This is a genomic window from Paraburkholderia susongensis, from assembly GCF_900177725.1.
In the GTDB taxonomy this organism is placed as follows: Bacteria; Pseudomonadota; Gammaproteobacteria; order Burkholderiales; family Burkholderiaceae; genus Paraburkholderia; species Paraburkholderia susongensis.
The window spans coordinates 228,083-689,455 of record NZ_FXAT01000004.1 but is presented as its reverse complement, the minus strand read 5'-3'; the positions used below and the strand labels follow the sequence as shown (position 1 = coordinate 689,455).

General features: G+C 64.3%; 399 protein-coding genes, 2 tRNA genes, 1 other RNA gene and 1 riboswitch (2 of these 403 only partly in view). Of the genes, 193 read left to right on the top strand and 209 right to left on the bottom strand.

Features of this window, described 5'->3' with window-relative positions; genetic code table 11:
* The 6 genes from B9Z01_RS15960 to B9Z01_RS15935 all read left to right on the top strand — a co-directional run.
* On the top strand, positions 1-158 hold the final stretch of the coding sequence (locus tag B9Z01_RS15960) for a glycosyltransferase family 4 protein (protein WP_085484630.1). It extends 874 nt beyond the left edge of the window; 158 of the gene's 1,032 nt are visible here — the last part of the coding sequence; its start codon lies beyond the left edge, outside the window; it ends in the stop codon at positions 156-158.
* 20 nt (positions 159-178) lie between these two features.
* Positions 179-958 (top strand): diacylglycerol kinase, encoded by a 780-nt coding sequence (locus B9Z01_RS15955; protein ID WP_085484808.1) that lies wholly within the window; start codon positions 179-181, stop codon positions 956-958.
* Between the two features lie 275 nt (positions 959-1,233).
* Positions 1,234-1,959, top strand: coding sequence for a TetR/AcrR family transcriptional regulator (locus tag B9Z01_RS15950; protein ID WP_085484628.1), 726 nt, complete (start codon positions 1,234-1,236; stop codon positions 1,957-1,959).
* A 2-nt stretch (positions 1,960-1,961) separates the two neighbouring features.
* Positions 1,962-2,546 (top strand): LOG family protein, encoded by a 585-nt coding sequence (locus B9Z01_RS15945; RefSeq protein ID WP_085484626.1) that lies wholly within the window; start codon positions 1,962-1,964, stop codon positions 2,544-2,546.
* Between the two features lie 154 nt (positions 2,547-2,700).
* Positions 2,701-3,447: an SDR family oxidoreductase gene (locus B9Z01_RS15940; protein ID WP_085484624.1), complete on the top strand. Its 747-nt coding sequence runs from the start codon at positions 2,701-2,703 to the stop codon at positions 3,445-3,447.
* Between the two features lie 252 nt (positions 3,448-3,699).
* A complete protein-coding gene (locus B9Z01_RS15935; RefSeq protein ID WP_208626017.1) occupies positions 3,700-5,814 on the top strand; it encodes an ArnT family glycosyltransferase in 2,115 nt (704 codons plus the stop codon).
* Positions 5,815-5,850: 36 nt separating this feature from the next.
* Here B9Z01_RS15935 and B9Z01_RS15930 read toward each other — a convergent pair whose 3' ends face one another.
* The 15 genes from B9Z01_RS15930 to B9Z01_RS15860 form a co-directional block, all read right to left on the bottom strand.
* A complete protein-coding gene (locus B9Z01_RS15930; protein ID WP_085484622.1) occupies positions 5,851-6,498 on the bottom strand; it encodes a DUF924 family protein in 648 nt (215 codons plus the stop codon).
* Positions 6,491-6,904: a group II truncated hemoglobin gene (locus tag B9Z01_RS15925; RefSeq protein WP_085484620.1), complete on the bottom strand. Its 414-nt coding sequence runs from the start codon at positions 6,902-6,904 to the stop codon at positions 6,491-6,493. The genes B9Z01_RS15930 and B9Z01_RS15925 overlap by 8 nt, the downstream gene beginning before the upstream one ends.
* A gap of 37 nt (positions 6,905-6,941) precedes the next feature.
* Complete coding sequence (locus B9Z01_RS15920) at positions 6,942-9,431, bottom strand: ABC transporter permease (protein WP_143808956.1); 2,490 nt, start codon at positions 9,429-9,431, stop codon at positions 6,942-6,944.
* Positions 9,432-9,520: 89 nt separating this feature from the next.
* The gene (locus B9Z01_RS15915; protein ID WP_085484616.1) at positions 9,521-10,132 is read right to left on the bottom strand and encodes a DUF4126 domain-containing protein; all 612 of its coding nucleotides are present in this window, start codon (positions 10,130-10,132) and stop codon (positions 9,521-9,523) included.
* Positions 10,133-10,367: 235 nt separating this feature from the next.
* On the bottom strand, positions 10,368-10,688 hold the full coding sequence (sugE, locus tag B9Z01_RS15910) for a quaternary ammonium compound efflux SMR transporter SugE (protein ID WP_085484614.1): 321 nt from the start codon (positions 10,686-10,688) through the stop codon (positions 10,368-10,370).
* 213 nt (positions 10,689-10,901) lie between these two features.
* Complete coding sequence (kdpE, locus tag B9Z01_RS15905) at positions 10,902-11,600, bottom strand: two-component system response regulator KdpE (RefSeq protein WP_085484612.1); 699 nt, start codon at positions 11,598-11,600, stop codon at positions 10,902-10,904.
* Positions 11,593-14,712: a DUF4118 domain-containing protein gene (locus tag B9Z01_RS15900; RefSeq protein WP_244196030.1), complete on the bottom strand. Its 3,120-nt coding sequence runs from the start codon at positions 14,710-14,712 to the stop codon at positions 11,593-11,595. Before B9Z01_RS15900 ends, kdpE begins: the two co-directional genes overlap by 8 nt.
* 253 nt (positions 14,713-14,965) lie before the next feature.
* Entirely contained in the window at positions 14,966-15,544 is a 579-nt protein-coding gene (kdpC, locus tag B9Z01_RS15895; RefSeq protein WP_085484610.1) for a potassium-transporting ATPase subunit KdpC, read from the bottom strand.
* 58 nt (positions 15,545-15,602) lie between these two features.
* On the bottom strand, positions 15,603-17,687 hold the full coding sequence (kdpB, locus tag B9Z01_RS15890) for a potassium-transporting ATPase subunit KdpB (protein ID WP_085484608.1): 2,085 nt from the start codon (positions 17,685-17,687) through the stop codon (positions 15,603-15,605).
* 110 nt (positions 17,688-17,797) lie between these two features.
* The gene (kdpA, locus tag B9Z01_RS15885) at positions 17,798-19,603 is read right to left on the bottom strand and encodes a potassium-transporting ATPase subunit KdpA (protein ID WP_085484606.1); all 1,806 of its coding nucleotides are present in this window, start codon (positions 19,601-19,603) and stop codon (positions 17,798-17,800) included.
* On the bottom strand, positions 19,600-19,692 hold the full coding sequence (gene kdpF / locus B9Z01_RS15880; protein WP_085484604.1) for a K(+)-transporting ATPase subunit F: 93 nt from the start codon (positions 19,690-19,692) through the stop codon (positions 19,600-19,602). The genes kdpA and kdpF overlap by 4 nt, the downstream gene beginning before the upstream one ends.
* On the bottom strand, positions 19,689-19,802 hold the full coding sequence (locus tag B9Z01_RS15875; RefSeq protein WP_085484602.1) for a potassium ABC transporter ATPase: 114 nt from the start codon (positions 19,800-19,802) through the stop codon (positions 19,689-19,691). Before B9Z01_RS15875 ends, kdpF begins: the two co-directional genes overlap by 4 nt.
* Positions 19,803-20,038: 236 nt before the next feature.
* The gene (locus tag B9Z01_RS15870; RefSeq protein WP_085484600.1) at positions 20,039-21,013 is read right to left on the bottom strand and encodes a quinone oxidoreductase family protein; all 975 of its coding nucleotides are present in this window, start codon (positions 21,011-21,013) and stop codon (positions 20,039-20,041) included.
* Positions 21,014-21,150: 137 nt separating this feature from the next.
* Positions 21,151-21,540: a methylglyoxal synthase gene (locus B9Z01_RS15865; RefSeq protein WP_085484598.1), complete on the bottom strand. Its 390-nt coding sequence runs from the start codon at positions 21,538-21,540 to the stop codon at positions 21,151-21,153.
* Positions 21,541-21,626: 86 nt separating this feature from the next.
* The gene (locus B9Z01_RS15860) at positions 21,627-22,406 is read right to left on the bottom strand and encodes an SDR family oxidoreductase (RefSeq protein ID WP_085484596.1); all 780 of its coding nucleotides are present in this window, start codon (positions 22,404-22,406) and stop codon (positions 21,627-21,629) included.
* 275 nt (positions 22,407-22,681) lie between these two features.
* Here B9Z01_RS15860 and upp point away from each other — a divergent pair, with 275 nt between their 5' ends.
* From upp to rng, 9 genes are all read left to right on the top strand, one after another.
* Positions 22,682-23,332, top strand: coding sequence for a uracil phosphoribosyltransferase (gene upp / locus B9Z01_RS15855; protein WP_085484594.1), 651 nt, complete (start codon positions 22,682-22,684; stop codon positions 23,330-23,332).
* Positions 23,333-23,811: 479 nt separating this feature from the next.
* Positions 23,812-24,540, top strand: a complete 729-nt coding sequence (locus B9Z01_RS15850) for a YebC/PmpR family DNA-binding transcriptional regulator (RefSeq protein WP_085484592.1) — start codon at positions 23,812-23,814, stop codon at positions 24,538-24,540.
* 283 nt (positions 24,541-24,823) lie between these two features.
* On the top strand, positions 24,824-26,134 hold the full coding sequence (purD, locus tag B9Z01_RS15845) for a phosphoribosylamine--glycine ligase (protein ID WP_085484804.1): 1,311 nt from the start codon (positions 24,824-24,826) through the stop codon (positions 26,132-26,134).
* A 295-nt stretch (positions 26,135-26,429) separates the two neighbouring features.
* A complete protein-coding gene (gene hemF, locus B9Z01_RS15840) occupies positions 26,430-27,353 on the top strand; it encodes an oxygen-dependent coproporphyrinogen oxidase (RefSeq protein WP_085484590.1) in 924 nt (307 codons plus the stop codon).
* A 66-nt stretch (positions 27,354-27,419) separates the two neighbouring features.
* A complete protein-coding gene (locus B9Z01_RS15835) occupies positions 27,420-28,184 on the top strand; it encodes a nicotinate-nucleotide adenylyltransferase (RefSeq protein WP_085484588.1) in 765 nt (254 codons plus the stop codon).
* Positions 28,185-28,188: 4 nt separating this feature from the next.
* Positions 28,189-28,638 (top strand): ribosome silencing factor, encoded by a 450-nt coding sequence (rsfS, locus tag B9Z01_RS15830; RefSeq protein ID WP_085484586.1) that lies wholly within the window; start codon positions 28,189-28,191, stop codon positions 28,636-28,638.
* A gap of 36 nt (positions 28,639-28,674) precedes the next feature.
* Positions 28,675-29,145, top strand: coding sequence for a 23S rRNA (pseudouridine(1915)-N(3))-methyltransferase RlmH (gene rlmH / locus B9Z01_RS15825; RefSeq protein WP_085484584.1), 471 nt, complete (start codon positions 28,675-28,677; stop codon positions 29,143-29,145).
* Positions 29,146-29,345: 200 nt separating this feature from the next.
* A complete protein-coding gene (locus tag B9Z01_RS15820) occupies positions 29,346-29,975 on the top strand; it encodes a Maf family protein (protein ID WP_085484582.1) in 630 nt (209 codons plus the stop codon).
* A 9-nt stretch (positions 29,976-29,984) separates the two neighbouring features.
* Positions 29,985-31,454, top strand: coding sequence for a ribonuclease G (gene rng / locus B9Z01_RS15815; RefSeq protein WP_085484580.1), 1,470 nt, complete (start codon positions 29,985-29,987; stop codon positions 31,452-31,454).
* A 72-nt stretch (positions 31,455-31,526) separates the two neighbouring features.
* On the opposite strand, the gene B9Z01_RS15810 is transcribed toward rng, so the two are convergent.
* Both B9Z01_RS15810 and B9Z01_RS15805 read right to left on the bottom strand, forming a co-directional pair.
* Positions 31,527-32,135: a fumarate hydratase C-terminal domain-containing protein gene (locus tag B9Z01_RS15810; RefSeq protein ID WP_085484578.1), complete on the bottom strand. Its 609-nt coding sequence runs from the start codon at positions 32,133-32,135 to the stop codon at positions 31,527-31,529.
* The gene (locus B9Z01_RS15805; protein ID WP_085484576.1) at positions 32,132-33,010 is read right to left on the bottom strand and encodes a fumarate hydratase; all 879 of its coding nucleotides are present in this window, start codon (positions 33,008-33,010) and stop codon (positions 32,132-32,134) included. The genes B9Z01_RS15810 and B9Z01_RS15805 overlap by 4 nt, the downstream gene beginning before the upstream one ends.
* Before the next feature lie 154 nt (positions 33,011-33,164).
* Here B9Z01_RS15805 and B9Z01_RS15800 point away from each other — a divergent pair, with 154 nt between their 5' ends.
* Positions 33,165-34,163, top strand: a complete 999-nt coding sequence (locus tag B9Z01_RS15800) for a ketopantoate reductase family protein (protein ID WP_085484574.1) — start codon at positions 33,165-33,167, stop codon at positions 34,161-34,163.
* Between the two features lie 27 nt (positions 34,164-34,190).
* On the opposite strand, the gene B9Z01_RS15795 is transcribed toward B9Z01_RS15800, so the two are convergent.
* From B9Z01_RS15795 to B9Z01_RS15780, 4 genes are read right to left on the bottom strand one after another with little or no spacing between them, the layout of a single operon-like run.
* On the bottom strand, positions 34,191-35,006 hold the full coding sequence (locus tag B9Z01_RS15795; protein ID WP_085484572.1) for a cupin domain-containing protein: 816 nt from the start codon (positions 35,004-35,006) through the stop codon (positions 34,191-34,193).
* Between the two features lie 24 nt (positions 35,007-35,030).
* Positions 35,031-35,657, bottom strand: a complete 627-nt coding sequence (locus B9Z01_RS15790) for a flavin reductase family protein (RefSeq protein ID WP_085484570.1) — start codon at positions 35,655-35,657, stop codon at positions 35,031-35,033.
* A 29-nt stretch (positions 35,658-35,686) separates the two neighbouring features.
* Positions 35,687-36,649 carry an amidohydrolase family protein gene (locus B9Z01_RS15785; RefSeq protein WP_085484568.1) on the bottom strand — a complete coding sequence of 321 codons (963 nt, stop codon included), beginning with the start codon at positions 36,647-36,649 and terminating at the stop codon, positions 35,687-35,689.
* Between the two features lie 53 nt (positions 36,650-36,702).
* Entirely contained in the window at positions 36,703-37,881 is a 1,179-nt protein-coding gene (locus B9Z01_RS15780; RefSeq protein ID WP_085484566.1) for a porin, read from the bottom strand.
* 386 nt (positions 37,882-38,267) lie between these two features.
* Between B9Z01_RS15780 and B9Z01_RS15775 the strand changes: the two genes are divergently transcribed.
* The 3 genes from B9Z01_RS15775 (at position 38,268) to B9Z01_RS15765 (ending at position 41,221) form a co-directional block, all read left to right on the top strand.
* Positions 38,268-39,587, top strand: a complete 1,320-nt coding sequence (locus tag B9Z01_RS15775; protein WP_085484564.1) for an MFS transporter — start codon at positions 38,268-38,270, stop codon at positions 39,585-39,587.
* A 39-nt stretch (positions 39,588-39,626) separates the two neighbouring features.
* Positions 39,627-40,343, top strand: a complete 717-nt coding sequence (locus tag B9Z01_RS15770) for an HpcH/HpaI aldolase family protein (protein ID WP_085484562.1) — start codon at positions 39,627-39,629, stop codon at positions 40,341-40,343.
* Positions 40,344-40,459: 116 nt separating this feature from the next.
* Complete coding sequence (locus B9Z01_RS15765) at positions 40,460-41,221, top strand: DNA-binding transcriptional regulator (RefSeq protein ID WP_085484560.1); 762 nt, start codon at positions 40,460-40,462, stop codon at positions 41,219-41,221.
* An 80-nt stretch (positions 41,222-41,301) separates the two neighbouring features.
* Here the strand turns inward: B9Z01_RS15765 and B9Z01_RS15760 are convergent, their stop codons facing one another.
* The 4 genes from B9Z01_RS15760 to B9Z01_RS15745 form a co-directional block, all read right to left on the bottom strand.
* On the bottom strand, positions 41,302-42,750 hold the full coding sequence (locus tag B9Z01_RS15760; RefSeq protein ID WP_085484558.1) for an aromatic amino acid ammonia-lyase: 1,449 nt from the start codon (positions 42,748-42,750) through the stop codon (positions 41,302-41,304).
* Between the two features lie 121 nt (positions 42,751-42,871).
* Positions 42,872-44,218 (bottom strand): MFS transporter, encoded by a 1,347-nt coding sequence (locus tag B9Z01_RS15755; protein WP_085484556.1) that lies wholly within the window; start codon positions 44,216-44,218, stop codon positions 42,872-42,874.
* 452 nt (positions 44,219-44,670) lie between these two features.
* Positions 44,671-45,480: a mechanosensitive ion channel family protein gene (locus B9Z01_RS15750; RefSeq protein WP_085484554.1), complete on the bottom strand. Its 810-nt coding sequence runs from the start codon at positions 45,478-45,480 to the stop codon at positions 44,671-44,673.
* Between the two features lie 243 nt (positions 45,481-45,723).
* Positions 45,724-46,224: a GAF domain-containing protein gene (locus B9Z01_RS15745; RefSeq protein WP_085484802.1), complete on the bottom strand. Its 501-nt coding sequence runs from the start codon at positions 46,222-46,224 to the stop codon at positions 45,724-45,726.
* A 372-nt stretch (positions 46,225-46,596) separates the two neighbouring features.
* Between B9Z01_RS15745 and B9Z01_RS15740 the strand changes: the two genes are divergently transcribed.
* On the top strand, positions 46,597-47,094 hold the full coding sequence (locus B9Z01_RS15740; protein ID WP_085484552.1) for a hypothetical protein: 498 nt from the start codon (positions 46,597-46,599) through the stop codon (positions 47,092-47,094).
* A 98-nt stretch (positions 47,095-47,192) separates the two neighbouring features.
* Entirely contained in the window at positions 47,193-47,600 is a 408-nt protein-coding gene (locus tag B9Z01_RS15735) for a hypothetical protein (RefSeq protein WP_244196029.1), read from the top strand.
* A 127-nt stretch (positions 47,601-47,727) separates the two neighbouring features.
* On the opposite strand, the gene B9Z01_RS15730 is transcribed toward B9Z01_RS15735, so the two are convergent.
* Positions 47,728-48,150, bottom strand: a complete 423-nt coding sequence (locus B9Z01_RS15730; protein ID WP_085484550.1) for a TOBE domain-containing protein — start codon at positions 48,148-48,150, stop codon at positions 47,728-47,730.
* Positions 48,151-48,431: 281 nt separating this feature from the next.
* Between B9Z01_RS15730 and B9Z01_RS15725 the strand changes: the two genes are divergently transcribed.
* From B9Z01_RS15725 to B9Z01_RS15710, 4 genes are all read left to right on the top strand, one after another.
* Positions 48,432-50,093, top strand: coding sequence for an SH3 domain-containing C40 family peptidase (locus tag B9Z01_RS15725; RefSeq protein WP_085484548.1), 1,662 nt, complete (start codon positions 48,432-48,434; stop codon positions 50,091-50,093).
* A gap of 171 nt (positions 50,094-50,264) precedes the next feature.
* Positions 50,265-50,732, top strand: coding sequence for a VOC family protein (locus B9Z01_RS15720; protein ID WP_085484546.1), 468 nt, complete (start codon positions 50,265-50,267; stop codon positions 50,730-50,732).
* Between the two features lie 184 nt (positions 50,733-50,916).
* Positions 50,917-51,390: a VOC family protein gene (locus tag B9Z01_RS15715; protein ID WP_085484544.1), complete on the top strand. Its 474-nt coding sequence runs from the start codon at positions 50,917-50,919 to the stop codon at positions 51,388-51,390.
* Between the two features lie 139 nt (positions 51,391-51,529).
* Positions 51,530-52,738 (top strand): MFS transporter, encoded by a 1,209-nt coding sequence (locus B9Z01_RS15710; protein ID WP_085484542.1) that lies wholly within the window; start codon positions 51,530-51,532, stop codon positions 52,736-52,738.
* A 134-nt stretch (positions 52,739-52,872) separates the two neighbouring features.
* On the opposite strand, the gene B9Z01_RS15705 is transcribed toward B9Z01_RS15710, so the two are convergent.
* Entirely contained in the window at positions 52,873-53,805 is a 933-nt protein-coding gene (locus tag B9Z01_RS15705) for a recombination-associated protein RdgC (protein WP_085484540.1), read from the bottom strand.
* A gap of 396 nt (positions 53,806-54,201) precedes the next feature.
* Here B9Z01_RS15705 and B9Z01_RS15700 point away from each other — a divergent pair, with 396 nt between their 5' ends.
* Complete coding sequence (locus B9Z01_RS15700) at positions 54,202-54,531, top strand: hypothetical protein (protein ID WP_085484538.1); 330 nt, start codon at positions 54,202-54,204, stop codon at positions 54,529-54,531.
* Positions 54,532-54,771: 240 nt separating this feature from the next.
* Here B9Z01_RS15700 and B9Z01_RS15695 read toward each other — a convergent pair whose 3' ends face one another.
* Positions 54,772-55,617 carry a glycosyltransferase family 2 protein gene (locus B9Z01_RS15695; protein ID WP_085484798.1) on the bottom strand — a complete coding sequence of 282 codons (846 nt, stop codon included), beginning with the start codon at positions 55,615-55,617 and terminating at the stop codon, positions 54,772-54,774.
* Between the two features lie 254 nt (positions 55,618-55,871).
* Between B9Z01_RS15695 and B9Z01_RS15690 the strand changes: the two genes are divergently transcribed.
* On the top strand, positions 55,872-57,155 hold the full coding sequence (locus B9Z01_RS15690; RefSeq protein ID WP_085484536.1) for an O-antigen ligase family protein: 1,284 nt from the start codon (positions 55,872-55,874) through the stop codon (positions 57,153-57,155).
* 99 nt (positions 57,156-57,254) lie between these two features.
* Here the strand turns inward: B9Z01_RS15690 and B9Z01_RS15685 are convergent, their stop codons facing one another.
* On the bottom strand, positions 57,255-58,346 hold the full coding sequence (locus tag B9Z01_RS15685; protein WP_085484534.1) for a glycosyltransferase family 4 protein: 1,092 nt from the start codon (positions 58,344-58,346) through the stop codon (positions 57,255-57,257).
* 356 nt (positions 58,347-58,702) lie between these two features.
* Between B9Z01_RS15685 and B9Z01_RS15680 the strand changes: the two genes are divergently transcribed.
* Positions 58,703-59,662: a glycosyltransferase family 2 protein gene (locus tag B9Z01_RS15680; protein WP_420814680.1), complete on the top strand. Its 960-nt coding sequence runs from the start codon at positions 58,703-58,705 to the stop codon at positions 59,660-59,662.
* Between the two features lie 68 nt (positions 59,663-59,730).
* Here the strand turns inward: B9Z01_RS15680 and msbA are convergent, their stop codons facing one another.
* Positions 59,731-61,524 (bottom strand): lipid A export permease/ATP-binding protein MsbA, encoded by a 1,794-nt coding sequence (msbA, locus tag B9Z01_RS15675; RefSeq protein WP_085484529.1) that lies wholly within the window; start codon positions 61,522-61,524, stop codon positions 59,731-59,733.
* 227 nt (positions 61,525-61,751) lie between these two features.
* On the opposite strand from msbA, the gene B9Z01_RS15670 reads away from it, so the two are divergent.
* The gene (locus B9Z01_RS15670; RefSeq protein WP_085484527.1) at positions 61,752-62,531 is read left to right on the top strand and encodes a glycosyltransferase family 2 protein; all 780 of its coding nucleotides are present in this window, start codon (positions 61,752-61,754) and stop codon (positions 62,529-62,531) included.
* 48 nt (positions 62,532-62,579) lie between these two features.
* Here B9Z01_RS15670 and dnaE read toward each other — a convergent pair whose 3' ends face one another.
* Positions 62,580-66,173: a DNA polymerase III subunit alpha gene (gene dnaE, locus B9Z01_RS15665; protein ID WP_085484525.1), complete on the bottom strand. Its 3,594-nt coding sequence runs from the start codon at positions 66,171-66,173 to the stop codon at positions 62,580-62,582.
* A gap of 320 nt (positions 66,174-66,493) precedes the next feature.
* Between dnaE and B9Z01_RS15660 the strand changes: the two genes are divergently transcribed.
* Positions 66,494-67,357 carry a sulfurtransferase gene (locus B9Z01_RS15660; RefSeq protein ID WP_085484523.1) on the top strand — a complete coding sequence of 288 codons (864 nt, stop codon included), beginning with the start codon at positions 66,494-66,496 and terminating at the stop codon, positions 67,355-67,357.
* 43 nt (positions 67,358-67,400) lie between these two features.
* Positions 67,401-68,291 carry a tRNA glutamyl-Q(34) synthetase GluQRS gene (gluQRS, locus tag B9Z01_RS15655; RefSeq protein WP_085484521.1) on the top strand — a complete coding sequence of 297 codons (891 nt, stop codon included), beginning with the start codon at positions 67,401-67,403 and terminating at the stop codon, positions 68,289-68,291.
* An 84-nt stretch (positions 68,292-68,375) separates the two neighbouring features.
* Here the strand turns inward: gluQRS and B9Z01_RS15650 are convergent, their stop codons facing one another.
* The 6 genes from B9Z01_RS15650 to purT all read right to left on the bottom strand — a co-directional run bounded on the left by B9Z01_RS15650 (position 68,376) and on the right by purT (position 75,646).
* Positions 68,376-69,839 carry a DEAD/DEAH box helicase gene (locus B9Z01_RS15650; RefSeq protein WP_085484519.1) on the bottom strand — a complete coding sequence of 488 codons (1,464 nt, stop codon included), beginning with the start codon at positions 69,837-69,839 and terminating at the stop codon, positions 68,376-68,378.
* 412 nt (positions 69,840-70,251) lie between these two features.
* Positions 70,252-71,688, bottom strand: coding sequence for an aldehyde dehydrogenase family protein (locus tag B9Z01_RS15645; RefSeq protein ID WP_085484517.1), 1,437 nt, complete (start codon positions 71,686-71,688; stop codon positions 70,252-70,254).
* Between the two features lie 86 nt (positions 71,689-71,774).
* The gene (locus B9Z01_RS15640) at positions 71,775-73,403 is read right to left on the bottom strand and encodes an acetolactate synthase large subunit (RefSeq protein WP_085484515.1); all 1,629 of its coding nucleotides are present in this window, start codon (positions 73,401-73,403) and stop codon (positions 71,775-71,777) included.
* A gap of 270 nt (positions 73,404-73,673) precedes the next feature.
* Positions 73,674-74,051, bottom strand: a complete 378-nt coding sequence (locus B9Z01_RS15635) for an MliC family protein (RefSeq protein ID WP_085484513.1) — start codon at positions 74,049-74,051, stop codon at positions 73,674-73,676.
* Positions 74,052-74,159: 108 nt separating this feature from the next.
* Positions 74,160-74,384, bottom strand: a complete 225-nt coding sequence (locus tag B9Z01_RS15630; RefSeq protein ID WP_085484511.1) for a DUF6726 family protein — start codon at positions 74,382-74,384, stop codon at positions 74,160-74,162.
* Positions 74,385-74,431: 47 nt separating this feature from the next.
* A complete protein-coding gene (purT, locus tag B9Z01_RS15625; protein WP_085484510.1) occupies positions 74,432-75,646 on the bottom strand; it encodes a formate-dependent phosphoribosylglycinamide formyltransferase in 1,215 nt (404 codons plus the stop codon).
* A gap of 168 nt (positions 75,647-75,814) precedes the next feature.
* Here purT and B9Z01_RS15620 point away from each other — a divergent pair, with 168 nt between their 5' ends.
* Both B9Z01_RS15620 and B9Z01_RS15615 read left to right on the top strand, forming a co-directional pair.
* On the top strand, positions 75,815-76,351 hold the full coding sequence (locus B9Z01_RS15620; protein WP_085484508.1) for an META domain-containing protein: 537 nt from the start codon (positions 75,815-75,817) through the stop codon (positions 76,349-76,351).
* A gap of 209 nt (positions 76,352-76,560) precedes the next feature.
* The gene (locus tag B9Z01_RS15615) at positions 76,561-80,832 is read left to right on the top strand and encodes a DNA translocase FtsK 4TM domain-containing protein (protein WP_085484506.1); all 4,272 of its coding nucleotides are present in this window, start codon (positions 76,561-76,563) and stop codon (positions 80,830-80,832) included.
* A gap of 40 nt (positions 80,833-80,872) precedes the next feature.
* On the opposite strand, the gene B9Z01_RS15610 is transcribed toward B9Z01_RS15615, so the two are convergent.
* Positions 80,873-82,033 (bottom strand): lactonase family protein, encoded by a 1,161-nt coding sequence (locus B9Z01_RS15610; RefSeq protein ID WP_085484504.1) that lies wholly within the window; start codon positions 82,031-82,033, stop codon positions 80,873-80,875.
* A gap of 489 nt (positions 82,034-82,522) precedes the next feature.
* Here B9Z01_RS15610 and B9Z01_RS15605 point away from each other — a divergent pair, with 489 nt between their 5' ends.
* Positions 82,523-82,675 (top strand): DUF3096 domain-containing protein, encoded by a 153-nt coding sequence (locus B9Z01_RS15605; RefSeq protein WP_082194614.1) that lies wholly within the window; start codon positions 82,523-82,525, stop codon positions 82,673-82,675.
* A 371-nt stretch (positions 82,676-83,046) separates the two neighbouring features.
* Here the strand turns inward: B9Z01_RS15605 and B9Z01_RS15600 are convergent, their stop codons facing one another.
* Positions 83,047-83,292, bottom strand: a complete 246-nt coding sequence (locus B9Z01_RS15600; RefSeq protein ID WP_085484796.1) for a hypothetical protein — start codon at positions 83,290-83,292, stop codon at positions 83,047-83,049.
* Between the two features lie 236 nt (positions 83,293-83,528).
* On the opposite strand from B9Z01_RS15600, the gene B9Z01_RS15595 reads away from it, so the two are divergent.
* Together B9Z01_RS15595 and B9Z01_RS15590 are read left to right on the top strand one after the other, a co-directional pair.
* Positions 83,529-85,418: a glycoside hydrolase family 15 protein gene (locus tag B9Z01_RS15595; RefSeq protein ID WP_085484502.1), complete on the top strand. Its 1,890-nt coding sequence runs from the start codon at positions 83,529-83,531 to the stop codon at positions 85,416-85,418.
* A 181-nt stretch (positions 85,419-85,599) separates the two neighbouring features.
* On the top strand, positions 85,600-86,880 hold the full coding sequence (locus B9Z01_RS15590; protein ID WP_085484500.1) for a polyhydroxyalkanoate depolymerase: 1,281 nt from the start codon (positions 85,600-85,602) through the stop codon (positions 86,878-86,880).
* A 197-nt stretch (positions 86,881-87,077) separates the two neighbouring features.
* Here the strand turns inward: B9Z01_RS15590 and B9Z01_RS15585 are convergent, their stop codons facing one another.
* Positions 87,078-87,710 carry a TetR/AcrR family transcriptional regulator gene (locus B9Z01_RS15585; protein ID WP_085484498.1) on the bottom strand — a complete coding sequence of 211 codons (633 nt, stop codon included), beginning with the start codon at positions 87,708-87,710 and terminating at the stop codon, positions 87,078-87,080.
* A gap of 238 nt (positions 87,711-87,948) precedes the next feature.
* Here B9Z01_RS15585 and rsxB point away from each other — a divergent pair, with 238 nt between their 5' ends.
* The 3 genes from rsxB to B9Z01_RS15570 all read left to right on the top strand — a co-directional run bounded on the left by rsxB (position 87,949) and on the right by B9Z01_RS15570 (position 90,178).
* The gene (rsxB, locus tag B9Z01_RS15580) at positions 87,949-88,821 is read left to right on the top strand and encodes an electron transport complex subunit RsxB (protein WP_085484496.1); all 873 of its coding nucleotides are present in this window, start codon (positions 87,949-87,951) and stop codon (positions 88,819-88,821) included.
* An 82-nt stretch (positions 88,822-88,903) separates the two neighbouring features.
* On the top strand, positions 88,904-89,548 hold the full coding sequence (gene nth / locus B9Z01_RS15575) for an endonuclease III (RefSeq protein WP_085484494.1): 645 nt from the start codon (positions 88,904-88,906) through the stop codon (positions 89,546-89,548).
* A gap of 195 nt (positions 89,549-89,743) precedes the next feature.
* Positions 89,744-90,178 (top strand): DUF1841 family protein, encoded by a 435-nt coding sequence (locus B9Z01_RS15570; protein WP_085484492.1) that lies wholly within the window; start codon positions 89,744-89,746, stop codon positions 90,176-90,178.
* Between the two features lie 236 nt (positions 90,179-90,414).
* Here the strand turns inward: B9Z01_RS15570 and B9Z01_RS15565 are convergent, their stop codons facing one another.
* Positions 90,415-90,798: a c-type cytochrome gene (locus tag B9Z01_RS15565; protein ID WP_085484491.1), complete on the bottom strand. Its 384-nt coding sequence runs from the start codon at positions 90,796-90,798 to the stop codon at positions 90,415-90,417.
* Between the two features lie 56 nt (positions 90,799-90,854).
* Positions 90,855-91,223, bottom strand: coding sequence for a c-type cytochrome (locus tag B9Z01_RS15560; protein ID WP_085484489.1), 369 nt, complete (start codon positions 91,221-91,223; stop codon positions 90,855-90,857).
* 319 nt (positions 91,224-91,542) lie between these two features.
* Between B9Z01_RS15560 and B9Z01_RS15555 the strand changes: the two genes are divergently transcribed.
* The 5 genes from B9Z01_RS15555 to B9Z01_RS15535 all read left to right on the top strand — a co-directional run bounded on the left by B9Z01_RS15555 (position 91,543) and on the right by B9Z01_RS15535 (position 96,871).
* Positions 91,543-92,385: an AAA family ATPase gene (locus tag B9Z01_RS15555; protein WP_085484487.1), complete on the top strand. Its 843-nt coding sequence runs from the start codon at positions 91,543-91,545 to the stop codon at positions 92,383-92,385.
* Between the two features lie 73 nt (positions 92,386-92,458).
* Entirely contained in the window at positions 92,459-93,634 is a 1,176-nt protein-coding gene (locus tag B9Z01_RS15550; protein WP_085484485.1) for a vWA domain-containing protein, read from the top strand.
* Positions 93,635-93,695: 61 nt separating this feature from the next.
* The gene (locus B9Z01_RS15545) at positions 93,696-94,916 is read left to right on the top strand and encodes a benzoate/H(+) symporter BenE family transporter (protein ID WP_085484483.1); all 1,221 of its coding nucleotides are present in this window, start codon (positions 93,696-93,698) and stop codon (positions 94,914-94,916) included.
* 250 nt (positions 94,917-95,166) lie between these two features.
* Entirely contained in the window at positions 95,167-96,120 is a 954-nt protein-coding gene (gene tal, locus B9Z01_RS15540) for a transaldolase (RefSeq protein WP_085484481.1), read from the top strand.
* Between the two features lie 331 nt (positions 96,121-96,451).
* The gene (locus B9Z01_RS15535) at positions 96,452-96,871 is read left to right on the top strand and encodes a VOC family protein (RefSeq protein WP_085484479.1); all 420 of its coding nucleotides are present in this window, start codon (positions 96,452-96,454) and stop codon (positions 96,869-96,871) included.
* Positions 96,872-96,926: 55 nt separating this feature from the next.
* Here the strand turns inward: B9Z01_RS15535 and B9Z01_RS15530 are convergent, their stop codons facing one another.
* The 4 genes from B9Z01_RS15530 to B9Z01_RS15515 form a co-directional block, all read right to left on the bottom strand.
* Entirely contained in the window at positions 96,927-98,051 is a 1,125-nt protein-coding gene (locus tag B9Z01_RS15530; RefSeq protein WP_208626014.1) for an FUSC family protein, read from the bottom strand.
* Between the two features lie 138 nt (positions 98,052-98,189).
* Complete coding sequence (gene mctP / locus B9Z01_RS15525; RefSeq protein ID WP_085484477.1) at positions 98,190-99,740, bottom strand: monocarboxylate uptake permease MctP; 1,551 nt, start codon at positions 99,738-99,740, stop codon at positions 98,190-98,192.
* Positions 99,737-99,979 carry a DUF3311 domain-containing protein gene (locus B9Z01_RS15520; protein WP_085484475.1) on the bottom strand — a complete coding sequence of 81 codons (243 nt, stop codon included), beginning with the start codon at positions 99,977-99,979 and terminating at the stop codon, positions 99,737-99,739. Before B9Z01_RS15520 ends, mctP begins: the two co-directional genes overlap by 4 nt.
* Before the next feature lie 182 nt (positions 99,980-100,161).
* Entirely contained in the window at positions 100,162-101,115 is a 954-nt protein-coding gene (locus B9Z01_RS15515; protein ID WP_085484473.1) for a class I SAM-dependent methyltransferase, read from the bottom strand.
* Positions 101,116-101,446: 331 nt separating this feature from the next.
* Here B9Z01_RS15515 and B9Z01_RS15510 point away from each other — a divergent pair, with 331 nt between their 5' ends.
* On the top strand, positions 101,447-102,499 hold the full coding sequence (locus B9Z01_RS15510) for a hypothetical protein (RefSeq protein ID WP_085484471.1): 1,053 nt from the start codon (positions 101,447-101,449) through the stop codon (positions 102,497-102,499).
* Between the two features lie 39 nt (positions 102,500-102,538).
* On the opposite strand, the gene B9Z01_RS15505 is transcribed toward B9Z01_RS15510, so the two are convergent.
* The 4 genes from B9Z01_RS15505 to B9Z01_RS15490 form a co-directional block, all read right to left on the bottom strand.
* Complete coding sequence (locus tag B9Z01_RS15505) at positions 102,539-103,036, bottom strand: DNA-deoxyinosine glycosylase (RefSeq protein ID WP_085484469.1); 498 nt, start codon at positions 103,034-103,036, stop codon at positions 102,539-102,541.
* Complete coding sequence (locus tag B9Z01_RS15500) at positions 103,033-103,731, bottom strand: chorismate--pyruvate lyase family protein (RefSeq protein ID WP_085484467.1); 699 nt, start codon at positions 103,729-103,731, stop codon at positions 103,033-103,035. The genes B9Z01_RS15505 and B9Z01_RS15500 overlap by 4 nt, the downstream gene beginning before the upstream one ends.
* A gap of 152 nt (positions 103,732-103,883) precedes the next feature.
* Complete coding sequence (gene htpG / locus B9Z01_RS15495; protein WP_085484465.1) at positions 103,884-105,782, bottom strand: molecular chaperone HtpG; 1,899 nt, start codon at positions 105,780-105,782, stop codon at positions 103,884-103,886.
* A 243-nt stretch (positions 105,783-106,025) separates the two neighbouring features.
* Complete coding sequence (locus tag B9Z01_RS15490; protein WP_085484463.1) at positions 106,026-107,480, bottom strand: aminotransferase-like domain-containing protein; 1,455 nt, start codon at positions 107,478-107,480, stop codon at positions 106,026-106,028.
* 90 nt (positions 107,481-107,570) lie between these two features.
* Between B9Z01_RS15490 and B9Z01_RS34875 the strand changes: the two genes are divergently transcribed.
* The 7 genes from B9Z01_RS34875 to B9Z01_RS15460 all read left to right on the top strand — a co-directional run bounded on the left by B9Z01_RS34875 (position 107,571) and on the right by B9Z01_RS15460 (position 115,371).
* A complete protein-coding gene (locus B9Z01_RS34875; RefSeq protein WP_208626011.1) occupies positions 107,571-107,771 on the top strand; it encodes a hypothetical protein in 201 nt (66 codons plus the stop codon).
* Entirely contained in the window at positions 107,768-108,490 is a 723-nt protein-coding gene (locus B9Z01_RS15485) for a VOC family protein (RefSeq protein ID WP_085484461.1), read from the top strand. Before B9Z01_RS34875 ends, B9Z01_RS15485 begins: the two co-directional genes overlap by 4 nt.
* 141 nt (positions 108,491-108,631) lie before the next feature.
* Entirely contained in the window at positions 108,632-109,828 is a 1,197-nt protein-coding gene (locus tag B9Z01_RS15480; protein WP_085484459.1) for an aminotransferase-like domain-containing protein, read from the top strand.
* Between the two features lie 94 nt (positions 109,829-109,922).
* Positions 109,923-110,387 (top strand): RidA family protein, encoded by a 465-nt coding sequence (locus tag B9Z01_RS15475; RefSeq protein WP_085484457.1) that lies wholly within the window; start codon positions 109,923-109,925, stop codon positions 110,385-110,387.
* A gap of 23 nt (positions 110,388-110,410) precedes the next feature.
* Positions 110,411-111,328: a PhzF family phenazine biosynthesis protein gene (locus tag B9Z01_RS15470; RefSeq protein ID WP_085484792.1), complete on the top strand. Its 918-nt coding sequence runs from the start codon at positions 110,411-110,413 to the stop codon at positions 111,326-111,328.
* 447 nt (positions 111,329-111,775) lie between these two features.
* Positions 111,776-114,127, top strand: coding sequence for a bifunctional diguanylate cyclase/phosphodiesterase (locus B9Z01_RS15465; protein ID WP_085484455.1), 2,352 nt, complete (start codon positions 111,776-111,778; stop codon positions 114,125-114,127).
* Positions 114,128-114,162: 35 nt separating this feature from the next.
* The gene (locus B9Z01_RS15460; protein WP_085484453.1) at positions 114,163-115,371 is read left to right on the top strand and encodes a chromate transporter; all 1,209 of its coding nucleotides are present in this window, start codon (positions 114,163-114,165) and stop codon (positions 115,369-115,371) included.
* A gap of 77 nt (positions 115,372-115,448) precedes the next feature.
* Here the strand turns inward: B9Z01_RS15460 and B9Z01_RS15455 are convergent, their stop codons facing one another.
* The 5 genes from B9Z01_RS15455 to B9Z01_RS15435 form a co-directional block, all read right to left on the bottom strand.
* Positions 115,449-115,907, bottom strand: coding sequence for a CopD family protein (locus B9Z01_RS15455; RefSeq protein ID WP_085484451.1), 459 nt, complete (start codon positions 115,905-115,907; stop codon positions 115,449-115,451).
* A gap of 302 nt (positions 115,908-116,209) precedes the next feature.
* A complete protein-coding gene (gene parC, locus B9Z01_RS15450; protein ID WP_085484449.1) occupies positions 116,210-118,534 on the bottom strand; it encodes a DNA topoisomerase IV subunit A in 2,325 nt (774 codons plus the stop codon).
* A gap of 72 nt (positions 118,535-118,606) precedes the next feature.
* Positions 118,607-120,592, bottom strand: coding sequence for a DNA topoisomerase IV subunit B (locus B9Z01_RS15445; RefSeq protein WP_085484447.1), 1,986 nt, complete (start codon positions 120,590-120,592; stop codon positions 118,607-118,609).
* A 442-nt stretch (positions 120,593-121,034) separates the two neighbouring features.
* Positions 121,035-122,969 carry an ATP-binding cassette domain-containing protein gene (locus B9Z01_RS15440; RefSeq protein WP_085484445.1) on the bottom strand — a complete coding sequence of 645 codons (1,935 nt, stop codon included), beginning with the start codon at positions 122,967-122,969 and terminating at the stop codon, positions 121,035-121,037.
* A 162-nt stretch (positions 122,970-123,131) separates the two neighbouring features.
* Positions 123,132-123,533, bottom strand: coding sequence for a DUF4399 domain-containing protein (locus B9Z01_RS15435; protein WP_085484443.1), 402 nt, complete (start codon positions 123,531-123,533; stop codon positions 123,132-123,134).
* A gap of 307 nt (positions 123,534-123,840) precedes the next feature.
* On the opposite strand from B9Z01_RS15435, the gene B9Z01_RS15430 reads away from it, so the two are divergent.
* The 3 genes from B9Z01_RS15430 to B9Z01_RS15420 all read left to right on the top strand — a co-directional run bounded on the left by B9Z01_RS15430 (position 123,841) and on the right by B9Z01_RS15420 (position 125,367).
* On the top strand, positions 123,841-124,032 hold the full coding sequence (locus B9Z01_RS15430; protein ID WP_085484441.1) for a rubredoxin: 192 nt from the start codon (positions 123,841-123,843) through the stop codon (positions 124,030-124,032).
* Positions 124,033-124,110: 78 nt separating this feature from the next.
* Positions 124,111-124,185, top strand: a tRNA-Arg gene (locus tag B9Z01_RS15425).
* Positions 124,186-124,428: 243 nt separating this feature from the next.
* Positions 124,429-125,367, top strand: coding sequence for a methyltransferase domain-containing protein (locus B9Z01_RS15420; RefSeq protein WP_085484439.1), 939 nt, complete (start codon positions 124,429-124,431; stop codon positions 125,365-125,367).
* A 123-nt stretch (positions 125,368-125,490) separates the two neighbouring features.
* On the opposite strand, the gene B9Z01_RS15415 is transcribed toward B9Z01_RS15420, so the two are convergent.
* The 4 genes from B9Z01_RS15415 to B9Z01_RS15400 all read right to left on the bottom strand — a co-directional run bounded on the left by B9Z01_RS15415 (position 125,491) and on the right by B9Z01_RS15400 (position 128,375).
* Entirely contained in the window at positions 125,491-126,582 is a 1,092-nt protein-coding gene (locus B9Z01_RS15415) for an acyltransferase family protein (RefSeq protein WP_085484437.1), read from the bottom strand.
* Between the two features lie 183 nt (positions 126,583-126,765).
* Entirely contained in the window at positions 126,766-127,473 is a 708-nt protein-coding gene (locus B9Z01_RS15410) for a glutathione S-transferase N-terminal domain-containing protein (RefSeq protein ID WP_085484435.1), read from the bottom strand.
* A gap of 250 nt (positions 127,474-127,723) precedes the next feature.
* Complete coding sequence (locus B9Z01_RS15405; protein WP_085484433.1) at positions 127,724-127,945, bottom strand: hypothetical protein; 222 nt, start codon at positions 127,943-127,945, stop codon at positions 127,724-127,726.
* Between the two features lie 238 nt (positions 127,946-128,183).
* On the bottom strand, positions 128,184-128,375 hold the full coding sequence (locus B9Z01_RS15400) for a CsbD family protein (protein ID WP_085484431.1): 192 nt from the start codon (positions 128,373-128,375) through the stop codon (positions 128,184-128,186).
* A 213-nt stretch (positions 128,376-128,588) separates the two neighbouring features.
* Here B9Z01_RS15400 and B9Z01_RS15395 point away from each other — a divergent pair, with 213 nt between their 5' ends.
* The 5 genes from B9Z01_RS15395 to B9Z01_RS15375 all read left to right on the top strand — a co-directional run bounded on the left by B9Z01_RS15395 (position 128,589) and on the right by B9Z01_RS15375 (position 133,427).
* The gene (locus B9Z01_RS15395) at positions 128,589-128,924 is read left to right on the top strand and encodes a hypothetical protein (RefSeq protein WP_085484429.1); all 336 of its coding nucleotides are present in this window, start codon (positions 128,589-128,591) and stop codon (positions 128,922-128,924) included.
* A 310-nt stretch (positions 128,925-129,234) separates the two neighbouring features.
* Complete coding sequence (gene dcm, locus B9Z01_RS15390) at positions 129,235-130,587, top strand: DNA (cytosine-5-)-methyltransferase (protein ID WP_085484427.1); 1,353 nt, start codon at positions 129,235-129,237, stop codon at positions 130,585-130,587.
* 52 nt (positions 130,588-130,639) lie between these two features.
* Positions 130,640-131,086: a very short patch repair endonuclease gene (locus tag B9Z01_RS15385; protein WP_085484425.1), complete on the top strand. Its 447-nt coding sequence runs from the start codon at positions 130,640-130,642 to the stop codon at positions 131,084-131,086.
* Between the two features lie 271 nt (positions 131,087-131,357).
* A complete protein-coding gene (locus B9Z01_RS15380) occupies positions 131,358-131,861 on the top strand; it encodes a YbhB/YbcL family Raf kinase inhibitor-like protein (protein WP_085484423.1) in 504 nt (167 codons plus the stop codon).
* Positions 131,862-132,005: 144 nt separating this feature from the next.
* Complete coding sequence (locus B9Z01_RS15375; RefSeq protein ID WP_085484421.1) at positions 132,006-133,427, top strand: MFS transporter; 1,422 nt, start codon at positions 132,006-132,008, stop codon at positions 133,425-133,427.
* A 200-nt stretch (positions 133,428-133,627) separates the two neighbouring features.
* On the opposite strand, the gene otsA is transcribed toward B9Z01_RS15375, so the two are convergent.
* From otsA to B9Z01_RS15345, 6 genes are all read right to left on the bottom strand, one after another.
* Positions 133,628-135,058, bottom strand: a complete 1,431-nt coding sequence (gene otsA, locus B9Z01_RS15370; RefSeq protein ID WP_085484419.1) for an alpha,alpha-trehalose-phosphate synthase (UDP-forming) — start codon at positions 135,056-135,058, stop codon at positions 133,628-133,630.
* Positions 135,059-135,280: 222 nt separating this feature from the next.
* On the bottom strand, positions 135,281-135,493 hold the full coding sequence (locus tag B9Z01_RS15365) for a hypothetical protein (RefSeq protein ID WP_085484417.1): 213 nt from the start codon (positions 135,491-135,493) through the stop codon (positions 135,281-135,283).
* Positions 135,494-135,703: 210 nt separating this feature from the next.
* On the bottom strand, positions 135,704-135,982 hold the full coding sequence (locus B9Z01_RS15360) for a hypothetical protein (protein ID WP_085484415.1): 279 nt from the start codon (positions 135,980-135,982) through the stop codon (positions 135,704-135,706).
* Positions 135,983-136,259: 277 nt separating this feature from the next.
* A complete protein-coding gene (locus tag B9Z01_RS15355; RefSeq protein WP_085484413.1) occupies positions 136,260-137,660 on the bottom strand; it encodes a sigma-54-dependent transcriptional regulator in 1,401 nt (466 codons plus the stop codon).
* 304 nt (positions 137,661-137,964) lie between these two features.
* A complete protein-coding gene (locus B9Z01_RS15350) occupies positions 137,965-138,219 on the bottom strand; it encodes a hypothetical protein (RefSeq protein WP_085484411.1) in 255 nt (84 codons plus the stop codon).
* 92 nt (positions 138,220-138,311) lie between these two features.
* Positions 138,312-138,629 (bottom strand): ElaB/YgaM/YqjD family protein, encoded by a 318-nt coding sequence (locus tag B9Z01_RS15345; RefSeq protein WP_085484409.1) that lies wholly within the window; start codon positions 138,627-138,629, stop codon positions 138,312-138,314.
* A 251-nt stretch (positions 138,630-138,880) separates the two neighbouring features.
* On the opposite strand from B9Z01_RS15345, the gene B9Z01_RS15340 reads away from it, so the two are divergent.
* From B9Z01_RS15340 to B9Z01_RS15330, 3 genes are all read left to right on the top strand, one after another.
* Positions 138,881-139,939, top strand: coding sequence for a sigma-54 interaction domain-containing protein (locus tag B9Z01_RS15340; RefSeq protein WP_085484407.1), 1,059 nt, complete (start codon positions 138,881-138,883; stop codon positions 139,937-139,939).
* A 261-nt stretch (positions 139,940-140,200) separates the two neighbouring features.
* Positions 140,201-140,779, top strand: a complete 579-nt coding sequence (locus B9Z01_RS15335; protein ID WP_085484406.1) for a hypothetical protein — start codon at positions 140,201-140,203, stop codon at positions 140,777-140,779.
* Positions 140,776-141,357 carry a hypothetical protein gene (locus B9Z01_RS15330; RefSeq protein WP_244196027.1) on the top strand — a complete coding sequence of 194 codons (582 nt, stop codon included), beginning with the start codon at positions 140,776-140,778 and terminating at the stop codon, positions 141,355-141,357. Before B9Z01_RS15335 ends, B9Z01_RS15330 begins: the two co-directional genes overlap by 4 nt.
* A gap of 69 nt (positions 141,358-141,426) precedes the next feature.
* On the opposite strand, the gene B9Z01_RS15325 is transcribed toward B9Z01_RS15330, so the two are convergent.
* Both B9Z01_RS15325 and B9Z01_RS15320 read right to left on the bottom strand, forming a co-directional pair.
* Positions 141,427-142,773: an ABC transporter ATP-binding protein gene (locus B9Z01_RS15325; RefSeq protein WP_085484404.1), complete on the bottom strand. Its 1,347-nt coding sequence runs from the start codon at positions 142,771-142,773 to the stop codon at positions 141,427-141,429.
* Positions 142,774-142,873: 100 nt separating this feature from the next.
* The gene (locus B9Z01_RS15320) at positions 142,874-144,625 is read right to left on the bottom strand and encodes an ABC transporter permease (protein ID WP_085484402.1); all 1,752 of its coding nucleotides are present in this window, start codon (positions 144,623-144,625) and stop codon (positions 142,874-142,876) included.
* 846 nt (positions 144,626-145,471) lie between these two features.
* Between B9Z01_RS15320 and B9Z01_RS15315 the strand changes: the two genes are divergently transcribed.
* The gene (locus B9Z01_RS15315) at positions 145,472-147,163 is read left to right on the top strand and encodes a sensor domain-containing diguanylate cyclase (protein ID WP_085484788.1); all 1,692 of its coding nucleotides are present in this window, start codon (positions 145,472-145,474) and stop codon (positions 147,161-147,163) included.
* Positions 147,164-147,407: 244 nt separating this feature from the next.
* A complete protein-coding gene (locus B9Z01_RS15310) occupies positions 147,408-147,674 on the top strand; it encodes a hypothetical protein (RefSeq protein WP_085484400.1) in 267 nt (88 codons plus the stop codon).
* A 245-nt stretch (positions 147,675-147,919) separates the two neighbouring features.
* On the opposite strand, the gene B9Z01_RS15305 is transcribed toward B9Z01_RS15310, so the two are convergent.
* Together B9Z01_RS15305 and B9Z01_RS15300 are read right to left on the bottom strand one after the other, a co-directional pair.
* Positions 147,920-149,236: an ATP-binding protein gene (locus B9Z01_RS15305; protein WP_085484398.1), complete on the bottom strand. Its 1,317-nt coding sequence runs from the start codon at positions 149,234-149,236 to the stop codon at positions 147,920-147,922.
* Positions 149,220-149,945 (bottom strand): response regulator, encoded by a 726-nt coding sequence (locus B9Z01_RS15300; protein ID WP_085484396.1) that lies wholly within the window; start codon positions 149,943-149,945, stop codon positions 149,220-149,222. Before B9Z01_RS15300 ends, B9Z01_RS15305 begins: the two co-directional genes overlap by 17 nt.
* A 219-nt stretch (positions 149,946-150,164) precedes the next feature.
* Between B9Z01_RS15300 and B9Z01_RS15295 the strand changes: the two genes are divergently transcribed.
* On the top strand, positions 150,165-150,698 hold the full coding sequence (locus B9Z01_RS15295; RefSeq protein ID WP_085484394.1) for a Spy/CpxP family protein refolding chaperone: 534 nt from the start codon (positions 150,165-150,167) through the stop codon (positions 150,696-150,698).
* A 281-nt stretch (positions 150,699-150,979) separates the two neighbouring features.
* Here B9Z01_RS15295 and B9Z01_RS15290 read toward each other — a convergent pair whose 3' ends face one another.
* Complete coding sequence (locus B9Z01_RS15290) at positions 150,980-151,690, bottom strand: pirin family protein (protein WP_085484392.1); 711 nt, start codon at positions 151,688-151,690, stop codon at positions 150,980-150,982.
* Between the two features lie 674 nt (positions 151,691-152,364).
* Here B9Z01_RS15290 and B9Z01_RS15285 point away from each other — a divergent pair.
* The 5 genes from B9Z01_RS15285 (at position 152,365) to B9Z01_RS15265 (ending at position 157,587) form a co-directional block, all read left to right on the top strand.
* Positions 152,365-153,141, top strand: a complete 777-nt coding sequence (locus tag B9Z01_RS15285) for an ABC transporter substrate-binding protein (RefSeq protein ID WP_085484390.1) — start codon at positions 152,365-152,367, stop codon at positions 153,139-153,141.
* Between the two features lie 463 nt (positions 153,142-153,604).
* On the top strand, positions 153,605-154,294 hold the full coding sequence (locus B9Z01_RS15280; protein WP_085484388.1) for an ABC transporter permease: 690 nt from the start codon (positions 153,605-153,607) through the stop codon (positions 154,292-154,294).
* Positions 154,291-155,004 (top strand): ABC transporter permease, encoded by a 714-nt coding sequence (locus B9Z01_RS15275; protein WP_085484386.1) that lies wholly within the window; start codon positions 154,291-154,293, stop codon positions 155,002-155,004. Before B9Z01_RS15280 ends, B9Z01_RS15275 begins: the two co-directional genes overlap by 4 nt.
* 46 nt (positions 155,005-155,050) lie before the next feature.
* Positions 155,051-155,830, top strand: coding sequence for an ABC transporter ATP-binding protein (locus B9Z01_RS15270; RefSeq protein WP_085484384.1), 780 nt, complete (start codon positions 155,051-155,053; stop codon positions 155,828-155,830).
* A gap of 599 nt (positions 155,831-156,429) precedes the next feature.
* On the top strand, positions 156,430-157,587 hold the full coding sequence (locus B9Z01_RS15265; protein WP_085484382.1) for a porin: 1,158 nt from the start codon (positions 156,430-156,432) through the stop codon (positions 157,585-157,587).
* A gap of 338 nt (positions 157,588-157,925) precedes the next feature.
* On the opposite strand, the gene glnK is transcribed toward B9Z01_RS15265, so the two are convergent.
* Together glnK and B9Z01_RS15255 are read right to left on the bottom strand one after the other, a co-directional pair.
* On the bottom strand, positions 157,926-158,264 hold the full coding sequence (gene glnK, locus B9Z01_RS15260) for a P-II family nitrogen regulator (RefSeq protein WP_006048444.1): 339 nt from the start codon (positions 158,262-158,264) through the stop codon (positions 157,926-157,928).
* A 66-nt stretch (positions 158,265-158,330) separates the two neighbouring features.
* On the bottom strand, positions 158,331-160,043 hold the full coding sequence (locus tag B9Z01_RS15255; RefSeq protein ID WP_085484380.1) for an NAD+ synthase: 1,713 nt from the start codon (positions 160,041-160,043) through the stop codon (positions 158,331-158,333).
* Positions 160,044-160,184: 141 nt separating this feature from the next.
* Here B9Z01_RS15255 and B9Z01_RS15250 point away from each other — a divergent pair, with 141 nt between their 5' ends.
* Positions 160,185-161,354, top strand: coding sequence for a GNAT family N-acetyltransferase (locus B9Z01_RS15250; protein WP_085484378.1), 1,170 nt, complete (start codon positions 160,185-160,187; stop codon positions 161,352-161,354).
* A 10-nt stretch (positions 161,355-161,364) separates the two neighbouring features.
* A complete protein-coding gene (locus B9Z01_RS15245) occupies positions 161,365-161,679 on the top strand; it encodes a GIY-YIG nuclease family protein (protein WP_085484376.1) in 315 nt (104 codons plus the stop codon).
* Between the two features lie 58 nt (positions 161,680-161,737).
* Here the strand turns inward: B9Z01_RS15245 and B9Z01_RS15240 are convergent, their stop codons facing one another.
* Positions 161,738-163,834 carry an FUSC family protein gene (locus B9Z01_RS15240; RefSeq protein ID WP_085484373.1) on the bottom strand — a complete coding sequence of 699 codons (2,097 nt, stop codon included), beginning with the start codon at positions 163,832-163,834 and terminating at the stop codon, positions 161,738-161,740.
* Positions 163,835-164,129: 295 nt separating this feature from the next.
* Between B9Z01_RS15240 and B9Z01_RS15235 the strand changes: the two genes are divergently transcribed.
* Genes B9Z01_RS15235 through B9Z01_RS15215 form a run of 5 tightly spaced genes read left to right on the top strand, consistent with a single transcriptional unit; the run spans position 164,130 to position 167,815 of the window.
* Positions 164,130-164,927: a transporter substrate-binding domain-containing protein gene (locus B9Z01_RS15235; protein ID WP_244196026.1), complete on the top strand. Its 798-nt coding sequence runs from the start codon at positions 164,130-164,132 to the stop codon at positions 164,925-164,927.
* Between the two features lie 12 nt (positions 164,928-164,939).
* Positions 164,940-165,617: an ABC transporter permease gene (locus tag B9Z01_RS15230; RefSeq protein ID WP_085484371.1), complete on the top strand. Its 678-nt coding sequence runs from the start codon at positions 164,940-164,942 to the stop codon at positions 165,615-165,617.
* Positions 165,618-165,620: 3 nt separating this feature from the next.
* Positions 165,621-166,394 (top strand): ABC transporter permease, encoded by a 774-nt coding sequence (locus B9Z01_RS15225; protein WP_085484369.1) that lies wholly within the window; start codon positions 165,621-165,623, stop codon positions 166,392-166,394.
* A 39-nt stretch (positions 166,395-166,433) separates the two neighbouring features.
* Positions 166,434-167,036 (top strand): hypothetical protein, encoded by a 603-nt coding sequence (locus tag B9Z01_RS15220; protein WP_085484367.1) that lies wholly within the window; start codon positions 166,434-166,436, stop codon positions 167,034-167,036.
* 23 nt (positions 167,037-167,059) lie between these two features.
* Entirely contained in the window at positions 167,060-167,815 is a 756-nt protein-coding gene (locus B9Z01_RS15215) for an amino acid ABC transporter ATP-binding protein (protein WP_085484365.1), read from the top strand.
* 70 nt (positions 167,816-167,885) lie between these two features.
* On the opposite strand, the gene B9Z01_RS15210 is transcribed toward B9Z01_RS15215, so the two are convergent.
* A complete protein-coding gene (locus tag B9Z01_RS15210) occupies positions 167,886-168,536 on the bottom strand; it encodes a helix-turn-helix domain-containing protein (protein ID WP_085484363.1) in 651 nt (216 codons plus the stop codon).
* 98 nt (positions 168,537-168,634) lie between these two features.
* Here B9Z01_RS15210 and B9Z01_RS15205 point away from each other — a divergent pair, with 98 nt between their 5' ends.
* Positions 168,635-169,108 (top strand): GNAT family N-acetyltransferase, encoded by a 474-nt coding sequence (locus B9Z01_RS15205; protein WP_085484361.1) that lies wholly within the window; start codon positions 168,635-168,637, stop codon positions 169,106-169,108.
* A 197-nt stretch (positions 169,109-169,305) separates the two neighbouring features.
* Positions 169,306-170,148 (top strand): prephenate dehydratase, encoded by an 843-nt coding sequence (locus tag B9Z01_RS15200; protein WP_085484359.1) that lies wholly within the window; start codon positions 169,306-169,308, stop codon positions 170,146-170,148.
* Positions 170,149-170,222: 74 nt separating this feature from the next.
* Here the strand turns inward: B9Z01_RS15200 and ppa are convergent, their stop codons facing one another.
* Positions 170,223-170,750, bottom strand: coding sequence for an inorganic diphosphatase (ppa, locus tag B9Z01_RS15195; protein ID WP_085484357.1), 528 nt, complete (start codon positions 170,748-170,750; stop codon positions 170,223-170,225).
* A gap of 236 nt (positions 170,751-170,986) precedes the next feature.
* On the opposite strand from ppa, the gene B9Z01_RS15190 reads away from it, so the two are divergent.
* From B9Z01_RS15190 to B9Z01_RS15170, 5 genes are all read left to right on the top strand, one after another.
* Positions 170,987-172,426: an aldehyde dehydrogenase family protein gene (locus B9Z01_RS15190; protein ID WP_085484355.1), complete on the top strand. Its 1,440-nt coding sequence runs from the start codon at positions 170,987-170,989 to the stop codon at positions 172,424-172,426.
* An 86-nt stretch (positions 172,427-172,512) separates the two neighbouring features.
* Positions 172,513-173,271, top strand: a complete 759-nt coding sequence (locus tag B9Z01_RS15185) for an SDR family oxidoreductase (RefSeq protein WP_085484354.1) — start codon at positions 172,513-172,515, stop codon at positions 173,269-173,271.
* A 174-nt stretch (positions 173,272-173,445) separates the two neighbouring features.
* A complete protein-coding gene (locus tag B9Z01_RS15180; protein WP_085484352.1) occupies positions 173,446-174,765 on the top strand; it encodes an MFS transporter in 1,320 nt (439 codons plus the stop codon).
* Between the two features lie 69 nt (positions 174,766-174,834).
* Positions 174,835-175,758: a DUF2167 domain-containing protein gene (locus B9Z01_RS15175; RefSeq protein ID WP_085484350.1), complete on the top strand. Its 924-nt coding sequence runs from the start codon at positions 174,835-174,837 to the stop codon at positions 175,756-175,758.
* 8 nt (positions 175,759-175,766) lie between these two features.
* Positions 175,767-176,489 carry a site-2 protease family protein gene (locus tag B9Z01_RS15170; protein ID WP_085484348.1) on the top strand — a complete coding sequence of 241 codons (723 nt, stop codon included), beginning with the start codon at positions 175,767-175,769 and terminating at the stop codon, positions 176,487-176,489.
* 39 nt (positions 176,490-176,528) lie between these two features.
* Here B9Z01_RS15170 and B9Z01_RS15165 read toward each other — a convergent pair whose 3' ends face one another.
* Complete coding sequence (locus B9Z01_RS15165; protein ID WP_085484346.1) at positions 176,529-177,404, bottom strand: lipid A biosynthesis lauroyl acyltransferase; 876 nt, start codon at positions 177,402-177,404, stop codon at positions 176,529-176,531.
* A gap of 193 nt (positions 177,405-177,597) precedes the next feature.
* On the opposite strand from B9Z01_RS15165, the gene B9Z01_RS35865 reads away from it, so the two are divergent.
* Entirely contained in the window at positions 177,598-177,801 is a 204-nt protein-coding gene (locus B9Z01_RS35865) for a hypothetical protein (protein WP_208626006.1), read from the top strand.
* Between the two features lie 106 nt (positions 177,802-177,907).
* Here the strand turns inward: B9Z01_RS35865 and B9Z01_RS15160 are convergent, their stop codons facing one another.
* The 4 genes from B9Z01_RS15160 to B9Z01_RS36230 form a co-directional block, all read right to left on the bottom strand.
* The gene (locus B9Z01_RS15160) at positions 177,908-179,098 is read right to left on the bottom strand and encodes a heme biosynthesis protein HemY (RefSeq protein ID WP_085484344.1); all 1,191 of its coding nucleotides are present in this window, start codon (positions 179,096-179,098) and stop codon (positions 177,908-177,910) included.
* 2 nt (positions 179,099-179,100) lie between these two features.
* Entirely contained in the window at positions 179,101-181,092 is a 1,992-nt protein-coding gene (gene hemDX, locus B9Z01_RS15155; RefSeq protein WP_085484342.1) for a fused uroporphyrinogen-III synthase HemD/membrane protein HemX, read from the bottom strand.
* Positions 181,092-182,102, bottom strand: coding sequence for a hydroxymethylbilane synthase (hemC, locus tag B9Z01_RS15150; RefSeq protein WP_085484340.1), 1,011 nt, complete (start codon positions 182,100-182,102; stop codon positions 181,092-181,094). Before hemC ends, hemDX begins: the two co-directional genes overlap by 1 nt.
* Positions 182,103-182,658: 556 nt before the next feature.
* Positions 182,659-182,871 carry a hypothetical protein gene (locus tag B9Z01_RS36230; protein WP_244196025.1) on the bottom strand — a complete coding sequence of 71 codons (213 nt, stop codon included), beginning with the start codon at positions 182,869-182,871 and terminating at the stop codon, positions 182,659-182,661.
* Between B9Z01_RS36230 and ppc the strand changes: the two genes are divergently transcribed.
* Positions 182,870-185,965: a phosphoenolpyruvate carboxylase gene (gene ppc / locus B9Z01_RS15145; RefSeq protein WP_244196024.1), complete on the top strand. Its 3,096-nt coding sequence runs from the start codon at positions 182,870-182,872 to the stop codon at positions 185,963-185,965. The genes B9Z01_RS36230 and ppc overlap by 2 nt on opposite strands.
* A 115-nt stretch (positions 185,966-186,080) precedes the next feature.
* Here ppc and B9Z01_RS15140 read toward each other — a convergent pair whose 3' ends face one another.
* Positions 186,081-186,833, bottom strand: a complete 753-nt coding sequence (locus B9Z01_RS15140; protein WP_085484335.1) for a class I SAM-dependent methyltransferase — start codon at positions 186,831-186,833, stop codon at positions 186,081-186,083.
* A 136-nt stretch (positions 186,834-186,969) separates the two neighbouring features.
* On the opposite strand from B9Z01_RS15140, the gene B9Z01_RS15135 reads away from it, so the two are divergent.
* From B9Z01_RS15135 to B9Z01_RS15115, 5 genes are all read left to right on the top strand, one after another.
* Positions 186,970-187,782 (top strand): helix-turn-helix transcriptional regulator, encoded by an 813-nt coding sequence (locus B9Z01_RS15135; protein ID WP_085484333.1) that lies wholly within the window; start codon positions 186,970-186,972, stop codon positions 187,780-187,782.
* A 214-nt stretch (positions 187,783-187,996) separates the two neighbouring features.
* Entirely contained in the window at positions 187,997-189,403 is a 1,407-nt protein-coding gene (gene argH, locus B9Z01_RS15130) for an argininosuccinate lyase (protein WP_085484331.1), read from the top strand.
* A gap of 478 nt (positions 189,404-189,881) precedes the next feature.
* Positions 189,882-190,421 (top strand): energy transducer TonB family protein, encoded by a 540-nt coding sequence (locus B9Z01_RS15125; protein WP_420814672.1) that lies wholly within the window; start codon positions 189,882-189,884, stop codon positions 190,419-190,421.
* 354 nt (positions 190,422-190,775) lie between these two features.
* Positions 190,776-192,083, top strand: a complete 1,308-nt coding sequence (locus tag B9Z01_RS15120) for an MFS transporter (RefSeq protein WP_085484327.1) — start codon at positions 190,776-190,778, stop codon at positions 192,081-192,083.
* 179 nt (positions 192,084-192,262) lie between these two features.
* Entirely contained in the window at positions 192,263-192,442 is a 180-nt protein-coding gene (locus B9Z01_RS15115; RefSeq protein ID WP_085484325.1) for a hypothetical protein, read from the top strand.
* A gap of 19 nt (positions 192,443-192,461) precedes the next feature.
* Here B9Z01_RS15115 and B9Z01_RS35575 read toward each other — a convergent pair whose 3' ends face one another.
* Together B9Z01_RS35575 and waaC (B9Z01_RS15110) are read right to left on the bottom strand one after the other, a co-directional pair.
* Positions 192,462-192,599 (bottom strand): hypothetical protein, encoded by a 138-nt coding sequence (locus B9Z01_RS35575; protein WP_167387493.1) that lies wholly within the window; start codon positions 192,597-192,599, stop codon positions 192,462-192,464.
* A gap of 565 nt (positions 192,600-193,164) precedes the next feature.
* Positions 193,165-194,169: a lipopolysaccharide heptosyltransferase I gene (waaC, locus tag B9Z01_RS15110; protein WP_085484323.1), complete on the bottom strand. Its 1,005-nt coding sequence runs from the start codon at positions 194,167-194,169 to the stop codon at positions 193,165-193,167.
* A 221-nt stretch (positions 194,170-194,390) separates the two neighbouring features.
* Here waaC (B9Z01_RS15110) and B9Z01_RS15105 point away from each other — a divergent pair, with 221 nt between their 5' ends.
* Entirely contained in the window at positions 194,391-196,007 is a 1,617-nt protein-coding gene (locus tag B9Z01_RS15105; RefSeq protein ID WP_085484321.1) for a chloride channel protein, read from the top strand.
* A 233-nt stretch (positions 196,008-196,240) separates the two neighbouring features.
* Here B9Z01_RS15105 and B9Z01_RS15095 read toward each other — a convergent pair whose 3' ends face one another.
* The 10 genes from B9Z01_RS15095 to B9Z01_RS15050 all read right to left on the bottom strand — a co-directional run bounded on the left by B9Z01_RS15095 (position 196,241) and on the right by B9Z01_RS15050 (position 206,539).
* On the bottom strand, positions 196,241-196,552 hold the full coding sequence (locus B9Z01_RS15095; protein WP_085484317.1) for a YXWGXW repeat-containing protein: 312 nt from the start codon (positions 196,550-196,552) through the stop codon (positions 196,241-196,243).
* 414 nt (positions 196,553-196,966) lie between these two features.
* Entirely contained in the window at positions 196,967-197,221 is a 255-nt protein-coding gene (minE, locus tag B9Z01_RS15090) for a cell division topological specificity factor MinE (protein WP_085484315.1), read from the bottom strand.
* A 14-nt stretch (positions 197,222-197,235) separates the two neighbouring features.
* Complete coding sequence (gene minD, locus B9Z01_RS15085) at positions 197,236-198,051, bottom strand: septum site-determining protein MinD (protein WP_085484313.1); 816 nt, start codon at positions 198,049-198,051, stop codon at positions 197,236-197,238.
* Between the two features lie 104 nt (positions 198,052-198,155).
* Positions 198,156-199,049 (bottom strand): septum site-determining protein MinC, encoded by an 894-nt coding sequence (gene minC / locus B9Z01_RS15080; RefSeq protein WP_085484311.1) that lies wholly within the window; start codon positions 199,047-199,049, stop codon positions 198,156-198,158.
* A gap of 281 nt (positions 199,050-199,330) precedes the next feature.
* Positions 199,331-199,864, bottom strand: a complete 534-nt coding sequence (locus B9Z01_RS15075; RefSeq protein WP_085484309.1) for a GNAT family N-acetyltransferase — start codon at positions 199,862-199,864, stop codon at positions 199,331-199,333.
* A gap of 178 nt (positions 199,865-200,042) precedes the next feature.
* A complete protein-coding gene (map, locus tag B9Z01_RS15070; protein ID WP_085484307.1) occupies positions 200,043-200,828 on the bottom strand; it encodes a type I methionyl aminopeptidase in 786 nt (261 codons plus the stop codon).
* A 364-nt stretch (positions 200,829-201,192) separates the two neighbouring features.
* Positions 201,193-202,797 carry a hypothetical protein gene (locus tag B9Z01_RS15065; RefSeq protein WP_085484305.1) on the bottom strand — a complete coding sequence of 535 codons (1,605 nt, stop codon included), beginning with the start codon at positions 202,795-202,797 and terminating at the stop codon, positions 201,193-201,195.
* 694 nt (positions 202,798-203,491) lie between these two features.
* Positions 203,492-203,582 (bottom strand) — tRNA-Ser (locus B9Z01_RS15060).
* A gap of 231 nt (positions 203,583-203,813) precedes the next feature.
* Positions 203,814-205,109: a serine--tRNA ligase gene (gene serS, locus B9Z01_RS15055; RefSeq protein WP_085484303.1), complete on the bottom strand. Its 1,296-nt coding sequence runs from the start codon at positions 205,107-205,109 to the stop codon at positions 203,814-203,816.
* Between the two features lie 116 nt (positions 205,110-205,225).
* Positions 205,226-206,539, bottom strand: a complete 1,314-nt coding sequence (locus tag B9Z01_RS15050) for a replication-associated recombination protein A (protein WP_085484301.1) — start codon at positions 206,537-206,539, stop codon at positions 205,226-205,228.
* A gap of 305 nt (positions 206,540-206,844) precedes the next feature.
* Between B9Z01_RS15050 and cytX the strand changes: the two genes are divergently transcribed.
* Positions 206,845-208,161: a putative hydroxymethylpyrimidine transporter CytX gene (gene cytX, locus B9Z01_RS15045; protein ID WP_085484299.1), complete on the top strand. Its 1,317-nt coding sequence runs from the start codon at positions 206,845-206,847 to the stop codon at positions 208,159-208,161.
* Positions 208,162-208,165: 4 nt separating this feature from the next.
* On the opposite strand, the gene speB is transcribed toward cytX, so the two are convergent.
* From speB to B9Z01_RS15025, 4 genes are all read right to left on the bottom strand, one after another.
* Positions 208,166-209,170, bottom strand: a complete 1,005-nt coding sequence (gene speB, locus B9Z01_RS15040; protein WP_085484297.1) for an agmatinase — start codon at positions 209,168-209,170, stop codon at positions 208,166-208,168.
* 478 nt (positions 209,171-209,648) lie between these two features.
* The gene (locus B9Z01_RS15035; protein ID WP_143808946.1) at positions 209,649-209,879 is read right to left on the bottom strand and encodes a hypothetical protein; all 231 of its coding nucleotides are present in this window, start codon (positions 209,877-209,879) and stop codon (positions 209,649-209,651) included.
* Positions 209,880-210,210: 331 nt separating this feature from the next.
* Positions 210,211-210,942, bottom strand: a complete 732-nt coding sequence (gene lolA, locus B9Z01_RS15030; protein WP_085484295.1) for an outer membrane lipoprotein chaperone LolA — start codon at positions 210,940-210,942, stop codon at positions 210,211-210,213.
* Between the two features lie 127 nt (positions 210,943-211,069).
* Complete coding sequence (locus tag B9Z01_RS15025) at positions 211,070-213,376, bottom strand: DNA translocase FtsK (RefSeq protein WP_085484293.1); 2,307 nt, start codon at positions 213,374-213,376, stop codon at positions 211,070-211,072.
* A 360-nt stretch (positions 213,377-213,736) separates the two neighbouring features.
* Here B9Z01_RS15025 and trxB point away from each other — a divergent pair, with 360 nt between their 5' ends.
* The 3 genes from trxB to B9Z01_RS15010 all read left to right on the top strand — a co-directional run bounded on the left by trxB (position 213,737) and on the right by B9Z01_RS15010 (position 216,616).
* A complete protein-coding gene (gene trxB, locus B9Z01_RS15020; RefSeq protein ID WP_085484782.1) occupies positions 213,737-214,738 on the top strand; it encodes a thioredoxin-disulfide reductase in 1,002 nt (333 codons plus the stop codon).
* 280 nt (positions 214,739-215,018) lie between these two features.
* Positions 215,019-215,777, top strand: coding sequence for a Smr/MutS family protein (locus B9Z01_RS15015; protein WP_085484291.1), 759 nt, complete (start codon positions 215,019-215,021; stop codon positions 215,775-215,777).
* Between the two features lie 179 nt (positions 215,778-215,956).
* Complete coding sequence (locus B9Z01_RS15010) at positions 215,957-216,616, top strand: glutathione S-transferase family protein (RefSeq protein WP_085484779.1); 660 nt, start codon at positions 215,957-215,959, stop codon at positions 216,614-216,616.
* 166 nt (positions 216,617-216,782) lie between these two features.
* On the opposite strand, the gene B9Z01_RS15005 is transcribed toward B9Z01_RS15010, so the two are convergent.
* Complete coding sequence (locus B9Z01_RS15005; RefSeq protein ID WP_085484289.1) at positions 216,783-217,901, bottom strand: hypothetical protein; 1,119 nt, start codon at positions 217,899-217,901, stop codon at positions 216,783-216,785.
* Between the two features lie 201 nt (positions 217,902-218,102).
* Between B9Z01_RS15005 and B9Z01_RS15000 the strand changes: the two genes are divergently transcribed.
* Positions 218,103-219,023 carry a LysR family transcriptional regulator gene (locus B9Z01_RS15000; RefSeq protein WP_085484287.1) on the top strand — a complete coding sequence of 307 codons (921 nt, stop codon included), beginning with the start codon at positions 218,103-218,105 and terminating at the stop codon, positions 219,021-219,023.
* A gap of 178 nt (positions 219,024-219,201) precedes the next feature.
* On the opposite strand, the gene B9Z01_RS14995 is transcribed toward B9Z01_RS15000, so the two are convergent.
* The 4 genes from B9Z01_RS14995 to B9Z01_RS14980 form a co-directional block, all read right to left on the bottom strand.
* Positions 219,202-220,317 (bottom strand): ABC transporter ATP-binding protein, encoded by a 1,116-nt coding sequence (locus B9Z01_RS14995; protein ID WP_085484285.1) that lies wholly within the window; start codon positions 220,315-220,317, stop codon positions 219,202-219,204.
* Between the two features lie 135 nt (positions 220,318-220,452).
* Entirely contained in the window at positions 220,453-221,310 is an 858-nt protein-coding gene (locus B9Z01_RS14990; protein ID WP_143808944.1) for a carbohydrate ABC transporter permease, read from the bottom strand.
* Complete coding sequence (locus B9Z01_RS14985) at positions 221,300-222,238, bottom strand: carbohydrate ABC transporter permease (protein ID WP_085484281.1); 939 nt, start codon at positions 222,236-222,238, stop codon at positions 221,300-221,302. Before B9Z01_RS14985 ends, B9Z01_RS14990 begins: the two co-directional genes overlap by 11 nt.
* Positions 222,239-222,453: 215 nt before the next feature.
* Complete coding sequence (locus tag B9Z01_RS14980; protein ID WP_085484279.1) at positions 222,454-223,701, bottom strand: ABC transporter substrate-binding protein; 1,248 nt, start codon at positions 223,699-223,701, stop codon at positions 222,454-222,456.
* Between the two features lie 572 nt (positions 223,702-224,273).
* On the opposite strand from B9Z01_RS14980, the gene zwf reads away from it, so the two are divergent.
* The 4 genes from zwf (at position 224,274) to B9Z01_RS14960 (ending at position 229,705) form a co-directional block, all read left to right on the top strand.
* On the top strand, positions 224,274-225,737 hold the full coding sequence (gene zwf / locus B9Z01_RS14975) for a glucose-6-phosphate dehydrogenase (RefSeq protein WP_085484277.1): 1,464 nt from the start codon (positions 224,274-224,276) through the stop codon (positions 225,735-225,737).
* A 213-nt stretch (positions 225,738-225,950) separates the two neighbouring features.
* On the top strand, positions 225,951-226,667 hold the full coding sequence (gene pgl, locus B9Z01_RS14970; protein WP_085484275.1) for a 6-phosphogluconolactonase: 717 nt from the start codon (positions 225,951-225,953) through the stop codon (positions 226,665-226,667).
* Positions 226,645-228,561: a bifunctional transcriptional regulator/glucokinase gene (locus B9Z01_RS14965; RefSeq protein WP_085484273.1), complete on the top strand. Its 1,917-nt coding sequence runs from the start codon at positions 226,645-226,647 to the stop codon at positions 228,559-228,561. The genes pgl and B9Z01_RS14965 overlap by 23 nt, the downstream gene beginning before the upstream one ends.
* A gap of 220 nt (positions 228,562-228,781) precedes the next feature.
* Positions 228,782-229,705: a bestrophin family protein gene (locus B9Z01_RS14960; protein ID WP_085484271.1), complete on the top strand. Its 924-nt coding sequence runs from the start codon at positions 228,782-228,784 to the stop codon at positions 229,703-229,705.
* A 22-nt stretch (positions 229,706-229,727) separates the two neighbouring features.
* Here the strand turns inward: B9Z01_RS14960 and B9Z01_RS14955 are convergent, their stop codons facing one another.
* From B9Z01_RS14955 to apbC, 5 genes are all read right to left on the bottom strand, one after another.
* On the bottom strand, positions 229,728-230,474 hold the full coding sequence (locus tag B9Z01_RS14955) for a lysozyme inhibitor LprI family protein (RefSeq protein WP_167387492.1): 747 nt from the start codon (positions 230,472-230,474) through the stop codon (positions 229,728-229,730).
* 2 nt (positions 230,475-230,476) lie between these two features.
* Entirely contained in the window at positions 230,477-232,762 is a 2,286-nt protein-coding gene (locus B9Z01_RS14950; protein WP_085484267.1) for an arginine/lysine/ornithine decarboxylase, read from the bottom strand.
* Positions 232,763-232,852: 90 nt separating this feature from the next.
* Positions 232,853-233,422, bottom strand: a complete 570-nt coding sequence (dcd, locus tag B9Z01_RS14945; RefSeq protein ID WP_008924193.1) for a dCTP deaminase — start codon at positions 233,420-233,422, stop codon at positions 232,853-232,855.
* A 243-nt stretch (positions 233,423-233,665) separates the two neighbouring features.
* On the bottom strand, positions 233,666-234,199 hold the full coding sequence (locus B9Z01_RS14940) for a superoxide dismutase family protein (RefSeq protein WP_085484265.1): 534 nt from the start codon (positions 234,197-234,199) through the stop codon (positions 233,666-233,668).
* A 152-nt stretch (positions 234,200-234,351) separates the two neighbouring features.
* Positions 234,352-235,440: an iron-sulfur cluster carrier protein ApbC gene (gene apbC, locus B9Z01_RS14935; protein WP_085484263.1), complete on the bottom strand. Its 1,089-nt coding sequence runs from the start codon at positions 235,438-235,440 to the stop codon at positions 234,352-234,354.
* Positions 235,441-235,803: 363 nt separating this feature from the next.
* Here apbC and B9Z01_RS14930 point away from each other — a divergent pair, with 363 nt between their 5' ends.
* A complete protein-coding gene (locus tag B9Z01_RS14930) occupies positions 235,804-236,457 on the top strand; it encodes a YiaD family glycine zipper/OmpA-like lipoprotein (RefSeq protein WP_085484261.1) in 654 nt (217 codons plus the stop codon).
* A gap of 442 nt (positions 236,458-236,899) precedes the next feature.
* Positions 236,900-239,032 carry a methionine--tRNA ligase gene (gene metG / locus B9Z01_RS14925; RefSeq protein WP_085484259.1) on the top strand — a complete coding sequence of 711 codons (2,133 nt, stop codon included), beginning with the start codon at positions 236,900-236,902 and terminating at the stop codon, positions 239,030-239,032.
* Between the two features lie 37 nt (positions 239,033-239,069).
* Here metG and B9Z01_RS14920 read toward each other — a convergent pair whose 3' ends face one another.
* The gene (locus B9Z01_RS14920) at positions 239,070-243,362 is read right to left on the bottom strand and encodes a translocation/assembly module TamB domain-containing protein (protein WP_085484257.1); all 4,293 of its coding nucleotides are present in this window, start codon (positions 243,360-243,362) and stop codon (positions 239,070-239,072) included.
* A 45-nt stretch (positions 243,363-243,407) separates the two neighbouring features.
* A complete protein-coding gene (locus tag B9Z01_RS14915) occupies positions 243,408-245,252 on the bottom strand; it encodes an autotransporter assembly complex protein TamA (RefSeq protein WP_085484255.1) in 1,845 nt (614 codons plus the stop codon).
* A gap of 223 nt (positions 245,253-245,475) precedes the next feature.
* On the opposite strand from B9Z01_RS14915, the gene B9Z01_RS14910 reads away from it, so the two are divergent.
* The 4 genes from B9Z01_RS14910 (at position 245,476) to panD (ending at position 248,104) form a co-directional block, all read left to right on the top strand.
* A complete protein-coding gene (locus B9Z01_RS14910) occupies positions 245,476-245,661 on the top strand; it encodes a DUF3460 family protein (protein ID WP_085484253.1) in 186 nt (61 codons plus the stop codon).
* 19 nt (positions 245,662-245,680) lie between these two features.
* Positions 245,681-246,598: a segregation and condensation protein A gene (locus B9Z01_RS14905; protein ID WP_085484251.1), complete on the top strand. Its 918-nt coding sequence runs from the start codon at positions 245,681-245,683 to the stop codon at positions 246,596-246,598.
* Positions 246,599-246,841: 243 nt separating this feature from the next.
* Entirely contained in the window at positions 246,842-247,675 is an 834-nt protein-coding gene (gene panC / locus B9Z01_RS14900) for a pantoate--beta-alanine ligase (protein WP_085484249.1), read from the top strand.
* A gap of 42 nt (positions 247,676-247,717) precedes the next feature.
* Positions 247,718-248,104, top strand: coding sequence for an aspartate 1-decarboxylase (panD, locus tag B9Z01_RS14895; protein ID WP_085484247.1), 387 nt, complete (start codon positions 247,718-247,720; stop codon positions 248,102-248,104).
* A gap of 139 nt (positions 248,105-248,243) precedes the next feature.
* Here the strand turns inward: panD and B9Z01_RS14890 are convergent, their stop codons facing one another.
* On the bottom strand, positions 248,244-248,882 hold the full coding sequence (locus tag B9Z01_RS14890; protein WP_085484245.1) for a ParA family protein: 639 nt from the start codon (positions 248,880-248,882) through the stop codon (positions 248,244-248,246).
* A gap of 231 nt (positions 248,883-249,113) precedes the next feature.
* Here B9Z01_RS14890 and B9Z01_RS14885 point away from each other — a divergent pair, with 231 nt between their 5' ends.
* Positions 249,114-249,533, top strand: a complete 420-nt coding sequence (locus B9Z01_RS14885) for a PaaI family thioesterase (protein WP_085484243.1) — start codon at positions 249,114-249,116, stop codon at positions 249,531-249,533.
* 106 nt (positions 249,534-249,639) lie between these two features.
* Here B9Z01_RS14885 and B9Z01_RS14880 read toward each other — a convergent pair whose 3' ends face one another.
* Positions 249,640-251,136: a cobyric acid synthase gene (locus tag B9Z01_RS14880; protein ID WP_244196035.1), complete on the bottom strand. Its 1,497-nt coding sequence runs from the start codon at positions 251,134-251,136 to the stop codon at positions 249,640-249,642.
* A 181-nt stretch (positions 251,137-251,317) separates the two neighbouring features.
* Here B9Z01_RS14880 and cobU point away from each other — a divergent pair, with 181 nt between their 5' ends.
* From cobU to B9Z01_RS14865, 3 genes are all read left to right on the top strand, one after another.
* Complete coding sequence (gene cobU / locus B9Z01_RS14875) at positions 251,318-251,872, top strand: bifunctional adenosylcobinamide kinase/adenosylcobinamide-phosphate guanylyltransferase (RefSeq protein ID WP_085484777.1); 555 nt, start codon at positions 251,318-251,320, stop codon at positions 251,870-251,872.
* Positions 251,872-252,807: a CobD/CbiB family cobalamin biosynthesis protein gene (locus tag B9Z01_RS14870; RefSeq protein ID WP_085484241.1), complete on the top strand. Its 936-nt coding sequence runs from the start codon at positions 251,872-251,874 to the stop codon at positions 252,805-252,807. The genes cobU and B9Z01_RS14870 overlap by 1 nt, the downstream gene beginning before the upstream one ends.
* Before the next feature lie 64 nt (positions 252,808-252,871).
* Positions 252,872-253,921: a cobalamin-binding protein gene (locus B9Z01_RS14865; protein ID WP_244196023.1), complete on the top strand. Its 1,050-nt coding sequence runs from the start codon at positions 252,872-252,874 to the stop codon at positions 253,919-253,921.
* Positions 253,922-253,975: 54 nt separating this feature from the next.
* On the opposite strand, the gene cobC is transcribed toward B9Z01_RS14865, so the two are convergent.
* The 6 genes from cobC to B9Z01_RS14835 all read right to left on the bottom strand — a co-directional run bounded on the left by cobC (position 253,976) and on the right by B9Z01_RS14835 (position 260,494).
* On the bottom strand, positions 253,976-254,590 hold the full coding sequence (gene cobC, locus B9Z01_RS14860; protein ID WP_085484238.1) for an alpha-ribazole phosphatase family protein: 615 nt from the start codon (positions 254,588-254,590) through the stop codon (positions 253,976-253,978).
* Positions 254,575-255,351 carry an adenosylcobinamide-GDP ribazoletransferase gene (locus B9Z01_RS14855; RefSeq protein ID WP_085484236.1) on the bottom strand — a complete coding sequence of 259 codons (777 nt, stop codon included), beginning with the start codon at positions 255,349-255,351 and terminating at the stop codon, positions 254,575-254,577. Before B9Z01_RS14855 ends, cobC begins: the two co-directional genes overlap by 16 nt.
* Position 255,352: 1 nt before the next feature.
* Positions 255,353-256,414, bottom strand: a complete 1,062-nt coding sequence (gene cobT, locus B9Z01_RS14850; protein ID WP_085484773.1) for a nicotinate-nucleotide--dimethylbenzimidazole phosphoribosyltransferase — start codon at positions 256,412-256,414, stop codon at positions 255,353-255,355.
* Positions 256,415-256,475: 61 nt separating this feature from the next.
* The gene (locus B9Z01_RS14845; protein WP_085484234.1) at positions 256,476-257,354 is read right to left on the bottom strand and encodes an ABC transporter ATP-binding protein; all 879 of its coding nucleotides are present in this window, start codon (positions 257,352-257,354) and stop codon (positions 256,476-256,478) included.
* The gene (locus tag B9Z01_RS14840; RefSeq protein WP_085484232.1) at positions 257,351-258,421 is read right to left on the bottom strand and encodes a FecCD family ABC transporter permease; all 1,071 of its coding nucleotides are present in this window, start codon (positions 258,419-258,421) and stop codon (positions 257,351-257,353) included. The genes B9Z01_RS14845 and B9Z01_RS14840 overlap by 4 nt, the downstream gene beginning before the upstream one ends.
* 39 nt (positions 258,422-258,460) lie before the next feature.
* Positions 258,461-260,494, bottom strand: coding sequence for a TonB-dependent receptor domain-containing protein (locus B9Z01_RS14835; RefSeq protein WP_085484230.1), 2,034 nt, complete (start codon positions 260,492-260,494; stop codon positions 258,461-258,463).
* A 91-nt stretch (positions 260,495-260,585) separates the two neighbouring features.
* Positions 260,586-260,845, bottom strand: a riboswitch (cobalamin riboswitch).
* A gap of 209 nt (positions 260,846-261,054) precedes the next feature.
* Between B9Z01_RS14835 and B9Z01_RS14830 the strand changes: the two genes are divergently transcribed.
* The 5 genes from B9Z01_RS14830 (at position 261,055) to B9Z01_RS14810 (ending at position 263,592) form a co-directional block, all read left to right on the top strand.
* On the top strand, positions 261,055-261,414 hold the full coding sequence (locus B9Z01_RS14830; protein ID WP_085484228.1) for an ATPase: 360 nt from the start codon (positions 261,055-261,057) through the stop codon (positions 261,412-261,414).
* Positions 261,411-261,725, top strand: a complete 315-nt coding sequence (locus B9Z01_RS14825) for a cell division protein ZapA (RefSeq protein WP_085484226.1) — start codon at positions 261,411-261,413, stop codon at positions 261,723-261,725. The genes B9Z01_RS14830 and B9Z01_RS14825 overlap by 4 nt, the downstream gene beginning before the upstream one ends.
* A gap of 183 nt (positions 261,726-261,908) precedes the next feature.
* Positions 261,909-262,090, top strand: a non-coding RNA gene (gene ssrS, locus B9Z01_RS14820) — 6S RNA.
* Between the two features lie 145 nt (positions 262,091-262,235).
* Entirely contained in the window at positions 262,236-262,694 is a 459-nt protein-coding gene (locus B9Z01_RS14815) for an EVE domain-containing protein (RefSeq protein WP_085484224.1), read from the top strand.
* Positions 262,695-262,860: 166 nt separating this feature from the next.
* A complete protein-coding gene (locus tag B9Z01_RS14810) occupies positions 262,861-263,592 on the top strand; it encodes an SIMPL domain-containing protein (RefSeq protein WP_085484222.1) in 732 nt (243 codons plus the stop codon).
* Between the two features lie 209 nt (positions 263,593-263,801).
* Here the strand turns inward: B9Z01_RS14810 and lgt are convergent, their stop codons facing one another.
* A complete protein-coding gene (gene lgt, locus B9Z01_RS14805; protein WP_085484220.1) occupies positions 263,802-264,707 on the bottom strand; it encodes a prolipoprotein diacylglyceryl transferase in 906 nt (301 codons plus the stop codon).
* Between the two features lie 225 nt (positions 264,708-264,932).
* Positions 264,933-265,964 carry a LysR family transcriptional regulator gene (locus B9Z01_RS14800; RefSeq protein WP_085484218.1) on the bottom strand — a complete coding sequence of 344 codons (1,032 nt, stop codon included), beginning with the start codon at positions 265,962-265,964 and terminating at the stop codon, positions 264,933-264,935.
* A 234-nt stretch (positions 265,965-266,198) separates the two neighbouring features.
* On the opposite strand from B9Z01_RS14800, the gene ilvD reads away from it, so the two are divergent.
* Complete coding sequence (gene ilvD / locus B9Z01_RS14795; protein ID WP_085484216.1) at positions 266,199-267,872, top strand: dihydroxy-acid dehydratase; 1,674 nt, start codon at positions 266,199-266,201, stop codon at positions 267,870-267,872.
* A gap of 201 nt (positions 267,873-268,073) precedes the next feature.
* Positions 268,074-268,418: a c-type cytochrome gene (locus tag B9Z01_RS14790; RefSeq protein WP_085484214.1), complete on the top strand. Its 345-nt coding sequence runs from the start codon at positions 268,074-268,076 to the stop codon at positions 268,416-268,418.
* 115 nt (positions 268,419-268,533) lie between these two features.
* Here the strand turns inward: B9Z01_RS14790 and B9Z01_RS14785 are convergent, their stop codons facing one another.
* The 3 genes from B9Z01_RS14785 to B9Z01_RS14775 form a co-directional block, all read right to left on the bottom strand.
* Positions 268,534-269,400, bottom strand: coding sequence for a DUF2486 family protein (locus tag B9Z01_RS14785; protein WP_085484212.1), 867 nt, complete (start codon positions 269,398-269,400; stop codon positions 268,534-268,536).
* Between the two features lie 226 nt (positions 269,401-269,626).
* A complete protein-coding gene (locus B9Z01_RS14780; protein WP_085484210.1) occupies positions 269,627-270,043 on the bottom strand; it encodes a DNA polymerase III subunit chi in 417 nt (138 codons plus the stop codon).
* A gap of 52 nt (positions 270,044-270,095) precedes the next feature.
* Positions 270,096-271,607, bottom strand: a complete 1,512-nt coding sequence (locus B9Z01_RS14775) for a leucyl aminopeptidase (RefSeq protein ID WP_085484208.1) — start codon at positions 271,605-271,607, stop codon at positions 270,096-270,098.
* Between the two features lie 137 nt (positions 271,608-271,744).
* On the opposite strand from B9Z01_RS14775, the gene lptF reads away from it, so the two are divergent.
* The 3 genes from lptF to B9Z01_RS14760 are packed head-to-tail and all read left to right on the top strand — an operon-like array spanning position 271,745 to position 274,423.
* Positions 271,745-272,842, top strand: coding sequence for an LPS export ABC transporter permease LptF (gene lptF, locus B9Z01_RS14770; RefSeq protein ID WP_085484206.1), 1,098 nt, complete (start codon positions 271,745-271,747; stop codon positions 272,840-272,842).
* Between the two features lie 3 nt (positions 272,843-272,845).
* A complete protein-coding gene (gene lptG, locus B9Z01_RS14765; RefSeq protein WP_085484204.1) occupies positions 272,846-273,994 on the top strand; it encodes an LPS export ABC transporter permease LptG in 1,149 nt (382 codons plus the stop codon).
* 48 nt (positions 273,995-274,042) lie between these two features.
* Positions 274,043-274,423 carry a sirohydrochlorin chelatase gene (locus B9Z01_RS14760; protein WP_085484202.1) on the top strand — a complete coding sequence of 127 codons (381 nt, stop codon included), beginning with the start codon at positions 274,043-274,045 and terminating at the stop codon, positions 274,421-274,423.
* 522 nt (positions 274,424-274,945) lie between these two features.
* Here B9Z01_RS14760 and B9Z01_RS14755 read toward each other — a convergent pair.
* Entirely contained in the window at positions 274,946-275,194 is a 249-nt protein-coding gene (locus B9Z01_RS14755) for a hypothetical protein (RefSeq protein ID WP_085484200.1), read from the bottom strand.
* On the opposite strand from B9Z01_RS14755, the gene B9Z01_RS14750 reads away from it, so the two are divergent.
* Positions 275,193-277,211: a hypothetical protein gene (locus B9Z01_RS14750; RefSeq protein ID WP_085484198.1), complete on the top strand. Its 2,019-nt coding sequence runs from the start codon at positions 275,193-275,195 to the stop codon at positions 277,209-277,211. The genes B9Z01_RS14755 and B9Z01_RS14750 overlap by 2 nt on opposite strands.
* A gap of 87 nt (positions 277,212-277,298) precedes the next feature.
* Here B9Z01_RS14750 and cobA read toward each other — a convergent pair whose 3' ends face one another.
* The 6 genes from cobA to B9Z01_RS14720 all read right to left on the bottom strand — a co-directional run bounded on the left by cobA (position 277,299) and on the right by B9Z01_RS14720 (position 283,549).
* Positions 277,299-278,054 (bottom strand): uroporphyrinogen-III C-methyltransferase, encoded by a 756-nt coding sequence (gene cobA, locus B9Z01_RS14745; RefSeq protein WP_085484196.1) that lies wholly within the window; start codon positions 278,052-278,054, stop codon positions 277,299-277,301.
* Positions 278,055-278,149: 95 nt separating this feature from the next.
* Positions 278,150-279,466, bottom strand: coding sequence for a sulfate adenylyltransferase subunit 1 (locus B9Z01_RS14740; protein ID WP_085484194.1), 1,317 nt, complete (start codon positions 279,464-279,466; stop codon positions 278,150-278,152).
* A 21-nt stretch (positions 279,467-279,487) separates the two neighbouring features.
* Positions 279,488-280,450: a sulfate adenylyltransferase subunit CysD gene (cysD, locus tag B9Z01_RS14735; protein ID WP_085484192.1), complete on the bottom strand. Its 963-nt coding sequence runs from the start codon at positions 280,448-280,450 to the stop codon at positions 279,488-279,490.
* A gap of 108 nt (positions 280,451-280,558) precedes the next feature.
* On the bottom strand, positions 280,559-281,308 hold the full coding sequence (locus tag B9Z01_RS14730) for a phosphoadenylyl-sulfate reductase (protein ID WP_085484190.1): 750 nt from the start codon (positions 281,306-281,308) through the stop codon (positions 280,559-280,561).
* Positions 281,305-281,847: a DUF934 domain-containing protein gene (locus B9Z01_RS14725; RefSeq protein ID WP_085484188.1), complete on the bottom strand. Its 543-nt coding sequence runs from the start codon at positions 281,845-281,847 to the stop codon at positions 281,305-281,307. Before B9Z01_RS14725 ends, B9Z01_RS14730 begins: the two co-directional genes overlap by 4 nt.
* 22 nt (positions 281,848-281,869) lie before the next feature.
* Positions 281,870-283,549, bottom strand: a complete 1,680-nt coding sequence (locus tag B9Z01_RS14720) for a nitrite/sulfite reductase (protein WP_085484186.1) — start codon at positions 283,547-283,549, stop codon at positions 281,870-281,872.
* Between the two features lie 227 nt (positions 283,550-283,776).
* Between B9Z01_RS14720 and B9Z01_RS14715 the strand changes: the two genes are divergently transcribed.
* The 3 genes from B9Z01_RS14715 to B9Z01_RS14705 all read left to right on the top strand — a co-directional run bounded on the left by B9Z01_RS14715 (position 283,777) and on the right by B9Z01_RS14705 (position 286,444).
* Complete coding sequence (locus tag B9Z01_RS14715; RefSeq protein WP_085484184.1) at positions 283,777-284,718, top strand: CysB family HTH-type transcriptional regulator; 942 nt, start codon at positions 283,777-283,779, stop codon at positions 284,716-284,718.
* Positions 284,719-284,797: 79 nt separating this feature from the next.
* Positions 284,798-285,973 (top strand): ABC transporter substrate-binding protein, encoded by a 1,176-nt coding sequence (locus B9Z01_RS14710; RefSeq protein WP_085484182.1) that lies wholly within the window; start codon positions 284,798-284,800, stop codon positions 285,971-285,973.
* Positions 285,974-286,033: 60 nt separating this feature from the next.
* Positions 286,034-286,444, top strand: coding sequence for a DUF302 domain-containing protein (locus B9Z01_RS14705; RefSeq protein ID WP_085484180.1), 411 nt, complete (start codon positions 286,034-286,036; stop codon positions 286,442-286,444).
* A 96-nt stretch (positions 286,445-286,540) separates the two neighbouring features.
* Here the strand turns inward: B9Z01_RS14705 and B9Z01_RS14700 are convergent, their stop codons facing one another.
* The 6 genes from B9Z01_RS14700 to B9Z01_RS14675 all read right to left on the bottom strand — a co-directional run bounded on the left by B9Z01_RS14700 (position 286,541) and on the right by B9Z01_RS14675 (position 294,414).
* A complete protein-coding gene (locus tag B9Z01_RS14700; RefSeq protein WP_208626003.1) occupies positions 286,541-287,221 on the bottom strand; it encodes a class I SAM-dependent methyltransferase in 681 nt (226 codons plus the stop codon).
* An 89-nt stretch (positions 287,222-287,310) separates the two neighbouring features.
* Positions 287,311-288,054, bottom strand: a complete 744-nt coding sequence (locus B9Z01_RS14695) for an amino acid ABC transporter ATP-binding protein (protein ID WP_085484178.1) — start codon at positions 288,052-288,054, stop codon at positions 287,311-287,313.
* Between the two features lie 16 nt (positions 288,055-288,070).
* Complete coding sequence (locus B9Z01_RS14690; RefSeq protein WP_085484176.1) at positions 288,071-289,210, bottom strand: amino acid ABC transporter permease; 1,140 nt, start codon at positions 289,208-289,210, stop codon at positions 288,071-288,073.
* A 25-nt stretch (positions 289,211-289,235) separates the two neighbouring features.
* Positions 289,236-290,111, bottom strand: coding sequence for an ABC transporter substrate-binding protein (locus B9Z01_RS14685; protein ID WP_244196022.1), 876 nt, complete (start codon positions 290,109-290,111; stop codon positions 289,236-289,238).
* Positions 290,112-290,213: 102 nt separating this feature from the next.
* Positions 290,214-291,440 (bottom strand): TauD/TfdA family dioxygenase, encoded by a 1,227-nt coding sequence (locus B9Z01_RS14680; RefSeq protein WP_244196021.1) that lies wholly within the window; start codon positions 291,438-291,440, stop codon positions 290,214-290,216.
* 760 nt (positions 291,441-292,200) lie between these two features.
* Complete coding sequence (locus B9Z01_RS14675; RefSeq protein WP_244196020.1) at positions 292,201-294,414, bottom strand: TonB-dependent siderophore receptor; 2,214 nt, start codon at positions 294,412-294,414, stop codon at positions 292,201-292,203.
* 380 nt (positions 294,415-294,794) lie between these two features.
* On the opposite strand from B9Z01_RS14675, the gene B9Z01_RS14670 reads away from it, so the two are divergent.
* Positions 294,795-295,055 carry a hypothetical protein gene (locus tag B9Z01_RS14670; protein ID WP_085484172.1) on the top strand — a complete coding sequence of 87 codons (261 nt, stop codon included), beginning with the start codon at positions 294,795-294,797 and terminating at the stop codon, positions 295,053-295,055.
* A gap of 132 nt (positions 295,056-295,187) precedes the next feature.
* Here the strand turns inward: B9Z01_RS14670 and B9Z01_RS14665 are convergent, their stop codons facing one another.
* The 6 genes from B9Z01_RS14665 to B9Z01_RS14640 all read right to left on the bottom strand — a co-directional run bounded on the left by B9Z01_RS14665 (position 295,188) and on the right by B9Z01_RS14640 (position 302,228).
* Positions 295,188-296,354: a Gfo/Idh/MocA family protein gene (locus B9Z01_RS14665; RefSeq protein WP_085484765.1), complete on the bottom strand. Its 1,167-nt coding sequence runs from the start codon at positions 296,352-296,354 to the stop codon at positions 295,188-295,190.
* A 97-nt stretch (positions 296,355-296,451) separates the two neighbouring features.
* On the bottom strand, positions 296,452-297,501 hold the full coding sequence (locus B9Z01_RS14660) for a sugar phosphate isomerase/epimerase family protein (protein WP_085484170.1): 1,050 nt from the start codon (positions 297,499-297,501) through the stop codon (positions 296,452-296,454).
* Between the two features lie 127 nt (positions 297,502-297,628).
* Entirely contained in the window at positions 297,629-298,591 is a 963-nt protein-coding gene (locus B9Z01_RS14655) for a substrate-binding domain-containing protein (RefSeq protein WP_085484168.1), read from the bottom strand.
* Between the two features lie 75 nt (positions 298,592-298,666).
* A complete protein-coding gene (locus B9Z01_RS14650) occupies positions 298,667-299,680 on the bottom strand; it encodes an ABC transporter permease (protein WP_085484166.1) in 1,014 nt (337 codons plus the stop codon).
* A complete protein-coding gene (locus tag B9Z01_RS14645; protein ID WP_085484164.1) occupies positions 299,661-301,148 on the bottom strand; it encodes a sugar ABC transporter ATP-binding protein in 1,488 nt (495 codons plus the stop codon). Before B9Z01_RS14645 ends, B9Z01_RS14650 begins: the two co-directional genes overlap by 20 nt.
* Positions 301,149-301,151: 3 nt before the next feature.
* Positions 301,152-302,228: a LacI family DNA-binding transcriptional regulator gene (locus B9Z01_RS14640; RefSeq protein WP_085484162.1), complete on the bottom strand. Its 1,077-nt coding sequence runs from the start codon at positions 302,226-302,228 to the stop codon at positions 301,152-301,154.
* A gap of 365 nt (positions 302,229-302,593) precedes the next feature.
* Between B9Z01_RS14640 and B9Z01_RS14635 the strand changes: the two genes are divergently transcribed.
* From B9Z01_RS14635 to B9Z01_RS14595, 9 genes are all read left to right on the top strand, one after another.
* On the top strand, positions 302,594-303,247 hold the full coding sequence (locus B9Z01_RS14635; RefSeq protein ID WP_085484160.1) for a protein-L-isoaspartate O-methyltransferase family protein: 654 nt from the start codon (positions 302,594-302,596) through the stop codon (positions 303,245-303,247).
* A gap of 75 nt (positions 303,248-303,322) precedes the next feature.
* A complete protein-coding gene (locus tag B9Z01_RS14630) occupies positions 303,323-303,646 on the top strand; it encodes a rhodanese-like domain-containing protein (RefSeq protein ID WP_018419659.1) in 324 nt (107 codons plus the stop codon).
* A 311-nt stretch (positions 303,647-303,957) separates the two neighbouring features.
* Positions 303,958-304,830 (top strand): hypothetical protein, encoded by an 873-nt coding sequence (locus tag B9Z01_RS14625; RefSeq protein ID WP_085484158.1) that lies wholly within the window; start codon positions 303,958-303,960, stop codon positions 304,828-304,830.
* A gap of 10 nt (positions 304,831-304,840) precedes the next feature.
* Positions 304,841-305,068, top strand: coding sequence for a hypothetical protein (locus tag B9Z01_RS14620; protein WP_085484156.1), 228 nt, complete (start codon positions 304,841-304,843; stop codon positions 305,066-305,068).
* A gap of 221 nt (positions 305,069-305,289) precedes the next feature.
* On the top strand, positions 305,290-305,586 hold the full coding sequence (locus B9Z01_RS14615; protein WP_085484154.1) for a hypothetical protein: 297 nt from the start codon (positions 305,290-305,292) through the stop codon (positions 305,584-305,586).
* A complete protein-coding gene (locus tag B9Z01_RS36225) occupies positions 305,556-306,230 on the top strand; it encodes a hypothetical protein (RefSeq protein WP_085484152.1) in 675 nt (224 codons plus the stop codon). Before B9Z01_RS14615 ends, B9Z01_RS36225 begins: the two co-directional genes overlap by 31 nt.
* Positions 306,231-306,238: 8 nt before the next feature.
* Positions 306,239-306,655 carry a DUF4279 domain-containing protein gene (locus tag B9Z01_RS14605; protein WP_085484150.1) on the top strand — a complete coding sequence of 139 codons (417 nt, stop codon included), beginning with the start codon at positions 306,239-306,241 and terminating at the stop codon, positions 306,653-306,655.
* Positions 306,656-307,114: 459 nt separating this feature from the next.
* On the top strand, positions 307,115-307,600 hold the full coding sequence (locus tag B9Z01_RS14600; protein ID WP_085484148.1) for a hypothetical protein: 486 nt from the start codon (positions 307,115-307,117) through the stop codon (positions 307,598-307,600).
* Positions 307,601-308,101: 501 nt separating this feature from the next.
* Positions 308,102-311,221 (top strand): autotransporter family protein, encoded by a 3,120-nt coding sequence (locus B9Z01_RS14595; protein ID WP_167387490.1) that lies wholly within the window; start codon positions 308,102-308,104, stop codon positions 311,219-311,221.
* Positions 311,222-311,332: 111 nt separating this feature from the next.
* Here B9Z01_RS14595 and aptA read toward each other — a convergent pair whose 3' ends face one another.
* Entirely contained in the window at positions 311,333-312,664 is a 1,332-nt protein-coding gene (gene aptA / locus B9Z01_RS14590; protein ID WP_085484144.1) for an omega-aminotransferase AptA, read from the bottom strand.
* A 418-nt stretch (positions 312,665-313,082) separates the two neighbouring features.
* Here aptA and urtA point away from each other — a divergent pair, with 418 nt between their 5' ends.
* From urtA to ureG, 12 genes are all read left to right on the top strand, one after another.
* Positions 313,083-314,381 (top strand): urea ABC transporter substrate-binding protein, encoded by a 1,299-nt coding sequence (gene urtA, locus B9Z01_RS14585; protein ID WP_085484142.1) that lies wholly within the window; start codon positions 313,083-313,085, stop codon positions 314,379-314,381.
* Between the two features lie 95 nt (positions 314,382-314,476).
* Complete coding sequence (gene urtB, locus B9Z01_RS14580; RefSeq protein ID WP_085484140.1) at positions 314,477-316,168, top strand: urea ABC transporter permease subunit UrtB; 1,692 nt, start codon at positions 314,477-314,479, stop codon at positions 316,166-316,168.
* A 1-nt stretch (position 316,169) separates the two neighbouring features.
* Positions 316,170-317,468, top strand: a complete 1,299-nt coding sequence (urtC, locus tag B9Z01_RS14575; protein WP_085484138.1) for an urea ABC transporter permease subunit UrtC — start codon at positions 316,170-316,172, stop codon at positions 317,466-317,468.
* On the top strand, positions 317,465-318,328 hold the full coding sequence (urtD, locus tag B9Z01_RS14570; RefSeq protein ID WP_085484136.1) for an urea ABC transporter ATP-binding protein UrtD: 864 nt from the start codon (positions 317,465-317,467) through the stop codon (positions 318,326-318,328). Before urtC ends, urtD begins: the two co-directional genes overlap by 4 nt.
* 130 nt (positions 318,329-318,458) lie before the next feature.
* On the top strand, positions 318,459-319,151 hold the full coding sequence (gene urtE / locus B9Z01_RS14565; protein ID WP_085484134.1) for an urea ABC transporter ATP-binding subunit UrtE: 693 nt from the start codon (positions 318,459-318,461) through the stop codon (positions 319,149-319,151).
* Positions 319,152-319,330: 179 nt separating this feature from the next.
* Positions 319,331-320,212 (top strand): urease accessory protein UreD, encoded by an 882-nt coding sequence (locus B9Z01_RS14560; protein WP_085484132.1) that lies wholly within the window; start codon positions 319,331-319,333, stop codon positions 320,210-320,212.
* A gap of 370 nt (positions 320,213-320,582) precedes the next feature.
* Entirely contained in the window at positions 320,583-320,885 is a 303-nt protein-coding gene (ureA, locus tag B9Z01_RS14555; protein ID WP_085484763.1) for an urease subunit gamma, read from the top strand.
* A 47-nt stretch (positions 320,886-320,932) separates the two neighbouring features.
* Complete coding sequence (locus B9Z01_RS14550; RefSeq protein ID WP_085484130.1) at positions 320,933-321,238, top strand: urease subunit beta; 306 nt, start codon at positions 320,933-320,935, stop codon at positions 321,236-321,238.
* 45 nt (positions 321,239-321,283) lie between these two features.
* Positions 321,284-322,999: an urease subunit alpha gene (gene ureC / locus B9Z01_RS14545; protein WP_085484128.1), complete on the top strand. Its 1,716-nt coding sequence runs from the start codon at positions 321,284-321,286 to the stop codon at positions 322,997-322,999.
* Positions 323,000-323,001: 2 nt separating this feature from the next.
* Positions 323,002-323,667 carry an urease accessory protein UreE gene (gene ureE, locus B9Z01_RS14540; protein WP_085484126.1) on the top strand — a complete coding sequence of 222 codons (666 nt, stop codon included), beginning with the start codon at positions 323,002-323,004 and terminating at the stop codon, positions 323,665-323,667.
* A complete protein-coding gene (locus B9Z01_RS14535) occupies positions 323,654-324,334 on the top strand; it encodes an urease accessory protein UreF (protein WP_085484761.1) in 681 nt (226 codons plus the stop codon). Before ureE ends, B9Z01_RS14535 begins: the two co-directional genes overlap by 14 nt.
* 11 nt (positions 324,335-324,345) lie before the next feature.
* Positions 324,346-325,011 carry an urease accessory protein UreG gene (gene ureG / locus B9Z01_RS14530; RefSeq protein WP_085484124.1) on the top strand — a complete coding sequence of 222 codons (666 nt, stop codon included), beginning with the start codon at positions 324,346-324,348 and terminating at the stop codon, positions 325,009-325,011.
* Between the two features lie 4 nt (positions 325,012-325,015).
* Here the strand turns inward: ureG and B9Z01_RS14525 are convergent, their stop codons facing one another.
* The 6 genes from B9Z01_RS14525 to B9Z01_RS14505 all read right to left on the bottom strand — a co-directional run bounded on the left by B9Z01_RS14525 (position 325,016) and on the right by B9Z01_RS14505 (position 331,015).
* Positions 325,016-325,765, bottom strand: a complete 750-nt coding sequence (locus B9Z01_RS14525; protein ID WP_085484122.1) for a Fic family protein — start codon at positions 325,763-325,765, stop codon at positions 325,016-325,018.
* 125 nt (positions 325,766-325,890) lie between these two features.
* Positions 325,891-327,204 (bottom strand): lipid IV(A) 3-deoxy-D-manno-octulosonic acid transferase, encoded by a 1,314-nt coding sequence (gene waaA / locus B9Z01_RS14520; RefSeq protein WP_085484120.1) that lies wholly within the window; start codon positions 327,202-327,204, stop codon positions 325,891-325,893.
* Positions 327,198-327,329 (bottom strand): hypothetical protein, encoded by a 132-nt coding sequence (locus B9Z01_RS36650; protein ID WP_275937505.1) that lies wholly within the window; start codon positions 327,327-327,329, stop codon positions 327,198-327,200. Before B9Z01_RS36650 ends, waaA begins: the two co-directional genes overlap by 7 nt.
* Before the next feature lie 59 nt (positions 327,330-327,388).
* A complete protein-coding gene (locus B9Z01_RS14515; RefSeq protein WP_085484118.1) occupies positions 327,389-328,273 on the bottom strand; it encodes a Kdo hydroxylase KdoO in 885 nt (294 codons plus the stop codon).
* Positions 328,274-328,373: 100 nt separating this feature from the next.
* Positions 328,374-329,375: a lipopolysaccharide heptosyltransferase I gene (gene waaC, locus B9Z01_RS14510; RefSeq protein WP_085484116.1), complete on the bottom strand. Its 1,002-nt coding sequence runs from the start codon at positions 329,373-329,375 to the stop codon at positions 328,374-328,376.
* Between the two features lie 245 nt (positions 329,376-329,620).
* Positions 329,621-331,015: a phosphomannomutase/phosphoglucomutase gene (locus B9Z01_RS14505; protein WP_085484115.1), complete on the bottom strand. Its 1,395-nt coding sequence runs from the start codon at positions 331,013-331,015 to the stop codon at positions 329,621-329,623.
* Between the two features lie 305 nt (positions 331,016-331,320).
* Here B9Z01_RS14505 and B9Z01_RS14500 point away from each other — a divergent pair, with 305 nt between their 5' ends.
* The 4 genes from B9Z01_RS14500 (at position 331,321) to galE (ending at position 335,718) form a co-directional block, all read left to right on the top strand.
* Positions 331,321-332,583, top strand: coding sequence for an oligosaccharide flippase family protein (locus B9Z01_RS14500; protein WP_085484759.1), 1,263 nt, complete (start codon positions 331,321-331,323; stop codon positions 332,581-332,583).
* Positions 332,580-333,410: a glycosyltransferase gene (locus B9Z01_RS14495; protein ID WP_085484113.1), complete on the top strand. Its 831-nt coding sequence runs from the start codon at positions 332,580-332,582 to the stop codon at positions 333,408-333,410. Before B9Z01_RS14500 ends, B9Z01_RS14495 begins: the two co-directional genes overlap by 4 nt.
* Before the next feature lie 124 nt (positions 333,411-333,534).
* Complete coding sequence (locus tag B9Z01_RS14490) at positions 333,535-334,683, top strand: glycosyltransferase family 4 protein (protein WP_085484111.1); 1,149 nt, start codon at positions 333,535-333,537, stop codon at positions 334,681-334,683.
* Between the two features lie 12 nt (positions 334,684-334,695).
* The gene (gene galE / locus B9Z01_RS14485) at positions 334,696-335,718 is read left to right on the top strand and encodes a UDP-glucose 4-epimerase GalE (protein WP_085484109.1); all 1,023 of its coding nucleotides are present in this window, start codon (positions 334,696-334,698) and stop codon (positions 335,716-335,718) included.
* Between the two features lie 25 nt (positions 335,719-335,743).
* Here the strand turns inward: galE and B9Z01_RS14480 are convergent, their stop codons facing one another.
* Positions 335,744-337,303 (bottom strand): methyl-accepting chemotaxis protein, encoded by a 1,560-nt coding sequence (locus tag B9Z01_RS14480; protein ID WP_085484107.1) that lies wholly within the window; start codon positions 337,301-337,303, stop codon positions 335,744-335,746.
* A gap of 319 nt (positions 337,304-337,622) precedes the next feature.
* On the opposite strand from B9Z01_RS14480, the gene B9Z01_RS14475 reads away from it, so the two are divergent.
* Positions 337,623-338,723 carry an MraY family glycosyltransferase gene (locus tag B9Z01_RS14475; protein WP_085484105.1) on the top strand — a complete coding sequence of 367 codons (1,101 nt, stop codon included), beginning with the start codon at positions 337,623-337,625 and terminating at the stop codon, positions 338,721-338,723.
* Between the two features lie 164 nt (positions 338,724-338,887).
* Here the strand turns inward: B9Z01_RS14475 and B9Z01_RS14470 are convergent, their stop codons facing one another.
* The 4 genes from B9Z01_RS14470 to B9Z01_RS14455 form a co-directional block, all read right to left on the bottom strand.
* Positions 338,888-339,328, bottom strand: a complete 441-nt coding sequence (locus B9Z01_RS14470) for a DUF4279 domain-containing protein (RefSeq protein WP_085484103.1) — start codon at positions 339,326-339,328, stop codon at positions 338,888-338,890.
* Between the two features lie 180 nt (positions 339,329-339,508).
* Positions 339,509-341,389: a polysaccharide biosynthesis protein gene (locus B9Z01_RS14465; RefSeq protein WP_085484101.1), complete on the bottom strand. Its 1,881-nt coding sequence runs from the start codon at positions 341,387-341,389 to the stop codon at positions 339,509-339,511.
* An 11-nt stretch (positions 341,390-341,400) separates the two neighbouring features.
* Positions 341,401-342,432 (bottom strand): MraY family glycosyltransferase, encoded by a 1,032-nt coding sequence (locus B9Z01_RS14460; protein WP_085484099.1) that lies wholly within the window; start codon positions 342,430-342,432, stop codon positions 341,401-341,403.
* A 37-nt stretch (positions 342,433-342,469) separates the two neighbouring features.
* Positions 342,470-343,429: a UDP-glucose 4-epimerase family protein gene (locus tag B9Z01_RS14455; protein ID WP_085484097.1), complete on the bottom strand. Its 960-nt coding sequence runs from the start codon at positions 343,427-343,429 to the stop codon at positions 342,470-342,472.
* A gap of 651 nt (positions 343,430-344,080) precedes the next feature.
* Here B9Z01_RS14455 and B9Z01_RS14450 point away from each other — a divergent pair.
* From B9Z01_RS14450 to B9Z01_RS14435, 4 genes are all read left to right on the top strand, one after another.
* Positions 344,081-345,052: a glycosyltransferase gene (locus B9Z01_RS14450; RefSeq protein WP_085484095.1), complete on the top strand. Its 972-nt coding sequence runs from the start codon at positions 344,081-344,083 to the stop codon at positions 345,050-345,052.
* A complete protein-coding gene (locus B9Z01_RS14445; protein WP_085484093.1) occupies positions 345,049-347,232 on the top strand; it encodes a glycosyltransferase family 2 protein in 2,184 nt (727 codons plus the stop codon). The genes B9Z01_RS14450 and B9Z01_RS14445 overlap by 4 nt, the downstream gene beginning before the upstream one ends.
* Positions 347,225-350,632 (top strand): glycosyltransferase family 4 protein, encoded by a 3,408-nt coding sequence (locus B9Z01_RS14440; RefSeq protein WP_244196019.1) that lies wholly within the window; start codon positions 347,225-347,227, stop codon positions 350,630-350,632. Before B9Z01_RS14445 ends, B9Z01_RS14440 begins: the two co-directional genes overlap by 8 nt.
* Before the next feature lie 71 nt (positions 350,633-350,703).
* The gene (locus B9Z01_RS14435) at positions 350,704-351,747 is read left to right on the top strand and encodes a glycosyltransferase family 4 protein (protein WP_244196018.1); all 1,044 of its coding nucleotides are present in this window, start codon (positions 350,704-350,706) and stop codon (positions 351,745-351,747) included.
* A 65-nt stretch (positions 351,748-351,812) separates the two neighbouring features.
* On the opposite strand, the gene B9Z01_RS14430 is transcribed toward B9Z01_RS14435, so the two are convergent.
* From B9Z01_RS14430 to B9Z01_RS14415, 4 genes are read right to left on the bottom strand one after another with little or no spacing between them, the layout of a single operon-like run.
* Positions 351,813-352,703 carry a hypothetical protein gene (locus B9Z01_RS14430; protein ID WP_085484089.1) on the bottom strand — a complete coding sequence of 297 codons (891 nt, stop codon included), beginning with the start codon at positions 352,701-352,703 and terminating at the stop codon, positions 351,813-351,815.
* Positions 352,700-353,290, bottom strand: coding sequence for a histidine phosphatase family protein (locus B9Z01_RS14425; protein WP_085484087.1), 591 nt, complete (start codon positions 353,288-353,290; stop codon positions 352,700-352,702). Before B9Z01_RS14425 ends, B9Z01_RS14430 begins: the two co-directional genes overlap by 4 nt.
* A 20-nt stretch (positions 353,291-353,310) precedes the next feature.
* A complete protein-coding gene (locus B9Z01_RS14420; RefSeq protein WP_244196017.1) occupies positions 353,311-354,330 on the bottom strand; it encodes a glycosyltransferase in 1,020 nt (339 codons plus the stop codon).
* Between the two features lie 49 nt (positions 354,331-354,379).
* Positions 354,380-355,369: a glycosyltransferase family 4 protein gene (locus B9Z01_RS14415; protein ID WP_085484083.1), complete on the bottom strand. Its 990-nt coding sequence runs from the start codon at positions 355,367-355,369 to the stop codon at positions 354,380-354,382.
* Between the two features lie 515 nt (positions 355,370-355,884).
* Here B9Z01_RS14415 and B9Z01_RS14410 point away from each other — a divergent pair.
* From B9Z01_RS14410 to B9Z01_RS14400, 3 genes are all read left to right on the top strand, one after another.
* Positions 355,885-356,841, top strand: a complete 957-nt coding sequence (locus B9Z01_RS14410) for a class I SAM-dependent methyltransferase (protein WP_085484081.1) — start codon at positions 355,885-355,887, stop codon at positions 356,839-356,841.
* A 47-nt stretch (positions 356,842-356,888) separates the two neighbouring features.
* Positions 356,889-357,962, top strand: coding sequence for a zinc-dependent alcohol dehydrogenase (locus B9Z01_RS14405; RefSeq protein ID WP_167387489.1), 1,074 nt, complete (start codon positions 356,889-356,891; stop codon positions 357,960-357,962).
* A 77-nt stretch (positions 357,963-358,039) separates the two neighbouring features.
* Positions 358,040-359,197, top strand: a complete 1,158-nt coding sequence (locus tag B9Z01_RS14400; RefSeq protein WP_085484079.1) for a methyltransferase domain-containing protein — start codon at positions 358,040-358,042, stop codon at positions 359,195-359,197.
* 43 nt (positions 359,198-359,240) lie between these two features.
* Here B9Z01_RS14400 and B9Z01_RS14395 read toward each other — a convergent pair whose 3' ends face one another.
* The 16 genes from B9Z01_RS14395 to B9Z01_RS14320 form a co-directional block, all read right to left on the bottom strand.
* Positions 359,241-360,551, bottom strand: coding sequence for a DUF2142 domain-containing protein (locus B9Z01_RS14395; RefSeq protein WP_167387488.1), 1,311 nt, complete (start codon positions 360,549-360,551; stop codon positions 359,241-359,243).
* Positions 360,552-360,729: 178 nt separating this feature from the next.
* On the bottom strand, positions 360,730-361,080 hold the full coding sequence (locus B9Z01_RS14390) for an EamA family transporter (RefSeq protein WP_085484075.1): 351 nt from the start codon (positions 361,078-361,080) through the stop codon (positions 360,730-360,732).
* 83 nt (positions 361,081-361,163) lie between these two features.
* Positions 361,164-362,207 (bottom strand): glycosyltransferase family 2 protein, encoded by a 1,044-nt coding sequence (locus tag B9Z01_RS14385; protein ID WP_085484755.1) that lies wholly within the window; start codon positions 362,205-362,207, stop codon positions 361,164-361,166.
* 255 nt (positions 362,208-362,462) lie between these two features.
* Positions 362,463-363,599, bottom strand: coding sequence for a glycosyltransferase (locus B9Z01_RS14380; protein WP_085484073.1), 1,137 nt, complete (start codon positions 363,597-363,599; stop codon positions 362,463-362,465).
* Entirely contained in the window at positions 363,596-364,861 is a 1,266-nt protein-coding gene (locus tag B9Z01_RS14375) for a glycosyltransferase (protein WP_085484071.1), read from the bottom strand. The genes B9Z01_RS14380 and B9Z01_RS14375 overlap by 4 nt, the downstream gene beginning before the upstream one ends.
* The gene (gene wecB / locus B9Z01_RS14370) at positions 364,854-365,975 is read right to left on the bottom strand and encodes a non-hydrolyzing UDP-N-acetylglucosamine 2-epimerase (protein ID WP_085484069.1); all 1,122 of its coding nucleotides are present in this window, start codon (positions 365,973-365,975) and stop codon (positions 364,854-364,856) included. Before wecB ends, B9Z01_RS14375 begins: the two co-directional genes overlap by 8 nt.
* The gene (locus tag B9Z01_RS14365; RefSeq protein WP_085484067.1) at positions 365,972-367,573 is read right to left on the bottom strand and encodes a polysaccharide deacetylase family protein; all 1,602 of its coding nucleotides are present in this window, start codon (positions 367,571-367,573) and stop codon (positions 365,972-365,974) included. The genes wecB and B9Z01_RS14365 overlap by 4 nt, the downstream gene beginning before the upstream one ends.
* Positions 367,570-368,952: a phenylacetate--CoA ligase family protein gene (locus tag B9Z01_RS14360; protein WP_085484065.1), complete on the bottom strand. Its 1,383-nt coding sequence runs from the start codon at positions 368,950-368,952 to the stop codon at positions 367,570-367,572. The genes B9Z01_RS14365 and B9Z01_RS14360 overlap by 4 nt, the downstream gene beginning before the upstream one ends.
* A 179-nt stretch (positions 368,953-369,131) precedes the next feature.
* Positions 369,132-369,908, bottom strand: coding sequence for an ABC transporter ATP-binding protein (locus B9Z01_RS14355; protein WP_085484063.1), 777 nt, complete (start codon positions 369,906-369,908; stop codon positions 369,132-369,134).
* A 4-nt stretch (positions 369,909-369,912) separates the two neighbouring features.
* Positions 369,913-370,731 (bottom strand): ABC transporter permease, encoded by an 819-nt coding sequence (locus tag B9Z01_RS14350; RefSeq protein ID WP_085484061.1) that lies wholly within the window; start codon positions 370,729-370,731, stop codon positions 369,913-369,915.
* 1 nt (position 370,732) lies between these two features.
* The gene (locus tag B9Z01_RS14345) at positions 370,733-372,148 is read right to left on the bottom strand and encodes a mannose-1-phosphate guanylyltransferase/mannose-6-phosphate isomerase (protein ID WP_085484059.1); all 1,416 of its coding nucleotides are present in this window, start codon (positions 372,146-372,148) and stop codon (positions 370,733-370,735) included.
* Positions 372,149-372,443: 295 nt separating this feature from the next.
* Positions 372,444-373,370: a dTDP-4-dehydrorhamnose reductase gene (gene rfbD, locus B9Z01_RS14340; RefSeq protein WP_085484057.1), complete on the bottom strand. Its 927-nt coding sequence runs from the start codon at positions 373,368-373,370 to the stop codon at positions 372,444-372,446.
* A 10-nt stretch (positions 373,371-373,380) separates the two neighbouring features.
* Complete coding sequence (gene rfbC / locus B9Z01_RS14335) at positions 373,381-373,932, bottom strand: dTDP-4-dehydrorhamnose 3,5-epimerase (protein ID WP_085484055.1); 552 nt, start codon at positions 373,930-373,932, stop codon at positions 373,381-373,383.
* The gene (rfbA, locus tag B9Z01_RS14330) at positions 373,917-374,810 is read right to left on the bottom strand and encodes a glucose-1-phosphate thymidylyltransferase RfbA (protein WP_085484053.1); all 894 of its coding nucleotides are present in this window, start codon (positions 374,808-374,810) and stop codon (positions 373,917-373,919) included. Before rfbA ends, rfbC begins: the two co-directional genes overlap by 16 nt.
* Before the next feature lie 10 nt (positions 374,811-374,820).
* Positions 374,821-375,882 carry a dTDP-glucose 4,6-dehydratase gene (gene rfbB, locus B9Z01_RS14325; RefSeq protein ID WP_085484051.1) on the bottom strand — a complete coding sequence of 354 codons (1,062 nt, stop codon included), beginning with the start codon at positions 375,880-375,882 and terminating at the stop codon, positions 374,821-374,823.
* A 458-nt stretch (positions 375,883-376,340) separates the two neighbouring features.
* A complete protein-coding gene (locus B9Z01_RS14320) occupies positions 376,341-377,276 on the bottom strand; it encodes a GDP-mannose 4,6-dehydratase (protein WP_143808943.1) in 936 nt (311 codons plus the stop codon).
* A gap of 192 nt (positions 377,277-377,468) precedes the next feature.
* Here B9Z01_RS14320 and B9Z01_RS14315 point away from each other — a divergent pair, with 192 nt between their 5' ends.
* Positions 377,469-378,341 carry a symmetrical bis(5'-nucleosyl)-tetraphosphatase gene (locus B9Z01_RS14315; RefSeq protein WP_085484049.1) on the top strand — a complete coding sequence of 291 codons (873 nt, stop codon included), beginning with the start codon at positions 377,469-377,471 and terminating at the stop codon, positions 378,339-378,341.
* Between the two features lie 31 nt (positions 378,342-378,372).
* Here B9Z01_RS14315 and B9Z01_RS14310 read toward each other — a convergent pair whose 3' ends face one another.
* The 8 genes from B9Z01_RS14310 to B9Z01_RS14275 all read right to left on the bottom strand — a co-directional run bounded on the left by B9Z01_RS14310 (position 378,373) and on the right by B9Z01_RS14275 (position 385,867).
* Positions 378,373-379,218 (bottom strand): lysophospholipid acyltransferase family protein, encoded by an 846-nt coding sequence (locus B9Z01_RS14310; RefSeq protein ID WP_085484047.1) that lies wholly within the window; start codon positions 379,216-379,218, stop codon positions 378,373-378,375.
* Between the two features lie 32 nt (positions 379,219-379,250).
* The gene (locus B9Z01_RS14305) at positions 379,251-380,531 is read right to left on the bottom strand and encodes a dihydroorotase (RefSeq protein ID WP_085484045.1); all 1,281 of its coding nucleotides are present in this window, start codon (positions 380,529-380,531) and stop codon (positions 379,251-379,253) included.
* A 90-nt stretch (positions 380,532-380,621) separates the two neighbouring features.
* Positions 380,622-381,644: an aspartate carbamoyltransferase catalytic subunit gene (locus B9Z01_RS14300; RefSeq protein WP_085484043.1), complete on the bottom strand. Its 1,023-nt coding sequence runs from the start codon at positions 381,642-381,644 to the stop codon at positions 380,622-380,624.
* A 280-nt stretch (positions 381,645-381,924) separates the two neighbouring features.
* Positions 381,925-382,464 carry a bifunctional pyr operon transcriptional regulator/uracil phosphoribosyltransferase PyrR gene (gene pyrR / locus B9Z01_RS14295; protein ID WP_085484041.1) on the bottom strand — a complete coding sequence of 180 codons (540 nt, stop codon included), beginning with the start codon at positions 382,462-382,464 and terminating at the stop codon, positions 381,925-381,927.
* Complete coding sequence (ruvX, locus tag B9Z01_RS14290; RefSeq protein WP_085484039.1) at positions 382,451-382,891, bottom strand: Holliday junction resolvase RuvX; 441 nt, start codon at positions 382,889-382,891, stop codon at positions 382,451-382,453. The genes pyrR and ruvX overlap by 14 nt, the downstream gene beginning before the upstream one ends.
* Before the next feature lie 10 nt (positions 382,892-382,901).
* Complete coding sequence (locus B9Z01_RS14285; protein ID WP_085484037.1) at positions 382,902-383,480, bottom strand: YqgE/AlgH family protein; 579 nt, start codon at positions 383,478-383,480, stop codon at positions 382,902-382,904.
* Positions 383,481-383,871: 391 nt separating this feature from the next.
* Positions 383,872-385,305, bottom strand: coding sequence for a FimL-related protein (locus tag B9Z01_RS14280; RefSeq protein ID WP_085484035.1), 1,434 nt, complete (start codon positions 385,303-385,305; stop codon positions 383,872-383,874).
* 391 nt (positions 385,306-385,696) lie between these two features.
* Positions 385,697-385,867, bottom strand: a complete 171-nt coding sequence (locus tag B9Z01_RS14275; protein ID WP_006047743.1) for a rubredoxin — start codon at positions 385,865-385,867, stop codon at positions 385,697-385,699.
* A gap of 359 nt (positions 385,868-386,226) precedes the next feature.
* Between B9Z01_RS14275 and B9Z01_RS14270 the strand changes: the two genes are divergently transcribed.
* The 3 genes from B9Z01_RS14270 to cysC all read left to right on the top strand — a co-directional run bounded on the left by B9Z01_RS14270 (position 386,227) and on the right by cysC (position 389,274).
* Entirely contained in the window at positions 386,227-387,087 is an 861-nt protein-coding gene (locus B9Z01_RS14270; RefSeq protein WP_085484033.1) for a hydroxymethylpyrimidine/phosphomethylpyrimidine kinase, read from the top strand.
* Between the two features lie 318 nt (positions 387,088-387,405).
* On the top strand, positions 387,406-388,617 hold the full coding sequence (locus B9Z01_RS14265; protein WP_085484751.1) for a chondroitin 4-O-sulfotransferase: 1,212 nt from the start codon (positions 387,406-387,408) through the stop codon (positions 388,615-388,617).
* Between the two features lie 18 nt (positions 388,618-388,635).
* Positions 388,636-389,274, top strand: a complete 639-nt coding sequence (gene cysC, locus B9Z01_RS14260) for an adenylyl-sulfate kinase (RefSeq protein ID WP_085484031.1) — start codon at positions 388,636-388,638, stop codon at positions 389,272-389,274.
* 151 nt (positions 389,275-389,425) lie between these two features.
* On the opposite strand, the gene groL is transcribed toward cysC, so the two are convergent.
* The 3 genes from groL to B9Z01_RS14245 form a co-directional block, all read right to left on the bottom strand.
* The gene (gene groL, locus B9Z01_RS14255) at positions 389,426-391,066 is read right to left on the bottom strand and encodes a chaperonin GroEL (protein WP_027210057.1); all 1,641 of its coding nucleotides are present in this window, start codon (positions 391,064-391,066) and stop codon (positions 389,426-389,428) included.
* A 53-nt stretch (positions 391,067-391,119) separates the two neighbouring features.
* On the bottom strand, positions 391,120-391,410 hold the full coding sequence (gene groES / locus B9Z01_RS14250) for a co-chaperone GroES (protein ID WP_007178996.1): 291 nt from the start codon (positions 391,408-391,410) through the stop codon (positions 391,120-391,122).
* A gap of 412 nt (positions 391,411-391,822) precedes the next feature.
* Complete coding sequence (locus tag B9Z01_RS14245) at positions 391,823-392,746, bottom strand: LysR family transcriptional regulator (RefSeq protein WP_085484029.1); 924 nt, start codon at positions 392,744-392,746, stop codon at positions 391,823-391,825.
* A gap of 113 nt (positions 392,747-392,859) precedes the next feature.
* Here B9Z01_RS14245 and B9Z01_RS14240 point away from each other — a divergent pair, with 113 nt between their 5' ends.
* From B9Z01_RS14240 to B9Z01_RS14210, 7 genes are all read left to right on the top strand, one after another.
* Positions 392,860-393,984 carry a mandelate racemase/muconate lactonizing enzyme family protein gene (locus B9Z01_RS14240; protein WP_085484027.1) on the top strand — a complete coding sequence of 375 codons (1,125 nt, stop codon included), beginning with the start codon at positions 392,860-392,862 and terminating at the stop codon, positions 393,982-393,984.
* Positions 393,981-394,925, top strand: a complete 945-nt coding sequence (locus B9Z01_RS14235; RefSeq protein WP_085484025.1) for a dihydrodipicolinate synthase family protein — start codon at positions 393,981-393,983, stop codon at positions 394,923-394,925. Before B9Z01_RS14240 ends, B9Z01_RS14235 begins: the two co-directional genes overlap by 4 nt.
* Positions 394,926-394,949: 24 nt before the next feature.
* Positions 394,950-395,951 (top strand): ADP-ribosylglycohydrolase family protein, encoded by a 1,002-nt coding sequence (locus B9Z01_RS14230; RefSeq protein ID WP_167387487.1) that lies wholly within the window; start codon positions 394,950-394,952, stop codon positions 395,949-395,951.
* The gene (locus tag B9Z01_RS14225; RefSeq protein ID WP_085484021.1) at positions 395,948-396,787 is read left to right on the top strand and encodes an NAD-dependent epimerase/dehydratase family protein; all 840 of its coding nucleotides are present in this window, start codon (positions 395,948-395,950) and stop codon (positions 396,785-396,787) included. The genes B9Z01_RS14230 and B9Z01_RS14225 overlap by 4 nt, the downstream gene beginning before the upstream one ends.
* The gene (locus tag B9Z01_RS14220; RefSeq protein WP_085484019.1) at positions 396,784-397,611 is read left to right on the top strand and encodes an amidohydrolase family protein; all 828 of its coding nucleotides are present in this window, start codon (positions 396,784-396,786) and stop codon (positions 397,609-397,611) included. The genes B9Z01_RS14225 and B9Z01_RS14220 overlap by 4 nt, the downstream gene beginning before the upstream one ends.
* A 122-nt stretch (positions 397,612-397,733) precedes the next feature.
* Positions 397,734-399,146, top strand: a complete 1,413-nt coding sequence (locus B9Z01_RS14215) for a spinster family MFS transporter (RefSeq protein WP_085484017.1) — start codon at positions 397,734-397,736, stop codon at positions 399,144-399,146.
* A 148-nt stretch (positions 399,147-399,294) separates the two neighbouring features.
* Complete coding sequence (locus tag B9Z01_RS14210) at positions 399,295-400,332, top strand: porin (protein ID WP_085484015.1); 1,038 nt, start codon at positions 399,295-399,297, stop codon at positions 400,330-400,332.
* A gap of 99 nt (positions 400,333-400,431) precedes the next feature.
* Here the strand turns inward: B9Z01_RS14210 and B9Z01_RS14205 are convergent, their stop codons facing one another.
* Positions 400,432-400,827: a hypothetical protein gene (locus tag B9Z01_RS14205; RefSeq protein WP_085484013.1), complete on the bottom strand. Its 396-nt coding sequence runs from the start codon at positions 400,825-400,827 to the stop codon at positions 400,432-400,434.
* 288 nt (positions 400,828-401,115) lie between these two features.
* Between B9Z01_RS14205 and B9Z01_RS14200 the strand changes: the two genes are divergently transcribed.
* Positions 401,116-401,763 (top strand): hypothetical protein, encoded by a 648-nt coding sequence (locus B9Z01_RS14200; protein ID WP_085484012.1) that lies wholly within the window; start codon positions 401,116-401,118, stop codon positions 401,761-401,763.
* A 536-nt stretch (positions 401,764-402,299) separates the two neighbouring features.
* On the opposite strand, the gene B9Z01_RS14195 is transcribed toward B9Z01_RS14200, so the two are convergent.
* Positions 402,300-403,262 (bottom strand): hypothetical protein, encoded by a 963-nt coding sequence (locus B9Z01_RS14195; protein ID WP_167387485.1) that lies wholly within the window; start codon positions 403,260-403,262, stop codon positions 402,300-402,302.
* Here B9Z01_RS14195 and B9Z01_RS14190 point away from each other — a divergent pair.
* Complete coding sequence (locus tag B9Z01_RS14190) at positions 403,261-403,515, top strand: hypothetical protein (RefSeq protein ID WP_085484008.1); 255 nt, start codon at positions 403,261-403,263, stop codon at positions 403,513-403,515. The two genes, B9Z01_RS14195 and B9Z01_RS14190, sit on opposite strands and share 2 nt — an antisense overlap.
* A gap of 40 nt (positions 403,516-403,555) precedes the next feature.
* Here the strand turns inward: B9Z01_RS14190 and B9Z01_RS14185 are convergent, their stop codons facing one another.
* Complete coding sequence (locus B9Z01_RS14185; RefSeq protein ID WP_085484006.1) at positions 403,556-404,629, bottom strand: glycosyltransferase; 1,074 nt, start codon at positions 404,627-404,629, stop codon at positions 403,556-403,558.
* Positions 404,629-405,882 (bottom strand): oligosaccharide flippase family protein, encoded by a 1,254-nt coding sequence (locus B9Z01_RS14180; protein ID WP_085484004.1) that lies wholly within the window; start codon positions 405,880-405,882, stop codon positions 404,629-404,631. Before B9Z01_RS14180 ends, B9Z01_RS14185 begins: the two co-directional genes overlap by 1 nt.
* Before the next feature lie 372 nt (positions 405,883-406,254).
* On the opposite strand from B9Z01_RS14180, the gene B9Z01_RS14175 reads away from it, so the two are divergent.
* Complete coding sequence (locus B9Z01_RS14175; protein ID WP_085484002.1) at positions 406,255-407,445, top strand: glycosyltransferase; 1,191 nt, start codon at positions 406,255-406,257, stop codon at positions 407,443-407,445.
* 47 nt (positions 407,446-407,492) lie between these two features.
* Here B9Z01_RS14175 and B9Z01_RS14170 read toward each other — a convergent pair whose 3' ends face one another.
* A complete protein-coding gene (locus tag B9Z01_RS14170) occupies positions 407,493-408,647 on the bottom strand; it encodes an acyltransferase family protein (RefSeq protein WP_085484000.1) in 1,155 nt (384 codons plus the stop codon).
* 289 nt (positions 408,648-408,936) lie between these two features.
* Here B9Z01_RS14170 and B9Z01_RS14165 point away from each other — a divergent pair, with 289 nt between their 5' ends.
* Together B9Z01_RS14165 and B9Z01_RS14160 are read left to right on the top strand one after the other, a co-directional pair.
* Positions 408,937-410,511, top strand: a complete 1,575-nt coding sequence (locus B9Z01_RS14165) for a hypothetical protein (RefSeq protein WP_085483998.1) — start codon at positions 408,937-408,939, stop codon at positions 410,509-410,511.
* Positions 410,508-411,722 (top strand): glycosyltransferase, encoded by a 1,215-nt coding sequence (locus tag B9Z01_RS14160; RefSeq protein WP_085483996.1) that lies wholly within the window; start codon positions 410,508-410,510, stop codon positions 411,720-411,722. Before B9Z01_RS14165 ends, B9Z01_RS14160 begins: the two co-directional genes overlap by 4 nt.
* A 121-nt stretch (positions 411,723-411,843) precedes the next feature.
* Here B9Z01_RS14160 and B9Z01_RS14155 read toward each other — a convergent pair whose 3' ends face one another.
* Positions 411,844-413,592: an FAD-dependent oxidoreductase gene (locus B9Z01_RS14155; RefSeq protein ID WP_085483994.1), complete on the bottom strand. Its 1,749-nt coding sequence runs from the start codon at positions 413,590-413,592 to the stop codon at positions 411,844-411,846.
* Between the two features lie 228 nt (positions 413,593-413,820).
* Positions 413,821-414,441 (bottom strand): LbetaH domain-containing protein, encoded by a 621-nt coding sequence (locus B9Z01_RS14150; RefSeq protein WP_085484749.1) that lies wholly within the window; start codon positions 414,439-414,441, stop codon positions 413,821-413,823.
* A 185-nt stretch (positions 414,442-414,626) separates the two neighbouring features.
* On the opposite strand from B9Z01_RS14150, the gene B9Z01_RS14145 reads away from it, so the two are divergent.
* Positions 414,627-415,181, top strand: coding sequence for a hypothetical protein (locus B9Z01_RS14145; RefSeq protein ID WP_085483992.1), 555 nt, complete (start codon positions 414,627-414,629; stop codon positions 415,179-415,181).
* Between the two features lie 31 nt (positions 415,182-415,212).
* Here the strand turns inward: B9Z01_RS14145 and B9Z01_RS14140 are convergent, their stop codons facing one another.
* The 9 genes from B9Z01_RS14140 to B9Z01_RS14100 all read right to left on the bottom strand — a co-directional run bounded on the left by B9Z01_RS14140 (position 415,213) and on the right by B9Z01_RS14100 (position 427,741).
* On the bottom strand, positions 415,213-416,532 hold the full coding sequence (locus B9Z01_RS14140; RefSeq protein ID WP_085483990.1) for a glycosyltransferase WbuB: 1,320 nt from the start codon (positions 416,530-416,532) through the stop codon (positions 415,213-415,215).
* Positions 416,533-416,607: 75 nt separating this feature from the next.
* On the bottom strand, positions 416,608-417,750 hold the full coding sequence (locus B9Z01_RS14135) for a glycosyltransferase family 4 protein (protein ID WP_085483988.1): 1,143 nt from the start codon (positions 417,748-417,750) through the stop codon (positions 416,608-416,610).
* 77 nt (positions 417,751-417,827) lie between these two features.
* Positions 417,828-418,784, bottom strand: a complete 957-nt coding sequence (locus B9Z01_RS14130) for a GDP-L-fucose synthase family protein (RefSeq protein ID WP_085483986.1) — start codon at positions 418,782-418,784, stop codon at positions 417,828-417,830.
* 4 nt (positions 418,785-418,788) lie between these two features.
* Entirely contained in the window at positions 418,789-419,904 is a 1,116-nt protein-coding gene (gene gmd / locus B9Z01_RS14125) for a GDP-mannose 4,6-dehydratase (RefSeq protein ID WP_085483984.1), read from the bottom strand.
* 185 nt (positions 419,905-420,089) lie between these two features.
* The gene (locus B9Z01_RS14120) at positions 420,090-422,324 is read right to left on the bottom strand and encodes a polysaccharide biosynthesis tyrosine autokinase (RefSeq protein ID WP_085483982.1); all 2,235 of its coding nucleotides are present in this window, start codon (positions 422,322-422,324) and stop codon (positions 420,090-420,092) included.
* A gap of 51 nt (positions 422,325-422,375) precedes the next feature.
* The gene (locus tag B9Z01_RS14115; RefSeq protein WP_167387484.1) at positions 422,376-423,515 is read right to left on the bottom strand and encodes a polysaccharide biosynthesis/export family protein; all 1,140 of its coding nucleotides are present in this window, start codon (positions 423,513-423,515) and stop codon (positions 422,376-422,378) included.
* A gap of 67 nt (positions 423,516-423,582) precedes the next feature.
* A complete protein-coding gene (locus tag B9Z01_RS14110; RefSeq protein WP_085483978.1) occupies positions 423,583-424,968 on the bottom strand; it encodes an undecaprenyl-phosphate glucose phosphotransferase in 1,386 nt (461 codons plus the stop codon).
* Positions 424,969-425,022: 54 nt separating this feature from the next.
* Positions 425,023-426,558, bottom strand: coding sequence for a mannose-1-phosphate guanylyltransferase/mannose-6-phosphate isomerase (locus B9Z01_RS14105; RefSeq protein ID WP_085483976.1), 1,536 nt, complete (start codon positions 426,556-426,558; stop codon positions 425,023-425,025).
* A 91-nt stretch (positions 426,559-426,649) separates the two neighbouring features.
* Positions 426,650-427,741, bottom strand: coding sequence for a helix-turn-helix domain-containing protein (locus tag B9Z01_RS14100; protein WP_244196016.1), 1,092 nt, complete (start codon positions 427,739-427,741; stop codon positions 426,650-426,652).
* Between the two features lie 862 nt (positions 427,742-428,603).
* Between B9Z01_RS14100 and B9Z01_RS14095 the strand changes: the two genes are divergently transcribed.
* The 4 genes from B9Z01_RS14095 (at position 428,604) to B9Z01_RS14085 (ending at position 434,157) form a co-directional block, all read left to right on the top strand.
* Positions 428,604-430,805 (top strand): hypothetical protein, encoded by a 2,202-nt coding sequence (locus B9Z01_RS14095; protein ID WP_244196015.1) that lies wholly within the window; start codon positions 428,604-428,606, stop codon positions 430,803-430,805.
* Between the two features lie 101 nt (positions 430,806-430,906).
* Positions 430,907-431,056, top strand: a complete 150-nt coding sequence (locus B9Z01_RS35570; RefSeq protein WP_167387483.1) for a hypothetical protein — start codon at positions 430,907-430,909, stop codon at positions 431,054-431,056.
* A 59-nt stretch (positions 431,057-431,115) separates the two neighbouring features.
* Positions 431,116-431,568: a GDP-mannose mannosyl hydrolase gene (locus tag B9Z01_RS14090; RefSeq protein ID WP_085483969.1), complete on the top strand. Its 453-nt coding sequence runs from the start codon at positions 431,116-431,118 to the stop codon at positions 431,566-431,568.
* Positions 431,569-431,748: 180 nt separating this feature from the next.
* A complete protein-coding gene (locus B9Z01_RS14085; protein WP_085483967.1) occupies positions 431,749-434,157 on the top strand; it encodes an RICIN domain-containing protein in 2,409 nt (802 codons plus the stop codon).
* A 76-nt stretch (positions 434,158-434,233) separates the two neighbouring features.
* On the opposite strand, the gene B9Z01_RS14080 is transcribed toward B9Z01_RS14085, so the two are convergent.
* Positions 434,234-435,319 carry a glycosyltransferase family 4 protein gene (locus tag B9Z01_RS14080; protein WP_085483965.1) on the bottom strand — a complete coding sequence of 362 codons (1,086 nt, stop codon included), beginning with the start codon at positions 435,317-435,319 and terminating at the stop codon, positions 434,234-434,236.
* A 702-nt stretch (positions 435,320-436,021) separates the two neighbouring features.
* On the opposite strand from B9Z01_RS14080, the gene B9Z01_RS14075 reads away from it, so the two are divergent.
* The 5 genes from B9Z01_RS14075 (at position 436,022) to B9Z01_RS14050 (ending at position 441,132) form a co-directional block, all read left to right on the top strand.
* Positions 436,022-437,992 carry a hypothetical protein gene (locus B9Z01_RS14075; RefSeq protein ID WP_085483963.1) on the top strand — a complete coding sequence of 657 codons (1,971 nt, stop codon included), beginning with the start codon at positions 436,022-436,024 and terminating at the stop codon, positions 437,990-437,992.
* Positions 437,993-438,380: 388 nt separating this feature from the next.
* Positions 438,381-438,899 (top strand): DUF2778 domain-containing protein, encoded by a 519-nt coding sequence (locus B9Z01_RS14065; RefSeq protein ID WP_085483961.1) that lies wholly within the window; start codon positions 438,381-438,383, stop codon positions 438,897-438,899.
* Positions 438,880-439,140, top strand: a complete 261-nt coding sequence (locus tag B9Z01_RS14060) for a hypothetical protein (RefSeq protein ID WP_085483959.1) — start codon at positions 438,880-438,882, stop codon at positions 439,138-439,140. The genes B9Z01_RS14065 and B9Z01_RS14060 overlap by 20 nt, the downstream gene beginning before the upstream one ends.
* Before the next feature lie 178 nt (positions 439,141-439,318).
* A complete protein-coding gene (locus B9Z01_RS14055; protein WP_085483957.1) occupies positions 439,319-439,960 on the top strand; it encodes a LysE family translocator in 642 nt (213 codons plus the stop codon).
* 383 nt (positions 439,961-440,343) lie between these two features.
* Positions 440,344-441,132, top strand: a complete 789-nt coding sequence (locus tag B9Z01_RS14050) for a sulfite exporter TauE/SafE family protein (protein ID WP_085483955.1) — start codon at positions 440,344-440,346, stop codon at positions 441,130-441,132.
* A 44-nt stretch (positions 441,133-441,176) separates the two neighbouring features.
* On the opposite strand, the gene B9Z01_RS14045 is transcribed toward B9Z01_RS14050, so the two are convergent.
* The 3 genes from B9Z01_RS14045 to B9Z01_RS34860 form a co-directional block, all read right to left on the bottom strand.
* Positions 441,177-441,425 (bottom strand): hypothetical protein, encoded by a 249-nt coding sequence (locus B9Z01_RS14045; RefSeq protein WP_085483953.1) that lies wholly within the window; start codon positions 441,423-441,425, stop codon positions 441,177-441,179.
* 295 nt (positions 441,426-441,720) lie between these two features.
* The gene (locus B9Z01_RS14040; protein WP_085483951.1) at positions 441,721-442,068 is read right to left on the bottom strand and encodes a BON domain-containing protein; all 348 of its coding nucleotides are present in this window, start codon (positions 442,066-442,068) and stop codon (positions 441,721-441,723) included.
* 538 nt (positions 442,069-442,606) lie between these two features.
* Positions 442,607-442,942, bottom strand: a complete 336-nt coding sequence (locus tag B9Z01_RS34860; RefSeq protein WP_143808941.1) for a hypothetical protein — start codon at positions 442,940-442,942, stop codon at positions 442,607-442,609.
* On the opposite strand from B9Z01_RS34860, the gene B9Z01_RS14035 reads away from it, so the two are divergent.
* The 3 genes from B9Z01_RS14035 (at position 442,929) to B9Z01_RS14025 (ending at position 446,486) form a co-directional block, all read left to right on the top strand.
* Positions 442,929-444,431 (top strand): TAXI family TRAP transporter solute-binding subunit, encoded by a 1,503-nt coding sequence (locus tag B9Z01_RS14035; RefSeq protein ID WP_085484747.1) that lies wholly within the window; start codon positions 442,929-442,931, stop codon positions 444,429-444,431. The genes B9Z01_RS34860 and B9Z01_RS14035 overlap by 14 nt on opposite strands.
* A gap of 238 nt (positions 444,432-444,669) precedes the next feature.
* A complete protein-coding gene (locus B9Z01_RS14030; RefSeq protein WP_085483949.1) occupies positions 444,670-445,320 on the top strand; it encodes a 2-hydroxychromene-2-carboxylate isomerase in 651 nt (216 codons plus the stop codon).
* Between the two features lie 173 nt (positions 445,321-445,493).
* On the top strand, positions 445,494-446,486 hold the full coding sequence (locus B9Z01_RS14025) for a LysR substrate-binding domain-containing protein (protein WP_085483947.1): 993 nt from the start codon (positions 445,494-445,496) through the stop codon (positions 446,484-446,486).
* A 75-nt stretch (positions 446,487-446,561) separates the two neighbouring features.
* Here B9Z01_RS14025 and xdhC read toward each other — a convergent pair whose 3' ends face one another.
* The 3 genes from xdhC to xdhA all read right to left on the bottom strand — a co-directional run bounded on the left by xdhC (position 446,562) and on the right by xdhA (position 451,231).
* Positions 446,562-447,170 (bottom strand): xanthine dehydrogenase accessory protein XdhC, encoded by a 609-nt coding sequence (gene xdhC / locus B9Z01_RS14020; RefSeq protein WP_085483945.1) that lies wholly within the window; start codon positions 447,168-447,170, stop codon positions 446,562-446,564.
* 72 nt (positions 447,171-447,242) lie between these two features.
* Positions 447,243-449,612 (bottom strand): xanthine dehydrogenase molybdopterin binding subunit, encoded by a 2,370-nt coding sequence (gene xdhB / locus B9Z01_RS14015; RefSeq protein ID WP_085483943.1) that lies wholly within the window; start codon positions 449,610-449,612, stop codon positions 447,243-447,245.
* A gap of 71 nt (positions 449,613-449,683) precedes the next feature.
* Entirely contained in the window at positions 449,684-451,231 is a 1,548-nt protein-coding gene (gene xdhA, locus B9Z01_RS14010) for a xanthine dehydrogenase small subunit (protein ID WP_085483941.1), read from the bottom strand.
* Positions 451,232-451,619: 388 nt separating this feature from the next.
* Here xdhA and B9Z01_RS14005 point away from each other — a divergent pair, with 388 nt between their 5' ends.
* Both B9Z01_RS14005 and B9Z01_RS14000 read left to right on the top strand, forming a co-directional pair.
* Positions 451,620-452,831 (top strand): MFS transporter, encoded by a 1,212-nt coding sequence (locus B9Z01_RS14005; protein ID WP_085483939.1) that lies wholly within the window; start codon positions 451,620-451,622, stop codon positions 452,829-452,831.
* Positions 452,832-453,716: 885 nt separating this feature from the next.
* A complete protein-coding gene (locus tag B9Z01_RS14000; protein ID WP_143808940.1) occupies positions 453,717-454,934 on the top strand; it encodes a lipopolysaccharide biosynthesis protein in 1,218 nt (405 codons plus the stop codon).
* A gap of 9 nt (positions 454,935-454,943) precedes the next feature.
* On the opposite strand, the gene B9Z01_RS13995 is transcribed toward B9Z01_RS14000, so the two are convergent.
* Positions 454,944-455,738 (bottom strand): hypothetical protein, encoded by a 795-nt coding sequence (locus tag B9Z01_RS13995; RefSeq protein WP_208626000.1) that lies wholly within the window; start codon positions 455,736-455,738, stop codon positions 454,944-454,946.
* Positions 455,739-456,188: 450 nt separating this feature from the next.
* Between B9Z01_RS13995 and B9Z01_RS13990 the strand changes: the two genes are divergently transcribed.
* Positions 456,189-457,271: a GNAT family N-acetyltransferase gene (locus B9Z01_RS13990; RefSeq protein ID WP_085483933.1), complete on the top strand. Its 1,083-nt coding sequence runs from the start codon at positions 456,189-456,191 to the stop codon at positions 457,269-457,271.
* A 192-nt stretch (positions 457,272-457,463) separates the two neighbouring features.
* Here B9Z01_RS13990 and B9Z01_RS13985 read toward each other — a convergent pair whose 3' ends face one another.
* Complete coding sequence (locus tag B9Z01_RS13985) at positions 457,464-458,621, bottom strand: DUF1972 domain-containing protein (RefSeq protein WP_085483931.1); 1,158 nt, start codon at positions 458,619-458,621, stop codon at positions 457,464-457,466.
* Between the two features lie 940 nt (positions 458,622-459,561).
* Here B9Z01_RS13985 and B9Z01_RS13980 point away from each other — a divergent pair.
* Positions 459,562-461,373, top strand: partial view of a polysaccharide biosynthesis tyrosine autokinase gene (locus B9Z01_RS13980; protein WP_167387482.1) — the 5' portion only. The gene runs 372 nt beyond the window's last position; the window shows 1,812 of its 2,184 coding nt (coding positions 1-1,812); the start codon lies at positions 459,562-459,564; its stop codon lies beyond the right edge, outside the window.

The window sequence follows — 461,373 nt, the reverse complement described above, 5'->3', positions numbered from 1 at the left end:
ATCTACGCGAGGCCTGTCTCGCCGCACTGAAGATCGATCGCCACGATGCGCGCGCATGGGCTGAGCGCTTCTCGTGGGCGGCGGCGTCCGCGCAGTTTGCCGCGCATCTGAAGCCGCTGCGACGCGAGGCGTATCATGAGGAAAGCGCCGCCGCATGACGCGGCGCGCGGAGCCGTCCATGCGAAGTAGCCGATCCCCGGCGGAGCGAGCGTCGAACAGCGCGCTGCGGGCCGTCGAGTCCACGCGCGAGGCGGCGAGCGTCGAGCCGTTCGACGACGTGTGCGAACCCGGCATGCCCGGGCATGCCGACAATACGCGGCATGGCGCAACTGGCGTGCATGGAATGAACGGTGCGGGTGGCACGGGTGGTGCAAGTGGCGCGGCTGACGTGAACACCACGCACGATGCGCAACACAACACCACGCACGACACCGGGCGCAACGTCAAACACCACACCGCACACAGCGCCACCCACAACGCGCAACACGCCACTATCCACGACGCAACCGACGACATCCCGCACGAGCCGCTCAGTCCCGACGACCCGCTCGCGCCATTGCCCTTCAATCCGTACAAAGGCAATCGCGGCCTCACCCGCGCATGGCACGCGATGAAAAACTCGCTGGCCGGATTTCGTGTCGCGATCCGCGAGGAAAGCGCGTTTCGCCAGGAGCTCACGCTCGCCGCGATCCTGATTCCGTGCGGCCTCGTCGTGCCGGTCGATCCCGTGTCGCGCGTACTGCTGCTCGGCTCGGTGCTGCTCGTGCTGATCGTCGAGCTGCTCAACTCGAGTGTCGAAGCGGCGATCGACCGGATTTCGCTTGAACGTCACGAGCTGTCGCGCCGCGCGAAAGATCTCGGCAGCGCGGCCGTGATGGTCGCGCTCGGCATGTGTCTGATGACGTGGATCGTGATCGTCGGGCCGCTCGTCGTAGGCTGGCTGCGCGCGTGGTTGTGAGGCGTACTGAATGGCGGCCGGAATGCGCCGCTACGCTCAAAAAAATGAAAATCCCGCCACGCGCCTGGGTATAAGAACGCTCGGTTTATAATCGTTCGATAGTCTCGCGGAAACGCACGGGGCAACACAGCGCCCAAGGCCTTTCCGCCCCTTCGGGGAACCTGCCGCGCAGCGGCAGGTTCGGGAGTGCTCAACATACCAACCGCATCCGGGTGGAACACGCAGCGGCGGCACGCCGCCGCGCGCCCAGCCCGGCATAACCAGGGCCGGACGACATGGAAGCCAAACCTCCCCGCCGCACGCGCGAACGGATTCTCGAACTCTCGTTGAAGCTCTTCAACGAAATCGGCGAGCCGAATGTCACGACGACGACGATCGCCGAGGAAATGGAAATCAGTCCAGGCAACCTGTACTACCACTTCCGCAACAAAGACGACATCATCAACAGCATCTTCAGCCAGTTCGAGCAGGAGATCGAGAAGCGTCTGCGTTTCCCCGACGACCATCGCGCGACGATCGACGAAATGTGGTCGTATCTGCAATACATGGTCGATTTCACGTGGCGCTACCGCTTCCTGTACCGCGACCTGAACGATCTGCTCGCGCGCAATCGCACGCTCGAAACCCACTTCAAGCAGATCATCAGCCACAAGGTGCGCTTCGCGAGCCAGTTCTGCGAGCAACTCGTCGCCGACGGCGAAATGGTCGCGACGCCGCAGGAGCTGCACGTGATCGCGACCAACGTCGGGGTGATCGGCACGTACTGGCTGTCGTACCAGTTCGTGATGAACCCGCGCAAATACAACGAACAGGAAACGATCCGCGAGGAGCTGCACCAGGTCAGCGTGCAGATCGTTTCGCTGATGGCGCCCTACCTGCGCGGCCGCTCGCGGCAAATTTTCGACGACCTCGTATCGGGCAAGCTGCCCAAGCGCGAGTTCTACGACTACCTGCCGCCGCGAGAAGGCGCCGCGCCTCGCAACGAATCGAAGGACGTTTGAGTATGAAGTCGGTGTGTGTGTATTGCGGCTCGTCGAGCGGCGCCAAACCGTTGTACGAGCAGGCCGCGCGCGCGTTCGGCCGCGCGCTGGTGCAGGCCGAGCTCTCGCTGGTCTACGGCGGAGGCAAGGTGGGACTGATGGGCGTGATCGCCGACACGGTGATGGCCGAAGGCGGCCGCGCGATCGGCGTGATTCCGGAGTTGCTCGTCGACAAGGAAGTCGGCCATAACGGCCTCACCGAACTGCACGTGGTGCCCGACATGCATCAGCGCAAGAAGATGATGGCCGAGCTGTCCGACGCGTTCGTCGCGATGCCGGGCGGCGCGGGCACGCTCGAGGAGCTGTTCGAGGTCTTCACGTGGGCGCAGCTCGGCTACCACGGCAAGGCCGTTGCGCTGCTCAACACCGGCAATTTCTACGATCCGCTGATCCAGCTGCTGCAGCATACGGTCGATGAAGGCTTCATGCGCCAGACCTATCTCGACATGCTGCAGGTCGACGCCGATCCCGTCGCGCTGATTGCCAAGCTGCAACGCTATCAGCCGCCCGCGCGCGACAAGTGGGCGGTGCAAAGCGACGCGCTTTGACGCTGGTTTGCCACTCTGGTTTGCCGGCGGCTTCGCTGGTTTGAGCGCGCGCTGGCTCGAACGCGACCTGAACGCGGCTTGAACGTAGTCTGAGCGCGGCTTGCGCGTTATTTTCGCGCGTTGCCCGCGGCCCCATCCGAACGACGAGGTTGCAATGACGAAAACTGTTCTGATCACCGGCGGCAGCCGTGGCATCGGCCGCGCAACGGCGCGTCTGCTCGGCGCGCGCGGCTGGCTCGTCGGCGTCAATTACGTGCGCGATCTGGCGGCCGCGCAGCAGACAGTCGGCGAGGTGGAGCGCGCAGGCGGCCGCGCGGTGCCGATTGCGGGCGACGTCGCGAACGAAGCCGACGTGATCGCGATGTTCGATACGCTGCAACAGAAGTTCGGCCGCGTCGACGCGCTCGTCAACAACGCGGGAATCGTCGCCCCGTCGAGCCAGCTTGCCGACATGGACCTCGCTCGTCTGAAACGCATGTTCGACGTCAACGTGCTCGGCGCGTACCTGTGCGCGCGCGAAGCCGCGCGGCGCATGTCGAAGGATCGCGGCGGCGCGGGCGGCGCGATCGTCAATATTTCGTCGGCGGCGGCGCGGCTTGGCTCGCCGAACGAATACGTCGATTACGCGGGCTCGAAAGGCGCAATCGACACCATGACGCTCGGCCTCGCCAAGGAACTCGGCCCGCAGGGCGTGCGCGTAAACGCGGTGCGCCCGGGCCTCATCGACACCGAGATTCACGCGAGCGGCGGCAAGCCCGAGCGCGCCGCGCAGCTCGGCGCGACCACACCGCTCGGCCGCCCCGGCAGCGCGGACGAAGTCGCCGAGGCCATCGTCTGGCTGCTGAGCGACGCAGCCTCCTATGTGACGGGCACGCTCTTCGACGTGACCGGCGGCCGCTGAGCCGCGTTGCGCCCAAAGCGCGGTCCATCCCGGCCGCGCCCTTGTTCCTCGGCCGTTCCCACTACGAATTCCCGTCGATCTGACGGGAAACACACACTCGCGCGTATAAAGCGCCACCTTCCCGCCCCCTTCTGTAATCTTCGGTAATAATCCGGCGCTACAATCGGCTCGAGTCGCGTGCAATGGCAGGCGACCCAAGCCAGAACAGAAGTACGAGGCCCACGCCGCCGCGTACGCCGATCAGAGACTTCCATGCAAGACAAGCAGTCCGCGCGGTGGCGCGCGGAAAACGCCACGACGGCAGCCTCGACATCGGCTGCGCTCGCCGGCGACACGCGCGAGACTGCGCATCCAGGCTCCCCTGCAGGCCAGTTGCGCGGCGCGCGCGCGAGGGCAGCACACGCGGCGCTGGGTGGCAACGGCCTATCCGGCAGCCATATGACCGGGGCGGCCGAAGCGGCTGCGCCCACGAACTCAGCCGCGTCAGCGCAAGCGGCAAACACGGCCAGCGCCGCCCCGGCCACCCTTCCCGCCGATCGCGCCGCACGCGGCCTGCAACGCTGGCGCGCGCTCGCGGCGATCCGTCCGCTGCTATGGCTCGTCGCGCTGGCGATCCTTTGCGCATGGCTGCTGCCGGGCACCCTGGGCCACGAGCCGTGGAAGCAGGACGAAACCTACACGTTCGGCATCATCCAGCACATGCTCGACACCGGCGACCTCGTCGTGCCGACCAATGCGGGCCAGCCCTTCGTCGAAAAACCGCCGATCTACGACTGGATCGCCGCCGGCCTTGCGTGGATGTTTGGCCGCTACCTGCCGCTGCACGACGCCGCGCGTCTTGCGAGCGCGCTGTTCGCGGGCCTGACGGTCTACTACACGGCCCGCGTCGCCCGCCGCGCGGTGGGTGCGTCGAGCTGGTTCGATCTGCGCGTGATCGGCACGCTCGCGCTGTTCGGCGGCACGCTCGCCGTCGTCAAGCACGTGCACGACATGATGACCGACGTCGCGCTGATGGCGGGCGCGGCACTCGGCTTCTGCGGCCTGTTCGAACTCGTGCTCGTACATCTGCGCGAGCCCGCGCAGCCTCAACCGCAAATGCCGCCGCATTTGCCACCACATGCACCGCTGTATGCCCAGTCGCTCGACGCGCGCAGCCGCCGCTACGCGATCCTGAGCGGCGCAACGATGTTCGGCGCGGGCGTCGGCGTCTCGCTGCTTGCCAAGGGCCTGTTCGTTCCGCTCGTATTCGGTGCGACCACCTGCGCGGTACTCGCGCTCTATCCCGCATGCCGCAGCCGCAGCTTCGCGGGCGCGCTCGGCATCGCCGCGCTGGTCTGCGCGCCGTTCGCCCTGATCTGGCCGGTCTGCTTCTACCTGCGCTCCGAAGCGCTGTTCAAGGTCTGGCTGTGGGACAACAACGTCGGGCGCTTCTTCGGCTTTTCGGTGCCCGAACTCGGCTCCGAAAACGAGAGCCGCCTGTTCGTGCTGCGCACCGTGCTGAGCGTCGGCTTTCCGGTGGTGCCGCTCGCGCTGGCTGCGCTCGCCAGCGGAGTGTGGCGGCGCTGGCGCGACCCGCGCGTCGCGTTGCCGGCGATCTTTGCGGGCATCGGCTTCGCCGTGCTGCAAAGTTCGGCGACGGTGCGCGAGCTGTACATCCTGCCGTTCATCGCGCCGCTCGCGCTGCTTGCGATGCAGGGCGTCGAGAGACTGCCGGCGCGCCTGCATACCGGCTGGGACATGACGAGCCGCGTGCTGTTCGGCAGCGCGGCCGCGCTCGTGTGGCTCGTCTGGTCGATCATGACGAGCCCCGCGAACACGCATGCGTCGCTGCATCGGCTCGGACGCTGGCTGCCGCTCGACTGGGTGCTGCCGGTCAAGCCCGTGCTGATCGCCGGTGGGCTGCTGCTCACGCTGGGCTGGCTGTGGCTGCTGCCGTCCTTCAAGCACGCCGGCAAATGGCGCGGCGCGCTCAGCTGGTGCGCGGGGGCGGTGCTCGTGTGGGGACTCATCAGCACGCTGCTGCTGCCGTGGCTCGACTACGCGAAGAGCTACCGCTCGGTGTTCCAGGATCTCGGCGCGAAAATGGATATTGAATGGAACGACGGCGATTGCATGGCGAGCACCGGACTCGGCGAATCCGAAGCGCCGATGCTCTACTACTACACCGGCATCGAGCATCAGCCGAACGAGAACCCGCGCACCACCGGCTGTACATGGCTGATCGAGGAAAGCCGCCGGGACAACGCGCGCCCGCCGGACGGCGAATGGCGTCTGTTCTGGTCCGGCGCGCGGCCCGGCGATTCGGATGAACTGCTGCGCGTGTTCGTGCGCACACCGGTTGCGGGCACGGTGCGTGGTGACGACTAGAACGCGTCGCGGTTACCGCAACGCGCGCGTCCGTATCTAGAACGATGAACCGGGTTCGCGCAGAAACGCGGCTTCTGCGTCGCTCGACTCGCGCCCGAGCAACGCATTGCGATGCGGAAAGCGCCCGAACCGCTCGATGACTTCCGCGTGCCGCACCGCATGGCGGTAATAGTCCTCGCCGCCCGGCTCCGCCGCGATCTGCCTGAAAAGGCGCAGCGACTCGTGCTGGCTCGCGGACGTTTCGTCGTGCTCGAACGGCAGATAAGCGAACGCGCGATGCTGCACACCCGGCAACAGACGGTCGGCGCCGCTCGCGACCATCCGTTGCGCGACATCCAGCGCCTTGCGGTCGGCGGCGAACGCGCGCGGCGTGTTGCGATGACAGTTGCGCGAGAACTGATCGAGCACGACGACGAGCGCGAGAGCGCCTAACGGCGTAGCCTGCCACGCGTCGAGCGCGCCCGCGTTCGCCGCATCGATCAGGTGACCGAAACGTTCGCGCAGCATCGTATCGAAGGCAGCGTTGCGCTTGAACCAGCGCTTGCGCTCGCGGCCGTAGTCCGGCGCATCGGGCGCGCCGAACCAGCAGTCGAGCACTTCGCGCGCTTGCGGCGCGAGCGCGGCGTAGTCGGCTTCAGCCGAATACGCCGCCGCAGGCGTGGCGTGCCGCGGCGTATCAGCCATTGCGGTTGCGCATCCAGTCCGCGGTTTCGAAAAACGAGCCGAGCAGCCGCTCGCGCAACGGCTCCGCCAGCCCGATGTCTTCCATCGCCCATGCCATGCAGCGCAGCCACTGGTCGCGCTCGCTCGATGCAATCGCAAACGGCAGATGCCGCGCGCGCAGACGCGGATGGCCGAAGCGGCTGATGTAGTGATCGGGGCCGCCGAGCCAGCCGCACAGGAACCAGAACAGCTTGTCGCGCGAACCATCGAGCGACGCCGGATGCAGCGCGCGAATCCCGGCGAAATCCGCTTCGAGATCCATGAGGTCGTAAAAGCGGTCGATCAGTTCACGCACGCGCGCTTCGCCGCCCACCAGTTCGAAGGCCGTCGGCTCGTGCGCGGACACTTCGTCGTTCAAATCGCTCATACCCTGCTCAACCGCCGGAAAAAACCATCAGAAAAAATCACGCGTCCCGCAGTGATTGCAGCGCGGGCCGCGCCAACACATGCCGCAGGCTCAGCCAGCCGCCCACGCCGGCGCAGGCGATGCCGCCGGCAACGCCCGCCGGCAGCAGCCACGGGTCGAAGTTCAGATAGAACTCGAACACGTGCGTGGCGAGCAGCGAGCCGACGATCTGCGCGCCCGCGGCCGCCATCAAGCCGGAGAGCGCGCCCACCGCGACGAATTCGGCCACCTGCACCGCGCGCACCTGGCGATGCGACGCCCCGAGCGCACGCAGCAGCGCGGATTCTCGCATACGCTCGTCGCGCGTGCCCGCAAGCGCCGCATACAGCACGAGCACGCCGGCCGCGAGCGTGAACGCGAACAGGAACTGCACCGCGCCGATCACCTGCTGCAGCACGCGCTGCACCTGCGCGAGAATCGGGCCGGTGTCGATCGCGGTGAGGTTCGGGTATGAGGCGATCAGGCCGTCGATCGTCGTCTGTTTGTCCTGCGGCAAATGGAAGCTCGTGATGAACGTGGCCGGAAAATCCTGCAGCGCGGCGGGCGGCATCAGCACGAAGAAGTTGACCTTGAATGAACCCCAGTCGAGCTTGCGCACGCTCGTGACCGGTGCGTCGACCGTGAGGCCCGTCACGTCGAAGCGCAGCACGTCGCCGGGTTTCACGTTGATGAGCTTCGCAAGCCCCTGCTCGATCGAAATCTGCGGCTTCGTCGTGTCGCCGTACCACTTGCCCGCGGCGATGCGGTTGTCGTCGGGCAGCTCGGTCGTATAGGAGAGGTTGAACTCGCGGTCCACGAGACGCCGCGCATCCGCGCCCTTGAACGAGTCCGGATCGACCGGCTTGCCGTTGATCGCGACGAGCCGCCCGCGCACCATCGGCGAGAGCTGCGTGCCGGGCAGGCCGTGCGCGTCGAGATACTGCGTGACCGCGTCGCGCTGGTCGGGCTGGATATCGATGATGAACTCGTTGGGCGCATCGGGCGGCGTCGATTTGCGCCAGCCTTGCACGAGGTCGTTGCGCGTCATCGCGATCAGCAGCAGACACATGAGGCCGATGCCGAGCGCGGTGATCTGCAGCGCGCTCGTACTGCTGCGCCGCTCGAGCGACGCGAGCGCATAGCGCCAGCCAATGCCTGCATTGACACGCTCGCTGCGCACGACGCGCGCGGCGCCCCACAGCGCGAGCCGCGCGATGCCGGCGAACACGAGCAAGCCGCCCGCGAAACCGCCCGCGACGATCCCGCCGAGCTTCAATTCACCGGCGGCGATGATCAACAGCCCACCGAACAGCACGATGCCGAGCGCGTACGCGGCCCACGCGGTGCGCCCCGCCTCGCCCCATTCACGGCGCAGCACGCGCACCGGCGGCACGCGCGTGAGCGGCAACAGCGGCGGCAGCGCGAAGCCGAGCAGCAGCACGAGGCCGGCCGCGATGCCTTCGAGCGCGGGCCACAGCGTCGGCTGCGGCAGCACCACGTCGATCAGGCCGCCGAGCCACGTCAACAGCGCGAGATGGCCGAGATAGCCGAGCGCGATCCCGAGCACGCCGCCGATCACACCCAGCCCGACGAATTCGAGCGTGAACAGCGCGCGCAGCGCGGCCTGGCTCACGCCGAGACAGCGCATCGCCGCGCAGCCGTCGAGATGGCGGCGCATATAGCGGTGCGCGGCCATCGCGATCGCCACGGCCGCGAGCAGCGCGGTCAGCAGCGACACGAGCGTCAGGAAATGCCCCGCGCGGTCGAGCGTCTGGCGCACCTGCGGCTGGCCGTCGTGCAGCGATTCGAGCGCGACGCCGCGCATCTTGCCGCCGTCCACGTGGTCCCGCGCGAACTGCGCGAAACGCGCCACCGCGTCGTCCGCGCCGGCCACGAGCAGCCGGTACGTGACGCGGCTGCCGTACGTGATGAGGCCGGTCGACTGGACTTCGTCGGCGCGCAGCATCAGGCGCGGCGAAAAGTTGACGAACGAAAAGCCGCGATCGAGTTCGCGCGTAATCACCGCGCCGATCGTGAAATCGCGGCTGCCGACCTTCACCGTGTCGCCCACCTTGAGCTTCAACGCATCGAGCAGTTCCTGATCGACCCACACGGTACCCGGCGCCGGAATCGACGTCGCCGGGTGATCGGCCGCGCCTGCTGCCTGCGCGATGCGCAATGCGCCGCGCAGCGGATAGCCCGGCGACACCGCCTTGACGGCGGCGAGGCGCGACACCGGCTGCGCGCCGGTCGAATTGATCATGCTCGGGAAAATCGCCGTGGTGGCGGTGCGCAGCCCGAGCGTCTGCGCCTCGGCCGCGAATTGCGGATCGACAGGATGATCGGCGCGCACGATGAAGTCGGCGGCGATCATGCGCCGCGCGTCGCGCTCGAGCCCCTGGTGCAGCCGGTCGGCGAGAAACCCGACGCTCGAAAGCGCCGCGACGGCCAGCACGAGCGCGAGCAGCAACATCGTCAGTTCGCCCGCGCGCCAGTCGCGCGCCGTCATGCGGATGGCCTGGCGCAACAGATCCGCGCGGCCGAAACGGCGCGCCGTCGTATGCTCAGCGCGCGCCCCGGAACCTCTCAACGTTTCGCTCAATCGTGCCTGCTCCTCGCAAATCGCGACACCATGTGCGTGGCCATGCCGCGAAAACCGCCCTGCACGCCGCGCCACAATCGCGGCAACGCCCACGCCGCGAGCAGCAGAAAGCCTACCATCAAGACCAGAAACACGAGCGGCACGAACAGCGCGAGCAGTACGCCGCCGAACACGAGGCCATCCTCGGCGGTCGAGGTCACGACGTTCGACACCGGTTCCGGCGACAGGTTGATGAGCGCGCGCGTGCCCGCCTTCGCGAGATGCGCGGTGCCCGCGAGCGTGCCGCCCGCGAGCGCGGCGACGGTCAGAAGCGCCGGATCGGCGTGGCCGAGCGCGCCGGCGGCGAGCACCGCGCCAGCCGGAATGCGGATGAAGGTGTGGATCGCGTCCCATAGCGAATCGAACGCGGGGATCTTGTCGGCGAAGAATTCGGCGAGCGTCAGCACGGCCGCCGCGCCGATCACCCATGGCGAGGACAGCGCGGACAGCGTGGCAGGCAGATGAATGAGGCCGAGACGTTCGAACACGCCGGCGAGGAGAACCGTCAGATAGAGGCGCAGACCGCTGCCCCATGACAGGCCAGCAGCAAGCGAAAGTGATTCAAGCATGGCCGCCTCCAAGCGCTTGGGGCGTGCCGAACGCAGCGGCGGGATGAAGCGCAAGCTCCGCGCCGGAGTCGTCAGACTCGCCTGGCCGGCCGCGCCGGGCAGGCCGCGGGCAATTTCAGGATCGTTTCTGTCTCATTATAGCTACGTTAATTCGCAGAACGTAGAGCGGCGAACGAAGTGCGGCGGGCGCGGCAGCGGTTTCCGGGTCAATCGCCCAGGATCAATGCCCGTTGGGTCAGTGCCCCGACGACAGCTTCAGCCCGACGAGGCCGACCACGATCAGCGCCGCGCTGGCGACCCGCGCGACGGAAAGCGCCTCGCCCATCATCACGACGCCGAACACGAAGGCGCCGACCGCGCCGATCCCGGTCCAGACCGCGTAGGCCGTGCCGAGCGGCAACTGGCGCATCGCGACGGCGAGCAGCGCGAAGCTGCCGAGAGCGGTCACGATCGTGAACACGGACGGCCAGAAACGGGTGAAACCTTCGGAAGTTTTGAGACCGGTGGCCCATGCGACTTCGAGCAAACCGGCGATGAGAAGAAGAAACCAGGACATCAGACAGCTCCATGAAAAAAAGGGGCCGTCCCCGATGATCGATGCAAGCGTAAGGTCGTCCTTACGTCAGGGGATTATAGCGAAACTCGGAAGTACGGCAGGGCGCGGGGACCTTCGCGAGCCCGCCACAGGCGTGCCAAGCCCCGCGCATCGAGGTACGCACAAAGCACGCACAAGCACCCACGATAAGGCGCCCGCCGCCGGCTCCCCGCCTCACACAGCCCCCACCAGTCGGTAGCCGACGCCCGTTTCCGTGACTATATGCTCCGGCTGCGCCGGGTCGCGCTCGAGCTTGCCGCGCAGATGCGCCATGTAGATGCGCAGATAGTGGTGGCTTTCGACGTGCGACGGCCCCCACACGTCACGCAGCAGTTGCCGGTGCGTGAGCACGCGGCCGGCGTGGCGCACGAGCGTCGCGAGCAGCCGGTATTCGATTGGCGTCAGATGAATCACGGCGCCCTCGCGCGTGACCTGGCGCAGCGCGAGATCGACGGTGACCGTGCCGAAACGCACCTGCGGCGATTCGCTCGCGCCACCCTGATTGCGCCGCCGCAGATGCGCCCTGATCCGCGCGAGCAACTCGGAGACGCCGAACGGCTTGGTCAGGTAGTCGTCCGCGCCGGCGTCGAGCGCGGCGACCTTCTCGCTTTCCTGGGTGCGCGCCGACAGCACGATCACCGGCAGCTCGCTCCAGCCGCGCAGCTCGCGGATCACTTCGAGGCCATCGGTATCGGGCAGGCCGAGATCGACGATCACGAGATCGGGCTTGCGCGTCGCCGCCTCGACGAGCCCCTGCTTGCCGGTCTCGGCATCATGCACGGCGATGCCCTCGTCTTCCAGCGCCGCGCGCACGAAACGGCGAATCTGCTTTTCATCTTCGATCAGGACGACGGTGATGCTCGGGTCACTCATGAGTGGGTCTGGCAAGCGGGTTGAGGGCGGCAGCGCCGGATTGGATGTCGGTGCGAGTTTCGGCGGGCGCTTCCAGATGCGCTTCGATGTGCGCATCCCTTGGCGACTCCCCGGGCGTTTCTGCGTACGTTTCTGAGTGCATTCCGGCGCGCATTCCGGCACGCGGCTCGGCGTGATGCAGCGGCTCGGCGGCGTCTTCGTCTTCGAGCGTATCAGGCACGTCGGGTGGCGTCTTGACCGGCAGCGTGAACCAGAAGCGCGCACCCTCGACGCGGCCGTCCGCCGCGATCCGGTTGAGCGCGCCGATTGTACCGCCGTGCGCCTCGACGATCGCGCGGCAGATCGCGAGCCCCAGGCCGATGCCGGGCTTGGCCGACTCCTTCTCGCCGCGCGTGAACTTCTCGAACACGCGCGCTTCCATGCCCGCGGGCAGCCCCGGGCCGTCGTCGTCGACGCTCACGCGCACGAACGGCGCGCCGTCCGCATCGATCTGCTGCGCGCCGATCGTGAGCGGCGTGCCGGGCGGGGTGTATTTGGCCGCGTTCTCGAACAGGTTCGAGAAGAGGCGCTCCATGAGCACCGCATCGAGATGCAGCAGCGGCAGATCGGCCGGCAGGGTGACCCGCACCGGATGCCCCGCGAGCACGCGCTTGCACGCGCGCAACGCGGCGCCCACGGTTTCCTCGAGCAGTGTCCATTGCTGGTTCAGCCGCAGACTGCCGGCCTGCAGACGCGCCATGTCGAGCAGATTCGTGACGATGCCGGTCATGCGCAGCGCCTCTTCGTGGATCGCCTCGACGAGTTCGTCGCTGCGCTGCGCGGCTGCTTGTGCTTCACGTTGTGCTTCGTGTTGTACTTCGTGTTGTGCGTCGGCCTGCGCGGCGGGCTCTGCTTGCGCGGTTCCTTCTGCCTGTGCGCCAGACTGTGCCTTCTGCGCTGCATCGGCGTGCACATCCGTCATCTGTGCTTGCTCCCGCCCTTGCCGCGTTTGCGCGAGCATCGACGAAAAACCGACGATCGTCGTCAACGGCGTGCGCAGATCGTGCGAGATCGCCGACAGCAGCGAATTGCGCAACCGCTCCGACTCCATGTTGACGAGCGCATCGCGCGCGATATCGACGTAATGCACGCGCTCGAGCGCGAGCGCGATCTGCGCGGCGAACGCGTCGAGCATGCGCCGCTGCTCGGGCACGTTCAGCTCGCGCTCGTCGCGCACCACAGCCGCTAGCACACCGCGCGTGCGCATCGGCGCCTTCAGCGGCAGATACAGCGCCGCCGCCGCGGGCAGCGTGTCGGTGCCGTGGCCGGCCGGCTTCTGCTGATCGTAGACCCACTGGCCGACGTCGAGATCGAGCTCGTCGCCTTCGAGCGTGATCGCCGCGTCGGGGTCCTCGATCTTCTGCCTGACCTGATCGGCGCTGTCCGGCAGCAGGATCGCGACGCGCGCGCCGAACACCTCGCTCACGTGCCGGCTGCCGACGCCGACGATCTGCTCGGTGGTCAGCGCCGCGGCCAGTTCGTGCGCCATCTCGTACATCGCGCCGGTGCGCTGCTCGCGGCGCCGCGCGACGCGTGCCTCGCGGCGCAAACTCGAAGTCAGATGGCTGATGACGAGCGAGGTCAGCAGCATGCCGAAGAAAGTCAGCAGGTACTGCGTATCGGACACCGACAGCGACATGCGCGGCGGCACGAAAAAGAAATCGAACGCGGCGACGCTCGCGAACGACAGCACGACGCCCGGCCCGCGCCCGAGCTTCACCGCCGTGAAGATCACGCCGAGCAGATACAGCATCACGAGGTTGGTCAGATCGATGTGGTCGATCAGCTGACTCGACAGCAGCGTGATCGCCGTGCCGATCGCGAGCGCAAGCGCGTACGCGCGCGGCGGCGAGCGGCGTTCGTGCGCCGCGCTCAGCGCCTCTCGCCAGGCATTGGCGGTCGTGTTCAGGAGACGCCGCTGTTCGCCGCCATCCCGTTCGGACGACACGCGAATCAGCGTGAGGTCGAGATCGCCGGTCTTCTCGGCGATGCGCTCACCGAACGGTCTGCGCAGCCAGCGCCTCACCCCCGTGCGCGACGACGCGCCCGCCACGAGCTTCGACACGTTGCGCGCCTGTGCGTAGCCGATCAGCGCGTCGAGCGCGTCGGCGGCGGCGAGCGTCGCGGTTTCGGCGCCGAGCTCGGCGGCAAGCTTCAACGCGTTCAGCGTGCGTTCGCGACGCGCGTCGGGCAGACGCTGCAACGCGGGCGTCTCGACATAAACGGCGAGCCAGTCGGCCTTCAGGCTCGCGGCGAGACGCGCCGCCGCGCGCACCAGCGCCGGCGCCTCAGGGCCCGGGCCAACGCACACGAGCAGCCGCTCACGCGCCTGCCAGATGCGCTGGATCGAACGGTCGGCGCGATACTCGCGCATCTGCGCATCGACGCGATCGGCGGTGCGGCGCAGCGCCAACTCGCGCAGCGCGATCAGGTTGCCCTTGCGAAAGAAGTTGCGCACCGCGCGCTCGGCCTGCTGCGCCATGTACACCTTGCCGTCGCGCATGCGGTCGAGCAGTTCCTCGGCCGGCAGATCGACGAGCGTGACTTCGTCGGCGTGATCGAACACGCGATCGGGCACCGTCTCCCAGACGCGGATGCCGGTGATCTGACCGACCACGTCATTGAGGCTTTCGAGGTGCTGCACGTTGACGGTCGTATAGACGTCGATGCCCGCATCGAGCAGTTCGTAGACGTCCTGCCAGCGCTTCAGGTGGCGCGCGCCCTGCACGTTCGAATGCGCGAGTTCGTCGACGAGAATCAGTTGCGGCTTGCGCGCGAGCGCGGCGTCGAGATCGAACTCACCGAGCTTGCGGCCGCGATACTCGATATGCGCGAGCGGCAGCACGTCGAGCCCCGCGAGCAGCGCGGCGGTTTCGCTGCGCCCATGCGTCTCGGCGATACCGACCAGCACCGCGACGCCCTCCTCCTTGCGGCGCCGCGCGGCCTGCAACATCGCATAAGTCTTGCCGACGCCGGCCGACGCGCCGAAGAAAATCTTCAGCTTGCCGCGCTGGCGCTTTTCTTCGGCGCGCTGCAGCTTGTCGAGCAGTTCGTCAGGATCGGGGCGGTTCATGCTCAGTGATTTTTCATGGTCGTGCGAGCGACGGTGTCTGCATGGTGGCACGGTCCACGCCGGCCCGCAAATAGCGGCGCGGCGCCACGCGGGCGCCGCTTCTCCGATGAACCGCAACGGCGCCGCGCCTCGTTTAGTCTCACGACGGGGCGCGGCTCGCTTCCGGCCCGATCTTCCCGCCTGATTCCTCGCGCGCGTGATTCTTCCGCGCCCGAATCTACCAGGCCATGCCCACGCTAATGACGGACTTGCCTTAGCCGCGTTTCATCTCATCGAGCGCGAGGTTCAGCTTCAGCACGTTCACGCGCGGCTCGCCGAGCACGCCGAACTGCCGCCCCGTCGTGTAGCGCTCGACGAGCGCCTGCACGTCGCCCGGCGCCAGATGGCGCGCCTGCGCGACGCGCCCGACCTGGTAGGCCGCCGCCGCAGGGCTGATCTCGGGATCGAGCCCGCTGCCCGACGAGGTAACCAGATCGACCGGCACCGGCTTCGACATATCGGTGCCGGCCGCCTTCAGCGCATCGAGACGGCCCTTGATCTCATCGAGCAGCGCCGGGTTGTTCGGCCCGAGATTCGAGCCGCCCGAGTTCTGGGCGTTGTACGGCATCGGCGTCGTCGCCGACAGACGGCCCCAGAAGTACTGTGGCGCATCGAACTGCTGGCCGATCAGCTGCGAGCCGACCACCTTGCCGTTCTGCTCGATCAGGCTGCCGTTGGCCTGATTGCGGAACGCGGTCTGACCGATCGCGGTCATCACCGCGGGATAAGCGAGTCCGGTGATCGCGGTGAGCACCGCGAAGATCACGATCAACGGACGGAACAGATTTTTCATGATGGGTCTCTTTCCCTTTTCATCACTTTTCATCACTTCGTAGCAGGGCGGCTCGCGCTCAAACCCAGCCGAATGCCGCAAGCACCATGTCGATCAGCTTGATGCCGATGAACGGCACGATGATCCCGCCGAGACCATAGATCAGCAGATTGCGGCGCAGCAGGATCGCGGCGCCGAGCGCGCGATAGCGCACGCCTTTGAGCGCCAGCGGAATCAGCATCACGATGATGAGCGCGTTGAAAATCACCGCCGACATGATCGCCGAGGCCGGCGTCGCGAGATGCATCACGTTCAGCGCATTCAATGCCGGATACGTCGAGGCGAACGCGGCCGGAATGATCGCGAAGTACTTGGCAACGTCGTTGGCGATCGAGAACGTCGTGAGCGAGCCGCGCGTCATCAGCATCTGCTTGCCGATCTCGACGATCTCGATGAGCTTGGTCGGGTTCGAATCGAGGTCGACCATGTTGCCCGCCTCTTTCGCGGCCTGCGTGCCGGTGTTCATCGCCACCGCGACGTCGGCCTGCGCGAGCGCCGGCGCGTCGTTGGTGCCGTCGCCGGTCATCGCGACGAGGCGGCCTTCGGCCTGGTGCGCGCGAATCGTCGCGAGCTTCGTTTCCGGCGTCGCCTCGGCGAGGAAATCGTCGACGCCCGCCTCGGCCGCGATCGCCGCTGCCGTGAGCCGGTTGTCGCCCGTCACCATCACGGTCTTGATGCCCATCCTGCGCAGCTCGGCGAAACGCTCCTTGATGCCGCCTTTCACGACGTCCTTCAGCTCGATCACGCCGAGCACGCGCGCGCCCTGCTCGCCTTTCTCGGCGACCACGAGCGGCGTGCTGCCGCGCCGGGCCACATCCGCCACCGCGCTGCTGACTTCGTTCGGGAAACGGCCGCCGTTCACTTCGACGTAGTGCTTGACCGCATCGGCCGCGCCCTTGCGGATTTCGCGCCCAGGCAGGTCGACGCCGCTCATGCGCGTCTGCGCGGTGAACGCGAGGAACACCGCGTGCAGCGAACTCATATCGCGCTGGCGGATATTGAAGCGCTGCTTCGCGAGCACGACGATGCTGCGGCCTTCCGGCGTTTCATCGGCGAGCGACGACAGCTGCGCGACATCGGCGAGCGCTTCCTCGGTGAGACCGGGCGCCGGCAGGAACTGCGATGCCTGACGGTTGCCGAGCGTGATCGTGCCGGTCTTGTCGAGCAGCAGCACGTCGACGTCGCCGGCGGCCTCCACGGCACGTCCTGACGTCGCGATCACGTTCGCCTGCATCATGCGGCTCATGCCTGCCACGCCGATCGCCGAGAGCAGCCCGCCGATCGTGGTCGGAATCAGGCACACGAGCAGCGCGACGAGCGCAGTAATCGTCACTACGTGCCCTGCCTTCGCGGCTTCGACGGAGAATATCGAGAACGGCAGCAGCGTCGCGGTGGCGAGCAGCATCACGATCGTCAGCGCGACGAGCAGGATGGTCAGCGCGATTTCGTTCGGCGTCTTCTGACGCTTGGCGCCTTCCACCATCGCGATCATGCGGTCGAGAAACGCCTCGCCCGGATTCGCGGTGACGCGCACGACGATCCAGTCCGACAGCACGCGCGTGCCGCCCGTCACCGAGGAAAAATCGCCGCCCGACTCGCGAATCACGGGCGCCGATTCGCCGGTGATCGCCGACTCGTCGACCGACGCGACGCCGTCGATTACTTCGCCGTCGGCCGGAATCACGTCGCCGGTCTCGACCAGCACGACGTCGCCCTTGCGCAGATCGGAAGCCGTCATGATGCGGATCGGCGACTTCGGATGCGGCTCGTTGAGCTTCTTGGCCATCACGTCTTTCTTCGCGCTGCGCAGCGACGCGGCCTGGGCCTTCGAACGGCCTTCGGCAAGCGCCTCAGCGAAGTTCGCGAACAACACCGTGAACCACAGCCACAGCGTGACCGCGAGAATGAAACCCGCGGGCGCCTCGGCCTGGCCACCGAGCGCGGCGATCCACAGAATGGTGGTCAGAATGCTGCCGACGTACACACAGAACATCACCGGGTTGCGGAACTGCGTGCGCGGCGTGAGCTTCCTGAAGGAATCCACGATCGCCGGGCGCAGCAGCGCCGGGTCGAACATGGATCTCGTAGCATTGTGTTCAGTCATTGAATCCTCGAATATCCCTTTGCGCTTGCCGGGGGTCTTGCCTGGCATTCACCGGCAAGCGCTTTCACTTGTTCAGCCGCGGGTTCCCATCGGCGCGTCACATAGGCCTGTCAGTGCGCGCCCATCATGATCAGATGTTCGACGCCGGGACCGAGCGCGAGCGCCGGCACGTAGGTCAGTGCGCCGACCAGCAGCACGGTGCCGAGCAGCAGCACGACGAAGAGTGGCCCATGCGTGGGCAGCGTGCCGCCGGTCACGCCGATGCGCTTCTTCGCGGCGAGCGAGCCCGCAATCGCGAGCACCGGGACGATCGTGCCGAAGCGGCCGAACCACATCGCGATCGCGGTGAGCCAGTTGTAGAACGGTGTGTTCACCGACAGGCCCGCGAACGCGCTGCCGTTGTTGTTCGCCGCCGAGCTGAACGCGTAGAGAATTTCGGAGAAGCCGTGCGCGCCGGGGTTCGCGATGCCGGCCTTGCCCGCGTCGCTAAGCACTGCGATCGAAGTGCCGACGAGCACGAGCAACGGTGTGAGCAGCACGACGATCGACACCATCTTCATCTCGTACGCCTCGATCTTCTTGCCGACGTACTCGGGCGTGCGGCCGATCATGAGTCCCGCGACGAACACCGCGAGCAGCGCGAACACGAGCATCCCGTACATGCCGGAGCCGACCCCGCCGAAGATCACTTCGCCGAGCTGCATCAGCAGCATCGGGTACAGGCCGCCGATCGGCGTGAGCGAGTCGTGCGTATTGACGACGGCGCCGCACGACGCCGCCGTGGTCGCGACCGTGAAGATGCCCGACTGCGCGATGCCGAAGCGCGTTTCCTTGCCTTCCGCGTTACCGCCCGGCTGCAGCGCGTTGGCCGACTGATCGATATGCAATGCGGCGAACGCCGGATTGCCGCTCTGCTCCGCGCTCATTTCGCCGAACACGCAGACGCCGAACGCAATCGTCATCGCCGCGAGCACGGCCACGCCCTGCCTGCGGTCGCCGATCACGCGGCCGAACACGAGCGTGAGCGCCGCCGGAATGATGAGGATCGAGAAAATCTGCACGAAGTTCGAGAACGGCGTCGGGTTTTCATACGGATGCGCCGAGTTGCCGTTGAAGAAACCGCCGCCGTTGGTGCCGAGCATCTTGATCGCTTCCTGCGAGGCGACCGGGCCCATCGCGAGGGTCTGCGTCTTCACCTGGGTGTCGACCGTGGCCGGATTGCCCTTCGCGTCCTTCACCGGATTGCCTTGCGCGTCGAGCTTCGGCGCGGCGTAAGTGGTGGTTTGCAGCGTCGGGACGTCCTGATACGCCTTGAAGTTCTGGATCACGCCTTGGCTCATCAGCAAGGCCGCGACGACCGCCGCCATCGGAATGAGCACGTACAGCGTCACGCGTGTGATGTCGACCCAGAAGTTGCCGATGGTCTGCGCGGTGTGGCGCGCGAAACCGCGAATCAACGCCATCACGACGACGATGGCGCTCGCCGCCGAGAGGAAGTTCTGCACGGTCAGCCCGAGCATCTGCGTCAGATAGCCGACGGTCTGCTCAGGCGTGTAGTCCTGCCAGTTCGTGTTGGTCACGAAGCTGACCGCCGTATTGAACGCGCTGTCGACCGACATCGCGCCGAACTGCTGCGGATTGCCCGGCAGCCAGCCCTGCACGCGCAACAGCACGTAAAGGAACCCCACGCCGAGGACGTTGAAAGCGACTGTCGCGATCGCGTAATGCTTCCAGCCCATCTCCGCGGATGGATCGACGCCCGCGATCCGGTAGAGCAGCCGCTCGAGCGGCGCGCCAAAGCGCACCACGCGCGAGCTGCCATCCATCACCGCGCCGAGATAGCTCGCCACCGGCACCGCGGCGGCCAGCAGCACGACGATGAAAATGCTCGCCTGCAGGACATTGTTCGCGTTCATTCAATGTCCTCCGCGCGCAGCAACGCATACACGAGATAAATGAACAGCAGCGCGGTCGACGCGCCCGCCAGCCAGAGCATCCAGGTCATGAGCGCGCTCCCTGCCCGCGGCGGAACTGCATCAGCTTCTCGCAGCCGCCAATCAGTCCAAAGGTCAGCACGGCAAACAGCGCGAGCCCCCCGACATACAGCACATCCATTCTTGTTCTCCATTAACGGACTTTGGATAGATAGAACGGTATGCCGATGCGCCTAAAGGGCTGGTCAAAGATGGCGGGGCACGCGTAAAAATCGCGTAAACGTGGAAGGGCCACGCCATCGGAAGATGGCGCGGCCCTGGGTGCGATGAACCGACGTGGAGTGTTGGCCGCGCTATTGGCCGCCGCGTCGATGCGGCGGCTTCTGCTTTTGCGGAGTTAGTCCGCTGCTTCGGCCTTTACGGCAGCAGAATCGTCGAGCCCGTCGTGCGGCGGCCTTCGAGATCCGCATGCGCCTGGCCGACGTCCGCCAGCGCGTAACGCTGATTGATGCTCGTCCTGACCTTGCCCGAGACGAGCACATCGAACAGCTCCGCCGACATCGCCTCGTAATCGCTGCGTTTGGCGATATAGGTAAAGAGCGTCGGGCGCGTAAAGAAGAGCGAACCGCGCCCGGCGAATTCCGACGAATCGATCGGCGGCAGCGGCCCCGACGCATTGCCGAAGCTCACGAAAAGACCTAGCGGCGCGAGGCAGTCGAGCGACTTCTCGAACGTGTCCTTGCCGATCGAGTCGTACACGACCGGCACGCCCGCGCCATTGGTGATCTCGCGCACGCGCTTCGTGAAGTTCTCGCGTGTGTAGACGATTGCATGATCGCAGCCGTGCGCTTTGGCGATCTCGGCCTTTTCGTCGGAGCCGACCGTGCCGATCACGGTCGCGCCGAGCGCCTTCGCCCACTGGCACACGAGCAGGCCGACGCCGCCCGCCGCGGCCTGGATCAGGATCGTGTCGCCGGCCTTCACGCGATACGTGCGGCGCAGCAGATACTGCGCGGTCAGCCCCTGCAGCATCACCGAGGCGGCCTGCTCGTCGCTCACCGCGTCGGGCAGCTTGACGACCTGCGCAGCCGGCAGCACGCGCTCCTGCGCATACGCCCCGGGCGGCCGCGCGACGTAGGCGACGCGATCGCCCACCTCGAGCCCGGCGACACCCGCGCCGACCGCGCTGATCTCGCCGGCCGCCTCCACGCCGAGGCCTCCCGGCAGCGGCAACGGATAGCGGCCGGTGCGGAAATACACGTCGATATAGTTGAGGCCGACCGCCGTCTGGCGGATGCGGATTTCGCCCGCGCCCGGCTCGCCCACCTCCACGTCGACCCATTTCATCACTTCCGGGCCGCCGGCTTTATCGAATCGGATTGCCTTGACCATCATGTCTCCTTGATCTGGATTGTCGTGTTGTTCGTGTCCTGCTTTTGCCAGACTCGTATCCGGCTCGCGCGTTGCTTATGAGTTGCTTGCGCTTCGCCGGTGCCTCGCTTGCGCCTCGCTGCAACCGCGGCCAGGCTTCAGGCCTGCCCCGTGAGACGCAGCGTCAGCACGTCGAGCACCATGCGCGCGGTCGAAATGTTCGTCGCGCACGGAATGTTGTGCACGTCGCAGGCGCGCACGAGCGCGTTGATGTCCGGTTCGTGCGGCTGCGGCGTCATCGGGTCGCGCAGGAAGATCACCATGTCCACCCGCCCTTCCGCGAGTTGCGCGCCGATCTGCAGGTCACCACCGTGCGGACCGGACAGCATGCGCTCGACCTTGAGCCCATGCGCGTCGCTGATGCGCCCGCCGGTCGTGCCGGTCGCGACGATCTCGCAGCGCGCGAGCGTGTCGGCGTATTCGCCGGCCAGTTTGACGATATCGTCCTTCTTGTGATCGTGTGCGATCAGCGCAATGCGGGTGGTCATGACGTAAGACTCCTCAAATCGTTGTGACTGTTGTTATGCGTTGGCACGTACCCGCCCAATCCTTTCCCTCCCGGTACGTACCGGGTTCAAAACGTCCCAGGATAAGCCCCGCCATCGATCAGCCAGTTCTGCCCGGTGATGTACCCGGCGTGCACGCTGCACAGGAACGCGCAGGCGCGGCCGAACTCGTCGCGATTGCCGAAGCGCGCGGCGGGAATCGTCTTCATGCGCTGCTTGCGCGCTTCGTCGATGGAAATGTTTTGCGCCTTCGCCTGCGCCTCGAACGTCACGGCGATGCGGTCCGTGTCGAACAGCCCCGGCAGCAGGTTGTTGATCGTCACGCCGGTGGGCGCGACCTTGCGCGCGAGTCCCGCGACGAAGCCGGTCAGGCCCGAGCGCGCGCCGTTCGAGAGGCCAAGCACGTCGATCGGCGCTTTCACCGCCGAACTCGTGATGTTGACGATGCGCCCGAAGCCGCGCGCGCTCATCGTGTCGATGGTCTGGCGGATCAGCTCGATCGGCGTGAGCATGTTGCCTTCCAACGCGCGAATCCAGTCCTCGTGCGTGAAGTTGCGGAAGTCGCCCGGCGGCGGGCCGCCCGCGTTGTTGACCAGAATGTCCGGCTGCGGACAGGCGGCGAGCGCCGCCGCGCGGCCTTCGGGCGTGGTGATGTCGCAGGCGACCGTCTTGACCTCGACGCCGCTCTGCTTGCGGATCTCGGCGGCGGTCGCCTCCAGCGTTTCGGCCGTGCGCGCGACAATCGTCAGATTGACGCCCTCGGCGGCGAGCGCTTCGGCGCAGCCACGTCCCAAACCCTTGCTGGCTGCGCAGACGAGCGCCGTACGTCCTGCGATTCCCATATCCATGTGTGTGTCCTCGTGACGTAGTCCCGGCGCGCGGCGCGCGGGCGTGGCAAAGTTTCCCCCGATTCTAGAAGAATCAGTGCCGGACTGTGCCGGACCACTGCAATCTCCGGTATCGTCGGGCGGCACTCTTTCGGTAAACTTGCGGCGTGGCGCGCCCATCCGTCTGCCGAGTTCTTCGCACCCGTCGCCTGTCTCCGTGAATCCGGGAGCCAGGCGACGCGCGCAGCGGCCGGCGCGCCGAACCGATCCACCTTGCCGCCGCGTGCGCCCCCGCCATGACCCAGGACAGCCGTTTTCCCAATCTTTTCATCCTCGATCACCCGCTGATCCAGCACAAGCTGTCGCACATGCGCGATCGGGACACGTCGACCCGCACGTTCCGCGAGTTGCTGCGCGAAATCACGCTGCTGATGGGCTACGAGATCACCCGCAACCTGCCGATGACCACGCGCCGCATCACCACGCCGCTCGTCGAGATCGACGCGCCGGTAATCGCCGGCAAGAAGCTCGCGATCGTGCCGGTGCTGCGCGCGGGCATCGGCATGTCGGACGGCCTGCTCGAGCTGGTGCCGTCGGCGCGCGTGGGCCACATCGGCGTGTATCGCGCCGACGACCATCGCCCGGTCGAATACCTCGTGCGGCTGCCGGACCTCGAAGACCGCGTGTTCATCCTGTGCGATCCGATGGTCGCGACCGGCTACTCGGCCGTGCACGCGGTCGACGTGCTCAAGCGCCGCAACGTGGCCGGCGAGAACATTCTGTTCCTCGCGCTCGTCGCCGCGCCCGAGGGCGTGCAGGTGTTCCAGGACGCGCATCCGGACGTGAAGCTGTTCGTCGCCTCGCTCGACTCGCATCTGAACGAGCATGCGTACATCGTGCCGGGCCTCGGCGACGCAGGGGACCGGTTGTTCGGGACCAAGAACTGAGAGCGGCGCGGGCCGGGTTTGCGCTTCATTTTCATTACATTTCCGCCCGGTTTCGCGCCTCAGCCCCCTCGGCCGCACCCTCGCGGCGTGATAAAATTCGAATCTGCTCACCGCACGGCTCGACTTGCAACTTCGCTGCAACTCCGGCCTGTCGCATCGGCTGGCGCACCGCGCTTTCACGTGGGAGCATGCGGCGCCTGTCCAGCGGCGCCACGTTTGCCGCGCGCACGCCGCCCTGCTCCCACTGCGCCGCCGGACTTCGCCCCCCTTCCCGGGCCCGCTCCGGCTCGAGCCGGAGCGAACGGGCACCAGCGCCGGCGGGCAAAGGCAGTCAGGCGCGGGCCAGGACAAGCAAACACAGGCAAAGGCAGCCGTGCTGCCGGACAGTTTGACATCGAGGCGCAACACGCGAGCGCCCGACATCGCAACGACAATTGCACAATGCGTGCGCCCCGCTGGCGCGCGCGACGGAGAAAAGTATGGCGGGTCATTCGAAATGGGCCAACATCAAGCATAAGAAAGCAGCGGCCGATGCCAAGCGCGGCAAGGTCTGGACGCGGCTCATCAAGGAAATCCAGGTCGCGGCGCGTATGGGCGGCGGCGAGATCGACTCGAACCCGCGCCTGCGGCTCGCCGTCGAAAAAGCGTACGACGCGAACATGCCGAAGGACAACATCAACCGCGCGATCCAGCGCGGCGTCGGCGGCGCGGACGGCGCGAACTACGAGGAAATCCGCTACGAAGGCTACGGCATCGGCGGCGCGGCGGTGATCGTCGACACGATGACCGACAACCGCACCCGCACGGTCGCGGAAGTGCGTCACGCGTTCTCGAAGAACGGCGGCAACATGGGCACGGACGGCTCGGTGTCGTTCATGTTCGATCACGTCGGCCAGTTCCTGTTCGCGCCCGGCACGCCGGAAGACAAGCTCATGGAAGCCGCGCTCGAAGCCGGCGCTGACGACGTCGTCACGAACGAAGACGGCAGTATCGAAGTGCTGTGCCCGCCGAACGATTTTTCGAAGGTGAAGGCTGCGCTCGAAGCGGCGGGCTTCAAGGCCGAACTGGCCGAAGTCACGATGAAGCCGCAGACCGAAGTCGAATTCACCGGTGACGACGCCGTGAAAATGCAGAAACTGCTCGACGCGCTGGAAAATCTGGACGACGTGCAGGAAGTCTATACAAACGCATCGATCGCCGACGAATAAGCGCGCCATCCGCGCGGGGCGCGCGTCATGAGTGCGGCTCATGGGTGCGGCTCATAAGGAGCCGCGGCGCGCCGCCGGGTCATTGCACCATTCGTCGAGCGTTCATTGGGAAGATGGCGGACAACGCCCGCGCGTTTCGCGCGCTGCGCCGCCGCTTCAGGCGGGTTCGCGCTGTAGTTGCCCGTTATGGCGTTGCTCGCTGTAGCCGCTCGCTGTTGATGGTTTATTGCACGGCTGGGCCAACCGCCCGGCCGTTTATGGTTTTCAAGTCTCGGGGATTCACATGAAGTTACTCGTCGTCGGTTCCGGCGGTCGCGAACATGCGCTCGCATGGAAGCTCGCGCAATCGCCGCGGGTCCAGCTCGTCTACGTCGCGCCGGGCAACGGTGGCACCGCTCAGGACGAACGTCTGCGCAACGTCGACATCACCGAGCCGGCTGCGCTCGCGGATTTCGTCGAAAAAGAGCAGATCGCCTTCACGCTGGTCGGGCCGGAAGCGCCGCTCGCGGCGGGCATCGTCAACCTGTTCCGCTCGCGCGGCCTGAAGATCTTCGGGCCGACCAGGGAAGCCGCCCAGCTCGAAAGCTCGAAGGACTTCGCGAAGGCGTTCATGAAGCGCCACGGCATTCCGACCGCCGAATACGAAACCTTCGCCGACGTCGCCGCCGCGCATGCGTATCTCGACGCGAAGGGTGCGCCGATCGTCATCAAGGCCGACGGCCTCGCCGCCGGCAAGGGCGTCGTGGTCGCGCAGACGCTCGAAGAAGCGCACGTCGCCGTCGACATGATGCTGTCGGACAACAAGCTGGGCGACGCCGGCGCGCGCGTCGTGATCGAGGAATTCCTCGCTGGCGAGGAGGCGAGCTTCATCGTGATGGTCGACGGCAAGCACGTGCTGCCGCTCGCGTCGAGCCAGGACCACAAGCGTCTGCTCGACGGCGACCAGGGTCCGAACACGGGCGGCATGGGCGCCTACTCGCCCGCACCGATCGTCACGCCGCAGCTGCATGCGCGCGTGATGCGCGAAATCATCGTGCCGACGGTGCGTGGCATGGAGAAGGAAGGCATTCGCTACACCGGCTTCCTGTACGCGGGTCTCATGATCGACGCGCAAGGCAACCCGAAGACGCTCGAATTCAACTGCCGCATGGGCGACCCCGAAACGCAGCCGATCATGGCGCGCCTGAAGGGCGACTATTCGAAGGTAGTGGAGCAGGCGATCGCGGGCACGCTCGATACGGTCGAACTCGAATGGGATCGCCGCACCGCACTGGGCGTCGTGCTCGCCGCGCACAACTATCCGGACACGCCGCGCAAGGGCGATCGCATCCACGGCATTCCCGCCGAAACCGAGGATTCGGTCACGTTCCACGCGGGCACCACGCTCACGGACGGCAAGCTGGCCACCTCGGGCGGCCGCGTGCTGTGCGTGGTCGGTCTGGCGGATTCGGTGCGCACCGCGCAGGCAGCCGCCTACGAAACGATCAACCAGATCGCGTTCGACGGCATGCAGTATCGCCGCGACATCGGCTACCGCGCGCTGAACCGCAAGCACGACGCGCGCACCGACAGCAAGCCCGAAAGCAAGCTATAAGCGGCCGGCCCGCCCGCGTGCACCGTCAACGGCAGCACGCCGCGGGCGCCGCAGTGCGGGCAGGCTGCGCGACGCGCGCTACACTGCGCTTTTCGCGCTCGTCGCGAGTAACGGGCACGGGCCCGCGAACCAACCGGCTGAAGCGGCGGGCCGCTGCCTTCCCCCGGCTCCTGCGCCCGCGCAATCCGAACCAGCGGCCCGCCCGTGCAGGCTCCGGCCCGACGCCGGCGCAGCCGGAGCCCTCTTTCGAAGAACCCGCGGCACGACGAGCGTGCCGCCCTCAGCACCTGCATTCATGACCGATTCGAGCTACGACGCACAGGCTGTGCGCAGTTGGCTGCAAGGCCTGCAATCGCATATCGCGGACACGCTCGGCGCCTTCGACGGCACGCCGTTCGCGACCGACACGTGGCAGCGCGCGCCCGGCGAAAAGCTGCGCGGCGGCGGCGTCACGCGGATTCTCGAAGGCGGGCAGTTCTTCGAGCGCGCGGGCATCGGCTTCTCGGACGTCGCGGGCGACGCACTGCCGGGCTCGGCGAGCGCCGCGCGGCCGCAACTGGCCGGGCGCGGCTTCGAGGCGATGGGCGTGTCGCTCGTGCTGCACCCGCACAATCCGCACTGCCCGACCGTGCACATGAACGTGCGCCTGCTCGTCGCGACGAAGGAAGGCGAAGAGCCGGTGTTCTGGTTCGGCGGCGGCATGGACCTCACGCCGTACTACGGTTATGAAGAGGACGCGCGGCATTTTCATCGCGTGTGCCGCGATGCGCTCGAACCGTACGGCGCAGACCTGTACCCGCGCTTCAAGCGCTGGTGCGACGAATATTTCTTCCTCAAGCACCGCAACGAAGCACGCGGCATCGGCGGGATTTTCTTCGACGATTTCTCGGCGCCGGGCTTCGACCAGTCGTTCGCGATGGCGAGGAGCGTCGGCGAAGGCTTTCTCAAAGCCTACCTGCCGATCATCGAGAAGCGCCGCAACATGCCGTACGGCGAAGCCGAGCGCGCATTCCAGGCATACCGGCGCGGCCGCTACGTCGAGTTCAATCTGGTCTTCGACCGTGGCACACTGTTTGGACTGCAGAGCGGCGGACGCACGGAATCGATCCTGATGTCGATGCCGCCGGTTGTGAACTGGCGCTATGACTGGCAGCCCGAGCCGGGCACGCCGGAAGCGCGCCTTTACAGCGATTTTCTCGTGCCGCGCGAGTGGGTGTGACGCGGTGTCCGCCCTGCTCATGGTCACGCTCAAGGTCAAGCGCAAGTCACGCTCGAGGATCCTCACCTGAAGCCGAACGCTCATCCTGTCGCCCTGCCCCGCCGGATCGGTCTGCTGGGCGGCACCTTCGATCCGATCCACGACGGCCACCTCGCGCTCGCGCGGCGTTTCGCCGACGTGCTGCGGCTGACCGAACTGGTGCTGCTGCCGGCCGGCCAGCCGTGGCAGAAAGCGGACGTGTCGCCGGCCGTGCACCGGCTCGCGATGACGCGCGCAGCGGCCGGCTCGCTCACGCTGCCCGGCGCGACCGTACGCGTCGCGACCGACGAAATCGATCACGACGGCCCGACCTACACGATCGACACGCTGCGCCGCTGGCGCGAGCGCGAGGGCAACGACGCGTCGATCACGCTGCTCATGGGCGCGGATCAGCTCGTGCATCTCGACACGTGGCACGAGTGGCGGCATCTGTTCGACTTCGCGCATATCTGCGCGGCCACGCGGCCCGGCTTCGATCTCGCGTCGATACCGCCCGCGGTCGCGCGGGAAATCGCCGCGCGCAAGGCCAGCGCCGAAGTGCTGCAAGCGACGCCGTGCGGGCATCTGCTGATCGACACGACGCTCGCGTTCAACGTGTCGGCCACCGACATTCGCGCGCATCTGCGCGAACAGGTGAGCCGCCAGCTCGCTTCAACGAGCGGCAGGACGCACGGCGAAGCGCACGACGAAGCACACGGCAAGACGCACGACAAAACGCACGGCAAAGCCGCCAGTCATGTTCCCGCCGCGGTGTGGAACTATATTCTTCAACATCATCTGTACCACCGGTAACCTCATGGATATTCGCAAACTGCAACGCGTGATCGTCGACGCTCTCGAAGACGTCAAAGCGCAAGACATCAAGGTGTTCAACACCAGCCACCTGACCGCGCTGTTCGATCGCGTGATCGTCGCGAGCGGCACCTCGAACCGGCAAACCAAGGCGCTCGCCTCGAGCGTGCGCGAAAGCGTCAAGGAAGCCGGCGGCGACATCGTCAGCACCGAAGGCGAGGACATCGGCGAATGGGTGCTGGTCGATTGCGGCGACGCGATCGTTCACATCCTGCAACCGGCGCTGCGCCAGTACTACAACCTCGAAGAAATCTGGGGCGACAAACCGGTGCGCATCAAGCTGTCCACGCCGAATCCGTTCGGCGGCGCGCGCGCGAGCGACGCCGACGAGGAAGAAGACGAGGAAGCGCCGGCCGCGAAGCCCGCGCGCAAGACGGCGGCACGCCGCAAGTAAGCCGGCCGTGGCCGGCACACCGCTACTTTCCCCGCGATGAAACTGCATATTCTCGCCGTCGGCCACAAGATGCCGGATTGGATCGCCACCGGCTTCGACGAGTACGCGAAACGCATGCCGCCCGAGTTGCGCATCGAACTGCGCGAGATCAAACCCGAGCAGCGTTCGTCGGGACGCCCGGCCGAAAGCGTGATGGCGGCCGAGCGGCAGAAAATCGAAGCCGCGTTGCCGAAAAACGCGCGCATCGTCGCGCTCGACGAACGCGGCAAGGACTGGACCACGATGCAGCTTGCCGGCGCGCTGCCTGGCTGGCAGCAGGACGGGCGCGACGTGGCCTTTCTGATCGGCGGCGCGGACGGGCTCGATCCCGATCTGAAGGCGCGCGCCGATATGATGCTGCGCGTATCGAGCCTCACCTTGCCGCACGCGATGGTGCGCGTGCTGCTTGCCGAACAGCTTTACCGCGCGTGGACCATCACGCAGAATCACCCCTATCATCGCGCGTGAGCGCCCGAGGCACGGGCGGCGACGCGCGTCCGGCGATGTGATGATCGCCGCGCCGATCGTTGCGTCCGGCACTGCATTGCGGACACATCGACCGGCGCACCTCGCCAGCGCTCGCCCTGCCCGCTCATCCGCGCTCACTGCGTTCATCGCACTCACCGCACCCACCGCCTTCAGGCAATCCGCTTCCTCGAGACCCGTTCATGCCGACACCTTCCGCTTCGCTGCATCCGTTCGTCTACCTCGCCTCGCAAAGTCCGCGCCGCCAGGAGCTGCTGCAACAGCTCGGCGTGCGTTTCGAACTGCTGCTGCCGCGTCCCGATGAAGATGCCGAGGCGCTCGAAGCCGAACTGCCCGGCGAACCCGCGCGCGATTACGTGCAGCGCGTGTGCATCGCGAAGGCGCAGGCGGCGCGTGCGCGGCTCGTCGACGGCGGCCACGCGGCGCGGCCGATCCTCGTGGCGGACACGACCGTCACGATCGACGACGCGATTCTCGGCAAGCCCGTCGATGCCGACGACGCCGTCACGATGCTCACGCGCCTCGCGGGACGCACGCACGAAGTGCTGACCGCCGTCGCGGTGATCGACGCCGCAGGTGCCTTGCTGCCCGCGGCGTTGTCGGTGTCGAAGGTGCGTTTTGCCGCAGTGCATGCCGACGCGATCCGCCGCTATGCAACAAGCGGCGAGCCGCTCGGCAAAGCGGGCGCTTATGGCGTGCAGGGACGCGCGGCGGAGTTTATCGAGCATATCGACGGGTCCTATTCGGGTATCATGGGTTTGCCGCTTTTTGAAACTGCTGCCCTCCTGCGCGCAGCGCGCATCGACTTCTAGAACAACACCATGAATGAAGAAATCCTGATTAATGTCACGCCGCAAGAAACGCGCGTCGCGCTCGTTCAACAAGGCGCCGTCCAGGAACTTCATGTCGAACGGACGCTGTCGCGCGGGCGCGTCGGCAATGTCTATCTCGGCAAGGTCGTGCGAGTGCTGCCGGGCATGCAGTCGGCATTCATCGACATCGGCCTCGAACGCGCCGCGTTCCTTCATGTCGCCGATATCTGGCATCCGCGCATTGCGGGCGAAGCACAGCATCAAACGCCGCATCAGCCGATCGAAAAGATCGTCTTCGAAGGTCAGACGCTAATGGTGCAGGTCGTGAAAGACCCGATCGGCACGAAGGGCGCGCGTCTGTCCACGCAGGTCAGCATCGCCGGGCGCACGCTCGTGTATCTGCCGCAGGAGCCGCATATCGGCATCTCGCAGAAGATCGAAAGCGAAGCCGAGCGCGAGGCCGTGCGCGCGCGTCTGACCGCCGTGCTGCCCGCCGACGAGAAAGGCGGCTACATCGTGCGCACGATCGCAGAGGATGCAACGAGCGAAGAGCTCGCCGCCGACGTCGCGTATCTGCGCAAGACATGGGCGACGATTCTGTCGCAGGGGCAGCGCATGCCGCCCACGAGCCTGCTCTACCAGGATCTGAATCTCGCGCAGCGCGTGCTGCGCGATTTCGTTAACGATGAAACGTCGCGCATTCAGGTCGATTCGCGCGAGACGCATCAAATGCTCGCCGATTTCGCGGCGGAGTTTACGCCGGCGGTGTCGTCGAAGCTGCATCACTACACGGGCGAACGGCCGCTTTTCGATCTGTACAACATCGAGGCCGAGATTCAGCGCGCGTTGTCGCGCCGCGTGGATCTGAAGTCGGGCGGTTATCTCGTGATCGATCAGACCGAGGCGATGACCACGATCGACGTGAACACCGGCGGTTATGTCGGCGCGCGCAACTTCGACGACACGATCTTCAAGACCAACCTCGAAGCCGCGCATACGATCGCGCGGCAATTGCGGCTGCGCAATCTGGGCGGCGTCATCATCATCGATTTCATCGATATGGAAAACACCGAGCATCGCGACCAGGTGCTTGGCGAATTGAAGAAGGCGTTGTCGCGCGATCGCACGCGCGTGACCGTGAATGGCTTCTCGCAACTTGGGCTCGTGGAGATGACGCGCAAGCGCACGCGCGAATCGCTCGCGCATGTGCTGTGCGAGCCATGTCCGGTTTGCCAGGGCAAGGGGCAGGTGAAGACCGCGCGTACCGTTTGCTATGACGTGCTGCGCGAGATTCTGCGTGAGTCGCGGCAGTTCAATCCGCGCGAGTTCCGCGTGGTGGCGTCGCAGCAGGTGATCGATCTGTTTCTTGAAGAAGAATCGCAGCACCTTGCGATGCTGATCGATTTCATCGGCAAGCCGGTGTCGTTGCAGGTGGAGTCGAATTTGAGTCAGGAGCAGTACGATATTGTTCTGATGTAGGTCCACCAGGAGCCGACGTGTTCCTGGAAGGCGAACTTTTTGCAATCATTCGCCCCCAGTTCAAACTTCGCATCAACGATGCCCAAGCTCGCCGACGATCGACGGCATGCGTTCGACCGCCCGCTCATGCAACTGCGTATAGAGGCTGTTGCCTAGTGCGTCGATCGCGACGGTCGCCGGTCCGAGCTGCTCGACCTCGAGCGTCAGCAGCCTGAACTGCGAGATATATTCCGTCCAGTTCATGGCAACGACCCGGCGGAGCGCACGCGACAGCAGATTCAGCCCCCCGCCGGGAAACGACAGATACGCGCATCCGCAATCGCGCAGCGCCATCGCACTGGCATCGTCGAGCCCGCCTTTCCCGCCGACGAGCCGCACACCGAGGCCGCGGATCAGCGTCGGCATCCAGGGGGTGTAGCGCGTGCTGGTGCTCGGGTTCAAATAAAGCGCCTCCGGCCCGTCCGGTGTCTCGTTCACATACGTGCTCAGATGAAAGAACGCCCCGTCGCGCAGATCGACCGGCAGCGGCGCGCCGTCCTCGATCGCCTGCGCGAGACGCTTGTGCGTCGGCAGCCCGATGCTGACGGTGATCTCCCCCGTCAGCCGTACCATGTCGCCGAGCCGCAGATCGAGCACCTGCTCACGAGTCAGCGGCAATGTCAGATCGTGTACGCGGCTCATCGTCCGCCCTCCAGAAATTCGACACGGCCGTCGCCATAGATGCGAGCGGCCGTGCGACGGTTGATCCAGCAGTTGAAACAGACGGCGACGGGCACGAAGCCGTGACTCGCGGCGTAGTCGATATGGACCGCCATCGCAGTCGTGTCGCCGCCCGTGCCCATCGGCCCGAAGCCCATCTTATTGATCGCGTCGAGTAGACGCTGCTCCATCTTCGCGAGCATGGGCTCCGGATTGGTTTGCCCGAACGGCCGCAGCATCTGCTCCTTCGCGAGCCGCGCGGCATAGTCGAACGTGCCGCCGATACCGACACCGATCACCAGCGGCAGACACGGTTGCGAACCCGCACGCAGCATCGTGTCGAGTACGAAGCGCTCGATCTGGTCATGGGTCGGATAGACGAACGCGTCAATCGCCTCCCAGCGTCCCGTCCCCATCGCCTTCGGCGAACAGACGATGTCGACGTAGTCCGCGTCGTCGATCAGATCGAAGCTGACTATCGGCATGTCCTTGCCCGCGTAGCTGCGCTCGTGCGTGAGCGGATTGGTCACCATCTTCAGGATCGGCGGCGAGATCGACGCCACGAGCTCGGCGAAGCCGTCCCGGATCGCCGCCCGCACCGGCCCGTCGAATTGCACGCGCGTACCGATCTTGATGCTGTACGTCGGAATGCCGACGTCGCTGCACACGAGCGAATCGTCGCGGCGCGCACCGTCGGCGCTCTCGACGAGGATCTTCAGCGTCGTCCGTCCGGTCGGATTCGTTTCGCGCTCCGAAGCATTCTGCAAGAACGCGCGCGTATCGTCGGGAATCGTCTTTAGCGAACGCTCGTAGAGTTGCGCGGTGACGCGTTTCAGCGTCGCACTGTCAATCGACATCTCGAGTATTCCTTATATGAAATGAGGCGACGCGATGCACGGCAGACCCGCGGCAACGGCCGATTCCGCCAGGAGAAAAGCCGGCAGAAAACGCTCGGCGACCGAGGACATGCGCCGACAATGCGCAAACGCCAACGACTTGAAAACTTTTGTCATGAATGCATTTTCCCAACAGGCGCGCCGTATCGGCATCGTGGGCGCCGGTGCGATCGGCGGCCATTTCGCTGCCCGCCTCGCGCTCGCCGGTCATCAGGTGTCCGTGCTCGCGCGCGGCAACACGCTCGACGCGCTCGCCTCGTCGGGCCTGCGCTACACGAGCCCCGGCGAACCCCAGCGCACTATCGCGGTCAACGCGTGCGCCCGCGCCGACGAAATTGGACCGCAGGATCTCGTCGTGATCGCGCTGAAATCGTACGCGCTGCCAGCGCTCGCTGCATCGCTCGCGCCACTCGTTGGCACCGGCACCGTCGTGCTGCCGGTCGGCAACGGGCTGCCGTGGTGGTACTGCCTCGCGCCTGACCACCCGCTCCAGGGATTGCGGCTGACGAGCGTCGATCCGGACGGCGGCATCGACAGGGCACTGCCGTTCGCGCAGGTGCTCGGCGGCAGCGTGATGGCCTCGTGCAGTTCGCCCGCGCCCGGTGTCGTTCAGCATCACAGCGGCGGCCGGATCACACTCGGCGAACCGCGTGGCGGCGTCAGCGAGCGGGCCGCCTGCTGGGCGCGTATCCTGACGGACGCAGGTTTGCCGACCACCGCGAGCGACGACATCCGGCGCGACCTGTGGATCAAGCTGCTCGGCAATGCGTGCTCCAATCCGCTGAGCGTGCTCACGCAGGCCAGTACCGACCGCCTGCTCGACGATTCCCGCACACGCAGCATCTATGAACAGCTGATGACCGAGTGCCTCGCCATCGGCCGGCATGCGGGGCTCGCACTCGATATCGACGTAGCACAGCGCATCGCGCAAACGCGCGAACTCGGCGCTGTCAAGACTTCGATGCTGCGGGATCTTGAAGCGGGCCGCCCGCTCGAACTCGGCGCCATTCTCGGCGCGCCGCTCGAATGCGCGGCGCGGCTCGGCGTCGACGCTCCGCTGATGCGCACGGTGCTGGCGCTCGCGGCGCTGCGCGCGACGCCGGCGGTTACGTAACACGGACACGCGGCGCCCCGCTAGCGGTCAGTCGCGCACATAGTCGGCCGCGTTCGCGACCCAGCCCTTGCCGATGAAGTCATGGCGCGGCGGAGAAAACACGTCGATCAGCAAATGACGGCCGGCGCCGACTCCTTCCGTCGTGTGGATCAACTGCACCGGGACCGCAATCATCGATGCCGGCCCAGCTTCGAGATGCTCATCGTCGCGCCATGCATTCGCGTCCGCCCCCCACTGCACCCGCAAATGGTGGATGAAATGCCCTTCGATCGCGAGCGAGCCCTGCTCGAAATCCGCATGACTGTGCGGGCTCAGCTTCGAGCGATCGCGTGCATCCTGGTATTCGACCCAATTGATGCTGAGCGTGTCGGTCTGCAGCATCTTGAGCCTCGGCTTGTCGGCGGGCGGCGTGATGTCGTCTATCCCGATCACCTGCAATTCTCCCGCGCTGCGCGTGCGCCGATAGCCGGCGTCGCTGCCGACGATCCGCAAGTCGGGCTCGTCGTAGTCCGCCGAGTTGCACGCGGCATCGGTCGACAGGTCCGGACGCGACGACGCAATCAGCACCGCGCGGCTGCCGTCTGCCGGCCGCACACTCACGTTGCCCGCGGGCACCACGCAGACGCTGCGCCCCGGCACCGGCTGCGCGGGGCCGTCGCCGATACGCACTTCGGCACCGTCATCGGGAAGCAGCAACATCATTTCGCGCGAGCTCGTCGCATTGAACGCGGCACCGTCGCCCTGCAGCCATTGAACGAAGAAATTCTGGCCGCGCGCAACCGCGCCCGGCGCCAGATCGTAAACGGCGGTGCTCCGCACGCCGGTATCGGTCGAAATCGTCATATCGGAATCCTTACTTGTAGGAAATCAGTTATTGCGCGGGCTCGGACGGCCCAATTCATCGAGTCGCCCGACGGTCGCGTAGCGATTGCCGTCGAGGCGTGTCAGCGGCTCGGCGAGCACCGTATCGAAGCGGCCGTCCGCGCCGACGAAGCGCTCGTCGAGATGCACACCGACGACGCGTCCGAACACGACCCGGCTGAACGTCTCGCCCGGCCCGGTCGGCTCGATGTCGAGAATCCGCAGCAGCCGGCACTCCATGCTCGCGGGCGAGGCGGCGACGCGCGGTGGCTTCACCAGAACGCTCGGGGCCTTCTCGAGCCCGGCCAGCTCGAATTCGTCGGTTCCGTATGGGGCGTCGATCGAACTCATGTTCATCGGCTCACGCAGGTTCCATGTCACGAGATTCGTGACGAATTCGCCCGTCTCGCGGATGTTGGTCACGGTGTCCTTTTCATGCCGGTCGGCTGGCGCATTGCATGAAAACATCACGACGGGCGGCGCGGTCGACACGAGATTGAAGTGCGAGAACGGCGCGAGATTCACCTGCCCGTTACCGTTAATCGTGCTGATCCAGCCGATCGGCCGCGGCGCGACGATCGCGTTGAACAGCGTGCGCTTGAAGCCTGGCGTTTTCGCCGGGTCGAGAAACATCGATATCTCCTTTTCAGATCTGGGTCGCGTCAACCGCGCAGGCCGCCTTTCACGAACACGGCCTTGCCGGTTTCGTACAACACCGCGTGACGTTCCACTTCGGTCAGTAGCGCGGTCGCGCCGAGAATCCGCTGCACCATATCCCGATACGTACCCGACGACGTACCGATATCCGAGCCCCACATGATCCGGTCTGCGCCGAACATGTCGACCGCACGGCGCAGCGCCTGGTCCGCCGGCGTATCCGTCTCGCGATAGATGTCGAGATTGATCGACGTGAACTTGAAAAAGATGTTCGGCTCGGCCGCAAGCGGCTCGAAGCGGGAGTCGAAGCCGAAGTTGTCATCCTCGACCTCCGGTTCGAGCATGTGGTCGAGTACCACGCGCAGACGAGGGAATCGCCGCGCGAGCGCGATGATCGCCTGCACCGACGGCCCACCGCCGCCCGCGGCGAGCACTTCGATGTCCATCACGATTCCGTGTTCGTTCGCGACGGCCCACGTCTGCAGCGCGCGCGGCGAATCCAGCCACGGCATCGTACCGTCGGGCTCGCGGCCGCCGAACAGGCGCACGCCGGCCAGGCCGTGCTTTTCAACGTAGCTGCGCACGAGCGACGGCGTGTGCTCGTCCTCGGCGTCGAGAATCACGACAGCCGAGAAAGTGTCCGGATGCGCGTCGGACGAGTCGAGAATATAGCTATTGTCGTATCGGTAGACCATCCGCTTCTGGACCGCAACGGCTTCGACGACACCCGCTTCGCGCATCCACGGCAGCATTCGCGTTACGTCCGGCACTTCGTTGATCGGGTTCGGGCCGTGCTTGCCGCCCGGTAGACCGATCACACCCGGCAGGCGCGGCGGCGCATTCGGCGAGCGTTTCATCGGATTACGCGGGTAGCGCGTCATGTCGTCCGCAACGAGGTGCGCGTGCGAATCGAACAGCTTGACAGTTTGGCCGGAAGAACCAGCCGCTACGGGTTGCGTGGAACGCATGTCATCTCCATTCAAATACAGGTTGCTTCGTGACGCCGGGCCTTGGCCGGCGTCTAGAACAGGTGTCGGATTCCGACGGTAAAGCCAGTCTGCGTGTCGCTCGCCGACGGCGTCGCGGACGTCAACGCAGCAACCGCGCGATGCCCGGTCGAGTCGTATCCCGCCGCCTTCTCGTGCAGCACCACGCAGTAGAGGTCGGTCCTCTTCGAGAGTGCATAGTTTGCACCGAGATTCCATTGCTGATAGCTCGCGCCGCTTTGTCCGTTGAAAGAACTGGCGCGCGTATACGCATACGCAAGACCGAACTGCAGCGCCGGTGTCAGCCGGTACTTCAGGTTCGCCTCCGCGGTGTTGAACGTCACGCTCCGGCCGACTTCGCTCGCGGGCAGTGTGGCGCCCGCGACGGCGGTCGCGCCGAGATCTGCGAACTTCGTATTCGTGTAGATCCCGCCAAGAGTGAACTTGCCGATGTCGTACGACGTGCCGGCGCCGAACACCTGCTGCGAGCCCGCTGTCGCGTAGCCGCTGAAGACAGGGCTCGAGATGTTATTGCCAGTCGCGCTGCTGGTCGCATTGTTGCCGAACAGCGAATAGTTCGGATTCTTAACGAACAGATAGGCGGCCGCGAGCTTGAACGGTCCTTGCGCGTAGTCTGCGCCGGCCGAGATCATCCCGTTGCGGGTCACATCGCCGGCGACCCCGCCAAGGCTGTAGGTCGCACTAACCTGCAGGCCGCGATACCGCGGGCTCACATACTTGATCGCATTGTTCGCACGCTCTGTGCCGTCGACGTCGTCGAGGCCGCCAGGGTGATACCCCCAGCCCGCGCCGCGCGCCGCCCAGTCGCTGCCAGCCTCGAAAGGCCCGAGATAGCTCGACAGCGTCAGGTATTGGCGGCCGAGCGTGACCGTACCGAACGGCGTGCCGAGCCCGACGAAGGCCTGCCGGCCAAACATCAGGCCGGCCTGCAACGCGCCCGTCGTCGTCGTGAAGCCGTTTTCCAACGTGAAAACGGCGCGATAGCCGCCGCCGAGATCCTCGCTACCGGTGATGCCAAAGCGCGACGCGCTTTCGTTGCCGCCCGCGATGGCGGACTGCGACTTGCCGCCCGCATTGCTGTTGTAGCGATAGCCGGCATCGACAATGCCGTAGAGCGTCACGCTGCTCTGCGCGTGAGCGGTACACGCGATCCCACATGCTGCGGCAGCGATCAGCGTCAACGATGTTTTCATGGTGTCTCCTCGTATTGTCATGGCCCGTTCGCGACGGGCGCTGCGGTCATCGATGCGGGGTCCTGGGTCCGGGCCCGCCCAGTTCGACGCGACGTATGGTTCCACGCACGCCGCGGCGAGCCAAGCGCGTTTCGATAACATTTCGCAGCACGAAAAGCGAGGTGCCTGGCGGTCTTCCTGGTGGTCCTTTGTCCTCTGGGGATTGATCCCATGGATTTCACCGTGCGAAATCCATGGGATTCGCGCTGGTGAGCGAAATAGGCGCGGCGTAGTATTGCCCGCCGTGGGCCGAGCACATTCCGGCACGGCCCCGCTCTCACACAAAAAGAGCCGGCGTTACACCGGGCGACCGCGCGGTGCAGCCGGTACGCCCCGTTGGAGGAGACATGGAGATTTCACTGGCCGCAACGGCCAATCCGGTTGCCGAGTACGACGAGCGCCTGATCCGGCGCGTCTGGTGGAAAATCATGCCGCTTGTCATGGTGACCTACCTGGTATCGGTCGTCGACAAGATGAACGTCAGCTTCGCGAAGCTGCAGATGGTCCACCAGATTGGCCTGAGCGAGACGGCTTACGGCCTCGCGTCATCGCTCTTCTTCATCGGCTACCTGATCTTCGAGATTCCGAGCGCGCTCGGCGTCCACCGTTTCGGCGCACCGAAATGGATCTTCCGGATCATGCTGAGCTGGGGGATCGCGACGGTGCTGCTCGCTTACACGTCGTCGGGCTCGATGTTCGCCGCGCTGCGCTTTCTCGTCGGCGCGGCGGAAGCGGGCCTGTATCCGGGCCTCGTCTATTACCTGACCGTCTGGCTGCCGCGCCGTTACCAGGTGCGCGCGGTCGCGCTGCTGACACTCGGCAGCGCGCTCGGCAACATGCTCGGCTCCGCATTTGGCGGGATGCTGCTGTCGCTCGACGGCACGCTGAATCACGCGGGCTGGCAGTGGGTGTTCATCGTGACGGGCGCGTTCGCACTCGTGCTCTCGCCGATCGTGCTGTTGTGCCTGCCGCGGAGCATCGAGACCGCGCGCTTCCTCGAGCCGGGCGACCGCGCCCGCCTCGCGAAGATGGTCACCGACGAAGCGCCGTCGACGAACCACGAAGGCACCGTCTGGACTGTGCTGCGCGATCCCGTCGTGATGGCATTCGCGCTCGGCTACACGCTGCTGCTGACGTCGCTGTACGGGATCATCTACTGGCTGCCGACCGTCATCAAGGGATTCGGCGTGTCGAGTTCGCTCAACGGCCTTTTGACGATGCTTCCGTGGGCGCTGACCGCAGTGCTTCTGCTGACCGTGCCACGGATGCTGAAGCGCGATAGCGAGGTGCGCGTCGCCGCCGCCGCGATCGGCACGATCGGCTGCGTCGCGTTCGTCGTCAGCCTGCTCGTCAGCGATCCCGTGTACCGCTACATCGCACTCGTGTTGGGCACGCCGTGCACGTCGCTGCTGCTGCCGTGCTTCTGGTCGTTGCCGTCCAAATACTTCAGCGGCCGGCGCGCCGCCGCGAGCCTCGCCGCGATCAGCAGCATCGGCAACTTCGGCGGCTTCCTCGCACAGAACGCGATGCCGTGGATCGGCAAAACGCTCGGCCATGCCAGCTACGCCATGCTGCTGCCCGCGCTGTGTTTGCTGCTCCTCGGCGGCACTGCGTTCGCGATGGAACTCGCGAACCGCCGCGCGCCTGTCAACCCGTCCGCGCTCTGATCCGGCGCGCGCCCTTCGCTTTCACCGGCCCTCATCGTCATGCACGGCACCACACACCAGATCGGCACTTTCGTCAAAACCGGCGCACCACAGATCATCGAGATCCTCGGCGGCGCTGGCCTCCATTTCGCGGTCATCGATGCCGAACATGCACCGTTCGACCGCAGCACACTCGACATCATGGTGATCGCCGCGCGCTCGGTCGGGCTGCCGCTATTCGTCAGAATTCCCGACATGCAGGCGGCAACGATCCAGTCGGCGCTCGATCTCGGCGTGTCGGGCCTGCTCGTGCCGCACGTCGACTCGGGTGACGACGCGCGCCGTCTCGTCGCCCGTACGCGCTTTCTGGACGGGGAGCGCGGCTTCTCGAGCTCGCCGCGCTTCGCCGGCTACGGCGCGATGGGCATGAAACGCGCCGTCGATGCGGGCAACAGCACGACCGTCATCTGTCAGATCGAGAGCCGCGCCGGCTGCGCCGCCGCCCGCGAGATCGCCGACGTCGACGGCGTCGCGGGCCTCTTCGTCGGGCGCGCGGATCTCGCTCTGTCGTTCGGTCTGACTGATGCCCGCGCACCCGACGTGATGCGGGCGACCGTCGACGTGCTCGCCATCGCGAGAGACGTCGGCAAGACGGGCGGCGTCGCGCTTGGCGACGCACGCGAATGCGAAGAATTCGCGCAGATGGGCGCGACCTGGTTCGTGATCGGCTCGGACCAGTCACTGCTGCGCAAAGGCGCGCTCGGGCTGATGGCCTGACGCGGCACATGCCGGTACGCCGGCGAAACTGCGATAATTCGTGTTTCTTCACAGGGCATGGGCTGTTCCTTTACGGCTCCCGCAATGTCCGCCGGACCACTGATCAGAGCGACACAATGGCGGAACGAGACTCGTCGATCCGCGCAGTCGAGCGGGCCATCACCCTGCTGCGCGCGCTAAACCAGATGCCCGTCTCGACGCTCGACGGCCTGCATCAGCTGACATTGCTGCCGAAGCCGACGCTGGTCAGGCTGCTGCGTACGTTCGAAGAGTTGGGACTCGTCGCGCGCGGCGCGCGGCCCGGAGAATACCGGCTGCTCGACGGCGTCAACGCACTGAATTCGGGGTATCACCACGTGCCGCGCGTCGTCGAGATCGCTGGGCCGCTCGTGCGCGAGTTGACCGAAGAAATCAAATGGCCGATCGCCGTCGGGATGCTCGACGTCGATGCGCTCGTCGTCCGTTACAGCACGATCCCGTATTCGCCGTTGTCGTTGCTGCACTCATCGATCAACATGCGGCTGAGCCTCGTGTCACGCGCCCTTGGCCGCGCGTATCTCGCATTCTGCTCGGCCGACGAGCAGGAGATGCTGCTGGAAATCGTCCGGCAGAGCCATCACCCCGAAGACCGCCTTGCGCAGGACCACAAGGCGGTGCAGGCAATGCTCGCCGAAACCCTGCAGCGCGGCTACGCGCTGCGCGACTCGACCGTGCGCCCGGTGTCCGGCACGCTCGCGGTACCAGTGATGGCAAACGAATTCGTGGTCGCGTCGATTGGGCTCACATGGTTCTCGTCGGCACTGACGGTCGACAAGGTCGTCGAGCGCTACTTCGGCCGGCTGCGCGACGTGTCGAAGCGGATCTCGGCGCAGCTATAGGCCCGACCGTCACGGCGCACCACTGCGCCATCGTCCAGCGGCCTGCCGAGCTGGCCGCGCTGACTCGATGACTCGCTGACTCACGACGCCACGGTGGTCAGGTCGTATTCCCGCTCGTCGAGCGCCGCGAGGAGCGGCGCCGGATGAGGCACCCGCTCGCGGCCGGCCGCATAAGGCACGAGGCTGCGGACGAATTTAAACAGCTTGCCCGTCGAGACGCCGAGCGGCGTCGCCTGGCGTATTTCGACAGCCTGGGCCGCGACCATGAGTTCCATCGCCAGCAGCGAGCGGCAGAGCTCCACTGTTTCCCGCGCGCGCCGCGCCGCGACGGTCGCCATACTGGCACGGTCGAGATTACCGTTCGAATGGCTCGAACTGGCAAGCTCGATGACCGTGGGCGCCGCGAGCAGCCGTACCTCGGAAGCCAGCGACTTGTGGAATTGCGCCATACCGTTGAAGCCGGGTAGTCCAACACCGTCTTCCTCGATCAGCCCCACCGGCAGTCCGGACCAGAACGAATCGGTCAGCTTTGCGACCCGTTCCGTGGAACTGGTGACGACAGGTGAAAATGCCAGTCTGAGCGTGTCGAGCGACATCGACAGCGACAGCATGTCGAAGTTGGCCACCGATATCAGCGTCTCGTCCTCGATCGACACGACGGGGTTGTTCTGACTGGCATTGAGTTCGATGGCAATCTGCTTGTCCGCGAACGCGAAACAGTCGAACGCATTCCCCAATGTGATCGGCAGCGAGCGAAAGCAAAGAGGATCCTGCAGATGACGAGGTCCGTCGCTGCCCAGAATGTAGCTGCCTTCGAGCCGGGCGCGAATCGACCCGGCCGCGAATCGCAGTCCTTCGAATGGTCGTGAACGGACGGCGGCAGGCGAAAGGATGGATGGATTGGCGGCAAAACCCTCCATACTCAGCGCGCAGGCAATCGTCCATGAGTTCAGCAGGCGCCGGAGGTCATCGATCGCGATCGCGGCGAGGCCGAGCGAAAGCGCACTGGAATTGAGAAGCGCGAGTGCTTCGCCCGAGGTCAGCGTGAGTTCCGAGTACAAGTCCAGAGCGAGATCCGCCATAGGCGACATGTCGCTCTGGCCGATTGATCCCCACACATGAACGCGAAACGTGCGGCGGCTGTTGAGCGCGTCGACGAGCATGGTAGCCAATACCGGGCGTACGCCAAGCCGACCCGAGGCCATCGAATTCAGGAGAATAACCAGCATCGCGCGCACGACTTCGTCCGGTGCCGTGGGGCCGTGACCGAAGTTATGAGTCTCGAGAAGCCGGCGATTGAATTCTTCGATCCGCGCCGTCTCCAGCGGAACGCCGGTCTTCGCGCCGACACTCGTAGTCACGCCATACACACGATCGCCGCGGCTTACTGCCCGCTCGACCACCTGCCGGGCGGCCTGCATGCATTCCACGGCTTCCTGGGCAAGCGCGACAGGAGCGTGGAACCGTGCAATCTCCACTACCTTTCGCGCACTCAGAGTTTCACCGTCAATCAGCACCGTTTTGTTCATTGAAAACTATTCCTGGTTTGTACGGTTCGCATGAATCTGCAATTCATGCGGCTGTCACTCGAGGACAGCGATGTGAAATGAGGTTCGGCGGTTGATGCCACACTTGCGCCAGAAACCGATGCTATGCCTTGCGAACAGACTGCACGCCATCCCGCATGAGATCGACGTCCTGCGCAGCGGAGCCTACGTCGAGACGGGCGGCCGGCAACGACTTCCAGTCTCCCTCCCGGTAGAATCGCAGTGAAATCGCGCCCAGCACCAGGAACCCGACGAGATAGTGAGCGGGCATTAATGGATCGCCAGTTTTGGCAACCAGCCACGTCAGCAGGAACGGTGTAAATCCGCCCAGCACGGAAGCAGCCAGGTTATAGGTAATGGACAGACCTGTCGAGCGCAGGTGAGTCGGGAACAGTTCGGCGAGCGTTGTCGATACCGGGCCGAGCGTGGCTGCCATCAGCAACGCAAACAACAATTCGACCATCATCAGGGAAGAGGTCGTTGGGTGCCTGGTCAGCCAGATGAACGCTGGATAGATGACGATCGCGAAGACCACGAGCGCTACCGCCATGATTTTCTTTCTGCCGATTTTATCGGACAGATGGCCAAAACATGGAACAAGCATCATTCTCACAAGGAGTGCCACCGTCAGCACCATAAACGGCGCATTGGCCGGGGTCCTGAGTGATTGAACCGCATAGATGGGAAGGTACGCGATCAGCACGTAGACCATGATGTTCGTCACCGCGCTCAATGCGAAGGATACGAACATCTCCGCGGGGTAGTGACGGAAGATCTGCGAGATCGAAACTTTCTCTGCTTTTGCCTCCGCCAGGAATACGGCGGGATCCTCCATATTCCGGCGAATGTAAAAGCCGATCGGTCCAATGATTAAACCGACCACGAACGGAATACGCCATGCCCACGACTCCAACGCCTCCGCGGTGAAAACGCTTGTCAGCAGAGCGCCCATGAGGGTTGCCAGGAATACGCCGATCGATTGCGAGAACATCTGCCAACTGCCATAGAAACCGCGTCGATGAGGTGGCGCGTACTCGATCAACAGCGCAGTGGCGCTGCCGAACTCCCCGCCAACCGAGATGCCTTGCAGAATCCGCGAAACAACGACGATGATAGGCGCAATGATGCCGACTTGATGATAGGTCGGCGAGAACGCCAGCATCGCAGTCGAAACGAGCATTAGCAGAATTACGAAAGACAAGGCCGCTTTCCTGCCGACCCGATCCGCGTAGAGACCAATTGCAATGCCCGCAATAGGTCTAATAATAAAACCGATACCGAAAGTAGCCGTGGTCAACAGCATGGGAGCGACGGAGCCATCGCTCGGGAAGAACTGTTTGGCGATAATGACAGACAGATACCCGAAAATCAGAAAATCGTACCATTCCAATGCATTGCCGATCGTGGACGCGACCACGGCTTTCCACCTTGCCCCTTTATTGACTGACACCTTTGTCTCCTGAATTTCGATGGATTTGAGCGGCTATGGCGTGCTTTGCGTTTTTCGCTAGTAGAACAAGACAGTCCGCAGTGACATTGTGGGTTGAGCACGACGTTCGGCCCGTCACAAAAGTTAGCGCGACAAAAGGCATTCGCCGATCGCGATATCTATAAGCGCAAACGAGGTGGCAATACATGCGGGCACTGGGCGTAAGGAGTCGATATATCTTTGAATTACATCGCACGCCGCAAATGACGAAAAAGCAGTTTCCCGTGTGAAGGCCCCTCCATCTGGTGGATACTAAGCGGAGCTATGCTGCGATCCAAGCGCAATTCATTACTATTCCGGCACGCGAAATGGGCACCCGGACCCGGGTCTCCAGGAAGGTTGGGAGTGTCTGAATTTTTATGTGTAAGGCAGATAAAAGCCTGCCGTATGGCGGGCCATCAATTTCCCGCCCCCTACGCCGCCACCTCGCACCCCGCCTCCTCCAACGCCACCTGCGCCCGCTCCTGCAAATCCCCATCCGCGAGCGAGGCATCGGGCGTGCGCACCCACGCTGCAATCCGCAGCGTCGCGCCGCCGTCCTCGGGATAGCCGGCCACCGTCACAACCGGCGCGAGTGTCGCCCCGCTCAGCACACGCGGCTCTTCGGCAACGAGCTTCTGCAACTGCCCGATCGCGGCATCCACGTCCTTACGCTGCGCGAGTTCCACCTCGACCTCGATGCGCCGCGTGCCGCCGCTGCTGTAGTTGATGACCGGATTGCTCCAGATCTGGCTATTCGGCACGAACACGGCGTTGCCGTCACCACGCTCGATACGTGTCGTGAACAACCCGACCTCGCGCACGATGCCGGCCGCCGCGCCGCTGCCTTCGATCACGTCGCCGACGCGAAATGGCCGCAGCAAAAGCAGCATCATGCCGGCCGCGATGTTCTGCAACGTGCCTTGCAGCGCGAGACCGATCGCGAGACCGGCCGCGCCGAGCACCGCCAGCACGCTCGCGGTGGCGATGCCGACTTCACCTAACGCCGCGATGAACACGAGCACGCGCACGGCCCACATGCCCATCGCCGCGAGCATCGGCGCGAGCGTGGGGTCCGCTTGCGTGTGCGCGAGCGCTTTGGCGAACATCGACCCGACACGGTTCGATAGCCACCAGCCGATCACGAGGATCAGCACGGCCAGCGCGATATGAGCAGCGTCGTGCGTCAGCGTGACGAGCAGCGACGGCTGAAGATGAAAGAGACGGGAGAAGAGATCGTTCATCGTCGTGTTGTTCCATGGCGTTTCCTGACGCAGGCGGAGCAGGATTTGTTCCTGTCCGTCGCCTTACAGCGCGAGGTACGCCGCTTGCGTCGCGCGGAAAACGGTTTGCGCAGAGCGCGCACTGCTTGCAGCACGCTTTCGGCGGGAGGTTTGCGCGGTTATGCCCATAAAAAAAGCCCGCGGCGAGAGGACTCGCCGCGGGCGCTGGTACAACGAATTTCGCTCAGGGAATCCTCAGGAAAACTACACGCCACGCGGCAACGCCGCTTCAATGAACACCGCGCACAGCGCTTCCATCCCCTTTGCATCTTCTTCGTCGAAGCGCGCGATGACCGGGCTATCCACATCCCACACGCCGATCAGCGTGCCGTCCGGTGCGACGAGCGGCACGACGATTTCCGATTGCGACGCCGAGTCGCACGCGATATGGCCGGGAAACTCGTGCACGTCGCGCACGACCTGCGTTTTGCGGGTTTGCGCGGCCGTGCCGCACACGCCCTTGCCGAGCGGAATGCGTACACACGCGGGCTTGCCCTGGAACGGGCCGACCACCAGTTCACGGCCATCGTGAAAGTAAAAGCCGGCCCAGTTCAGATCGCTCAACGAATGAAACACGAAAGCGGAAAAATTCGCGGCATTGGCGATCCAGTCGGTTTCGCCGGCGAGCAGCGAGCGCGCCTGCGCGACCAGTTCGTCGTATTGCGCGGCTTTGGGCAGATGGGAGGGGGAGGAAACTTCGAACATGACGGCGTCCGTGATGAAAGCGGAAAGAGGAACGGCAAGGGGTGCAGTGTAAAGCAAGCGGCCGATCCTTACCGCCGCGATCGGCAGGCGCACTTCAACCAACGAATCGACCAGCACTGATCCGCCGCGCTGTCCGCTACCCTGCGTTTTTTTGGATTTCCCTTTAGATCCTATGAGGGCAGCAAAAACTTTGGGCCTACGCCCATTGTTCACCGAGTCCACATTCGATTAGCCTGACCTTTTTGGCACCTGTGAGATAAATGGAAAATGCCATGGTCGTATCTGCAAGGCACCGGAAATCTTTCATTTAATGGAGAACGCGTTGAACGCGCTTACTCTGGCGCTGCAACCGGTAAAACTAGAGGTCGTTCAATGAAACACGCATCCGGTTTCTTGTTCGCATTCACCCTGGCCTTGGCCTGCATCTGCTCGGCAGCCAGCGCGAGTTCTGAGACAAATCCGTTCGCCCTTGCCAAGCTAATACACGACGAAGGCGCGAAGGCGGTGGTAAGGGGAATGTCCGAATCGGAATGGAATGACGTGCTAACCCATATCGACTCCGGTAATCCTGCATGGGTCGCACTTGTCCCGAAGCTGGCGGAGGGGACAGACAGCGGAAATTCCGAAGATCTTGGAATCGGCCTGGCTTACGCGCTCCCCAAAAATCCGAGAGCGGTTCTAAGGGCCATTGACCCCAACAACGGGCCGGTGCTGGGCGTCAATCGCCTTTGCTCCGCACCGTTCATTGAAGACACCGTTCCGGATATCCCCGCCTACATCAAACGCGCCAAAGCTGCGCTAGACAAGGTCCGCGACTCCTCGTTGCAGGACGTCAAAAAGGCTTGTCTGGCGGAACTGGCGAAGCCGTAAGCGGCGTGTTACGGCACTGACCCCAAGCGCCATTGCGAACCGGTGAGTTGCTAATCGGCGCGTTGCCGAGTCACGCCTTTTTAGATCAGGAATTTATGATGCCTCTCACTAAACACCTTGCTTGCCTGGTGTCAGTCGCCATCTTATCGAAGATGGCCGTATCGAAAACCAACCCTGAATGCCTGGAGCATCTCGGCGGCGGTTATGGAGATGCAGAGTGCTATCAAGGCTTGAGTGTTGATATTGCGGTAGAGAACAAGCGACTTTATAAGAGCATTAGAGCGAGCATTCCAGCTAACAACGTTCATACGATACTGCTCGATGAGTACATGAAAGCGCAGGATGATTCGATCAGATACTGTGAGTTGCAACGCGATTCGGGTGATGGATGGGAGACGAAACACGATGGTTCAATGTATCCAGCCATATATCAACAGTGCATTTATGATGCTCGAAAGGCACAGAATAAATTTCTCAATAACATACTGACGATGACTAAGTGGTGAGATGCAGCCCCGCTTCTGCGGGGCTAATGAGATGCCCCACCCTACGAGCGCGTTACGCCGTAGGGTGTTTTTCTATCAGCTACAAGGCCGATGAGCCTTGCCCAGCAAAGCCCGGAGGATTGCAAGTTCACTCGACGCCGACGATCACGCTCGACGCCTTGAAGATCGCCGTCGCCGCTTTGCCGCTCGCAAGCCCGAGGCGCTCGGCGCTGTCGTTCGTGATGATCGCTGCGATCTGCGCGCCGCCCGCGCTGATCGTCACTTCCGAATTGACCGCACCCTTCGTCACCGAGGCTACGGTCCCCTCGATGCAGTTTCGCGCCGACACCTGGTGCTTCGCGACGTCGACCATCACGATCACCGACGATGCCTTGACGAGCGCAAACGCCTTCTTGCCGGCGGCAAGTCCAAGCGACTTCGCGCTGCCATGCGTGATGATCGCGACGATCTCGAGACCGTCCTGGGTGCGCAAGACGACTTCATCGTTGACGGCGCCGTGCGTGACGCCGGTCACTTCGCCGCTGAACTGGTTGCGTGCGCTGGTTTTCATATCGTGCTCCTCATTGGTCGAAACGCCTCGCGCGAACGTTGCGAAGCAACGTCGCGAGGCACGGTGTTGAAAGATAAAACGAGTGCAATGGAAGGCTCGTGTGTTGCGCTCGCGTGCGCGTGAAGCGCTGTATCGCGCTGGCACGATGAACGCGCCGTACTCGTATGAGAACACAGAAGCGCTATGTACGGGCATTGGCAACGCGGCGACAGCCCACACACGCCCGCTCCAATCGCCGACACCGTATCATCGTGCCCTTGGACTCCACACGCCGAACCCCTATGTCCGTTGCCGTTCTGTCCCACCTCGCTTTTCCGTGGCGCGACGCACGCCGCGTCGGCCGCGCCGCCGTGCTCTGCGTGGCCGCCGCGATGCTCGCCGCCTGCAGCAATCCGTCGCCGCCGCGCGCCATGCACGCATTCGTCGACAACGTCACGCTGTTCCCGCTCGCCCATTACGATCAGAACGTCGATCACTGGCTCGATCCGCAGAGCCCGGACTACGACCGGCCGTTCCTCAGCGCCGCGGATCAGCAGGCCCACTTCCACGCGCTCTACGCGCGCTACTTCGGCACCGGCGCAAATGCGCCGTCGCCGTGGAACGCCGACTACGTGACGGCACGGGTCTACCGTCAGCAGGGCGAGGACATCGCGGCACTGCAGCAGCGCCGTATCGACAAGTTCGACAACACCGGTAAGCACGGCGCGGCGCTCGGCTACGGTGAGAATTTCCGTCCGCACGACAAGGCGTGGATCGATGCGATCGCGCGCAACATGAACGTCGCGCAGTTCACGCAGGCACCGCTCTACCAGCCCGAGCGCCGCGCGATCGCCACCGGCAACCTCATGGTGCGCGAGCTGCCGACCGACGATCCGTCGTTTTACGATCACCATCTGGCGGGCGAAGGCTATCCGTTCGACAACCTGCAGATTTCGGCCGTGCGGCCGGGCACGCCGCTCTATGTGCTCGGCAGCAGCGTCGACGGCGCGTGGCGTTACGTGCAGACGCCCGACGTGCAGGGCTGGGTGCGCAGCGACGGCGTCGCGTTCGCCGACGACCGTTTCGTCGACCGATGGCGCGCGGCGGCCGGCCAGTCGCTCGGCGCGGTGACGGTGGCGTCGGCGGCGGTGCGCGACAGCCGCGGCGTGTTCCGCTTCGAGGCGCCGGCGGGCACGTTGTTGCCGTTGTTGCCGGAGTCGTCAGTGGTGTCGTCGGCAACTGCTGCGGCAACGACGCACGGCGTGTCATCTGCGGCAAATGGTTCCATTACGGGCGACACCGCGAGCCGGGTCGCCAACGAGGCCACCACTACGCACCAACTCCTCGTCCCGGCACGCGACGTCGACGGCCGCGCTCTGATCCGCACCGCGTCGCTCGACGACACGCAGATCGCGTCGATGCCGCTGACCGCAACGCCGCGCCATCTCGCGATGCTGATGAAAGCGCTGATCGGGCGGCCCTACGGATGGGGCAACAGCGGGCTCTACAACGACTGTTCGTCGGAACTGCAAAGCATTTTCGCCGCGTTCGGCGTGTGGCTGCCGCGCCATTCGTCGACGCAGATGAGCGCCGGGCGCATGGTCGATCTGTCCGCGTCGACGCCCGCCGAGCGGCTCGCCTATCTCGCGCAGCATGGCGAAGCGCTGCGCACGCTGATCTACATCGGCGGCCACGTGATGCTGTACATCGGCAATACGACCCGCGACGGCGTGACGGTCCCCGTCGTCTATCAGGACGTGTGGGGTTTGCGGCCCGCCGACAACAGCCGGCGCGCGGTGATCGGCGGCTCGGTGATCCTGCCGCTCTACGAGCACATTCCCGAGGACGCCACGCTGCAGTCGCTCGCCGCCACGCCGACGTTCCAGATCAGCATTCTCGGCGCGCCGGCCGGCAGTGCGCCGCCGTCCGCGCCGCCGCCGGACGAGGACAATCCGGCCGGGTAAGCGCGCTGGTGTATGCGGACCGGGATAAGCGCCCCGCCCCACTTCCCTGCCGGAAAAATATTTTTTCCGGAGTGTCGATTCACCAACGGCGAACTCGTCGTAACGTTGAAGACCTGGCTCGCACAGCCGGCCTTTCCACTGAGGAATCCGTCATTTCAAGGAGTTTTCGCCATGACCAGCACCGCCGTCAAAGCCATCCCCGACGGGATGCATTCGCTCACGCCGTACCTGATCTGCGCGAACGCCGCGCAAGCAATCGCGTTCTACACGAAAGCCTTCAACGCCGTCGAGCAGATTCGCCTGCCGGGGCCGGACGGCAAGGTGATGCATGCCACGCTGAAAATCGGCGACTCGATGCTGATGCTGACCGACGAATGGCCCGAACATCAGACGTTCGGCCCGAATACGCTGAAGGGCACGCCCGTTACGATTCACCACTACGTCGAGGACGTCGACGCCAGTTTCAAACAGGCCGTGGACGCGGGCGCAACCGTCATGATGCCCGTCACCGATATGTTCTGGGGCGATCGCTACGGCCAGGTCAAGGATCCGTTCGGGCATAGCTGGTCGCTCGCGACGCACAAGCGCGATCTGAGCGCCGAGGAGATCCAGCAGGCGATGGCCTCGATGAAGTGCTGAAGCGCCCGTCGGACGAGCAGAAGTAGGCAGAGGCGCCCTGCGACCGCCGGGCGACCGTCAGGCGCGGCCCTCGCGCCTGACGGAACACCGGACAGAACACCGGATGGAACGCGTAGGGCGCAAACCAGCGCCAGCCCGATGTCCACTCCGACACAACCCGCAGCAGTCCTGAAGGAGCAACGTCATGCAGAAAATCGCACCGTGCCTGTGGTTCGACGGCAATGCCGAGGAAGCCGCGCAGTTCTATATATCGGTGTTCTCCGAGTCCCGCATCGCCACCACGATGCACTACACGGACGCTGGCCCCGGGCCGGCAGGCAAGGTGGTGGCCGTCACCTTCGAAATCGAAGGTCAGGAGTTCATGGCTCTGAACGGCGGCCCGCAATATCAGTTCACACCGGCGATCTCGCTGCTCGTGCGCTGCAACTCGCAGGAGGAAGTCGACCGCTACTGGTCGAAGCTGCTCGACGGTGGCGAGCCGTGGGCATGTGGCTGGCTGCGCGACCGCTTCGGGGTGTCGTGGCAGATCACGCCCAGCGTGCTCCTGGACATGCTGCTCGATCCGGACCGCGAGAAGGCGAGCCGCGTGATGGCGACGATGATGAAGATGGTCAAGCTCGACATCGCACCGCTCGAAAAGGCGTATCGCGGGGAGTAGAGGTTTCCGCGACGATGCCGCGGCGAAATCGGCGAGCGCACGGGAAAGCAACGTCCGGCATCGCGCTCGCCCACGCTGCCACGTCCCCCGCGATCTTTGATAGGATCGGCCTCGACCCATAAACGGCGGGACATTCACGGTGCGCGTCAACCATCAGGCCTTCTTCTGCTCGCTGTTTGTCGCGCGTCTCGCCGATCAGATCCTGCTCTTTCTCGTGCCGCTCGTCGTGTTCCAGACGACGCATCAGGTCTCGTGGTCGGGCCTCGCGTTCTTCATCGAAACGCTGCCGCGCTACCTCGTGTTCCCGTTCTTCGGCGCGCTGTGCGACCGCTTCCCGCCGCTCAAACTCATGCGCCTGAGCCAGGCAGTGCGGGCGCTCGCGTGCTTCGGCGGCATCGCCGCGTATGCGCTGTTCGGCGGCATCGGCTGGCTCATTGCGCTGTCGGCCGCGTGCGGCGTGCTGACGAGCCAGGGGCTCGTCGCGCGCGAAGTGATGCTGCCGCAGATCTTCAGCACGCAGCACATCCAGCGCGTGCTCGCCTATTCACAACTGGCCGACCAGTTGGGCTTCGTGCTCGGGCCGATGCTGGCCGCGCTGCTGCTCGGCCTGTGGCGCTGGGAAACGGTGGTCGCCGCAACCGGCGTGCTGTTTCTTGCCGCCGACGGCGCGCTCTTCCTGTGGCAGCGCCTGAGCGGCTTTCGTGCACCCGATCTGCCGCGCGCACCCGCCGGCCACTGGACGCAGCCGCTGCGCATCGCGCTGCACCATGTGTGGACGCTGCCGGGCCTGAAGAAGGTCATCATGCTTGCGGCGGCGGAAAACCTCGTGATCGGCGTGACGCTCGCGACATCGGCGGCGATGGTGACGGGCTTTCACGCGCAATCGACCCGCTATTACGCGGGGCTGCAAACGGCCGGCGCGGTTGCCACCGTGCTGGTTCTGCTGACGGTCGCGCGCGCGGGATGGCCCGCGCGCGCGCTCGGCCTCGTCGCCTTCGTGGCGATCTGCGCGGGCGGCGTGATCGCGGGCGCGAGCGCGGCGCCGTGGGGTTACGCGCTCGGCTTTCTGCTGATCGTCGGCTTCGACAAGATGTTCAACGTCTACATTCGCAGCGCGCGTCTGCAGATCATTCCGCCCGAGGACTACGGCAAGACGATCGGCGTCGCGATCCTGCTGAACAACGTGACGCAGCCGCTCGCGGGTCTGCTCGTCAGCGTGTTCTCCGCGCGCACCCAAACCGGCCCGCTGATCGTCGTGCTATCGCTGACGATGGGCGGCATCGGCGCGGCGGTCTCGATCGGCTCGGCGCTGCTGCGGCGCAAACGCGCCTGGCTGGCCGAGGAATGACGGCGCGAGCGGTGGCCCAACGCGAGGACAAGTTAGGCCAGGCTTCTGAAGCGCATTCGATGCACGTTCAAACCACGCTCAAAAAAACACCCTGAACGCGTGCACGTTCGGCATCCCCGCCGCGCCGTGCTCGCTCAGGCCGCCGCGGCCCGCGGCAACGCGAACCCCTCTTCGCCCTGCTCGCCGCCGAGCGCGTCGAGCAGATCGTTCAGCATGCGATCGAGTTCGGCGGTCATCAGCACGACGTCGGAATCGAAGCGTTCGTCGTCGTTCTGCGCAGTCGGGTCGCTCGCTTCCTTGAGCACGTCGAGCGGCGCCACGCGCTTGATCGTGAGCGACGGCGTCAGCACGAACGACACGCGATCGTTCCACGTCATCGCCAGCCGCATGCATTGCTTGCCCGCTTCGATATGGCGGCGCATGTCGTCGGCGTCGAGCGTATGCCCGACGTAGCGCACCGTCGCATTGCCCTCGGTCGGCGAGCGCAGCTCGGTGTCCTGGTCGAGCGTGAAGCCCGCCGGCGCCTCGCCGTCGAGCAGCCAGCCGGTCATGGCCGCGACCGGCGACTGCGTGACGCGCACGGTGGCGAGTGGCAACTGATCGATCGACTTCACGAGCAGCCCGCGCACCTCATCGGCGAGCGCCTGCGAGGCTGCATCGATCACGAGCCAGCCGTTTTTGCAATCGATCCACACGCGCGTGTCGCGACGGATACTGAACGCGCGCGGCAGCAGTTCGTCGGTGACCTGCTCCTTGAGTTCGCGCATCTGCTTGCGGCCGGGCTTGAAGCCCTGCTGCTCCTCGAGTTCGAGCGCGCGCTCGCGCGTCACCTGGGTGACGACCGACGCGGGCAGCAGCTTCTTTTCGGCGCGAAACGTCAGCAGCATCTGGCCGTTGAGCGCGTAGACGAGCGAGTCGCCCTCGCGCGGCGGCGCCCAGCCCTGGTTTTGCGTCTCGACGCTGCCGCCGGACGCAAACGCGTACGGCGCGAGCCACTTCTGCATCTGTTCGGGGGTGACGGACCACGGCGCGGGGAGGCGGTGCAACTGAAGGTTTTTGAACCACATGAGCGATGTCGAATCCGGGCAAAGCGCAGCATTTTATCTGACGGAAGCTCGCGGAGCGTTTTTGGTTCTCCCCCGCCGAACTTGAAGCGATTTTCAAATAAAACGCGAAAATCCTTCCAGCGTCATGCCGATTATCAAAATCAACCGATGTCCGCCGGGTGCGCCTCATCCGAAACGAGAGAACAACGGCCAGACCGTCGACCGCCGGGCGTTCGACCCGTACCGCGAGCGGGACGGCCGCCATCGCCGGAAACTGGCATCTCGAGAGCAACCCGGCGCTGCTCAGCCCGCCCGGCGCACTCACGCCGTAATGGTTTTGCCGTAGCCTCCCGCGCGGGCGTTCCGGCGGCAAATCACCTAGACTTTTTGACAGGAGAGACCAAGAGGGAGACGGCCATGGCCGATGAAACCGTAGCCTGGCAGATGGTTGAATACGAGGGCTTCGAAATACACGTCTCGCCCGTTCCGGTGAGCCCGCCCGATGCGGCCCATGCGGCTCCCGCATCGCTCGCGCAGGACAGCCGTTACACCTATCTCGGCTACGTCTGCCATCCGGGCGCTGACCCTCACATTCCCGGCCACGCAGTGCCGTTTCACGCGGACGGAGAAGAAAGCTTCGCGAGCCAGGACGAAGCGCTCTACGAAGCGGTGCACGTGGGGCGCAGCATCGTCGACGGCACGCATCCGGATCTGACCGTGTTGCCGCTCGTGACCGGCGGTGTTTGACGAGAGTCTGACTCGAGCCTGGTGCGCGCCCCGAACACGCCGATGCCTGCGTGATGCGCGCTCGCTGTACGTTTGCCTCGCGGCCGACGCGTGCCCGATCGCTCGCGCCAACGCGCCGCCGAATCCCGCCAGGGCCCGTTCACGCCTTTACGCCAATCGCGAGTCCGCGCGGACGCCAAAGAACCAGAAGAACTGAGCACAAAGGCACACTTGCAAACCCGTTATTGGCGTCAACAAACCCTAGCTGAACGCGCGCTTGATGCGCGACTTCAGCAGCGCGCGCCGCAAACGGCCCGTGCGCTCCGGATCGGCGACCGCAACCGCCCCTTCCACCGCGGTGCCGCGGCGCAGGTAGTAGCGGTCGAAGGTCGCCTGCGTCATCCCCCACTTGTTGAGGAACTGGCGGCGGCCGTCGTTCTTGACGATCTTGCCGGTGCTTTTCTGCTGGAAGTGATAGACCAGACTGTCGCCGACGCCGAGGAACACGCGGCAGCCCGCATCCCACAGTTTCATCGAGAAGTCGTTGTCGCTGCTCATGCCGGGGCTCAGCTCGCTGCTGTAGCCGCCGACCTTATGCCACCAGTCGCGGTGCACGAGCGTGGGCGGCCACGTCGCGCCGCGCCAGTCGGCGCGCACGAGCCCGGGCGCCGCGGTGACCAGCTCCTCGGTACGAAACGTTTCGACGTCGCGGCCGAAGTTCTGCACGACCACGCACGGATTGCCGGAATCGACCGGCTCGATCATCGTGCCCGACAGCATGAACAGATTGTCGGCCGGCATCTGGGCGAGCCGCCTGACGAGCGCGTCGTCCCAGCCGGGGCAGCAGTACATGTCGTCGTTCATGTAGACGATGTAGTCCCCGGTTGCGCGCGCCGCCGCGATATTGACCGCGTGGCAGATGCCGATATTGCCCGGCGACGCCGTGTGCTCGATACCCTCGTCGCGCACCCACGCAAGCGTGCCGTCCGAACCATCGTTCACGTGCACGATGATCTGGTGCGGGTGCGTCGAATGACGCCGCAGGCTTTTGATCACGAGGCGCAGATAAGGCAGGTTGTTCCAGGTCGGGATGATGATTGAGAACATCGATTCGGTCCGTTGAGCTAGGCGCGGGCGCGGCATGCGCCGCGCGCCGGCCATGAGTTTCGCGCGATTGTACCGCTGCCGCCCGCGCGGACGACAGAAGCCGCGGCTGCCTTACCGTGTATGGCAGCAAGCATTTTGCAAGGAGGCGCATGGTTATAATCCGGATCGCTCTACCGTGTTGAAACAATTCAAATGGTCCGGCGTTCCCGCAATTTCACCACCGGAACGGTAGTGTTCATACATATCGTAAGCCTATGATTTTCGCTTCCAGTCTGATCTGGCTCAGTACGGCCCTGCTGTTTTTCGCACCCGCGGTCAACCTGGTATGGCGCGGCGGCACCGGCTACTGCTTTTTCGCCCTCGTCGCGCTCGCGCTGGGCGCGGCCGTCGTCAACCGGCGCATGCCAGGCTACTTCTCCGCGCTGCGCACCTACCGCTGGTTCACCGTCGGGATGCTCGCGCTCGTCGTCGCGATCGGCGTGCAGCAACTCGTGTTCGGCTACTGGCTGCCCCGGCAGTTCGATGCGCTGTCGCGTTTCGTGTTCGCGTTGCCCGTGTTCCTGCTGCTGCGGCAATTGCCATCGCGCAATCTGCGCATGATCGGCTGGGGCTGCGCGGCCGGCGCGCTCGCAGTCGGCCTGTGGGCGATCATCGATCAGCCGCCGGGCGGCTGGACCGACGCGAACCGGCTCAACAACTCGTACACGAACGCGATTCCGTTCGGCGATACCGCGCTGCTGCTCGCCTTCCTGTCGGTTTTCACGCTCGGCTGGGACAACCCGCGCGACTGGCGCGTGCTCGCGCCCCGTTTGCTCGCCCTCGTCTCGGGCGGCTATGCGTCGTATCTGTCGGGCACGCGCGGCGGCTGGCTCGCCGTGCCGGTGTTCGTCGTGCTGCTCGGCATGCAGTACCAATGGTTCACGCAGAAAAAGCGCCTGCTCGTCGCGACGCTCGCGATCGCGATCGCCGCGGGCGGGCTGCTCTCGACCGAGCGGATTCACAAGCGCCTCGCCGAGGTGCCGAACGACGTATCGATGATGCACAAGGGCGAGGACTACACGGCCGTGGGTCTGCGCCTGCAGTTGTGGGACGCGTCGCGGATGATCTTCGAGCATCATCCGGTGTACGGGATCGGCAAGGGGCATCTGGTCGACGAACTCGGTGTGATGGCGAAGCGCGGCGAGGTGAAGGCCGAAATCGTCAACGAGCGCGCCCACAGCGACTTTTTCTCGGCGCTCGCCGAGATGGGCTCGATCGGCGTGATCTGCCTGCTGCTTTTCTACTACGGGATGTCGGTGTACTTCTGGCGGCATCGGCACGCCGCCGATCCGGTGATTCGCGCGGCCGCGTATGCGGGTCTCGCGGTCGCCACGAGCACCGTGATCTTCGGGCTCACGATCGACGTGCTCGTGCCGATCATGGTGACGGTGCTGCTCGCGCTGCTCGTTGCGACGCTGCTGGCGGTGATCGATGCGAGGAAACGCGAACTGGCGCGCGAGCCGGGGACGCCGGCGTCAGCGCGAGACGCGGCCGTATGATCGAGGTGAATTCGAGCGGGCCGCTCCCGCTCAGCCCCATTCCCGCTCCTTGGCTCGAGCCGCGCGTCGCATCGGCCGCCCGGCGCATCCCCACACGACTCAGCGCGTGAACAACGCATAGAGCGCGGCGACATGCGCGTCGACGCTCGGGTCGTACACGAGACTCGCGCGCGGCGCCGCGATCCGCGCGCCGCCGCTCTTCACGCGCTCCACTGCCTGCCCGATCGCGCGCTCGAGGCTGCCTGCCTCCTGCCGCGAAAACTCGATCTTCGCCGCACCGGTAACGGTCTCCGCCGAGCCGACGTTGTCAGCGATCACGAGCGGCGTGCCGCACATCACCGACTCGACGCCGACGAGGCCGAACGGCTCGTACGCCGACGCGACGACCGTGAAATCGGCGGCCGCGAACAGCTTCTCGATCTCCTTGCTGTAGCCCGCGTAGCGGATCGTCTCGCCGGTCTTCGGCACCGGCCGCCCGACGACGACGAGACAGACCGGCAGCGTCGTCTGCGAAAAAAACGCTTCGAGCAGCGGATAGCCCTTGCGCTCATGACTCGTCGACGAAAACAGGAAGATCACGCGGTCTTCGGGCAGATCGAACTGGCGGCGCACGGCGGCGCGCGCGTCGTCGTCGAGCGGCTTGAAGCGCGCGGTGTCGACCGGCGGATAGAGCACGTCGATGCGCCCGGCCGGCACGCCGTAAAAGCGCTGCAGCTCGCGGCTCATCAATTGCGAGTGCGCGACGATCGAACGCGCGCGCGTATAGACACGCCGCTCCAGCTCGATCTGCCATTCGTCGCTGCGGCGCGGCGCGCGGCCCGCGGCTTCGAGCGAGCCCGGATGCGTGCCGCCGCACAGCGCGACGTCGGCATGCGTCGAGTGATTGATCGAAAACACGCACGCGGGACGATGGCGCTTCAGGCGCTGCTTCAGACGCCAGTCGAACGCGAGGTTGCGCAGCTTGCGCGGCGCCCAGCGCACGTTGAGCGGCTGCGCGTCGATCCATGCCGCCTCGGGCAGCGCGCGGTCGATCTCGCGCGCGAAGAGCGTCGGGCGCAGACCCATCCGATGCAGGCCCGCGATCACATCGCGCGTGTAGCGCTCGGCGCCGCCGCTGTTCTTGAGCGCTTGAGCGGTCAGCGCGATGTCGATGAGGGGACGGCGGTTCGGGTCGCGGATCGGCTCTGACAAGGATCGGATCTCGGTGAGGCGCACGCTCTGAGCAAGCCGCGCGTGCCGGGTTGCGGGCAGCGGCAATTGTAAAGGATGGGTTTCGGGGCGCTCATCTATTGCTGTTTGTAGGGGTTCTGGCGGGGCTCGGCGGGCTCAGCGGGCTCAATCGGGCTCGGACCGGCTCACGGCAACGCGCCGCGAACCGGCTGCGTCGCGCGGCATGGCTGCCAGCGGCTAGAATCTAGGCCAATCGCCTCCGCCCTGACTCCATGACCGATAGCCAGCCGCCCGCCACGTCCTCCGCGTCTGATACGTCCGCCACAGCCGCCACGCCGGCTACGTCCGCCGCCAGCACCGGGCGCCCGCTCGCCTCGATGCTCGTGATCGCGTACAACCAGGCGCAGCAGATCGGCGACGCCGTGCGCTGCGCCCTTGCGCAAACCTACGAACCGCTCGAAATCATCGTGTCCGACGATGCCTCGAGCGACGCCACCTTCGCCGCGATCGAAGCGGCGCTCGCCGGCTACAGCGGGCCGCATCGCGTGATCGCCCGGCGCAACACGGTCAACCAGGGCATCAGCGCGCACCTCTCGCAACTCGCGCAGATGGCGCACGGCGAATTGCTGTTCGTCGCCGCGGGCGACGACATGTCCGCGCCCGAGCGCTGCGCGCGCGTCGTCGACTGCTGGCTCGCGCACGAGCGCCGCCCCGACCTGATCGCCACCGATCTCGCCGACATGGACGAAGCCGGTCACGTGCACGAGCGGGTGAGCCCGACCGAACTGGACGGCTACCGCAGCTTCGACGACTGGCTTGGCCGCCGCCCATGGCTCATCGGCGCGGCGCACACATGGTCGCGGCGGCTGTTCGAGCGCTTCGGGCCGATGCTGCCGGGCGCCGCGGCCGAAGACCAGATCATGGTGCTGCGCGCAATCCTCTCGGGCGGCGCCATCAGCCTGCGCGAGCCGCTCGTGCGCTACCGGCGCGGCGGCCTGTCGCGCAAACGCCGCTACAAATCGGTCGACGAGCTGATCGCGCGGATGCGCCAGAGCAATCGTCATGGCCTCGCCGAACTCGCGCAGTTGCAGCGCGACGCGGACATCGCCGGCCTCGGCGAACGTATGCGCGCCGCGATGGCGCCGAAGCTCGCGCGCGAGCAGTTCATCCGCGCGATGTTCGAGGCGCGGAGCCTCGGCGAGCGCATCGCGCTGCTGGCACGCAGCACCGGCGTGAAACGCGGGCTGCGCATCCGCATGTTTCTGTATGCGAGCTGTCCAGCGGTGTATGCGCCGGGGATCTGGCTCAAGCGTGTCGTGCGTGGGGAGCGAGGCTGACGAAGGTGGGATTCAGGGCGCTGCGGACCGCCGCGCGGTGCTACAGCGCCCCGCCAGCGCGCGCCGGATCAGGCCGCGCTCTGCTGGAACTGGATACGGTGCAGATGCGCGTACAGGCCATCCTGAGCGAGCAGTTCGCGGTGGCTGCCACGCTCGACGATCCGCCCCGCCTCCATCACGAGAATGCGGTCGGCGCGTTCGATCGTCGACAGGCGGTGCGCGATCACGAGCGTCGTGCGGCCCTTCATCAGCGTTTCGAGCGCCGCCTGCACGTGGCGCTCCGACTCGGAATCGAGCGCCGAGGTCGCTTCGTCGAGAATCAGGATCGGCGCGTCCTTGTAGATCGCGCGCGCGATCGCGAGACGCTGCCGCTGGCCGCCCGAGAGCATCATGCCGTTGTCGCCGACGAGCGTCTCGATGCCCTGCGGCATCGCCTGCACGGTGTCCCACAGGTTCGCCGCGCGCAGCGCCGCCTTGACCTTCTCCGGATCGGCCGGCTGACCATACGCGACGTTGTGCGCGATCGTATCGTTGAACAGCACGACGTCCTGGCTCACCATCGCGATCTGGCCGCGCAGCGCGTGCAGGCCGTATTCGGGCAGCGCGACGCCGTCGACCAGAATCGCGCCGCCGGTCGGATCGAAAAAGCGCGGCAGCAGGTTCACGAGCGTGGTCTTGCCGCTGCCCGACGGGCCCGCGAGCGCGACCATCTCTCCCGGCGCGACTTTGAACGATACCTGGTCGAGCGTGTGACGGCTGTGCGTGGAGTGGGTGCCGTAGGTGAACGACACGTCGCGGAACTCGACTTCGCCGCGCGCCCGCTCGAGCGGCTTGCCGCCGCCTTCCGGCTCGGCCGGCTCGTCGATCAGCCCGAAGATCAGCTCGGCCGCGGTCATGCCGCGCTGCAGCGGCTGGTTCACGTCCATCAGATGCTTGAGCGGCGAGATGATGAGCAGCATCGACGTGACGAACGCGACGAAGCCGCCGACCGTCGTCTGATCCGACGACGACTGCACCACCGCGATCGTAATGACGATGGCGAGCGCGATCGACGCGAGGAACTGCGTGAGCGGCTGCGCGAGGCCGCCGGACGCCGTCATGCGCATCGCATAGCCGCGCAGGCGCTTGCTCATCGCCGAGAAGCGGTCCATCTCGTACTGTTCGCCGTTGTGCACCTTGACGACCTTGTAGCCGCCCACCGTCTCCTCGACGATGTACGACAGCTCGTTCGTGAGCAGCTGATGCTCGCGATTCAGCCGCCGCAGCCGGCGGTTGATCTTGCCGACCAGCCAGCCGATGCCCGGCAGCAGCACGGCGACGATCAGCGTCAAGCGCCAGTTCAGATAGAACAGGTAGCCGAGCAGGAAGACCACCGTCAGCGAGTCGCGCACGAGCGTGACCATCACGCTCAGCAGCACGTTGAGGATCTGGTTGACCTCGAAGACGATCGCGTTGATCACGGTGCTCGCGGTTTCGCGCTGGAAGAACGCGACGCTCGTGTGGATCATGCGGTCGAACATCTTCAGGCGCAGTTCGAGCAGGATCTTGTTCGACACGTAGGCGAGCAGATAGCCCGACGCATATTGCGAGACGCCGCGGATCAGCGCGAGGCCGATCACGGCGATCGGCACGAGCCACTTGGTCTGGTCGGTCGCATGGGTGCCGAAGCCCTTGTCGAGCAGCGGCTTGAGCAGCGCGGGAATGGCGGCATCGGTGCCGGCGCTCGCCGCCATCGCGACGATCGCGCCGATCACGACCCACAGCAGCGGCTTGATGAACGGCCACAAGCGGCGCAGGACGACGGCCGGCGACGACGCATCGCCTGAACCCATGGGTTTGCTTAACGTTGGCTTCGCGCTCAAGGAATCCTCTGGAAATGCGGAACGGCGAGCACGCGGTGCATGGCGTTGCCGCCGCGTGAAATATTAAAAAAGAGCATTGTAATCGGTTGAAGATCGCGGCCGTGACGGAGTGCCCGACGCAATGCGCGGAAACATGGCGCGGATCGGCGCGCAGGTGTGGGGCCGGATGGGGTGTGTATACTCTTCGCTGCCCGTTTGGCCCCGTTCGTCCTCCACGCAACTCAGGTATGCAAGAAACCACCCTTGGCGTCGCCATCATCACCCGGAACGCGGCGGCGCGGCTGGCCGAATGCCTGCAGGCTCTGGCCTTCGCCGACCAGATCGTCGTGATCGACGGCGGCAGCACCGACGGCACGGCCGACATCGCCCGCGCGCACGGCGCCCGCGTGATCGAACAGACGGACTGGCCCGGCTTCGGTCCGCAGAAAAACCGCGCGGTGGACGCGCTCACGACAAGCTGGGTCCTGTCGATCGACGCCGACGAAATCGTCACGCCGGAGCTCGCCGCGTCGATTCGCGCGGCGCTCGCGGCGCCCGCCGCCGACGTCTACGCGGTGGACCGCCTGTCGAGCTTCTGCGGCCACTGGATTCATCACAGCGGCTGGTATCCGGACTGGATTCCACGCCTCTTCAAACGCGGCGCCGCCCGTTTCTCCGACGACCTCGTGCACGAGCGCCTCGTGTTCGACACGCCCGCGCAACGCCTGAGCGGCAAGCTCATGCATTACTCGTACGAGAACTTCGAGGGCGTGCTGCGCAAGCTCGACGCCTACTCGACGGCCGGCGCGCAACAGCGTTACGCGGCGGGACAACGCGGCAGCTTCGGCAAGGCGCTCGGACGAGGCTGCTGGGCGTTCGTGCGGACCTACCTGCTGCGGCGCGGCTTTCTGGACGGCCGCGCCGGGTTCATGATCGCGATGTTCAACGCGGAAACGGTGTACTACCGGTTTCTGAAGCTCGCGCGCATGGGGGAAACGGGCGAAACACGCGGAACGGGGCGGCGGTAAGGCGGTAAAAAAGGCGGCCGCCGAACCACAGGCAAAACCCGCCCCTCGTCAATAGACGATCTCGATCGAGCTGCCCGCGAATTCTCCGCGCAATGCGGCGAGCAGTTCATCGGTCGGCTTCACGCGCCATGCGTCGCCGAGGCGCATCTCGCCTTGCGCGGTTTCGCTGCGGTAGACCACCTGCACGGCAAGCCCGCTCGGAATCTGCACGGCCTGACGCTGACGGCCTCCATCACCGCCATAACCGCCGCCCTGGCCGCCGCTGTGTCCACCATTACGCCCGCCGCCATTGCCGCGCGGCGCAACCGCCGGCGCGGCTGCCACCGGCGGCTCGTCCTTGCCCGCGCCATGCGCTTCCAGCACGCGCCGCAACGCGAGCGCGTCCGCATTGCCGTTCATCTGCACCTTGACCGAGTCCGCATAACGGCAGCGCGCGCGGCCGAGGTCCATGACCGTGTCGACGGTAAAGCGGATGCCGCCCGTGAACGCGTCATTACGCGCCATGCCCTGCACGACGAGCAGTTCGTCTTCCTTGAAGAGCTGCTTGTGCTCTTCGAAGACCTCGTTGAAAACCGTCACTTCGCACTGACCGGTGCCGTCGTCGAGCAGCGCGATCAGCATCTTGCCGCGCTGGGTCATCTGCGTGCGCAGCGACACGATCACGCCCGCGACGAGCTTGTCGCGCCCTTCCTTCAACTCGCCGATCTTCTGGCGCACGAAGCGGCGCACTTCGTCCTTGTAGGCATCGAACAGGTGGCCCGACAGATAGAAGCCGAGCGCGGCCTTCTCTTCCTGAAGCTTTCTCTTTTCCGGCCACTCGGCTTCGTCGACGAGTTCGTGACCCTGCGACGGCGCGTCGCCCATGTCGAACAGACCCGCCTGCAGCGCATTGGCGCTCGCCTGCTCGGCCGCTTCCATCGCGAGCGAAACGGAAGCAATGAGCTGCGCGCGATTCGCGTGCAAGGTATCGAACGCGCCCGCGCGAATCAGCGCCTCGACCGTGCGGCGATTGACGATACGGCGATCGATGCGATTGCAGAAATCGAAGATATCGATGAACGGACCTTCTTCGCGCGCGCGCAGGATTTCTTCGATCGCGTTCTGGCCGCTGCCCTTGATCGCGCCGAGACCGTAGCGGATCGTGCGCGAGCGCTTGCCGTCCGCTTCGGCAACCGGCTCGAAGCGGTACGCGGACAGATTCACGTCCGGCGGCAACACCGCCATTTTGTTTGCGAGGCAATCTTCGAACAGGATCTTGACCTTGTCCGTGTCGTCCATCGCGAGCGACATGTTGGCCGCCATGAATTCGGCCGGATGATGCGCCTTCAGCCACGCGGTGTAGTACGCAAGCAGCGCATACGCGGCCGCGTGCGACTTGTTGAAGCCGTAGCCCGCGAACTTCTCCATCAGGTCGAAGGTCTCGTCCGCCTTCTCGCGCGTGAGGCCGTTCTTCGCCGCGCCTTCCGCGAAGATCTCGCGGTGCTTGGCCATCTCCTCGGGCTTCTTCTTGCCCATCGCGCGGCGCAGCAGGTCGGCGCCGCCGAGCGAATAGCCGCCGATGATCTGCGCCATCTGCATCACCTGCTCCTGGTAGACCATGATGCCGTAGGTCTCTTTCAGAACAGGCTCGACGCGCGGATCGGGATACTCCACCGTTTCGCGGCCGTGCTTACGCGCGCAGAAGCTCGGGATCAGGTCCATCGGACCCGGACGGTACAACGCAACGAGCGCGATGATGTCCTCGAAGCGGTCGGGCTGGGCGTCCTTCAGCATGCCCTGCATGCCGCGGCTTTCCAGCTGGAACACCGCGACCGTATTCGCTTTCTTCAGGATCGAGAACGACGCCGGGTCGTCGAGCGGCACCTGGCCGAGTGACCAGTCCTGCTTCGACGGATCGAGGCGGCGGATGTAGCGCTCGGCCCAGTCGAGAATCGTCAGCGTGGTGAGGCCCAGAAAGTCGAACTTCACGAGGCCGACCGCTTCGACGTCGTCCTTGTCGTACTGGCTCACCACGCCGCTTTCGTCGCCCTGCGTGTAGAGCGGGCAGAAGTCGGTGAGCTTGCCGGGCGCGATCAGCACGCCGCCCGCGTGCATGCCGACGTTACGCGTAAGCCCTTCCACGCGCTGCGCGAGTTCGAGCAACTGGTGCACTTCGTCTTCGTTGTCGAAGCGCTCCTGCAGAAGCGGCTCTTCCTTCATCGCGTCGGCGATCGTGACGTGCTTGCCCGGCTTGAACGGGATCAGCTTCGCGATACCGTCCGTGAACATGTAGCCGAGATCGAGCACGCGGCCGATGTCGCGCACCGCCGCCTTCGCCGCCATCGTGCCGAAGGTGGCGATCTGCGACACTGCATTCGCGCCGTACTTCTCCTTCACGTACTGGATCACGCGATCGCGGCCGTGCTGGCAGAAGTCGATGTCGAAGTCGGGCATCGAGACCCGCTCCGGATTCAGGAAACGTTCGAACAGCAGGTTGTAGCGCAGCGGATCGAGATCGGTCACGCCAAGCGCATAAGCGACGAGCGAACCCGCGCCCGAGCCCCGGCCCGGCCCCACCGGCACACCGTTATTCTTCGCCCAGTTGATGAAGTCCGCGACGATCAGGAAGTAGCCCGGAAAGCCCATCTTGATGATCGTGCCGCACTCGAACTCGAGGCGCTCGTAGTACGTCGCGCGCTGCGCGGTACGCTCGGCCTCATCCGGATAAAGCTGCTCGAGCCGCTTTTCGAGGCCCTCTTTCGACAACTGCACGAGGTAATCGTCGAGCGACATACCGTCGGGCGTCGGGAACAGCGGCAGCTTCGGCTTGCCGAGTTCGAGCGTCAGATTGCAGCGCTTCGCGATCTGCACCGTGTTGGCGAGCGCCGACGGAAGGTCCGCGAACAGCGCGGCCATGTCCTCTTGCGTGCGGAAATACTGCTCGTCGGTAAAGCGCTTCTGGCGGCGCGGATTCGCGAGAATGTCGCCCTCGGAAATGCACACGCGCGCTTCGTGCGCGGTGAAGTCGTCCGGCGTCATGAACTGCATCGGGTGCGTGGCGACGACCGGCAATTTCAGCGACGCCGCGAGCGCGACCGCCTGCTGCACGTACTGCTCGCCGCCGGGCTGGCCGCAGCGCTGCAGTTCGATATAGAAGCCGCCCGGGAACACCTTCGCCCAATGCTGCGCGTTGCGTTTCGCCGCTTCCTCGTTGCCGGCCGCGAGCGCGAGACCGATATCGCCGTGCTGCGCGCCCGAGAGCGCGAGCAGCCCTTCGCCCAGACCGGATTCGAGCCAGCCGGCTTCGATTTCCGCGCGGCCGCGATACTGGTTCGTGAGCGACGCCTTGCTGAGCAGCTCGCACAGATTCAGATAACCGTGCCGGTCCTTGACCAGCAGCAGTAGACGGGAAGGCTTCTCGCGGTCGTCCGGATTGGTGATCCAGACGTCGCAGCCGGCAATGGGTTTGACCCCTTTGCCGCGCGCTTCCTTGTAGAAACGCACGAGACCGAACGCATTGCCGAGGTCGGTGAGCGCGAGCGCGCCCTGACCGTCTTTAGCCGCCGCCGCGACGATGTCGTCGAGACGCACGATGCCGTCGGCAATCGAGAATTCGGAGTGAACGCGGAGATGAACGAAGCGGGGATCTGACATGGGCGACATTGTAACTCCACCCTTCCTGAGATTTCAGGTCAAAACCGCGCGTTAGCGATCCGGCCAGGGCATGACATGGCGCCAGGCTCGCGACGACACGCCGCGTGCGTCAGCCGCCAGCGAAGCACCCGTCTTTGCGCTAACGCAACCCGTTAGCCATTCGGCCAGGCCGGGGGAAATGCCGGGTTGAGGGATAATAGCGGTTTCGCCTCATTCGACGTGGCCGCCGATGCACCAGAGCGCGGGCCCAATACGGGGCACAACCCCGGCGGCGCAACACGCCACCAGCCGCCCCTCGCCACGCCGGCCCTCTTTACCGCTGAACACACATGAGTATCGTCAATCTCGCCGCGTATCAATTCGCGACCATCGAAGACACCGCCGCCTGGCGCCCATTCGTCACCGAGCGCTGCAACGCGCTCGGTCTGCGCGGCACCGTGCTGCTCGCGCCGGAAGGCATCAACCTGTTTGTCGCGGGCACGCGCGAAGCCACCAACGCGTTCATCGACTACATCCGTCACGATGCGCTGTTCGAAGGCAAGTTCGCGCATCTGCAATTCAAGGAAAGCCTGTCGGACGCGCAGCCGTTCACGCGCATGCTCGTCAAGCTCAAGCGCGAAATCATCACGATGAAGAAGCCGGCCATTCGTCCGGAACTCGGCCGCGCGCCGTTCGTGGACGCCCCCACGCTGAAGGCCTGGCTCGATCGCGGTCACGACGACGCGGGCCGGCCGGTCGTCATGCTCGACACGCGCAATGCATTCGAAGTCGACGTCGGCACATTCGACAACGCGCTCGACTACCGCATCGCGAAATTCAGCGAATTCCCCGAAGTCATCGAGAACAACCGCGCCGACCTGGAAGGCAAGACGGTCGTGTCGTTCTGCACAGGCGGCATCCGCTGCGAGAAAGCCGCGATCCACATGAAGGAAGCCGGCATCGAGAACGTGTACCAGCTCGAGGGCGGCATCCTGAAGTACTTCGAGGAAGTCGGCGGCGCGCATTATCACGGCGACTGCTTCGTGTTCGACTATCGCACCGCGCTGAATCCGCAACTGGAACCGACGGCGACCGTGCAATGCTTCGGCTGCCGCGCCGTGGTCACGCCCGAGCAGCAGCAATCGCCGCTGTACGTGGCGGGCAAGACGTGTCCGGCGTGCCATCCGGACAGCAAGGCGGCGTGCGCCGCTTGATGGTGGCAAGCGGCGTGGGCGCGCCACTCTCCGGCCCCGAACCATGAGCTATCGCGGACGCTTCGCGCCATCGCCGACCGGCCCGCTGCATTTCGGCTCGCTGGTCAGCGCGCTTGCCAGTTGGCTCGATGCGCGCGCACATGGGGGCGCGTGGCTCGTGCGTATCGAGGACATCGACGGCCCGCGCACCGTGCCCGGCGCCGCCGCGGACATCCTCGCGACCCTCGAGCGCTTCGGCATGCGCGCCGACGAAGAGCCGGTCTGGCAAAGTCAGCGCATGGCGCGCTATCAGCAGGCGCTCGATCAGTTGAAGCCGACCGGTCTCGTCTATCCGTGCGGCTGCACGCGCAAGGAAATCGCCGACTCGCTGCTGCACGCGCACGCGCGCAACACGACGCTCGCCTATCCCGGCACCTGCCGCACGGGTCTGCACGGCAAGCCCGCGCGCGCATGGCGCCTGCGCGTGCCCGACGGCGAGGCCGCCGTGATCGGGTTCGACGACCGCTGGCAAGGACCGCAGACGCAGAACCTCGCGACCGAGGTCGGCGATTTCGTGCTGCGGCGCGCGGACGATCAGTGGGCGTATCAGTTGGCGGTGGTCGTGGACGATGCGGACGCCGACATCACACACATCGTGCGCGGCGTGGATCTGATGGATTCGACGGCGCGGCAGATTTATCTGCAGCGCTGCATGGGCGTGGCAACGCCCGAGTATCTGCATGTGCCGGTCGTCACGAATGAACGCGGCGAGAAACTGAGCAAACAGAACGGCGCAATCGCGCTCGACAGCGACCACCCGCTCGAAGCGCTATGCGCGGCGGCCCGGCATCTGGAACTCGAGCTCGGCGGCGAATCGCCCGCGACGCTCGAGCAGTTCTATCGCGCGGCAACCTCGGCATGGGCCAAACGGATGAACGTGCGCGCATCGGCTTGATGCGCACCCCGCGCGCGGCCCGCGATTCCCCCGCTTCGGTTCAGGCTCAAGGCGTTGCACCCCGAGCCGCTGCTACACCCCGCCTTACGACGACGAGGACGTCTTCCTCGGCATCCCGAAGCCGCCGAGCAACGCGGCCAGTTGCCGCTTCGGAGCCTGCTTCTGCGGTGTCCCGGCGGACTCGCTCTCCTCGACCTTGCGCACCGAAGCGGGCGACGGCTCGTACGGCTTCAGGAAGAAATCGTCGATCGGCTGCGCGCGATGATGATGCGGCCGGTCGTACGAACCCGACGCGCCGCCCGGGCGCCGGCGGCCGCGCTCGTCGCGTGCTTCGCTGCGCTCGCGGCGCAGCGGGCGATCTTCGTGGTGATGCCGCACCGGCGCATCGACGGTCAGGCGCTGCAATTCGAGCGGGCGCTTGATGAGCTTCTCGATATCGGCCAACTGCTTGCGCTCGTTCGGGCTGCACAGCGACAGCGCGTCGCCCGACGCGCCCGCGCGGCCCGTGCGGCCGATCCGGTGCACGTAGTCTTCCGCGTTGAACGGCAAATCGAAGTTGATCACCGCGGGCAGCTCGACAATATCCAGACCGCGCGCCGCGACGTCGGTCGCGACGAGCGCCTCGACTTCGCCGCGCTTGAACGCGTCGAGCGCCTGCATGCGCTCGCTTTGCGAGCGGTCGCCGTGAATCGCGGTCGCGACCACGCCGTCGCGTTCGAGCGCGCGCGCGAGCCGGCTCGCGCCGATCTTGCTGTTGCAGAACACGATGACCTGCTTGAGGCTGCGCTCGCGGATCAGTTTCACGACCGCGCCGGTCTTGTCGCCCTCGGCGACCTCGTAGACGACTTGCGTGACGTTGGTCGCGGTCGAGTTGCTGCGCGCGACTTCGATCGTCTGCGGGTTGCGCAGATACGTCGCGGCAAGCTTCTTGATTTCGCCCGAGAACGTGGCGGAGAACAGCAGCGTCTGGCGCTCTTTCGGCAGCAGATTCAGGATGCGCTGCAGGTCGGGCAGGAAGCCCATGTCGAGCATGCGGTCGGCTTCGTCGAGCACGAGCATCTGCACCTGGCCCAGGTTCGCGGTTTTCTGCTGCACGTGATCGAGCAGACGCCCCGGCGTCGCGATGAGGATTTCGACGCCGCGGCGCAGCTGCTCGGACTGCGGGTTCATGTCGACGCCGCCGAACACGACGGCGCTGCGCAGCGCCGTGTGCTTCGCATACGCGTGCACGTTCGCAGCAACCTGGTCGGCCAGTTCGCGGGTCGGCGTGAGGATCAGCGCGCGCACCGGATGGCGCGCGGGCGACGCGCTCGTGCTCGCCTGCGGCAACAGACGCTGAATGATCGGCAGCGAAAAGCTCGCGGTCTTGCCGGTGCCGGTTTGCGCGGCGCCCATCACGTCACGGCCCGCCATCACGACGGGAATCGCCTCCGCCTGGATCGGCGTCGGCGTCGTGTAGCCCGATTCCTTGATGGCTTTCAGGATGTCGGGCGCGAGGCCGAATTGATCAAAAGTCGCAGTGCTGGGCGTGACGGCTGTGTCGGACATGGTGGCTTTCGCTAAAAATGCGCCTGGCGCGGTACGCGCGGCAGCGGTCGCAACCGCGGAGGGCATCAGGATGAAGGTGGAGCCACGGCGTTCCGCACGGGACCCGTCAGAGTTCGGACAATGCGGCCGGCTCCGGCCGACGGGAACACCCGCCGAAAGGCCGGTATTGTAGCACTTCAGCAAAAACCCTCATGGCGACCGGCTGGCGGCTCGCGGCCCCGGCGTGGCGGCCTCGGGCGGGGTGACAGGCGAGCCTGCTTTGCTCGCAGCGTAGGGCGCGCAGACGACAGTGGCGTGACAACCGCGCGGGCGGCGGTTCGGCGGCCGGCGCCTGACGGCAGCCCCCTCCGGGCCCGTGCCTCCACGCGCGCGCCCGGCGCCCCACACCGCGCCCGCGCCAACTCACGCCCCCTCACCACGTCTCACGCATCACCATCAGCCGCATCTCGGTCATATCCTCGATCGCATAGCGCACGCCCTCGCGCCCGAGCCCCGAGTCCTTGACGCCGCCATACGGCATGTTGTCGACGCGAAACGACGGCACGTCGTTGATGACGACGCCGCCTACTTCGAGCGCATCCCATGCGCGATGCGCATGCGCGAGCGAATCGGTGAACACGCCCGCCTGCAGGCCGAAGTCACTGTCGTTGACCTGCGCGAGCGCTGCCTCGAAATCGTCGAAACGCTCGAGTATCGCGACCGGCCCGAACGCTTCCTTGCGGTACAGATCGGTATCGCGCTTCACGCCTTCGAGCAGCGTGGCCTCGAACATCGCGCCCTCGACCTTGCCGCCCGCGATGATCTTCGCGCCCGCCTCAACCGCGCCGTCCATCCAGCCCGCGAGCCGCTTCGCTTCCGATTCCGAGATCATCGGCCCGACGAAGGTCTTCTCGTTCTTCGGGTCGCCCATCACGAGCGACTTCGTCTTCGCGACGAGCTTTTCGCGCAGCGCATCGTAGAGGCTCGCGTGCACGAGAATCCGCTGCACGCCGATGCAGCTCTGCCCCGACTGATAGAACGCGCCGAACGCGAGCCGCTCGACCACGTAGTCGAGCTTGCCGCCCTGATCGCCGTCGACGATCGCGGCCGCGTTGCCGCCCAGCTCCAGAATCACCTTCTTCTTGCCGGCCTTTCTCTTCAGATCCCAGCCGACCGCGGGCGAGCCCGTGAACGACAGCAGCTTGAAGCGCTCGTCGGTCGTGAAGAGATCGGCGCCGTCGCGATGCGCGGGCAGGATCGAGAACGCGCCCTTCGGCAGATCGGTTTCCGCGAGAATCTCGCCCATGATGAGCGCGCCGACCGGCGTGCGGCTCGCCGGCTTCAGCACGAACGGCACACCCGCGGCGATCGCGGGCGCGACCTTGTGCGCGGTGAGGTTCAGCGGAAAATTGAACGGCGAGATGAACGAGCACGGCCCGATCGGCACGCGCTTCACGTAGCCGTGATAGCCGTTCGCACGCGGCGAAATCTGCAGATTGATGATCTCGCCGTCGATGCGAACGCTCTCCTCGGCGGCCACCTTGAACGTGTCGATCAGGCGCGTCACTTCGCCCCTCGAATCGTTGATCGGCTTGCCCGCTTCGATGCACAGCGCGAGCGCCAGTTCGTCGTAGCGCTCGCGAAAGCGCTTCACGCAATGTTCGAGCACAGCCTGGCGCTTGAACGGCGGATACGCGCGCAGCGCGGGCATCGCCTCGACCGCGTGGCCGATCGCCTTGTCGATCGCGGCCGCGTCGGCCATCGCGACGCGGGTCGCGACTTCGCCGCTGAATTTATCGGTGACTTCGAGATCGGTGTTGGCCGCCACCGCTTCGTTGGCGAGGTAGTACGGGTAGGTCTTCTGCAACATGACGCGCTCTCCTTGATCCGATGCTGATAATGGCGGCGCACGCGGCGCGCCATGCACTCAAATGAAAACCCGCTTGAAAATTCACCTCACAGCCGCGCGGACAGCCGCTTGATCTCGCGATTGAGCACGCGCTCGTTGTCCGAGTAGTCGATCGGCACGTCGATCACGTGCACGCCCGGCGGCGCGAACTGCTCCGCCGCTTCGACACGATGCCCGTGCGCGCCATAGCTCTGCGCATAGTCGACGAAATCCGGGTTCGCGAGCGTCATGCCGTAGTCGGGGAAATTCATGTTCTCCTGCTTCCAGCGGATCATGCCGAACGCGTCGTCGCGCAGAATCAGGACCACGAGATCGAGCTTCAGGCGCACGGCCGTTTCGAGCTCCTGCGAATTCATCATGAAGCCGCCGTCGCCGCACACGGCGATCACTTTGCGGTCGGGATGCACGATCTTGCTCGCGATCGCCGAGGGCAGGCCCGCGCCCATCGAGGCCAGCGCGTTGTCGAGCAGCAGCGAGTTCGGCTCGTGCGCGCGGTAGTAGCGCGCGAACCAGATCTTGTACATGCCGTTGTCGAGACACACGATGCTGTCCACCGGCGTGGTCTCGTACACGTCGTGGACGATCCGCACCGGATACATCGGAAAGCGGTCGTCGTGCTGGCCTTTCGCGAGATGCGCCTCGAAGTGCTCCTTGATCTCCTTGAAGCGCGTGAAGTCCCAATGCTCCTGGCGCTGCCTGAGGCTTTCTTTCAGTTGCCACACGGCGTTGGCGATATCGCCGACCACTTCGATCTGCGGGAAATACACCGTATCGACTTCGGCGCCGAGGAAGTTCACGTGAATCACGGTCTTCTCGCCCGCCTCGCCGCTGCGCATGAAAAACGGCGGCTTCTCGATCACGTCGTGACCGACGTTGATGATGCAGTCCGCGTGCTCGATCGCGCGATGCACGAAGTCGCCGTCCGAGAGCGTCGCGTTGCCGAGCCACATCGGATGCGATTCGTCGATCACGCCCTTGCCCATCTGCGTCGTGAAAAACGGAATGCCGATCTGGTCGACGAACTCGCGCAGCATCTTCGTCGTGGTCTTGCGATTGCCGCCCGCGCCGATCATGAGCAGCGGATGCTGCGCGGCGGTGATCGCCTCGACCGCGCGCGCGACCGCCTTTTCTTCGGCGACCGGACGGCGGCTAAAGCTCTTCGGAATCGGCTTGCCGTCGCCCTCCTCGTGCGCGACGTCCTCGGGCAGCTCGAGATGCGAGGCGCCGGGGCGCTCCTCCTCGGCGCGCCGCACCGCTTCGCGCACCGCCGCCGGGATGTTGCCGATCGACACGATCTGCCGCGTGTACTTGGTGAGCGGCTCCATCATGCGCACCACGTCGACGATCTGGAAATGACCCTGCTTGCTGGACTTGATCGGCTTCTGGCCGGTGACCATCAGCATCGGCATGCCGCCCAACTGCGCGTAGGCCGCGGCGGTCACGAAGTTGGTCGCACCGGGGCCGAGCGTGGCGAGACACACGCCGATGCGGCCAGTGAGGCGCCCGTAGGTGGCGGCCATGAAGCCGGCCGCCTGCTCGTGGCGCGTGAGGATCAGACGGATTTTCGAGCGGCGCAGCGACTCGAGCAGATCGAGATTTTCTTCACCGGGGATGCCGAACACGTACTCGACACCTTCGGCTTCCAGCGATTTGACTAACAGGTCCGATGCTTTCATTGAGGGTCTCGCTTGATGACACGGCGACGAACCGCGAGCTCAACTCGCGGACTCCGTCCACCGGTTCCACAGTAGGGTCCGGAAACGGACGATCGAAGACGGCAACGACGGCCGCGCACCTGGTCCATCACGCACGACACCCGGCACACGGCATGGCAAACGGCATGGCGAACGCCGTGCCGGACAGCTTACTACTCGAACGGAAATGATGTGCGCTGCGGGCAAGGCCGAGCGGCGCGCGTGAAGCGATGCGAAAGCAAAGGGGAAGATCTAGCGGATCACGGTGACGCAGTCGGAGAGCAGCGGCGGAGCGTTCTCGCCGCTCATCGTGTCATACAGATTGGCGCGCGGCCCCTTGGTCCACCACGTATAGCTGCCGGCCTCGTATTTCGCGCCGGACGCCGAGATCGTGTTGACGAACAGCATCTGCGTGCCCTTCACCGGCAACACCGCGAAGCTCTGACCGTTCTGCGCGTTCCAGTAGGTGACCTGGATGATCTTGCCGGTTGCGCAGGTGTATTTGCGCGTCTGATGATTCTTGCCCTCGATCTGCCGGAATTGCAGCGGCGCGGCCCATGCGCCGCCGTGAGGCGCCGCTGCCCAGCCCGCCGTTGCCGCCGTGAGAACTGCAACAAGCCATGTTTTCATCGAACACCTCGATTGCTGCTGCGGATCGGGGATGAACCCGCGCTGACCGATGCGGACGCCACGACGGCGAGGAGCGGCGAAGCGCGGCACGCGCTGGCCGCAAACCGCTCAGGGATCGATCACGTCGGCGCAGGCGTCGGTGGGTGCGGCGGCAACGTGCCCGACCACCGGCACGATCTTCAGTCCCGCCGACGCAACCCGGCACGGTGCGGCCGCGAGACCGCAGCCCGTCAGCGCGGTGCACAGCGCGAACAGCGCGCCGAGCGCGCCGAGACGGCGAGCCCTGTTGTGCCAGGTATTGCTGAGCGATTCCTGCACCGATCCCTGCACCATACGGTCACCTGCTTCGAGTTCTTTGCTTCGAGTTCTTTGCTTCGAACCTACCGGGCCGACACCGGCCGCACCGCCGCCGCGGCCTGCTTCGCACGCGAGCGCGCCTCGTCGATGGTCTCGCCGGTCGCGAGCGCCACGCCCATGCGGCGCTTGACGAAGCTCTCGGGCTTGCCAAACAGACGCAGGTCCGCGTTGGGCACCGCCAACGCCGCCGCTACGCCTTCGAACGCGATGCCCGCTTCGTCGAGACCGCCGTAGATTACCGCCGACGCGCCCGGCGCGCGCAGCGACGTATCGACCGGCAGGCCGAGGATCGCGCGCGCATGCAGCTCGAACTCCGAGAAGCGCTGCGAGCACAGCGTGACGAGCCCCGTGTCGTGCGGACGCGGGCTCACTTCCGAAAACCATACGTCGTCGCCGCGCACGAAAAGTTCCACGCCGAAGAGACCGCGGCCGCCAAGCGCGGCCGTCACCTTGTGCGCGACTTCGCGCGAACGCTCGAGCGCGAGCGGGCTCATCGGCTGCGGCTGCCACGATTCGACATAGTCCCCCGCGACCTGCACGTGGCCGATCGGATCGCAGAAGTACGTGCTGACCGCGCCGCTCGCCGGATCGACCGCGCGCACCGTGAGCTGCGTGATCTCGTATTCGAAGTCGATGAAGCCCTCGACGATCACGCGGCCGTGATTCACGCGGCCGCCCGCCATCGCGTACTGCCATGCGGGTTCGACGTCGGCGTCGCTACGCAGCACCGACTGCCCCTTGCCCGAGGACGACATCACCGGCTTCACGACGCACGGATAACCGACCTTGGCGATACCGGCGCGCAGTTCGTCGAGCGAGTCGGCGAACGCATAGGGCGAAGTCGGCAGGCCGAGTTCCTCGGCGGCGAGGCGGCGGATGCCTTCGCGATTCATCGTGAGCTGGGTGGCGCGCGCGGTGGGGATCACCTCGGCGAGCGCATCGGCTTCGATGGCGGCGAGCGCGTCGGTGGCGATCGCCTCGATCTCGGGGACGATCAGATGCGGGCGCTCCTGTTCGACGAGCGCGCGCAGCGCGGCGCGGTCGGTCATGTCGATCACGTGCGCGCGATGCGCGACCTGATGACCTGGCGCGTTCGGGTAACGGTCGACGGCGATCACTTCGACGCCCAGCCGTTGCAGCGCGATGATCACTTCCTTGCCGAGCTCGCCTGCGCCGAGCAGCATGACGCGCGTGGCGGACTCAGAAAGGGGCGTGCCGATCCGTTGGCCGATCTGCATGAGGTCTCCAGATAAAAGTCGGATGAGGGTGGGATTGATCAGGATGCGATGTTAACATGCGGGCCCCTCGCCGCACGGCGCGCGCGGCCAGTGCAACTCCGTAGTTGGCGTGAACGGGCCCTGGTACGCTACCCTTACGGCTTCGCCTGTTTGAAGAGGAACGACGCCATGCTCACCCGCTCATCCGCGCGACGACTTGCGCGCTTCACGCCGTGTCTGCGCACGGCCGTTGCCACGTTGAGCATCGCCGCGCTGCTCGGCGCGTGCGCGATCCCGAAGCATCCCGATACGTCCGCTCCGCCGCCCGATCCGTTCAATCCCGCCGCCGCGCAGTTGCTCGACAACACGAGCTGGGTGCTGAGCTCGTGGAAACAGGCGGACGGCACGGTGCGCGCGGTTCCGTCGAAGGATCAGGGACCGCTCACGCTCACGCTGTCCACCGAAGGCGGCCAGCGTCACGCAAGCGGCTTTTCCGGCTGCAACCGCTTCATGGGTTCGTACATGCTGAAGGACGGCAAGCTGGGCTTCGGCCTGCTTGCGGGCACGCGCATGGCGTGCACCTCTGCGGGCGGCGACATCGAGGGGCCGTTTCTCAAGGCGCTCACGCGCATCGACCGCACCGGCGTGCAGATGCGCCCGCCGCAACAGATGCAGCTGATCCTCGATGACGGCGACACGCTCGTGTTCGATCGCAGCGACAAATAAGGCGCGCCGCGTTCACCTGATGGAGCCCGCCTGATGGATCGTGCCGTGGATCGCCCCGGCAGCGGTATTTTTCCGATCGCGGACCGCGCGCCGGTCCGCTTTCCCATTCGGCGCAAGCCTGCTTGCGCCGGCCTTCGAGGCCGCTGGCTTCGCCGGTTTAAACTCGACGGGTTGCGCACTCGCGCGTCCGTCATTCGTAGATGTCTGGTATGCACACGGTAGTTTTCGGCTGGTTCGGTGGGTCGGCCGTCTGGTTCATTCCTCTTTTGTGGCGCCTCATGAAGTCGGTGCTGCCGGGCGGCGCGGGTCTGCGCGGCCCCGGCACGATCCGCCTGTGGCTCGGCTTCGTCTGCGTGCTGATCGCGAGCTGCACGCTCGAGGCGTCGCTGATCGGCATGCCCGGCGTCAACGGTTTCGGTCATGCGCTCGCCGCGGGGCTCGCTCACCTGCTCGGTCATATCGGCACGCCGCTCGCGGCACTCGCGCTGCTCGCGATCAGCCTGCCCTGGCTCATCGGCTTTCGCTGGCGCGAGTTCGCCGAATGGGCGGACGGCGCGTTCGGCCTCGGCCTGTCGCGCGGACTCGCGAAGCGCGACGAGGAAGCGCGCCGTCATCGCAGCGTCGACGATGGCTTGCCGTCGCATGTTTCGCCGGCCACCAACACGATGGCGCCGAAAACCACCCGGGGCCGCTACGCGCGTCCGACGGTCTGGCGCCCGCCCGCAAGCGGCCGGGCGGCTGGGGCGGCTGGGGCGGCTGGTGCGGCTGGTGCGGTTGGGACTGCTGGCGCTGCTGGTGCAGCCGGGACCGTGAGTGATAAAGATGCGGCCGCGCGTGGCGCGGGTGTGAAGTCGGGCTGGCGTGCGGACGCCGATACGGCGCGCAACCCGGCAAAGCCGATCGAACCAGTGCTGCGCACGGGCGCGATGAGTTCGCCGCGGCAAGGTTCGTCGGTACAGACGCAGGCTCAAACGCAGCCGCAGTCTCAGTCTCAGTCTCAGTCTCAGTCTCAGTCTCAGTCTCAGTCTCAGTCGCTCAACGCTGGTAAGGCGGGCTCGCCATTCGTGCCGGCCGAGCCGGTTGCGCCGACCGGATGGTTGAGGCCGACGGACGGACGTACAAGCGCCACAGTGATGGGATCGGCGGGGGCGTCCGGTGCATCGGATACCTCGGGTGCCGTAACTCGCGATGGCGCGTTGGCGGCCAGCCGGCGCCCGGCCGGCGAGCAACGCGTGGCTGTCCCGTTCGGCTCCAGTGCCGCTTTGGCGGCAACGGCCGCCACCGCATCGGGCGTATCGGCGAGAGCCGCGCAAGCCATGGCGGTACGCTCCGCGTCGGGAGCCGGGCTGGGCATGGCAGCGGAATCGATCAATGCCACGGCACGTGGGAGCCGTCCATCGCCGCGGCAACGTCCGGCGAACGCGCCTGCGCCGTTCAGCCGTGCCGCAACGCCGCGTCAGCCGTTCGCGGCCGCCACGCGTACCAGCGGCGTCACGCCGCCGTCCGCTGCGCTGCGGCCCGAGTCCAGCTTCATGCGACCGATGGCGGGCGCGCAGAACGTCACGCCGTCCGTGGGTATCGAGGAGACACTGCGCAGCATCGCGGAAAACACCGCGCGCTGGACCGATATGGCCGGCGTTAGCCTCGCGCGAGGTCGCGGTGACGACGACACAAAGATGGCCGGTGCGGTTGAGGCTGCGCCGGTTGAATCGCCGCGCACAGAGCCCGCGACCGCGTTCGATGCACCCGCTGAAGTTGGCAACGAGCCTATCGCGCAATGGCCGACCGAACCGCCGGTCATTCACGTGCCACCGACAGCCCCATCGCCGGTTAGGGGTGCTGCCGAGTCGATGGCCGACGCGGCGGCTGCGGTCGAAGCGGCGGCGGTACGGGGGACGGCGCTAGCGAGTGCGGATCTGGCTGGCGCGTCGGTCGTGCCTGCTGCTGCGGCATTTGTCGAGTCCGCTCCTTCTGGGCCCACACCTGTCGATGCCGTGGCTGCTACGCCTGCGCCCGCTAAGACTGTTCTTGCTGGGTCCGCGCCTCTCGAAGCAGCGCCTGCCTCGCCCACGCTGCAACACCGGGCGTCAATTGCCGCATCAACGTCGTTCCAGCGTTTCGCGGCGCAGTTGCAGGAAGAGACCCCGCAGGAAGACACGTCGCCGTTCGTAAGCGACTCGACGCCATCGACGACCGGGCTCGGTAGCCGTGCGCCGGAGAGCGCCGCAATACCGAAGCCGGTCAGCGAACCTGCCGAGCATGCGCGCGCAGCGGCGCAAACCGCAATGGCAACCGCAGCCGCGAACGCGCCCGCTCCTGCGCTGCGGCAAGAAGAATCCGCGCCGACGGTCGCACCGATCGCCGCTATCACCCCGACCGCAACGCCGACGCAGCCGACGCAGCCCGCGGCGTCCGCTGCTGAAATTGTCATCGACAAAGCGCTCGTGCCTTGGGAGAGCAAGCTCGGCGCCACCTCGGCTCAACGCATTGCGCCGCCGTCGGACGCATCGCAACCTGGAGCAGCCGCACCGACGAGCGCCGCAACGCCGGCGTCAGCGCCTGCCCCCGCATCGATATCGACACCGGCAGCACCTGCGCCCTCGCCCGTGCCAGCCGCGCTGACCTCGTCCGCGCTCAGGCCAATCGCACCGACCTCGCCTTCGCCGGCATCGGCCGCACCTCAGCCCAATCCAATCGAGCCGGTCGCGCCCATCGCGTCAATCGCATCCGTGGCGCCAGCTACCCCAGCCACGCCAACCGTCGCACCGCTCACCCAAGCTGCCGAGCCCGCCGCGACACCCGCGACACACACGACACACACGGCATACCCGACCTACGCAGCGGAGCCGACCAAGCCGCCAGAGTCACCAGAGACATCCGACGCCCTCCAGGCAACACCCGCGTCACCCGCTCCACCCGCCGAGCCCCCCACCCCGCGCGCCCCGCTGCGCGGGCACACCCCGGTGAACGGCTTCGAATTCCATGCGCCGGCCGCGTCGATGGTCGAATTGCCGACGCTCGATCTTCTCGCGCACGCGGACACCGACGTCGAACCGGTCTCCGAAGAAAAGCTCATCGAGACCGGCCAGTTGATCGAGCAGCGTCTGCAGGAATTCAAGGTGCCGGTCACGGTGGTCGGCGCGTCCGCAGGTCCGGTCATCACGCGCTTCGAGGTCGAGCCCGCGCTCGGCGTGCGCGGCAGCCAGATCGTCGGTCTGATGAAGGACCTCTCGCGCGGCCTCGGCCTCACGTCGATCCGCGTGGTCGAGACGATTCCCGGCAAGACCTGCATGGGCCTCGAACTGCCGAACGCGAAGCGCCAGACGATCCGTCTCTCGGAAATCCTCGAAGCGAGCGTCTATCAAAACTCGCATTCACAGCTCACGCTCGCGATGGGTAAGGACATCACCGGGCACCCCGTCGTCGCCGATCTCGCGAAGGCACCGCATATGCTCGTCGCCGGCACGACCGGCTCGGGCAAGTCGGTCGCGATCAACGCGATGATCTGCTCGCTGCTCTTCAAGGCGACGCCCGAGGAAGTGCGCCTCATCATGATCGATCCGAAGATGCTCGAACTGTCGGTCTACGAAGGCATTCCGCATCTGCTCGCGCCGGTCGTCACCGACATGAAGCTCGCGGCCAACGCGCTCAACTGGTGCGTCGGCGAAATGGAAAAGCGCTACCGGCTGATGTCGGCGGTCGGCGTGCGCAATCTCGCGGGCTTCAACCAGAAGATCCGCGACACCGAAGCGAAGGGCAAGAAGCTCGGCAACCCGTTCTCGCTCACGCCCGATGCGCCCGAGCCGCTCGCGCCGCTGCCGCTCATCGTCGTCGTGATCGACGAGCTTGCCGATCTGATGATGGTCGCCGGCAAGAAGATCGAAGAGCTGATCGCACGGCTCGCGCAGAAGGCGCGCGCGGCCGGTATCCATCTGATTCTCGCCACGCAGCGCCCCTCGGTCGACGTGATCACCGGCCTCATCAAGGCGAACATTCCGACGCGCGTGGCGTTCCAGGTGTCGTCGAAGATCGACTCGCGCACGATTCTCGACCAGATGGGCGCCGAATCGCTGCTCGGCCAAGGCGACATGCTGTTCCTGCCGCCGGGCACGGGCTATCCGCAGCGCGTGCACGGCGCGTTCGTCGCCGACGAGGAAGTGCATGCGATCGTCGAGTATCTGAAGCAGTTCGGCGAGCCGCAATACGAGGACGGCATTCTCGACGGCCCCACCGCCGAAGGCGGCGCGGCGCAGGATCTGTTCGGCGAAACGCCGGATGCGGAAGCCGATCCGCTCTACGACGAAGCCGTCGCGTTCGTGGTGCGCACGCGGCGCGCATCGATCTCGTCGGTGCAGCGGCAGTTGCGCATCGGCTATAACCGCGCGGCGCGTCTCGTCGAACAGATGGAAACGGCCGGGCTCGTGTCGGCGATGAGCATCAACGGCAGCCGCGAAGTGCTCGCGCCCGGGCCCGCGGAGTAAGCGCCGGGCGCGCCGTCGAATCACGCGTGTGGATCTTTCATCACGATGGCGACACGAGCTTGAAATCCACCGGCGAGCCGAGTTCGAAGTGCTGCTTCGGCGTCGGATCGAGCAGACCTGTCCGCGGGTCGCGCTTGAACACGTAGACGGTATCGCTCAACTGATTGCCGACGATGAGCCAGTTGCCGCTCGGATCGATCGCGAACTCGCGCGGCGACTTGCCGAGGCTCGGCTGATGGCCGATCTTCTTCAGATGTCCGTTGGCCGGATCGACCGCGAAGATTACGATCTCGTTCGCGTCGCCGCGATTGGAGGCGTAGACGAAGCGGCCGTCCGGCGACAGATGGATCGCCGCGGCGCCCACCGCGCCCTTGAAGCCCGGCTCGGCGAGCGAGAGCGTTTGCACGAGCTTGAGCCTGCCGTCGTGATAGTCGAACGTGCTGACCGTGCCGGCCAGTTCGCTCGTCAGATACGCATGCTTGCCGTCAGCGCCGAAGATCAGATGACGCGGGCCCGTGCCGGCTTTCTGCTGCGTATAGCCCCAGTCGGTCGGCGCGAATGGGCCGGGACTGCCCTGCGGCGCGTAGCGGTACGAGTACAGCTTGTCGGCGCCGAGGTCCTGCGCAAACATGAAGCGGCCGTCCGGCGAGAACACGGTCGAGTGAACATGGGAGTTGTCCTGCCGCCCTTTCACCGGACCGCCGCCCTCATGATGCACGGTCTGCACCGACGCGCCGACCTGGCCGTCGGACTGCAGCGGAAACACCGCGAAGCTGCCGCCGGGGTCGGGCGTCACCGAATAATTCGCGGTCAGCAGAAACTTCTGGTCCGGCGAGAAGCTCAGGTAGCACGGGTCATTGCCATCCGAGGACACCTTGTTGAGAAACGTCAGTTGTCCGCGCGCGGCGTCGAAGCCGAACGCGCTGATGCCGCCGCGCTGCGTGGCCGGACCGTTGTCGCCGGGCAGCTCGTTGACCGCGTAGACGAAGCGGCGGTCGCGGCTCACGACGAGAAACGACGGATTGACCGTCTTCGCGACCGACACCTGCGTCGCCGCGCCCGTCTTCGTGTCGAAGCGATAGACGTAGATGCCCTCGCTCTTGCCGCCGGTGTAAGTGCCGACCAGCATGGTGTAGACGCCGTCCGCGGGGACCGGGCCGGAATCTTGCGCATAAGCGTGCGAAGCAGCAATCGAGACCATGAGCACGAAACCTTTTATTATCGAACGGACGGCCCGCAGTGGAACAGGCCGTGTTGCACGCCATGCGGCTGATTCAGCCACGCGCAATGCGCGAGGCGCACGGCCACCCGGAATAGAAGCGGAAGTAAAAACGGAAGCGCAATCGGCAGCAGGAGCGGAAACACAGGTCGAAACGGGGCGCACGGCAACACGCCCGGCGGCACGGCGACTGCGAAGCATGGGACCTCCTCGACATCGGTTGTCTGTTGCAAGCGGTTTAACGGTGTCTGGTCTGCCGCGCGGTGGGTCGAGCGTCGTTCTGCGTTGTTTTTGTCGAAGCCAGTATAAAAGCGTTACGCCGGATCATGCAGCGAATACGGCCGATAGCGCGGCTGGCGGCGAGTAGTCTAAGCCGGCGGCCATCGTCCCCGCGCCACCGGGCGTTTTTTCAATCGCATGTTTTTTCAATCGTGTATTGCGTGTCTCACGCGCCTCACCTACGGAGTCTTCATGAACGTCACACTCAGCCTTGGCCCGCTCGTTTCGCTGATCGCCGGCATCCTGATTCTGGTCATGCCGCGCCTGTTGAACTACATCGTCGCGCTCTATCTGATCATCATCGGCATCATCGGGATCTTCGGCGTGGGGTCGTCGCACCTGTGAGCGGCGCGTGACGCGAGGCCAGGCGCGCTGGGCTCGTACGTTCTTGCGTGCGGCATAGGCGTGCCTTCTTCGCGCGGCGGGAAATTCGCCGCACGAATCATGCGGCGGTGCAGCGTATGGACGGCGGTAGAAATGTCACAGCGCGAGCGAAAGGGTTACACGGCAGAGAGCCCACGAAGATACACGCGCGACGCTGTTGCCAGCGCGTGCGCCGACCGGCACGCGCGAACCCGCCGCGAAGCGCCCTGCAAGCAATCATGAACCGTGCGCGAGCCGTTCACGGAGTGCGAAGCGAGAAGCGTGCGGAACCGGAGCGCGCGAGCAGCGTATGGAAAGCGGTGTATGAAGCGCGGCGTATGAAGCGCAGCCGCTCAACCGTTCGAAAGCTGATCGAGCCGCAAACGTCCCTGCAGCGACAATGCGCCAACGGCATAATGACCGCCATCTTCCTGATAGCGCCGGAAGCAGGCCCGTTCGATCAGAAACGCCGCCGTCGCCAGCAGGCGGTTGCGGCTCAGGCCAAGACGGCCGTGATCGAGTGGCAGCATCGAATCGCCGGCAATTTCGCTGGCGGCCGAGAGAATCGTGATGCAATCGGATTTCGACGGATTCAGCATGGCTTTCATCCCCGGAAACGTCATCTCTATGCGCTATGAGCAAGGCCGATTCGCAACCCCGGTGGCACCGGACATCGGCACGAAATCCGATTGTAGGCATGGATTTGACAATTTACCAACCCGCGTTTTTGCCGCACTGCATTGCGAACCAAACACGGCTCATACCGCTCCGATAGTGGATCACCCTCAGTTCACGCGCGGCAGCCCTCGCTGCGCGCCATAACGACACGCTTCCCATGCCTGCACTCATCGAAGACTATGCGCTCATCGGCGACGGCCACACGGCCGCGCTCGTCTCCCGCGAAGGTTCCGTCGACTGGCTCTGCTGGCCGCGCTTCGACTCCGGCGCCTGTTTCGCCGCGCTGCTCGGCACGCCGGAGAACGGCCGCTGGCTGATCTCGCCCGGCACGCCGGGCAAGGACACCGCGCTCTCCGTTACGCGCCGTTATCGCGGCGAAACGCTGATTCTCGAAACCGACTTCGAAACACCCGAGGGCGCTGTCACGCTGATCGACTTCATGCCGCCCGGCAACGGCTGGTCGGAGATGATCCGCATCGTCGTCGGCAAACGCGGCACCGTGCGCATGAAGATGGAACTCGTGTTGCGCTTCGACTACGGCTTCTCGATTCCGTGGGTCGACAGGCTCAGCCGCGACAGCGGCATCAAGGCGATCGTCGGACCGGACAACGCGGTGCTGCGCACGCCGGTCGAGCTGCGCGGCGAGGACATGAAGACCGTTGCCGAATTCACCGTGACCGAAGGCGAGCGCGTGCCGTTCTCGCTCGCCTATGCGCCTTCGCATCTGCGCATTCCGCCCGCGCGCGATCCGCACACCGCGCTCGCGCGCACCGAAAATCACTGGCTCGAATGGTCGGCGCGCGGCACCGTCGAAGGACGCTGGGCCGGCGCGATCCGCCGCTCGCTGATTACGCTGAAGGCGCTCGCCTACGAGCCGACCGGCGGCATCGTCGCCGCGCCCACCACGTCGCTGCCGGAACAGCTCGGCGGCACGCGCAACTGGGACTACCGCTACTGCTGGCTGCGCGACGCGACCATCACGCTGCTCGCGATGATGCGCGGCGGCTACTACGACGAAGCGCGCGCATGGCGCAGCTGGCTCGGCCGCGTGATGGCGGGCGCCCCGGACCAGTTGCAGATCATGTACGGCATTGCCGGCGAACGGCGGCTGCCCGAATTCGAAATCGACTGGCTGCCGGGGTACCAGGGCGCGGCGCCGGTGCGCATCGGCAACAACGCGGTCGGGCAGCGCCAGCTCGACGTCTACGGTGAAGTGATGAACGCGCTGCATCTCGCGCGCGTGGGCGGCCTGCAGGCGGACGACACCGCATGGAACGTGCAGCGCGCAATGCTCGGCCACCTCACGACGATCTGGCAAGAACCCGACGAAGGCATCTGGGAGACGCGCGGCGGGCGCCAGCATTTCACCTTCTCGAAGGTGATGGCGTGGGTCGCGTTCGATCGCGCGATCCGCTCGGCCGAGATGTTCAAGCTCGACGGCCCGCTCGACGAATGGCGCGCGACACGCGCCACGATTCATGCGGAGGTCTGCGAGAAAGCATGGGACCCTGAGCGCAACGCGTTCATGCAGTACTACGGCAGCGACCAGCTCGACGCGAGCGTGCTGCTCCTGCCGATGGTCGGCTTCCTGCCGCCGCAGGATCCGCGCATCAAGGGCACCGTGGCGGCGATCGAGAAAGACCTGATGCACGGCGGCTTCGTGATGCGCTACCGCACGACCGGATACGACGACGGCCTGCCGCCCGGCGAAGGCACGTTTCTCGCGTGCTCGTTCTGGATGGTCGACAACCTCGCGTTGCAAGGCCGCGTCGGCGAGGCTATCGAGATGTACGAACGGCTGCTCGCGCTCGCGAACGACGTCGGTCTGCTCTCCGAAGAATACGACCCGGTCGCGAAGCGCCTCGTCGGCAACTTCCCGCAGGCGTTTTCGCATGTGGCGCTCGTGCACACCGGGCTGAACCTCATGAAGCACGAGCAGGAAATGGCGCAGGCGACCGGCCAGCCGCCGCATGACGGCATCCGCGCAATGGAACTCGAGGTGCAGGCAAGCCCTGATAGCGGCGGAGCAACATCGCCACTAGCATGATCCGATGACAGTTTGCGTTCCCCGCGCGCGTGAATTGTTGCGTTGCACAAATACGCTTTGTTCTATATCATCATTCTGACTGTTGGCCAAAAAACAATGTGCCCACAACCAAAATGGCCCGCCACAACGCCCCACGCGTGTTTGCGAAGCCCAATGCGAACCGCTTAAAAACGGAGCACCCATGCTCTATCAACTGCACGAATTCCAGCGGGCGATGTTGAGCCCCCTCACCGCCTGGGCTCAGGCCGCGTCGAAATCATTCGCCAATCCCGCCAGTCCGCTAGCCTACGTGCCGGGCGCCACGCGTCTTTCGGCCGGTTACGAACTGCTTTACCGGCTTGGCAAGGATTACGAAAAGCCCGAGTTCAACCTCCATCAGATTGTCAAAGACGGTCATAACATCCCGATCGTCGAGCAGACCATCATCGAGAAGCCGTTCTGCCGTCTGATGCGTTTCAAACGGTATGCGGACGACAGCGGCGCTGTCAGTCAATTGAAAGACGAGCCGATCGTGCTCGTCTGCGCACCGTTGTCGGGACACCACGCCACGCTGCTGCGCGACACCGTGCGCACGTTGCTGCAAGACCACAAGGTCTACATCACCGACTGGATCGACGCGCGCATGGTGCCGCTCGAAGCCGGCGAGTTTCGTCTCGACGACTACGTCGCGTATATCCAGGAATTCATCCGCCATATCGGCGCGAAGAATCTGCATGTGATCTCGGTGTGCCAGCCCACCGTACCGGTGCTCGCCGCCATCTCCCTGCTCGCGAGCCGCGGCGAAGACACGCCGCGCACCATGACGATGATGGGCGGCCCGATCGACGCGCGCAAGAGCCCGACCTCGGTCAACTCGCTCGCCACGCAGCACTCGCACGAGTGGTTCGAGAACAACGTGATCTTTACGGTGCCGCCGAATTATCCGGGCGTGGGCCGCAAGGTTTATCCGGGCTTCCTGCAGCACACCGGTTTCGTCGCGATGAATCCGGAACGTCACGCGGCCTCGCACTGGGATTACTACCAGAGCCTCCTGCGTGGCGACGAAGACGACGCGGAAGCGCATCGCCGCTTCTACGACGAGTACAACGCGGTGCTCGACATGGACGCCGACTATTACCTCGACACGATCCGCGTCGTGTTCCAGGAATTCAGTCTTGCCGAAGGCACGTGGGACGTGAATGGCGAACGGGTCCGGCCGCAGGACATCAAGACGACCGCGCTCTTCACGATCGAGGGCGAGCTGGACGACATCTCCGGTGACGGCCAGACGTACGCGGCGCATGATCTGTGCTCGGGCATCCCGGCGAAGAACAAGCGTCACTTCACCGCGGAGAAATGCGGCCATTACGGCATTTTCTCGGGACGCCGCTGGCGCACGATCATTTATCCGCAACTGCGCGACTTCATTCTCGCGCACAACAATAAAGCGACAAAGGCGGCGAAAGAGAAAGTCGAAGCCTGAAGCATTAAACGTGCAACAGCATTGAAAAAGCCAACGGCCTCTTCGGAGGCCGTTGGCTTTTTTATCGAAATTTATTCGTGATACTGATTTTCTTCGTTCTTTGCGCCGTGCTTTTCAGAAGCACCTTTGCAAAACCTGTTCGCGGCACGCCCGATGCAGTGCCGCGCACTGCCCTCGAACACCCCGCTACTTGCCCGCTACTTTCGCAACAGATACGCGAGCAGCAACTCGGTATTCATCTGGATCACTTCGCCGCGCTCGGCGCCGCCGCTGAAATCGCGGCCGAGCGTCGCTTCGAGCGTGAAGCGGTTCGACACGATGTAGTAGCCCATGCCCGAAAGCGTCACGTAAAAACGCAGCGGATCGACGTTCGTGCGAAACAGCCCTGCGCGCTGGCCGCGTTCGAGAATCCCGCCGAGCGTCGCGACGATCGGCGAGATCATTTCGCGGATACGCGTCGACTTCTGCATATAGCGTGCTTCATGCAGATTCTCGTTGTTGATGAGACGCAGCAACTCCGGATGATCGCGGTAGTAGTCCCAAACGAAATGCGCGAGGCGCGTGACGGCCTCGACGGGCGCGACGCCATTGAGTTCGAGCGTGCGCTCCGCTTCGTTGAGCGCGCTGAACGCGTGCTCGAGTACCGCCGTGAAAAGCTGCTCCTTGCTGCCGAAGTAGTAATAGAGCATGCGCTCATTGGTTTCCGCGCGGCGGGCGATCTGGTCGACGCGCGCGCCGAACAGCCCACCATTTGCGAACTCTTCGGCCGCCGCAAGCAGAATGCGGCGCCGCGTGCCTTCAGGATCTCTTTTGATTTTCGGCTGATTCATGGTGGCATCGTCTTCGTGAGCCGCGTTATCCGGATCGCGCCGCCGGCCTCTCCTCGGGCTTTGCGCTGGCAGCGTTGAACGGGCGCGTTTGGTTGGGGAACACACCCTTTTCTGCGGTCTTTCGAAAAAGCGCTTCGATTATGGCACATGGATTGCGAATGGCAATCGGGGAAATCGGCGATAATGTGCTATTTAGTTCAGGCTGTGCGGCAGCACGGCAAGCCCCCACGTCGTAACTGTGACAGACGTCAAAACACTCGCGGATCGCATCGAAGATCTGCTGCCCCAAACGCAATGCACGAAGTGCGGTTATCCCGCATGCCGTCCCTACGCCGAAGCCATCGCGAGCGGTGAGGCCGGCTATAACCAGTGCCCGCCAGGCGGCGCCGAGGGCATCGCGCGCATCGCCGCGCTGCTCGGCAAACCGGTCATTGCGCTCAGCTCCGCCAACGGTGTCGAACGCGCGCGTCCGCTGGCGGTTATCGACGAACAGCTTTGCATCGGCTGCACGCTGTGCATGCAGGCCTGTCCGGTCGACGCGATAGTTGGCGCACCGAAACAGATGCACACCGTGATTGCCGGGCTTTGCACCGGCTGCGACCTGTGCGTGCCGCCCTGCCCGGTCGACTGCATCGCGATGCTGCCCGTCACGGGCGAGGCCACCGGCTGGGACGCGTGGAGCCAAAGCCAGGCCGACGCCGCGCGCGCGCGTCATAACCAGCGCGAGGCGCGTCTTGCGCGCGAGCGCGATGCCGCCGAAGCGCGTGCTGCGGCGCGGCGAAGCGGTGGCGCGAGCGTGCCGGCGAGCGAAGCGGCTTCGTCAGCCGCCGTCGCGACGGCGAACGCCACGGCGGCTCCCGCCGCCCCGGCTGCGGACGACGCCGAAGCGAAGAAACGCGCGATCATCCAGGCCGCGCTTGAACGCGCTCGCAAGAAGAAGGAAGAAATGTCCGCGAAAGGCCAGGGGCCGCTGAACACCGAGAACGTCAGCGTCGACGTGCAGGCGCAGATCGACGCCGCCGAAGCGCGCCGCCGCCGTCTCGGACTCGGCACCGCCGCCGACGACAGCCGCGGCACCGGCAAACCGCCCAAGTCGCCCAAGCCCCGCTAGCCAGCTCAGCAATCAACACGGCAATCAGCGCATCAACCAGGTTAGCCGCACCTCCGCCCCCCTCACCCACCGACACGCCAGCATGAACGCGAACAAACGCCGCGCCATCTACGAAACGCTTCAGAGCCTGAATCCGCATCCGACTACCGAGCTCGAGTACACGACGCCATTCGAGCTGCTGATCGCGGTGCTGCTGTCGGCGCAGGCGACAGACGTGTCGGTCAACAAGGCCATGCGCAAGATGTTCCCCGTCGCGAATACGCCGCAGAAGATCTTCGATCTCGGCGAGGAAGGCGTGGCGAGCTACATCAAGACGATCGGCCTCTACCGCACCAAGGCGAAAAACGTCATCGCGACCTGCCGCATCCTGCTCGACCAGTACGGCGGCGAGGTGCCCGAGGACCGCGAGGTGCTGGAGAGCCTGCCGGGCGTCGGCCGGAAAACGGCCAACGTGATCCTCAACACGGCGTTCGGCCATCCGACCATCGCAGTCGACACGCACATTTTCCGCGTCGCCAACCGCACCGGGCTCGCGCCCGGCAAGGACGTGCGTACGGTCGAGGCGGCGCTCGAAAAATTCACGCCCGCCGAGTTCAAGCAGGATGCGCACCACTGGTTGATCCTGCACGGCCGCTACGTATGCAAGGCACGCCGGCCCGAATGCTGGCATTGCGTGATCGAACCACTGTGCGAATTCCGGCCGAAGACGCCGCCGCCCGATCTCTGAGCGCGGCTCGTTGCCGCCTGTCATGGCTCATCGTCATGGCGTAACGTGACATAACGTAACGTCACGCAGCGGCGGCCTTGCCGGAAGCCTCGCCAGCGCATCACGAGCGCGCCGCCAGCAGGCCGCCGTGCCCCGGCGTAAAATATCGGGCTCGCGCACGCGCTGCGCACCCCGCTCCCTCACACCGGTTCCACGATGTTCAATCCCAGCCGCGACGAAGTCCGCCTCTTTTTCACCGACACCTGGCGCAAGCAACGCCAGGGCGAGATTCTCACGCCGCTCGAAGCCATGGCCGCCGACTGGATCGTCGAACATCCGGAATATCACGCCGACCTGACCGACAGCACCGCGGCCCAATCCCAGGACTATTCGCCGGAACGCGGTCAGACCAACCCGTTCCTGCATCTGTCGATGCATCTGGCGATCTCCGAGCAGCTCTCGATCGATCAGCCGCCCGGCATCCGTGCGGCGCATGAACGGCTCGCCGCCCGGCTCGGATCGACACATGATGCGCAGCACGCGATCATGGACTGCCTCGGCGAAACCATCTGGGAAGCGCAACGCACCGGCACGCCGCCTGACACGGACGCGTATCTGCAACGCATCGAACGGCGCGCGACGCGCGACTGAAAACGCCCCCTGCTGGACGCGTGCTGGGCGCGTGCTGGACGCGCGCTGGACACGTTTACCCGCACCCGAGCGCGAGCACGGCTCACCAGGACTCAGCACCCGGCGCCCCGGAAAACAAAACACCCCGCCGAGGCGGGGTGTCGTTTCAATCTCCGATCGTGCGACCACACAATCGCACAAGTCACACGATCGCGCGGCATAAAGCGCCTGGAAAGCAGCGCCTCAACCGAGCCGGCTTACTTCTTCTGGACCAGATCGCCGTCCAGCGATTCGATATAAGCCGCGATGTCTTTCATGTCGCTTTGCGACAGACTTTGCACCTGCGCCTGCATGATCGCGTTGTTGCGGCCGAAGTGCGGATTGCCGGTGCCCATCTGGTACTGACGCAGCGCCCAGTAGATGTAGTCGCCATGCTGACCGGCGAGCTTCGGATACTCCGGGCTGACCGGCTTGTTCAGATTGACGCCGTGGCAGGCTGCGCAGTTGTGACTGTCGGCGAGCACCTTGCCGTTGGCAGCGTCGGCCGCGTGCGCGACGCCCGCGGCAGCCAGACCGAGCACTGCCGCCGACGCGCATGCAGCCTTGAACACCGTGTGGAGTGCCTGTTGGGGCTTAATCATGAGATCTCCTATCCCGCGAATTTGATTAGCTGGTGACCTACGCCGATCGACGCCGATCACTTGTCGGGATTGTTTTGCGAAGCGGCATTTTGCGCTGCGTAGTAAGCCGCGATGTCGGCGATGTCCTGATCCGACAGCGACGTCGCGATCGCGTGCATCGTGTCGAAATGGCGATCGCCCTTCTTGTAGGCGTGCAAGGCGTTTTCGAGGTACGCCTGATTCTGGCCGCCAAGCTTCGGCACGCGGAAGACTTCCGGGTACGCCGTGCGGTATTCAGGAATGCCGTGGCAGCCGATACACATCGCGACCTTGCCCTGGCCCGCCTTCGCGTTGCCGACGACATCTGCTGCCTGCGCACTGGCCGCATAGCCCGCGAGCACCGACAACGCTGCGATCACGACGTGTTTGCCGACGAATTTGTTCATAGCATGTAACCTGGCTTGAGGGGAAACGGGCGCCCAGAAAGGCAACGGCCCGCGCCGTTCTTCTTGTAGGGTAGCCACGCAGGCAAAAAAATCGGGCTCATTGTACCGCGACGCCGCGCTGAACGTCCACAGACGCCGGATCGGCGCGCGCCATACCCGCACGCTTTGCCCACCTTGCCGCGCGGGCGCCTGCCGAAGCATGCGCGCAACGCGGCGAGCGGCACGTCCCGACACCGGACGACACCATACGCGAGCCGGTTTCAGGGCAACAGGCCTTCTGACTTATACTGGGTTTTTTCCCGGAAAAGAGCATCTCGCCATGCGTTTCGAAGGCTCATCGCAGTACGTCGCCACCGACGACCTCAAGCTCGCGGTCAACGCCGCGATGACGCTCAAGCGTCCGTTGCTCATCAAGGGCGAACCGGGAACCGGCAAAACCATGCTCGCCGAGGAAGTCGCCGCCGCGCTCGGCATGCCGCTTCTGCAGTGGCACATCAAGTCGACCACGAAGGCCCAGCAGGGTCTGTACGAATACGATGCGGTGTCGCGTCTGCGCGACTCGCAGCTCGGCGACGAGCGGGTGAAGGACATCCGCAACTACATCGTCAAGGGCGTGCTGTGGCAGGCGTTCGAATCGGATGAGCGAAGCGTGCTGCTGATCGACGAGATCGACAAGGCCGACATCGAATTCCCGAACGACCTGCTGCGCGAACTCGACCGCATGGAGTTCTACGTGTACGAGACGCACGAGCTGGTGCGCGCGAAGCATCGCCCGCTCGTCATCATCACGTCGAACAACGAGAAGGAGCTGCCCGACGCATTCCTGCGCCGGTGCTTTTTCCACTACATCAAATTTCCGGACGCCACCACGATGCAGCAGATCGTCGATGTGCATTACCCCGGCATCAAGAAGGAACTGCTCGCCGCGGCGCTGCAGAGCTTTTTCGAGCTGCGCAACGTCGCGGGGCTCAAGAAGAAGCCGTCCACCTCGGAGCTGCTCGACTGGCTCAAGCTGCTGCTCGCCGAAGACATTCCGCCCGAAGCGCTGCGCTCGGCCGACCAGAAGCAGATCGTGCCGCCGCTGCACGGCGCGCTCCTGAAGAACGAGCAGGACGTGAACCTGTTCGAGCGGCTGCTCTTCATGAACCGCAACAACCGCTAACCACCGTCGAGCGGGCGCGCCTGATTGCCGCGCCACCCGACACCCGGCCATCCGCCGCCGCAGGAACCCCAGCATGCTGATCGACTTCTTCTACTCGCTGCGCGCCGCCAAGCTGCCGGTATCGGTAAAGGAATACCTGACGCTGCTCGAAGCGCTCAAAACCAACGTGATCGCGCCGTCGCTCGACGAGTTCTACTACCTCGCGCGCATCACGCTCGTGAAGGACGAGCAGTATTTCGACAAGTTCGACCAGGCGTTCGGCGCATATTTCAACGGCGTCGCACAAACCTCGGAGCTTGCGTTCGACATCCCGCTCGACTGGCTCAAGAAGAAGCTGCAACGCGATCTGTCGCCGGAAGAAAAGGCGCAGATCGAAGCGATGGGCGGCCTCGACAAGCTGATGGAGCGGCTGAAGGAGCTGTTCGACGAGCAGAAGGAACGCCACGAAGGCGGCAGCAAATGGATCGGCACGGGCGGCACGTCGCCGTTCGGCAACGGCGGCTACAACCCGGAGGGCGTGCGCATCGGCGGCGACGCGGGCGGCAACCGCACGGCCGTCAAGGTCTGGGAAGCGCGCGCCTATCGCGACTACGACGACCAGGTCGAAATCGGCACGCGCAACATCAAGGTCGCACTGCGGCGGTTGCGCCGCTTCGCGCGCGAAGGCGCGGCCGAAGAGCTCGATCTGCCCGACACGATCCGCAGCACCGCCGCAAACGCCGGCTGGCTCGATCTGAAGATGGTGCCCGAGCGGCACAACAACGTGAAGGTGCTGATGCTGCTCGACGTCGGCGGCTCGATGGACGATCACGTCAAGCGCACCGAGGAACTGTTCTCCGCCGCCAAGGCCGAGTTCAAGCACCTCGAGTTCTATTACTTCCACAACTGCGTGTACGACTTCCTGTGGAAGAACAACCGCCGCCGCCACGCCGAGCGCACGCCGACGTGGGACGTGCTGCACAAGTTCACGCCCGACTACAAGCTGATCTTCGTCGGCGATGCGACGATGAGCCCGTACGAAGTGCTGCAGCCGGGCGGCTCCGTCGAGTACAACAACGCCGAAGCCGGCGCAGTATGGCTGCGCCGGCTCGCGGACCACTTCCCTCACTTCGCGTGGCTCAATCCCGAGCCGGAAGCGCTGTGGCCGTACCGGCAGTCCGTCAGCGCAATCCGCGAGGTGCTTGGGCACCGCATGTATCCGCTCACGCTCGCGGGGCTCGAGACGGCCATGCGCATGCTGAGTAAATAGCGCCCGCCGGGCTGGCCGCAACACCACCGCGCTTTACCTTCAACAACAAGAAAGCCTTTACATGAGTTCGTCCCCGTCGCCCCAGTTGTCCCCTGCCGTCACGCCGCCCAGGCGTCTCAATCCGCTCGCCGATACGTCGCTGTCCACCATCGTCGCGGGCTTCGTCGCGATGATGACGGGCTACACCAGTTCGCTCGTGCTGATGTTCCAGGCGGGCCAGGCCGCCCATCTGAGCGATGCGCAGATTTCCTCGTGGATCTGGGCGCTGTCGATCGGCATGGCGCTGTGCTCGATCGGCCTGTCGCTGCGTTTTCGCGCGCCGATCGTGATTGCATGGTCGACGCCGGGCGCGGCGCTGCTCGTGTCGTCGCTGCCGAACGTCGAGTATGCGCAGGCGATCGGCGCGTTCATCGTCTGCGCGGTGCTCCTCACGGTCGTCGGCCTGACCGGCTGGTTCGACACGCTGATGAAGAAGATTCCGGCCGGCATCGCGGCGGCGCTGCTCGCGGGCATCCTGTTCGAGATCGGCATCGAGATTTTCCGCGCCGCGCAGTTCCAGACCGCGCTCGTGCTGACGATGTTCTTCGCCTACCTGATCGTCAAACGGTTCGCGCCTCGCTATGCGATTCCGACCACGCTCGTGGCCGGCACGATCGCCGCCGGCGCCCTCGGGCTGCTCGATTTCAGCCGCTTCCACGTCGCGCTCGCGCATCCGGTGTTCACGATGCCGGCGTTCTCGGTGGCGGCGAGCGTGAGCATCGGCATTCCGCTGTTCGTGGTCGCGATGGCCTCGCAGAACGTGCCCGGCATCGCGGTGCTGCGCGCGGACGGCTACACGACGCCCTCCGCGCCGCTGATCGCCACGACCGGCCTCGCCTCGCTGCTGCTCGCGCCGTTCGGCTCGCACGGCATCAATCTTGCGGCGATCACGGCGGCGATCTGTACCGGCCCCGATGCGCACGAAAATCCCGCCAAGCGTTACACGGCGGCGGTCTGGTGCGGCATTTTCTATCTGCTCGCGGGGATTTTCGGCGCGACCATCGCCGCGCTGTTCGCCGCGCTGCCGAAGGCGCTGGTCGTCTCGGTCGCGGCGCTCGCGCTGTTCGGCTCGATCATGAGCGGCCTCGCCAACGCGATGCAGGACGTGAAGCAGCGCGAGGCGGCGCTCGTCACGTTCATGGTGACCGCCTCCGGGCTCACGCTGCTGTCGATCGGCTCAGCGTTCTGGGGACTGGTCGCGGGCGTGGTCACGCAACTGGTGCTGAATGCGCGGCGCGCGTGAGGCGGCGGCGCGGCGGTGGCCCCGGCCCGGCGTTCATGGCCCGCTTGTCCCTACCCGCAATTCGTACCGTCCTCGACGATCCGCCATAGAATACGAGTATCCGGCTGCGTTTCCCGGCCACATCATGGGACGCGCTGCGGCATGACCCGCGGCCGCCGGCACCGGCTGGTTCCACTGGCTCGTCCTGTCGGTACGGCGGCAACCTCATTTCCCCTGAACCACGGCGCACACGCGCCCTGAAGGCTCGAACATGACAACCGCACTCGATCAACTCAAGCAATACACCACCGTGGTGGCCGACACCGGCGACTTTCAGCAGCTTGCACAATACAAACCGCGGGACGCGACCACCAATCCGTCGCTGATTCTGAAGGCCGTGCAGAAAGACGACTACCGGCCGCTGCTCGAAAAGACCGTGAAGGCGCATGCGTCGAAACCGGTCGGCGCGATCATCGACCAGTTGCTGATCGCCTTCGGCACCGAAATCCTCAAGATCATTCCGGGCCGTGTGTCGACCGAAGTCGACGCGCGCCTATCGTTCGACGTCGAAGGCTCGATCGCGAAGGGCCGCGAACTGATCGCGCTCTACAAAGACCACGGCATCGGGCGCGAGCGCGTGCTGATCAAGCTCGCGTCGACGTGGGAAGGCATCCGCGCGGCCGAAGTGCTGCAGAAGGAAGGCATCCACTGCAACATGACGCTGCTGTTCTCGCTCGCGCAGGCCGCCGCCTGCGCGGAAGCGGGCGCGCAGCTGATCTCGCCGTTCGTCGGCCGCATCTACGACTGGTACAAGAAGAACGCCGGCAGCGCGTGGGACGAAGCGAAAGACGGCGGCGCCAACGACCCGGGCGTCAAGTCGGTGCGCCGCATCTACGCCTACTACAAGAAGTTCGGCTACAAGACCGAGGTGATGGGCGCGAGCTTCCGCACCACTTCGCAGATTCTCGAACTGGCCGGCTGCGATCTGCTGACCATCAGTCCGGATCTGCTGCAGAAGCTGCAGGACAGCGACGAGAAGGTCGAGCGCAAGCTGTCGTCGGAACTCGCCAACGACGCCGGCATCGAGCGAGTACCGGTCGACGAAAAATCGTTCCGCTTCCTCGTCAACGACGAAGCGATGGCAACCGAAAAGCTCGCCGAAGGCATCCGCGCGTTCGCCGCGGACGCTGTGAAGCTGGAAAAGCTGATCGACGGACTGCGCTGATGCGCTGAGCGTAGCTTGCCGTGCCGCGTTTGCCTTGCGGCGTGATGCGTCGCCCAAGCTGGCAAGGCGGCACATGACAGGCGGCCCTGAACCTCGCGGTTCAGGGCCGCTCGCCGTTTACAGCGCGCGTTAGCGGCTCTTTAGGTGCTCTTTAGCGGCACTTTAGCCGCTCCTTTAGCCGCTCTACGGCCGCCCCCGCCTCCTACGACATAACGTCACAAACCGCACGCGGCATACGACTACAATCGACTCCACACCCGTCCCCGCCGCGCCGTGCGCGCGGGGGAACGACGGTGCCGGACCCGCGCCAGATCCCCATGAGGAGACGATCATGTACGTTCAACCCTACGTGTTTTTCAACGGCCGTTGCGAGGAAGCGCTCAATTACTACAGCGAAAAGCTCGGCGCTCAGGTGACCTTCAAGATGCTGTTCAAGGACGCGCCGCCGGACCCGAACAACCCGTCGCGCCCCGAACTCGCGGAAAAAATCATGCATGCGAATGTGCAGCTCGGTTCGAGCAACTGGATGGCCTCCGACGGCAATTGCGATCCCGCAGCCGGTCCATTCAACGGTTTCAGCCTGTCGCTGACCGTCGAAGACAGCGCCGCCGGCGAGAAATGCTTCAACGCGCTAGCCGATGGCGGCCAGGTCGTGATGCCGTTCCAGCAGACGTTCTGGAGCAAGGGCTTCGGGATGGTCGTCGACCGCTTCGGCCTGATGTGGATGGTCACGCTGCCGCCGCAGGTCTGACGCACGGAGCGGCGTGGACCCAAGCCACGGCCAGTCCCGCTGCCCAAGCCGGAGCCTACGCCTTGCCCAAACTCCGCCCATGCCGCTCGATATTCCAGTTCGGCTCGGTTTCGAGCAATAGCGCGCGCAGCCGGTCCACCTGTTCCGCGAGCCGCTGACCGAGCCAGTACGGCCCTTGCCAGTCGGGCGGCAACGCCGACGCCGCATCGGCGTGCCGCTTCGCGAGCGGCGCCGCGGCCGGAATGCCGAGCCGCGTCGGACGGCCAAAGCGCAACCCGCGCGCCGTCGACAGCAGAATCGCGCGCACGGCGCGCACTTCGCCACCGCATTGCGCCGCGTAGGCGGTGCGCGCCGCCGCGTCGGCGTTCATCAGCGGCCCCGTTGCCAGCAATTCCAGCGCGCTGAGCACCGAGCGATGCAGCCGTTGAATCTCCTCGAGCTTCGTCTGCGGCACGTCGATTTCCCTCGCGACCGACGGTATCAGCGAGCGCAACTGCACGAGCCGCTTGTTGATCTGCAGGAAGCGCTTGACCTGCTCCTCCTCGACGATCGTCTCGCCCTCGAGCAGCCGCGCGTAAATCCGCGCGTATTCACGCAGATTGGCGGCGAGCCCGTAGCGCCACGAATATGTCGCGTGCAGCGGAAACGCGAACGAAAACGCCAGCGCGATCACGATGCCGATCAGCACGTTCAGCGTGCGCCACAGCCCGACGGCGATCAGATTGTCACCGTTGCCCGCGACGATGCACATCGTGATCGCGGTCAGCAGTCCGACATAGCCGTTCGATCCGATCGCGAACCACGCGCAGATGGAAGCGACGATCGCCATCAGCAGATAGGTGAGCGGCAGCGAGCCGATCAAGTTCTGCTGCACGATCAGCAGGAGCCCGATCGACGCGCCGAGCAGCGTGCCGGCCGCCCGCTCCACCGCCTTCTTGCGGATATTGCCGTGATGCTGCAAACCGCCGATCACGACCAGCAGCGTCACCGACGACCAGATGCCGTGCGGAATATCGATGCAGGTGGTCGCGACGATCGACGTCAGCAATGCAAGGCCAACGCGCAAGCTGTGCAGCACCTTCGCGTGCCGATAGCGGTAATACGGAGACGTCAGCGCACGCACCATCTTGCTGAGCGCCGAGCGACGCGGAATCACGGTGGGAGAATCGGCTGGAGCCATGGCTGCGCGCGGCGAGCGTGTGGAAGGACGGTTCCGCTATCCTGCCCTGGAGTGGTCCGCAAACACAAACGCCCGCAAACTTTCGTCTGCGGGCGCCGTGTTCTCACCGTGTTCCCGAAGTATGGAACGGCGGGCGGATCAGCCCTCGACCACGTCCAGATAGTCCTCCGGACGCGTGCGGTCCTCGCCGCGCTGCATGCCGGCCGCGCGCACGAGCAGGCTCACCACCACCGACACCACGAGGTTCACGATCAGCGCCCACACTGCCGCATAGCCCGGAATCGCCATGCCGAACAGGTGGATCGTGAAGATCGAACCCGCGAGCTTGAGCGAAATCGCCATCCACGTGCCGGTGGCGATACCGGCCGCCCAGCCGATCAGCAAGCCGCGGTAGTCGAGCACGCGCGTATAGAGACCGAGCACGATGGCCGGCAGCGTCTGGATGATCCAGATACCGCCGAGCAGTTGCAGCTGGATCGCGTACGTGAGCGGCAAACCGAGAATGAACGCGACCGCGCCGACCTTGACGATCAGCGAAACCAGCTTCGCGACGTTGGTCTCCTGCTCATGCGTCATGTTGCGGTTGACGAACTCCTTGTGCACGTTGCGCGTGTACAGGTTCGCCGCCGCAATCGACATGATCGCCGCCGGCACCAGCGCGCCGATACCGATCGCCGCGAACGCGACGCCGACGAACCACGACGGGAAGAAGTGCAGGAACAGCGCCGGCACCGCGAAGTTCGGGCCGAACGCCTTGAAGTACGGCACGAATTCCGGCATGTCCTTCACGCCGGCCGCGAGCGCCATGAAGCCGAGCAGCGCGAGCAGGCCGAGCACGAGCGAATAGGCCGGCAGGAGCGCCATGTTGCGGCGGATCGTGTTGCCAGACTTCGACGACAGCACGGCCGTGATCGAGTGCGGATACAGGAACAGCGCGAGCGCCGAGCCGACCGCGAGCGTCGCGTAGGCGCTATAGCCGTTCAGGCTCGAGACGTCCGGCGACTTGAGCAGCAGCTTGGCCGGCGGCACCGCGCCGAAGATGTGGCCGAAGCCGCCCAGTTGCGGCGGAATCACGATGATCGCGGCAAAGATCGTCACGTAGATCAGGATGTCCTTGACCACCGCGATCATCGCCGGTGCGCGCAGACCCGAGGTGTACGTGTAGGCCGCGAGGATCGCGAACGCGATGATGAGCGGCAGATCGCCGACGAAGCCCGTGGTGTCGAAGCCGAGCGCGCCGATCACCACCTCGATACCGACCAGTTGCAGCGCGATGTACGGCATCGTCGCGACGATGCCGGTCACGGCGATCGCGAGCGCGAGCATGCGGCTGCCGTAGCGCGCCGAGACAAAGTCAGCCGACGTCACGTAACCGTGGCGCTTGGCGATGCTCCACAGTTTCGGGAACACGACGAACGCGAACGGATAGATCAGGATCGTGTACGGCAGCGCGAAGAAACCGGTTGCGCCCGCACCGAACACGAGCGCCGGCACCGCGATGAACGTATAGGCGGTGTAGAGGTCGCCGCCCAGCAGGAACCACGTGACGATCGTGCCGAAGCGCCGGCCGCCGAGGCCCCACTCCTCGAGATGCGCGAGGTCGCCGCGCCGCCAGTGGGCCGCGACGAAGCCGAGAATCGTGACGCCGATGAAAAACAGAACGAAGACGAAAGTTGCAATGGGGTTCATTGTTGTGCGCCCCCGTTCGTGCGACCCGTATAGCGGGATTTGGTCTTGTAGTAGACGAACGCGGTGATGACCGCGCTGATCAGCACCCACAGAAGCTGATACCAGTAGAAAAACGGGAAGTCGAACAGTTGCGGCTCGACCCGGTTGTAGGACGGCACCCAGATCATCGCGAACCAGGGCAGCAATAATAGCCAGAGCCAGTGCTTGCTGGCTTTCTTCACGTCGGCGTCGTGAGCCATGACGTCTCCTCTTTCCTATTTGAATAATCTGCCCGTGGTCGACGGGAGGTGGAATTCACAGCGGGTGGTCCGCCCCGCGGATAGCCACGGGCGCCCCGAAAGCTTCGAAAGAGTATAGGAGCCGCGAACGCCCGGTCAAGCAGGGACGACCCGAGGCGTAGCCGGGGACGTGAAGAGCGATATCAGATCGCGAACGAAGCGCCGGTCTGCCCCGTCGATTCCCGCAGCCCCTTGATCCACTTGCGCGCCGGCAAGCCGAGTTGCGCTTCGATCAGCTTCGCGCGTGCCTCGAGCGCGGCGAACGGCACGTTGAGCGCCGGACCCGAGAATGCGATCGCGATGCGGTTGCCGTCGTGCACTTCCGGCAGCGCGACCACGCGGCCGTCGAAGGCTTCATTCAGACGCTTCATGTTGCGCACGAAGCTCGGATGGTCGCCGAACAGGTTCACCGTGACGACGCCCGCACCGGTCAGACACGCGCGCGCCGCGCGATAGAAGCCGACGCTGTCGAGCACCGGGCCGCGCGCGGTCGCGTCGTAGATGTCGATCTGCAGCGCGCCGATCGTGCCGTGGTTCGCACGGTCGTTGACGAAGTCCCACGCATCGGCTTCGTGGACGGTCAGACGCGCGTCGTCGTGCGGCAGCTCGAACATCGTGCGCGCGGCCACGACGACCGCCGGGTTCACCTCGACCGCCTCGACCTTCGCGCGCTTCAGGAAGCGGTGCGCGAATTTGGTCAGCGCGGCCGCGCCGAGACCGAGCTGGACGATGCGCTTCGGCGTTTCGAGGAACAGCAGCCAGGCCATCATCTGCTGCGCGTATTCGAGTTCGATGTGATCGGGCTTGCGCAGACGCATCGCACCTTGCACCCATTCCGTGCCGAAATGCAGGAAGCGCACGCCGCCCTCTTCGGAGAACGTCACGGGCGCGAAACGCGGCTTGCGCGGTGTGTCGATTTGCGGTGCGTCGTGCAGGTCGTGGTCGGCGGCACGGCTCGCGCGGTTGGTGCGGTTGGCGTTGCGCGCGGCATTCTGCGCGGCTTTATGTGAGGTTTTCTGCTTGCCGCCAACGGTTTCGGTATCGCGGTTACGGAAAGCGCGCGCCTCGGCCGAAGCGCGCTTGATCAGTTTCGTCATGTGAGGATGTCGCGCCACAGGCGCAATTTTTGGTCGAACGAGAGCATAGCATTCGCCGAGGCTGAGGTTGCCGAAACCGGATACGCCACGCCTACTTCATCGCATCCGATCACATCGCCGGCGGGTTACCGGAAGCGGTTAGTGTTTTGGTCAATTTGACAACGAAGATCCAGCAAACAATCGAAACAGCCCGGGAAATTTCTTGTAATCAAGTTGGCTCGACACCAATGCCCGATGCGTCGACACTCCTCGGATCGTCACGTTGGCGACGTCATACTCAGCCGTCGATGATATGTCGCCACGCGATACTTACAATAACCTGAACACCACAATGAACAACAACGAACACGCGCGACGAACCACGGGCACGATCGTAATCGCAGGAGCACTGTTGCTATCTGCATGCGGAGGCGGAGGCAGCGGAAGCAGTTCATCGAGCACAACGCCTACTCTCAGTACAGTTCAGAAGAACTATGAAAGTATCGTATTGGCAAGCAACGGCGGAGCGCATTATCTCCATGCTTCGCTCTCCTTCTCTACCTCGTCCACCGGCGCATTGAGTGTCAATCCAAACAGCGCCTTTTTCACCCAAAACTCCAGCTTGACGCAAAGCCCTGCTGTTGCAGGTCCGCAAATGTTGACCGCCGGCTCGTCCACACTCGATCCGGCACTGCCGGTGCCCGCGCTCGTCGGCGATCGCTATCTTGTCAACGGCGCGGTTGTCGTCAGTGCGGTTCCGGCTCAGGTACAGGTCAGCTACAACGGGCCGAACGTGCAGGAGACCGACTTCGCGGCCGATGGGAAGACACCGGTGATGACGCTATTGGGAACGGACTACACGGTTGTGCCGCTTTCGGGTGCCATCGGCAATTCGCCAACCGAGTTGTTCGCCGGTAGCGCGTTAGGCGTCCTCACGAATACAATCAACGGCGCATCGCTCTACAACACGCAAATGAGCTGGCAGCCGGGCGCTGCCTATGCGAAGGTAACACGACAGGTTGTTGGCGACACGGTGCTCGCTAATGATTGCTCAGCGCCGAGTACGACCGGCACAAACGTGACACCGTGCAGCACGACCGTGTCCACGCTGGAAGCGTTCTTTCCTTATGCGAGTACTGTCGACAACAAGACATATAACCTGAGCGACGGCCAGATCGTCACCCTCGCAGGAACGCGCGCCTGGGTCTCCAATACAGCGCTCAGCGCAGCAACGACTCAATACCGGGTCTTCTACCAGGCCAACGGTCAGATTGACAGCGCCACTGTCATTCGCAATGGAACAACGCTCGCCATCACGAACACAGGCAACGCCACACCCCAAAATTTCTATATTTTCCTGAACAGCGCAGCGGTGCAAACGATAAAAGCGGCTATCACGTTTTGACGCGGCAACCTGATGGACTGATCGCCTGGCACACGGCAGTTAATCCAGATAACGGTGCAACTCGCGCCAGGCGACCAGTTTTTCAGCATAGGGGACCGAGGCATGTGCGGGGCTGCTCGACGGCAAGCGCACAAGTTGATATCGATTTGCCGTCTCGCCGAGCGCCTTCACCCCGATCTTCGCAGCCGTGCCGCCATTGAACGCTATGGCAAGCAAGCTCGGCAAGGTCTCGACAAGCGCGATGAGATCGTTTGTCGCATGGTTGCGTATGTTGCTGTCGAGGCTACCTATACGCCGCGCCTGCGCCACGACATCCCATAACCCAATGCGATGTTCGAGCAGGTTGTCGAGACGGGCCGGATAGTCCATACCAACCAGATCCCGTTCGATCACGTTGCCTACGAGCAACCAGAACCTGTTCTGCTTATGCGCGTAATACTGCCCGTGAGCCAACGACGCCTCGCCCGGCAAGCTGCCCAGAATCAATATGCGCGTGCGCGCATCGACGACCGGCGCAAAGCAGCGCTTGAGCGTCATGAGCGATGCCCTTCGCCGCGACATCGCGCGAGCGGGCGGCCGTGCTCGCGCTGGCGGGCATAGGGTGTGTGTGCCGCGTGCACGGAGTCTTCGCCTGAAGCCGAACCGCTCTCTTCACCCGAAGATCCCAACGCCCGCAAACACGCCCACAACGCCGGCAACATACACTCCGTCACCATCAACGGCTCACCATGCCGTTCGAACACCGAGCGCCGCGCAACGAGCACATGCGGCGCATGCCGGGCCGCCGCGCCGATTTCACGCACGGCCAGCCCGTATAACGGATGACGCGCCCCCACCCTGCGGCTCACCAGCGACGAACGCGCGACGCTGCTGTCGCTATACAGCAGTTCCGCGAGCGGCCGCGTGCGCAGCCGCCGCGTGGCCTGCCACACGCCGACGCTCGCCGCGCGCGGCGTCACGCTATGCGCGGCGACGAACGGCACGCCGTCGACCGACAACACCACTTCCCGCACCCACACCGGCGCGCGCGGCGCGAGACCAAGCGCGGCGGCCTCGTCTGCCCACGGCAGCGCGACAGCTTCGCGCGTCACGCGCACCGCAACCGCGCCGAGCGTGCGCAGATGCGCGGTCAGGGAGCCGCCGCGGGTCAGCCAGTCTTTCTGGGCAGCGCTGAAGCTGGGCAAGGGCGCGACGCGCCAGTGGGCGTCGGCGGGATCGAAACGGATAGGCATGGTGCTGGATTATAGCGACGCGGTCCGACAATAATTTTTGCAGCCAGGCGATCCGACAAAAACCAGGGCAAAAAAAATGCGCTGCCGAAGCAGCGCATTTTCCGAGCACAAAGCGTCAATCCAGCAACGGCATCAACGCTCTCAACTCATGCTCAACCCGCACGCGAGAGCAGCAGCGCATTGGTGCGCTTCACGAAGCTCGCCGGATCTTCGAGCGCGCCGCCTTCCGCGAGCAACGCCTGATCGAACAGCAAATGGCACCAATCGTCGAAATTCGCGCTATCCGCATGCAGGCCCTTCACGAGCGCGTGTTCCGGATTCACTTCGAGAATCGGATGGAACTCCGGCGCCTGCTGACCCGCGGCCTTCAGCATGCGCTGCAGGTAGCCGCTCATTTCGCCATCGTCCGCGACGAGGCACGACGGCGAATCGGTCAGGCGGAACGTCAGACGCACGTCCTTCGCCTTGTCCTTGAGCGCTTCCTTCATCTTCTCGACGAGCGGCTTGAATTCTTCGCCGACCTTCTCCTGCGCCTGCTTCTCCTCGTCGTTGAATTCACCGAGATCGAGGTCGCCACGCGCGACGCTTTGCAGCGGCTTGCCGTCGAACTCGTTGAGGAACGACAGCATCCATTCATCGACGCGATCGGTCAGCAGCAGTACCTCGACGCCCTTCTTGCGGAACACTTCGAGATGCGGGCTATTCGACGCGGCCTGCCAAGTATCGGCGGTCACGTAATAGATCTTCGTCTGCTCGGGCTTCATGCGCGCGACGTAGTCGGCCAGCGACACGGTCTGCTCGGCCGTGCCCGTATGCGTCGTCGCAAAACGCACGAGCTTCGCGATGCGCTCGCGATTGGCGAAATCCTCGCCAACGCCTTCCTTGAGCACCTGGCCGAATTCCTTCCAGAAGCCGGCGTACTTTTCCTTGTCGGCGTCGTTGTCCGCGTTAGCCAGTTCTTCGAGCATCGACAGCGCGCGCTTCGTCACGCCTTCGCGGATCGCCTTCACGTCGCGGCTTTCCTGGAGGATTTCACGCGATACGTTCAGCGGCAGATCGCTCGAATCGACCACGCCCTTCACGAAACGCAGATACGTGGGCAGCAATTGTTCGGCGTCGTCCATGATGAACACGCGCTTCACGTAGAGCTTCAGGCCGCCGCGCTGCTCGCGGTTCCACAGGTCGAACGGCGCGTGCGCCGGCACGTACAGCAGCTGCGTGTATTCGCTGCGGCCTTCGACGCGGTTGTGCGTCCACGTGAGCGGGTCCTGATGATCGTGCGAGATGTGCTGATAGAACTGCTTGTACTGCTCTTCGCTGATGTCGTTCTTCGCGCGGGTCCACAGCGCGCTCGCCTGGTTGACGGTCTCGTCTTCGTCCTTCGTGACCATCTCGCTCTTTTCCGCGTCCCACTCTTCCTTCTGCATGAAGATCGGCAACGCGACGTGGTCGGAGTACTTCTGGATGATCGACTTCAGGCGGTGCGACGACAGCAGCTCGTCCTCATCGGCACGCAGATGCAGCGTGATCGTCGTGCCGCGCGCGGCACGCTCGATTTGCTCGACCGCGAAATCGCCCTCGCCCGCGCTTTCCCAGCGCACGCCTTCCGAAGCCGGCAAACCAGCGCGGCGCGTTTCGACCGTGATCTTGTCCGCGACGATGAAGCCCGAATAGAAGCCCACGCCGAACTGGCCGATCAGCGCGGCGTCTTTCTGCTGGTCGCCCGAGAGCTTGCCGAAGAATTCCTTCGTGCCCGAGCGCGCGATCGTGCCGAGGTTCGCGATCGCCTCGTCGCGACTCATGCCGATGCCGTTGTCGTCGATCGTGACGGTGCGCGCGGCCTTATCGTACGACACGCGAATCCGCAGGTTCGGATCGTTCTCGTACAGCGCGCTGTTTTCGATCGCTTCGAAGCGCAGCTTGTCGGCCGCGTCGGACGCGTTCGAGATCAGCTCGCGCAGAAAGATTTCCTTGTTGCTGTACAGCGAATGGATCATCAGTTGCAGAAGCTGCTTCACTTCTGCCTGAAAGCTCATGGTTTCTTGTGCCATGGTCGGACTTCCTCTCTGTTACGAATAGCGAATAGGGTTTCGGACAGCGGCGAACCGGGGTTCGAGCCTGGAAATTCAAACCTGCATTCAGGCCCCGGTTCGGGCCAGGGTTCACGCCAAAATTCACGCCGAAGTTCGGGCCGGGCCGCGCCGGATCGTTCGCGCAAATGGGGACGGTCCGGCGCGGTTTCAAGGGGCTCGAAAGATTCAAGCGACCCAAACGGCTCAAGCAGCTCAAGCGCCTCAGGACGCGCGCCGCGCGACGCTGTCGAGATAACGGCTCAGAAACACCGGCAATTCCGGATCGCCGCAATTGGCGATATTGAAGCGCATCCACGTGCTCGGCGACTGCTGCGGCGAAAAGAGCCCGCCGGGCGTGAGCAGGAAGCCGGCTTCGTGCCCGGCCGCGGCGAGCGCGCCCGCGTCGACGCCGGTGTCAGCCCACAGGAACATACCGGCCGTCGGCGTCAGAAATAGCTTCAAGCCGGTCTTTTCGAGCATCCGCACGGCCTTTTCGCGCACGCCGTCGAGCCGCGCGCGCACGCGCTCGACGTGCCGCCGGTAGTGCCCCTCGGTCAGAATCTTGTAGATCACGCGCTCGTTGAGCTCGGGACTCGTCATGCCGACCAGCATTTTCTGATTGCTGACCACCCTCGCCACCTCCGGCGCGCACGCGATGAAACCGACGCGCAGGTTCGGCGCGAGCGTCTTCGAAAAGCTGCCGAGGTAGATCACGCGCTTTAGCTGATCGAGGCTCGCGAGCCGCGTGCCCGGATAGCCGGGCGGACACAGGTCGCCGTAAATGTCGTCTTCGACGACGATGAAGTCGTACGCTTCGGCCAGACGCAGAATGCGGAACGCCTGCGCCGCGCTCAGCGACGTGCCGGTCGGGTTCTGCAGCACCGAATTGATCACGAGCATTTTCGGCCGCCACTCCCGCACCAGCGCTTCGAGCGCGTCGAGGTCCGGGCCGTCCGGCGTGTACGGCACACCGACGAGCCGCGCGCCCTGCGCCGCGAAGCAGCCGAACATCTGGAACCACGCCGGATCGCCGACGATCACCGCATCGCCGGGCTTCACATAAATGCGCGAGATCAGATCGACCGCCTGGGTGATGCCCGACACCATCACGATCTGCTCCGGCACCGCGCCGATCTCCAGCTCCTCGAGCCGCGTCTGCAATTGCTGGCGCAGCGGCAGGAAACCCTGCGCCGTGCCGATGCCGAGCATCTGTGCGCCGCTTTGCCGGCCGAGCGTGCGCAGCGCGTTGGTGATCAGGTCGCCGTCGAGCCAGCGCGCCGGCAGGTAGCCGAGGCCGGGGCTGCGCTCGGGCCGCGCGCCGGTATGCAGCATGTTGCGCAGCAGCCAGACGACGTCGATCGTGACCGGTGCCGGCTGCGCCTCGGCGCGCGGATGCAGTTCGCTGACCGTCGCACTGCTCTGGCGCTCGCGCACGTAGAAGCCCGAACCGCGCCGCGACTCCAGATAGCCCTGCGCGACGAGCCGCTCGTACGCCTCGACCACCGTGAAACGCGACACGCCCTTGTCGAGCGCGAGCTTGCGGATGGACGGCATGCGCATGCCGGGGCGAAACACGCGCTCCTCGATGCGGCGGCGCGCCCACTGGACGAGCTGTTCGACCAGCGTCAGCGACGCCGTATCGTGCGGAGCGGGAATCTGGGCAAGCGGGACGGACATGACGGGCTCCAACTGTACAGAACAGTATCGCGTCGATTGTACCGTTACTGTGCCGGTCGCGACCGTTACATTTGAGCAGAATGAAGGGTGGTGAAGCAACGCAAGCACAGTGTAGACGCGTTGCAGGCGCGCACCGGACAACGGTCCGCCAGCCATCCGCATGACCTGCCGATCCGGCAAACGGTTATGCTGACGGCCCCGGCCGCGCAGCCTTTACACCTGGCGCGCACCGGCCTCTTTGCAAAAACCGTTTCCGTCGATTCGCGCCAGTCCGGCGCCGCTCCATCATGACAGCTCATTCGCTCAGCCTCGATCACCTCGTGATTTCCGCCCGCACTCTCGAAGAAGGCGAGCAGTACGTCGCCGATGCACTCGGGGTCGCGCCGGCCGGCGGCGGCGCGCATCCGCTGATGCGCACGCACAACCGCCTGCTGGGCCTGTGGGGCGGCGTCTATCTCGAAGTGATCGCGATCGACCCGCACGCGTCGGCGGCCCACGCGGCCACCCACGCGGCCACCCGCGCGGCAGCCGACAGCGGCACGCCGCGCCCGCGCCTCTTCGCGCTCGACGACCCGGCGACCCACGCGCGGCTCGAAAACGGGCCCTATCTGTCGCACTGGGTCGCGCGCGTCGAGCGGCCGAAGCGCCTCGCTGCGTGGCAGGCGCAGTATCCGCAGCGCATTGCGCCGGTCGTGCCGATGACGCGCGGCGATTTCACATGGGGCCTGACGGTCCCCGACGACGGCTCGTTCCCCGCCTGGCAAGGCGCCGGCGACGGCGTGCTGCCCTCGCTGATCCAATGGGACTCGGCCTGCCATCCGTCGCAGGTTCTGGCGCCGGCGAATCTCGCGCTGAAGGCGCTAAAAGCCGTGCATCCGCAGGCCGCGCTGATCGGCGAGCAATTGCGCTGGCTCGGCGCCGAGCATCTGCTCGACGTGCAGTCCACCGGCGGCGCCGCGGCGCTCGTCGCGGAATTCGAAACACCCGAGGGTCCGCGAACCCTCAGCTAAGCAGCGCGCGAACCGGCAAGCCCGTATTGGCAAGCCCCATTGGCAGCCTCATCGGCAGCCCCTACCGACGGGGTGACCGATTCGCGCGATAATCGTAGTTTTGACCGTTTCCAGAGATACCAAGCAGAGGAAGAGGAGAGCATGGACCAAAGCGACCTGAAAGCCCCGACGTGGCAATTGTCCGAACGCGCACGCAAGCTCACGAGCTCCGCGATCCGCGAGATCCTGAAGGTCACGGAACGGCCCGAAGTCATTTCGTTCGCGGGCGGCCTGCCCTCGCCGGCCACCTTCCCGGCCGAGCGCATGCGCGAAGCGGCCGACCGCATCCTGCGCGACACGCCCGCCGCGGCGCTGCAATACAGCGCGACCGAAGGCTACCTGCCGCTGCGCGAATGGATCGCGCAACGCTATTCGGTCAACGGCGCGCAGATCCGCCCGTCGCAGGTGCTGATCACGACCGGCTCGCAGCAGGCGCTCGATCTGCTCGGCAAGGTGCTCGTGTGCCCGGATAGTCCGGTGCTCGTCGAAACGCCGACCTACCTCGGCGCGCTGCAATCGTTCTCGATGTACGAGCCGCGCTACGTGCAGGTGCCGACCGACGAACAGGGCCTGATCCCCGAAGGGCTCGAGCCGGAGCTGACCCAAGGCGCGCGCCTGCTCTACGCGCAACCGAATTTCCAGAATCCGACCGGCCGCCGCTTGCCGGTCGAGCGCCGCCGTGCACTCGCCGAATTCGCGAAAACCGCGCCGTTCCCGGTGATCGAGGACGACCCGTACGGCGCGCTCGACTACGCGGGTGAACCGCTGCCCACGATGCTCTCGATGGCGCCGGATCACATCGTCCATCTCGGCTCGTTCTCGAAGGTGCTCGCACCGGGCCTGCGGGTCGGCTACATCATCGCGCCCGAAGAGCTGATCTTCAAACTCGTGCAGGCCAAGCAGGCCACCGACCTGCACACGCCGAGCTTCACGCAGCGCATCGTGCACGAAGTGGTCAAGGACGGCTTCCTCGACACGCACGTGCCGACCATTCGCGAGCTGTATCGCAACCAGTGCGACGCGATGCTCGCCGCGCTCGAGCGTTACATGCCCGAGGGCGTGAGCTGGAACCGTCCGGAAGGCGGCATGTTCGTGTGGGTCGACCTGCCCGCGCAGGTCGACAGCATGAAGCTGCTCGAAGAAGCGGTCGCGCAGAACGTCGCGTTCGTGCCGGGCGGCCCGTTCTTCGCGAACGAGGCACAGCACAATACGCTGCGTCTGTCGTTCGTCACGGTGCCACCGGCTAAAATCGACGAAGGTGTAGCGCGTCTCGCAGCGCTGGTTCGCGCGAAGATCTGAGCGTCCGCGGCACTCACATCGGGGCGAAGTCCGCGCGCGATGCGCATGGGCTTCGCCCCGCCTGCATTAACTCTCACCGAATCGAGGACACGAAATGGCTCAATCGAATGTGTACGACAAGCTCAAGCAACTGGGCATCGAACTGCCGTCGGCGGGTGCGCCCGCCGCGGCCTATGTGATGAGCGCGCAAAGCGGCAACACGGTGTACCTGTCCGGTCACATCGCGAAGAAGGACGGCAAGGTGTGGACCGGCAAGCTCGGCGCGACGCTCAATACCGAGGAAGGCAAGGCCGCGGCGCGCTCGATCGCAATCGACCTGCTCGCGACGCTGCATACGCATGTCGGCGACCTGAACCGCGTCACGCGCATCGTCAAGCTGATGAGCCTCGTCAACTCGACGCTCGAATTCACCGAACAGCATCTGGTCACGAACGGCGCGTCCGAACTGATCGCCGACGTGTTCGGAGAGCGCGGCAAGCATGCGCGCTCGGCATTCGGCGTCGCGCAGATTCCGCTGGGCGCGTGCGTCGAGATCGAGATGATCGCCGAGATCGAATAAGCGACAGGCGCCGAATCATGTCGATGCCCGCTCACGCTGTTCGTTTCAAACAGGTCGACGTGTTCACGTCGGTGCCGTTCAAAGGCAATCCGCTTGCTGTCGTATTCGATGCCGATGCGCTCGATACGAATCAGATGCAGGCCATCGCGCGCTGGACCAATCTGTCCGAAACCACGTTCCTGTTGAGGCCCACCGATCCGGCCGCCGACTATCGCGTGCGCATCTTCACGCCGGGCGGCGAACTGCCGTTCGCGGGTCATCCAACGCTCGGCACCGCGCATGCCCTGCTCGAAAGCGGCTACCGGCCGAAGCAGGCCGGCCGGCTGATGCAGCAATGCGGCGCCGGGCTCATCGAACTCGAAGCGCTGAGCGGCGCCGACGGCATGCCCAACGCATGGGCCTTCGCCGCGCCGCCCGCGCGCGTCACGCCACTCGCCGCACATCGTTACGCGGCGCTGTCTACGGCTTTACGTAGTGATGCGATCGATTTCAGCGCGACGCCGTGCGCGGTCGACAACGGCGCGCCGTGGCTCGTCGTGCGTGTCGATTCGGCGCGCACCTGTCTCGCACTCGAACCCGATGCGGCCGCGCTCGCCGAACTCGCGCATTCAGTCGACACGCATGGAATCGCGGTCTACGGTCCGCACGACGCGGCGGATCCCGCGACGTTTGAAATCCGCTGCCTGATGGCGGGCGGCGGTTTCGGCGTCGGCGAAGATCCGGTGACGGGCAGCGCCAACGCCGCGCTCGCCGGTCTGCTGAGCGCCCAGCAGCGACGCCCTGGGGCACGCTACACGGTGCGCCAAGGCACTGCGCTAGGGCGCGCGGGCAACGTATCGGTTCACTACGACGATGCGCGCGGCAAGATCTGGATCGGCGGGCCGTCGGTGACGATCGTCGACGGCACGTGCCGGCTGTCGCAACCGGCGCGCTTTGCATGACGACGCGCGGCGAGGTGTGCGGTAACGCGGGCCGCATTGCCTGAAACCAGATTCGAGATGCTGCTCGTATTGCCGCGCATCTTGCTGCACATCTCGCCGCGGCAAACCACAAAAATCCGCATCGCCGCGACACACTCGATGACATATTCGAGATATCCGGCACGGATTGCGGCATAAAGAACGGCCGCGCCTGCTGCAAATTCAATCCGTCGCGAGCGCTCGCGACGCCAGCGTATACCCCATGCCCGGACCCTTCCTTAATCCAATGGCATTCAGTAATATCGGAAGGAATCCGCTGACCTGTGGACGGTCAGGCACGGCGCCACGCCCTCTCCTCCTGCGCAGCAGCTTTGGCACCTTCCCGGTTACCATGCAGCCATTCATGAAATCAGCGCAGTCGATGCCCGTGCATTTGCAACCGGCCCGCATCCAGCAACGGGCCGCACGATGAGTCAGTCCCGCTTCTCCGACCTGCGCGAAGCAAAGCCGCACCGCGACCCGGTATTCACGCGCCGGCGGGCGTTGCTCGTCATTCCCGCGCTCGGCGTGCTGGTCCTGATTCTGCTCTGGACCGTGATTTTCGCGCGCCTGTCGGTAGAAAAAGACGCGACTTACCGCGAGACGATGGCCTCTGCTGCAATTCTTTCCGCTGCGCTCGAACAGCACACGATCAAAGCAATTCATCAGGTCGATCAGATCACGCGCTTTGTTAAATACGAGTTTGAAAAAACGCCGAATCATTTCGATCTCGCGAACACCGTCGAAAAAGGCGTCGTGCAAAGCGAAACGCTCATACAGGTCTCGCTGATCGACGAGCACGGCAGGCTGATCGCCAATACGGCCGAACTCAATCCCGCCCACATCGATCTGTCGGACCGCGAGCACTTCAAGGTTCACGAGCACGAGAACGACGACCAGCTCTACATCAGCAAGCCGGTGCTCGGCCGCGTGTCGGGTCATTGGACATTACAGATGACGCGCCGCCTCAATCATCCGGACGGCTCGTTCGCGGGCGTCGTGGTGGTCTCGGAAGACCCGAGCTATTTCACGTCGGACTTTTATAACAACGCGGCGATCGGCCGCGAAGGCGTGATCGCAGTGATCTCCGACAACGGCACCGTGCTCGCGCGGCGCACCGGCAACTCGGACAAAGCGAGCGGCACGTTCACCGCGAGCGGCATGTACCCGACCTCGGAGCACGTGTCGGGCACCTACGTCGATTCGATCGACAACGTCACGCGCATCGTGTCGTACCGGCACATCGACGGCTATCCGCTCGGCGTGCTCGTCGGTCTTTCGCAGGCCGAAGAATTCGCCGACTACAACCACACGCGCAACGTCTATCTGCTGATGGCAGGCTTCATCTCGCTCGCGATGCTGAGCTTCTTCGCGGTCGCAACCGGCCTGATCGGCAAACTGCTCGGCCGCGAGCGCGAGATGACGCACCTCGTCGAATACGATCTGCTGACTGGCCTGCGCAACCGCTACGCGACGCTGCAGGCGCTGCGCCACGACATGGCGCAGCCGTCCAATCTCGGCCGCCTCGCGATCCTCTTCATCGACCTCGACAACTTCAAGACCGTCAACGACACGCTCGGCCACAACACCGGCGACATCGTGCTGCAAATGACGGCCTCGCGGCTCGCCGCCGCGGTCTGCGACGGCGGCACGCTCTCCCGCATCGGCGGCGACGAGTTCGTCGTCGTGATCAAGGGCGACGACGTCGAGAAGCGCGCGGTCACGCTCGCCGAAGCCGCCGCCGACACGTTCTCGAAGCCCTTCGACGTGCGTGGCAGTTCGTTCGTGCTGCATGCGAGCATCGGCATCGCGCTGTACTCGGTCGCGAACGAAAACGAGATCGACCTGCTCAAGAAAGCCGACCTCGCCATGTACAGCGCGAAGGATGCCGGCAAGAACTGCTACCAGTTCTATTCGCCGCACCTGTCGCATCGCGCGGACCATCTGATGAAGTGGGAGCAGCAGTTGCGCGTCGCGCTTGCCGAAGGCCAGCTCTTTCTCGCGTATCAGCCGAAGATCGATCTGACGCTTCGCTGCATCACCGGCTTCGAAGCGCTCGTGCGCTGGAACCATCCGCAGCACGGTGCGATTCCGGCCAAGGAATTCATTCCGGTCGCCGAATCGACCGGGCTCATCGTGCCGATCGGCGACTTCGTGATCGAAACCGCGTGCCGCCAGCTCGCCCAGTGGCAGCAGCAGGGCTACGACACGCTGTCGCTCGCGGTGAACATTTCGGCGGTGCAGTTCTGGCGCGGCGATCTGCTCGAAACGGTCTCGCGCGCAATCGAGGAAACCGGCATCTCGGCGCGCCGCCTCGAACTCGAGATCACCGAGACGACGATGATGGAATATCCCGAGCTCGTCTCCGAGAAAATTTTCGCATTGAAGCGCCTCGGCGTACGCATTGCGCTCGACGATTTCGGCACCGGCTATTCTTCGCTGTCCTATCTGAACCGCTTTTCGGTGGACACCCTCAAGGTGGACCGCTCGTTCGTCCAGGCGATTCCGGGCGACCGCAGCGTCTGTGTGATGGTCACCGCGATCGTCAATCTGGCGCGCTCGCTCGGGCTCACGGTGGTGGTCGAGGGCACGGAAACCGAAGAGCAGATCGCGTGGCTCGCCGCGCTCGGCCATATCGAGGCGCAGGGCTTCCTGTTCTCGCGGCCAGTGCCGGCGGACGCGATCCCGGCGCTGCTCGAACGCTTCGGCGTATGCGGCCTGAGCGGCCGCCGCGCCGCGCAGGAAATCGACAGCGGCAGCGTGTCGAGCACCAACAATTGAGGACGGGCGCCCGCGCGCCGGAGCCCCGTGGCGCCATGCAGACCATCACGAGCGAGGATGCCGCGAGACGCGGGCAACGGGAGCCGCTGTGGACGCTGTTCCGGGTCGTGCTCGGCCTCTCGGCGCTGTCGTGGGGCGGCCTCGCGCTGATGGCGCAACTCGAACACCACTACGTCGAACGCGAGGGGCGGCTCTCGCGAATCGCGTTCTCGGACCTGATCGCGCTCGCGTGGATGGTGCCGGGGCCGGTCGGCTGCAACGTCGCCGTGCAACTGGGGCACGCACTGCGCGGACGCGCCGGCGCATGGGTCGCGGGCATCGCGAGCGTGCTGCCCTTCTTCACATTGATGACGCTGTTCGCGACCTTCTACCGCACACCGCTCGTGCACACGATCGCATCGCAAACACTGCTGCATCACTTCAACGTCGTGCTCGCCACGCTGATCGCGGTCACCTGGTACAAGCAGACACGCGCGCTCGTGCGCGGCAAGCTCGAATGGAGCGCGGCGGGGCTCGGCTGCATCGCGCTCTTCTATGCGCACAGTGCCGCTGCTTACGTCGTGATGCTCGGCGCGGCGTTCGGCGCCGGCTGGTTCGTGAGCCCGGAGCGCGACACGCGTCTCGTGGTGTCGCTCGGGCGCGGCGACTACCGCATGCTCGCCGCGCTCAGCCTGCTGCTCGTGTTGTTCGCGCTGCCGCTGCCGCATCGCTATGAACTCGCGCTGCTGTGGCCGCGCCTCGCGGGCGCGGGCATGACGCTGTTCGGCGGCGGCTTTTCGGCGTTGCCGGTGTTGAAAACGCTGTTCGTCACACCGGCGGTCGGCGTATCGGATAACGACTTCACGCTCGCGTTTTCGCTGTCGCCGCTCTCGCCCGGTCCGCTCCTGAACGTGGTGCCGTTCTTCGGCTATCTCGTGGATGGCTGGCCGGGCGCGCTGCTCGCGACGCTCGCGCTGTTCGTGCCGTCGGGCTGCCTCGTCGTGCTGGCGCAACAGCATCTGCATCAGTTGAAGGCGAATCCGCGCTTCGAGCACGGCATGAGGATTCTGCGCGCGGTCACGACCGCGTTTCTCGCGGTCGCCGTGCTGCGCATTGCCGCGCATGTGCCGTTGAGGCCGGTTTATCTGCTGACCGCGCTGTTCTCCGCGATGTGTTTCGCGAAGCTCAAGGTGCCGGTGTATGCGGTCTATGGGACGGTCGCAGTGGTATGCGGCCTGTGGCTCGCGTACGGCGCGGCAACCTAGCGTTGCGCGCCATACACCGGCGGCGCCGGTCGGGAGCCCGAGTGGAGCCTGGGTAGAACCTGAGTAGAACCTGAAACTCAGAACCCGCGCGACAACACCGCGACGCCGATCGTCACCACGCCGAGCACGATGTTGATCAGCACGAGGCGCCGGATCGTGCCCACCGCCTGCGCGCCGTCGGGCCATTTCTGAGCTTGCACCGCGCGGCGGATGCGCGGAAACACGGCGAAGCGGATGTGACCGAAGATCAGCATCATCACGATACCGAGACCGGCCATGGCATGCAAAGGCCAGGTGGCGTGGCCGCCGCCGAACTGCATCAGCAGGAAGCCGCCGCTGATCAGGATCACCAGCACCGACACTCCGACCCAGTTGAAGAAGCGGCCGAACACCGACTCCCACAGCGGCAGGCGCAATTGCGGCGAGAGATCGCCGAGGGCCGGGCGCAGGCAGAAATGCGCGAACACCATTCCGCCCACCCACACCGCTACGCCGAGCAAATGCAGAAAGAGCGCGACTTCGATAGCCTTGTTCATATAATTTTTCCTCTCCCGACGACGCCGCACCGTTTAGGACACTTGATCTTGACAGCGGCTACTGAGCGCATTCGACCATGCGTGAAGCATGCAGTTCCGGGGCGCACGGCTATTAGGTCGTATTTTTGCCATTGTTATCGCAGGTTATCGTGGCACCTGCAAACGGCCGCGACGCCGCCGCTTCCCGTTCTTACGACAACCTTCCCGCTACAGGCAGGCTGCCCGCGACAAACTTTTTTGCGATAAACGGCGAACGCCCCGCATGCTAACAGGCGCACGCCGTTTTCCAATGTCAAATTTTGTCAGGCAGGCAACACCGGACGCATGCCGTCGAGCTTCATCTTGCTCTCAGGTGCGCGACCCTTGCGCGCCCGCTTGCCGATGTGCGGCGCAAGCGCGGCGCCGGCGAGCTTCTCTTCGTCGACCCGGCCGCCACGGCGCGTACCGATCAGCATCACACCGGCGTGATTGATCGACAGCGCCTGCACGAGCGTTTCGTTGTCGTCGAGCGCCATCAGCGTGACGCCGCGGCCGCCGCCCGAGAGCGTCTTCATCTCGTCGAGGCTGAACACGAGCAGACGCCCGCCCGAGGACAGACACGCGACGTGCGTCGCGTCCGGCAGCATCGGCATCGGCGCGAGCGGCGCAGCGCCAGCGTCGATCGTCATGAACGATTTGCCGGCCTTCACACGGCTCACCATGTCGCCGACCTTCGCGACAAAGCCGAACCCGTTGCTCGACGCGAGCAGCAGCGCCTGATCCGCCGACGCCGCGTAGTAGTGCATCAAGTGGCTGCCCGACTCGAGCTCGATCAGCGAGGTGACCGGCACGCCGTCGCCGCGCCCGCCAGGCAGCATGGCGACTGCAACCGAATAGACGCGGCCGTTGCTGCCCCACGCGATCAACGTGTCCGGCGTGCGGCACTGGAACGCCGCGTAGAGGCCGTCGCCGGCCTTGAAGCTGAAGCCCGCCGTATCGAGGCCGTGGCCCTTCAGCGCGCGCACCCAGCCCTTCTGCGATACGACCACCGTGACCGGCTCGTCGACCACGCGCGCTTCGAACGTCGCGCGCTTTTCCTGCTGGATCAGCGTGCGGCGCTCGTCGCCGTACTGCTTCGCGTCGGCTTCGATCTCCTTGATGAGCTGACGCTTCATCGCCGGTTCGCTGCCGAGCAGTTCTTCGAGCTTGGCCTTCTCGTCGCGCAGCTCGGCCAGCTCCTTCTCGATCTTGATCTTCTCGAGCCGTGCCAACTGACGCAAACGGATTTCGAGGATGTCTTCGGCCTGGCGATCCGTGAGCCCGAACGCGGCCATCAGCGCGGTCTTCGGCTCATCCGATTCGCGAATGATGCGGATGACTTCGTCGATATTCAGGAAGACGATCATCCGGCCTTCGAGAATATGAATCCGGTCGTCGACCTTCGACAGACGATGCTGCGTGCGGCGCGTGACCGTCGTGAAACGGAACGCGATCCACTCGTGCAGGATTTCGCCCAGGCCCTTCTGGCGCGGCCGTCCGTCGCCGCCGACCATCACCATGTTCAGCGGCGCGTTCGATTCGAGGCTCGTATGCGCGAGCAGCGTATTGACGAATTCGGTCTGATCGATGCGGCTCGACTTCGGCTCGAACACGAGGCGCACCGGCGCGTCCTTGCCGGATTCGTCGCGCACCGCGTCGACGAGCGCAAGCAGGGTCTGTTTGGTCTGCAATTGCTCGGGCGTGAGCGCCTTCTTGCCGAGCTTGATCTTCGGATTGGTCTGCTCTTCGATTTCCTCGAGCACCTTCTGCGCGGCCGTGTTCGGCGGCAGTTCGGTGATGACCAGTTGCCACTGGCCGCGCGCGAGATCTTCGATCTTCCAGCGCGCGCGCACCTTCAGGCTGCCGCGGCCGGTTTCGTACGCAGCGGCAATTTCCGCCTCGCTCGAAATGATCTGCCCGCCGCCCGGGAAGTCCGGCCCCGGCACATGCTGCATCAGATCCGCATGCGAAAGCTTCGGGTTGCGGATCAGCGCGACCGCCGCGCCCGCAACTTCGCGCAGGTTGTGCGACGGGATTTCGGTCGCGAGCCCGACCGCGATGCCCGATGCGCCGTTCAGCAGCACGAACGGCAGGCGCGCCGGCAGCACCTTCGGCTCTTCGAACGAGCCGTCGTAGTTCGGCATGAAGTCGACCGTGCCCTGGTCGATTTCGGCGAGCAGCAGCTTCGCGATCGGCGTCAGACGCGCTTCGGTGTAACGCATCGCCGCCGCGCCGTCGCCGTCGCGCGAGCCGAAGTTGCCCTGGCCGTCGATCAGCGGATAGCGCATCGAGAAGTCCTGCGCGAGACGCACGAGTGCGTCGTACGCGGACTGGTCGCCGTGCGGGTGATATTTACCGAGCACGTCGCCGACCACGCGCGCCGACTTGACGGGCTTCGCGTTGTCGCCGAGGCCCATCTCGTTCATCGCGAACAGGATGCGGCGCTGCACCGGCTTCTGGCCGTCGCAGACGTCCGGCAGCGCGCGGCCCTTGACCACGCTGACCGCATATTCGAGATACGCGCGTTCCGCGTAGTTGCCGAGCGTCAGAAAGTCGCCTTCCGGCGGGGGCGGCTCGTTGAAAAGGTCGAGAGTGTTATCGTCGTCCATCTAGATTCCGTATCCGTGTTTGGCTTGAAGTGGCGTATGCCGCGGTGAGGCCGAAACTGAAGCGCCGGGCGCTCAGATGTCCGCTTCCACTTCGTTGCCCTTCTCTTCGAGCCAGCTGCGGCGCGACGCCGCTTCGCCCTTGCCCATCAGCATCGTCATGCGCGCGACGGTGGCGTCGTAGTCCAGTTCGCCGAGCGCGACCGGTTGCAGGCGGCGCGTGTCGGGATTCATCGTCGTGTCCCACAACTGCTCCGCGCTCATTTCGCCGAGACCCTTGAAGCGGCTGATCGACCACTGGTTCTCGCGCACGCCGTCCTTGCGCAGCTTGTCGAGAATCGCCTCGAGTTCGCCTTCGTCGAGCGCGTAGAGCTTCTGTGCGGGCTTCTTGCCGCGCGCGGGCGCGTCGACGCGAAAGAGCGGCGGCCGCGCGACGCACACATGGCCACGCTCGATCAGTTGCGGGAAATGCTTGAAGAACAGCGTGAGCAGCAGCACCTGGATGTGCGAGCCGTCGACGTCCGCGTCCGACAGAATGCAGATCTTGCCGTAACGCAGATTCGACAGATCGACCTTGTCGTCCGGATTGTGCGGATCGACGCCGATCGCGACCGAAATGTCGTGCACCTCGTTGTTCGCGAACAGACGATCGCGCTCGGTTTCCCACGTGTTCAGCACCTTGCCGCGCAGCGGCAGGATCGCCTGGTACTCCTTGTCGCGGCCCATCTTCGCGGAGCCGCCCGCCGAGTCGCCCTCGACGAGGAAGAGTTCGTTGCGCGCGATTTCCGTCGATTCGCAATCGGTCAGCTTGCCGGGCAGCACGGCCACGCCCGAGCTCTTGCGCTTCTCGACCTTCTGCCCCGCGCGTGTGCGCGCCTGCGCCTGCTTGATGACGAGATCCGCGAGCTTCTTGCCGTGCTCGACGTGCTGGTTGAGCCACAATTCGAGCGCGGGCCGCGCGAACGACGACACGAGCTTCACCGCATCGCGACTGTTCAGCCGCTCCTTGATCTGCCCCTGGAACTGCGGGTCCAAAACCTTCGCCGACAGCACGAACGACACGCGCGCGAACACGTCTTCGGCGAGCAGCTTCACGCCCTTCGGTTGCAGGTTGTGCAACTCGACGAAGCTCTTCACCGCCTGGTAAAGACCATCGCGCAGACCCGACTCGTGCGTGCCGCCCGCGGGCGTCGGAATCAGGTTCACGTACGACTCGCGCATGAGCGGACCTTCCTCGCTCCACGCGACGACCCACGCCGCGCCCTCGCCTTCGGCGAACGTCTCTTCACTCGAGCGCGAGCTTTCCGCGTAACGCTCGCCTTCGAACAGCGGAATCAGCAGATCGCTGCCGTTCATGCCTTCGAGCAGATAGCCGCGCAGGCCGTCTTCGTATTTCCAGCTTTGCTGTTCGCCGGTTTTCTCGTTGATGAGCGTGACTTCGACGCCCGGCAGCAGCACCGCTTTCGAGCGCAGCAGACGCTGCAGCTCACCGAGCGGCAGGTTCGGCGAATCGAAGTATTTCGGATTGGCCCACGCCGTGACGCGCGTGCCGGATTTCTTGTCGCCCTTCGCGGCGGCGCGCGTGACGAGCGGTTTCGCGACGTCGCCATTGGCGAAACTCAGCTCGGCAACCTTGCCGTCGCGCCACACGGTGACGTCGAGGCGTGTGGACAGCGCGTTCGTGACCGACACGCCGACGCCGTGCAAACCGCCCGAGAACGTATAAGCGCCGCCGGCGGCCTTGTCGAACTTGCCGCCCGCGTGCAGGCGCGTGAAAACGATTTCGACGACCGGCACGCCCTCTTCGGGGTGCAGGCCGAACGGAATGCCGCGGCCGTCGTCGTCGACCGAGACCGAATGGTCCGCGTGCAGCGTGACCGTGATTTGCCGGCCGTAGCCGCCAAGGGCTTCGTCCGACGCGTTGTCGATGACTTCCTGAATGATGTGCAGCGGATTCTCGGTGCGGGTGTACATGCCGGGCCGTTGCTTGACCGGCTCGAGACCCTTCAACACCTTGATCGACGCTTCGCTATACGCGGCGTTTGGCTTTTTCGTAGACATGATTGACTCGGTGCGTCGGTTCATCGTTGTCCACAGGTCCTGTGGACAGGTCCGTGGACAAGGCGTTGAGTTTTCAAAAAAAGCGAAACGAAACAACGGGGTTAGGTGGGGTGCCCGCAGTGCGGGCAAGCTGTTTTGTCGCGCGGCGTCCCGCTGGCGCGCCCGGTGGCGCTTTCTCGCGCGACCCGGCCGGCGCGCCCGCCGGGGAAGCCTGTTCGCGGGGTATTGTACTGATTTCGATAACGGCGGCAATTGACGGCGCGCGGACGGCGCGCGGAATTGGCCGTCTGGACAAGGTGAAGCGGGCCGCGAGGACACACGCGGAGTTTTACGTGGGCTCGCTGGATGACGATGCCCCACGGCGCAAGCGCGACCCCGTTTCATGCCCGGCCGATGTGCGGCACGTGCGGTGGCGCTTGCGGCTTCCCGCTTTGCGGACGTTTTACTTGCCCCGCTTTTCCAGTTCGTCCCAACGCTCGAGCGCGACCATCAGCTCTTCGTCGATCTCCGCATAGCGCTCGGTCAGGCGCGTACCCTCGCGCGCATCCTTGGCGAACACCGAACCCTCTTCGAGCTGCGCGCCGATCGCCTTCTGCTCGGCTTCGAGCTCGGCGATCTTCTGCGGCAGAGCTTCCAGTTCGCGCTGCTCCTTGAACGACAGCTTCACGGTGCGCTGCGCATTGCGGCCCACGGCGCTTTCCTTCGGCGCCGTTTCCTTCGGGGCTTCCTTGCTCGCGTCTTTCTGCGCTTCGAGCGCGAGCCGCTCGGAGCGGTCGCGCTGCGTCTGCCAGTCCGTAAAGCCGCCGACGTATTCGCGCCACTTGCCCTCGCCTTCCGAGGCGATCACCGAGGTCACGACGTTATCGAGAAACGCGCGGTCGTGGCTCACGAGCAGCACCGTGCCGTCGTAGTCGATCAGCAGTTCTTCGAGCAGTTCGAGCGTCGGAATGTCGAGGTCGTTGGTCGGCTCGTCGAGCACGAGCACGTTGGCCGGCCGCGCGAACAGACGCGCGAGCAGCAGACGGTTGCGCTCGCCGCCCGAGAGCGACTTGACCGGCGAGCGCGCGCGCTCCGGCGCGAACAGGAAGTCGCCGAGGTAGCTCATCACGTGCTTTTTCTGGCCGTTGATTTCGACCCACTCGCTGCCCGGGCTGATCGTGTCCGCGAGACTCTTTTCGAGGTCGAGCTGCGCGCGCATCTGATCGAAATACGCGACCTGCAGATTCGTGCCGACGCGCACCTTGCCTGCGTCCGGTGCGAGTTCGCCGAGAATCAGCTTGAGCAGCGTGGTCTTGCCCGCGCCGTTCGGACCGACGAAGCCGATCTTGTCGCCGCGCATCACCGTGGCCGTGAAATGATCGACCACCGTGCGCGAACCGTAGCGCTTCGTCACGTCCGTGAGTTCGGCGACGATCTTGCCGGACTTCTCGCCCTGGCCGACGTCGAGCTTCACATTGCCCTGCACGTTGCGGCGCTCGGCGCGCTCGTTGCGCATTTCCACGAGCCGCGCGATGCGCCCGACGCTGCGCGTGCGGCGCGCCTCGACGCCTTTGCGGATCCACACTTCTTCCTGGGCGAGCAGCTTGTCGAACTTCTCGTTTTCGATGCGCTCGACCTCGAGTTGCTGCGCCTTGCGCGTCTGGTACGCCGAGAAATTGCCCGGATACGACAGCAGCCGCCCGCGATCGAGTTCGACGATGCGCGTCGCGACGCGATCGAGAAACGCGCGGTCGTGTGTGATGAAAAGCAGCCCTGCGCGCAGTGATACCAACAGATCTTCGAGCCAGCGGATGCCGTCGAAGTCGAGATGGTTGGTCGGTTCGTCGAGCAGCAGCACGTCCGGCTGCACGACGAGTGCGCGCGCGAGCGCGACGCGCTTCTGCATGCCGCCCGAGAGCGAGCCGACGCGCGCCTCGCCGTTCAGGCCGATCTGCTGCAGCGTGGTGGCGACGCGCGTATTCCAGTTCCACGCATCCGATGCATCGAGCGACGATTGCAGCGTGTTCATACGCGCGAGCAGCGCATCGTGCTCCGCGCCTTCGGGCGTGTCGGCGAGCTGGTGAGCGACCGCGTCGTATTCGTCGAGCAGCGCGCGCGCCTCGGAGAGACCGGCGGCGACCGCGTCGAACACGGTGTCGTCGGTATCGAACTCGGGCTCCTGCGGCACGTAGACCGTGCTCAGATGCTGCTGACGCGTGACGAGACCGTCGTCGGGTTTAGCCAGTTCGGCGACGATCTTCAGCAGCGACGACTTGCCCGCGCCATTGCGTCCGATCAGCCCGACGCGCTCGCCCGCTTCGAGCGAGAAATCCGCGTGGTCGAGCAACGCGACGTGACCGAACGCCAGTTGGGCTCCGGTAATGGTGTAAAGCGACATGGGAATGGGAGAAGACAGCGATGAGCCGGAACCGCTCATTGTACCGGGCGCGGGGCGGGAGGCTCGATGCTTCGAGGGATCGGATGCGCCGCGCGCCTCGCATGTATGGCGCCGATACGAGCGGACGGCCAGCGCGCCCGCTCGACTTGCCGGCGCAGCCGCTTACTTGACGTGAACCGTGATCGTCTTGCTCAGCTCCGGACCGTACGAGCGGTGCGCGCCGTCGCCGAATTGCAGCGTCAGCGTGTGATCGCCCGGCGGCAGCGTCAGATCGGTTTCGGTCTGGCCCTTGCCGAAGTGCAGCGATTTGTCGGTCGCAGGAATGACTTCGCCCTTCGTCAACGGCTGCCCGTCGATCAGCAGATGATGATGCCCCGTGCCTTCCGTCATCGTGCCGGCCGGCGCGATTTTCATGCCGTCGAGACCGAACACGACGTGCACCGGATTGCTGACGGTCGCGCCGTCCGCCGGCTGCACGAAGTACACGCTCGCGGCCTGCGCCACACCCGAAACGGCGAGCAGCCCAGCCGCTGCGATGCCTGCCAACCATCTGTTCTGAAACATCGTTTTCTCCCCTCAGGAACGCAACCGTGCACGCGCCGCCAACGCCACCCTCGCCTGAGACCGATCGCCGCAATGCGTGAGAGGCGCGCGGCGCGCCTGTCCAATCAGATAGCTGCGGGCCAAAGCATACACGCTGTGTGTGACGAACCCCGTCCAGTGGGCCCGGAGACGCCCAAACGCGTTGCGGCGGCGACGCGCCGAGCCGTTCGAGGTCGAATTGACAAATTCCGGTAATATTGCGGGCCGCCGCGCCGCCCCAGAAAGGGGCAGATCAAGCCGGCCATTGCATTGAATTAGAGAGAGTGTCGTGAGTGAAGTAATCGAAGTGACTGAATACAAGAGCTGGGTCTGCCTGATTTGCGGCTGGATCTACAATGAGGAAGAAGGCTTGCCCGAGGACGGCATCGCGCCGGGCACGCGCTTCGCCAACATTCCCGAAGACTGGCGCTGCCCGTTGTGTGATGTCGGCAAGGCGGAGTTCGCGGTGGTGGAGTTCTAAGGCGGGTTTGATATACTCTGCCCTCGCTGGCGAATCTGGACTCGCCTGGTCTTCACGGGTATTGTCCGGCCCGGTCCTCTCCCTGTAGTTCAATGGATAGAACAAGTGCCTCCTAAGCGCTAGATACAGGTTCGATTCCTGTCAGGGGGACCAGCCACCGCCTTCCCAGCGTCTCCCGGATTTACCCGGAAAAGCCCCGCATGCCTTCTGCCATCACAGCGTCTAGCGAAGCGCGCCGCCATGATTTCGGGAAACGGGCAGCGATGTCCAGGCCAAGATCAGGGCCGAGCATAGGCCGACCGCGAACGCTACGTTCGAAGCAGAGGCAACGCAAAGCTCGAAATTGCAGATCGCTATAATTTGCGTGCCCAATTCAAAACGTTGCCGAGGAACGACATGGATCACGCCCTTGAACGCGTCACCCCGTTGAATTTTTGCGAGCAGGCGTATCTCGCTGCAAATCCGGACGTAGCTGAGGCTGTCAGACTCGGAGAACAACCATCGGGAAGATCGCATTTCGACGTGTTCGGAATATCAGAAAGTCATCGCATGCAGGACGCAAAGGTGGCTGCTCAATCCTGGCAAGAACGAAGAAAAAGAATACGGTCTCTCCTTCGCACTGATATGCCATTTAGTGACGACGGTAAGTTTTTCGATTTTCTGTCCCCTGAACTCCGCTCCCAGTTCAACATTTACGACTCGGATTTGGCCGGAAGCAATCTGTATGATCGGGATGCGCTGGGTATGATCGAACGCCATCCATCGGGGCTGATATTGGATTGCGGTGCAGGCAGTCGTCCCGCAATCTACGAAAATGTTATCAATTTCGACATTACCAATTATCCATCCACTGATGTGCGAGGTGTGGGAGAAGTACTGCCATTCAAAGATGCATCATTTGATGGCATTTTGTCGCTCAACGTCCTGGAACATGTCAAGGATCCGTTTACTGCCGCCAAGGAAATTCTTCGCGTGCTAAAGCCGGGCGGCGATCTGGTTGTGGTAGTTCCGCTTACTCAACCAACTCATGGCTACCCGCATCATTACTACAACATGACAGCGGAGGGAATTCTTAATCTCTTCGGATCTTCGCTAAATGTCGTACGCGTTTATGTGCCGGAATCGACAACAGCCATATGGTCGATTTATTGGATTATGAGCGAGTGGGCCGAAGGCCTCGATGAGGATTCCCTGAGAGAATTCAAGGCGCTCACCGTTGAAGAAATTCTGCAGGGGCCGCCGACATTATTAAACCGGTCGTTTGTGAAACAGCTTAGCGAAAAAAAGAATCTCGACATTGCGAGTTCTACGACCGTTATTGCAAAGCGAGTTTGAAACGCGCTCCTCGGAGGGGCTGACATCCTCTCCGAAGATAATTCCTCAAAAATACGGATTCCCGCGCCGTCAGGTGGTCGGATTGAGCCATCAGTCAGCAACTCGCTGAGAGGGTAAAGCCCTTCACGACCGGTCGATACGAAGATCTCTCCGGGCCTTCGCATTTATCGCAGCGACCTGCGAAAGCCACCGCCCCACCGCCCGACTCGCCGGCCGCTCGACCCATCGATACGAAGCAAGCGCAATCGCTACCGACGCCACCACGACCACCGCCCCAACCAGATCCCCCGGCAAGCGATGCCGTGCATCGATCAACTGCACGATCCCGGCCACAGCCGGCATCGAAAGAAGATGGGTCAGATACAGCGAGTACGACGCATCCCCAATGCGCTCGAGCCATGCACTCCACCGCACTTTGCTCTCGACCGACAACCCGGCCGCCACCACAGCCAACGCCGGCAAGCCGAAAACCAGAAACCGGTTCGCATCCGTGAGCCGCGGAGCGAATGCACCCGCGGCAGCCACCGCAAGCAGCAGCCCCGCCGCGGCCGCCACGGGCACCGTGCGGCCCGACGCATACAGCGCGCCGACACCACAACCGAACACGAACTCCAGCACGAGCGGATTCGTGTAGAACGCAAACGCCACGCCCTGACCGGGCAGCAAGTGCAATGCGGACGTGAGCAGCAGAAACGACCCGACCGCCAGCAGCCGACGGCGAGTCACGCACATCGCCACGGCGAACACGACGTAGAACCACATCTCGTAGTTCAGCGTCCAGCCGACGCCGAGCACGGGCGCGGCGATGCCGGTCCAACTCATCGACGGCAGAAACAGAAACGACGTGAGCGCATGCCACGCAGTCACGCGCGCGTGATCGAACGCTTCGGGGACGCCTGGAACGAATGCGACAAACGCAATGAACAGCGCCGTGAGAATCCAGTAGAGCGGAACGACCCGCGCGATGCGGGCGAACATGAACGAGCGCGCCGACGCCGGTCCCGGCGGCACGCCGTGAGTCACGAGCGCCATCACGAAGCCGGAGATCACGAAAAAGACGTCGACGCCGATTTCGCCGTAGCGCGACACGTGCGGGAAAACATGCGCGAGCCAGCCATGCGCAGCGACGATGCCGTCGGTGTGAAACGCGACAACGCCAAGCGCCGCAAGCGCGCGCAAAGCCTGGATGGATCGATACTTCCTGATACCTGTCATGCCCTTCGATTCGACCTGTTGCGCGAGACGCGTAGGATAGCGCGAACCATCGCAAAGTACAGCGCAGCACGGCCGGGCGCGGCACAATCGGCCCAAGCCGCGCAAGACACCGCGAGCAAGCCAGCGGGCAACGGGCCAACCCAATCCCGACCGACCGCCCACCCGGCCGGCCGGATCAGCCCCTCAAGCTGGCCGCCGCGGAATATTCAACCCGCGCGCGACCGCCGGACGCTCGACAAACGCGGCGAGCGCGCGCGCCACGTTCGGGAAGTTCCGAATGCCGACCAGATCGCCTGCTTCGTAAAAGCCGACGAGATTGCGCACCCACGGGAAGATCGCGATATCGGCGATCGAATACGAGTCGCCCATCACCCATTCGCGTCCTTCGAGGCGCTGCTCCAGCACGCCGAGCAGCCGCTTCGATTCGGCGACGTAACGATCGCGCGGACGCTTGTCCTCATACTCCTTGCCGGCGAATTTGTGGAAGAAGCCGAGCTGGCCGAACATCGGGCCGATGCCGCCCATCTGGAACATCACCCATTGAATCGTTTCGTAGCGGCCAGCGGCGTCCTGCGGCATCAGTTGACCGGCCTTGTCGGCGAGATAAATCAGGATCGCGCCGGATTCGAACAACGGCAGCGGCTTGCCGCCGGGACCGTTGGGATCGAGGATCGCCGGAATCTTGTTGTTCGGGTTCAGCGACAGAAACTCCGGGGTCATCTGATCGTCAGTATCGAAGCGCACGAGATGCGGCTCATACGGCAAGCCAGTTTCCTCGAGCATGATCGAGACTTTCACGCCGTTCGGCGTCGGCAGTGAATAGAGCTGAATCCGGTCCGGATGCTCGGCGGGCCATTTCTTCGTGATTGGGAAAGCGGATAAATCGGTCATGGGAACGTCACGCCTTATGCGGTAGAAATTTCGAGACCGCCCAATATAAACCGACTCGGCATAACGCGTGCGAAGCCGCACGAACCACGGCAAGAGGTTGCGGCAAGAGGCGGCCGCGCATAACGGCGGCACATAACGACGGCACACGGCACGTGCCTACGCGGCCTCAAAAACTCGGCCCCGCGACAACAACCCGGCAACCATCCCAAAGAACAACCGGTATTTCCAGCGCCCGCTCAAGACGATCTGCTCACCACAAATCCTTGGTCGCCGTCCCCGCGCGCACGTTATACCCTTCGCGCCACAGTGCCGCGCCGACCGTCAGCAGCAGCGTCTTTTCGTTGCCGTCGAGCAATTCCCACGCCGCCGCGAGCCAGGTAGCGAAGCTCGCGCAGGTCGCTTCGAGATCGGCGGGTGTCTTGCCTTCCAGGTACTGCCGTTCGAACATCGAAAGTATTTTTTCGGGTGTCATTGGCGCTACCTCCTTGTGGGATGCGCCAAGTCTAAAGGCCGTACAGCGCGCACGGAACGTCCGTCATCGAGATCACGGGTTACTCCCAGGCCGGCTCGCCTCCATGGCGAGCCGCTACCCAAACTGTGGCACCCGATGCCATCCGTTCGATGCGCACCGCGTCAACGGCAAAGGCGCCGCGACATCCGCAGCGCCTCAGGCTTCACGGCAAAACTACGCGAGCGAGACCACGCGGGACCTACGGATTGTTGCGCTTCGCATCGTCCTTAGCCTCTTCTTTTGCGTCGCCATAGGCCTTCCGTATCTTGCCGGCACCTTGTTGCAGATCGCCCTTCAGTTCCTTTCCGGGGTTATCCGTAGCCTTGCCGACGGCTTCGTTGACCTTGCCCTTGACCTGTTCGACCACACCCTTCACTTGATCCTTGTTCATCTTTGGCTCCATTTCTGCAATCAACCGACTTGCCGGCGCGGCATTGCGCCAGTATCGGGTTCAGCAACGGGGATTCAGCAACGGGTATGCCCGGGCGTGGCGCTATGCGCAGCGCGGGATCGGCCAATGAGCACGAGCTGGCGACCACGAAAAATATTCATGAAAAGCCTAAAGTCTCTCCGCTCTTTGCCGTCAAAGAGCCATGGAGGGGCCATGGACCGCATACTCACCACGCTTTCGGGATCATCGCAGGCTACGCTGATCGATCGGGACCTCGCGCACATTGCACGCGCCATGCACGTGTCTTTGCGCGGCGATTTCGGCGGCCCTATTCTGCCCGCCGTCTATTGGCGCAAGCGTCTGCACACGCTGCTCGACACCGGCCATCTCTCGCACGCGCAATTCTGCAAAGTCGACAGCCTGCTGCTGCAACTCGACAAGCTCGAATCGGCGCCGCTGCCTGAATGGGAGCGATACGCGCCGGCCGTCGCCGCGCCGTTGCGGCCAGCACAGGCCGGACTTCCAGCACGCTCGGCACGCTCTGTTTGACGCAAATCGATCCGCGCGGCGCAAAAAGATCCGCTCCGCGTGACGTAAGCCAATCCGCGCACCGCGAGAAAAACGCCCGCAAAAAAATGGCCGCGTACAAGGCCGCGGCCGCAAACACACATCGCGACGCAGGGAACGAGCGTCACGCGGCAAGCCTACACGCCCAACTGTGACAAGCGCATTTCGCTGCCCACGAACGCGCTGGCGAAGCCGGCACCGCGGAAAATCTTCTGGTGATTGGCGGCAAAAGCAGGGAAACAGGACGCCCTTAGGTCATAATGTCCGCAAAAATTCCCAGCAAGGACGCCACGTGACCCTCGCCGCCCCGCTCGACCTGCTTAAGCAGGCGCGCGCCCGCTTCACCCAACGCGAAATCGCCGCGCACGTCGGCAAGGACATCAAGACGGTGCGTCGCTGGGAAAAAGGCGAAACGCCTTGTCCCGCGATGCTGGAGCCGGCCTTGCGCGATCTGCTGCAGCCGGACGCGCGCGCCACGAGTCACGCGGGCGGCGCGGCGCGCTTTCGCTTCATCGATCTGTTCGCGGGCATCGGCGGCATTCGCATGGGTTTCGAGGCGCACGGCGGCGCCTGCGTCTTCACCAGCGAGTGGAACGGATTCTCGACGCGCACGTATTGTGAGAACTTCGGTGAAAACTTCGGTGAGAACCTCGGCAAAAACTTCAGCGAAAGTTTCGGCGAAAACCTCGGCTCAAACTCCCTCGTCGGCGGCGAACATGCGCTGATCGGCGACATCACCGCCTTCCCCGCCGAAGACGTGCCGAGCCACGACGTGCTGCTCGGCGGCTTTCCGTGCCAGCCGTTTTCGATCGCCGGCGTCAGCAAGAAAAACGCGCTGGGCCGCCCGCACGGCTTCGAATGCACGACCCAGGGCACGCTCTTTTTCGACGTCGCGCGCATCATCGCCGCCAAGCGCCCTGCCGCGTTTCTGCTCGAGAACGTGAAGAATCTGCTCTCGCACGACAAGGGCCGCACCTTCGACGTGATCCTGCAAACGCTGCGCGACGAGCTCGGCTACGAAGTGCATTACCGCGTGATCGACGGCCGGCATTTCACCCCGCAGCATCGCGAACGCATCATCATCGCCGGCTTTCGCGGCAAGACCGCGTTCTCGTGGGACGACCTGCGCCTGCCCGAGCACGGCCCGCGCCTCGGCTCGATCCTGCATCGCACGGACGGCAGCGAGCCGGTACTGCCGTGGGACCACGACCGTTTCTTCGATCACGCCGCGCGCCGCGTACAGCCGAAGTACACGCTCACCCCGAAGCTGTGGGCCTATCTGCAGAACTACGCGGCGAAGCATCGCGAGGCGGGCAACGGCTTCGGCTTCGGCATGGCTTATCCGGACAGCGTCACGCGCACGCTGTCGGCTCGCTATCACAAGGACGGCTCGGAGATTCTTGTTTATCAGGGCGAAGCGCTGCGCCCGCGCCGCCTCACACCGCGCGAATGCGCGCGCCTGATGGGCTTTCCCGACACCTTCAGGATTCCGGTCAGCGACACGCAGGCGTACCGCCAGTTCGGCAACAGCGTCGTGATGCCGGTGATGCGCGAAGTGGCGCGTATCATGCTGCCGCACGTGCAAGCCCTGCTCTCCGACACGACACGCGATGGTTCGAAACATTCTTTGCCGCTCCATGCCTGAGCGGTCTCGCGCATGGCGCGGCTCGCCCGGTCGCTAACGATGGTCGCTAACGATGGTCGATATCGTCGATAGCGCGACGCGCAGCCGGATGATGTCCGGCATCCGTGGCCGCAACACCAAACCCGAGGTCCTGATCCGCAGCCTGCTGCACCGGCAGGGCTTTCGCTTCCGGCTCGACGCGCGCGATCTGCCGGGCCGCCCCGACATCGTGCTGCCGCGTTATCGCGCGGTCGTGCTCGTGCATGGCTGCTTCTGGCACGGCCACGACTGCCCTCTCTTCAAGTGGCCGCAGACGCGCCCCGAGTTCTGGCGCGAGAAGATCGGCCGCAACCGCAGCAACGACGACAAGGTGCACGCCGCGCTGCTCGCGAGCGGCTGGCGCGTGGCCGTGGTGTGGGAATGCGCTTTGCGTGGCGCGAATCGCGATATCGCGGGCGTGATCGAGCGGCTCGTCGAATGGCTCGAAAGCGACGCGCCGAGCTTCGAGGAACGCGGCTGAATAGCGCCGGCAAGCGCCCGGCAAGCGCCCAGCAAGCACCACCAGCCGGCTGGAAACCGCGCACCGTCTGCCCGGCTCGCACGAGTCTCACGGCCGCTGGTGATACACTCGAAAAGCTGACTCGGGGCGCTTTCGAGAGGTGCCTGGAAGCTGCTCTCCAGGCGTTTTCGACACGCGTTCAGAGACACTTCGGCAATTGCGTCCATGCGCCTCGCCCGCCGCGAAATCGCGCTCCGACGATCCCAGAACCAATCAACGAGGGAGGCACATCATGGCTGACTTCCGTCTCTGGTCCGACGACTTTCCCACCAACGGCTTCATGCCGAAAGCCCACGAATACGACGACAAGGCGTTCGGCGTCGATGGCGAAAACATCTCGCCGTCGCTGCAATGGGATGCGCCGCCCGCGGACACGCAAAGCTTCGCGCTCACCGTTCACGATCCCGACGCGCCGACCGGCAGCGGCTTCTGGCACTGGGTCGTGGTGAACATTCCGGCCGACGCGCGCTCGCTGCCGCGCAACGCCGGCAAGGCGGACGGCTCGCTGCTGCCGCAAGGCGCGCTGCAGGTGCGCAACGATTACGGGACGGTCGGCTTCGGCGGCGCCGCGCCGCCGCGCGGTGATCGCACGCATCGCTACATCTTCCGGCTGCATGCGCTGAGGGTGCCGCATCTGCCGGTCACTGCGGAGACCACCAACGCGGTCGCGCGTTTCATGACGCACCTGAACGAAATCGACTCGACGACCCACACGGGCCTTTACGAACTCAAATAGCGCAGAAGACGCGGCGCCGGCGCATTGCCTTTGCCACATAGCGCCCGCGCCGGCGCGGGACGATGCGGCCACGGCGGCCCGCGCATGAGGCGCCGTCCCGGGCCGCGCGACTTCGCCGCCGTCCCAGCACAAATCAAATAATCGATGCACGCACAACCCTCGCGCACGGACGGCTCTGCGCCCTCCGCCCAACTGCTCGCAGAAGGCACCGAACTGGGCCTGCCGATTCCGCAACGCTACTGGGCGATGCTCGTCATCGCGCTTGCGCTCACGCTCGCCGTGCTCGACAGCGCGATCGCCAACGTTGCGCTGCCGACCATCGCGCGCAATCTGCACGCGAGCGCGGCCGGCTCGATCTGGGTCGTCAACGCGTACCAGCTCGCGATCACGATCACGCTGCTGCCGCTCGCGTCGCTCGGCGACCGCATCGGCTACCGGCGCATCTATCTATCCGGGCTGATCCTGTTCACTGTCGCCTCGTTCGGCTGCGCGCTCTCCACGTCGCTGCCGACGCTCGCGCTCGCGCGCGTCATCCAGGGCTTCGGCGCGGCCGGCGTCATGAGCGTGAACACCGCGCTCGTGCGCATGATCTATCCGCCCGCCCAGCTCGGGCGCGGCGTCGCGATCAATGCGATGGTGGTGGCGGTGTCGTCGGCGGTCGGGCCGACGGTCGCCTCGGGCGTGCTCGCGGTCGCGTCGTGGCCGTGGCTCTTCGCGATCAACGTGCCGATCGGCATCGCGGCGATCGTCGGCGGCTTCAAGGCGCTGCCGATGAACCCCGGCCACGAATCGCCGTACGACTACCTGAGCGCGATCATGAACGCGTTCGTGTTCGGCCTGCTGATTTTCGCGGTCGACGGACTCGGCCACGGCGAGCGCTTCGGCTACGTGACGCTCGAAGCGCTCGGCGCGCTCGTGATCGGCTACTTCTTCGTGCGCCGGCAGCTCACGCAGCCCGCGCCGCTGCTGCCGATCGATCTGCTGCGCATTCCGGTGTTCGCGCTGTCGATCGGCACCTCGGTCTGCTCGTTCTGCGCGCAGATGCTCGCCTTCGTGTCGCTGCCCTTCATGCTGCAGGATATGCTCGGCATGTCCCAGGTCGAAACCGGTCTGCTCATGACGCCGTGGCCCGCGATCATCATCATCGCGGCGCCGATCTCGGGTGTGCTGTCGGACAAGGTGTCGTCGGGCTGGCTCGGCGGCATCGGCCTCACCGCGATGACGGCCGGCCTGTTGCTGCTCGCAACGCTCGGGCCGCATCCGGACGCGCTGCAGATCGCGTGGCGCATGGCGCTGTGCGGCGCGGGCTTCGGCATCTTCCAGTCGCCGAACAATCGCACGATGCTGTCCTCGGCGCCGCGCGAGCGCAGCGGCGGCGCGAGCGGCATGCTCGGCACCGCGCGCCTGACCGGACAGACACTCGGCGCGGCGCTCGTCGCGCTGATCTTCGGCGTCGCGCCGCAGAACGGGCCGATCATTGCGCTTTATGTGGCCGCGGGCTTTTCGGCGGTGGCCGCGGTGGTGAGCACGATGCGGGTCATGCAGAAGGTGGCGCAGCCGACCTGATGCCGCGATGCGCCTAGGGTCGCCTCGACCGCATACTTCGCGTGCCTACGCCCACGCAAGCAAAGCACGCAAACGAAGGGCGCGCATCGCGTCATGCGATGCGCGCCCTTCTTCCGTTCTCCCGTGTTTTCTCCTGCTGTGCCTCAGACGTGAGCGGCATGCGCGCCGCCGCGCCAACGGCGCGGGCGGCGCCCGGGCGCCTATGACGACGATGCCGTCACGTCAGCGAGCTTTACCGCTTTGGCCGTCACCGAAGACGCGGTTGCGACGTTGCGCAGATCGTCGAGGAACGTATCGCGCCACACCGAGAGATTGTTCTCGCGCATCGGCTTCATCATGTCCGCGTGACGCGCCTGGCGCTCGGCAAGCGGCATCGACAGTGCGCGCTCGAGCGCTTCGGCCATCTGCGAGAGATCGAACGGATTGACGACGAGCGCGCCCGGCAACTGCTCGGCGGCGCCCGCGAATTGCGACAGCACGAGCACACCCGGATCGGCCGGATCCTGCGACGCGACGTACTCCTTGGCGACGAGGTTCATGCCGTCGCGCAGCGGCGTCACGTAGCCGACCTGCGACTGGCGGAACAGCGCCATCAGCAGATTGCGTTCGTACTTGCGGTTCAGATACTGGATCGGCGTCCAGTCGAGCTGCGCAAAACGGCCGTTGATGCGGCCCGCTTCGCCCTCCAGCGTCTGACGGATGCGTTGATAGGTCTGCACGTCGGCGCGCGTCGGCGGCGCGATCTGTACGAGCGACACGCGGCCATGCCAGCCGGGTGCGTTCAGCAGCAGCCGCTCGAAGGCCTGGAAGCGCTCCACGAGGCCCTTCGAATAATCGAGCCGGTCGACGCTCAGGATCAGTTTGCGTCCGCGCATGCCGTCGCGCAGGCTGCGCACCGGTTTGCGGTCGGTGAACTGCTCGGCGGTCTTCGCGATCGCATCCGGATAGATACCGATCGGATACGCGCCGACCTTGAGGAAGCGGTTGAACGCGTGGACCATGCCGTCTTCGCTCGACGTGCCGTGCTGGCCGCGCTCGACGTAGTCGACGAACGACTGGCGGTCGGCCTCGGTCTGGAAGCCGATCACGTCGTAGCTGCACATGGCCTTGACGAGTTCGTCGTGCGGCGGAATCGTACGCAGCACCTCGGGCACCGGAAACGGAATGTGCAGGAAAAAGCCGATCGGGTTCTTCACGCCCAGCTCGCGCAGGCAGCGCGCGAACGGCAGCAGATGATAGTCGTGCACCCAGATGATGTCGTCGGGCCGCAGCAGCGCCTTGAGCTGTTTCGCGAGCGTCGCGTTGACGCGCTGGTAGCCCGCGTATTCCTGGCGGTCGTAGCGCGAGAGGTCATTGCGATAGTGGAACGTCGGCCACAACGTCGCGTTCGAAAAACCACGGTAATACTGGTCGTAGTCGCGCTTGGTGAGGCCCACCGTCGCGTACGTCACGTTGCCCTGCTTCTCGATCACGGGCGCGGACGGCTCGCTGACCGTCTCTCCACTCCAGCCGAACCAGACGCCGCCTGTCTCCTTCAGTGCGTCGAGCACGCCGATGGCGAGTCCGCCCGCAGCCGGACGAGCTTCCTGGATCGGCGCGACACGATTCGATACCACGATCAATCTGCTCATTGGTGCTCCATTGTTTCGTTGTATGCGGCTATGCGCTAAAACGGTGCATGCAAGTCGCGTGCCGATTTTTAAGGTACGAGAAATAAAAATGTATGCAAATGTGACGGGCGAGCAAAAACGCGCGACCGCTTCAGATCGCGAAGAAATTTTTTCTGCTTTGTATGACGAAACCGGAAGCTCTCTTTACCAGCCGTCAGACCTGCCCGAATCCGTTAGCCGACCTCAGGAATCCTGCTCCGAGCCGAGGTCGCGCTGGTATTCGAGCCCTTCCTGACGCACCCCGCCCTGATTGTGCTCACCATCCGGCGGCGTATGCGGAGCGATCCGATTCTGCGCAGCCGGGTCCGGCGACACGGCGGGCTCGGTGTTGCCGTCGCCCGGCCGGGGACCGCGCTTCGAATGCCGCGCGGAACGTCGCAATGCGGGATGTCTCATGATCGATGCCTCCGGGGGAAGCCCGCCGCCTGTAGCGGCATCCATACAGTCTAGGGGGCGTGACGGTAAATTGCCGGTAAAAGATGCGCCGGCTTTGTAACAAGTACATAAAATTCGCTACGCGGGGCTGGCGCGCTCGGTCTGATCCGCTACAGCGCCCACTGCATGGGCGCTGTAGCGGTGAAGCAGGCGCTCCGGGAGCCGTTCACGCTAATGACGACTTGCGCTGGCCGCTACGAATGATTTTTTCCAGAACAGGCGCTGGTACTGCGCCGTCCGCGCGTCGGCTTGCGGGGTTTGCACGGGCTGCGGCGGCGGATCGCCGATCGGCGGCGCAACGGGTTCGAAGGGCTCGATCGGGTCGGGTGTGGGACCGGGGATCGTATCGGGTTCGTCCGGATCCGGTGGTGTGGTGGGTGGCTCGATCGGCTCGGGCCGGTGAGCGTGCAGCGGAAACGACGGCGCGGGAGCAGCAGCGTATTGCGGCATGTCGATGTCCTCGTTTTGCGTTCCCTCAAGCACAGCAAAGCGTGTGCCGTTTTACGATCCGCACCGGGCCGTCCGGGCGCACGCATTGACAGGAATGAGCGCGAGATAAACGAAGAATAGGCGAGAAATAAGCGCGGCTTGGCGTGGATGAGCGCCGGTGAGCATGGCGCAATGCCCGTGCGAGCGGAAAAACGCCGACTGGCACCGCGCTGCGCAAATCGGCACAAATCGGGCGCTAGCCGGTGCGAACGGCGCGCATCAACGTCATCAGCCCGAATCAGGCATCCGCGCCGCCCAGCGCGCGCGATTCGTCGGCGGCATCGCCCTCTTCGCGCGCATCGTTGCCATATTCGACGAGGCGGTTGTAGAGCGTCTTCAGGCTGATGCCGAGAATTTCCGCGGCGCGCGTCTTTACGCCACCGCATTGTTCGAGCGTCGCGAGAATCAGTTGACGGTCCGCTTCCGCGAGCGACGTGCCGAACGCAATCGTGATCGCGTTGCCGGCGGCGGGCTTCGACAGCGTGATCTGCAACGGCACGGTCGCGGTGCTGTCCGAGTCGGTGCTCGACATGATGTGCGCGCGCTGCACGTAGTTCTTCAATTCGCGCACATTGCCCGGCCACGGATAGGACAGCAGCATCTCCTTCACGGCGGCCGGAAAGTGCTTCTTCGTGCCATGACGCTCGTTGAGTTCATCGAGGAACGACTGCGCGAGCAGCTCGACGTCCTTGCCGCGCTCGCGCAGCGGCGGCAGGCTGATCGGAAACACGTTGAGCCGGTGATACAGGTCGAGCCGCAACTTGCCTTCGAGCACCGCCTGCTCCGGATCGCGGTTGGTGGCCGCGATCAGCCGCACGTCGGTTTCGATTTCCTTGGTCGTGCCGACGCGCATGAACATGCCGGTTTCGAGCACGCGCAACAGCTTCACCTGCAATTCGACCGGCATCTCGGTGATTTCGTCGAGGAACAGCGTGCCGCCGTTCGCGCGCTCGAAATACCCCTTGTGCTGCCGGTCCGCGCCGGTGAACGAGCCGCGCTCGTGGCCGAACATTTCCGATTCGATCAGGTTCGGCGAAATCGCGCCGCAATTCACCGCGAGAAACGCGTGCTTGCGACGCAGACTCAACTCGTGCAGCGTCTGCGCGGCGACTTCCTTGCCGGTGCCCGATTCGCCCACGAGCATGACCGAGGCCGCGGTAGGTGCGACGCGGCTGATCTGATCGTAGACCTCCTGCATCGGCGGCGAATTGCCGAGCATCAGACCGAAGCGGCCCATGCGGCGCAACTCGCCGCGCAGCGTGCCGATCTCCGCCTTGAGATCGCCCGCGCGCGGCAGGCGCGAGAGGATCGCCTTGACGCGCTGCATGTTGATCGGCTTCACGAGGTAGTCGGCGGCGCCCATCTTGAGCGCGCTGACCGCCGACTCCACGCTCGCGTGGCCGGTGATCACGATCACTTCCACGCCGGAGCGCGGATCGAGATCTTCGAACAGATCGACCCCGCTGCCGTCGGGCAGTTTCAGGTCGGTGAAAACGACGTCCGGCATCTGCCGGACCAGCTGAATACGCGCTTCGCGCAAATCGCCCGCAGTGGCGGTGGTCAGGCCGTCCCCCCCGATGATGGCGGAAAGCGCCTCGCGGGTACTCGCATCGTCATCGACAATCAGTACGTGTGGCATCGCGTTTCGAAAGCCTGCAAGCGTGGGTAAGAAAAGGTGCGAAACATGCAAACGTGCATGCCGCAAAGCGGGCCGGCCGCATGAGATGGGACCGTGCTTCGTCCGCGTCCAGTCGACCATTTCAAATGGAATCGCAACAATACAGCGGAAATTCCCGCCGTTTTTCGCTTAATTGTTGTCGATTTACCTATTATACGGCTTTATAGCCATCGTTTAATAACGCCTTCCTGGCGCCGCCCGCCAATCTGGCGCCGGCGGACGCGGCGCCGGAACTCCTGCTCGATAGCGTGCTCAAGACGCATGCTCAACTGCGCGGAAACGGCCATGCACCGCTGTCGCCATTCACCTGGCCGGAGCCGTTCGCGCGCTCCGCCCCCGGGGCCCCCGCCTCACTCGGCAACGCGCCCGGTGCCGCCACCGCGCCGCCCTCGTTTTCCCAGCGAGACAATTCCCGCGCCGGGGAAAGCTGACCTGAGCGCTTTTGCTGCACATAGCGAACCGCCAGAAAGCCGCCGAGCGCCATCAATGCGCCGAAGATGCCAATCGTGGGTCGTGCCATCGTGAACTCCTTGGGTCGTCATGCGGATAGTGCGGGGCTGCGGGGACGGTAAGCCGGTGCAACGCTGTGCGAAGCGGTGCTCCATGCCGCGTCTAACGCGCGACCAGCACGCCGAGCAAGAAACCGGCGCCCGCCGCAAGCGCGACCGAACGCCACGGATTGTGGCGCACGTAGCGTTCGGTGCTGACGGCCGCCTCGCGATAACGGCGGTGCACGTTGCGCTGCGCGTCGCCGAGCGCCGATTGCAGCGTTTCCACATGCGTGCCGAGCCGCTCGCGCAACGCGTCGACACCCTCGCCCGGCACATTGGCGGCAAGCCGCAGCATTTCCTCCGAGTCCCTCAGCAGCACCCGTAGATCCTCGACAAGCTTCTGCCCACCGAGTGCAAGTTGTTGCGTGGTGTCGGTCATCGTTCACTCCTCGTCTGGTCAAAGCAAAGCACGTACCCGGTAAATCTACCGCATCAGCACTGCATGGAAGCCCTGCTGAAGCACTTTCGACCGATTGCGCGCGAGCGCCTTTCGCGCGCCGCCACTTCGATTGCCGGAAACAGTGCCGAAGTGGTTAAATCGTTTCTTATGAGATAGTGGCTGTACGGTCTATCGCATTCAAGGCCTGCGCGCCGCAACACGAACTTCATTTGCACAGGGCTCCCCTCTTTATGGCGTCAATCGATCTGGACTCGCCCACCGTCTCCGCCGGCGGCAACGCTTCGCCACAAGCGAAGCAGCGCGTCGCGGACGGCGTCGCGGGACTGAAATCGTACGGCTTGCTGTACGGCTCGTCGCCGGTGATGCTCGATCTGTACGAGCAGATCGAGCGCGTCGCCGATACCGACGCGACCGCGCTCATCATCGGCGAATCGGGCACCGGCAAGGAATTGATCGCTCGTACGATACACGAGCGCAGCAGCCGCAAAGACGCTGCGTTCGTCGCCGTGAACTGCGGCGCGATTCCCGATGAGCTGATCGAAGCAGAATTGTTCGGCCACGAAAAGGGCAGTTTCACCGGCGCTGTCCAGGGCCGCATCGGCTACTTCGAGCATGCGAACGGCGGCACGCTGTTTCTCGACGAGATCACCGAAATGGCGCCCGTGCGCCAGGTCAAACTTTTGCGCGCGCTCGAAACCGGCACGTTCTATCGCGTCGGCGGCAATGAGCTGATCAGCGGCAACGTGCGCGTGATCGCCGCGACCAATCGCGACCCCGCGGTGGCGGTCAAGGAAAACGGCCTGCGCGAAGACCTGATGTACCGGCTCGCGGTTTTTCCGCTGCGCGCGCCGCCGCTGCGCGAACGCGAGAACGATCGCGAACTGCTCGCGCAGTACTTCCTCGCGCAGTTGAATCAACAGGAAGGCACGAGCAAGAGCTTCAGCAAGCGCTCGATTGAAACGCTGCGCGCGTGGTCGTGGCCCGGCAATGTCCGCGAGTTGAAAAACGCCGTATATCGCGCGTTCATTCTCGCGGAGAAGACGGTCGAGCTGCCGCATCCGCATCTCGCGTCGCGGGTCAAGAAAGCCGTGACGCAAGGCGACGCGATGAGCGTATGGATCGGCACGCCACTCGCTGACGCGCAAAAGCAGATCATTCTCGGCACGCTCAAATACTGCGGCGGCGACAAGCGGCGCGCGGCGAAAGCGCTCGGCGTGAGCTTGAAAACGCTTTACAACCGCCTGAGCGCATACGGCGACGAAAGCGGCGACGAGGAAAACGAGCAGTAGAAGTAGCGCCGCGCAAACGGGTATGAATGCGGCGGCCAGGTGCTCAACGCCCAATTACCTGGCATAACCAGGCAAGTGCGTCTATCCATCGAGCAGAAAACGATCGATCGCGCATCATGTTTTGCAATCTCTTGCATTTTCCCCCTGCCAATTACAATTAGCATCCTGCACAATGCGGCAGCGTATTGGAACGACGTGCCGCTCGTTCACATGCTGCTTGGCGCGTGACCGGCGACACCTGTACGGGCAGGGAAAAGAGAAATGCAAAAGAACATAGTGTGGGCCGGCAACGCGAAATCCGCTGCCGCACGCAGGCGCCCTCACGCAACGGCGTTCATCGCGCTGGCGCTGGCGGTCTCGTCGGCATTGAGCGGCTGCAGCTCGCTCTACACGGAAGGCGCGGTCGCGGGGGCCGGTGTCGCGGGCGCGGCGGTCGCCACGCAGGTCACGAGCAATGCGGCGGTCGCCACGGGTATCGGTCTCGGTGCAGTGGCCGCGGCGCGCGCCGGCGTGCAGTACTCGGAGCGCGTGGTCCACAGGAATACGCAGAACAGCATCGCGACCGCTGCCGGGCCGCTCGATATCGGCGCAGTGGCGCCCTGGAGCATCACCCACTCCTTCCCGATCGAAGACGACGAACACGGCCGCGTCACCGTCAGCCGCCTCATCAGCACGGGCGCGCTCGACTGCAAGGAAATCGTCTTCTCCGTCGACCAGAACGCGACCCGCAACACACCAGCCAGCAGTTCGTTTTTTATCGCGTCGATCTGCCGCGACGGCAATAACTGGCGCTGGGCATCCGCCGAACCCGCTACCGAGCGCTGGGGCGCGCTGCAATGAAGGCGCTTTCGTTCGGGGGTTCAGAGCGGCGCCCGGTTTGGTTTGCGTTTCCGCGCGCGCTCACGCTGCCCGGCAACCGCCTGCGGCTCATCGCGGCCGGCGCGCTGTGCGCCGGCGCGTGTCTGCTTGCGAGCGGCTGCTCCTCGATCGGCGCGGCAAGCGGAGCGGCGGCCGGCGTCGCGTCGGGGATCGTCACCAGCAATCCGGCCGTCGCGCTCGGCGTCGGCGTCGCCGTGCAGGCCGCGACCGACGAAGTTATCGCCACCTACATGCGCAACATGCACCAGGACCAGCAGGATCTGATCGCCGCGCTGGCCGGCGCGATGCCAGTCGGCGAAACGCGGCCGTGGTCGGTCAAGCATACGTTGCCGATCGAGAACGGCCACGGTCAGGTACGCGTGACGCGCGCCTTCAGCTCGGCACTTGCGAACTGCAAGGAATTCGTATTCTCGGTGCAGGACGGCGACGGCCCGAACGCGCCCGAAATGTGGTTCACGGCGAGCGCCTGCCAGCAGGACAAGGGCTGGAAGTGGGCGTCGGCCGAACCGGCGGTCGCGCGCTGGGGCAATCTGCAATAACGATCTGCAATGAAAAAGCGGCGGAGTCTCCCCCGCCGCTTTTTCATCTGAGCCCCGGCTGAACGGCGCTCAGGACTCCACGTCTTCGAGGCTGAAAATTTCGGTCTGGTCGTTGTACGAGAAGATCTCGCCGTAACGGCCCCAGTTGATGACCGCGTCGAGCGTTTCCTCGGCGGCGCTGTCCGACAGAAAATCTTCCAGCTCCTGCTCGAAGCGCACACGCGGCGCGCGATGTCCAGGCCGCTCGTTCAACACCTTCTTGATCCGCGCCGCGAGCGGCACGTGCCGCAGCAGATGCTCGGCGAACATCATCTTGCGCTCCTGCGTGCCGAACTCGGCGAACACGCGCGCGGGCGGCGTCAGGAAAATGTCGCCTTCACGCACGTCGGCGAAACCGAGGTGTTGAAGCACTTCGGCGATCGGGAACAGATCGTCGACCTCGAGATGCAGCGAGCGCGCGATTTCCGGCATGTCCGCGCGGCCATGGTACGGCGCGGCCGCGAGCGTTTCGATCAGACCGGCCATCAGGTTGGTCGACACGTGCGGCAGCCAGCTATGCAGCTCGAGCCCCTTCTTGGTCTTCTCGTCGGTCTGGCGCGCGGTCATCTTCGCGTAGATCTCGTCGACGAGACGGCGGAACGCCGGGTCCAGACGGTTGCGCGGATGCTTGAACGGCACCTTGATCTCGGCGATCACCCGGCCCGGATTCGACGACAGCACGAGAATCCGGTCGCACATGAACACCGCTTCCTCGATGTTGTGCGTGACGATCAGCACCGCCTTGATCGGCATACGGCCCTGCGTCCACAGATCGAGCAGGTCGGTACGCAGCGTTTCGGCGGTCAGCACGTCGAGCGCGGAGAACGGCTCGTCCATCAGCAGCAGCGTCGGGTCGACCACGAGCGCGCGCGCAAAGCCGACGCGCTGGCGCATGCCGCCCGACAGCTCGCGCGGATACGCGTTCTCGAAGCCGTCCAGACCGATCAGGTCGATCGCAGCCAGCGCGCGCGTGCGCCGCTCACTCGCGCCGACGCCCTGCGCCTCGAGCCCCGCTTCCACGTTCTGCAGCACGGTCAGCCACGGGAACAGCGCGAAGGTCTGGAACACCATCGCAACGCCTTTCGCCGGGCCTTCGAGCGGCTTGCCCATGTAGGTGACTTCGCCGCCGGTCGGCTCGATCAGACCGGCGATGATGCGCAGCAGCGTCGACTTGCCCGAACCCGAGCGGCCGAGCAAACCGACGATCTCGCCTTCGCTCAGCGACAGGTTCGCGTCGTCGAGGACGAGCAGCTCGCCCTGCGTCTTGTTGAAACCACGGCACACGTCCTTGACGCGCAGGATCTCCTCGCCGAGGCGCGGGGGCTTCGGCGGCGTCTGGATCGGCGCGGCGGTCATAGCAGCTTTAGGATTTTGCATCGCGTTAGGCCTTCATTTCTCTCATCAAAACGCCGCGCCGCCCCTTGGGGTTGGCTGACCGCCTCGAGGGCCGGGCGCGAAGCGACAGGTTCGGGGGCGCTCAATCGAGCCGCAGCTTGGCTTCGGCGTAGGCGTACATCGGACGCCACAGCAGGCGGTTGAACAACGTGACGAACAGCGACATCACGGCGATGCCCACGATGATCTTCGGAAAATCGCCCGCCGCGGTAGTCTGCGCGATATAAGCGCCGAGACCGTGCGCCGCCACCTTGGTGTCACCCCACTGCACGAACTCGGACACGATGCTCGCGTTCCACGCGCCGCCCGACGCGGTGATCGCGCCCGTCACGTAGTACGGGAAAATGCCCGGCAGCATCACCTGACGCCACCATTGCCAGCCGCGAATCTGGAAATTCTTGGCCGCCTCGCGATAGTCGTTCGGATACGAACTCGCACCGGCGATCACGTTGAACAGGATATACCACTGCGTGCCGAGCACGATCAGCGGCGAGAGCCAGATATCCGGGTTCAGATGGAAGCGCACGATCACGATCACGAACACCGGGAACAGCAGGTTCGCCGGGAACGCGGCGAGAAACTGCGCAAGCGGCTGGATCTTTTCCGCGAGCGCCGGCCGCAAACCGATCAGCACGCCGATCGGCACCCAGATCACCGAGGCGATCGCGATCAGCAACATCACGCGCAGCAGCGTGATGAGCCCGAGCACGAGCACGTGGCCGACCTCGTCGAGCGACACGCCGGTGCGCACGTACAGGACCACGCGGTACACCACGTAGAGCGTGACGACCAGCACGAGCGCCGCCCACAGCAGATCGCCCACTTTCGAGCTTTTCTCACTCTGCGGAATCTGGAAACGCGGCGTCCGAAACGCCGGCAGTTGCATGCGCACGCGTGCGGCACGCGCGAACATCCAGCCGAGCGGCACGAGCAGACGGTGAATCAGCCGGGTGCGGCGGATCAGGTCGAGCAGCCACGACTCCGGCGCATTGCCCGAGCTCGTGAATTCCATGCGGAACTTGTCCGCCCACGCGACGAGCGGACGGAACAGGAGTTGGTCGTACGCGAGAATCACGACCGTCATCGCGAGGATGACCCAGCCGATCGCGTGCAGGTTCTTCTCCGAAATGGCCTGCGCCAGGTAGGCGCCGATGCCCGGCAGCGTGATCGTGTTGTTGCCGACCGTGATCGCTTCGGAAGCAACCACGAAGAACCAGCCGCCCGACATCGACATCATCATGTTCCAGATGAGGCCCGGCATCGAGAACGGCACCTCGAGCTTCCAGAAGCGCTGCCACGAAGTCAGGTGAAAGCCGCGCGACACTTCGTCGAGATCGCGCGGCACGGTGCGCAGCGACTGATAGAAGCTGAAGGTCATGTTCCACGCCTGGCTCGTGAAGATCGCGAAGATCGCCGCGAGTTCGGCGCCGAGCACGCGCCCCGGAAACAGCGCGAGAAAAAACGTGACCGTAAACGAAATGTAGCCGAGCACCGGCACCGACTGCAGGATGTCGAGAATCGGCACGAGTACAAGGCCGGCGCGGCGGCTCTTGGCTGCCAGCGTGCCGTACACGAGCGTGAACACGAGCGAGGCCACCATCGCCGCGAGCATGCGCAGCGTGGTGCGCATCGCGTACTCGGGCAGATTCGCGGGATCGAGCGAGATCGCCTGGGTCTGCAGCGTCGACATCGGCGCGAGCGTCTCGTGAAAGCCGATCGCCGTCATCGCGATGATGCAGATGATGAGCGGAAACGCGACGAAGTCCCAGCGATTGGGCAGCACGCGCCATGCCGACGCATTGGCGGTGCGCTTGAGGTTGAAACTGAAATCCATCAGATGCCCTCCCCTTCGAAACAGGCATTCGATCGCTCGAAGGAGGCCGCGGCTTGAACGCGGCGGTCAACAGATCGGTCCGGAAAGCGGAAATCAGGCATGGCAAGACGCGCGTGCGTGGTAAATCGTTAGCGTTGGAGACACGTGGACCGGCAACGGACGTGTTCGTGGACGAGCCGCCCAGGACCACAACCATCACTCCGGATTCCTGTCGCTGCGGGCGCCGCCCGGAGGCTGGCGGGCTTTCCTCGTTTTGGACGGCACGACACTACACCATCCTATGTTTCAGGCACAACCTTTCCCCGCAAATTGCGGGCTACGGACGCCTGGATCATATGAAAAACCTTAAGTTCGCGCCGCCGCGCCGCGACTGTACCGTGCCGGAGCGCGCCACGGCAGTCCTCGCGGGCGGCACGTCGGACCGGCGTGGCGCGCAAACTACATGAGCCGTTGCCGCGGCGCGCGCACCATCCTGGCGAACCCGCCCGGCAAACCGATGCGGCCATCGGGAAACCGACGCAGTTGCGGTCCGCGACCTGATCGACGCGCCGTATACGCGGTTCGCATCCCCGCAATAACGGTGGCGTCGGGCCCTATGACGGTTAAAATCAGGAAACGGCGGACCTCTCTATAAGTGGTTCATCCCGGGCCGCCGCGGCGAATCCTCAGCCGCTTCGGGCAGACCGGGGGACGAGTCAACTGCGAAGCCAACCGCGGGGGCAGCAGCAGAGTCAACCGGGAGACCAACCCGGGGGCCGGCGCAGAGGCCGAAACAGCGTCAGCGCGCTGCCACGAATGAGCAAGTTGCATGTCACAGCAAGACGGATCAGAGGGTCGATGGGGTCGATGAACAGGACAACCTTGCGCCAGGTGGCCGGGCCGGTCAGCTTCGCGCTGATCGTGCTGGTTTGCTGGTTCGTGGCTGGCATGGTCGCGGACCGGATGGTACAGCAGGAGCTGGATGCGGCTCTGCGCGCGCAGCGGCAAATGTCCACGTCGATCGTCGACAACATGGCGGAGGTGATCGCCAGCGACCTCGCGATGTCCCGCGCCATCCCCGCGACCATGGCCGCAATGGATGTGATCCAGCACGCCCTGGTGCAAGCGCAGAATTATGCCGCGAACGGCGAGGCGGCGGAACCCGCTCTGCGCACCGCGTTGCTCAAGGACGCGCAGATGACCACCGTCAGCCAGTTCCTGCACGACGCGCAAGGCTTCTCCGGGCTCGACCAGATCTGGATCGTCAACGCGAACGGCATCTGCGTCGCGTCGAGCAGTACGGTCATGAGCCCGCAGGGCTTCCGGCAATCGTTCGTCGGCATGGACATGCGCCCACGCGGCTATCTGACCAACGCGCTGCTCGGCGCGTTTTCGGAAGCCTACGGCGTAGGCCGCACAAGCGGCGAGCCGGGCATCTTCATCGCCGCGCCGGTCTACGCGGACGGGCTGCTGGTCGGCGCGGTGGTCGCGAAGGTCGGGATCGCGCGGCTGCGCCACTGGGTTGCGCACGCGGGCACCTTCGTCACGGACGACAACGGCGTCATCATCATGGCGCACAACAGCGCGCTCGAAGGCCGCGCGCTGCCGAACTCGCACGTCACGCAGATGAGCCCGGCCGAGCGGCGCATGATCTACCACCGCGACACGTTTCCCGACATGCGAATCCGCGTCGACACGCAGGTGCGCGCGCAGGCGCCGTGGGTGCCGGCGGCAGTCGCCGCACAGCTCTTCGGCATGAACGGGCAGCCGGTACCCGCGTTGTATCAGAACCGCAGCGGCCTGAACTCGGGGCTGTCCGCGCATCTGGTCGATCCGCTCACGGCGTGGCCCGAGCTGCTGCGCAATCACAAGCGCGATCATCTTCTGGTGTTTCTGACGCTGGCGGGCACCGTCGCGCTCGCGTGGGTTATTACCGTGTCCTACGTGCGCGAGCGGCGACACCATCGCGCAACGCGGGATCTCGCCGAGCAGTTGCAATCGGCCAATACGCTGCTGTCGGCCGAGGCACGCCACGATGCGCTGACCGGCGCGCTGTCGCGGCGCTATTTCCTCGACCTGCTGCGCCATGAGATCGATCGCGCGCATACGGGCAACGAGCCGCTGTGCATGGCGATCGCCGATCTCGATCACTTCAAGCAGATCAACGACCGCTTTGGCCACGCCGCCGGTGACCGCGCGCTCGAACATTTCGTCGATACCTGCCGCGCCGAACTGCGCAGCTCCGACGCGATCGGCCGGCTCGGCGGCGAGGAGTTCGGCCTGTTGCTGCCGGCCACCAATCTCGCGGGCGGCCGCGAAGTGGTCGAGCGTCTGCGCCTGCGCCTGAAGGCCGAGCCCTCGCCGAAGCTGCCGGCCACGGTGGGCCTGAGCGTGAGCATCGGCATCACCGAGCTGTCGCACGACGATCTGCCCGAGCGCATCATGAGCCGCGCCGACACCGCGCTCTACGCGGCCAAAACCGGCGGCCGCGACCGCACCGAAGCGCTGCCGCCCGACGATACCGCGCCGCCCACGCGCACGGTGGTGAACGCCTGGTAAGCAGGCGCGCGGCGGGTTTGGCGGGTGTGTTTCTCTGCTGATTTTCCTCCCCGCGATTTTCTTCTTTCCGCCGCTTTACTCGGGACGCCGCTCACTTGCAACTCACTTGTAACTCACTCGCGGCTTGACGCACCACAAGCACGCGCGCGCCTCCGCTGGCACCGGCCCCGAGCTTCCTGCAACGAAGCAGGTATGATCGATACTCATATTGGAATTATCGCTACTGCTCTAACGGGAGATTCGCATGAAGGGAAATCTGGTCATCGTCTGTCGCGATCAGGATGCTGATGCATTCGACCATCTGCTGGCCGAATACGGCGCGTTCCAGACGCGCCTGTCGTCCACCACGTGGTATCTGAAACTGGCGGTCGCGCCGGAGCTGATTCAGGAGGAGATACTGGCGCGCCTCGGCAAATACACGACGCATTACATCTTCGAGGCAGAATCGGTGACGTGGAATACCGTGGACAGCGACACGGCCAATGCATTGAATACGCTGTTCTCGGACTAGCGCGCTGGAGGCTGGCGTCAACCTCGGCGGCTTCGACGGAGGGCCGCGAAACCGCCAGCCCAACCACACAAGCCCACCGCAAGCCCCGCCGCAAGCCCTTATGTGACGCCCGGCAACGCTACGCCGCACTGTGCCGCGCATGGCGCTCGAGTCGGACTCGAGCCGCTGACGTCCTGCTCACAACACCCTGCGATGCCGACGCGCCCCCCGCATCGCGACTCTTCATATAGCTCTTCGCCCACCTTCTACCAGGCGTGTTCCGAAGCTGCAGCAACCCGCGGCAGCACCTCGAACGGGAAAGTCATCAGCACCCGCAAGCCGCGGCCGTCGTAGTTGCCGATTTCCCACTCGCCGCCCGCCCGCCGCACCAGCCGCTCGACGATCGCGAGGCCAAGCCCGCTATGGCCGTTGCCGCCACGCGCCGGATCGAGCCGCACGAACGGCCTGCTCGCGTTGATGAGGTCTTGCGCGGCAATGCCCTTGCCGCTGTCACTGACAGATAGTGTGTAGCCCTGCGCCGTGCGTGCCGTGGCGACGACGATCGGCGGTGCGCCGTATGCGTGCGCATTGTCGAGCAGGTTCGAGAGAATCCGGTCGAGCGTGGCGGCAGGCAGCAGGAACGATGGTCCCGCGTTGAGTTCGATCTGCACGGCCGGTGCCCCGGAGGCCACCGCACGATAGGTGCGCACGACCCGCTCGCATTGCGCATCCACCTCGACGGACTCGCTGCGATCCGCGCTGTCGTGTGCGAACACCAGAAACTGCTCGACGATATGCGTCATCGAGTCGACGTCGCGCACGACACCGTCGCGCGTCTTCATGTCGTCCATCATTTCAGCGCGCAACCGCAGGCGCGCGAGCGGTGTTTTCAGATCGTGCGCGACACCCGCCAGCATGACCGCGCGATCGTTCTCGGTGCGCGCCACTTCCTGCACCATCTGGTTAAAACCGTGCGTGAGTTGCCGCAATTCGCGCGGGCCGCGCTCCGGCACCGGCGGCACCGGCAGGCCGCGGCCGAAACGGGTGACCGCCTGCGCGAGCGAGCGCAACGGCTGCTGCAGCGCCCACGCGGCAAAGAGCGCCGCCATCACCGCGAACGAGAAAATGATGACGAGCCACAGCACCGTGCGATCGAGCGAGCGCGGCATGCGCAGCGGCTGCACCGGCACGACGATCCAGTTGCGATCGGTCGGCGCGCGCACCCACATCGTGGGCGGACCGCCGGGCGGACTGATGCGCACCTGCGTGCCGGCCGGCATGCGGTCGCGCACGTCCTCGACGAAGCGCTCGAGCGGCGCCGGCATTGATGCGTTCTCCGGCGGCACACCCGGGCTTGCCGGGTCGACGAGCTTCACGCGCGACGGCAGCGGTTGATCCGGTGTACGGGCGACGTGCTGACGCACCGCGTCGACGAGGAAGGTTGCTTCCTCCACCGCGTAGCGCGTCTGCAACTGGGTGCGTTCGAGCCGAATCAGCGCATACCACGCGAAATGCGACAGCATCAGTACCGCAACGACGAGCAGCGCGAGCCGCCCGAACAGCGAATCAATGGGTCGACGCATGCTGCTCGCCGTCCGGCACGAACACGTAACCACGGCCGCGCACCGTCTGGATGAAGCGCGGCGTGGACGGATCGGTTTCGAGAATGCGGCGCAGACGCCACACCTGCACGTCGATGCCGCGATCGGTGCCGTCGTACTCGGGACCGTGCAGCAGCTCCAGCAGGCGCTCGCGCGTGAGCGTGCGCATGGGGTGATTGACGAAGATCTTCAGCAGCGCGAATTCGCTGCCCGACAGCGTGAGCGGCTTGTCTTCGAGATGCAGCGTGCGCGACTGGAAGTCGAGCGTGAAGCGGCCGAAGCTGAACGGCTCGCGCTGCTCGGGCGCGGCCGCCGAAGGCAGCGTGCGGCGGCGGCGCAGCACCGCCTGCACGCGCGCGAGCAGCTCGCGCGGATTGAATGGCTTGCCCAGATAGTCGTCCGCGCCGAGTTCGAGCCCGACGATACGGTCGACGTCGTCCGCACGCGCCGTGAGCATGATGACGGGGATATCGTCGCCCGATGCGCGCAGCTTGCGCAGCGCGGTGAGTCCGTCCACACCCGGCATCATCAGATCCAGCACGATGAGGTCCGGACGCTCGCGTTCGAGCCGGCGCTCGAGTGAGCCCGCGTCGTGCAGCACCGACACTTCGATGCCTTGACGGGCAAGATAGTCGCGCAGCAGATCGCGCAATTCGACGTCGTCGTCGACAACCAGGATTTGAGTAGCCATGGGATGGAGTTTAACGCTCAGCAGAAAGGGATTTCGTTTTCCGAAACGCCTCAAGGGTTACGGGGTGTTACGGTGAAAGGCGCGCGTAATGCATGGTAATAGCCGCCCCGAAACGCGTAACACAGCGGCCGGCGCAGTTCTTTACGCTGTGCCTTACCGAATGCAGGCAGTCCGCATGACCGATTGCATCGTCGGCTATTCCATTACAAGGAGCCTTATATGTCCACCAAAATGATGTCGCGCGTTCTCGCCGTTGCCGCTACCGCTCTCGCTCTCGGCGCCGGCGCCTCCTATGCGGCTCAACCCGCCGAACACGCACACGGCGGCCCCGGCGGCTGGCACGGCCGCTTCATGCAGCAGCTGACCCAACTTCACGACCAGTTGAAGCTGAACGCAGATCAGGAAAAGCTGTGGCAGAGCGCGCTCGATACGATGAAGCAGAACCACGAAGCGATGCGCGCCAATCACGAGCAAGCCCGCAGTCAGTTCAAGGCGGCGCAGCAGCAGCCCATCCTCGATCTGAATGCGATGGCCGCGACGCACCAGCAGATCGAGCAGAAAGATGCGCAACTGCGTCAGCAAACCACCGACGCCTGGCTCAAGTTCTATAACGGACTGAACGACCAGCAGAAAACCACCGTCAGCACCGCGCTGAAGCAACGCTTCGCGAAGATGGAGCAGCGTCACGAAAAGATGCGCGAGCGCTGGGAGCATCGCAAGGGCGCGGCGTCGGCGCCGGCCGCCAATCAGTAAGCGGCACCTTGTATCACGCGGGGCGGGCCTGGGTGGCCGCCTCGCGAATGAAACAACGCCACGGAAAGAGGTTTTCCGTGGCGTTTCCCGTTTAAGGCTGCTTCACGGCCGCTTCATGGCCACTTCATGGCCTCCTCATGGCCTCCTCATGGCCGCTCCGGCTCGTTCGTTCCACCGCTGTTTTATAGCCGTGCCGCTGGCGTTCGCGTTTTGCGGTGCACGAGCTGCGGACTCGTTGCACTCGCATTCATCGCCGCAATCGCCGCGAGCGAACCAGCGAATCAGCCGTTCAACTGGCCGAGATCGAACAGGAGCACTTCCGCGTTATTGCCCTTCTCCAGCGTGACAGTATCGGTGTCGCTGAGCTTGGCCGCATCGCCTGCCTTGAGCGGCGTGCCGTTCACCGTCAGCGCGCCGCGCGCGACGTGCACATAGGCGAGGCGTCCCGCCGGCAGCGCGAACGTGGCCGTTTCCGCGCCGTCGAACAGGCCCGCGTGGATCGATGCATCGGCATGAATCGTCACCGAGCCGTCGCGGCCATCGGGCGATGCGATCACGCGCAGACGGCCGCGCTTGCTCGCGTCGTCGAAACGCTTTTCCTCATAGCCGGGTTGATCGCCCGCGCGGCGCGGAATCACCCAGATCTGCAGCAGATGCGCCGGCTCGTCGCGCGACGCGTTGAACTCGCTGTGCTGCACGCCGGTACCGGCGCTCATGCGCTGCACATCGCCGGGACGGATCGTCGAGCCGTTGCCCATGCTGTCGCGATGCGCGAGCGCGCCCTCGAGCACGTACGTGACGATTTCCATGTCGCGATGGCCGTGCGCACCGAAACCCTGGCCGCCTTCGATGCGGTCTTCATTGATGACGCGCAGCGGCCCGAAATGCACGTGCTGCGGATCGCGGTAATCGGCAAACGAGAAGCTGTGATACGAATCGAGCCAGCCGTGGTTGGCATGGCCGCGTTCTTCGGAACGGCGAATCTCGATCATGGAAAGTCTCCCGGTAAGTCAACAAAGTGATGCAGGGAATGTAGGGGCGACGCGGGCACTTAACAATCGGCGCTCACGCACCGGAGTGTTCCATCGGTGCGCGCAATCGCGCGGGCGGCAAGGCGCTCGGGCTTTCGGGCCTCCGCCCCAGCGCACACCACGCGCACGACAGCACCGCGACGGCCTCGACAGCCAACTCCAGCCGCGACGAACACGTGCAGCACCCGCACTCGAACGGCTGCGCAACGCAAAAACACAAGGAATTCCAACCGCCCCAACCCCAACGCCGCCGGAAAACGGCATCACCGCGTCGCACGCGCACAACACCCGTGGCGGCCAGTTTCCCCCGCTGCCGCCCCGGACTGGCGCCTCGCCGCTCTTCGGGTAAAATACCGCGCTTTTCGGGACGCGTGGACGTCCTGTGGCTCGTTCATGACGCGGTGGCGCGCCTCGTCGGCTGGGCTACAAGCGGCTCGCGGCGGGTACGCGGCAAGTTGCAGGCCCCCGCGAAACGCGCCCCGATACGCGCGCCGCGTCGAAAAAGCCGTTGCGCCGACCAAGGCAGCATCCCGCGCGGCACGGCAATTTTGACCGCCTAGAATAGCGACCGTCGGCCCTGCGCCGGCGCTCGTCGAGTCGAATCCTCACGACGATCAGTTTGATCCAGGAGAAACATGAAGAAGTTCGCACTGTGCGTGGCGCTTGCAGTCATAGCCACCGGCGCAATGGCGAAAGAATGGAAAACCGTGCGCATCGGGGTCGACGCCAGTTACCCGCCGTTCGAATCGAAGGCGCCGAGCGGCGAGATCGTCGGTTTCGACGCCGATCTGACCCGCGCACTGTGCGCGAAGATGAACGTGAAGTGCGTGTGGGTCGCGCAGGACCTCGACGGCATCATCCCGGCGCTGAAGGCGCGCAAGTTCGACGCGATCATTTCCTCGCTGACCATCACCGACAAGCGCCGCGAGCAGATCGACTTCTCCGACAAGCTGTTCGACGCACCGGCCCGCATGATCGCGAAGACCGGCTCGCCGCTCCTGCCCACGCCTGAATCGCTGAAGGGCAAGCGCGTCGGCGTCGAGCAGGGTTCGACGCAGGAACAGTACGCGAAGCTCTGGTGGGAGCCGAAGGGCGTGACCGTGGTGTCCTATCAGAATCAGGATCAGGTGTATGCGGATCTCGCTTCGGGCCGCCTCGACGCCGCGCTGCAGGACGCGGTCCAGGCCGACGCCGGTTTCCTGAAGACGCCGCGCGGCAAGGGCTTTGGCTGGGCCGGTCCGGAAGTGAAGGATCCGCAGACGATCGGCGAAGGCACCGCGATCGGCCTGCGCAAGAGCGACGCCGATCTGAAGGCGATGTTCAACGAGGCGCTCGCCGAGGTTCACCAGGACGGCACGTTCAAAAAGCTCGAGAAGCAATACTTCGACTTCGACATCTATCCTGGGCGCTAGGCGGGACAGGAAACACGACAAGAAGCAGGAAAGAAGCAGGACAAAAAGCGGAACAACAGGCTGGTCGGCGCACGACATGCCGGACGCAACGCTGGACAAGACGCCCGGCGAAGCATCGGGCGCACCGGCGAGGCGAGCCGCCGGCACGGCGGCCGCGCGCAGCAGGCAGCATCCACGAGACTCGGGACTTGCCCGCACGGGCTTTACCGGGGCTTCGTAAGAGCCGGCGAGAGGGTAACCTTATGGCCGGCGGCAGTGGCAGAACCCGGCAGTAGATTCAAAACAACTCGAGACGAAAGTCCCAAAAGCGCGCTGCAGGAGCGGCAACGGTTCTGCAGCATGATTTGCACAGCGGTGCGCTGTGCGCCGCAGGTTACGGCGAGCCGAGCGCTCGCGGCACACGCGGTGCGACACGGGCCGCGTCTTTCGCGATGCGTCACAAGCGCATCGTCAAGGACTTCATATGTTCCTTCAAGGCTACGGCCCGCTGCTTCTCAGCGGCACCTGGCAAACCGTCAAACTGGCGGTGTTGTCGCTCGTGCTCGCTTTCGTGCTGGGCCTCCTCGGCGCGGCCGCGAAACTGTCGAAAAACCGCGTCTCCTACGGCATCGGCACCGTGTACACGACGCTCGTGCGCGGCGTGCCCGATCTGGTGCTGATGCTGCTGCTCTTCTACAGCATCCAGATCTGGCTGAACAACCTGACCGACGCGTTCGGCTGGGATCAGATCGACATCGATCCGTTCGTGGCCGGTGTCGCGGTGCTCGGCTTCATCTACGGCGCGTACTTCACCGAGACCTTCCGCGGCGCGTTTCTCGCCGTGCCGCGCGGCCAGCTCGAAGCGGGCGCCGCCTACGGCATGACGAGCTGGCAGGTGTTCTCGCGCGTGATGTTCCCGCAGATGATGCGTTTCGCGCTGCCGGGCATCGGCAACAACTGGCAGGTGATGGTCAAGGCGACCGCGCTCGTGTCGATCATCGGTCTCGCCGACGTCGTCAAGGCCTCGCAGGACGCCGGCAAGGGCACGCTGCGGTTCTTCTTCTTCACGCTGCTTGCCGGGGCGATCTATCTCGTCATCACCACCGTGTCCAACTTCGTGCTGATGTACCTCGAAAAGCGTTACTCGACTGGCGTGCGAAAGGCGGATCTATGATTGCGATCATTCAGGAATACTGGCGCAACTATCTCTTCACCGACGGCTACCGCTTCACCGGTGTCGCGATCACGCTGTGGCTGCTGGTCGTGTCGATCGGGCTCGGCTTCTGTCTCTCGGTGCCGCTCGCGGTTGCGCGCGTGTCGAAGAAGAAGTGGCTCTCCGGCATGGTGTGGCTCTACACGTACATCTTCCGCGGCACGCCGCTCTACGTGCAGCTGCTGCTGTGCTACACCGGTCTCTACAGCCTCGAGATCATCCGCAACAACGAGCTGACCAACGCGTTCTTTCGCGACGGCATGCATTGCACGCTGCTCGCGTTCACGCTGAACACCTGCGCGTACACGACCGAGATCTTCGCGGGCGCGATCAAGGCGACGCCGTACGGCGAGATCGAAGCGGCGCGCGCGTACGGCATGTCGTCGTTCACGCTGTACCGGCGCGTGATTCTGCCCTCGGCGCTGCGCCGCGCGCTGCCCTACTACAGCAACGAAGTGATCCTGATGCTGCACGCGACCACGGTCGCGTTCACGGCCACGGTGCCGGACATCCTCAAGATCGCGCGCGACGTGAACTCCGCGACGTATCAGTCGTTCAATGCGTTCGGTATCGCCGCGCTGCTGTATCTATGTATTTCTTTCGCGCTCGTGTGGCTGTTCCGCCGCGCCGAGCGTCGCTGGCTCGCTTACCTGCGGCCGCAAGGCAAATAACGTTGGGCACCGCGCCCTAAGCCAGGCAAGCTCGTCAAGGATCCTGATGAACACCAAGAAGCAGAAGCTCTTCGTCGACGAGCTTCACAAAAAATACGGCGACAACGAAGTCCTCAAGGGCGTGTCGCTGAAGGCCGATGCCGGCGACGTCATCAGCGTGATCGGTTCGTCCGGCTCGGGCAAGAGCACGATGCTCCGCTGCATCAACTTTCTCGAACAGCCGAACGCCGGGCGCATTTTCGTCGACGGCGAGGAAGTGCGTACGCAAACCGCCAAGGACGGCGCGTTGCGCGTGTCGGACCCGAAGCAGTTGCAGCGCGTGCGCACCAGGCTCGCGATGGTGTTCCAGCACTTCAACCTGTGGTCGCACATGAACGTGCTCGAGAACATCATCGAGGCGCCGGTGCATGTGCTCGGCCTGAAGCGCAAGGAAGCCGAAGAACGCGCGCGCGAATATCTCGAGAAGGTCGGTCTCGCGCCGCGTCTCGAGAAACAGTATCCGTCGCATCTGTCGGGCGGGCAGCAGCAGCGCGTCGCGATTGCGCGCGCGCTCGCGATGCATCCCGACGTGATGCTGTTCGACGAACCGACCTCCGCACTCGATCCCGAACTCGTCGGCGAAGTGCTCAAGGTCATGCAGAAGCTCGCCGAGGAAGGCCGCACGATGATCGTCGTGACCCACGAAATGGGATTCGCGCGCAACGTGTCGAATCACGTGATGTTCCTGCATCAGGGCCGCGTCGAAGAAGAAGGCCATCCCGACGAAGTATTCAGGAACACGAAGAGCGAACGCCTCAAGCAGTTCCTCTCGGGCAGTCTCAAGTAAACTGCGCGCAGCCCGTTAGGCGGGCTGCGCTGCAATTTGTAGTTAATGTAGTTTTACAAGGCGCTTACAAGCGCCTTTTTTTATTTCCTCTCTTTACTCATCACGGCCGTTCGGACCGCCAAAAACCCGCCGGAACGGCCTTCCGTGTTGCTTTTTCGCGATACCTCGCCACTTTCTGAGCGTCAATAGTGGCAATCCTTAGTACGTCCCCAGGCAAACCGTGAGTCCCTTGTCAGACAAGGGTTTGCGTACCCTTCCAGGGAACTCCGGCAAGTTGCAGTTCACATTCGTATTGCAATTTGGCGACACCGTCTGAGGGAGGTGCCAATTTCTTCTCCCAGCTAAAGTTATTTTTGATAAATTAGTAACCAAAGTAGCAAAACAAAGTTGATTAAAAGTAGTTTCACTTCAAAGCACAGAGGAGAACCGGTCGGCGAGGAATCGGCATGACGCACAGATAGCTCAAGGCTACGCGTCACGGCAGGAGACCCTATCCACCCGCCAATCTCCCCTGGTACCGCTTTCTGTTCGGTGCAACTCGCGTCCGAACACCACTCGCAGTACTGGGTTTCTTTTTTTGACAGGGTATGGAGGAGAAGATGAAGAAAGCTTTGCTCGCCGCAGCGCTGATGTCGGCCGGCGTTGTCGCACACGCTCAAAGCAGCGTGACACTGTACGGCCGCCTCGATGCGGGCCTCGAGTACATGTCGGGTGTCCCGACCGGTGCCAACGCCAACGGCGCGGCTAATGGCAGTTCGAACCGCTTCAAGGCTGAAAGCGGCGACTGGGGTACCAGCCTGTGGGGCTTGAAGGGTGTCGAGGACATCGGTGGCGGCAACAAGGTCCTGTTCCAGTTGGAAGGCTCGTTCAACACGATGACGGGTTCGGGCCCCGGCGGCGGCGGTCTCTTCAATCGCTGGGCGACGGTGGGTCTGGCGAACGACCAGTACGGTACGTTCACGATGGGCCGCATGCTCTTCATCTCGAACGGCGTGTGGGACTTCGACCCGTTCGGTCAATCGAACTGGTCGTCGGCATCGCTCGTGCGTGGCCGCAACTGGCCGCAGTCGAGCAACAACTTCGCGTACCAGTCGCCGAAGATCGCGGGCTTTGACTTCTACGGCCAGTACGCGCTGTCGAACGCGACGAGCTGGAACGGCAACGGCACGACGCCGCAAGGCCGCGAAGCTGGCGCACAAGTCACCTACACGAACTCGCTGTTCCAGATCCGCGGTCTGTACGACGAAATCCGCAACCCGACGACCGGTGCACTGTGGGGTGGCGCAGTTGCCAACAACGGCATCAATTCGGCTAACACGGGCAACGGCGTGTTCTCGGCATCGCGTGAATACACGGCGATGTTCAACGTCTTCCTCGGCCAGTTCAAGATTCAGGGTGCTTACCAGGCGGTGCGTTCCGGAGGTGCCACGGGCGTCGCGTATGGTCAGCCGACCACCCTCAATCACGAATGGGGCGGCGTGACGTGGCAGGCAACGCCGGCTGCGGCGCTGATCGCCGCGGTCTACCACGTGAACGGCAACAACGGCGCGGGCAATGCGACGATCTACACGGTTGGCGGTTCGTACAACCTGTCCAAGCGCACGCTGCTCGACCTGCAGGCTGCAACGGTGCGCAACAGCCGTACGGCGAACTTCGGTCTGAACGCGAACAACGCTGGCTACTCCGCTGCGACGGATAACCCGCTGCAAGGCCGCGCGCAAAGCGGCGTGTACGCAGGTATCCAGCACTCGTTCTAAGCGGACGGTATCCCCCGAAGGGATTTCCTTCGGGGTGTAGTTATCACGGGTTTCTTCAAGAGAATCTTTTTCACGCTGCTGCGAGAGGCGCGTATCGGTGCAATACCCGCAAGGGTATTGCACCGTTTTTTATTGGACGCGTGTTTTTCGCGCAGGCGTTTTCAGCGTGCCATACGCACCGCGACGGTGCGCTGCTTGCCCACTTGAGGTGAAAAGAAGGGTCGCCGTCTGTCTGCTTCGGTTGTCGACGACACGGCGCGGAATGTAGCGCGCAAAACGCTGCGGAATGGCAGTACCAGGAGCAGTACTACGGATCGCGGCTCGACAGCGCCGCCCTCCTACACCGCCGCTTCGTTCTCCTCGCCGGTGCGGATACGGATCACGCGCTCGACGTCCGCGACGAAAATCTTGCCGTCGCCGATCTTGCCGGTACGCGCCGCGCCGATGATCGCATCGATCACCTGATCGCACTGGTTGTCCGCGACCACGACTTCGATCTTCACCTTCGGCAGAAAGTCGACCACGTACTCTGCACCACGATAGAGCTCGGTATGCCCTTTCTGACGGCCGAAGCCTTTGACTTCGGTAACGGTCAGCCCGGTGAGGCCGACTTCCGCGAGCGCCTCACGCACTTCGTCGAGTTTGAACGGTTTAATGACTGCGGTGATGCGCTTCATGGCGAACCTCGTCTCGTGATAGGAAGAGTGAAAGGGAAATGGATGATTTTTATTCTACGCCGCCACTCACTCCACCGGTTCGGTATAGCGCGACGTGATCGGATAACGCCAGTCACGGCCGAACGCGCGATGCGTGACACGAATGCCGATCGGCGCCTGACGGCGCTTGTACTCGTTGATCTTGATGAGACGCGTGACGCGCTTCACGTCGTCGGCCGCATAGCCCGCCGCGATGATTTCCGCGAGCGAGCGGTCCTCCTCCATGTACATACGCATGATCGCGTCGAGCACGTCGTATTCGGGCAGGCTGTCCTGGTCGGTCTGGTTCTCGCGCAACTCCGCCGACGGCGCGCGCGTGAGAATGCGCTCGGGAATCACGTCGCGCGTGGCGAACGTGGTGGCTGCGTTGCGATAGTGGCACAGCCGGTACACGAGCGTCTTCGCAATATCCTTGATGACCGCGAAGCCGCCCGCCATGTCGCCGTACAGCGTGCAGTAGCCGACCGCCATCTCGCTCTTGTTGCCGGTGGTCAGCACGATCGAGCCGAACTTGTTCGAGAGCGCCATCAGCAGCGTGCCGCGAATGCGCGCCTGGATGTTCTCCTCGGTCGCGTCTTCGGCGCGGCCCGCGAACTCCTCGGCGAGCGCGCCGCGAAACGCGTCGAACATCGGCGCGATCGCGATCTCGTCGTAGCGCACGCCGACGCGGCGTGCCATGTCGGCGGCGTCGGTGGTGGAAATGTCGGCCGTGTAGCGCGACGGCATCATCACCGCGCGCACCTTGTCGGCGCCGAGCGCGTCGCATGCGACTGCGAGCACGAGCGCCGAATCGACGCCGCCCGACAGGCCGATCAATGCCCCCGGAAAGCCGTTCTTGCCGATGTAATCGCGCACGCCCATCACGAGCGCCGCGTACACCTGCGCCTCGAGCGACTGCTCCGGAGCGATCTCGGCGGAGAGCGGCTTGCCGTCTTCGAATTCGACGATCGCGGTCGCTTCTTCGAACTGCGCGAGCTTCGCGACGAGTTCGCCCTGCGCGTCGAGCACGAACGAACCGCCGTCGAACACAAGTTCGTCCTGGCCGCCGACCATGTTCACGTAGACCATCGGCAGACCGGTCTCGCGAATCCGCGCGCGCAGAATGTCGAAGCGCACCGCTTCCTTGTTCAGGTGATAGGGCGAGCCGTTCGGAATCAGCAGCACCTGCGCGCCGGCGGCCTTCGCCATCTGCGCGGCCGACGCATGCCACGCGTCCTCGCAGATCACGACGCCGTACTTGACGCCGTCGAGTTCGAACACGAATGGCTGCGGGTCGGATGCGAAGTAGCGCTTCTCGTCGAACACCTCGGTATTGGGCAGATCCTGCTTGCGATAGGTGCCCTTCACTTCGCCGTCGACGATCAGCGAGGCCGCGTTGAACGTATCGACCGGCGGCACGCCGCGCTCGATCGGCGCGTTTGCATTACCATGGCCGTGCGCTACGCTGTGCACCGGGCTGTGAGCACGATCCCGCAACGGATGGCCGACGATCACATGGAGCCCCGCGAACGGCTTCAGTTGCGCGGCGAGATCGGCCAGCGCCGCGGCGCTCGCGGTATAGAACGCAGGACGCAGCAGCAGGTCTTCGGGCGGATAACCCGAGAGCGCGAGTTCAGGCGCGACCAGCAGCTTCGCACCGTCGTTGTGCGCGGCGCGCGCGGCGGCGACGATCTTCGCGACGTTGCCGGCGAAGTCGCCGACGGTGACATTGATTTGGGCAAGAGCGATTCGGGTCTTCATGGCAGGATCGACAGGCAAGCCATAACGGCTCGCGGGTACCGCGGCTCAATGGCTCGACGGATTGGACAAACCGGATAAACGAACGAAGCGGCTCGGCCATCTTCACGCCACCGCGCCGTTCATTGCAAACAGTCACGCAGATTGAACCAGCAACGCATCGATTATCGCACGGGCATTCTGGCGTCGCCCTCCGAGGTGGACGCCGCCGAGTGGAATGCTCTTCTCGCGCAACAGCAGCAGCCCACGCCGTTTCTGCGGCACGAGTTTTTGAGCGCGCTGTCCGCGACACAATGCGCGGTCCCCGACACCGGTTGGGCACCGCAATTCGTCACGCTCACCGACACGCGCACGGGTCAGCTCGCGGCGGCCGCGCCGGTCTATCTGAAGGGCCACTCGTACGGAGAGTACGTGTTCGACTGGGCCTGGGCCGACGCATATAAACGCAACGGTCTGCCGTATTACCCGAAGCTGCTGTGCGCGGTCCCGTTCACGCCGGTGCAGGGCAACCGTCTGCTGTCGGCCAACGCTCACGCGTTGCGTCATCTCGCCGCCACGCTGATGGCGTTCGCCGAGCAGGCCGAGGTGTCGTCGCTGCACGTGCTGTTTCCGACGCAAACCGAAGCCGATGCGCTCGAAGGCCTCGGCATGATGCAGCGCGAAGGCGTGCAGTTTCACTGGCTCAACGACGGCTATCGCGACTTCGACGACTTCCTCTCGACGCTCGAACAGAAGAAGCGCAAAAACATCCGCGCCGAGCGCCGCAAGGTGCGCGACGCGGGCGTGACGCTGCGGCGCATTCGCGGCGAAGACATTCAGGACGCCGACTGGCGCTTCTTCAGCAAGTGCTACCGGCAAACCTATCGCGAGCATTTTTCGAGTCCGTATCTGAACCTCGATTTCTTCCGCACGATCGGGGCGTCGATGCCGGAGAACCTGCTGCTCGTGATAGCCGAATACGAAGGCAAGCCGATCGCGAGTTCGCTCGTCATCTATCAGCGCGACGCGCAAACCGGCGGCACGCTGTATGGCCGATACTGGGGCGCGCTCGAACACGTGCCGTGCCTGCACTTCGAAACCGCGTACTACCAGCCGCTCGAATTCTGCATCGAGGAAAAGCTCGGCGCGTTCGAAGGCGGCGCCCAGGGCGAGCACAAGATGGCGCGCGGTTTTCTGCCGACGGTCACGCGCTCGGCGCACTGGCTCGCGCATCCAGCGTTTGCGGATGCGGTCGGCCATTTCCTCGACAACGAAAAGAACAGCATCCACGCTTACGTGGACGAGCTGCGCGAACACAATCCGTTCAAAGGCTGACGGCGCGTTTATGACGTGGTTTCTCTATCTGCTCGAATGCTCGGACGGCAGCGTCTACACCGGCATCGCAACCGACGTCGCCGCGCGCTTCGACAAACACGTGAGCGGCGTGGGCGCGCGTTATACGCGCTCGCGCAAGCCGGTGCGGGTGCTGGCGTCGTTCGAACTCGCGGATCGCTCGAGCGCTTCGAGCGCCGAATATTGGGTCAAGCGGCTCGCGCCCGCGGAAAAGCGCGCGCTGGCGGCGGGGTTGCGCACGCTGGAGTCGGTGATGCCGGCGCCGGCCGCCGAGGCCGAAACGGGAGATGACGGCGAGGCCGCCTGAGGCGCGGAAATTCCGTGCTTCCGCACATCAGCGCACATCAGCAGCGCACTGCGTCTCTTTACCCCCGCGCCTCCCGCATCCTCTCCGTCAACAGGCGATGCACGCGCGCCAGCTCACCGACCGCATCCGCTTCGAGCGAGGTCAGCCGCTCGCGCGCGGGCAGTTCGTGCCGCACCGGCCGCAACGTGCGGTTCAACGCCGCCTCGATTGCCGCGCTCATCGCCGCAACCCATTCGCCGAGTTCCGTGTGCATGTCGCGCCGGTTCGCGCTCAGGCGCAACTGCGTCGCGGTGCCCGCCATTCTGCGCAGCAGGCTCAGCACGGTCAGCGTCACGGTGTCGGCCAACGAGTCTTCGAGCTTTTCGAGGCGCACGCGGCCAATCGCTTCTTCCGCGTTGTTGCTGCACAAACCCGCGGCGCGGCGCAGACGTTCCATGTCCTTGTCGTTGCGCGACGGCGTTTCGAGCGCCGCGCGCAGATACGCGAGATTGGCACGCACCGCGTCGCCGAGATAGACACGCACGTCGAGCTTTTCGCGCGTCGGCCATAGACAGAACGTCGCGAACAGCGCGAGCACGCAGCCGAGCACATTGTTGCCGAGCCGTGTGAGCGCGAACGCGAACTCGTTGGCGCCCGGCGTCGCGAAGTCGGCGACGAGCACGAAGGTCGGCGTGAGAAACAGCACGAACAGGCTGTAGCTGACGGGCCGCAGTGCCATCGTCGCCATCACGAGCGGAAACACCGCGAGCGAAATGCCGAGCGGCGAATGAATTGCATAGCCGATTGCCGCCGCCAGCACCCCGCCGACGATGCTGCCCGCCACGCGCTCGACACTGCGCGGCCACGTCGCGGCGATCGACGGTTGCAGGATCAGCAGCGTCGCCATCGTCGCCCAGTAGCCGAACGGCAGACCGAGCGCGCGGATCACGAGAAAGCCCGCCGTGGTCGTCACGCCGACGCGCGCCGCGTGACGCAAGCCGACCGACTGCCACGAGAGGTTCGCCTTCAGCGTCGACCACACGCGCGCGGCATAACGCGCAACGCACTCGCTCCACCGCTCGGCATGCGCCTCGCGCGGCGCGAAATCGACGAGTTCGAAACCGGATTGCAGCTTCACCGGTTCGAGCAACGCGCTTTCGAGCCGGCTTGCGAAACGCCGCAAGCGCCGTTGCTGATCCGCGAGACGTTCCCAGCGCGCATCGCCGCTCGCCACGCCGATATCGCGTAACACCTTGCCAAGCGCATTCAGCAGCCGCTCAGCGCGTTGCGTGCGGCGCGGATCGCCGGAGACTTTCTCACTTGCGCCCGACACCGCGATCAGATACGCGAACAAAGCCTCGCCGTCGGCCAGCAAGCCGAGCAGCGTGTCGTAGGTTGCGGCGCCGCCCGCTCTCGATACGGGCACTTTCGCGAGCGCATCGCGCGAACGTTCGAGCGCGGCGCGCGCATCGGCGCGAAACTGCGCGGCGTGCGTGGCCCATTCGCGCGGCGCGGCGCGGCGGCCAACGAGGCGCGCGCTATCGAACGCGACATCGGCGAGCCGCAGATACACCGCGCGCAGCGATGCGCGGCTCGCGCCGAACGGATGAATACGCCACACCGTCAGACTCAGCACGACCGCAAACAGGCAGCCGGCGAGGTAGACGCCGAGAAACGCGAGACCGGCGCGCGCGTCGTGCATCGGCCGGTCGACCATCACGACACACGCGGTCGCCGCGAGGATCGTCACCTGCGACGTGGCCGCGCCCCAGATGCGGCCGAACGCGCCGAGCGTCGTGAACGCGAGCACCGCGAACGCGGCGAACGCGGTCCCCGCGCCGGACGCGAAAGCGGTGATGCCGCCGCACAGCGTGGAGAGCAGCGCGAAGCCCATCATTGAGGCGAGGCGCGCGCGGTTCGAGCCGGCCGCATCGGCAAGGCAGGTCCAGAACGCGCCGATCGCGGCCCACGCAAACACCGGATCGTGCAGCACGTTGCCGAGCGCGAGCATCGCCGTCGAGGCGCAGGCCGCCCTCAATCCTTCGGAGAGACTTGCCTCGCTCGCCGCGAACGACACCATCCAGACCGGCCGCTTGCGGTAGATCGCGGTGACGATCGAGTGCAGCCAGGTCGACCAGCGTGACGAGCTCGAATGGGATTTGCTGCGGTTCATCATCCGGACAGTGTGCTCATGAATTCGTGAAGCGCGTGCGAATGTGAGGCCGGTTAGCGCGCGGGGGTGCGGCAAATGATACGGGTTTACACCTAAATAATAAAAATGCGTTTGGGTCATCCTGGCGATGCATCGAGGTTATCGGCCCTCTCGCTGGCTATCTGAGCGGATCGGGTCAATGTTTACCCGCATCCGTCTATTTGCATGACATTAAAATATTGACATTAAATTAACGGCTGGCTACCTTTTCTCTCAAGCCGCGGATGATCCGCGCTGTAACTACGAGAGAGCACAGACCATGTCATTCCGTCTCTTCAAACGTCTCCGGGCGATGCTCGGGTGTGGCCTTGCCGTGGCGGCGGTCCTTGCGTCCGCGCCGGCCTTGTCTGCCAGTGACACGCTGCGCGTCGCAACTGAAGGCACCTACCCGCCGTGGAGCTTCAAGGACGCAAGCGGAAACCTGCAAGGCTTCGATGTGGACATCGCAAACGCGCTTTGTGCACAGATGAAGATGAAATGTCAGATCGTTGCCCAGGCGTGGGACGGCATCATTCCGGGCCTGCAGGCCAACCGGTATGACGCCATCGTGGCCTCGATGTCGACGACACCGGCGCGCCGCAAACAGGTGCTTTTCACGAACAAATATAAAGAGACCACCTCAAGCTTTATCGTCGCCAAGGACAGTGGCATCAAGGATGTGACACCCGCCGGTCTGAAAGGCAAGCGCATTGGTGTCCAGCGCGGTTCCTCGCAGCATCAATGGCTGACGGCTAACGGCTATGACAAGACCGCGACGCTTGTTCTCTACGACGACACGCGACAGCCGGAACTCGACCTCGTTGCAGGACGGGTGGACGCAATCATCGGCAATAAGGCGACCTTCTATTCGGGTTTCTTCAAGCGCCCGGAGTCCAAGGATTACACGTTCGTCGGTCCGGAATTCAAAGGCGGCGTCCTCGGAGACGGCAATGCGATCGCGGTTCGTCTCGACGATACCGACTTGTGCAACCGCCTCAATACCGCCCTCGACGCCATCATGAAGAACGGTACTTATGAGCAAATTCGTAAGAAGTACTTCCCTTTCCCGCTGATGTAAAAGGGTGCCCGCATGTCTAGTCTCACTCTGAATGGATATGGCGCGCTGATTCTGCTGGGCGCTGCGACCACGCTGCTGGTGGCATTGGCGGCCACGGCGATTGGCTCGGTCATCGGCGTGTTCATGGCGGCCGCCAAGTTGTCCCCGTCAGCCGTTCTGCGGCGCATCGCCGGAACCTACACGACGACGATTCGAGGTGTACCGGACCTGCTGGTGATCTTTCTCGTGTACTACGGCGGCAGCGCCACGCTCTCGCATTTGCTGGGCCACTCCATCGAAATCAACGCGTTCACTGCGGGCGCTGTGTCGCTCGGGCTCGTCTTTGGTGCATATGCGACGGAAATCTTCCGTGGCGCAATCCTCGAAGTCCCGCGAGGTCAGACCGAAGCTGCATCCGCTCTTGGTTTGTCAGCTTCCGGCGTTTTCGTTCACGTGGTCGCGCCCCAGGCGTGGAGGCTCGCGATTCCAGCATTCGGGAACCAGTTGACGGTTCTCCTGAAAGAGACAGCGCTCGTGTCGCTCGTTGGGCTGGAGGACCTGATGCGTCGCACCGGCTTCGCTGTTGAAGGGACCAACCGTCCATTCTTCTTCTATCTCGTGGCCGGCATCCTGTATTTCGTGCTCAGCTATGCAATGACAAACGCTTTCGGCGTGGCACGGCGAAAGACTGCTACAACCTTGGCAAGGTGAGACATGTTTGACTTTTCATTACTCTTTTCGAGTCTCCCCAAGCTACTTTCTTCGCTGCCTGTCACCCTCGAACTGTTTGCGGCTATCGTCGCAGCGGGTATAGGTATCGGAGTTCCCGTTGCTTTGCTCGGCCTTGGCGACTCGAAGATTCTCAGTGGTTGCGTCAAATTCTATATTGGCGCTTTCCGCGGGACACCGGCGCTGGTACAACTGTTCTTCCTGTATTACGGATTCGGGCAATTTACTTTTATTCGGCATTCGATGCTTTGGCCGGTGTTGCGTGACCCGTTTATGTGCGCGGTCATCGCGCTCGGTATGAATTCCGGTGCGTACACAGCCCGGATTCTCATGGGAGCCTTGAGTGCGGTCCCCAAAGGTATCGTCGAAGCCGCTGAAGCGCTCGGTCTGAGCCGCACGTCGATTCTCACGAAAATCAAGGCGCCTATCGCGGTGCGCATCGCACTGCCCGCGTATGCGAATGAGACGATCCTGAACCTCAAGGCAACGTCTCTGGCTTCTACCGTCACCATCATGGAGTTGACTGGCACCTCGAAACTGCTTGTTAGCGAAACCTATGCGCCTTATGAGATTTTCGTCGGTGCTGGTCTCGTCTATCTGGCAATGACGTTTGTGCTCGCTCAACTTTTCAGGTACCTCGAACTTCTCGTCGGGCGCAAGACCGGTAAGCCTGATTCGACTTCGAGACGCGAGAAGCGGAGCAGTTCCGTGACGCTTCAATCGCAAAATTCGAGCGATGCACAGGCCGCTTCGCATTGACGGATGCGGCCCGCAACAACATCTTTGGAGAATTCAACAGTGCTTCGGTTTATCACCCTTGGTCCCAGCGGCAGCAATCATGAATTCGTCGCCGGTCGATACCTCGAGTTCCACGGACTTGCAGACGCCTCGACCGTCGAACTTGTCCTCGATTTCGATAGCGCTGCTCAGGCGGTGATAAGGGGCGACGCGGATTATCTGCTTCAGGTGGCTGTTCATCCGTCTACGACAGAAACTGTTGCCAAGTATCGCAAGCAACTCTTCGTCGTCGATGCATTCGTATCGGGCAGCAAAGACATGGCCGTCGTTACGCGCATCGACGTCGAGCGTCCAACGTCGCTGGCGCTACAGCCCGCAACCCGTGACTACGTCGATACCCGCGGTTTGGAACTCATTCCAGAGACATCGATCGCATCGGTTGCCGATGGCCTGCTTGCTGGAAAGTATGAAAGCGGACTGACCTATTCGTCGCTTGCGCAGGACTATCCGTCGCGCTTTCGGCTCGATGAGGTAGTCGGAACCGTTGACGACCCGTGGATCATCTACGGCCGGCAGCGACTTTCCGAAGGGCAAGTCGTGACGTGGAAGGACAGCCCGGCAGGCCGGGCCTACCAAAGCAAATTGAAACGCGCTGCCGGCTGAGCAGCAAGCAAAAGAGGATTGATATGGTTACCGAATCGAACGCGGATTACGTGATTACCATCAAGGGCCTTCGCAAGAGCTATGGTGATGTCAATGTCCTGAAGTCCATCTCTCTTGATGTACGAAAAGGCGAAAAAATCGTGCTTTGTGGTCCGTCCGGGTCGGGCAAGTCGACGCTCATCCGTTGCGTGAACAGGTTGGAAAAACACGACGCCGGCGACATTCTCGTGGATGGAATCCGACTCACCGACGACGTCAGGAATGTGCGTATGGTTCGAGCGGACGTCGGCATGGTGTTTCAGCATTTCAACCTGTTCCCCCACATGACTGTGCTAGAAAACTGCACGCTTGCGCCAATGCGCGTGCGCGGTATGAAACGCAAGGAAGCGCAAGAGAAAGCGATGGAGATGCTCGAGCGCGTTCGTGTGTCAGAACATGCGTCCAGGTACCCTGCTCAACTGTCTGGGGGTCAACAGCAACGTGTGGCTATCGCTCGTGCGCTGTGCATGTCTCCGACAATCATGCTGCTCGACGAGCCCACGTCGGCTCTGGATCCAGAGATGGTCCGCGAGGTTCTCGACACCTTGACGCTGCTCGCAGAAGACGGGATGACGATGCTCTGCGTAACGCACGAGATGGGTTTTGCAAAAGCAGTTGCAGACCGCATCCTCTTCCTTGACCAAGGTGAGATTCTCGAAGACTCACAGCCCGCCGAGTTCTTCTCGACACCTGGAACCGAGCGGGCCAAGCGCTTTCTCAGTCAGATGATTCACGAGTAATCCGGATGCAGTGAGTACTTCGCGACGCAAAAGACCATGCTACGAGTCAGAGCAAATAGCTGGAACAGCGCTAGCTATACTCCCGGATATTGAAGAAGACGGAGAGAAATCGGACCGGAATACTATCGATTTCTTCAGGGCCGTGCGCCGCGTTGGGGTCGAAAAGCAGACTGTCGCCAGGCTTTACCTCGTAGAGACGGTTGGCATAGCGATACTTCATTCTGCCTTCAAGCACATGGATGAACTGAAGCCCCGTTGTCTGGTGTGTGGACCAGGGCTGGGACTTTTCATCGAGCGTCACGATGTACGGTTCGACCGAGAGATTGCCGGAGAGTACGTGACCTATCAGCGTGTAGACGTGCCCGAAGGATGAGCCTTCGCGGTCTACGGTCACTCCGCCGCCAGCCGGAACGAATGAACAGTCATGCCGTTCACTCTGATCGACGAAGAAGCGTGACACCGGTTTGCCCAATGCGTTTGCGATTCGTGTGAGGGTCTCGATTGAAGGCGTCGCAGTTCCCTTCTCGATTCTGGAAAGCATCGAATGTGAGATGCCGGCCATCTTCGCCAAGGCGCCGGATGCAATACCCGCCGCAGTCCGGAAGGTATAAATCTGCGCAGCGAGCGCTCGCGAAACCTTTTCCACGTTCGGGTCACGCGGCTTGTCCGCATCGACGTCCTGCCGCTCCTGTACGGGAAGTTTAGCTTGCGTTCGTGGCATGTGCTTTCAACCATTGGCGGACGAATGGAAAAACCCTGGTCGTCATTATATGAGCCGATGCGGTTCTGCCGGAATCTTTCATAAGACGAGTTGAAGAAATGGCTAATGAAGATATCAAAAGCGGTCTTGAAGTCCGTCGAGTCACGAATGAGGACACGGCCACCGTTACCCACCTTGTAGGCGCGCTCTTCGCTGAGTTACACGAAGGCGATGCCGTACCGGAATATCGCCTCGAATCCGTGGAGAACGTGTTGCGTGACAGCGGGCGCAGTTTTGGATTTATCGCAATCGATGACGAGTCTGCAATCGGTATCCTGCTGCTCACGGAAGGTGTAGCCGTTTTCGCGGGTGGTGCCTTCGGCCAGATTACCGAGCTGTATGTCGACCCGAAGCATCGGTCGCGTGGCATCGCATCACTCCTGGTAAGTCGGGCCGCGGCGTTCGGACGGGAGCGCGGATGGAAGAGGATGGACGTCGGCGCCCCGCACCAGCCACGCTGGAGCCGGTCGCTTCATTTCTACGAATCAGAAGGCTTTGTCGAAGTTGGGCCACGACTCAGGCTCGATTTGTGACATCCCTCATTCGAATTTGCATATGGTTAAAATATTAGCATACAATTAAAAACGTGATGATTTCACTTATGCGATGCGGCTGCCGCGCTTGCTGTCCGTCAGCAGCCAACGCTCAGCGGCTCACGCGGCGGCGATTAACTCAAGGCATCGCCAGACACGCAGTGAAACTCCTTAAGACATCTGGGCAGGAATTAAACATGGCAAGTTCGTCTTCGGCTGTCGGCAATCAGGAAGGTGCTTCGCAAACGACGATTGGTTACCTCGGGCCAGGCGGGTCGTGGACGCATCAAGCCTGCCTGGACCTGTTCGGCCCCGACAGGCTGATTGCGCTGGAAAACGCGAAACTGTTCGCCGCTTTCGCAAACGGAGAGATCGACCAGGCGTGTGTGCCCGTGACGACGTCGGTAGTCGGGGTCACGCCTTATCTGGACCCGGTACTCGATCTGCCATCCGTCGTAGTGATTGCGGAGTATCCGAAAATGCTCGGCTACAGCCTTCTTGCCCGTCCCGGCACGAAGCTCGAAGACATCAGAGAGGTCATCGCACATCCGGTAGCGCTCGAGGAAGTCAAGCCGTGGCTCGACAAGGAAATGCCAACTGTGCGCCGCATCACGGCTCTTGGAGGCGGCGCAGCGGCAAGGAGCGTGTCGGAGAGCAAGTCGCTCGACACAGCCTCGATGGGGCCGAAAATCGGCGGCTCGATTTATGGTTTGGTCTCGCTTGTCGATGACATCGAGCAGGGACCGCACAACGTGACGAGATGGTGGGTGCTTGGCAGGGAGATGCCTGCGCCAACCGGGAACGACAAGACATCGCTGCTTGTCCACATTGAGGATAACGACTTCTCCTCGCTCCTCGCGGACATGACGGCCGCCAGCTTGAAAATCCTGACCATCTACGAGCGGCCGAGCAAGAGAACGCTAGACACCCATCGCTACCTCATCGAAGTGGAAGGGCACGCAAAGGTGGGCACGCTGAAAGCGTTTCTTCAATCCAATCCTCGAATCAGATTGCTCGGCTCCTACGCACGAAAGTACTGAACATCGGAAAAACATAAAAAAAGCGCCCCATCAGGGGCGCCTTGTCAGCAAACTTTCGTTTTCTGATTGCGCGCTTACTTCTTGTAGTTCGCGATACCTTCGCTGATTTCCTTGTGCGCGGCGTCGATGCCCGCCCAGCCTTCGACCTTGACCCACTTGCCCTTCTCGAGCGCCTTGTACTGTTCGAAGAAGTGCTTGATCTGGTCCTTCAGGTAAGCCGGAACGTCGTCGATCGACTTGAGGTCCGCCGTCATCGGGCAGACCTTGTCGTGCGGCACGGCGATCAGCTTCGCGTCGACGCCCGACTCGTCGGTCATCTGCAGCATGCCGAGCGCGCGGGCGCGCACGACCGAGCCGGCCAGCAGCGGGAACGGCGTAATCACCAGCACGTCGACCGGGTCGCCGTCGCCCGACAGCGTTTGCGGAATGAAGCCGTAGTTGGCCGGATAGCGCATGCCGGTGCCGATGAAGCGGTCGACGACGAGCAGGCCCAGGTCCTTGTCGGCTTCGTACTTCACCGGGTCGCTTTGCGCCGGGATTTCGATGATGACGTTGAAATCGTGCGGAAGGTCTTTGCCTGCGGGAACGTGATTGAAGCTCATGAGCGCTCTCTGAACTGGATGGAAGTCGGAAGGCGGCGTACGGCGTGTGCCCGGGCTCGAGGATGTGCGTGCGAACCGCCCGCCCTCTCGCCGCGAATGGTGGCGCCGTGCACCGGACAATGCGGATTGCGCCATTATAGCCAATCGGCAGATGGCATCTCCCGTTCGATCGGCGCGATAATCGTCTGGCCTCGCGCGGCCGCACGCCAGCCGCGCGTCACCTTCAAGGAGCCTGCATGGAAGAAGCCCGGCATTTCATCAGCGGCGAATGGTGCGCCGCTTCCGGCGGCGAGACGATCGCCGTGCTCGATCCGTCGGACGGCCAGCCGTTCACGCGCATCGCGCGCGGCACCGCGGCCGACATCGACGCCGCGGTGCACGCCGCGCGCCGCGCGTTCGAAGGCGCGTGGGGCGCCGCGAGCGCCGCCGAGCGCGGCCGCGTGCTGTACCGCCTGTCGCTGCTCGTGGCCGCGCGCCAGGAGGACCTCGCGCAGCTCGAAGCGCGCGACACCGGCAAGCCGCTCAAGCAGGCGCGCGCCGACGCCGCCGCCCTCGCCCGCTATTTCGAGTTCTACGCAGGCGCCGCCGACAAGCTGCACGGCGAAACGCTCCCCTACCAGTCCGGCTATACGGTGCTGACGATCCGCGAGCCGCACGGCGTGACCGGCCACATCGTGCCGTGGAACTATCCGATGCAGATTTTCGGGCGCAGCGCCGGCGCGGCGCTCGCGGCCGGCAACGCGTGCGTCGTCAAGCCGGCCGAAGACGCGTGCCTCTCCGTGCTGCGCGTCGCCGAACTCGCCGCCGAGGCCGGCCTGCCGCCCGGCGCGCTCAACATCGTGACCGGCTACGGGCACGAAGCAGGCGCCGCGCTCGCGCGTCATCCGGGTATCAATCACGTGTCGTTCACGGGTTCGCCCGAAACCGGCAAGCTCGTCACACAGATGGCCGCCGAAAACCATGTGCCGGTCACGCTCGAACTCGGCGGCAAGTCGCCGCAAATCGTCTTCGCCGACGCCGATCTCGACGCGGCGCTGCCGGTGCTCGTCTCCGCGATCGTGCAGAACGCCGGGCAAACCTGCTCGGCGGGCAGCCGCGTGCTGATCGACCAGGCCATCTACGAGCCGCTGCTCGACAGGCTCGGCAGCGCGTTCCAGGCGCTGCGCGTCGGCCCTTCGCAGGCCGATCTCGACTGCGGGCCGCTCATCAGCGCGAAACAGCAGCAGCGCGTGTGGGACTTCCTCTCCGACGCCCACCACGACGGCATCGCGATGGCCGCGCACGGCGAAGTGGTTCCCGAAGCGCCCGAAAGCGGCTTCTATCAGGCTCCCACCTTGCTGCGCGACGTGCCCGCGAGCCACCGCCTCGCGCGCGACGAAGTGTTCGGCCCGGTGCTCGCCGCGATGCCGTTTCGCGACGAAGACGAAGCGCTCTCACTCGCGAACGGCACGCAGTACGGGCTCGTCGCCGGTATCTGGACGCGCGACGGGGCGCGCCAGATGCGGCTCGCGCGGCGCGTGCGCTCGGGCCAGGTGTTCATCAACAACTACGGCGCGGGCGGTGGGGTCGAGTTGCCGTTCGGCGGCGTCAAGCATTCGGGGCACGGGCGCGAGAAAGGCTTCGAGGCGCTGTACGGTTTCACGGTGCTGAAGACGATTGCGATTCGCCATGGCTAGGCGGCGGTAGAGCCAGGCCACACCGCGGCTCGCGGGTTCGACGCGACAACGCATTGCTATCCACTACAACCAACAACGGAGACATCATGCGGTTGACAGGTAAAACAGCCATCGTCACGGGCGGCGGCTCGGGTTTCGGGGAAGGCATCGCGAAGACCTTTGCGCGCGAAGGCGCGAACGTCGTGGTCAACGACCTCAACGGTCCGGCGGCCGAACGTGTCGCGAGCGAGATCGCGCTGGCGGGCGGCAAGGCGATCGCGGTGCCCGGCAACGTCACGCTGCGTGACGACTGGCGCACGCTGCGCGAGGCCGCGCTCGGAGACTTCGGCAGCGTGCAGATCGTCGTCAACAATGCGGGCACCACGCATCGCAACAAGCCGGTACTCGAAGTGACGGAGGCCGAATTCGACCGCGTCTACGCGGTGAACGTGAAGAGCATCTACTGGAGCGTGCAGGAGTTCGTGCCGTATTTCCGCGAGCAAGGCGGCGGCGGCTTCATCAATATCGCGTCGACGGCGGGCGTGCGGCCGCGCCCGGGGCTTGTCTGGTACAACGGCAGCAAGGGCGCGGTGATCATCGCGAGCAAGTCGCTCGCCGCCGAGCTTGGGCCCGACCGCATTCGTGTGAACTGCGTGAATCCGGTGATCGGCGAGACGGCGCTCGTCTCCGAATTCATGGGTGTCGAAGATACGCCGCAGAATCGCCAGCGCTTTCTCGCCGGCATTCCGCTCGGACGCTTCTCGACGCCGCAGGATATCGCCAATGCGGCGCTCTATCTCGCTTCGGACGAAGCGGAGTTCATTACCGGCGTGTGCCTTGAAGTGGATGGCGGACGCTGCGTGTAGCGGCGAACCGGAGAGGTGCGCGATCCGACGGCGCGTTGCGGGTAGGCGCGTCGTCGCAGGTGCGCTTATGCAGTCAGTGTTTTCCCCCAATATCGATTCGTCGTGCAAATCACTGGGCACGGCTAGAATCGCTCGACGGCGGTACTTCATTTCCACAAGAAAAGAGGAGACACCATGGCTAGTCCCGCAGATCCGCTCCACCATCCCGGCGCGGGTGCGCCGCCTTCCTCGTTCGAAGAGGCGACCTACCGCAAGGTCACGTGGCGGCTCGCGCCGTTGCTGATGCTCTGCTACGTGGTCGCGTATCTGGACCGCGTGAACGTCGGCTTCGCGAAGCTGCAGATGAGCACCGACCTCGGCCTGAGCGACGCCGTGTACGGCTTCGGCGCGGGGATTTTCTTCATCGGCTATTTCATCTTCGAAGTGCCGAGCAACGTGATCCTGCACAAGGTCGGCGCGCGCGTGTGGATCGCGCGGATCATGATCTCGTGGGGCATCATTTCGATGCTGACGATGTTCGTCACCACGCCGACGATGTTCTACGTGATGCGCTTCCTGCTCGGTCTCGCCGAAGCGGGCTTCTTCCCCGGCATCATCCTGTATCTCACATACTGGTATCCGGCGCACCGGCGCGGCCGCATGACCACGTGGTTCATGACGGCAATCGCGTTGTCCGGCGTGATCGGCGGGCCGGTGTCGGGCTATATACTCAAGAGCTTCAACGGCATGAACGGCTGGCACGGCTGGCAGTGGCTGTTCCTGCTCGAAGGGATTCCTTCGGTGATCGTCGGGGTCATCGTGTTCGTGATGCTGGACGACCGCATCTCGAAGGCGAAGTGGCTCACGAAGGAAGAACAGCAACTGCTCGAAAGCCAGGTCTCCGCGGAAGAAGCGACCAAGCACGACATGCCGATTCGCCAGGTGCTCACGAGCGGGCGTGTGCTGATGCTGAGCCTCACGTACTTTTCGTTCGTGATGGGGCTTTATGGGGTGAGCTTCTGGTTGCCGACGATTATCAAGGCGACGGGTGTCACCGACGCTTTCATGATCGGGTTGCTCTCCGCGATCCCGTTCGCGGCGGCCGTGGTCGCGATGGTGTTCGTCGCGCGTAGTGCTGATCGCTCGCGCGAGCGGCGCTGGCATATTGCGTTGCCAGCCTTTGCGGGGGCGGTCGGTCTCGTGCTTTCCGTCGTGTGGGCGCATAACACCGTGTTGGCAATGGCTTCGCTTACGCTCGCCACGATGGGGATTCTTACTACGCTGCCGCTGTTCTGGAGTTTGCCGACGGCGATTCTTGCGGGGACCGGCGCGGCGGCGGGGATCGCGATGATTAACTCCATCGGGAATCTGGCGGGGTTTCTCAGTCCTTATGCGGTGGGGTGGTTGAAGCAGGCGACTGCGGCCAATGATTCGGGGATGTATATGCTGGCTGCGTTTATGATTCTCGGCGGGCTACTTGCGATTAGTGTGCCGGCGAAGATGGTTAATAGATGATGAGGGGTTGCCCCAGCCCATAAAGGGGCGAACGAACACAAATCACAATTACGTTTATAAAGAGAAACTGTGAAAACGATTATTAGACTCGGGGTTTGTCTCTTCGTCGTGTCATCTGCTTCTTTGGCAAATACCCAAACCGACGCTGCCAAAACGGAGTTCAAGGCAGCTTCCGAGGAGTTCGATAAAGCGGCTTTGCCTGGCCCGCGCCATATCCCGCTCTTCGATGAGGCGACGCTCGAACTCCCAGCGGGTGACAAGTTTGTGCCCGCATCCGCCGCGGCTCGCCTGATGCGATCAATGGGGCAGACGGTCGATGACAAGAAACTCGTCGGCATGATCGTTCCGGACGAGGAGAACGCCAAGTGGGTTGCCATCGTCACGTTCATAAAAGACGGCTATGTGCGAGACGATGACGCGCAACACTGGAAAGCCGACGACATGCTGCGGAGGATCTCCGAAAATACAGATCAATCCAACGCCTCGCGAAAAGCGCACGGCTTCGCTGAACTCAAGGTACTCGGTTGGGCAGAGGCACCCACCTACGACGCCGCGACACATCGTCTGGTGTGGGGAGCCGTCGTGAAAAGAAAAGCGGACCCCGACGATGCCGCACATCGGGCGGTGAACTACCAGACAGTGGCGCTGGGCCGCGACGGCCACCTTGAACTGACATTGGCCTCAAGTCTCAGCTCCTTTGCGGCCGACAAATCCATCGCAAATGCGTTGCTCGAGGACATCGACTATGTGCCCGGCAAGCGATACGCAGATTTCGACAAGTTCACCGACCGGGTCGCCGAGTACGGCCTTGCCGCGCTGGTTGTCGGCGTCGCGGCAAAAAAGCTGGGCCTGATCGCTGTGCTCCTCGCGTTTCTGGCGAAATTCACAAAGCTGGGTGTAGCCATCTCGCTCGTTGTGGCCGCCGTGACAAGGCGCTTTAGCAAACGCAAGGTGGCATCTTCGGGCGCAAAGGGCCGCCAGGAGCCTCACTAACGTTCGTCATGGGAAAATTACTCCTGTTGCTGCTCGGCGGCCTGAAGCTGGGCAAGGTGCTGATGAGCTCTGGCTCAATGTTGTTGTCGATCGCGGTGTATGCCGCGTTTTACGGCTGGCGATTTGCGGCCGGCTTCGTCGTGCTGCTATTCGTCCACGAAGGCGGGCATTACCTCGCGGCGCGTCGGCGCGGCCTTGACGTGAGTTTGCCGACGTTCGTGCCATTCGTGGGCGCGTGGATTCAGCTCAAAGAATTGCCACATGACGCCGAGACGGAAGCCTATGTCGGTTTGGCGGGACCGCTGTTGGGTACGGTGGCTGCGCTCGCTTGCTACTTCGCCGCGCGTCATACCGATAACAGTTTGCTCCTGGTTCTTTCTTACGCGGGATTCTTCCTCAACCTCTTCAATCTGATTCCGCTGTCGCCGTTCGACGGTGGCAGGATAACAGCGGTCCTGTCGCCACGCATCTGGTTTGCCGGGGTTCCGGTGTTGATTGCTCTGTTTCTGTACCGTCCCAGCCCGCTCCTGATAGTGATGGCAATTCTCGCGCTGCCGCAGTTAAAGCGGGCGTGGAACTACGACCCACGCGCCCCGGAAAATGTCCGCTACTACGAAGTGGCGGCCTCGGTGAAGTATACCTATGCGTTCTATTACCTGGGACTGCTGGTGTTTCTCTCGTTGATGACTTTCGGCGTACACGACATGTTGACGGCGATTCACCGGGGTTAGCAGACGCACGAACACCAGGCGCAACACCAGGCGAACCGTTCAATATACCGATGCCATACCCTCTGGCCGGTGCTTGAAACGTCGATGCACCCAGTAATACTGCTCGGGAAACTTGGCGACCTGTTCCTCGAGGAACGCATTCATGTGGCGCGCGTCGATCTCATCGCTGCCCGATGGGAAGTCCGCGAGCGGCTCGAAAATCGTCAACTTATACCCTTCATAATTCGGCAGCACCTCGGTCACGAAGGGAACAACCCGCGCGCGCCCCAGTCTCGCGAGCCGCGAAACGGCGGTGAGCGTGCAGGCGGGAACGCCGAAGAAAGGGACAAAAACAGAGTTGTCAATGCCGTGGTCCATATCCGCCGCGAGCATGACCGGTTTGCCCGAGCGCAACAATCCCACGATCTTTCTGGCACTTGTCGCGCGCTCGATCATCTCAGCGCCGAATCTGCCACGTTGCCGTTTAGCCAGGTCGCACATGGCTGTGTTCGACATACGTGTATACAGCGAGGCGACGGGGAGGTACGTCGAATAGAGCATGCAGCCAACCTCAATGCCCACGAAGTGAAAACCCATGAAGATGGTAGGCGGGGCTTCATCGTCATAGAGATCGATCTTGCTCTCGATCTGGACAATATCGCGGATCGACTGCGCACTGCCAAACCACTGAATGCCGCGTTCGAGATAGCTGCGAACAACATGGCCGAAATGAGCTCTCGCGAGCGTCTGATGTTCGCGGCTTGTCTTCTCGGGGAAGCAAAGGCGCAAGTTCACGAGGACGATATGCTTGCGGCGGCTCGGAAGCACGTACAACGCAATGCCGATAACCATCCCGAGCTTTGCGACGAATTTGTACGGAAGTACGGCGAGCGTGCGTAGCAACGCCGTGGTGAGCCCAAGGCTGAGCTGTGTCAAAGGGGGTCCCCTATGGCCGGTGAGGTTTGAAAAGCGAAATCAAACGCCAGACGAGCGACTTCTTTGCTCGTCATTGCATTCATGGGAATGCTTTCGCTCGTGATATCAACCGTGAACCATACAGCCCTGGCACGATCGCCGGGTTACTGGGACGCCTCGCGGAATTACCGAGTGTAACAGGTGGCCACGTGGTGTGACCTATTCCAGGGATTCTGGTCGCGAGTCATTGCTGCTGGCATCGATGACGCCGCCTCACAACTCGTTACGTGAATGGCACGCCGATGATCACGCTCAGGCGCAAAACCCGGCCGAAACGATCACGAGAATTGAAGGAGCGACCTGCGCCAATCAAGGCACAGAAAAAGAAATGGCCGCAGCATGCAGCTGCGGCCATTAGCGGAATGATTCAGAATTTCGGTGCGTCTACTGGTGCATGAATCGACACGTGACCCAGCAGCTAGTGATTTCACGCCGCGTGGCGGAAATCACCTGCCGCCCCGCCCTCACGTCACATTCATCGCCAACGCACTCTCACGATAATGCTGGCTCGCCTTCTCGGTATCGCCGAGCTGCTCGTGCAAGCGCGCAAGCGCGCGATGCGAGCGGATCTTCAGCGTCTCGTTATCGGCAAGCTTCAGCGCGCGTTCGAGGAACGACTGCGCCTTGCCCCACAACTGCTGATGCAGGCACAGGCGGCCGAGCGTGAACATCAGGTCCGCGTCCTCCGGACGATCCTTCTGCCATGCCTCGGCCTTCTGGATCAGCGGCAGCGCATCGTCACCGGCCGTGTCCGGGTAGCGGCGCAGCAAACGCGCGTCCCAGTTCTGCGCGAGCGCTTCCTCGACGATCTTGCGCGCGTCCTGCTGACGGTTCAGCGCGACGAGCAGTTCGGCGGCGAGATCGGCGAGACGCGGCGAATGACGCTCGGTGGCCGACAGCGAGTTCCACAGTTCGAGCAGCGCGTCGGCGTTATGACGACGATCGCGCAGCAGATTCTCCGCCGCCAGTTGGCGCAACCGCACCGCGACCGCCGGATGAATCGCCTCGCGCTTTTCGAGTGTCTTGACCAGCTTGAGCACTTCGCCCCAGTTCTTCAGTTGCTGCTGCGCGCGCAGCATGATCTGCTGCGCGTGAATGCGCCGCCCGCCCTGCGACTGCATTTCGGTGAGCGCGGCGAGCGCGCCATCCGCGTCGCGGCCGTCGGCGCGCATGTCGGCGGTCGCCATCAGGCGCGCGTCCTGCCAGTCGGCTTCGTCGATCTGCGAAAGCCACTCGTCGCGCCGCGCGTATTCATGCATGCGATGCGCGGCGCTCGCCGCGATCAGGCCGGCCGCGCCCTTGTTGTCGCCGTTCGCGAGCGCATCTTTCGCGGCTTTTTCCGCGCGCGAGAAACGCCCCGCGTACAGGTTGCCGATCGCCTCGCGCAGCGCGGCGTGCGCCTTCGCGACACGCGAGCGCGCGCGGTAAGCGGCGACGCGCTGCGGCATGCGCCAGATGTTGCGGATGATGCGCATGAGCGCATACAGCAGGATGAACAGCACCACCAGCGCGACGATGAACAGATTCAGCGACATGTCGACACGGTACGGCGGATAGACCAGCAGTATCTGCCCCGCATCGAAGCGGCCGCCCACCGCGATCACCACCGCGATCACGAACAGCAGTGCGAACCAAAGAAGTCCCCGGATCGCCATGATTAACCTCGATTCCGGTATTGATTGACGGCCTGCAGGCTCATGTCGAGATTCGGCAGTGCGACCGCGGCCGAGCCGGCGTCCACCTGCCTGACCAGATCGATGACCGTCTGCGTCTCTTTCGACGAACCGTCGAAGTAGCGCGTGAGCGCCGCTTGGGCCGCCTGCAGGTCGGACTTCAGCGTGACCTGGTTGCGCGAGAGCAGCGCGAGACGCGCCGACAGCAGGCGCAGCTTCAGGTTCTCGCGCACGAAGTAACCCTGGTCGGGCGACGTGAGCATCGCGTCGGCGTTGTCAATACGGCGCACCTGCACGAGGCTCGTCAGTTGATCGCCGATGCCGTGCGTGACCTCTTCGAGCCACACTTCCCAGCGCGGCTTGCCGGTGGCCGCGGCCACCTTCGCGGTGTCGGCCCACGTGGCCGCGTGCGGCGTTGCATGCGGGATCGGCGCTTCACCCGACAGCGGCAGGCTCGAGACGTGGTCGATCGCGTTGTCGAGCTTGATCGCGAGACCGGTGAGATCGGTGGACGGCGCGGCCTTCAGCTTGTCGATGTCCTGCGCGATCGCCTTGCGCACCGCGAGCGCCTGCGGGCTGTCCGACGCGGCGAGGCGCGTGTCCGCGCTTTGCAGCGCGAAGAGCGCGAGCTGCGTGTTGCCGGTGAGCTGCAACTGCTGGCTCGCGGCCGACAGCATCTGCCCGACTTCGGCGAGCGTCCAGTCGTCGCGATTGCGCGCGAGATCGGCGTATTGCTGTTGCAGCGCCTGCTGCGCGGTCTGCGCATCGGCGAGCTTGCCTTCGAACTGCGCGACCTGCGAGTCCGCCTGATGCACGGTGGCGAGCGCCTGGTCGACCTTGATGCGCAACTCGTTGGTCTGCGTGTCGTTCGCCTGCTGACGCTGAGTGAGCTCCTGCTCGGTGCGCACGAGCTTGCGGTTCATCGCGAAGCCGCCCACGCCGAGCGCACACGCGAGAATCACGACGACAAACCACAGCAGCGGTCCGCTCATGCTACGGCGCTTTTGCGCTTCGTACGGCGTGAAGGGTTGATTCGGCGGCAACGGAGCGGTTGCGGACGGCTGGGGTGAAGCGTGCGTGGATGCGTTCGTTTCAGTCATGCGTGATTGAGCCGGGTTGGTCGATACCGGTTGGACGACAGGAGCCACGGCGGCAATGGCGACGAGAGCACGGACAATGCGCTCGTCGCCCGCGCCGGACACCGTAATCCTATCAAAACCCAATGCCCGCGCGGTCTGCGCGATACGGGGATGAGGCGCGACGAGCGGCGCGTGTTTGAGCTGCGCGATCTCGTCCGCGGTCAGGTGATCCTGCGCGAGTTCCTGCAGGTTGCGCACGCCTTCGGAACTCGTCAGAAGCCACGCGTGCGGCGCGCCGGCGAGCAGTTCGTGCACGCGCGCCCAGCCGCCGATCGACGGCTCCGGCACGATGCGCCGGTACGCGGCGACCGCCTCGACCTCCGCGCCCGCTTCGCGCAGGCGGTCCGCGAGCCATTCGCGGCCGCCGTCGCCGCGCACGATCAGGACGCGCTTGCCTTCGAGGGCCGCTGTGCCGAGCTGCGTGTCGATTGCGGCGAAGAGACCCTCGGAGTTGAAGCTCGTTGATTCGTCGTCGGCGCCCGATGCTGGGCTGATGACGCGATGCTCGGGCGCGCCGACGCCGTGACGCGCGAGCGCCTGCACGCTGCCCGGGCCGACCACGCCGATCGGCAGCGCGTGCGGCCAGATGTCGTCATGGTGCGCAAACGCCTGATCGACCGCGTTCGGCGAGACGAACACGACGAGCGCATAGCGTTCGAGCGAGGTGAGCGCGGCGCGCAACGGCGCGTCGTCGATAACTGGAGCGATGTCGATCAGCGGGAATTCGAACGTCGCGAGGCCGGCCGCTTCGAGCTGCCCGACGAGCTCGCCCGACTGACCGGCCGGCCGTGTAATCACGGCCGTGAAGGGCGCCTTCTCCGGCGTGACGGCGGCCATCAGTCGGCCGCCGCCGCGCCGCCCGCGGCGTTCTGCGCCGCTGCCGGACCGCTGGCGGTGCTGAGCGCGCGGACGATGTCGAGCGCGCCCTGCTGGGTGAGCGCGTTCGCGACTTCCTGCCCCAGCGCGAGCGCGCGTTCGAGGTTCGGCGCGGGCGCCGATGCCTGCGCGCTCAGCACGCGCTGGCCGTCGGGCGTCGCCACGACGCCGCGCAGATGCAGCGCGCCGTCGTGCCAGCTCGCGTAAGCGGCGAGCGGCACCTCGCAACTGCCGCCGAGCGCGCGCGACACCGTGCGCTCGGCTTCGACGGCCGACGCCGTGTGTTGATGATGCAGCGGCGCGAGCCAGGCGGCGAGGTCTGCGCGATCGGCGCGAATCTCGATGCCGAGCGCGCCCTGCCCCGCGGCGGGCAAGCTGTCCTGCGGATCGAGCAGCGCGCGGATGCGCGCGCCGAGACCGAGACGCTTGAGCCCGGCCGCGGCCAGGATGATCGCCGCGTAATCGCCGCGATCGAGCTTGGCGAGCCGCGTGTCGAGATTGCCGCGCAACGGCCGCACGTCGAGATGCGGATAACGCATGCGCAGCATCGCCTCGCGGCGCAGGCTCGAGGTGCCGACCACGGCGCCGGCCGGCAGCGCGGCGAGCGAATCATATTGATTGGAGACCAGTGCGTCGCGCGGATCCTCGCGCTCCATGATCGTGGACAGCGCGAAGCCCGCGGGCAGCTCCATCGGCACGTCCTTCAGCGAATGCACCGCGAGGTCGGCGCGGCCATCGGCGAGCGCGGCTTCGAGTTCCTTCACGAAGAGACCCTTGCCGCCGACCTTCGAGAGCGTGCGATCGAGAATCTGATCGCCGCGTGTCGTCATTCCGAGGATTTTTACGTCACAAGATGGATATAATTTGTGCAGCGCACATCGCACATGCTCCGCCTGCCACATGGCGAGGCGGCTCTCTCGCGACGCAATCACAAGCGTGTGGGGTGGCGTGGCAAACGTCTCGGTATTCATTAGCTTGCTGATTGGATCTCGGGATGTAATAACAATCAATGTTAGCACGCGCCCTTGCTTGCGCCTTGGTGTTCCGGGGCACGGCGGAGCGCCGTGCTGGCGCGGTATCGATGGAGGAGACGGGCTTCGCGCGGCAGGTGCGCGCGCCCCATTGCCGCTCGTCGCGCACGGTCGTTCGCGCACCACGCGGCGGCATGCGGGATGATGCAATGCGGCGTAACGTGCGATGCCGGCACGCGCCGCATGTTCAATGCGGCCTTGTGGTCCCGTTGGCCCCTTTCTCCAGCGTCGGTGTCGCGCCGTCGGCAACGCTCATGCGGCTCATTGCGCACGGTTCGCTTTGCGGTTCTGTTTTGCCGTTCCGCTTTGGCTGCCCCGCTTTGCAGTTCTATTTGCAGTGCCGCTTCGCCGCTCTATTTGCAGTGTCGTTCGCAGTCCCTGTTCTCGCTGTTCACGTTGCTCGCTGTCCTTGTTGCTCGCTGTTGCACGCAGTTCCATGTTGCTTGCAGTCCACGTTGCAAATTCTGGTCGCAGTTCCGCAGTAGCAGTTCATCACTCAACAGACCCTGGCTTCCCTGAGGAAACCCATCGTGACGTCTTCCGGATCGGCGCGCCCTGCCCGCCGCAACACTGCCTCGCCCAACGTTCGCCCGGCCGATGCCGCGGCGCCCGGCGCTTCCGCGGCCTGCGCCGCCTTCACCGACTCTGCCGCCCACGGCGTGACATCGGCATCCGGCCAACGCGCTGATAAACGCACGGAAAAACGCATGGGCCAACGCGCCCTCGCCGCTCAGGCCGCCAAGGCGCCCAAGGCCGCTCGAGCCGCCGTGCCCGTCAAAGCGGAAAAAACGGTGAAGACTGTTAAAACCGGCAAGGCTGAAGCGGCCGCAAGCTCCGCCAACGCGCGCAAACCGGCCAAGGCCGCAAACGCCGCCGCTGGCGCGAAAACGCAGGCCGTCGCGAGCGACACCGCCGCGCCGCGCGCGGCGAAAACACCGAAGCTGCAAGCCGTGGAGCAAAACGCACCCGCTCCCGCCGTAAAAGGCACCGCTCGCGCACGCGAGAACAAGGACCATCCGCTCTTCCAGGACATCCGCTATCTCGGGCGTCTGCTCGGCGACGTGCTGCGCGAGCAGGAAGGCGACGCGGTGTTCGACGTCGTCGAAACGATCCGTCAGACCGCCGTGCGTTTTCGCCGCGAGGACGACAGCGCCGCCGCGCAGACGCTCGACAAGAAGCTGCGCACGCTCACGCCCGAGCAGACCGTGAGCGTCGTGCGCGCGTTCAGCTACTTCTCGCACCTCGCGAATATCGCCGAGGACCGCCATCGCAACCGCCGTCACCGGATTCACGCGCTCGCGGGCTCGGCCTCGCAGCCCGGCACGATCGCCTATGCGCTCGAGCGGCTCGCCACGGCCGGTGCGGCCGCGACGCCGGTGCTGCAGCAGTTCTTCAACGACGCGCTCATCATGCCGGTGCTGACCGCGCACCCGACCGAAGTGCAGCGCAAGAGCATTCTCGACGCGCAGCACGACATCGCGCGGCTGCTCGCCGAGCGCGACCAGCCGCTCACCCACCGCGAGCGCGCACACAACGAAGCGATGCTGCGCGCGCGCGTCACGTCGCTATGGCAGACGCGCATGCTGCGCGACGCGCGCCTCACCGTCGCCGATGAAATCGAGAACGCGCTGTCGTTCTATCGCGCCACCTTCCTCGAGGAAATCCCCGCGCTCTACGCCGACATCGAAGATGCGCTCAAGGAGCACGGCCTCGAAGCGCGGCTGCCGCCGTTCTTCCAGATGGGCAGTTGGATCGGCGGCGATCGCGACGGCAACCCGAACGTCACGGCCGAAACGCTCGAAAACGCGATCACGCGTCAGGCCGCGGTGATCTTCGAGCACTACATGGAGCAGGTGCATAAGCTCGGCGCGGAACTGTCGGTGTCGAACCTGCTCGCCGGCGCGAGCGATGCGTTGAAGGAACTCGCAGCCGCCTCGCCGGACCAGTCGCCGCATCGCACCGACGAGCCGTACCGCCGCGCGCTGATCGGCATGTACACGCGGCTCGCGGCGAGCGCGCGCGTGCGCCTCGGCGAAGGCAGCGTGCCGGTGCGCAGCGCGGGCCGCGGCGCACCGCTGATCCGCGCGACGCCGTATGCGAATGCCGACGAATTCGTGCGCGACCTGCACGTGCTGATCGATTCGCTCGCCGAGCATCACGGCGCACCGCTCGCGGCTCCGCGCCTCGCTCCCCTCGCGCGCGCCGCCGAGGTGTTCGGCTTCCATCTCGCGAGCATCGACCTGCGGCAAAGCTCCGACATCCACGAGGCGGTGATCGCCGAGCTGCTCAAGCGCGCGGGCGTCGAAGCGGACTACGCGGCCCTGTCCGAAGCGGACAAGCTCGACGTACTGCTCGCCGAACTCGCGCAGCCGCGCCCGTTGCGCGTGCCGTACGCCGAGTACTCCGATCTCGTGAAGAGCGAACTCGGCGTGCTCGAGGAAGCGCGCGTCACGCGCGAGAAATTCGGCGCGCGCGCGGTGCGCAACTACATCATTTCGCACACGGAGACCGTCAGCGATCTGGTCGAGGTGATGCTGCTGCAGAAAGAAACCGGCCTCCTGCGCGGGCGTCTCGGCGACGAGCACGATCCGGCGCACGCGGGCCTGATGGTGATTCCGCTCTTCGAGACGATCCCCGATCTGCGCAACGCGCCGCACATCATGCGCGATCTGATCGCGCTGCCCGGCGTCGGCGCGCTGATCGAGCACCAGGGCAACGAGCAGGAAGTGATGCTCGGCTACTCGGACAGCAACAAGGACGGCGGCTTCCTCACCTCGAACTGGGAGCTGTATCGCGCCGAACTCGCGCTCGTCTCGCTCTTCAACGAACGCGGCGTGACGCTGCGCCTGTTCCACGGACGCGGCGGCACCGTCGGACGCGGCGGCGGCCCGACCTATCAGGCCATCCTGTCGCAGCCGCCCGGCACCGTCGACGGCCAGATCCGCTTGACCGAGCAGGGCGAAGTGATCGCGAGCAAGTTCGCCAATCCGGACATCGGCCGGCGCAACCTCGAAACGGTGGTGGCCGCGACGCTCGAAGCGTCGCTGCTGCCCCACGGCAATGCGCCCGCCGAGCTGCCCGCGTTCGAGGAAACGATGCAGCAGCTCTCCGACACGGCGATGGCCGCGTATCGCGCGCTCGTCTACGAAACGCCGGGCTTCAAGGAGTATTTCTTCGAGTCGACGCCGATCGCGGAGATCGCCGAACTCAACATCGGCAGCCGGCCCGCGTCGCGCAAGCTGCAGGACCCGAAGCAACGCAAGATCGAGGATCTGCGCGCGATCCCCTGGGGCTTCTCGTGGGGCCAATGCCGCCTGCTGCTGACAGGCTGGTACGGCTTCGGCAGCGCGGTCGCCGCGCATCTCGACAGCGCGCCGAGCGACGCCGAGCGAGCGCGCCGTCTCACGCTCCTGAAGAAAATGCACAAGACGTGGCCGTTCTTTTCGAACCTGCTCTCGAACATGGACATGGTGCTCGCGAAGACCGACCTCGCGGTCGCGTCGCGCTACGCGGCGCTCGTCACGGACAAGAAGCTGCGCAAGCACGTGTTCGAGCGCATCGTCGCGGAATGGGAGCGCACGTCGAAGGTGCTGTCGGAGATCACGGGCAAGAACGAGCGGCTCGCGGAGAATCCGCTGCTCGCGCGCTCGATCAAGAACCGCTTCCCGTATCTCGATCCGCTCAATCACCTGCAGGTGGAACTGCTCAAGCGTTACCGCGCGGGCGACGCGAATGCGCGCGTGCGGCGCGGGATTCATTTGAGCATCAACGGGATTGCGGCGGGGTTGCGCAATACGGGTTGAGGTTGACGGGTTGAGGTTGATCGACGCTGAAGCGGACTCGCGGGCCGATGCAGGATGATCGGCCCCGGGGCTGGCAAAAAGCCGTGCATGACTCATCGGTCATGCACGGCTTTTTTCAATGCGCGTCGATCATCAACGCGTCGAGCTTGAATGAGTGGTCCGCCTGCACGTCGAAATACTGGCGCACTTCATCCGGCGCGTTGTCCCACAGCGAGCGAATCGCGACGACGCGCGGCTCGGGCGTGCGCATGCGCGCGACCCACGAACTGAACTCGAGGTCGATACGCCAGCGCTCGCGAATCGACGCCTTGAAACCCGCGGCTTCGAACAGCGCGACCCATTCGTCGGCGCGGTAGTCGCGAATGTGCGAGCCGTCGCGCAACAGTTCGATCGCCTGAATATGCGTGTCGAGCAGCGGATGATCGATGCCCGCGATATCGATGAACAGCACCTTGCCGCCCGGCTTCAGCACGCGCCGCACCTCGGCGAGCGCGCGCGGCACGTCGTGCCAGTGATGCGCGCTCATGCGGCTCACCACCCAGTCGAACGAATGATCGGCGAACGGCAGCGTTTCGGCCGCGCCCTGCTGCGTGCGGATGTTGGCGAGGCCCCGGTCTTTCGCCGCGCCTTCGACCGTTGCGAGCATCTGCGGCGCGATGTCGTACGCCACGACCTCCCGCGCGTGCGGCGCGACCGCGAAACTCGCGTGCCCCGCGCCGCAGCCCATATCCAGCACGCTCGCGCCCGGCGTCGCGGCAATCGCGTCGGCAAGCGTGCGCAGATCGGCGCCGGTGGCATGGGTCTGACTCGTCAAATAGGCGGCGGCGGTCGAGCCGAAGGCGTCGGCGACCTGATCGTGATGCTTCATGGGTAGCTCCAGTTAGGTGTGGGATGGCAGCGCGTTGCGGGGTTCCAGCCGCTACAATAGAAGCAGCCGTGTACCAGTACAAGTTAAGCAATTATTCTGGTATCTCTATTACCCCCTCCACGCGCAACCCAATCGCATGAGCACGCCGTCTTCCGCCGATCACCCGCCGCCGCTCGACGCCACGCCGGCCCGCGCGCTCGGCGACTTCATCCGCGCCCACCGCGAGCGGCTCGCGCCCCAGGCGGTCGGCCTGCCGCCCGGACCGCGCCGCCGCACGCCCGGCCTGCGGCGCGAGGAAGTCGCGCAATTGTGCGGCGTGAGCCCGACCTGGTACACGTGGATCGAGCAGGGCCGGCCGGTGTCCGCTTCCGCCGACGCGCTCGCGCGCATCGCGGTGGCGTTGCAGCTCTCGCGCGCCGAGCGCGCCTACCTGTTCGAACTCGCCGCGCAGCGCGATCCGGCCGAGCCCGACCCGGCCGCCGCCGATGCGCCCGCCACGCTGCTGCAAACGGTGCAACTCGTGAACACACCGGCCTACGTGCTCGATCGCCAGTGGAATGCGCTCGCGTGGAACGAGCGCGCGGCCGATCTGTTCGTCGGCTGGCTCGATGGCGCGCACGACCGCAACCTGCTGCGCTACACGTTCACCGAGCCGGCCGCGCGCGCGCTGATCGTCGATTGGGAAACGCGGGCCCGACGGCTTGCCGCCGAATTCCGCGCCGATTCGATCCGCCATCTGAGCGACGCGCCGACGCGCGCGCTGATCGATTCGCTGTCCGCCGCGAGCGACGAGTTCGCGCGCTACTGGGCGTCGCAGGACGTCGGCGGGCGCGAGGGCGGGCGGCGCGAATTCAATCATCCGCGCGACGGGTGCATCGTCTATGACCAGATCACGTTCAAGCCCGCGCATCGCGAGGATTTGAAGCTCGTGGTGCTGGTGCGGGAGTAGGCGCGAGAGCGGCGGCAGCGCTTTGAACGCGCGCTCCCGGTGTTAAAATCGCTATCTTTCTTCGCCGCGGCGGCGCTTTTGCATGGCACGCGCAGTCGCGTCGCTGGGGTCCGCGCCGCTCGCCGAGCCAGCGCATAGCCGTCGCAGCATCGCCTCAAACTGCCGCATAACCACCCGCTCAACTGCTGTTTAACACGCCTAACCGCCCAACACCATGACGTCCCAACTGCACAAAAAAAGCGAAGCCTGGTCGGCGCGCTTCTCGGAGCCGATGTCGGAGCTCGTCAAACGCTATACGTCGTCGGTTTTCTTCGACAAGCGTCTCGCGCTCGTCGACATCGAAGGGTCGCTCGCGCACTCCTCGATGCTCGCCGCGCAAAAGATCATCTCCGCCGACGACCTCGCCGCGATCGAGCGCGGCATGGCGCAGATCAAGGGTGAAATCGAGCGCGGCGAATTCGAATGGCAGCTCGATCTCGAAGACGTCCACTTCAATATCGAAGCGCGCCTGACCGCGCTGATCGGCGACGCCGGCAAGCGCCTGCACACCGGCCGCTCGCGCAACGACCAGGTCGCGACCGACATCCGCCTGTGGCTGCGCGGCGAGATCGACCGCATCGGCGGGCTGCTCACCGGGCTGCGCACCGCGCTGCTCGATATCGCGGAGAAGAACGCATCGACCATCATGCCGGGCTTCACGCACCTGCAGGTCGCGCAGCCGGTCACGTTCGGCCATCACCTGCTCGCCTACGTCGAAATGTTCTCGCGTGACGCCGAGCGCATGATCGACTGCCGCAAGCGCATGAACCGTCTGCCGCTCGGCGCGGCGGCGCTCGCCGGCACGAGCTATCCGATCGACCGCCATGCCGTGGCAAAGGCGCTCGGCTTCGACGGCATCTGCGCGAACTCGCTCGACGCCGTCTCCGACCGCGACTTCGCGATCGAATTCACGGCTGCTGCCGCGCTCGTGATGACACACGTGTCGCGCTTCTCCGAAGAACTCGTGCTGTGGATGAGCCCGCGCGTCGGCTTCATCGATCTGGCCGACCGCTTCTGCACCGGCTCGTCGATCATGCCGCAGAAGAAGAACCCGGACGTGCCCGAACTCGCGCGCGGCAAGACCGGCCGCGTGAACGGCCATCTGATGGCGCTGCTCACGCTCATGAAGGGCCAGCCGCTCGCGTACAACAAGGACAATCAGGAAGACAAGGAGCCGCTGTTCGACACCGTCGATACGGTCGCCGACACGCTGCGCATCTTCGCTGAAATGGTCGCCGGCATCACGGTCAAGCCGCAGGCGATGCGCGAGGCCGCGCTGCAAGGCTTTTCCACGGCGACCGACCTCGCCGACTATCTCGTCAAGCGCGGCCTGCCGTTTCGCGACGCGCACGAAGCGGTTGCGCTCGCGGTGCGCGTGTGCGCCGATCGCGGCTGCGATCTCGCGGACCTCACGCTCGACGAAATGCGCAGCGAGCTGCCGAACGCCGCGCATCTGATCGGCGAGGACGTGTTCTCGTATCTGACGCTCGAAGGGTCGGTCGCGAGCCGCAATCATCCGGGCGGCACGGCGCCGGAGCAGGTGCTGGCCGCGGTGAAAGCGGCGCGCGCGGCGCTGAAGTGAGCGATGTTCGGGCGGGGCTGTGAGCGTGCGCTTGCGGTCCTGCTGTCGTCCGCTTCCCTGCGGGCATGAAGAAGGCGAACCCACTATGCGGGTTCGCTTTTTTTTCGCCTTCACCCGGATCGCTTCTTTCGTGCGAGCCGCATGAGCCACGCACAGAAGGTAAAAGAAAGCCCGCGCAAAGCGGGCTGAAAAAGACTTCCACCGATGCCTCATTGAAGAGGCCATTAAAGTGTAGGCGCGTTTCTCGTCGCGACCAATTCGCGCATATTTCCGGCCGTTACAGCGAGGCGCTGCACGCGTCGTGAGTACGCGTAGCGGGCGCATGCATGAGCACGCGCAACAGCAAGTACAGCAGCGGGCGAACGCTGATTGAATACTGACGGTTTTTGACTACCATCCAATCAGGCCCTCTTCGCAGTGTCCGTCGACGATGCTCTCCCGCATATCTACCCTTCTGCCCCGCCGTGTGATTCAACGCTTGCAACGCATCGAACGCTTCGCCGCAACGGCGCGCGCGAGTGCGTTGCCGCTGTCATTGCCGCTGTCGTTGCGCACACCTCGCGCACTGCTTGCCGCGCTCGGCATCGCCACCCTCGCCGGCTGTACGATCACACCGCTGATGCCGCACGAAACCGTCAACACGCCGGTCGCCGCGATCAACAGCGCGGCACTTGATCAATACCGCGACGCGGTCGCGCGGCGCATCACCGAACGCAATCCGTCGTATGTGCTGCAAGGCAAGCCGCAGGCGATGCTGCGCTCGCTCGTGGTGGTTTCGTTCACGGTCGATCGCAACGGACGCATCGTCGAGTCGTCGATCTATCGCACCAACGGCGACGACGAAGCCGAAAGCACCGCGCTCGCGACGCTGCGGCGCTCCGCGCCTCTGCCGATACCGCCCGGCAAACTGCTGAACGGTCGCGGCCAGCTCGAACTGTTCGAAGACTGGCTCTTCAACGACAACGGTAAATTCCAGTTGCGCGAGCTGGCGGCGCCGCAAGCGGAAACGCTCGACTGAGCGCGGGTTGCGCGTGCCGCGTCACACATCGCGGTGCGCGGCACGGCACACTGCGGCGTGAAGTCCTCGGGCGCACGCGGCTATCATTGCACCCGCAGCCTTACGCCGCCATTGCTGTGCAACAACGGCGCTCGCTATAATTTTCCGATTCCCCGCGCCGGAGCCTTCCGGCATGACTCACGCCGTCCGTCTACCCGCCGGTGCGGCGCACGAGCCGATTGTTGCAATGCTGCGGCACCACCCGCGAGCGGCGCCGCAGCTTATAACCTCAACGAGGATGCCGCCCCCGCGCGCCGCCTGTCTGCGAAACAAGGCACAGCGAGGAGCGGCGTCACGACATATGGAGACCCTTGCATGTCCACTTCGCCGATTTCCGCGGCCCAGCCCGCAAGCGGGCAAAACAGTAGCGCGCGAATCATCTTCGCGAGCTTCATCGGCACCGCGATCGAGTTCTACGATTTCTATGTCTACGCGACCGCTGCGGCGCTCGTCATCGGCCCCGTGTTCTTCCCGCACGGCTCGGCCACCGCGCAGGCGCTATCGGCGTTCGTCACGTTCGGCATCGCGTTCGTGGCGCGGCCGATCGGCTCGTTCCTGTTCGGCCACTTCGGCGACCGCATCGGCCGCAAGTCGACGCTCGTCGCGTCGCTGCTCGTGATGGGCCTGTCCACCACGCTGATCGGCTTCGTGCCGGGCTACGACGCGATCGGCAGCCTCGCGCCGATCCTGCTGTGCGTGCTGCGTTTCGGCCAGGGCATCGGCCTCGGCGGCGAATGGGGCGGCGCCGCGCTGCTCGCCACCGAAAACGCGCCGGCCGGCAAGCGCGGCTGGTTCGGCATGTTCCCGCAGCTTGGGCCCTCGATCGGCTTTCTCGCGTCGAACGGCCTGTTCTTCGCGCTCTCCCTGTCGCTCTCCGACGAGCAGTTCCGCAGCTGGGGCTGGCGCGTGCCGTTCATCGTCAGCGCGGTGCTGGTGGCGCTCGGCCTCTACGTGCGTCTGAAGATCGCCGAGACGCCGGCATTCACGGCCGCGATCGAGCGCAAGGAACGCGTGCGCGTGCCGATCGCGACGCTGTTCTCGCAACACTGGGTGCCCACCATTCTCGGCGCGCTCGCGATGGTGGTCTGCTACACGCTGTTCTACAACGCGACGACATTCTCGCTGTCGTACGGCGTCGGTACACTGCATATTTCGCGGCAGACCTTCCTCGGCCTGCTGTGCATCGCGGTCGTGTTCATGGCGCTCGCGACGCCGCTGTCGGCGCACGCGAGCGACCGCTTCGGGCGTAAGCCGGTGCTGATCGTCGGCATCATCGCGGCGATCCTGTCGGGCTTCACGATGGCGCCGCTGCTCGGCAGCGGCGAGCCGCTCCTCGTGCTGCTGTTCCTCGTGATCCAGCTGTTCCTGATGGGCGTGACCTTCGCGCCGATGGGCGCGCTGCTGCCGGAGCTGTTCCCGACCAACGTGCGCTATACCGGCGCCGGTGTCGCCTATAACCTCGGCGGGATTCTCGGCGCGTCGGTGGCGCCGTATATCGCGCAGGTGCTCGCCGCGCACGGCGGGCTGCCGTGGGTCGGCGCGTATGTGTCGGTCGCCGCGGCCGTGAGCCTGCTGGGCGTGCTGTGCATGCGCGAAACGCGCGACGAAAGCCTCATGAAATGACGCAGCGATGAAGCTGCGCGCACGAGCCGGGCAGTGCCGGATGCATCCTCGATGCATCCGGCACCCCTCTTTCCTGCTGGCCATTTGGCGGACGCGCCTGGGTAAATCCCCCGCCTTGCGCGTCTTTTTGACTTGCCTATACTCCCTGACATAACCCTAAGAGAAACAGGGAGACTCGCATGAGCATCCATCTTCACAATGCCGACATCGTGATGATCATCGCGCTGGCCTTGCTCGGCGCGTTGCTGCTTGCCCTGCGTTTTCGTCCGGCGACGTGGAAAGGCATTGTCGTCGAAGCGCTCGCGGCAAACGCGGCGGCCATCGCCGCGGTCATCGCATTCGAAATGCTCGTGACCTGAGCGGCGCTGGGCATCGGCTTCAACGGTAGCCATAGTAGCCGTGATGGTAATAGCCGCCGCCACCGTAGTAGTAGCCCGGCGCCGGCGCGATGACGCAGCCGCCTAGTGCCGTTGCGAGGAGCGTGCCGGCGGCGAGAGTCAGAATCAAGCGTTTCATGTTGTTCTCCATCGAGTCAGATTGATTCGAGTCCAAGCCCCGAATGTCTCGATTGAACACGATCCGCCCCCCGGCGAACGTTGCCATTTGTAAGGGAAGTTCACGCAGGTGTTACAGGATTGGCACGGCTGATCCACCCATTCGATACCTGGGCGCCGCAGGTCCGGCATCGCGTCGATATGGCGGAGAACACCGCCTATACTGCGTTGAGCACAGTGGTGTCACGCAGGCCTTGCCGGCAGTGCATACGCGGCCCGCTGGATAAATAGCCGGCATAGGCTTCCTGCATAGAGGCCGGGCATTGAGGCGTTGCATCGCAACGGTTCGCTGGAGCGCGCTGGATTCGCCGCAGAACGTACGCGCCGCCGCGGCGCTCAACGAAACAGATTTAACAGGCGTGTAATCGATTCCTCTCCGCCCGTCGTTCCCCGACACGGGCGTTTTTGGAGGCGCGACGCGACACTACCCGCTCGCACGAGTGGAGTGCGCGTCGCGCCTCTTTTCTTTCGTGCAAACTTTCCGCGCAAACGATTGCGCAATAACGCGGGAAAAGGACTCGCGGGACTCAGGCGGCGGCTGAGCCGTGCTGCTCCGCGAACTGGTCCGAGCTGGCGAGCACGTAGTCGAGCGCTTCGAGCGCCGTGCCGATGGGCGGCACCGAGCGCCCGTCGCCGATCGAGATCGAACGGAACGGCGCGTCGACGCCGCAATGCGACGGCGAGGTCGCGGTGAAGATCATCACGGTGCGCTTCTGCAGCGCGTGCGCGAGATGGACGAAACCGGTGTCTGTGCCAACGACGAGCGCGCAGGCGTCGATCATCTGCGCGATCTCGGTCACGCTCATTGACGGCAGCACGGTCGCGCCCGGCACCTGTGCCGCGATCTGCTCGGCTTCGGCACGCTCGCCGGCCGAACCCCACGGCAGCACCACGTGAAAGCCGCGCTCACTCAGTTCGCGGCCGATCGCCGCCCAATGACCGGGTGGCCATTTCTTGTCGTTTTTTGACGTGGCGTGAAAGAACGCCGCGACGGGCGCGCTGCCGGGCGTGAACGGCTGCGTGAGCGGCTCGGGTAAGCGCAGGTTGTAGATGGGCGGGCCGTCCACTTCGTAGCCGAGCGCCTCGCTCGCGCTGATGCGCATGCCGTGCCACGCATTGCCTTGCGGACGCGGGCCGAAGCGGCCGGTGTACGCGAACGCGGCGCCGCGTTCGCCCAGATCCTGGGATTGATAGCCGATGCGCTGCGACGAGCGCGCGAGGAAGGCGATAATGGCGCTCTTGTAGACGCCGTGAATGTCGATGATGTAGTCGTAGCGGTAAGCACGCAGTTCCGCGATGGACGCCCAGATCGCCTTGAGATCGCTCCAGCGGCGCGCTTTCTTGAAGCGGCGCAGCGGCGCGCAAAGCACGCGGTCGACGCCCTCGCTCCAGTGCACCAGTTCCGCGAACGCTTCGTCAGCCGCCCAATCGACCTGAACGCCTGGAAACGCGCGTTTGATATCGGCCACGACCGGCAACGCCTGCACGATATCGCCTAGTGAAGTGACCTTGACAATAAGGATTCGCTTCATTGAGGGTCTGTTCATTGTTCGAAATTAAACCTATTTTAGCTGACGATTTCATCAGATCCGGCCAAACGCCGCAGTACGCGGTCTGTCGCTCAATACAGCGCGTTACACCGGGTTCCTGACAATTCGCCACATTAACGTATTTCAAAACACTTTCACCAATTTTTACCCTCATCTCGCGCCTTATACTTTTGCTTTTGCGCACCCGCCCACTCCCCCACTCCATGTCCCGGCCCTTCTCTCCCAGTTCGCCCCTTGTCGTACGCCGCGCTAAACGTCTGTGGCGGCAGTACGGTGTCTTCTGGCTCGGCGCGATCGCGGTCGGCCTCATCGCGGTGCTCTACGCCCGCCTGATCGACTGGGGCTACGACGCGTTTCGCCACGTGCAGCATCAGTACGTGTGGGCGCCGCTGCTGATCACGCCCGCCGTCGCGGCGCTCGCCGTCTGGCTCACGCGCACGTTCTTTCGCGGCGCGGAAGGCAGCGGCATCCCGCAGGTGATCGCGACGCTGCACGCGAATCCCAGTACATACGGCGCGCGGCTGCTGTCGCTGCGGATTCTGCTCGGCAAGATCGCAGTGTCGTTTCTCGGGATTCTCGGCGGCTTCACGATCGGCCGCGAAGGGCCCACCGTGCAGGTCGGCGCCGCGCTCATGTTCAATCTGCGCCGGCTCTATCCGCGCTCGAACGCACAGATCGAACGGCAGCTCGCGCTCGCCGGCGCGGCCGCGGGTCTGTCCGCCGCGTTCAATACGCCGCTTGCCGGCATCGTGTTCGCCATCGAGGAACTGACGCGCAGCTTCGAAGCGCGCGCGAGCGGCGTGCTGATCACGGCGATCATCATCGCGGGCGTGGTCGCGCTCGGGCTGAACGGCAACTACACGTATTTCGGCACGATCCAGATCGGCGCGCATTTCCCCGATCTGCTCGCGCTCGCGGTGCTGCTCACGGCGATCGTCACGGGAATCGCCGGCGGCATATTCTGCTGGCTGCTGCTCAATACCGCGCGCTGGATTCCCGCGCCGCTGCGTCAGCTGCACGGCGAACGGCCGGTCGTGTTTGCCGCGTTGTGCGGCTTCGCGATCGCGGTGGTGGGTGTGATCTCGGGCGGTACGACGTTCGGCAGCGGCTATGCGGAAGCGCGCGGTTTGCTCGACGGACATGAGCAGTTGTCGGTGTTCTATCCGTTCCTGAAGATGATCGCGATGGTCGGCTCATACCTGCCCGGCATTCCGGGCGGCATCTTCGCACCATCGCTGTCGATCGGCGCGGGCTTCGGCAATCTGCTGCACATCGTGTTCGGCTCGATGCAATTGCCGATGCTGATCGCGCTCGCGATGGTCGGCTATCTCGCGGCAGTGACGCAATCACCGATTACGTCGTTCGTGATCGTGATGGAGATGATCGACGGCCATGCGCTCGTAATTTCGCTGATGGCCACCGCGTTGATTGCGAGCCGCGTGTCGCGCTTGTTCGCGCCGCCGCTCTATGAGTCGCTGGCGCAGCGTTATATGGCGCCGCTGCCGCAACCGGCACCCGCGCCGGTGCCGGAAGTGCCCGAGGTCGAAGCGCCTGAGCCTGTCGCCGAGGTGTCCGAAGCCGATGCGTCCGTCACGAGCGCAGAGGCAAACGTCGCGGAGAACGGCGCTGAGGACCGTATGACGGAGGCCACTGCAAACGCCACTGCAAATACCGTTGCTAACGCGGCGGCAGACGCTGCAGAAGCTGCAGACGCCGCCGCAAACACCGCCCCACACACCGGGACAAACGAAGCGGCAAACGAAGCAACAAACCGGGCAACCGACGAAGCGACCAACGCCCCCGACACACCGCGTCAGTAGACGACCACGCGCGGCGCGTGCACGTACATCGGCCGCGCGGGTACGACGACACAGCCGGCGAGCATCACCGCGAGCGCGGCAAGCACGAGCAGATTCTTTTTCATTGCGTGTTTCTCCATACTCACAGGCGCGCTATAGCGCGCCCGTTCCATCAAACCTGAACACACGGCGCGGGCGATGTCGACCGCCATGCGCCGCGCGCCGCTGAACGCCAACGCGCCGTCTGCGCCCGGTTACGCCCAGTGACCCGGAACCCAGCGATAGTTCGGACCGTGCTCGATCCAGTGACCCGGCATCCAGTGATAGCCGACGCGTTCAGCCTGCCAGTGTCCGCCGACCCATACGTAGCGGCCATGATCCCAGCGCCAGTGACCGTGGTCCCACACATAGCCGACACGCGGCGCGGGCACCGCTTCGAAGCGGACCGGCGGCGGCGCGGACGGCGCAACGATGACGACTTCCTCTGCCGAAGCCGACGCCATCGCGGCGGCGCCGGCGGCAATCAGCACGGTGTTGGCAAGCAGCAGGCGAAAGGTTCTGTTCATGATTTCCCTCTTTGGTTGAACACCGGATGCGGCGTTACCGGTTTAATGCGCGAGGGTTCGGCACGGCTGACGATGCCCGTGTAACGGCACACGCTGAAGTGCAACGGATTATTTCGACCGGAGCATGGAGCGCGGCGAGCGCCGCAGAGGCCGGGATTGGGAGAGGCCGACGAATGGAAGAGTTTCGGCGAGAGAACTTCGATGAGGAGACTTCGGCGAGAACTCACATGCGAGCGCACGCGCGAGCACGAACGAACGCCGCACAAGCGGAAAAGCAGGGAAGCGGAAAGCAGACGGCACACGCCGCACAGCATCGCGTCGAATCACCGCGACACCATGCAGCGCACCGCACGCGGTGCACGCGGCGCACAACCGGCCGCCAACGAGCGGCCGGGCACGCGGTCCAACGAACGATCAGACCTGCGGTATTTCGATCTTGACCTCGAGCACTTCGAGATCGTCCTGACGCTCGAGGCTTACGCGAATATCGTCATTGGAGATCTTCACGTACTTCGAGATCACGGCCACCAGTTCGCGTTGCAACGCAGGCAGATAATCGGCGGGCGCATGGCCGCTGGCGCGCTCGTGCGCGATGATCAACTGCAGGCGTTCCTTCGCTACCGACGCGGACTTCTTTTTCTCGCCCAGCAAAAACGAAAGAATCGACATTACGTGCGCTCCCCTTACTTGGTGCCGAAGAGGCGCTGCAGCAGCCCGGGCTTCTGGTAATCGACAAAGCGGAGCGATTTCTGCTCGCCGAGGAAACGCGACACGACGTCCTTGTAGGATTCGGCCACATCGGTACCGTCGAGATGCACGGCCGGCAGACCCTGGTTCGACGCGTGCAGCACGGCTTCCGATTCCGGAATCACGCCGATCAGATCGATGCGCAGAATTTCCTGGATGTCGGTGAGCGAGAGCATTTCTCCTTCGTTGACGCGCTTCGGGTTGTAGCGCGTGATAAGCAGATGTTCCTTGATCGGCTCCTTGCCTTCGATCGCGCGCTTCGTCTTCGACGAGAGGATGCCGAGAATGCGGTCCGAGTCGCGTACCGACGACACTTCCGGATTCGTCACGATCAGCGCCTCGTCGGCGAAGTGCATCGCGAGCAGCGCGCCCGATTCGATGCCGGCCGGCGAATCGCAAACGATGTACTCGAAGTCCATCGCGATCAGATCGTTGATGACCTTCTCGACGCCTTCCAACGTGAGCGCGTCTTTATCGCGCGTCTGCGAGGCCGGCAGGATGAACAGGTTCTCGCACTTCTTGTCCTTGATGAGCGCCTGGTTCAGATTGGCTTCGCCCTGGATCACGTTGATCAGGTCATACACGACGCGGCGCTCGCAGCCCATGATGAGGTCGAGATTGCGCAGGCCGACGTCGAAGTCGATCACGGCGGTCTTGCTGCCACGCAATGCGAGGGCCGATGCAAAACTCGCGCTCGTGGTCGTCTTGCCCACGCCACCCTTGCCCGAAGTCACCACAATGATTTTTGCCATTACCCTTACCTTGTGTTCGTCAAATGCGTCAGTTATGTGCGGCCTTTTTTCCGTGAAACGCCGTGTGCCGGAGAACGCCATGAGCCACGCGCGCTTCGCGCCTCTCAGGTGAGCCGCAACGGTTCGATCATCAGTTTTTCTTCTTCGAGCCAGATCTGCACCGGCTTGCCGAGCACGTCGGCCGGCAGCGGGTTCTCGGTCGTTCGATAGATGCCTGCGATCGAGATGAGTTCCGGCTCGAGACACGTGCAGAAAATGCGCGCGTCGTGATTGCCCTGCACGCCGGCCAATGCCCGGCCGCGCAGCGGCGCGTAAATGTGGATATTGCCTTCCGCGATCACCTCGGCGCCGTAGCTCACGAGGCCGAGCACGACGAGATCGCCTTTTGCGTAAATGCGCTGGCCCGAGCGCAGCGGCTTGTCGATCACCATCGTTTGCGACGACGTGGCAAGCCTCACCGGCTCGACGCCCGCCGCTGGCTCGAGCGCGGCGGAGGCGCCGGAACTGGCTGCCGGGATGGCCGTGGTGACTGCCGTGCTCGTTGCCGGATTTGTTGCTTTGTTTGCGGTTGTGTCTGCGGCAGCGCCTGTAGCCGCGCTGCTAGCCAGGTTGGTAGCCGCGTTGGCGGCCGTGCCCGCTGCCGCCGCGCCCTCTTCGTCGCTCTGCTTCGCTGCGCCGCCGCGGCGGTCGCGCGCCTCGAGCAACGGCAACGCCGCTTCAGCCGCCCACGCCTGCGCCGCATTGGCGACCACGCCGATCGGCCGCATGCGCACGCTGTCGAGCAGTTGCGCGATGTCGGCGAGCGGCACGCGCTCGTTTTCAGCGAGACGCCGCACGTCGATCGCGACGACGTCGTTCGCGAAGAATTCGGGGGTCGCCTCGAAGCGCCGCGTCAGTTCGGCGCGCATCGCTTCGAGGTCGGTCGTCTTGACCACGAACATGAGCGTGTCGACAGAGCCGCTGCGAAGTTCGAAAAAGGGCGATTTCTTGGGCGACATAGCGTTCGGCAAAAAATTTTGCGTATTTTACAGGCGTACACGCACACGGCCAGTTTTTTTGCCGGGAGAATCTGCTGTCGCTCGTACTGCGCAGCGAGATGCCGGGCCCGAGAGGCCGCGCGCCTGGCGCGCCGCGCACAGGTACGGGCGGCCGCGCTCGTCGCGCGGCCGTGATCGTGGACTATACGGAAGAAAATGACGCAGGAAAAAATTCGCGCCGGGGAGAGGCCAGGAAGAGGCCGGGCAAATGCGAGCGGCAGGCTCTCGCGCCGCCCGCGGGATCACGACTGATGCGCCTGCGACGCGGCCGTCACGTGCCGCACCAGCAGACTTTCGGCCTGCTCGGGAGCGCGCGCGCCGCGCCGGTGCTCACCGGCCGGACCGAAGCCGAGCGCCTCGTAGAAGCGCATCGCCGTGCGGTTGGCGTCGGCGACCCACGCGTAGATTTCCACTGCGCCCGCGCCCGCGAGCCAGTTGCTCGCCGTGTCGACGAGCAGTTCGCCGCCGCGCAGATGGCGCACGGCCGGCGCTACCCACAGTTCACAAACGAACGCGCGACGCGCGGCGGTGTCGTCGAAATGCGCTTCGATCAGGCCGGCCGGATGGCCTTCGGTGTAGAGGATGAAGGTGCCGACGGACAGCGAAACCTCGTGCTGCGCCGCAGTGGCGTCGAAACTGGCGGCGTCGGCCGATAACGCGTCCTCCAGCGTCGCGCCGAAGGCATAGGGCGCCTCTCGCAGCGACGCAGTACGGAGTTCGCGAAAAACGGCGCCCTGATCAGCGGTGATGCGGCGAACAGTCAATGACGGACTCATGCAGACGAAAACCCCTTGAAACCCTAACACGTAGCTTTAACCGAACCGGCACGCGAGTCAATTTATTATTGACCAGAACAGCCGGGCACGCGAGGCATTCGCATCGGATGCGAACAATGCCGGCCACAATCGGCGTCGCTGGCATTGACTGCAAGCTTCAAAGCCGCATGCGGCGCGCTCACGGCGCCTCGTAGCGGCCGGTGCCGTCCGGCCACGGCGTGAGCAGTTCATAGCCGTCGTCGGTCACGGCGACCATGTGCTCCCACTGCGCCGAGAGCGAGCGGTCCTTCGTGACCACGGTCCAACCGTCGCGCTGCACGCTCGTGCCGGCACGGCCCGCGTTGATCATCGGCTCGATCGTGAACACCATGCCCGGCTTCAGGCGTACGCCCTGCCCCGGCTGGCCGTAGTGCAGCACCTGCGGATCTTCGTGATAAACCTTGCCGATGCCGTGCCCGCAATAGTCGCGCACGATCGAGAAGCCCTCGCGCTGAGCAACCTTCTGGATCGCGTGGCCGACGTCGCCGAGCGTCGCGCCCGGCTTCACTTCGCGGATGCCGGCCACCATCGCCTCGTAGGTCGTGTCGACCAGTTGACGCGCGACCGTGCTCGGCTGGCCGACGCAGTACATGCGGCTCGTGTCGCCGAAATAGCCGTCCCTGATGATCGCGACGTCGATGTTGATGATGTCGCCGTCCTTGAGGACCTCGTTGCGGTTCGGGATGCCGTGGCACACCACGCTGTTGACCGACGTGCAGACGGTCTTCGGAAAGCCCATATAACCGACATTCGCCGGAATCGACTTTTGCGTGTTGACGATGTAGTCGTTGCACAGCGCGTCGAGTTCGTCGGTGGACACGCCGGCCTTGACGTGCTCGCCGATCATTGCCAGTACGTCGGCCGCGAGGCGGCCGGCAATGCGTAGCCTCGCGATATCGTCGGGGGTCTTGTAGGTAATGGCCATGAATTCAGTCGATGTGAGTCGCGGGGTCAGGCGCGAGATGATCCGCCAGGCTCGAAAGCGCAGCGGCCCGCAACCGCCTCTCGATCGGGCGATTTCGGGCAATTGTACAGAGGATCGCGGATGGACCCTGCTGAAAGCGGCTGAAGCGGTGCGTATGAGAGCGGTTGTTACGCTATCGAGAGGAGCGCTGGCAGGTGCGCGGTTGGAAGGTTTATCAAACCTCATCGCCCATCGTGCGAACAATTCAGTTTTCCGAACTAAATTCCGGGAAGCTTATGTTCACACGAGGTGTCGGCGTGCTGCCCTTTGCGCCGGACATCATCGCCGGCGAATGAGCAGCACTGCTTGCGTCGATACTAGCCTGTCAGTTGTCGGGATGGCCCGACGTGAAGCTCGTAAACGCACTGTACGACGGATTCAACGGGTTACCGTTGAGGATGATGCCGTACGTGGCGTCGCCACTATCGAGTACGTAATACATCACGGCCTGGATATTGTGCGTCTTGCGGTTCTGATAGAACTCGCCGAGCTGCGACGTGATGTAGTTCGCACGGTAGGCCTCTGTTTGCTCCGGTCCGGTGTTCCATTCGGAGATGATGAACGGCACGCCATACCGGGCCTTGCAATAAGTCGGCAGATCGAAACCCGGACCCGCGCCGTCCGTGCCGACGTCGAAGGCATCGCCGTACACCTCGTAGTTGTGCCACGTGGTGATGTCCCAGCGCACGGTCGGGTAACCACCGCTGCCATCGGGCTGCATGCCGTCCCACAACGCGTCCGAAGCGCCGATATCGGCCACGCAGAAATTGATGCCGCATTGGGCGTTCGACTGAACCGACTTCACGCCGTCGATCATCCCGCGCATCACGCCTCGCATCACCGGCCAGTTCGCGTTGTTGAAGTCGGACGCTTTCGTCCCCGCGTAGCTGAAGTTGAGCACGGTCGCGTTCTGTCTCGTCAACTCGTTGCCGCATTCGTAAATGGTCACACCGTACGGCTTCAGTGCGTTGGCAATCGCCTGCGCTACCGCGTAACCCTGGCTATAAGCGGCCGACTCGCCATTGAGCAGATTGTTGTTGGCGTCGTAGACACCCTGATTGATCAACACCACCAAGGTCATGCCGGCCGACTGGAACGCCTGCGCGAGTCCGATCACCGCATTCAACTGGGTCGAATCGTTGGTGCAGCCGACGCGATAGCTGGTGCAGCCCATTGCCTTCAGGATCGAAACGAGCTGTTGGGGCGTGTACGCGTAGTCGAAGTGGCCGTTCATGCCATAGAACATGCCCGGGGCCGGTGCGATCGCGATGCGCGGATCGCTGCAAGGCAGCCATTGACCGGCGACATCCGTATTCACATAGAACTGACCGCCCGTCCCGCAATGCCAGATCTTGCCGCCATACCACAACACGAGCGACACGTTGTACGTCTCGCTGACTGTCGCGCCATTCCGGTAGACGACGCCGTTGGAAAGTGTCCAGATCGCGCCGACCTTGTCGATGATGTACGGCGAATCAGGCAGTGCGGTACCGTCGGCCGAGGTGCCACCGAGGCGCGGGTCGTTGCAGGATACCCAGCCGGAGCCCGTCCATTCGTAGAACTGACCACCCGTGCCTTGATGATAAATATTGCCACCGTAAAACAGCACGAGCGTGACGTTATAGGTATCGCCTGCCTTCGCGCCGTTGCGATAGACCGAACCGCCGGAAAGCGTCCAGACGTTGCCGGAGTTGTCCGTGATGGAGGTGGCGGGCGGCATCGAGATGCTGTTCGGGTCGGTCGACTTCGCTCGTGCCGTTGCACTGGCAGCGGTGTTGGACGAGCTGGGAGAACCGGGCGCGCCCGACGAACCGGAAGCATCCGAAGCTTTGCCGCTAGCGTCTTCTGATCCTCCCGCGCCACATGCGCTCAAAAGATAGCTTGCGCTGAGTGCAGTCAGGCCGCCGACAAATTGACGTCGTTTTATCATGCTGAGTAATGTCCAAGGTCGGGAAAATTCCCGATAAAAAGACCGGAATGTATTTGCTGGGATTCGGACGGACAGTGAATAAGGACCCGAAACAATAAATTTGCAGTCCTTAAAAACAACTGTCCTGAAGTGCTTTGAACGCACGTCTTGAATGTCCGATTGGACCGATGTTCGCGAATGCGCTTCTCGCGGTGGCCCAGATTGACAGGAGCGGGTGCGTATGGGATCGCGGTCACCTACCCCGCGAACCTTTTACCGATTGCCTTCGCAGCCATCGCTTACAGGAAAATTATTCCCGTAAAAGCTGCAGTCGGCGTAAATCGTACCCCGACCTAAGGGATTAGGCCAGGAGAAAATAGTACTTTTCGTCTAAAAAAGGAAAATATTTCCAAGAATTGTGGGGTCCGCGAAGATTCGCATTTTCAGAAGTTGATCCGAGGGCCGGTCGCCCGCAAACTTTCGGACTTCGACCCCCTATGACACGCAGCCGCCAACTCTGAATATGTACCAGATATGACTTAGGGGACCGTGCGGCGTGCGTCGATTGAGATATTTGCAGGGCGGCAGAAACGAAAAGGATGACGAGCGGTAAATGGCTCGTGTACAAATAATTTCAAATTGCCTTGGCAAAGGAATTCGACAGCCAAAAGCAAAAACCCCTCGATCTCAGTGAGATCAAGGGGTCTTCAGAATTTGGCGGAAAGGGTGAGATTCGAACTCACGGTACGGTATAACCGTACACTGGATTTCGAGTCCAGCGCATTCGACCACTCTGCCACCTTTCCGGGTATCCCAACTCGCAGTGCGGCTTCAACTTCCAGCTACTGCTTCGTCAGATCCAAGCGGGTCGTTGCTTGGGAGAAAGCGATTATAAAACAGCTCGATCCGCTTTTCCAAGCCCCCTGCCGAAAAAATTTTCAGAGGAGCCTGGCAAACGGGAGACAAGCAGAGGGCAAGCGGCTGCGGTATCGCCGAACGACGCAACGAGACACCACATCCGCCTTGACCTCGCGCCTTCAAGCCGCCGGCACGTCCAGCCGCTCGACGCCGCCGAGATAAGGCCGCAGCGCCGCGGGCACCGTTACCGAACCATCGGCGTTCTGGAAGTTCTCGAGCACGGCGACGAGCGTGCGGCCCACCGCGAGCCCCGAGCCGTTCAGCGTATGTACGAGTTCCGGCTTGCCCTGCGCGTTGCGATAACGCGCCTGCATGCGCCGCGCCTGGAACGACTCGGTGTTCGAGCAGCTCGAGATCTCGCGGTACGTGTTCTGCGCGGGCAGCCACACTTCGAGGTCGTAGGTCTTCGTGGCCGAAAAACCCATGTCGCCGGTGCACAGCGTAATCACGCGATACGGCAACTCGAGCTTCTGCAGAATCGTCTCGGCGTGGCCGACCATCTGTTCGAGCGCATCGTACGACGCTTCCTGCGCGACGATCTGCACCATCTCGACCTTGTCGAACTGATGCTGGCGGATCATGCCGCGCGTGTCGCGGCCATACGAGCCCGCTTCCGAGCGGAAGCACGGCGAATGCGCGGTCAGCTTGATCGGCAGCGCGTCCGCCTCGACGATGCTCTCGCGCACCGTGTTGGTCAGCGAAATTTCCGACGTCGAGATCAGATACTGCGTGACGGTGTGTTCGCCGCCGCCCTTCTCGACGCGGAACATGTCGTCCGCGAATTTGGGCAGCTGGCCGGTGCCGTACAGAATGTCCGGATTCACGATGTACGGCGTGTAGATCTCGGTATAGCCGTGCTGCTGCGTGTGCGTGTCGATCATGAACTGCGCGAGCGCGCGATGCAGCCGCGCAATCTGGCCGCGCAGCATCGTGAAGCGCGCGCCCGAGAGCTTCGCGCCCGTTTCGAAATCGAGGCCGAGCGGCGTGCCGACGTCGACGTGATCCTTGACCTCGAAATCGAACTGGCGCGGCGTGCCCCAGCGGCGCACTTCGACGTTTTCCGTTTCGTCGCGGCCCACCGGCACGCTCTCGTGCGGCAGGTTCGGTACGCCGAGCAGCAGGTCCGACAGACGCTTCTGAATGTCGTCGAGCTTCGCGGCCGACGCCTTCATCTCGTCGCCGATGCCGCCGACTTCGGCCATCACCGCCGAGGTGTCCTCGCCGCGCCCTTTCATCGCGCCGATCTGCTTCGACAGGCTGTTGCGGCGCGCCTGCATTTCTTCGGTGCGGGTTTGGGTGTCGCGGCGTTCCGCTTCGAGCGCGGTGAAGGCCGCCACGTCGAGGGTATAGCCGCGGTCGGCGAGGCGCCTCGCGACGCCGTCGAGGTCTTTGCGCAGCAGCTGGATGTCGAGCATGGGATGGGACGGATGTTCGTTGTATGAAACCGCGATTTTAACGCACCGGCGCGGGCGGCCGGAACGTCTGGAGGGTGAGAGGCGGGCGCGGCATCGCCACGAGCCTGCCATGCGCTTCAGCCCTTCTTCACCTTGTTCTGCGCGCGCCACTGCGCATCGAGATCAGCGAGCCTTGCGAGCTTCTCGCCGATCTTGCCTTCGAGCCCGCGCGGCGTCGGCTCATACCAGTGCGGCTCGCGCATGCCGTCCGGCAGATAGGTCTCGCCGGCCGCGTACGCATCGGGTTCATCGTGCGCGTAGCGGTAGTCGTGGCCGTAGCCGAGCTCCTTCATGAGCTTCGTGGGCGCATTGCGCAGATGTACCGGCACCGCGCGCGACTGATCCTTGCCGACGAAGCGCCGCGCCTCGTTATACGCGTTGTACCCGGCGTTCGATTTCGGTGCGACCGCCAGATAGATGACCGCCTGCGCGAGCGCCAGTTCGCCCTCGGGCGTGCCGAGCCGCTCGTAGGTTTCGGCGGCGTCGAGCGTGATGCGCGCGGCGCGCGGGTCGGCGAGACCGATGTCCTCCCACGCCATGCGCACGATGCGCCGCGCGAGGTAGCGCGGATCCGCGCCGCCGTCGAGCATGCGGCAGAACCAGTAGAGCGCGCCGTCCGGATTGCTGCCGCGCACCGATTTATGCAGCGCGCTGATCTGGTCGTAGAATGCGTCGCCGCCCTTGTCGAAGCGGCGCAGGTTTTCCGCAAGCGCACTGCCGAGCAGCGTGCCGTCGATCTCGGTGGTCTTCTGCTGAGCCGCCGCGCGCGCGACGATTTCGAGGTTGTTCAGGAGCTTGCGGCCGTCTCCATCGGCGGAACCGATCAGCGCGGCGCGCGCTTCGTCGGTGAACGTGAGGCCGCCGAGCTCCCGCTGCGCACGCTCGAGCAGTTCGCGCTGTTCGTCGTCGGTGAGGCTCTTCAGCACGTAGACCGCCGCGCGCGAAAGCAGCGCGCTATTGACCTCGAACGACGGGTTCTCGGTCGTCGCGCCGACGAACACGAACAGCCCCGACTCGACGTGCGGCAAGAACGCGTCTTGCTGGCTCTTGTTGAAGCGATGCACTTCGTCGACGAACACGAGCGTCTGATGCCCGTTCGCACGATGAATCTGCGCGGTCTCGACCGCCTCGCGGATATCCTTCACGCCCGAGAGCACCGCCGACAACGCGATGAACTCGGCATGGAACGCGTCGGCCATGAGCCGCGCGAGCGTGGTCTTGCCGACGCCGGGCGGCCCCCAGAGGATCATCGAATGGGCTTCGCCGGATTCGAACGCGACCCTGAGCGGCTTGTTCGGGCCGAGCAGATGCGCCTGGCCGATCACTTCGTCGATATTGCGAGGCCGCAGGCGTTCGGCGAGCGGAACATTGGCACGGGTTTCTTCAAACATGACGTTTTGGGGATAATCTCGGCTTTTCCGGATGCAATACGCAGGCCCGCCGTCCGGTGAGATGGACACGGCGGCCGGCCGGATGAGCGCAAAGCCCGCGCCGGAGCACGAGACATGACGCCACGCAATGGACGGGCAACGTCCTGCATTATGACAGTGACGGCGGGCGGCCGATGCGCCGGAAGCAGCACCGTACAACCAACGCGACACCAGCGATTCAGCAAGCGACATCCAGGCAAGGCCCAGGCAACATCCAGGCAACACCCAGGTAACACCCAGGTAACACCAACAGGAACAGAGATCAGATGGCACAAGACCCTCTCGCCGGCGACACCGGCTCCACCTACGCGCCGCTCACGCCGGTGCCCGACGCGCGCCGCGCCTTCCGCACCGGCGACGCGTTCGCGCTCTGGTTCTCCCTCGGCATCGGTCTGCTCGTCGCGCAGGCGGGCGCCTTGCTGGTGCCGGGGCTGTCGCTGCCGCACGCGCTCGTCGCGATCGTGCTCGGCAGCGTGATCGGCGTCGTGCTGCTCGCGCTCGCGGGCGTGATCGGCACGGACACGGGGCTCGCGGCGATGTCGTCGCTGCGCCCGACGCTCGGCGTGCGCGGCGCGTCGGTGCCGGCCGTGCTGAACATGGTGCAACTGGTCGGCTGGGGCTCGTTCGAAGTGATCGTGATGCGCGATTCCGCCGAGGCACTCGCCAAACAGGCATTCGGCCTCTCGATGCCGCTCGTCTGGACCGTGATCTTCGGCCTGCTCGCGACGCTGCTTGCGATCAGCGGTCCGCTGTCGTTCGTACGGCGCTTTCTGCGCAGGTGGGGCATCTGGCTGCTGCTCGCGGGCGCCGCCTGGCTCACGTGGAACCTGCTTGCGCGGCACAACCTCGCCGAACTCATGCGCCGCCCCGGCACAGGCGAGATGTCGTTCGGCGGCGCCATCGACCTCGTGGTCGCGATGCCGCTCTCGTGGCTGCCGCTGATCGCCGACTACACGCGCTTCGGCCGCCGCGCCGGCGAGACGTTCCGCGGCACGCTGTACGGCTACGGCATTGCGAACATCTGGTTCTATGCGCTCGGCGCGATCTACGGCCTCGCGGCGGGCGGCGGCGATGCGCTGCTGACCGGCGCGCTCGCTCAAGCCGGCGGCGGCCTGGCGCTGCTGCTGATCCTGATCGACGAAATCGACAATGCGTTCGCCGACATCCACTCGGCCGCGGTGTCGACCGGCACATTCTGGACGCGCGCGAGCGTGCCGCTGCTGTCGGCCGCGTTCGGCGCGCTCTGCACGCTGATCGCGCTGCTCGTGCCGATGGCGAAGTATCAGAACTTCCTGCTGCTGATCGGCTCGGTGTTCGCGCCGCTCTTCGGCGTCGTGCTGATGGATCACTTCATCGTGCGCAAGCGCCGCATCGAAGCGGCCGTGCTCGCCGACGTACGCGGCCGGTACGGCTTCTCGGGCGGCTGGCATCTGAGCGCATTCGTCGCGTGGGCAATCGGCATCGCCGCGTACCAGGTGATCAATCAGTGGCTGCCTAATCTCGGCGCGACGCTGCCTTCGCTTGCGATCGGCGCAGTGTGCTATTTCGTGTTCGTGTCGGCGCGCAAGACTGCGTATGCGTGACCGTTCAAACGCTCGTGGCTGAACACGGCACAGTCCGATACTCGACGCCCGGCAGCACGCACAGCAACTCGAACGCGAGATTCGCACCGAGCAGCGCGGTCGTGCCGAACGGATCGTACGGCGGCGCGACCTCGACCAGATCGCAGCCGACGACATTCAGCCCGCGCGCGCCGCGAATGATTTCGAGCGCCTGCGGCACCGTGAGCCCGGCGATTTCCGGCGTGCCCGTGCCCGGCGCAAAGGCCGGATCGATCCCGTCGATATCGAACGTGATGTACACCGGGCCATCGCCCATCCGTTCACGCACGCGCGCCATCAGCGGCACGAGCGACTGGTTCCAACATGCCTCGACCTGCACGACCTCGAAGCCCTGATCGCGGCACCAGTCGAAGTCTTCGGCCGCGTAGCCGGTACCGCGCAGACCGATCTGCACGACGCGCCCGCAATCGAGCAGCCCCTCTTCGACCGCGCGGCGAAACGGCGTGCCGTGCGCGATCTTCTCGCCCATCATCGTGTCGTTGACGTCCGCATGCGCGTCGACGTGAATCAGGCCGACCTTGCCATGTTTGCGATGAATCGCGCGCAGGATCGGCAGCGCAATCGTGTGATCGCCGCCGAGCGTGATCGGCTTGCAGCCGTGCGCGAGAATTTCATCGTATGCAGTTTCGATTCGCGCGATCGAATCGTGCAGGTTGTACGGATTGATCGCGACGTCGCCGAGATCGGCCACGCGCAGCGAATCGAACGGCGCCGCGCGCGTCGCCATGTTGTACGGCCGCAGCAGCACCGACTCGCTGCGGATCTGGCGGGGCCCGAAGCGCGCGCCGGTACGGTTCGACGTGCCGAGATCGAACGGCACGCCGACGAAGCACGCGTCGAAGCCCTCGGGTGAACCGACGTTCGGCAGACGCATCATCGTCGCGATGCCGCCGCAACGCGGCATCGCGTTGCCGGACAGCGGCTGGGGGCGTTCGCCGGCTTCGGGGGAAACGAAGGAGGAAGTGTTCATCGTGGCTCGGCAAGGTGGGAAGGCAACGCGATGACCGCGCGGGCCGGCGGGACAGCGTCGCTCAGGTGCCTACCAGGTGCAGGTGCCTATCAGGTGCCACTCACGAGCGCAATCGGCCGGACGAACGCCTATTCTTCAGCAATTCCGCCGGCTTTCAAAATAACGGGGTTATGAACTGAATATCGCGCGCATTTCCGGGAGAAACGCCTCGCTCCAAAAAAGCGGGTGGCTCTCCATTGCTTGCGCATTGCGTTGCATTTTCCGATCTTGCCGGGAGCCGGTAAATTTCGTTCTCGACAAGGGCGAAGCTAAAAGCGAATGCCTCAAAAAAACCGTGACACTCTCGCTTCGATCTCCACCAGGTTAAAAATATATGCAGATTTCTCGCATATTGGGAATGCCGGGCGTTTTATCTTTATGAATTTCCTGCGGTGAAATCCCGATATCGCCGCTATTTCGCCGCTTCTGAATCCGCGTTCTAATGCCGCTCGAGAGCAAGCGCGGGCATGTCGGCGAAGCGCTCGAGCGCCCGCTTGCCGTCCCGCTGGGCCTCGGCCTCGTCGACAAAGGTTCTCTCGCTGTAATCGATGACCTTGACGCCGCTGCCCATCGGTCTCGGGATCGTGATACCCCAATGCCACCCGCCTTCCTGCTCGAAGACGTGAAGCGTCGGGGACGAACTCAAATTGTGTGACGGAGACAGGATCATGATAGGCCTCACTTTCCAAACATTCGAAGCAACTACTGGCTTCGATCAGTGTAGGCGTTATCTTGCTGCGCCGCAGCAAAAAGATTGTTAAAGAATATGGACGATCCTCTGGAAAGGATCAGACACGCCTACGCCAATCCTCTGGCAATACCGGTCATGGCAGTCTCGCATTAAACGATGACATCCGCTGAAGAGACCATATTGGCTGTAGGACTTGCCCGCGCATGACTCGCTCGCCGGCGCCGCGGCCCGATTGAAAAAAGCCGCGCTCAAAAGGCGCGGCTTTGCGGCCGATCGTAGCGGCGCGCAACACGCGGCGCCCGCCATCCGCTTATCCGTTGAGCACGTCCGCGCCCTTCGGCACGGTGAACTTGAACGTGTCGGGCGGCAGCGGCGGATTCTTCTGGATGTTCGAAAACGTCAGCAGCGTCACGTTGCCGAACACGTCGTGCAATTCCATCGCTTCGAGATTGCCGTCCTTGAAGCCGATTCCGACGCGCTGGAACTGCGTGTCCTTGGCCTTCGGCGTCAATTCGAGCCAGTCGATGCCGGCCTTCACGCCCGCGTCGCGCAGCGTGAAGTTCTTGTCCAGATCGTTACTGCCGAACAGGATCGCCGCCGGGCTCGCGCCGAGCGCATTGCCGAGGCTGCGCACCGTGACCTGATTCAAATCCTTGTCGTAGACGTAGAGCTTATCGCCGTCCGCCTGCAGCAGTTGCGCGTAGGGCTTTTCGTATTGCCAGATGAACTTGCCGGGCCGCGCGAACGTGAACGTGCCGCTCGACGTGGTGGGCTTCGCCACGTTCATGGTGGACAGCGCGCCGCTCGCGCCCTGCGCCTTGCTCGGCGCGCGCACTTCCTGCTGCACGAAGGTGCCGCGCGCCGAATGGACCTGTGCGACGAACGCCTTCAGTTGCTCGGTGCCGCTCGCGAATGCCTGCGAGGCGACGAGCAGCGACGCGCCGATCGCGGCGCTGCCCACACCGCGCGCGATCTTGCGCGCGAGTTGGCCGAGGCAGCCCGATTGACGCTCCCGGGCGTCCTGCTGCGCAATTGCTTGCATATGGTTTTCTCCCTTGATTGAATTCGGTGCAAGGCCACGCTAGGTGAAGCCATGTGATGAGCGCCCCTGATGCGTGGCGCTCAAGCGTACCCAGCGGCAGGCCGCGGCGCCGCACACCGCATGCGCCTTATTCCGCTTCCCGCGCCGGCGCCAGAATCTCGCGATTGCCGTTCGACGACATCGCCGACACCACGCCCGAATTCTCCATCTGTTCGAGCAGACGCGCCGCCCGGTTGTAGCCGATGCGCAAGTGCCGCTGCACGAGCGAGATCGACGCGCGGCGGTTCTTCAACACGACGTCGACGGCCTGATCGTATAACGGGTCCGACTCGCCATCGGTGGACGCGGTTCCCGCCGAGCCTTCGTCGCCCTCGCCGCCCACGCCGCCTTCGAGAATGCCCTCGATGTAGTTCGGCTCGCCCTGCTCCTTGAGCTTGTCGACGACGCGGTGCACCTCTTCGTCCGAGACGAACGCGCCATGCACACGCACGGGCAGGCCGCTGCCCGGCGGCAGATAGAGCATGTCGCCCATACCGAGCAGCGACTCCGCGCCCTGCTGGTCGAGAATCGTGCGCGAGTCGATTTTCGACGACACCTGGAACGCCATGCGCGTCGGCACGTTGGCCTTGATGAGGCCGGTGATCACGTCGACCGACGGACGCTGCGTGGCGAGAATCAGGTGGAGCCCTGCCGCGCGCGCTTTCTGCGCGATGCGCGCGATCAACTCTTCGACCTTCTTGCCGACCACCATCATCAGGTCGGCCAGCTCGTCGATCACGATCACGATGTTCGGCAGGCGCGTGAGCGGCTCCGGATCGTCCGGCGTGAGGCTGAACGGATTCGGCAGCTTCTCGTCGCGCTTAGCCGCTTCGTCGATCTTGTTGTTGTAGCCGGCGAGGTTGCGCACGCCGAGCTTGCTCATGAGCTTGTAGCGGCGTTCCATTTCGGCGACCGCCCAGTTGAGCGCGTGGCCCGCCTGGCGCATGTCGGTCACGACCGGACACAGCAGATGCGGAATGCCTTCGTAGACGCTCATTTCGAGCATCTTCGGATCGATCAGGATCATGCGCACCTGCTCGGCGCTCGCCTTGTAGAGCAGCGAGAGGATCATCGCGTTGATGCCGACCGACTTGCCCGAGCCGGTCGTGCCGGCGACGAGCAGGTGCGGCATCTTCGCGAGATCGGCGCATACGGGCTTGCCGCCGATGTCCTTGCCGAGGCCCATCGTGAGCGGCGACGCGGCGTCCGCGTAGACGGCCGAGCCGAGAATTTCGGAGAGGCTCACGGTTTGACGGCGCTGGTTCGGCAGTTCGAGCGCCATGTAGTTCTTGCCCGGAATCGTTTCGACGACGCGAATCGACACGAGCGACAGCGAACGCGCGAGGTCCTTCGCGAGATTGACGATCTGGCTGCCCTTCACACCGGTGGCCGGCTCGATTTCGTAGCGCGTGACGACCGGGCCCGGATAGGCGGCGACCACGCTGACATCGACGCCGAAGTCCTTGAGCTTCTTTTCGATCAGACGCGAGGTAAATTCCAGCGTGTCCGCGGAGACGGTTTCCTGCGCGGCGGGCGCGGGGTCGAGCAGCGAGATGGGCGGCAACGTGGAGTCGCCCGGCAGATCGGTAAAGAGCGGCACCTGCCGTTCCTTTTCGACGCGCTCGGACTTCGCCGGCGTGATGACGGGCGGCACGATCACAACGGGCTCGTGCTCCTCGATGCGCACGCGGCCCTTCTCGACCTTGCCTTCGCGCTTCACCGCAGCCGCTTCGCCGAGCTTGCGGTCGCGCCCTGCTTCACGGCGCAGCTTCGCGAACGTGACGGCGGAAATGAGCGACTCGCCGACCCTCTCCGCAACCGACAGCCACGAAAAGCGGAAGTACAGCGACAGCCCGATCGCAAGCCCGATCAGCAGCGCGAGCGTGCCGCCGGTAAAACCGAGCGCGTGCGACACGCCACGCGCGACGGCCTCGCCGACCACACCGCCCGGCGCGCGCGGCAGTTGCACTTTCAGCGACCACATGCGCAGCGCCTCGAGGCCGTTGCACGACAGCAGCACGAGCAGGAACGCGAACGCGTCAGCGAGCCAGCTCACGCCGCGCGGCGCGTCGTCCTGCGGCTCTTCGTGGCGGGTGATGCGCTGGTAGTTCGCGGAGATATGGCGGCCGAGCAGCACGATCCACCAGTACGCGGACAGGCCGAAGAGCAGCAGCAGGATGTCCGAGGTCCACGCGCCGACGCGGCCCGCCCAGTTCGAGATATGGTCGACCTGCGCGGCGTGGGTCCAACTCGGATCGTGCCGGCTGTAGCTGACGAGCGACATCAGCAGGAAGACGCCGAGCGCCACCTGCAGAATCCAGCGGATTTCGGTGAAGAGACGCGACATGCGGTGCGGCAATGCCTGCGCACTCGCGGAATAAGGAGCTTTTGCCATTGATCCTGTTGCCTGGGGTAGCCGGTTCAGGCTGGAACTGCCGCCGGGACCGCGGCCCGAGCCTCGCTCCGCGCGGCTTCGGGCCCGATCCCGGCTACCGGAAACTTCGATCCGGCCTATTGTAAACGCTGCGCCCCGCGCAAGGCTGTAAATGACGGTAACTTGACCGTTTGGCTATGGAAGCGCGGGAGCGCGGCTTGCACCGACGGCGACGCCGTCGCGCTATCGCGGCAATCGGAAAGCTTCATGGCGCAGCCGCGCGCCCCGCCCTTTATAATGCCGGACTGATACCCATCTACAGTTACAGCTCAAAACGCACGGCCTCGCATGGCGAGCCGCGCGCCGTACAAGGATTCGATCATGCCCGCAACTCCCACGAAACACGCCAAGGTTCTGATTCTCGGTTCCGGTCCCGCCGGCTACACGGCGGCGGTCTACGCGGCGCGCGCCAACCTGTCGCCGGTGCTCATCACGGGCCTCGCGCAGGGCGGCCAGCTGATGACCACGACCGATGTCGAAAACTGGCCCGCCGACGCCCAGGGCGTGCAGGGCCCGGAATTGATGACGCGCTTCCTGGAGCACGCCGAGCGCTTCAACACCGAAATCATCTTCGACCACATCCATACGGCGAAGCTCGACGAAAAGCCGATCCGCCTGATCGGTGATTCGGGCGAATACACCTGCGACTCGCTCGTCATCTCGACCGGCGCGTCGGCGCAATACCTTGGCCTGCCGTCGGAAGAAGCCTTCATGGGCAAGGGCGTGTCGGCCTGCGCGACCTGCGACGGGTTCTTCTACAAGCAGCAGCACGTGGCTGTCGTCGGCGGCGGCAATACCGCGGTCGAAGAAGCGCTCTACCTCGCCGGCATCGCGAAAAAGGTGACCGTGATCCATCGCCGCGACAAGTTCCGCGCCGAGCCGATCCTGATCGACCGCCTGCTCGCCAAAGAGAAAGAAGGCGTCGTCGAGATCAAGTGGAACCACGTGCTCGACGAAGTGACCGGCGACAACTCCGGCGTGACCGGCCTGCGCATCAAGCACACGCAAACCGGCGAAACCACCGACATCGCGCTGCAGGGCCTGTTCGTCGCGATCGGCCACAAGCCGAACACGGACATCTTCGAAGGCCAGCTCGAGATGAAAAACGGCTACATCATCACGAAGGGCGGCCTGAACGGTTTCGCGACCGCGACGAGCGTGCCGGGCGTGTTCGCCGCGGGCGACGTGCAGGACCACGTGTACCGTCAGGCCATCACGAGCGCGGGCACCGGCTGCATGGCCGCGCTCGACGCGCAGCGCTATCTCGAAACCATCGACGAGATGGCCGGCGAGCATGCGATGAGCCAGGAAGCGGAGCGTTGATCCGCCGCGCCTGAGCGCAGCGCGAGCTCGCGAGAGGAAGCGCAACGGTAAAATGACGGCAGGGCGCAGCCCGGCCGTCTGCTCGACAGAAAGGCCGCGGCTGAAACGCCGGCGGCCTTTTTTGCGTCCTGTGCTTCTGTGTTGCGCTTCTGTGTTGCGCTTCTGTGCTGCGCCTCTGCGTTGAGCATGTCGGTCCCGATCCCGCACCCCGCACGAGCGACCCGATCCGCCAGCCGACCACGCCCCGCAACCCATCTACTTTGCTGCGTGTATTGCCGATATGCCGAAGAATCTGCCCCACCCCAACGAACCGAAACGTGCGCCAGCCGCCGCGCGTCCCGCGCCGGAACCTGCCGTGCCCGCTGTTGCGCAGAAGCTGGACCGTGCGGCGGGGCTCGCCGGCCTCGGCGCGTTACGCGACGCACTAAAAGGCGATGCGCAGCGGCGCGAACGCGAACAGGCAGTGGCCAAGGCGGCGCAGCGCGAAGCCGCGGCGGACGCCGATCTGTTCCGCCGTGAGATCGGCGAAGTCGCGCCGCTCGCGGCTCCAGCGCGCGCAACGCCGAGCCGCAATCCCCCGCCGCCGCTGCCGGTGCAAACGCGGCTTGACGAAGAAGCGGTGCTGCAGGAAGCGATCTCCGATGAATTCGATCCCGAAGTGCTGCTCGACACCGACGAAACGCTGTCGTATTGCCGCCCCGGCGTGAGCCGCGACGTCGTGCGCAAACTACGGCGCGGCGACTGGATCGTGCAGGCGCAGATCGATCTGCACGGCATGCGGCGCGAGGAAGCGCGCGAGGCGCTGGCGGAATTCATCCGCGAATCGGTGAAGCGCGGCTTGCGGTGTTTGCGCGTGATTCACGGCAAGGGTTTGGGGTCGATCGGCAAGGAGCCGGTGTTGAAGGGCAAGGTGCGGGCGTGGCTCGTGCAGAAGTCCGAGGTCATCGCGTTCTGTCAGGCGCGCCCGCACGACGGCGGCGCCGGTGCCGTGGTCGTGCTGTTGCAGCCGGCGGCGTTGCCGGCTCATGCGAAGCCTTGAGCGGGACGGGACTGAAGCGCTTCATCCACGCTGGACTCGTTGCGCGCGGGTCCGCTGACCTCCCGCCGCACCAGCAACGCTTCGTTCGCTGTCGATTTTCGCCGCCGTCGTTCGTCGCGAGGTAAACGGCCATGGTGGCCGTCGTTGTGCAACCTGTGCAACCGTCAAAGGTGACCGCGATGCCTCTGCAGCTTTATGCCCACCCGTTCTCGTCCTATTGCCAGAAGGTCCTGACCGCGCTCTACGAAAACGGCACGCCGTTCGAGCTGCGCCTGCTCGCGCACGACGACCCGCAAGTCATGGCCGAATTCGCCGCGCTGTGGCCGATCAAGCGCTTTCCGTTACTCGTCGACGGCGGCCGCACCGTGATGGAAGCGAGCATCATCATCGAATATCTCGGCCTGCATCATCCCGGGCCCGTCGCGCTGCTGCCCGCCGACGCGCGCGCCGCGCTCGACGTGCGCAGCATGGACCGCTTCTTCGACAACTACATCTCGACGCCGCAGCAGAAAATCGTCTACGACAGCCTGCGCGCGAACAGCGAGCGCGACCCGCGCGGCGTCGCCGACGCCCGCGCGATGCTCGATACCGCCTACGCGTGGCTCGACAGGCTGATGGCCGAACGCGAATGGGCCGCCGGCGACAGCTTCAGCCTCGCCGACTGCGGCGCCGGCCCGTCCCTGTTCTACGCCGACTGGACGCATCCGATCGACCCGGCCTTAGCTCATGTGCGCGCGTACCGGCAGCGGCTGCTCGCGCGGCCGTCGTTTGCGCGCGCGGTCGACGAGGCGCGGCCGTATCGGCCGCTGTTTCCGCTCGGTGCGCCGGATCGGGATTGAGCGGAAGTCAGCGAACGGCAAACAGCAACCGGCAAGCACACCCGCAACACCCGCACTTGCATCCAGACACCATCAGAATCGACGGCCGGGTATCGTGCGAGCATTTCGCAATCGCTGAAGCAGCGGCGAAATGCTCGCGGATGGATGACTCGAATCGTCCCGACGCTTACTGCCCCATCAGTTGATACAGGTGGGGCAGTCCGTTCTGTTCGAGATAAGTTTTGTTGACGAACAAGAAGCTGTTGCCTTCAAACTCCCGTATCCCCGCCCAATCCCTCTGCTTCGGCTCGACGTTCACTTCGGTCCCCTTCCGGTCCGGATTGTCTTTTTGCTCCTTCGTGAGGGCTTTCAGCTCGAGTTCGAAGTCCCTGCGAAGCTTCGGCAAATCGAGCGCGCCTGCGTCGAAGCAATGTTCGATGAACGGCACGGTTTCAAGCACGAGCAAATCGTAAAGCCGCACAGGCGCTCCGCTCCGGTCTTTGAATACCCGCGCAGCACAGAGGTACCGCGGCACGATGACGGGGTGTCCGGCCCGAAACAGCTTCACCGCCCTGTGTAGCTTGTTGATCTCGGTGCACTCGTAAGAGCCCTTGACCGTATTTCTAAGAGTCACGGACGGCTCAAAAGGCTTCTTCTGCGCCCCGGTGCGCGGCTTCAGAAACCGGATCCGGCTTGCCGCCGTGTACAGTGCTCCGGCATGGCTATAACGAACGACGAGATCGGACGAAGCAGCCTGGTCCAACACCTTCGCCACGGCGCTACCGGTATCGGCCTCCGCTTCGACGCTGAAGATCTCGCCTTGCAGCAGCTTTTGAAGAGGGTCTTTGACCAGCGTATGGAACGCCGTAATCGACAGCCGCGATAGCGTTTCAAAAGATCTGTCAGCGCCGGGTTTCGTGGCGGGAACCGATTCTTCGTCCTCCTGCTCTTCGCCCTCCGGCCCATCGACAAGCAGGCCGTAATTGCGAAAATCGAGCCCATCGCTCAACTCTTCGGCCATGTCGAGTTCCGTCTGCAAACGGCCAGCTTCGGGATAGTTCGGCCCGTTCGCGTTTTCCTGAGCGTCAATGCCATCGCGAAGCGATTGCAGGAGCGCAGGAAGCTCGGATTTCCAGCCCTCGATCGTCGCTTTGCAAAGGGGATCGCCTTCGATGTGTGTCGCGATGTCCTCCTCGGTCGGCGCGCTGGCATGGTGCGCCAATGCCGCCTTCGAGGCTTCGTAGTATTGCGCCAGTTCGCCCCGGATTTCCCTCAGTCTCGCGCTAGCGTCTCTGTCGTCCAGCATTCGGATACCTTTGTGATGGAAGCGGCCGATCAATGTACAGCAAACACCCCTGTTCGACTGCGCGGGACGTGACTGTCCACGCCAATCTGAGTACTCTTTATGCTGCGGGCATGTTCGATGGCGAAATCTGGCGAAAGCCGCACCCAATTCGCATCGCCACGTAACCTGCAGGCTCTCGCCCCCACCCACAAGGCACACACCATGGACCGTTTCGAAGCGATGGAGATCTTCACGCGTGTGGTCGAAGCGAACAGCTTCACCAAGGTATCCGAATCGCTCGACCTGCCGCGCGCCAAGGTCAGCCGCACGATCCAGGCATTGGAAGAGCACGTCGGCGTGCGGCTGCTCAACCGCTCCACGCGCCAGGTGAGCGTGACGGAAGACGGCGCGGCGTTCTACGAGCGTTGCGTGCGCATCCTCGCCGACGTCACCGACGCCGAATCGTCGCTGTCGAACAAGCGCGAAAACCCGGCCGGCACGATCCGCGTCGACACATCCGGCACGCTCGCGCGTTCACTGCTGCTGCCCGCGCTCGACGACTTCTACCGCCGGTACCCCGCCATCGACGTGCGGCTCGGCCTCGCGGATCGCAACATCGATCTGATTCAGGACGGCGTCGATTGCGTGATCCGCATGGGCACGCCCGAGGAGTCGAGCCTCGTCGCGCGGCGCATCGGCCTCGCGCGCATCGTCACGTGCGCGTCGCCCGCGTATCTGGACAAGTACGGCACGCCGGCCACGCTCGAAGCACTCAGCGAACACCGCGCGGTCAACTACGTGTCCGCGCGCAGCGGCAAGACCTTTCCGTTCGAATACGAAGTGGACGGCGAGATCGAGCGCGTCTCGATGAATAGCGTGCTCTCGGTGAACGACGGCTCGGTGTACATCAACGCGGGCGTGCTCGGCCACGGCATCATCCAGCCGTCGCGCTTCATGGTCGCCGAGATGATCCAGCAAGGCGCGTTGAAGGAGATTCTCGGCGAGTACACGAGCCCGGCCACGCCGCTGTCGATTCTCTATGCGCATCGCCGCAATCTGAGTTCGCGGCTGCGCGCGTTCATCGATTGGGTCAGCGAGCTTACGAGCAACAATCCGGATTTGCGTCTGCCGGATGGAGCGTAGAACGCGAAGCTCTTCAACCTCATGAAGTCCGCGCAAAAAACAAAACCCCCTGCGTAATACGACACAGGGGGTTTGATTCAACGCTGAAGCAGCGGACTCAACGCATCACACTGCTTGCGCTACGCGAACCACTGCACGAACCGCCGTGCAAGTCGCGCAATCCGCGCGATCCGCCCAATCAGGCGATCCGCTCTTCGTTCGCCGGATCGAACAGCACGGCCTTCGACGTATCGAACAGCAGCGTCGCGTTCATCTGCGGCTGCGGGTTCGACGCCGGATGCACGCGGCTCACCACGCGCTTGCCGTTGATCTGCGCGAACACGAGCGTGTCCGGACCGGTCGGCTCGATCACGTCGACCTTCACTTCGACCGGCTGCAGCTTCGAGTCGTCGCCGTGCGCGCCGCGCGCGTCGGTGATGCGCTCCGGGCGCAGGCCGAGAATCACGTTGTTGCCGACGTGCGAGCGCACCTTCGCCGTATCGAACGGCAGCACGACCACCTTGCGCGCTACGCCCGTATCGAGTTCGATGCCGACGCCCGAGCCCTGCTCGACGAGCTTGCCCTCGATGAAGTTCATCGGCGGCGCGCCGATGAAGCCCGCGACGAACAGGTTCGACGGCGAGTCGTAGATTTCCTGCGGCGCGCCGAACTGCTGCACGATGCCGTCCTTCATCACCGCGATGCGATCGCCGAGCGTCATCGCTTCGATCTGGTCGTGCGTCACGTAGACGATCGTCGTGCCGAGGCGCTGATGCAGCAACTTGATTTCCGAGCGCATCTCGATACGCAGCTTGGCGTCGAGGTTCGACAGCGGCTCGTCGAACAGGAACATCACCGGATCGCGTGCGAGTGCGCGGCCCATCGCCACGCGCTGGCGCTGGCCGCCCGAGAGCTGCCCCGGCTTGCGATCGAGCAGATGCTTGATCTGCAGCGTGTTCGACACGCGCTCGACGATCTGCGTCTGCTCCTGCTTCGGCACCTTGCGGATGTTCAGGCCGAACGAGATGTTCTCGCGCACCGTCATCGACGGATAGAGCGCGTACGACTGGAACACCATCGCGATGTCGCGATCTTTCGGCGACAGGTTGTTGACCGTCTTACCGTCGATCTGGATCTCGCCCTTGGTCACGGTTTCGAGGCCGGCGATCATGTTGAGCAGCGTCGACTTGCCGCAGCCCGAGCCGCCGACCAGGATCAGGAACTGGCCGTCTTCGATGTCGATGTTGACACCTTTGAGAACCGGCACCCCGTTCGGGTAAGTCTTGTACACGTCACGGATGGAAAGGCTTGCCATGCTGTGAATCCTCTAGTCTCTGGTACTGCCTGAAAACGTCTGTGTGACGGCGGCGCTCGATCAGTCGCACTGATTCGGTGGAGCGCCGCCGCGCTCGCGAGGGGCATGCCCCTCGTATCGCTTGAATTGGCCCGCTCAGCCCTTCACCGCGCCGGCCGTCAGGCCGCGCACGAAGTAACGTCCGGCGATGATGTAGACGAGCAGCGTCGGCAATGCCGCGATGATCGCGCCGGCCATGTCCACGTTGTATTCCTTCACGCCGGTCGAGGTGTTCACGAGGTTGTTCAGCGCCACCGTGATCGGCATCGAATCGACACCGGAGAACACGATACCGAACAGGAAGTCGTTCCAGATCTGCGTAAATTGCCAGATCAGGCACACCATGAAGATCGGCAGCGACACGGGCAGCAGGATCTTCGTGAAGATCGTGAAGAAGCCCGCACCGTCGATGCGCGCCGCCTTCACGAGTTCAGCCGGCACGCTCACGTAGAAGTTGCGGAAGAACATCGTCGTGAACGCGATACCGTAGATCACGTGCACGAACACGAGGCCGCTCGTCGTGTTCGACAGGCCGAGGAAGCCTTCGAGGCGCGCCATCGGCAGCAGGATCGCCTGGAACGGAATGAAGCAGCCGACCAGCAGCATCGTGAAGATCGGATCGGCGCCGCGGAAGCGCCAGTGCGTGAGCACGTAGCCGTTGAACGCGCCGATGATCGACGAGATCAGCACGGCCGGAATCACCATGCGCACCGAGTTCATGAAGAACGGCTGCATGCCGTCGCAACGCACGCCGGTACACGCGCCGCTCCATGCCTTGATCCAGGGAGCAAAAGTCCAGTGCGACGGCGGCGTGAGCAGGTTGCCGCTGCGCAGCTGGTCGATGTCCTTGAACGACGTGGACAGCATCACGTACAGCGGAAACAGGAAATACAGGGCGAACAGGATCAGGGCCGCGTAAATGACGGCGCGGCTGATCGTCATCTTAGGCTGCATTGCGCGTGCTCCTCGATTCCATATACATGAGCGGCACGAGCACGGCCACGACGGTGGCGAGCATCATCATCGACGATGCCGCGCCGACGCCGAGCTGCCCGCGATTGAACGAAAACGTGTACATGAAGATGGCCGGCAGCGACGACGAAGTGCCCGGACCGCCCGCGGTCAGCGCAACGACGAGGTCGAACGTCTTGATGGTGATGTGGCAAAGAATCAGCAGCACGGAGAAGAACACCGGCCGCATGCTCGGAATCACGATCTTGCGGTAGATGGTCGGCAGGTTCGCGCCGTCCATTTGCGCGGCCTTGAAAATTTCGCCGTCCACGCCGCGCAAACCGGCGAGGAAAAGCGCCATCACGAAGCCGGTGGATTGCCAGACCGCCGCGATCACGACGCAGAAGATCGCGCGATCCGGGTCGCCGAGCCAGTTGAACGAGAAGCTCGTCCAGCCCCAGTCGTGAAACACCTTCTCGAGGCCGATGCTCGGCGTGAGAATCCATTGCCACGCAGTGCCGGTCACGATGAACGAGAGCGCCATCGGGTACAGGAACACGGCGCGCAGCGCGCCTTCGTTGCGGATCTGCTGATCGAGCAGGATCGCGAGCAAAAGACCCAGACCGATACAGACGCCGATGAACGGAATGCCGAACCAGCCGAGATTCGCGGCCGAGGTCCAGAACACGTCGTTGGCGAACAGTTCGCGATAACGCTCGAGGCCCGCGAATTCGAAACGCGGCATCAGCCGCGAGTTGGACAGCGACAGATAACCGGTGATTGCGATAAAGCCATACACGAAGATCAGGCTGATGACGACGCTGGGTGCGAGCACCAGCTTCGGAATCCAGCGATCGGCAAGGGCCGCCATGGGCGACGCGCGGCGGGCGGCGCTGGCCGTTTTCCCGTTTCCGCTGATAGAAGCAGTCACTACTCGACTCCTGCTGAAACTGTACCGTCCGGCTCCCTGCGCACGCATGGCGCGGAATCGCGACGGCCTGGGTGTGACTCTATGGAACCAGGGTGAAGCGCGCCTCGCGTGAAACGTCGCCATCGACACGAGCACGGCGTCGACGCGAGGCGCCCCGAAGGAAACGCCCGGTGCTTGCGTGGAAGCTGCCGGGCGCAACGCTTCGCTGACTTCACTTACTTGGTCTTCGCCGCCTTCGCGAGGGCCTCGACCGCGGTCTTCGAATCTTCCTGCGAGTTCATGAACTTCGTGACCACGTCGGAGATCGCGCCGGCCGCCGCATCGGGCTGAGCCATGCCGTGAGCGAGCGACGGCACATAGCCGCCTGCCTTGATCGCGACCTGCTCATCCGCGTACGACTTCTTCGCGCAGTCGTCGAACTTGTCCATCGGCACGCCGAGACGCACCGGGATCGAGCCCTTGTACAGGCTGAACTGCTCCTGGAACGCCGGCGACATGATCGTCTTCGCGAGCGCGAGTTGACCCGGCGTCGCCGCGCTCTGGCCTTTCTGCTGGAAGAACACGAACGAGTCGACGTTGAACGTGTAGGCCTTCGCCGTACCCGGCACCGCGGCGCAGACGTAATCCGTGCCCGACTTCTTGCCGGCGTTGGTGAATTCGCCCTTCGCCCAGTCGCCCATGAACTGCATGCCGGCCTTGCCGTTGATGACCATGGCCGTGGCGAGGTTCCAGTCACGGCCCGTGCGGCCCGCGTCGAAGTAGCCCTGGATCTTGCGGACCGTGTCGAACACGCCGATCATCTTCTCCGAGGTCAGCGTCTTCTCGTCGAGGTCGACGAGCGCCTTCTTGTAGAAGTCCGCGCCTTGCGACAGCACGACGTCTTCCCACAGCGTCAGGTCCTGCCACGGCTGGCCGCCCATTGCGATCGGCTGGATGCCCGCGGCTTTCATCTTGTCGGCGACCGCGAAGAACTCAGGCCACGTGGTCGGCACCTTGCCGCCTGCCTTGTCGAGCGCTGCCTTGTTGATGTACAGCCAGTTCACACGGTGCACCGAGAACGGTGCGGCGACATAGTGGCCGTCCGCGTGCATGATCTTGTCGATTTCCGGCGGCAGGTTCTTCTTCCAGTCGCCCGCGACCGAGTCGATCGGCACCAGCACGCCCTGCGAAGCCCACTCCTGGATCAGCGGACCTTTGATCTGCGCGGCGGTCGGCGCATTGCCCGAGATCACCTGCGTCTTGAGTGCCGTCATGGCAGCCGCGCCAGCGCCGCCCGCGACCGCGAAGTCCTTCCACGTGTAACCCTGCTTCGTCATGTCGTCCTTGAGGACGCCGACGGCTTTCGATTCGCCGCCCGAAGTCCACCAGTGCAGCACTTCGACCGACTCGGCGGCCTGCACGGCCGACACGCCACACATCAGACCCGCAGCGCACAGAGCGCCCATGATCGCGCGAAATTTCATTGCTTATCTCCTCCAGACACCTGAACAAAAAAACGAATGGCCCCTGATGTCGCCAGGGTGCTGTGGTTGGTTCAAACAGGCAAAACACAGGGCGATCGAGCACGGTCGGGCGCATGCGCGAGGGCATGTGCCGGCGACCGATGTCCGGCCGCTGGACGCTCAAGAGGTGAGTGGTTCGGGATGCAACTGACTGTCTCCTCTTTTGATTTTTGCCTGCCCGCGTCGCGCGGCAGACTCGAGGTGCCTCATACGCCAACCCGACGCCAACCTGACACTGGCGACGGCCCCGCAGGCCGGTCGACTCTCCGGCTTTCCGTAAGGGCCGCCGGAGCCAGCCTGGCGCGTGCCGGCAGGCGCTGTCCGCTAACATGCCGGGGACGCCCGCCGATTCGCAAAAGCGCGCATACCGCCTGAGCGGCGCACGCTTTTTTCATCGAATTTGCGCTACCTCTTGATTTGGATTGTAGTTAAACTACAATTCAGTGTCAAAAAATATTTTATCGGACTACGGTCGCCTTACTCATACAGTTCGCGGTCAGCGCGGCGGCCTCTCAAGACATCGACGGAGACACATGCAAACCGACTCAAGCTTCACCTTCGTTCTCTTCGGCGGAACTGGCGATCTGTCGATGCGCAAGATTCTGCCCGCGCTGTTCGAGGCGCATCGCGCCGGCGGCATGCTCGCCGAAAGCGGCAAGATCGTCGCGGTGGCGCGGCACGTGGCGGATCGCGACGAATATCTGCAGTGGGTCGAAGAGCACGTCAAGCCGCATGTGTCGAAGAACGGCCTGGATCAGGCGGCATGGTCGGGCTTCCTCGCGCGCATCGAGTTCGTGAAGATCGATCTCGGCAAGCAGGAAGACTTCGTGCATCTGCGCGACGCGATCCAGGACCTGCCCGGCATTCGTGTGTTCTATCTGGCAACCGGCCCTTCGCTGTTCGTGCCGATCTGCCATGCGCTCGCCTCGGTCGGGCTGAACGCCAACGCGCGCATCGTGCTCGAAAAGCCGCTCGGCTACGACCTGAAATCGTCGAATGCAATCAACGACGCGGTCGGCGAGATCTTCGCGGAAGAACAGATCTACCGGATCGACCACTACCTCGGCAAGGAGCCGGTGCAGAACCTGCTCGCGCTGCGCTTCGGCAATGCGCTCTTCGAGCCGCTGTGGCGCCGCGAGTGGGTCGAAAGCATCCAGATCACGATTGCCGAGGAACTCGGTGTCGAAGCGCGCGGCGACTTCTACGACAACACCGGCGCGCTGCGCGACATGGTGCAGAACCATTTGCTGCAACTGCTTTCCATCGTCGCGATGGAGCCGCCCCACTCGATGGATTCGGACTCGGTGCGCGACGAAAAGCTGCGCGTACTGCGCGCGTTGAAACCGATCGATCCGCGAGAAATCGGCAAGGTTGCGGTGCGCGGCCAGTATCATTCGGGCGTGGTCCGCGGCAACGCGGTGCCGGCCTACGCGACCGAGCATGGCGTGAAGCCCGATAGCTCCACCGAAACCTTCGTCGCGCTCAAGGTCGAGATCGAGAACTGGCGCTGGGCCGGCGTGCCGTTTTTCCTGCGCACGGGCAAGCGGCTCGCCGATCGCGTCGCCGAGATCGTGGTGAACTTCCGGCCCGTGCCGCATTCGGCGCTCGGCGCCTCGGCGCTGCGCGCGGGCGCGAACCGTCTCGTGATCCGTCTGCAGCCGAACGAGACGATTCGTCTGTACTGTCTCGCGAAGCAACCCGGCGAAGGCATGAACCTCGCGAGCGTGCACCTCGACCTCGCGTTCGACCAGTTCTTCCGCGAAGGGCAGATGGAGGCGTATCAGCGGCTGCTGCTCGACGTGATCAACGGGCGGCTCGCGCTCTTCGTGCGGCGCGACGAACAGGAAGCCGCATGGCGCTGGGTCGAGCCGATCCTGAATGAATGGAAGGCTTCACTCAAGCCGCCCAAGCCGTACGCGGCGGGCACGTGGGGACCAGCTGCCGCGAGCGCGATGCTCGCACAGCACGACACCTGCTGGCTCGAGGAAGAGAATTGACGAATTGATGAACGGCGCCGCACGACTGTCTGCGCGAGACAGGCAACACCTCGCGCAAGCAGTCGAGCGGCGCCAGCAAAACCCACCGACGAACTGAACGGAATCGCGCCGGTATCGCGTCTGGCGTCTGCAAGCCACCCCGCCTTGCAGGCATCGCGCGAAAGCAGTCAGGCTGATTCCGCAGACCCAACAAGAAAGCAGCACGGAGGAGAAGTGATCGAGCTTCACGCTTTCGACGACCAGCGCGCCCAATCCGACGCACTGGCGAAAGCGGTAGGCGACGCGTTACATGCGTCGCTTGCCGCAAAGGCAGCCGCCAGCGGCACGTCAACCCCGCCCACGCACCCGGCCATGCTGGCCGTGTCCGGCGGCAGCAGTCCGCGGCCGTTCCTGCAAACGCTGTCCACGCAAGCGTTCGACTGGGCCCGCATCGCGGTGACGCTCGTCGACGACCGCTGGGTGCCGGAGACCGACAGCGCGAGCAATGCGCAACTCGCGCACGCCACGCTGCTGCAGAACGCCGCGAAAAGCGCGGCGTTCTGGCCGCTCGTCGACACCACGCAGGATCTCGACGCGCACGTCGCCGCGTTGAACGCGGACGCGCGCTTTGCCGCAGTGCCCGACGTCGTGGTGCTCGGCATGGGCGAGGACGGCCACACCGCGTCGATCTTCGCCGACGCGCCCGAATGGGATCACGCCATCACCACCACCGAGCGTTTCGTCGCCGTGCATCCGGGCGCCGCACCCCATGCGCGCGTGAGCTGGTCATTGTCCGCGCTCAAGGAAGTGAAGCATCTGTTTTTGCTGATCGCAGGACCGCGCAAGATGGACGTGCTCAATGCCGCCTCCGCTTCGCTACAAAAAAATGCCATCTCGCAGTTGGCAAACGACAAGGGAGTGAGACTCGATGTCTACTGGTGTGCAAACTAAAGCTGTGCCGGGCGCGGGACAGCACGCCGACGGACCGAGGCTGCTCGCTGACATCGGCGGCACCAATGCGCGTTTCGCGCTCGAGACGGGCCCCGGCGAAATCAGCTCGGTGCAGGTCTATCCGTGCGCGGATTACCCGGGCGTCGCCGAGGTCATCAAGAAGTATCTGAAGGACACGAAGATCGGCCGCGTCAATCACGCGGCGATCGCCATCGCGAACCCGGTCGACGGCGACCAGGTGAGCATGACCAATCACGACTGGACTTTTTCGATCGAAGCGACGCGCCGCGCGCTCGGCTTCGACACGCTGCTCGTCGTCAACGACTTCACCGCGCTCGCGATGGCGCTGCCGGGCTTGACCGACGCTCAGCGCGTGCAGGTGGGCGGCGGCGCGCGCCGCCCGAACAGCGTGATCGGCCTGCTCGGCCCCGGCACCGGCATGGGCGTGTCGGGCCTGATTCCCGCCGACGACCGCTGGATCGCGCTCGGCAGCGAAGGCGGCCACGCGAGCTTCGCGCCCGCCGACGAGCGCGAAGATATCGTCTTGCACTACGCGCGCAAGAAGTGGTCGCACGTATCGTTCGAACGCGTGGCCGCGGGTCCGGGCATCGAGGTGATCTATCGCGCGCTCGCGGGCCGCGACAAGAAGCGCGTGGCGGCCAACGCTGACACGGTCGAGATCGTCAGGCGCGCGCTCGAAGGCGAGCCGCTCGCGGCCGAATCGGTCGACGTGTTCTGCGGCATTCTCGGCACCTTCGCGGGCAACATCGCGGTCACGCTCGGCGCGCTCGGCGGCATCTATATCGGCGGCGGCGTCGTGCCGCGGCTCGGCGAATTCTTCGCGCGCTCGTCGTTCCGCAAGCGCTTCGAGGCAAAGGGCCGCTTCGAGGCGTACCTGCAGAACGTGCCGACCTACGTGATTACCGCCGAATATCCGGCGTTTCTCGGCGTCTCAGCGATTCTCGCCGAGCAGTTGTCGAACCGCGCCGGCGGCAGTTCGTCCGCGGTGTTCGAGCGGATTCGCCAGATGCGCGACGCGCTGACGCCGGCCGAGCGCCGCGTCGCCGATCTCGCGCTGAATCACCCGCGCTCGATCATCAACGACCCGATCGTCGACATCGCGCGCAAGGCCGACGTCAGCCAGCCGACCGTGATCCGCTTCTGCCGCTCGCTCGGCTGCCAGGGTCTGTCCGATTTCAAGCTCAAGCTCGCGACCGGTTTGACCGGCACGATTCCGGTGAGCCACAGCCAGGTGCATCTCGGCGACACCGCGACCGATTTCGGCGCGAAGGTGCTCGACAACACCGTCTCGGCGATCCTGCAGTTGCGCGAGCATCTGAACTTCGAGCATGTGGAGCGCGCGATCGATCTGCTGAACGGCGCGCGGCGCATCGAGTTCTACGGGCTCGGCAATTCGAACATCGTCGCGCAGGATGCGCACTACAAGTTCTTCCGCTTCGGCATCCCGACGATCGCTTACGGTGACCTGTACATGCAGGCGGCCTCGGCGGCGCTGCTCGGCAAGGGCGACGTGATCGTGGCGGTCTCGAAGTCGGGACGCGCGCCCGAGCTGCTGCGCGTGCTCGACGTTGCGATGCAGGCCGGCGCGCAGGTGATCGCGATCACGTCGAGCAACACGCCGCTCGCCAAGCGCGCGACCGTCGCCCTGGAGACCGATCACATCGAGATTCGCGAATCGCAGTTGTCGATGATTTCGCGCATTTTGCATCTGGTGATGATCGACATTCTCGCGGTCGGCGTTGCGATCCGCCGCGCGGTGCCGAGCGACGACGTGGCCGAGACGGTCGAGAAGGCGCGCGAAGGCGCCGACGACGACGCCACGGCCGTGCTCGACTGGCTCAGCCACGGAGCGGCTCCGTCGCCGCGCGACTGAGTCCGCTGCCTCGCGCCTGTTCACGCTAATTGCGGATTTGCGAACGGGCCTTGGTGTTTCCGCTTGCGGTCAACGAACCCGCGCGGTGCGCATCGACTGAGATGTGCGCCGCGCGGGTTTTCTACTGGGTGCGCCTTCGAGTGCTCCGCTTCGTGCGGACCCCAGGCGGTCGATAATCGATAATAGAAGCTTTACCGCCCGACGCCACCCGCCCAGCCCCATGATCATCCGCCCGCATCTCCATTGGTTCCGCATGCTGCTCGCGTGGCACGGCTCGGTGTTGCCGCAGTTGCTGCCGCGGCTCTTCCTGATCTTCGGCATTTCGATCGTCGCGCTCGCCGCGCACGATCATCTGCTGCCCGTCAGCCTGAACCTCAACACGACCGCGCCGTTTTCGCTCGTCGGCATCGCGCTCGCGGTGTTTCTCGGCTTTCGCAACAACGCGAGCTACGACCGCTGGTGGGAAGCGCGCAAGCTGTGGGGCCAGTTGCTCAACGAGTCGCGCTCGCTCACGCGCCAGGTGCTGACGCTGCCGTCGCGGGAGTTGTCGAAAGAGGATGCCGCCGAATTTCTCGCGATGTTGAGCGCGCTGCCGCATGCGCTGCGTCATCAGTTGCGCAAGACCGACCCGCGTGAAGACCTGGCCGCCCGTCTGCCCGACGCATTGTTCGAGCGCGTGATAGCCGCGCGCTACAAGCCGGCCACGTTGATGCTCTGCCTCGGCGAATGGGTCCGGCGCCACGCGCGCGCAGGCGCGCTCGATCCGATGGCGGTGCTCGCGTTCGACCGCAATCTGAATGGGTTGTCGGACGTGATCGGCGGCTGCGAGCGCATTGCGTCGACGCCGCTGCCCTTCGCGTATTCGGTGATGATTCACCGCACCGTGTATTTCTTCTGCGCGTCGCTGCCGTTCGGTCTCGTCGACAGCATCGGCGTCTTCACGCCGGTGTTCGCGGTGTTCGTCGCGTACACCTTCATGGCGCACGAGGCGATCGCCTCGCAGCTCGAAGAACCGTTCGGCACCGACGACAACGACCTCGCGCTCAACACCATGTCCGTGGTCATCGAGGACGCGCTGCGCGATCTGTGCGGCGAACCGCCGCTTGCGTCGCCGCAGCGCGCCGAAAACTATCTGATCGACTGACGACTGGCGCCGTGCGTGGCCGTCAGTTGTTGCCGACCGTTTCGGACAGGCGCTTGATCGTCGCGAGGCGCGCACCGATGATGTCGATGCGCCCGCGCTCGTCGACGAGCGGGGTGGACGCCGTGAGATACGCGCTCCAGGCCCGCTGCGCGCGGACCAGCGTGGGACGCGAGGACGCCGGCATCTTCGATTCGAGCACGCGGTAGTAGCGGTTCAGATCGAACATCGCGTGTTCGCAGCGCGCGTCGGCGTTGCACGCGCGCGGACGGCGCGGCACCGGCCCGCCCGCATTGGCGAGAGCGCCGCGCAGCGCGAGCGCACGGTCGCGCACCGGCTGCAGCTGCATGTCGGCTTCGGCGAGCACGTACATCGAGCCCTGCGTCGTCGCGAACACCGCGGCGAGCATCGGCTTTTCAGCCTCGCGCGAAGCGAGCCAGCTTGCCTGGCTCTTTTCCCACGGCTTGCGCCGCGCGGGCGGCAGCTTCGCCAGAAGCTGCTGGTAGGCGCTATCGAGCGCGGCCTTCCAGCCGATCCGCGCGTTGTCCATGCACTGCACCTGTCCGGTCGTCGTCGACATGTCGGCGCGCGCGAGACACGCGCGCATCGACGCGTCGATCGGATCGGCGGCACCCACCTCGGCATGCGCCGCCGGACTCCACGCGCCGCCGAGCGTCGCCGCCGCAACCGCCGCCATCGCCACGATAGCGGCCCGCGCGCCGAACCTGCGCCGCCCGCCACCGATTCCTGCCAGGAACTTCACCCTCTGCATCGTCAAACGCGAACGCAATCGACGAAATATTCGATGCGCCCGTTGATCATTTCGCCGACGAGCCCGTGGATATCCGTATGGAAGCCCGGGAAGCGTTCGTTGAACTCGCGCGCGAAGCGCAGGTAGTTGACGATCGTCCTGTTGAAGCGCTCGCCCGGAATCAGCAGCGGAATGCCCGGCGGATACGGCGTCAACAGGATCGAGGTGACGCGGCCTTCGAGTTCGTCGATGGGCACCCGGTCGATCTCGCGGTGCGCGAGCTTCGCGAACGCGTCGGACGGCTTCATTGCCGGCTCCATGCTCGAGAGGTACATCTCGGTCGTGAGGCGCGCGATGTCATTCGCACGATAAACGCTGTGAATCTGCTGGCACAGATCGCGCAAACCGACGCGCTCGTACATCGGATGATGCGAGACGAACTCGGGCAGCACGCGCCACAGCGGCTGGTTGTTGTCGTAGTCGTCCTTGAACTGCTGGAGTTCCGTGACCATCGAGTTCCAGCGGCCCTTCGTGATACCGATCGTGAACATGATGAAGAACGAGTAGAGCCCCGTCTTCTCGACGATGATGCCGTGCTCGGCCAGATACTTCGTGACGATCGCCGCCGGGATGCCGGTTTCGCCGAAGCCGCCGTCCATGTCGAGACCCGGCGTGACGATGGTCGCCTTGATCGGGTCGAGCATGTTGAAGCCTTCGGCGAGCGGGCCGAAGCCGTGCCATGCGTCGTTCGGGCGCAGCATCCAGTCGTCGCGCGAACCGATGCCTTCCTCGGCGAACTGGTCCGGGCCCCAGACCTTGAAGAACCAGTCGTCGCCGTATTCGGCGTCGACCTTGCTCATCGCGCGGCGGAAGTCGAGCGCTTCGGCAATCGATTCCTCGACGAGCGCCGTGCCGCCCGGCGCTTCCATCATCGCCGCGGCCACGTCGCACGAGGCGATGATCGCGTACTGCGGGCTCGTCGACGTATGCATCAGATACGCCTCGTTGAAGCGATGCTTGTCGAAGCGGCTGTTCTTCGAGTCCTGCACGACGATCTGCGAAGCCTGCGAGATGCCGGCGAGCAGCTTGTGCGTGGAGTGCGTCGCGTACACCATCGCGCCGATGCGCGGACGCCCCGCGCCGATCGCGTGCATGTCCTGATAGAACTCGTGGAATTCGGCATGCGGCAGCCACGCTTCGTCGAAGTGCAGCGTGTCGAGCCATTCGCCCAACATCTCCTTGATCATCTCGACGTTGTAGATCACGCCGTCGTACGTGCTTTGCGTGATCGTCAGGATGCGCGGCTTGAGGCCCGGGTTCTTCGCGAGCGCTTCGCGCGCGAACGGGTTCGCCTCGATCTTCTTGCGAATGTTTTCCGGCTCGAACTCGCTGCGCGGAATCGGACCGATGATCCCAAAGTTATTGCGCGTCGGCGTGAGGAACACCGGAATCGCGCCGGTCATCGTGATCGCGTGCAGGATCGACTTGTGGCAGTTGCGGTCGACCAGCACGATGTCGCCGGGAGCGACCGTGCCGTGCCAGACGATCTTGTTCGAGGTCGACGTGCCGTTGGTCACGAAGAACACGTGGTCGGCGCTGAAGATGCGCGCGGCGTTGCGCTCCGAGGCCGCGACCGGACCCGTGTGATCGAGCAGCTGGCCGAGTTCGTCGACCGCGTTGCAGACGTCGGCGCGCAGCATGTTCTCGCCGAAGAACTGGTGGAACATCTGGCCGAGCGGGCTCTTCAGGAACGCGACGCCGCCCGAGTGGCCCGGGCAGTGCCACGAGTACGAACCCTCTTCCGCGTACTGCACCAGTTCCTTGAAGAACGGCGGCGCGAGCGAATCCAGATAAACCTTCGCCTCGCGGATGATGTGGCGCGCGACGAACTCCGGCGTGTCCTCGAACATGTGGATGAAGCCGTGCAGCTCGCGCAGGATGTCGTTGGGCAGGTGGCGCGAGGTGCGCGTCTCGCCGTACAGGAAGATCGGAATGTCGGCGTTGCGGCGGCGCACTTCGGTCACGAACGCGCGCAGCGCGACGATCGCGGCGGCGAGTTCCGGCGTCTCGCCTTCCACGACCACGTTATCGACGTACGGCAGCAGCTCGTCGTCGTCGATCGAGAGGATGAAGCACGACGCGCGGCTCGACTGCTGCGCGAACGAGGTCAGGTCGCCATAGCTCGTCAACCCGAGCACTTCCGCGCCTTCTTTCTCGATAGCTTCGGCCAAAGCCCGGATGCCGGAACCCGAGATGTTCTCGGAGCGGAAATCTTCGTCGATGATGACGACGGGAAAACGGAACTTCATGGGCGATTCTCCAAAAAGAAAACGACCGCTGACTTATCTGGTAAGTGCAGCGGTCACCCGAATAACTGATGGGTCAATACGCTGCCGGCGTCACGTTTTAGGCAACGTGACGCCGTGCTGACCTTGATATTTGCCGCCGCGATCCGCGTACGACGTCTCACAAATTTCGTCGCTTTCGAAAAACAGCACCTGGGCGACGCCTTCGTTTGCGTAGATTTTCGCAGGCAAAGGTGTCGTATTCGAGAATTCGAGCGTGACGTGCCCTTCCCATTCCGGCTCGAACGGCGTCACGTTCACGATGATCCCGCAGCGCGCGTACGTGGACTTGCCCAGACACACGGTCAGCACGCTGCGCGGAATGCGGAAGTATTCGACCGTGCGCGCGAGCGCGAACGAGTTCGGCGGGATGATGCAGACGTCGCCCTTGAAATCGACAAACGATTTCTCGTCGAAGTTCTTCGGATCGACGATCGTCGAATTGATGTTCGTGAAGATCTTGAATTCGTCGGCGCAGCGAATGTCGTAGCCGTAGCTCGACGTGCCGTAGCTGACAATCTTCCGGCCATCTTCGGAGACGCGAACCTGATCGGGCGCAAACGGCTCGATCATTTTGTGCGACTCGGCCATGCGCCGGATCCACTTGTCGGATTTGATGGTCATAGGTGAACGCTGCTCGACTTGAATGTCAGGTGTGACGAAAGGTGGGTGAAAAACAACCGCCCGGCGCCCGGCCCGCGGCGGAAGGCGCATATTTTACGCGATCATGGAAATGCTGCCGCGAGCGGCGCGGACCGGGTCCGTGAACGGGGGCGACGTGCGCCGCTCAGGCGGCTCGCTCGCGGCTCACTCACGCTCACTACGGGCGCACTCACGGGCTCAGTTACTGGTTCAGTCACGGGTTCACTACTGGCGAATCACGCCGCAGGCGAGCGCGACGCCGGCGCCATGCTGCGGATAGGCGTAAGGGTCGGTTGCGTCGCGATGCAGCACGACTGCACGCTGCAGCACCGAGCGAATGCCGTCGAGCGACACGTCCGGCGCGACGATGAAACCGGTGGCTACGCCATTCGTGTCCGCATGGATGTTGCCGAGATCGCCCTCGACTCGCGCGCCCACTTTGAGCCGCTCGGCCGCTGGAGAGAATACCTGGCCCGTGCTCGAGCCGTCGGCGGCATTGCAGTCGCCGCGCTCGTGGATCTGCAGTGCGTGGTCGCTATTGGGCGGCAAGCCCGCCAGGTTGTAGGTGACCTGGACGCCGTCCGAGCGCTCGATAAACGTCACGAGGCCGTGGGCCTGATTGCCCACGGTGGGCAGCAACTGCGCGTCGGCGCGCTTTTCCTGTGGTCTCAGGAACACGCCACAGCCGCTTAACAGCACGCAGCAGGCAGTCAGGACGATGAACGCATGCACCGCCTGCCCGTCGATTCGTTTTCCCATGCGATCCTCTTGCCGGCCTGGCGGCCGCCCTTGCGGCCGCCGAGCCGAACCTGTGAAGTCGACATGATACCGCGAGACCACACGTAAACAGACGCCCCGCGCCCTTGTCCGAACGGCTGGCCGCGTGTTTTCGCGTGTCCCTCGCCTGTCGCTCAGGTGTTCTGCACGACGATGTTCGGAAACTTCGAGGTCATGTCGCGCGCTCGCTCGGCAATATGAATCGCCACCTTGCGCGCGATCGAGCGGTAGATCTCCGCGATACGTCCGTTCGGGTCGGCCGCGACCGTGGGTGTGCCCGAGTCGGCCTGCTCGCGGATCGTGATGTCGAGCGGCAGGCTGCCGAGCACGTCGACGCCGTATTCCTTGCCCATGCGCTCGCCGCCGCCCGCGCCGAAGATGTGCTCTTCGTGGCCGCAGTTCGAGCAGATGTGCAGGCCCATGTTCTCGACGATGCCGAGGATCGGAATGCCGACCTTCTCGAACATCTTGAGCCCCTTCTTCGCGTCGAGCAGCGCGATGTCCTGCGGCGTCGTGACGATCACGGCGCCCGTCACCGGCACGCGCTGCGCGAGCGTCAACTGGATGTCACCGGTGCCGGGCGGCATGTCGACGATCAGGTAGTCGAGGTCGTGCCAGTTGGTCTGACGCAGCAGTTGCTCGAGCGCCGAGGTCGCCATCGGGCCGCGCCACACCATCGGGTTATCCGCCTCGATCAGGAAGCCGATCGAGTTGGCCTGCACGCCGTGGCCCGTCATCGGGTTCATCGATTTCTCGTCGGGCGATTCGGGGCGGCCGACGATACCCAGCATGGTGGGCAGCGACGGGCCGTAGATGTCGGCGTCGAGGATGCCGACCGACGCGCCTTCACTCGCGAGCGCGAGCGCGAGGTTCACGGCGGTCGTGCTCTTGCCGACGCCGCCCTTGCCGGACGCGACCGCGACGATATTTTTGACATTGGGCAACAACTTCACGCCACGCTGCACCGTATGCGCGGCAATCTGCTGGGACACCTCGACCCGCACGTTCGCGACGCCCGGCACGGCGCGCAGCGCCTCGGCGAACTGCGCGCGGATCGCGTCGAACTGGCTTCTCGCTGGATAGCCGAGCGCGACCTCGAGGCTGACGGCGTCGCCTTCCACGACCACGTTGCGGACATTCCTGGCGGCCGCGTACGGCAAGCCGGTGTTAGGGTCAACGACGACCGCGAGGGCGGCGTCGACCAAAGCCCGATCGATACTCATTGGCACTCCGTGGGGGACACATATGGCGCGGCGGTATCGAAATCGCGGCCGCGCGCCGGAATTTGAAAGAAATTGTTAGACAGCATTGCGAAAATCACGCGTGCCATGCACGCTTCCGCTGGCGGGACGCCATGGGGTCGCATCACTGCGCGCTTCAGGCATTATTGTAGTGTCTGACGGCACGCGTTGCCCGAAGACCCTTCTGCGCTGTCGGACCGGCGTGCAGAAAGGCGTAGGATTGCCGTATTTCGAGTGTTTCGGGTGGTTCGCTGCACTGTATGTACTGTCGTAACGTTCGCTGGATAGTTTGACTGAATTAGCGGTATCCGCTGGTTTATTCGCTTCACTCAAGAGGAATCGAAAATGAATGCAAAAATCATGACTCGCATGGCTGTCTTCGCGGTCGCCGGCTCCCTGCTGGCGGGCTGCGCCACCCAACAGGGCACGAATACGGCAGTCGGCACGGGTGTAGGTGCCGGCACGGGTGCAGCGCTCGGCGCGATCTTCGGCGGCGGCAAGGGCGCGGCGATCGGCGCGGGCGTCGGTGCGGCAGTTGGGGGCGTCACGGGCTACAACTGGGAAGCGATTCGCAACCGCATGTCGGGCGCCACCAAGGGCACTGGCACGCAGATCACCGAGCAGCCGGACGGCTCGCTCAAGCTGAACATCCCGAGCTCGGTCACGTTCGACACCAGCAGCTACGCGATCAAGCCGTCGTTCGCGCCGGTGCTCGACCAGCTCGCGCAGACCATGCAGCAGAATCCGGAAATCGTCGCGTCGGTGGTCGGTCATACGGATAGCACGGGTTCGCTGCAATATAACCAGACGCTGTCGGTCAACCGCGCGCAGAGCGTGACCGGCTATCTGGCGCAACGCGGCATCGCGCCGCAGCGCCTGTCCGCAACCGGCATGGGCCCGAACCAGCCGATCGCCGATAACAACACCGAAGCGGGCCGTGCGGCGAACCGTCGCGTGGAAATCTATCTGCGCGCAACGGCTCAGCACGCAACGCAGTAAGGACGAGGCTTCGGGAGAATGGGAAAGCGGGTGCCGGGCGTTGCCGCCCGCACCCGGTTCACGTTTAAAACGGGGAGGCATGGCGATTTACGCGCCGCTTTGCGGACCAGCTTCAGACCCCACCAGGCAATCTGAAAGACGACGAAAAAAATTTCGAACTCTGCCGGAAATCCGCGGTCTCTCTTTACGGTACGTGGCTGGCGAAGCCGCCGCGTCACCATTCTCCTCTTGTCGTTGTTGCTCCGGGGTTAATAACCCCGGTTTTTTTTGGGCGCACGGTTTTGTCTGCGGATTTGTCCGCTGTCTAGCTCCCATAGCTCGCCATCTCGACCCTGCCGCCGTGGTGCGCAGCCGCCTCTCCGGCCTGCCCCGCCCACCCCGCGTGAAGCATCCGCCCTGCTAGAATTGTCGTTTCGTCCCACCGCAGGCACCCACGATCCTTATGTCAGCACCCGCCACCGATCTCTCCGCAGGCGCGCCGTCCGGCCGCCGCCAGATTCTCGTCACGTCGGCCCTTCCGTATGCGAACGGGCAGATTCATATCGGCCACCTGGTCGAATATATCCAGACGGACATCTGGGTCCGGTCGCTGCGCATGCACGGCCATGAGGTCTACTACGTGGGCGCCGACGACACGCACGGCACGCCGGTCATGCTGCGCGCGGAAAAAGAAGGGCTGACCCCGAAACAACTGATCGACCGCGTCTGGCAGGAACACAAGCGCGACTTCGACAGCTTCGGCATTTCGTTCGACAACTACTATTCGACCGACTCCGAAGAGAACCGCGTTCTCAGCGAAAACGTCTACCTCGCGCTCAAGGAAGCGGGCCTGATCGAGGCACGCGAGATCGAGCAGGCCTACGACCCGGTCAAGGAAATGTTCCTGCCGGACCGCTTCATCAAGGGCGAATGCCCGAAATGCGGCGCGAAGGACCAGTACGGCGACAGCTGCGAAGTCTGCGGCTCGACCTATCAGCCCACCGAACTCGTCAATCCGTACTCGGTCGTCTCGGGCGCCACGCCGATTCGCAAAACCTCGACGCACTACTTCTTCCGCCTGTCCGATCCGCGCTGCGAGAACTTCCTGCGCGCCTGGGTCGGCGGTCTCGCCCAGCCGGAAGCGACCAACAAGATGCGCGAATGGCTCGGCGACGCCGGCGAAGCCAAGCTCGCCGACTGGGACATCTCGCGCGATGCGCCGTATTTCGGCTTCGAGATTCCGGGCGCGCCGGGCAAGTATTTCTACGTGTGGCTCGACGCACCGGTCGGCTACTACGCGAGCTTCAAGAATCTCGCCGAAAAGCGCGGCCTCGATTTCGACGCATGGGTCCGCAAGGGCTCGAAGACTGAGCAATACCACTTCATCGGCAAAGACATCCTGTATTTCCACACGCTGTTCTGGCCGGCAATGCTCGAGTTCTCGGACCATCGCACGCCGACCAACGTGTTCGCGCACGGCTTTCTGACCGTCGACGGCGCGAAGATGTCGAAGTCGCGCGGCACCTTCATCACGGCGCAAAGCGTGATCGACACCGGCCTGAATCCGGAGTGGCTGCGTTACTACTTCGCCGCCAAGCTCAACAGCACGATGGAAGACCTCGACCTGAACCTCGACGACTTCCAGGCGCGCGTGAACAGCGATCTGGTCGGCAAGTACGTGAACATCGCGAGCCGTGCGGCCGGCTTCCTGATCAAGCGCTTCGACGGCCGCGTGCAGGAGAGCGCGATGCACCACCCGCTGCTCGCCACGCTGCGCGCCGCGATCCCGCAGATCGCCGCGCACTACGAAGCGCGCGAATACAGCCGCGCGCTGCGTCAAACGATGGAACTCGCCGACTCGGTCAACGCCTACGTCGATACCGCGAAGCCGTGGGATCAGGCGAAAGACCCGGCCAACGCGGTCGCGCTGCACGAAACCTGCAGCGTCAGCATCGAGGCGTTCCGCCTGCTGTCGCTCGCGCTGAAGCCGGTGCTGCCGAAGCTCGCCGAAGCGGTCGAGGCGTTCCTCGGCATCGAACCGCTCAAGTGGGCCGACGCGAACGTGCCGCTCAGCTCGGCGCGCCCGATCAACGCGTACAAGCACCTGATGACGCGCGTCGACCCGAAGCAGATCGAAGCGCTGCTCGCGGCCAACCGCGAGTCGCTGCAAGCCACGCCGGAAGCGGCTGCGGCCGACGCGAAGGGTGCCTCGAAGAAAAACGCCAAGGCCGCCGCCGCGAAGGAAGAAGAGCCCGCCATCATCTCCATCGACGACTTCGCGAAGGTCGATCTGCGCATCGCGAAGATCGTCGACTGCAAGGCGGTCGAGGGCTCGGACAAGCTGCTGCAACTCACGCTCGACGTCGGTGAAGAGAAAACCCGCAACGTGTTCTCGGGCATCAAGTCGGCGTATCAGCCGGAGCAGCTGATCGGCAAGCTGACCGTGATGGTCGCGAACCTCGCGCCGCGCAAGATGAAGTTCGGCATGTCCGAGGGCATGGTGCTCGCGGCATCGGCGGCGGACGAGAAGGCCGAACCGGGCCTCTACGTGCTCGAGCCGCATAGCGGCGCGAAGCCGGGAATGCGCGTGAAGTAAGGCGCGGCGCCCTTCAGGCGCCCGCTACATCACCGCCTCACCACTTGATCCGGTCGAAGCGCCGCGTGTACAGCACATCGGCGCCATAGAACGTCCCGCCATACACCACGAACGACCAGTACCGCGACAGATTGATCGTCGCCTTGACCGCGTTGCTCGCCGACTGCAACCCCTGCTCGTAGCCGATCACGAGCCATTCGTTGATCGCCTTCGAGACCATCACCACCTGCGGATCGGTCAGGCCGACGTCGCTTCGCCCGATCGAAAACTCGTCGAGCCCGACGGTCTGCGCGATCCGCTTGCCGGTCGCGCTGCCGAGCAGCGCGAGCGCGGTCGTCATCGTGCTCTGCTGACCGAGGTTGTTGCCCTGGTCGGTGCCGTGGCCGAACAGCAGCCACGAGAGCTTTTCGTTGTCCGACACGCTCGGCTCCGACACGAGCCGCGCGACCGGCAACTGCAGCGTTCCCGTGACCTGCACGCCCGCCTCGACCTGCTGGTTGCGGCGCATCGCGAGAATGTTGATGCCCGGATTGGTGACCGGACCGTTGAACGTGAAGAAGCCGTTCTCGATCGAGAGCTTGCGGCCGAACGCGGTGTAGGTCGAACCCGGCGTGACGCGCACGTTGCCGACCGCGCGCAGCGGCGTGTTCGGCGCGCTCATCGCGGTGATCGTGCCGGCGAGGCCGAGATCGGCGCCCATGCCGCGGAAGCGGAAGTTGTTGCCGAGGCCGATCTCGATATTGGCGCGCGGCGCGAACGGGCTGGCCGGCCGGCCGCCTTCCTCGCTCGGGGGTGGCCGCCCGCCCGAGCGCGTGCCGTCCGGGCGGATGATGACGACGTCGTCGCCAAGGCTCGGCGCGGCCTGCTCGGGCATATCGAACAGCGCGCTATCGACGACGAACTTGCCGTTGATCGCAAGGCCGCGCTCGGCCCCGCCATTCGCGAGGCTCGCGCTGCCCGAGAGCGACAGATGGCGGTCCGGCGAGGCGAACACATCGAGCTTGTCGGCGACGACGCTCGCGCTCAGATCGGGCTCGGCGCCGTCGAGGCGAATGCGGCCGGTCGCGCGGAGCGTGCCGCTCGAGCCGCGGAACTCGACCTGCTGGAAATCCACCATGTTCTGCGACAGCGCGATGCGCACCACGCCGTCCTTCAGTTGCACGCCCTGGCTGACCACGGTCGCGGACAGGCCGTCGCCGGTCAGCGATCCGGTCACGTTCGGCTTCGCGACCGTGCCGCCGAGCGCGAGCTTGAGCGCGAGACGCCCGTCGAGCAGATAGCTCGGACCGAGCAGCCCCCCCGTGGTGCGCAGCGACGGCACGTTCGCGTTGACGTTGCCCGACAACGCGCTCTGCGGGTCGACGCTCAGCATGCCGTCGCGCATCACGAGCGGGGTATGCACATCGGCGTCGATCACGCCGACCCGGCTCGCCTGCGCGTGCACGGTCGCGTTGAGCCGGTTGCCGCCCGTGAATTCGGCGCGCGCGCTGATGTCCGAAATACCCATCGACGCCAGCCCGCGGCCGATTTCGACGGTCACGTCCCCGCTGCGCCGCCGCAACTGGACGTGACCGCTCGCCGTCGCGCCGAGCGAGAAGTCCCAGTCGCCGTCGAACACGAGATCGGTTCTGACCGCCGGCGGCTCGCCGGTAATCTCGTGCCGCAACTCCTGCAGACGCGCAAGCGAAACGTCGGTCAGGCTGCCGGCCGACTGGATGCGGCCGCGATCGAACACGAACGACTTGAGGTTCAGCATCGCACCCTCGATCGAGAGGCGCGTCGCGCCGAGCGTGAGCCGCCCCGGCCCGGCGCTCACCGCGAGCGGCGATTCGAGATTGAGCGCGGGCGTGCCGCGATTCTGCAGACGCGTGACGGTGCCGTCCCAGCGCGTGACGTCACGCGTGTCGGTCAGCCTGCCGTTGGCGGCGAGCGTCAGATCGAGCGGGCGGTCCTGCAGTTTGCCGGTGGCCGCGGCCTCGAGCGTGTGATTCGCACGCGTGCCGGAGAGGCGCGCCGTGAGCGTGCTCAGCTCGACGCCGCCCGCGCTCAGGTTGCGCGCGTCGGTCGTGAATGCGAGCGCGCCGTTCGCGCCGTCGCGCAATTCGGCGTGGCCTTCCGCATGACCGAGGCGGTTGCTCGCGAACACGACGCTGTCGGCCTTGTAGTTCAGCACGACGTTGGGATGCGCGAACGAGCCGGTCACGTCGCCGTCGGCGGCGACGGCGCCCGCGAGGCCGAAGCCGAGCCGTTCGAGCTGCGGCGCGTCGAGGCGAAAGCGCAGCCGGTCTCCCGGTGCGCCGAAGCTGCCCTGCAGGTCGACCTGATTGCCCGCCACCGACAGATTCGCGCGGCTCGGCAGAATCCGCGTGCCGGCCAGCTGGATCATGCCGCCGCCGGTGAGCGGCAGGTCGTCGTAGACGCTCGGCCCGAGCTTGAATTCGGCGCGCGTCGTGAGGACCGGCGCGAGCACGCCGGCCGCGGTGAGCGTGGCGTTCACGCGCGCTTCGATCCTGCGCGCTGGTGCGGTGGCGGGTGCTCTGCCCGGTGCAGTGGCCGGCGCTCTGCCCGATGCGGTGGCCGGTGCTCTGCCCGATGTGGTGGCCGGCGCCCTGCCCGATGCAGTGCCCGGTGCAGTGCCCGGTGCAGTGGCCGGCGCACGCGACGGCATCTGCGAGGTCAGCGACAGCGGATCGAAGTCGGTCAGTTGCGCCTTCAGGTTGTAGGTGGAATTCGCATCATGCTTGAGCGCGCCGGACAGATCGATGCGGCCGCGGCCCGACGTGACGCGCACGTCGTTGAAGCTGATGCGCGCCGGATCGAACGTGACCTTGCCCTGCGCGCGCAGCGCCGCGGCCGGGTCAGCGAGATCGAGCGTGAGGCTCTGGATGTCGTCGTTCAGGCGGATGCCGATCGTGCCGCCCAGTTGCGTGGGCCGCACCGTCGCCTGCAGCGCGTTCAGGTCGAGCCGCGCGACGCGCAGATCGAACTGCCCATGCTTGCCGCTCAGCGTGCCGCCGCCCGTGACCGTCGCGTTGCGCACAATCCGCACGTTCAGGTTCGAAATGCTTTGCGCCTGGGCGTCGAGCCGCACGTCCGCGTTCGCGTCGATGAGTGGCAGCAGGTTCTGATCGATCGCGCCGGGCTTCGCATTGACGATCGACACATGGCCAGCGACGGCGAAGCCAGCCGCGGGTTTGGCGGCGTGATGGTGGTGAGCGTGGCTGGCGTCAGACGCGGCGGCTTGCGCGGCGCTGCTGGTGACCGCTTCGCTCGCCGCACTCGCCTGGCCTGCCGCACTTGCCGCACTCGCCGGACTCGCCGCACTCGCCAGGCTTGCCGCACTCGCCGCGCCAGTCGCACCTGGCGTACCCCCCGCCCCCGCCTGCCCCACCGGCTGCAACTCCGCGCGCACGGCCAGGTCCGCCAGCGGCGCGCCGGGCGCGAAAGCCTGCGGATTCACGTGATCGAAGCTCAGCGTCGCGCGTTGCAGCGGCACGGCGGCAAACGGCGTGGCCTCGACCCGCGCATGGCCGGTGAGCTTCATGCCGCTCGCGTCGAGTTCGGCGACGAGCTGCTCGAGCGTGCCGCTCAGATGCCCGCCGACCTGTACCGCCTCGTCGTTGACCTTGCCCGAATAGCCGACCTCGCCGGTGAGCGGGAACGGCTCCACGCCATCCAGCTTCACCGATGCCGTCAGCGCGCCGAACGGCGTATCGAGCCGGTCGACCGCCGCTTCGTGATGACGCCCGTCACTGCGCCCGTGAAAAGCAAAGTGCGAAAACTCCGTGGTCGACGCACCCTGGTGCAGCAGCAGCCGCTCGACCTGCACGTCGCGGATGTCGATCTGCATCGGTAGGCGCAAATCGCGCGGCAGCTTCATCGGCTCGCTGCTGCTCGGCGTCGACTCGCCGAGCCGCGCCTCGATCGTGCCGACATGCAGATAGTCGATCGTGAAGCGCCACGGCTCTCGCGCAAGCGCCCAGCGGCCTGCGACGCGGTCGATCTGGATATCGGTGCCGCTGCCGTCGAGGCTGCGCCAGTGCACGTCGCGCAACTGCACGCCGTTCGCGAGCGTGCCGCCGTCGAGCGTGCCGCCGAGCCTGCCGCCCAGCAGCCTGAGCGCCGCATGCCATGCATACGCGGTGCCGCGCTCGGTCGTGAGCGCGCCGTACAGCAGACCAGCCACGAGCGCGACGAGCAGCACCAGCACGGCCACCGTGCCCACGACTGTTTTCAGCAGCAGACGCCCCCACCGGTGCGGTGGCGGCGTTTCGGGCGGCTGTTGCCCGGGCGGCTGCGCGGAGGGCGGGTCGGTGACGTCCGTGGTCATGCGTGAATAAGGTGGCGAATGAGGGAGCGGGTTGTCATCGAAACATCAGAATGCGATGCCGAGCGTCAGATAAGGCCGCACGCTCCGGTTGCGGATGCCGTAAGCGATATCGACGTTGACGGGGCCGACCGGGCTGCGCCAGCGCGCGCCGACGCCGACGCCCGGATAAAAGATTTTTTCGCCCCAGGTATCGGTGGCGGTGCCGATGTCGAAGAACGCCGCCGCGCCCCAGTCGTGCGAGAACCAGTGCTGATATTCGGCCGCCGCCGTCACGAGATATTTGGTGGGCAGCACCGAGCCGGCGACGTCGTTACCGATGCTCTGGAAGCCGTAGCCGCGCACCGAGTTCGAGCCGCCCGCGCGGAACAGCAGCGACGCCGGAATACCGCTCGAGCTGCCGCTCGTGAACACGCCGCCGAGCTCGGCGCGGATCAGCACGATGTCGTCGTTGCCGATCGGCAGGTATTGCTGGCCGCGCGCGTAGCCGCGAATGAACGACTGGTCGGTCAGGATGCCCTTGATCGCGAAGCCCGCCTCGACGTGGATCAGGTTGCCGCTGCGCGGGAACAACGGGTCGTCGGTGTCGCGGCGGGTCCACGACCACGCGGGCACGAGCGCGTGCGCGGTGGTCGGCGGCGCCGAGTTCTGGTCGAGCCGGTCGTCGTAGTACAGCAGCGAGTAGCTGTAGTCGAGGAATTGCGAGGTGCGCGAGCGCTGCACGCCGCCGCGGATGCTGTAGATGCGCGTGTCTGAGACGTCCGTGGTCGTATAGGACGCCAGCACGCTGTTGGTCCACGCGCGCGGACCCGGCGGCATCGACAGCTGGATCTGCCCGTATTGCTGGGTCTGGTCGGCGCGCCCTTCGACGGTGAACGGCCACGCCGCGCCGAACGTGTTCAGATACGTGTAAGCGCCCTGCACGAGCGGGCCGTTGTCGGTCGAATAGCCGACGCCGCCGCGGAAGCTGTGATACGGAAACTCCGACACCTTCACGTGCACCGGCGTGTTGAGCGGCTTGGCCGGGTCGTTGTCGAGGTCGATCGCGACGCTCGCGAAGTACGGGGTGTTCTGCAACTGCCGCTGCAGTTCGGCGACGCGGCGCGTGTCATAGACGTCGCCCGGCGAAATCGGATTGACGTTGTGGACGATGCGTTCCGGGTAGCGCCGCGTGCCCTGCACGTCGATTTCGCCCATCGTGAAGGTCGGCCCGCTGTCGTAGACCACCGACAGTTTCGCCGTGCGCGTGCGCGGATCGATCAGCGCCTCGGAGTGGTAGATCTTCGCGGCGAGGTAGCGGCGCGACGACAACTCGCGCAGCGACGCGTTCTTCGCATCGTCCCAGGCGCCCTGCGAAAACGGCTGGCCCTCGTGCAACGAGAACGCGAAACGGGTCGCGTTTTCCTGCGACGGGTCTTCGGTCAGCACCGCGCCGCGAAACGACAGATCGACCGACGTGACGATGGTCTGCGGGCCCGCCTCGACTCTCACCGTGACGTGCCGCACGTCGTCGACGGTTTGCACGTCCGTGCTCACGACCGGCGAGAAATAGCCCTGGGTCGCGGCGAGGTCGCGCACCTGCTGCGGCGTGGCGGTAATCAGGAACGAGAACTGGTCGTCGCTGATGTCGGGCCGCTTCGCGAAACGGGCGATGTCGAGGTGCTGTTCGAGCAGCCGGCGCAGCGACCGCGGCTCGGCCACGACGTCGACCTTGTAGCTTGGCTTCGTACGCGCCGCGTGGGCCGCGCCGGCCGCAAGCGTCAGCAGGACGATGCCGAGCGCCAGCCACGCGCGCAGCCAGCGCCGCACGAGCGGCGAACGGTGCCGTGCGGCCTGCCGTTCGCTTTCACGCCAGCGCCGCCAGCGCGGCTTGTCGATCGTACCTCCCGCCAAACAGAACCTCCGGCCACGGTTGATGAATACCTGCGCCACGGCGCGCGGCGGCGCACTCGGGCATGCTATTTGACCACATTGACGGCAGGCGCGAGATCCCAAAAAAGAACGGGCGGTGTTTTTCGACCGTACGCGGCGCATGCGGTAAAATTGCGCCACGGCGGCGCTGCATCGCAAATACTTGCCGGCCGCGCGCCACTTCACCCACCACGGACGTCGAGCCATGTATCAATCGGACATCACCCAGTTCCTGAACCAGCTCAAGCAGCAGAAACCCAATCTGGAAGCCGAGCAACGCCGCGGCCGCTCGCTGCTGTGGGACAAACAGCCGATCGATCTGGAGGAGCGCGCCGAGCAGAAGGCCTCGCGCGTGGAACAGACGCCTTACCAGTACTACCAGAATTTCTGAGCCTCCAGTCACGCCGACGATGAGTCACGCTGACGAGGTGCACGGCCCGGCGCATGGTCCGATACACGGTCCGGTGCAAAGCCCAATTCACGGCCCCGCGCCGTCGGACGCCGCGCTCGCCACCCCCGCCACCGATTCCACGCCCGACACGGTCGACGGCGTCGCCTTCGCGCGCCTGTACGGCGAGCCGCTCTTCAAGCTGCCGAGCGACCTGTACATCCCGCCGGACGCGCTCGAGGTGTTCCTCGAAACGTTCGAGGGGCCGCTCGACCTGCTGCTGTACCTGATCCGCAAGCAGAACTTCAACGTGCTCGACATCCCGATGGCGGACGTCACGGGGCAATACCTCGGCTACGTCGAGCAGTTGCGCCAGACCAATCTGGAACTCGCCTCCGAGTATCTGCTGATGGCCGCGATGCTGATCGAGATCAAGTCGCGCATGCTGCTGCCGGTCAGGAAGGCCGACACCGGCGAGGAAGCCGAAGACCCCCGCGCCGAACTCGTGCGCCGCCTGCTCGAATACGAGCAGATGAAGCTCGCCGCGCAGCGCATCGACCAGTTGCCGCAGCTCGGACGCGACTTCCTGCGCGCCGAGGTCTACATCGAGCAGAGCATCACCCCGCGTTTCCCGGACGTGAACAGCGAGGACCTGCGTGCCGCGTGGGCCGACGTGATCAAGCGCGCGAAGCTCGTTCAGCACCACAAGATCTCGCGCGAAGAGCTGTCGGTGCGCGAGCACATGAGCATGATCCTGCGGCAGTTGCAGAACGCGCGCTTCGTCGAGTTCTCCGACCTGTTCGACACGAGCCGGGGCGTGCCGGTCGTGGTGGTGAACTTCATCGCCGTGCTGGAGCTGTGCCGCGAATCGCTCGTCGAGATCACCCAGGCGGAGCCGTTCGCGCCGATTTACGTGCGGCTTGCCTATCTGCCGGCCTGACTGGCTGGGTGATTTCCGCCTCTGGCCGCCGAACGCCCCGCCAACGCAAGACCTGACGGGCTTCCCGAGCGAACGGGCCGCGCGCCGCAGGCCGAACAGGCGCCGCGTTTCGGTGCGCCCGGCTCGCAAATCCACTACAATCCGCGCTCCGAACCCGTCATCGCCCGTGAGGCGGCCTGCGCGAGTCCCCGAGGTCTTGCGCCAACCGGATCGCGCGCCGCGCGAGCCAATCCCTGTCCGATCATGAAAGTCATCAGCTCGATCCATGAATTGCGCGACCAGTTGCGCGGCCAGAATCGCACGGCCTTTGTGCCGACCATGGGCAACCTGCACGAAGGCCATCTGTCGCTGATGCGCCTCGCGCGCCAGCACGGCGACCCCGTCGTGGCGAGCATCTTCGTCAACCGGCTGCAGTTCGGCCCGAACGAGGATTTCGACAAATATCCGCGCACCCTCGAAGCCGACATCGACAAGCTGCAGAAGGAAGGCGTCTACGTGCTGTTCGCGCCGACCGAAAGGGACATGTATCCGGAGCCGCAGGAGTACCGCGTGCATCCGCCGCACGATCTGGGCGACATCCTCGAGGGCGAATTCCGCCCGGGCTTCTTCCACGGCGTCTGTACGGTGGTGATGAAGCTGATGTCGTGCGTGCAGCCGCGTGTCGCGGTGTTCGGCAAGAAGGATTACCAGCAGTTGATGATCGTGCGCCAGATGTGCCACCAGTTCGCGCTGCCGACCGACATCATCGCCGCCGAAACCGTGCGCGACACCGACGGCCTGGCGCTGAGCTCGCGCAACCGCTTTCTGTCGGCCGCCGAGCGCGCCGAGGCGCCGATGCTCGCCGCCGAACTCAATCGCGTGCGCGACGCGGTGCTCGCGGGCGAGCGCGACTTCGCGAAGCTCGAACAGGCGGCGGTCGCGGCGCTCGCCGCGCGCGGCTGGCAGCCCGACTACATCGCGGTGCGCAAGCGCTCGAACCTGCTCGCACCCGGCGCGCAGGACGCCGACGCGGAACTCGTCGTGCTGGCCGCGGCGAAACTCGGCGCGACCCGGCTCATCGACAACCTCGAAATCTGACGCCGCAAGCGCGAGCGCCACTGAAGTCACACAGGATTGATCATGCAACGCAACATGCTGAAGTCGAAGATCCACCGCGCCGCGGTCACGCATTGCGAGCTGCACTACGAGGGCTCGTGCGCGATCGACGAAGATCTGCTCGAAGCGGCGAACATCGTCGAAAACGAGCGCATCGACATCTGGAACATCAACAACGGCGAGCGTTTCTCGACCTACGCGATCAAGGGCGAGCGCGGCAGCGGCATGATTTCGCTGAACGGCTCGGCCGCGCGGCGCGCGCAGCTGGGTGATCTGGTCATCATCGCGGCATTCGCGGTGGTCGACGAGGCTGAACTGAAGGCGGGCTGGAAGCCGGATCTCGTGTTCGTCGACGAAAACAACAAGATCAAGGGCAGCCGGGATCACGTGCCGACGCAGAGCTGGACCTGAGCGGCACGGTGATCGCTATTGACTCGCGGTGAGTCCCGCGAGTTGTTTTCTTCCGTTATTGCCGCGGGTCGCGGCCTAGTTTTCCCGGCCGTGCGTAGCTTTCCGGATCGTTTCCGCCCATTCCCCGTGCGCGGCCGCGTCACCCCTTCCTGCCCGTCCCGTTCGTCCACTCGACGATCGGCTGCCACTGTTCGAGATCCTTCTCCACGCGGCTTTTCGCGACATCCCACAGCGTCAGGCCGTGCGCCGCGAGCTGCACGTAGTTCTGCGTGTCACGCAAGAAGCCGAGCACCGGCAGCTTGAGCCCCTCGACGAAGCGATGCAACTGCTCGGCCGAGCGCGTGCGCGCATCGACACGCATGCCGACCACGCCGACCTCGATCGCGCCCTTTCTGACCGCCTTCTCTTTGGCGAGGCGTTCGAGAAATTCCTGGGTGGCGAGAATATCGAACATGGACGGCTGCAGCGGCACGATCACCTTGTCGGCGAGATCGAGCGCGATGCCGAGGCGATTGCCGTGCAGGCCGGCCGGCGTATCGATGACCGCGTGCTCGAGCCCCTTGGGCGGCTTGGCCGGCGTGTCGGTGTCGACTTCCCACGTCTCGATGGCCGGCAGCGTGTCGGGCCGCAACGCGAGCCACGCGTGCGCGGACTGCTGCTTGTCGAGATCGGCCAGCGCGACCCATTCGCCCGCCGCCGCGAAATAGCCGGCCAGATTGGTCGATAGCGTGCTCTTGCCCACGCCCCCCTTCGGATTCGCCACCACGATCACCGACATGAAATCTCCCGGAAAGAAGGCTGGCGCCGCCAGCCGGTTTGCCGCGCAATTGCTCCTGATCTGCTCTGACCCGCTCTGGCGAGTTCCGATCCGTACCCGATCCGTACCGTCTCCAGATCCACCCGCCTGTCCAGCCGTTGATAATATCGACAAATGCGGCGCGGCCGAAGCCCCCGAACGGCAAATCGGCCGCTTCATCTCGCCGTTTTTATCGACAAGGACCCGAATCTCATGAGCAAATTTCGCCCGGAATACACCGCCGAACGCCTGCACGAGCGCCAGAAGGGCAAGCTCCCCGCCTTGCTGGGCGTGCGCGTGGAGTCCGTGGAGCAGGACGTGCTGGTCGCCGAACTGACGGTGCGCGAGGAACTGCTCGCGCCGAACGGCTTCCTGCACGCGGCCACCGTGATCGGCCTCGCCGACACCGCCTGCGGCTACGCGTGCATCGCGCATCTTCCGGAGACCGCGCGCAATTTCACGACCATCGAGCTGAAAAGCAATTTTCTCGGCACGGCGACGCAGGGCACGATCCGCGCGGTCGCGAAAGGCGTGCACCTCGGGCGCAGCACGCAGGTCTGGGACGCGACCGTAACCGACGCGGACGGCAAGACGATCGCGCTGTTCCGCTGCACGCAGATGGTGTTGTACTGAGCGATAGGGGGTGTGGCGCGACGGCGAAATCACTGCGGGGCAGCGACGAAACAGCGCCGCCCGCATTGCCCCTCGTTCCTCGCCCCACCCCAACCGACGCCAACCCTCACCCCACCGCCGCGAACAACCTTCGCATATCCACATGCTCCGCGAGCGTATCGGCAAGGCGCTCCAGCGACGCCTCGCGTAGCGCCGCGTAATCGATCTCCCCGGCGTCGCTCAACCCCGCCCATGCGAGCAGCGCCGCGCACGCGGCCGGCGTGTCGAACAGCCCATGCACGTAGGTGGCGAGAATCTGCCCGTCGGCGGACAAGGCGCCATCGGGACGCGCTCGGCCCGCGCTCCCGCTCTCGTCTGCACTGCCTGCCCCCTGCGCACTGTCGAGCCATGACGCGGGCGCATCGAGCGCCGCCCCGCTCGTCTCGCCCATATGAATCTCATAGCCCGCGACTTCCGGCGCACCGGGCAGCGCGAGGCGCCCCCTCACGTTCCTGAGCGTCTTGTCGCGCGTGAGCACCGTCGAATAATCGAGCCAGCCGAGCCCCGCAAACGTGCCCGCCGCGCCCTCCACACCGTGCGGATCGGCGATTTCGCGGCCGAGCATCTGCATGCCGCCGCAAACGCCGATCACGCGTCCGCCGTAGCGCAGATGCCGCGCGAGCACGGCGTCCCAGCCCTGTGCGCGCAAAAACGCGAGGTCGCCCGGCACGTTCTTCGAGCCGGGCAGAATAATCAGGTCGGCGGGCGGCGGCACGGTGCCGCTGCGCACGTAGTGGAAGTCGACCTGCGGATGCGCGCGCAAGGCGTCGAAATCGGTGTGATTGCTGATGTGCGGCAGCACCGGCACGACCACGCGCAGCATGCGCGCCGCGTCGCCGCTGCCCGCCGCGCGCAGCTCGGGCGGCAGCATGTCTTCGGCGTCGAGCGTGAGGCCGTGCAGATACGGCACGACGCCGAGCACCGGCTTGCCGGTCCGCGCTTCGAGCCAGTCGAGGCCGGGTTCGAGCAGACTCACGTCGCCGCGAAAGCGGTTGATGATGAAGCCGCGCACGCGCGCCTGCTCGCTCGCCGACAGGCACGCGAGCGTGCCTGTCAGATGCGCGAACACGCCGCCGCGATCGATGTCGGCGACGAGCACGACCGGGCAATCGACCGCTTCCGCGAAACCCATGTTGGCGATGTCGCGCTCGCGCAGATTGATCTCGGCCGGACTGCCCGCGCCCTCGACGAAAATCGTGTCGTACGACGCGCGCAGCCGCGCATACGACTCCAGCACCGCCTCGAACGCGACCGGCTTGTAGTCGTGATACGCGCGCGCATCGAGATTCATGCGCGCCTTGCCGTGGATGATGACCTGCGCGCCGCAATCGCTGGTCGGCTTGAGCAGCACCGGGTTCAGGTCGGTGTGCGCGGCGATGCCCGCGGCGAGCGCCTGCAGCGCCTGGGCGCGGCCGATCTCGCCGCCGTCGACCGTCACCGCGCTGTTCAACGCCATGTTCTGCGGCTTGAACGGCGCAACCCGTGCGCCGGCACGGCGCGCAAGGCGGCACAGGCCGGCCACGAGCGTGCTCTTGCCCGCGTCGGACGTGGTGCCCTGGATCATCAGCGTGCCGCGCGGCACGGGCAAAGCGTCAGCGGGAGTCGTCGGAGTTCGGGTCACGGATGCGATCGGATCGGAATGAGCGGTGAGTGCGATGCCGCACGCGTCGAGCGCGGCGGCCGTGCAAACGCGCGGGCATTATCCCACCGCGCCGGCTGTCACCGCCCGCCGGTACAATCACGCGATGATTCCCCGCGACCTCACTTTCGTTCTCGGCGGCGCCCGCTCGGGCAAGAGCGCGCACGCCGAACGGCTCGCCAGCGAAAGCGCCCTGCCCGTTACCTACATCGCGACCGCCCGCGTGACCGGCGACGCCGAATTCAGCGCGCGCATCGCGCATCATCGCGCGCGGCGGCCCGCGCACTGGGGCCTCGTCGAAGCGGACGACGACCTCGCCGGCGCCATCGCGCAGCACGACGCGCCCGGCCATTGCCTGCTGATCGACTGCCTGACGCTGTGGCTCGCGAACCTGTTGTGTCCCGCCGACGGCGACGCGCCGCCGCTCGCTCACTATCACGCGCGCACCGCCGCGCTCGAAGCGGCGCTCGGCGATGCGCACGGCAAGATCATCGTGGTCAGCAACGAGATCGGCCTGGGCGTCGTGCCGCTCGGCGCGGCTACGCGTCTATACGTCGATGAACTCGGGCGCCTCAATCAGCGCATCGCGGCGTTGAGCAGCACGGCCACGCTGATGGTCGCGGGCCTGCCGCTCGCTTTAAAAACCACGGGCCGCACGTGATGCTGACGTTTCCTCTGATCGCGACGCTCGCCACCGCCGGCGTGGCCGTCGACCGCTGGTTTGGCGAGCCGCGCGGCGCGCATCCGCTCGCCGGCTTCGGCAACTGGGCCGCGCGCATCGAGGCGCGCTTCAACCACGGCCGGCGCCTGCGCATGAAGGGGCTGCTCGCGTGGGCGCTGGCCGTGCTGCCGCCGGTGCTGATCGCGTGGTGGCTCGCCGCCGTGCTGCCGTTTTTCGCGGCTTGCGCGCTACATGTCGCGCTGCTGTGGTTCGCGCTCGGCGCGAAGAGCCTGCGCGATCACATCGTGCCGATCGCGCGTGCGCTCGGCGCACACGATCTCGCCACGGCGCGTCTGTTGACCGCGAGGGTCGTGTCGCGCGACACCACGCAGTCCGACGAAGCCGCGCTCGCCCGCGCGGCCGTCGAATCGGCGCTCGAGAACGGCAACGACGCGATCTTCGGCGCGCTGTTCTGGTTCGCGATCGCGGGCGGTCCGGGCGCGCTCGGCTTTCGCCTCGCCAACACGCTCGACGCGATGTGGGGCTATCGCACGCCGCGCTATCTGCGCTTCGGCTGGGCCGCGGCCCGCATCGACGACCTGCTCAACTGGATCCCCGCGCGCCTGACCGCCGCGAGCTACGCGCTGCTCGGCGACACGCTGACCGCATGGCGCTGCTGGCGTGAACAGGCGTCGCGCTGGGACAGCCCCAATGCGGGCCCGGTGATGGCGGCGGGCGCGGGCAGCCTGAACGTGCTGATCGGCGGGGCGGCGGTTTATCACGGGGCACTCGAACAACGTCCAACGCTCGGCTTCGGGCACCCCGCCGAGGCGCGCGACGTGGGCGCCGCGCTGATGCTGGTCGAGCGCGCACTGATTCTGTGGCTGGCCGCGCTGATCGTGCTGGCCTTGTTGAGCGTGCCGTTTCATGGCTGAGCGAATCGGCGAACCTCAGTGCAAGCGGACGGACGCGCGAATCGATGAGCGCAGGGATGAGCGCATGAGCGCCCCGATGCAATCCCGCCCGAGCGCGGCAGCGGGACCGGTCGCGCTCGGCGGCAACCTCCACGAAGCGGCGACGCGCTACGTCATTCCGTCCGGCTTCGGCTTCGGCTTCGGCGTCTTTTCCAGCTTCTTCCCCCGCGTCACGTCCCGCCTCTTCGCCGCCGCATCGCTTTCCCTTACCGCGCTGGCCGCGCACGCGGCGATCACCGTCACCGACGATAGCGGCGCGACCGTTACGCTGCCCGCTCCCGCGCAGCGCGTCATCAGCCTCGCGCCGAACGTCACCGAGTTGCTGTACGCCGCGGGCGGCGGCGCGAAGATGGTCGGCGCGGTGTCGTACAGCGACTATCCGCCCGAGGCGAAGCAGTTGCCGCGTGTCGGCGACAACAAGTCGCTCGACCTCGAGCGTATCGTCGCGCTGAAGCCCGATCTGGTCGTCGTGTGGCGGCATGGCAATGCCGAGCGTCAGATCGACCGGCTGCGCGAGCTGCACATCCCGCTCTTTTTCAGCGAGCCGCGCCGTCTCGACGACGTGGCCGTGGCGCTGACGAAGCTCGGTCAATTGCTCGGCACGTCGCCCACGGCCAATACGGCAGCGGCCGCGTATCGCGACGACATCGCGCGTTTGCGCGCGCGGTACGCGAGCCGGCCGACCGTGAGCGTGTTCTACCAGGTCTGGGACAAACCGTTGATGACGCTCAACGGCGAGCACATGGTCAGCGACGTGATCGCGCTGTGCGGCGGGCGTAACGTATTCGCGGGATTGCAGCCGCTCGTGCCGACCGTCTCGACCGAAGCAGTGCTCGCGGCGAACCCGGAAGCCATCGTCACCGCCGCGCCCGGCGCCACGCCACCCGACACGACGCTGCCGCAACTCGACACGTGGCGCGCGTGGCCGGGCCTTGCCGCCGTCGCGAACGACAACCTGTTCGCGATCGACGGCGATCTCATCACCCGCGCGGCGCCGCGCATCGCGCAAGGTGCGCGGCAGTTATGCGAGGATCTCGACCTCGCGCGCTCGCGCAGGAAAACGCGCGCGCCGTGAAACCAGCGAGGCACCGCCGCGCTCGTCATGTGCTCGTCCTGCGCTCGCCCCTCTTCACGCATTCCAGCGCACCAGCGACCATTGCTGCGTTTCGTCGTTGCGCCGCAGCCAGACAAGTCCCGTCATATCGAGCGACCAGTGCAGACAACGCGCAAGCGGCACGTCCAGCACTCGCGACGCAATCGCCCGTATCACGCCCGCATGCGTGACGACATACGCGGGCGAGCACTCGGATGACCGCTCGGGCGACCGCTCGCGCGTCTGCGTGAACGCATCGAACCACGCGTGCACGCGCGCGGCGAACTGCGCGACGCTCTCGCCGCCATGCGCGCGCGCATATTCGAAATGGGCGGCCCAGTCGTCGAGCTGCGCGCGATCGATCGCGTCCCAGCGATGCAACTCCCAGGCGCCGAAATTCATTTCCTTCAGACGCTCGTCATGGCTGAGCACACAGCCGAACTCGTTCGCGAGTTTCAGTGCAAGCGCCGCGCAGCGCGTGAGCGGGCTCGAGATCAGCACGCGCGGGGCCGGCACCTGCAAGGTCGCAAGCTTCAGCGCGAGTGCGCCCGACGACACCTCGGCGCTTTCGGCCAGCGCGACATCGCTGTCGCCGTAGCACACCCCCGGATCGAGCGCGACAGCAGGATGACGAATCAGGACGAGATCCACGCGAGCCCCACGAGGTAGATGCTCAATTCGAAAATCTGCTGTGCGAAGCCGAGGCAATCGCCGGTATAGCCGCCAATGCGCCTCACGAAATAACGGCCCATCGCGAAGCGCAACACGAGCAGCACGGCGCACGTCAGCGCGGCGAAGCGCCAGTCCGGCGCACCGGGGCCGCCCGGCCACAGCAGCCACGGCAAACCGAACAGCGCGGCGCAAAGCAGCGCGGGACCGCTCAGGCGCTGCGCGACCGGCTTCGCCTTGCCCGTGGTGCGCACATAGTCGAGCGTCGCCAGATAGCTGATCGCCCACGCGCGGCTCGCGCCGTGCGCCGCAATCATCAGGCAGGCCGCGCGCAACGGCGGCAACGCCGCGAGCGTTTGCCACTTCAATGCGAGTGCGATCACGAGCGCGATCGCGCCGAATGCGCCGATGCGCGAATCGTGCATGATGCTCAGCACGTCCTCGCGCGTATAGCCGCCGCCGAATGCATCGACGCAATCGGCGAGACCGTCTTCGTGAAATGCGCCCGTCATGAGGAGCGACGCGGCCATCGACAGCAGCACCGCGACGCCCGCCGGAAACGCGCGCAGCGCGGCAAGATAGACGAGCGCGCTCGATGCGCCGATCAACACGCCGACCAGCGGAAAATAGCGCGCCGCCGCGTTCAGATAATGCGGCTCGTAGCCGACCCAGCGCGGCACGGGCACGCGCGTGAAGTAACCGAGCGCCGTGAAGAAGTAGCGCAATTCCGCGAGCGGATTCATATCACGCGTCGCGATCCGCGACGCCGGCCGAGTCGAAGCTCGCCATCTCGTTGACGAAGGCCGTCGCCGCGCGCAACAGCGGCACCGCGAGCGCCGCGCCCGTGCCCTCACCGAGCCGCATGTCGAGCGACAGCAGCGGCTGCGCGCCGAAATGATCGAGCATGCGCCGGTGCCCCGCTTCGTTCGACGCATGCGCGAACACGCAGTACTCGCGCACGTCGGGCGAGAACGCATCGGCGACGAGCAGCGCCGAGGTCGCGATGAAGCCGTCGACCAGAATCGTCATGCGCGCTTCGGCGGCCGCGAGATAGGCGCCCGCCATCATCGCGATCTCGAAGCCGCCGAACGTCGCGAGCACGTCGAGCGGCGCTTGTGTCTGCGCGTGATGCGCGAGCGCCGCCGAGAGCACGTTGCGCTTTCGCGCGAGCCCCGCGTTGTCGAGACCCGTGCCGCGCCCCACGCATTCGTCGATCGGCACGCTGCACAAGCGGCTCATCAGACACGCGGCCGACGACGTATTCGCAATCCCCATCTCGCCGAAGCCGATCACGTTGGTGCCGAGCGCCGCGTGATGACGCACGCGCGCCGCGCCCGCCTGCAGCGCGGCCAGCGCTTCGGCTCGCGTCATCGCCGGTTCGTGCGCGAAGTTGCGCGTGCCGCGTGCAACCGGAATGTCGACGAGCCCTTGCGCCGACGGCAACGGCGTCGCGATGCCCGCGTTGACCACTTCGAGTTCGAGGCCCGCCACGCGGCTCAACGCGTTGATCGCGGCGCCGCCCGCGAGGAAGTTGGCGACCATCTGCGCGGTCACCGCTTGCGGGTACGGGCTCACGCCTTCGGCGGCAATGCCGTGATCGCCAGCGAAAACGATCATCGCGGGACGCGCGACCGTTGGATGCGTGCTGCGCTGGATCAGACCCATCTGCCGCGCCAGCGCTTCCAGGCGGCCGAGGCTGCCGGGCGGCTTGGTCCGCGTATCGATGATGTGTTGCAGCTCGGCGCGCAGCGTCTGATCGAGCGGGTCGACCTCGGGCAAACCGGCGGGGCGTGGAAAGCGAGTCATAAGTGTGAGCGGGAAACGGAAAACGGAAAGCGTGAATGTCGGGATGATCGGAATGAAAAGGTCAGCCTGACGCGATGTCATGACCGGCAGGCGATTCGTGACGCGAACGCGGCGCGGGTATCAGCGCCTCGTGTTCGCCGTCGCGAATCAGAATCAACGGATAGCCGAACGCGCGGCTTGCCAACGCGGGCGTGAGCACGTCGCGCACCGGGCCGGCGTACGCGCCGCCCTCGCCGTCGAGCAGCAACGCGTGCGTCGCGAAACGGCGCGCGAGGTTCAGATCGTGGCACGAAAACAGCACACTACGCAGCACACTGCGCAGCGCACTGCGGCGTGATTCGCGCACCCATGCAACGAGCGCTTCGAGGCAGTCGATCTGATGATGCAAGTCGAGATGCGACAGTGGTTCGTCGAGCAGCAGAAGCGGTGCGTCCTGACACAGCACCGCGGCCAGCGCGACACGCTGGCGCTCGCCGCCCGATAACGACAGCACGTCGCGCGCGGCGAATTGCGCGAGGCCGAGCCGTTCGAGCGCGGCATGCGCGGCCGCGCGATCCGCGTCGCGCTCCCAGCCCCAGCCGCCCAGATGCGGGAAGCGGTTCAGCATCACGATGTCGAGAACGCTCGCGCTGAACGCGTCGTTGGCGCCTTGCGGCATCAATGCGCGGCGCCGGGCGAGCGGCAAGGGCTGCCAGTCGGCGAGACGCAGGCCGTCGAGTTCGACGTGTCCCGCCGACGCGTGCCGCAGCCCCGCGAGCGTCGAGAGCAGCGTCGTCTTGCCCGCGCCGTTCGGCCCGGCGACGCACCAGATTTCGCCCGCATAAAACGTGTGCGTGAACGCGTCGAGCAGCGCGCGCGCGCCAGCCTGCAACGTCAGGCGCTGCACGCTCAGAACGGCAGCGGATGCCGGGGAGTGGACGTGGGCGTGAGCGCGCATCATCGGCGTCTCTTCAGCAGCATCCACAGAAACACCGGCACGCCGACGAGCGACGTAATCACGCCGACCGGCAATTGCGCCGGCGCGATCACGGTGCGCGCGACCAGGTCCGCGCCCATCACCGCGACACCGCCGCCCAGCGCGGCGGCCGGCAGCAGCATGCGCTGATCGTTGCCGAACGCGAGCCGCAGCATATGCGGCACCACGAGGCCGACGAAGCCGATCGTGCCCGCCGTCGTCACCGCCGCGGCGGCCGCGAGCGAGGCCACCAGATACACGCGCAAGCGCAACGGCATCACCGCGACGCCGAGCGCCTGCGCGGCCGCGTCGCCACGCAACAACACGTTCAGGCGCGGCGCGGCCGGCACGATCGCGAGTAGCGCAAGCGCGAGCGCGGCGAGCGCGGTCCAGGGCAGCGCGCCGCCGTTGAGGTCGCCGGTCAGCCAGAACAGCATGCCGCGCAAGCGGCTGTCGGGCGCGAGATTGAGCAGCAGCGTAATCAGCGCGCCCCAGCCCGCCGCGATTACCGCGCCGGTCAGGAGCAACCGCGGCGACGTGTCCTGCGGCTCGCCGCGCCACAACTCGCGCCGCGCGAGGCCGAGCACGAGCAGGATCGATACGAAGGCGCCCGCGAACGCGCTCGCGTCGACGATCCACCACGCGCCGCCCGCGATCATCGCAACCAGCGCGAACGTCGCCGCGCCGCCCGATACGCCGAGCACATACGGCTCGGCCAGCGGATTGCGCAGCAGCACCTGCAGGAGCGCGCCCGCGAGCGCGAGCAGCGCGCCGCATGCGAAGCCCGCCACCGCGCGCGGCAAACGCAAGGTGCGCACGATTTCGCCGGCGAGATCGTTGGTGCCCGCGGGCGCACCGTGCCACGCGTGCAGCGGCGCGAGCGCGGCCAGCACGCGCGATGGTGCGAGCGGCACACTGCCGAGCGCAAGCGACGCGACGAGCACCGCCAATGCGGCGATCGCGAGCCCGAGCCAGATCGCGGCCGCGCGCTTCGCGCTCATCGTGCGCACGGCCTGGCCGGCAGCGGGCAGCGAACCCGGCGCGCGGTTCATCCGCGTGCGCTCACGCGTTGGCCGAACCGGGCGCGTGCGTCACTGCTGCTGCCAGCCGAGCGTGACATACGCGCCGCGCCGCGGTGAGTTATACGAGTAGACCGTTTCATAGTCCTTGTTCAACAGATTCTCGATTTGCGCGCTCACGTACCACGCTTTCGTGATGTTGTAGCGTGCCGACAGATTCACGATGCCGTAGCCGCCCAGATTGCCGGTGCTGTCCACACGCGGGCCGCTCACGATCCACTCGCCGCCCACGCGCCATCCGCCGATGCTGCGATTGATCGCGAGCGAGCCGAACTGGCGCGCGCGCCGCACGAGGTCGGTATCGCTGTCCAGGTCGACGGGATTTTGCAGCGTCACCGACGCGCGCACATCCGTCTTGCCGACATGACCGCTCCACGATCCTTCGAGCCCCTGCACCTTCGCATGGCCGACGTTCTCGGCCAAAAAGATGCCGGGGATCGTCTGCACGTAGTTGATCAGATTCGTATAACGCGTCTGGAACGCGCTCACACGCATCACGCCGAGCATGTCCGACGCGTACTGCAAGCCGGCTTCGACCGAATGACTGCGCTCGGGTTTGATCGACGGATTGCCGCTCAGCGGATAGTACAGATCGTCGAAACTCGGCGCGCGGAACGCATCCGAATAACTTGCGGTTGCCTTCCAGTGCGACGTGATGTCAAAACCGTAGCCGAGATAGTAACTGTTCGCTCCGCCGAAATCGGAGTACTGGTCGCGCCGCACGTTGGCCTGAATCTGGTTGCGGCCGAAACGCGCAGTGTAGCCCGCGAACACCGAATTCACGTGACGGTCGGGCGCGGCGAACGTATCGGAGTCGAGGCTCTGGTCGAGATGCTCGTAGCCGAGCTGCAGCTTCTGGTTCGCGGCGAGCGCGAAATCGTTCTGCCACGTGTACTGGCGATTATCGGTATCGAAGCGGCCGTTGTAGATGCCGTTGGTGTTCGACACGCTGCGGTCGTCGCCCTCGGCGACCGTGAAGTGCGTGGTCCACCAGTCGGTCAGCTTGCCGTTCGCGAACACCGACACCTGACGCACCTTGCTATAGAGGTTGTTCAGATCGGTCGGCTCGCCATACGCATTGTCGTAGCTGTTGTTGCCGTTCGACTGGAAATAGGTCACGCCCGCGTCCCACTTGTCGTTGAACTTGTGGCGCAGCGACGCCGAGATGCTCTCGTTCAGATTGCCGTTCGCGTTCGGATTCGCGCCCGGCGCCTCGATCGGATTGAGCGACGAGAAGCCGTCGGTCTTCGTGCGCGCGAGCGAGATGCTGAAGGTCGTGCGGCCGTCCTGATCGAGCGCGCCATTCACGCCCGCCGTTTGCGTCTGCGTGTGATAGCTGCCGTAGCCCACCGAAAAATAGAAGCGCGGCGGATGATCGCCGCCGTCTTTCGTGAACACCTGCACGACGCCGCCGATCGCGCCCGAGCCATACAACGCGGACACGTTGCCGTTCACCACTTCGACGCGATCGATCTGGTCGAGCGGAATCTGCGCGAGCTGCGCGGAGCCGAGGCTCACCGAATCGACGCGCACGCCGTCGATCAGGAGCAGCGATTGCGTCGACGACGCGCCGCGCAGGAAGAGGCTCGCCGTCGAACCAGGGCCACCCGTACGCGAGATTTGCGCACCGGGCGCTAGTTGCAGCAGGCCGGGCAGATCGGTCGCGGTGGTGTCGGCGATGTCCTGCTGATCGAACAGCGTGGTCGCGGGAATCGCGTCGGCGAGCGCTTGCGGCCCGCGTTCCGCGGTCACGACCACCGGCGAGAGCACCGTGGCCGGTGTATTCGCGGCGGCATTCGCAGCTGCGGCAGGAGAAGCGGCCGCGGCAGGCGAAGCGGAGGACGAAGCCGATGGCGACGACGATGACGAAGCGGACGACGATGACGAAGCGGACGACGATGGCGATGACGAAGCATCGGCCGGCACGGAAGACGCGGACGACGGCGCGGAAAACGGCGCAGCCGCGGGCTCGTCGGTCTGCGCATGCACGACGAGCGGCAGGCCCGCAAAAGCGAGCAGCGCCGCGCGAGCGAAGGGGGACAGCATGGGATGACATTCCTGTGGATAGCGTGCGCGGCCTGCTTCCCCGCGGGCCGACGCGTAACGAGGCGCCCACGATGTTTAACGTTTTCGCGGGGGACGTCCTCTCCCTCTGGCCGGTATCCGGGCTGCGACACATCGGTCCCGCCTTCCCACGCGTAACGCGCAGTGGCAAACTCGCAAGTTGAACCTCGAACCTGCGATCAGGACCGACCTGCATGACGACATGCGGTCGCTTACCGTTGCGGGGGCAGCGCAGGTTCGCGCGACGGTTGCTGAGCACCGCGCGCGTCCTGCTTCCCGTTTAACTACGCGCACTGAAAAGCGCGCGCGGGCACCAGAGTGCCGCAAGTTTAGGAGCGGCCTCGCCGAGCGTCAAGAAAGGTCAATCCGTGCACGAGCGGTTCCGTTGGATGCAGGTTATTGTCCGATCCGCAAACGTTTTTTCATCTTATGGTCCGGAAAAAAGCTTGCACGAAGCGATGTTGTTACGTCTCGATACGAGACAATTATCGGAACCTGCAATATTCCGCGCTAAAATGCGATGTCTTTAGAGGACGCTGCACATGCTCACCGAACTCGAATCACTCTCCCAGAATATCGGCAAACTGATTGCGATCAGTCAGCGCCACAACGATGCGCGGCTCGCGCTCGAAGAGCAGCTCGCGCAGGCGCGTGCCGACGTAGAAGCCACGCGCGCGGAACTCGCGCAGTTGCGCGAGGAGCGCGACACCCTGGAGGCGGAGCGCGATACGCTGTCCGCCAAGATCGACGACGCTCAGGTGCGCCTGAATGCGATTCTCGAGAAATTGCCGCGCGCACGCGCGAGCAGCGAACCGGATAACCAGCTCGATCTGCTCGAATCCGCTCAGCCCGAAACCGGCGAAGCAGAAAGCGACGTGAGCCGCCACGGAGAAAACGCATGACCACCAAGCAGATCGAAGTATCGATTCTCGACGTGCCCTATCGACTCGCCTGCTCGCCGGAAACCGAAGGCGCGCTGCGCGAGGCGGTCGCTCGCGTCGACGCCGAAATGAAGAAGATCCGCAACGGCAGCAACGTGCGCGGCACGGACCGCATTGCAGTCATGGCGGCGCTGTCGCTGGCATCGGAACTGCTTAAGCTGCAGGACAGCGTGCGACACGGAGAAGCATTTCCCGCTGAAGAAATCCGGCGTACAATGCAGCAAATGAACGAACAGCTGGGCACTGTGATTCAGCAGTACAGCTTGCAGTAAGTAGCAGCTGGCCGGTCTGGAACCGGTCGTGAATTCAACGAAGTGGCTTCAAACGCGGTGTTTTTGAGTCATGTTCGTGTGCGCTTGCATTATTTGTGGCATTGCTTGTGAAGCGCATGAACAGATCGCGGCAAGCGTTTGAGTTCTTTCGTTAAAGTTGATTGTTGTAGCTTCATCGGTTTAGCTTCCCTGCCTGGTTCGCCAAGGTCATACATTCCTTGAACCAATGCCATGTGCACGGTTGCGGAAATTTGTAGCACGGGCGTGCGCGTCACTCTGTCTGATGTACCCGAAGTGTTGCTAACTGCGACCAATTCTGAACCCTCGGTTCAGGATGCCGGCCTAGCGGCTAAGGCGGGGATCTTATCTGGAACGGCATCGGGCTTCGGTTCGATGCCGTTTTTCTTTGGAGTGTCGTTTTCAGTTGCCGTTTTCAGGCGTTTTTTTGCGCGCTTTCCTGCACACGCCGGTTCTTGCGCGTCGTTCAAACCTTAACGTTCAATTCGATTCATGCGCTACTGGCTAATGAAGTCCGAACCGGACGAAGCAAGCATCGACGACCTCGCCAACGCACCGCATCGCACCTTGCCGTGGACCGGCGTGCGTAATTATCAGGCGCGCAATTTCATGCGCGACATCATGCAGGTCGGCGACGGGGTGCTCTTCTATCATTCGAGCTGCCCAGAGCCGGGCATTGCGGGCATCGCGCAAGTATCGTCCACCGCCTATCCGGACCCCACCCAGTTCGACAACCAGAGTCCGTACTACGACGCGAAGTCGTCGCAGGAAACGCCGCGCTGGATGCTTGTCGACGTCGTGTTCAAAAAGAAGATTCCGCTGATTCCGCTTGCCGCGCTGCGCGAGCACGCGGAGTTGCAGGACATGCGCGTGCTCGCCAAGGGCAACCGTCTGTCGATCACGCCGGTAACAGAAGCCGAATGGCGGTTCATCACCAAACGGCTTGTTTGAACGGCGGATCGCGCAAGCCCGACAACCCGTACAACGACGGCTCGGCAATCCACTCCAACCCGATCCGAAACCGCAATCCCCGTTCACCGGCGAACTCGCCAACACCGCGCCGCAAGACGGCGCTCGCGTCAAACGTGCACAACCTGTTCAAACAAGGAGTTCAGCAATGACGAAAAAAACCGCACGTGCACTCGCACTCGCTCTCGCCTGCACCGCGCCTGCCGCGCTCGCGCTGATGCCAACCGTCGCGCGCGCGCAGGGCGTCATGCAGTCGCAGCCTGCGGGCGTCCTGTCGCTCAATGCCCAGGCAAGCGCGGAAATTCCGCAGGACGTCGTCGAAATCACGATGTTTTACGAGCAGCAAGCGAGCGATCCATCCTCGCTCACGGAGACGCTGAACCAGCGCGCCGACGCCGCGCTGCAGAAAGCGCGCGGTGTGAGCGGCGTGACGGCGCGTACGGGCTCGTTCTCGATCTTCCCGTCGACGGATCGCGACGGGCACATTTCGGCGTGGCGCGGGCGCACGGAAGTCGTGCTCGAATCGCGCGACTTCGGCGCGGCGTCGAAGCTCGCGGGGCAGATGGCATCGATCATGCAGGTCGGCAACGTGCGTTTCTCGCTGTCACCGGAAGCGCAGCGCGCCGCCGAGCAGCGGCTCACCGGCGAGGCGATCAAATCGTTCCGCGAGCAGGCGGCTTCGTCGGCGCAGGCGTTTGGCTTTAGCGGCTATTCGATCCGCGAAGTCAACGTGAATCACAGCGGCGTCATGCCGCGTCCGATGATGATGATGAGCGCGCGTGCAATGGGCGCCGACGCGAAGGGCATGGCGCCGATGTCGCTCGAAGGCGGCACGTCGACGGTGACGGTCAACGTATCGGGCTCGGTGCAGATGAAGTAACGCGCGGCGCTGGCCGCGCTACAACGCTGCACGCTGGCTGCGAAACTGCAAGGCGACACGCGGCTGCCGATACGCAGACAGCGCGCAAACGGAAAACGCCGCGGCATGAATTTCATGCCGCGGCGTTTTTCATTGAAGACTCGCTACGCCGATCGCCACGATGCCCCAGGGCAAACCGTGGCGGCCGGCTCAACAGATCGACGACTCTCTCAGTTCGCGCTCACCGCCTGCGCCGTTTCACGGCGCCCACGGCGATACGCCCACACCATCAGGCCGATGCCCGCGAGAATCATCGGCAGCGACAGCCACTGGCCCATCGACAAGCCCATCGCGAGCAGGCCAAGGAAATCGTCCGGCTCACGCGCGAATTCGACCGTGAAGCGTGCGAGACCATAACCGATCAGGAACATCGCGGAGATCGCGCCGAGCGGCTTCGGCTTGCGCGAGAAGAAGATCAGCACGAAAAACAGCACAACGCCTTCGAGCGCGATCTCATACAGCTCCGACGGATGCCGCGGCAGCATGTGATATTGCGCGAACACTTCGTTCAGATGCCATTGCGCGGCCTGTTGCGGATGCGCGGCGAGCCACGCGGCGTCGTCGGGCGCGGCGCCCGGGAACAGCATCGCCCACGGCGCGGACGGATCCGTCACGCGCCCCCACAGCTCGCCGTTGATGAAGTTGCCGAGACGCCCTGCCGCAAGCCCCGTGGGCACCATCGGCGCGACGAAGTCGGTCACCTGCAGCCACGAACGCTTGCGCTGATACGCGAACAGGATCATCGCGAGCGTCACGCCGAGAAAGCCGCCGTGAAACGACATGCCGCCTTCCCACACCTTGAAGATGTCGAGCGGGTGCGCGAAATAGAAGCTCGCCTTGTAGAACAGCACGTAGCCGAGCCGGCCGCCGAAGATTGTGCCCAGCACGCCGTAGAACAGCATGTCGTCGATATCCTTCGCGCTCCAGCCTTGCGCGGCGACGTACGGCAAACGCAGCCGCAACCGGCCGACGACGATAGCCGCGACGAACGCGACGAGGTACATCAGGCCATACCAGCGCACGGCGAGCGGCCCCAGATGAATGGCGACGGGGTCGAAATTGGGGTGAATGAGCATCGTGTAGTTATGGGCAGTTCAGGTTCAGAAGCGTTTTACAGCAGTGATTGACGGCAGTGATTGACGGCAGTGGTTGACGGCAATGGTTCGACGGCAGCGGTTCGACGGCGTAGCCGGCAACCGCTTGCCACGTTCCCCACAAGCGGACGAACGGCGAGCGGACCGCGCCCGCGACGGCATGCATTGGACGGCGCCGCGCGCGCGGCGTTCACCGCGGCGCCACCGCTAGACGCGCGGCGCAACGGTCGCGGCATGGGCGCGCACGATCTCGATGAAGCCCGCCAGCACCGGGCTCACCTCGTCCGTACGCCAGACGAGACCCGTCTCGATCGCGGGCACCGACTCGGACAGCGGCCGGTACACGACCCCGGTGCGGCGCAGGTTACGCAACGATTGCGGCACCAGTGCGACGCCCATGCCGGCCGACACGAGGCTCACGATAGTCTGCATCTGGATCGCCTCCTGGCCGATTCGGGGAGCGATGCCCGCGACGCCGTAGCAATCCATAATGATGTCATAAAAGCCCGGCGCGAGACGTCTTGGGAAGATCACGAGCGGCGCGTCGGCGAGATCGCGCAGGCTGACCGGCGTGTCGAGCCATTCGGCGCGGGGGTCGGCCTGCGGACCGGTGATGCGGGCGCAGTCCGCCGCGCCGTCAGTGCCGTCAGTCCCATCAGCGCCGCCAGCGCCGCCAGCGCCCTGCACGCGCGCCGCCATCTCCGTCGACATCGCGATCACGAGCGGCTCGCGCGCGAGCGGCAGCCACGACAGTTGCGTGGCGTAACGCGAGGGCAGCGGCGCGATCACGAGGCCGGCGTCGATGCGCCCAGCCGCCAGTTCCTCGACCTGCACGTCGCTCGTGGCCTCGGTCAGTTCGAGCCGCACGCGCGGATGGCGCACGCCGAAATCGCGCAGCAGCAGCGGCAGCAGGCCGTAATCCGCGGTGGAAACGAACGCGAGCGACAGCACGCCCGCCTCGCCGCGCGCGAGGCTCTGCGCGAGCGGACGCAGCCCTTCCGCGGCCGCGAGCAGGCGCTGCACCTCGGGCAGCAGATCGGCGCCAACCGCCGTCAACTCGACCGAACGCTTGGTGCGCGCGAACAGCGCGACGCCGAGCGTTTCCTCGAGCGCGCGGATGGCCTGTGAGAGCGGCGGCTGTGTCATCGACAGACGCACGGCCGCGCGGCCGAAATGCCTTTCTTCGGCGACGGTGACGAAGTAGCGCAACTGGCGCAGGTCGGGAATCGTCGGCAGCATGATTAATACGTTTTACGACCTAAACAGGCGTCAATAATACACGGGACGCGCGTCGCGCAAAACCGCCCGCCTGCTCCAACGCGGCGGAACTACACTGAACGGATGCGCCGGCGAGCCCTGCCGGCGCATGCACCACCGCACTGACCCAATACAGCGACCCAACCCAGGCATCGGCCGCACCGGCGCACCGCCCGCGCGGCACGGATCACGCACAGAACAGACCGGAGCTTCCCCATGGCATACAACCGTCGTTCAAAAAACATCACGCAAGGCGTCGCGCGCTCGCCGAACCGCTCGATGTACTACGCGCTCGGCTATCAGAAAGAAGATTTCGACAAGCCGATGATCGGCATCGCCAACGGCCATTCGACGATCACGCCGTGCAACGCCGGCCTGCAGCGTCTCGCCGATGCGGCCGTCACCGCGATCAAACACGCCGACGCGAACCCGCAGATCTTCGGCACGCCGACGATCTCGGACGGCATGTCGATGGGCACCGAGGGCATGAAGTATTCGCTCGTGTCGCGCGAAGTGATCGCCGATTGCATCGAGACCTGCGTGCAGGGCCAGTGGATGGACGGCGTGGTCGTGATCGGCGGCTGCGACAAGAACATGCCGGGCGGCATGATCGGTCTCGCGCGCATGAATGTGCCGGGCATCTACGTGTACGGCGGCACGATCCGGCCCGGCAACTGGAAGGGCACCGACCTGACCATCGTGTCGTCGTTCGAGGCGGTCGGCGAATTCACGGCGGGGCGCATGTCGCAGGAAGACTTCGAAGGGATCGAGCGCAACGCGTGCCCGTCCACCGGTTCGTGCGGCGGCATGTACACGGCCAACACGATGAGTTCGTCGTTCGAGGCGCTCGGCATGTCGCTGCTCTATTCGTCGACGATGGCGAACCCCGACCAGGAAAAGGTCGACTCGGCGGCCGAATCGGCGCGCGTGCTCGTCGAAGCGGTCAGGCAGGACCTGAAGCCGCGCGACATCATCACGAAGAGGTCGATCGAAAACGCCGTTGCGCTCATCATGGCGACGGGCGGCTCGACCAATGCGGTGCTGCACTATCTCGCGATCGCGCATGCGGCCGAGGTCGAATGGACGATCGAGGACTTCGAGCGCATGCGCAAGAAAGTGCCGGTGATCTGCAATCTGAAGCCATCGGGGCAGTACGTCGCCACCGACCTGCACAAGGCGGGCGGCATTCCGCAAGTGCTCAGAATCCTGCTCGACGCGGGCCTCCTGCACGGCGATTGCATGACCATCACCGGCAGAACCCTCGCTGAAGAACTGAAGGACGTGCCGGGCAAGCCGCGTAGCGATCAGCAGGTGATCTTCCCAATCGAGAAAGCGCTGTACAAGGAAGGCCACCTCGCGATCCTCAAGGGCAATCTCGCCGTCGACGGCGCGGTCGCCAAGATCACGGGTCTCAAGAATCCGGTCATCACCGGGCCGGCGCGCGTGTTCGACGACGAGCAGAGCGCGCTCGAAGCGATCCTCGCCGACAGGATCGTCGCCGGCGACGTCGTGGTGCTGCGCTATCTCGGTCCGAAGGGCGGCCCCGGCATGCCGGAGATGCTGGCGCCGACCTCGGCGATCATCGGCAAGGGGCTCGGCGAATCGGTCGGCCTCATTACCGACGGCCGCTTCTCGGGCGGCACGTGGGGCATGGTGGTCGGCCACGTCGCGCCGGAAGCGTTCGCCGGCGGCACGATCGCGCTCGTGCAGGAAGGCGATTCGATCACGATCGACGCGCACAAGCTGCTGCTGCAACTGAACGTCGACGACGCCGAACTGCAGCGCCGCCGCGCCGCCTGGCAGGCGCCCAAGCCGCGTTACACGCGCGGCGTGATGGCGAAGTATTTCGCGCTCGCGCAGCCCGCGAACCGGGGAGCGGTGACGGGGTGACAGGGGCCAGGCGCTGATGGCAGGCCGCACGCAGAGCACGCGTGCGGTCCGCTGCGCAAGGCCGCACAAGACAGGGCCGACTCTCCGCACCGCTACGCACCTCTACGCACAAACGCAAAGGGGCGCACGAAAAACCGTGCGCCCCTTTGCTCTTATAATGCGTGCACCACGAGCCGGGCACCTGCATCGGCGGAGACCAAAATGAAATCGATGTCGTATGCAGCCGTAGCAGCCGCTGTTGCACTGGGCGTCATATTGAGCACCGCCAGTCCTGCTGCGCATGCGGAGGCCGCCACCGGCCTCGCGCTTGCGCAGCAGAAGAACTGCATGAGCTGCCACTCGGTCACGCGCAGCTTCATGGGTCCGTCACTGCACGACGTCGCGATAAAGTATGCCGGACACGAGGACGCCGCGACGTATCTGAAGCACAAGATTCTGGATGGCAGCAGCGGCGTATGGGGATCGGTGCCGATGCCCGCGAACACGCAGCTCACGCCCGATCAGGCGGCCCTGCTCGCGACCTGGGTGCTGACGCTCAAACAATGAACATCCGATAAGACCCGTGCCTCGCTGAAGGGAAGGTGTCCACACGCGGTGCCGGCCTGCACGGCACCGCTCTGAACACCGCCTCAGCGCCTGGTTCTTACGTCGCTCCGTAGCATCACGCGCGGCCCGAGCGCCGCCCAAGCTCTTCTTCCACGGCTTCGCGCACCCAGCTGGTCATTTCGGCTTCGAGCGTCTGCGCGACTTCGCGCGTGATCTGGCTGACGAGCAGACTCGTGTGCTGCTGCAACGCATCGCGGCAGCGCGCTTCGATGATGCCGCGCCCCTCGCCCGATAAAAAGCCCGCGAAACGTCCGCGCAGACGTTCGGCGATCACCTCGGTGTCGAGTTGAGGCTCCGCCGGAGCGGCTTGATGCGCAGCGTCATGACCGGCTTCGTGCCCGGCTTCGTACCCGATATCGGGCGGCACGATCGTGCCGGCTTCGAGCGGCGGCGGCGGTTCGATGCGGCCGAACACGCCCGGCGAGACCTCCATTTCGTCATGCGCCCCATCGTGCGCATGGCGCACATGCACACCATGATGCGGGCGCACACGTTTTTTCGCGTGAGTGTGATCGGCCACATGCGGCTGATGCAGCTCGACCTGCGCGGTGGACACCGGCTCGCCCGGATGCGCGGCCGGCGATGCGGCCGGGGGCTCCGCGGCGGCCGTGGGTTCGTGCGCGTGCAAGGCCTCGGGCGCGGGCACCGGGGCCGCCGAGGCCGGTTGTTCAGGCGTGGGCACGGGCGTGGGCACGGGCTCGGGCTCGGGCTCGGGCGCCAGCGTCGGTTCGGCCTGAGGCGCCGGCGGCGGCACGAACGCGGGCTCGGTGCGAAACACGGGCTCGCGCGGTGTTGCGGGTTCAGAGGCCGGCTGGGCGGCCGGCGCGGCGGCCTCGCCCGGCGCCTTGCGTGTCTGCGGTGCGTGGCCCTGCACGAGAACCTCGTTCAGGACCGGAATCGAATTGTCATTGGGATCGGACACGCGTGCTCTCCGTGTTTGAGTCGAAGCAGAAGCAGGCCGCCTGCATGCCGCGTTCATCGGCAGCTCTCGTGAGCCGCCGGCGGCAACGCTGTGCGGCACAATGGACCGTTATGGACATGGCGAACGCCGCGCGTGCCGCTCGGGGAACGCAAAAGAGGCGCATAAGGAACGCACGAGCGACCCGGAAGCGGCTCACGCCACGCACGCAAAGCGGACAGGATGAAACCTAGCTGCCTTGCTTGTAGTTGTTCAAAGCATAGCCGCGATCGCGATAGAAGCGATAGCGCTCGCGCCCGGCGATAAGCTCGTCGTGTGCGTTACCGACCACTTCGAGCAATCTTTCGAAGCGCGCGAACTGCGCCGGCACCGTCGCGCCGAGATTGAGCAGCACCTGGTGATGCGGCAGATCGTCGAGATTCGCGGCCAGCACGACAGGTGTGTGGGCAGCAAGCGGCGTGCCCGCCATGCAGTGCGGCACGAAGTCGAGCGGTGAGAAGGTCCACAGCTTTTCGTCGAAAGCCCGCAGACGCGCGGGCTCGCCCAGCACGACGAGCGGCTGGCTCGCCTGATACGCCTTGCGCGCGAGCCGGCAGGCGTACAGCAGCGAATCGCCGACGTTCGAATGAAAGTCGATTCTCGTCATCGGCCGCTCCGCCGCGCTTGCCGCGTGCCGCCCACGCGCTTACTGCAATGCGTCATTGCGCGGCGCGGTCGATCAGGAACTGCGCGAGCAGCGGCACCGGACGGCCGGTTGCGCCCTTCGCCGCGCCGCTCTTCCACGCGGTGCCCGCGATGTCCAGATGCGCCCACGGATACGCGTCGGTGAAGCGCGACAGGAAGCACGCGGCCGTCACGCTGCCGGCCGGACGTCCGCCGATGTTCGCGACGTCCGCGAAGTTCGACTTGAGCTGATCCTGATACTCGTCGTCGAGCGGCAGGCGCCATGCCGGGTCGGCGGCTTCGCGCGACGCGTCGAGCAGCTCGCCCGCGAGCGCGTCGTCTTTCGAGAACAGGCCGCTGTTGTGATGGCCGAGCGCGATGATGCACGCGCCCGTGAGCGTGGCGATGTCGATTACCGCGGCCGGCTTGAAGCGCTCCGCGTAGGTGAGCGCGTCGCACAGAATGAGACGGCCTTCGGCGTCGGTGTTGAGCACCTCGATCGTGAGGCCCTTCATGCTCGTGACGATGTCGCCCGGCTTCGTGGCCGTGCCCGACGGCATGTTCTCGACCGCCGGAATGATGCCGACCACGTTGAGCTTCAGGCCCATTTCGGCGACCGCGCGCAGCGTGCCGAGCACCGAGCCCGCGCCGCACATGTCGTACTTCATCTCATCCATGCCCTCGCCCGGCTTGAGCGAGATGCCGCCCGTGTCGAACGTGACACCCTTGCCGACCAGCACCACCGGCGCGGCCTTCGCGCCGCCGCCCTGGTACTGCAGCACGATGAACTGCGCCGGTTCGACCGCGCCGGCCGTGACCGACAGGAACGAGCCCATCTTGAGCGCCTCGCACTGCTTCTCGCCGAGCACTTCGACCTTGAGCTTCCAGTCCTTGGCGAGCTTTTTCGCGGTACCGGCGAGGTAGCTCGGCGTGCAGACGTTGCTCGGCAGATTGCCGAGGTCGCGCGTGAGGTCCATGCCGTTGGCGAGCGCGGCGCCCTGCTTCGCGGCGAGCTTGGCCGCCTTCTCATCACCGGTGTTGACGCTGATGACGATGCGCTTGAGCGCGCGCGGCGCGTTGTCCGGCTTGCTCTTCATCTGCGTGAAGCGGTAGGTCAGCTCGCGCAGCGCGAGGATCGCGGCGCGCACGCACCAGTCGGTCGTGCGTTCGAGCACCGGCAATTGCGCGAGCGTGAACGTGACCTGCACGATCTTCGTGCCGAGCAGCGCGCGCCAGGCTGCGCGCACCGCTTCACCGTAGGCTTTCTGGCTGAAAGCGTCCTGTTTGCCGAGGCCGACGAGCAGCACTCGCGATGCGCCGATGCCCGACACTTCGTGCAGGAACAGCGTCGTGCCCGCCTTGCCGTCCATGTCGCCGGCCTTGATGATGCGCGTGAGCAGGCCTCTCGTGGCCTCGTCGACCTCCAGCGCCGCACCCGACAGCGTTTGCGACTCGAACACGCCGATTACGATGCAGTCGGATTTCCCGGTCACGAAACCGTTCGTCGAGCCTTTGGTCCAATCACAGGCTTTTATGCTAAAGTCCATCGCGCTTGTCCTCGGATAAAATCTGGGCTTAGGATGAAAGCCGCAATTATCCGCTATTTTTCCCGCGGCGGCTGCACCGGAGGCGTGACGGGATCGAACCCGCGCGTCGCTGAGAGCGCCCCCTCTCGTCATCAATAATGATCTTCGAACGTTCCCTTCAGCGCGAACTCGCGTACACGGCGGGTGCCGTGTTCATGGTTCTGCTCACGCTGGTGCTGACGACGATGATGATCCGTATCGTCGGCTTCGCGGCCTCAGGTGAGATCGACCCGCGCGACGTGCTGGTCCTGATCGGCCTCACCGTGATCGGCTATCTCGCCATCATGCTCGTCGCGACCCTGTTCGTGTCGATCCTGTTCGTGCTCACGCGCTGGTACAAAGACTCCGAGATGGTCGTGTGGCTGTCCTCGGGCGTGAGCCTCACGCAATTCATCAAGCCGATCGGCATTTTCGCCACGCCGATCATCATCCTCATCATGTTCTTCGTGTTCGTCGGCTGGCCGTGGTCGAACCAGCAGAGCAAGCTGATCCGCGCGCGCTTCCAGCAGCGCGATGAAGTCTCGCTGCTCGCGCCGGGGCAGTTCCGCGAATCGCCCACCACGCACCGCGTGTTCTTCATCGAGAAGATGTCGCCCGACCAGGGGCACGTCGAGAACGTGTTCGTGACGAGCACCGAGGGCGGCAAGGTCAACGTGGTGGTGTCGAAGAACGGTCACGTCGAGACGCGCCCGAATGGCGACCGCTTCGTCGTGCTGGAGAACGGCCGGCGCTACGACGGCGAGCCGGGCCACCCCGATTTCCGCATCATGGAGTTCGAGCGCTACGGCGTGAAGATCCAGAGCCAGCCGGTCATCAATACGCCCACGACCACCGGCTTGCCCACGCTCGCACTGCTGCGCAATCCGACGCGGGAAAATCTCGCCGAATTCGCGTGGCGCGCGGGGCTGCCGCTGATCGCGATCAACCTGATGCTGCTCGCGATTCCACTCGCGCACCAGAACCCGCGCAGGAGCCGCACGATCAATCTCGTGATGGCCGTGCTGATCTATCTGACGTATTCGAATCTGCTGAACGTGGTGCAGTCGTGGATCGAGCAAGGCAAGATGTCGTTCGCGCTCGGACTCGTGATCCTGCACGTGATCGTCGCGGCGATCGTCGCGTTCATCTTCTGGCTGCGTGTGCGCAACCGGCCGCTCTTCACGCGGGCCATGTTCCGCCGTTCGCAGGAGGCCTGACCGATGCGCATCTATGAACGGTATTTCGCGCGTCAGATCTACCTCACGTTCGTCTTCATCCTGTTTGCGTTTTCGGGTCTGTTCTTCTTCTTCGACCTGATCAACGAACTGAATTCGGTCGGCCACGGCAACTACAAATTCCAGTACGCGGTGCTGCGCGTCGCGCTGCAAACGCCGTCGCGCTTCTACGAAATCATTCCGGTCGCGGCGCTCATCAGCGCGATCTACGTGTTCGCGCAGATGGCGGCGAACTCCGAGTACACGATCTTCCGCGTGTCCGGCCTCGCGACGAACCAGGCGCTGCGCTCGCTGCTGAAAATCGGCATTCCGCTCGTGATCGTCACGTATCTGATCGGCGAGGTGGTCGGCCCGTACACGGATCAGCTCTCCGAGCGCGTGCGGCTCGAGGCGCTCGGCTCGTCGGTGTCGAGCAACTTCCAGTCGGGCGTGTGGGTCAAGGACACGCTCACCGAGCGCGCCGACGGCGAGCAGGTCACGCGCTTCGTCAACGTCGGCGAGCTGAAGCCCGACGCGACGATCAGCAACGTGCGCATCTACGAGTTCGATTCGAAGTTCCGGCTCTCGAACGTGCGCATCGCGCAAAGCGGCCGCTATCAGCCGCCGGGCCACTGGCTGCTGACCGGCGTGACCGATACGCAGCTGATCGACGTGGCGCCCGCGCCGGGCACGCCGGCCGATGCGCTCAATCCGGTCTATCGCGCGAATCAGGTGACGCTGCCCGAGTATTCGCTGCGCTCGGAGCTGACGCCGCAGATTCTCTCGGTGCTGCTGGTGTCGCCGGACCGGATGTCGATGTTCAACCTGTTCCGCTACATCCAGCATCTGACCGAGAACCATCAGGACACGCAGCGCTATGAAATCGCGTTGTGGCGCAAGGTGCTGTATCCGTTCGCGGTGTTCGTGATGCTCGTGCTGTCGCTGCCGTTCGCGTATCTCCATACGCGCGCGGGCGTGGTCGGCGTGAAGGTGTTCGGCGGCATCATGCTGGGCATGAGCTTCCAGTTGTTCAACACGCTGTTCTCGCACATCGGCACGCTCAATACATGGCCCGCGCCGTTGACCGCGGCGACGCCCGGGCTCGTGTACCTCGTGCTCGGCCTCGTCGGGCTGAAGTGGGTCGACCGGCACTAGGGTGCCGTCATCGGCGCGGATCAATCATCGGAATCGGGGGCTGACGCGATGGCTATGCACGGACTGATTCTGTTTGGTCACGGCGCGCGCGATGCGCGCTGGCGCGAGCCGTTCGAACGGCTCGCCGGCAAGCTGCGCGCGGCACGCGCATCGAGTGGCGGCGCTCAGGCGGTGACGCTTGCGTTTCTGGAGTTGATGGAGCCCGATCTGCCCACCGCCGTCACCCAGCTCGTTGGGCAAGGATGCGACGCGATCACCGTCGTACCGGTTTTCTTCGGACAAGGCGGACACGTCAGGAAGGATCTGCCCGCGATCATCGATCAGTGCCGCGCCGCTCACCCGGCTGTCGAGATCCGCTGCGCAGTCGCGGCCGGCGAGGATGAAACGGTGCTCGATGCGCTCGCGCAGTACTGTTTGCGGCAGCTCTGATTTCCTGCTTCCTGTTCCGGCTTCCTGCTCCTATTCCCCGTTTCAGTTGCCGACACTCGCGGCCACGCGAGGCGCCTCCTCACGTTCAAGTTCAGGTTCACACCACGTCTATGGACGTTGCGCATTGCGCGGCGCCGCCGCACATGCGACCAACGGAATTAAAAGAATCGTCGGATTCATTCAACTCTTATATTCCATTTACGCCGAATTTCCCACAGCCGGAAATGGCCAGAAAATCGCTTAAGAGATAAGACCGGCCAATACATCGCATTATGCGTATTTAAGAAAAGATACAATTTTCTTTTTTAAAAATTTAGCAAAATTGCTTAAGATGCCACACCCGATTTGACACAAACGGCATCTACAGTACAAGCCGGGCCGGACCGAAGGGCATGGCACTCCATGCATGCGTTGCCGCAACGACCACGAATCATTGCGCGCATTCAGCTACGCATTTTCTCGTTTTTCACCGTCATTGTGTATTGCCCGCAAGGATCGAGTCGTCCGGGCAAGGCTTCTCATTTAACGTTTCAGGCCGTACGGCACTTCAAATGCCGCGCCGCCTGTTTTTTCCAAGAAGATAATAATGAGACAACTGCATCGCGTCGTCATGATTTCGGTATCGAGTGCGGTACTTCTGAGCGCATGCGGCGGCGGTGGCAGTAGTAGCGGTTCATCCGGCGCGCAAACCAGCAGTGCCTCGCCCTCTCCCGCGCCGACGGGCTCATCGCCGGTCATCGCGCCGGTCTCGGCTTCCGGCGCGCTTGTCATGCCGCTCGAAGTGATGAGCGCTTCGAGCGGCCAGGTCATCGCCACCACGCTGCAGGTTCCGGCAGGCGCGTCGGCGCGGACGCTGACCATGCAGGTCAACAACCTGTCCTATGACGGCAAAGGCTCGATCCAGATCAACGGCGGCAGCTGGATCACTCTGACCAACGCGTCCGTCACGGTGCTCGGCAACGCGAAGTTGTATGGCGGCATCGGCGGCGGTTACGACACGATCAGTCTGAACGTGCCGATCACCGGCGCGGTGAACGGCGCCAACCAGATCAACTTCCGCTTCAACACGACCGACGGCGTCAGTTCCGGCTATCGCGTGCTGTCGTTCAATCTGCTCGATGGCAACGGCAACAAACTGATTGCCGATTCGCGCTTCGTGCAGGACGATCCAACCACATGGACCGCGCCGCTTTCGAATGCCAGCGACGTCAATGCGGGTGCGCAGCTCTGGCAAAGCGCCACGTTGATCGAGTCGCCGATCAACGCAGGCCATCCATTGCAGGCGCATTGCATGGACTGTCATACCTCGACCGGCAGCGACCTGTTCAAGTTCAACTACTCGAACAATTCGATTATCGTGCGCAGCCAATTTCACGGGCTCAGCCAAACCCAGGGGCAGCAGATTGCCAGCTATATCCGCAGCCTGAAGAACCAGTACCCCACACCGGGAGCGAACTGCCGTCCGTGGAATCCGCCCTATCAGCCGGGCCCCGGACTCGACGCAGCGCCGGTCAGCGACTGGACCTGCGGCGCGGGTCTCGGCGCAGTCTCCGAGAACGATCTCGATACGCTCGCAACGATCTTTCCGAACGGCGTCAACGCCGCCGCCGTCTCGACCAAAGGACAGATCAATCTGCGCGAAATCCCGATCGGGTTCCAGTTGCCCGACTGGAACCACTGGGTGCCGCGCGTTCACCCGAAAGACGCGTGGGGCGACTACTTCACGAACAGCAACCTGAACAAGGAATACGCGGGCGAAGGCACCGGCAATGCCACTTACAACATGCGAACCCAGCTTGCCCAGGGCGGCACGAGTTACGCGCAGGGCGCAACGGGCGATATCTTCAACGCCCTGTATTACTGGGGCGTCGCGTTCGGCGAGGACTTCGCGCCGCCCAACGAAGGGAGCAGCGGCAGCTACACGATCCCGCAGCAGGAAAACCTGTACGGCACCGCGCAATGGCAGTTGTTGAAGTCGTGGGAGCTGGCGCAGGACTTTGCACTGGAACAGAACTGCCCAACTGCATGGGTCAATGAAGAGAAAGCGCCGAAACCGGAGAAGCGCGGCTGGTGCGGATACTGGCGCTTCGTTTTCAACGTGTCGCCGCACATCCTGAACTTCCCGATCGACAACAACATGTTTGGCAGCGCGGTCGGCCAGTATGTGAAGTCCAACCAGTGGTACTACCTGCAGATCCTGCTCAACCCCGGCTCGGGCGCTCATAACGTGCAGATGCCGGTCGACTGGCAATACGCGTACGGGCTGCTCGACAACCTCTATCAGGCGAGCGGTCGCACGGAACCGATCCGCAACTTTCTGTATGTGCTGAAAGGCGCTCAGGAAATGGACAACGGTGTCGGCGTGACTGACGTCAATCGCGGCTGGACCACGCGCGACACGAGCCCGCTGGACGTCTGGAGCGGCGGACAGAACGGCGTCTGGAGGGGCACCAGTCCAACGACCGAGCAGGCCGTCGTGAACGCGTTCCTGTCGAACTGGCTCGATACCACGACGAGCTTCAACCTCTCCGACTGGCAGCGCGAAGGTCAGCCGAACGCGGTCAGCTACGAGACGACCTGCGGCTGGAGCATACGAAGCCTGTGCGCGAGCGGCTACGTACCCGGCACGCTATCGGGTGGAACGACGGCGAACTTCCCGACGTGGACCTGGAGTCAGATCCCGCTGATGCGTGGCGAAGGCATCGACGGCACGCAGTTGAACCGCTTCGCGACGTGGTTGAACGCCGCGTACCCGAGCGGGAATTACCTGAGTCTGATTCAGAATTGAGCCGGTGACCGACGAGCCGGACGCTCGCTGGCGGCACAGTTGTCCGCCAGCGAGCGTCCGGCTGTTATTTCGCGCATCTCATGCATCTCACGCGGCGACCCGCATCCCATTCGCCAAACGCACCTCGTTGATCGGCCGCGCCGCGAACGCCTCGCCGATCATCAGCAGACTCGGCTGGGAAGCATCGACCCAGTGCTGTGCCCGGCCGGCGGCGAGCTCGTCGAGCGTGAGCGTCAGCATGCGCTCGCGCTCCGTGCTGCATGCCTCGACAATCGCGACCGGCGTCGTCACCGGTTTGCCGGCATCGATCAGTTGCCGCGCGATCTCGACGCCGCTGTCGCGCCCCATGTAGAACACGAGTGAATCGGCATTGACCTGCTCGCGGATTTCATCGGAGCCCGGCGCGCGGCTGAACGTCGCCAGCGCAACGCTGCGCGACACGCCGCGCAGCGTCAGCGAGCGTTTGAGTGAAGCCGCGCTCGCGAGCGCGGCGGTAATGCCCGGCACCACTTCATACTCGATGCCCGCGGCTTCGAGCGCGCGCATTTCCTCATCGGCGCGGCCGAACAGCATCGGATCGCCGCCCTTCAGACGCACGACGACCTCGTGCTCGAGCGCGGCATCGACGATCTGCTTGTTGATGAACTGCTGGGCCGTCGACAGCTGGCCGCACCGCTTGCCGACCGCAATGCGCTTCGCGTGCGCGGGCGCATAGTCGAGCATGGCCGGTTCGACCAGCGCGTCGTGCAGCACCACATCGGCGGCGCCGAGCAGCCGCGCGCCGCGCACCGTAATCAGGTCCGCGGCACCGGGTCCCGCGCCGATCAGATAAACCTTGCCCATTGATCTCAACCTGACTTCAATCTGTTCCCTGGAGCACCCGTGCAACGCGCCGCCCTTCGGCCGCTGACGGCTGCCAACTTCCAGCGCTGCCGCGCTTACGCCGAAAACGCCCGGATCATGCCGGCCGCCACGGTGTGATGGGTCGCCTCGTCGATCAGCACGAACGCGCCCGTGCCCTGATGCGAGTCGTACACGTCGCATACGAGCGGCTTCTGCAACGTGAGCGCGACACGGCCGATATCGTTCATCGCGAGTTCCTTGCGGTCGACCGCGTGCGACAGCGTGTGCACATCGAGCACCTGCTTGATCGCGCCGATACGCGCGAACACCGTGTTGGTGGTCTGCTTGAGCAGGTACTTGCGCTGCGTCGAGAGCGGCGCCTCATCGAACCAGCAGAGGTCCGCCTCGAGCTTCTTCGCCGGCTCCGGCGCCGCTTCGCGCAGCACGAAGGTGTCGCCGCGCGACACGTCGACGTCTTCCGCGAGACGGATCGTCACCGTCTGGCCGGCGAACGCGCGGTCCACCTGCGCGGTGCCGCCGATCACCGGCGCAATGATTTCGGCGACCGTCGCTTCGCGATTGGCCGGCAGCACGACGATCGTGTCACCGAGCTTCACTTCGCCCGCTTCGACGCGGCCCATGTAGCCGCGGAAATCGTCGGCCTGGCTGCCGTCCTGGCGCGCGACCCACTGCACCGGAAAGCGCAGCGCCTCGCCGCTCGCGGGTTCGACCGGCAGCGCTTCGAGCAAGTCGAGCAGCGGTTGGTCCGCGTACCACGGCATGCGCTCGCTCGCCGTGACGATGTTGTCGCCCTTGAGCGCCGACACCGGCACGAAGCGCACGTCTTCGAGACCGAGGTGGCGCGCGAGTTCGACGTACGCGTCGCGAATCTCGTTGAAGCGCGTTTCGCTGTAGTCGACGAGGTCCATCTTGTTGATCGCGACGATCACGTGCTGCAAGCCGAGCAGCTTGACGATCGCGCTATGACGCTTGGTTTGCGGCAGCAGTTGCGCGGCGCCGTTCTCGAACGTCACGCGCGTCGCGTCGACGAGGATGATCGCCGCATGCGCGGTCGATGCGCCCGTCACCATGTTGCGCGTGTACTGCTCGTGGCCCGGCGTGTCGGCGATGATGAACTTGCGCTTGGCGGTCGCGAAGTAGCGATACGCGACGTCGATCGTGATGCCCTGCTCGCGCTCGGCTTCGAGGCCGTCGGTCAGCAGCGACAGATCGATTTCGTCGCCGACCGTGCGCTTGTTCTTCGCGCGCGACAGCGCCGAGAGCTGGTCGGAGAGCACCGCCTTGCTGTCGTACAGCAGGCGGCCGATCAGCGTGCTCTTGCCGTCGTCGACGCTGCCCGCGGTAATGAAACGCAGCACGCCGAGGTCTTCAGGTTGGTGAATACTGCTCATGATTGCATTGCCCTCGTGTGCTTAGAAATAACCCTGCTTCTTGCGCTGTTCCATCGCGGCTTCGGAGACCTGATCGTCCATCCGCGTCGCGCCGCGTTCCGTGATTTCGGTCACGGCCGTTTCGGCGATGATCTTCTCGACATCGTCCGCGTCGCTTTCGACCGGGCATGTGCAGCTGATGTCGCCGACGGTACGGAAACGCACGAGCGCCTGTTCGCTCGTCTCGCCTTCGCGCATCGGCGTAAGCGGCGTAACCGGCACGAGCAGGCCGTTGCGGCGCACGACCTCGCGCTTGTGCGCGTAGTAGATCGACGGCAGTTCGAGCTGTTCGCGCGCGATGTACTGCCACACGTCGAGTTCGGTCCAGTTCGAGATCGGGAACACACGCAGGTGTTCGCCGTTGTGCAGACGCGCGTTGTAGAGGCTCCACAGTTCCGGGCGTTGCGCCTTCGGGTCCCATTGGCCGAACTCGTCGCGGAACGAGAAGATGCGTTCTTTCGCGCGGGCCTTCTCTTCGTCGCGGCGCGCGCCGCCGATCATCGCGGTGTAGCCGTATTGCTCGATCGTCTCGAGCAGCGTGATCGCTTGCACCGCGTTGCGCGAATCCGTTTCGCGGCGCAGACGCACGGTGCCGCGCTTGATCGAATCTTCGACGTGGCCGACCACGAGCTCGGCGCCGATCTCTTGCGCGCGGCGATCGCGGAAGTCGATCACTTCGTCGTAGTTGTGGCCCGTGTCGATGTGCACGAGGGGAAACGGCAATTGCGTGTTGCGGTTCGCGCCGAGGCCGAACGCCTTGAGCGCGAGCGCGAGCACCACGACGGAATCCTTGCCGCCCGAAAACAGCAGCGCCGGCTTGCTGCACTCGGCGACCAGTTCGCGCAGGATGTGGATCGACTCGGCTTCGAGCCAATCGAGGTGATCCATACGGTTCGCCGTGTTGATAAGCGGAGCGTTCACAGTGGAATCGAGCGTGGTGCTCATGTTGGGTCCTTCGTTGATTGGCCCGGCGAGCGGTTGCCCGCCCGAGCACAAGTATTCAGATTGATGCGGCGCTCGGACCGGGAGCCAGGCTCCCAGTGTAGCGAGATATCAGACCGACGCGTTTTCGCTGCGCTCGACCGCGATCGGGGTAATCGCCGTGATGTGCAGTCCGCACTCCTTCGTGTCGCGCGACTCCCACCACCAGCGCCCCGCCCGGCTGTCTTCGCCGGGGCGAATGGCACGCGTACAAGGCTCGCAGCCGATGCTCGGATAACCGCGCGCATGCAGCGGATTGACCGGCACGTCGAGCGCCTTAAGATAATCCCAGACTTCGGACTCAGTCCAGTCCGCGAGCGGATTGAACTTCGCGATGTTGCGCGCGCCGTCGTGTTCTTCCTCATGCAGCTCGGCACGCGTGACCGACTGCTCGCGCCGCTGGCCGGTCACCCAGGCGCTGACGTCCGCGAGCGCGCGATTGAGCGGCTCCACTTTGCGGATCTCGCAGCAGCGCTTGCGCAGCTCGACGCTTTCGTAAAACGCGTTCAGGCCGTGCTCGCTCACGTACTGCTCGACGGCCGCCGCCTGCGGATGAAACTGCTCGATGTCGTAGCCATAACGCGCCTTCACCCGCTCGATCATGTCGAGCGTTTCCGCATGCAGACGGCCCGTGTTCAGCGAGAAGATGCCGATCTTCACGCCGCGCGAGAGGATCGCATGCGTGAGCAGCATGTCTTCGGCCGCGAGGCTGCTCGCGAGCTTCACGTTCGCGTGACGCGCGGCGATCGAATCGAGCAGCGTATCGAGGCGCTCGACCTTCGCGGCGAGTTCCGCCGTAAGCGTTGCTGCGGCGGTGTTCATGCCGGCACCTTGTCGGCGCCAGCCTGCGCGGCGCGGCGGCGGAACAGCGGCGACAGGTCCACCGCGCCCTGGTACTGCACGCTGAATTCGTCGAACGCCTTCAGCGCGTCGTCGAGGTCTTTGTCGGCACGCAATGCGTAGGCGTCGAAGCCGCAGCGGAACATGAACGTGAGCTGGTCGCGCAGCACGTCGCCGATCGCGCGCAGTTCGCCCTTGTAGCCATAGCGCTCACGCAGCAGACGGCCGATGCTGTAGCCGCGGCCGTCGCGGAACACCGGGAAGTCCACGGCGATCAGCGCAACCTTGTCGAAGTCGCCGGCGATGTCCGCCGGTTCGCTGTCCGGCGCGAGCCACACGCCGATCTCTGCGGCGCCGCGCGAAGCGGCGAGCGCGTCGCGCTCGGCCTGCCACAGCGCGAGCGGCACGATCACCTGGCCGGCCGGCAGTTCGCTCACTGCCGGCAAAGCACCGTCTTCCGCCGGGCGCACGAGCGTCCAGTCGTCGTTGACGATCGCGCGGTTCTTGATGATAGAAGCCATCTGTTCAGTATCCTTTGCGCGGTTACGCGTGAGCCGGTTGACGCGCGGCGTACACGCGCTCCTTGAACGGGGTGATGCCGATACGGTTGTACGTATCGATGAAACGCTCGCCGTCCTGGCGGTTTTCCACGAAGGTGTCGATCACCTTGGTCATCACGTCGGGCATTTCTTCGGCCGAGAACGACGGGCCGATCACGCGGCCCAGATGCGCGCCGGTCGCGCCCGTGCCCTGCTCGCCGCCGAGCGTCACCTGGTACCACTCGGAGCCGTCCTTGTCGACGCCGAGAATGCCGATGTTGCCGACGTGGTGGTGACCGCACGCGTTGATGCAGCCCGAGATGTTCAGCGACACGTCGCCCAGGTCGTACACGTAATCGAGATCGTTGAAGCGTTCCTGGATCGCGAGCGCGATCGGAATCGACTTCGCGTTCGCGAGCGAGCAGAAATCGCCGCCCGGGCACGCGATGATGTCGGTCAAGAGGCCGATGTTCGGCGTCGCGAAACCTTGCGCCTTGGCCTTTTCCCACAGCGTGAACAGGTCGCGCTTCTTCACGTTCGCGAGGATCAGATTCTGTTCGTGCGACACACGCAGCTCGCCGAACGAGTATTCGTCGGCCCAATCGGCAACCGCTTCCATCTGCGCGTCCGTCGCGTCGCCCGGGGCGATCGTGGTCGGCTTCAGCGACAGCGTGACCGACGCATAGCCCGCAACCTTGTGCGGACGCACGTTACGCTCGACCCAGCGCGCAAACGCGCGGTTTTCGAGCAGATGCGTCTCGAACGACGCATCGGTGTCCGGCAGCTTCTCGTAAGCGGGCGGCTGGAAGTATTGCGCGACGCGGTCCACTTCGGCCTGCGTGAGCGTGGACGGACCGTCCTTCAGGTGCTGCCACTCTTCCTCGACCTGCGCCGAGAACTTCTCCGGCGAGAGCGCCTTCACGAGAATCTTGATGCGCGCCTTGTACATGTTGTCGCGGCGGCCGTAGCGGTTGTACACGCGCAGCACGGCTTCGCAGTAGGTCAGCAGATGCTGCCACGGCAGATCGCGGCGGATGATCGCGCCGACGATCGGCGTGCGGCCCAAACCGCCGCCCGCGAGAATGTCGGCCACCAGTTCACCCTGCGCGTTATTCTTCAGATACACGCCCATGTCGTGGATCTGCACGGCCGCGCGGTCTTCCTTCGAACCCGACACGGCGATCTTGAACTTGCGCGGCAGCCACGCGAATTCGGGGTGGAACGTCGACCATTGACGCAGGATTTCAGCCCACGGACGCGGATCGATCACTTCGTCCGGCGCGACGCCGGCGAATTGATCGGCGGTGATGTTGCGAATGCAGTTGCCCGAGGTCTGGATGCCGTGCATCTGCACGGCGGCGAGTTTGCGCAGGATTTCCGGCGTTTCCTCGAGCTTGATCCAGTTGTACTGGATGTTCGAGCGCGTCGAGAAATGGCCGTAGCCGCGGTCGTGTTCGCGCGCGATCTGCGCGAGCACGCGCATCTGGTCGCTGCGCAGGTTGCCGTAGGGAATCGCGATGCGGTGCATGTACGCGTGGCGCTGGTAGTACAGGCCGTTCTGCAGGCGCAGCGGGCGGAACTCCTCTTCGCTCAATTCGCCCGACAAGCGGCGGCGAACCTGATCGGCGTACTGCGCGACCCGTTCATCGACGATGGTCTGGTCGTACTGATCGTATTGGTACATTCGGGGACCCCAATTTTTCGAAACTTGCGTGACACACGGCGGTCCGGTTTCCGCCGCGGCTCGAATACCTGTCTTTGTCCACCGCCGCAGACAAGCGTTTAGACCTATCGCTTATTTGCTTATGACAAATACAGATATCCATATTGAAAAAGATGGACAGATCGTAATAAACTCGCCTTATATTTCAAACGACTAAAAAATTCTTTTTATATGCGGCGAGGTTATATATGAATCTGCACCAATTTCGCTTCGTCCGCGAGGCAGTGAGGCAGAATTTCAACCTCACCGAGGCGGCCAAGGCGCTCTTCACAAGCCAGCCGGGCGTCTCCAAGGCGATCATCGAGCTCGAGGACGAGCTGGGCGTCGAAATTTTCACGCGGCACGGCAAGCGCGTGCGCTCGCTGACGGAGCCGGGCCGCATCATCCTGCAGTCGATCGAAAAAATCCTGCAGGAAGTGGAGAGCCTCAAGCGCGTCGGCAAGGACTACGCGGCGCAGGATCAGGGCAATCTCGTGATTGCCGCGACCCACACGCAGGCGCGCTACTCGCTGCCGGCCGCGATCGCCGAATTCAAGAAGCGCTTTCCGAAGGTCCACCTTTCGATTCTGCAAGGCAGCCCGACCCAGGTCGCCGAGATGGTGCTGCACGACCAGGCCGACCTCGCCATCGCGACCGAGGCGATCGCCAATTACAAGGATCTGGTCTCGCTGCCGTGCTTCCAGTGGCACCACGTCGCGGTGATGCAGCCGGACCATCCGCTGCTCGAGCGCAAACTTCTGTCGCTCGACGACCTGACCCAGTACCCGCTGATTACCTACGACAACGCGTTCGCCGGCCGCACCAAGATCAACGAGGCGTTCCGCCTGCGCGGGCTGCATCCGGACATCGTGCTGGAGGCGATCGACGCCGACGTCATCAAGACCTATGTCGAACTCGGGCTCGGCGTCGGCATCATGGCGGACATCGCGTTCAACGCCGAGCGCGACCGCCACCTGCGCGCGATGCCGGTCGGCCATCTGTTCGGCAGCAACGTGACGCGCGTCGCGCTGAAACAGGGCGCGTACCTGCGCAGCTATGTGTATACGCTCGTCGAGCTGTTGTCGCCGAGCATGAACCGCAAGCTGATCGAGCAGGCGCTCAAGGGCGAGCACGAAACCTACGAACTTTGATTCTGCCTGAGGTCCTGGAGTCCCCCGCCAGAATCCCGCTTTCGCTTCAATTCCGCCTTCCGCCACGGAGACCTTTCTGATGACGTCACATAACAACAAACTTCGGAACACCTTGCGCAGCCTCGCGGCCGCCGCCGGCGCGCTGCTCGTCGCCAGCGCCGCGCACGCCGACCTCAAGGTCGGCATCGATCTGTCGAACACCGGGCCCGCTGCCGTGATCGGCATCACGAGCAAGAACGCGATGCTGATGTGGCCGCCGACGATCGCCGGCCAGAAAGCCGACTACATCTTCCTCGACGACGCGTCCGACCCCGGCCTCGCGGTGCGCAACATCCGCAAGCTCATCAACGAGGACCACGTCGACGTGATCGTCGGTCCGAACATCACGCCGGCCGCGATGGCCGCGCTCGATCCGGTCGCCGAAAGCCAGACGCCGATGATTACGCTGATCGGCTCGGCAAGCGTCGTCGAGCCGCAGGAAGGCAAGCGCATCTGGGCGTACAAGATGGCGCAGACCGACAGCGCGATGGCCGACGTGATGACGCGCTACATGTCGAACCACAACGTGAAGACGGTCGGCTTCATCGGTTTCGCGGACGGCTACGGCGAAAGCTGGCTCAACGAGTTCAGCAAGTTCGCGGCGCTGCGCCATATCCAGCTGGTCGCGACCGAGCGCTACAACCGCACCGATGCGAGCGTGACCGGGCAGATCCTCAAGCTGATGGCCGCGAAACCCGACGCGATCCTGATCGCCGGCGCGGGCACGCCGACGGTGCTGCCGCAGCGCACGCTGATCGAGCACGGCTACAAGGGGCCGATCTATCAGACGCACGGCATCGCGACGCCCGAGTTCATCAAGCTCGGCGGCAAGGACGTGGAAGGCACGCTGTTTCCGACGCAGCCCGTCGTGGTCGCGCGCACGCTGCCGGCCGATCATCCGTCGAAGAAGGCTGCGCTCGCGTTCGTCGACGCGTATGAGGCGAAGTATGGGCCGGGCAGCGTGACCCAATTCGCGGGCGATGCGGCGGGCGTGTACCCGCGCTTGCAGGATGCGGTCGCGCGTGCGTTGAAGACCGCGCAGCCGGGCACGCCGGCCTTTCGTGCCGCGCTGCGCGATGAACTCGAACATGCGCATGAGCTCGTGGTGCCGAACGGGGTCGTCAATACGAGCCCGAAAGATCACGTCGGGCTGGATCAGCGCGCGAGCGTGATGGGCACCATCAAGAATGGGAAGTTCGTTTATCTGAGCCAGTGACGGATGGCGGCGGGGTGTTGATGGACGCTGCCAACGCACACGATCCACACAGGAGGCATCATGACCGCCGCTTCGACTGCAGAGAGCGCTGGTACGGGCATCGTCACTATTGCAAGCGCGCACGCCGGCGCCGCGACGGCTGAGCGGCTCCGGGCGCTGATCCTCGAGCGCGGGCTGACGCTTTTCGCCCACGTCGATTTCAGCGGCGACGCCGAGCGCGCCGGGCTTGCGATACCGTTCAGCCAACTGCTGATCTTCGGCAATCCCAAGGCCGGTACACCCTTGATGCAATACGCGCCAACCACCGGGCTCGATCTTCCGCTCAAGGTGCTCGTCTGGGACGACGCGGACGGCCGGACATGGCTGTCGTTCAATTCGCCCGACTATCTCCGCCAGCGCCACGGTCTACCGGATGATCTGATGAAGCCGGTTAGCGGCGTGGCCGCGCTCGTGGACACCGCGGCGCGCTGATGCGCCGGCCGGGGGGCCGCCACGGTTCGACACGCCCCCCATCAGGCCGCCCCTGCGGATGTTGTTCGGTCTGGCGATGACGAGGTGCCGCCGCTCCTATCTGGACTGCACGCGAAAAATCACCGAGGCGGGCCGGCCAGTCAGCGGGTGCACAGGCTCTCGCATCTCCCGCACGATCAGCCCGCTAGCCCACATCGATTCGAGCCATGTCTGCAAGGTGCGGAAATACCACGGCGGGGCATCGCTGAATGCTTCGCCAAACCCCGCCCACGACCCTGTTCGCCAGCCATCGACATACGGCAAGTCGCCGCAGGCAACCAGTGGATGCAGTGTTTGCACGATCAACGAACCATCGGGCTCGAGCAGCATCGGCATCGCGCGCAACAGCCCGTCTACCGACTCCTTGCCGAACAGAGAGAAGTTGCAGACCACGACGTCGGCCTTCAGTTCGAGTCGTCCAGCGGCGATCTCTTCATACGATAGCGTTCTGCCGTCGATCACCCCCGCCTCGGTCGCCGCGAGCACCAGTTCGTGCACCACGTCTACCGCTGTCACGCGCATGCCATGCTGCTGAAGTGCGATGGCAAGCCAGCCCTCTCCACAACCGAGATCCAGCACGGTAGCCGGTTTGCAGTTGAGTATCGCGTCCAGCACGGCTTGATCGGTGCTCAGGCGCCTGCTTTCGATTTCTCCGGCACGTACCGCGTTCATCCACGGCGACGCGTTACGCTTCCATGAATCGACGATCTTGCCGTCGCTAAGAGGTTCGATATCCATCGCTCGTTTCGCCCACAGTCTGCCAATGCCGATGCACGGCACCACGGACTCGCATCATAAAAGACGCCTGAATGGCGTGGCGATCTCGGTTAGATGCGCCTCGCTTCCCGAATGCTCTTGAGAAACGCGCGCGTTCTGTCACGTGTCGGATCGCCGAAGATCTGTTCCGGCGGCCCTTCCTCATAAACAGCGCCGTCGCACAGAAAACATACCTTTGATGAAACCTCGCGCGCGAAGCCCATCTCATGCGTCGCGAGCAACATCGTCATGCCTTCACTCGCGAGATCACGCACGATGTTCAGAACTTCGGAAACCAGTTCGGGATCCAGCGCGGACGTGATTTCATCGAGCAACAGCACCATCGGATCCATCGCCAGCGCACGCACGATCGCCACGCGCTGCTGCTGCCCACCCGACAAGCGGTCCGGATATTCCTTCGCCTTGTCCGCGAGGCCCACGCGTTTGAGCAGCGCCATCGCGCGCTCTTCGGCTTCGTCTTTGGGTTGTTTCAGAACGCGAACCGGAGCGAGCGTCACATTCTCGAGAACGCTCATGTGCGGAAACAGGTTATAGCCCTGAAATACGATGCCGATGTCTCGGCGCAATGCATCCACGTCGACGCCGGGGCCAGTGATACGGTCTCCATGGACCAGTATTTCGCCGTCGTCGATCAACTCGAGTCCGTTGATACAGCGCAGTAGCGTCGACTTCCCCGAACCTGACGGCCCGATCAGGCACACGACATCATGCTCGTCGACTGTCATCGCGAGGCGCTTGATAACCGGCACCTCACCATACGATTTCGAAATGTCGCGAATGTCGATAAACGACATGGAATCGTCCCCTCCCTCAAGCCTCGCCGGCACGCATACGCGCGCGATCGCGCCGCATCATCCGCTCGACGAATCTCGTTTGCGGAATCGATACGACGATGAAAAGCAGCGCCACCGTGCTGACAGCGGAAAGATTGTAGTAATTCGACGCAATCAACATCGACTGATTGAATGAATCGATCACGCCCACGACAGACACGAGCGCCGTATCTTTCTGCAGCGAGATAAAGGAATTGAGCAGCGGCGGAATGATCTGACGGATTCCCTGCGGAATGATGACGAAGCGCAACGTCTGAAAGTGGGACAAGCCGAGCGAACGCGCCGCGGCGTTCTGGCTCCAGTGAATGCTCAGAATGCCGGCGCGGTAAATCTCCGTGACATAAGCGCCAACGGTCAGCGTCAACGCAACTATGACGAATACCGTCAGCGAAAGATCTTTCAACAAGGGTATTCCGGTCAACGGAATACCGAAACCGACCAGATAGATCACCAGCACCGCGGGTACCGCGCGGAAGATATCGACATACGCGGTGGCGATCAGACGAACCGGTTTGCCGGCGGCACCCGGCGCGAACATCGCGAGCACGACGATCAACCCCCAGATCAACACCAGTACTTCCGTAATGATGGAGATCTTGACGTTCATCCAGAAAGCAGCAAGTACCAATGGAAATGTCTTCACCATCAGGGGTACCAGGAAGAATGTCTTGGCTACCGCCTGATGGTTGACCAGAAAGAACTGAAAGACGAGGATCACGACCAGTTGCGCCAATGCATATCCCAACGCGATAAAGCACTGGTCCCGCGCTGCCGAGCGCGCGCCGCGCGCTTCCGCGAGATCCCGGCGCGCAGCCGCATCGCGAATGCGGCCGCACGCTCTGAGCGCCCGGACTACCGGCAACACGATTGCTACCGAAAGCAACGCGAGAAGCACGACGATCGCATTAACCCATGCGCCGTCGAAATGAGCTGCCAGGAAGGAGGCTCGCATGACGGCAATCGTGTACCAACCTCCCAATACGGCGACAGCCACCGCCACGATCGATGCAAGCAGTAGTGACGTGGGCGCGCCCGGCATGCCACCCATCCTCAGGCGACGCCCATTGCCCGCGTGGCCCGGCATGGCGTCGCCTGTCTGTCGCGTTGCATTGCTCATGGTTCAGGCTCTTGGGTTAGGTCGCTTAGGGGTTCAGAACCGGCACTTTGGTGGGATCCGCACCGAGTTCCGGCGTCAGATACTTGGCGCTCAGCCTCTCCAGAGTGCCATCCTTTTTCATACCTTCTATCAACTGGTTGAATGCCGCCAGATTCGGCGAATCCTTGTTAACCAGTCCGCCCCACTTCTCGCCGGTATCGAAACGGCCGACAACTTCCAATGCGCCATTCGAGTTCTTCGCACGCAGGAGAACGTTAGGCGTGTCGTAGATCACAGCGTCGACCTGTCCCGCGGCCAGCGCCGTATACATTGACGGTGGATCGTTGAACACCTTCGGCTGTTCGGTGGGCTTTACTTTTTCGACGATGTAATCGTAAGCCGTGGTGCCCCGCTCGACCGCATAGCGAAGACTGCCGAGATTCTTCCCGTCGACCTTGGTGCCGGTCTTGACCAGGATGCCCTGATCGGAATTGAAGTACGGCTCGGTGAAGTTCACGACCTGCTTGCGCGGCTCAGTGATCGTGATTTCACTCAGCGCAATATCGAATCCCTGCGATTGTCCGGTCAGAATCTGCTGAAAGGACCGGCTCACCAGAATCACCCGGTCGAGGCCCGCCCGATAGGCCATGTTGGCGGCCATGCAGTACTCGAATCCGTCCTTGATCGTGTCGAGTGAATCGCCATTCCACCAGCCCGGCACACCGAGAACCGGCCGCACCGACAGTGCCCCTGGAACGACGGTCGTCAATTTGACCGAGCCTTTTTCTCCGCTTACTTCGCATTTGCCAAAGTCCTGCGCGGCGAACGCCGTGACGGTGACGGCACTCAAAGCGACGCAGACCATCGCCCGATGAAGCCACGTTGCACGTTTTTCTGCGAGAGGCATGCTGCTTTGCGTCACGTTATTCTCCTCAATCGTAAGGTATTGCATCTTCAACGAGCGGCTACACGTCTACAGATTACCGAGTACTACAGCAGAGCGAGATCGGGAGAAGCCCTGCGTTCAACTCATGCAAGGTGTCGCGGGTTGCGCAATGCCACCATGAGGCATGCCGCCCGACACATCACCCCAGAGGACCGCATGATCTTCAGGCAACGCGCGAGAGTTGGGTACCGACAACCAGAGCCTCATCAGCATCCGGTCCTGGCCGGTCGTCGCGTCGTCCTTGAAGGCTGTGCGCCCGTGATAGACGATGTGATTGTTGAGAAGCTGGATATCGCCAGGCGCGAATCGCATTTCGAAGCAGTACTCCTGAGCAAGTTGCAGAAGCATCCGCAAAGCTTCGTGCTCGGCATCGGTCAATTTGCGCACGTTCGAAAGCAATTGCGCATTCTCGATGTAGGTCAGCGAAAAGTGACTCGTGAGCTTGCCGTCCCGGACCCCGAAAACCGGCAGATCGTAAGTCACGTACTGGCCGCCGGCTTCTTCTCCGAACCGGCTGCGCGGAATAGGCTTGCACAGCAGAGCATGCAGATCCGGCCGACGCCTGAGCATTTCGTTGTAGACGGTCGCACTGCTCGCGAGTTTGCTAACGCCGCCTTCCGATGCTTGCCGCACGCAAAGCAGTCCGACGACATCGCAGCGGTCCGTGTGAAAACGCAATTCGCCGGGCGACAAGGTGCGCGCGCCCGATGACAGAAATTCCTTGCCCGATGCGTCGACCGTCGCGCCGTAGAGTTTGGCGCCCACGCCTGCGCCTTCGTCTTTGATCTCGCGCATCAATTCGCCGCGGCGGTTCTGGAACATTGGCGTGCCGAGATGACGGCCCAACGCGTACCAGATGCGGCGCAACTGTTCCTGGTTATAGCGACTGACATCGAGGCCGCGGATTTTGACCATGCCGGAACCGTTTTCGAGTTCTTCGCGCACGTCGTCGAAGAACGCCGTCGCGCCGGGCAGCGGAAAGTTATCGCGGTTGACTTCGGTCCAGTCGATACCGGCCGACTTGCCGACGGCGATGTCGATCCCATCCAGCACGGCTGGAGGAAAGTCCTTGACCCATCGAGGGCTTTCGTACATTTCGACACCGTTCCACACACACGCACCTTGCAGGTAATCGGCGGATGACATGGGTTCTCCAAAGTAATTGAGACCTGAGCGGCATCGCCCCTGAATCTTGATGTGGTTCGAACGGATGCAACTGCCGCGCTGCAGAGTTGTATATACAAGATATGCACAATAAGTCGCGGCTAGTTTTCCTTCAAGAGGTTCTCTTAAGAATGCGGGCAAACACCTATCTGGGGTGCCCTTTGGTAGGGTTGGGGCTGTTTTTTTTCTTTGTTCTTGCGGTGTTGGCCTTTCCTTGCTTTCTTATCGGTCTATTAGCGTTGCCCCTGTGCGGGGCGGCACCTACTTTCTTTGCGGCTGCAAAGAAAGTAGGCAAAGAAAGCAGCTTCACACCGCCAATTCTTAAGTGGGTCCCCTGGCTTGGAGGGGGCAGTGGTGCATCTGGAATCTGTGCCCCCGCACATTGCGCGTTGGTGACAAAGACATCATCCGCTCCCACTCCGCACTACGTGCGTCGCGGACGGGTCTGCAAGGGAAACCAGTGGGGCGAGCCTTGCTCCGTGAGGGCCATCGGCTTCGCCTCGGCGATGCGCCGAAAAAAACCGATGGTTTTTGAACAGGGGGTCGGCGCGCGCAGCGCCGCCGGAAGAATGACTGCCTTGTCACTACCGCCGAATGTGCGGGAACACAGATTCCAGATGCACCACTACCCCCTCCAAGCCAGGGGACCCACTTAAGAATTAGCGGTGTGAAGCTGCTTTCTTTGCCTACTTTCTTTGCAGCCGCAAAGAAAGTAGGTGCCGCCCCGCACAGGGGCAACACTAATAGACCGACAAGAAAGCAAGGAAAGGCCAACGCCGCAGGAACAAAGAAAACAAGCCTCGCAAAGGAAGCACTACCAACACCCCAACAAGAAAACAAGGAAAGGCCAACACCACAAGAACAACAACAAAACAACCCCAATATCCCTTCCACCCTCCGGTCAGAAATCGATTTTGGCATTCAAGCTAACCATGCGCGGATCTCCCGGCGCAATATAGTCCGAATACTGGAACATCCAGTAACGACGATTCGTGATGTTATCGATAGCCGCGCGCAGCGTCACGTCATGTCCGCCAATGCGAGTCATGTAGTTCGCACCGACGTTCACGATCATATAGCCGCCCGTCTCGAGGTCGCCCGCCGGACGAACCTTCGTGCTGCCCGTGAATTTCGCGTCGGCGCCCACCTGCAGGCCCGGCAGCTGCGGCACGTCGTAGGTCACGCGGCCCGCGGCGACGAACTGCGGCGCACCGGCCACGCGCTGGCCGTTGTATTGCTGTCCCTTCGCGTACCAGGTGTCGAGCAGCATCAGATTGCCGGCCACCTGCCAACTGCGGCCCAGACGCACGCTGCCGCCCGCTTCGAGCCCCTCGTAGATCGAGTTGCCGTCCTGCACGTAGACGTTCTGGCCGTTCGCATAAGCGGCGCCCCGCTCGATGCGAAACAGCGCGGCCGTCGCGCTCCAGCGCCCATGCTCGCTCTTCACGCCGACCTCATACTGACGCGAGCGCAGCGGACGCAGCAGTTGCCCGCCGTTCGCGTAAATGTCCGCGACGATCGCCCCCTGCTCCAGCGACTCCACGTAGCTCGCGTACAGCGTCGTGTTCGGTTCGAGCTTGTACATGAGCGCCACGGTCGGCGTGAGAACACCGTTCTGCCCGTACGATGACGCGAGCGAGCCGTCCACGTTGTACGTCTGCTGATCGTAGTTCGTGTAGCGCAGGCCCGCGAGCAGCGACCAGCGGCTCGTGAGCTGGATCGTGTCGCGCGCGAACAGCGCCTTTTGCGTGATCTCGCTCGCGCGATATTTGTCGAGCCCCGCGCCCGAGTAATAGCGCCACGGGTTCGGCTGAAACAGGTTGCCGTCGCCGAGCGTGAAGGAGTGCGAAACAGCGCTGTAGTCGTTGGTCTGGTGCTGCCACGACGCGCCGAGCGCCAGATCATGCGTGAAGATGCCGGTCTTCACCTTGCCTTCGAACACGCCCTGCCAGTAGATGTCCTGATGCCCTTCGTCGCCGTTCCAGCGGTTGTCGGTGTAATCGCCCGCCTGGTTGAGCAGCGTGAGCGTGCTCTCGTTGCGGTCGCGCGTCGATTTGCTGTAGCTCGCCGACGTCTTGAACGACCAGTCCGGCGTGATCTGGTAATTGACGCCCGCCGTGTAGAGCTGCAGGTTCGTGTTCAGATGCTGATCGGTGCCGCCGAGCAGATTGGTGCCGCCGCTGATCGTGGCGGGCAGGCTCGTGCCCGTATAGCTGCCCGTGTAGATCGCGGGCGTCTGGCCGCTCGAGCGGCTTTGCTGGTAGATCGCGTCGAAGTAGACGTCGAGGTCGCGCGTGAGCTGACCGTCGAGCGCCACCGCCAGCGAATTGCGGTTGATGTCGCCCGCGTTGTAGGTCTTGCCCGCCTCGTGCGTGTAATTGATGCGCGCACCGAACATGCCGTCCGGGCCGAAGCGCCGGCTCAGATCGGCGTGCTGGCTGAACACGCTGTCCATCCGGTAGCCGACCGACACGCTCGTCACGGGCTCGTTGCCCGGCTTCTTCGTCACGTAGTTGACGACCCCGCCCGGCTGCACGAAACCGTACATGAAGCCGCCGAGACCCTTGAGCAGCTCGACGCGTTCGAGGTTTTCATAGGGCATCGTGATGCCGTACGAAATGAACGGATTGCCGTTGATGCGAAAGCCGTTCTGCCAGTCGATCGGCAGGCCGCGAATCGAGATATACGTCGCCCATGCGCTGTAGCCGTTGCTGTTGTCGGTCACCGAGGCGTCGCCCGCGAACACGTCGCCGAGCTTGTTCGCCTGGCGGTCGGCAAGCTCTTCGCCGGTCACGATGGTGGTCGAGAACGGCGTATCGAGCTGTGAGCGCGTACCGAGCGCGCCTGCCGAGACCGGCGTGTTCAGATTCAGCGGCGAGTCGCTCTGCTGGGCCGCCGTCACCTTGACGACGGGTAGCGCCTGCTCGCCGCCGCTTGCGGCCGGGGCGCTGCCCGCCGCGGCGTTTGCGGTGGCGTCCGGCGCCGCGGCGTCAACGCCCGCGGCGCTTTGCGCAAAGGCGGATTGGGCCGCGACGACAAAAGTTACCCAGGCGGCAATCCGCAAAGGACGATGAAGCACGCGCCCGCTCGGGCGTTCGATTTCTTGATTTTTCATGTTTGCCAACGATCGGCGCGCCTCGGCGCTTTTTATTGAATGAGAGTCATTCTCATTACAAGTGCGCGATGTTAGCAAAGCCTTTTAACTTTTAAAAGCATTACGCCTGGATTTTTTCGGGCTTTCGATGCAGCGTCTGTTCCGCGCTCGATGCCGATTTGGTGGCTTGGTTTGGTGACTTAGGAAGGTGAGGCGTGCGGCCTCACGGGAGGCAGGATTTCGTCTGGTGGAATAACAGACAGCATCTGAAGGCGGCTCGTCCGCACGAAGCGCATACCGCACTCGAGAACCTTGATGGCGCCCTCTCCCCTATCCCCACGGACGCGAAACATCATCGGAATTGTTAAAGTAGCAATCTTTCCTCACTCGGCAGTCCCACCATGCGCACCACCCGAGCCATCCACGCCGTCGAGCGGCTTAAAACGCGCAGCGGCAATCCCCGCTTTGCCGCAATCAGTCTGTCAGGCGGCCTGTTCTATCTGGTCGACAAATCGAGCGGCGTCGACAAGAAGGTCTCTGAGCCGCTGGCGCTCGACGACTTCGTCAAATTCGTCGACGCGTTCGGCCCGCAGAAACCACGCAAGGCAAGCAAGCTCGACATCGCATTCGAAGCGCAGATCAAGAAGAGCAAGGGAGAGTGACGCGGTTGCGCAACTGCGGTGCGATGCAGCGTCGGCGTAACGCATTCGCGACAGTACGGCTTCGTGGTCCCACACCGTTACCCGCTGACCTGCTGCCAATCCACTCACCTGCCGTCACTCACACTCCGTCACTCACATTCCGGCGCCTGAACCCGCCGCGATCTCCTTCCACTGCCCATCCGCCGCGCTGCTCGCGAGCACAGCCTCGATAAAACGCAGACCGTCCACGCCGTCATCGACCGTCGTCAACAGCCGGCTTTCGGGCGGCGGTTCGCGGCCTTCGTTCAGCGCGCCGATCTGCAGCGCCGCGTCCTTGTACAACTGTGCGAACGCTTCGAGATAGCCTTCCGGATGCCCCTGCGGCACGCGCGTCGCATGCGCGGCGGCGGCGCTTTTCACACGTCCGCGCGTCAACCGCTCGGCCATGCCGCCGAGCGGCGTGAACCACAATTCGTTCGGCTGCTCCTGATCGAACGCGAGGCCCGCCTTCGTGCCATACACGCGCAGCCGCAACGCGTTCTCCGCGCCGCTCGCCACCTGGCTCGCCCACAGCATGCCGCGCGCGCCGTTCGCATAACGCAGCATCGCCTGCACGTGATCGTCGATGCGACGACTCGCCACGAAGGTATGCAACTCCGCGGAGAGCGCTCGCGGCATCATCCCCGTGACGAAAGCGGCCAGCTGATACGCGTGCGTGCCGATGTCGCCGAGACAGCCGGCCGGTCCCGCGAGCGCCGGGTCCGTGCGCCAGTTGGCCTGCCTGTTCGCGCCGCTTGCTTCGATCGGCTCGGCGAGCCAGTCCTGCGCGTACTCGACCTGCACGACGCGTATTTCACCGAGCTCGCCGCGCTCGACCAGCTCGCGCGCATGACGCACGAGCGGATAGCCCGAATACGTATGCGTCAACGCGAACAGCCGCTTCCTCGAGCGCGCGAGCTTCGCGAGTGCCTCGCCCTGCGCGAGCGACACAGCGAGCGGCTTGTCGCATATCACGTGAATGCCGGCTTCGAGAAACGCGGTCGCGACCGGCGCATGCAGATGATTCGGCGTGACGATCGCGACCGCGTCGATGCCGTCCTCGCGTGCCGCCTCGGCGCGCGCCATCTCGCGCCAGTCCGCGTAGCTGCGCTCGATGCCGGCCTCGAGCGCGCTCGCCTGCGCGCGCTGCGGATCGGACGACAACGCGCCCGCCACGAGTTCGAAACGATCGTCGAGCCGCGCGGCGATCCGGTGCACCGCGCCGATGAATGCGCCCTGCCCGCCGCCGACCATGCCGAGCCTGAGCCTTCTGTGTAGCATCGTTTTCGCTCCCATGCGTTGGGTCATACCGTGGGCCATGCGCTCGATCGCCCCCTCGCGTTCATCGCGTTCATCGCGTTCATCGCGTTCATCGCGTTCAGATGCCGAGCACGCTCTTCAGTTGCGCGGCATCGACACCACTACCAGCGAAATCGTCGAACGCATGCTCGGCCACGCGGATGATGTGCCGCCGGATAAATTCCGCCCCCTCGCGCGCGCCGTCGTGCGGATGCTTGAGCGCGCACTCCCATTCGAGCACGGCCCAGCCCGGAAAATCGAACTGCGCCATCTTCGAGAAGATCGCGCCGAAGTCGATCTGTCCATCGCCAAGCGAGCGAAAGCGCCCCGCGCGTTCGACCCAGTCGCTGTAGCCGCCATACACACCCTGCTTGCCGGTCGGACGAAACTCGGCGTCCTTCACATGAAACGCCTTGATGCGCTCGTGATAGATGTCGATGAACGCGAGGTAGTCGAGCTGCTGCAACACGAAATGACTCGGGTCGTAGAGAATGTTCGCGCGCGCGTGCTGCTTCACCGCGGCGAGAAAGCGCTCGAAGCTCACGCCGTCGTGCAGGTCTTCGCCCGGATGCAGCTCGTAGCACACGTCGACGCCGGCTGCATCGAACGCATCGAGAATCGGGGTCCAGCGGCGCGCGAGTTCGTCGAACGCGGCTTCGACCAGACCGGCGGGCCGCTGCGGCCACGGATACAGATACGGCCACGCGAGCGCGCCGGAAAACGACACGTGCGTGTCCAATCCCAAACGGCGCGATGCCTGCGCGGCGAGCTTCATCTGCGCGATCGCCCATTGCGTGCGCGCCGCCGCGTTGCCGCGCACATGCGGCGCGGCGAAGCCATCGAAGAGCGTGTCGTAGGCCGGATGCACGGCGACGAGTTGCCCTTGCAGATGCGTCGACAGTTCGGTGATCGCCACGCCCGCATCGTCGACGGTTTCGCGCAGCTCGTCGCAATACGCATCGCTCGTGGCCGCTTTCTCCAGATCGATCAGGCGCGGATCACACGGCACCTGAATGCCCTTGAAGCCGAGACCTGCGGCCCAGCCCGCGAGATGCGCGAGATTGTCGAACGGCACCTCGTCGCCCATGAACTGTGCGAGAAAGATCGCCGGACCTTTGATGGTTTTCATCGTACGGTTCCTCGAACTTTGTGCGCGCGGGCCGCGTTCCCCCCGAAGAGCGGGACGCTCCCGCGCGCGCTAAACGACCGGCGAGCAAATGCCCGAAGCGATGCTCGACGCGCCGCCCGGACGCTGCCTAGAACGGCGAGTCCGGAAAATAGAACTGCTGCGCGTTTTCCTTCGTAATCAGCACCGACGGAATGATCGTCGTGGCCGGCAGCTTCTCGCCCTTCAGACGCGCCTCGGCCGTGAGCTTGATCGCGTCGTAGATGAATTTCGGCGAGTACGACACGTCGGCCTGGATCATCGGCGCGCCGTCCATCACGTTCTTCACCATGCCCTTCGAGCCCGCGCCGCCGAACACGATCTTGATGTCGTTGCGCTTCGCCTGGTCGATTGCCTTGATGACGCCGACCGCCATGTCGTCGTCGGCGGCCCACACGGCGTCGATGTGCTTGAAGCGCGTCAGGTAGTCCTGCATCACCTTGAACGCGTCGTCGCGATTCCAGTTCGCGTACTTCGCATCGAGAATCTTGATGTCCGGATAGTTCTTCATCACGTTCGTGAACGCGGTCCAGCGCTCGTTGTCGAGCGTGGTCGGAATGCCGCGCAACGCGACGATGTTGCCCTTGCCGCCGAGCGCCTTCGCCATATACTCGGCCGGAATTTTGCCGAATGCGGTGTTGTCGCCGGCGACGTAGGCATCTTGCGCGCTCGTGTCCGTGAGCCCGCGATCGACCACGGTCACGTACACGCCCTTCTTCTTCACCTGCGCGACCGGCTGGGTGAGCGAGGCCGATTCGTACGGGAAGATCACGAGCGAGTTGATCTTGTTGACGGTCACGAGGTCCTGCAACTGGTTCGCCTGGTCGGGCGCGTTGGCCGCGGTCTTCACGATCACCTTCAGATCGGGATGCGCTTTCTCGAGATCGGCCTTCGCTTTGTTCGCCCACCAGACGATACCGCCGGTGAAACCGTGGTCGGCCGTCGGAATCGCGACGCCCAGCGTGACCTTGTCGTCGGCGCGCGCTGCGCCCGCCGTGCCCAGTATTCCCAACGCCAGCATGCCGGCGCCGATCGCTCGAATGACCTGCTTCATGGTTGTGTCTCCAATGTTGAGGCGTTCGGGCGCCCCGTTTTTCGGACCTGCGTTCAGATTGCCACCACTGCTTCACTACCGCCGCCCCCGCTGCACGAACGCGACGAAAATAATCACGACGCCCTGCACCGCCGCATTCAGATACACGCTGATGATGCTGGTCAGATTCAGGATATTGGCGATCACCGAGAGCAGGATCGCGCCGATCACCGTGCCGATCACACGACCCTCGCCGCCCTTGAGGGCCGTGCCGCCGACCACCACCGAAGCGATCGCTTCGAGTTCCCACAGGAGGCCGGTAGTCGGCGTGGCGGAGCCGAGGCGCGGCACATAGAGCACCGTCGCCACACCGACGCAGATACCGAGCAGCACATACGTGACGATCTTCACCGTATCGACGCGAATCGCCGCATAGCGCGCGACCTGTTCGTTCGAGCCGATCGCCTGCACGTGCCGGCCGAACGCGGTGCGATTGAGGATCAGCGCGCCGCCCGCCGCGACCACGAGAAACACCCAGATCGGCACCGGCACACCGAACAGGCTCGCGTAGTAGACAGGGCCATATAGATCGGACAACGAATTGTCGAGCGTCAATGCGCCGCCGTCGGCGAGCCACGTCAGCACCGCGCGGAAAATCCCGAGCGTGCCGAGCGTGACGATGAACGGCTCGATGCGCCCCTTGGTGATGAGCAAGCCGTGCGCGCAGCCGAACATTGCGCCGAGCACGAGCGCCGCGACAATGCCGATCGTCACGATCAGCAACGGCGACAGCGTATGGCCGGCCGCGCCCGACGCGAGAGCGTTCATGAGCCAGATCATGCTGCCCGCGATCAGCGCAGCCATCGAGCCGACCGACAGATCGATGCCGCCCGAGATAATCACGAAGGTCATGCCGACCGCGATGATGCCGATGAACGACGTGCGCGTCAGCACGTTCATGAGGTTGTCGAGCGTCGCGAAATCGCGATTGAGCAGCGTGCCGACGATGCACAGCACGATCAGCCCGACGAGCGGCCCGAGCGTATAGAGCCGCTGCGCGACGCGCAGCGCACGGCGCGATTGCACGGCTTCAGTGGGTGCCGGTCGCATGTGCGATCAACTCCTCTTCGGTCAGATGCTCGAGCGTGAGCGTCGCTTGCAGGCGTCCCGCGCGCATCACCGCGACGCGATGGCACAAGCCGATCAGCTCGATCAGTTCGGATGAAATGACGATCACCGCGCGGCCCTGCGCGGCGAGGCGATGAATCAGAAAATAGATATCGCGTTTCGCGCCGACGTCGACGCCGCGCGTCGGCTCGTCGAGCACGATCACGTTCGGGTCGGGCTGCAGGAACTTCGCGAGCGCGAGCTTCTGCTGGTTGCCGCCCGAGAGCATGCGCGCGCGGCTCGACAGGTCGCCGGTGCGGATGCCGAACTCGCCGACCGCCTTCGTGAGCGCCGCTCGCCCGGCCTTCATGTCGAGCAGCGGATGCGCGTAGCGCTCGAGCGTCATCAGCGTGAGGTTGTCCTGCAGGTTCAGGTCGACGTGCAGGCCTTTGCCCTTGCGGTCCTCGCTCAGATACGTGAGACCGTGACGCATCGCCTCGCGCGGACTCTTCAGATCGGCGCGCCGTCCAGCAATTGCGATCGTGCCCGCCGTGCGCCTGCGCAGGCCGATGATCGCCTCGAACGCCTCGGTGCGGCCCGCGCCGACGAGGCCCGCGAAGCCGAGCACTTCGCCCGCGCGCACCTCGAAGCTCAGGTCCTCGACCCAGTTGGGCACCGTGAGGCCGCTCACCTGCATGGCGATCGGAGCGTCGGCGGGCACGCTCAGCTTGTCGGGGAACATGTCGGACAGTTCGCGCCCGACCATCAGGTTCGCCATCTGCTGACGCGCGAGCCCCGCGGTCTCGCCGCGCGCGACGAAGCGGCCGTCGCGCATCACGATCACTTCGTCGGTGATGCGCTCGACTTCATCGAGCTTGTGCGAGATGTAGACGATCGTCACGCCATCGGCCTTCAGACGCATCATCAGCGCGAAGAGCCGTTCGGTTTCGGCAGGCGTCAGCGTCGCGGTCGGCTCGTCCATGATGAGCAGACGCGCACGGCGCGACAGCGCCTTCGCGATTTCGACCATCTGCTTTTCCGCGACGATCAGCTCGCGCACCTTCGTGTCCGGCGCGCGTTCGAGCCCGACCTGCGCGAGATAGCGCGCGGCGTCGGCGCGCATCGCGGCGTCGTCGACGAACCAGCCGCGCCGCTTCTCGTGGCCGAGGTACATGTTCTGCGCGATCGTCAGATGCTCGGCGAGGTTGAACTCCTGGTGAATCAGCACGATGCCCTGCGCTTCGGCATCGCGCGAACCGGCAAAGCGCTGCGCGTGACCGTCGACGAGCACGCTGCCCGAAGTCGCCGTTTCATAACCGGCGAGAATTTTCATCAGCGTCGACTTGCCCGCGCCGTTCTCGCCGAGCAGGCCGTAGATGCGCCCCGGCGCGAGGTCGAAGCTCACACCATGCAGCACGCGCACGGGCCCGAAGTCCTTGCGGATGTCGTCGAAACGGATCGCGAGGCTCATGGTTCAGGCACTCCCGCGAATCACGAGGCGATGCGGCAACAGCACGCCCGGCACAGTGGCGAGCGGATTCGCGAGGCGCTGCAGCAGCAGGCGCGCGGCGGTTTCGCCAAGCTCGCGCATCGGCTGCGCGATCGTCGTGAGCGGCGGATCGATCTGCGCGGCGAGCGAGATGTCGTCGAAACCGGCCACGGCGACATCGTCGGGCACGCGTTTGCCGACGCTGCGCAAACCGTGGATCACGCCGATCGCGAGCGTGTCGGACACCGCGAAAATCGCGCTCGGCGCATCGGGCTGCTGCGTCAGCGTGACCGCGGCCGAGGCGCCGGCCTCGTAGTCGAGGCTGTTCAGGTTCATGCGCCAGCGCGGGTCCGGCGCGACGCCCGCCTCGGTGAGCGCATCGAGATAGCCCTGCTGACGCTGCCGCGCATACAGATAGCCGACGTCGGAATTGATGAGCCCGATGCGCCGGTGACCGCGCGCGAGCAGATGCCGCACCGCGTCGCCCGCGGCCCGGTAGTTGTCGATGCCGACGTACGGCACGCCGACCGCCGGATCGAACTCGCAGCACGCGACCCACGGCAGCGCCTGCGACGCTTCGCCGAGCGCCTGCTGGATCGTGTCCGGATCGAGGCAGATCGCGCCGTCCGCGCGACGACGGCGCAGCATGTCGAAGTAGCTGCGCTCGCGGCCCGGGTCCGCGCCGGTGTCGCACAACAGCATGAAGTAGCCGTGCTGGCGCGCGACGCTGTCGATGCCGCGCACGATCTCCGCGTAAAACGGATTGCCGAAGTCAGGCACCATCGTCAGCAGCAGGCGGCTTTCCGCCGTGCGCAGATTGCGCGCGAGTTCGTTGACGCGGTAGCCGCTCGCGTCGATCGTGGCGAGCACCTTGTCGCGCGTGGCCGCCCGCACGTTCTCGTGGCCGTTCAGCACGCGCGAGACCGTGGCGACCGAAACCCCGGCCTGCTTCGCCACGCCGGCAATCGAAATGCCTTCTTCCGCGCGCGATGGCCGGCTGGCGGACTCGGCAGCCGCGCCGGGCAACGCTGCCGGAGAAGACTTGGACGACGTTCTGGACATCGGTACTCACAGCCAAAATGTAATCGATTACATTTTTGAACGAAGCCACCGCGAATCGCAAGGACGGATCGCTAGGGATTAACACGGGGGCGCCAGGGGGCGCCAGGGGGCGCCGAGGGACACCGTGAGTGCCCGGTCCGGGCTGGCGCGGGCCGGTTGCGGTTGCGGGGCGGCCGTTGCGAGTGCACGGGAGTCCAGGCGCGCCGCCGCCATTTGGTACAATTCCGCAGTTACCCTGATGCGGCTTGCAGTCTGAAGGCTTTTCCGCGAAGCCGCACCCGATGGCAAAAAGTCGGAGCAGAATCAGGTCGAAAAGTCCGCGGCACATCTCGCCCGCTCGCCAAACCAAAACCGCCGAATCCATCATGAACATCGAGCAAGCGCGTTTCAACATGATCGAACAGCAGATCCGCCCCTGGGAAGTGCTCGACCAGGACGTGCTGAATCTGCTGTCGATCGTCAAACGTGAGAATTTCGTCCCCGCTGCCTATCACGACCTGGCGTTCGTCGACTTCGAAGTGCCGCTGCCGGCCGGCCAGCGCATGCTGGCGCCGCGCGTCGAAGCGCGCGTGCTGCAGGAACTCGCAGTGAAGAAGCACGAAAGCGTGCTCGAAATCGGCGCGGGCTCGGGTTACATGGCGGCGCTGCTCGCGCATCGCGCGCAGCACGTGCTGACCGTCGACATCGAGCCGGAACTGGCCGAACTCGCGAAGAGCAACCTGATCGCCAACGGCGTGCTGAACGCCGAAGTCGCAACCGGCGACGCCGCGCGCGGCTGGGCCGGCGCGGCTCCGTACGACGTGATCTGCGTGTCGGGCGGGCTGCCGGTGCTGCCGCAGGAAATCCTCGAACAACTGAAGGTGGGCGGCCGCCTGGCTGCATTCGTCGGCACCGCGCCGGTCATGAAGGCGCAGATCATCACGCGCATCGACGAGAAGCAGTACCGCATCGCCGACGTGTTCGAAACCTACGTCGAGCCGCTCGCCAACGCGGTGCAGCCGTCGCGCTTCAAGTTCTAAGCTGCGTTTTTAGTTGCGTTTTTCTCCGGACGGACGGCGCGCACGCCGCCGTTCCCCGAACTGGATCTCCCGCTGATGCAAAACCTGACCGCTCCCGCACTCGCCGAATGGCTCGCCGACACCTCGCGTCCCGCGCCCGTGCTGCTCGACGTGCGCGAGCCGTGGGAACTGCAGACGGCGTCGATCGCCGGCATCGTGTCGATTCCGATGCGCGAGATTCCCGCGCGCAGCGAAGAACTCGACGACGACGCGCAGATCGTCTGCATCTGCCATCACGGCGCGCGCAGCGCCCAGGTCGCGATGTTCCTCGAATCGCGCGGCCATACCAACGTCTTCAATCTGCAAGGCGGCATCGACGCGTGGTCGCGTCAGGTCGATCCTTCTGTTCCGACTTACTGAGCGATCGGGCGTGATGACGCTTTGAGGTAGCGCGAGGACTGGCGGTTTTCGCGCCGCTTGTCGTCTCCGCTCTGTCTCTGCCTCCGTCCCCTTCTCTGCCAGAAAGGGTGGTGAAACCCCTGCAAGATTAGCGTCTTGCGGGGGTTTTCTTTTTTTCTGGACCGTCATTTGGCTGCGGGACCTCGTGTGCACTTTCATCGAGGTAGAGGAAATTTTGGGCCGTCGCCCATGTACGGATAACCTGTCGCACGGTATTTATTCTGATCGCTGCCGATCCGGGCAGCGACTTCAGATAGATCGTCGACACACCTATGTCCCTGTCCGTATTTGAGATGTGCTCCGTGGAACTGTACTGTCAGAGACCACTGGGTGCCCGTTATGTCATCTGCAATGAGCAGCACTACAAGGTGTGCCTGAGAAAGGCCGCCGACCTCGAGAAGGCCAAAGCAGATACCCGGGAATTTCTCGGTATTGCCGGACTGAACCGTCGCGAGTGGGAGAAGGACGGGAATCTGGTCAGGAGTATCCAGAAGCGTGGCTGGCTGTGGTTGCGTGGTGTTCGGGACCGCAACCCCGACACCGATGGCTGGTGGGTCATCAATGCGCTTCTCTCCGAAGTGCGCAGGGGCTCGCTGCTTGCCATCAAAGGCCCTCGTGCCGACCTGTTTCCGCGACCCCACGGCACGCCGTTGAGGACTCTCCCGGCGAGCGCAGTCTATCTACCGGACGGCGAACCCAGGCTGTCCGGCCAGTATGATCCGGGCACCCGGCAAGGCCGGTTGGTCGCTGCACGCGCCGCTATGGCTAGCAGCAGCCTGCATGATGCGGCTGTCGCCGTCGTCGGTACACTAGCCGGTGGGAACTACACAAACGCAGATAGCGCACATGGTAGCGACCCGGCCCACGATGGGGATACCTCAACACTGTCCGGCAATGCACAGCCGTTCAAGTACACGCCGGATACGGTGAGCCGCGACGCTGAATATCTGGCCGGTATTGGCAATCGCGGCGACATGTATGCATGCGACATCATTTCAGCCGAGTGCAAGGGGTCCGTGCTGCGCGAATTTCCTGGCCAATACCTGGACTCAACACTAAACGATATTCAGAACGATGCGCAGGACGGGGTAAAAGACGCCCGGAAAGCGCTCAAGCTACTCAACGACGGACGATTCAAGAAATAGGACGATAACCATGCCTCATTCATTGTATGGCCTGCTTGACAGACTCGACGCTGCCAAAATTCACTACTCCCTAAGCCGCCAACGGCCGGGTACCGTGCTTGTTTCCGTAACCGTTGTCGGTCAGCGCATCGAAATTGACGTGTTCAACGATGGACATATGGAGGTGTCTCGTTTTGTTGGGCATGAAGATATCGAAGGTGGCGCGGAATTGATCGACTCAATTATTGCCCTTGGCTAGCGCTCAGTCCATTCGCGCTTATCAAACGACATGGGGCAATCGGAGATGACCGCTAGCCGATTGAGCGGCCATGCCTCAGGACAGCCCCCTGCCCGATACGGCTGCCGCCGTGATCGGTACGCCGGCCAGCAACAGGGACGCCAACACTGCCTGGCACTGCGCAATCGTTCGAGTACACGCCGGATGCAGTTCCAGAACTATCAAACTCGTCGAGGTTATTCATGAGTCGAGGACAAACCGCTTTTATCGCCTTTTTCGACGAGCACACCGGTCAGGTGAAGTTTTGCGTTGTGCCGCGGCAGTTCGTCCAATCCGCGATCGATCGCGTTATGACGATTAGTGTGCCGCCAGATGCCCCCGAACATTCCGATACCCCATTCACTGACGAAGACGCGCGGAAGCTAGGGGGTATCGCGGTTCTCACCATTGCAGGCGCGAACCCTGAACTGCAAGAGCGCCTGCAAATCACTACCGAAGCTCCGATGGAATGGACGCCACCGGAGCGACCAACCAAGTAAAGCTTCGCTCCACAAACACAAAAGCCGACGCTCGCGAGTCGGCTTACCTGAATCTGGTTAGGCGTATCCAGAAGCGTCACTGGCTGGGGCTACATGGTGTTCGGGACCGCAACCCCGACACCGATGGCTGGTGGGTTATCAATGCGCTTCTCTCCGAAGTGCGCAGGGGCTCGCTGCTTGCCATCAAAGGCCCTCGTGCCGACCTGTTTCCGCGACCCCACGGCACGCCGTTGAGGACTCTCCCGGCCGGGTCTGTCCAGTATGATCCTGCCACCTGGCAAGCCCGCCTGCGAGCCGCACGCGCAGCCATACCTGGCGGCAGCAGCGATGGCGGTCTGTCCGATGCGGATGTCGCGATGGCCAACGATATGGATGCCCGAACTCCGCTCGGCAATACGCAACCGTTCGAGTACAGCGAGAACGACTTTCCGGACGCCACGGGCACAGAGGAACTAGCCGGTACAACTAACGAAAAATACGCCCGGAAAATGCTCGGTTACGACAGTTCCAGCTTCCGCGAAATGATTCATAGATTCAAAAAATCCAATGGTATAGGGCCGAATGATGATCTCGAGTTTGAGGAAAATGGAGACGTGTACTTCAACGGCGACTACCTTGATAATTTTCACGGTTACGATAATTAAGGGCGCGAATGACAAGCAGACTTGTTGCATCAGCAAGCTTCATAATAACGGGAGACCGTGTTGTGCCGGAATGGTGGACACGGTATTTCGAAGTATCGCCGGACATAGCCGTAACCAAGGGTGAGCCGCTCCGCGACCCAACCGGACAAGGCCGCGCGCTGACGCGGCGAACGGGCGTGTGGGGCATTGAGAGCGAAAAGGCCGTGCGTAGTGACAACCTGGAGCCGCACCTACGCTACCTGATTCAGCGCCTGGCATTGCCACGCTCCGACTTGAGCTTGCACGTTGAAAGCGCGGGAGCGAAAGTGAGATTTTTTTGCTATTGGGTCAATGAATCAGGCGAGCGAGTGCCCGACGTGCCGGACGATATCCGCGCGATGATGGAAGCGATGGGTGGAACGATCGAAATTGATGAATATCGGTAGCCCGCAGTCCGTTCGCGCTTATCAATCGACATAGAGGGCAATCGCAAATGACTGCTCGCCGATTTCTTGGCCATGCCTCACGACAACGCCCTGTCCGATACCGTTGCCGCCGTGATCGGTGCGCCGGCCAGCAACAGGGATGCCTCAAGCCAGTGAAGTGCAAGAGCGATGGAAGGTTAGTGAACAGCCAGAACAAAACATGGGGTTGGGAGTATGCGAGGAACAGCAGTTTGCTGATTAAAATATTCGAAGAATACCCATCATTTCATGATTCGGCCGTAAGGACATTTTGCATGCAGAGAAGGATTCGATCATTTTCGAAGAAGCTTCGGCAATGGATATTTCCCTATCCAGAGAATCGGATGGGTTAATGAAGTTTGATCTTATGCCCAACATCGGTCTCGATATACGCTTGACCTGCATAAAGGTTGTAGTCAGTTCTATCCAGCCCTATATGTAATGATCGATACGCAAAGAGAAATTGAGCGTCGCTTGTCCGTACTCCGAGGGTTAAAGTTGAGTGGCGTGAACCACGCCGCAGATATGCTTACCATGGGGTTTGGACTGCTGAGGCAAGTCACCAACTTTAAAGGCAAGGTGAAATATGTCGGTGAATGGGCCCTGCACGTTCAATGCACCTGGCAGCTTGAGCGGGCGGGCGTCGTTGTTGCAACCCGGGATGACCTTTGCGGTCCCGATGAAAAGGCGCACGCGACCGCAAACCGTCTCCAGGAAATGTTGATCGAACGCGGCACCTTCATTGTCGAAAGCTTGACAGCAGACGAAACGGACGGCGTAGTGCTCACGCTTTCAGGAGATCTGCGCTTTATCGTCATTCCGGATGGAATCGAGGAAGACGAAGATTGGCGGTTCTTCGCACCGGGCGTCGATGCGGCGCATTTGGTGATTGAAGGCGGGACAGTCGCTATCGAATCGTTCGATTGAGCCGAAATGATGCGGTGAAGTGGAACCGTGGAAGCGTTATCGAGATCGACGAGTACCGATAGGGCGCTACGTAGGCCGAGGTAGACACGTACCTGAATCGGCTGTGGCATCGCGCGAACATTCGGCGACTCGCATGGTCCGTATCCGTCGAGTTTGCCATCGAGCCGGTAATCGAAAGCGGCATTCCTACATCGGCACGCCTGAACTGCGCAACAGAGCCACCACATCCCCGCGGGGCGCTTTCAAGCCAGTGAACAACACTTCGTCAGCACAATTCATCCATCGCCCATAGCCGAACCCTCAACTCACCTGTTAGCGTGAAAGTCCGATAGGAATACAGAGGAATTTTGCATGTCACAGGTGAATGAGTCAGACGGTGTTCGCGTCGTACTGAGCGCCCCGCAACTGGTGGCGGAGCTGTCTCGCCAGTCGTTCAGACCGATCGAAATGCGTCAAATAACGCGACGACGGAAGCGGGAAAGCAGATGGCAAGAGCAGTTCATGTCTCGCAACAGTTTCCGGAAGAAAAGCACCGTTGCAGCCGTTCTGTTGCTGGCTACAAATCTGGCGAACGCGCAGGCCGTTTCCGTTACCGACGGATCGACCGTTTCCGTCGGCGGCAGTCTTGCCACGACCGGCAATGGCCCTCTGGCAATCGGACTGTATGTGACAAATGGCAGCACCGCGACGGGATCGGCAAACATCACGACAGGCGGAACAGGTGCACATGGCGTCCGTGCGGAATCAGGCGGCAACGTGCGGCTTGACGGAGGTTCCGTTACGACCGCCGGGCAGCAGGCAGTCGGCGTCTTCGCGTCCCAGGGCAAGGCAAACGCGACTCTCACCGGCGTCACGATCCAGACTTCGGGCGACTGGTCCGCAGGCGCGGAAGCGAACAACGACAGCGTGGTAACGCTGCACGATGGTTCGATCAGCACCTCGGGGCAGTATGCCTACGGCCTGTACAACATCGGTACGGGGGCCAACCTGTCGGCAACCGGTACCGTGGTGACGACGACCGGTTATTACAGCGCTGCGGCATACAACCAGGCAGGTGGCCTGATGACGCTCGACGACGTTTCGCTCACGACAGCAGGGGTGGGCGCGCACGGTGTGCAGATTGGCTCGCGGGGTGTCATCGGCGACGGTTCGACCAGCGACGTCGTGAATATATCGAACAGCACCGTAACCACGACAGGCGCCAGTTCAGAGGGCTTGCTCGCATCGGACAACGCCACGTTGAACGGAACGAACGTGAACGTCAGCACGTCTGGCGCAAACAGTTTTGGCGCCGCCGCCGAGTTCGGCGCGCAGATGCAGTTGCAAGGCGGTTCCGTCACGACGACGGGAGACGGTGGCGCGGGTTTGCTGGCCGCGGGCATGCCGGCCACCGTCGGCGACCCCGGTACGGCTGTGTCTTCCCTCACCGCCAGCGGGCTGACGGTCAGCACGTCGGGGCAGAATGCACCCGCTGCCTTTGTCGCGGCCGGCAGCAGGCTGTCGGCCACGGACAGCACGATCACCGCAACCGGTGCAGGTTCGGATGCGCTCCTCGCGCAGCATCTTGATACGGCCGCGCCCGCTACGGCGTCTTTCACTGGAAGCACGCTCGCATCGACACAAGGTGACGGCCTTCATGCGAATGGCGTGGCGCTGGATGTGAACCTGAACAACTCGACGGTGACGGCAGGCGCGAACGTCATGAATGCCGACAGCGATGTTCAGTCCGGGGTCGGCGGTGTGCTCAACGTGGTGGCTGATGCGTCGACCCTGACTGGCGCCGCGTCCGTGGACCCGGCTTCGACCCTGAACACTACGCTGCAGAACAACTCGACATGGAACGTCACGGGCCCCTCGGAAGTCAGCACGCTGACGCTCGATAACGGCACCGTGCGCTACCTGTCCGCAGCCCAGCTCAATGCCGGGAGCCTGACGCTCGGCGCGGGCGGTGGCACGTTCGATACGAACGGTTTCGATGCTGGCGTGAATGCGGACATCGGCGGTTCAGGCGCGCTGCTCAAGGCGGGCAACGGCACGCTGGCACTGAGCGGAACGAACACCTATTCGGGCAACACCACGGTCGGCGCGGGCACATTGCAGGCGGGTTCAGCCGGCGCGTTCAGTCCGGCGTCCGGCTTCACTGTGGCGAGCGTCGGTGTACTCGACCTGAACGGATTCAACCAGACCGTGGCGAGTCTCGGCAACAGCGGTACGGTGCGTTTCGGCACCGCGCCGGGAACTGTGCTGACGGTCGCCGGAGACTACGCTGGCAATGGCGGTGTGCTGGTCATGAATACGGCGCTCGGCGACTCGTCATCGGCCACCGATCTGCTGCACGTACAGGGCGCGACCTCCGGCAGCACCGGCGTCCAGGTCCTGAACGCCGGCGGTCTCGGAGCACAGACCACCGGCGACGGCATCATGATGGTCCAGGTCGATGGCGCGTCGAATGGCGTGTTCGCGCAGGCCAGCCGGGTCGAGGCGGGAGCCTATGAGTACACCCTGCATAAGGGTGGCCTCGGTGGGGATGCGGCGAACGGCAACTGGTATCTGCGTTCGACCCTTGAAGAGGATCAGCCGCCCAGCGTCGCCAGTTTTGGCGACCCACAGCCTGTGGCAGAAGGCGCGTCCACTCAGGATCCGGCGCCGCTCGCCTACCGGCCCGGCGCGATCGGCTACGCGATGACGCCGCAACTGAACGCCAGTTACGGTTTCTCGATGCTTGGCACGCTTCACCAACGGGTGGGCGACGTTCCGGGTGCGGTCAGGCCGTCGAATGCGAATACGAATGGCGTGTGGGGCCGTATTGACGGACAGACCCTGCAAGCCGGCGCGATGAACCGCTTTTCGGCGGATAGCCGAAGCTTCTTTGCGCAGTTCGGCAAGGACTGGACGGTTGCGTCGTCGGAAAATGGCGGCAGCACACATGCTGGCGTCACGTTGACCGTAGGTTCGGCATCGGCGGATTTCTCCGACTCGTTGCGCTCCCTAGCCGGTCTGGAGACGTCCACCGGTTCGGTGCAAACGCAGATGCAGGCAATGGGTGGTTACTGGACCCGGTATCTCGCGGACGGCGCCTATTCGGACAGCGTCGTCCAGGTATCGCGCTATCACAACCGCTACGACGACAGCGTCGGCAACACGCCGGATCAGAACGGATTTTCCATCGCGGCGTCGGAAGAAATTGGCAAGCCGTTCCAGCTGGCGCAACTGCCTGTTGCATTCGAGCCGCAGGCGCAACTGGCCTATCAGTACATGAATCTGAACGGCTTCAGTGACAACGTCTCCGCGGTTTCGGGGACCATCACCAATTCCCTTCGTGGGCGTATCGGTTTCCGCATTTTCAGGGCGGACATGGAAAACGAATCGAAGACCAGCACCGCGACGCCGTATGTCATGGCGAACGTGCTCCATGATTTCCTCGCGCCGGGGCAGACCGTTGTGGGTGGTACGCCTTTTAACGCCGGATTTTCGCGCACGTGGCTTGATGTTGGGGCCGGTCTGACCGCCGCTTATGGGAAACGGGGCGAGCTGTATGCATCGGCGGGTTATCAGCGGAACCTTGGCGGTCAGCGGCGGGAGGGCGCGACTGGTCGTGTCGGCTTCCGGTATAGCTGGTAAGGCTGGGGCCTCTGCTCGCCGCTTGATGAAGTCATTCGGAAATGGTTTGAGGCCGCGCTTCTTGCGCGGTTTCAAATCACCTGCACGCGATGACACCCGCGCCGCTCGCCCCTACTCCGTCTCCCTCAACACCTCGGCCACGGTCCCGAAGATCTCGTCTATCTGCGCTTCCTCGACGATCAGCGGCGGCGAGAACGCGAGGATGTCGCCGGTATAGCGCGTGAGCACGCCCTTCTCGAAGCAGCGCACGAATACGTCGTAAGCACGCGCGCCGGGCGCGCCGTCGCGCGACGCCAGCTCCACGCCGCCCACGAGCCCGAGATTGCGCACGTCGATCACATACGGCTCGCCGCGCAGCTTGTGAATCGCGCGCTCGAACACCGGCGCCATGCGCGCGGCCCGCTCGAACAGTTGCTCGCGCTCGTACAGATCGATCGTCGCGCACGCGGCGGCCGCCGCAATCGGATGCCCTGAATACGTATAGCCGTGGAACAGTTCGATGCCGCCTGGCGCGCCGTTCACGATCGTGTCGTGAATCTTCGCGCTCGCCGCGACCGCGCCCATCGGCGCGGCGGCGTTGTTGGTGCCCTTCGCCATCGTCAGCAAATCGGGCGTCACGCCGAAGTACTGCGCGGCGAATGGCGCGCCGAGCCGTCCCCAACCGGTAATCACTTCGTCGAAGATCAGCAGGATGCCGTGTTTGTCGCAGATCTCGCGCAGCCGCTGCAGATAACCCTGCGGCGGAATCAGCACGCCCGCCGAGCCCGCTACCGGCTCGACGATCACCGCGGCAATCGTCGATGCATCGTGCAGCGCGACGAGCCGCTCGAGTTCGTCGGCGAGATGCACGCCCCACGCGGGCTGCCCTTTCGAAAACGCCGCTTCTTTCAGGTTGAACGTGTGCGGCAGATGATCGACCGCAGGCAGCAGCCCGCCTGAAAACGCCTTGCGATTCGGCGCGATGCCGCCGACCGAAATGCCGCCGAAACCGACACCGTGGTAACCGCGCTCGCGCCCGATGAGGCGCGTGCGCTGTCCTTCGCCGCGCGCGCGGTGATAGGCGAGCGCAATCTTCAGCGCCGTATCGACCGCCTCGGAACCCGAGTTCGCAAAGAAGATATGTTTCAGATCGCCCGGCGTATGACGCGCGATTTTCGTCGCGGCCTCGAACGCCTTCGGGTGCCCCATCTGGAAGGTCGGCGCGAAATCCATCTCCGCGGCCTGCGCCTGCACCGCCGCGACGATCTCGTCGCGGCAATGGCCCGCGTTCACGCACCACAGCCCCGCGGTGCCGTCGAGAATGCGCCGGCCATCGTGAGACGTGTAGTACATCCCCTTCGCGCTCGCGAGCAGACGCGGCGCACTCTTGAACTGGCGGTTCGCGGTGAAGGGCATCCAGAACGCGGACATATCGGGTGGGCTGACGGCGGCGCGCTCGCTCATGTCGGGTCTCCTTGCGTGAGTGATCTGCGGGAGTGGTCTTTCAGTTTAGGCAGCGCGCGCGTCATGCACAAAGTTGCGGCGCGGCCAGGTCGCGCTTGCACCGTCTATGCACCACGTACGCACCGCCCGGCACGCGCTCGTCCGCTGGCGTCCCTATGCGCTTCGTTGCGGCGCGGCACGCACCCGAACGAGGCGTATCGCGTGCTGCTGCACCAGTTTCGCGCCGCAGCCTGCCTGCGCATGCGCCACGCATTCGCCGCCGATAGCCGCGCCGCAGCAGGCAGCGCGCGCGTATCACCGCGAATGCGTCACATGGCATATGCCTTGCAGTAGACGAGCGGCTAGCCGTGCGGGCCCAGTCCCGCTGGCTGAAACCGGCTCTCATAAACAGTCACCATCAATGGCAAGGGGAAAGCACATGAAACGTCGCAGTCTGTTGAAATTCGGCTCCATGTCCGGCGCGCTCGCGCTTGCGGGCCGCGTGCCGTTCGCGCACGCGCAGTCCGATAGCGGCCCGATCAAGGTGGGGATCCTGCATTCGCTGTCGGGCACGATGGCGATCTCCGAAACGTCGCTGAAGGACACCGCGCTGATGACCATCGCGGACATCAATAAGAACGGCGGCGTGATGGGCCGTCAGATCCAGCCGGTGGTGGTGGACCCCGCGTCGAACTGGCCGCTCTTCGCCGAGAAGGCGCGCCAGCTTCTCACGCAGGAAAAGTGCGCCGTGGTATTCGGCTGCTGGACCTCGGTGTCGCGCAAATCGGTGTTGCCCGTGTTCGAGGAACTGAACGGCCTGCTGTTCTATCCGGTGCAATACGAAGGCGAAGAGATGTCGCGCAACGTGTTCTATACGGGCGCGGCGCCGAACCAGCAGGCGATTCCCGCGACCGAATATCTGATGAGCGCCGAAGGCGGTGGCGCGAAGCGCTTCTTCCTGCTCGGCACCGACTACGTGTATCCGCGCACGACCAACAAGATCCTGCGCGCGTTCCTCAAGTCGAAAGGCGTGCAGGAGACCGATATTCAGGAGGTCTATACGCCGTTCGGTCATAGCGACTATCAGACCATCGTCGCGAATATCAAGACCTTCTCGCAAGGCGGCAAGACCGCGGTGATCTCGACCGTCAACGGCGATTCGAACGTGCCGTTCTACAAGGAACTCGGCAACCAGGGGCTGAAGGCGACCGACGTGCCGGTCGTCGCATTCTCGGTCGGCGAGGAAGAGCTACGCGGCATCGATACGAAGCCGCTCGTCGGCAACCTTGCGGCGTGGAACTACTTCATGTCGCTGCGCAATCCGGCCAACGAGAAGTTCAAGAAGCAATGGGCCACGTGGGTCAAGGACAACAACCTGCCGGGCGGCGCGAAGCGCGTCACCAACGATCCGATGGAAGCGACTTTCGTCGGCATCCATATGTGGAAGCAGGCGGTCGAAAAAGCGAAGAGCACCGAGGTCGACAAGGTGCGCGTCGCGATGGTCGGCCAGACCTTCGCGGCGCCTTCGGGCTTCACGCTCGAAATGGACGGCAACCACCATCTGCACAAGCCGGTGATGATCGGCGAGGTGCGCGCCGACGGCCAGTTCAACGTCGTGTGGCGCACCAAGGGACCGATTCGCGCGCAGCCGTGGAGCCCGTTCATCGCCGGCAATGCGGGCAAGCCGGATGTGGTCACTTCGATTCCCGCGTTTTTGCGGCGCTCCCGGGTCGCGTGACTCGCGGAGTGTCAGATTGCGGCTCGCGGCGGCGGCTCACGCCGCCCTCGCCGCTTTCATCGGCTTATCGATTCACCACCGTGCAAAAGGCCATCATGGCGTTTTCATTTCCGACATTCCTGCGACGACGCTTCACGCTGCACTCCGTACGTTGCTTCGCATTCCGTACGATCCGCGCTGCGGCACTCGTGCTGCCGCTCGTGGCATTCCTCGCAGCCGCGCCGTCCGCCGCGTTCGCGTTGACACAGGCCGACGTCGCCCCGCTCGCCGGCGACGACTTCGAAGCGAAATCCGCCGCGATCGACAAGCTGATCGCGATGCACGACGCCGCCTCGCTCGCGGTGCTCAAGGCGCTCGCCGACGACAGCGCGCTCGCCACCGACGCGGGCGCCCTGCTGCTGCAGGACGGCGAGACCACGCGCGATGCGGTAACCGGCCAGACCGTCGCCGCGAACGACACCACAAACAACGCGCAGCCGGTCACGCTGAACAACCTGCTGCGCTCGAAAGTGGCGGGCGCGCTCTCGGGCCTGCAACTCGCCTCGCCCGATAAGGCGACGCGCGAAGCGGCCGTGAACGCGCTGCTGCAAAACCCCGATCCATCGATCAAGCCGCTCGTCGACGCGGCCCGCGCGAAAGAGACCGACCCTGCGCTCAGGAAACGTCTCGACACGCTGTGGGCGATGAGCGCGCTGCACGACGCCGATCCGGCGAAGCGCCTCGAAGCCGTGCAACTGGTCGCGGCACGCCACGATCTCGACATGAACGAACTGCTGCGCCCGCTCGTCGCGAAGAAGGCGGATGGCTCGTTTGCGGAAAGCGACGAACGCGTGCGCGCCGCCGTGCAAAGCGGCATTGACGAGCTCGACGCGATCCAGCGCCGCAGCCAGATCGCGGGCACGCTGTTCGCGGGGCTGTCGCTCGGCAGCGTGCTGCTGCTCGCGGCGCTCGGCCTTGCGATCACGTACGGGCTGATCGGCGTCATCAACATGGCGCACGGCGAATTCCTGATGATCGGCGCGTATGCGACCTATGTCGTGCAGAACCTCTTTCAGCGCTTCGCCGCGGGCGCATTCGACTGGTATCCGCTCTTCGCGGTGCCGGCCGCATTCGTCGCAGCAGGGCTCGTCGGCATCGTGCTCGAACGGCTCGTGCTCAGGCATCTGTACGGCCGTCCGCTCGAAACGCTGCTGACCACGTTCGGCGTGAGTCTGATCCTGATTCAGGCGACGCGCATGCTGTTCGGCGCGCAAAACGTGCAGGTCGTGAATCCGTCGTGGATGAGCGGCGGCGTAACCGTGCTGCCGAACCTGATCCTGCCGTACAACCGCCTCGCGATCCTCGCGTTCTCGCTGATCGTGGTCGCGATCGCGTGGGCCGTGCTCACGCGCACGCGCCTTGGCCTCTTCGTGCGCGCGGTCACGCAGAACCGCCGCATGGCCGCGTGCGTCGGCGTGAAGACCGCGCGCGTCGACTCGTATGCGTTCGCGTTCGGCGCGGGCATCGCCGGGCTTGGCGGCTGCGCGTTGTCGCAGATCGGCAATGTCGGCCCGGATCTCGGCCAGAGCTACATCATCGATTCGTTCATGGCGGTCGTGCTCGGCGGCGTCGGCCAGCTTGCGGGCACGGTCCTCGGCGGCTTCGGACTCGGGCTCGTCAGCAAGGCGATCGAGCCGTTCTGGGGCGCGGTGCTCGCGAAGATCGCGGTGCTCGTGCTGATCGTGCTGTTCATCCAGAAGCGTCCGCAGGGCATGTTCGCCCTCAAGGGCCGCAGCGCGGAGGCTTGAGATGGCATCGGCTACTTCGTCGGCAAACCCGCCTTCCACGGCATCCACTGCGGCCACTTCACCCTCGCGCGCCGGTGCCGCTGCTCATGCGTCGAGCACCGCAGCAAGCACCACGACAGGCAGCGGCGCGAGCGGCGAGCGCGAATCCAACGCGGGCTTCGCGCTCGGTCTGCCACCGCGTCCCGCGTTGCTGTCGCGCCGCGCGTGGCTCGCGCTGCTCGCGCTCGTCATCTTGTTCGGCTTAGGCGTGCCCTTTGCCGCGCTCGTGATACCGGAGACGAGCGCGCTGCATCTGTCCGCGTACGCGATGACGCTGACCGGCAAGTTCATGTGCTACGCCATCGCGGCGCTCGCGCTCGATCTCGTGTGGGGCTACTGCGGCATTCTGAGCTTGGGCCACGCACTGTTCTTCGCGCTCGGCGGCTACGCGATCGGCATGTACCTGATGCGCGCGATCGGCCACGACGGCAAGTACGGCAGCGATCTGCCCGACTTCATGGTGTTTCTCGACTGGCATCAGTTGCCGTGGTACTGGCAGGGCACGCAGCATCTCGGCTACGCGCTCCTGCTCGTCGTGCTCGTGCCGGCCGTGGTCGCGTGGGTGTTCGGCTTCTTCACGTTCCGCTCGCGCGTGAAGGGCGTGTATCTGTCGATCATCACGCAGGCGCTGACCTTCGCCGCGATGCTGCTCTTCTATCGCAACGAAACGGGCTTCGGCGGCAATAACGGCTTCACCGACTTCAAGCGCATCGCCGGTTTTCCGGTCACGCATCAGGGCACGCGCGCCGCGTTGCTGCTCATCACGTTCGCGGTGCTGATCGCGGCGTTCATCGGCGCGCGCGCAATCGTCACCTCGAAGCTCGGCCGCGTCGTCACCGCGGTACGCGACGGCGAAACGCGCCTGATGTTCCTCGGCTATAGCCCGCTCGCCTACAAGCTGTTCGTGTGGACCGTATCGGCGGTGCTGTGCGGCATCGCGGGGGCGCTCTACGTGCCGCAGGTCGGCATCATCAATCCGGGCGAGATGTCGCCGGGCAATTCGATCGAAATGGCAATCTGGGTCGCGGTGGGCGGACGCGGCACGCTGATCGGGCCGATCATCGGCGCGTTCGCGGTGAACGGCGCGAAGAGTTTTTTCACCGCTAACTTCCCCGAGTACTGGCTGTTCTTTCTCGGTCTGATTTTCGTGCTGGTGCCGCTGCTGCTGCCGAACGGCATCATGGGTCTCGGCGAACTCGTGGCACGCCAATGGGGCCGCCGGGGAAGCCGCGGAAGAAGCCGCCAAAGGAACGGTTCATGAACGAAAACCCGATGGTTCCCGATCTGGCATTGCCGGAAGAACCGGCCGAGCACTCGTTGAGCGGAGTCGCGAGCATGGGGCACGCGGTGGTGCCGGGCGAGATCGACGTCTCGCACGGCACGATCCTCTACCTCGAAGACGTGACCGTGAGCTTCGACGGCTTTCGCGCACTGAACGCGCTGTCGCTCGCGATCGACGCGGGCGAGTTGCGCTGCATCATCGGCCCGAACGGCGCGGGCAAGACGACGATGATGGACGTCATCACCGGCAAGACCGCGCCCGCTGAAGGCAAGGTGTTTCTCGGCCAGTCGATCGACCTCACGCGCATGAACGAGCCCGCGATCGCGCGCGCGGGCATCGGCCGCAAGTTCCAGAAGCCGACCGTGTTCGAGCAGCATCCCGTATGGGAAAACCTCGAACTCGCGATGAAGACCGACAAGGGCTGGTGGGCGTCGCTGCGCGCGCGGCTCGATCGCGAGGCCCAGGCGCGCATCGAGGAAACGCTCGAGCTGATCGGGCTCGAAAGCGAAGCGCGGCGGCTCGCGGGCGAGCTATCGCATGGGCAGAAACAGCGGCTCGAAATCGGCATGCTGCTGATGCAACAACCGGCGCTGCTGTTGCTCGACGAACCCGCGGCCGGCATGACCGATGACGAAACGATGCAGCTCGCCGAATTGCTCAACCGCCTGCGCGGCACCTGCTCGATGATGGTCGTCGAGCACGACATGGAGTTCGTCGCGGCGCTCTCGGGCGACACGGGCAAGGTGACGGTGATGGCCGAAGGACGCGTGCTCGCGCACGGCACGCTCGACGAGGTGAAGCAGGACGAGACGGTCATCGAGTCTTATCTTGGCCGATGAGTGGGCATGCTGAACCGGCCGACGCGCTCACCGATGAATCACCGATACACCGGCAACCACTCGAACCACTGAACCGAAGATCACTGAACCAACGATCACCGAACCAACGATTCGGCAGGACACCACGAACATGCTCGAAGTAGACCGACTGAACCAGTACTACGGCGGCAGCCACATTCTGCGCGACGTGAAGCTCAGCGTGCCCGACGGCAAGCTCACAGTGCTGCTCGGCCGCAACGGCGTCGGCAAGACTACGCTGCTGCGCTGCCTGATGGGCGTCGTGCCCGCGAAAAGCGGCGCGATCGCATGGCGCGACACGCCGCTCACGAAGCTGCCGACCTATGCGCGCGTCGCGCAGGGGCTCGCCTATGTGCCGCAGGGCCGCGATATTTTTCCGCGCCTCACCGTCGAGGAAAACCTGCTGGTGGGTGCGGCGAGCCGCAAGGCGCCGAAGAAGATCCCCGAGCGCATCTATGAACTGTTTCCGGTTCTCAAGGACATGCGCAGCCGGCGCGGCGGCGATCTGTCGGGCGGTCAGCAGCAACAGCTCGCGATCGGCCGCGCACTGATGAGCGAGCCGCAACTGCTGATTCTCGACGAGCCGACCGAGGGCATCCAGCCGTCGATCATTCAGGACATCGGCCGTACGCTGCGGCAACTGGTCGAGGAAATGGGCATGACGGTGCTGCTCGTCGAGCAGTATTACGACTTCGCGAAAGCGATCGCCGATCGTTACTGGGTGATGAGCCGCGGGGAGATCATCGCGGGCGGGGAAGGGGCGAATATGGATGCGGATGGGGTGCGGGCGTTGATTGCGGTGTGAGGGTGCATGCTATCCTCGCCGCATCGTGGCAAGCGGCGCAGGAGACGACATCGTTCACCCCGTGCTCGTACGCAACGCGTTGACGCCGCGCACGCGAGCTCGTTGCCGTCGCCCCGCGTTGCACGTTGCCGCACGTTTCGCCCGCTCCATTCCATCCCGCCGATCGCGCATCCATTCGCATGTCACTTCACGAAAATCACGCTACGCTCGCCACCGCGCAGCCCGCCGCGCATGCGCCGTGGCGCGCGCGTCTCGAACTCGGCTTCGTCGGCGGCGCGGGGCGCACGACCCTCGCGCACCGGCTGCACAACGGGCCCTTGCGTGTGCAACGTCCGCTCTATCCGGAAGGCCAGGCGATCTGTCATGCGGTGATCGTGCATCCGCCCGGCGGCATCGCGGGCGGCGATCAGCTCGACATCGACATCGCGCTCGGCGCGCGCACCCATGCCGTACTGACGACGCCGGGCGCGACCAAGTGGTACAAGTCGAACGGCCGCGCGGCGCAGCAGTGCATTGCCGTGCGCGTCGGCGAGCATGCGAAGCTCGACTGGCTGCCGCAGAACAACATCGTGTTCGATCACGCGAATGCGCAACTCGATTTTTCGCTGACGCTCGCCGAAGGCGCGAGCGCCATCGGCTGGGACGCGACGCAACTCGGGCGGCAGGCTGCTGGCGAACGCTGGTCGGCGGGGAGCTTGCACGCGGTGTCGCGCATCGTCGGTGCGCGCGGCGAACTGCTGTGGTTCGAGCGCGCGAGCCTTGCCGCGAACGATCCGCTGCGCGACGCGCTCCAGGGGCTCGCCGGGTTTCCCGCCTACGGCACGCTGTGGGCCGTCGGCGCCGCTTGCGACGATGCGCTCGCCGAATCGCTGAGCGCGCAACTGCCGTTCGACGATACGTTGCGCGCCGCGGCCTCGTGCGTGACGAGCGGCGTGCTGCTCGTGCGCGCGGTATCGCGCTCGATGGAAACGCTGCAGCACGCGCTCGCGCGCTGCTGGCTGCAATTGCGGCCAGTCGTGCATGGCGTCGCGGCGGTGCCGTTGCGGATCTGGTCGACCTGAGCGGCGCGAACGGACGCTCCTGCGCTCGCATCGAGCCGCGCGAAGCACTCTGCACGAAGGCTTGCACGAAATACGTGCACAAGCCAACCCAATAAGCCAAACCCCTGAGCCTTTCACCTTCACCACGCCAATTTCGCACAGATTTGGCGCATGCACACGCCCCAAAACTGTGCGCAAGCTCAGTTCATATATCGCCAAGCCAGACCGCGTCACGATGGCGCGCAACTTGCTTAAATTTTCGTTGCAATTGCACGCGGGGCGGCTGGCTGCGTATTCGATGGCGCTGCGCCCGACCAAAGCGGTTCGGCGCACCGCTGCCCGCCCGCCTGTCAGTGCATCCACGACCGACACCACCGCAACGACCCACCCGATGAAGCTGACACCTCGCGAGAAGGACAAGCTGCTGATCTTCACCGCCGCGCTGCTTGCCGAACGGCGCCGCGCGCGCGGCCTCAAACTGAACTATCCGGAGACGGTCGCCTTCATCAGCGCGGCGCTCATGGAAGCGGCGCGCGACGGCAAGAGCGTCGCCGAAGTCATGCACTACGGCACCACGCTGCTCACGCGCGCCGACGTGATGGAAGGCGTGCCCGAGATGATCCCCGACATCCAGGTCGAAGCGACGTTTCCCGACGGCACCAAGCTCGTCACGGTCCATCATCCGATTCCGTGATCGCGTCGTCACCCTTCCCCCTTCATCATCACGTTCAGGCAGGCCACATGATTCCCGGCGAACTCCTCATCGACGACGGCGAGCACGAACTCAACGTGGGCCGCGCGACGGTCACGGTGCTCGTGTCGAATACCGGCGACCGCCCGGTGCAGATCGGCTCGCACTACCACTTCCACGAAGCCAACGTTGCGCTTTCGTTCGATCGCGAAGCAGCGCGCGGCTTTCGCCTGAACATCGCGGCGGGCACCGCGGTGCGCTTCGAGCCCGGCCAGGAGCGCACGGTCGAACTGGTCGAACTGGCGGGCGATCGTATCGTCTACGGCTTCAACGGCAAGGTGATGGGCAAGCTGTGATGCGCCGCCCTCGCCTGTCGTAGCCCCCAACACCGGACCCACTTCATGACACTACGCATTGGCCGCCGCGCATACGCGGAGATGTTCGGCCCCACCACCGGCGATCGCGTGCGCCTCGCCGACACCGAGCTGCTGATCGAAATCGAACGCGATTTCACGACCTATGGCGAAGAGGTCAAGTTTGGCGGCGGCAAGGTGATTCGCGACGGCATGGGCCAGTCGCAGCGCGTGCACGCCGACGTCGTCGATACGGTCGTGACGAACGCGGTGATTCTCGACCACTGGGGCATCGTGAAGGCCGACATCGGCATCAAGGGCGGTCGCATCGCCGCGATCGGCAAGGCGGGCAATCCCGACATCCAGCCGAACGTGACGATTGCGATTGGAGCCTCGACCGAAGTGATCGCGGGCGAAGGGCTGATCGTGACGGCGGGCGGCATCGACACGCACATTCACTTCATCAGTCCGCAGCAGATCGAGGAAGCGCTCGCGAGCGGCGTGACGACGATGATCGGCGGCGGCACCGGCCCCGCCACCGGCACGAATGCGACGACCTGCACGCCGGGCCCGTGGCATCTCGAACGCATGCTGCAAGCGGCCGATGGCTATCCGATGAACCTCGGCTTTCTCGGCAAGGGCAACGTGAGCCAGCCGCAGCCCGCACTCGAACAGATCGCGGCCGGCGCGATCGGCCTGAAGCTACACGAGGACTGGGGCACGACGCCCGCCGCGATCGACAACTGCCTCTCGGTCGCCGACGACACCGACACGCAGGTCGCGATCCACACCGATACGCTGAACGAAGCGGGCTTCGTCGAAGCGACGGTGGCCGCGTTCAAGGGCCGCACGATCCACACGTATCACACTGAAGGCGCGGGCGGCGGCCACGCGCCCGACATCATCAAGGTATGCGGCGAAGCGAACGTGCTGCCCTCGTCGACCAATCCGACGCGGCCCTACACGGTCAATACGCTCGAAGAGCATCTCGACATGCTGATGGTGTGTCATCACCTCGATCCGTCGATTGCCGAAGACATTGCGTTCGCCGAATCGCGCATCCGCCGCGAGACGATCGCGGCCGAGGACATCCTGCACGATCTCGGCGCGCTGTCGATGCTGTCGTCGGATTCGCAGGCGATGGGACGTGTCGGCGAAGTCATCATCCGCACATGGCAGACCGCGCACAAGATGAAGGTGCAACGCGGCGCGCTGCCTGAGGACAATGCGGGCAACGCGCGTCACGACAATTTCCGCGCGAAGCGCTACGTCGCGAAGTACACGATCAATCCGGCTATCACGCACGGTATCGCCCATGAAGTCGGCTCGATCGAACCGGGCAAGTGGGCCGATCTCGTGCTCTGGGAGCCCGCGTTTTTCGGCATCAAGCCGTCGCTGATCCTCAAGGGCGGCATGATCGCGATGGCACAAATGGGCGACCCCAATGCGTCGATTCCGACGCCGCAGCCCGTGCACTATCGCGAGATGTTCGCGACGCGCGGCGGCGCGCTCGGGCGCACGTCGCTGACCTTCGTCTCGCAGATGGCGGCCGAGGCGAACGTCGCCGAACGCTACGGTCTCTCCAAGCGTATCGTCGCGGTGAAGAACTGCCGCAGCATCACGAAGGCCGACATGATTCACAACGCGTGGCGCCCGGCGATCAGCGTCGATCCCGAAACCTATCAGGTGATCGCCGACGGCCAGTTGCTCACGTGCGAGCCTGCCGCCGTGCTGCCTATGGCGCAACGCTATTTCCTGTTCTAGACATGCGAACTCTCGACAAACTTCTCGGGCCGCATCTAAAGATTGCTCCCGTACTCGTGAAGCGCGCGCCGACACTCACGCTCGCTTTCGACGAACGCCGCAAGAGCCGCCTCGCCGCGACGCTCGACAACGGCGAGGCGATCGCGCTGCTGTTGCCGCGCGGCACCGTGCTACGCGATGGTGACGTGCTCGTCGCCGATGATGGCGCTCTCGTGCGCGTGGCGGCTGCCCATGAAGCCGTGCTTCACGTACGCGCGCCGGATGCGTTGACGCTGACGCGCGCCGCGTATCACCTCGGCAATCGTCATACGCCGGTGGAAGTCGGCGCCGATTATCTGAAGCTCGAATACGATCCGGTGCTCGCCGACATGCTGAAGCGCCTTGGCGCGATGGTCGAGCAGGCGCAGATGCCGTTCCAGCCTGAAACCGGCGCGTACGGTGGCGGCCATAAACATGGGCACGACGAGACTTTCGCCGAAGACTACGCACTCGCGCAGCAGGTGTTCGGTGAACATCATGGGCATGCGCATGCCCATGAGGGTTCGCATTCGCATGCTCATGGGCACGAGCACGATCATTCGCACGATCATGACCACGGCCACAGCCACGTGCACGTGCGCGACGAATCGTGCGGCCATGCATCTCATTCGCACCATGCGCATCGCTGAGCTCACCGCGCTGCTGCATCTCGCGTCGCCGGCGCTGCCGATCGGCGCGTTCAGCTATTCGCAGGGCCTCGAAGCCGCGATCGAAGCACACCTCGTCAGCGACGCCGATTCCGCGCGCGACTGGATCGCGAGCGGTCTGACCGACGTGCTCGCGCGCGGCGAGCTGCCGTTCCTCGCGCAGCAGATGGAGCGCTGGCGCAGCCACGACGCCGCGGACCTCGCCGAGGCCAACGCGGAATTTCTCGCGAGCCGCGAATCCGCCGAACTGCGCCGCGAAACGGAGCAGATGGGCTGGTCGCTGCGGCAATTGTGCGTCTCGCTCGAATGGGGCGATCCATCACGACGCACGACGCTCGCCGCGATCGCGCCGCTCGCGCAACCCACCGCCTTCGCATTCGCCGCCTACGCGCACGACGCCGCCATCGACGCCGCGCTCGCCGCCTATGCGTTCAGCTGGGTCGAGAACCAGGCCGCCGCCGCGTTGAAGGCGGTGCCGCTCGGGCAGCTTGCGGGACAACGCATCATCGTCGCGCTGCGCGAGCCGATCGATGCGGCCGTCGCGCGCGCGCTCGCCACGTCGCGCGAGAACATCAACACGTTCGCGCCGCAGCTCGGCATTCTGTCGGCGCGTCACGAGTCGCAGTATTCACGGCTCTTTCGCTCATAGCACGATCCATCATGAACGCACCTCATCATCCCACTCATTCCGCTCCCCACACGAAGACCCGCACGAAGAAACTGCCGCCGCTGCGCGTGGGCGTCGGCGGCCCGGTCGGCTCGGGCAAGACCACGCTGCTCGAAATGCTCTGCAAAGCGATGCGCGATCAGTACGACCTCGTCGCGATCACGAACGACATCTACACGAAAGAGGACCAGCGCCTGCTGACCGTCGCGGGTGCGCTGCCGGCCGAGCGGATCATGGGCGTCGAGACTGGCGGCTGCCCGCATACCGCGATCCGCGAGGATGCGTCGATCAATCTCGAAGCGGTCGACCGCATGCTCACGCGCTTTCCCGATGCGGACATCGTGTTCATCGAATCGGGCGGCGACAACCTCGCGGCGACGTTCAGCCCGGAACTGTCGGACCTGACGATCTACGTGATCGACGTCGCGGGCGGCGAGAAGATTCCGCGCAAGGGCGGCCCCGGCATCACGAAATCGGATCTGCTCGTCATCAACAAGACGGACCTCGCGCCGATGGTCGGCGCGAATCTCGACGTGATGGCGTCGGATGCGAAGAAGATGCGCGGCGAGCGGCCCTTCGTGATGTGCAATCTGAAGGCGCTCGCGGGGTTGGACGAGGTAGTGAGGTTTATCGAGGAGAAGGGGTTGTTGAAGGTGTGAGGCTTCACTCGCCCGGATGGCATTCGAGCAGGAATGCCATCATTTCACTGCCGTCTTTCGACAGATAAAAGTGCACCATCTTTTCGTTGAAGTCGGCCGCGCGATGCGCGGGCACGCTGATCGCGTCGATACCGTTTGCCATCAACACGCCGTTCATCATGAAGCGCGAAGTGCGCTTGTTTCCATCGAAGAAGAACTGCTGCAGTGCGCCGAACAGAAAGAATGCGCAGCCGCGCTCGAAGGCGCTGGAAACCTGTTCGGCGAGCGCGCGGGTGCCCGCGGCAAAAACGCGGTTGAGCTCGGGAGCACCGGCTACCGTGGGCAAAGGCGTATAGCGTCCCGCCTCGCCCAACGCGACGTCCGGCGTATATCGGATTTCCTCTCCTTCGCCGCGGAAAACGCCCCACTCGAGCGCTTCGTTACGCGCGACGATTCGATGCAAGTCGCAGAACGTGGTCTTGTCGAGTGCGAATTGACCGTTCTGGACGATCGCCAGCAAGCGTTTCGAACTCTCGGCGAGATTCAGAATCTGCTCCTGGTCGGATATTTTGCGGCCGCCAACCGTGACGCCGTCGAGCAGCGTCTTCACCTCGGGAAACGTAAACGGGTTCCCTTCGAGCACACTCGCATCCCAGACGAATTCCGGCAGCATTCGATGAAAGCGGAAGCACACCCGTTTGATCGAATGGACCGGAATGTCTTGAGGAATCGCGGCGCGATCCCATTGAAAACCGAGTTCGGTGAAGAGCGTCATTGCAGGCGGTGAGAAGCGGTTCGAGTCATTGAGCCGAAGATGCGCAGGTCCAGTTTTCGGAGGATATATTATTTATCGGCAAGCAACGCGTTAAGGCGCGCAGCGCATTTCACACCGCGCGCGCCTCACTCCGGCAACACCGCCGTCAACACATCCACCGTCCGCGCCGTCGCCCCACTATGCCGCGCGGCGAACGCCGCAGCCGCGCCGCCCATCGCGAGCCGCCGCGCCTTGTCGGCAAACAGCTCGCGCAGCGCGCGCGCCAGATCGGCCGGGTCCTGCACCTGCACGGCGGCGCCGGCCGCCACCGCGTCGGCGGTCGCCTGTGTGAAGTTGAACACGTGCGGCCCGATCAGCACCGGCACGCCCACCGCGCACGCTTCGATCAGGTTCTGTCCGCCGAGCGGCAGCAGACTGCCGCCGATAAACGCGAGATCCGACGCGGCATAGTAGGCACCCAGCTCGCCCATCGAATCGCCGAGCAGCACTTTCACGTCCGCGGGCAACGGCGGCACGCCGCCCTCCGCGGTTCGCGCCGCCGACGCGACCTTCGCATCGGGCGCCCAGTTCGAGCGGCGCTCGAGCCCCAAGCCCGCTTTCTCGACGAGCGCCGCGACTTCGTTGAAACGCTGCGGATGACGCGGCACCAGAATCAGCAACGCATCGTCGACGCCGAGTTCCGCGAACGCTTCGAGCACGAGCGCCTCTTCGCCCTCGCGCGTGCTCGCCGCCACCCACACGGGCCGCGCGCCGATCGCCGCGCGCCACGCATGACCGCGCGCCGCGAGTTCCGGCGGCGTGCTCATGTCGAACTTCAGATTGCCGAGCACCGCGACATTGCGCGCACCGAGCGCGCTCAGCCGTTCGGCATCGGATGGGCTCTGCGCGAGCACGCGCGCGAAGCCGCCGAATACGTCCTTGGTCGCGCCGCCGAATTTCGCCGCGCGCTTATACGAACGCGCGGACATGCGCGCGTTCGTCAGCACGAGCGGCACCTCCGCGCGCCGGCATTCGTCGATCAGCGTCGGCCACACTTCGGTTTCCATCACGAGACCGAGCGACGGCCGCCATGCGCGCAGAAAACGCCGCACCGCGTGCGGCATGTCGTACGGCAAGTAACTGCGCAGCACGCGATCGCCGAAAATCTCCATGCCGGTGGCGCGGCCGCTCGGCGTCATGTGCGTGAGCAGGATGCGCGCGTCGGGGCGCGCTTTCGTCAACGCGTCGATGAGCGGCTGCGCGGCGCGCGTTTCGCCGACCGACACCGCATGCACCCAGATCAACGGCGCGTTGTCTTCGGGCAGGCGCCCTCGCGAATACCCGAAGCGCTCGCCGATATGCTCGCGGTAACCGCGCTCCTTGCGCGAGCGGATCAACAGACGCAGCACGGCAAGCGGCGCGACGAGCCACCAGAGCGCGCGATAAATCGCTCTTAGCATCGGCGCTCCGCATGGTTCGCGTGGCTCATGTGGATCAACTGATTCGCGAAGCTCGTGTGGTTCGTGTGGTTCGTGTGGTTCGTGTGGTTCGTGTGGTTCGTGTGATTGACGCGAGTCGCGTTCATCGCACGCCGCGGCAAGCGCTCCGGTACGTCCCGCCAAAGCGTCAGGCAAAATGCGGCGCTCAAACCAGCGCCCTGCCCTTCAGGCGTTCGAGAATGCCGAGCGGCGCGCATTCGGGCTGCGCCATCGCTTTCACCGGCAGGAAGAAGGTCTGCTCCAGCATGAACTGGCCGGACATCACCGCGTGCGAGGTCTGATCGGAGAAACAGACCCACACGCAGCCCGGCGGAAACGGCATGGTCTCCTGCGGGCTCGCCTTCTGATAGTCGAGGTCGGCCTTCATGCCGTCGTGCAGATTGAGCATCAGATGGTCGTACTCGCTGCGCGGCGACTTGGTGACGTGCAGCAGATTCAGCAGCCACGCGGAGCCCGGCATCTGCGGCTTGATGCGCGGCAGGAAGCGCTGCGCCATGTCCTCGAACGGCTCGCCGACGCGCCACACACGCGGCACGCCATGCGGGTTGACGTTCGTGAACACGCGCAGGATGCGCTCGCCGTAATTCGGCCGCGACGGAAACGCGTCGACGTGCAAGCGGCTATCGTCCTTGCGCCACGAGGTTTCGCGCGTTTCGACCTGATGCAGCCGCAGGCTCGTCGGCGCGACGCGCAGCTTGCCGTTGTATTCGGGAAAGAGCCCATCGACGAGCGTGCGCGCATTGGTCTGATAGCGCGCGATCAACGCGCGCACCGCCGATTGCGTGACCGCGTCGCCGGCCACGCCATGCAGCGCGCCGCCGTTCGGCTCCAGGCTGATGTTCTTGCGGTTCGGATCGGCGAGCGCGGGGTCGAGCAGCGCTTGCTCGCCGCCTTCGATCACAAAGCGCAGGTTCGGGAAGTACAGCACTTTGCCGCGCTCGACGCCGGCGAGCAGCGTCTCGCGCGGCACGGACAGATTGCGGCCGTGCCAGTCGGCGTTCGCTACTTCGATGATCTGGGTTTCGTTCATGATCGCCCTTGGGAACAGAGGGTGCGCAAGGCGAAGCGCACCGGCGGATTGCGGCAGGCTGGCCCGCACGGCAGCGGGCCCTGTTACAGCCCGGCCCGGACTACAGCAGACCGAAGCCGGCCAGCGCCGACTTGACCTGCTGCAGCGTCGGCGGCCGCCCGGCCGCGTCGAGATTGAAGACGTTCGGCGACCAGTAGCCGCCGGTACGCCACGCGGTCGAGAAATTGTACAACTCGACCGTGGGCCGCTTCAGCGCCGCGGCGATATGAACCAGACCGGTGTCGACCCCGACCGTCGCGGCCGCGCCGTCGATCAGGCCGACCACCGCGGGCAGCGACAGCTTCGGCGGCACGACCGCGGCCGCGCCGAACTCCTTCGCGAGCCGCTCGCTCGTCTCGCGCTCGGCGTCGCTGCCCCACGGCAGCACGATCGACGCGCCGCGCCGCACGAGCGATTGCCCAAGCTCGATCCACGCGGTGTCGGGCCACTGCTTGTCGGCGCGCGAGGTCGCGTGCACGAACACGACGTACGGCACCGGCAGGTTCAGATTCGCCTGAGACAGCGCGAGTGCGGCACGCCCGGTGTCGAGGCCGAAGTCGATGTCGTCGGTCGGTTGCGGCGGCGGATTGTCGAGCGCCGCCGCAACCAGTTGCCGCGTGCGTTCGACCACGTGGGTGCGCGGCTCGATCGGCACGCGCCGGTCGTAGAAGAAGCGCACCGGCCATTCGAAGCCCGCGCCTTCGGTGCGGTTGGCGAGGCCGACCACCGGCCCGCGCGCCATGCTCGCGACCCACGCGGTCTTGATGAGCCCCTGGCAGTCGATCACGAGATCGTAGTGTTCGGCGGCGAGCGCGCGGCGAAACGCGCCGATCTCGCGCCAGTTGTCGAGCGACAGGATGCGCTTGCGCCAGCGCCGCAACGACACCGGAATCGCGCGCCGCACGCCGGTGACGAGCTCCACGAGCCCGACGAAGCTCTCTTCGACGAGCCAGTCGATCTGCGCCTCGGGATGGCTGCGCCGGATGTCGGCAATCACCGGCATGTTGTGAACGACGTCGCCCAGTGACGACACCCTGACGATCAGTATCTTTTGCGCGCTCAAGAATGGGAAAACCGGCTATCCGGCTCGAAGATGCGTTGATAAAGCCCCGAACCCGGCGTTTCGCGCCAGATCCCCGAAGAGGCTGAGGACCGCAATTCTAGCGCGTCGCATGTAAAACACATGAAAATATGGCATGAAGGCGCGACATGAAAAACGCGGCGCGGTCTGTGCAACCCGCGCCGCGTTCGAGGGCGGCGGCGCTTCGATCCCTTTCAGCGAGGATCGAAGCGGCGCCGCGCGAGCCGTCAGAACGGCAGTTTCGCGTCGGCTTTTTCCGCGAGAATCACGCGGCGGAAGTCGTCCTGGATGCGCTTGAGCGCCGCGTCGTTATCGGCCTCGAAACGCATCACGACGACCGGCGTCGTGTTCGACGAACGCGCGAGACCGAAGCCGTCCGGATACTCGACACGCAGGCCGTCGATCTTCACGACGTCGTCCGCGCCGGTGAACTTCGCGTTTTGCTGCAGGCGCGCGATCAGTTCGAAGTTCTCGCCCTCTTCGAGCTTCAGTTGCAGTTCGGGCGTGGAGTGCGAGTTCGGCAGCGAGTTCAGCAGCTTGCTCGGGTCGGCGACGCGCGTGAGGATCTCGAGCAGACGCGCGCCGGTGTAGAGACCGTCGTCGAAGCCATACCAGCGGTCCTTGAAGAACACGTGGCCGCTCATTTCACCCGCGAGCGGCGCGCCGGTTTCGCGCAGCTTCGCCTTCACGAGCGAGTGGCCGGTCTTCCACATGAGCGGCTCGCCGCCTTTGTCCTTGACCCACTTCGCGAGATTGCGCGTGCACTTCACGTCGTAGATGATCTGCGCGCCCTTGTTGCGCGACAGCACTTCCTCGGCGAACAGCATGAGCTGCCGGTCCGGGTAGATGATCTGGCCGTCTTTCGTGACGACGCCCAGGCGGTCGCCGTCGCCGTCGAACGCGAAGCCGATTTCCGCATCCGTTTCCTTCAATGCGCGAATCACGTCTTCGAGGTTTTCCGGGTGCGCCGGGTCCGGGTGATGGTTCGGGAAGTTGCCGTCGACTTCGGTGAACAGTTCGACGAGTTCGCAGCCGAGCTTCCTGAAGAGCTTCGGCGCGAGCCCACCGGCGACGCCATTGCCCGTGTCGACGACGATCTTGATCGGACGCGCGAGCTTCACGTCGCTCGTGATGCGCTCGAGATACGCGTCGGCGATGTCGTACTCGGTGTAGCTGCCGCTGCCTTGCGAGAAGTTCTCGTCGACGATGCGCTGATGCAGCGCGAGAATCTGCTCGCCGTAAATGGCCGCGCCGCGCAGCACCATCTTGAAGCCGTTGTAGTCGGGCGGATTGTGGCTGCCCGTCACGACGATGCACGAATCGACGCGGCGCTCGCCGCCCGCGAGCTTGAGCGGCACGCTCGCCGCGAAGTAGCCGACCGGCGTGGGCACCATGCCGACGTTGACCACGTCGACGCCGGCCGCGCGCAAACCGTCGGAAAGCGCGGCGATCAGCTCGGGCCCCGAGAGGCGCCCGTCGCGCGCGACCACGACCGCATCGCCGCCCTGCGCGCGCACTTCGCTGCCGAACGCGCGGCCGATGGAGCGCGCGGTTTCGGCGTCGAGCGTCTTGCCGATGACACCGCGAATGTCATACGCCTTGAAAATCGATTTGGAGATCATGTTGGCTCACTTGCGTGCAATGGAAAATTTGACATGCGCACCGCCGACGGATCGGTAAAACCCGCGGTAAAACTCACGGCAAAAGCCGCGGTAAAACCGGGCATTGCCGCGCCGCGGTGCGCCCTTGCCGGAAGCGGTCCGGTTCCAACTTATAATTGCGTTCTTCTGACTAGCCTGAATAACGCCATTCTAATGCCTGGACGCCGTCCATTTGTAACGTTGCCGAGGCTGCCGGCCAGGCGGGCGAACGCGCACGACGCCGCGCCATGCGGCTTGACGGACGCGCGGCGGCGGGCGGTGAGCGGATGCTGACGCTCAAGCGCTTCGCCAATCCCGACGTCACGCGCGCGTTCACGAACATCGCCTGGCTGGGGCTCGAACGGCTGACGCAGATCGGCGTGGCGATCGTCATCAGCGGCATGCTCGCGCGCTACTTTGGGCCGGACACGTTCGGCAAATGGCAATACGCGAACACGCTGCTGCTCGTGCTCTCGCCGATCACCTGGGTATGCGGCGCGGAAATTCTCGTGCCCACCATCGTCAATCGCCCGCCCGAACAGCTCGGCACCGTGCTCGGCAGCGCGTTCGCGTTGCGCTTCTCGGTGTCGGTGCTCGCGCTGCTGCTCACGTGGCTCGGCATCGCGCTGCATTTCTTCGACCCGCTCGTCGGCGCGATGCTCGCGGGCCTCGCCGTGACGATGCTGTTTCGCGAACCGTTCGTCGGCGTCATCAACGCGTGGCTGCAAAGCATGACCTACAGCAAGCCGCAATTGCTGACCAGCATGAGCACCGCGCTCATCAAGGCCGGCCTCGTCTATCTGCTCGTGCGCGCAACGGCCGCGCCCGCGCGCTTCGGCTGGCTGTGGGCGCTCGAATCGGCGGCGATCGGCGCGGTGCTGGTCGCCTACTTCATGCGCCGGCATGGCGGCACGCTCGGCTGGCGCCTCGACCGCCTGCTCTTCAGGCACTTCGCGAACGCGGGCACCGTGTTCTGGCTCGGGCTCATCTGCATGTATCTGTTTCTGAAACTGGACCGGCTCATGCTCGAGCGCGCGATCTCATTCGCCGACCTCGGGCGCTATTCGGCCGCCCAGCAACTGAACGAGAACTGGATCACGCTCGCCTTGATGCTCGCGCAAACCATCGCGCCCGCGTTCGTCTATCGCGTGCAGGGCATCGCGCAACTGCGCCGCAACATGTGGCGGCTCACCGCGATGACCGCCGTGCTCATGGTAGCCGGCGCGCTCGTGCTCGATCTGCTCGCGGGGGTCATCATCCGCCGCGTGTTCGGGCCGGACTTCGAAGGCGCAATCGAGATTTTCCGCTGGGCCGTATGGCTCTCCGTGCCCGCGGGTATCGAGGCGATCGGCAATCTGGTCGTGCTCAAGTATCAGGCTAAATTCGTGCTGCTCTCCAAGTGGCTGCTCGCGCTCGTGGTCGCGTTCGCGGTCAATCTGCTCGCGATCCCGCGGCTCGGCGCGTACGGCGCGCTCGTGGGTCTCGCGGCCGGTTATCTCGCGGCCGCGTCGGTTAATCTTTATTACATCCGTTTCAAATTGCGCCCATGACGAATTCATCCGCCACCGCGCAAACCACGCTCGACGATGTCGCGGTGCTGCTGCCCGCGTACAACGGCCAAGCCGACGTCGATTCTACGCTGGCGTCGTTCAGTGAAAGTGCGCTGGTGCACGTACTGATCGTCGATGACGGCAGCGCGCCGCCGATCGTGGCTCCAGCACTCGCCAACATGAAAATCGAAGTGCTGCGCATGGCACAGAATGTCGGCATCGAGCGCGCGCTGCAAACCGGTATCGATGCGCTCGCGCAGCGCGGCTTTCGCTACGCGGCGCGCATCGACGCGGGTGACCGCGCGGTGCCGCAGCGGCTCGCGAAGCAGCGCGCGTTCATGGAGCGGCATCAGAATGTGGCGGGCCTCGGCATGTGGACCCAGGTCGTCACGCGCGCGGGCGAACCGCTCTTCATGCTGACGCCGCCCACCGAGCCCGGCGCGATCCGGCGCCAGCGCTTTTTCCGCTCGTGCCTTGCGCATCCGTCGATGATGCTGCGTATCGATGCCGTGCGCACAGTCGGCAACTACCGCGCCGCGTATCGTTCGGCGGAAGACCTCGATCTATTCGTACGTCTGATGGAACGCTACGACTGCGCGAACCTGCCGGAACTGGGCCTCTATTACGAGCTGAACGAAGGCGGCATCAGCGCGACGAAGCGGCGCCGGCAGATCGGCTCGACGCTGCGTTTGCAATTGCGCTATTTCAGCGCGACCAATCCGTACGACTGGCTCGGTCTCGCGAAGAATCTGCTGCATCTCGCGCTGCCTTACCGCACGTTGCAGCGGATCAAGCGTATGCTGCTCGCGCCGCGCGCGGGTCATTGAGCGCGTTGCGCGTGATGTCCGCTGCGCTGTTTGACGCTTTGCTTGCTGCTTTGTTTGCCGCTTTATCTGCTGCCTTATTCGCTGCTCCGCTCAGCGTCCCGTTCAACGCCCGGCCTTTCCCCGCATGAAGCCCTCTTTCAAGTCGACGCCCGCGCTGCGCATTACACTCGTCTGCAACACAGCCTGGGCAATCTATACGTACCGGCAAGGGCTGATTCGCATGCTGATCGGGCGCGGCGTCGACGTGACGGTGCTCGCGCCGCGCGACCGCACGTTCGAGCTGCTCGCCGCGATGGGCTGCCGCTGCATCGAGCTGCCGGTCGCGTCGAAGGGCACGAGGCCGCGCGAGGATCTGCGCACGCTCGTCGCGCTTTACCGGCAGTACAGGACGATCCGGCCGCACGTCGTGTTTCACTACACGATCAAGCCGAACATCTATGGCTCGATCGCGGCGAAACTGGCCGGCGTGCAGTCGGTCGCGGTCACGACGGGGCTCGGTTATGTGTTCATCCAGCACAGCCGCGCCGCGCAGATCGCGAAAAAGCTGTATCGTTTTGCGTTCCGTTTCCCGCGCGAAGTCTGGTTCCTCAATCGCGACGACCAGGCCGCGTTCATCGAAGGCAAGCTGCTCGTGCATCCCGAGCGCGCGCGGCTCCTGCATGGCGAAGGCGTCGATCTCGAACAGTTCGCGCTCACGCCGCTGCCCGAACGCGCGGAGTTCCGCTTCGTGCTGATCGGGCGTTTGCTGTGGGACAAGGGCGTCGGCGAATTCGTCGAGGCCGCGCGGCAATTGCGCGAGCGCTACCCGCAGGTGCGCTTCCAGTTGCTTGGGCCGGTCGGCGTCGACAATCCGAGCGCGATCACGCGCGACGAAGTGACGGCGTGGGAGCGGGAAGGCGTGATCGAGTATCTGGGCGAGGCGCACGACGTGCGGCCGTTCATCGCCGAGGCCGATTGCGTCGTGCTGCCGTCGTATCGCGAAGGCGTGCCGCGCACGCTGATGGAAGCCTCGGCGATGGGCCGGCCCATCGTCGCGACCGACGTGCCCGGCTGCCGCGAAGTGGTGGCCGACGGCGTCAACGGCTTGCTGTGCGAAGCACGCAATGCCGAAAGCCTCGCCGCGAGCCTCGCGCGCATGCTCGAGATGAGCGGCGCCGAGCGGCGCGCGATGGCGGAACGCGGCCGGCAGAAAGTCGCGGCCGAATTCGACGAACGCATGGTCGTCGAGACCTACAAAGACCTGGTGCAGAAAATCACGGGTGTTTTACTTTAACGGAGCAACAGCATGACCACGAAGGGCACGATTCTGGTAACGGGCGGCGCGGGCTTCATCGGCTCGCACACCTGCGTCGAGCTGCTCACCGGCGGCTACGACGTCGCGGTGATCGACAATCTCGTGAACAGCAGAAGCGAGTCGCTGCGGCGCGTGGAAAAAATCACCGGCCGCGCCGTGACCTTCTACGAAAACGATGCGCGCGACGAAGCGGCGCTCAAGCGCATTTTCGACGCGCACCCGATCACCGGCGCGATCCACTTCGCGGCATTGAAGGCGGTCGGCGAATCGGTCGCGAAGCCGATCGAGTACTACAGCAACAACGTCGGCAGCCTGCTCGCGCTGCTCGGCGTGATGCGCGAGCGCAATGTGAAGCAGTTCGTGTTCAGCTCGTCGGCGACCGTGTACGGCGTGCCGAAAAGCTCGCCGATCGACGAATCGTTCCCGCTCTCGGCAACCAATCCGTACGGCCAGTCGAAGCTGATCGCCGAGCAGATCCTGCGCGATCTCGAACTGTCGGACCCGGCCTGGCGCATCGCGACGCTGCGCTACTTCAACCCGGTCGGCGCGCACGAGAGCGGCCTGATCGGCGAAGACCCGGCCGGCATTCCGAACAACCTGATGCCGTACGTCGCGCAGGTGGCGGTCGGCAAGCTCGACAAGCTGCGCGTGTTCGGCGGCGACTATGAAACGCCCGATGGCACCGGCGTGCGCGACTACATCCACGTGGTCGATCTCGCGCGCGGGCATCTCGCCGCGCTCGACGCGCTCGTCAAACGCGACGCGAGCTTCGTCGTCAATCTCGGCACGGGCCAGGGCTATAGCGTGCTCGACGTGGTGCGCTCGTTCGAGAAGGCATCGGGCAAGCCGGTGCCGTATGAGATCGTCGCGCGCCGTCCGGGCGACGTCGCGCAGTGCTTCGCCGATCCGGCCGCGGCCGAGAAGATCATCGGCTGGCGCGCGCAGTTCGGCATCGAGCGCATGTGCGCGGATCACTGGCGCTGGCAGTCGATGAATCCGCGAGGGTTCGCGTAAAGAGAAGCGAGGAGCGCCGGGCCCTTTATGCCGGCGCCCCTTCCAGCTGAAACACCGCCACCGCGTCGCGCAACGCGACCGCGTGCTCCTCGAGCGACTTCGCCGCGGCGGCGGCCTGCTCGACGAGCGCGGCGTTGTGCTGCGTGACTTCGTCGATCTGCGAGACCGCCTTGTTGACCTGTTCGATGCCGTCGCTCTGCTCGAGCGCCGACGCCTCGATCTCGCTCATCACGCCGGTCACGCGCTCGACCGCGCTCATCGCTTCCTGAATCGTCTTCTGCGCATCCGAGACGAGCGAGGCGCCCTCCTCGACCTTGGCCGCCGACTCGCCGATCAGCTCCTTGATCTCCTTGGCCGCTGCGCCCGAGCGCTGCGCGAGGCTGCGCACCTCGCTCGCCACCACGGCGAAGCCGCGCCCCTGCTCGCCCGCGCGCGCGGCTTCCACTGCCGCGTTCAGCGCGAGGATGTTCGTCTGGAACGCGATGCCCTCGATCATGCCGATGATCTCCGTGACCTTGCGCGACGACTCGCTGATGCCGTCCATCGTCTCCGTCACACGTGACACCACCTTGCCGCCGCGCGTGACCGTATCGAGCGCGCCGTGCGCGAGGCGACTCGCCTGCTTCGCGTTGTCGGCGTTCTGCTTCACGGTCGCCGAAAGCTGTTCCATGCTCGCCGCGGTCTCCTGCAGCGCGGCCGCCTGCTGCTCGGTGCGCGCGGACAGGTCCGCGTTGCCCGAAGCGATCTCGTTCGCGCCCTGCGTGATCGCGCTCGTGCTGCCGCGCACCTTCGCGACGGTCTCGACGAGGCCGTCGCGCATCCGCGTCAACGCGCCGAGCAGCTGGCCCATCTCGTTGCGCGAACGGACCTTGATCGTGCTGCTCAGATCGCCGGCCGCGATGCGCTCGAAGTGCCTGACCGTCGCGTTGACCGGCTTGACGAGCGCCGCCGACAGCGCGATGCGCGCGCCCACGCCGATCACGAGCGCGATTGCGCCGATCACGCCGAACAGCAGCGTCGCGAGCTGGAAACGCTGCACGCCGGTCGCGGCCTGCTGATGCTGATTGTCGACCTGAGCTTTTTCGAGCGCGTCGATCGCCTTCGAGTAAGTCGCGTAGTAGCTGTTCGCGGTGTCGCCCTGAATGTTGCGGAACGTGTTGAAGTCGAAGTCGGTGAGCGCCTTGAATTCCGGCTCGATCGCCTTGTCGACGAGCGCGGCACGCGCCTGCGCGACACTCTGCGCGAGCTTGTGCTCCGCATCGCTTGCGAACGGGCCCGCCATGTAGTTGCGGAAATCGTTGTTCGATTCGACCAGCACCTTGTGCGCGGCCGGCAGCAGATCGTCGGTCTGCTTGCCGACGCTGAAGAGTGTCTGATAGGTGCCCAGCGCGAGCTGCACCTGCAGAAGCTTCTCGGAGCTCGCCTTCAGATGCGACAGCGCAATGGCGCTGCGCTGGGTGTCGTCGAGGCTGTTGTTGGCGAGCTTGAGCGCGCCGTAACCGACAGCGATCACCGTCAGAAGAAAAGCGACGAATACGCCGATCACGAGCGTCAGGCCGCCACGAATTGTGATGTTGTTTAGCATTGGGTCTCCGGAACGTCCTCATCGCGGCGAAACAGGTTGGCAGGCACACGCGCCGCCTCGTGACCGGTCGATGACCGGTTATTGCGCGTGACTTACACTTCGCCGCATCCAAGGTTTACGGTCGCGCGGCACGAACGGCGCATTAGGGAAATCCATGACGAGCGAGCGCTGGCGGACCTTTGCGGGGTCTTTGCGGGCGATTTTTGCGTCACTATCTGGGATTTTTCGCGTCAACGCTGAAAGCTTCGCGCCCGCGGCACGCGCGGGCCGTCATCGGTTTCGTTTGTATAATTCCGCGTCTTAGCTCAGGCCCACTTTCATGCTCAGTTTCGCGCTCGGCTTCCTCGTTTCCCTGCTGATCACGCTGTTGATCGTGCGCTATGCGCATCTGCATGAAAAACTCTCGACCGATACCGATCTGTCAGGCGTGCAGAAATTCCACGTGCGCCCTGTGCCGCGCATCGGGGGGACCGGCATTCTGCTTGGGCTGATCGTCTCGGCGGTGCAACTGCATCGCGCGTATCCGGCCGTCTCGGGCGGTATTCTCGGGCTGACCGCGTGCGGGATGCCGGCCTTCGGCTCGGGCCTCGTCGAAGACCTGACCAAACGCGTGTCGCCGCTCGCGCGGCTCGTGTGCACGATGGCGGCGGCCGCGCTCGCGTTTTTCCTGCTCGGCATCGCGGTCACGCGCATCAGCGTGCCGCCGCTCGACTTCCTGCTCTCGTATGCGGCAATCTCGTTCGTGGTCACGGTGCTCGCGGTTGCGGCGCTCGCCAACGCGATCAACATCATCGACGGCTTCAACGGCCTCGCCTCGATGGTCGCGCTCATGATGTTCGCGTCGCTCGCGTACGTCGCGTTCGAGGTGTCCGATCCGGTCGTGCTGTCCGCGTCGTTCATGATGATGGGCGCGGTGCTCGGCTTCTTCATCTGGAACTTCCCGGCGGGGCTGATTTTTCTCGGCGACGGCGGCGCGTACTTCATCGGCTTCATGCTCGCCGAACTGTCGATCCTGCTCGTGATGCGCAATCGCGACGTGTCCGCGTGGTATCCGGTGCTGCTCTTCATGTACCCGATCTTCGAGACCTGCTTCTCGATCTACCGCAAGAAGTTCATTCGCGGCATCTCTCCGGGCATTCCCGACGGCGTGCATCTACATATGCTGGTCTACAAGCGGCTCATGCGCTGGGCCGTCGGCGCGCGCACCGCGCGCGAGCTGACGCGGCGCAATTCGTTGACTTCGCCGTATCTCTGGCTGCTGTGCCTGATCGCCGTCGTGCCCGCCACGCTGTTCTGGCGGCACACGTTGCATCTGTTCTGTTTCGTCGTGGTGTTCGCGGCAACGTATGTGTGGCTTTACGTGAGCATCGTGCGGTTCAAGTCGCCGCGGTGGATGGTGGTGAGGAAGACGAAACATTGAGCGTGACGGGCGGCGCTCGGTTTGCACGCCCGGGACGGTGCTGGAACTGTCCGCGTACCAAACAATCGGTTTTCAATCATCGCAAAAGGGGTCGTCATGCGGTTGAAAACCCGTGCTGCCGCGCTCGTCAAGCGGCTTTCCCGTTCTTGCGTGCAACGGCTGCACTATCGGTACTCGTCGATCTCGACCGTGCCGCCCATCGCTTCCATCATCGCGCGGATATCGTCGGGCACATCGGGCACGCGGTCCCCTGCCTCGTTCATCCAGTAGCACCACAGCGCCACCTTGGCTCCTTGCATTGCCGCCAGATCGCGCAAATCCGCACGCGGCAAGCCAAGATGGCTCTTGAGATATTGCAAATGGGGCGCCAGATGATCGCTGTGGATTGCAGACCTGCTTTCGATAGCCCACAGGCCGAGCTTGCCGGGGTGCGGGCTCAGCTTGCCAGACGGCAATTGAAAAGGTCGGCCCTTGATGATTTCCCGATCGGGCTGTACGCCAAAATACGAGGTCCAAAATTCCGGGGAGACGGAGTCACCCGAGATGATGACCGTCGCATGTGCGAGCGCATGAGTCGTGCTAGTGAATTTCTCGTCAGGGCGCATAGTTGTGCCGGCGATTTACCTGAAGTCGCTGCCTGAGTTGGCAGCGATCAAATAATTACTGCGCGACAGGCGGTACGTACATGGGCGACGGCCCAAAATCTCCACGGCTTTCGAAGCAATAAAAAAAGCGCCTGAGGCGCTTTTTTTATTGCTTCCCGCTCGTCACCGCCAATACGCGCCCTACGACACCCGCGTCGCCGGCGGCACGCTGCGCAGCAACGCAGTCGTCGCCGGCTGATACTCCGGCACCCAGCGGCGCAGATCGCGCCGCACTTCGTCATCGGACGGCACGCGATGCTGCATGAGCCACGGCAGCAGATTGTCGATCAGGCTGTCCGGCACTTCGCGCGCCTGGGCGATGCGCAGCTTCGGATGCGGTGTGCGCGTGGTCGTTTCGTCGTCCGCGAGCAGTTCCTCGTAGAGCTTTTCGCCGGGCCGCAGGCCTGTGAACACGACCCGGATCTGCTCCTCGGTAAAGCCGTAGAGGCGGATCAGGTCGTGCGCGAGATCGGCGATGCGCACCGGCTTGCCCATGTCGAGAATGAAGATCTCGCCGCCGCGCCCCATGCTCGACGCCTGCAGCACCAGTTGCGATGCTTCCGGAATCGTCATGAAGAAGCGCGTGATCTCCGGATGCGTGACCGTCACCGGACCGCCGCGCGCAATCTGCTCCTGGAACTTCGGAATCACGCTGCCGGCACTGCCGAGCACATTACCGAAGCGCACGGTTTCGAACTGCGTGCGCCGCCTGCCCTGCTGCTGTAGCGCCGAGCACGCCATCTCGGCGAGACGCTTGCTCGCGCCCATCACGTTGGTCGGATTGACGGCCTTGTCGGTCGAGATCAGCACGAAATGCGCGACGTCGTGGCGAATCGCCGCGCGCGCGACGCGATACGTGCCGAGCACGTTGTTACGCACCGCCTGCCACGTGTTGACCTCTTCCATGAGCGGCACGTGCTTGTAAGCGGCCGCATGAAACACGATGTGCGGACAGTAGCGCGCCAACACCTGATCGAGCAGCAGCGAGTCCTTCACGTCGCCGATGATCGGCACCACCGACACTTCCGGATACTTGTCGCGCAGCTCTTCGTTCAAGCGATAGATCGAGAACTCGGAGATATCGAACGCGACCAGTTGCACCGGGCCGAAGCGCAGGATCTGCCGGCACAGCTCCGAGCCGATCGAGCCGCCCGCGCCCGTCACCATGACGACGCGGTTTTTCAGCAGCTCCTCGACATGTTCAGTATCGATCGCGACCGGGTCGCGGCCGAGCAGGTCTTCGAGGTCGATCTGGCGCACGCGCGAGAGGAACGCCTGGCCTTGCGTGAGCTGCGTGAGCGCGGGCAGCGTCATTGCCCGCACGCCCGCGCGCACGCACAGCGTCGCGATGCGCCGGTGCGCTTCGACCGAGGCCGACGGCACCGCGATGATGACGTGCTCGACCTTGAGGTCGGCGCTGATTTTCTGCAGATCGCTGATTGCGCCAAGCACGCGGTAGCCGTAGATTTCACGGCCCTGCTTGACCGGATCGTCGTCGAGCAGGCCCACGAGGCGCCATTCGCCCGAGCGCTTGAGTTCGCGCACGAGGTTCGCGCCCGCATTGCCCGCGCCGAGCACGAGCACCGGCTTGCCCTGCCCGACCAGACCGCCGTAGCGATAGAACTCCTTGGCCGCGCGATAGAGCGCACGAGAGCCGCCCATCGCGAGAAACAGCAGCATCGGCGAGACGATCAGCACCGAACGCGGCACGACCGGCGCGGGCTGCAGCAGCGCCGAGCCGATCATGACGACGAGCGCGCCGACGCCGATCGCCTTCGCGATCCGCACGAGATCGGGCAGGCTCGCGAACACCCACATGCCGCGATAGAGCCCGTAGCTGCGAAACATCACCGCGTAGATCAGCAGCACCCATACGAGCGCATGCAGTCCGCTCGACCAGAACGGCGCAGGCACCGGACCGTTGAACCGGATCACATAGGCGAGCAGCCAGGCCAAGGCCACCGCGCACAGGTCGAACGCAAACGCACTGAACGAAAGCCATCGGGCTTTGAATGTTTTCATTGCGTAGAACCTCAGATTTGCCCGGAACGGGACACATGGCGCCGCCAGCGGCAATCAATGCACAACCCCGCGACGACAAGCACGGCGGCCCATGCGGCGACAGCTAGCCATTGATACAGCAGATCGAACTGTAATGCCCAAATAGCAAGCATTATGCCCGCCGCCATGAACAAATACCAAATCCAGGCGGTGACGGCGTGACCTGAACCCGACTGCACCAGTCTTTGATAGTAGTGTTCGCGGTGCGCCTGCCAAAATTTTTCGCCACGCAGCAGACGCTTAAGAAGCGTTACCGATGCATCGCCGATGAACGGCGCAAAGCACAGCGCCGGAAACCACACCGGCCACACGCCCTCGCGCCAGCCCCAGTAGCCGAGCGCGCCGGCCAGAAAACCGAGCGGGATCGAGCCGGCGTCGCCGAGAAAGATACGCGCGGGGTGGAAGTTGAACAGCAGGAAGCCCGCCGCCGCGCCCGCCACGATGACGCTCGCCGACGCGAGCGCGGCGTCCGGATGCGCCGACACGGACGCCGCCACCGCATAGCCGCCGAAGCCGAACAGGGCCATGCCGCCCGCGAGGCCGTCCGAGCCGTCCATGAAGTTGTACAGATTGACCAGCCACACGAGTAAAACCGCCATGCACGCGAGCGCCCACCACGGCACGTCGGCCGGATAGAGCGCGACGAGCGCCGCCACCGCCGCCGCGTGGCCGCCGAAGCGCACCCGCGCAGGCAAGCCGCGGCGATCGTCGATCTGCGAGAGCGCGGCGAGCAGCGCTGCGGCCAGCGCGGGCAGCCACAGCGCCGGTGCCGCGAGGGCGATCAGCACCACCGCGACGGGCACGATGCCCCAGCCGCCGACACGCGGCGTCGGCCGTGTGTGCAGCGAGCGGTCGTTGGGGATGTCGGTGGCAAGGCGCCATGCGAGGCCGCTTCGGAGCAGCGCCCACAGGATCGCGGCGCACGCGCCCAGCGCGGCGGCGCCCCACGGCAGCAGGGGGAGCAGAGAGGCGAAGAAAGAGGCGGTGTGTGAAGCGATCGGCATCGATAGGAAATGAATTCGGCGCGGACTCAGCGCAAGTTCAATGCGTGGAGCGATACCACGCGGCGGTCTCGAGCAGCCCATGCTCGACCGTGTGCGGCGGATACCAGTTGAGACGTTCGCGGATATGCGAACTATCGAGGCGCAACTCGCCAATCAACCGGTCGATCTGCGCCGAGCGTCCCGTGAGGCGCCCCGCGAGACGCAGCACGCCGGCCGGCACCGGCACGAGGCGCACGGGCGCATGCAGTTGCGTCGCCAGCGCCCGCGCGAGCTCGGGCACGCTCAGGTCGCGGCCGTCGGTAACATGAAAGGTTTCGCCGGCCGCGCGCGGATCGGTCGCGCAATGCACGAGCGCGTCCGCGAGGTTGTCGACGAACACGAGGCTGCGGCGCGCCGCAATCGCGCCGAGCGGCAGCGGAATGCCTCTCGCGATCGCGTTCATCAGTTGCAGGAAGTTCGCGCGCACGCCCGGCCCGTAGACGAGCGGCGGCCGCACGATCACGATCTCGAGCCCCGATGCGCGGCCGTAGTCGAGCAACGCGCGCTCGGCTTCCAGTTTCGAGATGCCGTACGGATCGGAAGGCGCGGGCTCGTCCGTTTCACTGATGGGCCGGCCGAGGCTGCGCTCCCCCACCGCCTTGATGCTGCTCACGAACACGAAGCGGCGCGCGCCCGCGCGACGCGCGGCGGCCGCGACGCGCAACGCGCCCTCGACGTTGGTCGCGCGGTAGGCCGCGAGCGGATCGGTCTCCGTCTCATGCATCAGATGCACGCGCGCGGCGAGATGGATGACGGCGTCGCAATTGAACCCGACCGGCCAGCGCTGGTCGATGCCTTCGAAGTCTTTCGTGTCGAGCAGCCATTCGCGCACGCCGTCCGCGGCCGTCTGCGCGCGGCGCACAGCACCGACCACGCGGTCTCCGCGTTGCAGCAACGCACGCGAAACCGCTTTGCCGACGAAGCCGTTGGCGCCGGTGACGAGAACCTGCAGGCTCATCGGCGCACTCCCGCACCACCTCGCTCCAGCCGCGCGCGCATCCGGGCGCCGTCAAGGCTGGACCCTCCGGGATACGGCAGGAAAGGCGGATGAGACACGATACAATCTGGCATCGGCGGTGCTTTCTCAGAAGTCTGGCTGGGAACGTATTGTATGCGGGCGGCGCCCCCCGCGGCCCGCTACTCGTAAGGGTTAGGCGCTAAAATGGGCCCGCGGCCGCAACGCCGCAAGCCGTACCGAACGCGCGGCAGAAGCCTTGGGCCGTGATAATAAAACGGACGTGTGCCTGTTGGCGCACCGTTCGTACACTTCGTAACAACTCAAACATATTCGCGCATGTGGAATTCGTGGTATCGATCCGACGTGCTCGACGACAGCACAATCGGGCCTGCTGCTAGGCCGCCTGAACGGGCAACCGCCCGCACGCCGGCGAGCCAGCGCCTGATTGCCGCGAATGAGCGCGGCACGCATCCACATGAATGCATCGAAACCCGCCGGCCGTGCAGCGCCCGGGCGCCGCGTGGATCGCCGGCACGCGCCGCATATGCCGCTTGCGCCGTCTAGGCGCCGGGCGGCCGAAACCATCGAGATGCGAAGCACGACGTGCTGGTCTGGAGAAAAGAACATGTTTGAGCCAATAGAGCCTCGCCTATGAAAGTGCTGTTCGCCACGTACCCCATGGCCTTCCATACCCCCGGAGGCGGAGAGATCCAGTTGCTGGCGTATCACAAGCATCTGCCTGCGCATGGTGTGGACATCACGTTGTTCGACCCATGGAATCCGCGGTTTCTCGAACATGACGTGGTTCATTTCTTTTCGTGCGTCGGCGGCTCGGTGCACTTCTGCAACTTCGTCAAGCAGCTAGGCTTGCCGCTCGTGGTGTCGTCGAGCCTCTGGGTGACGGAGGAGACCAAACATCTCTATCCGATCGGCGAGATCCATCATCAGTTTTCACTCGCGGACCGGGTCGTCGCGAATTCGGAGATCGAGTGCGATACGCTTGCGCGCATCTTCGACCTGCCCCGCGAAAAATTCGCCAGCGTGCTCAATGGCGTCGAGCAGAGCTTCTACGAGCCGGTCGCGCCGGAGCTGTTCCGCCGCGAATTCGGCATCGAGAGCCGCTTCATCCTGAACGTAGGCAACATCGAGCCGCGCAAGAACCAGCTCGCGCTCATCAGGGCGATGAAGTCGTTCCCCGAACTGAAGCTCGTGCTGATCGGCCATCAGCGCGATCCTGAATATGCGAAGGCGTGCTTCGCCGAGGGCGGCGACCAGGTCATCTACGCGGGCACACTCGCTCACGACTCGCCCGTGTTGCGCTCGGCCTACGCGGCCTGCGAAGCATTCGTGCTGCCGAGCACGCTCGAAACCCCCGGACTCGCCGCGCTCGAAGCGCATGCGGCGGGCGCGCGCATCGCGGTGACGAAAGTTGGCTCTACCGAAGAATACTTCGCACAGCATGTCGCCTACCTCGATCCGTCCGACGTCGACAGCATTGCCCAGTCGATTCGTGCGGCGCTCGCGCAACCGCGCGGCGGCGCGACCGGCACGGCGCGCGACCTGACATGGCAGGCCGTCCTGTCACCCCTGAAAGATCTCTACGATTCCCTGCTGACAAAATGAAGAACCTCGTGAAGAACTTCGAACTTCGCCCTCTGAATAACGTCGACGCTTCCTCGAATCCCGAGTTTGCGTGGAAGGCGACCAACAGCGACCCGCAGTTTGAACTGACGGGATGGGAAGCGCTATCAGGGCGCGCCGCGCGTATTTCGTTCGACCTCGCCAAAGAAGACATGCCGGCTTCTCCATGCATGATCTATTTCGATGTGGGTGCGGGCATGTCGGAACACGCGACGATCAACCTCGTGGTCGACGCAAACGGCAAAGTGGATCAGGTCGTGGCGTTTCCGCCGCTGGTGGGGCCGTTGCGCCTCGACCCGATCGCGCGCGCGGGACTGTTCTCGGTGAAGAACTTCAAGGCCGAACTGGTTGCCGACGCCGACTGCCCGGAGGAATTGCTCGAGCGCGCGCGCCGCATGGCGTCTTGGCGTGGCGGCGCACAACCCGCGCCGACCCCGAGCGCGGGCCACACGTATCAGGAATGGATCGAGCGGCACGAACCGCCCGCGGCGCGCTACCCTGAATTGCGTGCGCGCTCAAAAACGTGGGCGCTGCAACCGCTCATCAGCATCGTCATGCCGACGTACAACACGCCGGCGAAATGGCTGCGCATGGCGATCGATTCGGTCATCGATCAGGTCTACGAAAACTGGGAATTCTGTATCGCGGACGACTGCTCCACCGACCCGGAGGTGAAGGCGGTGCTCGACAGCTACGTCGCGAAGGACCCGCGCATCAAGGTGGCGTACCGCGCCACGAACGGCCATATCAGCGCCTCGAGCAACACAGCCCTCGAACTGGCCGTGGGTGAATTCGTCGGCCTGCTCGATCACGACGACGAATTGCATCCGCTCGCGCTCTACTACGTCGCGGAATTGATCAATGCGCATCCGGACGCGGCGGTGATCTATAGCGACGAAGACAAAGTTTCGATCGACGGCGACCGCTCCGACCCGTACTTCAAGTGCGACTTCAACTACGATCTGTTCTTGAGCCAGAACATGATTTCGCATTTCGGCGTGTACCGGACTTCGCTCATGAAAGAGGTTGGTGGTTTCAGAACCGGCTTCGAGGGCTCGCAGGACTACGACCTCGCGTTGCGCGTAATCGACCGGGCCGGTCACCACACGGTGCATCACGTGCCTCGCGCGCTCTACCACTGGCGCATGATTCCCGAAAGCACGGCAGCGGGCCACGAAGCCAAACCGTATGCGCATATCGCGGCCATGCGCGCGCTCGACGAACACCTCGCGCGCAACAACATCAACGCACATACCGAACACGCGCCGGGCACGGATGCCTTCAACAAGGTCGTGTACGACCTGCCGGAGGTGCTGCCGTCCGTCGAAATCATCATTCCGACGCGCGACTCCGCAGGTCTCGTCGAGCAATGCGTGGAATCGGTGCGTCAGAAATCGAGCTACCCGAACTTCCGCATCACGATCATCGACAACGGCTCGGTGAAGCAGGAAACGCATGATCTGTTCGCGCGCCTGCAGCAAGACGAGCGCATCAAGGTCGTGCGCGACGATTCGCCGTTCAACTACTCTGCGCTGAACAATCGCGTTGCGCTCGCCAGCACGGCGGATTTCGTCTGCCTGATGAACAACGACATCGAAGTGATCAACGCCGACTGGCTCGAGGAAATGGTGGCAGTGGCGCTGCAGGCGAACGTGGGCGCCGTCGGCGCGAAGCTGCTGTACCCCGACGACACGATCCAGCATGGCGGTGTGGTGCTCGGGGTTGGCGGCATCGCGAGTCACGCGCACAAGCATTTCCCGAACACGATGCCGGGCTACTTCGCGCGCGCACGCCTGCGCAACGCGATGAGCGCGGTGACCGCCGCGTGCATGCTGATCCGCCAGTCGATCTACAAGGAGGTCGGCGGGCTCGACGAACAGTTACACGTCGCCTACAACGACATCGATTTCTGCCTGCGTGTGCGGCAGGCGGGCTACCGCAATGTGTGGACGCCCTACGCCGAGCTTTATCATCATGAATCGGCAACGCGCGGCGCCGAAGACACACCCGAAAAAATCAGCCGCTTTAACCAGGAATCCGAGTTGGTCAGACAGCGCTGGGGGCATCTGTTGATGAACGATCCTTACTACTCGCCCAATCTGACACTGACTGCCGACGACTTTTCCTTTGCATGGCCTTCAAGGATTGCAGATCTTGATTAATCTGGGACCCAAAAAAAATAAGACCGGGTGGCTGGCGGAATACCGCCATCCTTCGCCGGGAGACCTGTTCTGCCTGCCGAGCGCGATCTATTTTCTGATGAAGTTCAGAGCCGATCTCGCGCGCTTCAATTCCAAAGCGCTCGACGACCGGGTCACACTCTACTTCTGGTGGGAAATGTCGGCGCGCGAGACGTATCCCGACTTCAACTGGGTGCTGCGTCAGGAAGATCTCGAGTATCTGCGTCAACTCGATAACGACACGCTGATCGAGCGCCATCCGGACGCCGTCATGTACTGGCTCGGCTCGACGAAGCCGAGCGTGCTCGATACCCGGCACCTGAGCGAGACGCTGCTCGAACCACAAACCGTGCTCGCGGAAGCCGGCCTGCAATTGCCGAAGCTCCTGACGATGATCGTGCGCAATCGCGGCGATCTCGCCCAGGCATTCGACCTGGGCACGCTGACCGGCTATCTGAACTGCCTCGACTGGTGGGACGCGCACGGCCAGAGCGCCTGCTCGCGAGTGACGTGGCGGCCGCCCGTTGCGTGGCCCAAACTGCTGGAGCCGATCGACGACGCCGGCTCCGGTGCGATGCCCTTTCCGCGCTTTCTCGCGCTCATCACGACCGAGCGGCCCGATCTGCGCAGCGCGTTCGATCTGAACAGCTTCACCTCGCGGCTAGCCTGCCTGAGCTGGTGGGAAGATCACGGCCAGCGCGAATATCCGCACATCAAGTGGCTGCAACCGCCGATCGGCGGCGCCATGCTCGAACCCGAAGAGCCGCCCGTCGACGGCGGCCCTTACGTGCCGCGCTTCCTTGCCGAGATCTTCAAGGAACGCCCGGACCTGCAGGCGAACTTCGATCTGCAGTCCTTCGGCGGGCGGCTCAGTTGCCTGTCGTGGTGGACCGAACACGGCCAGCACCAGTACCGCGCGGTCAGATGGGTGCCGCCTGCCACGCCCGCGCAGCTGCTCGAGCCGGAGTGGGGCACGCACCCCGACTGGCTGCCGGTGCCGCGCTTCCTGCGGCTGCTGCACAGCGAACGGCAGGATCTGCAGGCGCTTTGCTCGCTCGACAGTTTCACCGGGCGCCTGAAGTGCCTGTCGTGGTGGGCCGAGCACGGGCAGCATCAATATTCGGTCATTCACTGGGCCATCCCGCCGCTGCCCGACGACCTGTTCAGAATGGAAGCCGGCGAGCAAGGCGCGCTGCCGCTGCTGCCGCGCTTTCTGCTGCTGATCTGGAACGAGCGGACCGACCTGCAGGCATCGTTCAATCTGAACAGCTTCGGCGAGCGGCTCGGCTTCATTTCGTGGTGGGAGATGGACGGGAGCGACGAGTATTACGCGATCAAATGGTCGCCCACTCGCGTCACCGAAGAACTCACGAGAGTCGACGACGACCAGCCTGCCGTCGACGGCGGCCTTTGCTTGCCGCGCTTCCTTTTCGAGATCTACAGGGAGCGGCCGGACCTGCAGGCGACCTTCGATCTGCAGTCCTTCGGCGGACGGCTCAGTTGCCTGTCGTGGTGGATCGAATACGGCCCGCACCAGTACCGCGCGATCAGATGGGTGCCGCCTATCACGCCCGCGCTGCTGTTCGAGCCGGAGTGGGGCACGCACCCCGACTGGCTGCCGGTGCCGCGCTTCCTGCGGCTGCTGCACGGCGAGCGCCAGGATCTGCAGGCGCTTTGCTCGCTCGACAGTTTCACCGGGCGCCTGAAGTGCCTGTCGTGGTGGGCCGAGCACGGGCATCAGCAGTATTCGGTCATTCACTGGGCCATCCCGCCGCTGCCCGACGACCTGTTCAGAATGGAAGCCGGCGAGCAAGGCGCACTGCCGCTGCTGCCGCGCTTTCTGCTGCTGATCTGGAACGAGCGGCCCGAGCTTCAGGCATCGTTCAATCTGAACAGCTTCAGTGAGCGGCTCGGTTTTATTTCGTGGTGGGACAAGAACGGGCACGACGAGTATTACGCGATCAAATGGTCGCCCACCCACCTCGCCGAAGAGCTGGCGAGAATAGACGACGAGCAGCCCGCCGACGATACGTTGCTGCCGCGCTTTCTCACGATGATCGCGAACGACCGCCCCGACCTGCGCCAGGCGTTCGACATGGGCACCGTGCAAGGCCGCGATCAGCTCGTGCAGTGGTGGAACGAATGGGCGCCGACCGAATATCCGCTGGTCGGCTCGCTAACGGTGCACTGGGCCGACAGCGCCGAAACTGCCGATGACGACGAGCGCGAGCCGGCCCGCTATCACGCGCGCGTCGAAGGTACCGGCTACGATTTCGGCGTAAACATCATCGGCTTTCCGCAAGGCGTGCTCGGCCTCGGCGAGGATGCGCGCATGGCCGCGCGCGTGCTGCAACTGTCGTCCACGCCGGTCACGCTGCTCAACGCGCCGATGGCGGGCCCGGCGCGGCTCGAACACTCGGTCGATCATCTCATCAGCGAAGAACTCAAGTACAACATCAGCCTGATCTGCCTGCCCGCGCCGGAGATGGTGCGTCTCGCGCTGGAAGGCGGCCGCAAACTGATCGACGCGCCGACCCACAAGATCGGCGCATGGCCGTGGGAGCTGCCCCACTGGCCGAGCGCATTCGGCAACGTGCATCAGATGGTCGATGAAATCTGGGCGCAGAGCCGCTTCGTGCAGAGCGTCTACAGCCGGCTCGGCAACACGCCGGTGTATCACATGCCGATGGCGGTCGAGGTACCCGCGCCGTTGGAACCGAAGCGCGAACGGTTCGGATTGCCGCCGAACGAGTTCCTGTTCTACCTGATGTTCGACGGCAACTCGTGGCTAAGCCGCAAGAATCCGCTCGCCGGCGTGCAGGCGTTCAAGCAGGCGTTCGGCAACGAGTCGCCGGGCGTCGGGCTCGTCATCAAGGCAATGAACGTGCGCGACGACGACCCCGTCTGGCGCGCTGTCCTCGACCTGACCGCGGGCGACAGCCGCATTCACATCGTCTCCGAACGTCTGAGCCGGCAGGATTCGACCGACTTCATGGCCTGCTGTGACGCCTACATTTCGCTGCATCGCAGCGAAGGCTTCGGCCGCGTGATCGCCGAGGCCATGGCGCTCGGGCAACCGGTCGTCGTCACGAACTTCTCGGGCAACGTCGACTTCTGCGAGCCCGATACCGCCTTTCTCGTGGACGGTGAACTCGTCCCGCTGCGCCCCGGCGACTATCTGTTCGCCGAAGGCCAGTACTGGTGCGATCCGGATGTCTCGATCGCGGCCGAACAGCTCAAACGCATGATCGACGATGTGCCGCTACGTGAGCGCATCGCACAGGCAGGCAAGGCGCGCGTCGAGCGCGACTACTCAGTTGAGGCAGTCGCACGCGCCTATGCTCGACGGTTGACCGACATTGCGGAGGCAAAGGCAAAATGACGCTTCGGGTGTGTGCTCCAGACATTTTCTCGGGCGATGCAGTGGGCAATCACTGCATCGGATTCGTTCGAATGGCTGACCGTCTCGGCATTGCGACCGAGATGTATGCAAGCGGTTTCGATGAGGGAACACAGGGAGTCCGCCCGCTTGAAGCGTTATTTGAAGAAGTCACTCCGGAAGACGTTGTCATCCTGAGCTACTCGATCTTCGATCCGTATCTCGAACGGATTCTCGCGCTCGACTGCAAGAAGATCGGCTACTTCCACGGCGTGACCGATCCGAAGCTACTCGTCGCGCTCGAACCGCGCACGGCGCAGCTGTGCGAGCAGGCGCTCGCGCAACTGCCGCTGCTCGCGGGCTTCGATGTGGTGGTCGCGAATTCGCGAAGCACTGCGGAAAGCCTCTCCGGCGTGCTGGATGTGGGCGCGATCAAGGTCGTCCCGCCAATCTTTCCGGACATGTACGTATTCCGGCGCGAGCCGCCGCACAAAGGCCGCAAACGGCACGAGCCGAATATGCTGATGGTTGGCCGCGTGGTGCCGCACAAGCGCATTGAAGACGGAATCAGCATTCTCGCGCAGTTGAAACAGCGCGAATTCATCGCGACGCTGAGTATCGTCGGCAGTACGCCGAACTACGATTATCTGAAGTTCCTGATCAATCACGCGCGCGGCCTGGGCGTACTCGAGCAGGTCGACTTCAAGGGCATGCTCGACGATTCCGATCTGTTCGAGTGCTACGAGTCCACCAATGGGCTACTCGCCATGAGCCGCCACGAAGGATTCTGCGTGCCCGTGCTCGAGGCCATGCATTTCGGCAAGCCTGTGTTCGTTCGCGGCGGCACGGCCGCTCAGGAGATTTGTCCGCCGGACTGTGTGTTCGACTCCAATGCCGAACTCGCGACATGGATACCGCCCCTGATGCGGTGTCTTGGTCAATCCGCCGGTCGCTGCCGGACCGACGAGGCTTATGTGAAACACGCCGACAGCGTGCTGCAACGCGCCAACGACGACGTCTGGCGGAACATCTTTATCGGCATCGGCGCGGCGAGTGCGATCCCGCATTCGCTCGCAAGGCCGGCTACCGCGGGCGGTGTTCGCGCCGCGAAGAGATAATCGGCGACGGCGCGTATCGGCCCGCGCGATCAGGCCGATACGCGCCCGTCTCACGGCTACGCTGCTTACTGGCCGCGCCTGTCGAAGTCGATCGGCTGGCCCGTATGCGGATGCGGAGTAAACGAAAAGTGCGCGCGCACGTACTTCTGCGATAACGTGCACAGCAAATCCATCAAGGCAATCTGCTCCGCGGGAAACACGGGCGCCCGATCCGCGGCATCGATCGGCTTTTGCATGTAGCGCACGATGTCTTTTTCAAAGTCGCTCACGCAATAGTCCAGAACCCGGTCGCCCTCGATCGGATAAGCGGCCACCTTCAGATCGCGATGCAGCGAAAGATGCGTGCTGAACAGACGCTCGGCGACGAACGGCAGAAACGGCGCATCGTCCGAATGGACCGTGGGTTCGAGCACCGCGCGCGCGGCTTCACTGTCGCTTTGCGTTTCGAGGAAAGTGGCAATCGGCTCGAGCACCTTGCCGACATAGTTCTCCCAGAAAGACTGCGAGCCGACCCAGAAATTGCAGTAGCACAGCGTATTCGCCGACTGGCGCGGCGCCTCGCGCAGATTCCACGGAATCCCGCATGCGTCGAGCAATAGCTGACTGCGCTCCACGAGCCCGGGGTGCGCATGCTCGCCCTGCATCCACGCAGTAAACGAGAAATAGGCCAGTTGCGGAAAAGGATTGATCATGCAGACATCGGCATCGGCGTTGGCCTGCACGAACTCCAGAAACTGGCTGCCGTCTATGCGCGCCTTCAATGAAAATTTCGGCGAGAAAAGGCCCGTGAAGTCCTGCTGCAAATGCATGCCCTTGCGGTACATGTCGACCAGAATATAGAACTCACGCCATGCGGCATGGGCATTGTTGCGAAGTACGAGCGGATGGAAGGCCTTTTCGGAAAGGACTTGCCCCGGCGCGTAAAGCGGCTCGAAAATCTTGATCGATGCACTCATGACAGTCCTGCGATCTGCAAATAAAAGTTTCCGGTATGCACGTTCTGCCGGAACAGCGTGATCGATGCGTTCGGCACCAGCACGTTGGGAAATTTCGACAACGGTATGTTCAGCAGATACTGCGAAATCACCGAGATCGGCCCCGCATGACACACGGCGGCGATCAGGCCTGGCTCGCCGGCATGCCGCAGCACTTCTTCCTCGACCCAGTTCACCGACCGCGCGGCCAGTTCGAGATGGGACTCGCCCCCCTCGTAACGGTCCGACAGATGCTTGCCCCAGTCGGGATACGCCACGCGAAAATCTTCGGCCTTCCACGTCGCGAACCGTCCGGCATTGGTTTCGCCAAGGCGCGGGTCGACCGTCCAGCCGCTCTTGTCCTTGAAGAGTACTTCGGTGGTTTGCAACGCGCGCCGCCACGGGCTCGTGAACACGCGATCGGGTACGAGGCCGCGGCTTTCCATCAGCGTACGCAGCTTCGCGGCCTGCTGCAGGCCGTGCTCGGTCAACTCGTCCTGTTCGGTCGAGTTCAGCAGGCCGGCCACGTTGGCGAACGATTGGCCGTGGCGAATCAGGAGAAGATCCATAAGAGTGAGTTAGCTACGCGTTAGCCGTGCAAGGACTTGGGTGACAGGGGGTCGGGCAGCGCCTTCAGGAACATTGCCGAAATGCGCCGCACACTGAAACGGTCGAACACATCGGCATAGGCATGCTCGCGGATCGATTGCCGAAGCTTCGCGTCAACAAGCATTTCTTCGAGCGCCTGCGCCCAGCTCTGCGCCGTATTGGCCGCGATGTATCCCGTCACGCGATGCTTGACGTTTTCGCGGTAGGTCGGGCAATCGGAATAGATGCTCGGAATGCCGAGGCTCCCGTAATCCGCGTATTTGATCGGCGACTTGCACGAGTTGAAGAACAGCGTCTCGGGATCTTCTTCCGCGCCGAGCGGCACGATCGCGAACGAGTAGCCTTCGTCGCGAATCGCTTTCTTGTACTCGATATTGCCGCGGCTGCCGCGATGCGTCACACGCGGAATCGAATGAAGCTCGGGAAACGGATCGCCCCAGAAGTCGATCGATACGTTTTCGTTGCGCGTCAGAAAGCCGTGCAAGGTCGCGAAGAAATCCTTGCGGAAGTTGACGAGCTTCACGCCGTCGAGATTCGAGAAGATGATCTTCGGCGGCTGGGTTTCCTTCCAGAGTTCGGGCGAAAGATCGAACGCCTGCTGGTCGAATCCGTTGGGGATGATCAGCACGTCGTCCGAGCGCCGCACCTTGCGCATGCGATCCTGCAACAGCTGATTCGACGCGGTTGCCGCGCTCGCCTCGCGAATCATCGCGAGCACGTTGTAGAGCACGTCCTCGTTCATTTCGAGAACGCTCCACGACGGCAGATCGAGCAGCCAGTCGTCGAGATCGTAAATCGTGTGGAGACCGAGTTCGTTGGCCATTCGCATGATCTTCAGCGAAAGGTTCGACACGTGTTTGTTGAACAGCACCACGTCGAAGCGATGCAGATGACTCACGCCAACTTCCGCCTCCGATATCTGCTCCCACTCGATCAGCTGATGCCGCTGCATGTACGAAAGCAAAGGCGCAAACCTCGCGCCGATCGTACGCGAACTCATTCGGCCATCGGTCATGGAGCGCCGCTGGACGACCAGCAGGCGAGGAATCTTAGGAATGTGTGAGGCCGGCATCGATCAGGTGTCTGATTAAGTCTGCTGCTACCGTACTCGACGAGTGCCGTGCATAGACGCGTTCGTAATTGCTTTCGATTTTTGCGTCCCTGTCCTTGTCGGAGAGGGCTGCCTGAATCGCGGGAACGATGTCCGGCGCGCTGGTGGAAGCCGCGTACCAGACATTGTCGTCGAAGTGCTCGCGCTGCCAATCCCCATCGACCATGACGAGCGGCTTCTTCACGAACGCACCTTCGAGGCAGGAGCGCCCCGGCGGATCGAAGCTCGGCTCCGCGACCACCAGCGCATTGGCGAGCGCTGAGCGCAATAGCGCGCTGCACGGCTGGATGAACGGCAGAAAGTGAATGCCGCGATGCGCCTCGCGCATGCACTCCCGGTAGTATTGCTCGTCGCGGAAGCCGCCCACCATGAGCCCATTCACTTCGAGCTGGTTGAGCGCGCGGATGAGTTCGAGCTGATTCTTGACCGGCTCGATCAGACCGAGGCACAGCACGTAATCCGACACGTCGCAGACGGTGGGCAGTAAATCTTTATCGGCGGGCGCGAGGAAGCGGTCAGATATACCGGAGCCGACCACCACGCACTTGTCGGGATCGGCCGTGATGTGCGCGTTGAAATGATCGAGTTCGGTCGAGGACTTGAAGAGCAGCCGGTCGGCGCGCCGCACGAGCGCTTCGATCCGGCTGATTTCCGCTGCCTCCGGCGGGCTCAGCCACCAGACATTGGGCCAGAGAAAGAGCTTCTTGCCCTGGTTGACCGTCTCGCGGATGATCGCCTCTCCGTCCGCGTGCACGGAGAAATGCATGACCGCGTCGTAAAAGCGTAGCGGCCGGCTGCGAATGCCATAAATATCGGCCTGTACGTCCGAATCGTTGAGGAGTTCGGCGACCTGCACGAGTTCCGACTCACCACCACCGCTCGTCATGAATGCGGTACTGTGAGTGGTCAGGAGAATTTTAAAATGCATATTGCGGGCTCCGTCCCGAATCGCCCCGTATCGTGGGCGCTAGTGCCGTCCGCGACGGCGCGCACCTGGTGTCCGTAGCCGGCAAGGCAGGCCCGGACGTTGTCGGCAGGGGCTTGATTTTACGCCAAAACGCAGTACAAACGATCCCTGTGGCGACGCAGTGGGCATGCGTCTCCCAGGCTTTCGTGACTTTTATTTAGGCGCCTCACGACAACGGCCGCCACGACGGCCGCGGGGTCTTCAACAAGCGTTGCATGCGTACCCCGAAACCCTGACGGAACAGCACCTTGCGGGCCACGTTTGCGACCGTGCCGATTGCTATGACGAATATTTTGTAAGCAACGGTAACTGCAAGCCGGGGCGTAGGCATACAGGAATAAACGACGTGCAGAATAACGTACGTCAGCGGGCGTGCGTTAGACTGACCCGTCGAAGATCCAGCAGCGCAGGGATATCGCCATCGGATTTGCTCCTCTGGAATTGCCTTCACGAACCTATCAAGCCGGAGACGTAAGATGTCGGCATCGACCGAACTTCTCGATTCACTTGCAGCGCAGCATCCCGAAGTTGCAGAACTCATCGCCGAACGGGATAAGTATCGCGACTCGCTTCACACCAACGTCCCACATTTTTCGAATCTCGGCGACGTCCCCCCTGGCCACTACTATTCGCCGATTCCCTCGATCCCCGATATTCAGAAGGACGAGGCACGCCTGTTCGGAACGATCTCGCGCACCCTGCCCGGCATCGAATTCAACGAAGAGGCGCAGGTGCGGCTCGTCGAGGAATTCGCGAACAGGTATTACGGCGAGATGCCGTTCGAGCCGCACAAGAAAGACGGACTGCGCTTCTACTTCGAAAACGTGATGTTCTCGTATGGAGACGCCACGTCGCTCTACTGCATGATTCGCCATCTGCGGCCGCGCCGCATCGTCGAAATCGGCTCGGGCTTTTCCTCCGCCGTTTCGCTCGACACCAACGACCTGTTCTTCGACGGCCAGATCAAATGTACCTTCGTCGAACCGAACAACGAACGGCTGCTGTCGCTGCTGACCGAGAAAGACAAGGTCACCTCGAAGATCGTGAAGTCGCTCGCGCAGGATGTCGACCTCTCGGTGTTCACGGAACTGGAAGCCAACGACATCCTGTTCGTCGACTCCTCGCATGTGAGCAAGATCGGCAGCGACGTCAACCGGATCATCTTCGAAATATTGCCGATCCTGGCTCCCGGCGTGCACATCCATTTCCACGACGTGTTCCTGCCGCTCGAGTATCCGCCGCAGTGGGTCTACGAAGGCCGCGCATGGAACGAGGCCTATCTGTTGCGCGCATTCCTTCAATACAACAGCACTTTCGAGGTCGTGCTCATGAATACATTCATGGGCCACTTCCACGCCGAGTTGATGAACGAGCGCATGCCGCTCTTCATGCGCAACCCCGGTGCGAGCTTCTGGATCAGGAAAGCGCGCTGAGCGCATCGACCCGCGTTTTTACGTACAGGATTCGAGGAGATTGACAGATGACTTCGACGAGCGAACTCGCGCATCGCACCGAAGGCGCATCCATGCGGGCCGGATTGCTCGATGGTCTTCGCACGATGAAAGTCGCCCGCATACCCGTGCCTGATTTGCTGCCCGGCACCGTCATCGTCAAGGTCGCGAGCGTCGGCATCTGCGGCAGTGATCTGCATGCCTACAGAAACGTCGATGCTCATCAGAGCTTTCCGAGCGGTCACGAACTGAGCGGCACCGTGGTCGAAACAGGCGCGGGCGTGACGACAGTGCGCGTCGGCGAACGCGTCACGATCGACATGGTGCTCGGCACCGCGTGCGGCACCTGCGAATACTGCAAACTCGGCGCGCCGATTCATTGCCGGGCGCGCGAATTTCCGTTCGGCGGCGGCTTCGCCGAATATGTGCGCACGAAGGAAGTAGGTGTATTCCCGCTGCCCGATGCCGTGGACGACCGCCTCGGCGCAATCGTCGAACCGCTTGCCGTCGGTGTCCACGCATGCCGCAAAATGCGCATCGAGCGAGGCTCGGTCGGCGTCGTGGTCGGCGCGGGCACGATCGGTCTTTCGGCACTCGCCGCCGCTCTCGACGCCGGCAGCGAACGCGTCTACGTCGTCGCAAGACATGCGGCCCAGGCGCGCGCGGCGCTGGCCATGGGCGCCACCGCGATCCTGCCGGCCGATCGCGCAGAAGCAATCAGGACGGTCGAACAGGCAACCGGCGGATTGGGCGCGCACTATGCGATCGAGGCCGTCGGCGGAACAGCGGACACCTTCGATTACACCTGCCAGTTCGTGCGGCCGCTCGGTCAGGTCGCCGTGCTCGGTGCTTTCGATCACGGCTTCAAAAGCATCGAAATCATCGCGCCGCACATCAAGGAACTGACGATTCATCTGCCGAACTGCTACGGCTCGATCGACGGTCAACACGACTTCGCGCTGGCCATCGATCTGCTCGCGCGCAAGGGCGGCACGTTGCGCGCCATGATCACGCACGACCTGAGTCTCGACGACATTCAGGAAGCCTTCCGGCTGGCTTGCGACAAAAGTTCGGACTCCATCAAGGTCCAGGTTCACACCTGATGGAATGAGCAGCCACACGGATTGCGGCGAACATCGATCAAAACAGGAAGCTGTGCCGTCCATTGCGAGGAGGCAACATGGCGAAGGAAGACAATGGTCTGAACATCGTTGACGCTCGGGACCAAAGACGCGGCCGTCTATTGAAAGGCCTGGACGTCAAGGAAAGCGTGGGCGTTGAAATAGGCCCGCTTTGCTGGCCCCTCGTGCGACGCAGCGACGGCGAAATCATCTACGTGGACCATACGGATACGCCTCACCTGCGCCAGAAGTACAACGGCGACCCTCATCTCGACATCAATGAAATCGTCGATGTCGACGCGGTGTGGGGACGCAATACGCTTCACGAAGCGATCAAAGGCCGTTATGTCGATTACGTCGTGGCCTCTCATGTGGTCGAGCATGTTCCCGATCTGGTCACGTGGCTCAGGGAACTGGGCGCCGTTCTGAAGCCCACTGGCGAAGTGCGTCTCGCCGTTCCCGACAGACGCTTCACCTTCGACTATTTCCGCCAGGAAAGCCGCCTGCCAGAGGTTCTGGCGAGCTATATCGCCCGGGCGCGCATACCGCAACCCTATTCGCTACTCGATCACTGTCTTTCCGTCGCCGATGTGTCTCCCCAGGAGGCCTGGCAAAAGAGACTCGACCCGGCTTCGGTCAAACGGCATCACACATGGCGAGGCGCGCTGGAACTCGCGCGCGACGCATACGAAAACGGCGCTTACCACGACGTGCACTGCTGGGTTTTCACGCCGCGATCTTTTGCGAGACTCATCGCCGATCTTTGCAAAATGGAATTGATCGATTTCGCATGTGAAGATTTCTGCGACACGCTGCACAACGACATCGAGTTTTCTGTCGTGATGAGGCGATCGCGCGACCGGCAATATATCGCCGACAGCTGGTTGCGAATGGAACGATTAGCCAGTGACGCGACGCCGGCCGTGTCGTTCTGGCGCACGCGCCGCAAGCTCGAGGAATTGCGCACGGTGCAGGATGGCGGCAGAAGCACGTCGCGCGTATGCGGACAGCACAGCGAACTGGACCCCGACGAACCTATTGCATTACCGCCAGGCTTCGATGCTCAGGAATATCTTGCCGCCAATCCGGATGTGGCGGCGGCTGGGGCGGATGCGGTTGAGCATTATCAGCATTTTGGGTGGCGGGAGAGGCGACCGCTGCACCCGTCCCCCCAGGTTCAGACTGCACCTTCTCCGATTGCCGTTGAAACGAGGTGACGATTATTTCCGCGAAGAGACCCAGAGTAGGCACGCTCTTCTTCTAAAGATAGTACTTCCAGAGCAGCGTCGAAGCTGTCATCGAAACAGAAAACGTGATGAACGCGCCGCAGACAATTAGCGTGGCCAGATTGCGCTTCTCGCCGGTGCTTCGGGAGCTGAGTGCGTATGCGGCGAGGATCGCCGGTGCGGTGAAATAGCGGCCCTGAATTCCGATTATCACTTCGGCCGGAAGTGCAGTCCACGTCATGAGCAGCGCGACGAACGTCAGCAGCACCGCCGACAAGGCCACCAGTACGGGCACCGCCCGCTCGACAGCGCCGACGCGCCGGGAGAATGCCAGCGCCAGTGTAACAACGAGTGCGGCGCCCGCGACCGGATAGGTGACCGGCGCCATCGGCCGGTCAAGCCAGCCCAGCACGCCGACGAACTGGTGGTAGTAAGAACTGCTGATCGCCGGGTTCGACACCGTGCGCCAGATGATTTCGATCAACTCGACAGGATGATGCAGGTAGAAGGAGACAACCTGCTTCGATGTGACCGCGCGCGTCCAGCGCAGATCGACGGTGTGCGACGTGCCGTAAAGGATCCAGCCCAGCGCCGCGGCGGCTGCAATCACAGATGCGATCAGCGCACGCCTGTCGCGGCGGAAGAAGAACACGACGCACGGTAGCGCAACGATGGCAATCAGTTGCGGCCGGCTGGTCGCAATCATGAATACCGACAGAATCAGCAGTGCGCTCCAGCGGAGCGGAAACGGCGCATCCCGCTCCATGCCCCGCCGGAACAGACTGGCCGCGAGTATCGTCCATGCGAACGACATGCCGTCGGCCGAAGCGCTCGACATCTGGAACATCGTCATGGGCAGAGCCAACAGGCAGATCACCAACGCGTTTGGCGGGAAGATGGTGAAGGCGTAGGCAATGATGACGGCAACCGAAAGTAACGTTGTCGCGCGCGCGAGCCGGTACGAAGCCCCTACGCCCAGATTCAGCGTTTGTCCGATCCGCAGGCCGACCGCCTGCGGCAGATAGCCTAGCGGGAAGTATGGCGCAGCGCCAGCCATGTCGACGTAATGGCGCACCTTCGCCCACCTGATGTCAGCAGCCGCTTTTGCCGTTTCCGCGCTCATGCGCGCGTCGGGCTTCGTCGACAGCGCCTGGAACATGAGGACTTGATATTGTTGCAGCGCATCGTCGAAGTAACCGCCAGTGGACAGGCCCGGTTCGGTGACAGTGTGAGACAGAACGGACAGCAGGTACGCACGTTTGACGTGGTCGTTCTCGTCGGGCGACTGCATTGGCGGGATCAGGGCAGAGAAAATGCTGCCGATAATGACGACCGCGAAGAACACGATTGCGGCCCGACTCAACTTGTTCATGCATCCCTCGGAGATTATTTTCCGGCGAATGATACATCAGGCTTTTGAGGCAACTCGGGTTTGGCGGACCATCCTGTTCGAAACCATGCGCAAGTAATTGATCTGCTTGCGACGGACATGGACGTTCAACCGCCGCTTCGGTGAATTCGCGTCACCCGAAACGGGTGGCGACGACGAGGCCGATCACGACCAGCGCCGTACCGACCGCGTAACCCGGCGTGATGTGTTCCTTGAAAATAAAGTGGCTCGCAATCGGCACGATGATGAAACACAGCGCCATGAACGAATAAGCTCTATTGAGGTTCACGAATCTCAACAGGTTGATCCAGAGCAGGGTCGCGATCGCGTAGATGGCGAGCGCAAAGAAGATCGTCAGCACCGCGCGCGGTGAAAACCAGGTACCCGCACTCTGCACTTCCATGCCGGCTTTCTTGAAGGCGATCTGTCCAATGGCGATGATGCAGGCGCAGGCGATTGCCCAGATGGTTTGAAGAGGTGTCATCTTCTATACGGTAATTGAATCGTGGAAATCGGCGCTCATCGACCGTTCCGGACGATGGCGCAAAAAAAACCCGGCAAGCGGACTTATTCAACGGGATCGAGCGGACGCTGGTCATCGGGCGTCAACAGCTTGCGCGCCTCAGAGGGATGAAAAGGCAGAAATTTGCTGATCGCCCGCGACGGAACGTTGGCGACATCGAAGTTCAGAAAACCCAGCAGGAATTGCAGGCCGATCAGCACCGGCAGCGCCGACAGCATGATCGTGCCCAACGGAGTCGGCGTAGCGGTCGCGAGCGCGCTGATCCAATGCACGATGCCGAAGCACACTCCGAACACGAACAGAATCAGGCCGGCAATCAACTCGAAGGTCGCGGCCGTCATGTCACGCAGAAAATAGTTGTAGAAGATCCGCTTCGTGAAGTTCTTCGCGTGCTTGCCCATGAACTCAAAGAGCACGTTCGTGATCTTCAGATTGGATTGCTCATCGCCATACACCGCGTCCATCGGAATATCGGCGACCACCGCGCGCAGCGTATTGAGTCGGAACAGCATGTCTGTTTCGAAGAAGTAACGCTTGCTGATCCGGTCGAACGGCAAGTGTGATGCGGTGCGTGCATTAATGGCCGTGTAGCCGTTAGTCGGATCGAAAATCGTCCAGTAGCCCGTCGATATCTTGCTCATGATCGACAGCCCGGCATTGCCGATCAGGCGCATCGCCGGCATCCTGGTGATATGCGTGAGGTCGTAGAAGCGATTTCCCTTGCAGTAGTCAGCCCAGCCTTCGATGATCGGCAGCACGAATTGCGGCAGAAGGCCCGGGTCCATCTGACCATCGCCATCCACTTTGACGATGACGTCCGCTCCGCCGGCGATCGCTTCCGCATAGCCCGTCATCACCGCGCCGCCGACGCCCTGGTTGACGGTATGCCGGACGACGCGAACGCGCGGGTCGCTGCAATGGCTTTCGACAAAGTCACCGCTGCCATCGGGGCAGCAGTCGTCGACCACGTAAATCCGGTCCACTTCCGGACCGATCCTGACGATCACGTCGAGAATGTGCGCGCGGACCTTGTAGCTCGGGATAACGACTGCAATGGATGCCGGCTTGCTCGGGATACTTGAATTCATGTGTGTCGTTTGTTTTTCAGGCCGATCCGCCAACGCAAATATCAGCCGAGGATACGGCAAAAATGCACGCATGGCGGCACGCGCGGAACGCCAGCCATGCGTCGCCGCGATGCGTCCCCTCACTCGCGATTCCTCCTGCGAGCGCGCCTGCCGCCGCACGGATTGCTTGAATCGCCACATTGTATACACATCGCATGGCGTGGAGACCGGCCGCCGGGCACGGGTCCGTCACGTGCCTCGCGTCGCGCGAACTATCTATCGGTTACGCGTGACGTCGTGATACAACGCGCCATACGCACGGCCCAGCGCCTCGCCCGAAAACAACGCTTCATAACGGGCGCGCGCGGCCTGTCCCATGCGTTCGGCCAACGCAGCGTCGCCCAGCAGGGTGTTCATCGCGCGAGCCAGTTCGTGTGCCTGCTCCGGCGCGACGACCAAGCCCGTCTCGCCAGCTTCGTTCACGTACGACGTGCCCGACCCCACTTCGCAGCACACCATTGGTTTACCGAACATGGCCGCCTCGACCAGCACCATGCCGAACGCTTCCGAGCGCAAATGCGACGGCAGCACCATCGCGCGGCAGCCCTTGAGCAGCGCGACTTTTTCGTCGTGCGTGACCTGCCCCGCGAACACGACGTTGCTCACGCCGCTCTGCCGCGCCATTGCTTCCAGACGCTCACGCTCCGGCCCCGAACCGGCGATCACGATCTTCGCGCCGATGCCGGGCGCGGCCTCGACGAGCGTATGCAGACCCTTGTAATAACGCAGCACGCCGAGCGCGAGAAAATAAGGCTCTCCATGCACGAGACCCAACCGGCTCTCGATGTTGCGCTGCGTGTCGCCGGGCAGCGGCGCATCGCGGTAATCGATGATGCCAAGCGGAATCGTCTTCAGATGCTCCCTCGACACGCACGCCGCCAGCGTCTCGCTGGTTCGCGCATAGGCCGGCGACGTCGCAACCACCGCGGACATGCTGCGCAGCGTGCGCCGCATCAGCGGTCCGTAGACGGCGCCCAGCAGCTTCTGGCGCACGATGTCGGAGTGATACGTCATCACCGTCGGCTTCTTCGTGCACCCAAGCAGATGCAACACGTCCGCGAACGGCCAGGGAAAATGAAAATGCACGACATCGGCCCACGCGGCCATCTCGCGATATTTCATCACGGAGCATGGGCCGCCGAGATCGCAGGAAGCGGGGGCCGCCCACGACTTTTCGCGGACCACCTGCCCTTCGGGATAATCGACGACCGTCGGCGTCGGTGTCGGCGACAAAGTCAGGATGCGCGGTTCGACGCCGCGCTCGCGCGTCGACAGCGCTATCTGGCGGATCGCTTCCTGCAAGCCGCCCGGTGGGTCCGGGAAGTACGTGCGGTACACATGAACGACCCTCACGTGCGTACCTCCGCATCGCATTCCCGCGCGCTACCGCCATCCGCTTGCTGGCAATGAAACGTAATCCTCAACATCTTGTCCAGCCGCGCTTCCCACGTATTCTCCCCCACCGCCGCGCGTACCTCCTCCGCACTCAGCTTGCCGCGCGCCAGCTGCTTTTCGATCGCCGCGATGAACGCGTCCGCATCGCCGCCCACTTCGAGACCCGGGCGCGGCTCTTTCGCGAAATCGAGCGGCGTCGACACGACCGGCAAGCCGGCCGCGAGATATTCATAGAACTTCATCGGGAACATCGAGCGCGTGTATTCGTTGAGCAGCGTCGGCAGCACGCCGACCCGCATGCCGCGCAGATACCGCGGCAGCACGCTATAAGGCCGGTAGCCGAGCAGATGCACGTTCGGCTGGCGCGCGAGTTGCGCGAGCAGTTCGCTGCGCTGCCCTTCGCGCTCCTCGCCGATAATCACCCACTGCCATTGCGGCCGCGCCTGCGCGGTTTGCAGCAGCAGCGGAAAGTCGACCTTGAAGTCCGACAGCACGCCGTGATAGACGAGCCGCGGTTCGGGAATCGCGGCCAGTTCGGCAGGTAGTTCAGCAGAAAGCGCCCCATCGGCGCGCGCCGCGCCGAAATGCGCATCGTCGACGACGTTGCCGAAGAAATGCGTGTTGCGGTTGAACGGCAGACACACGTCCTTCAGCGACTGCGCGGTCGTGAACACCGCCTCGCAGCGTCCGAGCAGATCCTGCTGCGCGTTGCGAAACGCATTGACGTCGACGCCCGGAATCGCCGCGATATCGTCGACGCAGTGATAAACGAGCGGCCCGCGCGGCAGCGTCGCAATCGCGTCGAGCATGTACGGGTGGTAGGTCCACACGACCGGCTTGTTGAAACGATGCGATCTTGCGAAGCGGTTCACCGAGAAGCGCAGCATCGCCTGGTTCAGCGGGCGCACGAACGGCAGGTGATGGCCGGCCGGCACCATCAGCGGCGACAGTACCCAGACGTTCTCCGCGCGACGCGGCGGCCCGAGCACGAGCGACTGCACGCCGCGCCACAAGCGCCGCCACAGGCGCGACCAGTCGCGCCCGCTGCCGACTTTCGGCGAGCGGAAGCCGACACTCTCCACGTACAGAATCCGCCAGCCGCGCGCGGCGAGAATGCTCGCCGTGTGCTGCTTGTTGGTCCAGTACGGTTCGTCCCAGTCGGCGGTTGAAAACAGCACACAGTCTTGCGCGGCGAGCGCGGTGTCCTTGCCGTCAGCCAATGAACACCTCGACCGGCCGCCCTTGCAGACTCTCGACGATGCGGCGCGACGCCAGCCCGTCGCCATACGGATTCGCGCGATTGCGCAGCGCGGCGCGCCGCGCCGGATCGTCGAGCCAGCCGATCACCGCGCTTTCGATGCTCGCCGCGCTCTGCCCGGCGAGCGTCGCGAAGCCGGCGTCGACGCCTTCGCGGCGCTCGGTGTGATTGCGCATCACGACGACCGGCACGCCGAAGGTCGGCGCTTCTTCCTGGATGCCGCCCGAATCGCTGACCACGACCGCGCTGCCGCTGATCAGATAGAGGCTGGTCGGATAATCGACCGGCTCGATCAGCACAAGGTTCGCGATGCCGTCGAGTTCGCGATGCACGGGACCGCGCACGGCCGGATTCAGATGCACGGGAAACACCCAGCGGTAGTCGCTATAGCGCTGGCATAAATCGCGCAGCACGCGGCAGATGTCCTGCAGCACGTCGCCGAAATTCTCGCGCCGGTGACAAGTGACGAGCACATGTTCCTGCTGCGCGCCGTGCCATGCGGGCAGCGGACTGCGCGGCGGCGTAACGTGCCAGCTCTGGCGCACTTCGGCGATCGCATCGACGACCGTATTGCCGGTCACGACGATCTTCTGCGCCGCGATGCCTTCGGCGAGGAGGCTCTCCCGCGCACGTTCGGTCGGCGCGAAATGCAGCGTGGCGATGCGGCCGAGCAGGCTGCGGTTCGCTTCCTCGGGGAATGGGCTCGCGAGATCGCCGGTGCGCAGCCCCGCTTCGACGTGGCCGACACGAATACCGCGATGAAACGCCGCGAAGCCCGCGCAGAACGCCGTCGTCGTATCGCCCTGCACGATCACCCAGTCGGGACGCGTTTCGTCGAGCGCGCGATCGAGTGCCGCGATCAGCCGCGACGACAGCGCGTTCAGCGATTGCCCGGGGCTCATCGTCTCGAGCGTGATGTCCGGTTCGATGCCGAAGAATTCGAGCGCCTGCGCGGCCATGTCCTTGTGCTGCCCGCTCGCGCAGACGATCGTCTCGAACTCGCCGCGCAACGCCCGCACGACCGGCGCGAGCTTGATGACCTCGGGCCGCGTGCCCATCACCACCATGACTTTCATTGCAGTGCTTTCCCCGGCTCCACCTGCCGATGAGCGCCCTTGAACTCGACGCCGAGCGTAAGGGGCGTCTTGAGGGGCGTCGTGTGTGCGGACGGCGTCACGACGCGAAACGCGCCGTCCTCTTCGATGATTTGTGTGAGCGACCTGAAGCGCAGGAAGTCGAGCGCGGCTTCCTCGTGCAGGAAGAGCGGCTTCTTCGCCTTGCCGCGGATGTACGCGATGAACTGCTCGTGCGCTTCGATACGCGACGCCTCGTCCGCCCAGCCGTACGTGTAGCGCTCGGAGAACGGATGATCGAGATAGCCGAACAGCGTGTTGGTCGCGTAGGCGTTGTCGAAGGCCTGCCTGAAAATCGCGAGCGGATCGCCCTCTTTCAGCATGCAGTCGCCGTGCAGCATGCACTGCTGGCTATGCCCGACGAAGCCTGCCGGCAAGCCGGCCAGCGCACCGCCGCGCGCGGTCACGAACTCCGGATCGTTGCGGATGATTCCGCCGATGCAACCCGCGTAGCCCGCGTCGATGAGGCCGCGCATCGCGTACGGCGGCGACTGGTGAAACGGCGACACGGCATAGCGCACCGGCACGCCGGTCGCGCGTTCGAGCAGTTCCGCCGACTGCGCGCCTTCCGCGAGCGCGGTGTCGTAGCTGCCGCCCCAGTTCGGCGAGTGCGTGGCCGTGTGCGACAGCACCGCGCCCTGCTGCCGGTCGGCGAGCAGTTCGCGCAAGATCTCATGCTGATCCGCGCGGTTCAGGTTCTGCGTATGCACGGCGAGCGAGAACGGCACGCCGAGGCGCTGATATGCCTGCCAAAGAGGACGCGCCGATTCGACCTCCTCGTCGCAATCGAGCCGCGAGGTAATCGCCGCATCGTAGCCCCACGGCAGCTCGCTCAGTACCGGCTGGCACGGCAACGCATCGGGCCGGTAGCCCGACAGGAACTGCTCGACGATGCGCCATTCGAACGAATCGCACGGGCCGACCGGCCGGTTGAACCACAGCACGCCCGAGGCGCCTGCGTCCCAGAGCGCCGCGTACGCGAACTGCCGCTCGCCGTTCACGACGACCGCAGCCAGCTCCGCTTCGGCGGGGACTTCCGGCGCTTCCGCGACCGCCCAGATCGAGCCGTCCGCGCGAATCGCGCCGTAGCCGAGGTTGTTCCATTCGTCGGTGAAGTCGAAGCGCTCGAACGGGCGATGCCACGCGCCGCCGCCGAGCGTCTGCGCCAATGCGCCGTAGCGCACCACCGCCGCGCTTTCGCGCGACTCGCCCGCTGGCGCCGATGCGCTGCGGCTCGCCTGCTCGAGTTCGGGCGGCAAGGCCGCGGGCCGGTAGCGCAGATAATCGGCGAGCGCGATCGGCATATGGCCGAACACGATCAGCTTGCGCGGCCGCGCGCTCGCGGCCCTGGTCACGAAGGCGATGAGGTCCGCGCTCCACGCATCGGGCGCGTCGACGGCGACCACGACATCCGGCGCGATCTCTTGCAGCGCGTTGCGCGTGATCGCCTGCGCCTGGGCCGAGCTGACCGAGCGCCGCAACGCCGCCAGCACGTATTGGCCAGCGTCGGCGCGCGCATCGGGAAACACGACACCGATCATGCGCTCACCACGTGACGGAATTTGGCGCGGCTGCCGACGCGCACGAAATCGTCGTGGCCGACGTAGGCGATCGTGAACGCGTCCTGCCAGAAGTGGCGCAGCTTCGCGGTCGTTTCCTCGGCGTTTGCGTGCGGTTCGAGGACGATTCGCAACGTGGGCGGCGTCGTGCGCAGATCGATCTGGAATTCCTGAATCCCGCCGACGCGGTGATCGAGCATGTCCTGGATGTGATGCGTCGGATGCGCGACGCCGTTGATCGGCACGACATCGTGAATGCGCCCGACCACGTCGGTCAGGAAGAAGCCCTTCTGCGTTTCCTGCACGCGCGCGAGGTCGCCGGTCGCGTAGCGCACGAGTGGCATCAGCTTGTTGCGGAACCCGGTGAACACGAGTTCGTGCGCGCCGTCGGGGTTGTCCACCGCAAGACGGCTTTCCGGCCAGCCCTCGGATTCGAGGATCTGGAAGCCGCCTTCATGGCCGTTGAGTTCATAGGCCATCACGCCGAGTTCGGCGAGGCCATAGCGGTTGATGACACGACAGCGCAGCGCCGACGCGATCTTGTCGCGCACGTGCGGCTCGAGCAGTTCGCCGCTCGACTCGAACACCTGGAACGCCTTACCGCCGCCGTACTTGCGTTCGACGTAGCAGGCGAGCGCGTACATGGTGGACGGATGCGAGTGCGCAAGATACGGGCGGCGGCGCTTGAGGATGCGCCACATTTCCTCGAGGCCTTGATCGTCGATGCGGTCGAAGAAGATGTTGCTGCGATTCATCGCGAAGCATTTGAAGTCTTCGCGCGAGGGCCATTCGGGCATGACCTGGTCCGGGAAACGGCACGCGAAGTGCAGCTCCGAGCGATGGCGCAGCTTGCCGATACGCTCGCGGCAATAGTTCGTGACCGCCGACGAATAATCGGCGCCTTCCTGGTCGTAGTAGATCGTCGTGGACAGCCCGGTCGAGCCGCCGGTCTTGCACGCGTGATGCTTGCCCGCTTCGAGCGGTCCCGACAACAGGCGCGGTCCCTGCTCGCGGATGATGTCCTTGGTCAGATACGGCAACTCTTCCAGATAGCGCGGGTCGTCCTTGACCTTGGCCGGATCGAACTGCTTCGCCAGGAACAGGTCACGGTAGTAAGGCACCTTCGCGCCGGCGAATTCGAGCATGTTCGCGAGCCGTTCGAGCGCGATGCGGCGGCGCTGCGGCACCGGCAACGCATAGTGTTCGCGCAGTTCGCGGACTTTCGGCCGCACGCTGCGTTTTTCGGCGTTCTCGGCAATCGGATACGCGATATAGCCGCCCGCGAAACCCTTGAGCGTGCGAAACGGCTGACGCACGAGCAGGGATTCGGAGTAGCGCAGGAATGGGTGGTTAGCTCGCATGAAATTCGAACCTTGTTGCGCCTCGGGGCACGGCCCCGAGGGGTGTTTCTGAACTGCGCATCGGGATTTCGCCGCGGGTCGGAGTGCTGCCACGCACTGCATGACGAACGACATGACGCACTACACGACCCACCGAACCACGCACTACGCCGCGACGCTCCTGTTGCGCGAGCGCACGCTCAGTGCGGCAACTGCGCGGCCTGGCTGACGAGCGGTTCGTCGCTTTTTTCCGGCGGCGGCACAGCTTCGTCGGCGACCACCTTGCCGTGTTCCATCGAGATCTTGCGCGTGCACACGCGCCCGACGAGCTTCGGATCGTGCGATGCCACCACGAGCAGCGCCGCCTTGCCGACGAGGCCTTCCAGACGCTCGGCCGCCTTCACCCTGAACTCGGCGTCGCCGACGCTCAGCCACTCGTCCATGATGAGGATGTCGGCCTCGACGCTCGTCGAGATCGCAAACGCGAGGCGCAGCATCATCCCGCTCGAATAGGTGCGCACCGGCAGATTCAGGTAGTCGCCGAGTTCGCTGAAGTCGGCGATCTCGTCGATCTTCGCGCGAATGCGCGCGGGCTTCAGCCCGTCGAGAATGCCGCGCAGATAAATGTTCTCGAAGCCGGTCGCGTCGGGGTCGAGGCCCATCGACACGTCGAGCAGCGACGCGATCTTGCCCTGCACCTTCAGCTCGCCGCGCACCGGCGCATAGACACCCGAGAGCGTGCGCAGGAGCGTCGTCTTGCCCGAGCCGTTGTGGCCGATCAGACCGATACGCTCCCCTTCGCCGAAGGTGAAGCTCAGGTCGTCGATAGCTCTGACGATCGCGTGGCGACCCGCGTCCTGGCCGATCCGGCCTCCCGTCGTGAGATTGAGCACCGCCTTTTTCAGCGAGCGATGCGAGTTCTCGTAAATCGGAAACTCGACGGAAATGTTACGAGCGACAATCGATGAAGAACTCACAATATCAAAGCCAGTAAGGAACACGATTACGGAAACGCTTCATCAGGAACTGCGCGAACGCAAAACCGACGATCAGCAAGCCAATCGACCACGCCCACGACTCCCAGTGAGTCGGGCGGCCGGTGAGCGGCGCGCGCACCGTTTCGATCAGGTGATAGAGCGGGTTGTATTCGGCGACCCAGGCGCGATCCTTCAGGATTTCCGGCGACCACATGACCGGCGTGAAGAAGAACACGACCTGGATCAGGTTGGTGACGATCGGCGGAATATCGCGAAAGCGCGCGCACAGCACGCCGAGCGTGACGCCGAGCCACACGCCGTGCAGCAGCAGAATGAAGAGCGCGAACGGCACCAGCACGAATTCCCAGCCCGGCCAGTGGCCGAAGATCAGCAGCAGCACGACCACCACGGGCAGGCTGTGCAGCAGGATCACGAAATTGCGCCACGCGATGCGGCACACGTGCACGGTGAGCGGCAGCCTGATCTGCTTGATCAGATACGCGGCGCCGATGAACGCAAGACAGCCTTCGTTGGCGACCGACGCGAGATACGCCCACACGACGAGACCCACCGCGAGATACGGCAGATAGTCGGAAATTTCCTGGTGCAGCAGCGTGGAGTACAACGCGCCGAGCACGACGACCATGATGATCGTGCTCAGCGTGAACCAGAAAGGCCCGAGCACCGAGCGGCGATAGCGCTGCCGGATGTCGTGCCAGCCGAGCGTGCCCCACACGCGCACCGCCTTCATGCCGACCAGCAGGTCGTCGCTCTCGTTGTGACGCGTGAGGTCTTCCGAGTCGTTGGTAAAACTGATATCCATCTCAAGTACGTCCGTAAATGTCTTCGAAGCGGACGATATCGTCTTCGCCCAGATATTCGCCGCTTTGCACCTCGATCATCACGAGCTCGACGACACCCGGATTTTCGAGGCGATGCTTATGCCCCGCCGGGATGTAGGTCGACTCGTTGGTCGACACGAAGAACTCATTCTCGCCGTTGACGACCTTCGCCATACCGCTCACCACGACCCAATGCTCGTTGCGGTGATGATGCATCTGCAGGCTCAGGCTCGCGCCCGGCTTCACCTCGATGCGCTTGATCTTGAAGCGCGGTCCCTCTTCGAGCACCGAGTACGTGCCCCACGGCCGATGCACGGTGCGATGCACCTTGTACGTCTCATGGCCGCGCGACTTCAGTTCCGCGAAAATCTGCTTCACGTCCTGCGCGCGATCCTTGTTCGCGACGAGCAGCGCATCGGGCGTGTCGATCACGATCAGGTTGTCGATGCCGACCGCGCCGATCAGGCGGCCGCTGCTGCGCAGATACGAGTTCTTCACGTCGACGAGCAGCGCCTCGCCTTCCACGCGATTGCCGCTCGCGTCAGCCGGCGACAGGTCGGAGAGCGCGGTCCACGAACCGACGTCGGTCCAGCCGATATCGCAACGCACGACCGCCGCGTGCTTGCACTTCTCCATCACCGCGTAATCGAACGACAGTTCCGGCACCGCGCCAAAACAGCCGGGCTCGAGGCGCACCTGCGCGCCGCCCTTGCCTTCGGCGGACGGCGACTTCTCCATGCACTCGGCCGCGGCATCGAGGATGTCGGGGCAATGCTCGCGCATTTCCTTGAGGATCGTGCCCGCGGTGAAGCAGAACATGCCCGAATTCCACGCGAACTTGCCCGATGCGAGATATTCGCGGGCCTTGGCAAGCGTCGGCTTCTCGACGAAGCGCACCACTTTCTCGCCGTCGGCTTCGATATAGCCGTAGCCGGTTTCGGGCGTGTCCGGCTGCATGCCGAAGGTCACGACCTGGCCCGCCTGCGCGAGCGTCTGCGCGCGCTCGACCGCCACGGCGAACGCGGCCTGATCGGCGATCAGATGGTCGGCGGCGAGCACCAGCATCACGGTGTCTTCGCCATGCGCGCTGGCCGTATGCAGGGCCGCCGTCGCGACCGCCGCGGCCGTGTTGCGGCCGAACGGTTCGAGAATGAACGAAGTCGCAATGCCCTTCGCATTCACCTCGCGGAAATCGTCTTCGGTCTTGAAGAAGAGTTCGCGGTTGGTCACCGTCAGCACTTCCTTCACACCGGGCAACGCCACCGCGCGCAGGAAGGCCTTCTGCAGCAGACTCTCGCCGTCCGCCAGGCGGATGAACGGCTTCGGGTGCGATTCGCGGGAGACGGGCCAGAGCCTGGAGCCCGCTCCACCGCACAGAATGATCGGTAACAAACTCACAGACCCCTCTCAATACCGTATTTATTACGCGGCCGCACCGAGGCGGGTAATCAGCACAACCCGACGGTCGCGGATCGTGCGGTCATGCGCGCTTTGCCCGCACGCACCGATACCACGCACCGCGCCCGCCAGATGGGCGCTGGACGGCGCTTTCCTGTCGCAACATTGTACCGCCGCCCCCTTTCACCATTGTCAGGCACCGTTAGTACAACGGCACGACGCGAGCGGGTAGTGAGGCGCATCGTGTGCCGCTTTGCATCGCGACCGCGCTCGCAGAACCCTGAAAAAAACAGCCTCAGGAACGGGCCGCGGGCGACTTCGGAAAACCGTCCGTCAGACACAGTTGCAGCGCGTCGCGCCAATGCGGCGCGGCGAGCCCGAACACGCGCGCCAGCTTCTCGTTCGACATTCTGGAATTGGCTGGACGCTTCGCGGGTGTGGGGTAATCCGCGGCGGGAATCGGCAGCGTGTTCGGCTTGCTGGGCAAGTCCGCGAGTTCGAAGATCGCCGACGCGAAGCCGTGCCACGAAGTCGAATCGCCCGCGCACAGGTGATAGACGCCCGAGCGCTCGCTCCACCACTTTGCGCTGTCTTCGGCGGCGAGGGACTGCGCGCACAGATGCGCGGTGAGCGTCGCGATCGTGTTGCACCAGGTGGGCGCGCCGAACTGGTCGGCGACGACCTTCAGCTCGGGACGCTCGGCGCCGAGCCGCAGCATCGTGAGCAGAAAATTCTTGCCGCGCGTGCCGTATACCCAGCTGGTGCGCAGCACGAGATGATTCGCGCCGGTGGCCGCGATCGCCTGTTCGCCGGCGAGCTTGCTGCGCCCGTAGACGTTCTGCGGATCGGTCGGATCGTCCTCGACGTATGCGCCCGCCTTCTCGCCGTTGAACACGTAGTCGGTCGAGTAGTGGATCAGCGCCGCGCCGAGCTTCTTCGCTTCCTCGGCGAGCACGCCCGGCGCTTCGCCGTTGATGCGCATCGCGAGATCGGCTTCCTGCTCCGCCTTGTCGACCGCCGTATAGGCGGCCGGATTGACGATCAGCGCGGGACGCACATCGCGCACCACCGCGCGAATCTGATCGAAGTTCGACAGATCGAGCGTGGAGCGGTCCACCGCAACCACCGTGCCGAGCCCTTGCAGCGTGCGCGCAAGCTCATAGCCGACCTGGCCGTTCACGCCGGTGACGAGAATCGTGCGCTTCGCATCCTGTGCGCTCATGCGGTGCCTCTCATGCGTAGACTTCGGCGTCGGCGAGGCGCTTGCCCGCCGCATCCTTCGCCGCGAGCAGCGGTTCGAAGTCGACCGGCCATTCGATGCCGATGGCCGGATCGTTCCACACGATGCTGCGCTCGTGCTCGGGGAACCAGTAGTCGGTGGTCTTGTAGAGGAACTGCGCGGACTCCGACAGCACGACGAAGCCGTGCGCGAAACCGGGCGGCACCCACAGTTGCCGATGGTTCTCGACCGACAGCGTCACGCCGACCCACTTGCCGAAATTCGGCGAGCTTTTGCGAATGTCGACGGCCACGTCGAACACTTCGCCTTCGACCACGCGCACGAGCTTGCCCTGCGCATGCTGGATCTGATAGTGCAGACCGCGCAGCACGCCCCTCGCCGAGCGCGAATGGTTGTCCTGCACGAACTCGACACCCGCCTCGACCTTCTCGTCAAACTCGAGCGCATTGAAGCTCTCGAAGAAAAAACCACGCGCATCGCCGAACACCTTCGGCTCGATGATCTTGACTTCGGGCAGTGCGGTTGCGGTTACCTGGATGGCCATGCGACGTGATCCGTAAGAATGTTTTGCAGGTACTGCCCGTAGGCATTCTTCGCGAGCGGCTTGGCGAGCGCGAGCAACTGTTCGCCGTCGATCCAGCTTTTCCGGAACGCGATCTCTTCCGGGCACGCGACCACGAGACCCTGGCGCTTCTGCAGCGTCGCGATGAACGTGGCCGCTTCGATCAGCGAGTCGTGCGTGCCGGTGTCGAGCCACGCATAGCCGCGGCCCATGATCTCGACGTTGAGCGCCGCGTTCGCGAGGTAGCGCGAGTTGACGTCGGTGATTTCCAGCTCGCCGCGCGGCGATGGCTTGATGTCCGCGGCGATGTCGCAGACCTGCTTGTCGTAGAAGTAAAGGCCCGTGACCGCGTAGTTCGAGCGCGGCTTGACGGGCTTCTCCTCGATCGACAACGCGCGGAACTGCTTGTCGAATTCGACCACGCCGTAACGCTCGGGATCGTGCACGTGATACGCGAACACGGTCGCGCCTTCGTCCTGACTATTCGCGCGCTCGAGCTGCCTCGCGAGATCGTGGCCGTAGAAGATGTTGTCGCCGAGAATCAGCGCCGACGGGTCGTTGCCCACGAACTCGCGGCCGATGATGAACGCCTGCGCGAGCCCGTCGGGCGACGGCTGCACCGCGTACTGGATATTCATGCCCCACTGGCTGCCGTCGCCGAGCATCGCCTCGAAGCGCGGTGTGTCCTGCGGCGTGGAGATGATCAGCACGTCGCGAATACCCGCCACCATCAGCGTGGAGAGCGGGTAGTAGATCATCGGCTTGTCGTAGACCGGCAGCAGCTGCTTCGAGACGACATGCGTGATCGGATAGAGGCGGGTGCCCGAGCCGCCCGCGAGAATGATGCCTTTGCGCGCCATGATCGTGCCTTTACGTGCGTTGCCCGTAGTTGGTCTCTACCCACTTCCGGTATTCGCCCGAAGCGACTTCGTCGGACCATGCCTGATTGTCCAGATACCACTGGACCGTCTTCGCAAGACCCGTTTCGAACGTTTCCGCCGGTTTCCAGCCGAGTTCGCGCTCGAGCTTGCGCGCGTCGATCGCGTAACGGCGGTCGTGGCCCGGACGGTCCTTCACATAGGTGATCTGGTCGCGATACGAGCCGGCCGCTTTCGGACGCTGCTTGTCGAGCAGGTCGCACAGCGTGTGCACGACCTCGAGGTTCTTCTTCTCGTTCCAGCCGCCGACGTTGTACGTTTCGCCCGGCGTGCCGCGCGCGAGCACTTCACGAATCGCGCTGCAGTGGTCGCCGACGTACAGCCAGTCACGCACGTTCTGACCGTCACCGTACACCGGCAGCGGCTTGCCCGCGAGCGCATTGGCGATCATCAGCGGGATCAGCTTTTCGGGGAACTGGTACGGACCGTAGTTGTTCGAGCAGTTCGTGGTGAGCACCGGCAGGCCGTACGTGTGATGGTAGGCGCGCACGAGATGGTCGGAGCCCGCCTTGGTGGCCGAATAGGGGCTATTCGGCGCATACGGCGTGGTTTCGGAGAACTGTGGATCGGTAGCGGACAGCGAGCCGAACACTTCGTCGGTCGACACGTGCAGGAAGCGGAATGCGGCACGCCCGGCAACGCCCAGCGTGTTCCAGTAGTTGCGCGCGGCTTCGAGCAGAGTGAAGGTGCCGACCACGTTGGTCTGCACGAAGTCGGCCGGGCCGTGAATCGAGCGGTCCACGTGGCTTTCGGCCGCGAAATGCAGAACGGCGCGCGGCTTGTGCTCGGCGAACAGCGCGTCGAGCGCGGCGCGATCACAGATGTCGACACGCGCAAAGACGTGCTGGGGATTGCCCTGTAGCGATTTCAGCGTGCCCAGATTGCCGGCGTAGGTCAGCTTGTCGACGTTGAGCACCGCTTCGTCCGACGCAGCCAGCCAGTCGAGCACGAAATTGGCGCCGATAAAACCGGCACCGCCCGTTACCAGGATCATGAAATTCCCTTCTAGATATGAGTGACAGGTCGCAATGAACCGCGTGCCGGCCTGTCCATCCCGCGTGGTGGTGTCCGTTTCTCTAGCAGCCTGTCGTACCCGCCCGCACCACGGCAGGCACTCAGATGCCAATTTTATGAAGCCCCAATTATAAAGCCGCTCGGGGTAAAAACTAGAACCCTAACAACTTGAAACAGCTTGACAAATTTGGTTGCCGTTGATCTGAGAAATCAGATTTTTTGCGCATTTTTTACGCCTATTTGGGCGTATTTGACCGCAGATGGCGGCATCAGGCAGCGCAAGCCGGGCTATAACTGGCAGTGCAGCGCGGGAACAGGCGGGAAAGAGAGGGAAAGGGCCGCGAATGGCCCTTTCTCAAACAGAAAGGAAGCGGAAAGGCTGACTGCGACATGCGCCGGCGATCAGGCCAGCCATCGAGCCGGCCGCCGGGTCGGCAATCAGGCCGCCAGCATCCAGCGCAGCGTATCGACGAACGGAATCGACTCGACTGCCGGCACGAGCGAGCGCAGCTTCGCGGGCGAGCCGGCCAGCGTCTTGACGTCCGTTTGCCGGACAAACGCGGGATTGATCTGAACCTCGAGTTCGTGGCCCGTCAGATCGCTCGCCGTCGCGAGAATGTCACGCAGTGTGTACGGCGTGCCGGTGCAGACGTTGACGGTCTCGGCGGCGGCGCCGGAATCGAGCAGCGCTTCATAGGCGCTCGCCACATAACGCACGTCCGAGAAGTCGCGAGCGATATCGATATTGCCGAGTTCGATCGACGGTTCGCGCCGCGCGAAGTGGCTGACGATCTTCGGCACGAGAAAGTTGGGCGCCTGGCCGCGGCCGGTGTAGTTGAACGGCCGCACGATCAGGATCGGCAGCCGGTCGAACCACGTGCGCACCATCGTTTCCATCGCCGCCTTGCTGGCCGCGTAATGATTGACCGGCGTGAGCGGGCAGCTTTCGTCGATCGCGGCGCTGCTCACGTTGCCATACACGTTCGCGCTGCTCGCGATCAGCAGCTTGCGCGGCACGTGGCCGATCGCGGTGCAGGCTTCGAGCAGGTTCAGCGTGCCGATCACGTTGACCCGATAGAAGTCGAGCGGATCGCTGTGGCCGACGAAACTGATCGCCGCGAGATGCACGATGTAGTCGGGCCGCACGGTCTCGAGCACACGCCGGCACTGGGCCGGCGAGGTGATGTCGAGCCTCATGCGGGTTGGCGTTTCGGGCTCGTCGTGGCCGGACACTGCTTCGATCACGGTATGGCCGCGTCCGAGCAGTTTCTCGACCAGATAGCGGCCGGTAAAACCGTTTGCGCCGGTGACGAGCGTGCGAAAAGGTTGCGTCGCCCCGCAAGGCGAGATGCTTGTTTCGTTCACGAGAGTCATCCTTTGTTGTAGTGCAATATCGCGCACGGTCCATGCGTGGCCGCCGGCTCGCAATGCCCTGCCGGCAACCCGCACCTTATGGCGCGATATCGGAACCCCAAACGGGCTATTATGTCACGCTAGCATGCTGCACTGCCGAACGCGGCCCGCCTCGTGCGTCACCGCGTGCATCGAACCGCACAGACTGCCTTGATGACACCGCCCACCACTTCCAGCGCGCCCTCTTCTCTGGTCCCTCTCGCCTTCGGCGATCTGCAAGGCTGCCGCCAGCCGTTCCAGCAGCTGCTCGCGAAGGCTGCGCCGCCGGCCGGCACGCCGCTGTGGTTCGCGGGCGACCTGATCAACCGGGGCGCCGAATCGCTCGCCACGCTGCGCGACGTGATCGCGCTCGGCGAGCGCGCGGTGCCGGTGCTCGGCAATCACGACCTGCATCTGCTGTCGGTGTCGGCGGGAATTCGCACGTCGAAGAAAGGCGACACGATCGACGACATCCTCGCCGCGCCCGATGCCGCCGATCTGATCGAGTGGGTGCGCCACCGTCCGCTCGCGCATTTCGACAACGGCATGCTGATGGTGCATGCGGGCGTGCTGCCGCAATGGGACGCGACGCTCACGCTCGAACTCGCCGACGAATTGCAGCGCGCGCTGCGTGCGCCGAGCTGGAAGGAAACCCTCGCCGGTTTGTACGGCAACGCGCCGAATCGCTGGAAGCCGGGCTTGAAGGGCATCGAGCGCCTGCGCGTCACGTGCAGCGCGCTCACGCGCATGCGTTTTTGCACCGCCGACGGCACGATGGATTTCAGCAGCAGCGGCACCCTCGCCTCCGCGCCGCCTGGCTGCGTACCGTGGTTCGAGGTGCCGTCGCGCAAGACTGCGGACGTGACCGTCGTGTTCGGCCACTGGGCCGCGCTCGGTCTGCTGTTGCGCGACAACCTGATCGGGCTCGATTCGGGTTGCGTGTGGGGCGAGAAGCTGTCGGCGGTGCGGCTCGCGCAGAATCCCGCGGAGCGTACATTGACGCAGGTCGATTGCGACTCTTGCGGCGTGCCGCGCGGCGGGAATTAGGCCGGCCTTTCAAGCCTGCTTTAAGCTTGCTTCATGCCGAACGGCGTGGCTGATCCACCGGCTCGATCAGCGTTGGCGCAACGGCTGAAGACTCAACCGCCTGCACACCCTCTTCCGTCGCCACCGCCCCGGCGCTCGCGCCGCCGCGCTGCATCTCGTGCAACGCATTTCCCACGACGTCCTGTGCCTGTGCGGCAAGCTCGCGCCGGTCCGGACCGGGCGCGAGCGGCGCGCCGATGTACACGTGCGCGGTCAACGGAGCGCCGCGCAACAGCAGGTCGAGCGAATCGGACAGCGAAAGATCGTCGATATACGCAGGCGCAGTGGACTGCCGGCCCTGCGCGTCCTCATACATGAGGCACACCGGCTGCACCGGCACGCCGGCCGACACCGCCGCCTGGAACAGGTTCGCGTGAAACGGCAGCAGCGCGAGCCCGTTCGACGTGGTGCCCTCGGGGAACACGCACATCAGTTCGCCCGCGCTCAGGCGAGCGGCGAGTTCGTGCATGATCCGCTTCGCGTCGCTGCGCTTCTCGCGCTGGATGAACACCGTATCCAGCTGCTGCGCGAGCCAGCCGACCACCGGCCATTGGCGGATCTCCGCCTTCGACACGAACGGCGTGGGCCGCCACGCATTGATCACGTAGATATCGATCCACGATACGTGATTGGCAACCACGAGCGCGCCGCGGTCGAGCCGCGCCGCGTCGTTATGCACGACGAGCCGCATGCCGCACAGGCGCAGCATCTTGAGCGACCACGCGCGATTGAGTGCGTGGCGCCGTTCCGCGCTCGCGCCCGGAAAGCGCGTCGCCACGGTCCACATGCCGTGCAGCAGATGCGCGATGAGTCGGATCTTGCGTAACGCGAGCTTCATGGTCGGAGCTTTCCTTGACTGGACGCTGCCGCTCAGCGCTGCTCGTGCGCGAGCTGACCGGACACGATGGTCGCGCGCACACGCGCCGGCAGTTCGTATCCGAGAAACGGCGTGTTGTGCCCCTGGCTCCTGAGCGCACGCGGCTCGACGCGCCAGTACGCGTGACGGTCGAACACGCAGAGGTCGGCCGCCGCGCCGGGCTCGATGCGGCCAGCCACTTCGAGCCCGAGCACCTGCGCGGGCGCCGTCGTGATGCGGTTGAGCGCGGTAGCGAGCGGCACGCCCGCTTCGTCGGCCCATTTCACGGTCAGCGAGAGGAACAGCTCGAGCCCGGTTGCGCCCGGCGTCGCCTCGGCGAACGGCAGCAGCTTTTCGTCGTCGTCGACCGGCGTGTGAGCCGAGCAGATCGCGTCGATCGTGCCGTCGACGAGGCCCGCGCGGATCGCTTCGCGATCGCGCTGCTGACGCAGCGGCGGGTCGAGCCGGAACTGCGAGTCGAAATAACCGATGTCGACGTCGATCAGATGCACGTGGTTCACGGTGACGTCGCACGACACCGGCAGGCCCTCGACCTTCGCCGCGCGCACGAGCGCGACGCCCGCCGCCGACGACACATGCGAAATATGCACGCGCGCGCCGGTCACGCGCACGAGTTCGAAGATCGTGTGCAGCGCGATCGTTTCGGCCGCCACCGGCACGCCCGACAAACCGAGCCGCGACGCCAGCGCGCCGCTCGCGGCGACGCCGCCCTTGCCGAGGTACGCATCGAGCGGACGCAGCCACGTGGTGTAGCCGTAGGTCTTCGCGTATTGCAGCGCGCGCATCAGCACCTGTGTGTCGACGATCGGCGTATCGGCCTGCGAAAAGCCGACGCAGCCCGCCTCGGTCAGCTCGACCATCTCGGTGATGACCTGCCCCTTGAGGCCGACCGTCAGCGCGCCGAGCGGATACACGTGCGCCTGGTTCAGATTGCGCGCGCGAAACCGCAGCATCTCGACGAGGCCGGGTTCATCGAGCGTCGGATCGGTGTCCGGCGGACACACGAGGCTCGTCACGCCGCCCGCGAGCGCCGCGGCCATTTCGGATTTGAGCGTCGCCTTGTGCTCGTAGCCCGGCTCGCGCAGGCGCGCGCACAGATCGACGAGACCCGGCGCGATCATGAGGCCGGTTGCGTCGATCGTCTGCGTGGCCTGGAAACCGGCCGGCGCGTCGCCGATCGCGGCGATCTTGCCCGCCTCGATAAAAATGTCCTGCTGCTGTTCGGTGCCCGCGACCGGATCGATCAGCGTGCCGTCTTGAATATGAATCTTCATGCGCTGCCTTTTATTCAGCTTGTGTTTCAGCCAGGTCCGTCTCCGGGCGCCGCCGCGCACACCGCCTCACGGCGTGCGGCGCGGCCGGCATCAGTCGTTATTGCCCGCGACGATTCCCATCACCGCCATGCGCACCGCGATGCCGAACGTCACCTGGTTCAGGATCACCGATTGCGGGCCGTCCGCGACCTGCGAGTCGATCTCGACGCCTCGGTTCATCGGGCCGGGGTGCATCACGATCGCATCGGGCGCGGCGAGCGCGAGACGCTCCGGCGTCAGGCCCCAGCTCTTGAAATACTCCTGCGACGACGGCAGCAGCGCACCGCTCATCCGCTCGTTCTGCAAGCGCAGCATGATGATGACGTCGACGTCCTTCAGACCTTCGTCGAGGTTGTGGAACACGCGCACGCCCATCTGCTCGAGCCCGCCCGGCAGCAGCGTGCGCGGACCGATCGCGCGCACTTCAGGCACGCCGAGCGTGGTGAGCGCGTGAATGTCCGAGCGCGCGACGCGCGAATGCAGGATGTCGCCGACGATCGCCACGCGCAGCTTCGTGAAGTCCTTCTTGTAATGGCGGATCGTGTACATGTCGAGCAGACCCTGCGTCGGGTGCGCGTGACGGCCGTCGCCCGCGTTGATCACGTGCACGTGCGGCGCACAGTGCTGCGCGATCAGGTACGGCGCGCCGCTCGACGCGTGACGCACGACGAACAGGTCCGCGTGCATCGCCGAGAGGTTGTTGATCGTGTCGAGCAGCGATTCGCCCTTGCTCGTCGACGACGCGTTGATGTTCAGATTCAGCACGTCGGCGGACAGCCGCGTCGCCGCGATCTCGAACGTGGTGCGCGTGCGTGTGGAGTTTTCGAAGAACAGGTTGAACACCGACTTGCCGCGCAGCAGCGGCACCTTCTTCACTTCACGATCGGTCACGCTGACGAACTGGTCGGCGGTATCGAGAATGTGATTGACGATGGACTTCGGCAAGCCGTCGATCGACAGCAGATGTTTGAGCTCGCCGTTTTTCGTGAGCTGCGGGTTGCCCTTCAGGAAGCCGTAGCGGAAGCGCTCGGACGCGCTAGCGGAGGAATCCTGGGCCTGGGTGGCGGTGTTCATGGTGTACCTGCTTCAAATACGGGCTTCAACGTGATCGGTGTCGATGCGCACTGCGTGTGACGGCTTGTGACGATTCATGACGCGTAGTAGCGCTCAGTGGCGCTCAGTGGCGATTCGCGGGCAATCTGCGCGCGTCACGCCGCGGCGCCCGGCTGCTCTCTTTTTGCGCGGCGCGAGCGGGCTCGAGCGGCGGCGTTCGAGCGACAGCGTTCGAACGGCATGTTCGTGCAGCCCATTCGCGGCTCGCACTCTACGCGCTGCCGCGCCGCTCGCGCGGGTTTCAATCGGTGCGTGCTTCGGTGTGAAAGGTCAATCGCTCGCGGCCTTCGCCGTCTGCTTCGCGGGCCAACACGAGCGTCGCATCGGCAGGCACATCCACCGTGCCGCCGACAAAACGCGCCGCCACCGGCAACTCGCGTCCGCCGCGATCGGCAAGCACCGCGAGTTCGACCGATGCCGGACGGCCATAGTCGTACAGCTCGTTCAGTGCCGCGCGAATCGTGCGGCCCGTGTACAGCACGTCGTCGACCAGCACGATGCGGCGGCCGTCGACCGTGAACGGCAGCGAGGTCGGGCTCGCCTGCGCGTGCAGCCCCTTCTTCGCGTAATCGTCGCGATGCAGCGCGACGTTCACCACGCCGAAGCTCGGTAGGTTCAGGTCGCGCGCGAGCCGCTCGGCGAGCCACGCGCCGCCGCTATAAATACCGGCCAGCACCACCCCTTCGGCACCGTTCTGCGCGGCGGCGAGCTGATCGCCATACGCCGCGCGAATCTGGTCGAGCAACGCGCGATAAAGCGCTTCGGCGTCAATGGAACTCATGAGCGTCGGAAAGTCCGTCTAGATATTGCTGGAGGATGATGCTGGCGGCTTCAGCGTCGAGCATGTCGGCGCGGCCGTTCCCGGCGCGGATCTCCGCCTCGGCCTCGACCGACGAATAGCGCTCGTCGACCCACGTCACCGGCAGATTGAAGCGGCCGTTCAACTGGTTGCCGAAGCGCTTCGCGAGTTGCGTGCGCGCGTGCGGCGTGCCGTCCGGGTGCATCGGCAAACCGACCACGAGCGCATCGGGCTTCCATTCGGCGATCAGCTTGCCGAGCGCTTCGAAACGATATTCGCGGGTGCGGTTCTGCACGACGACGAGCGGCCGCGCGCGGCGCGTCAGCGAATTGCCGACCGCCACGCCGATGCGTTTCTCGCCGTAGTCGAACGCAAGCAGCGTCGCCTCACGTCCGGGCGGCGGATTCATGCGCGGCCCCTCATGCGTGCCCAGCCTCGCCCGAGAGCATCGACAACGAAATGCCGAGCAGCGCGAGCGCGGCTTCGAGACGCTCTTCGGCGGGCACGTCGAAGACGATTTTCGGATCGGCTTCGACGGTCAGCCAGCCGTTCTTCGAGATTTCGTCTTCGAGCTGGCCCGCACCCCAGCCGGCGTGGCCGAGCGTGAGCAGGAAACGTTCCGGGCCGGACCCGCTCGCGACGGCTTCGAGCACGTCTTTCGAGGTGGTCATTTCGAGCCCGCCCGGCACCGACATCGACGAGGTATATCCGCTGCCGGCTTTCGGATCGTGCAGCACGAAACCGCGCTCGGTTTGCACCGGGCCGCCGAAGTACACGGGAACATGGAGAAGCGGTTCGATCTCGAGCTTCAGATCGATGCGATTGAAGAGCGCTTGCAGGTCGATATCGGTCGGCCGGTTGATGACGAGGCCGAGCGCGCCGCGCTCACTGTGATCGCAAAGGTAGACCACCGTCCCTGAAAACGTCGGATCAGCCATGTTGGGCATGGCGATCAGGAACTGGTTGGTCAGATTGATGCGATCGGTACTCTTGGACATAGTTGGGATTTTAGCAAAGACGATGCGGGATGGCGGGCTTCGAGCATAGCCGCGCGATGCGCTGCACCGGCCCTGCCTGCCGCGCGCCATCGACGCCGGATCAGGTTGCACTCTATCACGCGCGCGGCCCCGCTCATGCCGCGATCAGACGGCGCGCGGAGAACGTTCGAGCAGGGCTCATTCACCCATCATGCGCTAATCAGACAGCGAAGCGGCGGCGAATCTGCAACGTGAGGCGACATGCCCGCCGGCATGTCGGCAGGTTGCAGGATTGTGTCTTATCGCAACGGAATCGTCGCTGTTCATGCTGCCTCGGTGTGGTTCATTTTTTGCCCCGCCGTGACGAGGCGCACACACCCCGCCGCCGCCGCGAAAAGATTCACGCGCCGATTCACGCGCCGCCCTGCTCGATCGCGCGCGTCAGCGCGGCAAGCGCCGCTTGCGTGAGACTGCCGCCGGCCGGCGCAACGCCCGCCGCGACCTTGTGCAGCGTCGCGCGCAGCGCTTCGGCCGCCTGTTCGAGCGTGTCCGCCGCCGGTGCGCCGACGACCATATGCGCGCGCACCGCCGGCGTCGATACGCCCGCGTGCGCGCGACGCCGCCACGCGAGCCCCAGCGCATCGGCGAGCAGCGAGACGTGGCCGAGACCGAGCGCGCACGCCGCGGAGCCGAGCCGGTAAGCGGCGTCGCCTGCCTGGAGCGCCTCGCTGGGATCGGCTTTCTCCGGCTGATCGGCCGCGCGGGCATGCGCGCTCAGCGCCTGGATCGATGCGTCGGCGGTCTGCAGGAAATCTTCGTAGGCGTTCGCGTTGACGGCCAGCACGCCGAGATCGCGGGACAGTGAACTGTGTGTCGCGCTGATCGATTGCGCTTCGAGCGCGCCCGCCTCCCACAGCATTTCGGACGATTGCGTGCCCGCGACGTGCCAGTCGACGGTCAGGCCGTAGTCGTGCAGTACCTCGACCTGGTCGGCGTCCTCAGCCGCCGCGCCGAACAGCGCATAGTCGCGCCACAGGAGCGCGAGCGTCGCGCGCACGAGCGAACGCGGTGCGCGCTCGATGCCGCGCGCGTGATCGGCGAGCGCCAGATTGCAGCGTGCGTAGAAACGCCGCGCGTCGGTATCGCGAGCCGCGTGGCCGCCGACCCGCAGCGCCTTCGCGCAGGCTCGCGCGAGCCGCCAGAAGTCGTAGGGGTCGGGACCGGCGAGTTCGGTGAAAACAGCGTCGAGCTCGTCGAGCGCGGCATTCGTGACGGCCAGCGCGGCCGCGCTGCCCGTTTCGATCTGCGAGCGCAGTACCGGCAGCAGCGCGCGTTCGTAGCGCGCCCGCAGATGAGCGAGCTGGTCGGCGGATTGCGCATGCAACGATGCCGGCGGCACCGGCCGCGCGCACAGGGCGAGGTCCTCGAAAGCGACTGTGGTGCCGGGCGTGTGCTCGGCCAGTTGCGCGCACAGCGCGTGGTAGTGGTTGAACAGCGTGGGCGAACACGACAGTTCGCGCAGATTGTGACGCTCGAGCGCCGCACGGAAGTCGCGCAGCGCAGCGCCGAACAGCGGCCGCACGCCTTGCGCACCGGCCGGGGCCGCGGCCGCTTCAATGCTCGCGAGCGGCGAAAGCCGCACGAGCGCATCGGCGAAACGCTGCGCGCTCAGCCAGCCAGCCGTGTGCAATGCCTGCGACGCCCGCAGCAGCGCCGCGCCGCTCTCCTCGCGCTGCTCGAACGCGAGCGACGCCTCGGCGAGCGCCAGTTCCGCGGGACGGACCGCGCCGCCGCGCGGATTCGGCAGGGCGTCGAAGGAAACGGGTGCAGCGGATCGAAGAGTCATGGGCAGGCGACACGAAGCTGACGGGCTGTCGCTTCGCGCCGCATGCAGAGTGATCGGCCAACGCGCGAACCGGCGACAGGACAATGACAGACTGCCGTTGCGACACGGCACGCATCGACGATGCTCCACGCCGACGCGGTAAGACGGGTACCGGACACGCCGGTCCCTGCAGCCAACGTTTGAAACCGGGTTTCGAGAGCCTGCTTCAGCAAGCAATGCCGGTGGCAACCGCAGCGAACGTAGCGGACCTCGCGGGCAGCACGCCCCTCACCCGTTCTAACGGCTTCAGGCGTTCCGCGAAACCCGTGAAGCCGCACAATCCAGTCAGTCCAGAAAGATCCGTGAAGATCCAGAAAGACTCAGCCGGCCCGAACCGGCGGTCTCCCGGATGTCAGATCTGGACCATCTCGAAATCTTCCTTGCGCGCTCCGCACTCGGGACAGGTCCAGTTGATGGGAACGTCTTCCCAGCGGGTGCCCGGCGCAATGCCTTCGTCCGGCAAACCGGCCTCTTCGTCGTAAATCCAGCCGCAAATCAGGCACATCCAGCTTTGATATTCCATTCTTGTGTCGCGTCGTTGAGCGTGTGAATCCGTGGAAACGGGAGCCATGATGGTACCGTGTTGCCGCCCCCATGCCTAGCAATCGAAAACGCGCAATCGTAGCGTGCGCAGGCCTTTGGCGGAGCGGTCCCGCGCAACTGGAGCGGCGGTTGCGGCGTCATGCCGCGCGGGGATGTGCGCGTCGGCGGGACAACCTCTGCATGAGCTTGATCCGCCCCTCGACGCGCCCGCACTGCCAGCCACCCGCCGCCGCAAACGTGCCGCGGCGTGCGAAAAAACGCCCCCGGGGCGGTTTAGGCCGCATAATTGAGCCGGTTGCGCGCCGCGCGCCAGAATCCTGCTTCTTTTTATCCATTTTCATGCCCAGCGACACGCCTCCGATCGTCCTCACCTTCGGCCTCTCCGATCCCACCGGCGGCTCCGGCCTGCAAGCCGACCTGATGACTCTTGCCAGCATGGGCTGCCACGGCGTCTCCGTGCTCACGGGCTACACCGTGCGCGACTCGGCGAGCTGCGACGAAGTCACCGGACTCGACCCCGACGTCGTCGCGACACAGGCGCGCATGCTGCTCGAGGACATGCCGATCGCCGCTTTCAAGGTCGGCGCGTGCACGCGCGCGGAAGTGGTCAGCGCGATTGCCGAAGTCGTCGCCGACTACGACGACGTTCCGCTGATTCTCGCGCCCGACTTCACGCTCGACGACGAGCATGTGCTCGCCGCCGACGAACTGCGCGAAGCAATCGCCGATCTGCTCGCGCCGCAAACCACGCTGCTGGTCGCCGATTCGTCCACGCTGCTCGCGCTCGCGCAGCCCGACGGCGACGTGGAAGCGCCGAGCCTCGACGCGGCGATCTCCCACCTGCTGTCACAAGGCTGCGAGTACATTCTGTCGACGGAAACCGGCACGCACCGGCTCGTCAACACGCTCTTCAGCGAAGACGGCCAGTTGCGCCAGGACATGTGGGACCGAGCGCCCCATCGGCTGACGGGCTTGACCGATACGCTCGGCGCGGCGATCGCCGCGCTGCTCGCCAACGGCCAGGAACCCGCGGAAGCGGTGCGCGAGGGCCAGGAGTACCTGTACCAGGCGGTGCGCAATGCGTTCCGGCCGGGCATGGGTGCGTATATGCCCGACCGCTTCTTCTGGGCGCGCAGCAGCGACGACGAAACGCCGCCGGCGCCGAACCAGGACGCGGCGCCGGGCGAAGCGCGGCATTAGCCCTCTCTCGCCACTTGATACCCAAAACCCGCATTCGTGCGGGTTTTTTCATTAAAAAGCGCCGTTTCGTTGTTTACGCGGTGATTGCCGCTCGTCAAAGCGACAATAATAAAGGGACAGTGTAATGCGGCAATTCGGCAGCAATGCCGCAGCGCGAAAACCCATATAGCGGGCTCATAAACCTATTTATTACGCATAACAACAAAAGCCCGCGTTATCCGCTGTAACCAGACGCCGTATCGCGTAATTAAACGTTACAACGTCATCGGCGCCATGCGGCTAGACTTTACAGATTACAAATCTATCATATGTCCCCGTATGTCTTTTCCCACTTTTTTCATCCATCCTCCGAAAAGCGGCGGCTCTACTGTCATTTCGTTTTTTGAACTGAATAAAGGCAAAGACCAATTTATCAATTTCGTGTGGGATAGAGTTGGCTACGATAGCTTCCGCGCGAAACTGCTGGCAACCGGTATCGGCGGCGGGCATCAACCGTATGGCTTTCACCGGAACATCAGACTCCCGGTCAACTACTGCACCATCCTGCGCGATCCTCTCGCGCGCCAGATATCGCATTTCCGGTACGCGGCGACCGGCAAGAACGGCGCGGTCATGCAAGGTGTAACCGTGTCGGCACCCGAGTCGTTTGTGCACCAAGGCAAGATCTCCCTTGACGAATGGGTCAGCGAATCGCTGGGCGGAAAGAATCTGTTTGTCTACATGCTGAGCGGTCATTCCGTGGCAAATGAAAACAGCCTCGAAATTGCGCGAACACGTCTTAGCCAGCACATGAGTACGGTTGGCGTTTGCGAAGATATGAGCGAATTCCTGCTCCGGCTTTGTGGCACGACCGGACTGAAATTACCGTTTTACTTCGAGACCAACCTGACTAGCGGCCCTCCCAAGGAGAGAAGCCATTTAAGTGACGCAGCCAAACAGAAATTTATCGAGGACAATCACCTCGATTACGAATTATTCCGTCATGCCAATCGCATGATCGAGAGACATGCGGAGGAAACGGGAAGCGTCTTTTCGAATGCGCTGGAACTGGTTCGGGTCATTCAGGCGGAAATAAACCGGCTTGAGAATCCGTACGTCCACATCGTTCCCCTTGTCGGCTTCGATGAATCATTTCTGTCGAAAGTCAACAGCGTAGTCCGCCGATTCGACCTCTCACCTATCGAAGCCTATCTGGAGTTCGCGCAAAGCCGGAAACCCGTTCTCGCCGACCTGTTCGAAGGGTTCGTCGACACGGTTCGCGACGGCGTGGTATCGGGCTGGGCCGTCAATCTGAGCCGGCCGGAACAGAAAGTCCCGCTTGAGGTCCGTGTCGGCACGAATGTCATCGCGACCGGATCGAGCGGTGAGCCTCGCCCCGACGTGGCCAGTGCCGGATATGCTACCTCCAGCGCGGGATTTTCCATTCCGCTGCCCGCCGGCATCCCGGACGGCTTTCACGTCGCGATTGCCGATTCGGTGGAGAGCCTGCACAACGCCGGAGTCTGGCGGCAAGGTTGGCACTGCGTGTGAGCACAGGAGACCATATCTATGAAAAGGCCCCCGAATTTCCTGCAACGCTTCCACGGCACGATCGCGGGTCAGGACCGCACACGCATGTTCCGCCAACGGCCGGCCACGGTCTGGCTGACCGGCCTGTCCGGAGCGGGCAAATCGACCATTGCATTCGCACTTGAAGAGCAACTCATCGCTCTCGGCCATGCCTGCTACGTGCTCGATGGCGACAACGTTCGCCACGGGCTCGCAAGCGATCTCGGCTTCACCCCAAAAGACCGGCGCGAAAATATCCGCCGGGTCGCACACGTCGCCCAATTGATGAACGACGCCGGCCTCATTGTGATTACCGCGCTGATCTCGCCGATGTGCGAAGACCGTGCGATGGCGCGTGAGATCATCGGGCCGGACAAATTTATCGAGACCTTCCTTTCCGCACCGCTTGCCACGTGCGCGAGCCGCGATCCGAAAGGCCTCTATGCAAAAGCAAGAACCGGCGAGATCGGTTCGTTTACCGGCGTGTCCGCGCCCTATGAAGCGCCGATCGACCCCGAGCTCCGCGTCGACACAGGAACGTTGACGTCCGCCGAATGCGTCGCGCAGATATTCGGCTACGTGCGCGAGAAGTGTCTGCAGACTGCGGCTCAACGTACCGCTCACTCAACTGAAGCCTGATGATTCTTTAGGCGCCCCGCCAACGCCTGCCCCAAAAGAAAAAACCCGCGAATGCGGGTTTTTTCTTTTGGGAAGCACGGAAAGCACGCCTTGCGGCGTACTTTCCCATGTATCCGGACTGGGCCTCGCAAAATGTGAGACCCAGGCGGAATTACATGTCCATGCCCATGCCGCCCATGCCGCCGGGCATGCCGCCAGGCATCGGTGCATCTTCCTTCGGCAGTTCGCACACAGCTGCGTCGGTCGTCAGCAGAAGACCTGCAACCGAAGCTGCGTTTTGCAGCGCCGTGCGCGTCACCTTCGTCGGATCCACGACACCTGCGTCAACCAGGTCGACGTACTCGCCGGTTGCCGCGTTGTAGCCGTAGTTGCCTTGACCAGCAGCAACAGCCGCCACCACGACGCTGGCTTCTTCGCCACCGTTCGTGACGATCTGGCGCAGCGGTTCTTCCATTGCACGCAGAACGATCTTGATACCTGCGTCCTGATCGGCGTTAGCGCCCTTCAGGCCGGCGATTGCCGTACGTGCACGGATCAGCGCGACGCCGCCGCCAGCCACGATGCCTTCTTCCACAGCTGCGCGCGTTGCGTGCAGTGCGTCTTCGACACGTGCCTTCTTTTCCTTCATTTCGACTTCGGTCGCAGCGCCGACCTTGATCACTGCAACACCGCCTGCCAGCTTGGCAACGCGCTCTTGCAGCTTTTCACGGTCGTAGTCCGACGTTGCTTCTTCGATCTGCTTGCGCACTTGCTTGACGCGAGCTTCGATGTTCGCTGCTTCGCCAGCGCCGTCGATGATCGTGGTGTTTTCCTTGCCCACTTCGATACGCTTCGCCTGACCCAGTTCAGCCAGCGTTGCCTTTTCGAGCGTCAGGCCGGTTTCTTCAGCGATGACTTGACCACCGGTCAGGATCGCGATGTCTTCCAGCATCGCCTTGCGACGGTCGCCGAAGCCCGGAGCCTTGACAGCAACGGTCTTCAGGATGCCGCGGATGTTGTTGACGACGAGCGTTGCGAGCGCTTCGCCTTCGACGTCTTCAGCGATGATGAGCAGCGGACGGCCAGCCTTCGCGACTTGCTCGAGCACCGGCAGCAGATCACGGATGTTCGACACCTTCTTGTCGTGCAGCAGAACGAACGGGTTCTCGAGCACGGCGACTTGCTTGTCCGGGTTGTTGATGAAGTACGGCGACAGGTAGCCGCGGTCGAATTGCATACCTTCGACGACGTCCAGCTCGTCTTGCAGCGACTTGCCGTCTTCGACGGTGATGACGCCTTCCTTGCCGACCTTGTCCATTGCTTCAGCGATGCGGTCGCCGATCGACGAATCGCTGTTCGCCGAGATCGCGCCAACCTGAGCGATTTCCTTGTTGGTCGTGCACGGCTTGCTGATCTTGCGCAGTTCTTCGATTGCAGCAGCCACTGCCTTGTCGATGCCGCGCTTCAGGTCCATCGGGTTCATGCCCGACGCGACGTACTTCATGCCTTCGCGAACGATCGATTGCGCGAGAACCGTTGCGGTCGTCGTGCCGTCGCCTGCGTTGTCGCTGGTCTTGGAAGCGACTTCCTTGACCATTTGCGCGCCCATGTTCTGGAGCTTGTCCTTCAGTTCGATCTCTTTTGCGACCGACACACCGTCCTTGGTGACCGTCGGGCCGCCGAAGCTGCGCTCGAGGACCACGTTGCGGCCCTTCGGACCCAGCGTGACCTTCACAGCGTTCGCGAGAATGTTCACGCCTTCGACCATCTTGGCACGGGCGGAATCACCGAATACGACGTCTTTAGCTGCCATCTTCTAACTCCTTGAATTCTTTGGATATAACCGGGGAAGTAGCGGCTTTGCGCTTACTTCTGCACCACGGCCATGATGTCTTCTTCGCGCATCACGAGCAGTTCGTTGCCGTCGACCTTGACGGTCTGGCCTGCGTACTTGCCGAACAGGACGCGGTCGCCAACTTTCACGTCGAGCGCGATTTGTGCGCCCTTGTCGTCACGCTTGCCCGGGCCGACTGCGAGGATTTCGCCTTGATCCGGCTTTTCCGCTGCGGCTTCGGGGATCACGATGCCCGACGCAGTCTTGGTTTCCTGATCCAGACGTTTGACGATCACGCGATCATGCAAAGGACGAAGGTTCATACATACTCCTCTCTTGATTGAGACTGAAGAACGCTGAGAAAACCCGGCTGGCTGAGCCAGCCGGCGATGTTGTTAGCACTCTCGTGCAGCGAGTGCTAATTATATGGATGGGTGGTGACAAATTCAAGAAGTGGGGGAAGCGGGCTGTCGATGTCGAGATTCGCTCAACTTTGAGCTGTGTCCGCTTGAGTTTGAACTCGCGACCGGCGCCCGGGCATTGCGCTGGCGCACACTTCCCATAAAAAACAATTACTTAGCATTGAAATAGCCGGGGTGCCGTGTGGCGCGGGAAAGTACGACGCCTCGCCGTTTCTTGCGATCTCCGCTTGCAAGACCTTGCGATCAATCTTCGGTCAAGGGTAAACCCCGGCCAATCATGCTCGTCAGCCACGCTCGGAGAATTCGAAAAACGTCATACGGCGGGAGGCTGCGGTCCCTGGGCTTCGAGCGCCACTCGCTGCGTCGGGGAACATGCTTTATCGGCAAACCGCACGAACTCCCTCACCAGTGCAGCACGCACCTGCGCCCTGAGCCATAGCACGCCGACAGTACGGCTCGGCCGCGGCGGTGGCAGTTCCCACTTGCGCACTGAGCGGGCCGACATGTCCGTCATCGGCCAGTCGGGCAGAACCGACACGCCCAGGCCTTCGGCCACGAGTCGCGCGATGTTCTCGATGCCGTCGAGTTCGAAGCGCACCTGCGGCTGGATCTTCTTGCGGCGCAGGTAGTCGTCCGCCATCCGGCCACCGATCACGTTGCGGTCGTAGCGTATGTAGGGCTCGCTCGCCAGCGTGCGCAAGGGATCGCGCACGCGCATGGAGGCGGGTGTGACCAGCACCAGGTGTTCCTCTCTGAGCGTATGCCAGGCCGCCGACTTCGGAAGCTCGAAGGGTGCCTGGACGAGCACCGCCGCGTCCAGTTCGCCTTCCATCACCCGTGCATGCAGTACCGTGGTCGAACCGGGCTCGATGTAAATCGCGATGTCCGGATACTTCGCCACCCATCGCTTGAGGACCGCCGGCAGCATGCCGGTCATCGCGGTCGGCGTGGCGCCCAGCCGCAGAGGGCCGGCGGGCAGACTCGTGTGCGACGCCGCCGAACGCAGGTCGCGGACCTCGCGAATCACCGATTGAGCCCGCTCGAGCACGCGCAGCCCCGCCTCGGTCGGGCACACCGTTCGACCCGAGCGCGTCACCAGCTTGCCGCCGATGTCGGCCTCGAGTACCGCCAGCCGCTGGGCGACCGAGGCAGGCGTGAGCCCCTGGTGGCGCGCGGCCTCCGCGATCGAACCGAGCTGGGCGACCAGCACGAAGGTTTCCAGGAAACGTACGTCCATCGGACAAGCTCCATCGAAAAGATGATTTTGCCATCTTCTTATGCAGTTTAAAGTCGATTGTTCCTATGTGTCACGCGCCGTAGGATGCGTACGTCAATCAGGAGATCCTTTTCGTGGCCAAGATCCAGAGCATCCAGTTTTGTCATGTCGCCGTCCCGCTGGACACCGTGACCTCCTTCTCCAACCGCACGGTCCACACCCGCCATTACGGCCTCGTGCGCGTGCGCTCCACCGACGGCGCCCAGGGCGTCGGTTTCTGCTACGTCGGCAGCGCCGCGGGCCGGTTGTTCAGCGTGGCCGTGGAGGAATTGCTTGGGCCGGTCCTGATCGGCAAGGACTCGCTGCTGGTCGAGGGGCTGTGGCAGTCCATGTACCAGGAGGCCCTGCTGCAGGGGCGCATGGGCACCGTGATGCGGGCCCTCAGCGCGCTCGACACGGCGCTGTGGGACCTGAACGCGCGCACGGCCGGCCTGCCGCTGCACAAATACCTCGGCGGCATGCACGCGGAGGCCGTTCCGGCCTACGCCAGCGGCGGCTACTACCTGGAAGGCAAGACGGCGCAAGGCGTGGCCGACGAGATGGCCCGCTATGTCGAGATGGGCTTTCGGGCCGTGAAGATGAAGACGGGCCGCTGGTCGCCCCAGGGCGAGGAGCAGCGCGTGCAGGCGGCCCGCGAGGCCATCGGCTCCGATGTGGAGCTCATGCTCGACTGCAACAACGGCTGGGTGGATACCGTGCAGGCCATGGAGTACATGCGCCGTATCGAGCCGTTTCACCCCTACTTCATTGAAGAGCCCTTTGGTCCGGATGACATCGAGAGTCATGCGAGGCTCGCCCGGTTGACCCGCGTCCCCATCGCCACCGCCGAGATCGGCTATGGGCGCTGGTATCACAAACAGTTGCTGGATCAGGGCGCGGCCGCGATTCTCCAGACCGACGCGGCCGTGTGCGGCGGCATCACCGAATGGCGGCGCATCGCGGCAACGGCCGCCAGCTACGGCGTGCAGATGTGCCCCCACTGGTTCCATGATCTGCATGCCCCACTCGCGGCCGCCACCCCGAACGCGCGCTACGTGGAGTTCTTCCCGGACGACCAGGTCCTGAACTTCCGGCGGCTGCTGGACCGCCAGCTGAGTCTGCGTGAAGGTCAGGTGGTGCTGCACCCCGAGCCCGGCCTCGGCTTCGATTTCGACGACGGCCAGGTCGCGAAGTACGGCCAGTGGAACACGCTGTCATGAACGCACCTCGCCTGCAAGGCGTGCTGTCGCCGGTGCTCACGCCCTTCGGCCGCACGGGCGAGCCGAGCCGCGAGCGCTTCGTGCGCCATTGCCGCTGGCTGCTGGACCAGGGTGTCGGCCTGGCCGTGTTCGGCACCAATTCGGAGGCGAATTCGCTGACGGTGCGCGAGAAGCGCGAACTGCTCGACGCGCTGGTGGCGCAGCAACTGCCCACGCACCTCATGATGCCGGGCACAGGTGCCTGCGCGTGGCCAGACGCCGTCGAACTCACGCGCCACGCGCTCGCCGCCGGTTGCGCAGGAGTCCTGATGCTGCCGCCGTTCTACTACAAAGGAACGGGCGACGAGGGGCTCTTCTCATACTTCGCGCGCATCATCGAGCAGGTGGACGACGCGCGCCTGCGCATCTACCTCTATCACATCCCGCCCGTGACACAGGTCCCGCTGAGCCTGGCTCTCATCGAGCGCTTGCTGGACGCCTTTCCGGGTGTCATCGCAGGCGTCAAGGACAGCGGTGGCGACTGGGCGCACACCGAGGCCATGATCCGCGAATTCCAGCCGCGAGGCTTCGACGTTTTCGCCGGATCGGAGACCTACCTGCTGCAAACCATGCGCGCCGGCGGCACTGGCTGCATCACGGCCACCGCGAACGTCAACCCGACCGCCATCCTGCGGCTGTATCGCGACTGGCGCGCCGACGACGCCGACGCGCAGCAGGCGGCGCTCGATCGCACACGCGCCATCTTCCAGGCCTATCCCCTGATTGCGGCGATGAAGGCAGCGATCGCATGGAAGTCGGGCGACGAGGACTGGCGGCAGGTTCGCCCGCCGCTCAGCCCTCTCGCCGCGCAGGCGCGCCATGAACTCGAGGACTCGCTCGCCCGCGCGGGCTTCGACATCCCGGCCGCGCAGCGGCTGTCGATAACAACGGCTCCAGACTGACTTTCCTCAATGGAACAGCACGATATGAACTCCGACTCCCCTCTCTTCGACAAAGTCCTCGGATGCCTGCTCGGCGGCGTCATCGGCGACGCCATGGGCACTCCCACGGAAAAGCTCTCGCACGACGAGATCCAGCAACGCTTCGGCTGGGTCCAGACCTTCTCCGGCGACGGAACGGACGACTCCATCCTCAAGCACATTCTCTGCGAGACACTCGAGCGCACCGGCGGCCATGCCACGGCCGATGCCTGGGCCGAGGACTGGCTTCGGCACACTCAGACTTTTGTGGACAGCAAGCTGTTCTTCGCCCCCGTGGTCGCGACGTTCTGGAAGCTCAGCGGCGAACCGGTGCCGCCCCGTGACGCGGGTGCGGGCAACATGGCGAGCAGCAGCTCGGCCATGTGCATCTCGCCGATGGGCATCGTGAATGCGGGCAATCCGCGCCAGGCCGCGCTCGAGACCTTCGAGGTCGCCGGTCTGGTCCATCACAACTTCTGCCGCGACGGCGCCTGCGCGATGGCCGCGGCCGTCGCGCAGGCGTTCGCGCCGGGCGCCGACGTCGAGTCGGTCCTGCGGGCCGCGTCGGAGTTTCTCCCCGAGCGCAGCGCAAAGGTCATGCGGATGGCGCTGCAAGCAACGCTGGCAATGGCTCGCGAGAGCACAGGGTATGAGGACTTCCGGGCCCGCTACTATCGCGAAGCCGTCGACGCCCGGCGGCACTTCACCGATTCACGCGAGACCGTTCCCCTCGCGCTCGCCCTCGTGTGGCTGGCCGGTGGGGACGCGCAAAAGGCCGTGGAATACGGCGCCAATTTCGGCCGCGATGCGGACACGATCGCCTCCATGGCGGGCGCCGTGGCAGGCGCACTGGGCGGCGCCCGCGCGCTGCCGCGGGCGTGGCTCGACACGCTAGGTCCACGGGCGGACAGCCAGCGAGCGCTGGCCGGCCGGATGACGCAACTGGTGCGCGCCCGGGCCGAAGCGGCACGCGCGGCTGCACAGGCCATGCTGGAGGCCTCGGCATGACGCGCAAGACCCTGTTCATCACGGGCGCCGCGGGAGGGATAGCCACGCACCTGCGCCGGGAACTGGCGGGCCGCTACCAGTTGCGCTTGTGTGATCTGCGGCCGGTGTCCGACCTGGCGCCGCATGAGGAATTCGTTCCGGCGGCCCTCGAAGACCTGCCAGCGCTCGAGCGTGCGATGCGTGGCGCTGACGCGGTGCTTCACCTGGGCGGCCTGTCCATGGAAGGGCCTTGGGAGGAGGTGTTGCCGTCCAACATCGACGGCGGTTACAACGCCTTCGAAGCGGCGCATCGCGCGGGCGTGCGGCGCTTCCTGTTCGCCTCGAGCAATCATGCGGTGGGCTTCTACGAACGCACGCGCACCATCGATCACGAGGCCGCGCTGCGGCCGGACAGCCGCTACGGCGTATCCAAGGCGTTCGGCGAATTGCTGGGCCGCCTGTACGCCGACAAATACGGCATGGAGGTTCTGTGTCTGCGCATCGGCAACGTCAATGCACGCCCGCTGGATGAACGCCGGCTGGCTATCTGGCTCAGTCCTCGCGACATGGCGCAACTGGTCACGATCGGGGTGGAACATCCGGACATCCGCTTCGAGGTCGTGTATGGCGTCTCGGGCAACCGTCGCAGTTGGTACGACAACCGCAATGCCTACCGCCTGGGCTACCGGCCGCTGGACGACAGCGAGGCCTTCGCGGCGGACGTCATCGCGGCCGCACCCAGCGAAGATCCACGCGGCGCGCCCTACCAAGGGGGCGCCTTCGTGCACGAGGAAGCCTTCGCCAACCCCGCGCCCCTGCCTGGGCGAACGCCGGCGCGCAAGGGTCCGGGCGCATGAACTGGACACTCCCCCCGGGCGCATGCGACACCCACATGCACTTCTACGACCCGCGCGTCCCCTCGGCGCCTGGCGGACCGCCCTTGCCGGGTTGCTACACGGTGGCGGACTACCGCGCCCTGCAACATCGCCTCGGATTGCAGCGTGTCGTCGTGGTTCAGCCCAACGCGTACCAGTTCGATAACAGCGTGATGCTGGCGGCCCTGGCGGAACTCGGTGCGAATGCGCGCGGCGTGGCCGTGACATCGGCGGACACGAGCGATGCGCAGATCGAAGCGATGACCCTTGCCGGCGTGCGCGGCCAGCGCTTCTACGCGCTGCGCTGGGGCGCATTGGGCCTGGACGCACTGGCCCCCTTGATGCCGCGCCTGCATGCGCACGGCTGGCACGCGAACATCCAGCTCGACGGGCACGTTCTCACCGAATGCGCAGGACTGCTCACAACGCTGCCCGGCGATTTCGTGATCGACCACGTGGGCAAATTCCTGCCGCCGCCCAAGGTGGACGATCCGGCCTTCACGGCGCTGCTGCGGCTGCTCGACACCGGCCGGTGCTGGGTCAAGCTGTCGGCCCCCTATGAATCATCGACCCGGCTGAGCGGAACTCGCGCCTTCGATGACGTCGCGGCTCTGGTCGGCGCGCTGGTGGCGCACGCCCCGCAGCAGTTGCTCTGGGCTACCAACTGGCCGCATCCCTTCCCGCCGGCCGGCTTCAATCCTGATGATCGCGCGCTGTTGAGCTTCTTTCTGGACTGCGTGCCACGTGAGCAGGACCGCCGCCGCATCCTGGCCGACAACCCGGGGCGGCTCTACGGCTTCGGTTGAACGCCGTTGCAATGACATCCAATAACAAGGAGACAAAACATGAACCATAAGCAGTTTCTCGCGCTCGCCGCGAGCTCCATTGCGGCGCCCCGCGCGCCGGCCCGGGAGATGGAGGAGTCCTTATGATTGACCACAATGCTTATCCCACGTCCCGGCGTGCCTGGCTGACCGTGGTCATTCTCCTGTTTGCCTATGTGTTGTCCTTCGTGGACCGGCAGATATTGAATCTGCTGGTGGCGCCGGTTCGGCGCGACATGGTGCTGACCGACACGCAGATGAGCCTGCTGATGGGCCTGTCCTTTGCCGTCTTCTATGCGCTTGCCGGTATTCCGCTGGGACGAATCGTCGATACCCGCAGCCGGCGCGGCCTGATTTTCTATGGCGTGCTCTTCTGGAGCCTGATGACTGCCGGCTGCGGCGTGGTCAAGGTCTACTGGCAGTTCCTGCTGATGCGTGTCGGCACGGGTGCCGGTGAAGCGACACTGTCGCCCGCGGCCTATTCGATCCTGGCAGACAGCTTCCCGCCCGAGAAGCGGGCAACGGCCATCAGCGTCTATGGAATGGGGGTGTACATCGGTGTCGGCATGGCCTACCTGCTGGGGGGCGGAATCATCACGTGGGCGAATGCACGAGGCGACGTCGTCCTGCCGCTGTTCGGCCTGATCAAGCCGTGGCAACTGATTTTCCTCGTGCTCGGCGCTCTGGGCATCTCGTTCTGCCTGCTTCTTCTCGCTATCAAGGAGCCCGCGCGCAAGGGCGCTGGCGCAGGCGTGGCCGTGCCCCTCAAAGACGTGGGCCGCTACATCGTCAGCATTCGCAAGGCCGTGCTTTCGCATAACCTCGGCTTTGCCTGTCTCGTCTTTGCGAGTTATGGCGTCGGCGCCTGGACCCCGACGTTCTTCGTCAGAGATCATGGCATGACGCCTGGCGAAGTCGGACTGTACGTCGGGAGCATATCAATGGTCGCAGGCTCACTCGGAGTCGTGTCCGGCGGGCGCCTTGCCGACTATCTGGCGCGGCGCGGATACCGCGATTCGAACATGCGCGTCGCTCTCTTCGGGGCCGTACTCACCGGGCTTTGCAGCGTCGTCTACCTGATCGACGACATGACCGTCGTGTGGGTCCTCATGTTCGTCTACGTCTTTGTCGCCGCCATGCCGAACGGCGTCGCGGCCGCGGCGATTCAGGAAATCATGCCGAACTCCATGCGTGGACAGACCTCCGCCATCTATCTGTTCGTCGTGACGCTGATTGGCCTGGGTCTTGGCCCCACCGCCGTGGCACTGCTCACGGACTACGTGTTCCGCGACGACATGGCCGTGCGCTACTCCATCGTTTGGGTTGCAAGCCTTGCAACCGGCTCTGGCGCGCTGTTGATCTGGTCCGGTCTCAAGCCGTATGCGCAGGCGCGCAAGACGCTCGAAGACTGGGAACCCGATCGGGAAACCGACCAGGCAACCAATAGGCAAATCCAGACGGCCGGGTACTTGCATCGGTCGAAGGTACAGCCTCCTGAGCAACACCCCACCCGCTAATTCCGGCGCACGAACACGCGCGCCGGCCAATCCTCAAGCAAGACCCTGACCTCTGAACCCCGAATCAGGGGAATCCAATCGAGCAGCGGGGAGCGTCACGCTCCACCGTCGCCGCCAATACAAACCAATCTGGTAGGAGACGTCGTCAATGAAGAAGACACTGACGGGCCTGTGCATTCTTTGCGCAGGCGCGGGTATGGTTACGAATGCGTGCGCGCAATCGAGCGTCACCCTGTATGGGATTATCGATACGGCGATTGAATACTCGAACGTCGGATCGGGTAACGCCGTAAAAATGGATAGCGGCGTCATCAACGGATCACGCTTCGGCTTCAAGGGCACGGAAGATCTTGGCGGAGGACTCTCGGTCATCTTCACGCTCGAGAGCGGGTTTGCCGTCAACAACGGCACGCTCGGCTACGGCGGTCTGCTTTTTGGGCGCCAGGCCTGGATCGGATTCCATTCCGACAGCCTCGGACAGCTTTCCTTTGGCCGCCACTACACCGTGCTGCACACGCTCCTCGCGAACTACACGGATGGCCTGGCCTGGGGCAATGCGTCGAGTTACTTCCGCGACGCAAACGTTCTGCGCGCGAACAACTCGATACGCTACGTATCGCCGACGATCGACGGCTTCACGCTCGGCGCCCTCTATGCGATGTCCCCGGCAGGCAGTACGACGACGGGTGGAGTCCCGGCCGGCAACATCAGGAACATTGCGCTCAATTACTCCATCGGCCAGTTCTCTGCTGCCGCCACCTACATGGCGAGTCAGACGGCGCCATCCAATACGGACAAATACGCCGTATTCGGGCTGTCCTACGATTTCGGCATCACGAAACTATCGGGCGTGTATTACATCCGGCGCGACCAGCTTCCTGCCGCAACGAGTCAGTCGATGAATTTCTTCGAAGTACTATCGGTCACACCGATCGGGCTCACGTCCGTGATGCTGTCATATGGCGCCGAACAGGGACACGCCCGCCCCGACTCGAACGCGCAGGCCTGGTCGATCCGATATAACTATCCGCTGAGCAAGACCACCTTCCTGTACACGGGATTCACGCAGATCTTCAACCAGAAGAACGCCGCATTTACGATCAACACGGCCAGCGCGTCCGGGACCATTGCGGGTCCGGGCAAGAATCCGCGCATGCTGATGGTCGGCATCAATCACGCGTTCTAACGAAGCGGTGACCGTGGCCGACGGCCACGGTCACCGCCCGCGCCCTCGTCGGCATGGGCAAACCTTGGTGAAATACCCTCGCCGAATGGCTGAACCCGCTCACTTGCGCGCAGGCGCCCGCAACGAATTCTCGGCCAGCCACTTGAGCCGCTCGCAATTCACCTTGACCCGCGCCTTGAACTCATCGGGATCGCGCTCGCGCAGTCCGTTCATGCGGCTGTTGTTGTTCTCCGCGCGCCGCCAGCCGGTCTGCCAGCGCTGCTCGAAGTCGGTGGCCTCGCGCAGCGTCTTTCTGAGCTTTTCCTTATAGGCGTCGATACGCTCCGGCGATACCTGACAGAACGCCTGGGCGAAATTCGCGCGCTCGCCCGCCGCCTCGGCTTTCATGTCGTCGCGCTCTTCGCTGGCCCTTCCCGCGGCGGGCACAGCCAGCGACAACGTAACAACCGCTGCCGCCACGAACAAGGTTCCCGCGCAATCCCGCAGTTTCTTCATCATCGTCTCCTGACGGCTGGTTACAACGCCCAGGGATTCCACCGGGTTTTCGCAAAGCTCCCGTCCCGCGCCACGCGGCCGTGTCCTGATTGGACTGCAGGTTGGCGTTTTCGCGCGCTATCCTTAACATCGCGTCGGCCATGCCCGGTGTTACGCTCGGAAAAGCAGCCTTCGCAACAGCGCGCCGCGGTCCTCGGCGGCGCCAGAAGCCAATAGACCACTGCGAGATCACTGCGCGAAGCGCTATTGCCGATAAGAACGCGAAACATCGCTGCGGGAGTGACTGCGATGGAACTTAAAACATATACCGTACTGACACTGATGGTGACGAGCAGTGCCGCGTTCGCATGGCAACCGCTCACCTATCCGATCCGAAGTCAAAGCCCCTATCAGCGCAGCATCGATACCGCGATGTGCTATGCGGAGGCGAACCGGCTGACCAAGGTCGACATCAAGCGCGAGTCGCAGATTCCGCCGCGCGAACCACCTGCCACGCCAACCTCGTCGACCGGCATGCCGTCCAAGCCGCCGCTGCCGCCCAGCAGTTTCTCGGCCACGCCGCTGCCGTGGAGCGCGAGCGAGCCGGCGGAGACGGGTGCACTCTCCGAGCCCACAACGACGGCGGCTGCGCCCACAGGCGCGTCGTCGGCAAAAAGCGTGAACGAGGCTACGGCCGGCACCACTGCCGCTAGCAACGCCGCAGGCGCATCGGCAGGCCCGGCGGCAAGCACCTCTGCGAGCCCATCGCCGAGCGCCACGGCCGCCGCGCCTGCGAGCGCGGGCGCCGGGGCGTCGGATGGGGCAGCCGCTTCGCTGCAGGCCAATGCGGCATCCGGCGTGAAACTGCCGCCGCTGCCCGCGCCCGAACCGCCGATGACGCGATATTGGGCCGCCTACGGCGCGTGCATGCAGGCGCGCGGTTACGTCGTCCAGTAGTCCCGTCTGCGCCGCCTGCAGGTTCGTTGCGGCGCGTTGTTCTTTCTGATGACGGCGCTGACCTTTCAGCGCCAGCGGAGCGATCCGGCCATGCCTCGCGACACGAGCTTCGACCAGCCGTTCCTGCGCCGATGTGGATACTGCGGCGTGCCGCTGCGCGGGCGCTTTTCGCCGTGTCCCGCGTGTCATGCGTTGCCCATCGACACGTCCGGCATGCAAGAGCCGCGTCCCACGGCGCTCGTCGCGTCGCGCAACCAGCTTCAACCGATGCGCGCCATGCCGCTGCCGGCGCGCCAGCCTTCGCGCGCGTTGGTGCACACGCGCCTGAGCCGTTATGACGTGGTCGAGGAGGCCACGGTCGTGCCGGGCGCCTATCGACGGCTGAGACGGCTGCTCGCGCTCGGTGCCGCGGTGCTGGCGGCAATCGGCGCCGTGTATCTGGGCTTCATCCATCGCTACGAGGCGGGCGCGGGCACGCCGGTCGCGGTGTCCGGCAAGGTGCGCATGCAGAACGCGGCGCCTGCCGTTGCCGCAATTCAGAAACCTGCGCCGCTCGTCGCGCAACAGCCGCCCGCCGTGGTTGCCCAATCGCGGCCCGTACCCGCCCGGACGAAGGCCGCCACGCCGCATGCGGGGAGTGCGGTGGCCGCGGTGGCCGCCGCCGCAACGGCGATGCCGTCGGGTGGTTCGCCGGGGGCATCGCCAGGCGCATCGTCGGGTGTTTCACCGAGCATCCCATTGAGCGCTTCGCCGCGAGCTTTCTCTACCGCTTCATTGGGCGGTTCATCAAGCGCTTCATTGAGCATCCTATCAAGCACTTTATCGAGCGATTCTCCGCTCGCTTCATTGCCGTTTTCGTTAAGCTCCTTGCCTGGTGCTTCTCCGCGCGCCTCATCGATCACTTCATTGCACGCATTGTCGACCGCTTCATCAAGCACCTTGCTGAACGATTCTCCACGCGTCTCATCGCCTGCGTCATCAAGCTCCTTGCCGAGTGCTTCGCCGCGCGCTTCATCGACCACTTCATTGCCCGCTTCTTCGCGCGGTTTATCAAGCGCCTTGCCGAACGACTCTCCACGCGCCTCATCGCCTGTGTCATCAAGCTCCTTGCCGAGTGCTTCGCCGCGCGCTTCATCGACCACTTCATTGCCCGCTTCCTCGCGCGCTTTATCAAGCGCCTTGCCGAACGACTCTCCGCGCGCCTCATCGCGTCTTTCATCAAGCACCTTGTCGAGTACCTCGCCGCGCGCTTCATCGAGCACCTCTCCAAGCGCTTCGCCGACCACTTCGTCGACCGCCCCCACCCAGCGCCGCACTACGCTGGCATCCGCCGACACGCAGCACGCGCCCGCCAGTCCAGCCGACAGACTCCGCGCCGACGCGTCGCGGCACGTCAAAGCCGCGCGCGTCAATCTCCGGCAGAACAATCTGTCGGCGACGAAAGCTCGCCTCGCCGCGGCGATCTCCGCGCAACCGGACAATCGCGAAGCGCGGCGCATGCGCTCCGAAGTGAGCACGCTCGAACAACAGCGCGACGCGCTGCTGAGCCTCGCGCGCGGCTGCGGATATGTCGGGCATTGGGATTGTGCATCGCGCAACGCGGGCGAAGCGTTGCAGATCGATTCGAGCAGCAAGGAAGCACGGCGTCTCGTCACGCTCGCGACGCACGAAACCGAATTGCAGATCGCGCCGCCAGCCGACGCGCCGCCCTCACCGCCGTACGACACGCGCGATCTGCTCAGTCATCACTAAGGACGACTATGCAGCGCGTGCGGGGCCGCGTCGCGCCGCCCTAATGCGACGCAATCGCGAGACTCACCTGCCGCGCAATCGCCCGGTAACGCGCCGCCGTATCCCCGAGCGTCATCCCCGCCAGCGAGCGCTGCGCGCGCGCCTGCCCCAGCGCGACGAGAACCGCATCGGCATAACATTGCACGTCGTCGGTATCGACCAACTGAACACCCGGAAAGCCGCTCGCGAACGCAAACGCCGGAATCCTGCTCGCGACGATCGGCACGCCCGAGGCCAGCGCCTCGAGGAACGCCACGCTATGCGCCTCGCTGCGCGACGGCATCACGAACACGTTCGACTCCGAGAGCACCGTCGCGACGTCGGTGCGCGGACCGGCCACCTCGACGCGCTCGGCGATACCCAGCTCCTTCGCCAGCGCGATGACTTCGCGCTGATAGTCAGGATCTTCGACGACGCCATACAGCACGAGACGCGCGTCGCTCACCTGACGCAGCACCTCGCGAAACGCGCGTACCGTCATCAACTGGTTTTTCACCGCCGTATAGCGGCCGATCTGCGCGACCTGCGGCGCTGCGCCGCTGCGCTGCGCGCCATCGGAGAACGCGAAGCGCGCGAGGTCGACGCCGTTGGGCACGACCGTCATCGACGGATGCGGACCAATGGCCCGCGCGTAGTCGGTCACGCCTTGCTGCGAAACGCCGATCACGACACGCGCGCGTCCCGACAGGATATGTTCGATGCGCCGGAACAAAGGCCGCTCGAAGTCGTTGGTCGCCGAATGCATCACATAGACGACCGGCACACGCAATGGCAGCGAGCGCGCGTAAAACGACGGAATGGTGGCATGCGCGAAAATCACGTTCGGCTGAAAGCGCCGCACGGTGACGAACAGATTCCACAGCTTGCGCGCCGCGCGATGCCGCCGCCGCGGAAACCAGCATGGCACGCCGTGGCTTTGCAACTCTTCCTGGAGCGGTTGGAAATCGGCATGCGCGGGCAACAGTGAGGCAACGCCGACCGTGATGCCCTCGGCACACTGATCGAGCGCGAGATCCTTCGCCAGCACTTCGGCCCCCGACAAACGCGGCGCGAGGACCAGATGAAGAACCCGCATCATGGCGTCCTTGCAGTCAAGGTCCTGAACAGCATCCACGTGGCGGCGCAGCCGAGCCCGAGCGTCATCGACCACGCGATGCCCGTCACGCCCCACCAGTGCACGGCAAGCGGTACGCTCACGAGCAGCACGACGACCTGAATCGCCGAGGCATGCACGGTCGCCTTCGCATCGCCCACCGCGCGCAGATACGCGACGAGCACCGCGATCAGCGCGCCGATCGCCATGTTGATGACGAGAATCCTGAAGAGCGGCACCGCGGGCAGCCATGCGGGACCGAGAATCAACGAGAACATCGGCTCGGCGACGAGCCTCAGCACCTCGACGAACACCGCGAGCCCGACGCCGATCAGCAGCAGATAAATCCGGATCATGCGCGAAGCCGCGCGCGGGCTGCGGCGATGATGCGCGGCGAAGGTCGGAAAGAGGTATTGCGACATCGCGATCGCGGCATCGGCGAGCAGCATCTGCGCAAGGCGCGACGACATCTGGTAGCTGCCCAGTTGCGCGGGCCCGAGCAGCTTGCCGACCACGACCTTGTCGAACTGGTTGAGCAGCAGATTGATGACGCTGCTGGCCCAGATCCAGCGGCTGAAGCCGACATAGTGGCCGATGCCGGACCAGACGAGGCGCAGCGGCGGACGCGGCTTCATCGTGATCCACGTGAGCGCGCTCTTCAGGCTTTCGGCCGCGACGAGACCGAGCAGCACCGAGGCCGCGCCGACACCGGCATAGGCGAGCACGAGCCCCACCGTGCAATCGACGAACGACGACGCCACTTCGACGCCCGCAATATGCTGGAAACGCCGCTCGCGCTGCACGACGTAATAGGCGGGTGAAGCGAGACCGCGCAGCAGCGGCAAAAGCGCCGCGAGCTGGATCAGCACGAGCGAACCGTCGAGATGGAATTGACTGCTGAGCAACGGTGCGAGCGCGACGAGCAGCAGCGAAATGAGCACGCCGCGCGAAGTCAGCGTGGTCCATAGCGCGCCGAGCTGCGGGCGCGAGGGCGCATGTTCGCCCTGAATCACGGCCTGCGCGAGACCGGTGTCGGAGAGCGCCTCGGCGATCGCGACCGCGAGCAGCGCCACGCTCACGCTGCCGATCGCCGCCGGCCCCAGCATGCGGCCGATCGCAAGAAACTTGATGGCGACGAGCCCGCGCACGGCGAACTGCTGCAGGAGCACCCACGTCGCCGCACTCGCGCCGAAGCTGCCCGTTATCGAGAACGCCGGAAGCCTGATCGCCCGCAAGCTGAATCTCCGTCGGATCGGCACGCCGTCGAAGCGGCCACGCGCAGCGATTTAAAGAACCGCTGCACACGCCGCCGGCGCATAATTAATCGGGTTGCACCAGCAAGCTGGCGAGGTATTCGACCGCACTCCATGTACGACCTTACCGCGAGAGAATCGGCAACAACCGCCATCAGCTAGGCCAGTTCAGCCGAAGCCCCGGAGCGCCCGTACGCTGCCCCACAAAGCGGGTCAAATTGCCGGCTGCCGCGCGCCTGGCAATGCTAACGTTCGCTATCCGGATTATTCAGCGCCGCCAGGCCGCCCCGCATCAGGGCGCCTCCCGCCGCGCTCCCCCTTGTCCACACCGCACGCCGAGGTGCGACCGACGCGATGGAACAAGACTACGTCCTGATCGTAGAGCCCAATCTCACCGGCCATCGCTGGCGGTATGTCGAGTGGAGCATGCAGGCCTGCGCGCAAGCGGGCTATCCGTGCCTGTTCGTGACCGAATGCGCGAACGAGGATCACCGGCTCGCACGGCAGATCCGCGCCGCGAACCTGCCGGATCAGCAGATCGCGTTCGTCGATCCCAAAGAGCCGCGGCGCAAACACATCGGCAACTCGAACCAGTACGCACGCTTTCATCGCTACTTCAAACGCGCGTATTCGATCGTGCGCCGCTCGCAGGCGATTCGCCTCGTGATCGTGCCGTACGTCGACTACTTCTTTTACGCACTGCCGTTTCTCGGCTCGCCGTTCGGCGCTACGCCGTGGATCGGCATCACGATGCGCGCGACGTTCCATCATCATCAGGTCGGCATCAAGGCGCCCGACCGGCCGCTCGTCAACGGCATCAAGGCGCTGCTGTTCAGGCGCGCGATTCGCAGCGCCGGTCTGCGCACGCTGCTGACGATCGATCCGACCTTGCCGGAATGGGCCGCGCAGCACACGTCCAGACGCAGCGCGAACGTGACCTATCTCGCCGATCCGTTTCCCGACGAGCACGCCGAAGATCCGCGGCTCGCGCGCGAACGGCTCGGGCTCGATCCGCATCAACGCTATCTGCTCGTGTATGGCGCGATCACGGAGCGCAAGGGCATCTACGAACTCGTGCATGCGCTCACGCGCCTCGAACATGCGCCGGCGTTGATCGTCGCCGGCGAGCAGGATGCAGGGACGCGTCACTTCATGCGCAATCATGTGCGCAGCCTCGCGCCCGCGCCGCTCGTGCTCGACTCGTTCATTTCGAACGAGGTCGAGCGCGATCTGTTCTCGGCCTGCGACGCGGTATGGCTCGGCTACAAGGGGCATTACGGCATGAGCGGCGTGCTCGTGCAGGCCTACCGGTTCGGCAAGCCCGTGATCGCAACCGAAGACGGCCTGATCGGCTGGTTCAGCCGGCGCTGCGCGCTCGGGCCGATTCTGGGCGATCTGAGCACGGCGTCGATCGGCAAGGCGATCAGCGAGGCGATGACTTCATGGCCGCACGCGCCCGACACCGTTCCAGCCGCGCGCGACGAACTGCTGTCGCGGCACACGCTCGGGCAGTTCAAGGAAACGTTGATGCAGCAGATGGTTTAGGGCCTGCTCACGCCAATGACGGACTTGCGAGCGGGTCCTGAAAACGCTCAGGACAACTGCCCGCCTGCCGCGGCCGATACCTCTTCGCGCAGGGAACTGTTGCGCTTTTCCGGGAACAGCGCGTTGCGCATCATCAGGAACGGCTTTTCGATCGCGCGCGTCGTCACATAGCCGATGCCGATCGCGATCACGAACTGCGCGGTCAACGCAATGACCCAGATCGCGCTCGGCGGCAAACCGAGCGCAGTGGCCTTGCGAATCACGATGTCGCCGGGGGCGAGCGCAAGCGAATGCCACAGGTAGATACCGTACGAATAGAGGCCGATCCACGCGACGCCGCGATAGAGCCAGGTCGTGCGCAGCGAGCCGGAATACTCGAGGAGGAACACGATCAAGGCGGCAAAACCGATGGCCTGGATCGTGTAGCCGATGCTCTGATCGAGCGCCACGTTGCTGATCGCGAACACGAGCCACGCGCACAGTATCGCGATCGCGCCGATCAACAGCCATTTGCGCTTTGCGATCTGCTGATAGACGCCCGGCTTCATCCAGTAGATCACGGCAAGAATCACGCCGTACAGCAGGCTGTCGAGCCGGTACTGCGTGTACGCGAACGACGCTTCGATCCGGCCGTCCGCGACCGCGAAGCAGCGCGCGATCAGCACCACCACGCACACGCCCGTGAGCACGCCGACGATCGTCCACGCGCGCAGGCGCCAGCGCGCAAACAGCAGCAGCAGCGCGGGCAGCACGAGATAGAAGTGCTCTTCGACCGCAAGGCTCCAGGTCTGCGTGATCGAGGTGCCCAGGTAGTTCTGCAGATGAGTCAGGTTCTGAACGAGGAACGTGCTCAGCGGGTGGCGGCCCGCCACCACATGAAACGCGATCAGCACGTAATACGCGGGCCAGATGCGGAAAATCCGCCGGATGATGAAGCGCTTCGCGTCGACGTGCCCCGTTTCCGCGTACTGCCGCAACAGCAGCCCGCCCACGAGGAAGCCGCTCAGCGTAAAGAACAGGTTCACGCCTTCCCGGCCGAAATTCTTCAGCGGGTATTCGATGATATGAATCAGGGGGTTGCCGGTATGAACAGCATGAAAGTGATAGCCCATCACGGCGATGATCGCGATGCCGCGCACGAAGTCCAGTTCGATCGACCGTTCGGTTTTCTTTGCGGGTCCCGCCCCGCGAAACCATCTCATGTTGTTCTCCCTTCACCTGTCGCGGCCGCCTCGGACCTATGGGCTTTTTTGCATACTGGTTGGCGGCACGCTTGCGTGCGCGCCAACTTCAAGGCATTGGCAGACAACCTGCTCAAGTGTGCGCGCGTCTTGCAGACAGTGCCCTTGCCACGGTCGCCAGAACCCAGGCAATCGGCGACGAATGCGGTCGAGCCAACCAACAGCCCCGGATATCGCTCGCAAAATGGGGCAGTACGTGACCGTCCGCTACAGACCAACGGCGCGATGAAGGCACGGGAGGTATCGGCAAATGCGCCACCAGTATGCGACGCCCTGGATATGGATTTTTCTGCTCCCGCTTGCCGTCGACTATAAGGCGACGGACGCGAACACCGGGCATTTCGCGCAGTTCATACTCGTCCTGCCCGCGATCGCCGCGGGCCTGGCGCTGCTCCTGATCGCGCCGCGCTTTCACGAGCGCGCGCGGCTGCGCTCGCTCGTCACCCTCAGCATCATGCTGTGCATATTCGGCAGCATCGTCACCCAACTGATTCAGGGCAACGACGTCGGCAACTATCTGCGCACGCTGTTGCCGTTCGTGCTGTTCATGCTCGGCTACCTCGTCGCGTGCCGCCCGTGGAGCGAATACAGAATCACGCAGTTCGAAAAGGCGCTGTACGTCGCCAACGTCATCAGCCTCGTGTTCACCTTCGGCTACGGCATGGCGACGGGCGGCGGTCTCGAAGACGTGCGCTACCGGATCATCTCGGTGACGCTGCTCGGTCTGCAAGCCGTGCTGCTGCACGAATTCGTCGTCGCGCGGCGCTATTCCTTTTCGACGATCATGGTGTTCGGGGCGACCATCGTCGTCTCCTTGCTGAGCGTGACGCGCAGCCTGCTGGTCGGCACGGTGCTGCTGTTCCTGCTCGCGATGGCGTTGAGCGCGCCGACCATGCGCCATGCGTGGCGCGCGCTCGCGCGCAGCTTCGTGATCGGCGCGTTGCTCGCGGGCATGGCCGGTATCGCCGCGCTGAGCTTTCCGAGCGTCGCGGAACACTGGACGCAGCGCATCTTCGCCTCGGAAGAAACCGCCTCGGGCAAAGACCCGACCACGATCACGCGTCTTGCCGAAATGCGCGACCAGTACGACCAGGTCACCGCCGACGCGGGCACGCTGCTGTTCGGCGCGGGCTATGGTCACTACTATCGCTACTCGCCCGCCTATCTGCCGGACCTCGCCGGCCAGTTCAGCAAGAAAGACTTCTATGCGATCAACGAATGGGCCGCGGGGCACAACTTCTGGGTCTATCAGCTGTTCGCGGGCGGCCTCGTGTTCGGCATCGCGCTGCCGCTCGCCACGCTCGTCGCGCTCGGGATCTGCTGCCTGTCGTATCGCTACTGGCGCGCGGTCGTGCCCGATGCGCCGCTGCTGCCGGTGCTCGGCCGCGCGATCATGCTGTTCGCCGCGCTGCCGGCCACCTCGATCGGCGGCAATCCGCTAGGGCCGCGTTTCTCGGGACTCGTCTTCGGCATCGCACTCGGTCTGATGATCGCGACGCACGCACGCCTGCAACGCGCGTTGCCCACCGCGCGCGCGAGGCGCTTCCCGCGCCGGCCGCGCGCGCCGCTCACGCCACACGCGGCGCAGCCCGCGCCGCCCTTCGCGATACCCGACTTGCCGAGCCGCATCGAGCCCGGCAGCGGCCGCGCCGACCTCGCCTCGACGCTCGGCCTCTCAAGCACCATCGCGCGCAGCGCGGCACACACTTCCGCGCATGGCAGCACGCCCACCGCGCCGCGGCCGGCCGGCGCGAGCCAGTTCGGCGCGCTCGCGCCGCGCCGCTCACCCGCGCAACGCTCCAACGGACCTGACAACGCACGATGAAAATCCTGCACCTGCTCCCCAGCGCCGATCCACGCGGCGGTGGCCCGGTCGAAGGCGTGCGCCGCAGCGGCATGGCGATGCGGGACGCCGGACACGACATCGAAGTGGCGACCTGCGACGCGCCCGTCGACGGCTTTCTCGCGAGCTTTCCGCTGCCGGTCCACGCACTCGGCCCAGCACGCGGCCGCTATGGTTACTGCAAGCGTTTCGCGCCGTGGCTCGCCGCCAATGCGAAGCGTTTCGACGCGGTGATCGTGCACGGCCTCTGGCAATACCACGGCTTCGCCGCATGGCGCGCGCTGCACGACAGCGATGTGCCGTACTACGTGTACGTGCACGGCATGCTCGACCCGTGGTTCAGGGACGCGTATCCGCTCAAGCATGCGAAGAAGTGGCTGTACTGGCCGTGGGCCGAATATCGCGTGCTGCGCGATGCGCGCGCGGTGATCTTCACGACCGAAGAGGAACGCACGCGCGCGCGCCGCTCGTTCTGGCTGTATCGCGCGAACGAGCGGATCGTGCCGTTCGGCACCACGGTGCCCGCGCTCGATCCGCAACCCGCGCGCGAAGCGTTCCTGCAAGCGGTGCCGAGCCTGCGCGGCAAACGCATCGTGCTGTTTCTCGGCCGCATCCATGCGAAGAAGGGCTGCGATCTGCTGATCGACGCGTTTGCGCGAGTGGCCGCGCACGATCCCGCGCTGCATCTCGTGATAGCGGGTCCCGACGAAACCGGCTGGGTCGCGACGTTGCGCGCCCAGGCGCAGGCGGCCGGCATCGCGCAGCGCCTCAGCCTGCCCGGCATGTTGCAGGGCGACCTCAAGTGGGGCGCGTTTCATGCGAGCGACGTCTTCGTCCTGCCGTCGCATCAGGAGAATTTCGGCGTGGCGGTCGCCGAGGCGCTCGGTTGCGGACTGCCCGCACTGATCTCCGACAAGGTCAACGTCTGGCGCGAAATCGAAGCGGATGGCGCCGGTCTCGTCGCAGCCGACACCGTCGACGGCACCGAACAGAATCTGCTACGCTGGCTCGAAATGGCCCCCGCCGCACGCAGCGCGATGCGCGCGCAGGCGGTTCGCACGTTCGATGCGCGTTTTCGCATCGACGCGATGGTCAACGCGTTGAGCGCCCTGCTCGAAACACAGGGACACGTGGATAGCGTGCGGGAACACTCGCTCGCGACGCTGCAAGAGGCCGCGCAGCAGAGCCGCTGAGTTTTGCGCAAGGCGAACGGCGCTGGCTGCATGAGTCTCGGGTCATGGCTCATGGCTTACGACTCCCAGCGCAACACACCACACGCAGCGTCGCGCCCGGCAACGCCGCGACGCGCTCGCCTCACCGCCCACCCTGCTCCTTGATCATAGGCGTCAACGTGGAAGCCGCGATCGGCAGCGTCTCGATCTGCGACACCCCCTGCATCGGCGTCACCTCGCTGTTCGCCGCCTCGACCCGCGTTCTGCCGACGATATCCGGCATGTCGAGCTGCCGCACCAGATGCCCCGCGAGACGCAGCGCGAGCGCCGCGATCGTGATGGTCGGGAAATTCGCGCCGACCGTCGGAAACACCGAACTGCCGCCCACGTACAGATTGCTGATGCCGTGCACCTTGCAGTCGCTATCGACCACGCCCTCGCGCGGCGAGTCGTGCATGCGCGTCGTGCCCATGTGATGCCACGTACCCTCGAGTTTGGCGGGCCACGGCCTGCCTTCGAGCGGCGCGTCGAGTTCGACGTCGGCGACATTGGCCATCTGCAACTCCTGCGCGAGCAGCCGGAAGGTCTTGTCGAACGTGCGCTTCACCTGTTCGCCGAGGCGCCAGTCCACACTCACGCGCGGCATGCCCAGGCGATCGCGCTTGTCGGGCGACAACGTCACGCGGCTATCGGGATCGGGCACCGCTTCGACGATCGCCTGCAAGGTCACATCGGTAATCAGCACCGGCCACTGCAGGAGCCGCGTCAAACCATAGCCGACGGTCTGCGCCGGATGCGCGACCATCGTCGCGAGATCGGTCTTCAGGCTGCGGCCGGGCTGGTCTTTATGGAGCAGCGCTTCCTTGCAATGAATCAGCGCCTCGGAACCGGCGCTGCCTTCTCCATACCATTTCGAGTAGAGCCAGACGCGCGAATTGAGCAGCTTCTCGCGCACCAGCCAGTCTTCCTTCGGCGCGAATTGCGACGAGATCTTCGTGCCATGCGCGGACACCGCCACGTTCTGGTAGTGATACTTGGCGTCGTAGAGCTTGTTGCGCGCATGGCCTGGACGAAAGCGCACCTTGCCCGACATCATGCGCGGATGATCCATGAAGTAGCGCCCCACCAGATCATGCGCATTGCCGAGCCCCGCGGCCTGCACGTCGTTCGAGGCGAGCAGCAGCCGCGCATTCTCGATGCCGCCCGTCGCGAGCACGAAAATTTTCGCCTGCACCGCGATCCTGCGGCCGCTGATCGTGCCGGCGCGCACGCGCGTGATCGTCGTGCCCTGCGCGTCGGCATCGATGTTGAGCACGTTCGCGTGAAGGAACACGCGCACGCGCTTCGAGCGCGCCAGTTCGTCCCGGTACGTCTTGCCGAAGCGCACGGGCGGGCTGAACTGCGCGACCGTATCGCACAGGTCGCCGGTGCCGAGCGGCACGCGCCGCACGTCGTGGCGGCCGATCTCACGCTCCCAGTACGCGGGATCGAAATTCTGCGGGCCGAGCTTGAGCAGTTCGTGGGTGCGCGCGTAATACGGCGCGAGTTCGTCCAGACCGAACGGCCAGCCGCTGTGCGCGACCCAGTCGCGCCTGTCGAAATCCCATGGATCGAGCGGACGGCACCAGCCGCCCCAGCAATTGCTGCTGCCGCCGAAAAAGCGGCTGCGCGAGCCGTCCGCGAACGTATAAGGCAATCCCACGTTTTCACCGCGATAGAGGTCGCGGGTTTCGTCATCGGGCCGGAAGCCGCCGCTCTCGAGCAGGCATGCGTCCACCCCCGCGCGCGACAGTTCCCGCGCGAGCGTAATGCCCGCCACCCCGCCCCCGATGATGCAGATCGTCGTCTCTATGACCGTGTTCTGTTCAACCGTTCGAGTATCGATGAACATCCGCTGCTCCCCAACTTCGTCATGCATATCATGATGTGCGCCGCGATCATTCCGCCCGGCCAGCCGCTGCCGGGTGTCCACCACACGCACACGTCATGACCGGACCGTGGACCGGCGCCGCGCGAGCGTCAGCGCAAGCACGCCGACTCTGCACCGCGAGCGCCGGCCACGCGCGATCATGACTTTGGCCTCCGCAGCGTAGACACGCTGTGGTTCTCTGTCTGTGACTCAGGTATCAGAAGCAAAACGCTTCCGCAAAAAGCGGCACGGATTGCCGCCATACACGCCCCCGGCTTCCAGTGAGCGATGCACGACCGACAGCGGCGTCACCACCGCCGAGCGGCCGATCGTCACGCCCATCTGCACGACGCACTTCGACGTGATCCACACACCGTCCTCGATGACGATCGGCGCGACACACAGATCCATCGTCGTGCTCATTTCATGCGAGCCAGCGGTGAGGAACGTCCCCTGCGAAATGCACACGTTCGAGCCGATGCGAATCAGCGCCTGGTTGTAGATCCATACATCGACGCCGAACCAGCACTTGTCGCCGACTTCGAGATTCCACGGCGCCTTGACGCGCAACGGATGCACGAACCGGCACCCCGTGCCGATCTTCGCGCCGAATAGACGCAGCAACGCGACCCGCACCGACGAGAACGGCAGCAGCTTGTTATTGATGACGCACGCTTCGAGCACGAACCAGATCAGCTCGACGAGCTTGCCTCGCTTCGCCTCGTAATTGCCCTTTCCCGCGAGACTCAGATCGATCACGCGGCCGTCTTCGCGCCTTGCTTCGGTTTGCGCGGCGCGCGCGATCCGCACATCATCGGCGAGGTTATTCATCAGCATTCTCCGAAGCCCGATCCGAGGTATTCAAGTGCGAGCATGCGACTCCGTTCGCATCCATTATGTTGCGATTCCTTACGAATCTTTTTGCCGTGGCCGCGCGGGCAAGCGTTTTGGCGGCTGCGCGCATGCGGCGTGGCGCACGATAACGACATAACGACCGTCTCTTGCAGGAAAACATCATGAGCGCTCCGATCCAACTCGCGATCCAACCCGCAGCCGTTCGCGCGCGCGCGTGGATGTTCGCCGCCGTCGCAATCTGTGCCACACCCGCGTTCGCGTTCGCACAGAACGACGCCGCGCCCGCTGCGCCGAACGCGGCTGCCGCGGCGGCCAACAGCTACGCGGGCAATCGCATCACCTACGGCAAGGGTCTGCAGACGCCCGCCGAACGCACCGCGAAAAACCGCAACGCCGAACAGGATCTGCTCGGCGCACCACCCGAATACGGCCTCGGCGACAATCCGGAAGGCAACACCGACGACGCTCAACGCAAGGCCCTGCTCGACGAACGACGCATGACCGTGCTCGGCCAGATGCCGAACGCCAAGGCCGCCAACGCCAAACTGGGCAAAACGCAACGTAACGCGCCCGCCGCCGGCGACCCGATGCGCGCCCCGAATCAGACTGATCGCCCGAACGCCGCCAACGGCGCTCCACCGCGAGGCGCGCCGAAAGAGGCCTACGCCGATCCGTACGGTGGCGCAAAGCGTGCGGTCTATCGTTCGCCGTGGTGAGTTCGCATTCATGAGATGGCCGCGTGCCGGATCAATCCGGCGCGGCTTCCTCCGCGGTTGCCGCGTTGCGCGGGCCAGCCGCGCTCGTTGAAGAGCGCCGCCTGAAATAAGCCGCGCGCGTCGCGCGCACCTGTAGAAACACCGCTGCGAGCCGTTCCTCGAAAACCAGAATCGTCGATTCCGGCGACAGCGCGCGCTCCGCGTATTCACGCGCGGCCTTGCCGAGCGCCGTGCGGCGCGCCGTGTCGCTCGCGAGCACGGTGATCGCCGCCGCCAGCGCCTTCACGTTCTCCGGCGGCACCACGATGCCGCGCGAGGCCACCGCTTCATGCAGGGCCGTGCCGCGGCGCGCCATCGCAACGGTCGCGCGGCCGCTCGCGAACATGCCGGTGAGCTTGGACGGCATCACGAGATCGGCCGCGTCGGCGCGTTGCGGCAGCACGTGAATGTCGGCGAGATTGAGCAGTTCGTTCAGACGCTCGGCGGGTTGAAGCGGCAGGAAGATGCAGTTCGCGAGTCCCGCGCAGCGCGCGATGAGACTCTCCTTCGCGGCGCCGCTGCCGCAGAACACGAACGTGATGTCGGGGCGCGCGGCAAGCAGCGCAGCCGCGTCGGCGAGCGTTTCGATGCCCTGTTTCGCGCCCATGTTGCCCGAGTACAGCACGACCTTCTGTTCGCCGGGAATGTCCAGTTCCTGCCGGTATGCGCTCGCGCGCGGCAACGGATAGATGCTCGCCGCGTCGACCCAGTTCGGCAGGCACACGACCCGCGCCGGCGGCACGCCCTTCGCGCTCGCGCGCGCGCTCATCTGCTGCGTGATCGACGACACCGCATCGAAGCGGCGCAACAACGCACGTTCGAGCCAGCGCGCCACACGCGCGGCACGCGAGCTTTTCAGCAGACCGAGATCGAACGCCGCATCGACCTCGTAGTCCTGAATATGCAGCCACGCGCTGGCGCGCGTGAGACGCGCGAGCGCGAGCGTCGCCGGCGCGCACATCAGGGTCGGCGCAATCAGCATCACGGCGTCGGGGCCCCACAGCGCATGTCTTGCGAGCAGCGGCAGCGAACTCGCCGCGAAGCTCGCCAGATGCAGCACGCGGCGAATGCCGGTGGGCCGCCGCGGCACCCACAGCGGCGCGCGCCACAGCATCACGCCGTCGCGCGTTTCGCGCCGGTAGCGCCATGCGGTGTAGCCCGCCTGCACGCGCCACTCCGGGTAATAGGGCGGCGCGCAGATCACGCGCACGTCGTGCCCGCGGCTCGCGAGCAGCGCGGCCATTTCCGCCGTGTACTTGCCAGTTCCCGTCAGTTCCGGCGCGTAATTGATGCCGTAGATCAGGATCTTCATTGTGGCTGCCAGAACGTTTAAGCCTTCGCGGCGACGCTCTCGTCGCGACTCTTTTCAACTCACCGCAATCGCACCTCAGTGGCTCAGCATCAGCGCGCACCCGCGCGCGATATTGGCTGCGGCCGACGGCGGATCGAAGCGGCGAATCACATCCATGCAGCGGTGCGCAGTGCCACTCGCATCGGCGAACGCTTCCATCGACTTCAGCATCGTGCGCTGCAGTCCGGCCACATCGCCCGCCGTGAACGCATAGCCGCTCACGCCGTCGATCACGAGCTCCGGCACGCAGCCGCAACTCTCGCTAACCACCGCCGGGCAGCCGTGCGCCAGCGCCTCGTTGACGACGAGCCCCCAAGGCTCGCTGTAGCTCGGCAGCACCATGCAGGTCGCGTGGTAGTACTCCTGCGACAGCGGCTCGTCCTGCAGACTGCCGACGAACGTCACCGCATCGCGGAGTTGAAGCTCGGCCACCTTCGCGACCAGCGCGTCGTGCATCGGCCCCGTACCGACGATGCGCAGACGCGCGGCCGGAATGCGCCGGTGCAGGCCCGCGAACGAATCGATCAGCGTGCCGATGCCTTTCTCCTCCGAGAGCCGCCCGACGAACAGGAACACCGGCGGATTGCCTTCGCGCGCGGCGACCCGCTCAGCCAAGGCGCGCTCCGGCGAGAACGAGCCCGGCAACGCGGCGGCCTGGCAAGGCACGAAAATCTTGTCGCGCTTCGCGCCGAGCGACAGCAGGTATTCGCGGCTGCGCTCGCCGAAGCCGAAGTAGCCGTCGCATAGCGAGAAGAACACGCGCTTCGGAATCGACGTGAGGAGTTTCTTCGGGCGGTCGCGCGCCGTCGAATCGCAGAACACCGCGCGCCGCTTGCCGGTCACGATGCAGGCCACGAGCATCGCCCAGTACTCGGGACGGTGATAGCCCGGCAGCACGATCAGATCCGATTTCGCGCGCAGCACTTCCCAGGTGAGCCGCGTGATCATCTTGAGCGTCGGCACATCCTCGTAGCATCCGTCGAACAGCTTCTGCATCGGATAGCGGTGGTACGAGTAATCGACGTCGGAGAAGCCGACCCGGTCGTGCTCGGTATCCGCGATCTGCACCATCGAATAGCGAATTGATCCGGATGCCGAAATATTGTGCAGAGCAGAAAACACCACACCTTTGTGGCGCGACCATACGACGTTGTGGAAGATCGTGACTGACACTGTCATTTTTATGCCGCTCCTCGAAAAGTCAGTCCGCGTGTGCCGCAACCGGCGGCGTCACACGCTTTGCCCGGCTCGCGCGCTTATGCGTGCAGCGCGGGCGCCGCCGAACCGCTATGCGATGCGACGAAGTCCTGGTACGTCGCCGCGATGCCCTCCTCCAGACCGATCGTCGCGCGCCAGCCCATCTGCGCGAGCCGCGATACGTCGAGCAGCTTGCGCGGCGTGCCGTCGGGCTTCGACGCATCGAACACGAGTTCCCCCTCGAAACCAGCCACCTTGCAAATGCACTCGGCCAGTTCGCGGATCGACAGATCCTCGCCCACGCCGACGTTGAAAAGTCCTTCCGTCACGCCGTGCTCGAGCACGAAGAGCGTCGCCGCGGCGAGATCGTCCACATGCAGAAATTCGCGGCGCGGCGTGCCCGAGCCCCACACCGTCAGCGTCGCGGCGCCGTCGCGCCGCGCTTCGTGCGCCTTGCGCAGCAGCGCCGGCAACACGTGGCTGCTGTTCAGGTCGTAGTTGTCGTTCGGGCCATACAGATTGGTCGGCATCAGCGAGACGTACTGCGTGCCGTATTCGCGGTTGTACGCTTCGCACAGCTTGAGACCCGCGATCTTCGCGATGGCATACGCGTCGTTGGTCGGCTCGAGCTCCGAGGTGAGCAGATACTCCTCGCGGATCGGCTGCGGACACTGCTTCGGATAGATGCACGACGAACCGAAGAACACGAGCCGCTCCACTTTCGCGCGATACGCCGCGTGAATCACATTGGTTTCGATCGCGAGGTTCTCGTAGATGAACTCGGCCGGCCGCGACGCGTTCGCGAAGATGCCGCCGACGCGCGCGGCCGCGAGCAGCACCACGTCGATGCGCTCGCTTTCGAAAAAGCGGTTGACGGCGGCCTGATCCGTGAGGTCGAGTTCGGCGTGCGTGCGCGTGACGACGTTCGGATAGCCCTCGGCGGCAAGGCGCCTGACGAGCGCGGAGCCGACCATGCCGCGATGGCCCGCGACGAAGATGCGCGCCTGTCTGTTCATTGCGCTATTCATGATGTTCCATCGCCGTAAAGCCGGCCAGCGTGACGAGCGCGTCGCGGCGTGCAATCTGGTAATCAGCGAGCACCATTTCCTTGACGAGCGCGGCAAACGGCGTGGTCGGCTGCCAACCGAGCTTCGCATGCGCCTTCGACGGATCGCCGAGCAGCGTTTCGACTTCGGCGGGCCGGAAGTAGCGCGGATCGACCCGCACGATCACGTCGCCCGGCTCGACCTTGATCTCGCGCCGCTCGACCTTCTCGACGACGCCGACCTCGTTCTCGCCCGTGCCCTCGAAGCGCACGCTCACACCCAACTCGGACGCCGCCTGCTGCACGAACTCGCGCACGCTGTACTGCACGCCGGTCGCGATCACGTAGTCCTCGGGCTCGTCCTGTTGCAGCATGCGCCACTGCATCTCCACGTAATCGCGCGCATGGCCCCAGTCGCGCAGCGCACCGAGGTTGCCGAGATAGAGTGTCTTCTGCAGACCCACCGCGATGCGCGCGATCGCGCGCGTGATCTTGCGCGTGACGAACGTCTCGCCACGCACCGGCGATTCGTGATTGAACAGAATCCCGTTGCACGCATAGAGCCCGTACGCTTCTCGGTAGTTGACCGTGGTCCAGTACGCGAACAGCTTCGCCACCGCGTAGGGGCTACGCGGATAGAACGGCGTGGTCTCCGATTGCGGCACCTGTTGCACGAGCCCGTACAACTCCGATGTCGAGGCCTGATAGAAGCGCGTTTTCTCCAGACCGAGAATGCGGATCGCCTCGAGAATCCGCAGCGCCCCGAGGCCGTCCGCGTTGGCTGTGTATTCGGGTTCCTCGAACGACACGGCGACGTGGCTCTGCGCCGCGAGGTTGTAGATTTCGTCGGGTTCGACACGCTGGATCACACGCAGCATGCTGGTGGAATCGGTCAGGTCGGCATGGTGCAGAAAGAGCCGTTGCTCGGGGTCGTGGGGATCGCGATAGAGGTGATCGATCCGGTCCGTGTTGAACAGCGACGACCTGCGTTTGATGCCGTGCACGTCGTAGTCCTTGGCGAGCAGCAACTCCGCGAGGTACGACCCGTCCTGTCCGGTGATACCGGTAATCAGCGCAACCTTGCGTTTCATGAAGCTTTCTCCTGGGGGGGTGGAACCCTTTTTCGATGCAAATGGCCGTAACAATGTGAAGGCCGCAGCGGTCGCGCGTGCCGCTGTCGTGATGGTTGTCGTTATGCGTGTAGCGCTGCTTCTGGCGATGCCGTGCCCGCGGTCATCGCGCAATGGGCCCGCGCCGGCCGGCGCGGGCCGCATCGTCAGCCGGCAATACTGTCGTAGCCGTAATAACCGCCCTGATAGCCGGAACCGAGGAACGCGCCTTCCTGCGGCACGTCGGTGAGCAACACACCGCGCAGCGCGACGCCGCCGTTGCGTAGGCGCTTCGTCGTTTCGACGATTTCGTTGAGCGGATGGCGGCCATGGCGCACCACCAGCAGCGTCGTCCCTGCGTACTTGCCGATCAGCGTCGAGTCGGTGACCGCGAGGACCGGCGGCGTATCGACGATGATGAGGTCGTAGCGCGGCTTCAGTTCTTCGAGCATCGTCTGGAAGCGCTTGCTCATCAGCAACTCGGACGGATGCGTGGGCAAGGTGCCCTTCGCGATCACGTCGAGACCGGGCAGCACGTCGCGCTGGATCATCGCGTCGAGCTCGCCGCCGCTCAGCACGTCGGAGAGACCCGGCTGATGGCCGACGCCGAAATGCGAGTGCACGTCGCCGCGCCGCATGTCGCCGTCGATAATGAGCACGCGCTTGTTCGCCGAGGCGACGAGCGCCGCGAGGTTCACCGACAGGAACGACTTGCCGGCGTCGGGCCGCGAGCCGGTAATCATCACGACGTTGTTTTCCGCCTGATCGAGCGACAGTTGCAGCGAGGTGCGCAGATTGCGCACGCCCTCCACCGCGATATCCTCCGGCGCCTGCTGCGCGAGCACGTGCAGACCGCGCCGGCGCAGCATCACGTTTTCCTGTAGCCGCAACTGCGTCTGGCTGCGCGGCACGACCGCGAATACCGGCACGCCGAGCATCGCCTCGAGTTCGTCGGGACGCTCCACGCCGCCGTACATCGCGCGCTTGAAGAAGGTCAGCAGAATGCCGAGCACGATGCCGCCGCCGAGCGCGATCAGGATCGCGATCACGCGCTTGGGCCGCACTGGTTCGTCGGGCGTTTCGGCGAGGTCCACGACGCGCACGCTGCCCACCTGGCCCGCCTTCGCGACGCGCAACTGCTGTGCGCTGTTGAGCAGATTCGTGTACAGCTCCGTGTCCACATGCACGTCGCGCAGCAGACGCAGTGCGGTCTGCTCGGTGTCCGGCATCGCCGCGACGCTGCGGTTCATGTTGGCCTGCGCGTTCTGCAACTCGGCGATCTGCGCGTCGAGCGCGGCGACGGCCGGGTGGCTCGCCGTGAAGCGCTGCGACATCTCCGCGCGTTGCTGCTGCAGATCGAGCAGCTTGGTCTTGTTGTCGACGACCTGCTGCAGCAGCAGGCGGCTTTCCTCGCCGAGGTCGACCGTGCCATGCGCGTTGCGGAACTTGTTGTAGCGCTGCTCCGCGTCGTCGAGTTCCTTGCGCAGGCCGGGCAGTTGCTGATCGAGGAACGCGAGCATGTGCTCGGCTTCCGTCGAGCGGCTCGCGATGTCCTGACGCACGAACTCGCGCGCCATGTTGTTGACGATCGCCGCGGTCAGCGCCGGGTCGCCGCCCTCGAGGCTCACGCGGATCACGCCGGACTGCAGCGCGGTTTCCTGCACGACCAGCGCCTTTTGCAGCCGGTCCACCGTGCCGAGCGTCGACGCGCGCGTCAGTTCGAAACGCGAGCCCGGCGCACCGACCAGCTTGTCGACGTGCAGCGAGATCGGGCCGTCGGCGGTGTCGGTCTGCACGGTTTCGCCGACGCGTCCCGAGAGAATCGCGATGCCGTTCGGATCGCGCAGTACGAACGTGTTATCGGCGCCCGCGACGAGCGCGAAAGTCTCGTCGTACATTTCCTTCGACGTATCGAAGCGCGACACCGTGATGCTCTCGTTGCCCCACGCGAAACCCGACAGGTTGATGAACGACGGCAGCCTGAACCACCATTGCCCGTTCACGAGACCCGCGATCATGCCGCCGATGAACGGTAGATAACGCGGCGTCGCCGTGATGTCGAGATGCAGATTGCGAACCGTCTCCTCGGTGACCAGCCGCGACTTGAGCAGCTCGATCTGCGCCGCCGTCGACGGCTTGGTATCGAACATGCCGGTGAGCGGCGGCAAGGAGTCCTTCGCATTCCCGTTGGCATTGGCCGTTTGGTCCTCGACGTGGAACAGCACGTCCGCGCGGTAGGTCGGCGGCGCGAGAAACGCGTACGCGCAGCCGAGCGCGAGCGCGATCAGCGTCACCACGACGATCGTGCGCCAACCGCGCACGATCGTACGTAGATAGTCCGATAGACGAAGCTCGTCCGTGCCGGACACGTCGGTGTAACGGTTTTCGAAATTGATTGCCATTTTTCATCACCCAACAAAGCCCGGCGGTTCAGGTTGCGCGTTACACGTCGGTCACTTCGCGAGCACCGCGCCCGTCACGGCCGCGTTGATCGCCGGCAGCAGCAGGTTCAGCACACGGTTGAAGCGGACCAGCCCGCCCTGGCCGACATACACGATGTCTTTCGGCTGAAGCTCGAACTGGTTGGCGAGCAGCATCGACACCGGAGAGGTCGCATCGAGGTGGTAAATCTGCGGCGAATCGCCCGTCGAATCGCGGATCACGAAGAGCTGCTGGGCCGCGGCCGTGTTCGAGTCGAAGCTGCCGCTGTCGGAGATCGCCTGCGAGAGCGTGAGCGAGCCGTTGCGCATCGGCAGGATCGTAGCGGGCTTGTTGACCTCGCCCATCACGTAGACGCCGCTGTCCTCGCGCGCGGCGACGCGCACGAGATCGCCCGGCTGCAGATAGATGTCCGAAGGATTGTGCCCATGCCTGATCAGATCGTCGAAATTGAGCGGATAGGTGGTGCCGTTGCGCACCAGCTCGACGCGGCCGCGGTCCGCGTTCGCGCTGAAGCCGCCGCTCAGATTGATCGCGCTCGTGAGCGACATCGGAATGTCGTTGACCGGCTGCGTGCCGGGCGTGCGCACTTCGCCGTCGACATACACCTGCGCGTTGCGGAACGACGCGACGCGCACCGTCACTTCAGGCTTCTGGTAGACCTTGCTCAGCCGCTGATGCAGCTCGCGCTGGATCGACGCGACGTCCCTGCCCGCGACGTGCAGCGTGCCCGCGTACGGAAACTGCACGTCGCCGTGCTCGTCGATCAGGAAGCCCGGCATCGCATCCGAGGGGCGCGAATTCTGCGGCGGCTGGCCGAGCGCGGCTGCAAGTTCCGGGTGATCCCACACGACGATCTGCAGCACGTCGCCGGGGCCGACCTTGTACGCGGTCGGCTTGCCGAACAGCGCCGCCGTTGCCTGCGGCAAGTCCGAGCTTTTCTGATCGGCACGCATCTTGCGCAGCAGCGCGAGATTGATGTCGGTGATCGGTATCTGCGTCTGCTGCGCGGCTTCCGTGCTGAAGTCGCCGCCGGTGTCCGGAACCGTGGCGGGGGTGACCATCCTCTGCCCGGGTGCGATTCCGCATCCGGAAAGCAGCGAAGCAGTAGCAAAAACCAGAATACTTCCGGTGCGTAAGCGTAGCGAGCTCATGATGTTTCCTCCTTGTGGCCACGGCGACCGTTCTCGGGCAGAGGCAGTGTGTGGCGCTTGTTCACCACTAGTAAGCGTTTCGATGCACCAGTCCTGCGACGATCGTCGCGCCGATGATCCGCATGTCGAGTGCGAACGACCAATGACCGAGGTAGTACAGGTCATGTTCGACGCGACGCTCCATCTTCTCGATGCGGTCGGTTTCGCCACGAAAGCCGTTGATTTGCGCCCAGCCCGTGATACCCGGCTTGATTCGATAGCGATTGATGTAGCCGGCGACCACCTTCTGATAGAGGTCGTCGTGCTCGAGCGCATGGGGACGCGGTCCTACGACCGACATGTCGCCACGCAGCACGTTGAAGAATTGCGGCAGCTCGTCGAGGCTCGTGCGGCGCAGGAACGCGCCGACTCTCGTCACGCGCTTGTCGTTGCGCGTCGCCTGGCTCAAGGTGCCTTTCGCTTCGGCATGCACGCGCATCGAGCGGAACTTGTAGATCGTGAACACGTGCCCGTCCGCGCCCTTGCGCTTCTGCCTGAAGAAAACCGGGCCGCGCGACGAGAGCTTCACCACGAGCGCGATGCCGAGCATCAACGGTGCGAGACCGATCAGCGCGGTCGCCGCGAACAGGCGGTCGAAGATTTCCTTCTTCAGCATCGCGCTCGCCGAGAGCGGCGACGCCACGAGGTTGATGGCCGGCACGCCGAGCAGATCGACGACGCCGCTGCCTTCGAACAACGCGTGGCTGCGCACGTCCGGCATGAAGCGGATGTTCACGAGATCGTCGCGGAATTCGTCGATCAGCGCGCAGATGAGCGGTTCCTCGGAGAGCGACAGCATCAGCCACAGTTCGTGCACGTCGTTGGTACGGATGTAGCCCGCGAGCGCGTCGACACTATCGAACACCGGCACGCGCGAATTCTTCACCGCTGACACGTCCGGGCTCGTGTTGTAGACGGCGGTCGCGCGAAAGCCCGCGGTGGGCGCGGATTCGATGCGGCGCAGGAGCGCGTCGCACTGCGAGCCGCTGCCGACGATCGCGACCTGATGCAGGTTCAAGCCCGCGCCGCGCGCACGCGCGAGCACCGCATGCGTGATGAGCCGGTACGAAATCAGCAGGCCGCCCGTGACCGCTGTCCAGTACGAGAACCACAGCCGCGAAACGAAATCGATGCGATGCAGCGAATACATGAGCACGAGCGCGCAGGCCTGCACGATCAGCCATGCGAGCGACACCTGGCCCGCGAGCCCGAGCTTCGAGCGGCCGCGCCACGATTCGTAGACGCCGAACGCCGGGAAGATCGCGAGCGCGAACGCGGCGGAAAACATCACCAGCGCCCAGTAGAAACCCGACTGGCCGAGGTAGTCGAAGCGGATCTGCGACGCCACCGCCGCACCCGTCAACACCAACGCGACATCGAAAATCCGCGCGAGTAAATCCTGAAACTTGCGCATTTTGCTTACCTCGTTTTGCCGTTCCTGTCCGTCATTAAGGCGTGGGCGTGCTGCTTACGGGCAGCGGCCGTAGTTGTCGTTGAACCTCACAATGTCGTCTTCACCGAGATAGGTGCCTGACTGGATTTCGATGATTTCGAGCGGCACCTTGCCCGGGTTTTCGAGCCGGTGACGCGTGCCGAGCGGAATGTAGGTCGATTCGTTTTCGCTCAGCAGAAACTGCTCTTCGCCGCGCGTGACGAGCGCAGTGCCGCGCACGACGACCCAGTGTTCGGCGCGGTGATGGTGCAACTGCAACGAGAGCCGCGCGCCGGGCGTCACGACGATGCGCTTGACCTGGAAGCGTTCGCCGTGATCGATCGAATCGTAGAAACCCCACGGACGCCGCACCTTGCGATGCACGTCGGCCTCGGGTGCGTGCTGCGCCTTGATGCGCGACACGAGCCCTTTCACATCCTGTACGTGCGAGCGATCGACCACGAGCACGGCGTCCGCGGTCTCGACCACGACGACGTTCGCGGTGCCCACGCACGCGACGAGCCGCCCTTCCGAATGCGCGTAGCACGACACGGCGCCTTCGAACGCCACGCGTCCGCGCCCGGCGTTGCCGTTCGGGTCTTTTTCCATGGCAGCCCATACCGCGTCCCACGAGCCGAGGTCGGACCAGCCTGCCTCGAGCGGGATCACGACGCCGGGCGCACTTGCGGCGGCCGGGGCGCTGGCCGGCTCGGTCAGGCGCTCCATCACCGCGTAGTCGATCGAATCCGCGGGCACGCCGAGGAACGCCTCATGCAACGGACGAAACACCGCGCCGTCCTTGTGGCCGCCAGCAAACGCGCTTTCGCACGGCGTGTGCATGTCGGGCCGCAAACGCTCGAGCGTATCGAGCCACACGCTCGCGCGCACGATAAAGATGCCGCTGTTCCACCAGTACGTGCCCGCCGCGACGTATTGCGCGGCGATTTCCTCAGCCGGTTTCTCGACGAAGCCGTCTATCGCATGGCCGCCCGCCGTCAGCGCGGCGCCGATGCGGATATAGCCGAAGCCGGTGTCGGGGCGCGTCGGCGGCACGCCCAGCGTGGCGATCGCGCCCTGCTGCGCGTGACGCGCGGCGCATTCGAGCGCGCGCTGCAAAGCGGGCACGTCAGCGATCGCGTGATCGGCCGGCATGACGATCAGAATCGCGTCGCCGCCTTCCGCGCAGGCGAGCGATGCCGCGAGCGTCAACGCAGGGGCCGTATCGCGCCGCGCCGGCTCGACGATCAGACGCGCGGCGACGCCGTTTTCTTGAAGCTGTTCTGCAATAACGAAGCGATGCTCCTCACCGCACACGACGATCGGCGACGCGTCGACGCTCCAGCCGGGCGGGAACCCGTCCAGCCTGCGCGCGGTCGCCTGCAACAGCGAGTCGGAACCGACCACGTCGATCAGCTGTTTGGGAAAGTTCTCGCGCGACACGGGCCACAGCCGCGTGCCCGAGCCTCCCGCGAGGATGACCGGGACGATGTGCACGCGACGCGCGCCAGCCGCCCCGGCGCTCGCGCCGTTCGGGTCGACAGATGCAGCGTTCACAGCTCCCTGATTCAACATATTTGGATTCCTTATAATCCGAAGAAAATACAAGGAAATACGGTCCCGGCGCCGCGTGTGTGCCAGCGCCGCCAGGTTGGCGCCGACGGCGCTATCCGCCGGACACGCGGCGGCTTTGAATCCTGAATTCGGTGGGAGAAATCCTCATCCGCTTGCGGAATACTTTCGCGAGGCGATCGCCGTTGCCCATGCCGGTGCGGCGGGCAATCTTGTCGACCGGCAATTCGGATTCGGTCAGCAGGCTGCACGTCACCGCGAGGCGCTCGTGCAGCAGGAAACTCGAGGGCGTAATGCCCATTTCCATCTTGAAGCGGCGCAGAAAGTTGCGCTCGCTCATCGCGGCGAACTGCGCGGCGTCGGCAATCGAAATCGACTGCTGGCAATTTTCCTGGAGCCAGCGCGCCGCGGCGCGCACCTTGTCGCCCGGGCTCATGCCGCCGTCTTCGCCGAGCAGCGGCGCGAGGTTCGCGCACGAATCGGAGAGCAGCCGCTCGGCCGCCGTGCGCGCGGTGGTGGCGCCCAGATCGCGCTTGATCATCGCGAGCGCGCTGCGCATCGATTCGAGACGGTCGCTCACCTCGACGCCATGCTCGGGCGCGCGCGCGCCATTCACTGCGTTCGTGCCGTTCACGAGGCCAATGCTATTCGTGCCATTGGTGCCATTGGTGCCATTGACGCTATTGATGCCGTTGGCGCCATTCGCGCCATTCACGCCGTTGACGGACTGATGGAAATCACCGCCTTCTTTGCTGTTGGGCACATAAGCCGCGTCGAGCAGCGCGCGGCCTTCGCCGACCGGACGGATCATCGCGGTATTGCGGCGCACACGGCGCAGCCAGGCGATCAGCCGCTCATCGCGAGCGGCGGCCGCCGCGCCCTTGCCGCCCGCGACATACAGCGCGTCGAAACCGCCGTAATGCCGCGCGTCGAGGCCGTCGGTCCACACGCGCAATCCGGACGAAGAAGTCACCATGCCGCCGTCGGCGGACAGGAACGATACGTCGTACAACCAGGCACCTGAACCGGACGTGGCGAGTTCGTTAGCTGCCTGAAAAACCTCGGCGATGACGCCCGCGCCCTGTAGCGAACAGTCGTTGAACATCAGAATCGCGATGCGACGCACGCCCTTGTTCGGAGCATGCACCCAGCGCAGCATTGCAGACTCGAGACTCGCGCAGGTCATGGTCATCCTCTCAGAAGAAAACGAACTACCCTTCACCTTTTACGACTACAGGGAAAGCCAACTCGGTGCAGTGCATCATAACGACGGGCAATCCAGCATTTAGCCGCCATGACCGAAAGTGCAGACATGTTGGCGCATCGCAGGGTAGCCGGTCAGTGAAATTCGGAACAATGCCGAAGCGACCGTCTTTTCAATGGATTAATCGCCAATTCCGCACACGATTGAATAGGCGGCCTGCAAATGCTAATGCAGTTCAAAAATCGTTTGCGTACGCCACCGCACACTGCAGGTCATCCGGGAAATAGCGGACCCTTATTTGATCTGCCCGTTAATGCGTATATTGGAAGTGACTTTTTGCCGGACGCCCGCCAGAATGAGTGCAGACGCCCTTGCTGTGCCAGTCATCGCAGGTTGCCGGGAACGGCAGGTTTCTTCCGACGATACCCATAACGGGGCACAATGGGCTATTTCCACTATCCAATATAAACGCATTACAATCCGACAGGATTATTTAATTGGTTGTTATTGGATATCTGGAATATAAACACGGCGATTAATGTTTCAAACGTGAAACACGGATATAAGACAACTTTAGTCCGTCCGGCAATAGACGGGCCAATGGCGGATAGTGTCGATTGAGGCCCGGTTCGATTCCGCCAGCGAATTGCGGAAAAGGACTATGCCATTTCCGCAACAGTTGCTTCGGAGGGCGAACGAAGGCCGTTACGGCCTGGTGAACCTGCAGTGCGGCGGCGCTCGGGAGTGCTCGCCGGGCGTCACGAAATGCAATGAACGGGACGGGGTATACATGGCATACGTAGGCGAACACCGCGTTTTGCGAAAACTCGTCGGAGCGCTCGTCATGCTCGCGGCGCTCATGGTCGCGGGCGAGTTGCGCGCCGCGTCGCCGGAACCGAAAGACGCGGGCAACGCCGCGTTCACCGCCGATGGCAGAACGTGGACGCCGTGCGCGGCCGAATACGGCACCTGCAACTTCGACGGCACGCGCGACGTGCTGTATGGCACGGCCGAGCAGCACGTGGTCAAGACGTTTTCGAATCACGCGGAGTGCAACAACGGCGTATTCGGCGATCCCGCGCCAGGAGTCAACAAGCGCTGCGCGGTGGCGAACACCGCGGCCACCGCGCGTGCCGTGACGAATGACCGCGCAACGCACGCCTCGGCCCAACCAGCTGCAACCGCCGCAACCGCTGTTCCCCTCGAACTGAAGACACCGCCCGGCGACGGCCTGCGCTGCTCGCCACCCGTCTCGCAAACGCGCGCCGCCGCGAATGGCGATCCGCTCGAAGCCGACACGCCAGGCGACGGCACGCGCCTCTTCGCATCCGGTAAACCGTTCGCGCTCGTTTTCACAGCTCGTGCGACGCAAAACGACACGCTCGACTGGCAAATCCGCGATAGCTGGAACGCCGTGCGCGCGCGCGGCAGCTTTCCCGTCGCGGCGGGCGCGACGCAGGCGACGCTCAGTTGCGCGTCGTCGCTCGCGGGCTACTTCGCGGTCTCCGCGACGCTCGAGCGCGCGCACGGACAACTCGCGGCACGGGGCACACGACCGGCGGGCATCGTGACGTTCGGCGTGCTGCCGGACACGTCGGCGGCGCTGCCCGCCGTGCGCTTTCCGTACGACGACCTGCATCGCTTCGGCGGCCAGGGCACCGCGTATCTCGCGCCCGGACAGCAATGCTGCGACGGCGACGGCTATCGGCCGCTCTACACCGCGCTCGGTCTCACGTGGGTCAACGACAATCGCAACTGGTACATGGAAGAGCCGGATCGACCCGGCACGTTCGATCCCGCGACGAAGCAGCTTGCACCGTTCCTGCGGCGCGGCGACCTGATGCGCCTGATCCAGCTCGACGGCATTCCGCGCTGGGCGAATCCGACCGGCAAGGAAACGCACAGCTACGCGCCGACCTCGTTCGAGCAGATGAGGCAATACATGACGAAAGTCGGCGCCGAATCGAACCGCGTGCGCACGACCTACTTTCCGCGCCAACGCTACAACTACTATCAGGTGACATGGGAGCCGGATCCGGACGGCGGGCTGCCGTGGCGCGATGGCGACGCGAAATTCGTCGCGCTCTATAAAGCAGTCTGGGAAGGCATCCATCAGACCGATCCCAACGCAGTGGTGATGGGGCCCACCTATGCATCGGTGCAAAACAACGTGACGTGGATGCGGCGGCTCGGCCCGCTCGGCATCGGCCGATACATGGACGGCATGTCGATTCACGGCTACTACGACATCGGCACGACGCCCTCGCATCCCCCTGAGCGCGTTGCCGACACCGGCAATCAGGGCACCGTGCAAGGCGCGCTGCCCGCGGCGATGCGCGCGCTGCGCCACGAGTTGCGTCTTTATCTGAAGCCCGGCGCGCCGCTCTTCGTGACCGAAACGGGTATCAGCTACGACATCGGTCAATCGTATCGCAGCGACTATCCAACCGCGAACGTGCTGTACGCGCAAGCCGCGCTGGTCGCGCGCACGCATCTGATCCTGCTCGGCGAAGGCGCGGACATGACCTACGTGTTCTATCTCGCCGACATGCCGGAAACTGCTTCGGGCTACGGAATTTTCTTCGAACTCGATCATCCGGGCGGCGCGTTCGGCCCGACGCACATCAGCCCGAAGCCGGCCGCGCTCGCGGTCGCGGCGATGACGCGCATCGTGGACGGAACGGATACGCTCGGGCCGCTGAAAGACCTGCCCCAGGGCGTGTACGCGTACGCGTTTCGCCGGCTCGGCGGCGGCAAGATCGTGACCGCGCTATGGACGCACGACAACGAGCGCTGGAATGCGAAGACCGGCTTCGATGCGAGCCTCGCGGTGGATTATCGTCTGCGGGTCGACGCGCCCGGCACGAGCGGCAGCGTGACCGCGTTCGACATGATGGGCAACGCGTCGAGCGTGCCGTATCGCGACGGCGTCGCGATCCTGAAGCTGTCTCCCGCGCCGATTTACGTCGTGTCGAACAACGCCGACGTGTTCAGAAACGCGGTGACGACACCCGAGGGTTACGTCGCGCGCAGTGGCACGATGTGACGATAGTTCGGCGTGATGTGACAGGTTGGTGGCGGGCAAGCGCACATAACATCGCCCGTGGAAAGCGTTAGGATGCCTCACCAGGCGTTGGAGCCGCGGAAATGAACGGCGTTGCATGGACCATGCTGATACTGGCAGCGATGATCGGCGCGTTCCTCTTTGCGGCGATCGGCGTGGTTCTGCTCGTGCTGCTGCTTGCCAGCGTGTCGAACCGGCTCACGCGCAACGACGAAGAGCATCGGGATTCCTAGGGCCAGTCACGGGTTTGCGCTGCGCGGGCGATGCTTCACGCGGGTCTGCCGGAGAACACATGCTGACGCAAATCGATTTCCTCGACGTAGTGCGGCTCACGCCGCTAGTCTCGATCGATCTGATCGCCTGCGATGCAGCAGGGCGCATCCTCGTCGGCCATCGCCGCAATCGTCCCGCGCGCGATACGTGGTTCGTGCCGGGCGGACGCATTCACAAAGACGAAACGCTTGACGCGGCGTTCACGCGCATCGCGGAAGCCGAGCTGGGGATCGCCAGTCTCGCGCGCTCGGCCGCGCGTTTCGAAGGTGTTTTCGAGCATCATTACAGCGATAATTTCGCAGCCGAGCCCGGCGTGTCGACTCACTACATCGTGCTCGCCTATGCGCTCACGCTCACAGGCACGGCGCCGGTCGGCCGGCCCGAGCAGCACAGCCACTACCTCTGGCTCACGCAGGCGGAACTGCTTGCGCACGCCGACGTGCACGACAATACCAAGGCTTATTTCCGCTAGATGAATCGCGGCCGGAGGCGCTGCGTGAGTCGCTGCATGAAGTGCCACCGCTCTACTCCACCTGTAACGCTCACCTCTCCCCGTCACCACCCGCAACTTCGCGCCCAGTGTGAGTTCGCCAACGCGTGAGGCGAATCAACTGAAGTATGATCGAATCCCTTGCCGGGGACTCGAATCAACATGCGCCCACTACTCGTCAGACTCGTTCGCGATTCATCGGTTACCGCGCTTGCCGTTCTTGTTCTGCTGTGCTGCACCGTGCTCGCGAGCCCGGCGCGTGCAGCCGATTGCAGCGCGGGCACGCTGGTCACGGTGGTCGCCCATCTCGACGACGACCTGCTGTTCGTCGACCCCGCCATCAACGAACGGCTCAACGCCGGCTGGTGCATCACGACGGTGCATCTGATCGGCGGCGCGAACGGTGCGGACTTCGCGTACGTGCTCACGCGCGAGCGCGCCTCGCGGCTCGCTTATGCGCGCATGGCCGGCGTGCCCGACGAGTGGATCGAATCGACCGTCATGATCGGCGGCAAACCTTTGCACCAGATGGTGCTGAAAGCTAAGCCACAGATACGTCTGCTCGAATTCCGCCTGCCAGGCGGCGCCGTGCGCGGCGGACGCGTGCCGCTCGGCCTGCTGTGGGAACAGCACGCAACGCTCTTTACCTATCCGATGAATGCCGACGGCACGGGGCGTGTGAAGTACGACCGCGATTCGCTGTCGGCGGCACTCAAGCCGATACTCGCGCAAGCCTCGCTGATCTACACGCTCAATCCGGACACCGTGCCGTTCATCGAGCACCCCGATCACATCTTTAGCGCGCGCATTACGCGCCACGTCGCACAGACGCTCGGCCACAGCGTGCCGATCGTCTATCACGTGACCTATCCGACCGGCAACTGGCCCGCCAACCTGCCGTCCGCCGAAGTGCAGCGCAAGCGCGACATCGTCGCCAGCTACTTTTCCATCGACGGCAGCGAGTGGTCGCATGTGTTCGGCGAGTTTCAGTGGAACGGAAACTGGATCGCGCGCCGCTACGCATTCGCCGATCGCACGGACCGGCGCGTGCCGGATTTTCAATCGCAGCCGATTCAGCTGTTCAATGTGGCATCGAGCGCCTGCCTCACGTCGCCGGGCCCGGATGAAACGCCGACGCTCGAAGCCTGCACCGGTTTGCCCGCGCAGCAATGGCGCTGGGAACCGCTGACGGTCTATCCGGGCAACACGCGCAATGCGGCGCTCGTCAGCGTCGCGACCTCGCAATGCATTGCCGAGCTCGACGGCCATCTCGTCGCGCAGCGCTGCGATCAATGGGACATGGCGCAACGCTGGACACCGTGGGACTTCGGCATCGTCTATACGCCGCAGCGGCATTGCCTCGGCGAAAACGGCGGCAAGCTCATGATGCGCGGCTGCACCGCCCTTACCACACGCTTTCGCTGGGCCTCGACGCAACACACGCAGTCGAACGATTTGCGGCTCGCCACCGCGATGTATGGCGACGTCGGCGGCACGGGCGAGCAATCCGCGGTGTACGTTCAACGGCGGCACGACGGCCCGGGCTTCGACGTGTACGTCGCATCGCTCGCGAAAGCCGCGGCACCCGCGCTCTGGTATGCGAGCGCGGTGCCGTTCGATCCGCGCGCCACCGCGCCGAGCTGCGGTGCGGACGCGCTGTGCTTCGACAGCGCGCGCTTCCTGCTCGGCGATTTCGACGGCGACGGCAAGACGGATCTGATGGTCATCACTGCGCGCAAAGGCGGCACCGCGTTCTGGCTGCTGCGCAGCACCGGTGAGCGCTTCGATGCGCCGCGCCTGTGGCTGCAAACGGACACCACGTTCAGACCTGATCTGACGCAGCAATACGTCGCGGGACATTTCGATGCAACGCAACGCGCCGGCGTGCTGATCGCGCAGCGGCGTGCCGGCGCTGGGCTCGATTTCTGGTTCGCGTCATCGCAGGGATCGACGGGCTCGGCGCCCACGCTGCTCGCCGAGGCCAGAGACATGCAACAGAACGCCGACCTGCTGCCGGTTCAGAGCGCGAGCCGGGCGGCGAATTCGCGCACGTCGCTGGTTGCGCTCGAAAACGTCGACGGCAAGCTTGCGCTCACCACGATCGCCAGCGACGGCACTCGCCTGAACATCGGCAAACGCAGGTTCCTGCCGGCGAGTTTCATGCCTGACTTCGTGAAGGCGGCAACGGGTGTCATGCATGGCAACGACGGCAACACGCTGTTCCTGTTCACGCCGCACTTCGACGAAACGGGAGAAGACGCGTCGATCGATATCGCGACGCTCGACATGGGCAACGCAGCGAGCGCGCCGCTGCACGCGACAGCGCTGCGCGGTCTCGCGTGGCCCGACGTGTCTCCCGCCTTCGTGAGCGACAAACTCGGCACGGCGCTCGTGCTGTACCGGCGAACCGACGCAACGCTCGGCGAGTTCTATTTCACCGGCGGGGCACCGGCGCTCACGCGCTACACGTATTCGCCGGGCAATGCTTTCGCGCCCGGCGCGGCCCAGGATCTCGGCAAATTGCCGGGGCTCTTCTCGGAGACGGTGCGCATCGACCGGCTCGCGCAGTAGTGCACGCAGTAGTGCGCGCAGTGGTCGTGCAATGACGCGATAGCGTCGGCGCGCACCGCCTTTCAGGCCGACTTCTTCAGGCCGACACCTGCAGCGGATGCACGAACTTCCGTGCGATCGACATATAGCGATCCGCCGTGTCATGCAGCGTATAACCGGCGAGCTGGCGGGTCGAGCGCGGCATGTCCAGCGCGTTGAGAAGCGCGCGGCCGTAGGCTTCGGGATCGGTCGTGTCGACGAGGCTCACGCTCGCGAACGCGCTCGCGAAACCGAACGACGGAATGCGGTTCGCGACGATCGGAATCCCCGACGCGAGCGCTTCGAGAAAACCGATGCTCTGCGCCTCGAAGCGCGAAGGCATCGCGAAGACACGCGAGGAGCGCAGAATCGCGGCGACATCGGAGCGCGGGCCATCCACCGTCACCTTGCTCTCGAGTCCGAACTGACGGACCAGCGCGACCACCGCCGCGTGATAGCCGAGATCTTCGACCACGCCGCACAACAGCAAATGCGCATCCGGCTCGCGCTCCAGCACACGCATGAAGGCGCGGATCGTATCGAGCTGGCTCTTGCCTTCGATATAACGGCCGAGCTGCACGATCTGCTTGGGCGGCACGTCGAGGGCCGGCGTCGCCGCCGCATTGTCCTGCGCGAATAGCGACGCATCCACGCCGTTCGGGATCACCACCATCGACGGATGCCGGCCGATCTCGCGCAGATAGTCGTCGATATTCTGCTGCGACACGCCGATGACCGCCCTCGCGCGGCGCGACAGCAGCCGCTCGGCACGCTTGAGCGCGCTGTTCTCGAAGTCGTTGACGCCCGAATGCATGACCCACGCAATCGGCGTATGCACAGGTAGAAGCCGCACGTAGAGCGCGGCGAGCGTGGCGTGCGCAACGATGAAATCGGGCCGGAATTGACGCACGACGCGATAGAGGTGAATCAGCTTGCCCAGTCTGCCGTAATGCGTGTCCGGAAAGAGGCACGTCACGCCGGCTGCCTGCAGTTCGGCGCGAATCTCGGCGAAGTCGTCCTGTTGCGGAAGCAGCGACGCGATGCAGACTTCATGGCCCGCACGCTGATGGTGAATGGCGACACCTTTTACGAGTACTTCTGCGCCGGACAATCGCGGTGCGTGAACCAGTTGAAGAATCCTCACGATTGGTCTCTCGGGATAACCGCCTTTTTTGCGCAGCGGAAGGAAGGGCCGCCCCCGTGGGCGATGTCCTCCAGATCACGTCGGCATTGCAGCTTCGCTTTCGACGCGTCCCGAAGCGCAACGCGCCGTCGGCTTCTTGAAGCAGCGAGCGTTGTGCTGCGATGTCAACGTCGCGAGGAAACGTTACACCGAAGGTTCAGCACTATTACGCCAACCCCAAGACTTTTTCGGCGGCCCAATGAGTGCCAGCACCCATTTCTCTGCTCATTGTGGCGGGCTCTCCGTGTCTGATGATATTCAGTTGTCCGTTTCTTGATGAGTGACGCTTCATCCGGATCTGGCGGATAAAGACTGGTTTCATCTTATCTTTACTTTCTTCTGCTCAATACAATTACCGCCCCGGATTGTTCATACGTAACGACTCGTTACTTCTTTTAAACAAATTAATGCGTATCGTCGCGGTCGATTCTCCCTTTTCGAATATTGCTGTCCGACGAAGCAGAAAGAATTTCGTTGACTGGCGCAGCAAGAATCAAGCAATGCGATGCAAGTCGCACTGCCCGTCAAATCCCGGTTGTTTTCGTCGTACCTGCCTGGTCGTCCGATTCCGCCAAACGCGTCGCTCGTCGGTGCGGAGTCATGCGACCTGATTTCTCCGAGGAGAATGCATGCGGCGCCGACAGCCAGCGAAGGCTACAAGGCATGACTCCCAGATTGAAGAAATCGCAACTCCTTCTCGTCTCCACGCTGTCTCTCGCACTCGCCGCATGCGGCGGCGGTGGCGGTGGTGACTCCGCGAACGGTACGGCCACCCAGGCCAATGGCCGAAACGGCCGCAATGGCAACGGCGCAGCCACCGGCTCGAGCACGGCCGCAAACGGCAACGGCGCGGCCACGCTGAATCCGGCCGGCACCGTGCCCGCGCAACTGAGCTGCGTGTCGCCGGTCACGTCGGCCGGTTCGGGCAGCGCCACGCTTTCCGCCGACACCCCGAGCGCCGACGGCACACGCATCTTCGCGAACGGCGGCACCTTCAACCTCGTTTTCAACACCAACGCGCCGAATGCGGACACGTTGAACTGGGCCGTCACCGACACGCTCGGCAACGTCGCCGCCAGTGGCAGCACACCGGTGCCGGCCGGCTCGAAGACGATCACGTTCAACTGCACGTCGACGCTCGCCGGCTACTTTTCGGCGACGGGCACGCTCGCGAAAAACGGCGGCCAGTTGCCGCAAGCCGGTACGCGGCCGGTCGGCATGGCGACCTTCGGCGTGCTGCCGAATCTTTCCGGCATCGTTCCCGCGGTGACGTATGCACGTCAGGAGCAGCATCGCTTCGGTATGCAGGGCGCGAACGACAACGCGCCGGTGCTCGCCGCGCTCGGCATTTCGTCAACGATCGACGACCGCGAGCTCTCGGCGATGGAGCCGAACGGCCCAAACACCTTCAACCCGTCGGCCGATAATCTCGATCCGTTCTACAAGTCCGGCAACGTGATGCGTCTGATCCGCCTCGACGGCATTCCCGCTTGGGCGAGCAGCAGCGGCGCATACCAGGACGACACGAATCCGCCGGCCGATCTTTCGTACTACCAAAACTATATGAGCCGCGTCGGCACCGAATCGAACGCGATTCGCGCGGCTTATTTTCCGGCGCAATCGGTGAACTACTATCAGGTGACGTGGGAGCCGAACGAGATGTGGGCCGACACCGACGCGAACTTCGTCGCGATGTACAAGGCCGTCTATCAGGGCCTTCATTCGACCGATCCGCACGCGATGGTGCTCGGTCCCACCGACGCCTTCCCGAGCCTGACGACGACACGCCTCAAACGTCTCGCGCCGCTCGGCTTCGGGCAATACATCGACGCGGTCGCGACGCACGGCTACTACGATGCGGGCACCTCGCCGTCGCATCCGCCTGAGCGCTACGACAGCGACCCGTCGACCGCCGACGGTTCGCTGCGCGGCCAGATGCGCGATCTGCGCGCGGAAATGGCGACCGACTACCGCACGGGCATGCATCTGTTCTCGACCGAGGCGGGCATCAGCTACGACCTCGGCAGCTCGTACGGCCCGAACTATCCGAGCGCGAACGTGCTGTATGCGCAGGCCGCGGTCGCCGCGCGCATGCACATCATCACGCTCGGCGAAGGCGCGGATCAGACCTACGTGTTCTACGGCGCGGACTATCCGGGCGAAGTCGGCTACGGCACGTTCTTCGATCTGAACGACGCGCAAGGCGCATTCGGCGCGGCGAACATCAGCCCGAAGCCGGTCGCGATGGCGATCAGCGCGATGACGCACACGCTCGACGGCACGACCACGCTCGGCCCCGTGAACGGCACGCCGACCGGCGTCTATGCGTACGCGTTCCAGCAGGTCGGCAACGGCGCGGTGATTACCGCGCTGTGGACGCACAACAACAACGTGTGGAGCGCAAGCAGCGGTTTCAGCGCGACCTATAGCGTGCCGTACAGCCTCGCTGTCGACGAGCCGGGCACGAGCGGCACCGTGAAGGTGATCGACATGATGGGCAACGCGGTGAGCACGAACTACAGCAACGGCACGTTGACGCTGAATCTGACGGAGTCGCCGGTGTATGTGGTGTCGAATAACGCGTCGGTTGCGAAGGCGAATTCCACGGTGCCGGTTGGTTACGTCGGGATGTAAGTCGCGATGTTCATGATGTTCGTGATGTAAGTCAGTCAGGAAGCCGGCCGCGATGTCGGCCCGCATCGCGCAGCGAAAAAAAGCCCGCCTCTGTTTCGGAGAGGCGGGCTTTTTTTTCGGAATCATCTGATTACACGCCATTGGCCTGCGCCTCTATGGTGAAGGTTTCAACGCCAAAGGGGAAACCTGATGCAAGAGGCATTCGCCTCACTGATCTTGAGTCAGTGCAAGGCAAAGGCATGGCGAACATCAAACTTGCCGGAATGTCGCAACTCAATCACGTCGAGTCAGTTTCCCTCATGTACGGCCGCATCACATGGCATTACACGAAGGGGAACATCAAGTTTCCCGATGACCGTATGGAACGATAACAACCAGTGAGGAACCTATGGCTCTACAAGGCAGATTTGTAGTCGATAACAAGCCAGTTTTGTATCTGGATATGATGGGTATCGGGTCGTTTCCGGCGTTTTCAGGCGATGATATATACCGCAATCGAGGTGGATGCACTTCGGTAGCAGGCAAAGGCCCTTTGCCTGCCGGGAAATATTGGATCGTCGATCGACCTGGCGGCGGTATCGGTTCGAGAGCAGAGGCCTTTGCCAAAGATACATGGAACAGCGTCATGGGGGCTGCGACCGATCATTCGGAATGGTTTGGTCTGTATCGGAACGATGGTTTGATTGATGACTGGACGTGGGTGAATGGTATAAAGCGCGGCAATTTCCGGTTACATCCTTCCGGAGGAGGCGGACATTCGTTCGGGTGCATTACACTGCAAAGCCGTGTGGACTTTCACAATCTTCGGCAAGCGCTACTGCGAACTGGAACTATCCGGGTCGGCAGCTCAGACATACGCGCATATGGCTGGATCGAGGTAATAGCAAATGGAAGCACTTGCCCGTAAAGCGGCCAAGGTGCTGCTGTTCTGCGGACTGTTTTTTTTGGCCGGTCGGTATGTCCATACCTATCCGCTTCCAATGACGTTGTCTCAGCAACACTATTTAATTGTGATCTCGGAGACGTTCGGAGTTGCCGATTACGAAATGTTCTACATTGGCTCAATGATCGCTATCGACCTGGTTGTGACTATTCTGGCGTACTCGATCCTGATGAGACTTTGGCAGCGCTATTGCGCCAGAGAATAAATGAAAGCCCCCGTTGGGGTGCAGTTCAGGGCGGGCTTTTTTTCGCACGACGCAGTGAGCACGCGCGCGGCCGCGTGCCGTGTTCATCGCCGCCCTTGCCCGCGATTTTCGGCATGGCTATGCTGGCGGGTGCGTTGGCTGCCCAACTCAACCAGAACAACCGCCCGGGAACCTGCCCATGTCCACTAGCAGTCTTTTCTTCACCGCCGCGGGCGTCGGCCTTGCGATTGCCGCGCCGGTCGGCCCGATGGGCATGCTGTGCATCCGCCGCACGCTGAGCGGCGGCCCGCGCGCGGGGCTCGCGATCGGCTTCGGCATCGCGAGCGGCGACGCGGCCTACGGGCTGATCGCGGCGCTCGGCCTCGTCGGCATTTCGCAGTTCATGCTCGCGTACGACCGCCCGCTGCATCTGCTCGCGGGCCTTTTCCTGCTCTATCTCGGCGTGCGCGCGCTGCTGCAGAAGCCGCCCGCCGACACCTCCGACGCCAACGGCAACGGCAAGCTCGCGCAGGTCGGCCGCGCCGGCGCGCTGCGCGCGTACGCGAGCGCGTTGCTGCTCACGCTGACCAATCCGCAGACCGTCATCATGTTCGCCGCGCTCTTCACGACGCTCGCGCCGCGCGGAGCGTTCTCGCCGGCCATCGCGCTCACCACGGTGGGCGGCGTGTTCACGGGCTCGATCGCGTGGTGGTGTTTTCTCGTGACCGTGGTGTCGCTCGCGCGCCATGCGATCGGCACGAAACTGCGCGTCGCGATCGACCGCGTGGTCGGCTTCATGCTCGCGGCGTTCGGCGTCGTCGAAATCCGCCGCGCGCTTTGAGTCCGACAGTTAGCGGGCGCGGCATGGAGCGTGTTCGCGTTGTACTCCGGGCAGCCCCCGGCGCAGCATACGGCGCGTTCGCTTTGCACTCCGGGCAGCGCCCGGCGCAGCATACGGCGCATCGGCCCCGAGCACGTCCCGCACGCAGGCGCGGCAGTTTTGCGACAATAGCGCCTTTCGTCGCGCGGGCGGCGGCCAAGGCAACCGGTGCGGCGCACCCCGGCTTCATTCCCCGGCGCCTGTGCCGCAGTCGTAAAACGGGCGCGAGACGCGCCATGCCTCATCCCTGCCGCTGACCGCACGCGCGCCGCGCAGACCCGCCCGGCGCGCGCGCCGGCCTTGCCGCCCAACCATTCACCTCCGATCCGTCAGCTGTCCGCTCAATGGCTCTTCCCCACATCGATCTGCTGTACTCCGTCTCCGGCCTGTTCGTCGGCTTTCTGGTCGGGCTGACGGGCGTCGGCGGCGGCTCGCTGATGACGCCGATCCTCGTCCTGCTGTTCAACGTGCACCCAGCTACCGCGGTCGGCACCGACCTGCTCTACGCAGCCGCCACCAAGGCGACCGGCACGCTCGTGCACGGACTGAAGGGCTCGGTCGACTGGCAGATCACGCTGCGCCTCGCCGCCGGCAGCGTTCCCGCGGCGACGATCACGCTGATCCTGCTGCACCGTCATGGGATGGATACGCCGGGCGCGAGCCGGCTGATTCAGGTCGTGCTCGGCGCGGCGTTGCTCGTCACGGCCATCGCGCTGGTGTTCCGTCCGCAGCTCGCGGCGCTCGGCGCGCGCAAACAACGCGCGCCGAGCCAGGGACGCACGCTCGCGCTGACGATGCTCACGGGCGCGATCCTCGGCGTGCTGGTATCGCTGACCTCGGTCGGCGCAGGTGCGATCGGCGTGACGGTGTTGCTGCTGCTGTATCCGCTGCTGCCGACCACGCGCATCGTCGGCTCCGACATCGCGCACGCGGTGCCGTTGACGCTGCTCGCGGGCGCGGGCCATTGGCTGCTCGGCTCGATCGACTGGTCGATGCTGTTGTCGCTGCTGGTGGGTTCGCTGCCAGGGATCGCGATCGGCAGCTATCTGTCGTCGCGCGCACCGGATGCGCTGCTGCGCAATCTGCTCGCCGCGACGCTGACGCTGGTCGGGGGGCGGCTGGTGTTGTCCTGACGTGCCGGGCCGGCGCGACGCAATGATGCAATGGCTGATGCGCTCTACTTGAAAAACCGGCTAGTCAGATCCGCGTCGAACTGCCTGATCCACTGACCGTGACGCTCACGGTACGACTGCGCCCAGCCGCCGCGGCGCACGGTAACGAGACGCTCATGCGTGGGCTCGTCCGGGCTCGCGCTCGCGCTGATGTCGAAATGCACGGGCGCGAAGCCGTGCCGCGCGCACACTAGTTCGAAAGCGGCCCGATCGCCGATCGGCAGATCGATATAGCGAAAAAGCGTGGTACTCATGACGTTGACTCCCGTTCCTAACGTCAGAGTACGCCTCGGAATGCGTCAGCACTGTGTCGCAGCGCACGAATGCAAGGCGGCGGCGCCCATCGCGCGGCTCGCCGGGACGGGCCATCCGCCGCGTCCAGCGCTTGCCTGAAGTCAAAAACCGGCAGAGGACGGCGAAAGACAGCGGCGAAAAAAAGCCCCGGCGATAAAGCCGGGGCCTGATTGTCTACAAGACCGCACGCGATGACGCTTATGCGGCGCCGTCTGTATCGCGCCGCCCGCGCCATGCCAAGGCATGGCGCGCCGCTTACTGCTGCATGACGGTCAGCTTGTTCGTGACCGACGTCACGCCCGCGACGCCCTTGGCGGCATCGCCGGCGGTCTCGATCTGGCCCTGGCTCGGCACCGAGCCCGTCAGCGTCACCGCGCCGCCACGCGCGCGCACGGCGATGTTCGATACGTCGAGACCCTGGGTCTTCGCGAGCACGCCGCGCACCTTGCGGCCGAGCTGATGGTTCGCACGCTTGCCAGCCTTGACGCTGGCTGCCGCCGAGGTCGTGTCCGTCGCCGGACCGCTTGCCTGAGCGTACACGTTGCACGCCACCACCATCGCCACAACCGAACCCAGCGTTTTCAGAAAACCGACCGTCTTCATAGCTCTCTTCTCCTTGATTTCACATTGGACCGCATGTCAAGCGGCTTCGTTACGACTACGTGCGGCCATCGTGGCGCGAACGAACGCACCAGCGACGACCGGCTATGGCTACGACACGGTATGCGAGAGGCGAGAGAGGCCGGCTGCCACTCATCCTGTCCGTCATGTGCCGCCCGGCCAAGGGCGGCGCTGCGGACCGGCATGAAAACCGGCAAACCGCGAGGTCCGCCGGCGCACCCGGTTCTTGTCTGTCGTGCCGGGATCGCGCCGCGCAAACGCTGGTTCGCGGTAGCGATGCACAATTTAATCTAGCCGGAGCAGAAGCGCAAAGGGTTTAGCGCCCGGCGTGACGCGGCGACAGCGGGCGGCGGCCTGCGTAGTGATGCGTAGTAGATAGGGAGCGAGGGTGCGCACGGTTGATGCGAGGCTCAGACAGTGTTCACATCCGGTGCATGGACGACCCATGTGGGACTCGTGCGCGAGTCACGCGAGGCTTCCTTGCACTTCGCTTGCGGGTCATGCAACGGGCACGTGACGTTCACCGCAATTCGCCCCGCAACTCCCCTGCCGTTCCCCCGCAGTTCCCCTGTGGTTCACGATTTGTTACGCCTTTGTCGGCGAGCCGCCGCGCCGCGCGTTTCGCCGCCGCGCCAATCTCGGGTACCATCGGCGCGACGCGCACCGCCACGCGGTCTGCGAACTTGCGGACCATGACGATGCCCGGCCCGGCGGGACGGACGCTTCGGCGCGATTCATGCGAGAGCGTGGACGCGCGCGAAAGCACGCCGAGGCGCACCCTGCCGCACCGCCCGTCCGCTTTCTCGCTTTCGTCTTTTCGACTATCGCCGTTACATAATCCGATGAAGCCAGCCACCGGCCGCACCCGCCCTCCCCATCTCGTCGCCCGTTTTGTCGCGATCTCATGGCGCGACCTGGCGGTCTCGTTCGGCCCGCTCGTGCTGGTCGCCATCGTCGCGATCTGGGCCGCCGTGCGGCTCATCCAGCCCGCGCCGCCGAGCACGCTGACGATCAGCGCCGGCCCGGTCGGCAGCACCTTCTGGAATGCCGCGCAAAAGTACAAGGCGATCCTCGCGCGCAACCGCATCACGCTGAACGTGCTGGACTCGCAAGGCTCGCTAGAAAACCTCAAACGGCTCTCGGACCCGAAGTCGAACGTCGACGTCGGCTTCGTGCAGAGCGGCGTCACGCCGGGCACGGCAGGCAAAGACCTGATGTCGCTCGGCAGCGTCGCCTACGTGCCGCTCGCGGTCTTCTATCACGGCGCGCCCGTCAACTGGCTGTCCGAATTCAAGGGCCAGCGGCTCGCGATCGGCGCCGAAGGCAGCGGCACGCGTGAACTCGCGCTCGCGCTGCTCAAGGCCAACGGCATCGTGCCGGGCGGCCCGACCAAGCTGCTGCCGCTCTCCGGCGACGAAGCCGCCAACGCGCTGATCGACGGCAAGATCGACGCGGCCTTCCTCGCCGGCGATTCGGCGCAACCGGCGGTGATGGGCAAGCTGTACCGCACGCAAAACATCCGCTTCTACGATTTCACGCAGGCCGACGCCTACACGCGCCGCTTTCCATACCTGACCCAGCTGAAGATGCCGATGGGCGCGTTCGACCTCGGCAAGAACCTGCCGGCGAACTCGATCAACATCGTCGCGCCGACCGCCGAACTGGTGGCGCGCGACTCGCTGCATCCGGCGCTGTCGGATCTGCTGATCGAAGCGGCGCGCGAGGTGCACGGCGGCGCGACGATCATGCAGCGAGCCGGCGAATTCCCCGCGCCGATCGCGCACGACTTCCCGCTCTCCGACGACGCCGCGCGCTACTACAAGTCGGGCAAGAGCTTCCTGTACCGGATGCTGCCGTTCTGGATCGCAAGTCTTGCCGACCGGCTGCTCGTGGTCGTCGTGCCGCTGATCGTGCTGCTCGTGCCGGCGCTGCGCATCGTGCCGGGGCTCTACGCGTGGCGGGTCAAGTCGCGTATCTACCGCTGGTATGGCGCGCTGATCGCGATCGAGCGCAGCGCGCTCAGCGAACATTCGGCCGCCGAGCGCACGTCGCTAATCGAGCGGCTCGACACGATCGAAGACTCCGTCAACGGCATGAAAATGCCGCTCGCATACGCGGACCAGTTCTACGTGCTGCGCGAACACATCGGCTTCGTGCGGCGCCGGCTCACGGGAAGCCGCGACGCGCTGGGTCCGCGAGACGAAGAGGACGATGAAGCGGACGACGAAGCGGCGCAGCAGGCGGCAGAGCAGACGGCGAAGCCAACCACCGAGCCAACGGCTGCGCAAGCGGCAGGGCAAACAGCAGGGCAAGCATCGGAGCAAACCGGCGGCGCAAAAAGCTGAACGAACATGAACGAACAGCCGCCGACGCCAGCGAACCCGGCACCGCCCCTCCCTTCCTTAGCCAGCGAAGTCACGCCAACCAGTGCAAAGCGCCAGCGCCCTCCGGTTGGCGCTCCCGCACCCAGGGAATATCGACCGGGTGCAAACCGGGGCCGCACCGCGTAAGATCATTACAATTTTGACGCGATAGCAGACGCACCGTCCGCGCCGTCCGAAACAGGCAATCCGGGAGACATTTATGACCGTTGGCATCGCCGCCAAACAGCCGCTGTGGTTCTACGATTTCGTCTCGCCGTTCACCTACCTGTTGCTCGAGCAACACGATAAATGGCCCGGCTTCGACTTCGCGTTCAAGCCGGTCGTGTTGAACGATCTGTATCACCACTGGGGGCAGCGCTCGGCGTACAGCGTGCCCGCCAAGCGCACCTTCATGTACCGGCACGCGCTGTTTCGCGCGGAGCAGCTCGGCATTCCGTACCGCATGCCGCCCGCGCATCCGTTCGATTCGATGAAGCCGCTGCTGCTCGCCACCGCGGCGAACGGCGACGTTCAGTTCGTGCGCGAGATTTTCCGCTTCATCTGGCGCGAAGGCCGCGACCCGTCGAGCGACGAAGCGTTCGCCGAGTTGTGCGAACGCGTCGGCAAACCGGACGGCCCGGAGCTGATCCAGAACGAGGACGTGAAAGCGCAGTTGCAGCGCAATACGGCCGATGCGATCAGCCTCGGCGTGTATGGCGTGCCGACCTTCCGTCTGAACGACCAGTTGTTCTGGGGCGAGGACGCGCTGCCGATGGTGCTGTATTGCGCGCGCACGCCGAACTGGCTCGAGTCGCGGGAAGTGAAGCGCATCAGTTCGCTGCCGTGGGGGCTCGCGGATAAGCCGGCGTAAGCGCGCCTGAACGAGCGCCGCGCTGATGCCGGCCATACCGCGCCCGCTATGCCGCTCCCCGCAAACCAGCCTAAGGTTATAACCTTTGCACCCCGCGCGTGGACCGCGCGGCGGGCAAGCTGGGCGCCACGCTTCACGCGGCCCCACCCCGCCCGCGCCGCCACGCTTTCATCATGGACGAAACCGCCGCCTCACTCGATATCTGGCTCGTGCGCGTGCTGCGCACGCTGCTCGTCGAGCGCAGCGTCACGCAGACCGCGCAGCGTCTGAATCAAACCCAGCCCGCGATCAGCACCGCGCTGCGCAAGCTGCGCGAAACGCTCGGCGATCCGATCCTCGTGCGCGGCAAGTCGGGCATGGTGCCGACCGAATACGGCGAGTCGCTGCTCGCGGCCGCGCAGCGCGTGCTGCGCGACGTCGATTTCGTCGCGACGCCGCACGGCGACTTCGACCCGGGCCGCTCGCGCCGCACCTTCCGCGTGGCTGCGCCCGATTATCTGAACGACTTCTTCATGCCGACCGTGATCGCGCGGTTTCGCGAGGCAGCGCCGCATGCGCGGCTCGAGATCGAATCGCTGGGACCGCAGTTCGATCATTCGGCCGCGCTCGACGCCGGCGAACTCGATCTCGTGATCGGCAACTGGCCGAAGCCCGATCCGCGCTTCGAGCGCAGCGACCTGTTCTCCGACACCGTGGTATGCATGATGCGCGCCGATCATCCGTTGACGCGCGAACCGCTCACGCGCGACGCGTATCTGGCCGCGCCGCATCTCGCGCCGACGCCCTATAGCGGCGCGCGCGGCGGCGCGATCGACACGGGTTTCGCGCGGGCGCGCGCCGAGCGGCGCATCGTCGCGACGTTGCCCTACTTCGGGCTCGTGCCGCAAACGCTGCTGCAATCGGATCTGATCTTCACGACGACGCGCCGCTTCGCGATGCATTACGCGAGCATGCTGCCGCTCGCGGTCGTCGAAGTGCCGATCGCGTTTCCGCGCATCAGGTGCTATCAGTTCTGGCATCCGCAGCCGGATCGGCCGAGCGATGTCGGCTGGTTGAGAACGCTGATGTCCGGGGTATCGAATGAACTGGTCGCGCAGAGAATACCGCGCGTGAAATCGCGGGTGACGCAGGCGGGCGCAAAGGCGGTCACGAAAGCGCAGCCGTAAAAAGACGAGGGGGACGGCGCCTAAGCGCCGTCCCCCTCGAACGTTCGCGCAAACTCTTTGCGCCGTGATCGTGGTCTACATCGTGGCTGGCTCCACGGTCCGCCCGAGAGCATCCGCGTCGCGAATCCGCGCCGGCCCGTCAACCCGATCCACGCCCTGCTGCGTTCTCAATTGCAGCAACTGCGCGCACACGGCAACCGCAATCGCCGCAGGCGCTTTATCGACGATCCCCTCGACGCCGATCGGACAGGTCATGTCCGCAAGCCGCTCGAGTTCGACGCCGCGATCGAGCAAACGCCGCTCGAATTTCACGCGCTTCGTCTTCGAGCCGATCATGCCGAAGTAGCTGAAATCGCGCCGCCGCATGATGCGCGCGGCCAGCGAAAAATCGAGCGCATGGTTGTGCGTCATCACGAGAAACCACGCGCCCGGCGGCGCCGCGTCGACAATCGCCTCGGGCGTGTCGGTCGCTTCGACCTGCACGTTGTGCGGCGTTTCGTCGGGGAACAGTTCGTCGCGTTCGTCGACCCATTGCACCACGCACGGCAGACTGCCGAGCAGCGTCACGAGCGCATGCCCGACATGTCCCGCGCCGAACAGCACGATATGCATCGGCGCCGGGCGCGGCGCGAGATCGGACGCGGCATTGCGTCGGCCGATCCGGACCGGCGCGCTATCGTTCATCGCGCACGTCCCGCTTTGAAGATCATTGATACGTACTCCCATGCTTCGCTCCCGCTCGTTTTCCTCTCGCCGTCAGTCCTGCCGCGCCGCTGTGGTGGCGGCACGCACCGCGCCGACCGCCTTGAGGATTTCCTCGCTGGTCGCGGGCGCGTTGAGCGGCGGATTGACCTTGTGCCCGCCCACCGCCGACACCGCGTCGCGCACCGCGAAAAACACCGAGAACGGCAGCAGCAGCGGCGGCTCGCCGGTTGCCTTCGAGCGGTGGATGCTGTCCTCGGCGTTGCGGTTCTTGAAGAGCCGAACGTTGAAGACCGGCGGCACGTCGTTGACGGTCGGAATCTTGTAGGTCGACGGCGCATGCGTCATGAGCTTGCCGCCCGCGTTCCACCACAGTTCCTCGGTCGTGAGCCAGCCCATGCCCTGAATGAACGCGCCTTCCACCTGGCCCACGTCGAGCGCCGGATTCAGCGACGCGCCCACGTCATGCAACGCATCGGCGCGCAGCACGCGCATTTCGCCGGTCAGCGTGTCGATCACGACTTCCGACACCGCCGCGCCGTACGAGTAGTAGTAGAACGGCCGGCCCTGCAGCTTCGACTGATCCCAGTAGAGTTTCGGCGTCGCATAGAAGCCATCGGACCAGAGCTGGATACGCGCGACGTAGGCCTTCGCGACGAGCTCTTCGAACGGCACGGCCACATCGCCGACCACCACGCGGTCATGCACGAAGCGCACGTCCCGCACGTTCACCCGGCCCGCGCCGAAGCGATCGGCGGCAAACGCGGCGAGCCGTTCGCGCAACTGACGCGCGGCGTCCTGGGCGGCCTTGCCGTTCAGGTCGGAACCGGTCGAAGCCGCTGTCGCCGACGTATTGGCGACCTTGCTCGTATCGGTCGCGGTGACGCGAATGCGGTTGAAGCCGACGCCGAGTTCATGCGCGACGACCTGCGCGACCTTCGTGTTGAGCCCTTGGCCCATTTCGGTGCCGCCGTGATTCACGAGCACCGAACCATCGGTGTAGATGTGCACGAGCGCGCCGGCCTGGTTGAAGTGCGTCACGTTGAACGCGATGCCGAACTTGACCGGCGTGAGCGCGAGCCCTTTCTTGAGGATCTCGTTGTTCGCGTTGAACTCGTCGATCGCCGCGCGGCGCGCGCGGTAGTCGCTCGTCGCCTCGAGTTCGTCGATCAGCTCGTGAATCACGTTGTCTTCGACGACCTGGCCGTACGGCGTCTGGTTGCGCTCGGTCTTGCCGTACAGGTTGCGGCGGCGCACGTCGAGCGCGTCGAGGCCGGCCGAGCGCGCGACGTTGTCGATGATGTACTCGATCGCGAACGCGCCCTGCGGGCCGCCAAAGCCGCGAAAGGCGGTGTTCGACTGCGTGTTGGTCTTGCCGCAGAAGCCGTCGATCGATACGTCCGACAGCCAGTATGCGTTGTCGAAGTGGCACAGCGCGCGTGTCATCACCGGGCCGGACAGGTCGGCGGAAAAGCCGCAGCGCGAGGTCATGTCGACCGCGACGCCTTCGATCACGCCCTCGTCGTCGTAGCCCACCTCGTACGTGTAGTGAAAATCGTGGCGCTTGCCGGTCACCATCATGTCGTCGTCGCGGTCCGGGCGCAGCTTGACCGGGCACAGCAGCTTCCATGCGGCGAGCGCCGCGCAGCACGCGAACAGCGCCGACTGCGATTCCTTGCCGCCGAAACCGCCGCCCATGCGCCGGCATTCGATCAATACGTTATGCGAAGCAACGCCGAGCGTGTGCGCGACGAGGTGCTGCATTTCGGTCGGATGCTGCGTCGAGCAGTAGACGTGCATGCCGTCGTCATCCTTCGGCACCGCGTAGGAAATCTGCCCTTCGAGATAGAACTGCTCCTGGCCGCCGAGCAGCATTTCACCCGCCTCGCGACGCGCGGCGCGTGCGATCTTCGTGCCGGCATCGCCGCGCGCGAGTTTCATCGGCGGCAGCACGAACTGGTTCGCGGCGCGCGCCTGCTGCGCGGTCAGAACCGCCGGCAGCTCCTCGTAGACCACCTCGGCGAGACGCGCCGCACGCCGCGCCGTATCGTGCGAGGTCGCGACCACGATGAACATCGGCTGGCCGACGTATTGCACGACGCCATCGGCGAGAATCGGATCGTCGCCGTGGATGATCGGGCCCACGTCGTTGACGCCGGGAATGTCGTCGGAGGTGAAGACCGCGACCACGCCGGGTGTCGCGCGCACCTTGTCGAGCGAGATCGACACGAGCTTCGCGTGCGCTTTCGCCGAGAGCCCGAGCGCCGCGTGCAGCGTGCCGGCCATCTCGGGGATGTCGTCGGTGTAGGTCGCGCGGCCGCTCACGTGCAGATGCGCCGATTCGTGCGGACGCGACACGTGGACCTGGGTGAAGTCGTCGAGATCCTGAAGCTCTTTCAGAAACGGTTCGGCTTGCTGGTTCATTATTGAGTTCTCCGTATTCCTTGAACGCGCGCTCTACACGCGTTTCGCATGCGCTTCGAACGCGCCGTCTCTCAAGCGCCCGCGCCAGCAGGCACGCATCCCGATGCGCATTCGCCGGCCGCAACGACCGCGCGCACATCGAGTGCGCTCTTCGGCAGTGGATGCTGCGTGCGCGTTTCGAGCCAGAAGCGGTACAGCGTATTTTTCGCGGCTTCGAGACGGTAGTCGCTCGTCGCTCGCATGTCGGAGAGCGGCGCGTAGTCGTTGCCGAGCGCGAGCATCGCGGCCTGCGCGGTCGCCTCGTGCCATTCAGCGTCGCGCAGCACGGCTTCGGCATGCGAAGCGCGCTTGGGCGTCGCGGCCATGCCGCCGAACGCGATGCGCGGCTCGCGGATCACGTTGCCATCGGGGATGAACGAGAACGCCGCGCACACGGCCGAGATGTCCGAGTCGAAGCGCTTCGAGAGCTTGTAGGTGCGAAAGCGCAGATTCGCGCGCGCGCCGGTGCGCGTGGGCACCTTCACGCCGACCACGAACTCGTGCCCGGCCATGTCCCTCTTCTGATACGCGAGGTACAGGTCTTCGAGCGGCATCTCGCGCTCGATCTCGCCGCCGCGCACGATCACGCGCGCGCCGAGCGCGATCAGACCCGGCATCGAATCGCCGATCGGCGAACCGTTGGCGATATTGCCGCCGAGCGTGCCGGCATTGCGGATCGGCAGCGACGCGAAGCGCTGCCACATTTCGGTGAGCTCCGGATACTGCTTCGCGATCTCCGCGTACGCTTTCTCGACGCTCACGCCCGCGCCGATCTCGATCCAGTCGTCGTGGGTTTCGAGCTTTTGCAGCTCGTCGATCTGACCGACGTAGACGATGTTGCCGAGTTCGCGCATCTGCTTCGTGACCCACAGGCCGATGTCGGTGCTGCCCGCGAGAATGCGCGCGGCCGGTTCCGCTTCTTTCAGTTGCGCGAGCGCGGCGACCGTACGCGGCGCGGCGAATTGCTGGCCGGCATGCTCGTAGCGGAAGGTGTCGTCGCGCCCGATCGAGGCCAGTGCGGCGGCGAGCGCCTTCACGTTCACCGGCGCTTGCGGCGCGGGCGCTTCGAACATGTGCTCGGCCGCGTCGATGATCGGCCGGTAGCCGGTGCAGCGGCACAGGTTGCCCGTGAGCGCATTGCCGATCGTCTCGCGCGAGGGCACCGAGCGGTTCGCGCAGCCCTGCTCGTGGCCGTGTTTCTCGTAGAGCGCCCACATCGACATGATGAAGCCCGGCGTGCAGAAGCCGCATTGCGAGCCGTGGCAGTCGACCATCGCCTGCTGCACGGGATGCAGCGACCCGTCGGGCTGGCGCAGGTCTTCGACCGTGAAGAGCGCGCGGCCGTCGAGCGTCGGCATGAACTGGATGCACGCGTTGACCGCCTTGAAGTCGACGCCGCCCGCCGCGTTGCGCTCGCCGATCACGACCGTGCACGCGCCGCAGTCGCCTTCCGCGCAGCCTTCCTTGGTGCCGGTGCAATGCGCGTCCTCGCGCAGATACTGCAGCACCGTGCGGGTAACGGGCGCGTCCTTGATTTCGCGGATCGCGTTGCGGTGATAGAAGCGAATCGGCTCAGTCATGTCTCGTTGCTCTCTGTGGTTCTGTGTCCGCGCGCAGGCGCCGCGACGATGGTTTGAAAGCTATCACCGTCAATAAACGCAACCCATAGCGCGAATCGCATGCGGGACATATCCGCAAAACGATATCGGGATGAATTTGCGCGGCGCTGTGCTTATGTTGGAGGTGTATTTCTGCCGCTTTTTTATTATTTCTGCGGATTTAACGCCATTAAAAATAATGGCGTGCAACGCCGTCCGGCCAAAAAACACCCAGTGGCATGCCAAAAATCGACCTTTATATAGCTTCGACTAGCCGTTTAACCCGGCCATTATTTGAGCAACTCCTGCAAGGGAATCGGTTCCATGGGAAAATCACGCCTTTCCGTCGATTTCAAGTCTCGTTTTCCCGATGTCCACCGACTCCGCACCCCGCCGCAGCGAATTTGCCACGACCCTTCAGATCATTCCTGTCGTCTTTTTCACGTTTCTTTGCTACCTGACGATCGGCATTCCGCTCGCGGTGCTGCCGGGCTACGTGCACGACGACCTCGGCTATAGCGCGGTGCTCGCGGGCGCGGCGATCAGCGTGCAATACCTCGCGACGCTCGCGTCGAGGCCGCTCGCGGGCCGCTCGGCGGATACGCTGGGGCCCAAGCGCACGGTGTCGATCGGCTTGCTCGGTTGCGGCGCGAGCGGTGTGTTCCTGCTGCTCGCGGCGCTGGCCGGGCACTGGCCGGTGCTGAGCCTCGCGTTGCTGGTGTGCAGCCGCCTCGTGCTCGGCTTCGGCGAGAGCCTGTGCGGCACGGGCGCGATTCTGTGGGGTATCGGCCGGGTGGGCACGAACAACAACGCCCGGGTGATTTCGTGGAACGGCATCGCGACCTACGGCGCGCTCGCCATCGGCGCGCCGCTCGGCGTGGCGCTTTCGCATGCCATCGGCTTTACCACGCTCGGCATTCTCGTGATCCTGCTCGCGGCGCTCGGCTACTACCTCGCGCGGCTGATCGCGCCGGTGCCGGTCGTCCACGGCGAACGGATGTCGTACCGCAGCGTGTTCACGCGCGTGCTGCCGCATGGCATGGGCCTCGCGCTCGGTTCGGCCGGCTTCGGCTCGATCGCGACTTTCATCACACTGTTCTATGCCGCGAGGCACTGGCCGAATGCGGCGCTGTCGCTGACGCTGTTCGGCACGCTCTTTATCGGCGCGCGCCTGCTGTTCGCGAACACGATCAAGACCTATGGCGGGTTCCGCGTCGCGATTGCGTCGTTTTCATTCGAATGCGCGGGTCTCCTGATGCTGTGGCTCGCGCCCGAGCCGCATATCGCGCTCGCTGGCGCCGCGTTGACCGGCTTCGGCTTCGCGCTCGTGTTCCCCGCGCTCGGCGTCGAAGCCGTCGGGCTCGTGCCGCCCGCGAGTCGCGGCGCGGCGTTGTCGGCGTATTCGGTGTTTCTCGATCTGTCGCTCGGCATTACCGGGCCGTTGGCCGGGTATATCGCGGGCGAGTTTGGTTACGGCTCGGTGTTTCTGTTTGCCGCGATTGCCGCGGCGGCGGCAGTGGTGCTGTCCACCGTGCTTTATCTGCGCAATGCGAAGGTCACCAACCTGACTGCGGCATTGTGAGTTTTCGAGGGCGGACCGGCAATCGGCCGCCTTTCGTTGGCCCCTTGCTGGCCCCTTGCTGTACTTTTGCTGTCTGCTCGACAGCACAATAAAAATAAATTCATTGCCTCGTCACAAACGTTCCTATACGTTCAGGCACGCAGAACACTCCTCCAGATCAATGGCTCCCGATGCCGCACGAGTGTGTGACAAGGCACATTCTTTCGCAAATTCGCCAGCTATAAAGTCCCAAGTCTTCCGTGTCCGCCAGCGTTCGGTCGAACCGCAAGTTCACCGCGGTCCTCACATGAGTCAACCGATATCTGGCGACATCGAGGCAAGTCCGAAACGAAAAATAAAGTTGCCATTCATTTGCATGGCGCGTGCGTGCTCGTGTACGGCGAATCGTTCATAGCGGCTGCGGCCGCAATTATCCAATCGCACGGCAATGGCATCTGCGCTGCGCGCGGCCTATAGGTAGTCCATGAGATAGCTCATGAGATCGGCTGCGGCGCAGAGGAACAACGAGCGGTAATGAAGTGAAATGATACTAAGAATACCTTAACAATCAACGAGTCAAAGCGATCCGCTATGATTCGAGCCAGAGAGAATACCGTTTGAATGGGGGCGTTGATTTGCGGAGCAACCCATCAGACTAAAGACATGTTCTTTGGCCTATGGAGCGGCTCGCATTCCGGCACGCGCAGCTCGCGGCAGAGAAACTCAACCGGCAGGAAAATAAAAAGGGATTGTGTGAACGCGCTTCATTTTCTCGAGCTTTCATCCGATCACAGCACGCCCAACCTGCACAGCGGGCTTTCACGCAGCGCAAGCTGAAGAGGCGTCGTGAATCCATTCGTCCGGCTCCTTTTCTCGTCGCTGACGGGCGTGTTGTGCGAAAAAGTCGTGGGTGCGCTCGCCGCTGTCGCCAGCAACCATCTTTTTGCCAACATCTACGGCGCGCGCCTCTTCGGCGAATTGCAATTCGCCTTGTCGCTTTCGGCTGTCGCCGGAAGCACCGCCCTGCTGTTCAGCGCTCAATCCGTTGCGCCGATTCTCGGCAAGCATCCGCGGCTGCGCCATCTCGTGTTTTATCGCGCCTTCCGTCTGCGCCTCTTTTCGACGCTCGGCGTCATGTTGGTCTTCTCCCTCGGCGCATGGTTTCTGATGATTCGTGCCAGTGCCGAACTCGCCATCGTCGCGGGTTTGCTACTCATCGTCGAACCGATCGCGCTCGGTTCGTTAATGGCGTATGCCGAGAAAAGCCCTTGGGTCGTGACCCGCGCCAAGACTCTGGCAAGCGGCGTCCGGGTGCTATGGCTGTTCGCCGCGGCGCATGCTTCGGCCGGCGCGCTGATCGCGTCGATTGCATGGCCCATCGAAGCCATCGTCGCGGCAGCAGGACCTTTTCGGCGCTATCGTCAATTGGCGCTCAAAACGCCGCAGTCGCTTGCCGGCGACGATGTCGTGACGAAAACCCTCGTGATTCGCGGACTCAAATTCTGGCCGGCGGTCGCGGCTGGCGTTCTGGTCGTGAGACTGGATCGTGTGCTGTTAGGGATGCTGATTTCGAAGGCGGACCTGGGCATCTATTCGGCGGCGGCATCGCTCGTCGAACAATGGAATTCCGTCGGCGCAGCGCTCGCTCTGGCGCTCGGCCCGAGCATGGTATTCATCGCACGAAATGAAATACAGCTTCGCGAGAAGGCGCAAAAGCTCGGCATTTATCTAGGCATCCTCGGCGCCGTCGCCTTCGTGGGCAGTCTGTTCATAGGCCGTACCGTGTTTCTGCTCATCTATGGCCCGAACTTCGCGGCCGGGGCGCCTGTGATGATCTACGCCACCGCCTGCTCGATCGTGTTGTTCGCCGATTACGGACTGACCACCTGGTTCATCGCCGCACGCCGGTACCGGCTGATTCTGATCAAGCAGGGGGTGACGCTACTGTCCATCGCGGCTTCGCCGTTCATCGCGCCGAAAATCTGGATCATGTTTGCGCCTTCCACAGCAACGGCTGCGTCGCTGATCGCCTTCTGGTGCGTCATTTATGGTCAGAACGCGTACCGTATGAGCAAAGTCAGAAAACCCTCGCCATCGAATTCATTCCCCGGCCCGAATCTCTGACACACTCATCTAGCACGCGAACAGTACCGGCAACGCTGCGCTATTGCGCTCGGGAACCGTCGTCATCGTGAAGCACTTCCACTCGGTCGTCAGGAACTGGAACCGTCCAGTCGCCACGCCTGCGCTGCTGCGATAGTTGTCCCACACGGAATTCACGGCTGCCCAATAGTCCGCGCCCACGGACAAAATGTATTTGTTATCGACGTCCGCGGCGGCTTGCCCATTTGCCGGGTTTATTCTGGCTTCAACCACCACCACTATTCCAGCCAGGTTCCGTGAGTTGAAGTTCACCTTGCCGGCCGACGGCCAAAATTGAAATGCGAGGTTGGGATTCGTCACAACCGACGTATAACCGTTCGAGTCCACGCCGATTTCCGCCGGCGTATTGACGTTACCCTGATAGTCGGGATTGAATTGAGCGCCATCCAGCGTATTGGTGGACTGAAGCAACTGCAGATCACCGGAGGTCTGGAGAAGGTAAGTGCGAAAATTCCTAAGTGACACGTTTAGTGTCACCGGCGCCGCTCCGGACGCGCGAAATATCTGCCCCCAGCCGGTGATCGCGTGGAACCCGCCCGGTGGGCGATTGCCCGCCTGAATCACCGATTGCGCCTGCCAGCTATAGGAAGGCGGCACACCAGTCGGCGTAGCCTCGTGCGCCATTTGCATCTGCTGCACCGCGTCGCCAATGGTCGACTGCAAAGCCGGCGATGACTGACCTGATGTACGTAGCGCAATCAGCGACAAGGCCACGCCGAGACATACCAGACCCGTGCCGACGATAAATTTCCGACCAGTTCTCATGATTGGCTTGCCCAGAACGGGCGAAGAGAGGGCTTCGCATTTGCGCACGAACCACTTGCCACGAGCGAGGCGCCGTATGGACGCACCGGCGGCTCACTCTGCGTCAATACATTAGATCAATAATTCCCGTACTGCCACTACTTTTCCTGATTCGGCACGCACGGTGATTCAAGCGCCCTCCTCCAATAAGCGGAATGAATTCCGCACGAGCGGACTATTCAGGCAGGTGTCGGTCATTACATCCAATTGTGTGATTCCGCACGTCTATTAACAAATATTCACCTTACACTTCGTGAACTCACAAATGAATCGTGTAATGGTTGAGATAAGAATCAGCGAATACGGTGGTTGATTTCCGCAAGGTGTGCGAAGCGTACTACAGCGCAGGCGAGCTCCTGGATGCGTATTGAGTTCGACCTTTGTAATCCTGACGAATGAACACAGCACGCAATGGCCATAGATCTCTTCCCGCTATCCAACTCGACTGGACATTTCATTAACTTCAGAGGCGTGGCAAACGAGTCTGGCGCCCCCCCTCCCGTTTCAGAGGTCCGTCCTGGCCTCACCCGATGCTCCATTTTTCACGAACCGTGGTGGCTCAATGCCGTCACGGGAGGCGACTGGCATCTCGCCAAGGTCGTGGAAAAGAATGAAGTACTTGGCGAAATGCCTTATACGCTCGTGAGAAAGGGGTTCTGGAACGTGTCCGAAATGCCGCTGCTCACGCGGTGCCTCGGGCCCGTGATCAGATCGACGACCGGCAGCGCCGACGAGCAATGGCGGCACAGGTTTAACGTCTGCAATAAACTCATACAACAGTTGCCGGCCTGCGCTCTTTTCGAACAACTGATGGACCCCAGCATGTCGGAGGCGGAAGCGATAGCCTTTACCTTCAGTCGTTTCAAGGTATTCGCCAACTTCACACTGAGAATTTCTCCTCAGCAAACCGAAGCAGACACGTGGGCCCACATGCGGCCGAATACCCGCAATGTCATTCGCCGCGCTTCCGAGCAATTGACCGTCAAGGAAATCCTCAGCGCGGATGAATTCGTCCGGTTTTACGACGCCAATCTTGCTGCGCGTCAACAACGCAATATGTACGGATCCTCGCTCATGAGAACGCTCCTTGGTGAGGTCATGGAGCGGCGAGCTGGAAAACTGCTGGGATGCTACGACAAAGACGGCACGCTGCAGGCGGCCATTACCGTTGTTTCCGATAACACGGCACTCTATTATTTCCTTTCCTCACGCAAACGGGACTCTCATAGCGGTGCCATCAGCGTGCTCATCTGGACCGCCATTCGTCTCGCACACGAACGGAAACTCGTGTTCGATTTTGACGGAATCGCAAGTCTGAGCATCCTGATGTTTCTGTCCGGATTCGGCGGCACGCTGGTTCGTCGCTTCGAGATACGCCGTATGAGAAGCGACTACGCAGCCTTTCGCAAACTTCACCGAAGCACTCAGGCAATCATCGAATCGGCGGGGCACCGGCTGCACCGCGCAAAAGATGGCGACTCCGCCGCCGGCTGAGGCATCACGGCCGGCGCATCACGGCGTATGACACGCCGTTTGTTTCTTGCTCGAATTTAGTTCGAATCCCGCTCGAACTCCAGCGTGGACCGTATGCGCTTTTTTCCTTGCCTGTCGTCGACGTTTTCCCTTGCGTGAGCTTATCGCCCAGCAAGGGATTCGCCATTCGCGAACAAACCAGGCCCGGTCAATTCAAAGCCGCTTCTCCGGCGTGAGCGCTATCACCTCTTCCTCTTTGGCGCAGTAACGCTCCAACAGCGACTCGTACTCGTCGAGAATGCCGGACCATTGAAACGTGCTCGCGAAGCGTTCCCGGCTAACCGCCCGCATCTGCTCCACTGCTGAATCGTCGTGCAGCAGATCCTCGATATGATGTTCGCACTGGTTCGTAGAAGAAAAATAGCGGCTTCCCGACCCGGCTACCCATCTATTGAACGGGTTATCGTGCGCGATGATGGCGCTGCCGGCACCCAGCGCCTCGACCAGCGACGGATTGGTTCCACCGACCCTGTGTCCGTGAAGATAGAAGCGTGCGTGATATCTGAGCGACCGAATCATGTCGGTGTCGTAGATCGCCCCGGGAAAGATGACTTCATCGCTGGCCGCCTGCATCACCTCACGATGATAAAGCCGCCGATCCGGCTCGTAGTTTCCGAGCACGACCAGTTTGGCGTCGCGCCGTTTGCGCGAGAACGCCTCGACCACTTCAATGACCGAGTTCTCCGGTTCGGGCCTGCCAATAAAAATGCCGTACCTGTCCGCGGACAGCGAAAAGTCCTTCAACCGGTCCCGGTCGGCGTGCTCGACGTGATCCGCACCGTAGGTAATGGTCGTGATCTTGCTGCGCGACACGCGCGTCGACAGATGATCCGCAATCGCCGGATGATCGGCGATCAGGTGATTCCCGACCCAGCAGCCGATGCGTTCATTGAGCCATAGCCACGCGCGCTCATGCTTGCGCCATTTGTCGCGCCGCCACTCGAGGCCGTCCATGTTGATGATGTTCTTCACGCCGCACAGACGCATCCATATACAGAAGAGCGCCGTGTTATAGCCGAGAGTCAGTGCAACGCCCGGCGGGTTCCTGACGACATCCCGAACGCAGGTCCAGTCGAACTCCAGCGTAGCGGCCGCGCCTTCGCGGCTCACTGGATACGTGATGCGACGAATGCCGCGCCACGTGTCATAGACCGGCTCCGCCAGTTCCTTCGTACCCTGACAATACACGGTCACGATCCAGCCGCGTTCGTTGAGATGAAGCGCGAGCCGCTCCGCGAACGTTTCGAATCCGCCATGACGCGCAGGTATGCCACGCGTGCCAAGAATGGCGATCGTCTTTTTGCCTGTCATACATTTCGCTCCCGGCGCGGATGACAACGCAATCACGCAACGTCAGTTCTCCGGGCAGACGATCGCCCTCGCCGCACACCTGCGAACAAGGTTCAATGGCGCCGGCCAGCCATACTGGACTGCTGGCGCGCGCTTCTTCTTTCAGACCGCGTCGACGGACGTGCGTCGACCCGACCAATAGATCGTCTCGCTCTCAACTCCGACTTGCGCTTACGTCGACTCGTTAGAGGCGTGTACGAATCGACACGTCCCTCTCGCGGCAATGAAACCTTCGATTTCACAGATGTTTTTTTCGTCTGCTCATTGCCGTACAAACCAGCCAACCATGAAAAACGTCCAGGGTTTTTCTAAATAGTTCGTGCGTCCCTGCCAATTCCGCCACTCATTCGCTGGTATTCCGCAGACAGATTGAATATTTTGAATCAGCGGCTTCTAATAATGAGACAGGAGCGATCATAGGACCCCGTCAATTTCGGCCCATGTGCGTTAGCGAACTTTTCCATCAAGTAAAATTTAAAAGCGTGGGTTAACCTTTATTTATATTAATATTGCAAGTACTCCTGCATGAAGCGCGGCGCCGGCATTCCGGTTAATGTTGTGATGTATGAAAAAACACGGCAATCCGTCTGAATAAACAGGAAGCCTTGCGCAACAGAATCTGCGGATTTTCAGAACCGGCTCAATCCGCCAAATGGCGGGACAATGTGGGCTAACACGCACAGAGAAACCAGTGCGGATGCTACCCTCGGCCGCATAATTAACCATTTCCTACTCGGTCCCAAAGTCCTATTAGGCCCGTCACGGCGTAATCGTCTGCGGAAACCAGCGGGCTCGGCGCGCATTCTCTGAAAATGCGGCGCGGCATTTCTTGAATGAGGTGGCTATGAGACAGGAAGATCAGACACGGGGCAAATTCCGGGCGCGATCTGATGAAATAACGATGACAACGTTACTTGAATCGTTGTTTAGTCACAAAATCATGATCGGGGTTACCACGGCGATTATCTTTTTACTCGCCTGTGGTTATGCATTTCTCAGCTCACCGGTTTACGAATCCCACATACTCGTCAAAATCGACGAAGCTGCCGATTCCACACCGGCCATGCAAAAGGACATGCTTAACTATGTTTCACGTCCTTTCAACGAAAAATCGTCGGCTGACCGCGAGGCACAGTTACTGAGTTCGCGCAACATCATCTGGCGGGCGGTGACGGACGCAAAGCTCTATATCACGGCGCGCCCCCGCTATTTTCCGATCATTGGCGCGGCGATCGCGCGCTACAGCGATGATCTTTCGACCCCTGGGATACTGGGTGTGGGTGGTTTCGTATGGGGAAACGAAACCATTTCCATAGGCGATTTCGACGTTCCAGCGAAAATTCAGGGGAAGAAGTTCTTGCTTCGCGCACTCCCGGACGGCGCATATGAACTCGTTGGTCCAGGTCTGCCGGCAACGAAAGGAAAAGTCGGCATAACTGAGCATTTCCAGGCGCATTCGGGACCCGTCACTTTGCTCGTCACCGCCATCCACAGCGAGCCGAACGCTGAGTTCATTCTTCAGCGCCAGTCCGAGCAACTGGTGGTCGACCGCTTGCAGAAGGAAATCAAGGTCACGGAGGAAGGCAACAAGTCCGGCATCCTCCTGGCAGTGCTCAGAGGCGACGATCCGCAACGGGTCGCGCAGACTATCGGCGAGATCGGCAACCAGTATCTGCAATGGAACGTCAAGCTCAAATCGGATATCGCCAAGGCATCGCTCACGCGTCTGAACGAGCAGTTGCCCGCGATGAAGGCGCAAGTCAACGACGCCGAGGTCGCCTACAACAGCTATCGCAACGAGCACGGCATCGTCGACATTAGCGACGAAAGCCATTTGCTGGCGAAGCAACTCGCGGACGAAACCTCGGAGATGGTGACGCTGCGGCGCGCACGCGAACAGAAACTGGCGACGTTTGCTCCGTCGTCCCCGGACGTCGTGGCAATCGATCAGCAGATCGCCACGACCCAGCAGGCGATCGACCGGCTGAACGGCAAGATCAAACTGATGCCGCTGACCGAGCAGGAGGCCCTGCGGCGCCTGCGCGATCTTCGCATCAGCGAGGAGCTCTACTCTTCGATGCGCAGCAAGATTCAGGAGATGCAGGTACTCAGCGCAGGAACGGCAGGCTCCGTGCAACTCGTCGATGCGGCCGAGGTGCCGATCCGGCCAGTCAGGCCCGAAAAATTGCTGGTCCTCGCCGCGGGTCTCGCGGGCGGCCTGCTGCTGGGCATCGGTCTGGCGCTGGCTCGCGATCGGATTTTCCGCGGCGTAACCGACACCGAGGACATCGAATCGTCCACGGGACTGAGTGTGTACGCCACGGTCCCGTTCAGCGACAAGCAGGTTGCCATCATGCGGCGCGCCGAAGCCAGCTTGCCGCAGCAGCTTCCTCTCGCCGTCTGTTACCCGCGTGACCCCGCGATCGAAAGTCTGCGCATGTTCCGCACTGCGTTGCAGCTCGCCGTCGTCGGCGCGCGCAACAACGTGGTCATGCTCGCCGGCCCACTGCCCGGTATCGGCAAGTCGTTCCTGTCGGCCAATCTGGCGGCGGTTCTCAGCGCCGGCGGCAAGCGCGTTCTGTTGATCGACGGCGATTTGCGCAAAGGCCGCCTCGAGCAGCATTTAGGTGTGCCTCACGGGGACGGCCTCGCGGACGTGCTGTCGAGCCATCGCGCGCTGCAGGACGTGGTCAATCGGGACGTCCAGCGCAAT

Coding starts and splice junctions, on each gene's coding strand:
- map (WP_085484307.1), bottom strand. CDS start 200,828: ATGGCCATTACCTACAAGACCCCCGACGATATCGCGAGGCTACGCATT.
- B9Z01_RS15900 (WP_244196030.1), bottom strand. CDS start 14,712: ATGAACCGCCCCGATCCTGACGAACTGCTCGACAAGCTGCAGCGCGCC.
- B9Z01_RS14645 (WP_085484164.1), bottom strand. CDS start 301,148: ATGAGCCTCGCGATCCGTTTCGACGACATCCGCAAGGACTTCGGGCCC.
- B9Z01_RS15105 (WP_085484321.1), top strand. CDS start 194,391: ATGTCCCGGCCCTTCTCTCCCAGTTCGCCCCTTGTCGTACGCCGCGCT.
- B9Z01_RS14730 (WP_085484190.1), bottom strand. CDS start 281,308: ATGAACACCGCCGCAGCAACGCTTACGGCGGAACTCGCCGCGAAGGTC.
- argH (WP_085484331.1), top strand. CDS start 187,997: ATGACGTCCCAACTGCACAAAAAAAGCGAAGCCTGGTCGGCGCGCTTC.
- B9Z01_RS14215 (WP_085484017.1), top strand. CDS start 397,734: ATGATTGACCACAATGCTTATCCCACGTCCCGGCGTGCCTGGCTGACC.
- B9Z01_RS15365 (WP_085484417.1), bottom strand. CDS start 135,493: ATGAGACATCCCGCATTGCGACGTTCCGCGCGGCATTCGAAGCGCGGT.
- B9Z01_RS14100 (WP_244196016.1), bottom strand. CDS start 427,741: ATGACCTGCGCGAGTCTCGAGTCTGCAATGCTGCGCTGGGTGCATGCT.
- B9Z01_RS15215 (WP_085484365.1), top strand. CDS start 167,060: ATGGTTACCGAATCGAACGCGGATTACGTGATTACCATCAAGGGCCTT.
- B9Z01_RS14780 (WP_085484210.1), bottom strand. CDS start 270,043: ATGACGAGAATCGACTTTCATTCGAACGTCGGCGATTCGCTGCTGTAC.
- B9Z01_RS15785 (WP_085484568.1), bottom strand. CDS start 36,649: ATGCGTTCCACGCAACCCGTAGCGGCTGGTTCTTCCGGCCAAACTGTC.
- B9Z01_RS15135 (WP_085484333.1), top strand. CDS start 186,970: ATGAGCACGCCGTCTTCCGCCGATCACCCGCCGCCGCTCGACGCCACG.
- B9Z01_RS15940 (WP_085484624.1), top strand. CDS start 2,701: ATGACGAAAACTGTTCTGATCACCGGCGGCAGCCGTGGCATCGGCCGC.
- ruvX (WP_085484039.1), bottom strand. CDS start 382,891: ATGAATCCGCCGCCCGGACGTGAGGCGACGCTGCTTGCGTTCGACTAC.
- B9Z01_RS14595 (WP_167387490.1), top strand. CDS start 308,102: ATGTCTCGCAACAGTTTCCGGAAGAAAAGCACCGTTGCAGCCGTTCTG.
- B9Z01_RS15270 (WP_085484384.1), top strand. CDS start 155,051: ATGAACACCAAGAAGCAGAAGCTCTTCGTCGACGAGCTTCACAAAAAA.
- B9Z01_RS14455 (WP_085484097.1), bottom strand. CDS start 343,429: ATGAGCCTGCAGGTTCTCGTCACCGGCGCCAACGGCTTCGTCGGCAAA.
- B9Z01_RS14515 (WP_085484118.1), bottom strand. CDS start 328,273: ATGAACGAAACCCAGATCATCGAAGTAGCGAACGCCGACTGGCACGGC.
- B9Z01_RS14725 (WP_085484188.1), bottom strand. CDS start 281,847: ATGGCTTCTATCATCAAGAACCGCGCGATCGTCAACGACGACTGGACG.
- B9Z01_RS15475 (WP_085484457.1), top strand. CDS start 109,923: ATGGCTCAATCGAATGTGTACGACAAGCTCAAGCAACTGGGCATCGAA.
- B9Z01_RS14640 (WP_085484162.1), bottom strand. CDS start 302,228: ATGTCCAGAACGTCGTCCAAGTCTTCTCCGGCAGCGTTGCCCGGCGCG.
- B9Z01_RS14075 (WP_085483963.1), top strand. CDS start 436,022: ATGACTCCCAGATTGAAGAAATCGCAACTCCTTCTCGTCTCCACGCTG.
- B9Z01_RS15875 (WP_085484602.1), bottom strand. CDS start 19,802: ATGGATGTGCTGTATGTCGGGGGGCTCGCGCTGTTTGCCGTGCTGACC.
- B9Z01_RS15290 (WP_085484392.1), bottom strand. CDS start 151,690: ATGATCGAGATTCGCCGTTCCGAAGAACGCGGCCATGCCAACCACGGC.
- B9Z01_RS15255 (WP_085484380.1), bottom strand. CDS start 160,043: ATGAAGACCCGAATCGCTCTTGCCCAAATCAATGTCACCGTCGGCGAC.
- B9Z01_RS14980 (WP_085484279.1), bottom strand. CDS start 223,701: ATGAAATTTCGCGCGATCATGGGCGCTCTGTGCGCTGCGGGTCTGATG.
- B9Z01_RS14155 (WP_085483994.1), bottom strand. CDS start 413,592: ATGTTCATCGATACTCGAACGGTTGAACAGAACACGGTCATAGAGACG.
- otsA (WP_085484419.1), bottom strand. CDS start 135,058: ATGAGCAGATTGATCGTGGTATCGAATCGTGTCGCGCCGATCCAGGAA.
- B9Z01_RS15590 (WP_085484500.1), top strand. CDS start 85,600: ATGCTCTATCAACTGCACGAATTCCAGCGGGCGATGTTGAGCCCCCTC.
- B9Z01_RS15730 (WP_085484550.1), bottom strand. CDS start 48,150: ATGAAAACCAGCGCACGCAACCAGTTCAGCGGCGAAGTGACCGGCGTC.
- B9Z01_RS14835 (WP_085484230.1), bottom strand. CDS start 260,494: ATGCTGTCCCCCTTCGCTCGCGCGGCGCTGCTCGCTTTTGCGGGCCTG.
- cysC (WP_085484031.1), top strand. CDS start 388,636: ATGAAAAGGCCCCCGAATTTCCTGCAACGCTTCCACGGCACGATCGCG.
- B9Z01_RS14930 (WP_085484261.1), top strand. CDS start 235,804: ATGAATGCAAAAATCATGACTCGCATGGCTGTCTTCGCGGTCGCCGGC.
- B9Z01_RS14650 (WP_085484166.1), bottom strand. CDS start 299,680: ATGCGACCGGCACCCACTGAAGCCGTGCAATCGCGCCGTGCGCTGCGC.
- B9Z01_RS15395 (WP_085484429.1), top strand. CDS start 128,589: ATGGACCGCATACTCACCACGCTTTCGGGATCATCGCAGGCTACGCTG.
- B9Z01_RS14230 (WP_167387487.1), top strand. CDS start 394,950: ATGAACTCCGACTCCCCTCTCTTCGACAAAGTCCTCGGATGCCTGCTC.
- B9Z01_RS15265 (WP_085484382.1), top strand. CDS start 156,430: ATGAAGAAAGCTTTGCTCGCCGCAGCGCTGATGTCGGCCGGCGTTGTC.
- B9Z01_RS15380 (WP_085484423.1), top strand. CDS start 131,358: ATGGCTGACTTCCGTCTCTGGTCCGACGACTTTCCCACCAACGGCTTC.
- cysD (WP_085484192.1), bottom strand. CDS start 280,450: ATGAGCACCACGCTCGATTCCACTGTGAACGCTCCGCTTATCAACACG.
- B9Z01_RS15700 (WP_085484538.1), top strand. CDS start 54,202: ATGGCCGATGAAACCGTAGCCTGGCAGATGGTTGAATACGAGGGCTTC.
- B9Z01_RS14385 (WP_085484755.1), bottom strand. CDS start 362,207: ATGAATTCAAGTATCCCGAGCAAGCCGGCATCCATTGCAGTCGTTATC.
- xdhB (WP_085483943.1), bottom strand. CDS start 449,612: ATGAACCAGCAAGCCGAACCGTTTCTGAAAGAGCTTCAGGATCTCGAC.
- htpG (WP_085484465.1), bottom strand. CDS start 105,782: ATGGCACAAGAAACCATGAGCTTTCAGGCAGAAGTGAAGCAGCTTCTG.
- purD (WP_085484804.1), top strand. CDS start 24,824: ATGAAGTTACTCGTCGTCGGTTCCGGCGGTCGCGAACATGCGCTCGCA.
- B9Z01_RS14870 (WP_085484241.1), top strand. CDS start 251,872: ATGCTGACGTTTCCTCTGATCGCGACGCTCGCCACCGCCGGCGTGGCC.
- B9Z01_RS15670 (WP_085484527.1), top strand. CDS start 61,752: ATGCAAGAAACCACCCTTGGCGTCGCCATCATCACCCGGAACGCGGCG.
- B9Z01_RS14210 (WP_085484015.1), top strand. CDS start 399,295: ATGAAGAAGACACTGACGGGCCTGTGCATTCTTTGCGCAGGCGCGGGT.
- B9Z01_RS14480 (WP_085484107.1), bottom strand. CDS start 337,303: ATGCTAAACAACATCACAATTCGTGGCGGCCTGACGCTCGTGATCGGC.
- gmd (WP_085483984.1), bottom strand. CDS start 419,904: ATGAAACGCAAGGTTGCGCTGATTACCGGTATCACCGGACAGGACGGG.
- kdpB (WP_085484608.1), bottom strand. CDS start 17,687: ATGACTGAACACAATGCTACGAGATCCATGTTCGACCCGGCGCTGCTG.
- B9Z01_RS14475 (WP_085484105.1), top strand. CDS start 337,623: ATGCTCAGTTTCGCGCTCGGCTTCCTCGTTTCCCTGCTGATCACGCTG.
- B9Z01_RS15025 (WP_085484293.1), bottom strand. CDS start 213,376: ATGGCAAAAGCTCCTTATTCCGCGAGTGCGCAGGCATTGCCGCACCGC.
- B9Z01_RS14560 (WP_085484132.1), top strand. CDS start 319,331: ATGTCACTTCACGAAAATCACGCTACGCTCGCCACCGCGCAGCCCGCC.
- B9Z01_RS14050 (WP_085483955.1), top strand. CDS start 440,344: ATGGCTCTTCCCCACATCGATCTGCTGTACTCCGTCTCCGGCCTGTTC.
- B9Z01_RS14950 (WP_085484267.1), bottom strand. CDS start 232,762: ATGAAGTTCCGTTTTCCCGTCGTCATCATCGACGAAGATTTCCGCTCC.
- B9Z01_RS15400 (WP_085484431.1), bottom strand. CDS start 128,375: ATGAACAAGGATCAAGTGAAGGGTGTGGTCGAACAGGTCAAGGGCAAG.
- gluQRS (WP_085484521.1), top strand. CDS start 67,401: ATGAGCTATCGCGGACGCTTCGCGCCATCGCCGACCGGCCCGCTGCAT.
- B9Z01_RS14005 (WP_085483939.1), top strand. CDS start 451,620: ATGTCCACCGACTCCGCACCCCGCCGCAGCGAATTTGCCACGACCCTT.
- B9Z01_RS15600 (WP_085484796.1), bottom strand. CDS start 83,292: ATGCTGAATCCGTCGAAATCCGATTGCATCACGATTCTCTCGGCCGCC.
- B9Z01_RS13990 (WP_085483933.1), top strand. CDS start 456,189: ATGGCCATAGATCTCTTCCCGCTATCCAACTCGACTGGACATTTCATT.
- minE (WP_085484315.1), bottom strand. CDS start 197,221: ATGTCGATTCTTTCGTTTTTGCTGGGCGAGAAAAAGAAGTCCGCGTCG.
- B9Z01_RS14410 (WP_085484081.1), top strand. CDS start 355,885: ATGTCGGCATCGACCGAACTTCTCGATTCACTTGCAGCGCAGCATCCC.
- B9Z01_RS15445 (WP_085484447.1), bottom strand. CDS start 120,592: ATGTCTACGAAAAAGCCAAACGCCGCGTATAGCGAAGCGTCGATCAAG.
- B9Z01_RS15630 (WP_085484511.1), bottom strand. CDS start 74,384: ATGGTGCAGGGATCGGTGCAGGAATCGCTCAGCAATACCTGGCACAAC.
- B9Z01_RS14460 (WP_085484099.1), bottom strand. CDS start 342,432: ATGCCGATCGCTTCACACACCGCCTCTTTCTTCGCCTCTCTGCTCCCC.
- B9Z01_RS14960 (WP_085484271.1), top strand. CDS start 228,782: ATGATCATCCGCCCGCATCTCCATTGGTTCCGCATGCTGCTCGCGTGG.
- B9Z01_RS14955 (WP_167387492.1), bottom strand. CDS start 230,474: ATGCAGAGGGTGAAGTTCCTGGCAGGAATCGGTGGCGGGCGGCGCAGG.
- B9Z01_RS14625 (WP_085484158.1), top strand. CDS start 303,958: ATGTCCCTGTCCGTATTTGAGATGTGCTCCGTGGAACTGTACTGTCAG.
- B9Z01_RS14245 (WP_085484029.1), bottom strand. CDS start 392,746: ATGGACGTACGTTTCCTGGAAACCTTCGTGCTGGTCGCCCAGCTCGGT.
- B9Z01_RS36230 (WP_244196025.1), bottom strand. CDS start 182,871: ATGCGTTTTTCCGTGCGTTTATCAGCGCGTTGGCCGGATGCCGATGTC.
- B9Z01_RS14365 (WP_085484067.1), bottom strand. CDS start 367,573: ATGATCGGTGTCGTGTTTCCCGATGCGCGCGCCGACGCTGGCCAATAC.
- B9Z01_RS14715 (WP_085484184.1), top strand. CDS start 283,777: ATGAATCTGCACCAATTTCGCTTCGTCCGCGAGGCAGTGAGGCAGAAT.
- dnaE (WP_085484525.1), bottom strand. CDS start 66,173: ATGTCGCCCATGTCAGATCCCCGCTTCGTTCATCTCCGCGTTCACTCC.
- B9Z01_RS14920 (WP_085484257.1), bottom strand. CDS start 243,362: ATGACCACGGACGTCACCGACCCGCCCTCCGCGCAGCCGCCCGGGCAA.
- B9Z01_RS14095 (WP_244196015.1), top strand. CDS start 428,604: ATGCTCGCGGCGCTCATGGTCGCGGGCGAGTTGCGCGCCGCGTCGCCG.
- B9Z01_RS14300 (WP_085484043.1), bottom strand. CDS start 381,644: ATGAACACCGCCACCCAGGCCCAGGATTCCTCCGCTAGCGCGTCCGAG.
- B9Z01_RS15920 (WP_143808956.1), bottom strand. CDS start 9,431: ATGACGGCGCGCGACTGGCGCGCGGGCGAACTGACGATGTTGCTGCTC.
- rfbC (WP_085484055.1), bottom strand. CDS start 373,932: ATGGCCATCCAGGTAACCGCAACCGCACTGCCCGAAGTCAAGATCATC.
- B9Z01_RS14415 (WP_085484083.1), bottom strand. CDS start 355,369: ATGCATTTTAAAATTCTCCTGACCACTCACAGTACCGCATTCATGACG.
- B9Z01_RS15330 (WP_244196027.1), top strand. CDS start 140,776: ATGAAGGCGCTTTCGTTCGGGGGTTCAGAGCGGCGCCCGGTTTGGTTT.
- urtE (WP_085484134.1), top strand. CDS start 318,459: ATGCTCGAAGTAGACCGACTGAACCAGTACTACGGCGGCAGCCACATT.
- B9Z01_RS14145 (WP_085483992.1), top strand. CDS start 414,627: ATGAGCGCTCCGATCCAACTCGCGATCCAACCCGCAGCCGTTCGCGCG.
- B9Z01_RS15065 (WP_085484305.1), bottom strand. CDS start 202,797: ATGATAAAACGACGTCAATTTGTCGGCGGCCTGACTGCACTCAGCGCA.
- B9Z01_RS15535 (WP_085484479.1), top strand. CDS start 96,452: ATGTACGTTCAACCCTACGTGTTTTTCAACGGCCGTTGCGAGGAAGCG.
- B9Z01_RS14150 (WP_085484749.1), bottom strand. CDS start 414,441: ATGAATAACCTCGCCGATGATGTGCGGATCGCGCGCGCCGCGCAAACC.
- B9Z01_RS15230 (WP_085484371.1), top strand. CDS start 164,940: ATGTCTAGTCTCACTCTGAATGGATATGGCGCGCTGATTCTGCTGGGC.
- B9Z01_RS14855 (WP_085484236.1), bottom strand. CDS start 255,351: ATGAATCCGCTCGCGGAATTGCGCTACTTCTTCACGGCGCTCGGTTAC.
- B9Z01_RS14525 (WP_085484122.1), bottom strand. CDS start 325,765: ATGACGCTCTTCACCGAACTCGGTTTTCAATGGGATCGCGCCGCGATT.
- B9Z01_RS36650 (WP_275937505.1), bottom strand. CDS start 327,329: ATGAACGCGACTCGCGTCAATCACACGAACCACACGAACCACACGAAC.
- minD (WP_085484313.1), bottom strand. CDS start 198,051: ATGGCAAAAATCATTGTGGTGACTTCGGGCAAGGGTGGCGTGGGCAAG.
- B9Z01_RS14665 (WP_085484765.1), bottom strand. CDS start 296,354: ATGCTACACAGAAGGCTCAGGCTCGGCATGGTCGGCGGCGGGCAGGGC.
- B9Z01_RS14995 (WP_085484285.1), bottom strand. CDS start 220,317: ATGGCAAGCCTTTCCATCCGTGACGTGTACAAGACTTACCCGAACGGG.
- B9Z01_RS15570 (WP_085484492.1), top strand. CDS start 89,744: ATGTTCAATCCCAGCCGCGACGAAGTCCGCCTCTTTTTCACCGACACC.
- urtB (WP_085484140.1), top strand. CDS start 314,477: ATGGCGTTTTCATTTCCGACATTCCTGCGACGACGCTTCACGCTGCAC.
- B9Z01_RS14630 (WP_018419659.1), top strand. CDS start 303,323: ATGCAAAACCTGACCGCTCCCGCACTCGCCGAATGGCTCGCCGACACC.
- B9Z01_RS15515 (WP_085484473.1), bottom strand. CDS start 101,115: ATGACGAAACTGATCAAGCGCGCTTCGGCCGAGGCGCGCGCTTTCCGT.
- B9Z01_RS15865 (WP_085484598.1), bottom strand. CDS start 21,540: ATGACCACCCGCATTGCGCTGATCGCACACGATCACAAGAAGGACGAT.
- B9Z01_RS14220 (WP_085484019.1), top strand. CDS start 396,784: ATGAACTGGACACTCCCCCCGGGCGCATGCGACACCCACATGCACTTC.
- B9Z01_RS15360 (WP_085484415.1), bottom strand. CDS start 135,982: ATGCCGCAATACGCTGCTGCTCCCGCGCCGTCGTTTCCGCTGCACGCT.
- B9Z01_RS14270 (WP_085484033.1), top strand. CDS start 386,227: ATGCCCAGCGACACGCCTCCGATCGTCCTCACCTTCGGCCTCTCCGAT.
- B9Z01_RS14425 (WP_085484087.1), bottom strand. CDS start 353,290: ATGGATCTTCTCCTGATTCGCCACGGCCAATCGTTCGCCAACGTGGCC.
- B9Z01_RS14635 (WP_085484160.1), top strand. CDS start 302,594: ATGAACATCGAGCAAGCGCGTTTCAACATGATCGAACAGCAGATCCGC.
- B9Z01_RS15095 (WP_085484317.1), bottom strand. CDS start 196,552: ATGAACAGAACCTTTCGCCTGCTGCTTGCCAACACCGTGCTGATTGCC.
- speB (WP_085484297.1), bottom strand. CDS start 209,170: ATGAACACTTCCTCCTTCGTTTCCCCCGAAGCCGGCGAACGCCCCCAG.
- B9Z01_RS15945 (WP_085484626.1), top strand. CDS start 1,962: ATGAAGTCGGTGTGTGTGTATTGCGGCTCGTCGAGCGGCGCCAAACCG.
- lptF (WP_085484206.1), top strand. CDS start 271,745: ATGATCTTCGAACGTTCCCTTCAGCGCGAACTCGCGTACACGGCGGGT.
- upp (WP_085484594.1), top strand. CDS start 22,682: ATGACCCAGGACAGCCGTTTTCCCAATCTTTTCATCCTCGATCACCCG.
- B9Z01_RS15245 (WP_085484376.1), top strand. CDS start 161,365: ATGACGTGGTTTCTCTATCTGCTCGAATGCTCGGACGGCAGCGTCTAC.
- B9Z01_RS14175 (WP_085484002.1), top strand. CDS start 406,255: ATGGAACAAGACTACGTCCTGATCGTAGAGCCCAATCTCACCGGCCAT.
- B9Z01_RS15305 (WP_085484398.1), bottom strand. CDS start 149,236: ATGCGTCGACCCATTGATTCGCTGTTCGGGCGGCTCGCGCTGCTCGTC.
- B9Z01_RS15310 (WP_085484400.1), top strand. CDS start 147,408: ATGAAGGGAAATCTGGTCATCGTCTGTCGCGATCAGGATGCTGATGCA.
- B9Z01_RS15200 (WP_085484359.1), top strand. CDS start 169,306: ATGGCAAGTTCGTCTTCGGCTGTCGGCAATCAGGAAGGTGCTTCGCAA.
- B9Z01_RS15375 (WP_085484421.1), top strand. CDS start 132,006: ATGCACGCACAACCCTCGCGCACGGACGGCTCTGCGCCCTCCGCCCAA.
- B9Z01_RS14305 (WP_085484045.1), bottom strand. CDS start 380,531: ATGAAGATTCATATTCAAGACGGCACGCTGATCGATCCGGTCGCGGGC.
- B9Z01_RS15585 (WP_085484498.1), bottom strand. CDS start 87,710: ATGAATCAGCCGAAAATCAAAAGAGATCCTGAAGGCACGCGGCGCCGC.
- B9Z01_RS15870 (WP_085484600.1), bottom strand. CDS start 21,013: ATGGTCAAGGCAATCCGATTCGATAAAGCCGGCGGCCCGGAAGTGATG.
- B9Z01_RS14350 (WP_085484061.1), bottom strand. CDS start 370,731: ATGGATATCAGTTTTACCAACGACTCGGAAGACCTCACGCGTCACAAC.
- B9Z01_RS15955 (WP_085484808.1), top strand. CDS start 179: ATGCGAAGTAGCCGATCCCCGGCGGAGCGAGCGTCGAACAGCGCGCTG.
- B9Z01_RS15735 (WP_244196029.1), top strand. CDS start 47,193: ATGCCTCTCACTAAACACCTTGCTTGCCTGGTGTCAGTCGCCATCTTA.
- B9Z01_RS14755 (WP_085484200.1), bottom strand. CDS start 275,194: ATGACAAGCGCGCCGGAAGCCGAGACCGGCGCGATGACCGGCGATGAG.
- B9Z01_RS15780 (WP_085484566.1), bottom strand. CDS start 37,881: ATGAAAACATCGTTGACGCTGATCGCTGCCGCAGCATGTGGGATCGCG.
- B9Z01_RS15355 (WP_085484413.1), bottom strand. CDS start 137,660: ATGCCACACGTACTGATTGTCGATGACGATGCGAGTACCCGCGAGGCG.
- B9Z01_RS14885 (WP_085484243.1), top strand. CDS start 249,114: ATGAGCAAATTTCGCCCGGAATACACCGCCGAACGCCTGCACGAGCGC.
- B9Z01_RS14965 (WP_085484273.1), top strand. CDS start 226,645: ATGTCTACTGGTGTGCAAACTAAAGCTGTGCCGGGCGCGGGACAGCAC.
- rsfS (WP_085484586.1), top strand. CDS start 28,189: ATGGATATTCGCAAACTGCAACGCGTGATCGTCGACGCTCTCGAAGAC.
- B9Z01_RS15820 (WP_085484582.1), top strand. CDS start 29,346: ATGCCGACACCTTCCGCTTCGCTGCATCCGTTCGTCTACCTCGCCTCG.
- B9Z01_RS15610 (WP_085484504.1), bottom strand. CDS start 82,033: ATGGTCTCGATTGCTGCTTCGCACGCTTATGCGCAAGATTCCGGCCCG.
- B9Z01_RS15140 (WP_085484335.1), bottom strand. CDS start 186,833: ATGAAGCATCACGATCAGGTCGCCGACGCCTTCGGCTCGACCGCCGCC.
- B9Z01_RS14880 (WP_244196035.1), bottom strand. CDS start 251,136: ATGATCCAGGGCACCACGTCCGACGCGGGCAAGAGCACGCTCGTGGCC.
- groL (WP_027210057.1), bottom strand. CDS start 391,066: ATGGCAGCTAAAGACGTCGTATTCGGTGATTCCGCCCGTGCCAAGATG.
- B9Z01_RS15285 (WP_085484390.1), top strand. CDS start 152,365: ATGAAGAAGTTCGCACTGTGCGTGGCGCTTGCAGTCATAGCCACCGGC.
- B9Z01_RS15480 (WP_085484459.1), top strand. CDS start 108,632: ATGGACCAAAGCGACCTGAAAGCCCCGACGTGGCAATTGTCCGAACGC.
- B9Z01_RS15015 (WP_085484291.1), top strand. CDS start 215,019: ATGCCGAAGAATCTGCCCCACCCCAACGAACCGAAACGTGCGCCAGCC.
- B9Z01_RS14030 (WP_085483949.1), top strand. CDS start 444,670: ATGACCGTTGGCATCGCCGCCAAACAGCCGCTGTGGTTCTACGATTTC.
- B9Z01_RS14500 (WP_085484759.1), top strand. CDS start 331,321: ATGCTGACGCTCAAGCGCTTCGCCAATCCCGACGTCACGCGCGCGTTC.
- B9Z01_RS14205 (WP_085484013.1), bottom strand. CDS start 400,827: ATGAAGAAACTGCGGGATTGCGCGGGAACCTTGTTCGTGGCGGCAGCG.
- B9Z01_RS14065 (WP_085483961.1), top strand. CDS start 438,381: ATGGCTCTACAAGGCAGATTTGTAGTCGATAACAAGCCAGTTTTGTAT.
- B9Z01_RS15115 (WP_085484325.1), top strand. CDS start 192,263: ATGAGCATCCATCTTCACAATGCCGACATCGTGATGATCATCGCGCTG.
- B9Z01_RS15530 (WP_208626014.1), bottom strand. CDS start 98,051: ATGGCTCCAGCCGATTCTCCCACCGTGATTCCGCGTCGCTCGGCGCTC.
- waaA (WP_085484120.1), bottom strand. CDS start 327,204: ATGCTAAGAGCGATTTATCGCGCGCTCTGGTGGCTCGTCGCGCCGCTT.
- B9Z01_RS15555 (WP_085484487.1), top strand. CDS start 91,543: ATGCGTTTCGAAGGCTCATCGCAGTACGTCGCCACCGACGACCTCAAG.
- B9Z01_RS36225 (WP_085484152.1), top strand. CDS start 305,556: ATGGACGCCACCGGAGCGACCAACCAAGTAAAGCTTCGCTCCACAAAC.
- B9Z01_RS15715 (WP_085484544.1), top strand. CDS start 50,917: ATGCAGAAAATCGCACCGTGCCTGTGGTTCGACGGCAATGCCGAGGAA.
- B9Z01_RS15410 (WP_085484435.1), bottom strand. CDS start 127,473: ATGACCGATTTATCCGCTTTCCCAATCACGAAGAAATGGCCCGCCGAG.
- B9Z01_RS14865 (WP_244196023.1), top strand. CDS start 252,872: ATGAGCGCCCCGATGCAATCCCGCCCGAGCGCGGCAGCGGGACCGGTC.
- B9Z01_RS15050 (WP_085484301.1), bottom strand. CDS start 206,539: ATGTTTGAAGAAACCCGTGCCAATGTTCCGCTCGCCGAACGCCTGCGG.
- B9Z01_RS14490 (WP_085484111.1), top strand. CDS start 333,535: ATGAAGCCCTCTTTCAAGTCGACGCCCGCGCTGCGCATTACACTCGTC.
- B9Z01_RS15435 (WP_085484443.1), bottom strand. CDS start 123,533: ATGTTTCAGAACAGATGGTTGGCAGGCATCGCAGCGGCTGGGCTGCTC.
- B9Z01_RS14675 (WP_244196020.1), bottom strand. CDS start 294,414: ATGAAAAATCAAGAAATCGAACGCCCGAGCGGGCGCGTGCTTCATCGT.
- B9Z01_RS14085 (WP_085483967.1), top strand. CDS start 431,749: ATGCGCCCACTACTCGTCAGACTCGTTCGCGATTCATCGGTTACCGCG.
- B9Z01_RS15035 (WP_143808946.1), bottom strand. CDS start 209,879: ATGATCCTGTCTCCGTCACACAATTTGAGTTCGTCCCCGACGCTTCAC.
- apbC (WP_085484263.1), bottom strand. CDS start 235,440: ATGAGTATCGATCGGGCTTTGGTCGACGCCGCCCTCGCGGTCGTCGTT.
- B9Z01_RS14750 (WP_085484198.1), top strand. CDS start 275,193: ATGCCGCTCGAAGTGATGAGCGCTTCGAGCGGCCAGGTCATCGCCACC.
- B9Z01_RS15510 (WP_085484471.1), top strand. CDS start 101,447: ATGAACAACAACGAACACGCGCGACGAACCACGGGCACGATCGTAATC.
- cobU (WP_085484777.1), top strand. CDS start 251,318: ATGATTCCCCGCGACCTCACTTTCGTTCTCGGCGGCGCCCGCTCGGGC.
- tal (WP_085484481.1), top strand. CDS start 95,167: ATGACAACCGCACTCGATCAACTCAAGCAATACACCACCGTGGTGGCC.
- B9Z01_RS14165 (WP_085483998.1), top strand. CDS start 408,937: ATGCGCCACCAGTATGCGACGCCCTGGATATGGATTTTTCTGCTCCCG.
- B9Z01_RS14445 (WP_085484093.1), top strand. CDS start 345,049: ATGAAGAACCTCGTGAAGAACTTCGAACTTCGCCCTCTGAATAACGTC.
- B9Z01_RS14990 (WP_143808944.1), bottom strand. CDS start 221,310: ATGCAGCCTAAGATGACGATCAGCCGCGCCGTCATTTACGCGGCCCTG.
- B9Z01_RS14310 (WP_085484047.1), bottom strand. CDS start 379,218: ATGAAGCTCGCGTTACGCAAGATCCGACTCATCGCGCATCTGCTGCAC.
- B9Z01_RS14430 (WP_085484089.1), bottom strand. CDS start 352,703: ATGAGTGCATCGATCAAGATTTTCGAGCCGCTTTACGCGCCGGGGCAA.
- B9Z01_RS15605 (WP_082194614.1), top strand. CDS start 82,523: ATGAACGTCACACTCAGCCTTGGCCCGCTCGTTTCGCTGATCGCCGGC.
- metG (WP_085484259.1), top strand. CDS start 236,900: ATGTCAGCACCCGCCACCGATCTCTCCGCAGGCGCGCCGTCCGGCCGC.
- cobT (WP_085484773.1), bottom strand. CDS start 256,414: ATGACTCGCTTTCCACGCCCCGCCGGTTTGCCCGAGGTCGACCCGCTC.
- B9Z01_RS15240 (WP_085484373.1), bottom strand. CDS start 163,834: ATGATGAACCGCAGCAAATCCCATTCGAGCTCGTCACGCTGGTCGACC.
- zwf (WP_085484277.1), top strand. CDS start 224,274: ATGCAAACCGACTCAAGCTTCACCTTCGTTCTCTTCGGCGGAACTGGC.
- purT (WP_085484510.1), bottom strand. CDS start 75,646: ATGCAGATCGGCCAACGGATCGGCACGCCCCTTTCTGAGTCCGCCACG.
- B9Z01_RS15420 (WP_085484439.1), top strand. CDS start 124,429: ATGGATCACGCCCTTGAACGCGTCACCCCGTTGAATTTTTGCGAGCAG.
- B9Z01_RS15765 (WP_085484560.1), top strand. CDS start 40,460: ATGGCGGAACGAGACTCGTCGATCCGCGCAGTCGAGCGGGCCATCACC.
- groES (WP_007178996.1), bottom strand. CDS start 391,410: ATGAACCTTCGTCCTTTGCATGATCGCGTGATCGTCAAACGTCTGGAT.
- B9Z01_RS35575 (WP_167387493.1), bottom strand. CDS start 192,599: ATGAAACGCTTGATTCTGACTCTCGCCGCCGGCACGCTCCTCGCAACG.
- xdhC (WP_085483945.1), bottom strand. CDS start 447,170: ATGAACGATAGCGCGCCGGTCCGGATCGGCCGACGCAATGCCGCGTCC.
- B9Z01_RS14120 (WP_085483982.1), bottom strand. CDS start 422,324: ATGGCAATCAATTTCGAAAACCGTTACACCGACGTGTCCGGCACGGAC.
- B9Z01_RS14550 (WP_085484130.1), top strand. CDS start 320,933: ATGATTCCCGGCGAACTCCTCATCGACGACGGCGAGCACGAACTCAAC.
- B9Z01_RS15500 (WP_085484467.1), bottom strand. CDS start 103,731: ATGCCTATCCGTTTCGATCCCGCCGACGCCCACTGGCGCGTCGCGCCC.
- minC (WP_085484311.1), bottom strand. CDS start 199,049: ATGTCGCCCAAGAAATCGCCCTTTTTCGAACTTCGCAGCGGCTCTGTC.
- B9Z01_RS15235 (WP_244196026.1), top strand. CDS start 164,130: ATGTCATTCCGTCTCTTCAAACGTCTCCGGGCGATGCTCGGGTGTGGC.
- B9Z01_RS14940 (WP_085484265.1), bottom strand. CDS start 234,199: ATGGGAAAACGAATCGACGGGCAGGCGGTGCATGCGTTCATCGTCCTG.
- B9Z01_RS14845 (WP_085484234.1), bottom strand. CDS start 257,354: ATGATGCGCGCTCACGCCCACGTCCACTCCCCGGCATCCGCTGCCGTT.
- B9Z01_RS15010 (WP_085484779.1), top strand. CDS start 215,957: ATGCCTCTGCAGCTTTATGCCCACCCGTTCTCGTCCTATTGCCAGAAG.
- B9Z01_RS15505 (WP_085484469.1), bottom strand. CDS start 103,036: ATGACGCTCAAGCGCTGCTTTGCGCCGGTCGTCGATGCGCGCACGCGC.
- B9Z01_RS15650 (WP_085484519.1), bottom strand. CDS start 69,839: ATGTCCGACACAGCCGTCACGCCCAGCACTGCGACTTTTGATCAATTC.
- ilvD (WP_085484216.1), top strand. CDS start 266,199: ATGGCATACAACCGTCGTTCAAAAAACATCACGCAAGGCGTCGCGCGC.
- nth (WP_085484494.1), top strand. CDS start 88,904: ATGAACGCGAACAAACGCCGCGCCATCTACGAAACGCTTCAGAGCCTG.
- B9Z01_RS14090 (WP_085483969.1), top strand. CDS start 431,116: ATGCTGACGCAAATCGATTTCCTCGACGTAGTGCGGCTCACGCCGCTA.
- B9Z01_RS15795 (WP_085484572.1), bottom strand. CDS start 35,006: ATGACGATTTCGACCGATACCGGCGTGCGGAGCACCGCCGTTTACGAT.
- B9Z01_RS14655 (WP_085484168.1), bottom strand. CDS start 298,591: ATGAAGCAGGTCATTCGAGCGATCGGCGCCGGCATGCTGGCGTTGGGA.
- B9Z01_RS15745 (WP_085484802.1), bottom strand. CDS start 46,224: ATGTTCGAAGTTTCCTCCCCCTCCCATCTGCCCAAAGCCGCGCAATAC.
- B9Z01_RS15280 (WP_085484388.1), top strand. CDS start 153,605: ATGTTCCTTCAAGGCTACGGCCCGCTGCTTCTCAGCGGCACCTGGCAA.
- serS (WP_085484303.1), bottom strand. CDS start 205,109: ATGCTCGACATCCAGCTGCTGCGCAAAGACCTCGACGGCGTCGCGAGG.
- B9Z01_RS15190 (WP_085484355.1), top strand. CDS start 170,987: ATGGAAGAAGCCCGGCATTTCATCAGCGGCGAATGGTGCGCCGCTTCC.
- B9Z01_RS14505 (WP_085484115.1), bottom strand. CDS start 331,015: ATGATCTCCAAATCGATTTTCAAGGCGTATGACATTCGCGGTGTCATC.
- cytX (WP_085484299.1), top strand. CDS start 206,845: ATGGCACAAGACCCTCTCGCCGGCGACACCGGCTCCACCTACGCGCCG.
- B9Z01_RS14670 (WP_085484172.1), top strand. CDS start 294,795: ATGCGCACCACCCGAGCCATCCACGCCGTCGAGCGGCTTAAAACGCGC.
- parC (WP_085484449.1), bottom strand. CDS start 118,534: ATGGACGACGATAACACTCTCGACCTTTTCAACGAGCCGCCCCCGCCG.
- B9Z01_RS14720 (WP_085484186.1), bottom strand. CDS start 283,549: ATGTACCAATACGATCAGTACGACCAGACCATCGTCGATGAACGGGTC.
- B9Z01_RS15325 (WP_085484404.1), bottom strand. CDS start 142,773: ATGCAAAATCCTAAAGCTGCTATGACCGCCGCGCCGATCCAGACGCCG.
- B9Z01_RS14815 (WP_085484224.1), top strand. CDS start 262,236: ATGCGCTACTGGCTAATGAAGTCCGAACCGGACGAAGCAAGCATCGAC.
- B9Z01_RS14170 (WP_085484000.1), bottom strand. CDS start 408,647: ATGAGATGGTTTCGCGGGGCGGGACCCGCAAAGAAAACCGAACGGTCG.
- B9Z01_RS15160 (WP_085484344.1), bottom strand. CDS start 179,098: ATGGCGATCCGGGGACTTCTTTGGTTCGCACTGCTGTTCGTGATCGCG.
- B9Z01_RS15405 (WP_085484433.1), bottom strand. CDS start 127,945: ATGACACCCGAAAAAATACTTTCGATGTTCGAACGGCAGTACCTGGAA.
- B9Z01_RS15850 (WP_085484592.1), top strand. CDS start 23,812: ATGGCGGGTCATTCGAAATGGGCCAACATCAAGCATAAGAAAGCAGCG.
- ureG (WP_085484124.1), top strand. CDS start 324,346: ATGAACGCACCTCATCATCCCACTCATTCCGCTCCCCACACGAAGACC.
- B9Z01_RS15565 (WP_085484491.1), bottom strand. CDS start 90,798: ATGATTAAGCCCCAACAGGCACTCCACACGGTGTTCAAGGCTGCATGC.
- B9Z01_RS15180 (WP_085484352.1), top strand. CDS start 173,446: ATGGCTAGTCCCGCAGATCCGCTCCACCATCCCGGCGCGGGTGCGCCG.
- B9Z01_RS15075 (WP_085484309.1), bottom strand. CDS start 199,864: ATGAGTCCGTCATTGACTGTTCGCCGCATCACCGCTGATCAGGGCGCC.
- B9Z01_RS14800 (WP_085484218.1), bottom strand. CDS start 265,964: ATGCTGCCGACGATTCCCGACCTGCGCCAGTTGCGCTACTTCGTCACC.
- B9Z01_RS15860 (WP_085484596.1), bottom strand. CDS start 22,406: ATGGATATGGGAATCGCAGGACGTACGGCGCTCGTCTGCGCAGCCAGC.
- B9Z01_RS14690 (WP_085484176.1), bottom strand. CDS start 289,210: ATGAGCAATGCAACGCGACAGACAGGCGACGCCATGCCGGGCCACGCG.
- B9Z01_RS14465 (WP_085484101.1), bottom strand. CDS start 341,389: ATGAAAACATTCAAAGCCCGATGGCTTTCGTTCAGTGCGTTTGCGTTC.
- B9Z01_RS15595 (WP_085484502.1), top strand. CDS start 83,529: ATGCCTGCACTCATCGAAGACTATGCGCTCATCGGCGACGGCCACACG.
- rfbB (WP_085484051.1), bottom strand. CDS start 375,882: ATGATCCTGGTAACGGGCGGTGCCGGTTTTATCGGCGCCAATTTCGTG.
- B9Z01_RS15210 (WP_085484363.1), bottom strand. CDS start 168,536: ATGCCACGAACGCAAGCTAAACTTCCCGTACAGGAGCGGCAGGACGTC.
- B9Z01_RS14695 (WP_085484178.1), bottom strand. CDS start 288,054: ATGTCGTTTATCGACATTCGCGACATTTCGAAATCGTATGGTGAGGTG.
- B9Z01_RS15440 (WP_085484445.1), bottom strand. CDS start 122,969: ATGTCGCTTTACACCATTACCGGAGCCCAACTGGCGTTCGGTCACGTC.
- B9Z01_RS14535 (WP_085484761.1), top strand. CDS start 323,654: ATGCGCATCGCTGAGCTCACCGCGCTGCTGCATCTCGCGTCGCCGGCG.
- B9Z01_RS14035 (WP_085484747.1), top strand. CDS start 442,929: ATGAAGCCAGCCACCGGCCGCACCCGCCCTCCCCATCTCGTCGCCCGT.
- B9Z01_RS15725 (WP_085484548.1), top strand. CDS start 48,432: ATGTCCGTTGCCGTTCTGTCCCACCTCGCTTTTCCGTGGCGCGACGCA.
- B9Z01_RS14235 (WP_085484025.1), top strand. CDS start 393,981: ATGAACGCACCTCGCCTGCAAGGCGTGCTGTCGCCGGTGCTCACGCCC.
- B9Z01_RS15205 (WP_085484361.1), top strand. CDS start 168,635: ATGGCTAATGAAGATATCAAAAGCGGTCTTGAAGTCCGTCGAGTCACG.
- B9Z01_RS15640 (WP_085484515.1), bottom strand. CDS start 73,403: ATGAAAGCATCGGACCTGTTAGTCAAATCGCTGGAAGCCGAAGGTGTC.
- rng (WP_085484580.1), top strand. CDS start 29,985: ATGAATGAAGAAATCCTGATTAATGTCACGCCGCAAGAAACGCGCGTC.
- B9Z01_RS14830 (WP_085484228.1), top strand. CDS start 261,055: ATGCTCACCGAACTCGAATCACTCTCCCAGAATATCGGCAAACTGATT.
- B9Z01_RS14710 (WP_085484182.1), top strand. CDS start 284,798: ATGACGTCACATAACAACAAACTTCGGAACACCTTGCGCAGCCTCGCG.
- B9Z01_RS14740 (WP_085484194.1), bottom strand. CDS start 279,466: ATGAGCAGTATTCACCAACCTGAAGACCTCGGCGTGCTGCGTTTCATT.
- B9Z01_RS14160 (WP_085483996.1), top strand. CDS start 410,508: ATGAAAATCCTGCACCTGCTCCCCAGCGCCGATCCACGCGGCGGTGGC.
- kdpE (WP_085484612.1), bottom strand. CDS start 11,600: ATGAGTGACCCGAGCATCACCGTCGTCCTGATCGAAGATGAAAAGCAG.
- B9Z01_RS15415 (WP_085484437.1), bottom strand. CDS start 126,582: ATGACAGGTATCAGGAAGTATCGATCCATCCAGGCTTTGCGCGCGCTT.
- B9Z01_RS15935 (WP_208626017.1), top strand. CDS start 3,700: ATGCAAGACAAGCAGTCCGCGCGGTGGCGCGCGGAAAACGCCACGACG.
- B9Z01_RS14470 (WP_085484103.1), bottom strand. CDS start 339,328: ATGCGCCCTGACGAGAAATTCACTAGCACGACTCATGCGCTCGCACAT.
- B9Z01_RS13985 (WP_085483931.1), bottom strand. CDS start 458,621: ATGACAGGCAAAAAGACGATCGCCATTCTTGGCACGCGTGGCATACCT.
- B9Z01_RS15615 (WP_085484506.1), top strand. CDS start 76,561: ATGCACACGGTAGTTTTCGGCTGGTTCGGTGGGTCGGCCGTCTGGTTC.
- B9Z01_RS14135 (WP_085483988.1), bottom strand. CDS start 417,750: ATGACAGTGTCAGTCACGATCTTCCACAACGTCGTATGGTCGCGCCAC.
- B9Z01_RS14360 (WP_085484065.1), bottom strand. CDS start 368,952: ATGCGAGCTAACCACCCATTCCTGCGCTACTCCGAATCCCTGCTCGTG.
- B9Z01_RS14810 (WP_085484222.1), top strand. CDS start 262,861: ATGACGAAAAAAACCGCACGTGCACTCGCACTCGCTCTCGCCTGCACC.
- B9Z01_RS15705 (WP_085484540.1), bottom strand. CDS start 53,805: ATGTGGTTCAAAAACCTTCAGTTGCACCGCCTCCCCGCGCCGTGGTCC.
- B9Z01_RS15455 (WP_085484451.1), bottom strand. CDS start 115,907: ATGAACAAGGCTATCGAAGTCGCGCTCTTTCTGCATTTGCTCGGCGTA.
- lgt (WP_085484220.1), bottom strand. CDS start 264,707: ATGCTCATTCACCCCAATTTCGACCCCGTCGCCATTCATCTGGGGCCG.
- sugE (WP_085484614.1), bottom strand. CDS start 10,688: ATGTCCTGGTTTCTTCTTCTCATCGCCGGTTTGCTCGAAGTCGCATGG.
- B9Z01_RS14910 (WP_085484253.1), top strand. CDS start 245,476: ATGTATCAATCGGACATCACCCAGTTCCTGAACCAGCTCAAGCAGCAG.
- cobA (WP_085484196.1), bottom strand. CDS start 278,054: ATGGGCAAGGTTTATCTGATCGGCGCGGGACCCGGTGCCGCGGACCTG.
- trxB (WP_085484782.1), top strand. CDS start 213,737: ATGCCCGCAACTCCCACGAAACACGCCAAGGTTCTGATTCTCGGTTCC.
- B9Z01_RS15805 (WP_085484576.1), bottom strand. CDS start 33,010: ATGTCGATTGACAGTGCGACGCTGAAACGCGTCACCGCGCAACTCTAC.
- panC (WP_085484249.1), top strand. CDS start 246,842: ATGAAAGTCATCAGCTCGATCCATGAATTGCGCGACCAGTTGCGCGGC.
- B9Z01_RS14110 (WP_085483978.1), bottom strand. CDS start 424,968: ATGCGCAAGTTTCAGGATTTACTCGCGCGGATTTTCGATGTCGCGTTG.
- B9Z01_RS15470 (WP_085484792.1), top strand. CDS start 110,411: ATGCCCGCTCACGCTGTTCGTTTCAAACAGGTCGACGTGTTCACGTCG.
- B9Z01_RS14285 (WP_085484037.1), bottom strand. CDS start 383,480: ATGTCCAAGAGTACCGATCGCATCAATCTGACCAACCAGTTCCTGATC.
- B9Z01_RS15520 (WP_085484475.1), bottom strand. CDS start 99,979: ATGGCTCACGACGCCGACGTGAAGAAAGCCAGCAAGCACTGGCTCTGG.
- B9Z01_RS14790 (WP_085484214.1), top strand. CDS start 268,074: ATGAAATCGATGTCGTATGCAGCCGTAGCAGCCGCTGTTGCACTGGGC.
- B9Z01_RS15620 (WP_085484508.1), top strand. CDS start 75,815: ATGCTCACCCGCTCATCCGCGCGACGACTTGCGCGCTTCACGCCGTGT.
- kdpA (WP_085484606.1), bottom strand. CDS start 19,603: ATGAACGCGAACAATGTCCTGCAGGCGAGCATTTTCATCGTCGTGCTG.
- B9Z01_RS14700 (WP_208626003.1), bottom strand. CDS start 287,221: ATGGATATCGAACCTCTTAGCGACGGCAAGATCGTCGATTCATGGAAG.
- B9Z01_RS15465 (WP_085484455.1), top strand. CDS start 111,776: ATGAGTCAGTCCCGCTTCTCCGACCTGCGCGAAGCAAAGCCGCACCGC.
- kdpF (WP_085484604.1), bottom strand. CDS start 19,692: ATGACCTGGATGCTCTGGCTGGCGGGCGCGTCGACCGCGCTGCTGTTC.
- B9Z01_RS15120 (WP_085484327.1), top strand. CDS start 190,776: ATGTCCACTTCGCCGATTTCCGCGGCCCAGCCCGCAAGCGGGCAAAAC.
- B9Z01_RS14130 (WP_085483986.1), bottom strand. CDS start 418,784: ATGAACAGACAGGCGCGCATCTTCGTCGCGGGCCATCGCGGCATGGTC.
- B9Z01_RS13995 (WP_208626000.1), bottom strand. CDS start 455,738: ATGAGAACTGGTCGGAAATTTATCGTCGGCACGGGTCTGGTATGTCTC.
- waaC (WP_085484323.1), bottom strand. CDS start 194,169: ATGAAGCGAATCCTTATTGTCAAGGTCACTTCACTAGGCGATATCGTG.
- urtC (WP_085484138.1), top strand. CDS start 316,170: ATGGCATCGGCTACTTCGTCGGCAAACCCGCCTTCCACGGCATCCACT.
- B9Z01_RS14280 (WP_085484035.1), bottom strand. CDS start 385,305: ATGACTCTTCGATCCGCTGCACCCGTTTCCTTCGACGCCCTGCCGAAT.
- B9Z01_RS14105 (WP_085483976.1), bottom strand. CDS start 426,558: ATGTTGAATCAGGGAGCTGTGAACGCTGCATCTGTCGACCCGAACGGC.
- B9Z01_RS15275 (WP_085484386.1), top strand. CDS start 154,291: ATGATTGCGATCATTCAGGAATACTGGCGCAACTATCTCTTCACCGAC.
- B9Z01_RS14450 (WP_085484095.1), top strand. CDS start 344,081: ATGAAAGTGCTGTTCGCCACGTACCCCATGGCCTTCCATACCCCCGGA.
- B9Z01_RS15485 (WP_085484461.1), top strand. CDS start 107,768: ATGACAGCTCATTCGCTCAGCCTCGATCACCTCGTGATTTCCGCCCGC.
- B9Z01_RS14320 (WP_143808943.1), bottom strand. CDS start 377,276: ATGACTCTCGTGAACGAAACAAGCATCTCGCCTTGCGGGGCGACGCAA.
- B9Z01_RS14405 (WP_167387489.1), top strand. CDS start 356,889: ATGACTTCGACGAGCGAACTCGCGCATCGCACCGAAGGCGCATCCATG.
- B9Z01_RS15295 (WP_085484394.1), top strand. CDS start 150,165: ATGTCCACCAAAATGATGTCGCGCGTTCTCGCCGTTGCCGCTACCGCT.
- kdpC (WP_085484610.1), bottom strand. CDS start 15,544: ATGAAAAATCTGTTCCGTCCGTTGATCGTGATCTTCGCGGTGCTCACC.
- B9Z01_RS15170 (WP_085484348.1), top strand. CDS start 175,767: ATGGGAAAATTACTCCTGTTGCTGCTCGGCGGCCTGAAGCTGGGCAAG.
- B9Z01_RS14225 (WP_085484021.1), top strand. CDS start 395,948: ATGACGCGCAAGACCCTGTTCATCACGGGCGCCGCGGGAGGGATAGCC.
- pyrR (WP_085484041.1), bottom strand. CDS start 382,464: ATGAGTTCCATTGACGCCGAAGCGCTTTATCGCGCGTTGCTCGACCAG.
- B9Z01_RS14140 (WP_085483990.1), bottom strand. CDS start 416,532: ATGAAGATCCTGATCTACGGCATCAATTACGCGCCGGAACTGACGGGA.
- rfbD (WP_085484057.1), bottom strand. CDS start 373,370: ATGAGCGCACAGGATGCGAAGCGCACGATTCTCGTCACCGGCGTGAAC.
- B9Z01_RS14905 (WP_085484251.1), top strand. CDS start 245,681: ATGAGTCACGCTGACGAGGTGCACGGCCCGGCGCATGGTCCGATACAC.
- urtD (WP_085484136.1), top strand. CDS start 317,465: ATGAACGAAAACCCGATGGTTCCCGATCTGGCATTGCCGGAAGAACCG.
- mctP (WP_085484477.1), bottom strand. CDS start 99,740: ATGAACCCCATTGCAACTTTCGTCTTCGTTCTGTTTTTCATCGGCGTC.
- hemF (WP_085484590.1), top strand. CDS start 26,430: ATGACCGATTCGAGCTACGACGCACAGGCTGTGCGCAGTTGGCTGCAA.
- B9Z01_RS14185 (WP_085484006.1), bottom strand. CDS start 404,629: ATGCGGGTTCTTCATCTGGTCCTCGCGCCGCGTTTGTCGGGGGCCGAA.
- B9Z01_RS14315 (WP_085484049.1), top strand. CDS start 377,469: ATGACACCGCCCACCACTTCCAGCGCGCCCTCTTCTCTGGTCCCTCTC.
- galE (WP_085484109.1), top strand. CDS start 334,696: ATGACCACGAAGGGCACGATTCTGGTAACGGGCGGCGCGGGCTTCATC.
- B9Z01_RS14775 (WP_085484208.1), bottom strand. CDS start 271,607: ATGGACTTTAGCATAAAAGCCTGTGATTGGACCAAAGGCTCGACGAAC.
- B9Z01_RS14265 (WP_085484751.1), top strand. CDS start 387,406: ATGTCTTTTCCCACTTTTTTCATCCATCCTCCGAAAAGCGGCGGCTCT.
- B9Z01_RS15680 (WP_420814680.1), top strand. CDS start 58,703: ATGCTCGTGATCGCGTACAACCAGGCGCAGCAGATCGGCGACGCCGTG.
- B9Z01_RS15690 (WP_085484536.1), top strand. CDS start 55,872: ATGATTTTCGCTTCCAGTCTGATCTGGCTCAGTACGGCCCTGCTGTTT.
- B9Z01_RS15460 (WP_085484453.1), top strand. CDS start 114,163: ATGCAGACCATCACGAGCGAGGATGCCGCGAGACGCGGGCAACGGGAG.
- B9Z01_RS14705 (WP_085484180.1), top strand. CDS start 286,034: ATGACCGCCGCTTCGACTGCAGAGAGCGCTGGTACGGGCATCGTCACT.
- hemC (WP_085484340.1), bottom strand. CDS start 182,102: ATGAATACCGAGACGTTTGCCACGCCACCCCACACGCTTGTGATTGCG.
- B9Z01_RS15350 (WP_085484411.1), bottom strand. CDS start 138,219: ATGGCACGACCCACGATTGGCATCTTCGGCGCATTGATGGCGCTCGGC.
- B9Z01_RS14600 (WP_085484148.1), top strand. CDS start 307,115: ATGATCGATACGCAAAGAGAAATTGAGCGTCGCTTGTCCGTACTCCGA.
- ppa (WP_085484357.1), bottom strand. CDS start 170,750: ATGAGCTTCAATCACGTTCCCGCAGGCAAAGACCTTCCGCACGATTTC.
- B9Z01_RS15915 (WP_085484616.1), bottom strand. CDS start 10,132: ATGCTTGAATCACTTTCGCTTGCTGCTGGCCTGTCATGGGGCAGCGGT.
- B9Z01_RS15385 (WP_085484425.1), top strand. CDS start 130,640: ATGGTCGATATCGTCGATAGCGCGACGCGCAGCCGGATGATGTCCGGC.
- B9Z01_RS14400 (WP_085484079.1), top strand. CDS start 358,040: ATGGCGAAGGAAGACAATGGTCTGAACATCGTTGACGCTCGGGACCAA.
- panD (WP_085484247.1), top strand. CDS start 247,718: ATGCAACGCAACATGCTGAAGTCGAAGATCCACCGCGCCGCGGTCACG.
- B9Z01_RS15315 (WP_085484788.1), top strand. CDS start 145,472: ATGAACAGGACAACCTTGCGCCAGGTGGCCGGGCCGGTCAGCTTCGCG.
- B9Z01_RS15490 (WP_085484463.1), bottom strand. CDS start 107,480: ATGTCCGTCCCGCTTGCCCAGATTCCCGCTCCGCACGATACGGCGTCG.
- B9Z01_RS14390 (WP_085484075.1), bottom strand. CDS start 361,080: ATGACACCTCTTCAAACCATCTGGGCAATCGCCTGCGCCTGCATCATC.
- B9Z01_RS15660 (WP_085484523.1), top strand. CDS start 66,494: ATGAGTATCGTCAATCTCGCCGCGTATCAATTCGCGACCATCGAAGAC.
- B9Z01_RS35570 (WP_167387483.1), top strand. CDS start 430,907: ATGAACGGCGTTGCATGGACCATGCTGATACTGGCAGCGATGATCGGC.
- rfbA (WP_085484053.1), bottom strand. CDS start 374,810: ATGGCGCGCAAAGGCATCATTCTCGCGGGCGGCTCGGGCACCCGCCTC.
- wecB (WP_085484069.1), bottom strand. CDS start 365,975: ATGAAAGTCATGGTGGTGATGGGCACGCGGCCCGAGGTCATCAAGCTC.
- B9Z01_RS15340 (WP_085484407.1), top strand. CDS start 138,881: ATGGCGTCAATCGATCTGGACTCGCCCACCGTCTCCGCCGGCGGCAAC.
- hemDX (WP_085484342.1), bottom strand. CDS start 181,092: ATGGCCGCCGTCACGCCGGAGAAGGCGCCCTTCACGGCCGTGATTACA.
- ureC (WP_085484128.1), top strand. CDS start 321,284: ATGACACTACGCATTGGCCGCCGCGCATACGCGGAGATGTTCGGCCCC.
- ppc (WP_244196024.1), top strand. CDS start 182,870: ATGGGCCAACGCGCCCTCGCCGCTCAGGCCGCCAAGGCGCCCAAGGCC.
- B9Z01_RS15770 (WP_085484562.1), top strand. CDS start 39,627: ATGCACGGCACCACACACCAGATCGGCACTTTCGTCAAAACCGGCGCA.
- ureA (WP_085484763.1), top strand. CDS start 320,583: ATGAAGCTGACACCTCGCGAGAAGGACAAGCTGCTGATCTTCACCGCC.
- lolA (WP_085484295.1), bottom strand. CDS start 210,942: ATGCAAGCAATTGCGCAGCAGGACGCCCGGGAGCGTCAATCGGGCTGC.
- B9Z01_RS14040 (WP_085483951.1), bottom strand. CDS start 442,068: ATGAAGACGGTCGGTTTTCTGAAAACGCTGGGTTCGGTTGTGGCGATG.
- B9Z01_RS15925 (WP_085484620.1), bottom strand. CDS start 6,904: ATGAGCGATTTGAACGACGAAGTGTCCGCGCACGAGCCGACGGCCTTC.
- B9Z01_RS15645 (WP_085484517.1), bottom strand. CDS start 71,688: ATGTTGCAGAAGACCTACCCGTACTACCTCGCCAACGAAGCGGTGGCG.
- B9Z01_RS15300 (WP_085484396.1), bottom strand. CDS start 149,945: ATGGCTACTCAAATCCTGGTTGTCGACGACGACGTCGAATTGCGCGAT.
- B9Z01_RS15345 (WP_085484409.1), bottom strand. CDS start 138,629: ATGACCGACACCACGCAACAACTTGCACTCGGTGGGCAGAAGCTTGTC.
- B9Z01_RS14660 (WP_085484170.1), bottom strand. CDS start 297,501: ATGAAAACCATCAAAGGTCCGGCGATCTTTCTCGCACAGTTCATGGGC.
- B9Z01_RS14115 (WP_167387484.1), bottom strand. CDS start 423,515: ATGAGCTCGCTACGCTTACGCACCGGAAGTATTCTGGTTTTTGCTACT.
- rlmH (WP_085484584.1), top strand. CDS start 28,675: ATGAAACTGCATATTCTCGCCGTCGGCCACAAGATGCCGGATTGGATC.
- B9Z01_RS14615 (WP_085484154.1), top strand. CDS start 305,290: ATGAGTCGAGGACAAACCGCTTTTATCGCCTTTTTCGACGAGCACACC.
- B9Z01_RS15950 (WP_085484628.1), top strand. CDS start 1,234: ATGGAAGCCAAACCTCCCCGCCGCACGCGCGAACGGATTCTCGAACTC.
- B9Z01_RS15005 (WP_085484289.1), bottom strand. CDS start 217,901: ATGCTGGACGACAGAGACGCTAGCGCGAGACTGAGGGAAATCCGGGGC.
- B9Z01_RS15560 (WP_085484489.1), bottom strand. CDS start 91,223: ATGAACAAATTCGTCGGCAAACACGTCGTGATCGCAGCGTTGTCGGTG.
- B9Z01_RS15740 (WP_085484552.1), top strand. CDS start 46,597: ATGAAACACGCATCCGGTTTCTTGTTCGCATTCACCCTGGCCTTGGCC.
- B9Z01_RS15225 (WP_085484369.1), top strand. CDS start 165,621: ATGTTTGACTTTTCATTACTCTTTTCGAGTCTCCCCAAGCTACTTTCT.
- urtA (WP_085484142.1), top strand. CDS start 313,083: ATGAAACGTCGCAGTCTGTTGAAATTCGGCTCCATGTCCGGCGCGCTC.
- B9Z01_RS15320 (WP_085484402.1), bottom strand. CDS start 144,625: ATGGATTTCAGTTTCAACCTCAAGCGCACCGCCAATGCGTCGGCATGG.
- B9Z01_RS14760 (WP_085484202.1), top strand. CDS start 274,043: ATGGCTATGCACGGACTGATTCTGTTTGGTCACGGCGCGCGCGATGCG.
- dcd (WP_008924193.1), bottom strand. CDS start 233,422: ATGACCATCAAATCCGACAAGTGGATCCGGCGCATGGCCGAGTCGCAC.
- B9Z01_RS15930 (WP_085484622.1), bottom strand. CDS start 6,498: ATGGCTGATACGCCGCGGCACGCCACGCCTGCGGCGGCGTATTCGGCT.
- B9Z01_RS15695 (WP_085484798.1), bottom strand. CDS start 55,617: ATGTTCTCAATCATCATCCCGACCTGGAACAACCTGCCTTATCTGCGC.
- B9Z01_RS14060 (WP_085483959.1), top strand. CDS start 438,880: ATGGAAGCACTTGCCCGTAAAGCGGCCAAGGTGCTGCTGTTCTGCGGA.
- B9Z01_RS14495 (WP_085484113.1), top strand. CDS start 332,580: ATGACGAATTCATCCGCCACCGCGCAAACCACGCTCGACGATGTCGCG.
- B9Z01_RS14025 (WP_085483947.1), top strand. CDS start 445,494: ATGGACGAAACCGCCGCCTCACTCGATATCTGGCTCGTGCGCGTGCTG.
- B9Z01_RS14275 (WP_006047743.1), bottom strand. CDS start 385,867: ATGGAATATCAAAGCTGGATGTGCCTGATTTGCGGCTGGATTTACGAC.
- xdhA (WP_085483941.1), bottom strand. CDS start 451,231: ATGACTGAGCCGATTCGCTTCTATCACCGCAACGCGATCCGCGAAATC.
- B9Z01_RS14890 (WP_085484245.1), bottom strand. CDS start 248,882: ATGTCGGTGATCGTGGTGGCGAATCCGAAGGGGGGCGTGGGCAAGAGC.
- B9Z01_RS14045 (WP_085483953.1), bottom strand. CDS start 441,425: ATGAGTACCACGCTTTTTCGCTATATCGATCTGCCGATCGGCGATCGG.
- lptG (WP_085484204.1), top strand. CDS start 272,846: ATGCGCATCTATGAACGGTATTTCGCGCGTCAGATCTACCTCACGTTC.
- B9Z01_RS14190 (WP_085484008.1), top strand. CDS start 403,261: ATGCGCTCCGAAGTGAGCACGCTCGAACAACAGCGCGACGCGCTGCTG.
- B9Z01_RS15635 (WP_085484513.1), bottom strand. CDS start 74,051: ATGAAAACATGGCTTGTTGCAGTTCTCACGGCGGCAACGGCGGGCTGG.
- glnK (WP_006048444.1), bottom strand. CDS start 158,264: ATGAAGCGCATCACCGCAGTCATTAAACCGTTCAAACTCGACGAAGTG.
- B9Z01_RS15720 (WP_085484546.1), top strand. CDS start 50,265: ATGACCAGCACCGCCGTCAAAGCCATCCCCGACGGGATGCATTCGCTC.
- B9Z01_RS15790 (WP_085484570.1), bottom strand. CDS start 35,657: ATGTTTCTCGACCCGGCGAAAACGCCAGGCTTCAAGCGCACGCTGTTC.
- B9Z01_RS15335 (WP_085484406.1), top strand. CDS start 140,201: ATGCAAAAGAACATAGTGTGGGCCGGCAACGCGAAATCCGCTGCCGCA.
- B9Z01_RS14605 (WP_085484150.1), top strand. CDS start 306,239: ATGACAAGCAGACTTGTTGCATCAGCAAGCTTCATAATAACGGGAGAC.
- B9Z01_RS14825 (WP_085484226.1), top strand. CDS start 261,411: ATGACCACCAAGCAGATCGAAGTATCGATTCTCGACGTGCCCTATCGA.
- B9Z01_RS14195 (WP_167387485.1), bottom strand. CDS start 403,262: ATGCGCCGCGCTTCGCGATTGTCCGGTTGCGCGGAGATCGCCGCGGCG.
- B9Z01_RS15775 (WP_085484564.1), top strand. CDS start 38,268: ATGGAGATTTCACTGGCCGCAACGGCCAATCCGGTTGCCGAGTACGAC.
- B9Z01_RS15185 (WP_085484354.1), top strand. CDS start 172,513: ATGCGGTTGACAGGTAAAACAGCCATCGTCACGGGCGGCGGCTCGGGT.
- B9Z01_RS15545 (WP_085484483.1), top strand. CDS start 93,696: ATGAGTTCGTCCCCGTCGCCCCAGTTGTCCCCTGCCGTCACGCCGCCC.
- B9Z01_RS15800 (WP_085484574.1), top strand. CDS start 33,165: ATGAATGCATTTTCCCAACAGGCGCGCCGTATCGGCATCGTGGGCGCC.
- B9Z01_RS14840 (WP_085484232.1), bottom strand. CDS start 258,421: ATGAACCGCGCGCCGGGTTCGCTGCCCGCTGCCGGCCAGGCCGTGCGC.
- B9Z01_RS14620 (WP_085484156.1), top strand. CDS start 304,841: ATGCCTCATTCATTGTATGGCCTGCTTGACAGACTCGACGCTGCCAAA.
- B9Z01_RS14200 (WP_085484012.1), top strand. CDS start 401,116: ATGGAACTTAAAACATATACCGTACTGACACTGATGGTGACGAGCAGT.
- B9Z01_RS15810 (WP_085484578.1), bottom strand. CDS start 32,135: ATGAGCCGCGTACACGATCTGACATTGCCGCTGACTCGTGAGCAGGTG.
- B9Z01_RS15550 (WP_085484485.1), top strand. CDS start 92,459: ATGCTGATCGACTTCTTCTACTCGCTGCGCGCCGCCAAGCTGCCGGTA.
- B9Z01_RS15000 (WP_085484287.1), top strand. CDS start 218,103: ATGGACCGTTTCGAAGCGATGGAGATCTTCACGCGTGTGGTCGAAGCG.
- aptA (WP_085484144.1), bottom strand. CDS start 312,664: ATGAGCGAGCGCGCCGCCGTCAGCCCACCCGATATGTCCGCGTTCTGG.
- B9Z01_RS15750 (WP_085484554.1), bottom strand. CDS start 45,480: ATGAACGATCTCTTCTCCCGTCTCTTTCATCTTCAGCCGTCGCTGCTC.
- ureE (WP_085484126.1), top strand. CDS start 323,002: ATGCGAACTCTCGACAAACTTCTCGGGCCGCATCTAAAGATTGCTCCC.
- B9Z01_RS15760 (WP_085484558.1), bottom strand. CDS start 42,750: ATGAACAAAACGGTGCTGATTGACGGTGAAACTCTGAGTGCGCGAAAG.
- B9Z01_RS14420 (WP_244196017.1), bottom strand. CDS start 354,330: ATGAGTTCGCGTACGATCGGCGCGAGGTTTGCGCCTTTGCTTTCGTAC.
- B9Z01_RS14055 (WP_085483957.1), top strand. CDS start 439,319: ATGTCCACTAGCAGTCTTTTCTTCACCGCCGCGGGCGTCGGCCTTGCG.
- B9Z01_RS14435 (WP_244196018.1), top strand. CDS start 350,704: ATGGCTGACCGTCTCGGCATTGCGACCGAGATGTATGCAAGCGGTTTC.